Below are 461,373 nucleotides of genomic sequence, written 5' to 3'. Positions count from 1 at the left end.
TGAAGTGAAAAAATTTATCCAAGACAAGTACGGAGTAGCAGTAGTTCCTGCCTTCTAAAAAGGAAAAAGCGTCCTTCAAACCGACTAAACAGTTTGGAGGACGCTTTTTATTTCAAATTCCGAAATTATATCAGCTCTTTGCGTGCTTTCAAATATTTATACAAGATAATGCCTGATAACGCACAGATGAGCGCACAAAGTCCGATAAATCCGTATCCCGCTTGTAGTCCGCGCACCAGCGCCATTTCCCCTTCTGATCCGTAGAGGTTTTTGATGCCGTTGGTGATAGCCCCAATCGCATAGTTACCGATAACGCTCCCTATACCCATGAGGGTAACGGCAAATGTGATGGCAGTTTCACTGCTGTGTGGATATCTCCTAGCAATAAAGGCCATGACCGTTGGGTAAATCAGCGAAATTCCTATTCCAGCTACAGCGAACAGAAATGCAAATGACTCTCCTCCCCAGATCGCGAGGAAGGTACTTACTGAGGAAAATCCAGAGAAAATAATGAGGGATAGATTGAACCCGATCTTATCTGTGACTGGTCCCAGCAGAAGTCTTCCAAGCGAGAAGCATAAGAAGAACGCGGACAACATGCCGGATGCAGAAACGGATTCCCACTTATAGGCTTTTTCCAGAAAATTGACCAACCATCCTCCCACCGCCATTTCCGAAACGACACCAGACGTAAGAATGAGTACGATTAGCCAAATAGCAGGATCGCGTATCAACGTTTTTAACGGAGTTTTCTCCTCATGCGGCAGATTGTCACCCGGAAAAGAGCCGAGAAATGCTGGAATCATCGGCAGTACGGACAAGGAAAGCATGATGAGATACATCCCCCGCCAGTCTACCATATGCCCGAACAGACTCACCGACATCAAACCTGATGCAAGCATGGGGGCTGCAATAGAACTGAGCCCATAAAAGAAATGGGACAAATTCATCATTGTGCCGGTATTTTTGACAAAAATACGAGCTCCAAGAATGGCAAGAGCGATCTCAAGCATACCATTGCCAATGTACATCAAAAAATAAGACGAGGAGAAAATCGGATAGCTGCGGGAGAAAAAGATAAGGATTCCCGAAATCAGCATAGTCCCGAAGGCAAGAAGGCTCACAGCTTTGACACCCAATTTACGGGTCAAGTACGCCGTAAAGGCGCAGGCGATCAAATAACCAAACGCATTGAGTGACAAAAGGGAGCCAAGCTGCTTCTCATCCAGACTAAAATCGTATTGAATAAGCGGAATTGCTGGACCTTTAATATTTTCTGATATTCCAAAAATAATGAATCCCACAAAGATGGTTGCCAACTGCATAGCATACGTTTTATTTAAGCCACTTGCTCGTTCACTCATTGAAGATAATTCTCCTAATTCACAAAAGGTTAATCGAGGCCAGCTAGCTTGCCTACGACGTCAAGCAGTATGTTGGCACCGTTAACCAACTCAGGCCCCGAAGTGTATTCGCGAGGATTATGGCTGATCCCGTGGGCGCTAGGAACGAAGATCATAGCCGCCGGGCAAATGCGAGCGATCATCTGAGCGTCGTGGCCTGCGCCAGACGTCATTCGCTTGGAGCTCAGTCCCCGCTGCTTGGCGGCCTGCTCTACCAACTCGACGATGGTGTTGTCAAAGATGACAGGCTCAAAGCGAGCCAGCTGCTCGACAGAGATCGATACGCCTTCGGCAGACGCGAGTTCTATTAAATAATCTGCGAGTGCAGTTTCTTCATTCTTTAATCTCATCTCATCCGGATCGCGCAGGTCAACGGTGAACGTGGCACGCGACGGGATAACATTGATCGCATTGGGCTCGAAATTGATGCAGCCGACCGTCGCCACGGTGGGCGCGTTCGAGCCGGAGACTCGGTCGCGCAAGAATGTCATTACACGGGCAGCCGCATGTCCTGCATCGTGTCGCATTGCCATGGGTGTCGTACCGGCGTGGTTTGCGACACCTTCAATCGTAACGCGCTGCCACGAGATTCCCTGAAGGTTCTCCACCGCACCGATCGGGATGCCCTCACGCTCGAGCACCGGTCCTTGTTCGATGTGGAGCTCGACATAGGCGTGCGGCTGCAAGAAGCCCGGCTCTTCCGCGCCCGCATAACCAATACGCTCAAGCTCTGCACCTAACAAGGTCCCGTCGGTGCCCACTGTTGCGAGCGCCTCCTCGACCGAGAGACCTCCCGCAAACACTAGGGAGCCCATCATGTCAGGCGCATAGCGCACGCCCTCCTCATTGGTGAACGCTGCGACCGCGATCGGACGGGAAGGGACAAATCCAGCCGACCGCAAGGTCTCGATCACCTCGACGCCGGCGAGCACACCATAGCAGCCGTCATAAATACCGGCATTGATGACCGTGTCAATGTGCGAGCCAACCAGGATTGGCGCGTGATCGCCATTGTCTGAACCTCGCCAGATGCCGAAAACATTGCCGATGCGATCAACCGCAATCTCCAAACCGGCATCCTTCATCCAATCCACAAGCGCGTTGCGACCTGCCTTATCGGCTTCGGAGGCGGCCAACCTCGTCAGTGCACTATCATCGTCACGGCCAATCTGCCCGAGCTCACGAATTCGGCCGAGCAAGCGATCGGCGTCGATGGATAGGTTTAAACTTTTAAAAAGCATCTAACATTTCCCCTTTCATTATAGCCTATTATTTGGAATAAATAGATGGATAGATGCCATCCCACACTATTTTCCTGTAACTTTCAGGGTCTGTATCTCCCTCTGTGCTAATAATGAGAATGTTTGAATCCTTGTTAATATTTATTTTTTCAGCGATTTCAGGAAAATCATTTTCTTCCAAAATCAAACTTAAAACGCCCAAACCGACGGCACCGGATTCGCCTGAAATAACTTTAGGATCACCAGCTATTGGATTTCCCAGCATTCTCATCCCCTTCGCCGACACATGATCAGGACAAGCTATATACATATCCGCATAATCTCTTAAAATTTCCCAAGCAATTGTACTAGGCTCACCGCAAGCAAGCCCTGCCATTATAGTAGACAAATTACCTGTTACTGCATGAGGCTTCCCATCATTTTTTGAAACAGATTTAAATAGGCAAGCAGCTTCATTGGGCTCAACAATGATCGTTATAGGTCTATCCTCACCAAATTGAGATAACAAATATCCTTGTATACTTCCGGCAAAAGAACCAACCCCAGCTTGAAGAAATACATGAGTAGGACTCTCTTGTCCAGAAGCCTTCATCTGTTCCATTGCTTCATCAATAAGCGTACAGTATCCTTGCATAATCCACGCGGGGATTTTTTCATAGCCTTCCCAAGCACTGTCTTGTATCAATACACCATTATGTTCATCTGCATATTGATTTGCCAATCTTACCGCATCATCATAATTTAAATCCGTTATAGAAGCTTCTGCTCCTTCTTTTCTAATATGATTTAATCGTATTCCTGATGAACCTTTTGGCATAAATACGACTGATTTTTGTCCTAGCTGATTTGCCGCCCAGGCAATCCCTCTTCCATGATTCCCATCCGTAGCTGTCACAAAAGTAATATCCCCGAGTATTTCTTTCATTTCTTTCGATCTTAGTTTTTCAAAAGAAAGCTCTGAAATATCCATGTTCAATTTTTCTGCCAAATATTGTCCTACAGCATAGGATCCGCCCAATACTTTAAAAGCATTAAGTCCAAATCTGTAGGATTCGTCTTTGATCCATATCTTACTAACGCCTAGTTTTCGTGACAATCCGTTTAAGCTATGCAGTGGAGTTACTTGATATTCGGGAAAACTCCTGTGAAAATGTCTAACTTTTTCTACAACTTCTTTATCCAAAAATGCGATACGCGTTTTATTGATTTCTTTTTTTCGGGCATACTCATTTGCAATATATTTCATTTCTGCTATATCCCTCATTTGCCTCATCCCCCAAATAAATGTGTTAGTTCTTATGGCAAATATCATGCGATTGCCTATTGATATGTGATATATTACATGTTACATTTGAAATAATACAGTGTCAAGATCCCTTGTTGAAACAACAGGTACCTTCTTTACTCGCTTGATGAACACAAATTCCACATGATATATTACATACAAGTAATGTTGAGGAGGTATTTAATTGTTACCTACACATGCATCTAAAGTAAACCGCTCTTCCATACGGGAACAGGTTTACCATCAAATACAAGAATGGATCATAACCGGGATTTTAAAACCTGGGGATAAATTGAAAGATCAAGAATTAGCCGAGGTGTTAGGGGCAAGTCGCACGCCAATTCGTGAGGCTCTTCTACGATTAGAAGAAGAAGGCATGGTGCAAACAAAAGCAAATAGCTGGACACAAGTGGCCCCAGTTGATTTTGATGAAGCTTATCAGCTGTACCCGATTATCTGGTCGCTGGAGAAGCTTGCTGTTTCATTTGCTCAGACAAATTTTCAAGCTATTCATGTAGAGCAGTTAGAAGCATTTAACGAAGGCCTTACTCAGGCTTTGAAAAATGAAAATGCGCTGGATGCACAGAAGTTTGATCATCAATTTCATCAAGTCTTTATCGATTTATCAGCTAACAAAGAGCTTATCCGTGTATTAGATGGTTTGAAGAAAAAGCTTCGCCGTCATGAAGTTACCTACTTCAACGGTTTTTTAGGAGCCGCGCAGTCTGTCGAGGAGCATACGAAATTTATCCAAGCAATAAAAACAGCGGATTTTGCTGCAGCTGCTGAAATGATCGAAGTGAATTGGAAAGAGAGTTTTCAAAGACGTTTATCCATTTTTGAAAATAATGAGATGAAATAACTGTTTAAAACACAAGGGCAGCTCCCAAGTCGGCATTCGACTTGGGGGCTGCCCTTTGTTACAATTCTTCATTTTGTTTCGGAAATAGAATTACGTTTTCTTTTAGATATCCATGCTGTTAGACAGATCATAAGCAGCGTGGGTACAATCGTCCACAAGCTCACAATTATAAAAAGCCACTGGTTACTTTGATTGGTCTCAAGCATTTTGCTTTTCGGCAAATAATTAAGAAGAAACAGTGTCCATATAACCGCGGCTATGTGTAAGTACACAAATGGTTTCATATATATCACCTGAATCCAATGTCCCCGAAAACACCGTTCTTTATTCATGGTTGTTCAATGTTTAAAAATACTCACTAAGGAAAAAATAGGAATTAATAACCGAGGGCGGTGTAAATTCACGTAAGATGAACAAGGCTAACCAAACAAATATTCAACTCGATATGCAAGCGAGTATCGATGCGATCAAGGCAGATTTGTACGATACAGGAGATTTGGTTGTAAAAAAAATCGAGTTTGAGAACAACCATGTGATTGGTATCTTGTACCTAGGAGGCCTTGCTGATCCGACCGACTTGTTAAATAGATTAGTGAAATTTCCCGAAATAACAAACGATGAAATTGGAATCATAGATTACTTAGTAACTTTGCTTGAAATTAGATCTAACAACTGCGTGGAAACCATCGAAGAAGCAGTTGAAGAGTTAATCAGTGGTTGTACCATTTTTCTATTGGAAGGTGTAGCTCAAGCTTTAGCGGTAGATACAATTTCCGTCCAAACGAGATCTGTTAAAGAGCCAGAAAACGAGGTCTCGATCAAAGGACCACATGATGGTTTTACCGAGTCGTTAACGAACAACATCGCGTTAGTTCGCTTTCACTGCAAATCTTCGAGGCTCAAAGTGGAGTATAAGAAGATAGGTTCATACACGAAGAATACGATTGCCATATTATCCATTCAAGGTATCGTTAGCGATAAAATCTTGCAGGAAGTGCATAATCGAATCTCAAACATTCCTGAAGAAGATATTCTTGATGTCAACTATGTGGAGGAATGGTTGACCGATAACAGGATGACGCTGTTCCCTCTAATAGAAACCACAGAGCGACCAGATAAAGTGGTGGGCGCACTACTAGACGGAAGAGTCGTTATCATGCTAAATGCGGTGCCGGGGTCTTTGATTGTCCCTTATGTATTTTTTCAGTCGCTCCAGGTGAGTGAAGATTATTACTGGCGCTATCATGTCTCAACCATTCTTAGGTTGTTACGGTTACTTTGTACCTTTATTACATTGTTCTTGCCCGCTTTCTACATTGCAACGGTAACCTATCACCCGGAGTTCCTTCCAACACCCTTATTAATGAGTGTCGTCCAAGGAAGCGAACCTGTTCCTTATCCTACATTAGTTGAAGTCCTGCTGATGGAGGGAGTATTTGAGATTTTGCGCGAAGCAGGCATTCGGTTGCCTAAACAAGTTGGTTCTGCGGTCAGTATCGTGGGTGCGCTTGTTCTGGGGCAAGCAGCTGTGCAGGCGGGAATTGTCTCGCCAGAGACGGTTATTCTCGTTGCCTTCACAGGCATTTGCTCCTTTACGATTCCTGCCACCAGCGCTGCCTTCGCCGTTCGTTTTGTTCGGTTCATTGTTATTCTCTTAGCAGGAATTTTAGGTTATGTAGGTTTGATGGCAGCTGCCATTTTAATTTTTATACACTTAACTTCCTTGCGTTCCTTTGGTGTGCCTTATCTTTCTCCTTTGGCCCCATTTAATTGGTCCGATAGCATTGATACATTTTTACGCCGCCCAATAACATTGAATAAGAAACGCTCATCTCTTTTTCGAGTGAAAGAATCCATGCGCTCTGGAAAGAAATAGTACCAAGAACTTGTGTAGGGTGGTTAGCAATGGAAAAAGAGGTCATTTCAAATCGACAGTTCATGCAGCTGCTTGCCGTTCTCTCCATCGCCACAACCATTTTATACGTTCCACAGTCCCTTACTTCTACGACCGGCAGAGACGGTTGGCTTTTTATATTTATCTTCGGACTTTTTGGATGTATAAACATCCTGCTGTTTATTGTTCTAGAAAGACTTTTTCCTGGAAAAAGTTTTTTTCAAATTAATCGTATTGTGTTCGGGCGCATTGTAGGAGGATTATTAAACTTTGCCTATATTTTTTATTTTATTGATTTATGTACGTGGGTGATGCGTGAGTTTACTGATTTCTTTCTTATTACAATAGAACCTTCCACTCCCTTCTCTGTTTTTCTAATTGTTGCAATTGTTCTATCTTCATATGCAGTATTTCATGGTATGGAAGTGATTTCTCGCATGAATGAAGTCATTTTTTTCATCACTTTTTGTGCTTATCTCATACTTTGCTTACTCCTGGTCAATCAGTATCATCCTGAATATTTATTGCCTATTTTGGAAAATGGCCTTTTCAAGCCATTGAAATTTTGGGCAGTGCCGACGTCCTTCTTTGGAGATGCTTTTATCGTTTGCATGTTTATCAACCATGTTCGGAAAACAAAACATACACCTGTTTACGCGGCCATAGGGATGCTTCTAGCTACCTTACTTTCCTGCATACTCGTTTTGGTTTCCACGATGACTCTGGGAGCAGAAACAACGGAAAAACTAACATATCCGACGCTGTCACTGATTCGCAACATCAATATTGCCAACATCGTGGATCGGATTGATATGTTTGTTGTAACGATTTGGATGCTTGGCATTTTCATCAAGTTCTCCTTTTATTTCATGGGAAGTGTGTATGGTCTCTCCGAGGTGTTAAGCATAAAAAACCATCGTTGGCTCATTCTGCCCATCGCTCTTTGTATGTTTATTCATACCAAATTTAAAGTATCCAGCTTGGTACAATTATCGACAATTTATAATGTGAAACCGTGGTATTTCCAAACTTTTCAACTATATCTTCCAATTTTAATCCTGCTAGTGGCCCTGATTGTCCGCAAAAGAAAGAGCAAACAACCGTAACAGGAGGAGAATCTCATGCCTAAGCGGGTCATTTCTATTATGGTTTTGATTATAATGTTATCGACATTGACGGGTTGTTGGGGGAGGGAGGAGCTAAATGAAATAGCCATTGTTCATACGCTTACTATCGATAAAGAAGAAAATAATAACATTCGTGTAACAGTTGAAATATCGCAGACGGTTCCACAGGGTCAGGCACCTTCAGGGCTTAGAGGAAATCCCGTGTACCTCTCTGAGGTAGGGGAAACGATTTTTGATATTGCCAGGAAATTGAGTGCTAATACGAGCAGAACGTTGATTTGGGGGCATATTAGCGGCATTGTTTTCAGTAAAGAGGTGGCACAGGAAGGATTAAAGAAACATTTTGATATACTCACTCGTTTACGTCATTTTCGAAACATGACGAATGTGTACATTACAGACGGAAAAGCAAAGGATATCCTTTCAGCCGACGTTCCGCTGCAAAAATTGACCTCAATTGGGCTTACTGGGCTTATCAAAGCGCAAAAAAGCAACGCTAGTACCAAACGAGTAACACAAATGCAAGTATTTCAGACGTTAACTAATGATTACAACGATTTGACTATACCGGCGTTGCATGTGTATAAGCATCCCACAACAGAGAAATTGAACTTGCGCGTTGGAGGCATGTACGTCTTTGCCCAAGACAAACTGATTTCCTATATGGACGGAGAGAAAACCAAGTCTTATCTTCGAGCTATCAATGAATCGAAAGAGGCAGAGGAGACGCTTCATTCACAAGAGAAAACGAAGTCCTTTTCTTTTGAAAACACCCATAACTCAGCGAAGATCATACCTCACCTGCAAAATGGTATTCCATCAGTTACGATAGAACTTCACGCTGAATTTGACGTAGCAGAGGTACAAAAAGAAACGAAGATCGACCCTGAACAACTTGAAAAGTGGAAAGATCAACTGAATGATTCGTTAAAGGAGCAGATGATGGCGTTTATTGCTTATACGAAAAAAAATAAGGTCGATCTCATCGGAATTAAAGAAATCGTTCACCGGAAGTACCCCAAGCAGTGGAAAGACCTCGAAAAGGACTGGGATAAGATTTATCCAGAGATTCAATTCCAAGTTGTGGTTAAGAGTAAAATCGAGCACACCTTCTTGCTTTTATAAAAAAACCGTCAGGGAACATCTGACGGTCCTATTAGGTTTAGGCTGACCAGCCTGACCAGCCTGACCAGCCTGACCAGTCCGACCAGCCTCGATCTGCAAAAAGTACATCTTTCGAACCCGAACCCTTATTTCATCAATGCTCTGACGATGCCCTTGATATGACAGATGGATTGTTGGGTATATCGATCATGAAGTGCGCCGGATTCGCTTTGTTGAGCCGCCATGTACGGATTAGATACCGGTGGCATAAATTCCATGGTAATGCACCCTTGGTAACCGAGCTCATACAAAGTTCTAAATACTTCTTCAAAGTTGGTTTGGCCTAAACCGGCCGCTTCTCTCGTGTTGTCAGCGATATGAACATGAGCCAAATAGGGAGCTATGTTCTGAAGTGCAGTTCTGTGGCTTCTTTCCTCCAAATTCATATGAAACAAATCAGCCATGATTCGTACACTGCTTTGGTTCACCTCTTGGGCCAGCTGTTTAGCCGCGCTTAATGTATTGACCAAATAGGTTTCAAATCGATTTAACGCCTCGATCGCCAGAACGATGTTTTTCGATTTCGCGTAGTCCCCTGCATCTTGAAGGCTGGAGACTGCCAGCTTCCATTCTTCCTGAAAGGTCGAATCTGGGGCGCTTTTTCCAACAGGCGACGGAACGACGATGACAACAGAAGCCCCTAACCGTACAGCCATGTCGACACATGACTTCACATATTGAACGGCATGACTCCGTATTTCCTCGTTAGGACTAGAGAGATCGCGATCCAAAGTATAAATTCCGCATATGGAGGTGCATGTCAAACCATACTTGTTTAGCAGTGATTGAACAGCACTCAAGTCCATCTTATCAGGTTCACCAGCAAGCTCCACACCGTCATAACCGTACTTTTTCAATCTGGCTAGACTCGTTTCCAAATCTTCATTTCCGTAGATCCATTGCGTTACGCTATATGAATACATGTACGCTGCCTCCTTAGTCCTCCTGCTTCCATTAACCCAGAAGGAAGCCTTCCCCGAGCGGGTCAGATGGGTCGACGATAAACTGATGTGTCCCAGTAATGAAAGCTCTCCCTTGAATAAGAGGAACGATAGCTTCATATTTAGCCACTTTCACCGTTTCCATGACGCGTCCCGTAAACTGACTGTCTACAATACTTTCATGCACAAAGTATTGACCGATCTCTAACTCGCCACGGGCATGCAATACCGCCATACGCGCACAAGTTCCCGTTCCGCAAGGCGAACGGTCAATTTGCGCATCTGCGAAAATCGTCACATTGCGCAAATGCGAGCCCTCCTTGCGCGGAGAATCGGAAACGATCACGCCATAAATGCCCTGCAGCTGCGGCTCTAAGGGATGGCTAACCGTCATATGGCTCTCAATATAGGCTTTAATCGCAGAGCCCCACTCTTGGAGCTTAGACAGATCAGCAATGTCAACTGAGCTGCCAAGCTCCTCTGCATAGACAATCGCATAGAAGGCGCCGCCAAAAGCAATGTCTACTGTGAAAGATTTGCCTAGAACTTCTACTCGTACGTCTTGAGCGAAAACGAACGATGGAACGTTCAGAAACGAAACCGATTTCACCTCTGTGCCATCACATTCGGCTTTCGCAAACACTTTTCCGGCCGGAGTATCAATAATAATCTGCGAGCGTTCCTCCACTTGCGGAAGAAAGCCCATTTCGATGGCGGCCGTTACCACAGCAATAATGCCATGCCCGCACATCGTGCTGAATCCTTCGTTATGCATAAACAGTACACCGAAGTCGGCATCTGGACTTACTGGCGATGTGATTACACAACCGTACATCCCATTGTGCCCTCGCGGTTCAAACATGAGCACCTTCCGAATGTAATCATAATGTTCGCGGAAATAAGCCCTTCTCGCAAGGATGGTATCGCCTTTTAAAGGTGGAATCCCCCCTGTAATAATACGCAGTGGCTCTCCTCCCGTATGCGCGTCAATCGTTGTATAATACTGCTTCAGTTCCATCGTTTGCCCTCCCATTTAAACTACTATTTGCGGCAATCTTCAGTGATCTTCTGCAGGCGGAATCAATAAAAAGCCTTCGTCAAGCTCATCATCCTCATGCATAAAAAATGTGTGCATCCCCGTCATCCATGCCGAACCTTCAATTCTTGTCACCACAGCCGGGAAGCGGCCTACCTGCGTCGTGCTGACAACCCTGGCGCGGAACAGCGAACCGACAATACTTTCGTGTACAAACTCTTCGTTCATACGAATTTCCCCTTTGCTGAACATCACCGCAAGCTTAGCCGACGTTCCTGTGCCACAAGGCGAGCGGTCAATTCCGCCAGGAGGGACGATCACGGTATTTTTCACATGGGCATCCGGATGCGTCGGGTCTGTATAAAATTCAACGTGGGTTAATCCTCTTATATAAGGAGCCTCCGGATGCACCACGCCCACCGATTGGTTAATCGCTTTGCGCAAGTTTACGGCCATTTGCACAATAGTTTCTGCGTTAGATGGCGTAAGCTCAAGCCCCAACACCCGGGCATCCGTTATCGCGTAAAAGTTGCCCCCGTATGCGATGTCGCAGTAGACGCCGCCCAATCCCTCAGCTTCTACCTTTACATGCTTATATAAAAATGCGGGAACATTTTGAAAAGCTACTTTTTGCACCTTCCCGTTTTGCACTGCAAGCTCCGCTTCCACCAGTCCCGCAGGCGTATCGAGCTTCAAATACGTCGTAGGCTCTGTGACGGGGATCATTCCAGTCTCGACTAATGCCGTACAAACGCCTATAGTGTCATGACCGCACATCGGTAAATAACCGCCGGTTTCGATATAGATCACGCCGATATCCGCCTCCGGATGGCAAGGTTCCACGAGGAGGGCGCCTGACATGATGCCGTGCCCCCTTGGTTCGAACATCAATATTTTTCGAATCCAATCATATTCCGTTTTCATTTGCAGCATTTTTTCCGACATCGTTGACCCTACCAGTTTGGGAAGTCCGCTGATCACCGTTCTCGTAGGATTTCCGCCGGTATGCGTATCAACGGTCGTAAACACTTTTTTACTCTTCACGCAGGATCCACCCTTTCCTGAAATCTCTCAAACTTTAACGGTTCGGTTGAAATGATCGTTTCAGACTGCTCCGTCATGATTTGGCTCATCAGTTTCCCTGTCACCGCAGCTAAGCTGATGCCATCTCCTTCATGGCCTGCCGCGATATAATAGCCTGGCACCTCATTGACTGCAGAAACGATCGGCAAATGATCCTTCGTCCATGGCCGAAGTCCCGTATAAGTACGAATAATTTGAAAATCTCCGATTTTGGGATAAAAACGAAGCGTTCTTCTCGCCATGCAACGTATAACTTCCATATTCACTTGGGTATCAAAACCGACAAACTCCCGACTGCTGCCAATCAAAAAGTTTTGGCTTTCAGTAGGTTCGAAAACGAGTGCAACGCCATATTTTTCCGTGAGCGGGTCAACTTTGCGCTGGCCGCCGAATTTGGAGATCAAATACCCGAACTCCATCACTTTCCGCAGGCCAACTGGAACTTGGCGCGAGGCAACGATCAGATGCCCTTTCCGAGGCACAATCGGTATGTCCAAGCCGACCATGCGGCCAATATGCGGAGCCCATACACCTGCTGCATTCACGACTTTTTTAGCTGTAAAATCTCCCTGATTCGTATTGATCTTGAAATTCCCTGTAACGAGATCTCTGCCCATGGAAGTAACTTCCGTTTTCAAGCAGACACGGGCACCATATTTTTTTTGAGCATCATCAAATAAGGAGTAAGTAAGCAGATAAGGATTGACGGTCGAATCCGTGCCGCACTCGAGTCCGCCCGGAAGATCGTCGGCCAGAAACGGCGACTCTTGGCGAATGTCCTGCCGGTCCAGCATCCGAAACGGAAGGCCTAACGCCTTCTGCCGATTCACCCACATCTGCGCCGCCTCCATTTCTTCATCCGTTTCACAGACGAGAATGCTGCCTGGCGCCCTATATTCGAAAGGACATGCCAATTCCCGGCTCAGTTCATCGATGATCTGTTGGCTGACCAGCGACATTTGACTATCAAAGCCTGGATCTTTATCGATAGCTAAAATGTTGCCGTCGCAGCGAGATGACGTGCCGCTCGCCAATTCCCCTTTCTCAAGCACGGTTACGTCCAACCCTTGTTTACTCAAAAAATAAGCAATGGCTGAACCGACGATTCCACCTCCAATAATGACAACTTCCGCATGAGTCACACCCATAGACATATTCCCTTTCCAACGTGTAGATTCATCACTCACACATTTCTAATAAGCAATTTCCATGCCAAATCGCCGAGCCATTTGTGTCTAAAAAATTTTACACATATTCACATGAAGCGTATAATTTTAAACAAAACGCTACCCATATAAGGCGAGGTCATGATCATGAAGCACAAAGCCCCTATCCTTGAAGATTTGATTCAGAACAATTATTGTTTCATTGAAAAAGAGGACGATGCGGAAGCTCGGTTTGCCCAATATGTATCCACCCTGCTGCCGAATCAAAAAACGGTTCTTTTTTATAAAGACGGCTTGAAGCTTTATTATTACGTCGGAGAACACCCGGCTAGCGGGCTTAGCTGGATGAATGTGCCTTGGCAAACCGCCCTATCCGTCTCCCAAAAGACGCCGATGGACGCTGTCATCCCGTTTTTTCACGAAACCGATTACATCCTTGTAAGTAATGCTGCCGACCAGCCGATCGGTTATATAACCGCTGCCAATATGCTTACTGCCTTTCATCAAGCACACCAAGTCTTGGAAGCTTATTTCGAGTCCATGATCGACACGATGGATGCCTCCATCTCCATGATTGATGATCAAGAACGGACGGTCGTGTGGACCAAAGGTGCTGAGCAAATCTTTTCTATAAAAGCCAACGACATTCTTAACAAACCCATGGCCGATTTCTTCCCTGCTGATATGATGCAAATCTTAAAAACCCATAAAACCGGTGATTCTGTGTTTCGCAAGCTGCATCAACCGCGACCCGATTTATATGTCCTGATTAACTCGAACCCTATTCGCCTGAATGGGCAAATCATCGGCTCCGTCGTTGCAGAAACCGATATCACCAGTGAGGTCAGGTTGAATCAGGAACTTTTCAACGCCACTTCCAAGGTCCATCAACTGCAGCAGCAGATGGCCCAGCTTCAACCATCGACCGATCCATTCAGTCCAATCAAAGGGACGAGCAGCGCTATTAAGCGAACGATAGACATGTGTAAAAAAGTTGGCACGACCAAAGCAACGGTGCTCATTCTCGGTGAAACCGGTGTCGGCAAGGAGCTTTTCGCCAAAGCCATTCATGATGTGCGTGAACAATCGAACGCCCCTTTTATCGCGATCAACTGCGGTGCCATTTCTCCATCTTTATTTGAAAGCGAATTGTTCGGATATGAAAAAGGCGCCTTTTCTGGGGCTGACAACAACGGTAAGAAGGGGAAAATACAACTTGCGACAGGCGGCACCTTATTTTTGGATGAAATTGGTGAAATGCCGCTCGATATGCAGGTCAAGCTTCTGCGAGTGCTGCAGGAGAGAACCTATTACGCCGTTGGCGGAACCAAGCAATTGAAAGCCGATATTCGAATCATCGCCGCTACCAATCGCGATTTGGACGCCCAAGTCAAGAACGGGTTGTTCCGCGAAGACCTTTACTACCGCTTGAATGTGGTTACGATTGACATTCCCCCGCTTCGCGAGAGAAAAGAAGATATCATCGAACTGACGCATTGTTTCTTGAACGAATTTTCAAGTAGCTACAACCGATTCATTCAGCATATCCCTCAAGATGTCTTGTTGGATCTGCTGCATTACAGTTGGCCCGGCAATATAAGAGAGTTGCGGAACACGATTGAACGATTGGTCATTTTTGCTGCAGACGGATCGGTGAAAAGAGATGACCTGCCAATGTCGATCTATGCCAGTAATACCAGTAAACATAAGGATGAATCTCCTCCCCATGAGGAGGTTCCGAATGTGATCCAATCCTTAGAGAAGGAGTTGGAAGTTCATGAGAAACAGATCATCATCAAAGCTTTGGAGCTGGAGAAAGGCAACAAGCTGGCAGCTGCCAAACGGCTCGGCCTCTCACGCGCAACGCTGTACAACAAGATGAACAAGCTTGGTTTTGCTGAGTGAATCGTTCTAATTGATAAAGATGGCTCCTGTGTTCGGTATTCGCAGGTAGTCATCTTTTTATCGTCCAGATTGGTTGGTTGATAAAAACCGTCTATTCATTTATTGTGCCGCTTCAAAACTGGTAGTCATAACTCCAAAAAATTCGATTTTATTGAGTTGTGATCGAGGCCGCTTGGAGCTATCGCCACTCACCCGCCATACGTGTGATTTTGGTCAAAGGCGATTCTGTACATGCGGTATGAGGAAGAGGTTGTCCCTTAGTCAATTCAATGACTTCTGGGACAACCTCTTTTGCGTGCTTATAATCTGCGCAATTGCTTGGGATAGCGTGTCAACACTTCGACCTGGCCATTGGGCTGCACGTACACATCGTCCTCGATTCGAACGCCACCAAGTGTCGGCAAGTATATGCCCGGTTCAATCGTGAATACATGGCCCGGCTCAATGAGCATCTTGTTTTCACCGTTAATCGAAGGATCTTCATGCACATCCAGACCTAAGCCGTGACCGATCCGATTATTAAAATAAGCACCATATCCTTTTGCTTCTATGACACCTCGCCCCGTTTGATCGATGACTCCGTATGGCGTGCCCACTTTGACAGCCTGAATGGCTGCCAAATTCGCGGTTAACACAGTTTCATAAATCGTTTCCTGTTCCTTGGTTCCTTCTCCAATTAAAAACGTACGGGTAATATCCGAACAAAACCCGCCCGCATAAACGCCAAAATCGAAGAGCAAAAAATCATTCTCCTGAATCGGATAAGCGCCTGGTTTACCGTGAGGCAAGGATGACCGTTTTCCGGTTAAAATAATCGATTCAAATGCCGGCTTATCGCCACCGAACATCCTCATTTTATACTCCAGTTCAGCTGCAAGCTCCTGTTCCATCATACCCACTCTAACTTTTTGCACGGTGATTTCAAGCACTTTTTCGGCAATATCAATCGCCCGGCGGATGCTGACAAGATCTTGTTCAGACTTAACCAGCCGCTCTTGTATAATAAAGGGTTCGATATCCGTGTAATGCACATCGGGAAACAATGTCTGCAGCTGCTCCACCCTGTGAAGGCTGATCGCTTTTTTCTCCAATCCCAACGTGCCGATGCGTGTTCTGCCCACTTTGTCTTTCAACAGAGCGTAAGGATTCTCACTATCCGAACAGGGGATCACATCGCGAACGAATGAATGCTGCTGCGCTGCTTCCAAATCCAAGCCGGGAACAATCATGCTTTCACGAGCGCTGCCAATGTCGACGATAAGCGCCATGAATCGCTCATGCGGATTCGAATGGAACCCGGTAAAGAAATAAATATTCGTTGGATTCGTAATCAAGGCGATATCGATTTGCTTTTTCACCAAATAATCACGCAGTTTGTGCAATCTCAATTCATAAATGGAACTCATTCATATACCCTCCCATTTTCATATCAGTCGTCTTTAGATTAGCAAAAACCGTGCCAAAATTTCCAGCTTAACATTTGTCTGAACAGATTGGCGCGATTATTGCTAGAAACTTGTAAGAAGGAATCGCACTAAACCGAAAAGGAAGGAACGCCCCCCATTGAACATGACATCCGTTATTATTTGCCGATGCGAGGAAGTAAGTCTTGCTCATTTGCTTGAAACCTTCGAACGGCATCCTTGTTCTTCACGTGAATTGAAACTTCGCACCCGTGCAGGCATGGGTTATTGCGGTGGACGCACCTGCCGTTTACTAGTCGATAAGATCGTACAGGAGCTATCGGATACACCCATTTCAAATGAAATATCGCTGAAACATCAGCCCCCTATTCGACCTGTTTCCTTTCATAGTTTAGGAGGAGATCAGCCATGAGTTATGGACGGATTACAAACCACCCCATTTTAGGTGAATGTAGCGAACGAATCGGCATTTCCTTTCGTTTGGATGATCAGGAACATGAAGCTTATGAGGGTGAGACAATCGCCGCAGCGCTGCTCGCGCAAGGTATCCGCACGCTTCGTTACCACGAAGAGACCGGTACTCCTCGCGGCTTTTATTGCAACATCGGACACTGCTTCGAATGCCGTGTAACGGTCGACGGGATTGACGGACAAAGGGCATGCCTTACGCTGCTGAAAAGTGGGATGGATGTCCGCACAGGCAAGACACTGCCCACCCCGTTGAAGAAAGGAGCTCACCTTCCATGACAGACGTACTTATCGTCGGAGCCGGCCCCGCCGGTTTGTCAGCCGCAATCTCCTGTGCAGAGCGCGGGCTAAAAGTAACAGTTGTCGACGAATTCATGAAACCTGGAGGCAGGCTGCTAGGCCAGCTGCATCAAGAACCTAACGGGACATGGTGGAATGGGATTGAAGAGTCAGCCAAACTTCAGAATAAAGCCGTGACTCTTGGCGTGTTTATCGAACTTGGCGTTTCCGTTTACGACATTAAGCAATCAGCAGAAGGTTGGATTGTTTATACGTCGAGTGGTGTGAGGGAAGTGCCTGCGCTTCTGCTTGCCACAGGTGCGGCGGAGACCGCTGCCCCCATTCCAGGGTGGACGCTTCCGGGTGTCATGTCCATTGGCGCTGCTCAGGTGATGACGAATGTGCACAGGGTCCGCGTGGGCATGCGCGGAATCGTTGTGGGGATCAATGTGCTATCCATGGCCATTGCACGCGAACTTCAATTAGCTGGCATCGATATTGCCGCGATGGTGCTTCCCGCCAAAAACGTCATAAATACAGATGCGGGAGATCCCCATAAAGTGATGCAATCGATGCTGCGTCTCGGGCACCTTGCACCGTCCCCTATTCTTCGTCTTGGCAGCGGCTTGATGCGTTATTCCCCGCTGCAAACATGGGGACTTCGTCTATACCCGAAGAACGGTTTTAAAATTTGGGGGATCCCGATCCAACTGCGTAAGGCAGCCCTACAGATTGAAGGGGAGGAAAAAGTCGAGAGCGTGCAGCTGGCCGATCTGTCTCCAGACGGAGAAATCGCGGCTCATTCCACGCGAAGCGTTTCCGTCGATTTCGTCTGCATGGCGGGCAGTCTTTATCCATTAGCCGAACTGGCAGCTGTAGCCGGATGCCCCTTCCGCTTCGTTCCCGAATTAGGCGGACATGTCCCGCTCCACAACGCCCAGCTGCAAACACCGCTTACAGGCTTGTTCGTAGCTGGGAATATTACTGGAATTGAAAGCGCCAAGGTTGCCGCCGCCCAAGGAACGGTTGCAGGTATTTCGATCGCGACTTTTCGCGGGATTAGGGGGACGGATGAAGCGCTGCAGCGTGCAATACGCAAGGTATGGGAAGTACGTGAACAAGCGCTGATTCAATTTCACCCCCAGGTCGCGGAGGGGCGACGGCATATCGAATCGATGTATGACGAGGCTTAAAACGAAATGTTCACGTATCTCTATTCATCAGTACCAACTGCTTCTCGTCACAAAGTTGAGCATACGATACGATACGATACGATACGAACGGTACGGTACGGTACAATACGAAACAATACGCCCCCCCTTCCCGATTCTTGGATACAACGTTTGGTTTCGTTGATCTAAATTGAAAGGTTATGAGTATAGCGGTTACCAATGTTGTAATTCCTACAACAATTCACACGCCAAAAGGCTATTTTGCATTTTGGAGTTGTAATTCGTACAACATTTCGAGCCCATTTGTTGCTAAATCGCCTGTATTGGCCCTAATTGTTGTACATTGTGCAACAACGAAGGGAGAAAGGCGGGATCTAGACAGCAAATGTTGCACATTCTGCAACATGAATTAATAAAGAATAGGGATTCATTCAACCATGACGATGGATTCCGATTTATGAGACTTCCATTTAGAACTAGATTGGACGAATGAATCGACGGTCTGATGTATTCCAATATTTTAGACACTCAGTCGGCCTATCTGTCTAATTATTTAGACACTTTGTCATATTATTCTTTGCCCAAATCCTGCAAGTGAGCCTTCACAACGTACAAAACTCCTACTGGAGCTTGCGGAAGATCCCCTTTCAGACATTTGGGGAATGTGAATGTACTCCCTTTGCTTAGGTGTCATGAATCGTTTCATGCCACGTCGTGTTCTTGGTTCTTCTTCACCCTCCCACATATACCAAAAAGGGGCTGCCCCAAATGTAGAAACTACTTGGGGACAGCCCCTTTAGGTCTATTGACCTTTCTGGGACATTTGATTCGGTATTCAGAACGAAATTCAACCTTCCATTGGATTATTCCAATGGAATCGATTCTCAGGCTTCGAAATTCGAGTTTCTATTGGAGTAACTCCAATGAAATTAACGTTTAGGGTGCCAAATGGCTACTTCCACTGGATTAACTCCAATGGAATATAAGATTGCCGTTTACTCATTCACCGCGAGCTTGCTGATCGTTTTAGTCATTCTGGTTATTCTGATCGTGTTGATCGTTCTGATCATTCTTATCGCTCTTATCGTGCCCACCCTTTTTATTAGACGGTACTGCAGTGACGCTATGTCCAATTGGCACTTTGACTTCTGCGTAACTAATCGTAACACCGTTAACGGTTTTGGTTTCTGCCGGTATGGCTGACCCATTCACTTGGATATAACGGTATGAACCCGCAAACTGCGCTTCCCAAGTGATTCCTTTTGTACCGGAATTGTTTCTTAGAGTACTCTTTGTCGCACCGTCGTGTCTCAAGTAGACATCGTGATCTCCCAGAGAAATATGGTTAAGTTCCAGCCACTGAATGTCTTGCGGCAAACGGGATAGGGTAGACAACTTGTTTTGCGGCGCATTCGGAGTCATTCCCATCAATCCCTCAACCGTTTGGCTGATTAACGTATAAGAGACTTCCGGATAATCGCCGTTTGTCCCTTGGCTGCTTATCTCATGCGGTTCGTTTAACCTGTCGATGACATACTTCATCCACTTCCAACCTAATTCATTTTTTCCATAAGGGAAAAAGGTATCTGGCAAGTACGTGAATGCTTCGATATTTACCGGCGCCTGTCCGGGCGTTTCACTCATGCTGTCGATCAGCCCAAGGAATTGATCTGTCCGCTCACCGGCTTCGGTAATTTGCTTCATCGGCATGAACCAGCTCGCTTCTTTGCCAAAGCTGCTGTATGCTTTGCCGTCCGCTTCATAGCCTCGCACATAACCGGACTCAATTCCTTTGACTCCCCAGTCCGTGTTAAAGTATGTTTTAAACGCTCGTGCCTTTTCTTTAAACTCCTGGAACTTTTTCATGTCGCCCTTTTCTTTGGACATATTGGCATAAGCAAGCAGCGCTTGATACTGGGATGCAATGCCATCCCCCGCTTCCACGACAGCCTCGCCGCCACGTTCATCATAAGAAGCTGCACCATCGAAAATGCCTTTTCCTGTTCCTTCAGCGACACCGTTCTTTCTTTGTCCGTCATGCAGCGTAATAAAATCCGTCATTGCTTTATCGTAGTAGGTCCAAAGCGTCTCATCGTTCAAATAATTCTTGTCGCCGGTCCATAAGTACATGCTGTACGCTTTTTCAACAAGCTCGAACACAGCGGGAACTTCTCTGACAAAACTATTTGCATTACGATAGTCGAGTTTGAAAATCGAGCCATCGAAATTGAGCGCCCATGCCGGGTACCATTTTTGCGTTTCGTTCGCTGTTCCAGCAAATGCCTTCAACATGGAGAAATTTTCTCGATCCAGTCCTAGTAGATGCGCACCCGACATCTGATGAGCCATATCCCTGGAATAGAAGGCGTATCGGTGTGCATACCCGGCCCAGTAGGATGGCATATAATCCTTGATTTCAGGAGAGTTTCCAAATGTTTCATCTCTATTAATCAGACCTTGTTTACCCGTTCTTACATAAGACTTTGCTTTGGGCTTCGCCCAATTGAAAGCATCTTTTATTTTCGCATTGGAGGAATCGATCGTGATTTCTTTGTCAGCTACTGAACACTCCACTGTCCACAGCTGTATCGTGCCGTTCTTCCCTTGGAGCATATAGGTAACCGGATTGGTAAAATCTTTCACCTTTCCTGTTGGCGGAGCAACGGAAGCGCCCTCTGAAACGGCGATTTGCGGGGCAATCGCTTTCACATTCGTTCCATAAGGCACTGTAAACGAAACCTTTTTAGCAGTTCCATCCACTCTCGAAACGCCGACCTGATTGGGCACCGCGAAGGAAACGATATTGACAATTTCCGGAAGAGGATTCGTATTCCTAGTGTCACTCAACAAATAAGAGTCGTCAATTTCAACCCATTTGTCATTAGCGTTGATGCCTGTGAAATACACTTCAACAAGAGCGCCTTTTTCCAGTAATATGCCATTAAGCGTCTGTGTCACAGGTACACTGCTCTTAGGTATATCACCGCTTTTGATAATGCTGCCCTCAGGGAACCTGATGCCGAACTTTGCACCATTTTCATCAGCCATGTTAAATAAGGCCTGTAATTTATAATACCCTGTGGCAGGCACCGTTACGGTTTGGGACAAGTAAGAAGCTGCCCCCGGATCCAAATAAGCAATAACATTATCGCCTGACTTGTATGTAAACGCGCCTTCATAAAGCCAATGTTGTTTCGCAGCATCGAAATTTGAATTTCGGATTAAATTCTCAGCTAGTGGTCCAATCGGGTTGCTCATGGCTGCTTGCCCCTCCTTACCAAACAAATCTACGGGAGTTACTTCAAATCTCACATATTTCCCCTTAAGATCAACTGCAGTAACAAACGTTTTGTTTACTTGTCCATCAATGGGGTTATATTCGCCATCGCGCGTATCCGAAACCAACCATCTAAATCGGGTAGCTCCCTCTTTATGCCCATCTGGATCCGTGAAGGTATAGCTGCCGACCAGCTTCTGTTCTGTCCATTCGTTGCCTGTAACTGAAATATTAGAAGCTAGAGGCGCCGTATTGGGAAAGTTGTCAAAATCAAATTGAAAATTAAAGTTATCCGCCTCCATTCTTTTATTAGCTGATGATAAATAGATTTCAACCTCATCGTTTGCATGAAGCTGGATGCCTGTTACAACTTGCTGTTTGTATACACTTGCCGTCACCGACACGCTTTTAATATCCGTACCGTCTGCTCGTTTCACGCCAAAGCTGCCACCAGCCTCTTCAACATGGAGCAACGCTGAAAGTTTATAGTTTCCTGTTAAAGGGACTTTGATTTTTTGGAAAATGGTGCCGCCTGCCTCGAAGTATACAGCATTCGATACCGTATTGTTATAGGCGATTGTCGTAATTCCTGCCTGGCCCAAATACGCCCAATGGCCCAATCCACTTTCAAAACCTGGGTTAACCGCCAAGTTCACACTTTTGGTATCATCGCGAAGAAGTTCGAAATCATCGATATTCACCCAATTCGTTTGAGCGTTACCTCCGGTTACATATACCTCCACTTGATCGCCTGCGTTGAGCGTAATATTCGGAATCTCGTATCGTGTATAACTGGATTTACCTATCGTCGTGACGCTGTTTATTTCGCTTCCGCCAACTTTTTTGACGCCTAATGTACCCCCGGGTCCCCCTGTAGAAAACCAAGCAGATAAATGATAACTTCCTGTAACTGGGATGGTCACCTGTTGGGAAATCGTATTACTGCTGCCCGGATCTAACCAGGCTTGGTTTCTTCCAGATTTAACATTATTAGAAGCAACGCCGGCACTTCCGCTTTTAGCCCAATCAGCAATGCCTGATTCAAAACCTGGATTTTTAATCAAATTCTCCGCGTCTGCATGTACGTTAGTAATAGGAATAAATAGTTCATGAAATGTCGCAAACAAAAATGTTAGAACTACTAGAAGCGGCATCATCCTAATGTTTTTCTTCATATCTTCCCTCCTAAATGCAGCTTGAATATAGTACAATTGCGCAACAAAAAGAGGGGGAATCCCCCCCTTTTTTCACTTGAAAGAAGGGAGCCAATTACCGTGTGCTTCAATGAGTTCATCGCACAGTGCAACGGTATCGTCGATAGACAGTTCAGCAGCCGTGTGCGGATCCAGTAATGCAGCATGGTAGATATGTTCTTTCTTCCCAGTCATAGCAGCCTCAATTGTAAGCAATTGAGTATTGATATTCGTTCTGTTAAGCGCAGCGCATTGAGGAGGCAAATCCCCCACATAGGTCGGATTCACGCCACTTGAATCAACTAGGCACGGCACCTCTACGCAAGCTTCCTTCGGCAGGTTGGTAATCAAACCTGTGTTCATGACGTTTCCGCCAATTTTAAACGGATTGTTCGTTTCCATCGCTTCAAAGATGTAAGACGCATATTCAAGCGTTCTGTTATGTGTCAAGTTTTTATTGCTGACAAGCTCTTCCCGCATCGTTTTCCAACGCTCGATTTGGTTTACGCAGCGGCGAGGATATTCGTCAAGCGGAATATTAAATCTGTCTACAAGTTCCGGATACTGCCGCTTGATGAAATACGGATGGTACTCCGCATTGTGCTCGGATGACTCCGTAATGTAATAGCCGAAGCGAAGCATCATTTCAAAACGAACCATATCATCATGCTTCTCTTTTTGTTTCTCACGCGCACGTTGTTTGATTTCAGGATATAAATCGACGCCATCCTTCGTGACTTCAAGCAGCCATGCCATATGATTAATGCCCGCAATTTTCCACTGCACACCGCTGTGATCCATGCCTAAATGCTCGAATATATGCGGTACACATACTTGAACGCTGTGGCACAAGCCAACCGTCTTGACGCCGCCATAGGTGTTCATGACATTGCTCAACACAGCCATCGGGTTTGTATAATTCAAAAACAAGGCATCCGGACATACTTCCTGCATGTCTTTAGCAAAATCCAGCATGACCGGAATCGTACGCAGATTGCGAAAAATCCCGCCAATTCCGATTGTGTCCGCGATCGTTTGCCTTAAGCCGTATTTCTTCGGGATTTCAAAATCAGTAATGGTACATGGATCGTATCCACCCACTTGAATCGCATTGACAACATAAGCCGCCCCACGCAATGCATCCTTACGATCGGAATAGGCTTTAACGACACACGTACTCCCCATTGTCTGTTTCAAATTATTGATAATATTTTCGGAATCCTTCAAACGCTCCGCATCGATATCAAACAGCGCCAGTTCAAATCCTTGAAGTGAAGGCGTGAGCATGCAGTCCCCTAAGACATTTTTTGCGAAAATGGTGCTTCCTGCACCTAAGAAAGTAATTTTTGACATGTTGATTTCCTCCATATATAGGGATCTTTATTCGGAGAATAAAGTCTCTCATTTTAGGGATCTTTGAGCATAGCTCAAAATCTCTCATTTTCCAGGGATCTTTATTCGGAGAATAAAGTCTCTCATTTTTTAACAACACATTTATCCCTTGACTGCCCCAAGCGTAAGCCCACCAACAAAATATTTCTGCATGATCGGATAGACGAAAAAGATCGGTAGTGTAACAATCATCGTTAATGCAGCACGCAGTGTAGTTGGCGATAAATCTCTCATCTTTTCGCTAAGTGCTAGCGGATTTCTCAACTCTTCGAACGCTTCTACTTCCAGAAGCAATCTTTTCAAGTAAATAGGCAGTGTATCCCAGTTCCCACTTGAATTGTAGATCACCGTATCCAGCCAATAATTCCAGTGGCTTACCGAACTGAAAATAGCGATCGAAGCAAATACAGGAATCGAAACCGGGACTGCAATACGGACGAATATGCCGAGCTCGCTCGCACCGTCAATTCTAGCCGATTCAAATAAGGAGTCAGGTATACTTTCCATATAAGATGCCATATACAGCATCCAAGTCGCATTAAACATGGCCGGAATCCAGTACACATTGAACGAATCCGTCAATCCGAGGCCAAGAAATACCAGATAAGTTGGAATTAAACCACCGGTAAAATAGATCGTTATAATGAAGACGACTTTCATCATCTTTCTTCCGGAGAAATGTTTGATCGTAACGATATAAGCCAAAAGTCCCGTAGAAAGCACACAGGTCAGCGTGCCGATAATTACCCGCATGATGGAAATCGACAAACTGGAAATGAGTCTCTTGTCATGAAACAGAAACTGGTATGCGCTGAACGATAATTTGCGAGGCCACAAATAGATGCCGCCTTTCAATGCATCCGTTCCGTCATTGAAAGAAAGAGCAAGCAAGTTTAAAAAGGGATATACCACAAGCAAGCCAAAAATAAGTAAAATGATTACATTTATCACATCGAATATTTTGCCGCCGAGCGATTGTTTTGAGAATGTAGTGATCATGAATGCTCCCCCTAGTAGATTGACGTATCCATCACTTTTTTCGTAAAGCGATTAGCCCCGAATACTAAACTAATTGCAATGATTGATTTAACTAATTCAATGGCGGTTGCAAAAGAATAGTTGCCGAGTTGAAGTCCATAAGTAAAGACGTACGTATCTAGGACTTCCGAATAGTCTCTGGTTTGCGAATTCCCGATCAAGAGAGGGGCCTCTAAGCCTGCCGTAAAAATACTACCCAAGCTCAGAATCCACAGTACGACAATCGTGGGGCGAATAGCGGGCAGTGTAATGTGCCACATGCTTTTGAATCTGCCGAGGCCATCCACTTTTCCTGCATCGTACTGTTCCGGGTCAACGCTTGTAATTGCGGACAGGTAAATGATCGAGTTCCATCCAACATTCTTCCACACGCCGAGTCCCGTGATAATACCCCAGTAATATTTACCGCCTTCACCCAGGAAGGCTATAGGTTGATCACTGAATCCGAAACGCAGCAAAAATTCATTAAAAACCCCTTCATTACCAAATAAGGTAAACGTAATACTGGCTATAACAACCCATGAAAGAAAATAGGGCAAGTAAGAAGTGGATTGGATAAATTTACGAAAAGACTTACTTCGAACCTCATTTAGCAGTAGAGCCAATATAATCGGCGCCGGGAATCCAAACAAAATATTCAGTCCACCGATGGCGAGCGTATTCCGCATAATCATGGGGAAATCCGGCGAAGCAAAGAACGCTTTGAAATGCAGTAGGCCTACCCATTCACTCTTGAAAATAGAAGTGCCGGGAATGTAATTCATGAAGGCTGTAATCACGCCTAGCATAGGTAAATACTGCATGATAGCGATAAAGATTAGAATGGGGATGCAAAGCATCCATATTTGACGCTCTCTATACAATCTTCTCTTAAACAGTTGAAACTTTGTCTTCTTTTTCGCTATAGAACTTGTTCTATAGTCATTAAGTTCATGCACAGTGCTCTCCATAAGTACCTCCATATCCGATTGTTTTGATTTACTGAGACAATACGGACAAAGGAAAGGAAGGAGTGACCCTTCCTTTCGTTATTGTTATTTCCACTCTTTTAATCTTCTTTGGTATTCATCGGTTTTATATTTCTCGATCTTATCCAAGCCTGCCGAATTCAGCTTTTCTTTTAGAGCTGCGTAATTGCTCCGGCTCTCTTCTTCCGTCTTGCTCATAACCGCTTTAGCCCATTGCGACTCAAGCAAATCTTTCACTTGCTTATCCGTTATTGCCAGCGGGTCATTGGCAGGAATTTTGATATCCCCAACGGTATTGTCATAAATCGTATCTTTCAAATTATCGTTCATCATCTTTTTCCATTTCGCATTATCGTTGAAGTTTTGATCAAACCAATATGCGCTCTTGCCATCATCCTTTGTAATGCCCTGGCTAGTAACCAGATTATACAAATCCATGCCAAGCAAATCACCAGCATCATAATCAAATTTGGAATCGATAATCGCTTGTTTCTGTGATTCAACAAAGCTGGCTTTCCCGTCTTTGTAGTTCCATACTGATTTGTCGGTATTCGGAACTCCCCAACCGATTAATCTTGTACCGATATCTGTCACAGAGTAGTTTAACCATTTCATAATTTCTTCCGGATTTTTGGCTTTATTCGTAATCACCGTCATACCTGTGCTTCGCGAATTCTTCCCTGACAAGTAAGCTTTATCCGCACTCGCAGCTTTTGCGCTCACTTGCATAAAACGCTTCTCTTCGTTCCAGTTAGGATCGCTCTTCTGCCAAACTTCGTGCCCTGCGTTCCAACCAATCCACCATGCGCCAATGAAGCCCATAACACGATCCGTTGACATTTTAGCTTTCATGTTCTCGTACTTGTTAATAAATGTATCTGGGTCAAGCAGGCCATCGCGATAAATCTTGTTCATGAAAAGCGTAAGCTCAAGACCTTCTGGTGTGTTAATCCAATGCGTAATCTTTCCGTCAGCGCTGATTTTATTCCCGTCTTTCAGTCCCCACATGCCAGCTAGTGTTGGAACGATCTTTTCCGTAACTGGTGCAAAACCAGAGAGCGCGTACGTCTTTTCACCTTTTTCATTCTTCGGATGCTTTTCCTGGATTTTCTTCAGTACATCATAGTATTGATCTGGCGTTTCAAACTTCGGAGTTCCAAGTTCTTTCCAGTAGTCATAACGAATATGTGCGGAGAAATCCGGGATTGGCAGTGATCCCCAATAACCTGGAAGGGCATACAATTTACCGTTCGTTAAGTATGTTTTATACAGATCACCCAATTGCGTCTTTACGTTTGGCGCTACCTTGTCGACCATTGTGCCAATTTCAAGCACTTTACCTTGTGCGACCCACTTGGCTACAGTCGCTTCGTCCATATTGGCAATCACTTCAGGATAATCGCCAGAAGCAAGCATCAAATTCAATTTATCTTCTTTCTTAGCATCAAAAGTAATTTTATTAATGTTGACGTTAAACTTCTCCAATAAGAATTTATGCATCAAATCACTATTCTTTTTGGTCTTATCTGGGTTGATCGCATCTGCATAATAGTAACTAAACTCAATCGCCTTACTAGGCACTTCCCAGCCAAACTCGTTTGTTGCGGCTTTTGCTGTTTCCACTTTTGTTTCCGTTGAAGCTTTTGGTGTTTCTGTTGCTTTGTTGTCAACCTTCTGTGTGGAGCATCCAGCAACAACACTCATCGTTAGCGCCGCAGATAATATAACTCGCAATGCCTTTTTCAAATTCGACCCCTTCTTTCATATGAATTCGTTTAAAATGATTACGCTTTCAAAACCATCTTTTAAGATTTCCTCCTTCATCTCAGCACCACATTTCTGTGATCATGCATTCTGTTGTAAGCAAGTTGTCTTTGCAAATTTGTTTGTAGATTCTCTCTACATTTTTATTTTACTAATTATCTTCTATAATTACAATAGTTTTTACTAAAATATTTTAAATATATCCTTTATAAAACGATCATATTTACTAAATTTATTATTTTCATCCAAAAATTAAATCAAAAAAATGGTAAAGCGACAGACTCATCTATTCGCTTTACCACGCTTAATCGTGCTATCATGTGTCCGCAGTGTCGGCACCACAGCTCTTTCTCGCCATAAGTTTCGTAGGAATGGTTACATGCAGCGCCAGTTCACGCCCTCTCATGCGATCAACCATTAACTTAACGGCTGTTTCCCCCATTTCTTCCATAAAAACTTTGATACTCGTTAATGGAGGAGTCACAAACGAAGCTAGTTGAATATCGTCAATACTGACAATTGCTATATCGTCAGGCACTTTATAATCAGATTCGCTCACTGCCTTAAGCGCGGCTATCGCCATAGGATCGCTGCCAATCACGAAGGCTGTGGGCACATCTTCCGCTTCCAACGCTTGTTTCATTAGCTCATATCCAACTTCGGCGCGCCAATCACCGACAAACACATAATTAGGATTGAATAAATCTGCTTCTTTCAATATGACTTCGAACTCTTTTTGCCGAGCATCCATATTGAACATTTTGCCTTCTGATGTTCGGATATAGCTGATCCCGCCAATATAACCAATCCTTCGATGACCTAGTTGAAGTAAGTGATCCAAAGCTTGCCTGGTCGCCTTGGGCAAATCGAACATCACAGAGTCAAATTCATCACTGAGCACATAATCAATAGAAACGATGTTTGGCGTACAGGTTGATTTGTTGATGATATCCATATGCACCTTTCCAATTACGAATAATCCGTCCAACAGATGGGCATCGATGTTCGGGTTAGATTCATCCATAAATCGGAACACACTGCTAATGTTAATCCCGTGCTTTACGCACTCTTTCTCGATGCCTTGCCGGATAGACAAATAAAAGGGATCCAAATATTCCATTTGCTCGGAACACCAGATCAGTAAACCAAACTTTAACTGCTGCATGTCATTTGGCTCATTTTTCTGTTTCCGCTCATTTCTGCGATAGTTCAACTTACCTGCCGTCTCCATAATTCGATGCCTTGTCTCATCGGGTACATTAAACGTCGTATCGTTGTTTAACACCCTTGAAACCGTAGCAGATGAAACTTTAGCGATTCTAGCGATATCTTTAATCGTGGCTATCATCATCACATACTCTCCATACATTTTTGACGCTATTCAGATACCGTTGCCACGCCGCAAGGGGGAATATCCAAACGATGAATGCCAGCTTTCAGTTCCAAACGTTCCTTAGTGATCAATTGACCCTTACAATCACGAACCTCAACCCATTTCGCGCCCCAATCCTCTTCAATCTCCACATATATCCGCGAGTTCAACGTGCCGTTCACGAACAAAACAAGCTCGGGATGAATGCCTTCTTGTTTGACAGTTACATCACCATAGGCGCAAACAATCCTTTTATGCCCGTTATCGGCGATGACGAATGGATAAAGAAAGTCTGGATGCTGGGGTTTCAAACGGCCGTCTAACAACACATCGCGATGCTCTCTCCAAAAAGATAGCCAATAACGCACCATTTGAAGATGCTCTTCCGGTAAGCGATCTAGCAGAACAGAAATTTGCGGAACGGAAAATAGCGTGTTAACGATCTGTAGCGCAGAGCTTTCAACCGGTTCTTGCGGATGCCACATCACCATGTCGGAATGAACAACCGTATCTCCGCTAAGTAACCGGACATCGAGCGTTCTGATTCTATTTTCGATCGCATCATTCGGACAATCCGTTGCCCTAAACATGTTCCCGTATTTTCTCATTAAAGGACCGATGTAATTTTGACGGAATTCGATCATGACATCAGGCTTAATGAGCCTCAATCTGTCAATAATATGGCTCATTAAGCAGTCTACAGCCTCAGGAATCGAGACATAGTCCATCGAGCTATCTTCTTTATAAATCGTCTCTTCAGTTCCAACGAAGCTATCTACAAAATCAAGCTTAAAGCCGTCAAGATCCCATTGATTCAGTGCTGTTTCATACAAATTAATAATGAATTCCCGTACATCCGGATAACGCGGGTCCAGAACTCCTGTTTGCAAGCCATCGATCGTCTTTAGCAATTTGTCTTTAAAGCGATCCCAATTCTTACTCCTGAATCCAACAAAAGGAACCGAATACCATAACAGATATTTCATCCCCATTTGATGTACACGATCAACATGATCTTTCATATCAGGAATTTTCTCTTCACAAACTTCCCAGTCTCCGCAATAGGCGTAGCCACGCGTGTTATCTGACGTTTGCCAGCCATCGTCGACAATGACGGCTTCGCAGCCTAATTGTTTGGCTAGCCTGCACTCTTGCTCAATTCCTTCCGAAGTAAGTTGTTGATGGAAGCTGTACCAAGTTGAATACATAGGAAGTTTGGCAGATTCAGGTACAAGTGCAGGCGTATATCCTGGTAGGGAAACCCACCATTTTTGAACATCATCCAAGCATTCATAATACGCCATTTCACGCGTGTCTAAGCGTAAAACAGCTTCGTAAACAGACATGGGTGCACTGGGTTCAAAAAATAACTTGACCCCGCAGCGGAAAGTGGCAGTCTCCTCATTGACACCTGCTGACAAGGCTACGGAATTAAGCGCATCAGAGAAAGCAAAAGTGAGTCGGTTTCTGCCCTGCACATTAAATAAACTAAACACAGGCGCTGAATACGTTGACTTGGAAACGACGCCTTCTTCCCAATCCACACGAAGTCTTTTGGAACGATATGCGCTAGGGTACCAACTGCCCTGAATATCTATGCCCGGATGATGCCAAATTAATTCGATCGTAGGCGGTTGTTGTAGCTTCTCTCCTTCTAACTTGATGTGAATAAGTTCTATCCCTTCCTGAACGTTCGTCGAAGCCATCGAGCCGCGGAACTGCTCGTTGCAGCCCGATAATTGAAAATAGTAAGGACCTACCTCTAACGTGCAATTGTTTAAAGCTTTCTCTTTCATGTTGGCTCCTCCATCCCAAAATAAATAAATTTACTAAATATTTACTCGATTTTAGCATTTATATGACATTTTCTCAATCGTTTTTTATTCCGTATTCAGTAAATTTCACTTAAACAAAAAAAGCCATCCCTCAAATCTTTATGATCTGAGAGATGACTTCATCATTCTTTTTACGATTCTATTTTTGTTCCACAGCTTTCACGAATGATCAGTTTGGTTGGAATAGTGACATGGAGCGGAACATCACGGCCGTTGAAACGGTCAACCAGCAGTTTCACAGCCGTAACCCCCATATCTTCCGTAAGCACTCTTACGGTTGTAAGAGGAGGTGACACAAATGAAGCCAAGGGAATATCATCGAAGCTTACGATGGCCATCTCGTCCGGCACTTTAATATCAGATTCCTGCAAGGCTTTGAGCGCGGCTATAGCCATTGGGTCACTACCGATCAAAAAAGCAGTTGGCCGATCATCCAATTCTAATGCTTGCTTCATCAAAAGGTAGCCCTGCTCTGTGCGCCAGTCATCCACAAACAGGTGGGCGGGATCGAACCATCCTTGTTCCCGCATGATCGCTTCGTATTCTTTTTGACGTACATCAATGTTATGAACCTTGCCCTCTAGCGTGCGAATATAGCTGATTCCGCCAATGTAGCCGATCTTTTGGTGACCAAGCTGAAAAAGGTGATCCATAGCATGTCTAGTCGCTTTGCGCAGATCGAACATAACGGAGTCGTATTCGTCATCTAACACATAATCAATTGAAACAATATGCGGGATCTGAGTCGATTGTCTCAGCAAATCTATATGCACTTTGCCGATGACGATTAAGCCATCTAACTCCTCAGCGATATTCATATCGAAGTCATCCATGAACATCACCTTGTTAACGGTAATACCTTGCTTTGCACATTCTTTGCCGATTCCTTGACGAATAAACATGAAATACGGATCAGAGGACTCCAACTGTTCTGAGCCCCAGATCACTAATCCGATGTTATGTTTTTTTTCAGCTTCTGTATCAAGGTTCTTATTTGCACGTGATTTCGTTTTTTTATAGTCCAGTTGCTTTGCAACTTCAATAATTCGCTGCCGGGTTTCCTCTGCAACTTGCAAAGTCATGTCGTTATTTAGAACGCGTGAAACTGTGGCACTCGAAACTTGCGCTTTATTCGCGATATCCTTAATCGTTACCATGCTATCACATTCTTTCGCCATTTAAATAAACAGATATTTACTAAACATTCTACAGACTAATGAGAGCAATGGCAATAATTTGACATTCCAAAAAAAACTGTGGGTTTCATCATTATAAGTTATCAGATAAACTTTCCCATTTTGAACATTCAAGCATCTTCCTCTTGTGGCGTTCTAATTTCGTTAAGTCTGATTTTATAAATCTCTCCCCATTCTTTCATAGATACTATGATCGGTTCTAACGTCTTTCCAAAATCAGTAAGTGAGTATTCCACTCTGGGAGGTACTTCTTTATAAACTTCTCTATGAATGATCCCATCCCGTTCAAGCTCCCGTAACTGCAATGTAAGCATAAACTGGGTAATACCCGGATTGAGACGCCGAAATTCATTAAATCTTTTCGTTCCGTCAATGAGATGATAGAGAATGATCCCTTTCCATTTACCCCCGATGACATCCAGCGTTGTCTCCACAGGACATCCTGCCATGTTTGGACTAGCACCGTATTTGTTTCTTCGATCTCCCATTACCTATCTCCCTCCAATGGTATGATTTTTAATACTATATACGAAAATTATGCGTACTTCCTAAAAGTAAGTATACAACATATAATTCAAACGTACGATATACCAACTTGAAAGGAAGAAGAAAAATATGAGTAATCACCAAAAAATGAAAGCAGTCGGCGCTTACCGATATCTCCCTATATCCGACCCTGAGAGCCTTGTTGATCTGTATATTGAAAAACCAGTTCCTACAGGACGCGATCTACTAATAGCAGTGAAAGCCATTTCTGTCAACCCTGCCGATTTGGGCGTGCGTGAGAAAAACAACTATGAAGAAGAATCACCCAAAATTCTTGGTTGGGATGCAGCTGGGATCGTGGAACAAGTTGGACCTGAATGTCAGTTGTTTAAACCTGGAGATGAGATCTATTATGCGGGGAGTGTGGCTCGACCAGGGGCTAATAGTGAATTTCACTTGGTAGATGAACAAATTGTAGGAAACAAACCGAAGAGTTTGGATTTCGCACAGGCAGCCGCATTACCGCTTACCTCGATTACTGCCTGGGAGGGTTTATTTGATCGTTTAGGAATCCATCGTAACGTAGAAGAGAACAAAAATAAGAGCATACTCATTATCGGTGCGGCAGGCGGAGTAGGGTCGATTGCTACTCAACTTGCTAAATTAGCAGGTCTAACTGTAATTGGTACTGCTTCACGCCCAGAGTCCATCCAGTGGGCCAAAAACCAAGGAGCCGATTTTACAATCAACCACAATAACCATTTTGCCTCACAACTCAAAAATGTTGGATTTGAGACTGTCGATTATATATTTTGCTTAAATGACACAGTACAACATTTTGCGAATATGGCAGAGGTCATAGCCCCACAAGGTAAGATTTGTTCAATCGTTCCTGCAGATAAGGCTTCTTGGACGGGAAGCTTGGATATGGACCTGCTGTTTGCTAAAAGTGTGACGTTTGTATGGGAGCTTATGTTTACCCGGTCATTGTTCCATACCAAAGATATCATCAAACAACACGAGCTGCTGAATGAACTAGCCGACTTCATCGATAATGGTAAATTAAAAACCACTTTAACTGAACGCCTAGAACCAATTAATGCAAAAAACCTACGTACCGTGCATGAAAAAATGGAAACAGGTAGATCGATAGGTAAGATTGTGTTGGAAAAATTCTAACGCTATTCCAGGAAACTGCCGATTAGCTGAGAAGGCTGCCGTTCATTGCATCGGCAGCCTTCTTCTATAAGTTATTAATTGCAGCATCTTATTTATGTCCTAATTAGAGGTGTTCAGAAGGCTCAAGCTGAATAAAATTCAAATGTTTCATTCGGTTTATGACAGATAATACTTCATTAATTCTTGGTAATTCAAGCCATCTTTCGAAACCAGGAAAAAAGGAAGAAAATACAATATCCACTCCTTCTCTCTCCATATCTTCGAGAGCTTTTTTGATCTTTTCATGAAGAAAGATGAGGCGATCCTGATTACTTATAGCGATTTTTCGAAGTAAAAAGGCAATAGCTGCAAGCTGGGCGTGTGATGTGATATTGTAAAGCCCTCTGATATCAATTTGTTCATCACCTATCATGATGTATCCCATGGTTGAAACCATCAGCTTTTCTGTACCACTGCCCTGTGGATAGCTCGAAAAGTGATCGGTGGTTATGTTTCTTTCTATCTCCCATTTTGTAAAGGGGATACGTTCGCATGGTTTGTCGTGTTCACATAATTTTTTTGCTTCCTGGGTTACGTTTTTTGGCACAAAATTGTCCATCAGGATGATTTGATCGGCAACGGATAAAAATTCACCGCTACCTCCAATAACAAGAACGGAAGATACGTGGGCAGCCTCATAAAGCTCCCTGACACGTTCCGTAAAAGGTGTAATGGGTTCATGCTTGATTAATGAACGCATTTTGATGTCTTGAATCATAAAATTCGTCGCACTTCTGTCTTCATCAATCAGAAGAAGCTTACACCCGAAGTTGATTGCCTCCATAATATTTGCGGCTTGAGATGTGGAACCTGAGGCGTAGTCAGTCGAAAACTGTTCAGCCGAACTATTGGGTATCCATTTTATGAAAGGCGTAATATTGATATTTTTTATGGAACGGCCTTCTTCTGCAGATATTTCCATTGCACTTTGATCTGTAATCACAAATTCTCGTCCGTCGCCTATGCTGTGATTGTAAATCCCCGAATTTAGCGCATCCAGCAATGTGCTTTTACCCGAATAACCACCGCCGGTGATGACTGTCACACCATGTTTGATTCCCATTCCTCGCAAACCACAAATTTCAACTTCAACATCTTCCGGGGATGTAAAAGGCAAGGCGCCCTCCAGTGGCCCGCTGTTATCTTTATTTCTTGGCAAAATGCTGCCATTCGCAATAAACGCACAATATCTACTTGCTTTCAGCCATTCGCGAATCATATTTTGTTTTTTTACCAATTCATAGGCAGCATTTAATTTGATGAGATCAAACTTGGCAATTAACTCCTCCACTTCTTTTGGAAGCATTTTGCAGAGCATACGCATAGCTTTATCATTATTCTTGAATGGAAGTTGAACTGTAATCATTAAGCATAAATACCATTTTTCCGAGATTACTTCGACAAAGGATGCATTACGCTGCAACACCACATTGGTTGGACGAAAACAATAAAAAGCACCATTTTCTTTATCAGAACGTGACCGGTTATAAATCAATTTATTTAATGCCTCAATATGATCAACCCATTCTCTTAATGCAAAATCTGAGAGAACAACTTGATCCCTATTTTCATCTAAGCCGAGACGGTCAAAAGGTATTTTTATGGTGATACATGGTTTATCCAGTGTGAGTTTATGTGTCCGTTCAATGTAATAGGCAACATCATTATTCCAATAGGTTGGGTCACTTATCGTCCCCCCTTGATCATAGTATGAACCTTCATAAATCAAACTGTAAGATGACTGTCCGGATTGTAATGAGCGAAAATATTGAGCGAGTCTTTTAATAAAGCATCATCCTTTCATATTTGGAAAGCGGTGAAATAAAACCACTATTGTTGCCTTGACCAACCTTTGTCCTAAAAAAATAACAGCCACTCTGTAAGTGGCTGTCATAGACCGGCAAGAAAGCTTAAACGTTCCTTCTGCCAAAATATAAAAGCTCTGAGAGTGAATCCTGCCCTCAGAGCATAATGTATTCGTAAAAGAATAACTAAAAAGCAACATGAGGATAAGACGTATATTTTTTTGCTTTCATTGTCCTCACCTCGTTACGATTTATTTTTACAGCAACGCAATCATAACATTAAGATCATCTGCAATATAGGGAAAGATTAATTATAATTAACTCAAACCCTGAAATAGGTAAAAAATGCCCCCATAGAATGAAAACACAGGACACGATAAATAAGTTATATTAAGAATTTTTGCCCGGCCCTCGGTTGAGAAAACGGCAGCCATAATTCAGCTGCCGTTTATTCGTATTGAGCTATAGTTCTGCGTTAGCGGAATGAACTTGAATTTTCTCTTTATATGATTCAACTTGATTATTTTCACCATTTATAATTTTTTTCTATCTTAACTATCCATTTATAATACCCTAACAAGATTAACAGTAGGATAGGATTTAATAATACCGAATACCACAATCTCCACCACCCGTAGTGAAGATATCCCCAAGGTTCAGGCAGCAACGTAATTAACTCATACATGGCGGTACCTATGCCCCAATAGATAAAGTAAAATGTTTGTACTCTTAATGGACTTTTGAACGGATACCAATTTAAAAATATCATGTTAACGGGAGGAAGCAGTGCAAGATGCGCAGGCACACCCTTCCAGTCAATGTCTTTGGTAAAATACCAGTAAGCATGAAATTTAAAATCAACAAAAGAATCGAATGTACCTTGAAAAATCGATGTAAATGTCCATATATGAACAATTTGGTTTGCTGTCAACCTCTTATTGGTTGTAAAGGCAATAAGATTAAAACCGACAATTGCGATAATAAGTCCGATCATAATATTTCCTTTTTCCCTTTATCATGCCCGGATATTAATTAAATGTATTCTTTTCTCAACTTTTCTGCAGTCAGTTGAGAAAGGCAGCCGATCACCGACAGTCCTGTCTTCGCGGCTTTGTTGTTTAAACTATGTTCTGCGTTAGCTTAATGAATGTAGGCTACTTATTTCTCTTATCTTTCTTCCAAATCAAAGATACAGTGAAAGCAACCACATACCCTGCAACCTTAAAAAGTACCTCTAATATCTCCCTCATCCAATCATCCCCTTGATAAAATTATACTCACAAATTAATTAGGGATGCCTTTCATCGGAATTATCCAGCCCGTTATTTCAGCAATAGCTTAGTCGTGTGTGGAATCAGAAGTAATTTCTTCTAAGACAGCAATAGCCTTTGATTTCGATAAGTTTATGTACTCGATAATGTCACTAAACTTATAGACTTTAAGTTCGCAATCCTTATTTTTTTCTATAATTTCAAAATCTACGTACAGCTGTGAGGTTGGAGTCATTGCTACTCATGGACTAGGCTCTATACAACCCAATATTTAGTGAGAATATTACCACGACATATGTTAAAACGTCATTACACAGTTTTTCAAATGCATAATCCGAATGTATATGGGGAAAATCAGAAGACAAATATCTACACGGAAGGGAAGATATCTTAAAATTGGTAGTCGTCATTTTTTTCATGTTCGCTTGGTTCTCTATCCTTCTCCAGATTACTCTCTCGGATAAGTTGCCTTTGTTTGTCAACTTCCTTCTGTTTATGGCAATTGAAATTATACTAACAAACAAACTGACCATTATCAGCTTCAATTTAAAGCTATTCCAAATCAACACAAAAAGTATCCCCCACTTCTTAGCCATGATCCTCCACAATGACTTCACCGTTACTTTCGTCCTACTAACCTTTGCCAACGTATTCCTAACTACCTCCAAAGCCGGCATCCGTTGGGGAATCTCGGTCTATACGTTTCTCTTCCAAATGTTCATCGGATCGATGCTCCGATGGAACCATGTGCTTACCGATAGTGGCTGGAATTTCAAAAGGGAGTCAATAATGATCATAGTTGTAATGATGTATACTTTGCTATTAGGGCGTCTTTTTCAACGAATGGCATCAAAGGAAGGGTGGATACGTTGATGGAAAATATCGTTTATGATAATCATTTTAATGAGAATGAGTGGTTCGTCATCGGGATAATTGTACTTAGTTTATTGCCGATATGTTTTTTTCCCCGTCGATTTTCGCCCGCCCAAATAACCTTTAATATGCTAATTGGCATCGCATTCGGACTCGTTTTCGATCATACAATCGAGATACCGCCTTTTGACCTTTATGATTTAGGAGACCAATCGAAATTTGAGTTGTTTGACTTGTTCTCTTATATAATGTATGCGCCATCCGGATATTGGTTTATTTATTGGTATGAACGCGCACGGATGTTCGAAATAATGACGATTACTTATATTCTCTTTTGGGTGGGAATGGCAGTCGGGCTCGAATGGTTAGGCGTAAAGACTGGAGAATTCCATTACAAAAACGGCTATCAATTGTTTTACTCCTACCCCATTTACTTATTTCTGATGAGTATTCATCTTTTACTGTATCGTACGGCATTCTCATCGGATCGATATCAGAGGAAATAGTAGCATTAAATCATAAAAAAAACGATTTTATTAAAAATGCCCCTAGCACAATCCTCTAGGGGCATATTTATAATTATATAAAGACCACTCCGACTACCTCACTATCTAATTGGTTGCGCCTCATTAAAGTTGCTTCAAAATCTCATTTCATTCATCATATTGGAATATAAAAAAAGAGACTAACAATATGTCGACAAAATTATTAGTTCTTTCTTGACCTTTTTGCCGAGTAAATTTGTATACTGAGACTGTTGTGTTCCATCTCTTCTGGAAGGAAGCCCGCCCAAAGCAAATCCCTGAATAACCCCAAACACTAGCATAGATTCATATATCTTGCTAAATGCAGTCAGAATGGAAACGGCAGTTCATAACTATATCACTATGCGTGGCGTTGGCGACCCCTTTGCGGTCCGGACAGGCCAGAAGTATCGTCGCCGATTGAAAAGCCGCTTGCGCGGAACCGAAGCCGATACCAGGACGCCGATCAATCCGGTCGAGAGGCTCAGGACAATCAATGCACAAATTGTAATGATAAGTGAAGGCACAATGACAACCATCTCGCCGTAGCGATCAACTACCCCGCCCCCACACGTTCATCACGCTCATGAGGAAATCTTTTATGTTCTCGATGGAGAACTTGAATTTTTCGTAGATGACAGTGCGGTAAGACTAACAAGAGGAGACACGATCATTGTCCCAATTGGCGTTGCTCATACGTTTCGCAATCCGACCGACACACCTGCCCGTTTCCTCACCACACTCACTCCGTACCAGTACGTGCACTATTTTGAGGACATCGCTGAGTTGGTCAAGCAAGGAAATCTCAATCCCAAAACAATCGGTGAGGCAATGAAAAAGTACAATACGGAAGTTGTACGTTGAAAATCATGTGTGAAACTTGATTGCTCCGCTTCACACCAAATATTGCAACCAGTAGAGTCATTCACGAGGTGCTGTTTCTTCCTTCACCTTGACCTCATCTTCCACAGTGAATTCGCCCTACTTGTGATACGCTTCACCGCGCTGCCTGTAACGGCAAGTTCCCTCATGAAACTTCCCTGTTGACTTAAACCATAGTTTAAGTCTTATGATTAGTCATGTCGACAATCAAATGTAAGAACTTGGAGGCCTCCAAATGAAGTATTATTCCATCGGCGAAGCTTCAGCCAAATACAATATTCCAGAATCAACATTGCGTTATTATGAAAAAAAAGAATGCTGCCGCTAATCGAGCGTGATGATGCGGGCAGGCGCTTATTTTCGGAACGTCAAATGGCGCTCCTTCAAGCTATTATTTGCTTAAAAAACACGCACATGCCAATAAGCAGCATTCGGCAGTATATGGAATGGATCGTGGAAGGAGAAGCCACTATTGAAAGCCGGCTTGACATGATGAAGAAACATAAGCAAAGAGTGCTGGATGAGATTGCATTGTTGACCGAATACTTGCCGGGAATTGATGCAAAAATTGATCGCTATATCAAACAAATTGAGGAGGAACGACCGTGAAGCTTATAGGAAATACAATCCTGATTACCGGAGGAGGCTCTGGAATCGGGCTGGCGTTTGCAGAAAGATTTATAAAAGCCGGGAATAAAGTAATTGTTTGCGGCCGACGCGAAAATGTACTTCAACAGGCGAAAGATAAAGTTCCCAATCTTATCACTCATGTATGCGATTTGGAAATGGAATCCGAGCGGGTAGCGTTGTTTGACTGGGTAGCTGCGAACTTTCCGGACGTGAACGTGTTGGTGAATAATGCCGGCATTCAGCTGCGCTATAATGTGCTTAAAGCGGATGCGAGAGACAATTGGAGCTATTTCAGTAAAGAAATTACTACGAATCTTGAAGCCCCTTGCCATCTGTCCATGCTCTTCGCTCCTTATTTTGCAGCAAAAGAAACAGCGGCGATCATTAACGTCACATCCGGACTGGCGTTTACACCGTTTGCTATTGCTCCGATTTATTCAGCAACCAAAGCAGCGCTTCATTCATTCACCATAAGCCTAAGACACCAGCTTTCCGAAACAGCTGTCAAAGTCATTGAAGTTGCTCCTCCAGCGGTAAATACATATTTAGGAGGGGCAGGATTGCATACGCAAGGAGAACCGCTAGATGCTTTCTCGGATGGGATTTTCAACGATTTAGCTGAGGATAAAATGGAAATCGGCTATGGTACTTCTGTGGCCCGCTTACGCATGTCCCGAGACGAAATAGACGTATACGCGGAAAAGCTGTATCAGGCAACGAAAAACCTAATTGAATGACCACAACAAAATGAAAAAGGGTCTTCAATTACGCAGGTGCCGGAAAAATCGATTTACAGTTGCTTTGACTTAACATTGACATATGAAGAACAAAACTCGCCGCATTAACGGCGAGTTTCTTTATTGCTGAAAAATGTGCCTAAAATCTTGCCGGTACCTATGGTACGGTTCACCGTAATGTATCTAAGCACAAAGTACAATTTGACCATAATATCTACATCAGTATATAAAGTGAAAACCACTCCTGACAATGGAGTTGGTTTCTTTGAATAGAACTTCTCTTTTATTACACTATCGTTTTCCGTTTAGAGTTAAATAAATTAGTTGTCTGTTTTTATTGAGTGTCTTCGTCGCTTTTGTACTCCAAAATATCACCTGGCTGACAATCCAAAGTCTTACATATCGCTTCTAATGTTGAAAAACGAACCGCTTTTGCTTTCCCATTTTTCAGAATGGAAATATTGGCCATAGTAATTCCAACCCTCTCCGCAAGCTCCGTTACACTCATTTTTCGTTTTGCTAACATCACATCAATATTAATAATAATTGTCATATCCTCCACCTCAGACCGTCAAATCATTTTCTGATTTTATGTTAATGGCTTCTTGTAGAAGCCGTTGGAGGATAGCAGCAAAAACGGCGATAACCAACGAAGCAAAAATGATGATGAGTCCCATTAATCCAATAGGAGGGTCAACTTTCTTCGCTATAAAACGAAAGAGTGGCAAACCTAATACATACAAACCACTGATTGTAATCGCACAGCACTTTATGTTCTTTAACGCCTTTACAGATAATTCCGAGAACGCTGTGTTCTTGTCAATGTACCGTAAAAGATTGAAAGCCTGATAGAGAGCAAAGTAAAAAGGCACGGCCGCTCCATACATAACGATGAAAACGAGATATTTCATTGTGGCAATATTTGGATACAAATTTGCTGCGAAATTCGCCATATGGGGCACTAAAAATATACATAAAGCAAGAACCGGTAGTCCTATAATAATAAGAGCTATTTTTAAAAACAATGTAGTGACTTCTCTCAAAATAAACACCTCACATTTTTATTTCATTTTTTTCTAGGAAATTTTTCATTGGTTTTTGAAGAACACTTACAAAAGTTGCAACGGTACTTGTCACTAAAATACCCATTAATGACTTTAACATATTATTTATCGTTTTACAATAAATTAATTTCGTTTTTAAACATATCATTATTGTTATTTTCATTCCTTTTTAATTTTGACAAAAATAAAAAGCATTTCTCATTACAAAGAAATGCTCTTACTTTAAATTGTTAAATTCACAACTTATTCAATGTTCATGATGAAGAGCCCCTTTCTCGATTTATCGGAAAGAGGCTCTTATCACTTCTAAATAAACTTTCGATGGGTGTTCTTATTGGCTTTCTTAATCCTGATCCTGATCGCTTTCGTTCCCTAACCAGGTTTGGATTAAGGAGTTTGCATCGGCCACTAAAGCTCTTTGTGCACCTTCGGAAATAAACTCCTTCTTGGACGATTTATTTATTTTCTTCACAAAATCTTTCATCGCTTCGGCGGCATTTTTAAACTTGTCTTTATTGGCATGCTTCTGGGCATTCTTCAAACTCTCAGAAAGCTTATCCTTGAGCGATCCGCTTAAATCACTGGAAGTATAATAATATTCCAGCAGCCGCTCCATCGAAGCGACACTTGTTGTGACTACAATAGGAGTCATCGCTTGCGATACGTTGCCAGCCTGATCCGACACTGCAATTTGAATCATTCGTGTTCCCAACTGGCCAGCCAAATGCAGCGACATGCCGGGTAAATACGGCTTACCGTCCACGGTGATCGTTTGCTTGACAACGCCAGATAAATTATCGGATGCGTGCAAATCTAGTGCAATCGACTCGCTGTCCTGAAATTCGGCCCCTTCTGAGAGAGGAGCGCCATTCACGGTTACAGCCAGGGTGGGTGCCGTTTGATCGACTTTTAGCACGATGGACTTCACAGCCTCAACATTGCCGGCTTTATCTACGGATCGATATTGAAGCTCGTATGTTCCGTCTGTTCTAAGGTTGATCGGGTTCGTAAATGCCTGCCAGTTTACCCCAGCGTTCAAGCTATACTCCGTCCTAGTGATTTCGGAATTTTCATCTTGGGCGGACAAAGTTACGGTCACAGGATGGATATGCCATCCTTGCTGTCCGTCCGGCTCAGCAGGCGATAGGGATACCGTTGTCACCGGAAGCGTTGTATCAGATTCCTGGTCTATTGATTCCTTCAACAGAGTAATCAACTGCTGAAGCGGACTAATCGAACTTTCGTAGGCATAAGGGAAATGGATTAACCAATCTTGCAATTGGCTTCTCAGACTACTGTCTCCTTTTCCCGTTTCAAGCAAGCTTTCGGCCTTTTTGATCAATTCCAAGTAGCTGCCCAAAAGGCCCGGTCCATACACTTCAAATTCAAAAATGGAATACCCGTATTGCGTACCTCGCTCGATTCCTTGGAACTTCACATATCTAGCCTTTACGGTGTCAAACATAATCGTCTCCACACCGCCATGACCGACTATCGTCCCATCGTTAGGCCTTACATTCGTCCAATGTTCGCCATCTCCGGAAACGAATATTTTATACGTCTTGGCAAAGGCGGGTTCCCATTTGATCACGACGCTGTTGATATCTTGTTGTCCGCCAAGATCCACTGAGAACCAAGTATTGTCCGTATACTCACTCGCCCATCTCGTACCCATATTCCCATCCACAGCCTGATCCGCAGATAAATGAGGAGCCTCTGGAGCCGATGATTCCGCGTGCTTGTTTAGTGCCAAATTCATACCGTCAAAACTTGTAACCCTATTCAAAACAATCAAATTATCGATGACACCTTTAAAAGAATGCGTTGCACTGCCAATTTGTTCAATCGGCAGCACCATCGTATCTATACGTGGTGACGAACCGTTTGTTACCCATAATTTTTCAACGTACTCATTTCCATTCACATAAAGAGATACGCCTTTATTGTCTCCTGTCAGCAGCAAGTGAGTCCATTGCCCTGCCGGAACTTTGTATTGAAAGGAACTATGATAGTGCTCTTTGGTAAATCCTAATTGCCCGCTATTTCCTTGCTTTAGCTTCAATTGACCGACAGGCGATTCCATAAGCACCGCGTCATCCGGGTTGTCGGCATCCGGTTTGACCCACATGGAAACGGTCCATCCGAACCCTAAGGACTGCAATGGCGTTTGGATGTAGCTCTCTCCCCCGCCGAATCGCATGCCCTTTCCATATTTTCCATCTGTGATCGTTACGTTCTTACCAATCCCATCGTAGCCGTTCCCTGAAGAATCAGCAAAGCCGTTTTCAAAAAGGTACTTGATCACATTTCCATCTTGATTTTTTACTTGAAGCTTATGGGAGACGTTGGCATTCGGTGCTTCTCCGACCAGAGATGCCGCGTTTGCATAGGAATTATAGTCGCTGTCTTCTCTTTTTCCCGTCCACATCTTTTCGGATAACACCTGCATGGCAGGAAACATTCTGTCATGGGAATCGTCCATGGATAATCCGCTTGCATCCGAGATATCATTCCATAACGCAAGCATTGCGCCTTTTAGCTTTGGATGTCCAAATGGCAAAGTCGTATTTGAAAATACATTCGGTTCCCAATTATTATACATAAATTTAGTGTCCATATAGTCTTTGTACAGCCTTGGTACAAGATACATGTAACTGTTCTCCGTGTTAAGAATATCGTATCCAAGATCGATCGCTTGCCTGGCGTCTCCGTAAGGCACATGCCAAATATCCATCGTTGCATGGTTGCTAACTGGAGTTACGCCGCCATATTCCGTCATTCCACCCCATATATGCGGATGTTTGCCTTTGCTGTTCATATGGTTGATCAGCGTATCCATGTACCCGCGAAATACCTCTTTATCACTTCCCCAATATTCGTCCGTACCGATATGGACATCGGGACCGATAAAGGTTGGGTTGTTGCCATCCAAATATTCATCGAACAGACTTTTTACAAAATCTACGGTTTTGGGCTTTGTAATATCCAGATGAGGCCCTGTTCCCAAAGTCGGATCGAAAGCGGTAAACGCCCTCGAATGTCCCGGCGTATCAATTTCCGGTATGACATTAACGCCGTAATCCATGCCAAGCTGTTGAAGGCTTCTAAACTCGTCCTTCGTGTAAGATCCGGTTTTGCTTGTAAGTCCGGGGTAAGCCGTACTCTGCAAACGAAATGCACTTAGCGCACCATCTTCGAACGGAGTCCCCACATCGTCATTCAAATGAATTTGGAATTGGTTCATCTTGTACCAGGACAACAACTTGACATAGTCTCTCAAGAAATCGATTGTATAGAACTTTCTGGCGACGTCGATCATGAGTCCGCGTGTTTCATATTTGGGATAATCCCTTGCTGTTCCTTTCGGGATCCGGACATGATTTCCGTCTTGCTTCAAGATTTGAAGAGCGGATCTCGTCCCGAAGAATACGCCCGTCACGTCAAGCGATGTAATCGATACATAATCGTTCACATCAAAGAGATAACCTTCTTTTCCAAGCCAAGTTAATGTATCGTCTATGGACAAATAAATGTCTCCCGATTGCGGAGCACCATAAACAATTTCCAGATCGAACTTGCCAATATCCTTCAAATCTTCCTTTGTTTGCTCCGCCGACTTTTGCAAGACCGCTTTATATGCCGGATTTACAACGATTCTCGAAGTATTTGTCAGGGTATAATACCCGCTTCCGCCATACCATTCTCTCAGTGACGGTATGACCATTGGCTCCTTGTTCAGGTCATTTGTTTGCGTATATTGGCCGGGAACCGTGACGAGCACGCTACCGGAAATGCCCTTCTCATCAGGATTGTTCACCTTTTCAACTTGGAAAAGGAGATTCACTTTAGCATCAACGAGCGGCGAGTGGATTTTGCCTGCTTTATCGATGACAGGCAATTTGTCGCTGCCATATACAGAGACCTTATAATCTTGGGGTACATTCGGCATAACGATCTCCGTTTGACCCTTAGCGATTGGCGATATTTGTGTAATGCCTTTCACGATTTTAGGCAAATCGCCGGCATTATACACCTCGAATTCGAAGAAGGAATACCCGTAAAAGATTCCATCTACCGGAGCCCTTTGTACACCTTGAAATTTAACATATCTGGTTTTGACATCATCAAAATCGGTGGTTTCCGTCCCTCCTTTGCACACAATTTCGGTGTCGCCCAGTACATTGGACCAATTAACCGCATCGTTTGAAACCAATAATTTATACTTGCTGGCGGCGGTCTGCCATTTAATGACCACCCGGTTTATGACGAATTCTTCTCCAAGGTCCACATAGAACCATTGATCGTCTTTTAATGCGGATGACCATCTTGTACTTCCAAGGCCATCAACGGCATTCGTCGGACCAAGCCAGTCCACTTCATTCCCTGAAGCATATACCGCTTTATGTACCGACAAATTAATACCGATGTTGGCACTCCCTTCAGATAGCGAGACGCTGCCTCCGTAAACGGATTCATTTACAGACTGGGTAATTGGAAGCTTTTGGGAAACGATGTCCGTTAGTCCCTCAGCAGCAGCAACATGAACCTGCATCGAGAGTGCAGGATAAAGCAGTGTAAATAGAAGCATCAGCAACAACAAAATAGGAATGAATTTCCTTTTCATTTTTTCCTCCTTGATAAACATCTTGAACTTCAAATTATGTTTGATTATCGATCGAAGAACGATACAGGTTGAAAAGCAGACCCCTTAGTTTGAAGTAGGCCCGCTTTTCAGTCATGTTATATGCTGTTTACAGTGTCCAGGCATCGCGAAGCAGTATTTTTGCCGCCTCGTTCGATATATGCTTGCCGGCTTGCGCCTCCACCTCATGAATGAAGCTTTTTACATTTCCTGCTTCGAGCTTTTTAAGCAAGCTTGTTTCTATCCCTTTATTGTCGATCCACCCGCTGCTTTTGAACCGTTTCACGAGCAGCATTAAGCTATCCAGGCTTGCTGCGGTTTGAAACCGGACCGTTCTGCTTGTCGTGTTGCCCGCCAAATCGCTGGCCGTAACCGTAAATTCATGTGTTCCGGGTTCCAAAGCGTACAAGGCAATCGCCGTTCCAGTCTGCACTGGCTTCCCGTCCAACATCGCAACCGTCAACGCTCCGTCAATTCCAGATACACTGTCGGTTGCCGTAAATTGCGGCGTTAAATCCTCAGCGCTTGCGTACGTTCCTTCGAGCGGTACGGCGACAGCAATGACGGGAGCGGTACCGTCGATGTTAAAGCTAATCGTTTTGGGCACTTCCGCATTTCCTTCAAGATCCGTCGATCTGTAGCTAACGCTGTACTTGCCGTCCTTATCAAAGAATATGGGTGCCGAATATGCCAGCCATGTCGTTCCGCCATCCAGGCTGTATACGGTTTGCGTTACGCTTGACGTCGCATCCTTAGCCGTTAAGCTCACTGTAACAGGCTGCTTATACCAGCCATTCTGTCCGTTCGGCTGTTCCGGCGAGATAATAGCCTTTGTGACCGGAGGAGTTTGGTCGCCTCCAGCCGCTTTCTTATACTCGAACGTAACTTTTACCGGTTCGATCATAGCGTTCGTTGCCAGCTGAGCTTCATAGATTCCTTCAACATTGCCGTTAAGCGTAAATGCAATCTGGAAGTCGCCCGCCTCCGTAACGGTTGTCTTGCCCTCGTATTGAAGCTTGCCATGCGGATCAAGCACTTTCACATTCACATCCGTAAGTTTGCCATTCATGGCCAAGCCATTGATGGTTACTTTTTTGGTTGGTACATCTACCGCCGCTTTAAGCCCATCAATGGTTTGAATCGTTACTTTCTTCGCAAGATTGTATACGCCGAATTCATAGAAGGAATAGCCATAGTCAGTCTCTCTTCGGATGCCTTGGAACTTGAGATATCTTGCCTTAACCGGCTCGAACAGAATGGTATTTTTGCCGTCTTGCGCGTTGATGATCCCGTTATTTTCCGCGATGACGCTCTTCCAATTCACCTTATCGTCAGACACAAGCAGCTTGTAAGTTTTGGCACGGGCATACTCCCAGTCGATACGTACCGTATCCATCTCGTTCGCTTCGCCAAGATCGACCTGGAACCATGTATTGTCAACCGAAATACTCGACCAGCGTGTGGCCGGAAAGCCGTCGACAGCTTTTCCGGGCGCTAAACTCGATGCTTCAATCGAGGAGGCTTCGGCAGGCTTATCCTGCGCCAAGCTTCCAACAAGAACGTAGACGCCTTCTTTCAATGTATTGTAAGCTCCTACAGAAATACCTTGCTCATTCTTGAGCTGATCGAGCGTCGCATTGAAGCCTTTGAGGTATTTGGATACCTCGGCTGCATCTTTGCCTTCAAAGCGCTTCATCATTTCCAAATGATTGCTCAGGGCGCGAGCGCCGTCAGCACTCGAGATTTGATTATTTGCCTTGAAATCTCCGACCAGCTTGAGCATGCTGGAAGCATTCATGCCTGCTTGGATCACATAAGTCGTCGTCTTTGTTTTTGTTGCCGCTACCGTGACGGCCAGTTCATGTTTGCCTGCTTTTCCTGCAAGACTAATTTCTGTGCCAGCCGTGTACGGCTTGCCGTCGAATTTGGCGGTTACTTGAGCGAGACCGCTTCCATCATCATTTTTGATCGACCATGTGAATTGGACTTTCTCCGTATCCGGCACAACGACGCCGCTTTGCAGCGCTTGTCCGTTCATTTTGACATCAGCCTCAGGAGGAGCTTCGTTATGGACTTGATAAGTGCCTTTGACAAACTGATTCAGCCAGTCGTACATGATGCGCGTTGAAGGCGCCCCGCTTACCGCAGTATCGTACACGGCATTGTTTCCTTGGTAATAGGCTTTAAAAATGGTTGGCTGTACCAACCCCGTTTCTACGCCGCTGTTCAAATAATCAACAAAGCGTTCGCGGAATACGCCGTCATTCACCATACGGTCATCGAATTCAAGCTCATTCGTCATTCCGTATTGTTTGGCAATATTGGAAGCGTCTTTAAGCTTGTCGTACCCCAATTCTCCGAAGAAATAGTTAGGCTGGAACGCTACGGCATCAAACCCTACATCCTTCCACATATAAGCTTTGTAAGCCAGGGAGTGAGGAATCCAGAAGGACTTCAAATTTTTAGCATGAACGATATCGTTTGCCAGCTTAACCGTAGCGGGACCGGTAGAAGAGGTACTGATTTGTTCCTCTAACCAGTACATGCCGACAAGCTCAAGGTTTGAATAATTTTTTTCAGCCCATTTTTGCTGCGCCTGATTGACATACCACTGAACGGCCTTTGCCCGGTTTTGAAGCGCTTTGTCTGTTCCGATCGACTCTCTGAAGTCTTCAACGACGCCATCGCCATCGACATCTCCAAAGTTGCTCATATACTCGCCCGGATCCGGAATCATCAGGACGACTTTGGTTTTGTGGTCCGTCTGATTGAGTTTCGCGCCTACTTCGACTGTTGCTGCATTCAACTGATCCATATCGCCGTTGTTAGCAAAAGTTTTGTTCAGATACCAAGTCCAGTCGCTCATGTTAGCGCTTCCATTAAATCCATGGCCTTCCGGCGTATTTAAGCCCAAATAAAGAACACCGTCAAACATCCAATCCACCGGCTCGCCGGACTTGTTCACATAGCTAATGTTGGGAATAATTCGTTGCTTGCTCCAGTCGCCTTTTCCTCCGTCATAATAACCGTTATAGAGCAATCCGAGATTGCGGATTCCGGCTGTCGCTTCTCCCGCCTGCAAATAACCGACGGGTTCAGCAGGAATAACTTCCGCTCCGGCAAGCTTTCTATCCGCACCCATAATCTCGATCTCGTCAATCAGCGTCCACGCTCTTGGGTGCATGGAGAAGGTCACTTTCACATAACGTGCATAAGCCATCTGTGCGCCCGGTTTGCTTTTAATACCGTCTCTGTTGCCATCCCACGTATACGTCTCGTCTCTTGGCGGTCCGTCTCCCCACAAAAGCTGCGTTGCATTGTTTGAAAGCAGTCCCCAATTCACGTTGTCGTCAGAGACGTACATGGAAACCGTGAGCGGGACAAGAGCCGAATTCGTTGGCCAATCCTGCAAAAACCGGGCATTGATTTTCGAAATCGATTTTGGCTGCCCCAGATCGAAAACAACTTCGCGGGTCATTTTCAATACATGTCCTACCCATGCCGGATCTGACATATTTAGTGCGCCATGAATCCCATCCGTCAGCTTCTTGCTGCCGTCAGGATGAGTTGCTTCAGGCTGTTCCGACCATTGATAATCCATACCCAGCGCAAGATTCCGAATTGCACGTGCGGGCTGATCTTGTTCCGCTTGCGATACCGGTACCACGGACAATAACATAACGGCTATGACGGTCACGGCTGCCCATTTCTTTTGTATCCTCATATTATCCTTGCTCCCTTCATGAGTAAATAACCATTAAACCTCATTCACTTGTTGTTCGTTTCAAACTTATTACGGTGAACCTTCCTCCTTTCCGCAACAAAATCACAGTATAAGCTAATAGCAGTGTCTGTACCTATTACATTAAGAAACTTGTCTCGCGATGCAAAGAGACTAGTTATTACTTGTCGTATACATTTGTTTACATTGCCCTCTTGAATGAGCAGGTATTGACTCTGACACTAATGGAAGGGATTAAACTGGGATCGAAAGCAAAAATTCAAAAAAGGTGGGAGACGGGAATGAGCAAGGTTTTATTCGTAAAAGCAAATAATCGTCCAGTAGAACAAGCGGTAAGTGTTAAATTGTATGAAGCCTTTTTGAAAAGTTATGTGGATTCCCATCCTGAAGATCAGGTGACTGAGCTTGATTTATTTCAAGCGCACCTGCCTTACTTGGATGCTACCATGATTAACGGAGCATTTAAATTCAGTCAGGGCATGCCTATCACTCCTGAGGAAAAGCAGGTAACAGATATTGCAACCAAATACCTGGATCAATTTTTGGCCGCGGACAAGATTGTCATCGGTTTTCCACTTTGGAATCTTGCCGTTCCTGCAGTCTTGCATACGTATATCGATTATTTGAATCGTGCTGGAACCACCTTTAAATATACACCGGATGGTCCCGTCGGATTGGCAACTGGAAAAAAGGTGGCGTTATTAAATGCTCGAGGAGGTTACTATTCAGAGGGAGAGGCAGCTTCATCAGAAATGGCGGTCAATTTTGTAGTAAGGAATTTACAATTATTCGGTATTCGAGAAATAACGAAGGTTATTGCTGAAGGCCATAACAAGTCTCCGAAACTGAGGGAGAAAATAATCGAAGACGCCATTCAACTGGCTGTTGAAACGGCGAAAACTTTTTAATAAGACGGGGATTTGCTGTGGCAATTGTAGACGAAACGGATGTAAACTTTAAAAGGCGTAGTTGACTCCACTTGGACCCGTCGATTTCTGGGCGAACTAGTGCCTGCCCTGTAAAATCCTGCCCGAGGGAGCAGAGAAGGCTGCCGATCTATTCATTTCGGCAGCCTTCTCCTATTGTTTATTGAGCAATAGTTTCGCCTCATCCATAGGTGTGCTTGGGTCAAATTGATGAGCTTGATAGAAGTCGAGATAGTCCGTTTTTAGACGGCGGAGGCTATTCTCTACGGATGTTATGATATGCTTCCTACTCAACCCACGAGATTGAATCCTTTATAGCCTGTAATGTTTGCAATTACTGAATATATAACAAATAAATCCCTAATACAAAAAATCCAATTCCGATAGCAAAATGAATACCTCTTGCCAACCACCAAGGCAATATTTTGAAGAATAACCCTACAAATATGCCAAATATTATTCCAGCAATAACACCGAAAACCCAGCCTATAAAAGTATCAGATGAAATGTTAAAAAAACTTGGCATAACTGCATAATCAACAATGCTCTTCTTTTTATGCACTTCTTTCGTAAGATAAAAACTATAAGCGATTGCTACAAAAGCAATAATCCAACAAATTATAGTTCCGATCCAATTCCACATCATGTTTCCTCCGATAAGAAACGCTTTGCAATTATATTCGAGCAATCTTCTTAAATTAGATACTTTCTGAATTACCTTCTTCTTATTTAAACAGTTTTGTTATGTAGCCTCATGCTGCATGACTGTACTGCTTTGCAAAAAGCCTGACCGCTCCACTTGATACAAATCATAGATCTGTTGCGTATTATTTATCGATTTATATATTTGCTTGTGGTTGCCTTTCTGGAACTCCGTCATCAGAGAAACCTCGCAAAACTGGAGCAAACAAAGAATCAATATCCTAATAAGCCAGTCAAGCAGTTATATCATTTGGTTAAAAGGTTGTCGGAGAGCATACGGAAACCTGATTACCGCGGGTGTCCCTTTACGAATACGCTGCTTAAGTTCCCCGATACCGCGCATCTCGGTCACCAGGCAGCATTGAAATGCCGAATAGAAAAAGAAGGTACAATCGCACAAATTGCCCGCCTAGCCGGTGCCAGAAATCCGGAAGCATTGGCTGCCCAATTGGAAATGCTGTACAGTGGCGCATTCGTGGAAAACTATCTCCATAAACCTGATTCGGATAGTGACAATTTTTATAACGCGGCGATGCTGCTGATTCAAGCTCAGCTAACTGAGGTCGATAAACAGATATAGACACTTCGCCCTTTGGTCCTCCAGCAATGGTAAGCTCCTACTTGATAACCGGCAATTTATTAATTATGTATGTGACCCCATTCTATTTAAATTTTCCTAAAATACATCCGCTCTATGCCAATTGTTATCAATAGACCTCATTCTGAAGACCCCCTTCCACCCATATTTTCCATTATTATATTAAAAAGCCGCCTTAACAGCGGCTTTTGCAACTTTATTGGTACTATTCGTTATTAACAATTTCGCTCGTTTTCCGTTAGCGAAACAGTCAATTTAGTTTTAAAGCCTCTGAATTCGGCTTGACCAGCTGGCCGGATATTTTCTGAGCGACTGCATCGGCGATCGCCCGGTAACCAGATTCATTCGGATGGATTGTATCCTGCATGAAAGGATGTTCCGGCCGAACCTGACGTCCAAATACGAGGCTGGGGATATCGAGAATATCGACGCGAGGATCATAGTCTCGGAAGCTTTGATACACGTCCCAAAGTTGATCGGAGTAAAGCTGCGCGTTCTCAATATCTAGATGAATATAGCTCCAGTGATTCACTGACAAGAATGGATTCGGTATGCGCAGCAGCACCCCACCGTGCGTTTCATTCAAGAGCCTGTCCACGACGAGCTTCAGATCAGCTTTAATTTGCTTAGGGCTGCTTTCTCGAATGTCGTTGATTCCATAAGAAATGACATACAAGTCTGCCTGGTCTTGAATCACATTGTCGAGAGTGTTGCCGTGGGTAGCGATTTGGTTAACAAAATTATGCAGTGTATTACCGCTGGAGCCACGGTTGCGGATTCGTGCCCCTTCCAGAACGCCTCCGGGAGCCCCATAAATCTGTGCCAGCTGTTCATATAGTCCCTGCGCCGCTTCTGTCGTACTATCGCCGACGAAGTTGATGAGCTTACCTGATTTGGAGCTCTGATAGAACGTTTGAATCGAATCGTCCGTCTTGCCGAAGGACGAAACAGGAAGCGGTAGCGAGAAGATCAAGGAGAACGCCAAACCGAGCTTCCACCAGTTCATTCTGCATGCATCATCCTGATCATTCCTTTCTAGGAAAAAGTTGAAATGTCATTAAATTAATTACGCAAATCTGTTTCCTCACTCACTAATGTTCCCTTCGCAAGTTCCTTCATACCTTTCAGTGTCCTTGTGTCGGGCTTTCATAAGACTTCACCGCCAGAGACCGAACAACTCTCACTGTAAAAACTATTGTGCGCTCACAAAAAAAGAAAAAGACAGCTCAAAGGGAACCGCCTTCTGACGAAGTTTAACTGCCTTATTCTCACCCCAGGACCTGGCCACACGGACAAAACAGAACCCCCGCTGCCTGCAAAAGTGCTGGCAGCGGGGGTTTCGTATTAGTGACAATGCAGCCGCCGGGTCCAGAGCCCGTCAGCAGAGCCGAAATCACCTGCCGGGTCGGCTATAATTTTTGGATTTGAAATAGTAGGAGCTGTAGCACTCTTTCTGTCTCATTCCTCCACGATTGCGACCGGACGTGTCCAGCCCGCACTCGCCTTTTCCACTTTGATCGGAAAGCAGCATACTTTGAAGCCGAACGGCTTCGGAATTTTTTCCAAATTGGCAAGTTTCTCGATCTGGCAATATTCCCGGTCCTTGCCGACATAATGCGCTGCCCACAGGACGCCGTCCCTTGGCTGCTTTTTGTACGCTTCAGCTTGCAGGTTGAGCGGGATATCCCAGCCCCAGCCGTCAGTACCAACTACCTTGACGCCTTGATCCAGTAGCCAAAGCGTAGCTTCGGCAGATACCCCGGCGTGTAGAAACGCATAATGTTCGTGGTACAACCGTTTGTCCGCATCGCTCCGGATGAGTACAATATCGTACGGTTTCAATGTATACTCGATCCGTTTCAACTCGGCTTTCAGATCGTCCGTCGTAATCTCGTAACCTGGCTGTTTCGTGCTGAAATCGAGTACTACACCGTCGGAATAAAACCATTCGAGCGGCAGTTCGTCAATCGTTCTTGCCTGCTTCCCTTCCGAAGTCGGCCAGTAATGCCATGGCGCGTCGATATGAGTACCCGCATGCGTATTCAGGGTTACCGTTTCCGTCGCCCATGCTTTGCTTTCCGGAAAATCTTCCTGCTTAAGCCCGAGTGCTGCCGCCGCTTGCAGTGCACCGGCCTCATGGTTCGCATACTCGATCTTCGCCGGTAGAGGCTCGCGGATGCGTGGACTAATCGGCACGCTTAAGTCGATAAGCTTCATCACATATTCCTCCCTTGTCTCCCGATTCAAGCCCATTATACCATATTGCCCCAATTGCCGATCGTCCACCCTTGCGCGCGATGCCTCCTTTCGAGCAGTTAGACTTCGGCGCTAGTCAGATCGTTTCTAGCCGCGCGTTTTTGTACCTTATCGGTAAAATGATTCTTTAACCGTAGAAATTCTCTCAACCAAGTGTTAACGAGGCGTCACCTTTACGTTTAACAACCTGGTTCTGGTAAACATGCCCGCACTTTCTAACGTCCGTTTGGACGCCTCATTGTAATACCAGCATCCGCAGATCGGTGTTAAATCGCTCTCATAACACCACGCTTTTAATTTCAAAATGATGCTACGCCCAATGCCTTGTTTTCGATAGGATTCATTCGTAAACATGCCTATACTCGCCATTCCCACGAGCATGCTGCTTTTTTCAAGAACGCCGATACCAAGTAAGTCGGACCCGCGATAATACGTGAATATTTCTCCGTTCTCAATCCTTCTAGCATAATGATCGAGAAAATCCCCGCAAGTCTGCTGGATTTGTAAAAGTTCATCTAAACTAGCAATAGCGAAAATATCACCATCGAATGCGTTATCCTCCGGTATTTTCACCCGACTATCTTGAAAAAAATAAGCCTGCTTCGTTATCGTAAAATCCTTATCTAAAGCTAGACTAACGAATAGTTCGTCACAGGTTGGAACGAATAGAGACTTTACAGCATGCTTTGCAATCACTTGATCTAAAAGCTCTTGAGCATGCTTTTGATAGAATGGCCGGATGAAAAATTGAGAAAGCAGCTGATCGTTGTGAATCGCATAATAGCCGACTTCTTCTAATCCATCTATAATCAAATAAAAAGCAGACCCGCGAATATGCTCCTCCAAAAAAGAATCAAAAGGCGAAGATAGCGTACGAACATATTCTTGAATGAGATGCTGCACTTCATGCATATGGCATTCTCTAAACATCAACCTGACCACCACCCTCTCACGATATTAAAGAGCTCTCATTCACCATACCGTGAACTTGATTTGGTGATCAATGGAGAGTATGGCTATAGTTATTTTTGATCTGAGTCGGCAGGTAGGCTATACTTCGCCGCGTAGACAGACAATCCGACGTCGAGCGCACTAACTCAGGAACGCCTGGATGGCAGACGGTGCACTCCGCATTGATCCCTGACCTCGAAGAGGGGCACTATTTCAACGGCTGAACAGCCGAATTTTCATCCAAGTTATTCTCCCGTTACTTCAACAGGCTGCCGAATAAGCCGGCAGCCTGTTGTTATTGTGCTATCGTTTTATGAATTTTCTCAAATACTCATCTTATAGCTTGGTAGACTAGACCAATAATCCCTGTATGAAAAGGGATTGTTTTTTCAAGTTTAAGATTGATTCTATGCGAGACGTCTTTAAATAACGGTATTCCACCACCTAGTACAACAGGATTAACGTTAATCCGATACTCATCAATTAATCCTTTTTGCATGAGGTAGTGGGAAACCCTACCACTACCGATAATTATGATGTCGTTTCCGGGCTGTTGTTTGAGTGTAGAGATCTGCTCCGGAATGTTTTCTTTGATCAACCTTGAGTTCTTCCATTCAACCTTTTCAAGGCTTTGGGAAAAGACGATTTTCGTAGCATCCTCCAGCCATCGAGCTTGCTCAACGTGGTACTTCGACTCTAGTAGACTTTCAGGTAGATTTGGCCAAAAGCCTGCCATCATTTGATACGTAACGCGCCCGTATAAAACAGTGTCAACGGTGCTATGTAAGTCCGAGGCATAACTCTGCAATGCTTCATCATAAATGATCCAATCCATTTCTCCATTTGGACCGGAAATATAGCCATCCAGTGAAGTATGAATGAATAAAATAACTTTTCTCATCTCGGCCTCCACTTTTAATTCGATTCGTTCCTCAATACCTCTCCGAGAGTGTCGAGCATGGCCTTCGTACCATGTTCACGCTGTTCCGGTGTATCGTGACCATCGAGGAAAGTTCCTTGTTCTGTAAAGATCAACCTAGTACCTGCATCCGTTGACTCTAATTCTACTGTCGTCACCGATACCGAAATTCGTGTCTCGCCCATATCCAAGGTATACGAATAGACGATACGTTGATTTGGCACGATCTCCTGAAAGCAGGCGTCAAAAGTGAAGATTGGGCCGTCTGGCGGGCCTCCACGACTAAATTCCCGTCCGCCAACCCTGAAATCGAATTCATCAGCTTTCGAGAACCAACGGGCTTTGGCCTCAGAGTCTGCCCAAGCGGCGAACACTCGCGCGGGTGATGCTTGATAAGTTCGCTCAACGGTAAACGTGGCGTGGTGTACAGATCGTTCGTTCATATGTGTTCCTCCCTATGTTAAAGTTCGTCAATATCTTGTTCGGCGAGGAAATTGCCTAGTCGATCAAGACTTTGTTCTACTTTCATCTGTTGCTCAAAGAAATATTTGTCGTTGCTCTTTTTCATCATAACCAGCACTTTTGTGAAATCGTCTACGGTCAACGGTTCCTTCATTTGCATGAGTGTTGACACATGTTCTAACTCTTCAAGAAGCTTCTGCTGAATCTTTATTTTAGCTTTTAGACTGGCGATTTGTATGGATACTATCTCAATTGGTCTGCAATGCTCCTGGGCCAGAAGCGACTTGATTTCCTCCAACGCTAAACCCAATTCCTTTAATGAGAGAATTTGGTGAAGACGCGAAATGTCAGATTCGGTGTACAACCTGTGCCCCGAATCCGTCTGATCGGATGGCGAGAACAAGCCGATTTGATCATAAAATCTTAATGTTCGAATTGTTAACCCTGTCAGTTTGGCAATTTCCCCGACTTTCCAATGCGGCTTCATAATCAACCCCTTCTTCAGCGCCATTCATTTACCGGTAACTGGATTATAAAACATTACGTAACGTAACGTTCAAGACTTTTTTTCTTCGGGTATACCGCAAGATCGTTAGTTAAAAAAGAGTTCACGATAATTCTATCCAAAATCTCTTAATAACGTTTCCGTCCTCCTCAACGAAGTTTGAATCTGGTATCCCACCATTCTTCAAAATTGTTTTCTCAGAAGCTATATTACCTTCATCGCAAACAACAAGGGCTTTTTCGATTCCTAGCTCTTTGGCTTTTTGCAAAGATAAGGCTAATAATTTACTCGCATAACCTTTATTTCTCTCCTTGGGACGAATACCATATCCAATATGTCCACCACAATTAAATAACTTTTCTGTTAGACGATGTCTAATGTTAACAGCACCTACCACCTTATTATCACCAACGACTAACCAAAATGTGGAATCTGGAGCCCGATTTCCAGGCAAGTTTTCACCTTTTTCATTATTAAAAAGAAACTGTACCATACCTTCAAAATCAGAAGGGTCCTTACTTATAACCCACGGAACCATGTCTTCTCCACTTTCTATCCATTCTTGATAAAAAGAGAGATATTCGTCCTTCAAATTTACCGTGGGGCGGACCAAGGACATCCGTAACTCCATCTTACTCATCCCCTGCCTTAAATCTAAATTTACCCAATAATAGCATAAAGTGTTTTGTATGAGGAAGGGCTAATATTGCATTACTGCCCTCTAAAAATGTCTCCTCAGACTCCTTTCTCGCTATAGCAAAACCAACAAAGGGACCGTACAGAAGTTATCCATTTCCATACGGTCCCTTTTTATTAAATAGGATTTCTAAGCGATTGTCCGGCGTCATCATCTTGCCGATATTTATTAACCCGGATTATTCCGACTAGGGACGAACTGATACCAGTTCCAAGCTGTCCAGCACACGAAGCAGCATCACCGTCGCTTGCGCGCGGCTCGCTCTGTCCTTCGGTTCGGCCGTCGCTTCTGTTAAGCCTTGGATCCATCCCAGACTGACAGCATGAAGGAAATCCTTCCTTGCCCAGTCCGAAATATCTCCCTCATCCCTGAATCGGGAGAGCGCCGAGTCACCCGTATTCGATAACGACGCACCTGTCAGTACGGCAAAGCGTGTAAACAACACGGCAAGCTCCTCGCGCGTAATCGGATCGTTAGGCCGGAATCGTCCATCCGCGCCTTCTATGAGTCCATAGCCGGCAGCCTGTTCCACGGACTTCGCAAACCACGCATCACTCACTACGTCTGTAAACGCAGCTCCGACTGCGGCAACAGGCTCAGGAATCTTGCTTTCAACACCGCTCTGCTGCAGCCCTTGAACGAGCAGCTTGGTGATTTCCGCTCGCGTAATCAAGCGGTCTGGCTCGAATCTGTCATCTGTCGTGCCGCTCACTAGATGGCGGCTTACCAGCACAGCGACATCCGGTCTGCTCCAGTGTGAGGACATATCTGTGAAGGAACGCTCAAATCGCATCACAGCGTATTCACCGAATCCCTTTATGTTCGCGCGAATCCGGTGGTTTTTATTGTCCACAGTGCCCCCGACATAGGTCCAACCGCTTGCAGAGGCCGAATTCTTGACGTAGATGCCCAACTGGCGAGCATCTATGTTTTGCGCATTGGTCAGGTCGTATGCGATGTCCAGCCTCATGGAGTGTCCTGGCTTAGCGCTCTCCCCATCGATCAGATAGGATGGCGACATTCTGCTGTAGCCTGCGGGCAGCACCACTTGCGGATCTGGCGCCGTAGCATAAGTAACTTTCGTATCATCAGCAAAAGTATCCGGCTTCACTTCCAGCTTAACCTTCCCGTCAAAGGCTTCGAACGAGCCGCCTGCCCGCCCGGTCACCCAAGCTTTGGCATTCCCGGCTTGCTCGCCGGAGCCACTGGATCCCGGATTGCCGCTGCCGCCTCCCGGGATCGAGCCGCCTCCGGAATCTGCACTTGTCTCTGCCGTTACGATGGCTGTGGACGATTCGTTACCGCTCTCGTCGATCGCGACAAGGCCGATCCTATACTTCGTAGACGGTCGAAGTCCAGTAATCGTAGCAGCTTGGATTTCCTTAGCCACTTCAATAGATTGAACTTTCGTTTCATTATTCTCCGGTGACCAGCTGATCTTCAGCTTAGCCAGATCCCGCGCTGAAGGATCCGTCCAGGCAAGACGGATCTGGTCCTTGCCGGTAGATACAACCTTCAAATCCGCAGCCGTCGGCGGTGCCGCTAAATCGGGGCGGCGTTCGCCGGCCGACCAACTCCACCTAGCTCCGGCCGACTCGTTGCCGAATTCATCAACAGTGCTGACCAGGAAATCGTAAGCTTCCGAAGCGGCTAAATCTTTCACGACGGCCCACTCCTGTCCTTTGACAACGTCCACCGGATTCCCATATGAATCCGTTCCAGCTTTCTTCCAGCGGATACGTGTACCTGCAAGATCGGTATCGTCCGGATTTATCCAGACTAATGAAGCTCCGTCTGCCGACAATCCTCCTGTTAACCCGGCAACCTCTTGCGGCGGCGTCCGGTCTGCCGCTTCAATGACGATGGACGCCAACGAATCTGTACCGAGCGGAACTCCGGCATAGCAGACAATTGAACCACTTACGGCAACTGTGTAAGTTCCCCCTGCCGCAAGCGGCGTCTCAGGTGTGAACTCAACAGCCATCGCCAGCTGCTTGCCATTCTGGCCGGCTGCCGGGTCGATGGCTTTAACCGCCCCTTTTACCGCCGCACCGTCTGCGCCCTTAATCACGACCGTGTCTTTGGTCGCCGTATCCGTCTCTATCGGCTTGGTGAAATAAATATTCACTTTCGAGCCCTCCGGGTAAGCCCTGATGGAGCCGACCTGCGGCGGCGCGTAGGACTTCATCGGGATGTTAACATCGAGCTGCGGCGGCGGTACGTCGAGCTCATTGCTGTAGACTGTCTCGTAGCCGTCTTTCTCAAATTTCACCTTCCATTTGCCCGTCGGAACGTCCCAGCCGTAGCGTCCGGCATGATCGGTAATCTGAGGATTGTGCTGTTCATACCATTCAGCATCCCAAGCATTCCAAGAGCCGCTAGCCGAATCCAGCTCCATGACGGTAGCCGTCACGTCTTTAAGACGATTGGCAGGCATTCCTTCGTACACATATCCGCTAGGATCATAAATGTACTTAGGCGTAGCCGCCGGTTTCTTAGGAGGTTTCGGATAGGGTTTTAGCTTACAATCATATTGCTTGAGATAGTACTCAAGTTCGTTTAATTCCCCGTCGACGACGGCATCCAATTGTTTGCCGGCCCATGTTCCTTCAACCCAGAACAGCAAGCCCTGAGGGCCCTCGAATTTGGTTGACCCTACCCAGTTAATTGCGTTTTTCAGCAATTCGCTGAAGTAAATGTCCATTTTGATTTCTTCAGCCATATTGGAATAATATTCGGCAGCCTGCGGATCACATAGCCCTTGCGCCGCTTCGATATCAGCCGTTATTCGATCTGCTGTGCTTGGACTCACAAGGCTGTTGAGCGCTTCACTGGTATCATATATCTTTGTACCTGTTGAGAAGAGATCCACAATAATCTTTACATTTTCAGGCGAAAGCAAAGCAGTGCGTCGCAACCCTGACCCGGCACGATTGGGATAAATGGCGCTGAAGGAAGCCGTTGCTCCCGAATCACTGACTGAGTGTTGGAGAGATGAACCATACAAAGGGATGCCCGACTGCGATTCCAATTGTAAATCCCGCTCTGTAGGCGAATAGCTTGCCACCGGCGATGAAGTAAAGCTTACTTTGGCAGAAAGCGTTTCGTTTAAGCGAATATTTAAGCTCATCGCTTTGCCCGATGCAAGCTGGCCTTCCTGCAGCCCCTCCTCCGGCAGCGTGACCGATTCGATTGCAAAGTTGCGCAGTGCCTGAGGTAGCGTAGCGCGCAGCTCCTTCTCCGTCGGGCGCGGCGGGATATATTGCGGATCAGCTTTCTTATGGTAAGTGACCGCGATAGGTCCGGGATCCTTGGTGAGCGTCATCGCCGCAACGTATTCGCCATTAACCAGTCTGGCTTCGGCGGCCGTGTCCCCATTCCATATCTGTACATCCGAGATGCGGGCGGTATCGCGGAATTTCAGCTTATAAACAAACGGCTGTCCCGGTACGAAGACGAAAGGAAATACCGCTACTCCATTATCCGGATGAAAAATCTGAACGCGGCCATCGCCTTGGCGTAAGGTTACTTCCTCTAATCCAGGATCATTGACATCATAGACGATTACGGACTCCTCGCCTGTCACTCGGCTTCCGCCGGCAAGCGCTTCTGTGCGGATCCTATGTCTAACCGTTTCCGTATCCTTGAGCTCGACATCCAATTGCCAGGTACCTCCCGTCGAAACGGCTGCCGTACCCAGCATGTCACTTCCGTCATAAACGGTCACTTCCGAACCGGCCGGTGCTGTCCCGCTGACCCGGAACTGCGGTTTGACGACAGTCTCGGGAACCCTCAGCGTTACGTTCACCACTTGCAGCAGCACTGTGCCAAGCATCTCCTCCCGTTCAACTCCGCCTGACGTATAGCGGATTCGAGCGGTCAACGGGAGATTTCCGGCTATGCCGGGATCGCCTACACGCAACCCGAGCGTCAAGCTGCCCTCTTGATAAGCCTTGACATTGCCTAGCGGAACTTCAATTTTCCCATTCCGCTTCTCGAACTCCTTGGCCTGGCCATTAACGATTAATGTACCCGTCATTGGTTCCAAAGCATTCGGCAACTCTAGCGAGATCACAGCGTTAGCAGCGTCGATGGCCGGGAAGTTCGAATTATTGTACGTAACGCGTGCCGTTACTTTACCGTTTGGAGTAATGAAATCAGACGAAGTGCCAATCCCATTACCGGCCAACCCGCCGAAATTGCCCGCTGCCTGCAAAGTAATCCGCCCCAAATCAAGGGGAGCTGCAGCATCTACCGTAAATTCCACCGTCGAGGTCAGACCTTTTTCTCCCTTCGCAATCATTCGGTAACGGCCTTTGCTCGGAAGATCAATAACATACCGGTTGCCCGAGCGGCTGTATTTCATGTTTTGATAGACCGCTTCCTCGCCGTTCAGCTGATACATTTGGAGATACACATTGCTTAAATTTGAGCCGTCCGGCTTCGCAAAGGATGCTGTTGCTTGCGCACCGGTGCTTTCTAAACGCATCTCCACAGCCGCCTGATTATCATCTCCGATCGTTACTTCTTTACAAGCTGAAGGCAAATCGGCCTCATACCCATTCAGGCAGATTTGGAACGTATCCCCGGCAACAGCCGCTACTTTCATTGGTGGTCCATACTGCATAATCCCATGCGATGTCTTCAGACCCAAGTGAACGGCCACACGCCAATCAAACGTTATCGGCCCTTGCCAGTCGCTTCCAAGCTGTTTGGTATACAATTTAAAGTCAACGGAAGCATAATCCAGCAAACGGAAATCAGCAGCCGCTCCGCCATCTTCGGGAATGATCACCGTGCTTAGCTTAGATTGGAAGCCCTGATTCCTGTAATTTGATGCCCGAACCTTCGCTGTACCGGCCGGAAGCATAAGCGTATAGGTGCCGTTGGACTTGGTAGTGGCTTGGAAAGTCCGCTCTTTGCCATCCATAATAGCTGTCACGGTAGCTCCGGAAACTGGCAAGCCATCTGTACCCACTACTCTCCCCGTCAGTTCATGCAGCGGTTTGCTGGAGAGCACCATAGGAATCTCTTTGGACAAAGCATCGGCTGTAAGATCGACTTGCTTCCCGAAATATAGCGGGTCAGACGGCACGATTTGAAGTCGATACTTATCACCGTAATCCGCTGCCAACCGCAAATCGATGTCCCCGTTTGCATTGCCCTTTAGGAGAACCGCTCCTTTATCATCCGTCAAATTATAGGAAACAGGTACCTTTTGCCCGCTCTCCGTTTTGGCAACGCCCTTCATTTGCACCATGTATTCGGGCTTAATCGTGATTTCACCGGTCTGCCCGAAACCGAACTCCGGAGCGTCTGTCTGCACGGGCACCAAGGAAGAGGACCACGGCTTCACCGTTACCCGGTAAGGAATGCCTGTGTATGGAACATCGAACGTATAGGTGAGCTTGCCGGAAGTGACTTCCTGCTCTTCATAATGGCGCTTATAGATATCGTTGAAGTAGAAGACGGTCAAACCCGCTTTATTCAGCGCATTGCTCCATTCTTCACCCTTCGGAATGTCAAAGATAACCTTAAGACGTCCTGCGACGTTCTTATCGATGGCATAACGGTTTGTCAGCCTTTCGCCATCCACCTCCATGTACACAGCATCAATTCGGGCCACGCCCTCCTCAATCCGGAAAACTCCGCTATACTTGCCCGGTTCGGATTCATTTAGCGCGATCTTGGTCTCGACTGCCTCCGGAGCCGAGCCCCCCTTCCATTGCAGGTAAGCAACAAAGGCTTCCAAGTGCAGGCCCGGCTTCGCTTCAGCCTCGATGCTCGCATCGCTGCCCATCACGGGAACCTCGCTGCCATACTGCCCGACCGTTCGCGCATATTTCATCGTTACCGCCTTAACGGATGCGCTCGTTGGGAACAACTCAAAGGTCAGCTCGTTCTTCCCCAGAAGCAACGTTATCGTCTGCGCATCACCGCCCTTGAATCCTAGTGGCGGCGTTACGCTGACCGTTATTTTTTCTCCGGTTTCGTGTAACCCCGGCAGATTAGCTTCTCCCTGCGCGTTAGCGTTTACCTTGGCCAGTTCCGTTCCGTCTGAGGCCTTCTTGAAAACAACGACCGCAGGTTCCGCCGGATGGCCATTATAGTTCACTTTGACATTCAGCAATGCCGTGAATACGGGAATCAACTTTACATGCGTAATTGCGCCATTGCGAATGGCAAGCCCGGTTTGCTGCGCCAGCGCGATCTTTACCTGATCCTGGTAGAGCTTGATCGCATAAGGCTCGCCGGATGGCAGCGGGATATCGTAATGCGCGACATCCTTGCTGACCGCAGTCTCCGACTCCACAAGCGCCGGATTGGTTACAATCAGAAGCGAGCTGAGCAGCATATCCGGTTGCGATGTCTCGATATCCACGGACAGCAAACCCGCCACCTTCACAGGCAGGTGATCCAAAACAACCCGGCTGCTGCCGTCTTCCAGCTGCACAACAACTGAAACGATCTCGGTCGTACCCGCAGGGAACTCAAATTCCCCTCGATACAATCCGGCTGTATCCAGATTCTCGGGAAGCCGAACTTTACTCTCCTTGGTCTCGACTGTGGAGGAGTCGTCTCCTGCCGGTAACTGTTTATAGGCAATGACGGCATCAACCGTCAGCCCTGTCGCACCTTCAGCCTGAAACTTCAATGTGCTGCCTTGCTTCAATTCATTACCAGTCCAAGATGAAGCAGGCACGGACCAATAACTGGAGGTGATCGGCTGCTGAGGTCCAGTCGTCCCGCAATCGTTCAAACAATAGGTATACAGCGCGTTGCCTCTGGCATAAACGATCCGGTTGCCCTCGCCGTCGATGGCCGCTGCATATGCGTTCAAAGCCGGATTCCCGGCCGTTACGACTTTCCCCTTATCGCGATCAAACATCTCGCTATAATTATTCATGTATAATACAGGCGGATCGGTATCCACGAGATTAGCCAGAACGATTTTTCCGCTGCCGCTAATGGTCAGTTTGTTGTAGGTTTTATGCGTCAGCTCAGTTTCTGACCGTCCGCTATTCAAATCAAAAGTTTCGCCTGTCGTACGGTCAAAATAATAAGGCATCGCATGCCAGCCAGGTCCCCCCGCTTCGGTATAAGCGATGTACCGGCCGTCGCCGTTCACAGCAAGGCTGCTGTGGTAGGCATTGAAAACGAAACGGTTCACGATACTCGCTGCTGCCACATCATAAATATAAATAGCCTGCTCGTTACTGCTTCCAGCCGCTCCCAACAAATTCGAGGAATCGGACAGAAAAGCAAGGATGGCTCCGTTCCCGCTGATTGCAGGTCCATAACTACTCCCGTTCTCCGAACCGCTCAGCGCTTCGCTCACCAGCTTCCGCGAATGGCTATTCCGATCGAAGACGTACACGCGATTGTCCTCGGTAAATGCAATCCAGCGGCCATCTCCACTAACTACAGGATCAGCAGCCACGCCTTCGGACGAAGAAATCAACTCCAGATTGTGCGTCCCTCTGTCGTAAGCATAAATATGGTCGCCAGCCGCTCCCGGGGAAGCGGTCAAATTGCTGGCATTCGACGTGAAGACGATAATATTGCCCGTGCGGTTAATCTTAGGGTCTCTCACAATGCCGCTTGGCGGCGAGCCATCCTTGGTGCGCGTTACCGTCTCTTTGGATTTTGAAGCCGTGTCGATTGCATACAAGTGATGCAGCTCCGAACCTTCACGGACTGCGTCAGAGTAAACAACCGTCGATCCGTCAGCGCTAATCGCTGTCCAAGTTGTGTCGGCCCCGGCATTCTCGACCAGATCAGCGAGCTTCAATTCCGACTTCGGCGACGCCCCGACGTTGATCCTTGAACCTGAAGACTCGTTCCCTGCTTCATCCACGGTGACAATTCGGTAAGTGTAAAGCTTGTTCTGCTCCAGACTATCCACAACGGTAGAAGGATCCGAAGTCTCAGCCACTTTTTCACCGCTGTCATCGTTATAAACGAAATATTTCTTCACATCCGGGTTGGGCTCGCCGTTTTCCAGGTAAGGCGGGTCCCACTTCAGCATGACGCGGTTATAGGCAAGCAAGTTCCAAGTAACATTGATAACGTCGCCTGCATCTGTCCAGTCTACTTTTACCACAACTGGCGCTGAACGCTCGCTTACACGTCCATCCTTTTCCGCTGATGCCGTAATGCTGTATTTCCCTTCTTCGGTCAATTCAAGATTTAAGGCGAACCGCCCTCGGCCGCTGCCATCGTCGTGAGCGATGGTCGGCGCAGCATGACGCTCTTCGCCCCCATAAACGGCGTACCACACGCTTACCGCAGCTTCGGGGTCGGCATAACCGCTTATAGCCAAAGAAGGTTCCTGGCTTACGGCTGGCATAGCATCAAGAACCGGGATTCCAACGTCCGCAGCCGCCGCCGGTTTAGCCACCATTGTCTTGACAACCACATCGGGAGCCTGGACTTGTGTTTGTGTTTGTGTTTGTGCCTGAACCGGCCCTGCACTGGGCATCGTACCTGTAATAAGCAGAACAGCTGCTAATAAGCTGGTTACTGCTCTGTTCTTCACTTTATGAAATCTACTTTTTTTCAATAGGTATTCCCCTTCCTGATAGCTAATAATTTCCATTCTGTGTACTAAGCTATCATCGGGGCGATTTTCAGTCTATTATCCTTTCGGATACTTTTTCTAAAAATAAGTAAATAAACTTGTGGAAGAAAATCGATGGTTATGAATTGATTACAGTTGTAGAAATGTATGGGGCAGCTGGGGTAAAAAAAGCGCGAAAACCGCGCTTTCAGAGAGAGCTCTGCGAGCCGAAGCTCGCTGACAGAGTCTGAGAAGCCGAAAATCGACCTCTCAGCAGACCATCCTGAGCGACCGTGCAGAATAAGCGCTGAAAACGCGCTAACCGGGTGCCCTTAAGCAAACGTGCTTAATCCGGAGCACACGAATAAATAAGGGATAAGCTTCGCTTGCCCCAAACCCAAAACATATAAATTCTAATAAGAAAAAACCTCAGGCTCTGCCTCAGGTCCTTGGTGTAAACCCATTCTTAAGTGCATAGGGAGGGGTGTGGGTTCCAATCGCTGTTGAAACGACCCACAATAACTGCGAAAGTGCAGAAATTTTTGCTAAAATCGTTTGAATAGAGGAAATGCCTTCTATTATGCAGGAATTTTTAGCTTTTCCATCCTGAATTTAAAAAAGACCGTAAAAGCCTGCACGTTTGCAGGAATGTACGAATAGGAGCTATTCAAAGATAAAAAGCATGTACAATTGCAGGTTTATCACAAACACAATCACTTCTTCTCGTAAAATCTCGCTCAAACCCAAAATAAACCCCAATTATCCGCCATATCCGCTTCACTTCTTGCCTCTTCATCATACAAAAATGACACTCTAATTGTTTAGAGTGTCATTTAAGGATGCAATTCATATTATTATTGAGCTTTTACGATCTCTCTACCTTTATATGAACCGCAGTTTTTGCAAACATGATGTGCCATTTTTAATTCTGCACATTGTTCACACTTCACCATTCCTGGCACAGCCAGTTTAAAGTGAGTACGGCGCTTATCGCGACGTGTTTTGGACGTTCTCCTTTGAGGAACAGCCATATTCAAAACACCTCCTGTTACTTTCATAAATCAACAAGAGATATCATATCTTTCTCAATCTACTTTGTCAATATTATAGTATTCTACGATTAAGGACGACTGTTACTATACGTAATAAAAGATCGGCTTCCGGCATTGGATAAGCACCATCTTCAGTAATGTTCAATGTCATCAGAGCGGAAAGAACCGTAAAAAAGCAGGAAATTAATTTCCGGGGATCGCCTGATGCTAATTCACCTAATTCCTGCCCTTCTATAAATAACGATTCTTTTCAAGTGGGCTGCCAGGCAGTCTATAAACATTTTGCATCTCATTTTTTAATTCATGAAGTGCTTGTTCAATAAGTGTAATGAAAAGTTCATCTTTCGATTTGAGTCACACTCCATTAAATCTTGTCTTAAGCCCGATTATTACCACTTTTAGGCTTTACTAACTTGTTGTCAAGGAGATAATCCATTGTATCACGTATAATATCGGAAAAGTCGGTATATTGGTATGGATAAACATTAGGATATTTGGATATATAAGTTGTATCCTTCCCTATCCGAGGATATACGGAGGCAACTTCTTTATTAAAAAACTTTAGAGGCCACATGAAAAACTTCGGCATAATTTTCTTGGGAGGCGCAAATCCTAAATCCGAATAATTATCGTGAATGGCTGAAGCAATATCCAAAAAACTTCCCTTCGCACTAAAAGAAAGGTGGCGATTTCCATTCGTGTTGGGATCTTTCATTATGGCGATATGCATACGGGCGCAGTCACGTACATCCACGAAATGCAAAACCATATCCGGCAGCATAGGCATCTTTCCTTCTGCTATATTCTTAACATTTTCAACACTGAATCGTACACCAGGAAGAAGAGAAGGTCCAAAAATGATACAAGGATTAATACTAGCGAGCTCTACTCCCCTTGGATTTCGTGTCTGGTCTTTAACTAGATCCCATGCCAACTTCTCCGCAAGGGTCTTACTGCGATAATAATCGGATATTCCATCAGGATTTGTCCAGTCGTCTTCACTAAAAGTAAGCTTTGAAGCCTGATGCCCGAAAACCATAGCAGCCTCTGAGCTTGTGATGACTATTTTTCGCACAGTTCCCGACTGAAAAGCGGCATGCATGACATGCTTAGTTCCCTTGGTTGCAGTTTCTACCAAATCAGCTTTGACGTTAAATTGTGGACTAGCTACGTGGAAAACCCACTTACACCCCTCTGCAGCCTCTTTCCAACCCTCCTCACTCAGTAAATTCGCCTCAACTAACTCCACTCCCGGAAGGAGTTCAGTCATTTTTTCCATTTGATTAACGTTGCTGAGCTTCCGAACAGTTCCTCTAACTTGAAATCCCTCTTCAATCAAATATTTTCCAATCCAAGAAGCCAAATAACCAGTTATCCCCGTTACTAAACATAAATCACCCTTTTGCATAATTGGACCCTTTATCATGAGTAATCACTCCTCGATCAATGTTGGTTGATTGAATCAACCATTCAACCAAAGAATAAGGTATTTCTATCCATTTGTCAACAGCAAAAAAAGACACGATAACGACCACTCTCAAACAAAGGATGAGCGGACTGTTTTCATTGAGCCAATCTGCCCGTTCGACTTCGATGAGCAGTCCATCGGAATACAAAGCAGCGATTCCCTTCAAGCCTTAAGAATGTGTAGAGAAAATAAAATTGGTAGACCTATAACAAGGAGCAGCTACCGAGGTAACTGCTCCTTGTTTTCGTTTCAAATTGATGAGTGTTCTCGTTCCGTTAGAACGGTTTGAACACCATCAGAAGAATCGAGATGAAAGCAACAAGATTCGCGATCCCTTCCAACCAGGCGGAGCGTCTGCGGCTCAGTCGGTACGCGTCAGGCAGCTCATCCCCTTGCGTCTGCTGCAGCAGCGTAAGCTGCTGCTTGATGCCAGCGGGAAGCAGGCTAGCAAAGATAATCAGAATGACAAAGAAGAATGCAATCGAGACCACATACCACATTTCTCGGAACAAAGAGGTTTCCAGGAAGCCAAGCGCAACACCTGTAAGAAGCAGCAGTGTGCCTCCGAATTTCGGCAGGATCGCCGTCTTTTGCAGCAGCGCAAGCGCGAACTTGGCTTGACCCACTGTCCGGGCGCTGCTCATGATCAAGGGATAGCAGATGACGGCGGCCATGGCTGTTATGGCGGCGATGATATGGATGAACAGCAGGTAAATATACATGTAATGCCCCCCTTAATTTAGATACCCTGCTTATGATGATACTGTTCTAGTTATTCGCTGTTTTAGCTCGCTGTTCTTCTCGATACAACATCCAACCTACAACAAGTCCATATACCGCAGTAACAAGATGAATCCAAGAAGGTGTTTTATCTACTGCATTCGTTACTACCAATATGGCATCTACGATTGGCATTAAAATAGAAGTTAACATAAGAGCTAGTAATGCTTTTCTCATACGAAGTACCATCAAGACTAGTAGGAAGATTCCAATAAACAGGTCACGATCTGCTTTGATATTCACAAGATATCTATCAGCGGTGTCATGCAGTGGTATACCAAAACCTCGAATCGCAGCTTCTGGCTGGATAAAACCGCTCACTCCTAAATACAACATCAACAGCGTAACAACACCCACTAACCAAAATGTTACTGACTTTGGTCCCCAATAAGATTTACTCATTTGTCTGGCTCCTTTTTCCATTTATTTGATTGACTTTATTGTATATCGGTAATAAGATTCTGTTAAGAACGCACTTTAAAGTATGGCACTTACTTAAAGTAAGGGAGTGATTTATCAATGATTCATCAGCGCGAATGTCCAATCGAGACCGTCATTCATGTTTTAGGCGGGAAATGGAAGCCGATGATTTTATGGCATTTGATAGAATCAACCAAGCGGTATAACGATCTGGAGAAGCTAATACCTGATGTCTCCCAAAAAATGCTTACACAGCATCTTCGTGACTTGGAACAAGAAGGCGTGATCGAAAGAACGGTATACCCCACCGTCCCTCCCAAAGTAGAATATTCACTTAGTGAATATGGCAGAACATTGATCCCTGTAACAGAAGTGATGTGTGCTTGGGGAGAAAATCATAATGAGCGAAAACATGAAGAACCAGCATCTTAATGCTGGTTCTTTTTTCTACTTTTCTTTCGGGACTTTGAAACAATAAGCTCGAAAAAGGCGCTTATTCAGGAGCGTCCCAACAAATAAGCGCGATAAACGCGCTTACAGCGAGAGCTCTGCGAGCCGAAACCCGCCTACAGAGTCTGAGAAGCCGAAAATCGACTTCGTAATTTTACATCACTTATCTACAAATCGGCATCTCGCATAATTTCCTATACAACAAAAAGAACGCCACCGGATCTCCCCGATGACGCTTCGCTTAAATCAGTGCATGGTAGGAAGGAGGCGGTTCCCCCCCCCTTTCCTTAGGTCATTCTGTTTTTTATCCGCTCAATAATGTTGCTGTTTCTTGCCCTGTAAACGCCAAAAATAACCGATCCCATGACTGCTGCCGCGGCTGCAGTTGATGCAACGATCATTGATTTTTTTGCTTGACGCATTACGAACACCTCCACATTTTTTTGAGCGAACAATGCTTAGTTTACCTTAGAAAATGAATAAAAATGCATGCCTTGGCTTTTAGATGATTAAATTGATACTTCAATAAAAAACAGGGGCATGACTGAATTTTCTTATTTTTTACTGATCTGCCTAACACTATCCAAATTAATACGCCGGTAAAAAAGAATAGTTATACTGAAAGTAATTAAATAAATTGGGATTGAAAAAGGCAATGAATATCCATTCTTGTATGTGATCATTTTAAATAAAACAGAAATCCACTCGACTCCTATAGCTATTACAGACCAAACGACTATATATACTACGACGCTTTTCGCTTTCGCATAAATCCCAAACACTTCATAAAAATAAATAAAGAAATAGGAAAATGGAGAGTAAAGAAAGTATGAAACAAAGTCAAACACGTCATAGTATGGCGAATCGTTTACATCATAAAAGTCAAATACCCCTCCTCCGAGCGTAAAATCCCAAAACTTCGCTACAGAGAACCCCCACAAAAAAAGCAGAAAAGTACTTTCTGCTTTTAATTTCCTCGGCAAAAAGTACGAGATCGTATATGTACAAATTATAGCAATGGTAACAAACCACTCATTCATATCAAAATGTTCGTATGGAGTCAGATTCATTGAGAACCCCATATTTGTTCTTGTCCAAAAGTATGGCGATACCAAGCAAGCGACACGTATGCAATAACCAATAAAATAAGATAACAAATCGCCGAGTAACTTAAATACCAATTGACATATGTAATGATTTTATAATGAGCAAGTAACGATTCAAGCAAAAGGAGCGATATTACATGTCCCGAGCTTACTAATACTTTACTAAAAGACGATCGGAAAGAAAGGAGCAAACTGAGAAAAACTAATATTTCAAAGGGAACTGTAACACTACGATATAACAAAAATGTCAGATATTCAGGAATCTTGTGAGATACCACGATCAACTTCATATCTTCCGCCATGATCCAAGTACCATCAATGATGATGTTAAGGATGATCATAAACAAAAAAGCGCCCTCTTTCTTCCGGAGTTTGGCGGGGATTGTAAAATACGATGAAATAATTATCCCTGTTATGATTATTAAAATAATTAGTCCAACCAACTTTAGCAAACCTCATTTCTTAAAAACATGAAGGATTCAGTTCAAATCATAGTATGGCGAATTCTTCTCATTCTCACCATTATCCCACGTTTTATTCAACTGCAGATGTGTTTGGCTTGGGATAATGGAAGTCACTCCTTTAATCGTTTTCCATCTTAACCGCTATAACGTATACTGTTAATTAAAAATCATAACAAGGTGTGATAACATGTCTCCCCGTACAAAGAAACAGAATGAGTTCATTCGTGAGCAACGTAAGCAAGAGATTTTACAGGCGGCCGTTCACGTCTATGTGGCAAAGGGCTATTCGGCTACGACATTGAGCGATGTAGCAGATCAGGCGGGTCTTGCACATGGTCTGGTATATTACTACTTCAAAAATAAAAAAATGCTTTTTCGGGAGCTTTACGAAAACATGATGGACCAGTCCCTTCAGTACACTACCGTGTATTTTGAACAGGATTCGCCGGTGCTCGAGCAATTCAAAAACTATGCCATGCTCATCTGTGAGCGTGTGATCAAGGATCCACAGACCCAGCGTTTTTATATGCGAATCAGCCTGGATCTGCATCATCTATATGAGCCCGGAGAATTATCGCCCTTTGAATGGATGAAGAGCTTTATCAAGCCAATGGCCCAAGCAATTGACAAAGGAATTGGGCAAGGTGTCATCCGTCAAGGAGACGCGAATCTTTTAGCCATGCAATATTGGGGAGCTATTTCCCAAGGAATGAGTTATCTGGATCAGCTGCTTCAAGATCTCGCCACTCAGGGCTTGAAGGAGACGGAAATTAACAGTGTAATGGGCGAAAAATTCCAACAGATCGCCGAATCGGCAATTTCTTTATTCAAGCCCGCTTGAATGTAAAATTTATGGTTGACTGAGTTCTCAATCAAAAATATAATGATCACAAGGAGCGTGATCATTTGCCAACAATTTACAAGGAAATTTTGATTGATGCCTCGCCGGAGCAGGTTTGGGACGCGGTGAGCGACGTAGGTGCTGTCCATCATCGTCTGGTTCCCGGCTATACCGAGAATACCCTTATGGACGGTCACGAAAGAACACTCATCCTGCCAAATGGCGGCATGGTACGCGAGTTCATCGTTTCCATCGATGAACGGAAACGTCGAATGGCTTACGCGGTACAAGAAGGAAGCATGCCACTGCTGCATCATCATGCTTCCTTCCAAGTCTTTCCCCATGGCGACAGTGGCGCCAAGCTCGTCTGGATAACCGATTTTCTTCCAGAGCATCTCACCATTGGGATTCAAACACGTGTAAATCGCGCAGCAGAGGTTATGAAAGAGACCATTGAAGCCGAAAAAAAGGGAGGAATTTTATGAGAATTCTGGTCATTGCAGCTCATCCGAACATCGAACAGTCACGCGTAAATAAACGATGGTTGGCGGAATTGCGTGGAAATCCCGATCAAATTACCGTTCAAGAACTATATAAAGCATACCCCGATTATGAAATCAACGCGGAGAATGAACAAGACCTCCTCGCAAGTCATGACCGCATTGTATTTCAATTTCCAATCCAGTGGTACAGTATGCCGGCTTTACTCAAGCAATGGCTCGATGACGTGTTTACGACATCCTGGCTGTTCGGAGCCGGCGGTAAAGCCGTTGCGGGGAAAGAACTAGTCCTTGCCATGTCGATTGGAGGCGATGAATCGTCCTACCAGTCGGGTGGCTTGATTGGCTATACAATCAGCGAACTGATCCGACCCTTTCAAGCATTTGCCAATCAAATTGGCATGACTTTTCTACCGCATTATAAATTTTATGGTGCTGTCAAGGCGATGGATGACCAAATAGAAAATAGTGCCTCACACTATGTGAAACATATCTCCTCTCCCGATCTCGACCCCATGATCGTTCGAAAACGTATGCTCGACGAAATGAGTAAGGCTGGTTCAAATCCCTTATAAGGGAAAATGGTATAAAAGCCAACTACGAGAAAGTCGTTAGTTGGCTTTTATAACAAGTATGAAGACACTACTTAGCTGCTTACCGGATTTACGATGCGGTTGGGTGTTCAGCTTAAAATTGGAAGATAGGGAGTATGTTCCATGTCTCCCGTGTTGCCCAGCATTAAGCCAGCGATTGTCAGGAAATCTTCGTATTCGATCTCGAAATGACCATAACGGAAGGAATATCCCCAGTTGCGATTCCCGCGTGTGAAGGTAAGCTGCTCCAATAGATCGGCAATCTTTACTTCTCGACATGGAATATAGCGGATATCCCGACGGAATGGCACAAAAGATTCAGACATCTGATATTCGTAGACTTTGTCGTCGGTAACCTGTCCAATAGCTGTAAATGCTTGGAGCGACTCTCCCTTTGACATGTCCGTTCGTGGAGAGTAGTAGATCAGCCAATCGTGACGACTCATACGGCGCAAGGGCGCTGCCTTGCCATGGCATAGCTGAGCGAAACCACCCTGCACCCCCCGTTTCACATGAGAAGCAGACACAACGCCAATCCAATAGCGGCTTTGCTGGCCAATAACACTCTGCATCGCCTCGACCCCTTCTTTCATAGTCATTTATGCGTTATTTCCTAATAAATTTTTCAAACGCTCCAGCTGCAAGAGATGGTGCCTGTAATGCATTTCTATAAGCAAAAACCACTCATTGGCGTTTAGTGCGCCGAATCCGGGATGAAGAATCTTTTTGCTTTCGGGCACTTTACTCAAATCGGATTCAGTACGTTTCATCCGTTCCACTACACCACGAAAACCTTCCGTCAGCTGCTCTTTGCTCTCCGGCTGTTTCGGGGTGTAGTGCGGTGAAGCAGGGACTCGAATCTGAACGGGCGGAAAACTTTCTAGTTCGAAGGCTTCCTTGCCCCTCTCCGTTTTTTCCTCCATAGCGTCTACTGTTGCTTCACTTCCAGCCAAACATTGATCGACATTGTGTAAATGCATGAATTGCGCCGATTGAATCAAATGCATATACATTTGACCAATCGACCATTCCTCCTCGTTCGGTTTTTGTATCAGCTGCTCCATATCGAGGCTTTCCAGTTCGATCAAATAACGTCCTACTATCGTCTCAAATGCCTGCAATGCTTCCGCTGTACTTCTCATGAATCAAACAACTCCTCATTATTCATTCTTGGATATAATCCCAATATAACAAAACGCTACTGACAACTGCGTGTCAGTAGCGTTTTAAAATTTTTTCGGCCTCTTCCCGAATCCGATGTCGGAAAGACTCCGGTTCCAACACCTCGACATCCCCACCCCAGCCGAGGATATAAGGCAGCAGCTCCTCCGGCTGACGGACAAGAAAATTGACTAAAAGACCTTCCTTCCGCTCCTCAGTCGATTCCATATAAAAATGACAAGTCTCAGCGATTTTGTCCGCAATCTCGGGATTAGCCCGAACAAGCACCCGCTCGTTACGGTCATCCGGCTGGCGGTAGTTGTTAAGGTTAAACCCATGTGGAATGAGAAAGCGATCCTCCAATACGGTAAGCCCCGTCATCCGCGACAACCGGAAATGCCGAATTTCCTGCCGCAAGTCGCAACGTGCAATCAAAATCCAATTTCCCTGAACAAGCACCAATCCGTATGGTGCGACCTCACGCGTGCTCTTCCGATTGCCGTCCGTTTCCGGCATTTTTTTCAGATACGTCATACGTAATTTGCGGCGTTCCATAATTGCCCGCCTCGCTTGTCCGAGATAGTCCTTTTCCCTCCAGCTGGTTACCGGCTCGCCAGCCTGAAGAAGCCGCATCGTTTCCCGAACGCGCGTCGACTCGCCGCGCACTGGTTCCGGCAGGATAGCTTCAATTTTGCGTCGAGCCGCCTTAGCTACACTTCCATAATCACCATCCAACCGCTGCTCGATAAAGTCTGTACCCATAAGCAAGGTTACGGCCTCTTCAGCAGAAAACCCGACCGGTGGAAGAAAATATCCTTCCATTAGGGAATAACCCTGTCCGGGAGCCCCAAGAATCGGAACACCCATTTCGCTCAGAGCTTGTATGTCTCGATAAATGGTCCGCACGCTTGTCTCAAATAGAGACGCAAGATCCTCCGCTCTCAATACCTTGCTCCGTTGTAGCTCAAGCATTATGGCGAGCTGCCGATCGGTTTTATTCATGATCTGTTCCCCCGCTGTCCGTCATGCAAGTCCTTTTTTATTTATTCTACCACAGCAAAGTTCTTGTCCTTATTTATTTCGGCAAAGGATATATATTCTTGTGCAGTATCGGCAAAGGATGTAAGTTCTTGTCTTGTGAAAAAGACAAGAACTTACATGGCGTCATTGACCAAGTCTATCCCCATTCTGAATAATGGCCGTGACAAGTCAGGCTAAGAGATCCTGATCTCTTTTCGTTCATAAAATTAAAACGTAGTATATACACTTTCACATTCTTTCGCGGTCGGTTGATAAAAACAGTGCTTCTTCCATCGTCCTACGAGCGGTTGATTATACCAAGTTGGCGGACATGGTCCGGGATTTTCGAACGTTCCTGGACGGAAATACCATAGGGAGAATTTGGCTGGCCAATTCCGCTCCCCATTCACAGCCCGTCGCGCCAGACGGCGTTCCCTCTCTCTTGCGTTTTGATAGTACAAACCATGTTGCAACGCTTCAAACGCATGCGGCTGGTTGATCATTTGGGGAATTGTCCGGATTCCTTTAAAATCGGAGCAATTCGCTCTTATTCGGTTAATGCCAACATTTCCAACAAGGACCATACCCATTTCGCCTTCGGTTTCAGCTTCAGCTCGAAGCAACCTTGCCAACATATCAATATCCTGTTTCCTGGCTTTTACGACTGCCATTGGCTCACCTCTTTAGATTTCTAGTCTCATCATATTGTAGGTGAAGCGGATGTGTTACTCTGCTGGGAAGATCCGTTAGGTGAGCGAAAGGCCGCCTATTATGCTTGCAGCCTTCAATTGGTAGTTATGCTGATGGTCTATGCTACAGTCACGATGATCGGGTGATTCTTTATAATAATTATGGTGTGCTCATATAACATTATAGCCGCCTTTTGTAGCCTCGATTTCAATAATCCTTCCGATTTCGTTCAATTTAACTCCATGCTTAAGTGAAGAAATTACTTTCATCATCGTATTGTGTGTGATCATCGACCCGAGTTTTGCTGAGAAAATAAAAAAAGCAGCATCCTGAGGGACGCTGCCGGCTTTGTGTGAAACATGATGAATAATGATTAGACTAAGAGTCTCTCATCTATTTTTGCAAATAAAATAATTTGCGCACTTGCTCATTCCTCAACCAAAGGCCTCCCCAAACCAACACTGCAAGATATACGGGAAACAGGATCGTAGAAAAAAGTGGGGCATCTAGACGAACCTGTGTCGCAATCACGCCGCCAAAATAACCGGTCAACAACACTGCACCTAAGATTGTAGTACGAGGTAATGCATAAAGAATAGTAGAAAGAAGTCCGAGTATGCCCATCCAATAAATATGATGTTCCTGATAACCAAGTGATACGGTAGCATCGACAACAAACGCAGGTTTAAATAATTTCATGACACTGTCAAGCAGCATAAATAAAATGGCTATTCCGCTCATCACTCTTGCCGTCCATAGCCGGCCTTTAGAAATTGTTCTTGTCATCTTCCATCTCTCCTTTTTAATTGAGTCACCTTTGATTATAAAAAGCGTTGCTTACTGTTTGGTAATCATCCACGTGACACCGAATTTATCTACCGATAAATTTCAACAACCTTTCCACTTGAATTTATCCTTCTATGAATACGACGAGTAAACCATGGAGGAATCGACAAAGGAAGTAAATTTTTTTTACATTGCTTTTTAGCGATGACAAACCACGCATAACTGCCCTTTCGTTGAGAAGGGTCAACCAATCATCTGGTCTAATCAGTGAATTCATCAGATATAGGTAATTTTTACCACATGTAAAAGATATCTCATTTATTTGAGGGCATAAAGTATTGGTCCATTTAACACTAGTAAAATATTACCAATCTCTGTTAAAATATGTTTTTCAAGGATTTTCGCTTAATAAACAAAAAAAAAGGAGACAACTATTGATGAGAAAATTAAGATTAGGTTTTATTACTGGGTTTTTGGTAGTCTGTATGGTACTAACATTTTCCGGAGCAGCCAGTGCAAGTGAATGGCCAGGTCCAAAGATTTATTCGGAAGATTGGCCTGAGAGAGGTTGGTGCTGAATAAAACCAAGCAAAAAAAAAACACCTCCATATAATTTGAGGAGGTGCCGTTCATCATTTTAGTCCGATTAGTGCCAAAATGACAGATAGAAATGTGGGTTTTGATTTCTTCGAGACAGATCGAGCCCACTTCCAGGCGTTACTTTCAATATCTTTGAGCTCCTGATTATGTTCTCTTATCTTTTCCTCAAAAAAATATGAATAATTGTTCATGGTATGTACCTCCAGTTCCTTGAAAAGCTGACTTGCCTTCTCATTGAGCTCATTATAATAAAAAAAGTATGACAACAGTCTGTCATACTTGAAGATATCGATTTAACATTTTTTCAATCTTATCTTTGAGCAATTGCCTTAACGCGAGTGGTTCAAGAACCTCCACATCTTCACCAAAACTTAAAATCGTTTCAACCAACCATTCAACTTCAGAAGGATTGGTAATGGTAACCGTAAGCGTGCCATCTTCATTGAAATATTTATCCTCCGCGTAAAAACAATCCAGGGCATGTGCCAAGGATCTGCCTGAGAAATGAAGAACAGCACCCACGATTTCTTCTTTCTGATAGTCCAAAGAAATATCTTGTAGAAGTGCTGGTTGGCTACGCTGGTATAATTCAGGCAAAGTAACCAAATCTAACATTCTTGTAAGTTTAAATACACGATAATCGTTACGAGCCCTACAGTACCCATGTAAATACCAAGAATAATATTTAAACAGAAGGCTGACTGGTTCAACTATCCTATTGACTCTCTCATTCTTAGAATTCATGTATTCAAAACGAATGACATGGCGAGCCGTTATGGCTGCTCGAAGAGTATGGAGAGTTGCGTTGTTGGCTCGCCAGCTTCCAAGATCCATGGTCAAGCTTGGCATCTTATCGCTTTGAATGGTCTGAAGCCTATGTATAGTCTCCGTTGCTCGGTCATCCTTGAACACCGTTGCCGTGCTTTGAAGAAGCGTGATTAATGACTCAATGTCGCTTGCGTGCAATAAACTTTTCTCCATTTTATATTCTTTAATAATCCCATATCCGCCGTTGACGCCTTGAAAGGATACGACAGGGATTCCAGCCGCACAAATAGCCTCGATATCACGGTAAATGGTTCGTTGGGATACACGATATTTGTTCGCAAGCTCTGAAGCAGAAATGACTTCGTTATTTAAAAGCGCATAAGTAATCGATATTAACCGTTCTAGTTTCATCATAATCACCCATTAAGTTTCTATAGAAATTGCTGTGTATGTCCATATCAAGAACATATGTTTGTGATTATTACACCATAATTACCCAATAGTATCAAGCGTTTTATTCCGCTATCCTGCCCGTCCCTTATGTGATGGTATTAGAGCCTGAAGCACTCCTAGATCGGATCTGTGAGGAGGCTGAAAAAATATTAAAACGCTACTGACATACTCTTGTCTGTAGCGTTTTTGTATTTTTGGAAATGAATAAACGTAAAGGAGAACATCACATGGCTACGAACCCTACTACGGCCATAATTTCCAGAGGTACTAGGGGGATTTGGAGGAACGCGCCGGGTTTCTTTCATGGGGTCTTTCTCACGAAACGGAAAATTCGTACGCTAAGTTATTCGTTGCATGAAAAAAAACGGCTGCCGCAGCAACCGCTATTCCACTATCGTTCCCCGTTAGATTCCTGTAGATGGATAAATTTCAGCTTTGTAAAAAAAGGAGCACCTCTGTACGATGGAAGTACGCTACGGGTCAAAAGCCCTTTAATTCCATCATCCAGGAGGACGCTCTACTATGAAGTTTAAATCACAAGATAAGCAAAATCAACTCATTGAAAACATTACCTTTAATCATATTGTTGTTGGTGTAGACATTGCTCAGGAGGCCCATGTTGCCAGAGCGGTTAACTTTCGAGGTGTCGCTCTCGGTAATCCTTTAGTGTTTAGTAATGACGAGGATGGATTCAAGTCCCTCGACCGTTGGATTCGCGACTTGTTAGCTTCATTTAAATTATCTCAAGTTATCGTTGGTATGGAACCCACTGGCCATTACTGGCTAAGCCTTGCCGGGTGGCTCAAAAACAAAGCCATTGAAGCCGTACTTGTTAATCCTCACCTAGTTAAAAAGAATAAAGAAAACCGCGACAATACACGCTCTAAAAGCGACAAAAAAGATGCTTTAGTTATTGCCGACATGGTGAAAAACGGCTACTACTCCCCTGTCCGCTTCCATTCTTCCGAATACGCGGAGCTGCGAGTGCTTATGGCTAACCGAGAAACGGTCGTTAAACGACTCGTAAGTGCCGTTAACCAGATCCACCGCTGGGTCGACATTGTCTTCCCTGAACTGAGACAAGTCTTTAAAATCTTAACTTGCAAGGGTGCATTGTTAACCCTTCGGCTTTTTCCGCTCCCGGCTGAGCTATGTAAACTAAGTCCTGACGATGTAATTAAAGGATGGCAGAAATCAATGAAGCGGCATTCTGGTGTGCGTAGAGCTCATCTACTCATCGATCTTGCCAAGAAAACTATTGGATCTAAGCAGGCAACACATGCTTACAAACTCCATCTAGAGCAGCTCCTTGAGGAGCATGACTTAGCCACTAAACAACTGCAGAGGATAGAAAAAGAAGCCAAAGACGTTGTTGAACGTATCCCCTATTCAGGAAAAATGCTTGCCATTACTGGAATAAGTCCAATTGCTCTAGCTGGTGTTTTAGGAGAGTCTGGGGATCTTAGAGGTTATGCGCACGGGAACGCTCTACTCCGTCACGCAGGACTTAATATAACCGAAGCAAGCTCTGGGAAATGGAAGGGACAACTGAAGCTCAGCAAACGAGGTCGTCCACGTCTGCGTCACTTTCTTTATTTAATTACGATGTGCATGGTCATGAGTAACCAAGAATTTAAAGCCATACACCACTACAATGTTCAGGTGAAAAAGCTTAAAAAGATGAAGTCTATCATGAAGCTATGTGGAAAGCTAGCTCGACTCTTAGTAGGAATGGCTCGTAGTGATGAAGCTTACAACCGCGATAAAATCTTTGTATTAGCAGCTTAAAATAAACCTTATCTCACGCAAGTTGGCGTATTCGCAGGAGACAAAGAAAGCACGGAGTATCGGGATACATTACGCAAAAAGGCTCTGACCTGTTCCGTTAGAAAGACCGACCTCCACCCCTTAGATAGATGTAACGAAGGAATGATAGGGCGCTTGACCCGTTGAGACATGGGAGTGAAAATCGCTAAGGGCATCGTGGAGAATACGTGCAGCATTTGGAATGAATTGGGTGATTCAACTCCACCTCTGTTCCCGCATGCCTTTTTAACGACACATCCTAATATGTCTCGCTATCTTTCATTCATCATTGATATCTAAAGGATGAAATCCTGCGAATAGACGAGCTTGCGTGAGGAAATCAAATCATACCGAGGGAGCTTTAATTAATAGGCTTTCTTAACTTTTTTCTCTTTCATCCATTCAAAAGAAGCATTGATTAAAATAAGTACAACACCAAAAAAAATAGCTGAATCTGCTATGTTAAAAATCTGAAGCGGATAAAACAAATGTCCGAAAATTGTAAAATGAAAATTAAATTGAATGAAATCTACCACTTTACCGTAAAATATTCGATCCGTAAAATTCCCGATCGCTCCACCTAAAATAAAACAGCTTGCAATTGCTAAGATTTTCTTTTTTTCTTTCAACACTTTGCGAATGTACCACAAAATACCACCTATCATAATGACCGTTATTGCAATAAAAAACCAATGTTCCCCCTCTAAAATACCATAAGCAGCTCCACTGTTACGTATTGAAGTGATTTGAAGGACATCTCCAATCATAGGATAGGATTCATTCAAACTAAGGTTATTCCTAATAATCCATTTGGAATATTGATCAATTAACAAGACGAATAATACAATAGCATAATAAATCAAATTATGGTCTCCCTTTCTGAAATAAAGTGGGGTCTCACTTAGTAAAAGAAAATAGGTTTTTTTTCAATAATACCATAATTCAGCTATAATGATACATTGCAACAGTATCCTGCCCTTTAGTTCAACGAAGAAGCAGCCGATCATTCTGACCAGCTGCCACAGTGTTCGGATTGAACTCCTCCTTAATTTGAATAAGCTGATTGTAATTGATTTAATTCCTTTAAAGTCATAATAAAACCCTCCCAAGTATAAGGTATCTCTAGCTTTGCTAGAACTGGGAGGGTTTAATCTTTGTTACTTATTGTTGTGCTAGCGTCTTCGTTAGTTCAATGATTATTTGATTTCCTGTAATCACTTATCCCTTGCTGTTTCGGTATTTTCTTCGAAAGCAGCCGTCGGGTAGATTTTACCCGCCATTATAAGCGTTCATTAATTTTAATCAACGTTTCCTTTAAGATTTGCTTTTCCTCTTCGGTAAGGGCTTGAACGATTTCATCCTCCACTTTTTGGAAAGAGTCGTTAAAGGCTTCAATCAATTCAATGGCTTTTGGCAAAACATAAATATTTTTTTGCCGTTCATTATTGGCCGGGATTTTGCGCTCGATAAACCCTTTTTGCTCAAGACCTTGAAGCATGCTTGTAATGCTGGCCCCACGCAGATGAAACCGATCGGCAAGATCCTTCTGAATTAGATCATTTTCTTGATTCTCGTAGATATAGCCAATTATTTTTCCTTGTTGAGCATTTAACCCCAACTCTTTTATGCTCTCGTCCGCTCTTTTCTTTAACTTAAGGCCGATAATCTGAAACAAATCCAGATAAGGCGTATCCTTTAGGGGTTTCATGATCATACCTCCTCGAATTGTTAGAAGTCTAACTGTAAGTAAATAAACTATATAGAAATCTAACCTTGTTTGTCAAATAAAACTTAGTTTATTGACAGTTAGTTTCCTAACAGTTAAACTACGAAGTGTTACGAACTGAACACTAAGGAGGAATCGAAATGAAGAATGTAACTCAAGGCTCTGCGTTAGAAAAAGTTACGGCGATTACGAATGTACGTATTTTTGATGGAGAAAAAGTGATCGAGTCAAGGAATGTTGTCATCAAAGGGGAAACCATTATTGCGGTTGGCGGTGACATTCCGGCGAATGCAACGATCATCGATGCTGAGAATGCGACATTATTGCCCGGCCTGATTGATGCGCATGTTCATACTTCAATCGGTGGATTACGAGATGCTTTAAAATTTGGCGTTACGACAGAACTCGAAATGAACGGCGATTTTACGGGAAGAGGGCGCGCGATCCAGTTGAAAAATGTGGATGACGTCGCCGATGTCCGTTCTGCAGGCACGGCGATCACCGCTCCAGGTGGTCATCCGGATGAATTGCTGCCAGATGGGGATGAGATTCCGGAATTCGTATTAAAAGAATTGGAGAAGTTATCGGAGGAAGACCGGGAAGCTATGCTAGCCGCTTACGCTCACGATCACGAAGAAGTGCCCCAAGTGACGACTGTGGAAGAAGCGATCAAACATGTGCATACTCAAGTGGAGAATGGCGCTGACTATATTAAAATCATGATTGAAGAAGGGACGGTCATGGGTGCCCCTGGACTGCCTGTTTTAAGCGACGAGATTCTAAAAGCAGCCGTGGCAGAAGCCCATACGTTCGATAAAATCGTCATCGCCCACGTCTTGACGGCTCATTCTTCGAAAACCGCCATCGATCTTGGAGTCGACGGATTGGCCCACTTGTTTATCGACAGGCCCGAATACACGTCCGAGTTGGTGAAATTCATAGCCGATTCAGGCGTGTTTGTTACACCGTGCTTGGTATTAAACTCATCTATTCTTGGGAATCCGGCATCGGAATTGGCGAATGATTCGCGTGTTTATTCGAAATTAAGTCCCGAATGGATCGATATTTTGAACTCTAGCTTCAATACATTCCCGCAAGGCAATATGGAGAATAGCTTTAAAAATGTGATGGATCTTCACCGTGCCGGTGTGGATATTCTGGTCGGGACGGATGTCGCCCCCGTTCCCGTTCCGAATCTTGGCGGCCTTGCTCATGGAGCCAGTGTCCATCATGAAATGCAATTGCTAGTTATGGCCGGGTTCACTCCGATAGAAGCGCTTCAGGCCGCTACTTCGAAACCGGCCCGTCGCTTTGGTCTTAACGATCGCGGTCAAATTGCCGAAGGTGCGCGCGCTGACCTTATACTAGTAAACGGTGATCCGACAACCAACATCTCGGATACCTTGTCGATCAAATCCGTGTGGTTCAAAGGTGTGCAACAACTATGTTAATCAGAGTCGATATCTTCGTACAAATCATATAAAACATTGACCGTCCTCGACATGCTAAGCGAATGAAGAGGGCAGCTATATTCAAGAAAGTCATATTTATCCTAAAAATGGGCAAGAACAAACAATAGAACACTATCGCCGAGAAGAAATGTTAAATAGAAAAAGCCGCGCCGCTATGCGCCATCGCTTGTCCAAAAATGACATCAACACCGGCTTGTTCGCATGCTTTTCCTATTTTTGAATACATTTAAGTATTCGATAAACAGGAGGACACAAGTCATGTCACAACACGGGCAATCGTTCATGAGAGGTACGCTGGTCTTGTCTGCCGCTGCTTTCATCAACCGTATCCTTGGTTTTATCAGCGGCATGTATATCGCTCGCGTACTGGGCGCAGAGGGAATCGGTATCTTGATGATGGCGCATCCGCTCGTCCCGCTCGTCATTACGATTACGGAGCTTGGATTGCCGGTGGCAATTTCAAAACTAGTCGCAGAGGCCCACGCTCGCGGCGAACGGATGAAAGTGAGGCGCATCCTGCATGTCTCACTCGCTGTCACGGGCGTCTTGAGCGTAGCGCTAACGACCCTATCGTTACTTGGATCTGAGTGGATCGCATCCATTCTCCTAAGCGACCAACGCGCTTATTACGCGATGCTGGCGATTACGCCGATCGCGCCGATCGTCGCTGTCTCCGCCGTATTAAAGGGATATTTCCGCGGCATGCAGCAGATGAAGACCATTGCCGCTTCCGATGTGCTGGAGCATACGGTGCAAATCGCCTGTGTGCTTGCGCTGGTCCACCTATTGCTGCCTTACGGCGTCGCTTATGCGGCTGCCGGAGCAATGGCTGCCTCTGTCGTCAGCGAAGCGATCAGCCTCCTTTTCCTGGTGACAAGCTACAAGTTATACGGTGAATCGAAGATGCCGGGCGAGACTTGGGCAAGCCACCTGAAACAAGGAAGAAGCACACTCGGCGAACTGCTGCAGATTGGACTGCCGACGACCGGGCACGGTGTCATTCATTCGTTATACAGCACCTTCCAGCCGCTTCTTATTACAACCAGCCTTGCGCTTGCCGGCATCGGCACGGCGTTAGCCACGAAGCAATTCGGCATGCTGGCCGGCTATGCGTATCCGCTGCTGTTCATGCCAAGCTTTATCACGCAGTCCTTGTCCACCGCTCTCATTCCTGCGATTGGCGAGGCAGCGGCGAACAAGAACAGTCTGCTCATACATGAGCGGATGAATCAGGCTATGAACTTGGGACTCCTGATCGGTGCGCCGGCGACCGTTATCCTGTACGAGTGGGCAACTCCACTAACGACACTTGTCTATCATGCGCCGGAAGCAGGATTGCTTCTGAAGATACTGGCGCCTATGTTTTTCCTGCATTATTTCGACGCTCCGCTTCATGCGATTCTGCTCGGGCTCGGCCGCGCGAAAGCTACGCTGTGGAATTACGTAATAGCCACCGTATTCAAGAGTGTCTCGATCTTCGTGTTCGGCAGCCAATTTGGTATTATTGGCGTTGCGTACGGTATCGGTATCGGCATTGTGATGCAAACACTGCTGAACTTCTTTTCCATATCAAGCTCGATTGGATTTTATTGGAGTATTCGTCCTTATGTCAAGGTTGGGATCTGCATGATGCTGATGGCGATATGCGGACACTGGACCTATAACTATGCTGCCAGCCAAGGTATACCGCAGTTATGGTGCGTAATCACTTCGATCGTCTGTGCCTTGTTCCTCTATTTCGCCGCACTCGTATTGACGGGTACGTTGAATTGGAAAAGTACGCGCCACAGGTTTTCGATTCCATGGTAAGTTTACTTGAAAAAGAAAAAGCAGCCATGATCGGCTGCTTTTTCGCTGCTGGCTTATAGTCATCACTAGTCTATCAGCTCGAGTTTCATTGACTCGCTCTTCATCATGCAACTTGGTGCACGACTACCAGAGTGGCTGTAATCAAAGTAATCACAAAGGCTGGTATCGCGTTTCCAATAGGATGCTTGACTCTGAAATGTAAAAGGCATGCCACTAGCATCGTGATGCCAATCCAAATGCCCGCCCATACGGCTACTGCCGGATTCCAGTATCCGATGACAAGTCCGGCCGCCCCGGCTAGCTGAACGAGCCCAGTAACAACCCGAAACCATTGCGGCAGGTTAAGCGACTCGAACATTTCAATAAAATTCTTCGCACCAGCCAGCTTGCTTCCGCCACCAAAGGCCATGGAGACGAGCAGAAAACTTTGTAAAATAACAAAAATGATATTCATAAGGCTCCCCTTCCTTTTTCAACTAGGCCAATACCTTTTCAAGCTCGCTGCACCATTTACCCCAGCCATACTTAGCCCCTTCGAGACCTTGAACATTTGCGAATCCGACTTGTTCGAGATGAAGGTTAACCTTGCCGTCCCCTAAATCCTGCAGCGTCCAGGTGACCGTGTGCTTTTCCCCTCCGCTGGCCCAAGTGTAGGACACCCGGTTTGGTGCGTCCACGATAAGCACTTCGCCGTCAATAATTCCATCCCACCATTCGGATGGCTGAGTGCGAAACTGAAAACGGTGTCCAACGACCGGCTCAAAATTATTATCCATCGCCTGGCCATTGTGGATGTTGACCACCCACTTGGCAAGCTTGCTTGAATCGGTTAAAGCGGACCAAAGTTTCTCGATCGATGTCGTGTACTGAAAATCCAAGGATAATGTTAAACTCATTCTTCTTCCTCCTCTAATAGTTGGTTCAAACGTAACATATTCGTACTCCAGAACTTGCTGTAGAATGCCGCCCAATCTTGAATTTCTCGGAGTGGAGAGGCATTCAGCCTAAATCGTGTTTCTCTGCCGACTTTTCGGTCAAGCACCAGTCCGGCCTCTTTAAGGATTGTCAAATGCTTGGATACCGCTGTACGGCCCATTTGAAACTGTGCCGTTAATTCATGAAGCGGTATCTCCTCTGCCTCTGCTAACAGACGAATCAGTCGGCGCCTAGTTGGATCTGCAATCGCGTCAAACACATCCCGCAACTGGTTGTTCTCGCTCACATCAGCCCCTCCAAAATATTATTTTCCTTATTCAGGTTCCAAACTTTCCTATTGACTAACTCCTAATTGGACACCATTTAGTGACATTTTAATTATAGGTCACCATTTGGTGTCGTGTCAACAACATTTTTAAATTTAACATGTTAAAAAGCCTCAGTCCGATTCGGTACTAAATAACTACCCGTCCCTCAACAGTCTGCCGATTACCGACAGCCTGTTGTTTGTTGTACTCTAGATTCCCATTAGAGAATCTCTAAATAGTGAGAATCAAAAAAGGGTAAAAAAAATTCTAACAGACAAAAAACCCCCAACCGCAAGGGTTGAGGGCATCTTTCAATGAGGTAGGTGGATCTACGCTGACTTGAGGTGATTAGTTACCTTCTTCACCGTTTCTTCGAAGCCTTCTTCTTCGTTTTGATAGACGATTTTCTCATCAAGCATCGTGCAATGAAAGACTCTGCCCAATAATACACAGGTGTCATCAAGTGATGAAACTCAAGTCATTCACATAAATTGGTAAAAGAGGCAACATACAATTTTGGGGGGAGATTGAATGTTGGAAGCATTAATTCGGCTCGAGGATGTCGGACCTGGGGGTTATTACGAAACGGCGGAGAGTCAACTGAAATTACTCGCTCTTGCGGATTATTTATATATGCATGGAGTGCCTTTTCAGGTTGCGGTGATCTCACGATTTATAGATCCCCTACGTGGAGTCGATTGCCCCATGGGAAATCCTCACAATCCTGTTTCCGTAAGATTCGTTCAAACCCTACATGCCTTGTGCGCACGCGGAGCATCACTCGGCATGCACGGATATACTCACCAGTATGGCCAGTCAATCAGTGCTGAGGGATATGAATTTGCTTATTCGGGATGTAAGAAAGACTGCCCACCTGGGGATCCGCTGGAATCGTTATCAACCATGTTTCATTTTCAAAAGTCTTACGCTTACAGACGATTTTACATGGCATATTCCGAGTTTCATGCTGCAGGTTTGCACCCGAATTGGTTTGAAACCCCGCATTATACGGCATCCGAAGTTCAACGCAAGATTTTGGAGGCTTGCACCTGCTTGATTTATGAAGATAATCCAGAAGCCCCCAACAGCCGACAAATGACTTTTCGCAGATCAAGTTCGATTTTCGGGAAGACATATTATGTACCTACGCCCTTGGGCTATATAGGCAGTGAAACCGTGGAACAAGATGTGAATAGGATGATGAACCAAGCTAACAGCTTCGGTGAAAATGATTTGGCTTCCTTTTTTTATCATCCGTTTCTCGAATTTCCCTATATTCACATACGGAAGAATGCTCCTCCCATTTATGAGGATCGTTCTCCCCTCAAAAGGCTCATTCAACACATGTTTTCAAATGGCCGGCGCTTCGTATCTATCCTGGACTTGTTCCGTTCTTATATAATAAAAGAAACAGCGACAGACTCGGGCGAGAAAAAGCCCTAGACTATCGCTGTTTGTATTGAACTCTTTCCCGAGGGAGTTGAGTCTTTTTAAGATGCTAAGTTGCGTACTCTCGTGATTGTAACGATTCAACTCAATTCCAATGCAAGTGATTCGTTAAAAGTCCGAATACGCAGCGACATTAAAACTTTCCGGACCGACCCGAAGCGGTAGGGTGCTGTTGGAACTTATGAATGCGGTATAAATAAGCTGGTTGTTTGGAGGAGCTGGGACGTTGTAATCTGATCCTGTAACGGTATAAGGAAAGATAAGAGAGCCCGCTTCTGGTGTAGCTGGTATGGTTAGATTAGCGGAGTACACCAATGGATCTGTTATCAGTGTTCCTCTTACAACTTGGATAAGGATAGTTAAAGCTGTTGCGTTACTTGGAAACGAAATGGTCACTGTTGCAGTAAAATCAACACGTATGAGTCCTCCTGGATTCAAACAATCTAGCCCTACCTGTCCAAATAATGTGGGAGTGCTGGAGGTCGAAGAACTGATCGATTGTTGAAAACTAGCATTTTGCGATGTTCTATTATCTAGTAATCTTACCATTAAAAATACACCTCCTTTTTGTCGAAGCTTATCTATTATATGAAGCCCTGTTGAGACATGATTGTGTGCTTGTTTTATTTATCGTAGAAGGACCAAAAATCTTGAATGAATTGTTCTCTGGCATGATCCCCTCTTTTCATTGAACCCGATGAACCTCCATAAAGAAATTTAATAGGCGTTCACCCCATAGAGTGAACGCCTATGTCACTTCAAAACTTTCTTTTAAAATCAATTTACAAATTAAGTTGAAGTTTTTGTACGTCTGAGTAAGTGGATAAGAAAATCAATGATAATCCCGATAAAAAGGAATGAGATAAAATGCATCACTCAAGAGTCATTTCTATCAGTGAAGTATTGTTCTTTAGCACACTCATTCGTTCTTGCAATGAATGATTAATGATACTGTCCTGTGATGTGTTCATTCGTATCTTTCAGTAATTTGGAGAGTAGCACAATTTGCCCTGCATGATATCCGTAGTGTGCAGCAACCTGAACAAGAAGCCTACTGATTACTCTCATTTCATAGGTTTCATCTTCTGCAGCGTTAACCCGAAGCATTTTGTTCCAATCCTCCAGATCATAGCGGATTATGACTTCCCTTTTTATATCCTCCTCTGACAAAACCGATAATATACTTGCCGATTCGGACCGTGTCTTCAAAAGAAGACTAATCAATTCATCCTTTGATATGCCACCTTCAGAATTAAATTCTTGAGTCCGTTCCCGAATGAAAGGTTTGTTTCCGATTGCACTTATGAGGTTCTGATACTCGTTTCCCGCTAAATGTAAGCAAAGATTTCCGATACTGTTCATAGAATCCTTCATTTTTTTCCAAATCAAATCATCATCAAGCATGTTCAAGCTCTTTATGATTCGATCAAGCTGCTTGTTCATGTCTTCGAGTACGTTCTTTGTCAGGTCTTGCACGACCATTTCCCCCTCTGGAAATTTATTTTGTAAAAATACTGCATGTTCATCATTTTAATAATTACATATTGTACTTGAAACTTACGTAACGTAATGAATTAAGATGTAGATACCGGTAAAACCTCGCGCGAAAAAAGGGATGATCGTGAAACGAGAGTGGAAAGTTGGAGAACTTGCGAAATTAGCAGGATTAACGGTTCAAACATTGCGATACTACGACCAGATCGGTTTGTTCTCACCATCCGGTCATACCGACTCTGGACACAGGATCTATACCGAATCCGATATTGCATACTCGCAATTTTAGGCTAATTAGTTACTGGAGAAAAAGGTAATATAAAAGTGACTAAACGATTAAAAACGAGAGGGAGTTGAAGAGAATGACGAAACAAATACGAATTGGTAAAACAGATTTAGTTGTCAATCCAATCGGACTTGGAACAAGCGCTGTAGGTGGGCACAATATTTATCCTAATTTAAATGAAGATGTAGGAAAAGATTTGGTGCGGGCTGCGATCAACCATGGAGTGAATTTTTTAGATACGGCGTTTTTTTATGGAACAGGACGTTCAGAGGAGCTAGTAGGTGAAGTGATAAAAGAAGCAGGAAAGCGTCATGAACTCATCCTTACAACAAAAGGCGGCCTTACACTTGTAGGCAATGATGTTGCCATGGATAATTCGCCTACTTTTTTAAAACAAGCCGTTGAAGATAGTTTGAAAAGGCTGCAAACAGATTACATAGATTTATTTTATATCCATTTTCCAGATCAGGATACACCAAAAGATGAGGCGGTTGGAGTCTTAAAACAGCTAAAGGACGAAGGTAAAATTAGAGCAATTGGCGTTTCTAATTTCTCACATGAACAATTGAAAGAAGCAAATAAGGATGGCTTTGTCGATGTATTACAGGGAAACTACAATTTGCTGCAGCGTGAAGCGGAACAAGAATTCTTTCCATATACAACAGAGAATAACATTTCGTTTATTCCATATTTTCCACTAGCATCAGGCTTGCTTGCTGGTAAATACAATAAGGATATGACATTCAATGATCTACGCAAAGATATGCCTCACTTTCAGGGCGATAAATTTAAAAATAATTTAGAAAAGGTAGAGCAGCTCCGTAAAATTGCAAATGCAAAAAATGCTGAAGTTGCTCATGTAGTCCTTGCTTGGTATTTAACACATGATTCAATTAATGTTGTCATTCCCGGAGCAAAAAGAGCAGAGCAAGTGCTGGATAATTTAAAAACATTAGACGTCCACCTAACAGTAGAAGAAATCAACGAAATTGATCGTATTTTTAAAAAGGGCCTATAATTCGCCCTTCTCCAATTTCTCAACCAAGGTGGTAATGTCGATTTAAAAATGAGTTGATCCCATAATACAATTAAGTTAATTTCATGCTCTCAATTTAAGACCATCCTCCTTCTGTCCAGTAATAATCAAGGTACTTGTAGTCAAAAAGATCATATTCGTTCACATCGTTATCACTATCATCTTCAAATTGACTCATATCGTACTGATTATTAGTTGAATGAATACTATAATCAATCATAGACTCATAAGCGTTTTGTTTCTTAAGAATTGCGGTCAATAACCATTCCACTAAAATGAACTTCTGTAACGTTTGGATTGTCGAAAGTGGTAATAGGTGCTGGACCACCACCGTCGTCACCCGCCGATACAAAGAAGCCATTAGCTGGGCCTGCTGCGCCTGTTAAAAAATACTTATGTGGTGTACCGGTAATTCCTATATCAGTGCATGTGAACGATGTCGTCAAAGTTTGGATTATTGGAGTTCCGACTGGAGCTGTTTCTGAAATTTGTGTAATATTACCGTGATCAACTACTGAACAAAGACGTGTTCCTGTTAAAGCTGCATCACGCCATATACTGAATTGCATTTGTTGGGAAAGAACTGAAATTTCAGGACTAGGAACAGTTGTTGTAACGCCAAAATTCCAAACGATAGTCACTTTTAACTCTGCTCTATCATCAGAATCGATATTATCCAGGGTGATGAATAACTCAGCTATAGGAACTTCAGGCCCGAATGAAGTAGGTGGAGATGATAGTGGAAACGTTGTAATTGCAGTACCTCCAGGAATCATAGGGTCAGGGACTTCTATAAAATCGTACCATTTAAGTAATGCCCCAGGTCCTATGGGTCCCTGAATTCCTTGAGGACCGGTAGGTCCCTGAATCCCTTGAGGGACAGAAACATTAATTTGGGGACGTGGACTACGTACAAGTACAATTTTTTTTCTGACGATAATAAGTTTCTTACACGCTTTTTTTCTATTCGAAGGGCGACATACAACTGATTTCTTTTTAAATACTTTTTTTCGACTGGATTTGGATAAAACCAATAAAAACACCTCCCTATAGACTAAAGTATACTATGTAACTTATACATTTATATGATGGACTCTTGTCTGATTGATTAATAGTCAAGTATCTATTTTTGTTTTAAATAGGCTTTAAATCGGCCATGAGACTCCAGTTTAAGCTTGGTTAACTTTAACGTTATACTCATGTAACTCTCGAAATACAGGATTTACACCAATGAGCTGTAGAGTAGCGAGAAACAAATACTTATGTAAGGTTGAATCTCCACGTTTAGATATGACTATCTGTCCCTTCCGTTTTCCTGACGTACTTTCAGCTAGATTAAGACCGCTTTTCGCAGTAACTGACGTCCATGCGCATACTGTCTAAGATCACCCGCACCAGCTAAAATCGCTGCAACAAAGATGGGGCCAAGCCCCTTGATAGAGCGAAGCTGACTTGCTATCGGAATCTCACTAAGCATGAAGCGAATATCCAACCAGCGAATAATTCGATTCTGTAACCGGACACTGTAGGCTTAATCCCGGGACAAACCCATCATACCGAGGCGCTCCTTTTTTGACAAAGGCTATTTCTTAGCCCTAACAGGAAAGTTTAGCATAATGATTCTACGACGCGTTTTCAAAAAGATGTACTTCACATTATCTGGAAATCCTTATATATTTGTAAGAGCAAGCAATTTCCCCCTTGCTCGATATCTACTTCAAAGAACGCCGTGAGAAACAAGGCCTTTCGATTTCCCCCTAAACGAGGAGTTCAGCAATTTTTATTTGCTTGCAATTAATTAAAAGGAGTTGGATGTTTATGGCTAAATGGACCATCGGCCTCACCTATGCCTCCGCGCTCGGCTCGGGGTTGATCGCGGGCATTTTTTTCGCTTTCTCAACCTTCGTCATGGCCGCACTCGCCCGGCTCCCGGCGGCGCAAGGGATCGTCGCGATGCAGTCCATCAACTCGACCATCCTGCAGACACTTTTCAGCTTCGTTTTCATGGGAACTGCATTTGTCTCCGTCGTCCTGGGGGGCGTATCGTTTTTCCGGCTGGGTACGCCCGGCGCACTGTACATACTGATCGGCAGCCTGCTCTATTTTGTCGGCGCTTTCGTCGCCACGATCATCTTTAACGTGCCTCTTAACGATGCGCTCGCCGCCGTCGAACCCGGCAGCGCCAAAGGTGCGGAAGTCTGGCAACACTATCTATCTCGCTGGGTAGCCTGGAACCATGTGCGGACGATCGCCTCCCTGGCTTCTCTGGCCGCATTCATCATCGCACTGCGCCGTTGTTAAGCGAATCTCGCTCGACATAGTCTGGAAGAGCGGTGTTTTCTGCGCTAACGCTCCCAGTTAGCGTAGCGAACTAAGTTCGCTCTATGATAAAGTTCCCCGAAATGTATCTGAGCACAAAGTTCATTTTGATCACAAAATATATATCAACATATAAAGACAAAGCCACTCCTGCCAATGGAGTGGTTTCTTTAAATAGAACTTCTCTTTTATTTAATAAAATCCCATACAATCTCTATTATCAGGAATTGATAGCATCTTTGGACAAGTATCATTCCTTCACAACGATTATCAGAATGTTATATACCCAACCAACATCCTAAATTTTTATGCCAAGCTATTTCAAAAAATGTATTTCTGTATTCCACAATTCCTGTCCATCAAAATTAAAGCATCTAGTTCCAACTGCCCACGTTAGTAGTCCTTGTTGGTCATTAAAAATTGCTCTGTTAAGTCTGTCGTGTTTTTTCCAAACAAAGTACAAAATCTTACTTCACTATCAGTAGTTTATATTGCAAACTTACCATTTTCGTTTAAGTAAACGCCTCTTACTCCAGTAACGATAATTCGATTTCTCCAGTTAAGCATTAAGAATTAAATATGGCTTTGTATCAAAGCCTGCCGTTACGAATAAATCATTTGTGATTATAGGACAATTATTTCTCTTATTTTATGAATTTATGTTACCTTTTTCATTCCTAATCAAATCCATGTTTTATTGAAATTAGTTGTTCTTCTCGAATACGCCCAATAACAAATAACCAAAAACTAAGCCACTAATGGTAAATGATATTTGTCCGGAATTAAATAAAAACATCGCAAAGGGCAACTTAATTGTATTTAAGCCTAAAACCATAAGCAAGGGAATAAATACGATATAAAGTGTAGGTATTCCTATAATACAGAGTTTAACCCAATCTATCTTCCAAGTTCCATGCTTCCGAAAATTACGATAAAAACTTGGTACAGAAAAGAGAATCCCAAGAATGAGAGGAAACATCACTGCAAAAATTAGAGTAGAACTAATTTTATACGTTTGTTGTGCCTCATTATCCAAATAATTCTGATACTTAAATCCAAGTGAAATTATGCTAATCATTACAACAGAATAAATCAAGTATATTGCAATTCTTTTCATCGAATTACGCTTCATTTATTCAACCACCTTTAATTGGTTTTTTTAAATCAAATTGCTCTCTCATCAATGTATAATTGTCACCCCATTATACCATATGTTGGAATTTACATGTTGTCGTATCGCTTAAGGAGCTTGAAAAAGCAGCCAGTTTCATCACGCTAAATTACCCGTAACGAAGGGCTATCACGCGATAGCCCTTTCGGTTTTCAACTATCGTTATCCGTTAGAATTGAGTCATTTAGCTTCATCATTGAACCATCTTGTTATGGTTTTGACTTTTGTGAAGCCTAAATATTTATAACGGATGGTCACACTTTGAATCGGTTGTTTTTCATAACGGAAGCGTAATCCATATTGCATCGGGGTTTGTACTTTTTTCTCCAACGCAGCATGAAATTCTTTTAGTGAAAGTTTAGGGTAAATGGAGGATGCGTGGATATCTGTAAACTTAAGTGCTGGATCGGGATTAGAAAGAACTTGTACCATGGCAGCTGAATCATAAGTGACACCGAGCTGAACTGTATCGGGTGTATTATCTCCGTTAATCATCACACTTAGAATGTCGATTTTACCATTGCCCACATTACTTAACTCAAGGACATATTCTTTTTGTCCTACATCTTGGTAGTTGACTTGCTGAAGTCCTTCATTTGTTAATGGATCTGTAATTTGATACCAAGTGGTGGCAGATACCAATCCAATGATTGTTAAAACACACATACTTATGATGAATGTTTTTTTACAATTCAAATATGCCTCCATTTTATCCAAAATCAATTCAATAATTAGACGTTTCCAGAATCAGTAAAGTTTCTTACTCCTAATTATACTTATTAACCTGAACTGGTCCGATCAATAAACAACACCGGAACCATTTTGGTTCCGGTGCGTTGTAAGCTAAATCTTATAGGATGCTATTTCATATTACTACTTCACTGGAACGTTAATATCGTCCAGGTTGATATGACCCCAACCGCCGGTGTTATTATCTACGATCTTGATGTAACATGGGGTATTCAAGTAGACTGAAGCGTCCCAGATCACTTTCGAGTACGTTTCACTGTTCGTTCCTGTCGATTTCATCAGTTCGACTCCGTCCGAAGCACGGACCAAGGCGACATACAGATTACTTATACTGTTGCCCCCGCCGACCAGGAAATCGATTTTACCACTGCCACCCAGTGTGAAGGTTGACGATTTGATGGTTCCAACCGCAGCGTCTCCGCCGTTCAGGTAGCCGTACAAGTGATACTTATTGTTCAGCTGGAACATGCCGCCCCAGCCCCAGTTTGTCAGCGATGTAACGCTGGAATTGCTGAAAGCCGTACCGCTGACAACCGTCCAACCGGTCAGGTCACCTGTTTCAAAATCGTTATTCGTCAATTGCGTCGTTGGTGTCAGGTTATACACATTCAAGCTGTTCAACGTGACGTTGCCCCCCGTTGAGTAAAGCTCCAGTCCCGTATCGGCAAGAAGCGGGAAGATTTGATCGGTGATCACTGCCTTGCCGTTGTTGCCGAACGCCTCAACAGATGCACGATCTACGTAAATGTGAAGCGTGATTTTATTGCTGTCGGCAGTCATGGCAACTTCGTGTCTAGCCGCAAAAGTGCTGTCGAATTTAGACTCGCCCGATGCGGTGCGGTCAACGAACATTTTACCGGTCGATTTATTGTACCCGACTACAGTTGAATCGTTCGCGCCTTTACGCACTTTGAAGCCATACTCCGTTGCTGTCGCTGTATTGTCTTGGAATTCTGCGACGATCTCCCACTTGTCGCCCGACAAGCTTGACAACAAGTTCGTTCCAGTTTGTGTAATCGTTTGGTTTGTCCAGCTGTTTGTCGTACCGCGCAAAGCATTGACCTCAGTCACAGGGTTCGACGTCAAGCGCACGCCAGAGCCTGTAGTTACCAGCTTCGCTTCGCGAGGAAGCGTCATTGCGCTTCTCGAAACAGAAGCTGGGATGCCTTGGCCGTAGTTCCAGTTGTTCATCCAAGCGATTTCAATCCGGCGGCCATCCGTTGACGGAATGTTATTGAACGATGTTGCAGCATAATCGTCCGAACCATTATCACGCCATAGTACCGTTGTTGATGGATTGTCATTCGTAAAGGTAGTTCCATTAAATTGTCCCACGAAATATTGAATGCCTGAACCGCCTGCTGGCGCACCATTGGCGATGCTGACCGACAATACCCATTTCATGTTGCCCGTGTTGCCGTCAACCGGCAATTGGTACAAGTCCGGACATTCCCACGTGCCGCCATGCGAACCATCCGCGCTGCCGAATTCGGTCGCGTACGTCCAGCTTTTCAAATTAGTGGACGTGTAGAAGCGCACGCGGTCGCCCGCAGATATAACCATAACCCATTTGCTCGTTCCTGCGTTCCAGAATACTTTCGGATCGCGGAACACGGTAAGCCCTGCCGGCATCGTAATGACCGGATTGCTTGCGTATTTTGTCCAAGTACGTCCATTGTCGTTACTGTATGCGACGCTTTGCACCTGCGTGCCGCTGTTTTCCTGCGTGAATATCGCGACCATTGGCGGGGTCGTGCCGGTTAGGAATCCGCTCGTGTTGTTCGTATCTACTACGACGCTGCCCGACCATGGGAATCCGTTGCTGTCGTGCTCAAGCGCGATCGGCAGCTCCTGCCAGTTCACAAGATCTGTACTGACTGCATGGCCCCAGAACATCGGTCCCCAAGTGAGTCCTGTAGAGTTCTTTTGATAGAACATATGGTACTCGCCGTTGGAATAAACAAGTCCGTTCGGGTCATTCATCCATTTCTGTTGTGGTGCAAAATGGTATGATTCCCGGTACTGCTGATAGCGAGTACCTGCGAGATCGCTTGCTGTATTGTATACGTGGAAATCGTCAGCGTTGATATGGCCCCAACCACCGGTCGAGTTATCAACGACTTTGATGTACACGTCTTCACCGAGATACTGGGATGCATCCCAGAATACCCGTCTGTATTGCTCGTTGTTCTTACCTGTTTCTTTAATCAGCTCCGCGCCATCAGACGCTCTGACGAGTGCGACGTACTCGTTGTTGATGTCGTTGCCGCCGCCGATCAGGAAGTCGATCCATCCAGTTCCGTCCAACGTGAACGTAGTTGATTTCATGACACCGACCGGTGTATCGGAACTTGCACCTTTAAAGCCCCACATGTGGTACGTTCCGTTTTGATTGAACGGTCCACCATAGCCCCAGCCGGTATCCGAAGTTACGTCGGCGTTGACGAACTCGGTGCCGCTGACAACGGTCCAGCCCGTCAAGTTGCCGGTCTCAAAGTCCGGATTAGTGATGTTGACGGTTGTCGGCGCCTGCGTCGGTACATGGAAATCGTCGATATTGATATGGCCCCATGCGCCAGTCGCGTTGTCGACCACTTTGATGTAACACTGTGTGCCGATGTAATCGGCCGCATCCCAATTGACTCGGCTGTACGATTCGCGGTCGCCGCCGGTGGCTTTGAACAATTCTTTGCCGTCCGAAGCGCGAACCAGTGACACATACAGATCATAATAGTTGTTGCCGCCGCCGATCAGGAAGTTGATTTGGCCATTTCCGCCGAGAATAAATTTCTGTGAGCGCATCGAACCGATTTGCGAGTCGGTCGTATTAGCCGCACCCCAGAAATGGCTGTTTCCGCTCTGGTTGAACGGACCGCCCCAACTCCAGCTTTTGGCTGTTGTCACGTCCAGATTGCTGAACGCGTCGCCGCTCAGAATCGTCCAGCCCGACAAATTATTGTCGAAGTCCGGGTTAATTAAATTTCCATGCGCCGGTTCGGCGGTAACCGTTATCGCGCTGGTTGCAGTAAAGTTGCCGACCCTTGTTTTTGCCGTAATGGTTGCGGTACCTACGGAATTCGCAGTTACATTTCCGTTGATAACCGATGCCACAGCCGGGTTGCTGGATGTCCAAATGACATCTTTGTTTGTTGCGTTCGAAGGAGATACTGTAGCCAGCAGCAATTGGCTGTCTCCATTAATAATCGTTTTCGATGCAGGTAAGGTAACAACTGTCGGGTTAACCGCTGTGTAAGCGGAATTCATCGCCCACACTTGCAGAGATTTAACAGTTACCGTGCTCGAGTTTGCGTTGGCGTATAACTGAATGCCTTTTGCGTCGCTGCGTGTCGGATAAGCACGTGTTGTGAGCGATTTCAACCCATTCAAGTATCCTTCGATCATTGAACGGTCCACATAAATGTGCAACTGAACTGTAGACGTACCAATGTCAGTGACGCCGCCCTGATACCATTTCTCGACATCCGGGTTCAGACTGCTTTTCGTCCGGTCGACCCAGAATTCCTTCGAGCTCACCTTATAGTACATATTGGTGTACTCTTCTGCCCCCGGCGAGCGGCGCAGACTGAATCCTACTTCATTCGCAGTGCCCGGATCGATATCCGCCACGATTTCATACATGTCGGAACTGATGCTGGACAACGCCGTATTGGCTGCCGCGAAAGTTGTATTCGTCGTGATGTTAACGAGCTGTGTGCCGCGAAGAGATGTCAGTTCACTGATCGGCTCCTCACCGAGCTTGCCGTCTGCGCGCAGGTACACGTTCAGCGGAATTCCGAAGTTGTGCGCATATCCGGCATCGGAGTCCATCGTTGCCGTTCTGCGGCCTTGCGCGATGCTATAGATGACCGTTCTGCCGTCAGCTGTCAGGCCGGCTGCAGGTCCCGTGAAATGTTCACCGACGTCAAGCAGCTGCGGCGTCGCATTGTCCGGCGTAAACCGCGCCGTCGTCGGGTTCCATGTACCGATCCAGTAGTACGTATAGCGGGATTGGAGCTCCGAGCTTGCCATTTTGGCCGGGTTGATCATGAAAATGTACTTGCCGCTCGTGCCGAGCGGACGTAAGTTCGGCAGTTCCCAGACGCGCCCGGTTTGCGGATAGGTGGCAAAGTCACCGTCGTACAGGTCTCCTCTAAACGTCCAACCGGATTCCAGCGTCGGATCGGTTGTCGAGTAAACAAGTGCAGTGCCGCCCGTGTTGTCAGCCTTGCCCGAAGTTACCAGCATAAACCACGTACTGCCGTCCTTGAAAACGAATGGGTCGCGGAACTCACCCGACATTCCTTGACCTGATTGCTGGTTAACGACGACCTTCGGACTTTTGTTCCAGTTGTTCAGGTCGTTATCTGCGTCAACGCCATAGTTGCTGCGAGCGATATTGATTCGCTGTCCTGGCGATTGGTGATTATCACCGGCTGTATAGAAAATAACCGGAATATTGTTGCCGTCCAGAACGGAACCGCCTGCCCATGCGCCGTCGATATCGACCGCATTCTTCTCAGGAATTACCGCGTCTTTCGCGTCTCGCCAGTGAACCATGTCGCTGCTGACCAGATGGCCCCAACGGATGTTATCCCAGTAAGGTCCACGTGGATTGCTTTGGTAGAATACATGGTATTGGCCATTGAAGTAGAGTGCGCCGCCCGGCTCGTTCTGCCATGCAGAAGGCGGTTCAGCGTGGAATTGCGGACGCTGCGAATCGTTCGCCAAAATGCTGCGGTCGATACGATTGTTCGCTGTCGGCAGGTTCCCGCCAAGAGCGCTCTTATACGAATTGTAAGCGCTTTGAATATCGGCCGCCGGCGTGACTTGGTTGCGAATTTTCACCTCGTCGATCAAACCGCTGAACGAATTCAAGTTAAATCCGTACAGCCAAAAAGCTTGATTGTTTTTGGCAATCAATAGATCAGTATCGCTAGCCAAAATCTGCTGACCTACAGGGAAATTCGCTGTCGCTACTTGTTTCCCGTTCAAGTACAGAGCCGCAAGACCTGTGTCACTGCTGTACGAAGCGACCACATACGACCACTCGTTGAGCGGCAACTGCTGATCCGACATGATTTCACGCCAGTCACTGCCTGTTCCAAATTGGAAGCCAAATGTGCCTCCCCGAGAGTTACCGAGAATAAAGCCCTCTTTCGCCTCCCGGTTATGCTGGTTGACGATCGCGGACAAACGTCCTTCTGCACCCGATTCGAAGTTGCGCGGAGCAACCCACGCTTCGACTGTAATCGCTTTCGTAGGTGTTGGGAACTTATTCACCGGATGATCGACCCATGTGGAATATCCGTCGAACAATAGCGCTCCGCTGCTGATTCCATCGCTTTTCCAAAGAGGACTTTGCGATGATTGGTATACGCCAGTATTCAAGTGGTATGCCACCGCATCAGCATTACCCGATACCGTCTCGGATGTTGTTGCGCCAGTCGTTTCATTCAAATGCCACTGGCCGACCAGGCCGCCTGCGTATATGGAATTGAGCACATTGAAATCGTCGGCATTGATGTGGCCAAAACCACCCGTCGAACTGTCAACGATTTTGATGTACACATCTTGGCTGAGGTAAGCCGAAGCGTCCCAGAACACACGCCGGTAAGCTTCGGAATTACTGCCGGTTTCTTTAAAGAGTACGGCTCCGTCCGATACGCGTACAAGCGATACGTACAGATTGGTGATGTCGCGGCCGCCGCTGATCAGGAAGTCGATGCCGCCATTGCCGCTAAGTGTAAAGGTGGAGGACTGCAGCGTACCGGTCGCACTATCGCCAGCCGCTTTGAATCCAAATAAGTGATAGGTGCCGGCTTTGCCGAATGCGCCGCCCTGGCTGTAATTATTCTCATACACCAGGTTGCTTGGCGCGAACGCGTCGCCGCTGACGTTCGTCCAGCCCTTGATTTCAAAAGGCACCAGATCCGTCAATTCGAAGTCCGGATTGTACAGCGCCGGCGATACGTGTCCGTGCAGCGTTGCCGTTTGCGGAACGTGGAAATCGTCAATGTTGATATGGCCCGTCGTGGAATTATCAACGACTTTGATTTTGACGACTGTGTTGACGTACGCCGCCGCGTTCCAATTGACCCGCGCATAAGTATCTGTATTGGTCCCTGTCGCTTTCATCAGCTCGACGCCGTCGGAATCCCGAACGAGCGCGACATACAGGTTATTGATGTCGTTGTTGCCGCCGATCAGAAAATCGACCGCGCCGTTGCCGCCGAGAGTAAACGTCTCGGATTGCAAAACGCCAACTTTGGAATTGTCGCCTTTGCCATCCCAAATGTGCCAGAAGTTATGTTGATTGAATTTTTGCAGGTTCCAGTAATTTGTATCGTTCGCTACGCTTGTGTTGGTAAATGTAGTTCCGGTTGCTGTCCAACCGGTCAAATCCCCCGACTCAAAGCTAGGATTGGTAATGGTCGTAGCTGCTTTTACTACGGTTGGCGGTAAATTAGGAACCACTAAAAGTGAGGCAAATAAAATGGCTAGGAATTTTTTCATATTACCGCGAAAAGTCCTTTTATTCCTCATCAATTGACATCTCCCACTATTCTGTTTAGAATACGCTTACAATTTTCCGATAAACAAAAACAACTTTTTACGTAAGCGCTTACTATTTACAACACTTTAATCTCCTTTCTATGAAGAGTGTCAGCTAGCATAAACGAGAAGCAGCGGGTCAGGCTCAATGTTTTATATCACCACCTTCATGACTTCAACTAGATAATTGACAATAAAAGGAATCTCCTTCAATTGTAGTAACGTTTACGCAAACGTTTACGTAAACGTTTACAAGTTGTTCTGATTTAATCCTACTTTCTTCTTTCTACTTTGTCAACTTTGTTTTTTTTCATTTCGACAAGCCTGATCGGTGCAATATGATCAACTATCGTTCTCCGTTTAACGAGCTGCCGATTGCTCAAAGTTCTCTACCTCATTAATCGGACATAGGCACCAAATCGAATAAATTTCGATACATACTAGAGATAATTGCGATGTAACCGGCTGTAATTCTTTTTGTATTAACGTAAGCGTAATAGCCCTCATCTGGCAATCAGATGGGGGCTATTTTAAACTTGCGACTAAGGCAGTGTGACCAGTCAGTTGTAGGAGTCCAAGTACTCCTATTTATTACCGAAGGAGATTGGTTTTCGCCAGTTCGATGACTTCGTTGCCTTGCCCGTTCAAAACGGCTTTCAGCATCCACATCGTAAATCCTCGAGCCTGCTCGAGGTTGATTTTCGGCGGCATCGCCAGCTCCTGACGATTGACGACGACGTCCAGCACTACCGGACCGCTGTGTTCGAGGGTTCGGCGAACGGCGCTTTCCAAGTCATTCGGATCCTCGACGCGAATTCCTTCGATTCCCATGGCTTGAGCAAGTGCCGCAAAGTTTGGATTGTCGAGTTCCGTTCCGAATTCTAAAAAGCCAGCTGCTTTCATTTCTAATTCCACGAATCCAAGCGCGCCATTATTAAAGACAACGATCTTGATCGGGAGCTTATGCTGACGAAGGGTCAATAGATCTCCGAGCAGCATAGTGAGTCCCCCGTCCCCAGACAGCGATATGACCTGGCGTTCCGGTTGCGCAACCTGAGCCCCAATCGCCTGGGGCATGGCGTTCGCCATTGTCCCGTGGTTAAACGAGCCAAGTAGCCTTCTTTTTCCATTCATGCTCAAGTATCGGGCAGCCCACACAGTCGGCGTACCAACATCGCAAGTCAAAATGGCATCCTCATCTGCGAGATCACTGATTACCTTCATGAGGAATTGCGGATGAATAGGAGCTCGACCAGGAGCTGCAAGGTTGTCCAGTTCCTCGCGGACTTTGGCATAATGTGCTGCAAAGTGCTGCAAATGATCAGGGGAGTGCGGTTCCATTAAAAGGGGTAATAGCATGTCGACCGTCGTCTGTACGTCTCCGCACACCCCGTATGCGAGCGGCGTTCGCCGGCCTAGTCGGGAGGAATCCAAATCAACCTGAAGGATGGTCGCTTCTTGCGGATAAAATTGCCGGTATGGAAAATCGGTACCCAGCATGAGTAGGACATCGCATTCCATCATGGCGTGGTATCCTGATGAATATCCGATAAGACCGGTTAATCCGACGGAATACGGGTTGTCATATTCCAGATATTCTTTTCCTCGCAGCGCTATGACCATCGGGGATTGCAGTTTCTCGCACAGCTTCATGAGCGAAGCATGAGCTCCCGAGCAGCCAGCACCGCACAGCAAGGTGATCCTCTTGCCTTTGTCTAAGTAGTCGGCAAGCGTCTTCAATTCGTCTGTAGAAGGGCAGACAATTGGCCGGGTGGAATGGATGACGCGTTCTGGAACCGGGCTTTCGTCGTATTCGAAAGCGGCTACATCACCAGGAAGAACTAAGACAGACACTCCAGACTTTGCCGTCGCGGTTTGCATCGCCATCGTAACCGCTCGAGGTATTTGCCTCGGTCCGGTTACGATTTCACAAAAGAAGCTGCATTCCTGAAACAACAAGTCCGGACGAGTCTCTTGAAAAAAGCCGCTGCCAATTTCACTGCTCGGAATATGAGCGGCAATCGCAAGCACTGGCACCCGGTTTCGATGGCAATCGTACAATCCGTTAATGAGATGTAAATTACCAGGTCCGCTGCTACCCGCACAAACGGCGATTCCTCCGCTGAGGGTGGCATCCGCGCCAGCCGCGAACGCTGCAACCTCTTCGTGGCGGACATGGATCCATTCTATTTCTCCGGAACGACGGATCGCATCGAGCAAGGCATTAAGCGAATCGCCGATAATGCCGTAAATTCGCTTAACGCCGGCGTTCAGAAGGGATTCCACGATGGAATCAGCTATCGTTCTTTTCAAGGGAATCTCTCCTTATTGTTTTTATTATTTTGCCATAATATGAGCAGTATATTCTTGATTTCACTACGATCGAGTTTGTTGGGCTTTAATATTAAATTAAGTAGTCACATTTCGGTAATTTCATTCCTTATTATAGGAATGCTGCCCGTTACTTGAATGAAGAAAAAAAGGAATTGCCGCGAGGCAAGCCCCTCAACTCGTGTTTGCTGTTACGCACTTTTTACTTACTGTAACAACGATTATGTTTGTGCCGCCGAACAAGAAAAAAAAAAACCGCAGCATGAAGCATGCCGCAGGTCTCTAACTCGTATTACTTTAGATCGTTCCATGCCGAAGCTCAACTTAGGAATTGACATCCGTATCAATGATTTCATCCAGTTCTGAACTATGTTCGTTTGCGGCTGCAATAATTTCTTGATCGACCTTATTACTTCCTTGAATTTGCTCCGCGGCTTGGGCTTGATTGTTCAGTTGCTTAACAATTTGTCCTGTGCCATGAGCTCCTTGATGTCCTCTACTGGATGTCATTTTATTTATCCTCCAAATTCGAAAGGATCTTTCTACTATATTATGATGCTATTTTCCACCTTTATTCCACATAGAGCCTCATGCAATTGTGTAATCAACACCAACAGATTCAGCTACTGTTAATTGAATGGTTCGCTGAAATGTTTTTAAGCATCACCTGGTTGATCGTGTGTATTATTTTGTGCAGACTGGTCAGGCGATTTTCGAGTTCGAGATTGCAGTTCCTTATCAACGGTTCGCTGAGATTTGGTTATCTTAGTTTTAGTTTTATCGGACATTGAGATTACCTCCTTTCTATCTTGATGAAATAAACTAAAACATTTAGCCTGTTCTGTGGGAAAGTATCCTCAGGCTTTTTTAGGGCTTTATATGTGAACCATTTTGTTAACTAACCACCTTAATTAATATTTGCCTCATCAATTTTACCCTTTTGATTTGGTTTTTGGTTTTTTTGCTTTTCGGATTTTACGCTTTTCTTTTGATTAGTCATAACTTTAACACACCCCTTTGAGTAATTGGAAACATATATATTGTACTCACTTAAGAAGCAATATAAGCAGACACATTGTGCCAATCACTTAGTTGGTAGGAGAAATTAAACAATAATTTCTTACTGGGAACTAAAGCTTTTCAAATGAGATTATTCTTGCATAATCATCCCTTAATCTCCACAAAATAAAGCACATTGAGAAAAGGAATGATTTTATCCCATGGCAAATAACAGCTCTTTACTCGTACCACAGGTTAAAGCGACAATTAAGCAATTAAAGTGAGAAGTAGCTCAAGAATTATGACAGCAGTTAGGACATACCTTCGCTGCTTTGGACATATCAATTTGAAAACCAAGTTCGGATTCTAAAGACTGAAGAGTTGACGGTTTTACCATTCTTTCTATCACAGCGTTGATATCGTAGCAATCTCCCATCCATAGTGAACGATTTAACAGAGGGTAGTCATACATATCTTTATGGTCACCCATGTTAACTCTCCTTTAATTGCGCACTTATGACCAAGTAACAAGACCTAATGTGATTCCCTTTGCGTGGTTATTACACTATCATTCCCTCGTTAGTTTAGTTCCCATTTTACCACAAATGAGCGTTGAACTAAGCTGCCCGTTCCTTCAACGGACAACGGCAGCCGATCGTCGAACTGCCGCTTTTCATGCTTCTATATCGTGTATGGTTAAATTATGTCGAGAAATGAAAGCGTATTCAAATTTCTATTTTCACCTTTCATGCTACTATTTTTACTTTATTTACGTTCAACATGAACGAAAAGAACCTAACCGTTGGCTAGGTTCTTTTCGAGATCCTCTTCTCTATCACGATCACTATTTTTTGATTATGATTCCGGCATTTGTAAGAGCTCACTAACCGTTACAAGCTGATAACCTTCTTTTGTTAATTCCTTGGTTAAAATTCGAACGGCTTCGATGGTTTGGGACCGGTCCCCGAAGCCGTCATGAAAGAGAAGAATGCTCCCGCATCCAACCTGCTTTCGGGTTGAATCGAGAATATGCTCTACTCCAGGCATCCCCCAATCTTTGGCTTCTCCGTTGAGAGCTCCTATGACATGATACTCCAGTTTGGCAGTAATCGCATGGACTTCCAAGTTATAATCGAGGTATGGAGGACGCATAACAGCAGGCCGGCCGCCTGTTACCTGTGTGATTAACCTGTCCGTATCGAAAAGCTCGCGCTCGCATGCGTCCAAACTAATTTGAGTCATATAAGGATGGGAGTAAGAATGGTTCCCAATTTCATGTTTCCTGACATGGACATCCAGAGCGGTCTCGGGATAAAGTTCGATTTGTTTACCCATCATGAAAAACGTAGCGTGACCGGAAACCTCTTCGAAAATATCTAACAATTGCGGAGTATAGATCGGATTAGGACCATCGTCGAATGTAAAAGCAATAGCTTTTTGTGATGTTGAAACGCGACGAATGATTTCCATACGTTCAGCCACCTTCTCTCAACCATTTAATTGCAACTATTCTCTCTCCCCGTCTGAACGTTTCTCCGTTAGAGTACGGGACATCCTTTGACAGTCGGTCCGGTATGAACAGGGCTCCCATCCACCATGCAAATAAACCGGAACCGACGCCATAGGTGCTTAGCATTTACAAAACTTGTCGTTGACACTAGCAGATGTTATCGGCAGCTACCCTATCTTATGGCGCTATCAGCTTCAATTCCCCGAATGCGGATGTATTCGTCCAGTTCGTGGACTCGCCGGCCCATACCGTCTGGCTCTGACGACCGTTGCCATCGTCCTCGTCATTGTTCGCTACGTCGAAGCCAATCATCATCCCGGCGGATGGCGTAATGCCAAGCGAACCCCATGGAATCGCCATCTCAAAACTGTATCCACCCGTCGTCGTAGCCCATGCATGCTGCACGCCGCCCGTGCGGCTTGCCGCCTCGAATAGCGTACTGTCGTTCCATCCTTTGATAAACTGCCGGTCATAGCTGTCATATGTCGCGCCCTGGTTATGATTGCCGTCAATATAAATCTCGACGGAATCGTCGGAATAGGGCTCCGGCGAATTATTGTACAGATTGGCGTCGAGGACGTTAACCCCGACATACAAATAAGTATCGTCCCATAGTACCCCGAACTGTGCTGAGTTGTTAGAGGTTCCGACCACGTTTTTGCTCACTTGTTTCGTTATGGCCCAAGCCGATTCGTTCAGCGAGCCATCGACTTGGATGGCGGTACTCATTTTGGTAACAGGGAGCAACGTGTAGGACGCATCCATCGTGACGCTGACCGAGTTGCTCGCCGCCGACACATTGTTTTCCGCATCTTTGGCTTTTACAGTAAAGAGGTAACTAGCTCCCGGCGTTAACCCGGTGACCGTATAGGTCGTCGAAGTTACCGTTGCAACCAGATTTCCACCGTTATAAATGTCGTATCCGGTAACGCCCACATTGTCCATCGAAGCCGTCCAGGACAATGCCGCCGTCCGGTCGGTGTGCGAGGGTGATGTCAAATTCGCCGGAGCTGTCGGCGGCTGCGTATCTCCAATAGAGGTGGAGGAAAGCTGCAGACTCCCGAAGGCGGACGTATTCGTCCAGTTGTCGCTCGTTCCGGCCCACATCAGCTGGCTTTGCCGGCCGGCACCGGTGTCTGTGTCATTGTTCACCACGTCGAAGCCGATGGTCATACCGGCGGTCGGCGTAAGGCCGAGAGTACTCCACGGAATCGCCAGCTCCACGCTGTATCCGCCTGGAATCGGCGCCCAGCCATGCAGCACACCGCTTGGCATCACTCTCTTCAGCCATAGCGTACTATCATTCCATCCCTTGACATACTGCTGGTCATAGCTGTCATACGTAGTGCCCTTATTGTTGTTGCTGTCGATATAGATTTCGATGGAGTCATCATAATAAGGTTGCACGGAGGTATTATACAGATTCCCGTCGATGACTTTGACGCCTACATACGAATAAGTATTGTCCCAGAGCGAGCTGAATTCAGCCGTATTATTCGGAGTTCCGATAATTGCTTTCTTGATCTGCTTGAACGAGGACCATACTTGTTCGTCCAAGGATCCGTTAACGGTAATGGGGGCGACCGTTTTCTTCGCTTGAAACAGATACGGGTCTGTCGTGACGTTGAGCAGACCGCTCGCTGCGGACACGTTGCCTGCTGCATCCCTTGCCTTTACGCTGAACGTGTAAGCGGTATTCGCCGCAAGGTTGGTCGCGGAATACGTGTTGGACGTGACGGTTCCTATCAACGTTGAACCTTGATATACCTCATACTGGGTTGCACCGATATTGTCCAAGGATGCATCCCAAGCCAAATCTGCCGTGGTCTCGCTTTTGGACACTAAGCGTAAATTGCCAGGAGCCGTCGGCGGCGCGAAATCGCGATCATGAACGACTTTCACATTGTCAAACTCAACGCTCGTTTTATAGGCATATAGGCCGATTTTCCCCGAAGTAAGACTCGTATCCGTAACCGTTAATTCCTTAAACCCATTCACATAGAAATCGAGTGTGCTGTTGTTTAAAACCGCAGTGAACGTGTACACTTCATTCGTCGTCATCGTATAATTTTTCGCAGTCAGGATCGTGATGACGTTGTTCACCGATTTGCCAATCTGCAGCTTGCCTGCTTTGATTCGGAAATAATAAAAATTGTTCGGATCCTGATAGCGGGCCGTAATACCGGCTGCCAGATCGATATCATTTTGGGTAAGTTTGATGTTCGTTTCCACGCTGTAGTTGGTATATGTGCTGGTATCGACGGTACTGAACGCATTCTTATCCAGCCAGGAAGCTTGCTTGTAAACCTTGGACCCGCCTGATGTTACGACAGACCACGTACCGTTCGCAGGCGTCCAACCATCCGCTACCCCATCCTGAAAATCGTCGCTGAATGCGAGTGTGCCCGGACCTGTCGCCGTCGTTGCAGCCACTGTATTACTAGCTGTTGACGTGCTGCCTGCACCGTCCGCGGAACGAACGGTAACCGAATATGTTTGGTTGGGCAGTAGTCCCGTGAGCGTATACGTCGTGCCCGAGGTAGCAGCGACCTGCTTGGATCCGACGTAAATCCGATATCCGACTACGCCGGAGGGATTGGATGGCGGACTCCAACTCAGGCTGAGGCTCGTGAGCGTCGCCGCTGTCGTTGTCAGATTCGTCGGCGGTGCCGGCGGAGACGCTGTCGTCACACTCACTGCATTGCTCGGAGCCGACAGATTTCCCGCTCCATCTTTGGCTTTCACCGTAAACGAATAGGCGGTGCTAGGCGCTAAGCCGTTTACCGTATATGTTGTACTCGAGAGCATTGTTGTGGCACCGACATAGACACCTCCGCTGTAAATGTTGTACCCGGCTACACCGGTGTTATCGGTTGAAGCCGTCCAAGATAAGTTAACGCTCGTGGATGTTTTCGATGGAGATGTCAGGTTCGAAGGCGCTGTCGGCGGCTCTGTATCGGTCCCTTCACTCATCAAAGTGTCACCGTAGAAAACACCGGTTCCATTCGTTCCGATATAGACACGTCCCCAAGTCTGACGGTCGCCTTCCATCGTGTTGGCTTCAGCGCCAATTGCCGGATCGGCTACGTCAATCTTCACCCAGGAGGTGCCGAAATCATCGGAGCGGAAAATACCTACAGTATTATCCACCTTGCCGTATACGAAAACTGTGGGATCTGGAGAACCAAGCTTATTTTTACCAAATGCAAACAATGTCGCTTGCTGAACATTCGGCAGCCGCGTCCATGAATCGCCAGCGTTGCTGGAACGCCAGAGGCCTCCCCCATCCAGGCTGACCCATACTTCGCCCGCCTTACCCGGCGCTGCCTTGACGCTGAAATACGCGGGAGTTTTCGCTGGTATTGTCGGCATCGTCGACGCAACCGTCCAAGACGCTCCACCGTCCGTACTGCGGAATAATTTCCAAGTATTTCGTTCTAACAGATAGAACGTATTATTGTTAACGCGGTCAGACGCCAGCGGCTGGTACCAGACCCAGAAATCGTGTACGGTTCCGGATGGTGCGCCTGTGCTCGGGTTCCACGTTTGTCCCCGATCGGTTGAATAGATCGGACTTCCGCTCTGCGGGACCCAGACCAGCGTCTCGCTTCCAGCGGATACGGCGATGCGGCCCGCCACGCCTGGCGGATTGGGAAACGCCGTCCAGGAAGCCCCGTTGTTGGTGCTGTAACCACCGCCGCCTGTACCGGCATAACGCGTGGAACCTACCCGGGCGATGAAGTTAGGATTACTCTCTTGAAAGTCGATCGACACCGTATCGCCTAGAGACGGACTGCCGAATTTACCACTTGGAAACGCCATCAGCGAAGTATGACGCAGACCGTCGACATCCGCGTGCCCGCTCAGCAGCGGTGCACCGATCGGCGTGCTGCGCAAAGCGAACGTCACCACTTCTTCGTGGCCCTCCTCGTACGTATACCAGTGGGACGGACTTGCCGTTATATCATCCGTACGCCATGTGCCGTAGAAGTCGGTTAACCAGACACGATTCGGAAAATGGGGGTCGATGGTCAAGGTGGAGGTATTGGCAGCAAACCAATTACTCGTCCACCACGGAACATTCGGATGTTTGACGAAGGTAACCTGCGTCCAGTTCGTTCCTCCATTGACCGACCGGTAGATCGGAGCCGGTGTGTTCGAGCCGTCCTCAATGGCCGTCATCACGATGTTCGGGTTCGTAGGATCTACGGTAATGCCGTTGTATCTCCCCGTCGACGGAGGCGTAATGTCGGTCCATACACCGTTTGCAAATTTCGTGACGCCAGATTCATAAGTGACATACAGAGTGCCGCCATCCGCCAGAACAGCCCGACGAGGTGTAAGCGGACTTCCATTCATCAGCGTCCATGTCGTCCCGCCATTTACGCTCTGGTAAATGCCAGTGCCTTTGACCCCGACATAAATGGTTTGAGTCGCAATGCCCGGAGAACCCGTACTCTTATCAAATAAAACAAAATTGAGTCCGGTTGGATCGGCACCGGGGGTCGGGAAATTAGTAACCTGCTCCCATGAGCCTGAGCTGGCACCGGATGTGCTTTTCCACAGCCCGTCATAACGCGTTCCCATGTAAATGATTTGACTGTTGTTCGGGTCTACCATAAGCCGTTCACCTAAATCTCGTCCTGGCCCGTTACCATAATGCCTAGGTGCAAACCCGGTTGAAGTCCAATTGGCTCCACGATCCGTTGATTTCAGAATATCCGCAGGAGCGCCTACATAGTTGTACTTGCCAGCTGCGATGTAGACCACATTCGGATTCGAAGGATCAAGTGCGATGCTGTCGATGCCGTACTCATTGTATTTTTCTCTTGGAATTGCATTCAATAATGGAATCCACTTGTGATTCACTTCGTCCCAGCGTAAGGCGCCGCCGACGTCGGTACGAATATAGACAAGATTCGGCTCCGTCGGATGAATCGCGATCCCGGTTACAAATCCGCCGCCGCCAATGCGTACATTTTGCCAGTTGTAAGGTTCTTGCTGAGCGGCTTTGACGGAAGATGCGGACAATAGCAGCAGACTAATCAGAAAGAAGAGCATCATGAAACCGTGCAATTTCCACCTTTTCGAAAATGCCAAAGCAATCATTCCAATTCCCTCCCATAATGGACATCATCTTGCATGACTTACAGCACCTATCCCCCCTTTACTTAGTCATCCTTTACTTAAAAAGGCATAGTGGAAGCGGCAGTCTGCGCCGCCTAAGCGCTGCCAACAGACTGCCGCCATGTGTCATTTACGAGTGGTCGCGTACCAAGCGTTGATTTCGTCGTAGCTCGTTTGGCCGCCGGCTTTTTTGAATTTATCTGTAAATGCATCGAACCCTGTAAGCTGTTCGCCGCCGACGATGATTTTAATCGCATAATCGTTGACCATTTGGTTAAGCTGCGCATTCTCCTTCGAGTAATTCGGGAAGTAAGGCGCTAATCCAAGCGGATTCTTCTTGAACACTTCCGGTTTTTGCAGCTTGTTTAGAAATTCCCAACCCTTGTAGAGCCGATCATCTTTGCGAACGCGAGCCTGCCAGTAAATCGGGTATTTCGTTTCGTCGATGCCGGTCAAATAGTTGCTTGCCGAACCTCTCTCGTCATTGAAAATCGGCAAAATCGGGAAATAATTTCCGTCTTTAACCGTATGATGCGTACCTTCGACGCCAATCGCCATATTTTTGAACGTATCCGGTTCGAGCTTGGCATCCATCCATTTGATCGCATCTTCCGGATGTTTGGATGCTTTAGGAACGAAAGTCAGTCGATCGAATCCGGAGGACTGCGCCAAACCTGCCTGACCGTTCTTGCCTATCAGCGCAGGAATGTACACATAAGTGGCTCCTGGGATGTTCTTCTTGAGTGCATCGTCGATCGTTGGAATGTCGGCCCAATGCAACACGATGACACCCGCCTTGCCGTTCGTAAACTTCTCTTTCACAGTTGCGTCCTTATTAATCGCAAACTCTTGATCCAGCAGCCCTTGCTTGTAAAGATCGGACATATAAGTCAAATATTCTTTAAACGATGGGTTCATAGCTCGTGGGATCAGCTTACCGTTCACATCGTTCCAATCGTTGACCATGCCGAAGGCGCCGATGAGATTGTCGACCATCGGTGCGTCACCCTTAATGGACAAAGGCACGTTCTTAGCTCCGTTGCCGCCAGGATCTTTCTCCTTAAATGCCTTGAGGACAACCATCAGTTCGTCAAGCGTTGACGGTACTTGCAAACCGAGCTTATCCAACCAATCCTTGCGAATCATCAGGCTCGTGCCGACGGATTCGAGGGAGCGGGTCGGAATCGCATAGATTTTACCGTCGACTTTGGCATTTTCCAGCGTCTCTTTGGACAACGACGCTTTAATATTTTTTCCATACTTGTCAATCAGCGGAGTCAGATCGACCAGCGCGCCTTTTTTGGCATAATCGGCATAGATGGCTTTGGAGCTGCTGTCCCCGCCTGTCGAGACGATATCGTAAGGCTCGGAGGAAGCGATCAAGAGATTGAGTTTGTCCTCCGGCTTATCTACAGGAAGCGCTTCGTAATTAACTTTGTAGCCCGTCTTCTCTTCCAGCATCATGGCAATTGGGTCTTTCGCGAAGTTCGGGCCTAAACGCATGAGCGCTTTCAATTCAGGCTTGGGGCCGGCATTCGCTGGCTGGGAGGACGGTGCCGGGGAGCTGGAGCTTTTCTCCCCTGCACTGTTTGAGCCGCAAGCAGACAGAAGCATCAAGCTGACCGCTATAGGGAGCGCGGCCCATTTCATCGTTTTCTTCATCTTTTAAACCCTCCTGTGTATGAAGTGCAATTTATCATTAAGCAGCGGCATGGATTCCGCCGGCGTTAATGCAGCATTAACCTTTGACGGAACCGATCAATACACCCTTAATAAAATACTTCTGAAGGAACGGGTATACGAGAAGAATGGGTACGGTAGATGCCACTACCGTAGCGGCCCGGATACTTTCCGGTGACATATTCATCAGATCGTCGGCCGACTTGTTAAGCGCGTTCGCCGTATCGTTCTCCATCACGATATCGCGCAAATGCAGTTGAAGAGTTTTCAACAAAGGATCGCTAATGTAAAGCATCGGACTGAAGTAATCGTTCCAGAAGCCAACCGCATAGAACAAGGCGATCGCAGCCAGAACAGGCATGCTGAGCGGAAGAATGATGCGGAACAGAATCGTATATGTTTTCGCTCCGTCGATCCGCGCCGATTCTTCAAGCGCTTCGGGAAGCCCTTCGTAATAGCTTTTGATTACCAGCATATTGAACACACTGATCATGGCTGGCAAGATGAGAGACCATAGATTGTTTAACAGGTGCAGCTCACGGATCAACAGGTAATTCGGAATGAGTCCTCCGCTAAACAGCATGGTGAAGACGAACAATATCATGATTGCCGAGATGCCGGGCAGATGCCGCTTAGACAGCGGATAGGCGGTGATTGCTGTCACCAAAATGCTTAGCAGTGTCCCAGCTACTGTCACGATGACCGAAATGACGAAAGCTCGGCCGAATGCGTGGGAGGTGGCGACGTTTACCAGCGTATCGAGCTGGAAGCCGACCGGCAGCAGGTTCACTCGTCCCGATACAAGCGCCCAATCCGAGCTGACGGATTTGGAGAACACGTGGATCATGGGTAGTAAGGTAATCAGTCCTAACACGATCATGAAGCCGTATACGAAGGTGTCTAATACCCAGTCGCTGAACGTTCTTTTACGGATATGCATGCCTAACCTCCTTACCAGATCCCACGGTTCAGCATTTTTCTGCTGAGCCAGTTGCCGGAGACGATGAGAATGAAGCCGACGACCGAATTGAAAAGGCCGACCGCGGTGCTGAAGCTGTAATCCATCTTGCCGAGACCCATCCTGTAGACGAAGGTGCCGATGACGTCGCCGGATGCGTAGACCGTAGGGTTATACATCGTTAGTATCTGCTCTGAGCCCGCGTCTAGCACCATGCCAAGGCGGAGAATGAGCATCAGGATGATCGTCGGCACAATGCCGGGAAGCGAGATATGCCACATCTGCCGCAGCCGGTTAGCTCCGTCGATCGAAGCCGCCTCGTATTGTTCCTGCTCGACACTGGCGAGAGCGGCGATGAAGATGATCGCGTTCCAGCCGATCTCCTTCCAGCCTGCAGTGAATACGACGACGCTTCGGAACACATGGTTGTCCATAAAAAATCGGATCGATTCGCCGCCGAGCCATTGAATGACGGAGTTGACAAGTCCGTCGGAAGGAGACAAGATCGTCATGAACAAGCCGGAGATGATGACCCAGGACAAGAAGTGAGGCATGTAGATAATCGTCTGGATGGTCCGTTTGAACCCTGTGAACCGAATCTCGTTCAGCAGCAGGGCGATAAGAATCGGTATAGGGAACAGAAGCACGATCTTGTATACACTGATGAGCAACGTATTCGTGAACACTTGCATGAATTCCGCCGATTGCATGAGCTTGCGGAACTGTTCAAGTCCAACCCACTTGCTTCCTACGATCCCGTCGAAAATGTTGTAATCCTGAAACGCTATCAAGACTCCGTACATCGGCGTGTATTTGAATAGCAGCAGTAAAAGCAGCCCAGGCAACAGAAGCACGTAGGTATCGAAGTTCCGCCATACCAGCCGCCATCTGCTTTCACGTTTGCGCGAAACCTTGGCCTCCCCTGCCTTTCCATTCAATTGTGTGATGAGCTCGCTCATATTGTGGTTGCACCTCCTGCACTTATGGCTTCATTGTACCTGCCGGATGGTGCTTCATGTAGAGGGCAATCCGACACTTTCTAGTCGTATCCTACTTAGTTTGTTTCTCTTGCATCGCCTTGAGTCGAACGATCACGACAGTGCCATCGCCTGGACGGGATCGGACCGTTAGTCCATATTCGTAACCGGCCAGCAGCTTGATTAGCTCGTTCACATTGTAAAGACCATACGAGCTGCCACTTCCTTCGGCATGCTGCAAAGGGCGCGATGTGGACAAAAGGCTGGAGGCCAGTTGCTCCTCCATACCGATCCCATCATCTTTGACGGTAATCTCAAGCTCGTCACCAAACTGCTCTGCGCGAATGCAGATGGTCCCTGTTTTACTCTTGTCCTTGCGGATGCCGTGCAGCAGCGCATTCTCGACGATGGGTTGCAGCGTCAGCTTTGGAATGATGCACCGGTTCGCCTCCGGACTCTCTTCAATCACGAACTCGAAGGTGGAAGGGAACCGGTTCTGCTGAATCTCCAAATAGACTCGCGCGAGCTCCAGTTCATCCGCTACGCAGACATAGTCCTTCCCTTTGTTCAGGCTTAGACGGAAATAGTCGGACAGGCTCTCGATCAGATGGCTGATATCGTCGGCTTCGCGAGAGATCGCCAGCCAATTGATCGTATCCAGCGTATTGTAGAGAAAGTGCGGATTGATCTGTGCTTGCAACGCGCGAAGTTCAGCCTCCCGCTCCAGCATTTTCGAACGGTAAGCTTCCTCCATCAAATCCTTCACCCGATGCACCAAATGATCGACAACTCGCTCAAGCAAACGGAAGTCGCCTCCCGGCTCCTCCAGCCCTTCGACGCCTTCCGTGCGGATCGTCTTGACGACCGATTTGATCCGGCGGTTCATCCCGTTAATAACGAACGCCAATAACATGAATACCAAAATTAAAAACATGATCGTCATACCGGCGACCGTCGCAATGCCGGACCACTGACTTAACGTGGTTGTGCGATGCGTCAGGCCAGTCTTAGGCACCTCCAGCACGAGACGCCAATCCACAGCCTTGATGGGTGCACGCACCTCAAACACGTCCACACCGTTTTCAGACCGTTCGAGGATTCCTTCATCGGACTCACTCGCGAGGGCAGTCTTTGTGCCGATCAACGATTGATCCGCGCTGTAAATGATAGTCCCACTGCGATCCACGATATAGACACGGCTTTGAGCTGGAAAATTAAGCTCGGAAATGATGTCAGCGACCATCTTCTCGGGAACGTCAAGCATCAGCACACCAAGACTTTGATCAAAATTTCGCGGGTGTCGCAACAAGCGGGCACAGGAAAGAATCCGTGCTGGTCCTGAGTCCAGATAGTTTTCTTCGTAGATGCCCGTCCACACGATGCTGCCGCCCGCGTTTATGACTTCTTTGTGCCAAGGGCGATCCTTCAAGCTATCTAGCGGAAAAAGATTCAATAAATCGAAGCCGTATAGATTTCCCGAATCGGTAAAAACACGCGCCCTGACAATATCCGGCGCCGTTTGAACCGATTCAAGCAAATTGCGCAGTTCCTTCGACTGTGTGATGCGCTCGATGATCGGAGAAGCGGGATCCAAATTCTCATACAGCTTATGGTTCATGAAGATAGAATTGGATGAATTCTGCACATAGTTGAGCTTCGAGCTTAAATTAATACCTGCCTGTTTCAGCGTTTGCTGCATGGTCTGGGTCACTTCCTCCTGCAAAATCCGGGAGGATTGTTCATAATAGACGAACAGCATGATGCATACCGGCAGGAAAATCATCAGTCCGTAGGCGAGCATCCACCTCCTGGCCGCCACAACGCCTTCCCACAAATTGGAGGCGCGGATCCTTCTTTTTTGCAAGACCCCTCTCACTGGATCAACTCCTTTTGCATGGCAACCCTTCTTCTCCTATTGCTGGTCCCGATAAGCGCTTGGTGTAAGTCCGGTTATCTTCTTGAACAGCTTGCTGAAATAGCTTGGATCCGTGTAGCCGACAAGCTCGCAAACTTCGTAGAACTTGATGCGGGGATCCACAAGCAATTCCTTCGCTTTCGCGATACGGACCTTCATCAAATATTCGTATATCGTCTCGCCAGTCTCCTGCTTGAATAATAAGCTGACATAGGTTTGGCTGAGGTAAACGCTAGCTGCAATCTCTGCGATTGACAGGTTCTTGGCATAATTCTCGGAAATAAACCTCTGAATCTGTTCGATCACATTACTCGATCGACCGCTACGCTTCTCCTGAATCCAGCAGCAAATGCTATACAGGTAATCGCTTACAAAGGTTTTCAAATCCGCCATCGTTTCCAGCTTCAGGAGCCGATCCAGCGCCCAAGCTTCCTCCTCATCCTTCTCACGGGTAAGCAGATTAAGGTCAAGCAGCAACCTTCCGGCGAGAGCGATCATTTGCAGTCCTACCTGCCGGCCGTACTTGAAGCCGTCCTTACGAATTTGCGCCAGCGGCTCGAGAATGCTTTCCATTTCCAACTCCAATTGTTGCTTCTCTCCCGATTTCAGCACGGATACCAGTCGCTCACTCTGGCTGGTACCGAACCGAATCGGACTGACTGCTCCAATTTCCAGACTGTCCATTGTGATCACTTGATTCTTGCCCATGTACCACTTTTGGTCCGCCGCGTCGCGGGCATGCCGAAAAGACGCTGGAAGCATCCGGATATTTTCGGCGCGCTCGCCTACCCCAATCGTGACACTAATATTCAGCCAGCGCCGCAGATTATCGCGGATCGCCTCTGCCAGCGAAAGCAGCGTAGACTCCGGGTCAATCAACTGATCGTCAAGTACCAACAGCCCAACGTATTCTGCGGATCTGTTCTCGAATGCATACCCATGCAGGTACTGATCAATTAGTTCTTGAACGACGTTCAAGAGTGAGTAAGACATCAGCTGCTTGTCCCTCTCCGAACGGCTGCCGAGCACCTCTTTTGAATCGTCAATGGTTATCACGAGTACGAGATATGGCGTTTCAAGCGGCAGTTCCAGATTGAGAAATGCCGCTCTTTCCCGCAGCACATCCGGCTTTGCGTCCCCGTCCTGGATCAGCGCCATTAGAAATTTCTCTCTAAGCAGTGGCATACTCTGTGTCAATTTTACCTGCATGTCTTTGAGCCGTTGCTGCTCCTTCTCTTCCGTCAGCAAGTCCCGAACGACTCCTTCAATGACCTTTTGGAGCTCAGTCCGCTTGACCGGTTTGAAAATATAATCGGCAGCATGAATCTGTAATGCCGAACGCAAAAGGTTGGCTTCATTGTGGCCGCTGATGAAAACGATCTTTGTCTCGGGGAACCGCTCTCGAATCTCCCTCGACATTTGGATGCCGTCCATGACAGGCATCATCACATCCGTCAGCACGATGTCGGGCTTCACCCGTTCAATCAGTTCCAGCCCCGTATCGCCGTCGTCCGCTGTGCCAGCGAGAACAATCCCATAATTGCTCCACTCGACGAATTTGCTGAGCCCTCCTCGGACAGCAGGTTCATCATCGACAATAACCAGTTTATACATAATTCCTGTCTCCTTATCTGAACATGTAAGAACGATATGACAACAAAATGCACAAACGTGTGTCTCGCTGCTGCTCCGACGCGCGAACCCGTTTGTGCTTTTACGGACGATTCAATGATTGATTCACTTGTGAGCGTTCTTCAAAAACATCACATTCTGAAGTCTTAATGCTTCATGCAGCTCATCCACACTGACATGCTCCAGCGGAATTCCTTGATCCGCCGCGATCGAGGCTGCGACACCGGCTGCCTGGCCGAGCGCATAGCACGTCGCCTGAACCCGCATCGACGACATGGCCACATGCGTGGCCGATATGGAGCGCCCCGCTACGAGCAAGCCTTGTACCCCCTGCGGAATAAGGCAGCGGTACGGAATGTCGTATCCTTTCACTTCTCGCTCGTCGGTGCCCGCCTTGCCGTCCGGATTGTGAATATCAATCTCGTAGTTGGTTTGCGCCACCACATCGTCAAATCTCCGGCTGGAGAGAATATCATCCTCGGTCAGCGTATAATGGCCGACGATCTGATTCGTCTCCCTGACCCCGACCTGACCAGGCACATGCGAAAGCACATAGTTCTCGAATCCGTTGCGCTGCAAAAAGTCGGCAACGGAGAAAGCCTGTCGCAGCGCTTCTTTTTCCGCATAGCTGACGTCCTTGACTTTGGCCCCGTTTCCCTTCACTCGGGTCATATTAACGAGCAGATTGCCTGGTTCGTTTTGCTCCCAATGGAGCAGTCTTCCTTGCGGCAATTCGGATACATTCTCGTAACGATAACAGCCCTCCGGCAGTTGCCGTACGGCGGGCTGACCGGTATTTTGCATCATGAACATAAGCGTCATTGGTTGGGTCATCCCGTCGACGTCGCGTCCAGAGGTATATTCCGCCCCCGCTTCGATGGCAACACGCCCATCTCCCGTGCAGTCGATGAACACATCCGCTTCAAACGCCAGCAGCCCTTCGCGCGAATTCGCGATGACCGCCTTTACACGTCCCTGATCGATGACAGTTCCTGCGAAGCTGACGTGGAACAACACTTGTACGCCTTCCTTTTCCAGCTTCTCGTTCAAATAATGCCGCAGACGGAACGGATTGTACTGCGGCCAGATTGAACCTTTATGATCGTCCGGAACCGCCTGCTGCGGCAGCACTTCGGAAACGATCTCACGATAAATGCCCGTCACATTGCCGACACCCATAAATACGCTGACGTTGCCCAAGGTGCCCATCCCGCCTAATTGTCCGGATTGTTCGAGCAGCGTGACTTTTTTTCCGCACCTTGCCGCCGCGATAGCTGCTGCCACACCCGCTGGACCGCCTCCGACAATCAAAATGTCCGTTTTATCGTATACAGCCACGTTTTTCTGGAATGTATAACTATTCATTCTAATAACCTCCCATTGCTCCCCGTACTATACCTTCTATTATAAGATGTTTTGGGAACAGTCTACAGGGTGGATCCTACTATTTCTGGGTTGATGTTACTGAGTGAGTCTTAGCGCCGGTCAAATAAAAATAAAGTTAAATTTTTCCAAGTTACCATTTCTAATACTGCTTCATCGTGCTTGTCTGCCGTTAGATTAATGGTATAATTAACCATAGATGATCTAAATTACATATAGTGAGGCGGTAATTATAATGGAAACAGGTAATCAAACAATCACGGTAGAAACCACAGTTCATGCACCAGTTGGAAAAGTGTGGGAGTATTGGACAGAACCACAGCATATCACGAAATGGTCTTTTGCTTCTGATGACTGGCATGCACCAAATGCCGAAAATGATTTAAGGGCTGGCGGAAAATTTTTTACTAGAATGGAAGCGAAGGATGGAAGTTTTGGATTTGATTTTGGTGGCGTTTATGATGAAGTGAGAATCAATGAATTTATTTCTTACACTTTGGGAGATGGAAGAAAAGTTTCGATCACTTTTATTAGTCAAGAAAACGATACGAAAGTAATTGAAGTTTTTGAAGCAGAAACCACCAATTCCATTGAGATGCAAAAAGCAGGCTGGCAGGCGTTTCTAGACAATTTCAAAAAATACAGTGAAATTTCTAAGTAATCATATCATTGAAGCATTAATTTAAACCTTCCTTTCGGAAGGTTTTTTTATGTTAACAAAATTAAAGGTTAGCAAAATGTTAAAAAATAGTCGGTACCATACCCCCATCCATACGGATTGGAGAACCTTTAAATGCGGATGCATAAGGACTACATACAAATGTTGTTAATCTACCTATTTCAATAGGCTTGATAAATCGCTGTATTTCAGATTGAGGTAGGTTTGTAGTCATAAATTCTTTCTCTTTTTCCGAAAAAGTCATATCTTCATTAGGGTACATACCCTCAATGATTTGATGCACATTCTCAGAGAGTGTTGGTCCTGGCATGATCGTATTGACTGTAACTTCGGTTCCTTTTGTTAATTTAGATAAGCTTTTTGACAATGATAATAGCATTGATTTGGTCATACAATACTGAGGCATTAGCCCAGAAGGCATAATTGCTTCTTCACTCCCAATAAAGATAATGCGGCCATAATCATTCTTCAACATTTTAGGTAAGTAAAATTTAGATAATCCATTTGCAGCAAGAACATTCGTACGAAAGTATTTTTCCCATACTTCATCGTCAACGTCCTCATATTGCATAATTTCATAAATACCCATATTGTTAACTAAAATATCGATATTGGGGTATTTTTCAAATAAAGCTTCTCTTTGCTGAGTATCCACAATATCGGCTGTAGCATTTTGAGGAGAGGTAGCCGGAAAATCTGACTTCAACTCATTGACAGTTCGTTCTACCTCTTCATCATTTCGTCCATTAATTAGTACATGAACACCTTCTTTGGCAAGTTCAATGGCGATTGCTTTACCTATCCCTTTCGTTGATCCAGTAATTAAAGCTGTTTTATTGTTTAATCCCATATCCATCATACATTTCTCCCTTACTGATTAGTCTTGTGCTCCGGATAGAGATTATATTACCTTGTCTGGATTGTTCAGTAACTAGCATATTGCGCCAAAGTTCTTGTTTAACACGCCAAATAAGATGACTCAGTGAATAGTCGGCATTCCTAGCGGTCCTACTGATATCGAGTTTGTACCTAAATGTTCAGTACGCCAATTTGAAGGAGTATCACCTTCCCAAAGGCGGAAGGCGCGGTAGAACGAGTTCTGGTCTTCATATCCAATCAAGAAAGCCACTTCTTTAATATCGAGCGAGGGGTCTGCCAAGTACTCTCGTGCCTGCTCATGTCGAGCTTGTGTCAACAGATGCTTGAAGCTCGTGCCTTCATCAGTAAGCCGGCGCTGCAAGGTACGATCGCTCATACTGAGCTCGCTCGCGACAGCCTGAATGTCGGGGCGTCCTCCTGTTAGGCTGCGTTTCATGATCCACTTGACCATCTCGGGTATTGAGCGGCTGTGTTGATGCTCATTGAGCGTTCGGTCCAGAACGGGAGTCAGAATCTCCAGCAACTCTTCGTTGTACGAGATAAAGGGGCTATCCAGATCCTTTCTATGTAACGTCAACCGGTTACATTTTGCACCAATCCGGACACGGCAGCCGAAGTAAGCCTCAAGGGCCTGTACATCGCCCATTGCGTGCGAGAATTCAACGAACCGCGCCGTCAAAGGTTGACCTGTGCCCCGGCGCCCAAGCTCCAGAAGATAAGCCAGCGTGATACCAACCAGCGTCGGCGGACCGGGTTGCTCGGTATTCAGCCATTCCAGTTCGATTGTACAGTGCTCGCCCTCCTCGGTGATACGTAAGCTTTCGGGAGGACACAGTTGTTTGTACCGAGCCATTCGGTTTAGAGCGTCGCGGTAGTCACGAGCGTGGTAAGTCGCTAAGACGGTAGGTGGGTACTTCGCTGTTTCAAAGACGGTCGCAAGTTTGATGATTGCTTCGGCAGTGTCACCCATGAGATCGGAATAAGCCTGCCAAATCGCGAAATATTGAGCAGTGGTAACTACTGGTTCAGTAATAATGGTGAGAGGCAGTCGTGCTTTGCGAGCTACCTCGTGGGCGGCAATCCCTAATTGACGTAATCCAGCCCAAAATCCCGGCGGGATTTTAATACGGTCAGAGGTATGAGACTTCATACATTTGGGCCTCCTTTTGCTACACATAAGAATACTCTTATGTCCGTTAAGGTGTCTACTTTAAAGGAATAAGCTGCGCAGCTTCGTTAAAATGGTCATAACTAAAACTAAGTTTTGTTGATCGTCTGTTCAGCCTAATGTGCCATTATTTTAACACAAGAAAAACGGCTTACGCCGTCCTTGAATACGAAGGTCTATAAAAGTTGACGAAAGGCAAGTTACGCTTAAGACCTATATGTTTTAAACATCCGCTTGTTTATCCGTATTGTTGTAGTTTGTACAACATTTCGCATGTTAATTAGCATTTTTCGCGTCATTGTTGCAAAAAATACAACAATTCCGGTCAATATCCGTTCAATCACATAAAAAAGGGATAAATTGTTGTACAACATACAACATCTGCAGCATATCCGGAAAAAATCAAGGAATTGTTGTACATTGTACAACTTGCCTACTTGTTTCCCCTTCTCCCACGAATCAGAAAACTAACCACTGGTGAAAATAGCCACTTACCAACTAACTAACCCTTGTTCAATCTACGACTGCTCCACTTTTCCAAATAACCATTCCAAAAAAATAAGCATTCACCCAAAAGAGTGAACGCCTGCTTATTAGTGGAAACTCATTTAAATTACTTGTACTAAGTCATCATGCTGGTCGGAATGATTTCTAACCATTCGAGCCGAACGGGAGCACCTTTAGCTTGAACTACAATACGATGTGTCCCTGACTCAAGCGTAAACGGTTCTCTACAATTTTTGTTTTGGTCATCTATTGAGATTGCCAGACTTCCGTTTTCATCAAGCTCGTTAAGGTGAACGTTGATCTCGTAAACCGAGTAATCACTCACTCTTGGCACATAAATTTCGTAGGCTAGCCAATCGCTTTCAGCCAAGTGTACTTCTAGGCGCTCATCCTCTTGCCAGACCTCTCCTTTGCCATGTTCGAAGTTTGCTGTCTCCCTGGCACTTGCGACAAATCGAATGTCCGTACGGTCGTGGATGCGAAAGCCAACATTCTGGTTCGACGGCTGCTGGATGCCATAACTGACCCCTTCTCCCCGATACCCGTAGAAAATAGCAGGTATGCGAACAGGAGGTCTGCATAACAAGGCGTCAACAACATCGCGATAATACACACATTCCTCAAAAGCTAAATTAGTCAGATACTCCTCTAAGATCCGTTGTGCGGTTATCTCATCTGGCTTCGCACCGCCTTCTAAATACTCGACCAGCATCTGCCAATCGCGAGGCACCTTAACGCTGCATGGCGAATTATTCTTACCCATCTTTTTCCAAGTCCAGAAATTCCATGAGATATTATGATCTTCAAAAAGGCGGAAAGCACCCGCGTACCATGCTTTATTATTTTCGCCGCCTTCACCCATATAAATGGGCACGTTCCACTCTTCACACTTATCTAAATAGACTCTAATGCTCTCCGTATCTGGATTGTTCCAATATTTATGAAACTGCAGCATCAGATTATCGTCGATTTTCTCCGTGAAAATTGACCAATCCGTTGCCCAATGGGCACCTTCTAGAATAATTATGTGGCGATCATCCACTTCTCGGATGGCCTTGACGATGTCCCGATAAAGTGGCATGACCTCATCGTTATAAGCAGAGAACCAGTTGGGCAGCGGCTCATTGAGCAGATCATAGCCAGCAACAATCCATTCATCCTTGTAATGCTCTGCGAGAAAACGCCATAACTGAACCGTAAGACGTTTATTATGTTCTTCTGTAAACAGCTCCGGCAAGTCGCGTTCAGAGTCGTCGATATTCGTACCCGTCTGGCCCCCAGGTGCCCCGTGCAGATCTAGAATTACATAAAGACTGTGTTTACGACACCATCCGATTAGCCGATCGATAAGCTGTAGTCTATGTTCCTTCACCCGAAGGGGCTCGCCATCTTCAATCAAAAATCTTGCGTTTATTGGCACCCTAACCGAATTGAAGCCTTCAGCAGCAATCTGCTGAATATCTGCTTCCGTCGTATGAATGTCATAGTAAATGTCCCAAAATCTTTCAGCCTGCCGTTCGCCGATCAGCTCTTGAATCATCTTTTCAATACGCCGCGGACGATCCCCTTGCTCCGGAAACATCCACATATAACCCTCTGGGAGCAGCCAACTTCCAAAGCCTACGCCTCTCAGCAGCACCTCGCGACCTTCTCCGTTGACTAGCCTATTCCCGTCAGCTCTAAGAAAGCCAACAACTTCATTCTCACGAATTGAGCTCAATCATTTTCACTCCTATCCTTTTATCGCACCGTCTGCAATACCCTTCATAATGTATTTTTGCAGTAATAAATAGAAGAGAACGACCGGCAGCATGGCCAAAACCAATGAAGACAAGATGGCCGACCAGTCATTATTCCCGTATTGACCGAACAGCATGTTGGTGGATAATAGCAAGGTATACGTCTTATAGTTGGTTAACATCAGTAACGGCAGAAGAAAGTCGTTCCATATCCATAACAGGTTTAAAATCGCAATCGTAGCCGTAATCGGCAGTAATAACGGAAAAATGACGATAAAAAATAATCGGAACTCACCACATCCATCGATGACAGCCGCTTCATCCAGATCGCGGGGGATCGATTTCACAAAACCATGGTACAAAAAGATCGCAAATGCGACACCCGTGCCTATATATATCAATCCTAGACCCGTCGTAGAGCCTTGCACAGATAGCGCTTTAGATATTTTAGTCAGCGTTATCATAATAGAGTGAAATGGAATCAACGTGGACATGACGAACAGCAGAAAAATAAATGCGCTTAACTTCCCCGGTGTCCTAGATAGTTTAAAGCCTGCCATCGAAGCGCAAATAATTATGCCTAACAAGCCAACCGACGCGATATATATCGTATTTCCTAAGCTTCTAACAAAATTAGTCTTATGGAATGCGCCTATATAATTTCCTACTTCCAAATGGGTAGGCAGCGACAAAATGTTATTCATCATCGCACCTTCCGTCTTAAAGGAGTTCAGCAGTCCCATGTAGATCGGAAACAACGTAAAGATGGCAGCAGCAATGAGGATGAGCAGAATCATAAAGGAACCGATTCGCTTCATGATTCCACCTCTCTTCTTTTCATCAACCATAGCTGAATCAAGGTGATCAAAAACACGACTAGAAACAAGATCATCGCCTTGGCATTTGCATATCCATATCGATTACTTGATTTAAAAGCTTCTTCGAAAATGTTCAGCGCGATGACCTGCGTGGATCTGCCCGGACCACCGCCGGTTAACGAGTAGACGGCATCGAATGCTTTAAATGAGCCGTTAAGAGTAAGAAAGATACCAATCGTCAAAGCCGGATAAATCATCGGAAGCGTCACATAACGAAACGTTTTAAAAGCATTCGCACCATCCATCGCAGCCGCTTCTTTCAGATGTTGGGGTACTCCCTGTAAGGAGGCGATATAGATCACCATCAGGTAACCGACACCGCCCCACAGGGACACGATGACGATGGCGAAGAACGAATACGCCGGATCACCGATCCAAGATTTGTCCAAAAAGGTGAATACCGTATGTTCGGCTATATACGGAAGTACTTTGGTGAAAATAAATAACCACATAAATCCGCCTATGATCAAGCTGATCATATTAGGCATGAATAAAATCGTTCGGAACCATACCTTGCTGAGCCGTCTGGATTCCACAAGAACCGCCAGAAGCAGAGCGATCACATTCTGAAGCACAACCATGAACACGACATATTTAAGGGTGAAGCCTACCGACTTTAGGAAGAACGGGTCCGCCGTCAAAGCCTCGATGTAATTCGCCAATCCCACCATCCGATACGTGCGATTCAGTCCGTTCCAATTCGTAAGGCTGTACCATGCGCCCCCGAATGCGGGGGCGAGTACGAATACAGCGTAGAATAATAGAGCGGGAAACACGAAGGCTAATAGGATGACTGTCTTTTTTCGTTTCGTTGTCATTAGCCTATTCTCACTCCCGGTCACCATATATAGCCATGCTATTGCTGAGCCTTAATCGCGTCTGCCCATTTCTTATCCAGCGATTTGATGATCTCGTCTTTCGTTACTTGCTTTGCGTAGTAACTTTGCAGCAGCTTCGCTTGTTCATCCGTGATGCCATTGGGAAGAGACAGGTCCTGATAAGCCTTCCCTTGAGAAACGTAGGTCATCGCTTCATCGATCCAAGGGAACGATTTATACGTGTGCACCTTAGATACGGGATTGAACTTCAACTCTTGGAACAAGGCTGACGAATCCTTCGGATCAAGGATGTAGTTTAGAAGATCCATGGCAACCTCTTTGTTCTTGCTTGTTGGAGATACCGCTAGAGATGTGGACGTTGATAGGTTGATCATCGTACCCTTGGGGTTATTACTCACCGGGAGCGGTGCCACGCCAAATTCAATTTTCGGATTAACCTTTTGAATTGCTTCTGCTTGCCATGGACCTTGAACCCACATCGCCGCTTTTCCGTTAGCGAAATCAGTAGAGCCTTGAGCGCTGCCTACTTCGAATGGCTTATCTGTCCCATTTTGCATTACAATATCAATAATATTAAATACGTCCTGTACGTCTTTGTAGGAGGCCTCACCCTTGTTCATCTTCTGAATCCAATCCGGATGCTCCGAAGTCACAATCCCGCCGAGCGATAGCGCCATGATCAGCTGCGGAATCCATGCCTCTTGGAAAGACAACTCGAAGGGTGTCACTTTGTTCGCTTTCAGCTTTTCTACAACCGCTTTCATTTCATCTATCGTTTGAGGAGCTTTCAGACCTATGTCATTAAACACTTTCTTATTGTACAAATAACCCCATTCCAAGCTTTCAAGCGGTAATGCTACTATTTTGCCATCAAAGGTTACTGTCTTCTTAACGTTATCGAACAAGCCAGCCGCAAATGGCTGATTGGATAGGTCACTCAAGTAACCGGCTTTGTAATAACTGGGAACGTCTGCTACAGCGTGCAGGGTGAACAAATCCGGCGCATCATTAGAAGAAAGGCGAGTCTGCAAAATTTGCTTGGCTTGATCCGGATTTGGCATTTCAAGATTGATGGTGACATCAATATTTTTTTCAGCTTTTTCCTTTGCCTTAAATTGTTCAAAGTATTTATCAAATTGATCCTTAAACCGTGGAAAGCCCATAAATACTTTCAATTCTACTTTCTTAGCTGGAGCAAGAGTAGATGCTGCCGGTTTCGAATCCGCCGGAGCTGGCGTTGCCTCTTTTCCGCCATTACTGGAGTTGGTGTTCGTGCCGCAACCGACCATTGCGCCCAATAAGGTAACACTTAGTAATAAGTGAAGCGCTTTCTTCATTTTTCATTTCCCCCTAAAGATGATTAGTAACTACAATTTCAGTATAGAGAGAAGGGGGTAATGAATCATTTGATGTTATTAGCATTCGTTATTGTATTTTATTGATTTCCCAGCTCATCCTTACGCATTTCCCCTGGAGTGAGTCCAAAATGTTTCTTAAAAACGCGATAAAAGTAAGCGATATCGATATAGCCGGTTAGTTCAGCTACACGTTTGATGGCAAGTCGTTGATCCATAATTAATTCTTTAGCTTTCTCCATTCTCTTACGAACGATATAATCGGATAAATTCTCACCGATGGAAGCCTTAAATGTTCGACTTAGATGCTCCTTGCTTACAAAAAAGTGTTGAGCGACCGTCTCAAGGGAAATCGTTTCTTGATAGTGGCGGTCAATGTAGACCTGTACATCCTCGGGGACTAATCGATTTTTATTTTTGCGATACGCCTCAATGGCATCTATGGCATCAATGAACCAATCACGCAGGAGGGCATGAATTTCCCCTAAAGAGTACCCGCTTAGCCATGCAGCACGTTCACGTCGTTCTTCGATCCAAGCTGGATCCAAACCATAGTCCGTACCCGCTGTAAACTCTTCTAGCAAGTGCAGAAAATCATGCGCAATTCTAGCAGGTAATCTCCCGTCCTGTGTCTCTGCATAGCCTTCGGATAAGAGGTCCTCTATCCTTTTGAGTGTGTGGAGCACTGCGGGACGATTAAGTTCCAAGAGATATTCATAAACCTGCTGCCGGTAATTCAAATAGGTGTCCAGCATCATTTTATCCGTAAAGATGTGCGTATCCCAGGAAGTTGGTAATTGTAGTGAAGCTTGCAGCTCCTCCACACATCGAGAAAGGGCAGCGTTCAATTCAACTGGATTGATTGGCTTCAATAGATATTCGATGGCACGTGAACGTATCGCCTGCTTCAAATAAACGAAATCGTCAAAACCGCTCATTACGATGATTTTTACTTCGGGGTATCGTTCGTTTAATACCTGAAGAAGCTCCACACCGTCCAGTCCCGGCATTCGCATATCGGTGATCACGATGCTAGGATGCAGCGTCTCAATCAGATCGATTCCTTCCCGCCCGCCATCTGCTTCCCCAACAATGTTCAGTCCGAGTTTATTCCAAGCTCCCAATGATCTTACGACTTGTCTGGACCATAGCTCGTCATCGATGATCAATACATTTAGCATCCGTTTTGCCTCCTTCCTCATGCTTAACAGCAGCCATTACTAATACAACCAAAGTCCCTACACCCATCTTACTAAATATGCGAACACCGCAGCCCTTGCCGAATTGCAGCTTGAGCCGTGCATGGACATTTCTTAATCCGATTCCTCTTTTCTTTTTTACATCGTTGTTCCTTGCTCGAGGCGCCAGTCGCCCCTCTCTCAAATCCGATCGCAACTCGCGTAGATGTTCCTCGTCAACGCCTACCCCGTCATCCTTAACGAAGATATTGACTCGTTTACCTATGAGCCTTATCCGAATCTCGATATTCCACTTGCCTTCCTTACGCTGCAGTCCATGTTCAAACGCATTCTCGAGGATCGGTTGAAGTGTGAATTTAGGAAGCCTTGTAAGCAGTGCCCTCTCATCCGTAGATACATGCATACAGCAGCGATCCGCAAAGCGTTGTTCTTGAATATATAGGTAATTCCGCATATGCTTGATTTCATCTTCCAGAGGTACCAAATCACCGTCTGCGCTGATGGAATAACGTAAAAGCTCCCCCATTACCCGGGTAATTTCATAAATTTCAGGAGCATTCTTCACCAAGGCCATTCCCCCCATCAAATTCAGCGTATTATTGAGAAAATGCGGGTTGATTTGCGCCTGCAGAGCCATTAATTGCGCATTCTTCAGATCGATTTCCTGTTGATATTCAACCTCGATCAATTCCTTAATACGCTTCATCATGGAATTATAGCCGTTTTCCAACAATCCGATTTCGTCCCTGCTTTGGACTGGAGACATTTTAAAATTATGAATATGTGTCATCTTCATGGTTTTGGCAAGCTTGACAATCGGCCTGCTAATCCGAAGCGATACGAAGATGGAAAGCAAGATAGAGGCTATAGCAAACAGGCTTCCTGTTAAAATCCCTGCTCGGATCGTCGGTTGTGCGCTCTGGTTAACTGTGCGAAGTGGAATGACCTTCACCACCGTAAGTTGACCGTCTCCGACTCTTTTTAAGAAATAGAAATCCGTTTTCGTTCTGCGAAATGCCAATTCGAAATCATTCTGGTCGAGGCTTTGAAGTTGGGACTGAAGCTCTGCGGCATTCATTGTCTCCGTTGAACCTGACAATAGTTCCCCTTGATCGTTAATCAAGTAAACCGAGCTCTCTGATTCCGATTTTAAAATATCGCTGACTTCCCTCCACACTTGCTTGTTTATACGGACGGAAATACCGCCTAACAGCATTCGATCCTCAAATCGATTCATACTGTGATAAGCATAGATGGCACTGCCGGATTGTTTAAAATACATATTGATGGGTGTTTGAAGCATACGTCCCCAGTTACCTTCCCTAATATTTAAGGAATAAACGGTTCCGCTGTTTGCATAACTGACTGAAAATGCCTTTTGAATCGGATGGATATATAAATTCAATTCATCTATCTTTCTGGAGTTAGCATAGAAGGCAGACGTTAGTGTGTTTTTGATATAATTTTGCGTGTTAAATTGTACCCCGATATCCGGATTGTTCATATCATTAAGTCCAGCCATGAGCGTCTGGTTAATTTGTAAGGAATAAAACAGAATATCGATTTGCTGATGGAGCTCCTCTAAATATTGATTGGCCCATAACATCCTCGAATTGTTCGCATTAATGATTTCCTTCTCCACGGAACTCCGTGTATTATTCGTGGCAATCCATGTGACGGTTACAACCGGCAGCGTGGTCAAGCAAATCATGAGAACCATCAATCGAAGACGTAGGCTTGTTCGCATCGCAGTAGAGTTCCTTTCTGAACGAAGATAGCGCATACCTTCATGTTACTTTATCTTTTAAGGAATAGCATTTTTATTTCATAATCTTCAGGCAAAATGGAATAAACGCAAGTATCTCTTGCGCTCATGAATTAATGGTGCTTATTTAAAAAGCTTTCATAGCTTAATGTTAGAGCTGCTGAATGCTGATGTCATTCTAATTTATTGATTACCACTATTAGAACATATTGATTTCGTGAAAATAAGCTGCCCCAGGGAACGTCACCCGATCTTTCGTTAGAGGAACGTAGAGCCGCTATTTCGGAAATTCTGCTTATGAAATCGAATAAGAGGAACGAGAGAGCGCTATTTGATCAAAAAAGCACGATCCAAAGGCAAAAACCGCGAAATAGCGCTTCTACGTTCCTCTTTATCCTGATTTCGGGGTTTTTCGTCCAAATAGCGCCTCCTCGTTCCCCCTCAACGGTTCGCATGATCGCCGACTATGAAATCATCGGCATATGCATGAATATTTGCGAAACGAGGCGTTTCGAAGATCATTCAAATACGAATCCAGACCGACATTTCACCCGGCTGTCGGTTGCCCCACAAGTAATACGGTACAGCTTTAAGCTTTACAGGCTCAGACACTTGCTGCTGCGCAAGCGGGCGGTACGCCATATTCTCTTGCCAGGAAGCTCGTTCATCAGCGCGACCTTTCGCTTCAATAACGACCGCTCCACCGAGCAGCTCGGTGTCGTAATACGATTGCAGCTCGGCTTCGCGATCGATAGACAAATTAGGAAGCAAACTGCCGTTATCCGTTTCCTCCAGACAATAAACTAGCGGACCGCGTTCAATAGCAGCTTTACCCCTATTAGCCCTGATCTCCGGATGTGAAGAAATCAAATGCGCCTCAAGTACGGGCTCCCATTCCACGATGTCTCCCTGTGCCCATTGCCTAGATACGGCAGCATATCCATTTTCAATATCGTAATCCGAAATCTTTCCGTTAATTTTCAACACAGCTTGCCCATAGCACCAAGACGGAATGCGTAGCGCAAGTGTAAATTCGGTGTCCGGAACAGCAGTTAATTCAATTCGCACATAACCTTCCCAAGGAAGACGCGATTGCTGCTTCAGCGCCACTTGACCGACAGCTAGCTCGAACTGCGCTTCGCTGCCGATGAACAAATGCGTATAAACTTTGTTATCCTCTGCAGAAGTTGTATAAATATAATCGTTCAGCGAGGTAAGAAGCCGTGCCACATTCGGTGGGCAGCAGGAGCAGCCGAACCACTTCTGCCGCACCGACTTCACGTGCCTACGGTCCGGGTTATTCAAGGAAGCCTTCGGCCACACTTCCAGTGGATTGACATAAAAGTAATGTTTACCGTCCCTCGACATACTGCCTAAAACGTTATTATACAGCGCCCTCTCTAGGACATCGGCGTACTCGCTCTTCGCCTCCAGAAGCAGCATGCGGCGAGCGAAGAAGATGAGACCGATGGATGCACACGTCTCGGCATATACGGTATCGTTCGGCAAGTCGTGGTCGAAGGTAAACGCCTCGCCATGATGCGTCGAACCGATGCCGCCAGTAATGTACATCTGCCGTTTCGTCGTGTTATCCCACAATCGACGGCATGCCTCGAATAGTTCCCGGTCACCTGTCAGGCTTGCAAGGTCTGCCATCGCCGTATACATATAGACTGCCCGTACAGAATGGCCTAAAGCGACGTCCTGTTCACGAACTGGCACATGCGCCTGATTATAGGCTATTTGTTCAAGGGTCGGAATCGGCAGCTCCTTCTTCGCCCAATGACTGTAGCCGCCTCTTTGCTTGCATTCTTCAATCAGAAAGTTCGGCGATTGACCGCGCTCATCGATAAAAAATTGCGCCAGCTTCAAATAACGCTCCTCTCCCGTCGCTTGATACAGCTTCACTAGCGCCAGCTCTATCTCCTGGTGGCCGTCATAACCTCTTAGTTTGCCTTGTTCGCGACCAAATACGGTGTCGATATAGTCGGCAAATTTGCAAACGACATCAAGCAGTCTCCGTTTTCCCGTGGCTTCGTAATACGCAACCGCTGCCTCCATCATATGGCCCGCGCAGTAAAGCTCATGCGCTTCATGAAGATTCGTCCACTCATTCCCTGGTTCTTTGACCGAGTAATACGTGTTCAGATAACCGTTATTGTGCTGAGCCTTGGCAATTAGCTCGATCAACTCGTCTGTAGTTCGCTCCAGCTCGGGGTCGGGTTGGCTTGCAAGCGAGTATCCGACCGCTTCAATCCACTTCGCCACATCGCTGTCTTGGAAAACCATCCCCCCGAATTCGCCTTCTTCCATCCCGGCCGCAATCCGGAAATTACGGATCGCATAGCTCGGCTCGGCATCTGGAATCCGGTCGTTAAGCGCCTCCCATTGATAGGGAATAACCGTCTCCCGCACCAGCGCTGTAAACGGATTCCAAAATCCGTCCTGTATGTGTACACGCCTTCCAATCTGCCGCATGCTCGTTGAAATTCCCATAAGTATATCCTCCTAGGGCTGTACATGATTTATATGACATTTGATTATCGCTCTCATCCAGTTTATCCTTGATTTTAGGGATGAACTACGAATAAAACAAACCTATTTTTTATAAAATTTCACACTACAATATGGAGGCTTCGGGAATGAACGAATCGGGAATCATTTGGATGGAGCTGCCGCCAGTGCCCTATTACATTACAACCGGGTTATCAACCTTAAGTCCGGGAGAGCAGCACCCGAGCCGCCGGAACATCGGCATCTTCGACCTGCTTTGGGTTGTCAAAGGGACGTTATACATCGGAGAAGAGGATAGGCAGTGGGAGGTAACGGAGGGACAGACTCTGCTGCTATTGCCCGACCGTTATCACTATGCGATGAAGCCTTGTGAGACGGAGACTGTTTTCTATTGGAATCATTTCGACTTTAAAGGGAGTTGGCTCCAAACGTCGGACAATGCTGCAAACCCAGCCTACCCGGTCCAGCACGTATGGGCAAACCCCTATACGATTCGGATTCGGCAGTATGCCTCGCCACCGGAATTTCCCCTTGCAGAGAACCACCTTCGCAAAATGCTCGCGTCGTCAGACCAGCATCGCTCGGCGACCTTTTGGAACGAGCAGCAGCTGTTCATGGAACTGCTGCGTCTATTAGAGGAAGGGTATAGCGGAAGCGACGCCTCCCCTGCTTTAAAACTCGCAGAGAAAGCGGAAGCTTACCTTAGGCAGCACTATCAGGCTGACGTGACGAATGAGTCACTTGCGGAGGCCCTTCATTTTCACCCGAACTATGTTGTTAGGTGTATGAAAGAGATCTACCATTGTACGCCAATGGAATATCTGCACGAGTATCGACTGGAACAAGCTAAGCTGCTGCTGATCAAAACCGATTGGCCGATCGGGCAAATCGCCGAACGGGTCGGTTTCCAGTACGCACCATACTTCTCCAACTGTTTCAAACTGTATGCCGGCATCTCACCTCTGCGTTTCCGCAAGCAGTATTCACATTAGTTTTACGAATGGTGGACCTTATCGCAATATCATTCAAGAACGAGCTGATTTCATTTCTGCTAGAACGGTATCTTCATAGGCATGCTTATCACCTTGAATGATGCTTTGGACATTTACAGGCTGACCCGTATGTCCGGACTCCAGAGCGGCGAACACGACTCCCAATGCTTCGAGACCACGTTCAGCGCTGGAAATAGGCTGCTTTTGCTCAGCAATCGCTTCCCACAATTCCATGTAAGAGTGGGCAAAAGGGTTTTCTACAACTTCAGGCGCGTAACGCTGGATGATTTCAGAATGGGTAACAATTGATTTGTCTTCAAGTGTTACGTGTTGACCAGGACGCAGGCATCCTTTGCTCCCGTAGATCCATACCCCGTCAGTCTTCTCACCGTGAGCTGCTGTACTGCACATCCAATGACCCAGACCTCCATTCTCAAAACGGAATACAGTGACAGATGTATCTTCTCCGGTAGGGTGAATGGTTGTTTCGCCGTCATTTAGTTCCTTTTCAAAAATTCGCGTATAGGAGAACACTTCTTGGATAGGCCCATTCACTTCTGTGAAGAAATGAGTGCGGTGAACCCCGTGATCATTAATCCAGCCTGCGCCCGCACGGCCTTTCATATGACGCCATGCAGTTCCTGCAAAAAACGAGCGTCCCAGTGTGACCGTTGCGTAATCCATGATCATATACACATCGCCGATCAAGCCTGCTTTTACTGCTCGCGCCATCGCAACATTACCAGCGCCCAGCACACTCGGTTCAGAAAGCGTCAATACTTTATTGAACTTCTTAGCATCAGCAAGCATTTTGCGACCAAAGGAAGGGGATATCGCCAACGGTTTTTGCATTTGCACGTGGATGCCTGCTGAGAAGCAATCCTCCGTCACTGTATGATGCAGATCATGATCTAATAAGACGGAAACCGCATCCAGACCTCCTTTCTCCAGCATCTGGCGATACTCCGTGTATACTTCCGGCCGAAACCCAAGCTGCCTGTCCACTTCTGCGGCAAAAGCCTCCGCTCTCCCTACCTTAAGGTCGCAAACAGCCGTCAGCTGAAAGGTCAGTTTGTTCTCATCTTTTAATTTCTTTAAGCCTTCCAGGTGCGCACCGGAAATCACTCCGCAGCCTATGAATCCGATTTTCATCCTAATCTCCCCATTCCTTTGAACAATGATATTGATAAACTTATTCGTATTTTAACAAAGGATGGGTGCAAATGATTTCAATATACTCTGTTCCTTGGCTTTAATTTTTTTGTAAAAAAAGCCCTTACCACTGCCTGCTGTGGCAAATGTAAGGGACATGCTGCTGATTAATTCGCGATCCAGATAACATTCTGATAATAAGCTCTGCCTCCAAAGAGATTAAGACCGAAGTTACCATTGCTGAAATGCGAGTCATTAACATCTATGACCGGCATGGAACCGCCGTCAAAGTAAACTTTGATGTTTGTTCCGCTAGTTACAATTTTTACGTGATAGGTTTTACTTTGCTGCAGCAGCATCGGCACGCTGGAAATGATTTGTGAGCTGGTAAAGCTGCCGTTCAGCTTGTAGAACAAACGCAGTGTTTTCAGACTTGGATCGACATTGAAGTAATAGCCGTTCGAGCCTGTGGCATCGCTGCGGAAGATGATGGAACCCGCTCCTCCCAACGCATCCAGCTTCATATCGGCTTCATAGGTGAAGTTGCCGCCCGTTACCGTGGACATATAGTTGCTGTCCAGATCAAAATAACCTGCAATCCCGTCAGCCGTCGGAATCCATTGCGCTTGGTTGGTCGAAGTCCATCCTGTCAAATTCGTGCTGAATGCAGGACCTACCTGGACGACAGTTGTGCCCACAATCGAGCCGGACTGTGTCGTTGCTGTAATCACCGCGCGACCAGGACTGATTCCCACGATATTGGCACTGCGGGCATCCACAGCCGTTACTGTAGCGATTGCGCCATTGTTGGTGCTCCAGATTACATTTTTATTTATTGCGGTGCGAGGAAGCACAGTTGTGTAGAACTGCTTCGTTGAACCAACGCCGATTTCAAGATTAGGTTTATCCATCACAACTTTTTGCGGAATGGTTCCGCTAGTCGGTTCGTTGCGCCATGTATTTGCTAGCGGATACACACTCATAGAAACTACAGTCACATCACCGCCTGTCGTATAGAAATTCAAGCCGTCACGGGCCGAATCCGGCAGTATAATGTCGGAGAAGACGACCTTACCGTCATTGCCGAATACCTCTACCGAGGATTCATCGACATAAATGTGCATTTTCACACGATTGTTCACGGGATTTACAACGACATCATTTCGCGAGGCGAAATTGGCCGTGAAATCAGTTCGGCCCGCATTCACGCGATCCACGAACATTTTGGAGGCAGGCGGTTGATAACCTACGACCGTTTTTTGACTTCCGAGCTCTCTTAGACTAATCCCAAACTCGGATGCCGCTCCGGTTGCGGGAAGTTGAAACTCAGCATCAATTTCGTAAGCATTGCCGGATAAGCCGGACAACAAATTTGTGCTCGTCGGTGTTATGGTTACGTTGTTAAATGTAGTGGCTGTGCCGCGCAGATTATTCATCTCAGTAACTGGTTTCTGAGCAAGCCGCACCCCCTCCGGATACGTTACCAGTGTAAGCTCACGAGGTATCGACAATTGACCGTGGAACGGGAATGTGGGTTCACTGAAAGGATTATCCCAGTTGCTCATCCAACCAATTTCAATCCGGCGTGCATTCGAAGGAATGTCCGAGAAGGTTATAGCCGCATACATATCTTTGCCATACTCGCTTCTAAGTACGGTGCTGGCTGGATTGTCGCTGGTAAAAGTCGACCCGTCGAATGAACCTACAAAATATTCAGACGAGGAACCGTTCGTTTGCGTTGCTGGACCTGTGCTAATCGAAAGCACCCATTTCTTGTTCGTCGCTCCCCCATCTACCCCAAGCTGGAAAAAGTCAGGACATTCCCAGGTACCTCCATGTAGATAGCTACCAAAACCAAATGAACTTGTATATGTCCAGGTGAGCAGGTTGGTGGACGTATAGAAACGGATATTGTCCCCGCCCGATACCACCATTACCCATTCATTGTGATCGCTGTCCCAAACAACTTTAGGATCGCGGAAATCCCAACCGCCGTTCACGCCGCCGGGATTCTGTACAATAGGATTGCCTGAATACTGCTGCCAGGTTCTCCCTTTGTCGATGCTGTAGGCGAGACTGATTTTCTGGTTGCCACCGACCTTATCAGGGTTATAATTCGTATAGAAAGCAACGAGACCAGAGCCTCCGCCAAACAATCCTGTTACATTGTTCGTATCCACGACCGCTGAACCTGACCAAGCATTGCCCAAATCATTGAAGGGAAGTGCGATAGGTAGACGTTTCCAATGTGTAAGATCTGTGCTTACCGCATGTGCCCACCGACCTTCGTCCTGATGAAACAGATGATATTCACCTGCATAGTAGACAAGTCCGTTGGGATCGCTCGCTTTACTTGCTTCCTGTGTATAATGATACCCAGGACGGTACATCTCATTAGAGTACTCGCTTAAATCGGTCACATGCATATTCTGAAAATAGGCTGTTCCGTTATACGTATTCAGACCAATTTTCCCGCTCAAGTAGGTACTGTCAGTAGCATTAATCGCCGGGGTCGCATAGCCGTCTACATATACTTTGATAGATGAACCGCTTGCGATGATCTCAACATGGTACGTTTTACCTGTGTCAATCGTACGCGTTGAGGTGGCCATCGTCGTTCCGGTACCCGCTTTAAATAAACGGATTTGATCCAGGTTAGGATCAATGTTGAGTATATAACCACTGGTAGCGCTTGCATTCGTACGGAAAAGAAGCCCTGCTGTTGCGAATGGCGTACCGGCATCCACTTTCAAGTCGCCTTCAAGCACGAAATCGGACGCTGTGTTCGCTGCGATTCGGAAGGTGTCAGCCGCTCCGGTGCTAACAGCTTTCACACCGTCCAGATGTGGCGTCCAGTTTCCATTGATGGATGTCCAGCCCACTAAATTCGTGTTCGCGTCACTGATCAGAATTTTTTGGAAATTGGCGCTGCCGTTAAAGACATTCAGCCCGACAAAGCCTGACGAATAAGCCGCATTCGTAACCGTCAAAATTGGATCATAGCCATCCGCTTGCAAGTAATTGGTTTGCAAATAGACCTTGATTACAGTGCCTTCTGCTTTCACCTTGACATGATAAACGTTGCCAGTATCCAGGGTCACTGTTTGCGTGCCAAGCGTGACATCACCGCTGATATTTAACAGTCGAAGTCTATCGAGATTAGGGTCGATTTGCAGACCGTATCCCTGTGTTGCGCTGGCATTCGAACGGAAAAGCAGCGTGGATACCGCGTATGTGTCTTCAATGAGCACATCCGCCTCATAGGTAAAATCATCTGAGCTCGTCGATGAGATCGCATAGGCGTTTTGTCCGCTGACAGCCGTCCCTCTCCAGCCTTGTGTCGTCGTAGTCCATGTACCTGATGCCACATTCCAACCTATTAAGTTCGTCGTCGTTTCATACTGATAGACATTCTGAAAGTAAACCGTTCCGTTATACACGTGGTAGCCCAGATTCCCATTGGAATACTTCGTGTCACTTGCGGAAATCGCCAGTACACTGCCTAGATACACTTTGATTTGCGGTCCGTCAGCCGTGACCTTCAGATGATAAGCAGTTCCTGTATTTATTATCGTTGTATACGGTGTCCCCACATCGGAACCAGTAGCATAATCAAAAAGCCTTACACAGTCGAGATTCGGGTCAACGCTGACCACATACCCTTTGGATCCGTCTTCGCTGGCTCGGAAGACAAGAGATCCTACGCCGAAAGATGAGGCGCTGTCTACCGTCACATCGGCTTCGTAAACAAAATTAGTCCCTGTTGTTGTCGTCGACACTGCAAAAGCATTCGTATTCGCTGCGCTTACTCCCTTAACTCCGCTAACTGACTGAATAGACCAAGTCCCGGAAATGGGTGTATAGCCCGGCATATTTGTATTGAAGCTTGATGCGTAGGCTGTCGTAACTCCTAATGACGCCGTACATGCAATGAAACAAATTAGAAATGCTTTCAACATCCATTTGATTTTCATACATATTCATCTCCTAATTTTCGTGAATATTTATATGTAAGCGCTTTTATTGTGAAGGATGAGAAAACGGCTTATCGCCGTTCTTGAATACGAGGGTCTATAGAAGTTGACGCAAGGCAAGATACGCCTAAGACGTATCTATTTTAAGCATTGGCTTTATCCGTGTTGTTGTAGTTTGTACAACATTTCGTCCAGCCTCGACCTGCAAAAAGTACATCTTATTTTAGAGGATTTGCCGTTTTCAAGGTGCTTACCTGCAAAACCTGCATCTCATTTGCTCGAAAAGCGCCAACAGCGACTAAAGTGCTCAATTTAGATGTATCTTTTGCAGGTCATCCCCTATCACTCTACTTTTTGCAGAGTTATCATGCATGAAATGCAGGTTGTTCATCCACTGAGTTCATCCACTGACAGAAGGTAGTTGCTTACGGACAACTGTGGCTTCTTCTTTTTGTTTCTTTCCTTTTGAGCTTCACTAAGCGCCTTTCTTATCATCGATGACCTATTTACCCTTCCGTTGTTAACTTCCATGCGTCCAAGCTTTCCAGAGATACTTCTCCATTCCTGGCAAATAGCTTGATTCCCAGACTGTCAGGTTTCGGGTAAATGCGGTTCGTTACGGTTTTCAGCCCGTTATTAGCAAATAGCTCAACTGAGGAGCGGTCAATGAAAATCTGCAGCTTAATGCGGCCATCCTCCAGAGGATTCAGATCTACTTCACTCACACCCGCTTCGCCTGTACCAGAGTGATTACGATCCACTCTAAGCTTACGGTCAGCAGCCGAATAGCTCACTTCCGTGTACTCGGAACCATCCTCTGAACAGCGAAGCAGCAAACCGAACTCAGCATCGCCAGATAATTTATCCGTGTTAAAAACGGCGATAAGTTCAATCGCATCCCCATGAATTTCTGGCAAAGGCACTTCCGTATCCGCACAGATAGATAGATTGTTTACACGTTGATGAATCCCGCGCATGGCTTTCAATTCCTCCACAGGCTCTATCCGCAGCGTCCCGTCCTCTGAAAGTGTCAGCTCGCGAGGCAGGGTAAGAGCCCCCATCCAACCATGCTCCTGCTCCGGCATTTGAGCGCCCCAAATATTCATCCAGCCAATGAGAATGCGCCTTCCCTGTCCGTCCACGAACGTTTGCGGCGCATAGAAATCGAAGCCATAGTCCAGACGCTCCGCATAACGGTAGTCGAATATTCCGGTCTCATAGCTAAGCTTGCCACTTAGATACATCGTCTTCGTCGTTCCCATATTCATAGGGGAAATCACCAGCACGTGCTCATTTCCGTTCCCCAGCGGAAACAAATCCGGGCACTCCCACATATCCCCCATCGTGCCATCACTTTCAGCTGCGATCCCGATATAGCTCCAATCCCGCAGATCAGGAGATTTATACAGCAGCGCTTTGCCCAAGCCGTCTTTCCCGTATCCAACAACCATGTACCATACACCATCATGCTGCCAAACCTTTGGATCCCGAAATCCGAATCCACCTTCCTCTGGCGCGCCAGCAATAACAGGGTTATTCGCTGCTTTGGTGAAAGTAACCCCATCTGTGCTTGTGGCAATACACTGTACTTCAGTGGGTGTGCGTCCATCGACATGCCCCGTGTAGATCAACGTCAGCACGCCGTTATCGTCCACAGCACTGCCAGACCAGCAACCGTAGCCACCGGTTTCTCCCAGATCGTAATTTTCTGATGGCGCCAACGCTATGGGCAGATGCTCCCAGTTCACCAAGTCTTTACTCTTAGCATGTCCCCAGTGCATCGGTCCCGCTTTGGGCTCATAAGGATAGTGCTGATAAAACACATGATGTTCATGATTAAAATAAATCAGGCCATTCGGATCATTCATCCAGCCTGTTGGAGGCATCAAATGATAGTACAGCCTGAAGGTGCTCTCTACCACTGTTTCTGAGGCTTGCCCCAACGCCGTATTGGCTAGTACTACTTGATCTTCGTGAACCTTATTCCGTTCCTTGTCTACTTGATGTTGACTCATCCTATTTCCCCCTCATTCCTAAATATCTATAACACATTTTCAGCTCGCAACAATGCTTCAATTTCTTCAATTGTCCCAAGGGATGGAATGGCACCTTTCCGAGTCGTAGCTAAAGCACCTGCTGCATTCGCGAATCTCAAAGCACTGCATAGTTCATCCTCACGCCAAGCCTGTAAAGGTTTCCCCAACATTAACACCTGGTATAGAAAAGCTCCGAGAAAGCCATCTCCTGCACCTGTTGTATCAACGGTATGAACCGAATAGCTATCCACCTTACCCCACCAATCGTTCATCCGATAAAATGAGCCTACAGATCCCGCTGTTACTAATAGCAATTGAATGGAATACCGCTCCATCAACTGTTTGGATGCAAGCTCTATATTCTGCTGCCCTGTCAGAAAGATGATCTCTTCTTCGGAAACTTTAACAAGATCAGCAAGATTTAAGCCCTCTTGAATAGTCTTCCTAGCATGCTGTTCGTCTTCCCACAAAGAAGGACGCCAGTTGGGATCATACGAAATAAGCGCACCTTTCTCCTTGGCTTTCTGCACAGACTTCATCGTAGCCGTGTAAGAGGGTTCCGCGGTCATCGAAATCGATCCAAAGTGAAAAATCCGCGTTCCCTCCAGCATGGCTGGATTCACCTCATCCTCTCTCAGCAGCTGATCAGCGCCGGGCTTTCGTGAGAAATGAAAGGATCTATCGCCCTGGGCATCCAAATGAATGAAGGCCATTGTCGTATGGGCCTCGTCAGTAGCGATCAGCCCGCTGTCTGACACACCCTGCTGCAGCAAAGCTTGCCGCAAATACCCGCCAAAGGGATCATTTCCCACTTTCCCAATGAACCCGGTCTTCATACCGAGCTTAGCCATAGCGGCCACAACGTTCACGGGAGCTCCTCCCGGATTGCGCTCAAACACAGGCTGTCCGGCGTCTGATAACCCTTGAGGTGTAAAATCAATTAAGTACTCCCCTAGTGCAACTGCATCATAGTTCATCCTAAGCTTCCTTTCTCCACATTATGCAAACTCCTTGGATCAACCTTTAATACCTGACATCGTGATACCCTGGATATAGTAACGTTGCAAGAACAAGAACAGCAACAGAATCGGCACTGTCGAAAGTGTGTTCGCCGCTAATACTTTGGACCAATCCGTACCTTCGTTAGAGGAAAATGTGGAAATACCCACTTGAATCATTTGCATCTTCTGATCATTGATCACAATGAGCGGCCAGAGATAGGAATCCCAATTGCCAAGGAACGTCATCAGACCGAGTGTAATCAATGCGGGAACTGCCGCCGGAAGCACGATGGATACGAATGTGCGTGGTAAGCTAGCTCCATCAATGCGTGCTGCTTCCATCATTTCATTCGGGACCTCAGCGAAAAATTGCCGCAGCATAAAGATGCCAAACACGGACAGCATCGAAGGTACGATCAGCGCTTTATATGAATTAAGCCAGCCTAGATCATGCATGAGCAAGTAATTTGGCACGAGCGTAACTTCACCTGGTATAATCATCGCGGACATAAACAGAGCGAAAACGACCGTTTTAAAACGAAACCTGAGTTTAGCAAACGCAAAAGCTGCCATCGAGTTAATGATAAGCACAAGCGCGGTGACAATCGAAGCCACGAACAAAGTATTCCAGATATAACGAAGAAACGGATTTCGCGCATTGAAAATGACATTATGAAAATTACGTCCCGTCCATTCAACAGGAATTAGCAGATGAATATTCAGAGACGTATATTTAAAAAGCTCCTGGTACGGGCGAAACGAGCCAGCGACCATCCATAGGATCGGAGCGACAGAAATCAGAGCGATCACAATCATGATGATCATTCCTACGATGTTGGTTACCCTCTTCATAGCGATTCCCTTCTCTCCTCTTTAATCAGTGTCTTTGCTAAACAGCTTCATTTGGATAAGTGAAATGGCTAGCACGATCGCAAAGAGCACAAAAGCCGCCGCTGTCGCATACCCCATTCTCATTTGCGTAAAAGCCTGCTTATAAATATAGAAAACAACCGTCTCCGTCGAGCTGTTCGGCCCTCCATTTGTCAATACGAAAACGAGCCCTGACAGCTTGATTGCATCAATCGTCGTCATAATGACAACGAAGGCCATGGTCCGATTCAACAACGGAAGCGTAATTTTGAAAAATTGCTGAATCCTAGATGCGCCATCCACTCTGGCAGCTTCGTATAGATCAGGGGAAATATTGTTCAGACCTGCCAGAAAGATGATCATGAAAAATCCGGCGCCCTTCCAGATCCCGAGCACAATTATGCCATTCATCGCCGTGTCCGGATCCGATAGAAAGCTTGTAACCGGCAGATGCAGCGCCTTGAGAACACTGTTCAAAAGCCCAAACTCTTTATTGTAAATCAGCTTAAAAACCGTTGCAGCCACCGCTGTCGAAATGATAACCGGGATAAAATAGAGCGTTCGGAACAAACCTGCCGCTGCCGTTTTCTTCTGGATCAATAGCGCTAGCCCCAGAGCGATGCTCGTTTGAATCGGGATCACAAGGATAGCAAAATAAAACGAATGCTTCAGACTGTTAAAGAAGGCGCGGTCCTTCATCAAATGAACATAATTGTCCATTCCGACAAATACATCGCCTGCGCCAACTAGCGAGTAGTTTTTAAAACTGATGATGAAGGCTTGCAGCATGGGGTAAAACACGAAGACAAGCAATAAGGCTATCGCCGGGAAAATAAACCAGAATGCGGTTGCTTGCTCATGCTTTCGGAAGCTTCGCGATTTTATTTTAGTATCTACCGCTGTTTGTATCGCTGTATCCATGGTCTCTCTCTCCATTCCACTTATTTATTTCCTTCGTAGACAAAAACCTTGAAGCTCGAAACCACACTCCCGTCTGGGCTGAACGCCTTGATCTCAGCCTGCCCCGCCTGAACGCCCTTCACTATAGCTCCTTCGTCAACCGCTGTAATCGTTGCAATCGCATCACTGCTAGACTGCCATTTCAACAGCTGCGGAGCGCTTAATGGAATGACCGAAGCTTCAACCTGCTGACTGCCATCTACTAGCACATCGAGCGTGCTCTTACTTAGCACAATCCGCTGTGGCTTGAAGGCATTCACATCCTCATTCCGCCATACCGTTTGCATCGGATAAAACTGAGCATTGTCCAGCGTGGCGCTGCCTTCCGAGGCAGTTAACTCCAATCGGTTACTCGTCGGATCAGGAAAAATCAAACAGGTGACGACAGCCTCGCCATCGTTCCCAAATACCTCAAGACTCGATTCATCTACAAAAAATCGGAGCTTGAGCTTGCCATCCTTCAGCTTCAGCGGTGCCGAAACTTTCTCAGCAAAGCCCTTCTCGAATGAGGTGATGCCTGAATGTGATCGATCTACCGTCAACTGCTCCGTTTTGGCATCGTAGTTGACGCTCGTTTCCTGGCCGCTTCCTTTTCTAAGCTTGAACACCAATTTTGCATTCGGCTGAACGGACAGTTCAGTAACCAACTCATAGGATGTTCCTTTGATGGCATCGAACGGATTATGTCCTGCAGTCAGTTCCTGCTTGGACAGGGCAACTTCTTTACCACGCAAAGTCTGGAGTTCTTTCACAGGCTCCTGAATCAGCCGCAAGCCTTGATCTGGAATATTCCTCAGCCTAAGCTCGCGGGGAATGGACATGTTCCCCTTCCAGCTGCCTGTCGGCATCGCGAACGGATAACGCCAATTCGACATCCAGCCCAGCCAGATGCGGCGTCCATCTTTGGCCGGAATATCCGAATAGGACACAGCAGCATAGAAATCTTTGCCATAATCCGTCCAAAGAACGTCAGATGGCTTATTATCATTCTTGAACGTTAGCCCGTCGAACGTACCTACGAAGTATTGCGCTGTTGAGCCCTTCGTCGTATCGTTGCTGCCGATACTTACCGCTAACACCCACTTTTTCGTTTTGGATCCCTCAATTGGCAGCTCAAACAAGTCCGGGCATTCCCATACTGCTGCGTGCGAGCCCTGATCGCTTCCGAATTCACTGGTCATTTTCCATGATTTCAAGTCGGGCGATGTGTAAAATTGAACTTTGTTATCCGCGGAAACAACCATCACCCAAGAACGGGTAGGCGCATGCCAGATGACCTTCGGATCTCGAAAATCCTTCAAGCCCGGATTCGGAATCACCGGGTTACCTTCATATTTGGTCCATGTCCGGCCTTTGTCCGCGCTGTAGGCAATGCTTTGCGACTGAAGACCGCCTTTAAAATGGGTAAAAATCGCGACCAAACCCGCTTTGCCGCCAAAAAATCCGCTCGTATCCTTGCTATCTACCACGGCGCTCCCAGACCAAATCTCCCCCAAGGAATCCCGAGCCAGAGCTACTGGGAGATGCTCCCAATGGAGGAGATCCTTACTTACCGCATGTCCCCATTGAGCGCTGTTTTGATAAAATTGGTGATACTCGCCTTCGAAATAGACCATCCCGTTCGGATCACTCATATTGCCGGATTCCGGCGATAAGTGATACTGCGGACGGAACTTTTCCGTATAATAATTAGGATCGCTCGCATACGTAAAAGCTGCGCTTTCAGCTGAGTGCGTCGATTTGCCATCACTTTTAACCAGAACCGCCACCCCCACTCCTAGAAGTACGACTATGGCAGCACCAACTGCCCATAACCCTAATTTCTTCCGCATACTTCCTCCTTGTGCATGTCGCCATCATTTTCTGTATCGTTATTGTACCGAGTCCGTACGAAGAAAGATTTCAAAATCATCGGGTGTTGCCTTTCAATTTTATTTGCAAAAAAATAAGTCCTCTGCAAATGCAGGGACTTGGGTAGGCTATGATTTTGTAATGATTACACTTTTTTATTTAGTAGTTCTTCCCGATACTCCTTAGGCCCTTTGCCATAATACTTTTTAAAAGCCGTACTAAAGTAACTTGAACTGGAGTAGCCCACCAGCGTAGCAATATCCGTTAGCTTCAGTTCATTTTCTTCCAGCAGCACCGCGGCCTTACTTAGTCGCAATTTCGTGACATAATCACTAAAAGTAACGCCAACGCTCGTCTTAAACAATCCGGACAAGTAGGTCTCATTAAGATGAAACATATCCGCAAGAGAAGCCAACGTGAGCTCATAGGAAAAGTTCTCATCCACATAATTGCGAATCGCTTCGATCATTTGCTGACCGCTGGAGAACCTCGTTTTCCTTACTTCATTCATCACCAATTGCGCCATTTCATGAAGCTGTTCCAACACTTGCTCCCTAGACGAATAATCTCTCACCGTCATCTGACAGTTCCATAGATAGCTTTGCAGCGAGGCATCACCGAGTTCAAACTTCTTGGCTATCGCATTAAACAGCAAAATAATCCGAAGCGTCAAAAAGGTAAATACAAACATCGGCGTGTCTCGTTCGGCGGAGAAAATCGTTTGCAGCTGCTTAGTAAATGCAGGCATATCCAGATTTTCAATGGTTTGCATCAGCTTTCTTTCTACTTCCGGCGAAAACGCATGTGTCAATGCCAACATATTTCGGTTAGGCTCCGACTTGTCTGAATGGATCGTGCCTTGGCTCCAAGCCAGCATGCTCGATGCATAACCATCCTTCAACTGCCTCAAGCCATTAATGGACTCGCCTATGCCGACTACACTCTCTACTCTCAAGTAACTCTTGATATTTCGCTTGAGCTTGCGAACGAAGTCCTCCATGAAACGACTATGCTGTACAGGATCTTGAATAAGGATCAGAAAATGCATCATCGCGGGATGACTAATCGGATAAAAGGGATACACCTGCTCCCAATTTTCAGCAGACTCCCGGCAAATCATCTGGAATGCCAGATAGAGCAAGTCTTTCCGCTCACTCCAATCGTCCAAGCGGCCTTGCGGAATTCTCATCTCCACCGTCACAAACTGTGCATGTACATCATCTATAGTCAAAGAAGACAGCTGTAATTGCTGCATCCGTTCTTTCACAGTTGATACACTAAACCATTCGTCCTTCACCAGCTGCCAAATTAATTGCTCCTGCATGAGCTGAAGCTGTTGGTGATTCTTCATTTCCTCTTGCTCTTGTTCGCGTATTCGATTGCGGTCATCTTCCAATTCTTCGGACAATTTGGCAAGGAGTGCCGTTAATTCGCTGCGCACCACGGGCTTTAGTAAATAATCTTTCACACCCAGCTGGATGGCTGCCTTCATATATTCAAAATCCGAGTAGCCCGAAAGCACGATGATACGAAGATGGGGGAACTTCTCCTTACTCGCTTTGATGAACGCTATACCGTCCATTTGCGGCATTCGGACATCCGTAATCACAACATCGGGCAGCGGCTGCTCACTAAGAAGCTGCATGGCTTCCAGACCATTAGCTGCTTCTAATTCAATTTCAAATCCGGCAGATTTCCAATCAATTTTGGCTTTAATACTGTTTCGTACGCCGACTTCGTCATCGATCAGCATAATTCTGTACATCTGTGTTGTCAGCTCCTTAACAGAGGAAGGTACAAGGTCATTTCCGTCCCCTCGCCCAACCTGGAATGTAAGCCTAAGTGAAATTGCTCCCCATAATTTAACCGACATCGTGATAAAACATTGCGAAGTCCGATGCTTTGCCCCTCGCTGCTTAGAATGGCAACAGAATCACCCGTCTTAATCTCAGCCAGTAAATCTTGAACCAACTCGGGGGACATGCCGATTCCATTATCTTTGACACAGATCATCAGTCTACCGTCTTGCACCTGTGTCCGCAGCGTAACCTGTGCGACACCGTCCTTCTCGAGACTATACTTCACTGCATTTTCCACCAAGGGCTGAATAATAAACTTGGCAATCATGAAATCCTTAGCAGCGGGATCATCCTCTATTACGACTTGTAATCGATCTTCATGTCTCAAAAGGAGAATGAACAGATAATCACGAATATAGCTCATTTCCTCGGCTACTCGGACCAAATCGCTATTGAGGTTCAGCGAATACCTCATCATTTTACCTAAAGCCTCGGTGGCGTCCATCACTAGGTCTTCCCGCTTCATAGCCGCCAGACCACTAATGATTTCAAGCGTATTATTATAAAAATGCGGGTTAATTTGCAGCAGCAGCGCCTTATATTCGGCATTTTTTCGACGTAAATTCGTTTCGAATTCAGTTTCGATCAAATATCTCAACCTGTGCGTCATTTGCTCGAAAACCCCCGTCACATAGCCTACTTCACTATGTCCTTCCCTGACTTTCGGCATCACATGCAGAGCCTGATTAAATTCGCCGCGCTGCACATGCTTCATCGCTTTGCCCATCACACTAAGCGGTTTGGTAATGCCTGCGGACAACCAGAAGGCCGTCAGTATGGCGAGAATAAGCAAAAGGGCAGTAACCAAAAGCATCGTTTGCCTGATATGAGTGATCTTCTCATACAATTCTCCTTCGGGAACGGTGCCTACAATCGTCCAATTTTGAGCAGGCAATTTGCGGAAAAAGAGCAGATTCGTATTCCCCTTATCCTCAATAGGGAAAATCCCGCTATTCTCCCCCTCGAAGCGTTTATCGATTTGCTCAAGACCACTCCTTAGAATGTCCCGATCCTCTGACATATTTTGATCCAACACACTATTGCCTTCGCTCGTTAGCAAAATCACTTTCCCCGTCTTCCCGACCCGAATCTTCTCAATCGCATTTCGAAGCAAGGTTGTAGGGTAATTGACTTTAATGAACCCGACATTCTTTAACGATTGCAGCTGCACCAATGGAAAAAGAAAGCTGTTAATCGATCTTGCTCTCATGAATTCGTCCGACTGATCGATATCTTTATGCGCTGTCGTCCAGCGCTTGTTCGCTGTCATAAATGCCGTAAACCACTCGCTATTTTTATAGGTTCTATCTTGCGTCCACAATCCGCCGGCATCCTCGGCAAAAGCACTAATCGATATGCCGTTAGAGTTGTTAACGGCATACGAAGAAAAATACTCCCGCAATCTCATCTTCGTAAGAACTCGCTCCTGAATCGTATTATCCGGATTCAAATGAACGCTAAGCCATTCCTGTGTCGTTCGACTGCTCACCACCTGATTGCCCGTATCTTCAACCTGGGTAAGCAGAGTTACGACATGTGAAGCAAATTGTTCGATGGTTTGAGCGGTTGAAGATTCAATCGACGCTTTAATCGTTTTCGTCGCTTCTTCACTAAGAATATAAGCGAGTGCAGCAAAAGGGAGGATTAGCAAAATAGAGAAAACAGCCATCAGACGGCTCCTCAATGAAAAAAACATGAAATCCCCCTTTTCTTATCCAGTCATCACACTTTTTAATTATCATACACGTCAACCTTCTTAGGAAACAACGACAAAGAGACGATCATCGAAATGATTCGTCTCTATGACCTTCAAAAACCTACTTTTTCTGCTGCGCCTGCACATCCGCATAAGCCTTATCGATCGTCGTGATGGCTTCTGCAATGGATGCGTCAATATTCCGTTTGCCGATAGTGACATCTTCAAACATTTTGTTCACAGCATCGGACATTTGCGGGAAGATCGGCGTAATCGGACGCGGTCTGCCGTACTTCTGGTTTTGAATGACGAAGATGTTCTTCGGATACTCATTCAATTCAGGGAAATCTTTCGCTGCCGAATAACGGGACGGGATGTCTTTGGTCATGCCCGCGTACGTTTTTTGTCCATCATGCCCAGTTACCCAATTGACGAACTTCCACGCTTCATCCGGGTATTTGCTTTTGGAGGAAATGCCAAGCGCCCAGCTGCCATTCGCTACGGCTTGTGCAGTTCCTTTTGGCAGAGGAGCAATTTCATAGTCTTCGCCAAGTTTGAAATTCGGGAACTTCTCTTTCAGATTCGCCAGAGACCAGGAGCCATCAATCGTGATACCCAATTTGCCGTTCGGGAATGGATCCGGTGGATACTCCAGAGCAGACACTTTATCTTTGTTATACAAGTCCGAGAAGAATTGAATGGCTTTCTTCGTTTGCGGTGAATCCAAAAAGCCTTTCGACGTTTTACCGTCAGGACTCATAATCTCCCCGCCAAGCTGCCAAATGATCGGATACTTGAAATAAGCCGTACCACCCGCATTGCCGAAGCCTTGCGCTGGATCTATACCGAAAATGCCGTTTGCCGGATCATTGATTTTCTTAGCAGCGTCGAGCACCTGATCCCATGTCCATGGCTCATCCGGATTTTTGGAAGGAAGCGGAATGCCCTTCGCTTGAAACATCTTTTTGTTATAGAACATGGCAATCGAAGATTCCGTTAATGGCGCCATATAAATTTCATTTTGATACGTGTAGGTCGCAAGTGTTGATTTAGGAACATCATCGATATTCCCGTCCGTTTTGAAGTAAGTGGTCAACGGCTTCAGAGCACCGGCATTTGCGTACGAACCAACCGTAGGAGCATCTAGCGCCATAATATCCGGTGGACTGCCTGAAGCGATGGATACTCGTAATTTCGTGTCATAATCGGAGTACGGAATCGGTGTCATTTCTACAGATATGTTCGGATACTTTTGCATGAAGGAAGCAACAAGCTTGTCATAGGCTGCATTCTCCGTATCATTCCCCGAGTTTCTCCAGAACGTCAGCTTGACTTTCTCTTCTTTTTTAACCGCATTATCCGTTTGTTTGGGTACTGCTGACGACGTATTTCCACCGTCATTTTGTGTTGAACATCCCGCCAATAAACCACCAACTACGATAGCGCTTACTACTGTTTGGCTTAGCTTTTTCAAATGTGAATGCCCCTTTCATTTATCTGTTGTTGTTGTTCTTGTCATCATCATATCAAAGGGGCCGGGATATTAAATTCAATATTCTCTGCTTAGAACTTATAAAATTATCATGATTCTCATCTAATGACTAATACAGTCTTTTGGAATAGCTTTCTTCTAATCTTTCGGCAATTAGCTCAGCGGTTATACCCTCAAGTTTTACATGAGATGATAGGATCTTTGCAGCTGAGGGTAATTCATCTTTATTCAACCAAGATTCAGGCTCCCACAATCTCGATCGTCTAAATGCTTTTGCGCAGTGAAGGAAACACTCTTCAATGGCAACTACAATACCGAGTAAGGGTATTTTTCCACTCACAGCCATCGTATTTAACAATTCACTATCTTTAGTAATAAAGGCACGCCCATTTATTCGCAGTGTTTCTCCGAGCCCAGGAATTAGAAAAACTAGACCTATTTCTGGATTGGAAATTATATTGGTTAAAGAGTCCATTCTTTTATTCCCTGGTCGTTCAGGAATTACTATGTGCTTGTTATCAACTACCCGGATAAAACCGGCCGAATCACCTCTGGGAGATACGTCACATCTGCCTGTAGAATCAGAGGTTGATATCACTATGAAAGGTGATTTGGCAATAAAGTCCCTGCAATGTTCATCGATATGAGAAATGACCTTGTGTTGAACAAGTTCGCTTGGGTAGCCAATAAGCGATCTAAGCTCTTCGACTGTAGTAATGAGCTCCTTATTATCAATAAAGGGTAACATAATACCTCCGTTTCATAATTAAACGTATTTTAACTTACTTTTTAGCACGAATTTCTTCATGAATTTGCTCAGAAATCTCTATGATACTTCTTAAGCCAAGGTCATCTCCGCCTCTCTTTCTAACGGACACCTTTCCGGAATTTTTCTCGTTCTCACCAAGTACGAGCATATAAGGTACTTTTTCGAGCTGGGCTTCACGAATTTTATACCCAAGTTTTTCATTCCGCACATCTGCTTCGACACGAATCCCAACCTCTTCTAGCGACTTCTTCACTTTAAGGGCATAGTCGATATAGTTCTCCGAAACCGGCAACAATTTCGCCTGGACAGGGGCAAGCCATAGGGGGAAAGCTCCAGTAAAATGCTCGGTTAACATGCCAATAAATCGCTCAATCGATCCATAAAGAGCGCGATGTATAACGACCGGCCGGTGCCTCTGGTTGTCCTCGCCAATGTAAGAAAGATCGAATTTTTCGGGCATCTGGAAATCCAGTTGGATCGTCCCACACTGCCAGCTCCGTTTAAGCGCATCTAATATGTGAAAATCGATCTTGGGTCCATAGAATGCGCCATCGCCTTCATTGACATGATATTCGATACCAAGTTTGTCCAAGACATTTTGTAAAGATTGTTCGGCCTGGCTCCATAGCTCATCTGAACCCATAGAATCTTCCGGCCGGGTGGATAGCTCGACCTTGTATTCAAAACCGAGTACTTGATAAACGTGGTCGATCAGGGCAATGACACGGCTAATTTCATCCTCAATTTGTTCAGGCAAAACGAAAAGGTGTGCGTCGTCCTGGCAGAACGTACGGACCCGCATCATCCCGTTAAGTGCCCCCGATAATTCGTGGCGGTGCACTTGGCCAAATTCGGATAGACGGATAGGCAATTCTCTGTAGGAGTGTAAGCTGTTTTTAAAAATAAGCATGTGTCCCGGGCAGTTCATCGGTTTAAGCGCAAATTTTGTTTCGTCCACGTTGGTAAAGTACATGTTATCTTTGTAATGATCCCAATGTCCGGATTGCTCCCAAACCCTATTATTCATCATAAGCGGTGTACGCACTTCATCGTAATCCCGTTGTCTTTGTAATTCACGCGCGAAGTTCTCAAGCTCCGTACGGATCGTCATCCCTTTTGGAAGAAAGAACGGCATGCCTGGCGCTTCTTCAGAGAACATAAACAATTCAAGTTCTTTGCCGAGTTTGCGGTGATCTCGCTTTTTGGCTTCCTCAAGAACATGTAAATGTTCTTCAAGCTGGACCTTCTTTGGAAATGAAGTCCCATAAATCCGCTGCAGCATCTTATTATTAGAGTCTCCACGCCAGTAGGCACCTGCCACGTTCATCAGCTTGAACGCCTTAATACGACCTGTAGAGGGAAGGTGAGGTCCCCGACACAGGTCAAAAAATTCACCTTGATCATAAATGGTAATGACGGCATCTTCCGGCAGGTCGCGAATGAGCTCCAATTTTAACGGTTCTTCGAGTTCCTCGAATGTCTTAATTGCTTCTGAACGGCTAACGACCCTGCGAAGAATGGGCAGGTTCTCTTGGATAACTTTCTCCATCTCTTTTTTAATGGCGGCAAGATCATCACTAGACAGCGGTCTTTCTATATCCATATCATAATAGAATCCGTCTTCGATGACCGGTCCAATCCCAAGCTTGACCGCCTTCTCTCCATATATTCGTTTAATAGCTTGAGCCATTAAATGCGCCGTACTGTGTCTATATATCTCCAGACCTTCTTTGCTGTCAAGAGTTACAATTTCAATGAGACTATCATGCTCGATCGATTGGTTAAGATCAACGAGTTTGCCGTTAATCTTTCCAGCTGCAGCATTCTTCTTCAAACCCGTACTTATGGATTCCGCCACTTGTTCGATTGTCGTGCCTTGTTGATACCTCCTAATTGTTCCATCTGGCAATGTTACTTTGATCTCCATGATTTAGCCTCCAATCCTATTTATTTCATTATTTTTTGAACGCAAAAAAACGCATCTCTCCCACAAAGGGACGAGTGCGTTCAGCTCGTGGTTCCACCCTAATTCGACCTACAACGTTACATTCTCTGGTTGTACACCAAAGTATGCAGATGCAGGGTCCTTATTGGCATCCGGTATCGGGGATAAGACGGTGCCGCTTACTGCCGCGAATATAGATCGACGGGTTCAACGTCACGGCTACAAAGGGGTAATTTCGCAACCGGTAACTGGAGAAGCTTTCAGCCTAAACTTCTCTCTCTGGACAGTTCGTGTAGGAAATCATGTCTTTGGTCAGTGCCTAATTTGTATGACTTGGTATAATATTACAAAAATATTTTCGTCTAAGTCAAGATAAGGATTGTTTTCAATGAAAATGTATTAGCGCGTTCACTGGTTTAGGGGGAACTACAATTGCTTTTCCAAAGGCAGCTCGGTCGCCTTGTTACTAGTACACGTACCTTCGGCCTGTGCCCATGCGCTCATAGCAGCAAAAATGGGTTGGAGACGACGCCCGCGTTCGGTAAGATCATATTCCACATGTAAAGGTACCCCCGGGTAAAGCGTACGGGTCACAATCCCCTGCTCCTCCAACATCCGCAATCGGTCAGTCAAGGTTTTGGGACTAATGGGATGCAGCGTTCGCCGCAACGCTCCAAAACGATTGATCCCGTTAAACAAGTCACGCAGAAGATACAGAGTCCACTTGCCGTCCAGGATCTCCAGGACGGATTCAATTGCATCCGGACAAGTAGGTTCAATCACGTTATGCCCTCCATAGTTCATTTTATGAAACTATTGCACTTTAATGTAACTACTTTTCAAATGTACCACAGTTAACTAATATTGGATATAGATCGAGTACCAAGGAAAACACTGGGGGGGCGAAAATGAAAAGGACGTTTGAAGTAGATTCACTTGAGTATCCGTTCAAGGATCATTGGTTGCCTTACCGAGACGGATACATCCATTACATCGACGAAGGAACTGGACCGACGGTTCTTCTCCTTCACGGTAATCCGACATGGTCGTATCTATATCGGAAAGTCGTCAAGGAGCTGCACGGCGAATGTCGGCTGGTCGCGATGGATTATCCCGGATTCGGCATGTCCAAAGCTCCTTCACGTTACGGGTTTACGCCGCAAGAGCAATCGGATGCCGTCACGGAAGTCATCCGGTGTTTGGACTTGAAAGACTTTGTTTTGGTGGTCCAGGACTGGGGAGGCCCCATCGGATTCAATTATGCGGTTCAGAACAGGGACAATTTGCGCGGCATCGTGCTCATGAATACATGGGCATGGCCGGCGACCCTGCTTGCCATGAAACTTTTTTCCATTGCAATGGGAGGTTGGCCGCTCGGCTACTGGCTTCAGACAAGGCGCAACTTCTTCGCTAAAGTGATTGTACCACACGGAATTCATCATTCCGAAAATGTCACAGAAAGCTTAAGACACGCCTATAGCGCTCCGTTCCCAACACCGGCATCCAGGAAACCAACGTGGGTCTTCCCGAGGCACATTCGTAAGGCACGATTATGGCTTGCGAACATCGAGGCCGGACTGCATAAACTTTCGGATCTTCCCACGCAAATTTTATGGGGGACGAAAGACAGCGCTGGTTTCCCGCAAGATGAGATGGCGAAGTGGCAGAGGCATCTTCCCTTAAATGAAACCGAAATTCTGGATGATGCCTCACATTACGTCCAAGAGGACCGGCCGGATCGCGTTGCAGCATCCATCCGAAGAGTACTTGAACGAACTTGAATTGAACTAAGGAGGATAACAAAATGAAAACAATTCTATGGGCAACTTTAGCCGCTAACGGTAACTATGCACAATCCAGTCCTGAAAATCCGCCAAAAAAGGAAGCGCTGGACGATTTCACCAAGCATGCAACAGCTGCGGGCAATTTCATTGTCGGACGCCGCACATTCGAAGCCATGAAGGGGAATGGCGGAGGTCCCTTTGCCGATATCGACATCGTCGTGGTTTCGAAAAGCGCCATAGAAATCCCTGGTATAACGGTTGCACGGTCCCCTCAAGAAGCCCTGGACCTCCTGCAACAAAAAGGCCATCAAACCGCCCTAATCGCAGGCGGTGCGGATTTGCACAATGCATTTTTGAGTCTCGGGCTTGTTGACGAATTGATATTCAATGTAGCGCCGGTTCTGGAGGGTAAGGGGCTCAATCTTTTGATTGACCAACACGACTATCGATACAAGCATGTAGAGTTGTTGGATTCCAAGTCCCTCGGCAGTGGTGTCATTCAGTTACACTATGCAGTCGCTCGTTAATCTAACATAAAAGGGATGCAAAAAAAACGCTACTGACAGTGTTATGTCAGTAGCGTTTTATCATTTCGTGTTATTGACATGTTTTTACACGATCCACTTTCACTTGCTGACGACGTAAAATTTGCTTAAAAATCCATGATTTATAGATCGGCTTGAAAGCTAAACTTCTGTGGAGTGATTTCAGACATATAAGCTGTTAATCGGAGCATCGCGGGGAACGAGGAGCCCTTATTTCGGTGATTATGTTGAACCGGAGTCGGTACGCGGAACGTGAGGGCTCTATTTTGGCGTTTTATCGGTTTTTACACCTCGAATGCGAGAAATAGAGGCTTCTCGTTCCGCGAAAACGTGAAATGCGCGATTTTAGGCAAAATAAAGCTTCTACGTTCCGCTAGACTGGTGACTCCGGGTGCGGGTTGAGTTTGGGGCAATTCAATAAACTTCTATTAAAGATATTTAACACAAAGCAAAAGCCACAATTATCTTTTACGATAGAGCGGATAACTCACCGTTGTTGGAACCTTGATGAGGATCAGCCTCATTACCTCTTCATCCGAGTTCGTTATTGTTACCTCTGTCTCTGAGTCAGCAGCTGCAAGGATGAAATCTTTGTGATGAAATTGTACAGGTTGTTTCGATGTTCCAGTTTCCCCCCAAGTTCCCTCCCCGCGGATAGCTAAAGCCGTTAAGGTATAACCGGCATCAATCTTATGTTGATAATGAACGCCGCGATTTACTTCAACATCCCACATTTCAATATCAGCAACCAACTGTACAGGAGCATCTGCACCAATTACCGTTTTCACTTTATATCCTGCTTCATGACTTACTTGTGGAAATTCTTCATGCTCATACTGGCGATAAGTTGGCTTTCTCCGCATCGCTTCCGTCAATTCAGGCTCGAACCAAATTTGAAAAAGTTCCGCATTGGCACTTAGTTTTTCTTGATGACTAACACCAGAGCCTGTTTGCATGACCTGCGCCCCGCCGGCTCCCACAGTGCTGTCAGTACCCAAGGTATCCCCGTGGAAGGCACTGCCTTCAATCACATAAGTCATAATCTCAAAGCCTTGATGAGGATGCAGGCCGATCATGGCCTCAGCGTTTGAGGTTGCCCATGCCCAATAAAATAGAGGGCCCACTCGCTTGATAACCGATCCTTCTCCTGGAAAGCCAATCGGCTTTTGTTCTTTGATTTTCCCACCGTCAAATTCACCAATTCCCTGCATCGCAGGTGTGTACACTCGTGCTTGCATATTAAACAACCTCCTAAATTTAGATTTCAACTCATGCGGCTAGTCTACCCCTCCAGCACACCTTTTTCCAATTTCTTGAGCAGTACAATCGCCTCTTGCTGCTCCTCTTGCGTGACAGTCATCATTAAAGAATGGATCTTATTAATATTTTCTCTCCAATTTGCTGCAAAGGATGCTTTGATCGCTTTGTAAGCCTTGGAAAGAACAACAAACAACTTAAGGGAAATCTCAAGAGCATCATTTAGTTGAGTTGGTATTATAACCACCTCTCACTAAATATCTTTGATTCAAATATCTTTGATTTAAGATAAATGTACACCTCAAACTAATTATTGTCAACTTCTATGTAAAAATATTTTAAGTATTATCGCTTCTGGTGCCGCCTGACGATTATTGGGAAGATGGCGGCAAGCATGGCGCACGAAATCAGAAATCCACTGACAGCCATACTTGGTTTTTTAAAAATCTTTCACAAACAAATATCGATTCAATATTACCAAAAAATCAGCTCATATCTGGAATCAACTTCTGATAATAGATTTTTAATTGACCATTCGTCAAAAAAAGAATGAAATCGACATCACATTTGGTTCGACCAACCCATGTTATTTATGCATGCTGTCATTTACAATTTATTAGAACTGCAATTTCTCTTAAATTGAAGGAGGGCTACTATGAAGCGAAAGTGGACAACCCTGTTCGTATCTAGCATCTTGGCTGTCTCAACAGTAATGGGTGGCGGCATATCTGCAATGGCAGCATCGAAGAGCAGCACTGGTGGAACGACAGTTACAACCAAGACATATGTAATTGCATTCTCAAACCAGCTTCCGACTGGTTACGCAGCATTGATTCAAGCGGCAGGCGGGCAAGTTGTTCGAGCTATTCCTGAGATTGGAGGATTGGAGGTGAGTTCGTCCAGCACCGAATTTATGACCAAGCTGCAGTCATTCAAGGATATTGCTGCTGCTAACGTTCAGATGGTACATAAGCTAAGCGATGGTACGGTAGATCCCTCTGCAGCTGACGGTCAGCCAGTTACAGATATTCCCCAGCCGGAAGCAACGAGCAGCTACTGGGATTATCAGTGGGACATTAAGAAAGTAACGAATGACGGAGCTTCGTTTGCGATTGAAACCGGAGGCACAGGCAGCACGCATAAAGCCGTTGTAGGCGTTATCGACAGCGGTATTGATGCCAACCATCCCGACCTAAAAGCTAACTTCCTTGGTGGAAAGAACTTTGTGCCGGCTGGAATAGATGCTAGTGAAACCGGCGATCCTAATGATCTTATGGACCGCGAAGGACACGGAACGCATGTGTCCGGATCGATTGCCGGGAACGGCAAAGTCAGAGGTGTCGGCCCGAATCTTGGTATCCGCTCCTACCGCGTATTCCCCGGCGGACAAGGTGCGCCTACGGCCTGGATTGTAGCTGCTATCATTCAGGCAGCGAACGATAAGGTTGACGTCATTAACATGTCGATCGGCGGATTTGACTCCCAAAAGTATTATGTAGATGGATCCAAATATTCGGATGTTGCTGACATTTTGCTATGGAAACGTGCTATTCAATATGCTGTGAACCATAACGTAACGGTGGTAACGGCAGCAGGTAATGAAGGTCTCAATCTACGCGACAACAAAGCGGTGACTGATTATCTCAACGCTACATACGGTTCCCCTGGCGTTGTATTTAAAGGAAAAACAACAGAAACACCTGGCCAAATCAATGGTGTCATCAATGTTTCATCCTCGAACAAGTGGTCGACGAACAGCATCGCATTTTATTCCAATTATGGATTAAATCAAATCGATGTAGCAGCACCAGGCGGCGACAATGGGCCTGTCTATGCTGCAACTTTGGACCTCAACCAACGGGATTTCCACTATCGCGCATTAAGCACATGGCCTACTTATTTACCTTCGTATTTCACTTCTAACCTGCATAGCTACGCGCTGCTCCACGGTACATCCATGGCAGCACCGAAAGTGGCTGGTATTGCAGGTGTCATCAAAGCGGCTCATCCGGAGTTGAACCCTGCTCAAGTAGCCGCGTTAATCGAAAAGACGGCGATCGATTACGGCCCAACCGGTAATGATGCTTTATACGGCGCGGGTGAAGCGAATGTATACAATGCTCTAGTCAAATAAGTTCATAATCAAACAAGCCCAGTGCCAATAACGGCACTGGGCTTGTTTGATCTCTTTCAACCTTAAAGTAAAGTAATTCGCCTACTCAATACCAACTTGTAAATACAGAGGAAGTCCCATAAGCTAACGGAATTGCTGCTCCGATCATCAGTACAGGTCCCCACCAAGTGAAGAAAGAGATCCCCATACATAGGCTGATTAAGATCAGCGCCGGCAGTACAAGGATAGGAGTTGCAGATTGTAGAGCTTGATGTTTCATTGTGTCCTGGATAGGAAAAAGAGTCAGAAACGGAGCTGTTAATTCATCTTTACAGAATGATTTTCTCCAGAAGACCAACAGGCATGCAGCAAGGATCCAGATCGGAATTTTTAGGGCACCCGGCAAAATAAACATAGCTCCACCGATTACAGCAACGAACTGTATCGTTTGTTTCCACTGTGTACCATTTCTAAAAAAAGATTTCGTTAATAAATCAGCTATTCCGTTGCTGGCCCCTTTCCCTTTGAACAAGCGCTGCGATTTCCCGAATAAAAGGGGATACTTCCTTGTCGATTTTCTTTTTCGCTCAACAACACGAATTAACATCAGAGAGACAATTCGCATCCGCGAATCTCTTTCTCTGGCGATATCAGTGAAGAAAGCCCCTTTCTCTTGCAGCCGTATTTTGCTTAAGAAAACGACCAGCACTAGAAAAAGAACAATAATCATCCAACTATAGGAAGTGTTATGACTTAGCTCCGTAACTAACACTTGATACAAGAAGAATAGTCCTACAAAAACCACAATCCGCAGCAACCAAAGCATAATGCCATATAAACGAAGTGTAAGCAATTGGCGAAGCAAGCCTACGTTGATTTTCAGCAAATAGGTAAGCAGCCATAAGCAAATAACATGTAACACACCGTAGGAATACGTTTGAACTAATAAAGGAAGAAATACAAGCGTCAATATTAACGTCGTGATTCCCTGCAATGCAAGAGAGTATCTATAGCCGAGCAGCATGATATGCCGAAACCATTTCTGATTCTGTCGAAGGAAAAGCTGGTCCCCTTCCTCAACAAAGTATCGAATCGTTCCGAGCCAAGTGAATACATAAAAGACCGTTGTAATCATAAACATCGATATCCAACTAAACCAAGAGGGCTGCGTTGCCCACCAAGAGTAATATTGATAGCCAGCCACAATCATCAGTGGAATGACAAAATAAATGGCAATGACCCAATCCACAGCCATCCGCAAAGCCCGATACTGGAAGTGCCAATCCGAACGCACTCTTCGTGTGAAAACCTGAAAGCTGCTCTTCAACCCATTGTCCCCCTTCATAGTAACGAATGGAAGCAGTCGAACAATGGTGCGTCAGGCATGCCGCATTGCTTTTGAATGTCCTGCAGTGTTCCATTTGCTACCAATCTGCCACCTGAAAGAAGCACAAACGAGCTGCAAATCCGTTCTGCTGTATCTAACACATGGGTACTCATCAGAATGCCTGCACCGCGCTTGCGTTCCTCATCCAACATCCCTAAGAAATCTTTAATCGCTTTCGGATCCAATCCAATGAAAGGCTCGTCCACAATATATACATCTGGTTTATTCAAAAAGCCGAGGATGAGCATGATTTTCTGCTGCATCCCTTTGGAAAACTTTCCGGGCAGCTGATGCTTCTCATCCAGCAGTCGAAACCGATGCAAGAGATCGTCTGCACGCTCTAGGAATACCGCACGATCCAGATCGTAGACGGAAGCTGCAAATTCCATATGCTCCCATAACGTCAGCTCATCATACAGAATCGGATGCTCTGGGATGTAAGCATAGCTTTTTCGTTCACCCATAAAAGAGATTTCACCCTTGAAATCCTTCAATAAACCAAGGATGCTCTTAATTGTCGTGCTCTTGCCAGCTCCATTTGGACCTAACAAACCCACCAGTTCACCTTGCCGAACATCAAAATGAATCTTTTTGATAATATCCGGAACCTCATCATAACCAGCCTGGTCGATATGCACTTTTAATACCGCTAATCGTTCTTCTGACATTCTCGGTCACGATCCCTTCTACCTTCATCATATATCACGCATCGGCACATTTCCAACATCGTATCATGGATTGATTTACGGAATATGAATGTTAGATAAAAATAAAAAGCATTTGATCCATAGCTGATCAAACACTTTGCTTTATGCTAGCTTTTTTTCCAGTAACAAACTACGAAGGGCGTTTAACAGCCGCGCCACGCTTCGGCCGATTCACAATAACAATACCCGAGACCACCAGACCGAGCGCTGCAAACACAATTAGATGCAATTCTTCCTTCAACATCAGCGCGGACAAAATCACACCAAAAACCGGTATCAAGAACAAATACATCGAGATGCTTCCGACTTTGTTGTACTTCATAACATTGTTCCAGAGGACGAAGCCAACTGACGACAAAAAGGCTAAGTACAGCAGCATCAACATGGTTGTCCATGTAAAATCAAGAACAATTGAACCTGCAAAAGTCGCACCGACCGCAAATAAGGCGAGGCCCCCAAGCAGCATTTGCCAACCGGTCATATACAGGACATCCAGCTCTTTCGCTTCGTTCTTGGAAAGCACATTGCCCAACGCTCCGAAAAACATCGCGATCAGCAAACAAATTTCCCCTATGCCCATTTGCAGAGTCAAATCCCCCTTGGTCATATTGACCAGGATGGCTCCGCCAAATCCTAAAACTAAACCGATCATTTTTTTCAAATTCAAACGATCGTTCTTGTACATATAGTGAGCAAGCAATATTTGGAAAAACGAGGTCGTCCCTGCGATAATCGAGCCCTGAATCCCCGTACTTGCGCTCAAACCGTAATAGAAAAATAGATATTGCAAAAAGGTTTGGAAGAGACCGATTTTCCCGATTTTCAGCAGTGTGCCCCGTTGATACCCCGCCTTTTTACCGATGATTGCCATAAACAATAGAATAAGAATCGCGGCTAAAATAAAACGATAGCCAGCAAACAAAAGCTGCTCGGACCAATCCGCTTTTCCAATATGGAGATCCGCGTAACTTAGCTTAACAAATGGAAATGCACTCCCCCATAGAAGCGTCGCCAAGGACGCAGCGGATACAATACCTAAAGGATGCTTGAAAAATTTTTCTGAAGTCAAAGTTAAACACCTCGATGCATAGTCTTGTTGCTCAGCTATTCATTATACAGGAAGGTGCCTTTGGCGAATACTATTTATCCCTTACGGTCTATTTAGTGTTTTTTCTTTTTCAACTATGGTCTGTTCATATCTTTCAATTTTATCATCCATGCGTTCCAGCACTTTCTTCATCTGTTCCATTTTTGTTATGAGTTTCATACGCTGCTCGATTAGGAGTTCTTTCCTAGCATCCATGGTTTCGTCACCCTTCAGAAACAGCCCAACATACTCAATCAACATTTCAACTGGAAGACCTACGCCTCGCATACATTTGATAAAATCGACCCACCTGCAGTCTTCTTCCGAATAATCCCTAATTCCGCTTTTATTGCGGTTCACCCTGGGAATAAGTCCGATTCGTTCATAATAGCGGAGTGTATCCTGTGATAGATCAAATTTTTCACTGACTTCTGCTATCAACATGTAGATTTCACCTCCGAATTTGAGATCAAGAACGCCCATAAATGGTTAGGGTGTTCTTGTCGTTTCATACATCAAACCGCACCAATTACCCGATGGGGAACATACGGCTCTTCCAGCAATGCAATTTCTTCAGGTGTTAATATAATCGAAAGAGCAGCTACCGGGTCATCGAGATGAGACAATTTCGTAGCACCGATAATGGGAGCTGATACCGGTTCTTTCTGCAATAACCAGGCAAGTGCGATTTGAGCGCGGGGAACACCACGTTTTTCTGCGATTGCTGCAACACGCTCCACAATCAATCGATCCGTACTTGCAGTCGCATCGTATTTAGATTTCTGAACTTGATCGGTTTCGGAACGTTGTGTTCTTTCCGACCAATCACGCGTCAATCTTCCTGATGCAAGCGGGCTATATGGAATCACACCGATTTTCTCTTCCTTACAAAGCGGCAGCATCTCCCTCTCCTCTTCCCGGTATATGAGGTTTAAATGATTCTGCATCGACACAAATCGAGTCCACCCATTTTTTTCAGCTACATGTAATGCTTTTAGGAACTGCCATGCGTACATCGCAGAAGCACCTATGTATCTTGCCTTCCCAGCCTTCACAACATCATGCAATGCTTCCATTGTTTCTTCAATAGGAGTATTGTAATCCCAGCGATGGATTTGATAAAGGTCTACATAATCGGTTCCCAATCGCTTAAGACTCTTATCTATTTCACTCAAGATTGCCTTTCGGGAAAGACCAGCCCCGTTTGGACCTTGATGCATGCGGAAATGAACCTTTGTCGCGAGGACAATTTCATCACGATTGGCATAATCCTTTAGAGCTCGTCCAACAATTTCTTCGCTTGTTCCGTCTGCATACACATTCGCCGTATCAAAAAAGTTAATACCCTGCTCCAGAGCTTTTTTAATAATAGGACGACTGCGCTCTTCATTAAGTACCCATGGATGAACCCACCGCTCTGCTACACCAAAGCTCATACAGCCAAGACAAAGCCGAGATACATCCAAGCCAGTATTTCCAAGTTTCACATATTCCATTTAGATTGTTCCTCACTTTCTGTTAGATATTGTTTCTTTCAAAAACAGTTTACTCTCTGGAGTTAACTCCAAGTCAAGCGATTATGCTATGCAGTTTCATATTGATGCACTTTATACAATACGCAGCTAAAAATATAACAAGGGGAAAATCTTTCTTTGCCTCATTAAATTTACATCCAGACTATACTCCAAATCCAAACCCGATGCTAAGATAGAGGAAATGGTTCGATTTACTCTCGGGAGGTTATTCATGTTTTCCTTTGTCCGTCTGCTCTTCTCCTCTTTCCTTCAGTACAAACTGCAGACTGCGCTTCTGCTTGCAGCTCTCCTCGTAGAGCTGGCCTTCGAAACGTTCATGCCCCTCAGCTACAAATTCATTATCGATTTGGCCATCGTTCCGCAGCAGTATAACCTGCTACTGCTTATTTTGTCCTTAATGGCTTCCGGCGCTCTTGCTTCTGTCGTGGTGGGCATGTACCGTGATCGCATGTTTGCAAGTCTCGGCTCCCGCATCGTGACGAATTACTATAAGCAGCTCTTTGAGAAGCTGCAGAGCCTCTCTACCGACTTCTTCCATCGAATGAGCGGTGGCGATATCGTTTCTAGATTCAATAATGATCTCATTTCCATTGATACGTTCATCAAGCTCATACCCTACGCGCTTTTATCCATACTTGGGCTTATTTTGAACGTAGGGGTGCTATTCGTCCTGCAATGGCAGCTTGCGCTGCTTGCGGTGATTGGGTTGCCGCTCTGTCTGATTGGACCTAAATTATTCGGTCAGAAGGCTTATGATGCCAGTTATCAGTTAAAAGAAGATCAGGCCAGTATCGCCACAGCTATACAGGAAAATGTGAGTGCTCAACCGGTCATTAAAGCGTTCGGGCTTCAGCCTTTAATGATTGGACGCTTTGCCGATCGTATGCTGCAGTATGGGAAGTTATCGACCCGATCCAGCTTCTTAAGTTTCCTGATTGACCGTACAACTAATCTGGGCACGATGATTTTGAACTTGATGACGATTTGCGTGGGATCGATGCTAGCTTACTTCGGCATCCTCTCCATCGGTTCACTGCTCGCCTTCAGCGCGATTCTACTCAGCCTGAGCTACTTGGTTGCAGCTATAACCTGGCTTGCCCCTCAATTTATTGAAGCGACATCCGGTATGCAGCGGGTCCGTGAGCTGCTCGATGAGCAGCCGAGTGTTCCTAGCAACGAACAGGGCACTCATCTGCCGCATTTTGAAAGCAACATTGAATTTCGCAATGTCACGTTCGCTTACAGCCCGGAGCAGCGCAGTTTGAACGGTGTCAGCCTGACGATTCCCAAAGGCACCTTTGCTGCATTCGTTGGTGCCAGCGGCTCCGGTAAAAGCACCATCATTAACCTGCTGATGCGTTTCTACGATCCGCAGACGGGCTCCGTGCGCTACGATGGAACCGACATCCGTCAAATTGCGCTGCCATCGCTTCGTTCTCAAATCGGCATTGTGTTTCAGGAAAGCTTCCTCTTCCGATCCTCAATCCGTGAAAATATTCGTCTAGGCAAGCCTGAAGCAAGCGACGAGGAAGTCATGGAGGCCGCACGTTTAGCCGAAATCCACGATTTCGTCATGAGCCTGCCAGATGGGTACGATACGGATGTCGGTGAGCGGGGCGGACGTCTATCCGGCGGTCAGCGGCAGCGTGTAGCGATCGCCCGTGCGATCATTCGTAACCCGGCTATTCTAATCCTGGATGAAGCGACTTCGGCGCTTGACCCGGCCACAGAGGCAGCAATCAACAAGACGCTACAACAAATAACGGCCACCAGGACCGTCATATCCGTAACCCACCGTCTCGCGTCGGCTGAGCATGCCGATTGTATCTACGTGCTGAATCAAGGCGAAATTGCCGAGAAAGGCAGTCACCAGGAATTACTCATGCTGCCGGAAGGTCGTTATAAGCAATCGTGGACGAAGCAAACTGGCTTCGACATAAGCGAGGACGGCTATCACGTAGAGATTAGTTCGGGGAGGCTGAAGCTATTTCCGATTTTTTCAGAAATGGATGAATCATTATTACGGGATATATCCCACTTTTTCGTAACGGAATCCTATGCCAAAGAGCGGACGATCATCGACGAAGGTGATCTTGGGGATAAGTTTTACATTATTGTACGGGGCAAGGTCGAAGTGTTGAAAAAGAACAGCACAGGAACCAATGATCGGCTTGCTGTGCTGTCCGACGGCGATTTCTTTGGGGAAGTGGCGTTACTTCGCAACATTCCCCGTACGGCTACCATTCACACGCTAACACCGGTCGTCTTTATCACGCTGCAGCGTGAATTTTTCCAAGACTTAATGAAGCGTGCTCCTCATTTGACCGTATTCTTGGAATCACGGTCAAAATAAATAGCTCGTATGGAATCCACCAATCGCTGCTCTTTAGCAGCGATTTCTACTTTATCTTGAAATTCCGGACGAATGAGATGCGCTAGTGGCTGTTCGACCTCATAATAGTGCTGAAAAGCGTCTAACGCTTGAGCATCCCAAATATCAGCATATAGCTGCAAATCACCGGGCATCACCCGCGTTCGATCGGTCCCTTCCTCCGGGAAGCATTCGAACGGTTCATCCACATTCAGCGAGCCGTAATCGTCGGTTAGCTGCTCCCCAGGATGAATGTCACGGACCGCGATTTCTATCTCGTACGCTGTTCCGATACAGTTGGCATGGAAGCTGTGGTTTACATAACGGCCATTATCCCAGCAGAGAATGTACTTCCCATCTTGATTACGGTAGGAGTACTTCAGAACGAGCTTTTTCCTATCTTCCTCGAGCGCCTGAACCGCGTCCGGCTCCAGAATTTGGTCCAAATCATCGAGCGCCCATGTAATTGTCCCTTTGGGAATGAGCCTAGTAGCGAAAACCCCGAAACCGATCTTGTCGTCAATGTATCGCAGTTCCGTATGCGGATGCATCATGTTTGTACTCTCCTTGCCGAAAATCGGCGAATTTTGTCTTTTTATATAATATTACAGATTCACTCATCGATTCCTGCTTTTCCCAACTGGTTTTGTTTTATTTTTGATAAACTAAACTTAGCCCCTATTTGCTAGGAAATCGAGACCGTCGATTCATTCATCCAATCTTGCTCTACATGGAGGTGTCATAAATCGCGATCAATCGATAGTGTCAAATCTTTAATATGATGGTAAACAGAAAAGGCTCCTCACGGAGCCTCTCTGTTCAACAATAATTATATATGACAGCAAGATGAAAACGATAGAGCGATTTATACCGGTTGCGTCTTTTTCAGATACGCACGCCAAGTAATGCACCATTGCTCCGGGTCATCCAGAGACGACTCATCGTTCCGATGAACGGTACTGTTATGCGGAGCTGACCGCACAATATCAGGCTGTGTGTAGGCTTCATTCGAGATATGCTCCAGCGCATGGATGTATTCGTCCAGATCTTCTTTGGAATACGACTCTGTCGGCTCCAAAGTAAACGGCTGCTTCACGATATACGGGTGATGGGACGTCCAGTAATGCAGGCCGAAATCACACATGCGGCGGGTAATATCCTCTGTCGTGACACCTGTCTCATCTGTAAGCTGCTTCCAGCTGTAGCGAACCTGCTCGAGGCGGCGTCCTTTGATATAAGGTGCGCTCGCTCCGCGGATTTGCAGGATTTTGTGATACAGATAATTGTTGTTCAGCACCGCAATTTGGGCTACATCCTTCAGTCCATCCGGACCGAGGCTCATAATCCAAGCGTAAGAACGCAGGACAGTCTGTGCGACCCCATGGAAGCTGCGGACTTTGCCAATGCTGTCTGCCGTCTGATTCGTCAAAACATAACGGCTTCCGTCGTAATTCACGAGCGGTCCAGGTAAGAAACGTTTGAGTTCCTCACTCACACCAAGTGCACCCGTTGCCGGACCGCCGCACATATGAGGAGCCGCAAAAGTCTTATGCAGATTGAAGAAGCACATGTCGAAGCCCGCTTCCTTCGCTCTCGTGATGCCAAGCAAGCCGTTTGCGTTGGCCTGATCGTAGAAGCAGACTCCGCCCGCTTCGTGAACAATGTCAGTAAACTCGCGGATTCGGTGGTTATAGATGCCCGTATCCTCCGGGTTCGCAACGACAAAACCAGCAGTTCGCTCGGAGATAACACTCTTCAGCTTCTCTATGTCTGGGAAACCATCTTCATCTGGATGCAGTGTGATGATTTTGTAGCCCTTGACCGCAGCTGTCGCCGCTTGGGAGGGGTGAGAGAAAATCGTCGTGATGATCTCATCCCGCTGGTCCCCCTCACCCCGCGAATCATGATAAGCACGAACGATGGAAGCCATCGCAAGCAAGGCCTGCGTGCCGCTGCTCGGTTGGAACGAGAAGGCATCCATCCCACTGATCTCACGCATGGCAAGGTCTAGTTTATAGAAAATTTCCAACATGCCCTGCACGGAATCTGCATCCTGCAAGGGATGAAGCTCCATCATATGTGGCGAACGGATAAGCATTTCGTTGATACGCGGAATATACTTCATCGTACAGGTCCCTTGTCCGATCTCGACATTCAAATCGGAGCCTAGAGTCTCCTGGGATAGGCGCAAGTAATGCCGAAGCACTTTGGCTTGACCGATCTCGGGTAAAGCCGGCGCTGATTTTCGCTTCATGGAAACTGGAATACGTCCAATACCATCTCCCACCTCAGCTGCAATGCCAGCTTCCGTTCCTGGCGGAATGACCCCTCGCTCACCCTGACGGTGAAGCTCAAAGATGACCGGCTCATCCCATTTGGCTTGATGAAAATTACGGACTTTATGATCTCTGCGAATTCGTTTCATGGCGTTCCGTCCTTTCTCTATATCAATCGATCACGGTTTACGAACGATGGTTTGAATGGTGTCTGCTAGACGATCTAGATCAGCCTGCGAATGAATTTCAGTAACGCAGTAGAGGGCACATTGACCCCATGCCGGGAAGGAAGCGGACAAATCTTTGCCTCCGAATATTCCCGCTTCTGACAAGCGCGCATTAATTTCAGCAACAGTTAGGCCAGTATCGTTGAAATCAACAACAAACTCCTTGAAGAAAGCAGTCTCGCCGAATCGAAGGGAAATGCTTGGAATGGCGGAGAGTTTCTTTGCAGCGTATTGCGATTTCTGTATGATGGTCTCGCCGACCTCCTGCATACCCGTTGGCCCAAGCAAGGACAAGTATACACCTGCGGTTATGCCCCATAATGCTGTCTGGGTACCGACGGACTCCTTCCCTTTCTCGCGAAGCGCGAAGGATGTGCGCTCATAAGCCACGTCGCCGAAGCCATATTCACCTTCAACCTCGGTCGGCACGATGCCGAACAACCGTGAAGGATATTCCATGACATAGGTCTCTTCGTCGCGCGTCGCGATAAATCCGGCTTGCCCGCCGCCGTAGTTCATATGCATCCCCAGCGGCTGCAAATCTCCACAGACGATATCTGCGCCATATTGGCTCGGAGGCTGAAGTACGCCAAGTGAGATTGGGTCCACGCCAACGATGGAGATGGCATTCACGGAATGAGCAAGCTCCGAGATTTCATGTCCTTGGTCTTCGATGATGCCAAGGTAACCAGGATTCTCGAAGTATACCGCAGCTACCTCGCTGGATAGCTTGCTGCGCAAATCATTCAAGTCCATTTTGCCGGTTGCCTCGTTGATTTCAACAAAACGCAGCTCCATCACTGGTGTGCAGTAGTTGTTAATGATCATCACTTTGTCGGGATCGACTGACTTTGGAAGCAGTGCAACACGGCGGCCGGTAATGCGGCCCGCCATCCGAATCGCTGTTGAAGCCGCTTGTGCCCAGTCGAAGGTAGGGACATTAACGACGTCCATATCAACCAGCTCAGCCATCAGGCTTTGATACTCGAACAGGGTTTGGAATCGTCCGTGATCTTCATAGGGTTCACCGGCATAAGCTGTAACGAACTCGGAACGCTGATTGATTTCGTCACAGACAGCCGGAATAAAATGCTGCCAGCAGCCCGCTCCGAGGAAATTCAGATAAGCGGCACCGTGCTTATTCTTGGCGAGTAGACCATCTATATGGCGGCGCAGCTCATATTCCGTCATGGCTGGCGGGAGGTTCATCTCCCGATTCAGCTTCAAGCTGTTTGGAATGGCGTCATGAAGCTGGTCCATTGATGTCAGGCCGATTTCCTTCAGCATCGCATCACGAACCTCAGGCACAGTATTCGGTATATAAGGATGGGCATAAGTTCTGTTATTAGGCAAAGGTAACGCCTCCATTCATCGTTGTACTTATAAAGGTAGTTTAAAAAGTCCACGTTCTGAAAGCGGACTTTTAAAACACGATTTTATAGATTCTTAACTGCCAAGCGTAGCTGGGTTCGAATCGCTTTTAGGCAATGCCCCCGCCGTCAACAACGAGCACGCTTCCCGTTACCCAGGAAGACATGTCACTCGCCAGAAATAGGACCGCATTCGCGATATCTCGCGGTGTTCCGAGTCTCTCCAGTGGGCGGCCGCCGGCAGAGGCGATTAGGAATTCCGCCTCGTTTCGCTGCAGCTGCTTAGCTTCATCACGCAGCAGCGGCGTGTCCGTATCGCCTGGCGATACGCAGTTCACGCGAATATTGGCGACGCCGTGATCGATAGCCATAGCCCGCGTTAAATTCACAACGCCAGCTTTGGCAGCGCAGTAGGCAGCAGCGCGGTCTCCGCCTTTAAGTCCCCAACCGGAGCCGGAGTTAATGATGCTGCCTCCGCCCTCACGCTCCATGATTGGGATGATAGATTTGGACAGTAGATAAACGCCCTTCAAGGAGACATCAATCACTAAATCCCAATCGCGTTCTTCCAGCTCAACAACCGTTTTACGGCGAATAATCCCGGCATTATTGAACAAAATATCGATTCGTCCGTGTGCAGCATCAATTTCTGCTGCAACACGCTGGCAATCGGCAGAGGAAGACACATCACAGCGATAGAAACTTGCTTGGCCTCCCTGCTTTTTGATTGCAGCTACAGCCTGTTCACCTTGATCTTCGTTAATATCTAGAAGGATGGAATACGCTCCGAAGCTGGCCAGCAGTTCAGCTGTCGCTAGCCCAATCCCTGAGGCTCCGCCGGTCACAACCGCTATTTTTCCCGATAAGTTCAAAACGTCTTGTGTATTAAGCATGGTTTGTACCCTCCTGTTGTAGCTGTTTCATTTCTAATTTCATTTGATGGCTCAACCGCTCAGGCAGGGCATCTTCCGATAAATAGGGCTTCAGCAGCATCTGGAAATGGAAAGCTTCCGATGTGACTGTGTTCTCCGGGGATTGAGCCGGTCCACAGCTGTTGCTGCCCAGACCATTTTGCCTGTAATCCAGGTTTAGTGTAATGAAATCCCGTGGAACAAGATCACTCGCATGTTTGGCTGCTTCTAAATCCGCGTCAGTATAGCGTCGAGCACTGAATTCAAGTGTCGGTGCTCCTACCGCGAGCAAGCCGATTCCCGCGCCGTCCGTAATGGAAACCCACCTTACATCCGTGCGGTTGCCGTTTTCCTGCGGATAAATATATGGCGTGAAAAGTTCATCTACAGACTTACGATACACACCGAACCGTCCTGCTTCTTTGCTATCGGAGTAGTTCTCTCCCGGACCACGTCCGTACCATGTCACAGCATCCATGTCTCCCGGTATCTCCATTTGGAGTCCAATCTTTGGAAGCATGGCAGGCGGCTTGCCTTCTGGTACGCCGTGCACATCAATAACGATAAGGCCTGAGCCTGTTATGATGTAAGTCGTTTCACATCGGAAGCCCCAGTCGAATACCGGGGGTGCAATGCGAGAATCCCAAGTTACACGAATCGTTCCTTCGTCCAACCGCTCCCAACGGCAATCATCGATTCGTTCGCTGAGTCTATTGAGATGCGCCTTGTACCAGTCAGGCAGGACATACATATCGTTATCAATCGGCGCACGCCAGAAGTTCAGACGCGGCCCTTTGTTCACTAGCTCTTGGCCATTCATTCGCAGCGAACTTATTCCTGCCCGCCGGGTGTCGAATGCGATTCGGAATGAGTCGTTTGCGAGGATGAGCTTGCGCCCTTCCTCTGTGCAGGATAAACTCCTCATTGGCAAACCAGCTGCCGCAGAAGCGGACGAATTGGCGCTAACTCCGGCATTTCTAGTTAGCTCACTTTTCCCAACTGCTTCTAGCGCGAGCTGCGCCCAAGCTACCTCATGTCCTTGCTCACCCCAGATGCAATCAGCCGCAAGGGTGAAACCGACGTTCAACCAACGCTCAGCCCCCTGATTCAATAAGGCTAGCTGCAGATCTGCTCTCACGGGAACATGCAGCTCTGCACTTTCACCAGGACCAATTCGCGGTAGAACAAGCACGCCGCTTTGGACGGTTCGCCCCTCTACCGTCACGCTCCAATCTGCATAGAGGTGATCGAGCGTCACAAAATCATAACGATTCATGATGCGTATGCAGTCATCTTTTATATACTCGACCCTGACAGGCTCAATAATTTTCTTGTATTCAATAAGACCTGGGGAAGGTGTCCGATCCGGACGAACAAGACCGTCAATGACGAAATTGCTGTTGTTCGGCACATCGCCGTAGTCTCCGCCGTAAGCGTAGTCGTCTTTGCCATCCGCTGTCTTCCTGCGGATACCGTGGTCGATCCATTCCCAAACGAAACCACCCTGCAGCCTTCTATAAGCATCGAAAGTATCAAAATACGGCTTGAGTCCGCCTGGACCATTCCCCATGGCATGGGCGAATTCGCATAGAATATGCGGTTTCGGATGATCAACCAGCTGACCGAAGCCTTGCATCTTCTCTACGGAGGAGTACATCGTGCTCACGATATCGCACACTTCCGCTTCGCGATCTTCTTCATAATGAATCAGCCGCGTTGGATCTGCTTGTTTGCACCAAGCCGACATCGCACGAAAGTTGCAGCCGAAGCCGGACTCATTGCCAAGTGACCAGAACAGGACGGACGGATGATTCTTATCACGCTCCACCATGCGGCGCACGCGGTCGACATACGCTTCCTGCCAAGCAGGGTCATCGCTTAGCCGTGAAATATTGCCCAGAGGCTCGAAGCCGTGTGTTTCCAAGTCGGTTTCTTCCATGACATATAAGCCGTATTCGTCACAAATATCATAGAACCGCGGATCATTCGGATAATGAGCGGTTCTGACCGCATTCATATTATGCTGTTTCATCATCTTCACATCTTGAATCATGGTCGACAGCGTCACTGTGCGTCCCGTATCGGGATGGTGATCATGACGGTTTACACCTTTTAGCATGATCGCCTTGCCATTCACCAAAAACTGGCCATCCTTCACTTCGATCTTGCGGAAGCCAACTCGTTGAGCAACCGCCTCCACTACTTTACCAGTCTGGCCCACGATGCTTATCGTCAAATGATATAAAGTTGGAGCTTCAGCGCTCCAGAGAGCAGGCTTCGTGACTGGCATTGAAAATTCCAGAACCGTCTGACCAGCAGCGGCGACAGTAATCAGCTTTTCAGCTGAAACAACATGTGCACCTTCATGATCCAACAACTGCAGCTGGAGCTCCCCTTGCAAAGCATCTCCTTGCAGCTCAACTTGAACCGATAAAGTCGCATCCCGATAGTCCGCGTCCAATTCGGTAACGATTCGATAGTCCACGACCCGCGTGGAGGACGGTTCCGAAACCAGATACACATCCCGGAAAATACCGCTCAGATACCACATGTCCTGGTCTTCCAGATAGCTGCCGTCTGACCATTGATAGACGCGAACCGCCATACGATTGATTCCTTGCTTAACATATGGTGTCAGATCAAACTCTGACGTCAATCGGCTTCCTTGGCTGTAACCTACCAATGTTCCATTGACCCATACATGGAAGGCACTATCCACCCCATCGAATTTCACGGCCAGTTGTCTGCCGTCCCAATGCGGCGGAAGTTCAAACTCACGCACATAGCTGCCTGTCGGATTATCGTTAGGCACATGCGGGGGATCAACCGGGAACGGATAATATAAGTCCGTATAATGCGGATTTCCATAACCCTTCAGCTGCCAGTGGCTCGGAACTTGAATCTCATCCCAGCCCGACATGTCATAATTCTCTAGGTAAAAATCATCCGGTGCCCATTCAGGCCCCTTCGCATAATGAAACTTCCAACTGCCATTCAATGATTTGAACCAAGGCGAGCTCCCTCGATCATAGCTCAAAGCTCCGGCCCTATCGGAATGCGGGATGAAATACGCTCGGCTTTTCGCGCGATTGCGCTCTAACACAGCAAGATTATCCCAATCACGTGCCGTTTTCTCGTTACGCATGGTTGTCTCTCCTTTCGAATCTCTCTCTATGTCTCTATAACTCATTGGATAATTGCAATAGAATGATGATATTCACTGCAGGAAATGGGATATGATTGTATAATTTCCAATGACTTTTATCATAGAAAGGACCAATCTACCCCTTAATCCCCGTACCGGCGATGCCACCGACAATATAGCGCTGCGCGAAGAAGAACACAGCCAGCGGCGGGATGGAGATCAGGCAGGTAATCGCCATAATGGACTGCATATCGACGCCAAACATCCCTTTGAACTGCGACAATCCAAGCGTCAGTGTATATTTCGACTGATCATTTAGGAAAATGAGCGGTCCCAGATAATCGTTCCAACAACTCATAATCTGAAATACACCGACTAAGATGAGCGATGGTCCCATGAGCGGAACAATAATCCGCACTAGAATAGCAAATTTGTTAGCCCCATCGATCGTTGCCGCCTCATCTAGTTCACGCGGAAGCGTCAGAATGAACTGTCTCAGCAAGAAGATAAAATAAGCCGAGCCGAACCACGACGGAACTATAAGCGGTTTGAGCGTATTAATCCAGCCCAGATAGTTAAACTCCATATACTGCGGGATCATGGTGACTTCCCAAGGGATCATCATCGTAGCAAGCACGATCAGAAACAGCAGATCGCGCCCTTTAAAATCGAATCTCGCAAACCCATAGGCTACGAGCGTACAGGATATCAGTTGGCCGAGCGTTGACATCAACGTCACAATGACGGTATTTTCCAGGAATAAGGTAAAAGGCTGAATCGTCCATGCATCGGCGAAATTGCTGAATTTCCAAACGGAAGGAATCCATTTTGGCGGGAAAAGGTACAGCTCCGAAGGGGATTTCACCGCCGTCGTCACCGCCCAGAACAACGGAGCGACGAACAGCAGTGAGCAGATTATCAGCATCGTATAAACGATGATCCGTTTCATGCAGACCGCCTCCTTTCGCCTGATTTCACTTTCTTCTGTGACTTTTGCTTCATTTCACCTTCATAGAACACCCAAGCCTCTGACGATTTGAATACAAGGAACGTCAGACTGAGGACAATCAGGAACATGAACCATGCGTTAGCCGCGGAATAACCCATTTTAAAAAACTTAAAAGCATTCTCATACATATACATCGCATAGAAATACGTTGATTTCAGCGGACCGCCTCCGGTGAGCAGGAGCGCAAGGGTCAACTGTTGGAACGCCGCGATGATGGATGTAATCAGATTGAATATAATGGTCGGGCTGAGCATCGGAATCGTAACGCTAAAGAATTGTCTGAGCTTACCAGCACCATCGATCGAAGCAGATTCGTAGAGATCCTTCGGTATTCCCTTGAGCCCTGCAAGAAAAACGAGCATCATCGAGCCTTGTCCCCATAGGCTGGCAACGACCATCGCTACCAGAGACCATTGTTTATTATTCAACCAGTCCGGACCTTGCACACCGATAATCGACAGAAAATAATTCAGAATGCCGTAATCTCCGCTGTACACCCAGGACCAGATCATAGCTAGCGCCACGCCTGAGATCACAGAGGGCAAGTAAAACGCGGTTCGAAAAATCGCGCTGCCGCGAATTTTCTGATTAAGAAGTATCGCAAGTCCAAGCGCAACCGCTATATTGAGCGGAACAAACAGCGCTGCGAACTTGATAGTCACCCAGAACGATTTCCAGAACAGCGGGTCTTTCGTAAACATATTCACATAATTACCTAAACCGATAAAGCGCACTTTACCTACAATCGGCCAATCGAAAAATGAAATAATAAGCGAGAATAACAACGGCCCTAAAGTGAACACTAGGAATCCGAAGATCCATGGGAAAATGAAGAGGTAGGGAGTTACCCCACCCCAACTGAGTTTCCTTCTAGGCTTGAGGCTGGCCATTGGTTTCCCTGCGTTTGCCTGCTGCGGGTAGGTCTGAGCCATCTCCTAACCTTCTTTCTGTAGAAATCTTATTTCAAATAACGCTCGCTGTCTTTGACGGCTTGATCCAGCGCATCCTGTGCATTACTGCCAAGCACAGTTGCCTCTACGGCCGAAGATAGCTGACGGTTCACTTCGTTCCACTTGGCATTGAGCAGAAACGCCGGCGAATTGTCGGAGCGCTGCAGCATTGTATAAAACGGCTTGTACAGAGGATCCTGATCCTTCTTAAGCTCGTTTACGACACTTACTCTGACTGGTAAATCCGCTACGCGCATCTTAATCGCTTCATTGGAAACATAATATTTGATAAACTCCCAAGCCAAATCCTTCTGTTTCGAATCCTTCGCAATAGATAGGGCTGATTCAGCAATCACACCTTTGACTGGTTTGCCTGGAAAAGCCGGCATCTCCACTGTCCCTACATCAATGCCTGCTTCCTTGAACGATTCCAGCGGCCAGATACCGCTTTCCCACATGGCGATTTTGCCGCCTTTGAAGATATCCTCACCGCTTTGCTGTCCTTTACCTCCGGCGAGTACGGCCGAACCGTTCTTAACCATATCCCCGAACATTTGAATAGCTCCGGCAGTTGCTTTGCTGTTCATGAAGCCGTTTATCGTCTTGCCGTCATTAGAAATATAAGAGCCGCCGTTACTCCATACAAATCCTTGCAGATCGTACGTATCGTTATCCGCTCGAACACCGAAACCATACTGTTTCTTGGCTTTATCCGTCAGCTTCTTGGAGATTTCCTGGAAATCATCCCATGTCCAGCCGTCCTTCGGATAAGGAATCTTAGCATCATCAAACATCTTCTTGTTGTAATACACGACACGAGTCGTGAAGCCAGCTGGGATTCCATAGAGCTTGTTCTCGATCGTCGCGTAATTGAACAACCCTTTGTAGAAATCTTCCTTTTTCAGATCCTTGTCCCCATCAGCGTAGGTGCCCAGCGGCTCAAGCGATTGATGATACGTTGGAAAGTCCCACATGTACATGACATCGGGAGGATTCGTAGCGCCGAAACCCGCAGCTAGCTTCTGGTCAAAACCATCGGCATACGCTTCTACCTGAACCTTCGTTCCTGGATGGTTCGCTTCAAACTTCTTCGCGATATCCTGCTCGATCTTCAGCGCATCCCCGGTATCCCATGTAGCGAATCGAAGCGTCTTCTCTTTGGCAGCATCGCTACCTTTCGCCGGTTGTGTCGCCTTGCTAGTCGTACCTTCGTTATTGCTGGTGCATGCTGTAAGCGTCGTCACCGCCATTGCAGTCGTAAGAACAATGAGTGAAAGTTTCTTGATCATTCTGTCAGCTCCCCTATCCGTGAATGAGTAGATAATAATTGAACCGCTTTCATCATAACTAAAATGAAAGCGGTTCAAAACCGATAACTATTCGAATGTTTGTGCGTTTTTGTTCGATTCACCGAGGTGGGTGTCCATATGTTCGGAGGGTGCCGTCTTTATGTTCGGCTCTGTACTGGCTCGGCGTTTGGCCTGTGCAGCGCTTGAACCATTTGCTGAAATATTTACTGTCTCCAAGCCCCGTGCGCTCAGCAATATCCTGCATCGTCAGCGTTGTATCCTTTAATAATCCGTAGGCCAGCTTGAGCTTACGTTTGTATTGAAAAGCCACAAAGCTGTCTCCCAGCGTTTTCTTGAAAATAATAGAGAAGTGGCTTCGGCTGAGACCAACCTGTCCAGCCACATCGCTGACAGACCATTCAGCCGCTGGATTGTCATGCAGAAGCTTAACCGCTTTCCAGATCGGCTCCGGCCAATCTGCGGCTGTTACGCCATAGGCTTTCTCCAGTTCCGCAGCTTTATGCAGGACTAACAACGCTTCAAGACGTTCCTCTGTACTTGTAAGCGGCCCTTTTCTGGCCCATTGCAGCTTCGCATTCTCGCTCTTTCTCTCCACAAGCAAGCTCTCCGCAGCATTTAGAAGCGATTCGGGCACGATAAAGTAGCAGCGGTCATCCCCATAGGGAATGACTGCCCCTTTACATAGCTGGCGATCTTCCTCTAGCGCTTCCTTCAACAGATCTAGCCATGACGCTTCACACCCGGAAGTTTTGATCAGATAAGTGTAAACCGGCTCACTGTGGAAAGACCACACCTCGCGGGTGCGTTTCTCCATCTCCCCGACAAGTTTGTCATTGTGGCCATTCAACCAAGCATAGAGCAAGGTACCGAGCCGCTCATCTTCATCTTCGCAGCCAACTGTCTGGGCAGCTGCTGGTGCCGAAGGAGCTGTCGCAAGCTCATGTTGAAACTTCGCCAACATGCCTTCCAGCTCTTCATCCTCGAAGGCGGTTTTGAGCAGATAGCCGGCTGCTCCCAGCTTCATTCCCTGCTGAGCGTACTCGAAATCCCGGTGACAGCTGAGCAGAATGATTTTCGTATCGGGTGCTGTTTCCTTGACTCGGCGTGACAATTCGATTCCGTCCATTTCGGGCATAACAATGTCAGTAATGACAACTTGTGGCCGATGCTCAAGGAAAGCTTCCCAAGCTTTGCGGCCATTCGGGGCGTCCGCCACCACTTCCATTCCGTATTTATCCCAAGGAACCGTGGAACGAAGTCCTTTACGAACGATGCTCTCGTCATCTGCGATAATCACCTTAATGGTCTTGATTGTTTCCATGCGGACTCTCCTCCTTCTTTGGCCATTCTATGATGATCGTTGTCCCTTCTCCTTGGATAGATTGGACCGTTAGCCCATGCTGCAGGCCAAAATGCAGTTTGAATTTCTGATCTGCATTTTGCACGCCTAAGCCTCCTCTGCCCTTACGCTTCGTATCGCTTGGCCGAAGCAGGTGCTTCAGCTTATCCGCAGGAATACCCGCTCCATTATCGGATAGTGTAAGCCGTAAATGATTGCCTTCATCCCGAACGGTCAGGCGAATCATTCCCTTGCCATCTTCGAAGCCATGGAAGAAAATATTTTCGAACAACGGCTGCAGTGTCATTCGGGGAATTAGATAACGCTTGAGCTGTTCATCGCATGCCAGTTCATACTTGAAAACAGGGCCATATCGGACCTCTTGGATTTTCAGAAAATGCTCAATCATCCGCAGCTCTCGGCCAAGCGATATCAGCTCCTGCGAGATATCTAGATTACCTTCAAGCACCATCGTGAGATGGTACAGCATTTGGCGGATATCCTCTGCTCCTTGAAGCCTGGCTTTCCATTGAATGGAGTTAAGTGTATTGAAGAGCAGATGCGGGTTGATCTGATAATGGAAGGCCTTCAGCTCCGCTTCCTTCTTCAGCCGCTCGCTCCGTTCAACCTCGCCAATCAAAGTCTGAATGCCTCCAACCATATTGTTAAAACTAGTATCCAAAATGCCCAGCTCATCATTGACTTCAACCTGAGTCCTTGTATGCAGCTTACCGAAGCTGACCTTCTGCATCGCATCCTTAAGACGGCGAATCCGCGCGGTGAATCGAGATGAGAATAGATACGCTAACCCAAAAGCCAATAGACATGAAGCAACAGCAACCATAATGGTATTCGATCTTATAATGCCGGAGGAGCGATAAAACGACTGGGCAGGCAGCCTCGCCTCGATCGTCCATTGATTAGCCGCAAGTGTTTTGTTCCAAACAATATCACTGGTTTGCGATGTGAAGGCAGTTACTGTCTCATATATAATTCGCCCCTGCGGATCTGCTATTCGGAGATGAGCCTTCGTATCGTTCTCGAATAGCCTAAACATATGAAGCAGATCTTCAGCATTCTCCTCAATAAGAATTTTGCTTCCCCGCAGCGCTCCGTATGGATTGTTAATCGGGACAGCTAAGCCCAGAACGGGCATCCCGGAATCTTCGGTTTCCTTCATCCCATGATTCTGAGCATAAAATCCTAGCCAGTACTTCCCTTCATTAGCGCCCGACATGGACTGCCAAGCCGGAATACGGCTGAGCTTCGAGACATCAAGATTATTTTCTCCATAATAGTAGCCGGAGCTCGTAATAATATAAATGCCAGTCGTCCGATCAGTTTTAAGCGCTTTCAGAAGAACTTCAAAATCATCCTTATCCATAATTTCTTTATAAGTCGTCGGAACCTGGTTCCCTAGATCGACCCTTGCAGGATCAAGTAAATAAGAATAAACCGTCTCCGTCGTCTGATTCATCCGATTCAAATAGGAACTCATCTGCTGCTCCAACTGCGCCACAGCGTTCTCCCCATATTTGCCAAACTGAGAATTAATGACCTTCGCGGACTGATAGTAAGACAAGGCCCCAAGCGAGAGCAGCGGAATAATCGTCACAATGAGAAAACAGAAGAGCAGCTTCGTGCGAATGCTCCGATAAGAGCCAGATAAAAGGCGGATGTTGAATCGCTTCTGCAAATAATCTTTGATGATCGCACCCTCCCTCCAGCTTCTCTGAAAAATCTTACTCTTAAGTGTAGCATGGAACACTTTCAGCGAACAATGTATCTTCCATCCATGAGATTCCAACATAGGCCGCGTTAGCTTCCCTATTCAAATATTGAGTTCCGATGCCCTCAAACCGGAAAAGCACCTCCCCTCTGCTCATTTTGTAACAGGAGGAAGTGCAGGTTTTATTTAAGTTGTGTACTCATTTCCTAAAATCAAGAACACGCTCGATGTCCATGTAAAAGCCCGATCACGCAAACCTTGTCCCGTAATCGCGTCAAAATTCTCGGCCATTCCGCTGCGATCCAGCATACTGCAGAATCGGCGCGCTACCTCTTCTGCCAGTTCACGATCACCCGCTGCGGCTGCTCCTTCCACGAGCAGCATGGTTGACGGTGCCCAGATCGGACCTCGCCAATAGCCGTCCGGATTGTAGAAAGGACTTTTCACACTCTCTGTCGCCCAACCATTCGTGGTTAAGAACCGCTCTTCATCCCTTAGCCCCTTCAGCAAAGCTGTGCGGATCTGCTCGGGCAGACGTTTGCCTAAAAGGATGGGAACGAACAAGAGGAGACTGTCCCCTTCGGATAACTCATGCGTGCCGGAGCTGCAAGCCGTGAAGCGGCCATCCTTCCAGAAATGACGAATCATCTTCTCAAGTGTGCCCTCCGCAAGGCGCCGCCATTCGCTCGCTTCCTCCGCATACCCGAGCAGTCCCGCAATCTCAGCAAGCAGTTCTGCTTGTAGAATGAGAAAAGCCGCTAAATCCGGGCTTTCTACTGGAATGCCATTATTGAAGGCTGTGCTGTTGTCCCAGCCAGAATCATTACCGTGATTGTATTGCGGAATGCCATCTCCATCGCCGTCGCGATATCGGAACCACCATTTCGTCCATTTAGAGAGTGGTTCATAGACCTCCCGAAGCTGCGCATCCTTAATATAGTCCGTTCTGGCCATCATCCAGGAAAGGGTCCAACCGTGAATCGGAGGCTTGTTGCAGTTCCAGAGCTCGTACTTATTATTGATGAAATCCGGAATCAAGCCACTCTCATCCTGACGGTCAAAGAAAATCATGAATTGATCCCATGCCAGCTTTGGATCATGGCGAACTAGCGCCATCGCATTGAAGCAGTGATCCCAGCTCCAAATATTCGTCATCCAGTTCTTCGACATATACATTGCAGGTCGGGTCAGGCACCCCTCTGCCGGAACGAGGCAGGACCACGTGATATAAGCCGCAAGTTCCCGACTTTCGTGCAAGCGTTCAGGCAAATGCAGAGAGCGATCCAGCCATTGGTTAAACTCTTCCTTCACTTGTTTCACAGCGTCATCGAAGGATTCCCAAGCATTGCGCGGCTCCCACACGGTGTGGAATTCCTCTACAGCAAACTCGGAAATGCCCGATTTGCCTTCAGGCAAGAAGTCTGCGATTACGTAGGAACTCTTAATTTTGTCCCATGGCACTTCCATCTTCAAGTCGCCAACTAGCGCTGTCAGCATGAACCTGCATTCATGGGTGAAGCTGTTCACTTCCCAGCTGCTGGAAGCTGCTTGATACGCGTAATCGTAAGCAGCCGTGCGGAAAGTTAAGCGGATTCCACAGCCTTTCGTACGAATCCGAAATGTTCGGCGATCCGAGATACATATTTCAGCCGTTATGCCTGCCGTCGATTCAAGCCGGATCAACTCCGGGCAAGCTATTGCCTGGAATGGCACGGATTGACCGCTTTCATCCAGCATATCGATATGAAACGCCTCACCGAATTTATCATCGCCGCCACGTACGGTGCGCAGATACAGGCCTTGTTGTCGATCTTGGGCTTCAGGCAGAAGCGAAATCGCTAGGAACGATTCTCTCCGGCTGAAAGGTACAACGTTCAGGTCAAAGTTCATGATTCATTTCTCCTTCGCGAAACAGTATGCGCTTTCATTGTACCGAAAGGAGTGTCGCGGAAGAACGGACAGTTGTTTGTGATGGGTAGGTAATTTGTTGCCTGTTGAGGGTTGTGAGGGATTGAGGGGGCATTTTGTTCGGTCTAATTCGTCATATTGTTCGAAACCATAATCCAATAAGTATCCCTCTTCTTTTGGATAGCTATTGCCGTTGTTGAACCCTTACCCCCTTAATCAGAAGCCAGAAAGCTAAGGATAGCTCCCCGATCACACCCGGTACGGCTACAATCAGTTGGAATATCGTTTGGTAGTCGGCGTAGTTGGGTAGAAGAAAATGAGCAAGACTATCTATGACATATCCCGCAGATGCAAGGATCAAGAAGATCCCAATTATTCTTGGAATATAGCCTCCCGACTTGATGATTAAATAACCAACGAACAGCAAATGGAATCCAAAAAATACCAGACCAATCAGCCATCCATTTTTAAATGCATCGATCAGTAACATCACCTGAGCGTATAACTTTAATTGATCTGTTGTGAATGCCTTCAAGTATTCAGCACCCCTTAGAAGTGGCAAAACATTTAATAAATTAGACAAGGCGATCCCAAAAATAGCGGTGTAGACCAACCTAAACCACGCCGCGAGCATAGCAAGATTCTTATTAACGGGTTTGAGCAGAACATATAGTGCCCAAGCTACCAGCAAATCAAGAATAAGCACGATGATAAAGCTGATAAATCCACTCCGAAATAACATCTCATTGGCTATGAGGTTATTAACCGTTGCTGCTGCATCATGCGGAATAATTAGACCCTCAAGAACAGAAAAATTAGAAAACATAGCAAGTATGGCCATAAGTAGAAGCCCGATCCCAGCGATTCTAGCATAAAAAAGCGGTGAAGCTTCGTTGTTACGGTTTGTCATTTCTAACCCCTCCTAATTTTCCTCAAAAGAGAACACTTCTTCTAACTTTCGGCCGAAGACGTTAGCAATACGAAAAGCTAATTCCAGAGATGGAGAGTAATTTCCTTTCTCGATGGCAACAATGGTCTGTCGTGTCACTCCTGCTTTATCCGCTAATTGTTGTTGGGTCATTTCATCATGATTAAAACGTAAGGTCCGAATATTGTTGCTAATGTGCCCCTTGCCCATCTTAGACTCCTTTTCGATAGAGATATAGCTGTGTGCTGATTCCAACCACCTCTGACAATAAACCTGAACCAATAAGTATGATGAACATGACATAGGGTGGTTGATCCATGACCAGCGGTATCATGGATAGTAAAAAACCAATGATAAAAACATAATGAGAATTTCTCGTGGATTTCAATGCAATTAATTTGTCCAGCTCATCCGTAATTAAGGGTTCTTTCTCTTTCGTTGCTAGGGTATTAAGTATACTGAATACGATATGAATGATGACTTTTGCTACAATCGACACCGGGATTAAGATTAAGATAAAGGCTCCCCAGAAGCTGAATTCATTCGATGCATGAAAGCTCCCTTCTTGGTACTTTTGAAACACATACATACTATAAATAGAAAAAATGAGTAAGGTGGTAAATAAAGATACGATGTTTTTCTTTTCTTGAAAGGACATATTCACCTCTCCTTTTTTTGTTAACATTTACTAATAAGTAAAGTATTCTTTACATAGTATATTGTCTACCAAACATAATGTCAAGTTTATTTGACACAACTAAACTTAAGATTATGATCAAAATTCCATACAAAAAGAGCAAAGGCGGTGGCCTCTGCTCTTCAGGTTATACGATTTCATATTTATTTAATTAAATAATATCGATGTATCCTGAGACTCATAAATCTGAGCCGCACAATGATCCAATAAGTTGTTAACCTTCCGATATAACGCACCTCCAATACTTAACCTTTTGATTCCAAGCTCCTTAAGCTTATTACAGTTAGTAAGTCCCGGCAAAGACATAATATTTAGTGGGGCATTTGTTTGAGATAGAATTGCTCTAATTTCGTCATCTTCTTTCAATCCGGGAACAAAAATACCGCTTGCTCCGCTTTCGACATAGGCATTTGCTCTGTCAATCGTTTCATTTAGAGGATTTTGATTTTGTAAGTAGGTATCCGTCCTCGCGTTGATATAAAATCCTTGATAGCCATTTTTCTCTAATGCTGTTCTAATTTTCGATAAAAGATGGCATTGTTGGTCCAATGGTTTGAGACCAGCTTGGTTCTTGAGCGAATCCTCTATATTAATTCCTGCAGCACCTAAATCTGCAAGTTTTAAGACATTGTCGACTATCATTTGATCGTCTTTTCCATAACCAGACTCAATGTCTGCAGTAACAGGTATTTTCACATGATCTACGATCATTTTCACAACATTAAGCTGTATGGCAAATTCAATCATTTCGCCGTCCGAATATCCTAAGCTTTGCGCTACTCCCCAACTCGTTGTACCGATGGCTTTGAATCCGGCTTTCTCAAGTGACAGAGCGGAGAGTAGGTCCCAGGCGTTCCCCAGCAATAAAACTTCATTGGATTCATGCAGCGCGTTAAATTCCTGAATTTTACTCATTTGAGCAGCACATCCCCTTTACTCTTGAGCTTATGATTCTGTACTAATGATGCAATATATAGTTTTAAAATAGAAGATAAGAATTGATTTTAATTAAAATATCCCGCTCGAACAGTTCAGTTTATTATTCGACTGTCTTCTACACCCTCATTCGCGAACTACATAACGAAACTTATACTATTGAAACATTATCATGATTAAAGGAGCTTAGAATGCTGACCAATATGGAGGAAAGAAAGATCACGAATGGAGATATCGACCTGATGATTGCCGAGATTGAGGAAGGCTGGAAAGAGTTGAGTATGATCGGTAGGTCTTGTCGGGACATTAGGGAGGATCTGGTTAGGCTATCGCAAGTATTGGATGAACTCATTTATTAGGCTACCGGTATTCGATCCTGTATGACATATTCTGGCGACTCATGCTAAAATGGAAACAACTTTCAATGTCTTTGTAAGATATTTATGTTTTAATTAACATATCGTTATTTGAAATTTCAGAGAAAAGGAGTTTATACCTATGAAGATAGCCTCTTTTCTATTACCCAAAGACAAGGTTGCCTTTATCACATCGTCAGCTTCCATGAAGGAAGCGTTAGAACAATTAGAAAATCACTATTATACAGCTCTTCCTCTTGTTGATAGTGACGGGAAATATACGGGTACATTGTCGGAAGGTGACCTGTTATGGACGTTAAAGAATACACCTGGGATTCATTTTGATAATATCCATCAAGTGCAAGTGAGCGAAATCGAGAAACATATTCACAATGAGTCCGTTTCCATTCATGCAAACATGGAAGATATGCTGGCGCTAGCAGCTGATCAAAATTTCGTTCCGGTTGTAGATGATGACAATATTTTCATTGGCATTATTCGCAGGAAAGATATTATTGAATATTATATGAGAAACATTACCGATTAATAAACCAAATGCCCATGATTCAAGTTCTTGAGGATTGACTTGGCAAGGCAATACCCCTTCCCCTTTTTTCTACCCATCGAAACCTCATTTCAAGACACTATTGCCTCCTTAAATTGCCGAATTAACTATCAATCCCAACATTTGATCTATACATTTTAATCTATAAATTACAGCCTTATTTTACTATGGGCAAATCCAATTTTCCTTAAAGAGAAAGACGGACCACTGTACATGCAGTGGTCCGTCTTTCTAGTTTAGATTGCCGTATCCATTACATAAGACTCCTCTAGGCACTCAATCTCGTTTGAATCCAGCTTAACCGACAACGCATAAATAGGACAAAGCATACAACCTTTTCTCAATATGGCTTCATATAATAAATAAGCTTCGTCAAAAAGGAGGTGTATTTAATGCCTTGGTTATTAGATGCAAGAACATCGCAAAATGCTAGTTTTCAACAATCGATCAGTTCTTCGACCTCCAGCACTCCCACACTATTTGGACAGGTTGGGCTAGAATGTTTGAATCCAGGAGGACTCATACGTGTTCAATTTACTGCAACTGCAACCATTTCGTTTCCAGGTAACGCAACAGATTTAACTATCCTTATCCAAGTTGTAAGAGGAACACTGATAACAGATCCATTGGTGTACTCCGCTAATCTAACCATACCAGCTACAGCACCAGTAGAGGGGTCTCTTATCTTTCCTTATACCGTTACAGGATCAGATTACAACGTCCCAGCTCCTCCTACTAGCCAACTTATTTATTCCGCATTCATAAGTTCCAATAGCACCCTACCGCTTCGGGTCGGTCCGGAAAGTTTTAATGCAGCAGCTTATTCGGATTTTTAACGAATCGCATGAATTTGCAATTATCTTTTAAAGATAACTGCCTGTTAACCAAGAAGGCTGCCGATCCATTATGTCGGCAGCCTCTTCCACTTTTATTAAGGTTTAGTCCTTCATTAGTTAAAAAATGAACAACACATTTTCAGTCACGATTTCGTTAGTTGTCTTCTATCTTCTACTTGTGGCGGCTCCTCCATCCAGCCGTATTTGATCAAGATTTCTCCACCATCTTTGACAAAGGGTACAATCTTCTGAGTAAGTCGCGCCATCGTCAACAGCAAATCACTTCGTAAACTAAAAGCTCCACCAAGTGCATTACTCCCAATACTAAATGATCCTAATAAATTGGTGATATACATCATTAACTTATCCGAAAATGGAGCAATCGTTGAATTCGTTGCTTTCCCTGCATGAGTAGCAGGCGGTTCTATGTAATCCTTACGTAAAAATTCACCTAGTGTAGTTTCAACGTCCTTTGACAAATTCATTCCTTCAATAAAATATTCTTTTACAAGTTTATCCTGTGCGACTTGGGCGAATCCAATCATTAATTGCATGCCTGTAAGGTTTGTCTCAATGGCATGATGGATCAGGGAAATTTCAATAGCATTTAATGCTCTTGTTTCCCTTAGCAAATTAAAACCTGATAAATAATTTTTATCTTTAACAAAGGCAACTTCTTTGGGCATGGTCATAAAAGGCGGGCGGACAAGTACCCCTTTGTCCAATAGAAATTGTGTACATTGGTCAAACATTTCTTGTGCGTTTGCTGTTAATTGCTTAAATAGTTGTCTTATATCTTTCCGATAGGACATTGTTGAGTACAACGCAAAAAGACTAGCTTCAATCTTGCTTATCATATGTAAAAACATGGGTTCATATAGATAATCAAATAACTTAGGAACTCCTTTATTAATGTCGTTACCTGTAAATCCAAGTGGAATAACGGCTCCTTCTTGTTGGAAAATGTGTTTAATGGATCCTACCATTTGTTCCGTTGAATCGTAAGTCGATTTTAAGATTTGTTGAACTTCTTCATTTTCAGCATGTTCAAGGAAATACTCTAAGAACCTCAATAACATTGTTTTCTCTTGATAAGTCATCCACAAGTTTCCTATTTCTGATGACGTCAATGGTACATGATTTGAATTCATTGGCCATACTCCCTTGTTTTAATGATTTGTTGTGGTTATGATTCCCTCCTTCTTGATTTCGTATTAAAGTCTCCGTTACGTTTTTCATTCATTTATATCATCTGATTCGGAAAAAAGCTCCTGCAGGACTGTCTTTCGGTTTTCAAGAAACCGTCTGGTGACAATGTAGTGCAGCGTGTCCTCATATCTAATTTCCTCTATGGGATGAACATCAAAGTTAATAATCTGCGCATCTGGGAATCCGAGAAGTATCGGAGAATGTGTTGCAATGATGAACTGAGCTTCTTTCTCTAAATCTTTGATAACCCGCATTAATGCCAATTGCCTTGCAGGGGATAACGCCGCCTCAGGTTCGTCGAGAAGGTAAATCGCCTTTTTTCCAAAACGATGTTTAAAAAGAGACAGAAACGCTTCACCATGCGATTGCTCATGTAAAGAACGACCACCATAATATTGCAAACTTTCGGGCAAAGTATCCAAATGTGAGGCAAAATGATAAAACGTCTCTGCTCTTAGAAAAAAGCCGTTCGTGATTTTAGGCATCCAAGAAAGACGAATATGATCCCCCAGAATGGAATGCGAAGCATCCACATCATAGTCATTGTTCTTCCCTCCGCCAGCCGTATTAAATCCGCTTTGATAAGCTATTGCTTCAAGGAGCGTGGATTTGCCCGAACCATTCTCCCCAACAAGAAAGGTGACATTCGTTCGAAAAGCAAGCGATTTTAAAGATTTCACCGCAGGTATGGAAAATGGATAACTTTTCGGATCCGTCTGATTATTCCTCAGAATCTCAAGGCTTCGCAAGTACATTAATATCAACTCCAAACATAAATTTCATGAGTCTAATATTATTTTAACTTATTCAATGACCCCGAGCATAAAAAGAACCTCAGGCTCTGCCTCAGATCCTTGGTGTAACCCATTCTTTTGTGCATGAGGCGGTAATTCACGACACGGCTGTTACTTGGCGAGTTTCTTTGCAAGGAACTACTCGCTGTTCTCCGGTGTACAAGAAGACTATAGCGTTTTGCAGCTGAATCCCCATAATAACTGCGAAAGTGCAGGTATTTTGCTAAAATCGTTTGAATAGAGGAAACGCCTGCTATTATGCAGTAATTTTTAGCTTTTCCATCCTGAAATTAAAAAATGACCGTAAAAGCCTGCACGATTGCAGGCTTTTACGATTAGGAGCTATTCAAAGAAAAAAGCATGTATAATTGCAGGCTTACCCAACCGTAGTCACTTCTTCTCGTTAAAGTTCGCTCCAACCCAAAACATATAAATTCTTTAAATAGAATAAGCGCGGAAACCGCGCTTATTCTGGAGAGCACACAAATAAATAGGGGTTAAGCTTCACTTACCCCAGACCCAAAACATAAAAGAAGCTGGATCATTGATCACAGCTTCTTCATTCTTGCGTCTACCTGAAAGGAGAGATTAACCATATTGCAGGCAATACTTCATTCAATTTTCAATTCCAATATGGATACATTTTATAATACGAACATTATCCGGTAAACAGGTTTCTTTCTTTTCCGTTTTTAACGCAATAACAACTATTATTGCCCAATAAAAAGCAAAGTATACATGGACATAATCCCAAATCCAAATTTATTTAATTAATCTTCGGTAGTATCCAAATTTATTCAATTAATCAGAGGTAGTATCCAAACTGCATTCTTCCAGCTTTAATACTTTTGTTTTGTATTTCCACTTGTAACCCAGCCAGAATACCAAGAATAATGGAATTCCTATATAGGAAGCCAGTAAGAACTTCCAGTCCACGTGACCGTCCGAAAAAGCGCTCATGCTTTGGCCAATAATAACAATCATACACATGACGCCTGCCAAGATCGGCCCGAACGGGAACCAGATGGAGCGGTATGGAAGATCAGCTACTTTGCGCCCCTGTGCAACGTAAGCTTTACGGAAACGGTAATGGCTTATGGCAATACCAAGCCACGCGATGAAACCGGACATACCTGACGCGTTCAATAGCCAAATGTATACTTGACCATCTCCAAAAAAGGAGGCAAGGAAAGTAAGCATTCCAAGTGCAGCTGTCGCGAGCAAGGCGTAAACCGGAATCCCGGCTTTATTTAATTTAGCGAATATTTTAGGCGCTTTACCTTCTTTGGCCAATACCCACAGCATGCGTGTGGAAGCGTACATCCCTGAGTTACCAGCGGATAAAACCGAGCTTAGGATAACGGCGTTCATCACAGAAGCTGCTATGCTTAAGCCTGCTTTTTCGAAAATAATCGTAAACGGACTTGCTGCTACACTGTCGCTAGAGAGCGTATCTGTGGAATACGGAATCAGCATCCCAACAACGAAAATAGCCAAAATGTAAAACAATAGAATTCTCCAGAACACGCTGCGAATCGCGCGAGGAACGTTCTTCTGAGGATTCTCGGACTCCCCTGCTGCAATACCGACGAGTTCGGTTCCTTGGAAGGAGAAGCCGGCAGCCATACAAACGCCAAGTACGGCAAGCAAGCCGCCCGAAATCGGCGCGTCACCCGCTGTAAAATTACTGAATCCAACCGCCTTCCCGCCCCAGATGCCGACGATCATAAGCAATCCGATACCGATAAACACAATCACTGTGACAATCTTGATCATAGCGAACCAATATTCCGACTCGCCGTAACTTTTAACAGACAATAAATTAAGACCAACCATCAAGGCAAGGAATAGAGCACTCCATAAGAAAGACGGGCTGTCAGGCAGCCAGAATTTAATAATTAAAGTCGCCGCGGACAACTCTGCCGCGATTGTAATTGCCCAGTTGTACCAATAATTCCACCCTAGCGCGAAGCCTAAGGATGGATCTACGAATTTGGTTGCGTAGGTACTGAATGTTCCAGATACCGGCATATATGTCGCCATTTCTCCCAAGCTTGTTACCAAAAAGTAAACCATAATTCCAATGATGAAGTAGGCTAACAGCGCGCCGCCTGGTCCAGCCGTATGAATCGCCCCGCCGCTGGCTAGGAACAACCCTGTTCCTATCGATCCGCCGAGTGAAATCATCGTCATATGGCGAGACTTCAAACCTCTACGTAACTTGTTCTCTTTCAATTTTCTGTCCGCTCCCTTTACCGTGTTTTCCGTTAGCTTTTCTCAAATAGAAGGCTAAAAACGCAAAAAAGCCGCCTCTCTTAAATAAGTCAGGCAGCTTCTACTCCCTCATTTATCCTGTATCAAGATAGCACAACACACTGCTTTGGACTCAGCAGTATGACAGTTCCGCTCCTTTCGGAAACGGCCCCAGCCAGACACGGTCAGTATACCGTGCGGCTTCGGCAATGTTGCCTTTTCATCGGAATCAACAGTCTCTACTGGACTTCCTCCGACGTACTCTTCAACATCGCGACCTCTACCTCATCTAGGATGATGAGGGTTCCTATTTAATTTTCAACAACTTTTACTATTTTAAATAGCTTCAAGTTATTAATCAATAGATATTTATTCCAATTGGAGTTAAACATTCAACACAGCTTGCTTCGAAGAGCTGACACCTCGGAATTTAATAAAACTAACGATCCGCCAAGTCGCGATGTAGCCAAAGGTCACCAGGTTGCACATAAAGCTAAGTGTGCTTGGATCAATTGATTTTATAGTCGCAATTGCGAGGAAACGAAGTGCAAAGATCACGATCAGCAGTACAAAGACCGTTTTGTTACGCTTAATAAACGTGTTGCCATTGTCTCGAACTTCAAAGTTGGTCGTCACAATGAGCGGGATTGAAACAATCATACCGATCAACAAAGCAATGATTACTTGCTCTCCACTAATATGCAGCTTTGGATCAAACAATTGCATTAACGAAGTAGAAATGTATAGGATAGGCAGCAGTAACGTTACTCCTGATTTTTTTAGCGGCTTACGCATGCCACTCAATTGTCCACGCAGAATGAAAAAGAAAATCAAAGCCGAAATCATCAACGATACTGTTGAGTTCATATAATAACACTCCCTTAAAGAATTTTATAGTCTTATTATCACTTTTCAGGGAGGGTTTCAAAAGTGAATCAAGTCACCGGATCGAGGTGACAATCGTCATATTCGTACACGGTGTCCGTATAAAAATTTTCATACAGTGGGAAACTATTCCTTGTTGTTATTTGAATAAAGGAGGTGTCACAATGCCCAATCAAGATAATCAGGCAACAAAGGCAGAAGTACAGACTACGGAGTTAAACAAAATGCCTGTCCCAGGTAAAGATGATACGGAATTTTCCGCAGAGGAAGCGGCTGAGGCATTTAAAGAAAATCAATCCTCCAGTAGCAGATCACAAAATCAATGATCCTCGATTCTATTGCGAAAAAAGCCCGGTTCCATCTGGACCGGGCTTTTCATTTAAGTTTAATGACTAACGATCATTGGAATTTCTGCACCGTCTGTTGACTCGCCTTCGACCTTTTTGGGTTTTTGCAGCATAAGACCAAGCAAACCGCCGACAACCGCGATACCCAGCAGAATTAAGAATGTGTACCCAAAGGAAGAAGCATACAAGTCTAAATCCGGCTTCTGCTTACCTGATTCAACCATTACATTTTTCATCTTCGTGGTAAAGATCGTCATCAAAATAGCGATAGCGAAGGACATCATAACTTGCTGTGCGGCGTTCGTGAGCGACGTTACACGTCCAACCAAATTCTGTGGTGCAGATTGGATCAAATGATTATTGAGAGGCATCATAAACAGTCCCATTCCCGCGCCTAGCAGTGCAAGCGGCAGGATCACTGTACCTATACCTGAATCTGCAGAAATATTTGACAGTAACAAGGCTGAAATCGTTGTAAGAGCCATACCCGCCAAGACGAGCGGACGAGCTCCGAAACGATCGGACAGTTTACCGCCAATTGGCATAAATAAACCGGAAGCCAGCGCTTGCGGAAGCATGATGAGCCCTGTTTTCAAAGGACTATAGCCATGAGCCTGTTGCAAATATAGAGGGACAAGGAACATGGTTCCGAACATCGCAATCTGTGAAATCCATTGTACGATGATCCCTTTCGTAAAATTACCTGAGCGGAAAACGCGAAGCTCGAGCAGCGGATTCTCACGTCTTAACTCCACGATAATGAATAAAATAAGCGCCACAATACCGATTCCTGAGCCGATTAGCGTATCCGCATCCATCCATGTGGATTTCCCGGTAATCGGGTCAATCCCACCGTTAGAAACGCCGTATACTAGCGCTGCAAAGGCAATTGGCCCTAACAGCATGCCTAATAAATCCAAGGATGCAACCGACTGCCGCCCAATATTCGGTAATGTACGGATTCCGAGAATAATTCCGATGACACCGATAGGCAGGTTAATCAGGAATATCCACTGCCAGCTATGATACTCAACCAACCAGCCTGCAACAACGGGGCCAAGTGCCGGCCCCAGCAAGATCGGAATACCCATCATGCCCATGACGGCCCCTACTTTTCCCGGCGGCGACAGACGATAGATGAACGCCATGGCAATCGGTACAACAACACCGCCACCTAGGCCTTGGATGATACGGAAAGTAATCAGCATTTCAACCGAATTAGCCAGCGCACATAGACCAGAACCAATCGTGAATAGACCTACTGAGATCAAGAATATTTTCTTGGCGCCAAATCTGTCGGATAGCCAGCCCGCTAAAGGAATGACCGCTGCTTGTGCCAGCGCATATCCGATCACGGTCCACTGTACTAAGGACAAGTTCAATAGTTTAAATTCCTCTTGCAGCTTAGGAAGAGCAACGTTTACTGCCGTTCCGTCCAAAATGACCATGAAAATTCCAACCACAATTGCCACCAACGGCCCTAATATGCTTCGCATTGAAAACGGGGCTTCTGTTGCTGCAATGTTTTTTCCTGAAGACATGTATTCCCTCCATCCGACTCAGCATCTTCTGCTGATTCTCTCTTGTCAAATTTCAAATTAACGGACAATTGTCCGTTTCTCCATGATGCTAACGAAATATACTATATTTGTCAATAGGCTGGGAAATGTTCGCGAATCAAGTGATATCGTTTCCTGTCGTATGAGAAAAGGACCGCCAAATGGCAGCCCTAATGGCGTCTACATTAATGCGATAAGAAGATCTCTTTCGCAACGGTAATTGCATTTAACACCTTAGGAAATCCCGTGTAAGGGGAGCAGTGCAGCAATGCCTCAATAATTTCTTCTCTCGTTAGGCCTACACGAATTGCGGCATTGAGATGTACGCGCAACTGCGGCTCGCATCCACCTTGAGCAGTTAAGGCTCCTAACGTAACGAGTTGACGTTGCTTAGGATTTAATCCTGAGCGGCTGTAGATTTCACCAAACGCAAATTCGATGATTTGTTCGGCTAACTGTGGGGCAATATCGGCAAGTGAATCAACAACCGCGTCACCATGTTGACCGTCAATTTCTTGAAGTTTAGCCAAGCCTCTTTCCCGTCGTTCTCCTACACTTTGCAGCAGCTCGTCCTCGATGTTTACTTCGATATTTAGTTCTGCAAATAGTTGTTTCGCAACGCCAACAGCATTTAAAGCACGCGGGAAGCCGCAAAACGGTATGCAATGAGTAGCAATCTCTATCATTTCGTCTGGCGTAATCCCAACTTTTAAACCGAAGTTTATATGCCACTTGAGTTGATTTGGCGTATCGCCTAATGAAATTAACGCTGAGATCACGATCATTTCTCTTTGTTGGTAGGTGAGTACGGGATTACTGAAAGTTTGCCCGTAAAACTCAATGATGTATCTACTGATGTGCGGGGACACGTTACTTAAACCATTGACGACTGCCTGGATACCTTCTTCATCTGTTTCTTGAAACAGTTTATTTCCAAGCTCATATGGTGAGTTCATCACTTTAACTACCTCCATTCAGTTGGTTTTCTAGTTCCCATTGACGGTAGATCTCTATTTTTTCGTTAATGACTTCATAATGTTCTTGAAGCCTTTCGATCTGTGCCGCTACCTTGTTCTTGTGGGCTTCCAGCAGAACTCTCCTTTCTTTGGTCGAAGCGGAGCCTTGTCTTCTCAGGTCGGCGATCTGTTGCATTTGCTTAATGCTCATTCCTGTAGTGCGAAGCCTTACCAAAAAACGAATCCATGCTAGATCGTTGACAGAATATTGGCGGCGACCATTCGAACCCCTGGCGATCGCATGAATCAGACCGTTTTTCTCATAGTAACGCAAGGTGTGAGCGGTGATACCAGTAAGGTTAGAAATGGCTTGAATGCTCAAATATTTTTCCATAGTGTAAGTTTACATCTTAGAGCGCACTCTAAGTCAATAGAATACTTTAGAGTAAATCGCCGGCATGAAAAGACGAGCTGTTTATCTCCAGATAACAACTCGTCTTTGTCATTTATGCCAGCTTATTGTACGTATCCAAGCTATAATTGCATGTTTTTTATGCTTAATATGAAATCCAATCCCCACTCCAACCACCAAAACAATAATTGCCGCTATGGAGTATTGCGAAATGATGTGGAGGAATTGCTCTATTTTTATACCGAAAATTTTACCGATCATGACATAAGCCAATACCCATACAAGTCCGCCCGTGAAGTTATAGAAGAGAAAGGTGCCTAACCGAACCCTTAGAATGCCGGACACGTAGCCAGTGAAGTGCCGCAAACCTGGGATAAAATAGCTGACAAGGATGAGCTTGTTACCATATTTATTAAACCAATTCGTGATTGTAATGATTCGTTCTTGGTTCAGAAAAAAGAATCTTCCATATTTTTCAAAGAAAGGTGTACCCAGTTTATAACCAAAAAAATAAGTAACTGTCGTACCAGCTATAGCTCCAAAATAAGAACAGAAGATTATGATTAAGATATTCAAACTTCCAAAAGTAGACATGTGACCAGATATCGCCATTGCCAATTCTCCTGGGAAAGGCAAGGCTAATGATTCGGTAAACAATCCTAAAATTAAAACAAAATACCCGTACTGCTCAAAGAGATTGCTAATCCACTCCATATTTACACTCCTCGAGGGCTTATAATTCACTTATTTTCTGATCGTTTCATAGTGTTCAATAGGCGGCATTCCAAGCCCCCCCATTCTTGATTCATGTCATGTCAATAAAGAATTCGTCATATAAACCACCAGCAAAGCAGTACCCATTCCGATCGTACCTCCTGCTACGCAATCCGTTGGGTAGTGATATCCCCAATAAACACGTGAAAAGGCAACCAATCCCGCAAAGATGATCAATAACAGAGCAACTCCCTGTGTCGATAGGAATAGAAAGGGGGTGACGAATGCAAAAATAGCGGTGGTATGGCCAGATGGAAACGAGTAATCCTTAAGCGGAAATTTCCCTACTCTCGCTTGCTGCATGACGTGGAATGGGCGAATTCTGCGCATCTTTTTCTTAATAATAACGGCAATCACATGACTTAAGGCCAAAGCCGCTAAACTTTGCAGACCGACCGCTCCCCAATCATCCGGTGCATACCATATAACTAATACGGCACATAGAATCGTAAACGTTGCGCCGCCCATGTGGGTAATCAATCCGAACAACCAATCCAGAACAATGTGATTTACCTTTTGATTGCACCATACAAACATGCTGTGATCGGCCTTCCTTAACCATTTCATGTTCTTCTTCCTCATAAATTCAACAGGCTTATACTGTCTGTTCATTGTTCCTCCATCTGGACTGCCGCCCGTCCTTGCTTCTTCCGTTTTTGAAACCATCGGATCAGCAACCACCCTGCTGAGAGGAGAATAACTGCCACAAGCAGCATGACGTCAATAGCAGCCACGTTCTATAGCAATAAGATTAGCAAATAAATGAAGCAGTGATAACTGTCTGAGGTTTAGTTTCGTGCTGGACTTTGGTCTTGGTACATAATCCCTGCAGGAGAGAATTGTTAAGGAGCAGTGCTGTAATGCGGCCACCACTTTAGAAAAAAGTAAAGAAGCCACTTCTACTAAGAATAAGAAGTGGCTTCTTTCATTAAATATAAATTCTTCTACTTTGCTTGAATGTACCCTTCCGCTTTAAGCAGTTCGGCGATCAGAACGGCACCACCCGCTGCTCCGCGTAATGTATTGTGTGATAGTCCTACAAATTTAAAATCATATATGGAATCCTCGCGCAATCTCCCCGCCGAAACACCCATACCGCGCTCAATTTCACGATCAAGTTTAGTCTGAGGCCTGTTCTCTTCTTCAAAATAAGTAATGAACTGTTTTGGAGCGCTTGGCAGACCGAGCTCCTGCGGTCGTCCTTTGAATTGCAGCCAGCGATCAAGAATTTCTTCCTTCGAAGGTTTTTTCTCGAACGAAACAAATACGGTAGCCAAATGCCCATCCGTTACTGGAACGCGAATACACTGCGTTGTAATTAAAGGAGCACTTGCTTTAATAATTTCATCATTTACAATGCTGCCCCATATGCGCAGCGGCTCCTGCTCGCTTTTTTCTTCCTCGCCGCCAATATAAGGAATGACATTATCCAACATATCGGGCCAATCGGTAAAGTTTTTACCTGCTCCGGAAATCGCCTGATACGTCGATGCAACCACTTTTGTTGGTTTGTAATCTAGCAGTGCATGAAGGGCCGGCACATAGCTTTGGATTGAACAGTTGGGCTTAACGGCAATGAAGCCGGTGGAGGTTCCAAGCCGCTTTCTCTGTGCAGCAATCACTTCAATATGCCCTGGATTAACTTCCGGAATGACCATCGGGATGTCCGGCGTCCAGCGATGTGCAGAATTATTGGAAATAACAGGCGTGCCCGTTTTTGCGTATGCCTCTTCCAACGCTTGAATTTCATTCTTTTTCATATCCACTGCACAAAAAATAAAATCGACCTGAGCGGCTACCTCCTCCACTTTCGATGCATCCTGTACGACGATATTTTTCACTTCTTCAGGAATTGGGCCAGACAACTTCCATCTGCCTTGCACAGATTCTTCATATGTTTTACCGGCAGAACTGCTGCTAGCGGCGATGGCCGTCACTTTAAACCAAGGATGCTGATCCAGCAACTGAACAAACCGCTGACCAACCATACCAGTTCCTCCTACAATTCCAACCTTCAATTTTTCTGACATCAGATATTCAAATCCTTTCAAAATGGTATGATTTAAGTGGAACCCCTAAATATATATTCAAACAGTCTGATTTGGTACCGCATGTTGCACGTGATCTGTACTTCTATTCAACCAATAAAAAAAATCCCACCCCCAAGACTTTAATCAGTCTTAGGGACGAGATTTGTATGCACTCGTGGTACCACCCCAGATTCGCTAGTATGTCGCCATATTAGCCTCTTCAAGTACGGCATTATCATCTAATGCGTATACTCTAGCTCTGTAACAGGAGCTCCTGGCACACCATCACCCTTACAAGTGGATCCGATGTGCTGCTCTGAGGCTTTTTTCAATAAAGAATTCTTTACTCCTTTTCAGCTAACGGAGCTCTCTGCGAAAGATTTCATTTATTTACTCTTCTCTTCGTCGCATTTAATTTCTTGCGATTATATTATCAAATATCCATTGTAAGGTAAACATAATTTTTGAAAATTCGAAAACTTTACAAGTTTTTTCACTAAATGACTATAAACTAGTTGGTAAACCATGAAGAATCATCTGTATACAATCTGTATTTTGCTTTAATGCGTTAATTGTTTTTAAGTTTGGCCGTTTATATATTTCTGGATGATCCACTTCGTTGTATTCTTCCCTTACCGGAAAAGCCAGCTTTTCTTCATCTGTAGAGAATTCCGCACTAACATTAGCTTTATTTCCACGTGCATCTAGGCGAACCCATCTTCCTATGGACTTGAGGTAAACTGCATTTAAGGCATGGATGCAGTACCCTGTATCTGGTGTGTCACCTATTGTAAGCTGTTGATAACAAAAACCAGTTGGAATGCCTTTGCTTCTTAAAATGGCGCACAACAGATTAGACTTCGCGTAACAAATACCTTCCTTAAAGAATATTGCTTCCGAGGCTTTACATGTAATTCGTGAACTTTGAATATCCCAAGAATGAGATATTTCATCACGAACAAATTCATAAGCTTTTTTCACAAAATCATCTTCGTTATACGATTCGTCATATAACTCTGCTGCTTTTTCTTTAATGGAAAGGTGACTATAATCAACTTCCTCTGTTTCTACCAGATAATCTTCTAGAAAATTTGATTCACAAGTTAAAATCATTCCAGTTCTCCCTCAATCTATTTATAAAATCGTGCGAAAAAATATTATGTATAATAATACATTTAATTGAATTATTATTCAATAAAATTATCGCTAAATTAAGTATCAAAAAGTCCACTCATCTAAACAACAAACTCCTCAGCCTTGTATGTACAAAGCTAAGGAGTTTCTGTCTATGACCAATGTTCGACTGTAATTTCTACTTTCGAATCCGATAAGGCTTTATATTTGCGCTGGACAGGTTTCCCCGTATGATCAACCTCGACGGATCTATCTTCCCTGCTGATTTGGTAGACAAATTGGGCATGAAGAGGGACTTGAAGTTGATTGTAATAGGTGTCATTTCCCCGGTTATGAATGAAGGGAAACCAGGCGTATATTTTAATATTTTCAGGCGTATTCGCTGGGACATGAACGACCATTTCCAAAGTCACATGTTCTTTTTGAGCATGGACCACACGAATTGATTTTGCAGCTTCCAAATCCCGATATTTGACCGTTACCGATGTTTCCCCTTCTTCCAGCGGCACTACGGTTCCGTCGTTCAGAACATTCAGTATGCGATGATCTTCCACTTCATAAGTCGCTCGCAGCAAAGACATCTGAAAGCCGGTTTGAAAATCAAGAATTGGATTTAGCCGGCATTTGGGGCCAGTAAGACCAACCTCTTCACTGCCGTGTAAAGATAAAGAACGTTCCTTCCCCTTTTCCCCAAAAAAGTGAATGAGAGGAGAAGAAAGTCTTAATGCCCAATCTTTCTCCGAATGAACCGCTCCCGGAGCATTGAAATAAATGAGTTCCTTATCAGCTCCATATCCCAAATCCAACAGCTTCTCAGCAACTTCACGGACATGCTTTTCCATCACCAAGGTGCCTTCACTGCCTCCCAAATCGATCCAAATTCGAGAGGTCGACTGTTTCATGTTAAAAGCATGATAAACTGGCGTTTCTTCCAATGTCATTGGGTCCACACAGTAGAAATAAGGTGAAATGATGGCGAGTTTTCCAAAAATATCCGGTCGGCGAAATCCGATATGATAAGTGACTTGCCCGCCTCTGGATGACCCCATTAAAGCTGTATGATCTGGATCCGTTAAGGTCCGAAACACGGAATCCACATAAGGCTTTAGCTCATCAATAATAAACGCTTCATACAATTGGCCTTTGGGCTTGATTTGAACTTTATCGGACTGATGGAGAATCCCTTCCATCTCGTGGGTAAATTCATCGGCCCTCTCTGCTCCCATGTTGGGAATGCCCACAACGATGATTTCTTCCATCGTATGGTTTTGAATCAATCTATCCACGGTTTCGTTTACTTGCCAGGAGTAGCCGTTAAAGGCAGGATGGAAAATATTTTGCCCATCATGCATATACAATACCGGATAATGCTTACTCTTTTCGTAGCGATAACTGGGGGGGAGGTATACAAAGATATCTCTTCTATTGTCCAAATGTGTGGAGTAAAAGTTTTCAATCCGCAAAATACTTGATTTGCTGTCCATCCTGCTCACCTCTATCAGCCGCAGCTGCTAAGTCTATCCAATTCTCCACTTCGTAATTCAGAACTAAACCATCATCCGTCGTAAATAGGCGATAAGGAAGTTCTCGGCCTTGGCTGTCTACTTCATGCTGTCCTAGACCGCGAGAAATACGAAATTCAAATGACATATCCCTGGGCACCTCAAAGGTTCCGCCATACAGTCCTTCACGAATCATCGGCAGTTCTAAGCCTGCATATAGCTTATCTGTTTTTGGCGTGAAATCCGGCACTTTAACGAAGACTTTAACCGTAGCCGTATCTGACATATAAGGGACAACGGTAACATCCAGAGCAGAAGTTAAGCTGCCATTCCTATATTGGATCGTCGTTTTCCCTTCTTTTTTAGGGACTAGTTTACCGTCCATTGTAACCTCCAATAACTCGGGATCAACAACTCCATATTGAGCATTTAAATCCGTCATTATAAAACCGCTATCGAAGTGTACCACTGGATTCAATGTAACCTTAGGCCCCTTCAGGCCAACAACCCTAGGACCATGCAGATCAACCCGAACAGGCTGGCCTATTTCCCCAAAAAAATAAATGAGCGGCGCGTGAACCCTTGCAGCCCAATCCTTTTGAGAGTGGCCGGAATCAACTGCAAGGTAGTACATAAGATCGTCTCCGAGTACATATCCAGCTCTTATTAGAATATCCGTGACATACCGGACATGCTTTTCCATAACCGTAAAACCTTCAGAATCTCCGACATCCATCCAGACTTTCAGATTCTTCTTTTCCGTGTAGATGTGACTTAACCATGTTTCTTTCATCGTGCCGGGGTCTGTGCTGACAAAGAAAGGACAAAGGGCTCCTATCATTCCAAATGTGTCCGATTGACGGAATCCAATATTATAAGACACTAACCCGCCAGCAGAAGATCCCATGAGAGCCGTATGCTCTTTGCCCGTTAACGTTCGGAGTGTCCGATCGATAAAAGGTTTAACCTCCTGAATGAGGAAAGCCTCGTAAAGCTCGCCTTGATTGATGACATCAAAAACATGATTCCCATCAGGAAACGCGTGCATATACTCCGCAATCCTTGCGTCTTCAACATGGGCGATCGCAACAACAATGATTTCTCGCATCTTTCCTTGCGAAACCAGTTTGTCTACCGTTGTGTGAACCTCCCACGATTCACCCTTTTGATCCTCAAAAAATACGTGCTGGCCATCGTGCATGTATAGAACAGGATATCGCTTCTGTAGATCTGTATCGTAACTAAGAGGCAAATAAACAAATATATTTCTGTAATTATTAAGGGTCTTGGAATAAAAATCTTTGAACTCGATGAGCCTTGATGAATTCACAAAGCATTTCTCCTTGTAACAAAGTCACAATTTGGTTGTCAATAAGAAAAACTTATCAGGGTTTACGTAATCCTGCTCATTCATGTACCGATCCAAACTGCGCACAATCTCTTCATAATCATTTAATTCAAACTGGATTTTCATCATTTCTTCAGGGAGAATTTCCGAGTAATGGCACGTACATATAGCCACTGTTTTCTTATGAGTCTTGTATACTTCATTAGCCAAAAACTCGTTCATTACAATCCCAGGGCGATCGGTAAATTTGGCTAAGAAAGTGTTCAAACTCTCTCTGTTCTCGTAAATATATATCCGATCTTCATCCAGGTTGGATTTGTCTTTAATGAGCTCCACCAGTTCTTCATTGTTGTAAGCATCCATAATGAGAAATTGCGGGGATTCCGCGAACAAATCATTCAACACGCGAAAACTTTGCTCAAAGTTCGGCATGATTTTGTGAAATAAATTGTCTGCAATGTAACTGTCGATGATGAATATCGGGATACCGAAACCGAAATAATTGGATATCGTTGAGAACTTTTCTTTATCGACATTGATGATGAAGACGCCGTCCAAATTTCTTTCCATGATGATCTTAGAGGAAGGTGCCGTACTGTCGATTTGCATAAAGAGAACATGATAGCCCAACTTGCTGCATAGCTGCTCAATCTTGTATATAGTTCTAACATATTTCAAATCAGACCACGCATTCTGATCCTTGTCTTTAAACAGCAGGATGCCAATCAGTCCTGTTTTCTTAATTTTTAACGACTGAGCCGTCCGGTTCGTCACATACTTAAGCTGTTGTGCGATTTTCAGCACTTTCACACGCGTTTCATCAGAAATGGACTGCGTTTTGACATCATTTAAAATGTAAGACACTGTGGCAATGGATACGCCAGCCGCTCCGGCTATATCTTTTATGGTTGCTTTTTTCATGATAAACCCACCCTACTTAAACGTTTAGGTTGATTTAATCACATCGCTTTTACTTTGTCAATTACTTACAGCGACGCAGCCAAAATGATCCAACCGAATGCAGGTAAATTTACGGAAATCTGATTTTCGGCCATTTGGCATGTTCCGTTACCCATGAGTATTTCAGGCGATGATTCACTTTGAAGTGCAAAGTTTACGGAAGCCGAGTGTTCGCTATGATTAAAACAAATGGTAAGTTGTTCGCTGGCATGCTGCCTTTGTACGACAAGTTGACGATTTTTTGCATAAATAATTCGAAATGAACCCTCTTGCAGGGCAAGATGTCTTTTTCTCAGGGAAATCAAACTCCGATAAAAATCCAGAAGTGTGTGATTCTGTTCTTCCACGTCCCAAATCATCGGTCTCCTGCAATCGGGGTCTTGGCCTCCCCTCATCCCCACTTCGTCCCCGTAATAGATACATGGCACGCCGAGGAAAATAAACTGAAACAAGACGGCAAGCTTGAATCTTTTTTCGTCGCCACAGACGGTAAGCAATCTAGGCGTATCGTGACTACCAAGAATGTTAAAGGCGGCTTCGTTTACCTGCTGTGGATACTCTGGTAACAGGCGATTGATCTGATAGGCGAACTGCTGCGCATCGGTCGTTTCTTTGGCAAAAAAGTCAATGATGGCTTCCGTAGCCGGGTAGTTCATGACCGCATCGAACTGATCTCCTCGAAGCCATGGCATGGCATCGTGCCAAATCTCACCCAAGATATAGAAATCAGGTTTGATCGCTTTTAATTCCTTGCGAAATGCCCTCCAGAATTCATGGTCGACTTCATTCGCAACATCCAATCTCCATCCGTCAATGTCGCACTCTTTTACCCAATACTGCGCAACGTCCAGCAAATATTTGCTGACTTCCGGATTCGAAGTATTGAGCTTCGGCATATGGGACTCGAAAGCAAAACAATGATAAGACGGCCTTGGTTCATATTTAAGCGGATATTCTTTGATGTGGAACCAATCCCAATACGCCGAGTCAGGACCTTTTGCAACCACATCCTGAAAAGGTGCAAACCAAAAACCGCTATGATTAAACACCGCATCAAGGATTACGCGGATACCGCGATCATGAAAAGCATTGACCAACTTTTTCAATAATGTCATGTCACCGAAGTGGGGGTCTACTTTTAAATAATCCGTTGTGTCGTATTTATGATTAGTCTCCGCTTCAAAGATAGGCGTAAAATAAATGGCATTAACACCTAAGGCGCTAATGTAATCGATGCGGTCTAATACGCCTTGTAGATCTCCCCCATAGAAATCTTGCGGACCCGGATTGACATCCTCCCAAGGACGTACATTTGCCGGATCATTCGATGGATCGCCGTTCGCAAATCGTTCAGGGAAAATCTGATAAAAAATGGCCTCCTTTACCCACCCCGGCGGCTTTAAAACTTCACTCGACCAAAGAAACGGATAATCGAAAAATTTCAGCGAATCCTTTGGTTTCTCCTTACAAAAGCCGCTCTCCGTATACCAATACGTTTGATCGCCAGAAGCCAATTCAAATGCGTATCTTAACCTAAAGTGCTCAGGAGCGATTTCCGCTTGCCAATAATCGAACAATTCATCGCTGGCCATCTTATAAAGAAGCTTCTCACTAACGGTTTTATCCCAATCATATTTATCTCCGTGAATGACTTTCACCATTTGAAGATCGTCTTTCTTTGTCCGTAATCGAATATGGAATAAGTTGTCATCATAGGCGTAGCAATAAGAATCAGCAGCTCTATGGTAAATCGCTTCAAAGTTCATGGCAGACTCCTTACGTATAATCTACTTTCCTCCATTACCCTTTATCTGCCCCTGACGTAATTCCGTTAATTAAATACTTTTGGAAATACATATACAGCACAGTGATTGGTAATGCCACAAGCACAGCACCAGCAGCGAATAGCGTAAAGCTGGAATTCGTTTCGTTGGCCACCATATTATATAAGCCTTGCGCTAAAGTCATTTTTTCCGATGATCTCAAAACGATTTGCGGCAAAATAAAATCCATAAATGGCGTTATGAAACTGTTTAACGCTACAAAGGTAATCGCCGGCAGCGATAAAGGAAAAATAATTTTAAAAAACACATCCGTATTACTTGCTCCGTCGATAAAAGCGGCTTCTTCCAGGCTTTTGGGGATGGTATCGAAATGCCCCTTCATCACCCATGTCCCCATCGAAATGGACCCTCCGGCATAAATGAGGATTAAGCCCAGATGGGTGTCTAACAATTTGGTCTGTAATAACAAAACAAAAATCGCCATGACGGATAAGAAGCCAGGAAACATTTGAAGAACCAATAATGTCATTAATCCTTGTTTTCTTCCCTTGAAACGAAATCTCGAGAATGCGTAAGCCGTGGCCGCAACAAGCGTTGTCGACACGACAGCATTCGTAATGGCGATCATGATTGTATTTTGATACCACAACACAAAATCAGTGTTCCTTATAAGATCAATATAGTGTGCGATTGTAGGCTCATCAGGAATCATTTTACTTACCAGAAGAGCATTACCCGGATTAAGTGACGTCCCGATAACCCAAATGATCGGATAGATCACCGCAATAAGCAAAACGGCAAAAACCATGTAAATCCCTGTGACAATCAGGTTGGATTTTAATTTAGACATTTAGACCAGATCCTCTTCCTAGACTGACTTCATCCGCTTATAATTCCATAAAGAAAACATCGCAATAAAGATAAACATAATGATAGACACGGCGGAAGCCATATTAAATTGACTTTGATTAAGCGTCATCTTAAAGATCCACGAGATGAGAATATCCGTGCTTCCCGCGTAATAATAAGCAGGACTATCTGGTTTGCCATCCGTAAGCAGATAAATCAAATTAAAGTTATTAAAATTAAACGCAAATTGCATAATTAATATAGGTGCGGTAGCCAGTAAAACAAGCGGAAGAGTGATCTTGAAAAACTTTTGCTTTCCTGAGGCGCCATCTACTTCGGCTGCTTCGTAAAGGTCGCGCGGCATTGTCGTTAAAACACCCGACATCAGAGCCATAAGGAAAGGCGTCGAAAACCATAAATTAACGAGAATAATCGTAACTTTCGCCATGGTCGGATCGGATAGCCAGGGCACTGGAGAAAATCCAAGTTTGCCGATTGTCTCATTAATGGGACCGAACGAACCATTCAATAAAACCCTGAAAACCAATATAGAGATGAATTGCGGTACTGCCCAAGGCAAGATAAAGACGGTTCTCCAAAATCTTTTGAATTTAATCTTAGGATGGTTCAGCATCAACGCCAGTAGTAACCCGCTCAAAAAAACAGATGAGGTAGAGGCTACAGCCCACACGATATTCCAAATGGAAATGCCAAATAACGTGAATCTCCAAGCTTTTTGGGCAAATAAATCATAAAAAGTTCTAAAACCTACCCAATCTACTAAGGATCGATCAGGAATATGGGCGGGAGCCGAATAGTTCGTAAAAGCAATCAGAACATTAAAAACGAGCGGTATAATCGTAACAAAGAGTACAAAGAATGCCGCTGGCAGCAATAAGAGATAAGGGAAATTCCTGAATTTCGCTTTTCTAACGGAATCCATGAATCCAGGAACACTGTCTCCTTCATCCCTCAGTCCCCCGTTTTTCTTAGCATCATAAATGTTAATTACATAGAAGCCTAAGAACAAAAGGATAATCACAAGTGTGATTAGGCCGTTTATTAACATAAAAATGGAGTGATCGCCATGAACCACTTTCCCATTGATGATTTGGGTAGGCACATCACCTAACGTGATGAAGCCGATAATCCCTTTATAAGCAATGGGATAATAGTTCCAGAAAAACAATTGCGCCAAGATGATGAAGATAAATCCTTTAAGAAATTGTTTGTTATAAAGTTGACCTAGACCAATAAAAACTGTGGAGCAAATAGCGGCTATCGTTCGATGTCGAATAGCACTTTGATTCAAATCCATACGTAAGACCGCCTTATTTCTTAGTCTTCATTGCTGTCTTGATTTGTTCTACCGCGTTATTCAGGACGGTCGCCGGATCCCCATTATCGTTCCAAATGGAAGCAAGTGCTGCGCCTGCGGGCACCCAAACATTTCCCATCTCCGGTATAGACGGCATTGGCGTCGAATATTTCGCTTGTTCAAGGAAAGCCGATGCATTAGCGTCCTTCGTGATGATCGGATCATTCATCATGTCTTTCCTAGGAGGCAGTTGGGTCGTCATTTTAAACCGATTAATTAAATTTTCTTTACTTGTTGCATAACTAGCAAACATTTTCGCGGCAACCGGGTATTTGGTATACGAATTTACATACAGCGCTCTAATGCCTGAAAAGCTTTGTGGATGTTCGCCATTAGGCAAAAGCGGCAGCGGCGCAACGCCATAATCAAAGTTGACCTTAGACAAACCGGCCATTAACCAGGGTCCGTTGATGACAGCGGCTGTTTTCCCTTCTTGGAATAAGCCTGTAATGATATTATCGTTAATGTCATTAACGTTTAACGGAAGTATTTTCTTTAACGATTGAAAGAACTTCGCCCCTTCGATCGCTTTGGTGCTATTCAGACCAATATCGGTCGCATCCGTACCATTCTTGCCAAATACATAGCCGCCGTAACCTGCCAGGAACGAATAGGATTGATACAACTGACGTACATCCCACATAAAGGCGTACTTTTTGTTTTTGGGATCGTTGTAAGTTTCTGCAAACTTTATGATTTCTTCATACGTTTTCGGTGCTTTTTCCATCCATTTTTTATTATAAAAAAGCGCATAAGTGTCAATGGCCGTCGGGAACCCGTATAACACTCCCTTGTAGCTGACTCCGTCAATCGCCGAAGACATAAAATCATTTCGCATGCTTTCGTTAAATGTATCGTTCTGTAAAACAAGTCCCGCCGTAACGGCATTACCTAATTGATCGTGTGGGGCAGAGAATACATCAGCCCCAATTCCGGCAGGACCATCTGTCGTAAGTTTCTTCACAGAGTCTATCGCAGGAACGACTTCCACCTTCACTTTAACGCCATACTCTTTTTCAAAGCTTGCTGAGATCGCTTTCAAGTAATCCAATTCAGGACCCTTAGACTCCCAAACGAGCAGTTCAGCTCCGGCCTCTGGTTTAGCTCCTCCTTGCTTTGTGCTGTCTTGTTCTACATGATCTTGCTCTGGTTGGGTCGATTTCTTCGTACATCCAACGAGAAAAGAAAAGCTGAAAAGAACAACAATAACGAAGGTAATCAACAAACGTTTGGACATTCATATTCCCCCTTTAATTTTACTGAATCGTTTAAGTACCTAAACGTTTAAGTAACAACACAATTATAATAACTTTTAACCCTTACCCAAGTCAATGATAAATTTATGGTCTAAAATAATTACACTACTAACTGCACTTAAGCAGAAAAAAGGCAGCCGATCCAATCTGGCCGGCTGCCTTAGTATTACTCCCACTTGAATGTTAGGCTGGCGATAATGAAGGCTACAAGCATCCAGCCGCCAAGCAGCGCGGCTTCATGCCATACGTCGGCAAGCGAAGCTCCGACATTCATGATTTGGCGCAGCGCTGTGGACAGATGCGAGATCGGCAGCAGCTTGACTACGGGCTGCAGCCAGTCAGGCATATTCTTGATCGGAAAGAAGACGCCGCCTAGAAATAGAAGCGGGAAGGAGATGAAGCCGGCAATCGGGCCGGCACTTTCCGGCGTTTTGGCGAGCGCGGCGATGATGAAGCCGATTGACATGAACGTCAGTGTTCCGAGTACGACGAACATGAGCAGAAGCAGCCACGAACCGTTCACCTGCGTCCCGAAAATCAGGCTGCCGATCAGCAGCACGATGATTGCCTGCAGGCCATTCAACAGGAGTCGAGCCGTGATTTGCGCGGCAATGAAGCTCCGAGGTTGGAGCGGCGTACTCTGTAGACGCCGAAGAATACCCCGCTCACGCCAAGATGCGATTTGGCCGGCGACGCCATTCAGATTGTTATTCATAATCATCATAGCAACGATGCCTGGAACGAGGAAATCGATATACTTCAGGTTTAGAGATTGCACCGCCTGTGATTGAATCGTGATGACAGGGGTGTAACCCAGGATCTGCTTGCTAATGCCATCGGCGATCTGAGACATGATGGGGAGCCCGATCTGATTGGTTGTTTGACTCGTTTCATCGTAGTAGACCGTGAGTTTGGAACCTTCCATTGAGGCGGATTTAGCGCCCACAGCAGCTTCATACCCTTTGGGAACAGCGACGACAAGCTGCCGATCGCCATGCTTTAGGTCTTTCATCGCCGCGTCGAGATCCGTGCTTTCAGTTAATTTTAATATGGATAGCTGCTTCATAGAGGATAGCAGCGCTTTCGACGCAGTCGTCTGGTCTTGGTCGATAACGGTGACGGAGAGCGATGTGCTATCCCCTTTTCCTAAGAATGAACCTAGCATCACCATGAAAAAGATCGGAAAAGCCAGCGTCCAAAACAATACTTGCCGATTTCGCCCAAATAGTCGTAATTGGGATAAGGTCAATTGACGATACGCTTTCATTCTTCCCTCAGGCTCCTTCCCGTCATGTGGATGAACACGTCTTCGAGCGTTGCCGTGCGCGTTTGCAGATCGGAAACCCGGATGTTCTGCTCAGCAGTTTGTTGTACGAATGCGGTCAGCGCATTTTGCAAATGATCCGTGTACAGCACAAACGTGTCTTTACGCTGGTCAACTTGCTTCACATCAGGCAATGACTGGACAAGCGTCAGCACTTCCTTCTTTCGCGCCTCATCTTCCCGAATCTGCTCAGGCAAGCGAAACTCGATGGCACTGTCTGACTGCAGGCTGCGGACGAGCTGCTCCGGCGTATCCAGCGCAACGATTTGTCCCTTATCCATAAGGCAGATGCGGTCGCAAAGCACATGAGCCTCTTCCATGTAGTGCGTTGAAATCACTACAGTTTTACCGCGTTCTTTCAGGCGGAGCACGATATCCCACAGCGTACGACGAGCTTGAGGATCGAGTCCGGTTGTCGGTTCGTCCAGAAAAACCACCTTTGGATCATTCACGAGCGCCAACGCGATAGCGAGCCGCTGCTTCTGGCCGCCGGATAAGTTTTTGACGCGGTCATTCTTTTTTTCGCGCAATATCATGTCGTCGAGCAGCGGCTCAATCGGCACGGAGCTTGGATAAAAGCTTGCGTACATACGGATGATCTCGTGAACGTGGAGCAGGTCGAACAGCGACGTCGATTGGAGCTGGACGCCGATGATTTCCTTGACCTTCTTCAAATCCTTCTTCGTATCGAAGCCTGCGACAAGCGCTCTCCCTTCATCCGGTCGCCGCAAACCTTCGATCATTTCCATCGTTGTCGTTTTGCCCGCCCCATTTGGCCCGAGCAGTCCAAACACTTCCCCTTCACGCACTTGGAAATTAATCCCATTTACTGCAGTGAATTTCCCATACCGTTTGACGAGTCCGTCCACTTCTATGATGGCGTTGACCAAGGTTGGTTCCTCCCTTTCCATATTCCTTCTAGTATTTCTTGTGCCATGATATAACCTGCATAACGAAAATCTTCCTTAATCTCCCCCTCCAACAGTTAGTTCTAGCTCTTATTATAATTCGTTAAGCAGCGGGGTCGTTCCTTTTATTTCCTATTTTTCCAAACTGCCTGTTAACGGAACGAGGCTGCCGATTCTTTTCAGCGGCAGCCTCGTGATCCTAGTTAGTAAGTCTCGTTTCTCGTTTAGGTCGAATGACCAACAATACACCCATAAAGATTAATATAGTACCTATCCCAAATGACAGGCCAACTCGTTCACCTAGCAGCAGCCACCCTAAAAAAGTACCGACTACAGGCTGAAAAAAGAAGAATAATCCGCCGCTTGAAGCGTTAAGCATTTGTAGTCCGCGATTCCAGAGCAAAAAACCGCATGCGGTCGAAATAATTCCCAAGAATAAAAGACCACCCCAAATAGTTGGATGCATCATGGCTTGAAAATCGAGCTCATCTAATCGACTTATTGTAAAAGGCGTTAGTAAAGCGATTGCCACAAGAGTCGCATAGCTCGTTACAACAATGGGTGAATATTGATTCGGTACACGTTTAATAAGAACAGACATAAGTGACCACGTTATTGCTGCAATAAGCAGTGAAACGCCACCAAGTTGATGAGATAAATCGATATGGGCATTTCCGACAATCGTATAAACACCGATAGTTGCTAAAACAATCGAAATCGCCTTTTTTATGGTCATTTTTTCTTTTAAAAAGATACGCGCAAACAGCACCATAAATGCAGGTGTCGTTGAAGTAATAATGGCACCCATTTGTGCATTAGAAAGCATTGTACCCACTTCTTGGGTTACGATAGAAATTGTATTTCCAACAAGCCCAATAATGAAAATGAATGGCCAGTCTCGTTTTTCAACCCGCCATGATTGCTTGGTTACAACGCCAATAATTAGCAATGCAATAATCGCAATAACATAGCGAAGCCAGACTAATTCAAGTGGTGGTACAACGTCTACCACAACTTTTACCACCACATACATCCCGCCCCAAATACTAGCAGCGAGTGATAAATATAAAGAACCTAATAAGGTTTTTTTCATTTTGTACCCTCCGTTTTTTCAAGACATTTCCTGTCCTTAACGGAGATGTCGTTATTCTACCGTTAAGGGAGAATAACTGCAGGTACATCATTTTCAAATAATGGCGACCACATCATCTGCTTCAGCTCACTTTCAAAACGTTTATTTGATTATACAATAATATGATTGGAATAGGCTCAAAAGTTCAACTTAGAAAATACCGCTTTACATGGTATTATTCCACCAATTCTACATTCAAGATATCGTCAAATGCTACCCAATCCGTACCATTTTCGTGTGATAGCTTTACTCTTCTTATCTCTTGATCAATTTTAGTTATGAGACCTGTAATTTGCCCGTCCCCAGTCTCATTATAAATCTTTACACTAATAAATTGCTGGTTAAGTAAAGCATTAGCCATTACGTTGGCTATCTTTTTATTCTCACGATTACTACTGCTCATTATTACTCCACCCCACTCAAGAACATATGTTCTAGATTCATTATACTTTTAGAAGTAAGAGTAGTAAAGAGTTAATGGTCAATCCGTAACCTAATGTCAACAGTTTCAATAAAAATCTGTATTTAGCGGTTCCCCCCTGCTATGCGTCACTTCAACTAGGTAAAAAATGATTATAATTATTCTTAGAGAGGCAAGGAAGCTCTTCATTGTGATACTCTTAAAGTACTTTAAGGAAACGGAGGGGTTACGTGTGGTAGATTTTATCCGAGTTAGATCTTTACGCGGCTAATTGAATAGCGCTTAAGATTCTGTCTGTGTACAGAGGACTCAGGATAAGTTTGTCCATTTATAACCCTGAATTGATATTCTATCGGTGATCAAACAACGCGGCTTGAAGTAAGGTGAACTCCTTATCGACCAGACCGTGGATTGTTTTCTTTCGTCCGATACGATAGTCATTGTCCTCAACTACAGACAACACAAGCACCTTGCTTGTGTTGTTTCTTTTTTACTCCTTAATTTGAAAGGATGATGAACGATGGAACAACGGAAAGAGAAAGCGATTATCGTCGGTGTCCATATTTTGAACCACCCTAATTTTGCATACTCCATGGAAGAACTAAAGAATCTGGCCGCAGCATGCCACATTGAGGTGGTTGGTCAGCTAAACCAGAAAGTCACCCGTGTGATTCCCTCCCATTACATCGGAACCGGTAAAATTCAAGAATTATCGCAGCTAATTACTGAGCGGAACGCATCTGTCGTCATTTGTAACGATGAGCTGTCTCCTTCTCAGATTCGAAACCTGGAATCCTCTCTTGCATGCAAAGTCATTGACAGGACGATCCTTATTTTAGACATTTTTGCTGAACGTGCTCAGACTAAGGAAGCCCAGCTCCAAGTTGAGGTTGCTCGACTTCAATACATGCTTCCAAGACTCGTAGGACTTCGTGAATCGTTAGGTCGTCAAGGAGGTGGCGCTGGCCTTAAAAACCGGGGATCTGGTGAGACTAAACTTGAACTCGACCGCCGTAAAATCGAAGACCGAATCACCGCATTGCAATCCGAACTGGAGAAACTTGTAGCCCGTCGTCAAACTCAACGAAAACAGCGCCGCAAGAACGAGGTCCCTGTTATTTGTCTGGTCGGCTATACCAACGCGGGCAAATCAAGCTTAATGAACGCCATGATCGAGTTGTACAATCCGCAGGCGCATAAGCAGGTCTTTGTCAAAGACATGTTGTTCGCCACATTGGAGACATCCGTCCGAAGCGTCAACTTGCCTGACCGTAAATCATTCTTATTAACTGACACTGTAGGATTCGTAAGCCAGCTTCCCCACCATTTAGTTAAAGCTTTTCGATCTACGTTGGAAGAAGTCGCAGAAGCCGATCTGCTGATTCACGTCGTAGACATTGCCAACCCGGAATACGAACAGCACATTGACGTTACCAATGAAACGTTGAAGGAACTAGGAGCGGATCGAGTTCCGATGATTTTTGCTTATAACAAATCCGACTTAACTGAGCATACTTACCCTCTGTTAAAAGATAATTTCGTCTACCTCTCTGCCCAGCAGAGGCGAGGAATCGAGGAGCTCACTCAATTGATTCGCGAACGCATTTTCCAAAATTACATGCAATGTGAAATCGTGATTCCTTATGAACAAGGCCGATTAGTGGCCTACTTCAATGAACATGCCCATGTTCATTCAACGAACTATGAGCCGAATGGTACCCGGCTTAAGTTGGATTGCCGAGTATCCGATTTTGAACAGTATCGAGCTGAGTTCCTCCAGCTTTGATTTATGAGATTTTCCTATTTAGCCAAGGTCTTCCATGGATGATTAGCTATCTCCTGTCCGTTAACATTGCGAAGGCTGCCGGATTCAATCTGCCGGCAGCCTCGTCAGTTGTGCCCCTGCCCTCACAAGGATAAATCCATTTCGGCAAGCGCCTTATTGCAACCGTTTTGGGTAACAGACCTTACTGCAACGTGTCGTGTAACGATGATAGTTTGTATGAAGAATTTAACTGAAGGTATCAAAATGAAAAAAAGGCACATGCCTGTGCCCTTTTCACCTATCTGTTATTGTCTGATAACTAAAATATCACGAGGAGGTCTACCGGTACTTTGGATCTGTTGAATTTGGGAATTTGTAAGGTTGCGTCCTACTAAAATTAGAGAAGAAGTTAGATTATTGAAATTACCTAAATTCGACACGTTTTGGCGTCCACGAAATATGCGAATGGATCCCTGGAAGTTAATTCGTGAAAACAAAACTAGTGTCACAGAATCTGTAGTTGAAACATTTCTTAGACGGAAACTGGAAAGAACGTTATCAAAACGAAATGCCCCCAAATCTCGAACTGCTACACCTCCACGTCTAAGAACAATCCGCCGATTTGTAAAATTATTGCCAGAGAAAAGTTGGAGCCTTACGTCTGTGTTTGCCAAATCTATCACCCTTTCTTTTGGAATGATATATTCTATGATAGATTCATAGGAAAGGTTTGGACAAATATGCGTTGGCAAAACAACTGTTTTCCTGTATAAAACTGGATGGAACAAAATGAACACGGAGAGGAACATGGGCGAGCGACTTAAAGTGAAAAAGCCCCTGATAGGGGCAAATTTAAAGTAGCCGATCTTCATTATCCTAATTCATAGGAAAAATTCTTACTTCACGCCGCTCACCCCATCCATGAAGCTGGATCTGACTTCCTTTGAGTAACTAGTCACAGTACGCTTCGACCCTGTAAAATAAAGATATCAATCTATCCGATCGGAGAATCCCTCATGTCAAAGGTCTTCCCTGAGCAGCAAACCCTGTCTAACATTTTCCCTTGTTTCCAAGCTATCCCAGCTGATGAGTGGGCAGCCGCGAAACCTCAACTTAGAACATTTTCTGTTAAATCGACCTTATTTCGTAAAGAGGATGCCGCTGAGTATGCTTTGTTCCTCATTGCAGGAACAGTACAGATCTCAAATGTGACCGAAGAGGGCCATGAAACGCTTTCCAACCGGCTGTCGGCCGGTGATATTTGCGCCATTATGGTGCTAAGCGGTTTAAGCGAGCGCGAATACCCCGGCACCATTACGGCGGAGACCGAGGTGACGGCCCTATTCGTCGCGAAGAACTCGTTTATACGATGGATTCTGGTGTATGCGCCTATTCGGAATGCAGTATTTGGTAACATTTTGGATGGATTGATCCGTATGGGCAGCATTCTTTCAAGTAAAATGGCGCAGCCGCTGGACTCACGGCTCGCCGGAACGTTGTTGAGGCTGACGTTGGAGCAGCAGCCGACCGTCCAGATTACACATCAGCAATTAGCTGTCGAGCTAGGGTCCGCTCGTGAAGTTGTCAGCCGTGTTTTAAGCCGAATGCAAAAGAAGAGTTGGATCTCTATGGGGCGAGGTTGGGTATCGGTTCGGCAGCGGGGAGCATTGATGGAGCTCGTTGGTGACCAGGTCACAGAAGGCAAGAGCATCTCATGGTAAAGTAAAGTCAGTCGGGCCAGACTGAGGTTTACCCATTACATGGCTAGGAGGCTTATCACAATGAGAATTCCATTATCTAAGGGGGATGTCGCCCCTGATTTCACGTTTACAGGTGTCGACGGAGTTCCTCTCCAGTTGTCCGACCTTCGTGGCCGCAAGGTGCTGCTCGCGTTCTTTCGCAACGCCGCCTGTGCGATGTGCAACTTGCGGGTGCGGCATCTCATCCGGCGCTACAACCAATGGAGCCTGCAAGGACTGGAGATAGTAGCGGTGTTCGAGTCTCCGGAAACTAACATGTCCCAGATTGTCAACCTGCAGGAAGCGCCATTCCCGTTAATTGCTGATCCTCAAGCCGATCTTTATGACCAATACGGCGTCGAAGTGTCCGAGGAGAAGGTGCAAGCAACGATGGCTGATACGAATACACAAAATTTCGTAGCTGAGGCGGCGGCTGAAGGTTTTGCTTTGATTCGGGAGGAAGGATCCAACTTCTATCGCATCCCGGCCGAATTCTTGATCGACGACGACGGCATCATACAGGATGCGCACTATAGCCAACTTGTGACAGATCACTTACCGCTCGACATAATTGACCTTTTTGCTGCTGGTAATTACAGAGCAGTCGATTCAGAAGTGTCTGTTGAATCTAAAGTGAATCCGGGTTAGAACAGGTGATTTACTTAGGTTTCATTCAGATTATGGCAAACCGCGAATAAGACTTTAACGTCGGCACACACCCGATGTTAAGGTCTTTTTCCTTTTTCGATTTCTGTGAAAACTTCATTATTGTTAACCTAACTGTTCATGACCCTAGATAGCCTTTTTATCCCACTACGGCGAACTTCTTTTTCGAAATTAACATGATAAATCTTTTCTAATTGGGACAATCTAACTTTTAGAGGTGACGGAGATATGAACAAAACTCAATTAAAACTAACATCGACGGAAATCGGAGCCTTATGGGGGCAATATGTAAACGAATCTATGGTAAATCAAGTAAATAAATATATGCTTTCCATTATAGAAGATACTTCCATTAGAGAGGTTTTTGACGATGCAATAAAAATATCTGAGAATCAAATGCAGCAGGTCTCTACCTTTATGCTTAATGATGGATTTCCATTACCTATAGGGTTTACAGAAGCAGATAGCAATCCCCATATTGGAAGGTTATTTTCAGATATTTTCTGTTTGGATTATTTGTATCTCATGACCATACATGGTTTAAACGGTCACATCTATTCGTTTACTACATCAGTTAGAAAAGATTTAAGAGATTTTTTTGATTCCTGTTTGACAGATGGAAAAAATATGTACCAACGCACTGTTGATTTATTACTCGAAAAGGGACACTTCCAAAGAGATCCTTATTTTTTCCCGCGTACAACCCCAGAGTTTATTGATAGCAAAAAATATCTCGATGGTTTTTGGGGAGATAAACGTCCTCTTTCAGCCTTAGAAATAGGTAATATTTCGCTTAACTTAAAGAAAAGTATTATGGCAAAAACACTTGGCATTGCATTTAGTCAAATTGCCGGTTCCAAAGAAATAAGGAAATTTCTAACAGATGCCGTTCAAACGTCAAATGATCACATTCAATTGCTAAGCAAAAAACTAAAGGATGATAATTTACCTGTTCCGATGTCATGGGAAACGGAAATAACGGAATCTACAGATTCACCGTTTTCAGATAAACTTATCATGTTTCACACTGGTTTTTTGTTTCTGACTTCTCAATCCTATCATGGATTAGGACTAGCGGGTTCCATGAGGTCTGATCTAATTCTTGATTATGAACGAATCATTCTCAAGGATCTAACTGTGGCAAAAAATTGGTTTGATCTCATGATCAAAAATAAATGGTTGGAGCAACCTCCAATTGCACCAAACAGAAAAGAACTTGCTAAAAACCAATAACTATCCAGCAAACTATACCGAAAAGCCCTCTTGTAGATGTTCATAAGAGGGCTTTTCGTTTATAATACACAGACTTCCCTCAGATCCGTAAGAAGGCTTAATGTATACTAGTTTATATTTCTCTAATAGTTCTGATATATTCACTTCATTATATAAAATGTGTCTGGTACATAGGGTTTAAGAATGGACTGTTTTAATAGGTTATAGAGATCCCATTTATTAAAAAAATTGATATTGTTGAAACATTTGTTTCTACCAATCGCCTTCTCTAGGCGTTGAATGGTTACTAATTTTTTGTTAAAACACCGGTAATAAACGACATGAAGAAAAGGAAACGAGCTTTGTTTCCATATACCCTTTTTCAGGTTAAGTCCAATAATACGTTGTTCCTTCCAAAGAATATCTGCTGGAGTAAAGGCGTAAAGCTTCAGGTTTAGACTGTGATAACGTCTGTAAAGCTCCAAAATTCTTTTTCTACTACTTCTTTTCGTTACCAGAATACCTATTAAAGGGCGACTCTCCAATCTCATCACTCCCATGCCTTCGATCACTTTTACTATTTAATGCGAGCATAGACAAAATGGTATGGGACAATCACATAGGAGAATAGAAATTAGCGAATTTATTACTACTCTATTTGCCTATTTTTCAGTTGATAGGTATCTGCTGTGCTTATCTTCTTAAGCTTTTAATATGATACAGTACTTCGATAATAGGGAGATGAGACTATGGGAAGATGTAATTGTCCACCTGGACCTCCAGGACCAGAAGGACCGCGAGGGCCACAAGGACCTCCAGGACTAGTAGGAACGCAATTGCTTCAAGAGCTTGGAGGAGCAATAGCAGCAGTTGGACCCACTGGACTTGCAGGAGCACTTGGACCCACTGGTCTAACAGGACTTGTAGGAGCAATTGGCGAAGCTGGACCCGCTGGACTTGCAGGAGCACTTGGACCCGCTGGACTTGCAGGAATTGCAGGAGCAATTGGCGCAGCCGGACTGGCAGGACCAACAGGACCAACAGGACCAACAGGAGCAACAGGACCCCAAGGTCTGCCTGGACCAATTGGAGCCACTGGTCCGGCAGGACCACCAGGGGGAGGATTAATTCCATTTTCAACGGGTATTATCATAAGTGGTGCTACAGTAGTATCAGCAGCTCCAATTTTAATGGGTTTTGGTAATCACACGGTTGAAGTTATTGACGGTACTGGAGAATCAACTATGCCACCCGAAGCAGGTGGTTTTGCTTTCCCAATTCCCTTTGCAGGTACCGTTCAAAATTTACAAATAAGTGTAGATTTATTGGTTGCTTCTGTGGTTTCTATAAATACTCTCGGTCTTCAGTATGATTTTACTGTATTCCGAGCACCTTCAGTTCCTAATAATGGGATTGATCATAGTTCATCACCTTACGTAACCACTCCGCTGACTAGTTCGGTTAGATTCGGATTTCCAAATACGGTCATTACACCTGGTAACCCATCCGGTTTCCGAACCGCAACGAATATAAATGTTGGGGGGTCATTAGTAGTTGCTGCTGGTGATCGTATTGGTATTCGTGTAAGGACGCTTGCTTCGACAGATCCCTCAGCAGCTGATATTACCCAACTCTCATTTAGCGCCAGTTTATCTTATACTCCTTCTTAATAAGCCTCCAGCATTGTCATGATAGATTAGCCTGTTGATAAAGTTCAACAGGCTATATTTTTTTCTCATTTTTTGATAAATCACAGCATTAATTTGATATACACGCCCCTATCTATTTTTCATAGTTTCTCAATATTTCCATCTCTATATATTTTTTTAATATTATTCCGCTACTCCCATAACAAATTCATCCTATTCTATAAAATGAGTCTTTCTCACAGGAAGACAACAATATAGAAGAAGGTGAATTTCTTGTTTATTATAAAACCATTTAAAAAAATGCTAATTCCTTTGCAAGCAGTACTCCTTACCCTCGGAATCATGCTGCCATTAAATCAGACTGTGGTTCTAGCTGTTACCTACGACACTGAGACCGTTTCTTTCGGTCCTGGGACAGGTACCAATCTTGTTGACGCTTTTATTCCGGTTATTGATGGTGCAACAACTAGCTTTGACGGTGCATTTTATGAAATTCGCTACCAACCATTTGTGGATGCTGTCATTCGTGCCAAAAACCGAGGTGTAAATATTCGTATCGTCACAGATTCCGATTACATCACAAACACATTTACTCAACAGCTGATAAATGCAGGTATTAGTGTAAAAGGCGATAACCGCAGCGCGCTAATGCATAATAAATATGCCATCATTGATGGGCAAAAGGTCTGGATGGGCAGTACGAATGTCACCGATACTTGTAATGCCAACAATTTTAATAACACGATTCTTTGGAATTCCTCTAGCCTTGCGAATGTGTATAAAACGGATTTTGAAGAGATGTATGTGTATGGTCAATTCACCAAAACTGCATCCCCATCTACGCCCGCTCAGCAAAAAGTAACGATTAACACATCAACCGGAAGCTTTCCAGTTGAAGTTTATTTTGCACCGGAAGATAATCCGATTCAACCGCTCATTGATGTTGTGAACAATGCCAAATACAACTTATACTTCGATTATTTTTCCTTTACAGATGATAACCTAAGAACGGCGATCATTAATGCTAAAACTCGTGGAGTTAATGTTGAGGGTATTTTCGATTTGAGCCAATATGGTTCTAACGGGCCTTACGGGGAATTAGCTTATCTAGCTGATGCAGATATTCCGGTAAGTATTGCTGACAACCCATACGGCGGCAAGCTGCATGATAAGGTGCTAATTGCTGATAAAGGTTATACGACTGGTGTTGTCGCTACAGGTTCTTTTAATGCAAGTGCGAATGCCAACGACACGAACAGTGAAAATTTAATGATTATTCATGACAAAGCAACGGCGGACAAATATTATGCGGAATTCTTGCGTATTCGCGGCTCTTATGGCAGAGGTACAGCATCCATCGATAAAATTACGGTTCCAGTAGCAACTGCACAAACAGTCAAAGTAACGCTGCGCGCTCCATCTACTTATCCTATTACCAAAGTTAAAGTTATGGCCCCTCCGAAATGGCCGGACCCTACTGCAGCTAACGTCACGGCTATAAAAAGCGATGGAACTATACTGAGCGGCAACTTATCTTTTTCCGGTAATTATCTGTATTTAAATAATGCTGGACTTAGCGGGAATCAGAGTGTGACTTTTACATTCACTAACTGGATGGCACCCACTATTGTTGGGGATTACACCTGGTATGTCGAAACGATCACTAGCAGCGCAACAGATCCTAATGATTATTTACCAGTAAATTTACAAGCGGCTACTCTAGTCGTTCAATAATAAAATTCAAAAGGGGACTGTCCCAATAGGGTCATAGACCTTGAGGGGGATCTATCTTGAAGATGGTTACACGAATCAATGAGGACTTCCTCCAATAGGGGGAGGTCCTTTTGGGGCTGAGTTGTTCTCTGCGGAATGTAGAGTCTCTACGTTCACTTTAGCGTTCTGTGCTAATTACTTCGCATCGTGAAAAATAATACCCAAACTGTATCTGGTACCCGTTGTAATAGTGCTTACACCGTGTCGAAGAGTCGTTTTATAATAGCCGCGCGTTCCCAAAACAGGACGATGATTGGTTGGAAAAATCAGACCTTCGCCTTGTTTCAATGTGATGACATGACCTCTACTTTGCGCCCTCGGATGCTGCTCCACCAATAGTAACTCCCCGCCTGTGAAATCTACTTCTCTTTGATTAAGAGTGAATACGACCTGAAAAGGAAAGAATACTTTCCCATACAAATCTTGATGCAGACAATTGTATCCCCCGGCCTCATATTTCAGGATCAATGGGGTTGGCCGATTCTGCCCCTCTTGATGGCATTGATCGAGGAATTCCGCCAATGTTGCCGAAAAAGAAGCCTTATGACCCAATTGTTCTAGCCAGCGATTAGCTGTTATGGCAAGTTCCGGATACAATCCTTCGCGCAGCTGTTGAAGCAAAAGTGGTAGAGGAGCATTGTAATATTTGTACTCTCCGATCCCGAAGCGGTAACGGGCCATGTCAATGGTTGCTCGAAAGCGACCTTCTTCCTCATAAGTGCTAATAATTCCCTTACACTCCGTATGGTTTAACAAGCCAGGTAGTTTGGCATAACCGTGCTCGTCCAGCGACTGCTGGATGTAATTCCAATCCAGATCAGCTAATCTTTGCGATAGATTCTCAGGCATGCTGTAAGCCTCCCCCTTTGCGCGTATCGTTACATTTAATTTCTACCTCTGCGTACAGTATAACCCCGAAAATCAGCTTTTGTACGCATTCTCGAATGAGACAGCAAGATAACGAAATTGCTAAACTATCGTTCTATGTTACAACTACAATTGGGTGGTGAGTTGTCATTACATGGGTGCAAATGGCATTAAGAAAAACGAAAGTCAATCTTCCTACACCTTATTAGGGGCTGATCGCCGCCCTTATCCAAGCGGATCTCCGGGAAATTTGGGAGGCTATCGAAGGAATAAAATATATGGTCGCCTAGATTGTCCCTCTGCACTTCGGGCCATAGCTCAAGGGGGATATGTTAAATATCGCGTATTTTTCGAGAATGAAGAAATCGCTATAGCCGCAGGTTACAGACCTTGTGGGGTATGTTTACCGGAACAATATGCAAGATGGAAAGCGGAACTTCTCAAATAATTTATAAGTATTCCTTTACAGGAATATTCCTATTATGGTATATTCAAAACAGAAAGCAAGAACAAACACAATTTGGAGGATGATTAAATGAATAACGCTCAGGAATCGAATAAGACGCTCACATCCATTGAAGGTCAAGAACTCCGTGTCACCCGTATCTTTCATGCGTCGAGGGAATTGGTTTTCAAGGCTTGGACAGATCCGGAGCATTTGCCGAAATGGTGGGGACCCAAGGGCTTTACGACTACGGTTCAAGAAATTGATGTTAGAACGGGCGGGGTATGGCGTTACGTTATGCACGGCCCAGATGGCGTTGATTATGATAATAAAATTGTCTATCACGAGATCGTGAGCCCCGAGCGACTCGTATACGCCCATGGCGGGGACGATGAGGACGAACCATTTCATGTGACGGTCACCTTTGCGAAGCAAACTAATACAACGACAGAGCTCACAATGACGGCACGCTTCAATTCTGCCGCTGATCTAGAGAAAGCGGTCAAGGAATATGGAGCCGTCGAAGGCGCCAAATCAACAATGGATCGTCTAGAGGAACAACTGTCAGCAATGTAAGAACCAAAGTGAAATCAAATTTATAATTTGAAGGGAGTAATAACTTTATGAAAAAAACGAAAGTTATGTATTGGATTTTTACAGCTTTGTTGATCGCCTTGATGGGCATTGGTGCTATCCCGGATATCCTCTATGCATCAGATGCGGTTACCTTATTTGCTCATTTAGGCTATCCCTCTTACCTCCTGCCCTTTCTGGGCGTGGCCAAATTATTGGGTCTTGTAGCGATTCTGATTCCTGGCTTTCCGAGAATAAAAGAATGGGCTTATGCCGGGCTTACATTTGATCTTGTGGGTGCAATGTATTCAAGTATCGCGGTGGGCGATCCTGCCAGCGGCTTGGCGTTTTTCATCATCGGATTTGTTATTATCGGCGGGTCTTATGTGTGTTATCATAAGAAACAAAGAGCTGCATCATTAAGCCAGCCACCCCGCTTAGCGGCATAAACCGACTATACTAAAACTTCCTTGCCCGGTATATGTTGAAGGAAGGAGCGCATGAACATGGGCTTGAACACAACAACCTGGAGCGCACTAGCAGAGCCCAACCGATTGCATATCGTCGAACTCCTGCGTAAGGGTCCCCTCACCGTAGGGGAAATCGCCGAGCGCCTCAGCCTCCAGCAGCCACAAGTTTCCAAACATCTCCGCGTCCTAAGCGACGCGGGGTTTGTTGAAGTACAACCCAGTGCCAATCGGCGCATTTATAAGCTTCGGGCCCAACCCTTCGTAGAAATGAACACCTGGCTGGAATCTTACCGCCGCATGTGGGAGGAGCGCTTCGATCGTTTGGACGAATATTTGAATGAATTGCAGGGAAAGGGTAAGCAGTAGGGGTTCTTTCCTTGTTCCTTCAAATTTGATTTTAGAGTCGTTCAGCAGCTTCATGAAGGTAAACAGTCTCCAGCGAGTACCCATGTTGTATTTACTGCAACGCTAAAGTATACAACTTATACTTTCTTATCAACTAAAAAAGACACCTTCACAGGTGTCTTTTTTAGCCTGCTGAGGTAATTCAACAGGCTATTTATAGTATACCAATTCTATAAATATTTGTATTTGGCGACGAAGGTGAAATCAATCTACATTTGTAATTAAGCTGACACATTATCCAAATCGAGTTTGGTGAGCGCCTTGTTAGCCGTCTTTTTCCAAACTTCAATCCCGAACAAGAGGAAGGCCAGCCCCCAAATAAGCGGTGAGAAGTCGGAAACGATAGGCAAGAAATTAACAACTGGTGAAAGTAGCAGCAAAAGTGCTGGTAGTTTGGAAAAGACCTTCGTCTTTAGCACAGTGACAGCGAACAAGATCATGCTTCCCACCATGAGCGGCATCACCAGAGTCCCAGCTATTATGAATGGAAGTGGTGCTGCATCAGATTCCAGGACATGCGGGTCGAAAACGGCGAAAACAAGGTTGGAAAAAACGAGTGCCATTAAGATAAAACTCCCAATGGAATGAAGGATGAACGCAGCAAAGCCTAGTTTGCCCATTCCTTTGACATGTAGCATATACAAGCCGAACATTCCCATTCCCATAAACAATGTCCCGAGTACCCCTGAGACCAACTCCGGCACGCTTTCAGCTCCCAGCACTAGAGCAAGCGGCGTCATCAGTGCTCGAAAGAATCCCCCGATGATACTGCAACCAGCCAAAAAACGAATTACTTTTAGAAATGTCATCGTTAGCTTCCTTTCCGTATTGAAATTCTTCGGTAATAGCAATATGGCAATTCTACCTTCGTTCAACGGTCACCCGAATACCGCCCTTGGGAGTAAGCGTCAATAACGCCTCCGGAACGGCTGGGAGGTGGTTCGGCGTAGGACGCAGGCGAAATGTTTGACCGATCGCAGCTAGGATGATGACCATCTCCAGCATGGCAAAATGATTACCAATACACGATCTCGGACCTGCGCCGAACGGAAAATACGCCATAATCGGCAATGTTTTGACATAATCATTCTCAAATCGCTCCGGTCGGAACGTCTCTGGCTCATCAAAATAGCCCGGATGCATATGCAGCGGATAAGGGCTGATCATCAGCGCTTCGCCACGGCGAATCGGCAAATTCCCCAGACTCGTATCCTGAATAGCCGTACGTCCAGTCAAGTATCCGGCGGGGCGCATACGGAGCGTTTCCCATATTACATTTTGCGTATAAACAAGATCATTGAAATGATCCGCAGTCGGAAGCTCACCGCCAAGTACACGGCTCCACTCCTCGACCAGCTTCTCCTCCACATCCGGCCTTCTCATGAGAAAGTCGAACGCCCAAGCCAGCGTGTGAGCCGTCGTCTCATGGCCGGCAAGGAACATAGTCAACAGCTCGTCACGAAGCTGACGATCCGTCATTCCCGTTTGATCCGATTCATCGACTGCCTCCATCAGCACAGACAACAGATCCTGACGCTCTTCCCCTCCCATGGCTCTGCGGTCTGCAATAATACCGAACACGATATCATCCAGTGAGCACAGCGCTGCCGTATATTCGCGATTTTGTTTGGTAGGAATGAGCAGTGGAAGTCTGATCAGCGTGCGTATCTTTTCGGTGGCGATTCGACTGATGGAATCAAAAGCCTTCTCAATTTGCTCCAATCTAGTACCTGCTTCATAGCTAAATAAAGTACGTGTCATAATATCAAACGTGATGGTGAACAAATCATGCGTCAAATCCCGCTGCTGTCCATCGTTCCATCCTGCAATTAAGCTCCGCGTACTCTGCCCCATCTGCCCCGCATACTTCTGAATGTGACCGCGGGTAAACTTCGGCTGCATAATTCGGCGCTGCCGATCATGGTGGGCCCCATCGCTTGTAACAAGCCCCTCCCCCGTAAGTCGCTTGATTTCGTCAAAAGTGCCTGCCTTACTGAATGCGTCGGCCTTGGTAATCATGACCTCTTTCAGCATATCTGGATTGAAAATCGCGTAAAATTTCTGCGGTCCCAATCGAAAACGCGCATAATCGCCATGTTTCCGATAGAGCTCGTTCATAAACAAAAGCGGATCCTCACGAAAAGCTTTTAGTGAGCCGCCGACGAATGTTTCTTTCGATAATTGGGGTTTCGGTTTCGTATTTGAGACAATTTGCGACATCATCATTCATCCCTTTCTTGCAGTCCCTGGTCAGGTCTGGCAATTGCAAAGCCAATTATGACAGCTTCAGCATGAAAACAATATTATCCTTAAGCATACTTTTTGGATCCTAAAGGATAACAGATACGCAAAAAAGCCTATCTTCTATAACAGAAAATAGGCTTCATTTCAGGGCTTATGAAAGAGATTAACCCTCTCGTTAGGATTCAGCCATCATTTTGCTGACAAGCTGCGTTCTTGTGCTGATTCCCAATTTGACATAGATCGACTTGAGATGCTTTTTAACAGTTACCTCACTAATGAACAAACGACTGGCAACCTCTGCATTCGAGCATCCGGTTACTACACATTCGATGACTTCCTGCTCGCGAGTCGTGAACTGTTTAAGCAAAACCGTTCTCCGGTCTTCGTTGACTCCCGGATAGAAGGCTTTTACAGTCCGCTTCCAATCAAGCCCCGCTTTCCGAAACAAGGTGTCGATAAAATCACAGAGCTTGTTCCCTCTCGTATCGATTGCATACGTATTAGTTATTGTGTTCCCGTCATAGTTCGTATGCGCTGCCCCTTCAACAACCTGAAGACCTAATGCAGGGTAAATCTTTTTGGTAATATCCGTCGTAATAGGAGAACAGACGAAAATACCTCCCATACACATGTGGGCATAAATCATATGAATAGCTTGTGTTCGTAAAGCCGGATCCATCAAATCGACAAAATCCATGATCCTCATAAACCAACCGGCCGGACGAGCGCTGGTAACCTCTAATTGGCTTCTTTCTTCTGACGTCAATGAAGCTAAATAAGGTTGACATATCGGATCTTGTTCAAGCCAAGATAATGTTCCCGCATGCATTGGCACAATAACAGACAGCGCATGCACGCGCCCATCACGATCCCGAAGCAGTTTGAGAGATTCAGGTGCAAGTTGAAAAAGCTTGCTTATATTAAAGTTTCCAGTACTGAGGCGAAGTGCTTCTACGGGGTAATCAATCAGAAATTGCTCACCGGTATCCAGATCGATTTCAATGCCAGATACTCCTTCTTCACAGTTTTCGCGCCATTCAACATAAGCAGCCGCATCTGCCAACGTAGATTCCGTTACCGCCTCCCAGTAATACGAGCTGCTTGTACTGTCTCTGGTCATTGCCTTAAGTACTTTAATGTCAGCGTATCGAAATAATTCTCCGATTTCCCACGCCGTCGACCTGGATCTGGAGGAAGCTATGACGATTTCCGCATAATAATACGCACTGCGTTCCTTATACCGGTTATATAGACCCGGTGCCCTCTCTCTGAGTTGATTGCTAGTAATTTCACTTATCAGGTCATGAAACTGCCAGCCATTCACCGATTGTTGAACAAAGGAAAGCGATTTAAGCCGATTGAAAACTTGGATAGATATGTCCTTCTCCATAACAAAAGATAACAGCTCCTGGTTAAACCGCCGCAGTACGGACGCCGCTTCAACAACGGCTCTCAGTTCATCATCTGGAACTTCTTTGAGCCATCGTGAAGCTACATCTTCGAACCAATCCGAGACCGAGGAAACGATGGTGTCTTCTCCATAGAATTGGGCAGCAACAGCCATAGATAGGGTCAACGGATGTCCTTTCGACCTCTTCCATAAGTATTCGATGCGATCATCTTCTTGAATACCACACAATTTTGCATACTTACCGCTATTTTCTCTATTCAAATGCGAGAGAGGCAGTTGTTGAATCAATTCCCGCCATGCTGGCGATAGAATCCAAGTCCCTTTCAAAGGATGACGCCCGGCTAACAATACAATCGTTCCACTGGGAAGCCATGGAGCAAATCGGTCACGAAACCATGCTTCCATATCCATCATTTCTTCAAAAGTATCTAATGCCAGAACTAGAGGTCGCTCCTTCGCTATTTGTGAAACGAGGGTTATACAGTTCTCGCGAACGTCATCAGACAGGGTGACTAGGTGGCTGTTGTTTTTCATTTTACCCATTAACAACTTCAACAAAGCCGTGCAAAAGCCATCCTCCGTATGCACAAAATCACGGCTGTCCAGCATCACGAAACAAGCCTCGACTTCTTCTGCAATGCCCTGACATAGCCTTAAAAAAGTACTTTTTCCGACCCCACCAGTTCCATAAATATGTAGGATTCGAGTGTTTCTTCTCAAATCGTTTTCTTTTAGCAATTGCTTAAACTTCTTTAACTCATGTTCACGACCGACAATAAATTGTTGCTCTCGCTGAGCGAGGCCATTTGTCTCAAATGCCATGCCAAACTCTCCCTATCGTTTCTTCCAAATACCTATTCTCTGCCTGCACAATATATCCCTTTATTTGGGACTTTCCGTGCAAATCGAATATTAATAAAAGTGACCCCTGCTAAATTATTGAGCAAAACAAAAAATCCTTCAGTATCTACCAAAGGATTCGTGGTGCAGAATGATTAAGTGGTCTGTTTGGATAACGCCCCAAAATAGTCTACAACGACCTCACGAAATTCCAGAGCAGCCCGCGAAATGTACCGACTCCTGTGCCATAATAAAGCTATCTCCCTTACCAATTCGTGATTCTCTACTTGAAGATATGTGATACGTTCCCGTGTAAACCTTGCCGTGCTCGGTATGAAGGCTATGCCAATTTCGGCTTCCACAAGAGCACTTAGCCTCGCAGGTTCATCTCCCTCATACACATATTTAGGTACAAATCCAGCTGATTTGCATACAGAGTCCACTAAATCGCGAGCACCGTAGCCTTTTTTTACACCAACAAACCATTCATCCTTTAGCTCTGTCAAGGATACGCTGCTTCGGTCTGCCAGCCGATGTCCTTTTGGAACGGCGATTAGGATTGGGTCGATGAACACAATTTGACATTCAATATCGTCCCCTTGTATAGGAGGTGAGGACAAGCAGTACTCGACCTCTCCTCGATAAAGAAGCGTAAGCATTTCCTGCAAGTTCAACATTTGCACATGAAATTGGATAGTGGGCTGCTTTTTCCGAAACTCTCGAAGAATATTTGGCAATGTACTTGCGGTGGTCACCGCCAATTTAAGGGTACCATGTTCCGGGCTGGAAAAATCGCTAATCTCCTGCTTCCCCTGCTCCAATTCAAACAAAGCCCTTTCTGCGCGGCGAAGAAATTTTCTTCCAAACTCATTCAATCGCAGCTTCCTCCCTATTCGATCGAATAGAGGGACCCCTAAATCCTCCTCCAAGCGCCCAATCGTTTTGCTTAGTGACGATTGGGTAACGTGCAGACTTCGTGCAGCTTCGGTCACATGTTCCAATCGAGCCACCGCCAGAAAATATTGCAGTTGTAGAAGTTCCATTTTCGCATCTCCATTCATTCCCTCAAGTCAATGAAATCATAACATAAAATGCGTTGGAATAAATAAACGATTTCAAGTACGATGACATCAATACACTTTGAGGGGTGACCAAAAATGAATGCTCGCAGCAGGTGGTTGATGATTTCCGTTGGCCTTGGTATACTGCTGAACCCATTAAATTCTTCCATGGTTTCAGTTGCTATTCCGAGACTGCAACATGTGTTCCAACTTGACTTTACAGTTGTTTCCTGGATTATTTTTTCTTTCTATATTGCAAGTGCTATCGCTCAACCTGTCATGGGGAAGGCCAGCGATTTATTCGGCCGCAGGAAGATATTTCTTACCGGGCTTGTTGTAGCCTTCGTTGCCTCATTATTAGCTCCACTATCACCAAACTTTGGGTGGCTCATCGTGTTCCGCATTGTGCAATCTATCGGAACAAGCATGATGGTTGCAGTTGGAATGGCCATTGTGCGAATTCATATTACGGAGAAACAAGCGACTGCGCTGTCTGTTTTGTCCATATTCCTATCCGGAGCGGCAGCAATTGGCCCCTTTATTGGCGGGGTCATCATTCACTGGTGGGGCTGGCCTGCTATCTTTTTCGTCAATATTCCGTTCGTCATGGTGAGCTTTCTATTATCTTGGAGGCATATTCCTAAGGACGAACCGTCAACATCCGCCCCACGGGGCATGTCCTTACGTAAATGGTTTGATTTGATTGATGCGTCAGGGATCCTGTTATTCATAGTGGGTCTGGTTGCCCTGCTCATAGGATTACTGTCAGCAAAATCAACTGGGCAAATCTCATTAAGTAACGTAATTGTCGGGCTGATAGGCCTCATTTCACTGGGGGCTTTTATACGACATGAGTTAAAAGCGAAGTCACCCTTTATTCCTTTGCGTACATTTGCCAAATATCCTGCGATGACTTGGGTTAATGTCGAATTCATGCTCGTTAACGTACTTTTTTACTCACTCTTTTTCGGGCTTCCGTCCTACTTGCAATTGGTACGTCATGTCAGCGAGTTCCAAACAGGGATTCTCATGCTAAGCTTAGGCTTATGCTCGCTCGTTACTTCTCCAATAGCAGGACGATGGATCGATAAATCAGGACCCAGGCCGGCATTGCTGGTGTCCGCAGTCTTGATGACACTCGGGTCAGTGTGGCTCGTGACATTGAATCAAACATCACCGGTTATTAGTAGCTGTTTGGCTTTGGCTGCATTCGGTATTAGCAATGGGCTAAACAATGTCGGTTTGCAAGCAGCTTTGTTCAAAAGTTCTCCAAAAGAAATAATCGGTGTAGCATCCGGATTATTTAATACATCAAGATACTTGGGAACCATTCTCTCTTCCTTGTTGATTGGCATCGTGATGGGAAATAAGTTTAGCTTCGAGGGATTTCAAGTGCTTGGGATTATCCTCACGGTAATTGCATTGTCCTTGGTATTCATGAATCGGCGGCGCCAGGAGTCAAGGCAATTGCAAGAATCCGTTAGGTCATCAAGTTCAAATTAGATAAAGTTGGAGGAATTTTCTATGGCTGCAATCGCAATGACGACTTACAAATCCATCGTAATCGGCACGGGGCCAGCCGGACTGACGGCTGCTATTTACTTGGCGCGAGCGAATCTGAATCCGCTCGTTATCGAAGGGCCGGAACCTGGCGGGCAACTGACGACGACAACCGAAGTAGAAAATTTCCCCGGGTTCCCGGAAGGCATCAGCGGACCGGAACTAATGGATAATATGAGAAAGCAAGCCGAGCGTTTCGGTACCGAATTCCGCACCGGCTGGGTCAACTCCGTTGACCTATCGCAGCGCCCGTTCAAGTTGAGCAGCTCGAAACCGACGAGCTCGGCTACCTGATCGTTAAACCGGGTACATCTGAGACGAGCATTCCTGGTGTATTCTCTTGCGGTGACGTGCAGGATCACAAATACCGTCAGGCGATTACCGCGGCGGGGAGCGGCTGTATGGCCGCACTCGATTGCGAGAAATATCTTGAAGCCGTGGAGCATATCCACGCTTAATTGAGAGGAGAATGATTTAGATGAATTGGAAAGAAATCACAACGCTTGAAGAATGGGAATCCGTGTTGGAACGTTCCGCCGAACGCGGACAATTGGTGCTGAAGCATAGCACAACCTGCCCTGTTAGTGCCAACGCGCTGATAGAATATAATCATTATTTGCAGGAAAACCCGAATAGCGATGTCGATTATGTACTTGTGAAGGTAATCGAGTCCCGTCCGGTTTCGAACCAGATCGCGGAAGACCTTGGCGTCAAGCACGAATCGCCGCAAATCATCTACGTCACAAACAAAAAGAAGTACTGGGCCGCCTCGCATTGGTCGATCACGACCGAGCATATGACTGCGGTGCTGAAAAAGTTATAATCGGTATGTCCTTCGACACAGGCCAATGTGATGTGCTTATTGAAGCGGCTGCAGAACGAAGAAGGCTATGCGCTTGTTTTGATCACGCATAACCTAAGCCTTGCTAGAAAAGTCGCCGACCATTTCATCATGATGGGACAGGGAAAGATGATAGAAAATCAATCGGCACTCGAGTTTACTTCATGGCCTTGACTTCAAGCTCGCTTAGATAGTTGGAAGTGGATGCTCCTCTTGGTTCCGTGAATTCAAATTCCACTGTATCAGCATATTTACCGGTATAGTTAATCCTTATTTGCATAGGAATCGGATCGTGTCCTTCCGGCAGCCACCTAGCAGTCGCCTTGTACTTTCCGATCGGCACATTATCAATACCAGCGCCTCCCTGGACGGGGCCTGCACGTTTGATGATCGTTTGCCCTGTGCTGCCGTCGAGCAGCGGCCCCATAGGCGTTAGTGTCAATTCTAGATCGGTCATGAGGAAATCAGGCAGTGAATCATCGGATGTCAGATAAGGATAGACATATATTTGACCGTCGAACTTCGTCCATGTAAAATCCCGTACGCCGCCAGCACTCCCGGCGAGTGGCTGATCCACGTCAGATGCCAGATGAAAGGTGAATTTTTTGCCGTTATACGGTTTGTTAAGATCTGCGCTCATCCGGTAGGATGTGGTGACTTTTGGCAGTTCGATCCGATAGTGCCCCGTCTCATCAGTAACTCCCATGGCGTTGCTGTCGTAGAGCAAGGTGTTATTCGCATAGACCGTAGCGTTAGGCACGGGTTGGCCTTTGGGGTCGCGTACGACCCCTTTTACCACATAGGGCTCTATACCGGCCTTTGTTTTTTGTTCCTTCTGATTGACTGAAGCTGTCTCAACATTTGTCTTCGAATTGCAGCTTGCCAAAACGAATAAGACAGCCAGAAAGATCATGAACATTTTCATGAATTTCATTTGTCATCACCTCTTAGCTGCTCTTCACAGCACTTACTATTTCAACTTGACTTCAAGCTCTGCTAAGTAGTTGGATGTGGAGGAACTACGCGGTTTTCTGAATTCGAACTCGGCAGAATCCGCATATGTTCCGACATAGTTTAACCGGATCAACATCGGAATCGGCGCGTGACCTTCCGGTAACCATCTTGCTGTCGCCTTATATTTTCCGATTGGCACATTATCGACCCCGGCTCCGCCTTCAATGGAACCTCCACGCTTAACAAGCGTTTTGCCTGTACTGCCGTCAAGGAGAGGCCCAATTGGCGTGAGTGTCAATTCAAGATCACTCATGTTGAATTCAGGGTAATCGCCGTCAAATGAAAAATAAGGATAAACATAAATTTGTCCGCCGCCTTGGCTCCAGGTAAAATCCCGAACGGCTCCCGCACTTCCTGCAAGCGGCTGATCGACATCAGCTGCCAAATGGAACGTAAAACTTTGACCATTGAGTGTTTTGGTAAGGTCTGCGCTCATGCGATAGGTTGTAGTGACATGCGGCAGTTCAATGAGGTAGTGTCCGGATTCATCTGTAACCCCTATGACGTTGCTGTTGTAGAGCAACGTGTTTTTCGCAAAGACGGTAACACCTGGAACTGGATTTCCATCCGTGTCGCGTACGTAACCTTTTACAACATAAGGCTCAGCTGCCTCTGTTGACGGTTCAGGAGTTGGAGTCGGACTTGGGGTCGGACTCGGAGTCGGAGTCGGATTGTTAACAACGGTCCCCTCTTCGATCTGAATCGTCGCAACGTTACCCTCTCTGGCGTAAGTGACTTGATAGCCGCTGTTCTCTGCCACGAAACGCAAAGGAACCAATGTATGGCCTTGAACGATTTGAGCAGGTACGTCCAAAGTGACGTTATTTCCGTTTACTTTTGCGTTTGTGCTATTAATCGTTAATTCGATGGTCAGACCGTCTTTCGTTCCAATTGCCTGCTGCACAGTTCCTGTTTCCACCCATTTCACTGTAAAACCAAGGGATTCAAATAATTTGCGGAACGGGACTAGCGTTGAACCGTCTTGTATGATTGGCTTGGCATCTTCAAAATGAAGCTCTTGACCCTTCAGAAACACATGGATCGCTGGGCCTTCATCAGGAATTGGAGCTGGTGTCGGTGACGCGCTAGGAGTAGGTGTTGGCGTAGATGGTGATGGGCTTGGAGAAGGTGTTGGTGTAGACGGCGCCGGGCTCGGAGTAGGTGTTGGCGTTGATGTGCTCGGAGTAGCAGTAGGCGCTGGTGTTGGTGAGGATGCTGTCCCTCCCGATACCATCGGCTTCTTATATTTAATCGGTTTGGAAACAACCGTGCCTTGCGGCGTCTCGATTTCAAGTACATAATACTGCGTTTCCTTAATCGTACCATTGTTGCTGGCGTACAAATCAAACGTAAGTTCACCTTCAAACTCACCTACAGGTTCTTTCACATCTTTGCGAAAAGCTGGATTAATGATTTCACTTTCATGGGTCGTGCCATTTGCTGTGACAACCGTTTCATCCTGTACAATGCCAAGCAGCCATCCGGTGGTAGCGCGGTTTGTTCTCCACACGCCTTGGTAATTATCTTTGCCGTAATCATCCGTTGATCGCAGTACAACAGCCTTAATGACAGTCTTCTGCGCGAGCTTCAGCAACAGCTTGAAGTGGCCGTCCTTGTTGCCCTCCGGCGTGAAGTCTGCCGCACCCACAACATCAGTTGCCGTATCCACCAGACTGAACTCCTTAATTTCCGCACCTGCCGGCGGCGTCTCTCCAAAAGCAGATGCGATACCTGCAAAAGCAAGCATTCCTGCCAGCACCGAGCTCGTTGCTGCGGATCGTATTTTTCCTCGCAAATTGATCATCGTAACTATTCCTCCCATGCTTTCTCTTTTACCATCGTAATCTCCCAGAGTGCACAGACTGCAACTGTATTCGTTCAACTCCGGGGGAATTGCAAAACCAAGTATGACAGCTTAAGTCCAAGAACGATATTATCCCTAAGGGTACTTTTAGGATCCTAAGGGATACTACGCCAAGGAATTTATGTAAAAAAACTCCTACCGGTTGTAAAAGAACAACGGGTAAGAGTCACATAAAATTTCAATAAAATGTTAGGATAAACGCAATCGTTTCGCCAGAAATTGAACTCGATTTTGCACATTCGTTTTACGGTAAATAGCGCTAAGGTGCTTCTTAACTGTTATGACACTAACAAACAATTGTGCAGCCATTTCCTCATTAGAAAATCCCTTCAAAAGCATTTCGGCTATTTTAGTTTCTTGTTTAGTTAAGTTTTCCCCCATAGAATGAAGTTCTGTGTACTGCTGTACAGCATCCCATGTAACCAGTTTGTTAATGAAGTCCTCATTCTGTTTCCCTCGTAAATCCAATTGATAAAAGGATGCTGGACGTCCTTCGCCGTAACCTAATTGCTGAATATGATCAACTTCAACGAACCCCAAATTTAACAGAGCATCTTCATAAAAAGGAAGTGGTAGAGGGCTAGCGATGATCATAGCGTCAGGCTGAATGTACGATAGTTTCATACGAAAGGAATCATGACGAAGGGATTCGTCTGAGGGATCCTCTATATCTATGATGCGGATAAACCATCCTCCTGTCCGCTGAAGGTGATACCATTCAGATTCAGTCAATTTTGCAAAATATGCGCTTGAATACGAGTTGTTCATTAAATAAAGGCGGGCATTGTCAGTCAGAGGAACGGAAGCACTAAACCCTGCTATTGCACCGTCGTCTTTCATCAGAAGCAATAATTCCGCCCCAATGGTAAGCAGTTCGATAAGTTCTTCCTCTTCGGGCAATCCGAGCATGCTTTCCTCACGTGAAATTTGATAATGGAAAACATGACCGGTGTCATTTTCTCCGCAGGATATAACATAATTCTTGGCGTGTGCCTTCCTGCGTAACAGGTAAGATTGCAGCTCATGGACAGATTCTTCCGTAACCCTCACGAGTGAATGAGAAGATGTGCGGGAGCAATGATAGTGAGCACGAATCAAAGGATTGCCTGTGTGATAGAGGATATCCCCCAGAACCCGATAGGCACGCTGTCCAGCGGGTGGATTTAGGAGCTTACTTTTATAATAAATAGCCGCTTTTCTCTCAAATGCCTCGAACCGATCCGGACTTCTAGCCTTCAAAGCAAGACGAATCAAATCACGAATCGACTCATGGACGCCCCAACCGTCATCAGTCTTGATGACAAAGGTAAGACAAAGCAACCGTTCAAACATCGCTGATGTTACTTCCGAAGCAAGGAGAGCTGTCAACTTATCCTGATCAAATGAGCGCAGTACGCAAGCGGCTTCCAACAACTTCCTCATATCTTCATCCGGAACTTCTTTCAACCAATTGCTTAGCACGGCCTGAAAAGTTTCCGTCTCGAACACGCTGTTATCAAACTTGGAAGTTAACACCAGTTCTGTGCTTAATGAAAGAGTTAGCGGGTGTCCTTTTGAAATGATCCATAGTTTTTCGATATGGTAAGTTTCCGTTATATGATGTTTCTTTGCGTATTCAGCTATGTTTGTAAAACTAAGCAAAGGAAGCGAAAGCAAATAAACGGAATGTTTCCACACCGCTTGAATCCGCCAGGGGCCGTCAAGCCGACTGCGGCTAGCAATGATAACACGAATGGAGGTGGGAATCTGGGGCAGCCATGTTTCCCGAAACCAATTCTCCCACAGACCGCTTTCTTCAAAGTGATCGAAGAACAAGATCGCTTGTCCATGCCTATTCTGCGAATTCAACGGGAATTGGGTAAGTGAATGTCTCAATTCTGATATATCTGCAATGCTCCTGCAATCAAGGGAATGCACTAAGAAACCTTCGGATTTCGCATTTTTCAATGCCATTTGAACTAGACTCGTTTTGCCGCTACCGGCTGGGCCGTTGACATTTAATATAGGTGTATGTTTGTAAGTTTCATTATGCCATTTTGAAATTAACGCCAACTCTGTTGTTCTGCCCACAAAGTAGGATGCTTCAAGTGCTTCTTTGCGGTCAGCCCAGGTTTCATGTAATTGGATGTCCATTCAGTTCACCTTATTACTTCATTTTTAACCAGCTAAGCTCAGTATACATCTGGAAATTACTTGACGTATATCCTTATTATACTCTGGTATAATAGCCGCTCCTTCTACTCTCTTGCTATAAATCAAACCCTGGGTATGATCCGACAATGGCAGGAAATGATTTGGCGTATTGTTATTCCTTTGTCGAAGCCTATTATCGCTGTGCTCATATTATTTGCTGTCGTTCGGCAGTGGAATGGATTTTTTGATGCCTTGATCTATTTGGAAGATGAGAAATTGTATCCTACGAAGATTGCAACCCTTTATATATCACTTCAAGAGAACGTGTAAGATCTTGAACCTCCCCATCGGATAAAGGTTCGGCAAAATACTGCTTGATCCCCATTGCATAAACAGGCCATGCTTTACGCAACTGCTTTTCCCCTTCATTAGTGAGAACAGCATTGGATCCCCGTCGGTCTTCTTCGCTTTTTTCTCTTTGAATCAGTCCATCGCGTTCCAGTCGGTCAATCAGCCGTGTTAAACCGCTTTTACTCAAGACCACCTTCCGATTTAATTCTATAAAGCGAAGCCTGTGGTCGGGCGCCTCAAACAAAGCGATCAGAACATCGTAAGTGGTTAACGGGACTTTCTTCTGTTCAGCCAAATCCTGCTCGATACTTTCAATTATTTTGGCATGTGCCTTAATAAACAACCGCCAAGCGGCCAACTCTTTTTCCGATAACCGTTCCATCGTCCATCCTCCATTTCTTAAAAACAATATAAACCATTTTTGTTGTACGATCAACAAAATATTTGTTGACTGTGCAACTAATTGATGTTATTTTAGTTGTGTAGTCAACTGTTGATTCCGAAACATTATTTCCAAAGGAGTATGATGCCGCATTGCATAATATGAATTTTTACGCCAACACCGTTCTGCGCTTATTGACTGGAGTCACTTTTTTCATGCATGGAAGATTCAAATTACTATGGGGTTATACCAATTTGTCGGAATGGTTGGATGGTCAGGGATTTCCAATGGCAACATTTTTTGCTCATGTACTCCCATGGATCGAACTGCTCGGAGGCATCATCATGATTATTGGAATCGGTACACGTTATTTAGCCTTCGTATTTAGTCTAATTCTTCTGATCGCTTTGTTTAAGGTGAAGCTCACCACCGGTTTCATATCGAATACAGCAACTGGCTATGAGTTCGATCTGCTGCTGTTGGTCGTCTGTTTGCAAGTAGCGGTGACCAGCTCAAATTCGCTCAAGCAAGTTTGGAGGATATCTCGAAAAGGAGGTGAAAGTTTACATGTCTAAAGTAAAAATTACAAAGTACGATGATGGACCTTTTGTCATTCAAGGGAACTTCGAACTGGTTGACGGAAGCGGAAACGCTTTTCAAACCAGCGATACGATAGCCGTATGCCGGTGTGGAAACACAAAAACGCAGCCATTTTGCGATGGCACACATAAAGCATGCGAATTCAAAGAAACTTCCTCGGCAAGATAATCATTCCTCGTAGTCCGGAATGAACCGCACCGTTTTCTCCGCTAGGAGAGTTAATCCAGCATTATTTACAGCAATAGAATCTATCCAAGTACGGCTCTGTCGCAACCACTGCGAACTGAGCCGTTTGTTTGCCGACTGCAGATTGTGTAGACGCTTTGTAAAAAGGAGTTGCCGCGAGGCAAGCTTCTTCACTATCGTGTCACGTTAGAACGATGCCACGAATCCGCTTAACCGGGGCTCCTACAATTCGAGTCACCAAGTCCAAGCTGACCCGAACCGTTGGAGCCCCATGACCAGACCGATCCGTAAAACAATGACCTCGCCTTGGACTGTTCTATTTCCACCCGCTGGTGCCCTCATTACCGATGCCGGTGGAATCCTGTCACACGCCAGTATCATTGCCAGGGAATATAAACTTCCAGCGGTAGTCGGGACAAAGGTGGCAACATCCATATTAAAAGATGGAGATCAAGTCACTGTAGATGGTTCGAATGGGCTTGTTTATTGGGTTGGTAAACGGCAATAGACTATCGTTCCCTCCGCCTTGAAAGAGATAGCTTCGCCGCCTCGTTCAACAATTTGACGTACAAACATCCTGTGCAGCCGTTTCCTGCTCGTACTTCATATACACATCCAGCATGGGACATCTCCCCATGTGAATTACACGGAAGTCGTAATCGATGGTATACTTAAGTTGTATATATTCGGTGGTTCCATGTCAGAGGGTGGGAAATTTGTTCGAGGAAATCAATGCTTTTGATGTTCGGGAATATAATTTTATTGTTGGCCGTCATCACGAAATCTCTTTGTTTTCGCATTTTTTGGATGACCATGGTTTTCATGGTAAAAACATCTGGAATCTTTATGGTACCGGAGGCGTCGGCAAAAGCACCCTTCTGCAGGTATTTCGCCTGCTTGCTCGGCAAAAGGGTGCTTATTACATATTGCTAGATAGCAGAGACTGCAGCCCTACAGGACATGATTTGTTAAAAGCGCTGCATCAACAGATAAAAGGCGCCGCCATGGTGAGTGATCCGCAGACGCTTCTCGAAGCCACCGTAAGTGCCATGTATGAGCTTGCTGCATATCAGAAGGTGATTCTCGCCTTTGATACATTTGAAGAATTGACAGGATTGGACCCATGGTTGCGGGAACATTTGTTGAAATGGCTCCCGGACAATGTGCTCGTCCTGATAGCGGGGCGCCATCCCTTGAAAGGGTCATGGCTCGTCTCTCCTTCCTGGAGAGAAAGAATTCTTCCTCTCCCGGTCGAACACTTAAATCGAGAGGACTCCCTCGATTATTTACGCCGCTGCGGAATCAACCAGGAGGAACGAATGGAGCGTATATGGTACCAGTCCAAAGGTCATCCGCTCGCCTTGTCCTTAACGGTTGCCATTCAGTTGCCCCTTGATCAATCAGTTCGTGAAGCCGGGATTAACTGGTTTCTTGAACTCGCTGCTCTATGGCTAAAAGAAGTACCAAACAAGGATTTGCGAAGATTGGTAGAAGCTGCGTCAATGCTGCGTCAATTCAACCAGGAAATGCTCTCCTACCTCTTGAATGATGAGGTTGACACCGATCTTTTTGAGAGCCTGACGGGCTTATCCTTTGTTCAACAATCCGAAAGAGGCTGGACGATTCACGATTTGATGCGAGAAGCGACATGTCGCCTTTTGAGAGAGCGGACACCTGATTACTACCGTTATTTAATTGAGCGGTGCGCCTTTTACTACGCCAATGCCATCCTTGACAAGTCGCGGAAAATAAATGCTTCCTGGGAAGTAATGGAGCTCTTTCATTATGTGGAAGACTATTCTTTGCGAGCGATGAAACATATGGCCGTTAACGAAAAGTTTTATTGGGAGCCGCTGACCGATTCCACCTTGTCTGAGGCTCAGGCATATGTGGAAGCCCGAATTCGTTCAGGAAGAAGTTTTTCTTTAAACAAAATGGATCCGGATTCGGGCATGGAGATTCAGTTCGATTTAACCGCAGAGGAATCGACGTTTATGATTCGAGACGTGGATCTCCACGCTTTTCATGAGATGGATTCTCGAAGCGTACAGCTCCTGCGCTCGGAAGAAGGGGAGGCGGTAGCGATCGCTGTGCTCATACCTCTTCACGAGGGCACCCTCTCCCGCTTAGAGAAAGATCCCGTTTTCCACCCTTTTCTTACCCATCTGGCTCCTTCCGAGCGCAGCAAACTGGAAACACCGCCCGATCGGCCTGCGGGATGGTTTATGCGCTCATTGAACTATTCGGACCAAACCAATCCCACCTATATTGCGGAAGGGATGAAATTGACCAATTCGTATATGTGTGCCGGAGGGATCTTCGTCATCTCTCCTCCATCCGTTGAAGCGGTTCAGCAGGTGTTTCTCAACTCTGGTTTTGAAGAGGTCCCGGGAGTGACGCATTGCCATTACGATGGCAAAACCCCGACTCCCTATTTTATCGTTGACACTCGGGAAGACGGGTTGAAAAGCTTTCTTTCCCGCTTATTGCGCCAGTCAGGAATAGAATGGACTCCTGCTAATGAAAAGGCTCCATCGGAAAAACCACAGGAGCTGCTTTGGACTTCATGGAAACTGACACAACGAGAGCAGCAAGTGGCAGATCTAGTGGTCGCAGGATGTTCGAACGCGGAGATCGGCAAGCAACTTTTTATTAGTGAAGTGACGGTTAAAAAGCACCTTTCCAGCATCTTTGAAAAAGTCGACGTGAAAAACCGCGCACTACTGGTCGGAAAGTTTATGAAGCAAAACATGAACTAAGGTAATCAACGCAAAAAAGGAAATTACTTATATCCTTTTTATACTCTGGTATAATAGCCGCTCCTACTACTCTCTTGCTATACTGCAAAAAATACAGCATGCAGGAGGGGCCCCATGAAAAATCGTTACAGCGATACCTATAAGACGAACGATAGCTGGCGTCAATCATTGATAAAACCTGAAATATTATCCGGTTCGGAAATTTTACTTAGAACTTTGCTGCTGGAGGAAGTAGACTGCGTATTCGGACACCCGGGAGGAGCTGTGCTTTATATTTATGATGCCATGCATGACAATCCGCACTTTCGTCATTTGCTTACAAGGCACGAACAGGGCGCCATCCATGCTGCTGACGGATATGCTCGTTCAACAGGCAAGGTAGGCGTTTGTTTGGCAACTTCAGGTCCCGGAGCAACCAACTTAGTGACTGGAATCGCTACCGCACACATGGACTCCGTGCCTCTCGTCGTCATTACTGGCAATGTGCCAACTGAGCAGCTCGGCACGGATGCTTTTCAGGAGACGGATATTATCGGTATTACGATGCCTATCGTGAAGCATAGCTATCAGGTGCGTCAAATCGATCAATTAGCACGTACAATCCGGGAGGCTTTCTATTTGGCTGCAACAGGTCGAAAAGGTCCCGTTCTAATTGATATTCCCAAGGATGTGTCGGCAGAGCGGACGTTATTCCTTTATCCCGACCGGGTGGAAGTGAAAGGATATGAACCTCATCATCTTCCGAATATTCACGGCATTAATCAATTGCTTAAAGCAATTGAGCTTGCCGATTGTCCCGTAATCTTGGCAGGAGGAGGCATTGTTCAAGGTGATGCAAGTGAAGAACTGCTTACCTTTGTTCAGAGAAGCGGAATCCCCATTACGACTACGCTTATGGGAATCGGCGGGTTCCCGAGTGCCCATCCGTTGTGGTTAGGCATGCCGGGCATGCACGGAACTGTAGCGGCGAACCGGGCGCTAATTGAGACCGATCTCTTGATTTCGCTAGGCGCCAGATTTGATGACCGTGTGACAATGAGGCTGGACGGATTCGCGCCACATGCAAAGATTGTGCATGTTGATATTGATGCCGCAGAGCTTAATAAGAACGTAGCTGTGGACATTGCGATTGTAGGCAATGTTAAGGAAGTGCTTGCCCAACTGAATAAACAAGTCGTCACTTCCATGAATATTGAGCAATGGGTTCATAAATTACTGGAACTCAAAAAGAACCATCCCCTCAGCTATCAAAAGGATGGCGATCACTTAAAACCGCAATATATCATTGAAATGATCTCAGAAAGTTCGCAAGGTAACGCTATCGTGACGACAGACGTCGGACAGCATCAGATGTGGACAGCGCAATTTTATCAGTTTCAAAATCCCCGATCTTTGCTTACTTCTGGCGGCTTAGGCACAATGGGTTTTGGCTTCCCTGCCGCTATTGGTGCTCAAGTTGGCCATCCGGATAAGCTTATCATTTCGATTAATGGAGATGGGGGGATGCAAATGTGCGCTCAAGAACTTGCGATATGCGCAATTCATCAACTCCCCGTGAAAATCGTGGTCATTAATAATCAAACGCTGGGTATGATCCGACAATGGCAGGAAATGATTTATGAGAGCCGCTTCAGCCATATCGATTTATCAGGCAGCCCGGATTTTGTCCTATTGGCAGAAGCCTATGGAGTTAAAGGGTTAAGAGCGGCAGAGGAACAAGAAGCCCAGCTTGTATGGAAAGAAGCTCTGGCACACCCGGGACCCGTTCTAATCGATTTTATTGTCGATAAGAATGAGCTTGTGCTACCCATGATTAAGGCCGGTCATACGTTAAATGACATGATTGTGGAGGTGAAATGACATGCAGCAGTCCTTTTTACTTTCCTTACTCGTTCAAGATCATCCTGGTGTTTTGCAAAGAATTTGCATGCTCTTCTCCAAACGTGGATTTAACATCGCAAGCATTACGGTTGGCGGATCTGAGCAAGCCGGCCTTTCCAGAATGACAATTCGTACGTATGGCGATAGACATGTTATGCAGCAAATGATTCATCAAGTGAATAAACTCATTGATGTTATCCAAGTTGAACCCATTGAACAGCCCTATGAACGTGAACTTGTTTTGTTAAAAATTGAAACCGGAGATATGGACTGTCTCGAGTTGGCCCAACTCACAGGGTCATTCGGAGGGAAAATGAACCATTTGGAGGATGACACCTGCATCGTTGAAATGTCGGGAGATATGCATGATGTACAGTGGTTTTTAGAGGCTATGCAGCGATATCCCATTGTTCAATCGGTAAGAACAGGTGTTGCGGCAATATCAGCAACTCGGAGCTGACCCATTCACTATCGTACCCGATATAGGCGTTCACTCAATAGAGTGGCGCCTATTCACTTCAATGTGCTGGGTAGGAGAAGCCTTTTTTAACTCAAATCGAAAAATTTTTCATCAATGGCATGATAAATGAAATGACTCCCATCCCCAGCTTAAAAAAGCTGCCAATGTTACCAAAGAAACCTCCACCCCCAGCAGCGCCTGTTGCAGCACCACCTTTACCAAGACCACCCAGTAATCCGCCAGAGCCTCCTCCACCAAGAAGGCCAAGCATGCTTCCTAATCCGCCTCCGCCAAGTAAGCTTCCCAAACCTCCTAAATTGGATATTTGTGCTTTAGCTTTGACTTTATTTCGGGGGAGCTTCCGATTTCCCTTGAAGCCTTGAAGAATAACTTGGTCGCCTTGTAATTCGTTTAGAACTCCGTAATACAGAGAACCGTTCTTGAGCACTACACATACTGGTGTTTCTAAGTTCTCTTTAACTTGCGAAGAGATAGAGGGCGATAATGTAGGAATGACTTTTTGCCCGACTTTCACGCGTCCGTACTTTCTTTTACGCTGCTGTAAAGTTTTCATTCCCAGCTCACTCCTCCTGTTAAATGAAATCATAACACAAGAAAGACGGCGGCCAATGTTGGCTTCCGTCTTTTCTTATTGGATTAAGGAATATTAAATTACAAAAGATGACGTGATGATTACCAAAAGAATAAAAAGAACCAAGATAAATGCACTTGAACGTCCATAACCTACTCCGCTCATGTTGACTCATTCCCTTCAGTCATTTTTCACTACGGTATAATTATACGTACGGTACATATCGCTTGCTTGTATATATGCCATAGAGGCAATCGCCAGTTATTTTCTTAGGCACCTGTACAGTCAAATAGTTATTAACCCACATAGCATGAAATACGATTTAAAATAAATTCCTTAAAGGAAGTGGAATTCAATGTTTTTTATCCCGCAAACGCAAATGTACATGAGACAACCGCAATCTCCTCCACCTGCATTCATCCCCCCAAAACCTGAGGTATCCTATGTTGTTGACTGTTTATATGAATACACCTATGTATGGCTTCTGAATGGAGACAATTTCTGGTTTTATCCGACTCGTGTTGAGTACGGTGAAGTGTCGGGATATAGGTGGAATGGAGCGTTTTGGATGTTTTATGGCATTGATCCAAGAATAATTGATGTCGTTGCGTGCCCTCCAATTCCCACCCTTTATTGAAAAGGATTATTAATTACTTCTCATTTTTTCATTGAATATACTAATCATTTAATCCTTTTCCACCCAGAATTTGCTGCATACATTTTTCAACCCTTGACTCTCGAGTTTTGGATTGTTTGGGTTCAGAAAAATAAAGAATGTATGCTCTTTGCCGTCCCGGCGTCAATGCTTCGAAAGCTGTTTTCAAGGCAGGGATTTCATCGCATTTATTTTGAAATTCTTCAGGAATTATGAATTCTGTACTCTTTTTAAAATTCACTTCCAACCCGGCTTTTTCAACTTCAATGGCTTCATGAATGTAGGCTTTCAAGATGGTTTCCATTTCAACTATTTCCTGAACATCGGTGAACCGAATCTGGCGCGCCGCCTGAACATTCTCCGTTTGTTGAATTAGAATACCGTGGGCATCCTGTAACAAGGCACCTTTGTGAAACAGAAGCGCACAGTATTCTTTAAATCCATGTATTAAAACTATGTTTTTATTCTGAAACGTGTAACAAGGATGCATCCATTTAAATTCTTCGGTCAGCTCACAATCAAGAACGATATTCCTCAACTTCTCATATGCTTCGTACCACTGTGTGGCTCTACTCAAAAATGCATCAACCTTTGGATTCAATTTACGATTTATCATCAAGGAACACTCCTCTTCATAATTTCCTATCTATTGAAAAAGCAGCCGATCGTGCTGACCAGCTGCCACAGTGCTTTATTCAACTATCATTCTCCAATAATTTAGCATTGTGGATGGAGATGTTTTGCACCGAATACGGTTATAGTTCCAACACCTTTTCAAGCGCGCCGCACCAATTACTCCAACCATACTTAGCTCCACCCAGTGCTTGTTCATTTGAAATTCCGGTTTGTTCGAGATGAAGGTTAACCTTTCCGTCCCCTAAATCCTGCAGCGTCCATGTAACCGTGTGCTTCTCCCCTCCACTGACCCAGGTATAGGATATCTGGTTTGGTGCTTCCACGATAAGCACTTCGCCGTCAATAATTCCATCCCACCATTCGGTCGGCTGAGTGCGAAACTGAAAACAGTGTCCAACGACGGGCTTAAAATCATTATCCATCGCCTGACCGGTATGGATGTTGGCCACCCACTTGGCAAGCTTGCTTGAATCGGTTAAGGCTGACCAAAGTTTCTCGATCGATGTCGTGTACTGAAAATCCAGGGATAATGTTAAACTCATTCTTCTTCCTCCTCTAATAGTTGGTTCAAACGCAACATATTCGTACTCCAGAACTTGCTGTAGAAAGCCGCCCAATCTTGAATTTCTCGGAGTGGAGAGGCATTTAGCCTAAATCGTGTTTCTCTGCCGACTTTTCGGTCAAGTACCAGTCCGGCCTCTTTAAGGATTGTCAAATGCTTGGATACCGCTGTGCGGCCCATTTGAAACTGTGCCGTTAACTCATGAAGCGGAATCTCCTCTGCATCTGCTAACAGACGAATCAGTCTGCGCCTAGTTGGATCTGCAATCGCGTCAAACACATCCCGCAACTGGTTGTTCTCGCTCACAACGTCCCCTCCTAATATTATTTTCTGTATTAGACATCTATGGTGTAAGAAGGGACCGCCGTATTTCTCCACTTCCTTAAAGCATGCGGCTCTTCGGACGAAGCGCCCACGAGGCGATTGTTAGTGCCGCGTATGAAAGCGGAAGGATAATATGAAACCCATAATCACCATAATCGTTAGCAAACGCATGAGATAAAGCCGCACCAGTCATTAAAAAGAAGAGACCAGCATAAGCCCATTCTTTAAGCCGGGGAAAACCTGGTACGACGATAGCAATGACTCCAAGTAATTTCCAACTCCCGAGAATGTTCGTGACATATAATGGGAAACCAATCTTGGTCACTAAATCGATATTTCCCCCATATCGCATTAGTTGCCCAATACCACTTAACGTAATAGCTGCTGCGAGTAGTAATGTGACTGACCAATAAGCCATCATTTTTCCTCGGGGCTGGGTTGCTACTTTCGCGGTTATTTCCGCACCGATAATCTTACTCATTTTATTTCCTCCTCATCATTGTTTCAAGTGAAACTTATTCAGGGTCTAAGCTTTTCAAATGACTAACCCCTAATTGGACACCATTTAGTGACACTTTTATTATAGGTCACCATTTGGTGTCATGTCAACAACATTTTTAAACTCAATATGCTAAAAAGCCTCAGTATGATAATACCGAAGCTTCATGATCATAATTCAGTTTTTCATCATTGCGAAAAAGTACTAAACACCAAATTGTCTTAAATGATGGTCTAGATGTTTATAAATTCCTATACCCCACTGCTCAGGAGTGAATTTGCCAAAAAAAGGATGCGGATGAGTTGAACATTTCTCCGGACCGTTACTTTGGAAATTTAAAATCTTTTGTTTCAGTATTTCTTTTTCTGTCTCAAAATCTTTGTCATCTAAAATAAGTATGGTCGGAATTGTTGACATATTGATTGGTGGCAGCTTGTCATTATAAAAAATAGGTTTTACAAACCTTCCTATTAACCTTCCTAGCAAATCTCGAGGGGGAAAGGAATTTCCCATTGCGATGTCTTGAAACGCTGAGCAGTGAGAGAGCATTTGAGCAGCATTCATTGTTCCCCATTGTGGTTTCGAATTTAGACTTAAATGCTCGATACGATTCAGTATTTCCGCTGTATGCAGTTGGTCATATATAGTTTTCATGGAGTTCACAAATGCTGTAGTCCGATGCGATTTCCCTCAGAATCTAGAAACATCCCCAAATAGCCGGCATTTTCGCCAGTATACGTCTTCTCCATGATAACCTTTCCACCCGCCTCGTTAACCCGTGACAGAATTGTCGATAGATCGGGGCTTCCATCCAAATACACAGTGATGCCATCTGCTGCTGGCTTGTGATTCGGACCCAGAACCAGAGCCCCTCCATTAAACTGCTCCTGAACAGGGAAAAACGCATAAACATTATCCCCCATCGCCATTTTTGGCATTTCAATCTGAAAAAGCTGCTCGTAAAACGTTTTGGCTCGTTCCATGTTACCTACGGGAATTTCGACCCAAATAAATAAACGCTGCATACTGCTACACCTCCAAATTGATTTATTTACGACTCCTTTTAACCATCAACAATCACTTATTGTCATCATCATTTATTTCTCCCGTATGACTACTTTGCCAATTCCCATTACTAAAGAAATTTACCTCCTTCTCCAGAATTCGCCCGACATTCTCAAGAGCATCTGCTATCTTATCCAATTGCTCTGGGTCGATTTTGGTAATTAGATGCCGGTTCCATTCAGCATATTGTTCGTGAATAGCACCCAGTACTTCTGCACCTTTCGGAGTAAGTTCAACCAGCTTTGTGCGTCGATCGGTCTGGTGGTCCTTATAGATAGCCAGACCTTCATTTACTAATACGTCCGCAACACGTTGCACGCTCTGACGTGCATGTCCCATATCACGAGCGATCTTTGCCACCGTTTGGGGTTTATATCCAACGCGACCAAGAACCTGCCACTTGGCACTGCTTTGATCAATTGAACGCGTGATAATGTCCCCGGAACGCATTAGTAACCCATTAATGTGGAATATACTCAGTGAAAATCTGCTTAGTGAATCCTCTGGTTTGTCTATTGTATTCATGATTGCATCATACCAATTTGACAGCATGCTGTCAATGTAGTATATACCATTTTCCAGTATTGGACACTGATTTTTTGGATTACATATTTTGAATCTTAGAAAGCAATTCCCCTTCACTTGCCTCTAAGATATAAACCTCTGAATCAGCTTATTTCAACCAATTTAGAGGCTTGTCGTTCCGTTAAGATCAACTCTGGAGATCGGGTCAAATTGCATGAAAGAAAAAGTTTGATGTGGAGCACGTGAAAAAAGCAGGAGAAGATCCAGTGGCGGAATAAAACAGAATGAGGAAAAGCGATTGTGGAATGTCTAGCCTACTTTCTAGAGAAAGACTGCACAAGAGGTGTATCCTTTGTACTTATCGATTGCACAATATACCGAAACAATAATAAGGTGAGAAAAACACCCTATTACTGAAGCTGTAAAATTTACCATAAGTTGGCGTTGGGTTTGCAGGGTGTGTTAAACTCTTTCATTTCTTCCAGTATCGTATCTTTATAGGCATGCTTTTTACCTTGAATAATGTCCTGGACATTTACAGGTTGACCCAGTACGACCGGACTCCAGCGCGGCGAACACAACGCTGACTTTCGCCAGTAATCGCTTCCCATAATTTAATATAGGAGTGGGCTACTGCCCGTGCCATCGCAACATTGCCAGCCCCCAGAACACTCGGCTCAGAGGCGTTTGCACTCCTCTTTCGAAACGATGCTGATTTTTCCCTCCTTGTCCTACGAAGATTGCAACCCTTTATATATCACTTCAAGAGAACGTGTAAGATCTTGAATCTCCCCATCGGATAAAGGTTCGGCAAAATACTGCTTGATCCCCATTGCATAAACAGGCCATGCTTTACGCAACTGCTTTTCCCCTTCATTAGTGAGAACAGCATATGATCCCCGCCGGTCTTCTTCGCTTTTTTCTCTTTGAATCAATCCATCACGTTCCAGTCGGTCAATCAGCCGCGTTAAACCGCTTTTACTCAAGACCACCTTCCGATTTAATTCTATAAAGCGAAGCCTGCGGTCGGGCGCCTCAAACAAAGCGATCAGAACATCGTAAGTGGTTAACGGGACTTTCTTCTGTGCAGCCAAATCCTGCTCGATACTTTCAATTATTTTGGCATGTGCCTTAATAAACAACCGCCATGCGGCCAACTCTTTTTCCGATAACCGTTCCATCGTCCATCCTCCATTCGTTAAAAACAATATAAACCATTTTTGTTGTGCGATCAACAAAATATTTGTTGACTGCGCAACTAATAGGTGTTATTTTAGTTGTGTAGTCAACTGTTGATTTCGAAACATTATTTTCAAAGGAGTATGATGCCGCGATGCATAACATGCATTTTTACGCCAACACCGTTCTGCGCTTATTGACTGGGGTCATTTTTTTCATGCATGGAAGATTCAAATTACTATGGGGTTATACCAATTTGTCGGAATGGTTGGATGGTCAGGGATTTCCAATGGCAACATTATTCGCTCATGTACTCCCATGGATCGAACTGCTCGGAGGCATCATCATGATTATTGGAATCGGCACACGTTATTTAGCCTTCCTATTTAGTCTAATTCTTCTGATCGCTTTGTTTAAGGTGAAGCTCACCACCGGTTTCATATCGAATGCAGCAACTGGCTATGAGTTCGATCTGCTGCTGTTGGTCGTCTGTTTGCAAGTAGCTGTAACCAGCTCAAATTCGCCCAAACAAGTTTGGAAGATATCTCGAAAAGGAGGTGAAAGTTTACATGTCTAAAGTAAAAATTACAAAGTACGATGATGGACCTTTTGTCATTCAAGGGAACTTCGAACTCGTTGACGGAAGCGGAAACGCTTTTCAAACCAGCGATACGATAGCCGTCTGCCGGTGTGGACACACAAAAACACAGCCATTTTGCGATGGCACACATAAAGCTTGCGAATTCAAAGAAACTTCCTCGGCAAGATAATCATTCTCGCAGTCCGGAATGAACCGTACACTGCAATTTCTCCACTAGGAGAGTTAATCCCGCATTATTCACAGCAATAGAATCTATTTAAGTACGGCTCTTTCGCAATCACTGCGAACAGAGCCGTTGACGGTGTTTCGTGTAATGGATTGAAAGATTCGGTGAAAATGATAGGAGGAGTATCCTATCCAGTATCCTCTCCGACATCCGATTTTTTTGTGTTTTTTGTATGTGAAACACGATTTACAAAAAATTACAATGAATAGAAAGAGGAATTATTCTCCTTATGCGGAAAGGTTAATGGAGTGAACAACGGACGTTTTCTAGTCCGGATTGAAGGAGGAACATTATGCCCATCCATCCCTACGGATTGCTCAAATGCAAAGCACACGACCGACGTCTCGGTACAAACGAGAACCCGCATTATCAGGTGCATGCTAGCGCAAATAACGAACACTTCCGCATAGCGATCAATGTCAAGTCGCAGATGAGTCCATCCGAGCTGTTGTACTGTACGATTGATCATTTTCAGCATGTCATGACGGCCGAATTGTCTGCTATGCCATTTGGTTTTTCACCGCTTGCAAGCAAGCCAGACGGACAGGCACTCGATTACATTCGTAGCAATCTATTCGATCGCCGCAACATGCTACCACTTGCCTTCAACATACCGGGAAGAGACAACGATCTGAATGAGAAGCTTGACTTCTACATCAGACGCGCGATGGAAACAGATGATGCCGTTCTGTATGCATTCGGTGAAAGATGGGGTCCTGAACATGGCAAGGCGGACAAAATTTTTGGATTTAAACCCGGCAACGGCATTCACGATATTCATATGAATCAAGGTAACAGTGGCACATTTACGAAAGACGACGGTGTCTACCAGGACGGTGGGCTGCTGATTCACTTCCCATCGGAGGACAGGTGGATCGCCGTATTCCTCGCTTTTCAGTCCCAGTCATGGCATACCGACGATAATTCGGGACACACAATCACTGGCCCTGCGGAGGAAGAAGAACCTAATACCGACTCAACGCCAGATAAGGTGGAAGACGACAGCATTCGAATCGCAGGGGCCGTCGTGCTGACTGAAGACGGCAATTACGAAACGGTCACACTGCTAAATGCTTCCAACCGGGCCATAGACTTGACAGGGTGGATAATCGCAAACAAGGCTAAGCAAAAATACAAGATTCAAGGCATCATTGAACCCGGACAGTTTATGTCCATTCCAATAACTGAACCTGCATTTTTCCGAGACAAAGGTGATATTATTACGCTACTCGACCGTAACGGCTTAAAAGTCACCGGTGTCTCCTATACGAAGCAGCAAGTGAAACCAGGCTGGACGATACTCTTTTGAGTTCATGCAAATAGAAGAACCGCCTTCCAATTAATAGTTTGGAAGACGGTTCTTTATTTTGAAAGGCTGCCTATTGTGCCGGCAGCCTCCCATTGGAGTTTACTGAACAGATGCAGCAAATGCTAAGGAAGCTTAACTACAAGCTCGCTTATATAGTAAGAAGTGGTTCTGGATATGTCAAATTCGAATTCGGCAGATTCAGCATATTTTCCGCTATTAACACTAATCTGCATGGGCATTGGTTCGTGTCCTTCGGGCAACCATCTGGCGGTCGCCTTGTATCGGCCGATTGGTACTTGATCGACACCCGAGCCGTTTGAGATCGGGCCGCCGCGTTTAATCAACGTTTGGCCTGTGCTCCCGTCAAGCAATGGACCAACTGGCGTGAGCGTTATTTCAAGATCACTCATATTGAACTCTGGCAGGCTCTCATCGAAGTTTGAAAAATTGTTGTAAATATAAATTAGACCATCGAATTTCTTCCAAGTAAAATCTCGGACAGCTCCTGTGCTTCCCGCAAGCGGACGGTTGACGTCAGCATCCAAATGGAAGGTAAAGCTCTTGCCGTTAAACTCTTTGGTGATGTTACCGCCCATTCGATAGGTTGTTGCGATTTGTGGTAATTCAATCCGATAGTGTCCTGATTCATCGGTGACTCCAAGGATGTTGCTGTCGTAAAGCAAAGTGTTATCCGCATAGATCTCAACGTCCGGTATCGGATTACCCTTCGCGTCCCGTACATAGCCTTTAACGATGTAGGGCTCTGCCTCCTCTGTAGATGGTATGGGAGCCGGTGTAGGATCAGGTGTCGGTGTTGGTGTTGGTGTTGGTGTTGGTGTTGGTGTTGGTGTTGGTGTTGGTGTTGGTGTTGGTGTCGGCGTTGGTGTCGGAACCGGCGCCGGATCCGGACTTGTGCCAGGGGCTGCGTCCTCGATCCGAATCATCCAAACATTGCCGCCGCTGGAGAAAGCAACATGGTAGCCGCTGCTCTCTGACACGAAGCGCAATGGTACCATCGTACTGCCGTCAATGATTTGAGCAGGTACGTCCAGGGCGACAGCTTTTCCGTTTACGACTGCATTCGTATTATTGATCGTCAATTCAATGGAGAGGCCGTTCTTCGTTCCGATCGCCTTCCGGACAGCTCCCTCTTCCACCCATCGCACCGTAAAACCTAGGGTTTCAAACAGTTTGCGGAATGGGACAAGCGTGCGGCCGTCTTTCACGATAGGCTGCGCATCGTCAAAATGAAGCTCAGTCCCTTTGAAAAGCACATGGATCGCAATATCTTTCGATCCATCCGCTGGAGCAGGAACTGGAGCCGGAGCAGGACTCGGCGTCGGTGCTGGCGTTGGCGTAGGGTTAGACGTCGGTGTCGGCTGTGACGGACTTGGAGTTGGTGTTTGTGTTGGCGGTGGTGACGGATTCTGAGAAGGTGTTGGTGCCGGTGTCGGCGAGGTTGCTGTCCCTCCCGATTTCATCGGCTTGTTGTATTTAATCGGCTTGGAAACAATCGTACCTTGCGGCGTCTCGATTTCCAGCACATAAGACTGCGTCTCCTTAATCGTTCCATTGTTGCTGGCATACAAGTCGAATGTAAGCTCTCCATTGAACTCACCGACTGGCTCCTTTACATCTTTTCGGAAACCTGGGTTAATGATTTCACTTTCATGAGTGGTGCCGCTTGATGTTGTTACTGTTTTATCCTGGACAATGCCTAGCAGCCAGCCAGTTGTGGCGCGGTTCGTTCTCCACACGCCTTGATAATTGTCCTTGCCGTAATCATCCGTAGAGCGAAGTACAACCGCATTAATGACCGTTTTCTGTGCTAAACTCAGCAACAGCTTGAAGTGGCCATCCTTATTGCCCTCCGGCGTGAAGTCAGCTGCGCCAACGACGTCAGAGGTCGTATCGAGCAAACTGAACTCCTTGATTTCAGCGCCAGTAGGCGTTGTCTCACCAAAAGCAGACGCGATACCGGCAAATGAAAGCATTCCAGTCAGCACAGAACTTATTATCAATGATTGCATTTTATTACGCGAATTAGACATTATACTTTTCCCTCCATTTGATTTCGATTTCTTGTAATAAACATAACAAACCTGTATTCCTGTTTTGAAGAGTAGCTCTTCCTGCTGCTTCGGGAAGTTTCCATAGATAATTCGGGAAATGATCCCTCAAAATAATGGCAGCCTCTCCAAATAGGAAAGGCTGGGCATGTTCAATAACTAGTTTCCGGCAGGACTATCGAGCTTGGCGTCAAGTGCGTTAACGAAGATGGAACCTCCCCCCAGTATGTTATTAAAATCGAATTCGATAGACGGGACAAATTTACCGGTGCCTGTGACGCGTACCAGCATAGGCATTGGCTCGTGCCCCTCCGGCATCCATCTGGCCGACATTTTATACCGGCCGAGCGGTATATTATCCAATCCGTGACCGCCTGTCTTGAGTGCCTCTGCGTACTTCGTTATCGTTTGGCCGGCGCTGCCGTCAAATAACGGCCCGACTGGCGTTAGCGTAATTTCCAGGTCAGTCGTATCGAATTGCGGCAAGCTATCGGGAATCGACCAAAAATCGGGATGGATTTCAATATGCCCTACGACATCCTTCAAAGTAAAATTACGAATGGCCCCTGTGCTCCCGGCGAACGATTTATCGCCGTCAGCCGTTAACCAGAAATCGAGCTGCTTGCCGTTATAATCGAGGGAGAATCTCGTAGTCATGCGCCAAGTTGCGGGAACATGTGCCAATTCAATCCGATAAAATCCATTCTCGTCGGTTTCCCCTTGCATGTTGCTATCATAAAGCAGTAGGTTATCAGCATTGATCGTAACTCCCGTTATCGGTTTGCCATACTCGTTAAGTAAATACCCTTTTACGACGTAGGGTTCAACTTCCCCTGCAGATGGTACGGGCACCGGTGTCGGTGTCGGTGTTGGTGCTGGCGTTGGTACCGGTGTTGGTTCAGGTGTCGGAACTGGTGTCGGAACCGGATCCGGACTCGTGCCTGGGGCGGCGTCCTCGATCCGAATCGTCCAAACATTGCCGCTGCTGGAGAAAGCAACATGGTAGCCGCTGCTCTCTGACACGAAGCGCAATGGCACCATCGTACTACCGTCAATGATTTGAGCAGGTACGTCCAGAGCGACAGCTTTTCCGTTTACGACTGCATTCGTATTATTTATCATCAATTCAATGGAGAGGCCGTTCTTCGTTCCAATCGCCTTCCGGACAGCTCCCTCTTCCACCCATCGCACCGTAAAACCTAGGGTTTCAAACAGTTTGCGGAATGGGACAAGCGTGCGGCCGTCTTTCACGATAGGCTGCGCATCGTCAAAATGAAGCTCAGTCCCTTTGAAAAGCACATGGATCGCAATATCTTTCGATCCATCCGCTGGAGCAGGAACTGGAGCAGGAACTGGAGCCGGAGCAGGACTCGGCGTCGGTGCTGGCGTTGGCGTAGGGTTAGACGTCGGTGTCGGCTGTGACGGACTTGGAGTTGGTGTTGGTGATGACGGATTCTGAGAAGGAGTTGGTGCCGGTGTCGGCGAAGCTGCTGTCCCTCCCGATTTCATCGGCTTGTTGTATTTAATCGGCTTGGAAACAATCGTACCTTGCGGCGTCTCGATTTCCAGCACATAAGACTGCGTTTCCTTAATCGTTCCGTTGTTGCTGGCATACAAGTCGAATGTAAGCTCTCCATTGAACTCACCGACTGGCTCCTTTACATCTTTTCGAAAACCTGGGTTAATGATTTCACTTTCATGAGTGGTGCCGCTTGATGTTGTTACTGTTTTATCCTGGACAATGCCGAGCAGCCAGCCAGTGGTATCGCGGTTCGTTCTCCACACTCCTTGATAATTGTCCTTGCCGTAATCATCCGTAGAGCGAAGTACAACCGCATTAATGACCGTTTTCTGTGCTAAACTCAGCAACAGCTTGAAGTGGCCATCCTTATTCCCCTCTGGCGTGAAGTCAGCTGCGCCAACTACGTCAGAGGCCGTATCGAGCAGACTGAACTCCTTGATTTCAGCGCCAGTAGGCGTTGTCTCACCAAAAGCAGACGCGATACCGGCAAATGAAAGCATTCCAGTCAGCACAGAACTTATTATCAATGATTGCATTTTATTACGTGAATTAGACATTATACTTTTCCCTCCATTTGATTTCGATTTCTTGTAATAAACATAACAAACCTGTATTCCTGTTTTGAAGAGTAGATCTTCCTGCTGCTTCGGGAAGTTTCCACAGGTAATTTCGGGAAATGATCCCTCAAAATAATGGCAGCCTCTCCAAATAGGAAAGGCTGGGCATGTTCAATAACTAGTTTCCGGCAGGACTATCGAGCTTGGCGTCAAGTGCGTTAACGAAGATGGAACCTCCCCCCAGTATGTTATTAAAATCGAATTCGATAGACGGGACAAATTTACCGGTGCCTGTGACGCGTACCAGCATAGGCATTGGCTCGTGCCCCTCCGGCATCCATCTGGCCGACATTTTATACCGGCCGAGCGGTATATTATCCAATCCGTGACCGCCTGTCTTGAGTGCCTCTGCGTACTTCGTTATCGTTTGGCCTGCGCTGCCGTCAAATAACGGCCCGACTGGCGTTAGCGTAATTTCCAGGTCAGTCGTATCGAATTGCTGCAAGCTATCGGGAATCGACCAAAAATCGGGATGGATTTCAATATGCCCTACGACATCCTTCAAAGTAAAATTACGAATGGCCCCTGTGCTCCCGGCGAACGATTTATCGCCGTCAGCCGTTAACCAGAAATCGAGTTGCTTGCCGTTATAATCGAGGGAGAATCTCGTAGTCATGCGCCAAGTTGCGGGAACATGTGCCAATTCAATCCGATAGAATCCATTCTCGTCGGTTTCCCCTTGCATGTTGCTGTCATAAAGCAGTAGGTTATCCGCATTGATCGTAACTCCCGTTATCGGTTTGCCATGCTCGTTAAGTAAATACCCTTTTACGACGTAGGGTTCAACTTCCCCTGCAGATGGTACGGGCACCGGTGTTGGTGCTGGCGTTGGTACCGGTGTTGGTTCAGGTGTCGGAACTGGTGTCGGAACCGGATCCGGACTCGTACCAGGGGCTGCGTCCTCGATCCGAATCGTCCAAACATTGCCGCTGCTGGAGAAAGCAATATGGTAGCCGCTGCTCTCTGACACGAAGCGCAATGGCACCATCGTACTACCGTCAATGATTTGAGCAGGTACGTCCAGAGCGACAGCTTTTCCGTTTACGACTGCATTCGTATTATTGATCGTCAATTCAATGGAGAGGCCGTTCTTCGTTCCGATCGCCTTCCGGACAGCTCCCTCTTCCACCCATCGCACCGTAAAACCTAGGGTTTCAAACAGTTTGCGGAAGGGGACAAGCGTGCGGCCGTCTTTCACGATAGGCTGCGCATCGTCAAAATGAAGCTCAGTCCCTTTGAAAAGCACTTCAATTGAGTGTGAAAACTATCGCCAATCATGTCACGAATATCTTAAACAAACTCCAAGTTGCAGATCGCCACGTAGCCAAAAAGCTTTTGAGCACATCTCGGGATTTGTTTGGTGCGGAAGAGAGTGAGTATTAATACAGTTAAATAAAGATTAGTGAAGATAGGGTATAAATTGAAAAAAACCACCTTTTTCATGGCGATTTTTTTATATTGAAATATGAAGATGGAAAAATACGTTAACGAATAAAGTCTGGCGTGCATAGTTGTTCATCTTGCATGTTACTGGTTATCACTTTTCTCTGTCGTATAATAAAGCAAAGCAATAACCGGTAAAGCTATTCCAATCAATAACGCTGCTTTCCAGCCGCCCATGGCGAATGCCCATCCTCCCGTAGCTGAACCTATAGCGCCGCCCGCGAAGAAAATAGCCATATATAATCCGTTAAGCCGGCTTCGAAACTCTGCTCCCAATGAGAAAATAGCACGCTGCCCAAGGACTAGATTTGCCGATACGCCCATGTCTAAAAGAATGCCCGAAACAGCCAAGGTTAATAATGCGGCTGTAGAACCGCCTTGAATGATTAGGGGTAAAATGAACGAGATGATTACCAAGGCTAACGCAATTCCTGTAGCGGGCCGAATCAATCCTCTATCTGCAAGTCGGCCAGCCACTGGTGCAGCTAGTGCACCAGATACCCCAACAAATGCGAACAGTGCAACAGCTTTTTGGGAAAACTGGAAAGTCGGGCTTGTCAATAGCATAGGAACCGTAGTCCAAAACAAACTAAAGGTTCCGAACACACAAGCATGGTAGATAGCTCTACGCCGTAGAATTGGTGTTGTTTTGAGTAACTGTATCATAGAACCAAGGAGTGCAGGGTATCGTAAGGTGGTCAACGGCTGCCTCTTAGGAAGCACCATTACCAATACAAGAGCAAGAAAAAAAATCACTCCCGCAGATAAGTAATATACAGCTCGCCAGCCCAAGAATTCCGTCACTAGACTTGAAATTGGACGCGCTAGCATGATGCCTAGTAGCAAACCGCTCATGACGTTCCCCACATTGTGTCCACGTGTAGCCTCTGGTGAAAGATGAGCTGCGTACGGTACGAGTACCTGAGCCGCGACTGATCCCAGCCCGATAAACAGGGACGCTAATAGAAAAAGGTAAGAGCTTGTGACAACAGCAGCAATAACCAAAACTAATGCAGTGATTAGCAAGGACACAACAACAAGTTTTCGGTTTTCAAGTATATCTCCCAATGGTACGATAAATAACAATCCAATACCGTAACCAATTTGAGTAAGTGTAACAATCAAGCCCGCTGCCCCAGCGGATAAGCCAAGTGCCGAACTAATAGGTCCTACTAAAGGCTGCGCATAGTAAAGATTAGCGGCAATTACTCCGCATGCTGTAGCAAGAATGAGTATAATCCACGCCGAAAAAGGTTTCTCTATTGTTTGATTTTCGATTGAACTCATCGTGTGTGCTCCTTTATTTCTCAAGTAATCTATCATTTCAGGAACAATCGTTCCAGTAATATTAAAAAAATACTTATAGCATCTCGATTACGGCGTTCATCATGTCAAACGTAATTTTTTTGTCGGTCTTCACCTTGGCTACTACATTGATACTATGATTAAGGTTAAGCAAAAGATGTGATAAAACCTTAACATCTTTTTTGGGGTCGATTTCTCCTGACTGTTGTCCTTTGCTTAAAAGTTCATAAAAAGATTGTTCCAATCCCTCGAAACTCTCTTGTACCAATTTACGCAGTTGTTCATCCGGCGAATCCAAACCAATAGTTGCATTAGTAATCAGGCATCCTTTGGGCAAATCCTCATCAAATGCGGAAGTAATATGCTCCTCAAAATACTGCCGAATTCCGACTTTCGCAGACGACGTATCGACCAAGAGATTTCTCTTTTTTTGTCTTGTGGCTTTGTAATGTTGTATTGCTTTAATATAAAGTGTCTCTTTGTCTACAAAGGTTTCGTACAAACTTGATCTGCTTAATTCCATTGCTTTCAATAAATCCGGGATGCTCGTCGCTTCGTAACCCTTTTCCCAAAAAACTAACATTGCCTTATGAAGTACTTGCGCTTTGTCAAACTCTTTGGAACGCCCCATGGTTATCCCCTCCTTAGCTATGAAAAACAGTATAACTTTTCTGGAACAAATAGTCCAGTATTTTAAAATGTGATAAAAACTCGGGATTACCAGCGTTCATTTTTCATATTTTCCTATTACCCTGTTCAATAAAAAAAGAAGGAGCAGCTGCCGCAGCAATACTGCTCCTTCTTGTTAAACTCGTGCATTTACACGAGAAATTGATAATAATTTGAAGAGCTGGGAATGAGAGTAGCGAACGACTGAAACGAACGATACAACTCGGCGATTACGCGGTGCCCCATCCAATCGTATGGTAGCAGAGACACCGGAAGCATGGGATCCCTAAGGCTAATCTCGCTGATTACCTCTCCGACATGCAAATAAAGGACAAACAACTCTAAGGGATCCATCCTGCCTCTGATTTCCTTATTCAAAGCCGGCACGAATTCGTCTTGATACCATTGCCACTTCTCCTGATGCAGGCGATGGATGTCGGCTAGAGGCCAAATGTCAGCTGCTCGCTCGGGGGTAATATCCCGGAACAAAATCGACGCTTCCGAGATAGTGACGTATTCATCCATGGAGGCCGCATGAATCCAGGACAAAAGCTGCTTGCTGTAATCCCAAGGAGAGACATAAACGCCTTTATACAGTTGACCGAAGCCAAGCTGCAGCAGCTGCAAACGGAATTGATCCCTTCTTGTCCTCTCCGACTCCGGTACCTCGAAGTGCACGAAATACCATTTGCGGTTCCAATCCACATCGTATTGCCACGGTTTCCGGTTCACGAAGGATAAAAACTGCTCCCCTTTGTCCACAATGGAATACAGGGAACGCTCTTCCGCATGAATATACTTTTCTTTCTTCATTCGTGATAGAACGTTCCTGATCGACTGCTCCTTATAGCCGCGCTTCGTATAAATTTGTACTAATTCTTTAGCATGCATGCAACGCTTTTTTGTCAGCAGGAAAAGTATCTGCTTCTCAATTGACAGCATTCGATTATTGAACCCCTTCCAGAATACTCGCTACCCTCATACTACAATAGTTTGACAGCAAAAGAAATAAAATTTGACAACAAAAGAAATAAAAAATATAATCATGTTGTCGTCAAACGAATAAAAAATAGTATATGGAGGAGATAAAATGAACCTTATTTTTCACGGACACTCTTGCATTCAAATCTCGGATGGAGAGCACTCAATCATCATCGATCCGTTCCTGAGCGGCAATCCCGTTGCCAAAGCGAAAGCCGAGGACATTCAAGTTCAATACATCTTGCTTACACACGGACACTCGGATCACACCGCTGATGCGGAAGCTATCGCCAGAGCTAACGATGCGACCATTGTCGCCACCTTTGAGCTCGCTACCTATTATTCCTGGAAGGGCCTGAAGACGATCGCAATGAACATTGGAGGAACTGCGGACTTGGGATTTGCCAGAGCAAAGCTTGTTCACGCGTTCCACAGCTCCTCTATCATATCCGACGAGTCCCAAAGCATCGTCTATGCAGGCATGCCGGGCGGATTTGTCATGGATTGGAACGGAATTACGCTTTATCATGCCGGCGACACCTCCTTGTTCGGAGATATGAAAATGATCGGCGAGCTCCACGATATTGATTACGCGGTACTGCCGATCGGGGATTTTTACACAATGGGACCTAAGGATGCTCTGATTGCAGCAAAGTGGCTGCAAGCAAAGAACGTGATCCCGGTTCATCACAGCACATTCCCGGGCATCGCGCAAAATGCTGCAGCCTTCACCGCACAGCTGAAGGAGCAAGGAATCGAAGGCTTCGCTCTCCAGCCTGGGGAACAGCTTACACTTGTAAAATAATTTTCCTCTATACATATAAAAGCCGACCATTTTTGGCCGACTTTTTTTATAGTCTTAGATTTATTTTTTAATAAGTACGGCATCAATTATGCCGTACTTATTAGCTTCATGATGTTAAAGGGGACCTTTTTAAGAATATTTCTCCATCATTTTATTTAAATAATTTCGAAAGTCTTCAACATATGTTTTGGGCTCTACGATTTCTAGATTTGTACCGAAACTTGCTAAAAATTGAAATCCAATACTGTTTTGAGGAACATAGATTGTTGCTAAGAAAAATTCAGAACTATAGTTTTCAATACTCTTGCGACCGTACCTTTCAATGAATTGATCTTTTATGCTAGGCGAAATCAACGCCTTAATAGCGACTAGTTGCGGTTGATAACTCGCTTCATGTTCTTGTTCTAATAAATAATCTCTAGGGTTAAATGTTTTTTCGTCCATATTAAGATTATCGATCCTAGATAATTTAAATGTTCTATATCTCATACGATGTAAACAGAATCCTTTCAAATACCAACTCGTTTCGCTAAAATGAAGCTGATATGGCTCGACAATTCTATTCGTTGTGATGCCATTTTTATCCATATAATCAAATGAAACTAACCTTCTCTTTATTATTGATTCTTGACATGTCTTCAAAGTTTGAAGAACCTCGGACCGACCCTCCCAATCATAAAATGACAGTTGAATTGAACCTTTCAGAGACAATGGGCTAACCATTGCTTCTATTTTTTTATAGTCACTTCCACTTCTTCGCTAATTAGAATTTGTTCCAATCCGCCGAGTGCAGTTAATATATTCTCTAAGTCGGAGCTACTTAAGAGGCGTTTATCAAACTTATATTCATCCATAATACGGTAGCCACCATTAACTCCATTTATAGAATAGATTGGGATGTTTGATAAACTCAGTGTTTCCATATCACGAAGAATAGTTCTTTTGGAAACGTTAAATAAGTGTGTGAATTCTTTTGTTGAAACGATATCTTTTTTCAGCAATATCATGATTATAGATATTAACCTCTCAATCTTTTCCATATTCCGCCCTCTTTTTTTGTGCTTTATTCATAAAAGGTGACATTAGGCTGTCACCTTTTATGAATTATACTACATTTATCACAAGAAGGAGGTATTACATTATGTCAGCTATTGCCTATTTAAATTTTGATGGAATTGCAGAACAAGTGATTGAATTTTATTCGGAGGCTTTACATGCTAATGAAGTAAAAAAAGTAAAATTTAAAGATTTACCACAAGATCCAAACTATCCATTGCCAGAAAATGAGCTAAATATGATCATGGAGTCTTCAATAGCATTCGCAGGTGGGAAAATAATGATGTCGGATATTTTGCCTTCAATGAAGATGGTTACAGGTGAGTTGGTCAAAGGAAATAATATACTTATTAGTCTAGTCATTGATGATAAACAAAAACTGGAAGAATACTTTACTAATTTGTCTGTTGGTGGCAATGTTATGATGCCGTTATCAAATACTCCTTGGTCTTCATGCTTTGGAATGCTTGTTGATAAGTTTGGAGTTTCCTGGAAATTCAATAGTGACGCAGATAAGTTTCTTGATAGAGTAATTTCCAACAAACAGTAACTCATTCTACTCTATGAAAATTGAAATTCTAATTCCAGCAAAATCGAGAGAAGATTTGAGGATTTGGCTTCAGGAAAATTGTAAGACTGAGAAGTCTTGCTGGGTCTTGGTTAGTATGACGCCCACTCCTGATATGTTGTTATATTTGGACGCGGTCGAGGAAGCTTTGTGCTTTGGATGGATCGATGGAGTCAAAAAGAAAATATCTGAAACTGAGCTGGCTCAGAGACTCTCTCCTAGAAGTAAAAAAAGTTCATGGACTGAGTTAAATAAAGAACGAGTCCGCCGCCTCGAAAAGATGGGGTTAATGAGAGACGAAGGAAGAATGGTTCTTCCTGATATGGATCACAAATCTTTTAGACTAGATAGGGTTATAGAGCAAAGGCTAAAAGAGGAAAAGCAAGTATATGAGAATTTCATGGCATTTCCAGATCTTTATAAAAGAGTTCGGATCGACACGATACAAAGCAATAAGAATCAGCCAGAATTATTTAGGAGCAGATTAGACAAATTCATAACAAACACGAGAGAAAACAAAATGTACGGTCAATGGAATGATAATGGACGTCTACTAGATTATTAAGAGCTCTGGGGTATTTTTCAAACCTTTAAGCCAGTCAGGTTATGGTAGGAGACAAATAAGTTTTGAAGTGGTTGATTTGATCAAAAAGGAGCAGCTGCCGCGGCAAACTGCTCCTTGTTTATTGTTCATTGCTTAGCGTACGTTTTTACAGCAACTACTTCTCTAGCTTTTCAGACAAACGATTTAGCAATGTAACGGCTTGTGCGCGTGTCGCGAGTCCCGAAGACTGGAATTGATTGCTGCTTACCCCTTGGAGCAGTCCTTCCTTCACGGAAGAAGCGACGCTCGCTTTCGCCCAATCTGAGATCGCGCCTTTGTCATCGAAAGCTTGCAGCAGAGTTGCTTGCTCTTCACCGCTTACGGTATGGCCGTTACCTGACAACTTTTCGTATGCTCTCCACACTATGGCTACCATTTGCTCTCTGGTGATTAGCGCATTCGGCGCAAAGTTCCCTTCACCGCTTCCTGCAATTAATCCTGCCTGTGCTGCGGCTTTTACTGCTTCGTAATACCAGTCGCTTGACTGTACATCGTTAAATTTACCCGAGGCTTCTTCTTTCTTCGCCTCTAATCCTAGCATTCTAACGATAAATGCGGTGAATTCTGCTCGCGTCACCGACTGATTCGGGCGGAACGTTTGATCTTCATAACCGCTAGCAAGCATACGTGCTGCCATCCAATCGATCGAATTCTTCGCCCAATGATTCGTAATATCAGTAAAGCTATTCGTATATGACATGGCTGCTACATACATAGACGCCTCTGCCTCGAAGGTTAACTTACCTGATGATGTCGGACTGTCACTGATAAATACCCATTGTTGCTTAGCCGGATCAAAGCCATAAATGCCTAAGCCTGGTTTTGAACTAGCGTTATCGACAGATATCATTAGCTGATGCTTGTGTGGTAGTGAAGCAGCTCCTTGTTGATCTGCCTCTGCCAGCAACTGAACATGCAGCAGCTCCGATACTGGCTTAACTCCTTTACTGCGGTTGTTCAAATTGCTTAACCATGCTTTTTCCTCAGCAGCAGATGGCTTCACAATCTTCACCGTAACTGCGGATGTCTTGTCATTCACATCTTCTGCCCAAGCACTCACAGGTAATTGGACAACTGAAGTGCCCAGCCCAATGTTTACCTTCGCCTTCGCTTGACTTAATTGACGGAACACTACAATCGGCAGCTTCACCATGTATTGCTCTGCATTCTCTTTTAAATTCACTGCAAGTTTATCTAACGATTTACCTGCATCGATGGCCTCTTTCACCGTTTTCGGATTGAGTTCTACGATTAACTGCTCTTTGCCATCTGCGCCCGTCGTACGTTCAATCCGAGCATCTCGGCCTAAATCTGTCGGATCTGCTGATGGCGGTGGTGTACCCCCACCCCCATTTTCAGGACCTCCACCCGTAATGTCTGTGCGCTCAATAACTAGTGTATAAGTTCGTGCTATTTCTGGATGATTTGCTGCTCTGACCGTCACTTTGATGGAAGCAGCGTCACGAATATCAACCTTCTCTGATGTACCATTCTTTGCTTCTCTCTCTCCGATATATAGCTTTGCGGAAGAATCAGCAAGTTCAGCACTCAGTTGCAGCTCCTGTACGTCTTTTGCAACTTTCAACGTATAATCCGTTGTCGAGCTTTTGAAAACCGTAGTCAATTGGCCTCTGGTAATTGTCAAACTCTTCAGAAGTGTATTTGGTCCCGTAATCGTACTTGTTTTTTCTACCGAAGGGTTGCCCTGCAAATCTATCACTGCCCCTGCTGCAGATTTCACAGAGACGTTACCTCCTTCTGGTAAAGCTTTCGATAGTGTCAACAGAATACTTTTCACTGGCTCATTGTTGTCCGTACGCTCGGCAACTACGGATTGAACCTCACCGTTCCAACCAGTCGCCTCAATGACAAATCGTTCTGGGTTCGTTGCTGTTCCTGAATCAAACTCCTCATCGAATATAATTCGAACGATCCGATTGCCGCCTTGTAATTCAGCACTTAGCATATTTGGACCAACAGCATCCTTCACGACTGCTGTAACCTTAGGTTCAACACCGCTGCTCATCACTTTCCCTGCATAATTGACGATGGCTTCCGGGGCAACAATGACTTGATACTCTTGCCCTGCCTGCAACAAGCTCTCTTTACTCGGCGTAAATCGAAGTGTTCTTGACAGCGACTCTCCATTTGGATTGTTCTCTGCATTCACATATGCAGCCGCACCTTCAAGCACATTACCGTTTCCATCTTTCACGACAATTGTGTCTGGATGAAGTGGAATAGACATTAGGACATATTGAGTAAACTTCACATCCACGTAACTGCCATCCGAACTTACGACTGCTGTAACTGCATCTACTTCTGGTGCCGATTTCGAAACAAGTCCCATATTCACGTCAAAATGCGGTGGAGGTACTTCCAGCTCGCTACTACTGGCTGTTTCATAGCCGTCTTTTGTCCAGACAACCTTCCACTTGCCTTCCGGCACATCCCAGCCATATTTGCCGTCAACATCCGTCTGCTGTGGATTGATTTGATCATAATCTACCGCATCATGCCATACTTCCCAGGTTCCCGTTGCCGGGTTCAAGTAAAGCACTCTGGCTTCTGCACCCTGCAAACGATTGCTCTCTACCGCTTCATACACGTAACCGCTTGGGTCATAAATCCACTTCGGCTTCACGATGCGCGGCGTTCTTTTTACTCTTTTCATATAAATATTTTCTTCATCATCCGGGAATTCGTAATCATTGTTATTACATTTACTTCCTGAGCCTACTGTGCCTACAGCATCAATTTGAGAATCGACATAACTATCTACTTTACCACCTACAATTTTTGTGACAACACCTGCTGCAATAGCTGCTGGACCTTCCAATGCCATGGCACCTGTCCAAGCGCCAAGCGCTGTCTTCACCACTTCACCGCCAACCGTGACAAGAAGCGCTTTCCCCGCTTGCTTGCCGGATTCCTCCGCATTTTCAATACAGCCTGAGTTGGATTCAACCCCCATCATAATTTTGTTAATTTTTCCAGCATAATCCCTGTAGCCCGTATAAGCTTCTGTTACCTCATTAAGCTTACCAAGCGGTTCTGTGACCTCTTCAAACTCGGCCTTCGTCTCCGTCACAAACTCAACCTCGTCATCGATATCAATTGCGCTCTCGAGTACATTTTGCAGAACATCTTTCGGCGAAGGGAGCAAACTAAATGTCCGGGCACCTGGAGCTAAATCTGATGTTTGGAATAACAACTTGCGAGGTGCATAGCCCTTCGCTACATTGATAAACCCATTCTCATCATTGGTTGTTGTAAAGCTGCTGTTGAAGAAGGCCTCCCCTGTTTGTTTCGCCAGCGTTATCTCTTCAGCCGTTGGAACGTATTTCACTGACGGCTTCAAATTGATTGTGACCTTCACGGTCATTTTCAGTCCCGGCACTTTCGGAAACTTGACCACGGCCTTGCCGGCATACGTATCTCCAACCTGGGTAAAAGGTTCTTTCGATACCACCTTAAAATCCTGCATATTTGGCGGCAGCGACTTACGAATTTGCTCATCGCTTGGCAAATTTTCTGCATTATAAGATGGTTTAGGCTTAACGGTATCGTATAACACGTAAATCCCGCCTAGCGCACCTTTATTCGTTGGCACAATGGCTTCAAAGATCCCGTTTGATTTACGCTGTGCTTGCACCGGTGCGCCATATTGGCCGCCCATAAAGATTTGAACATTCGTTACCTTCTCTGGTTTGTCAAACTTTAATTGGAACACGAACGGATTTCCAGGCACGACTGTGTACGGGAACGGCGTTGCGCCCTTTTTAACATCCAAACGAATCCACTTGCCATTCGGCTGCTGGGCCATCGCCATTTCCTCCAAGATCGGCTGATCTGGATCAAAATTGGCAAAAATCTTTTTCGAATGCAGCTGAATGCCGTTTAACTCTGCAACTGCACGCAGTACATGAACGCTAGGCGAGCCTAGGTCGATCAGTGAAATCGTTCCTTTCCATGTTCCTGTGCCAGTTGCTACAAACGTCCCCACCAACGTATCGCTATCATAAACGTTGATCTTGCTGCCGGCTTGTGCAAGACCCGAAACGACAACCTCAGAGCTTGTTAAACGTTCTGGCGCATCAAGCGTTACATTCGGAACGTCCAGTAAAACTTCGCCAAGCGATTCATTCACATTCACTTCAGTTGCTGAGGTCTTGCCTTCGATTTGAGCGACAAGTCGTGCCGATTGGGAGCTAAAGTTGTCAGCGAGCTTCACTTGGAAATGAACGGCTCCATCTTTCTTCGCCTCTACGTTAGCTAGAGGAATTTCCAAGTAACTTCCATTCCAAACAGCGTCTCCATTCGCACCTTTCACGACCACTCGGCCCGCAGCATCCTTTACCGGCTGCATGCCTACTGGAATATCTATGCGCATACGAGCATTGATGATCGTCTCACTTCCGCTCTGGCTGCGGTAATTCGCACGAAGCTGTACCGCTCCACCAGGAGAAGCCTGATTTGGCACTGCCATAAAGTAATTTAAAGCAGGATGTGTAAAAAACTTCTTATCAGTAAATGTCACACTACCTATATCTTTAATCTGCTGATCACCAACAGAAACTTCCACATGGGCCATTTCCCATTTCGGATTGTTGCTGCTGCTTACTTCTCTTCTGCTGATTTCTACGCGATATGTGCCTTGCTTCGGAACATGAACCTCAAACGGCCCTTGTGCATTTACATTTTCCCAAGCTACGCGTTGCAGCTCGCCGTCTGTCAATACCTCATATACGTTTACATCCGCATCCCTGCCGTTAAATGCAGGAAGCGTCCCTTTAATCCTAGAACCTTTTTCCTCTAAACGAATTTCGGCTATAGCATTTGAATGCTCATCCAACGTTACACGCGTGCAGCCTGTACCGATCCGGTGAATCGTACCCGACACGCAAACCTTCATTTCTTGACCCGGGTAGCCTTGATAATGAATTGCATTGAGGTAATAGCTTGAAATCCCACCGCCAAGTGCAGAGGTAACCTCTGAACGCATGCCAAGCTGCTCCATGTTAATCGGACCTTGCCAATCGGAATCCAAAAATTTCACGAATACCTTCAATAGGATTGTGCCCGAATCAGGTGCTCTTAACGGGATATCTAGAACCGTATCTTGACCGTCTTGAATCTTCGGTTTCTTCATGTTTTTATCCGAATAATAGTTCAGCTTGTATTCGGAAGCTTCGACTGCGACCTCACCGGTCGGCAGCTCCACTTTGTACTCCCCTTTCAAATCTGTGTACAATGTTTTTACAAGAGGATTGCCTTTAAACATTTGCGTCGTTGTGATCATTGCGTTGAATAAAGGCTTGCCTTCCGGGTCTGTCACCTTCCCCGTTAACATCCCTTGCGGCGGTGTATGAAGGGTAATAATCTGCTCATTGTCACCTGGCTTCAATACCACGTCCTGATCAGGTACGTCTTCATATAATTTACCTTCAACATCCACTTTCACCTTAAACGTCGTACGTGCATCACTGATCGAAGTCCACTCGGTTAAGCCGGAAGGATCGCTGAGCAAAGTGCCCATATAGCTGTTACCCGTACCGTTCATGAGTTCGAGCCTAATTTGATCTACTGGCTGCCCATTTTGGTTTTGCACTTTAAAACGAAACTTGGCTGAAACCGGGATCGCAAGTGTGATCTCATTGATCAGCCCGGACTGAACTGCAACGTTTTCTTTTCGATCCCAAATGTTAGATTTCGGTGAGTTAAATTGAACCCCATATTCCGAATCAGGTAGAAGGCCTTCCACCACAACAGGTTCATCGCTTGCCAGCACCGTATTTTTACCGCCAAGGCGTCTGCTTACTACGGCAACCTGTGCACCATTCAGATCAATATGACCTGGATTTTCAAAGCTTACTTTTAAACTGCCTGCAACTTGAAGAGGTAAGCCTTTGGCTACTCCCTCGATCAACTCACCAGAACCATTCTTCGTTTCAGCCTTAAGCGAAACTAGCTCGGCGATGCCTTCACGGATCGTGAATGTTTTTGCATACTCCGTTGGCTGTGAAGAATCTTCAGCCAGGTCAATCGTCTCGCTTGCTTCTCTTGGCGTCGTTAAGCGAACTCCTTTATCATCGAACCACGTCTTGTACGTAATCGTTGCCTTAACTTCACGACCTGGTGCTGTAACAGCTTTAATCTCCAGCTTACTGTTGATCATCGGTAATCCCTGCGGCGACATGCGATCAACTTTCGAAGTCACACTAAGCTCCGGTTTCTTTGAGTAAGTAGGTCCGCCGCTGCTCATCACATTGTCCAGATTAACCGCCTCTACGCGAAACGTATAATCCGTATCCGGCTTCAATCCCGTAACCATATAGGTTTGACCTGGAGATGGAATAGTTGCAATAGCCGTGTCGTTTTGAAACAGCTTGTATTCTTTTATCCCTTTTGCATCTGTCGCAGCTGGCCAAGATAACGTTACTTTATCTCCTTGTGCATCCGAGGCTGTCAGTTTACTTCCTGCTGGCCAAGTCGGACGGCTCGCTGTGCTTTCTGAGGAAGCAATGAACATCCCCGCAATCGGATCAATGCCTTCCTGTGCTGGTTTGATTTTATAAAATGCGGAGAAAGTCACAGCCTTTGCCTCATTACTAACAGCTACCGAAAAGCTCGGCTTATGCAATTCATAGTGAGCATCGTTCATGCTTACTTCTGTAGAGGAAAGGGTCTCGACATTCCCCACAAATGACTGTTCTGTACTTTCGGTTGGTGAAAAAGTCTCGGTTGTGATGTAGCCTACATATTTGCCATCATTGCTGGTTTGTGCCGATCGGCTTTCCGATTTATTTTGCTCACCGCTAGGCTGAAGAGATAACCGTTTGATCGAATCGCTGCCTGCCTGATAGACAAAAATATCATCAACGTGATTGGTATCCCCTGCCACCAGATTGTCAGCACTTGATTGAAAGGCTACAACACGCCCGTCTCCACTAATCGATGGCTCATAACTATCATTGTTCGCTTCTACTCCTGTAGAAGACACGTTAATACGCTTTATCGCTTTCGTAGTACGGTCATATAGAAACACATCGCTCATTTCATTCGTATCATGTTCAACCAAGAGACTGGAAGAGGATGTAAATGCCACATAACGACCATCGGCACTAATTGATGGCCACTCGCTATCACCGCTACCAGCCGACGGATCCTTAGGATCTTTTGGTTGACTGATGCGTTCCATTGTCTTCGTAGTGCGGTCATAGATGAAAATGTCCGCATACCCATTAGTATCTCCACGAACTAGCTTATCTGAAGATGAGCTAAATGCGACATAACGGCCATCCGCGCTTATGGAAGGTTCGTCTGCCCGCGCGTCAGCATCGCTGCTAATCAACTCCATCTTTCCGCTACTGCGGTCGAGCAAATAGACTTGCGGATCTTTTTGTAGATTCAAATTATAACCTGAAAATGCTATATACTGCGCATTTGCAGACATAGAAAAATGTTTAACGTCATACGTCTCAGTCAATACACTCGTTATGCTGCCAGTATCTCGGTCATATAAAGAAAGTTTAAAATTTGGAAATTGTTGTCCAGGTACCTTATAATACATTTCCTGAAAGCCAACATACCGCCCGTCTGGCGTAATCTTATTTTCAAAACCTACAATCGGCTTGTCATCGGCGCCAATTTTGGTAAGTACATTCCATGGTGTCAGCGCTCCTGATCCTAACAAACCATAGACCGAATTGGAGACCGATGAATCAGATCCGACTGCAGTCGCATTGCCTTTCCCGTGTGCTTCCGTCTGTGATTGTGCACTTATCGGCAGCACGCTGCTCAACAATAAAACAATACCGAGCACGAGAGACAGCCTTCTTTTAAAATGTTTCATCAAGAATGCTTGAACACTCATTTGATTAGTACCTCCGAGACTATTATTTATTTTGATACATATCGTATCATGAAGATCGTAGATGTACGGTTGTTCCAATCTTGGCTCCCAAAAAATTCAATCACTTACCCAACACTATATCAACATCGTCATGTCCTGTGTATTATCCGAAAGTATACTTACGTTCCGTATGACCTCAAATGAGGCACAGACAGCGAAACTTTAAACTCCCTCTTGCAGAAGGAATGGTATATGTGCCCCCAGCAGCGTCCCCGTGCCCGAAACTCCTCCCATCTTCTTCTTATCCTCCTTTTGATTTCGATTTGTTGTAATGATTATAACAAACCTGTATTCCCATTTTGAAGAGTAGATCCTTCCCGGTACTTGGGAAGTTCCATAGGTAATTCCGGGAAACGATCTTAATGACAGAGCCAGCCATGTATCTATAATTAACAATAGAGGCTCTAAACCGTTAACATTTTACGCCCGGGAGTTCCTTCTTTCGAAATAAGAAAAACGGCTTACGCCGTCCTTGAATACGAGTGTCTATGAAAGTTGACGCAAGGCAAGTTGCGCTTAAGACGTATATGTTTTAAACATCCGCTTGCTTATCCGTGTTGTTGTAGTTTATACAACATTTCGCATACTAATTAGCGTTTTTTGCGTTATTGTTGCAAAACATACAACAATTTCGGCCAAAATCCGTTCAATCATACAAAAAAGGTATAAATTGTTGTACAGCATACAACATCTACATCATGCCCAGAAAAAATCAAGGAAATTGTTGTACATTGTACAACTTGCCTACTCGTCCCCTCCTTCTCCCACGAATCAGAAAACGAAACCAATGATGAAAATAGTCACTTACGTAATGACTGTACATATATCCACATTCTCACTCGGCTCGGCCAAGTCTGTCGCTAAGATGCTAAGCAGGGTTGTTAAAATACGAACTTCTATAACATTCGCCTCGTTTTACTCATCCATTACACGAATAATTTGTTTCATTGCGTTTTTTGATTCGGGAAGTCCAAACAATATCCAAACATGAGGCATGCCAGGATTCTTACCCAAGTTAACCAGAAAGGGATAAGCGCATGGTAATCGATTTGCCTGCTTCTACGCAAAAAACTCTTGTCCGCGATATGGGCGGCAAGAGTTTTTGCTTTTGGCAGTTGCGGGTTACCAGGCGTAAACGCCCTTCTCATCCAAGAATTCGCCGTTATGACGTTTGCCATCTGTCGCATAACCCACTATAATCGCAGCGGCGGCTTCTTTCGATTTACCGCCTGCGGCATTGCCGTTAAGATCTGTTGAAGTGAATCCAGGCGTTACCGCGAATACTTGAGCGTTGCTGTTTTTGACTTCATAAGCCATTGAAAGTGTCATGGCATTGTTGGCCGTTTTAGATGAGTTATAATCAAATGCGTTCAAAGTACATTCAGCATTTTGCATATGGTCCAGAGAAGCCATGTCGGTCGATACATTGACGATTGTGCCTTCGTTATCTTTGATTAACGGGAACAAACGCTGGTTCAAACGGAAGGTCCCGAAAAAGTTAACTTCGAAGGCATTCCGCAGATCATCCTCTTTGGTATCCGTAAAAGAACGGGAGAAAGCGCCAGGCATACCAGCGTTATTGATTAGAAGCTTCAAGTCCGGATAATTCTTGTTGATCGTATCGGCTGCCTGTTCGATGGTTTTCAAGTCACCCATGTCGATTTGTACCAATTCTACGTCTAACCCCTTGGAAGTTAACTCGGAAACGGCAGCTTCACCCCGTTCGGCACTGCGCGCGCCAAGGATGACTTTCCAGCCTGCTTCACCTAACTGCTTAACGATTTCAATGCCGATTCCTTTATTTGCTCCAGTTACAAATGCGGTCTTTTTCATGCGAATCCTTCTTTCCCTAATTTGATTTTTCTTTAACGATTTATAAGTTACTATGCTACACTAAGTGTAGGTCAACATAATTTTTTATAAAAGAGGGTTAGCATGTTAACGATTGGAGAAGTGGCAAAGGAAGTCGGGATCAATATTGGAGCGATCCGTTTTTACGAAAGAAAGGGACTGTTGCAACCTGCTGCCCGAAGCGAGCAGAATAACCGTCTTTATACGGACGATGATCTGAGCTGGCTGGTTTTTATCAAATGTCTTCGCGAAACCGGGATGAGTGTAGAGGACATCAAAAAGTATTATGATAAGGTGAACGAAGGAACCTCAACCCTGCCGGAGAGAATCCAACTGATTGAAGATCAAAAGCAAAAGCTGTTGAAAGATATTGAGGAGAAGGAAGCGCAGCTCGTTCATTTGGAAGAAAAACTGAAGCGCTATTATCGCGGGGAAAATTATTAATATAAGCAATTTAGTATTGCATCAGACGCTAACATGGGCAGCATAATCACATTCAAATCAAGTTGCATCTCCTTTTTAAGAGAATTATAGAAATTAACCGAGATCGTTTAACCAATCTGTTAGGTGACAAATAAGTTTTGAAGTGCAAGAAGCCAGCAAACTCAAAAAGACGCTGCCTTGATCACAGGCAACGTCTTTTTAATATTTATTCCACCGCTTTTGGTATGAAGCTACTCCTTATCTCCTTGATTCAGCCGCTCGAGCAATGAATCAAGCGACTCAACCGTAAGTCCGCCTCCGCTGAAGGCAACTAAACCTCGAAGCGGCAAATATTTCAGGAATGCGGCCATTAGCTCGGACATCCCTTCCCCTTCCCCTTCTCCTTCTCCGTTAGAAGAGCCGAATGGCGAATGCTTTAGCAGATCCGTTACGATCGTAGCGGCTCGCTGGTTCTCCATCAGATCGCCAACTGTCGAATTACGTGTATACGTCTTCGCTTTCGATACCGTCGAATTCAGTCGAATGTTCCTCTTAAGTACGATCTCCGCTGAAGACTTTCCGACCAGAATTTCGAACTCGCCTGTCTCAACATGCCAATCGTTCACTTCCACATCGAAATAAGCAAATGATCTCTTATCAAGCGTAAAGGTGACGGTTCTCGCTTCTCCAGGCTCCAGCGCTACTTTGGCGAATCCCTTCAGCTCCTTCTCCGGGCGGGACACGCTGCTGCGCACATCCCGCACATACAGCTGAACGATCTCTTTACCAACTTTGCTGCCGGTATTCTTTATATTGACTGAGACGTGCATCGAATCGCTGTCGTTCATCGAATCTTTGTCCACAGCAAGTCCGCCGTATTCAAAAGTTGTATAACTAAGCCCATGACCGAATGGGAACAGTGGCCGCAGCTTCTTCTTGTCATAATAGCGGTAACCGACGTAAATCCCTTCCTTATATTCCACAAGGTCTCCATCACCTGGAAAATTTAAATAAGATGGATTGTCGCTCAACTGAACAGGGAACGTCTCGGCTAGCTTGCCACAAGGATTGGCATCACCGAACAGTATATCGGCAATCGCACCACCTAGCGCTTGGCCGCCTAAGTATGCCTCGAGCACAGCTTTTACACTGCCGATCCAAGGCATTTCCACAGGTGCCCCATTGCTAAGCACGATTACTGTCTGTGTTTGCACCGCGGTCACCGCTTCAATTAGCTCCGATTGATTGAGCGGGAGGTTCAGATGCTCGCGGTCAAATCCTTCCGATTCATATCGATCAGGTAAACCGACGAAGAGAATAACGACCGATGCATCTTCTGCAAGCTGGAGCGCTTCTTTCAGAAGCTGCGGATCCGTATTATCACTTCCTAAGTCATATCCCGGAGCAAACAAGATCTCCGAGCCGCTTCCCGCCGATTTGGCAAGCTCCTCACTGATATCCTCGAGCTTAGTCGGCTTGATATGCGAGCTGCCTCCGCCTTGATATCTCGGCTGCTTGGCAAGTTGCCCGATGACGGCAATTTTGCCGGACTTCGGCAATGGCAAGATGCCGTCCTCATTTTTCAGCAGTACCATGCTTTCACGCGCGACTTCTCGTGCCAGCTGATGATGGGCCTCCGGATCATAGGAAGCGTCAGCCTTCTTGCTGTCGACCGCCTTGAAGACGATGCTCAGTATCCGTTCAACTGCCGCGTCCAGCTTGTTCTCGGACAGCTTGCCGCTTTTCACCGCTTCGACGATTTTACGGTCACCAGCTCCTCCAGAAGACGGCATTTCCAGCTCAAGTCCTGCCGCCAAACCGTCTGTACGCTCGTTCACTGCGCCCCAGTCGGAAACGACGAAGCCCTCATGTCCCCACTCGTCCTTCAATATGTCTGTAAGCAGACGCTCATTTTCCCCGCAGTACTCGCCGTTAAGCTGATTATAGGCGCACATGACCGTCCACGGCTGCCCCTTTTTTACCGCTCCTTCGAAACTAGCCAAATAAATCTCCCGAAGTGTACGCTCATCCACAACCGCATTAGTCGTCATCCGGCGGTGTTCTTGATTATTAACCGCGAAATGCTTTAGCGACGTGCCGACGCCTTGGCTCTGTACACCTTGGATATGTGCAGCTGCCATTTCGGAAGACAAGTATGGATCTTCCGAGAAGTATTCGAAATTGCGCCCGCACAGCGGCGATCTCTTGATATTGGCTCCTGGTCCTAGCAGAATTGCGACGTCTTCCGCCTGGCACTCTTCCCCAAGCGCGATCCCGACCTTGCCAATCAGCTCGCGGTCCCACGAAGACGCAAGACCCGCAGCTGACGGGAAACATGTTGCCGGCACGCTATCGAAGAGTCCTAAATTATCAGCCGATGCACGCTGCTTACGAAGACCGTGCGGCCCATCCGTCATCATGATGGACGGGATGCCGAGCCGCTCGATCCCTTTCGTATGCCAAAAGTCAAGTCCCGAGCAGAGAGATGCTTTCTCTTCCAAAGTCATTTGTGAAATCAATTCTTGCATATTTCTTTTCATGGTTACCCTCCTAATGTTATGAAATCAACCTTTAACAGCACCAATGGTCATGCCTTTAACGAAGTATTTCTGGAAGAACGGATATGCGATCAGAACCGGGATCACCGCAATCACCGCAATCGCCATACGGAATGTTTCGCTTGGCAGCTGCGCAATGCTCTCCCCAGCTTGCGAACCGATCTCGCTGTTACTGGCCAAGAACTGGATGTCGCTCATAATCCGATTGAGTACGTTCTGCAGACTGAACAATTTGGGATTGGTTACATAAATTAAGCCGTTGTTCCAGTCGTTCCAATAAGCCAGTCCTTGAAACAATCCGACGGTGGCCAGAATCGGCAGCGATAGGGGCAGGACAATTTTGTAATACATTTTAAATTCGCTTGCTCCGTCTATGCTGGCCGATTCCAATACCGGAACCGGAATTGTCGTCATGAAGAACGTTCGCATGAGAAGCACGTTAAAGCCATTCATGAGAAGTCCCGGAACGATCAACGCCCACAACGTATTCTTGATATGGAATAGTTGGGTATAAATCAAGTACGTTGGGACAAGGCCGCCATTGAACAACAATGTGAAAAACAGGAGAAAAGCGAAGAACGTTCCGCCCGGCAAATCGCGACGTGATAAGGGATATGCCAGCATCGATGTGATTAATAGGCTTACCGTTGTCCCCACGATGGTAATGAGAATTGTGATCCCGTACGCGTTAAAAACAAGCGACGATTGCTGCCACAAATATTCGTATGCACTTAAACTGAACTGTTTTGGGATAAAAGAATACCCATTCTGCAGGATTGTCTTTTCATCCGTTATCGATGACATTGTCAAAAGCATAAACGGAAGCAGGCAGCTGAGTGAAAACAAGATCATCACAAGATGCGCAGTCCACTGCCAAATACGATTTTCATTATTCATGTATATCCCCCTTAGAACAACGCGTTTTCTTTGTTGATTTTACGAACAACATAGTTGGAGACGATAACGAGCACGAATCCGACTAGCGATTGATAGAAGCCAGCCGCTGACGACATACCAATGTTGCCTAGCTGCAAAAGGCCGCGGAATACGTACGTATCGATGACGTTAGTAGTACTGAAGAGAGCGCCTGCATTCATCGGAACTTGATAAAATAGGCCGAAGTCGGAGTAGAAAATACGTCCGATCGCCAGGAGTGTCAGCATGATGATTACGGGAGTGATCAGCGGTATCGTGATCGTACGGATTTGCTGCCACTTGGACGCCCCGTCCAGCTTCGCCGCCTCATAATACTCCGGATCAATACCAATAATGGCAGCCAAGTAAATGATGCATGCGTATCCGGCTCCCTTCCAGGTATGGACCAATGTGATAATGATAGGCCAGTATTTCGGTTCGTTATACCATGAGATCGGTTCTAGGCCCAACGCCGGCAAAATCGTCTTGTTCATGAATCCACTCTCCATGCTCAGCATGGAGTATACGAGGTAGCTGACCAATACCATCGATATCAGGAATGGTAGGATAATAATGCTTTGATATAGACGGGACGCAATCTTGCTCTTGATTTCGTTCAGCAGAATGGCGAAACCGACCGCAACGATAAGGCCGATCAAGATGAATGCCACGTTATAAAGTATCGTATTGCGGGTTATGATATAAGCGTCAGACGTTTGGAACAGAAACTTGAAATTTTGAAAACCGACCCAATCGCTCCCCCATATTCCTTTCGTGAAATTGATGTCCTTGAAAGCAATCGTGAGACCAAACATCGGTAAATAGTTATTGATGATCAAGTATGCGATTCCAGGAAGCATCATTAGATAGAGCGGACTGTATTTCCATATTCTTTTCTTCGAGCTGCCCTGCGTACGTTTTATCATTCCGTAATTTCCCCTTCCTTTTCTATCGGTGTATGGTATCTTGTAGTCCTTTTATCTTAATGAAATCCGGATATCTCCACTACCGTTCCTACGACTTCCGATTTGCACTTTGCCGACTATCCTTCCACCTTGATTCATAAAAATTGTCCCTGTCAACGGGCCATGTTGACAGGGACAATGGTCAAATCATTTTTTTATCGCATTCAGTTCTTTATTGATGACGGAGAGCAATTCCGGGACAATGTTGAATTGCACCAGTTGGGACATTTTCTGAATAGACATGACCCCTCTCATTACCTCAAAGAACGGATTATTGGTCATATCTCCGAAGTATTTAAGATATACCGCTTTCGCCTCTTCATTGGCATAAAGATCTTTGATCGTGTCAAATGTAGAATAATACCCGTCTCTCAATTCGATAGGCTCAGCATTGGACAGATCAAACTTTTCGAACCAGTTGACGACATTTTTTGCTTTTTCCGGTTTAACGTGGATATAACTTTGATCTATTTCCGCTGCATAACGAAGCACAATCTCATCCGTATGGATGAAGCCATGCTCGTCTGTACCTTCAACTCTTACGCAATTCTCCCCTTCGATAAACGAAACATCCTTCACGATTTTCATCGGTTCGCCACCGTTTATTTCGGTAAGATGAGTCTGATTTAGATAAACTTTGACATGAGACACATTCGACAAGATCACGATATCATTGAGTTTTTGGTGTCTATTCACAAATCGACGGCCGGCTAAATGAACGAAAGGAGCCTTAGACCAGTAGGCTTTGTAAAGATAAAAGGCGTCCTTTTTGATTTTCCGGTCAAGTGTAACAAGTCCCTTCAAGTTCTTTCCGGTTTCGCCGCCTTCTTTTCTGTTTGCACTGCCGAAATCAAACATGTTCCATACATAACCGCCCAATACAAACGATCGCTTATCGAAGGCTTCCAAAGCATTGTGATGGAATAACAGCTGGTACTCCTCTGTATAATCTTGGACCCCAGGCGTAGAAGAATGGTACTTGGGATTCGTATCCACCCCGTATTCGGAGATGATTACCGGAATTTGAGGTTGAACTTGATGAAATTCATCGAGGCGATCTTGCAAATCTTTGATTTCACCATAATACCAGCCGTAGTATAAATTGTATCCGATCAGGTCAGTAAAGCTATTTATTATACTGTCATTCTCAACACCGTTAATATTGGCTTGAACCGTTAAGCGGTTAGGGTCTAATTGTTTAGCCAAAGTCTCCAGTTTCTTAATGGTTGTATACGTTTGCTCCGTTTCTACGGCAATCGTAATCTCGTTTTGTACGCCCCAACAATAGATAGAGGAGTGATTATACGCTTGTTTAATAAGCTTTTCCAGCTGTTCTTCCGCATTGCGGTTTTCCGGATCTTTGGTGGAAGGAATGCTGATAAACGGAATTTCAGCCCATACCAGTAAACCGTGACGGTCGCACAAGCTGTAAAAATAGTCATCATGCTGGTAATGGGCAAGACGAAGGCTGTTCGCTCCGATTTCCCGGATCAAGGCCATATCTTCATCCATATGCTTTTTCGTAATGGCATTGCCCACACCGGCGAAGTCCTGATGTCGGCATACGCCGTTAATCTTGACTGGTTTGCCATTCAAGAGCAAGCCTTGCTCCGTCGTTGCTTCAACCGTCCTAAATCCTATCGCGACATGCCGCGAATCACAGACTTGTCCCTCGATGACGGCGGATACCTCTACCGTATACAGATAGGGTTGATCTACGCCGTCCCAAAGAATCGGATTTGCAATTTCGCTTCTTATGCTGAAATTTGCTTCATTTTCAAAAACAAGTTCTGAGCTTGCCTCCATGACTGTTCTTCCTACTTCATCCTTGAGCAGTATCTTAAGGACTCCCTCTTTGGAGACAGAGGATTCATTCACGATTTGACCATGAACGGCCAATTCAAACGTTTCTGGGGCGATTTTCCGTTGCGTTAAATAGACACCATCCCGCCCGTTGTCCATGACGTCAAAATGAATATCGTCCATGATAAGAAGCTTCACTTCTCTGTACAAGCCGCCATAGAAGGTAAAGTCAGCCATTAAAGGGAACACCGTGTTGTCGTAGCTGTTATCAGCCATAATGGCGATAAGATTTTCTCCCTCTTTCAAGTAGGGGGTTAAAGGGACCCTAAACATGGCATATCCGCATCGGCTGTCCCCGACCAAGCTGCCATTGACATAAACATGACCCATATTCCCGGCGGCGCCGATTTCCAGGTAGATGCGTTTTGTCAAATTCTCTTGGGAAATGTTCAAAATCCGCTGATACCAGCATTGCCCCCGATAGTACTGTTCACCACTATCGCCTTGACCGTCGATATCGTTCCAGGAATGAGGCAGTATGACGGACTGGCCGTCTTGTATGGGCTCAAGTACGTAGGAGGGATTATTATTTTTCGTGAATGTCCATTGATCGTTTAATGGCATGATATTTAGCATCATATTTACCCCTTTCGGTGTCGATTGAGATGACTGGATCCCAGTCAAAAAATTCCCCGACCAACTGAGATGTTGACCGGGGCAAATGAATAGGAGCCGAAATGATTATTTACTGCTTTTCGCCCACTCGTCGAGCTGCTTTTGCTTCTCTGCGATAATTTTATCTATTCCTGCGGATTTCAGCTTGGAGATAAACTCCGGCAAGATTTTCTCCGGATCGACACTCCCCGTCTCGAGCGGAAGCTTGTACTGCGTAACCACGTTGGTCACCGCGGCATATTCCGCCTTGACCGCATTTGCATCGAACGTAAAGCCCAGCGCCTTTGATTTTAATGCCGATTTGTTAAATTGGTCCATTTTGTCCCAAATTTTCGGATCGTCACCCTTGAATACATAGGAAAGGAATTGATTGCCGAACATATACCCCATATTCAGGTTGTAGCCCGAAGTTTTGGAATCAACACCTTGAGGAAAGTCGATGACATTGTCCGATTTGACATAATGTTTCCCTTCCACACCCCAATCGAAGAGGTTGACGATATCTTTGTCTGAATACATAAGGTTCAGGAAATCCATCGCTTTTTCCGGTGTTTTGGAGTTAATTGGTATCCCCCACATGACACCTGTGACGTTCGTAGTTGTAGAAACCGGCTGAAGCAAGTTTGCCGTGACCATAGGCACACCGCTGCTCTTCGTCTCTTGCTGTTCAAACCCCGGCTTCATATTGGAGAAATAGGCAAATCCGCGGTTCGACTTGATCAAATCAAACTGAGAAGTTTTATTCGTTGAGGCGTCTTTCAGAATCAAGCCAGATGTATACCATTTTCTCATCTTCTTAATAAACTGAGCATATTCTTCCGTTTCGTACAAATTGACTACTTTGAGATTATTATCAAAATTCGGAAGAACACCAAGTGAATCCCCCAGCATGTCAAACGTACGGTACGAATCGAGCATCGTTCTGCCGATACTGCCTGGAATCAGCGGCGTCACATTTGGCTCTTTCTCCTTGATCGTTTTCAATGTGGCCTCCACATCGTCTAGCGTACGAATTTTACTGACATCGATTTGAAACTTGTCGACCAAATCCTTCCGCATTGTCAGACCATTATACGCGGCAAAGTCGCGGATGGTAGGAATGGCGTAGATGGATCCAGAAATTTTGGCTGCATTCAAGTAGGCCGGATCCATCGCTTTTGCTATTCCTTGGCCATGCTGTTCGAGCAGTTTGCTAAGCGCAACAATTTGACCCTTGGAAACATAACTGCTGTAGTTGTTGCCTCCTACAAACATTAAATCTAGCTTTTCGCTGCTGCTCAGCATCAGATTAATTTGCTGCTCCCAGTTCCCAATGCTGATCGGCGTCAACTTCACAGTTGCATTGATTTTTTTCTGTGCGATTTGATTAATGGAATCCTGCACCAAGGACAACTCCTTAGGCACTGCACCGAAAATCGGGAAAGCAACAGTCAGTTCCGTCGGTTTTTCCTCTGGCTTTGCCGTTTTATCCCCGGCTACTGGCGCCGTATCTCCGCTATTGTTGCCGCAAGCGGATAGAACAAGCATAGACCCTATAATGAGTGCGCTTGCCGACATGAATCTCTTCTTCATAGTACTCCCCCATTTACTATTTGGCGTTTGCCTACTGAAACTGTTTGCGACACTCGGAATCATCAGCAAGCATATCTTTATTTTACTTTTGCTGCAGATTCGGCTCTGCTCCGCTCACGACTTTTCGCTGTGCATTTGCCGACTACCTTTCACCTTAAACTGGTTGGTGCAGTTGGCGGTATTCAATCGGATTCAGGTTGGTATGCTTCTTGAACATCCGGGAGAAATGGGAGAAATTCGCATACCCGATATGCGATGCCACGGCGCTGACCGGCATATCGGTTTTCGCGAGCAGTTCCTGGGCAAGCTTGAGCCGTTCGTGAAACAGATAATCCGATACGGCCATGCCCGTTTCCTTTTTAAAGATCCGGGTCAAATAGTCCGGATTCAAAAACACGTGATTCGCAATTTCTTCCCTCGACAAGTCTTCTGCAATATGCTGCTTAATGTAACTAATAACTCTTTGGACAACACTGAAGGATTGTTCGACTGTATTCACATACTCCATCGCTTTGCTTACAACGTGGTTCATCCATGCGATCAGATCGGTAACGGAGCGGGTCGCGTTTGCGGAAAACTCCAGCGAGATGGTATCGCTAAACAATTGGTGAGCTTGAATACCTTTCGTCTGGAGCATATAATACATCGCTTGCTGAAAATCCTGGTAAAATTGGCGGAGCAGGTTTGCATCCAAGCCGTTCTGCCGCAACAACAGATCCAAAAAAGAAGTTGCTTCTTCCAATACTTTAGCGAACTCCCCCTCCTTCAGCATAATAGACCACGTGCTCATGTCGGGGAGCTGTCTACTAACAGGTTGTAATTGATCCCCTGAAAGCAGGAAAATCTTATTGTTATAGGCCACGTTGTTTTTCTCATTTTCACCAAGTCGTTTTACCATCTCAAACATTTCGTGACCGTGTACTTTTTCACCAATATAACAGGAAAGATCGCAGTAAAAATACTTTCTGCAGGCGTCAATATAACGTTCGCAAGATTGTTTCAACAACAACTCGATGTCAGAATAACTTTCGGCAGATAAGATAGCTAGCAATCTTCCTCTGTTTAACGGTATAATTTGTCCGTTTTTTTTGTTCCCCAGAATGACTTCCTCAGCCGTATTTGTTAGCGCATATTCCAAAATCTTCTCTTCGCGCATCGTCACATGCTTGTGCCATCTCTGCATGCTAATTAGTACCGGGGCAAATGTCATTTGTTCAGCATAAGGAATGTTGCGATCCGCCGCGGCTCGACTTACCGACTCCGCTCTAGGCGGTATCGTCTGGTTGATGATATCCAGCCAGAACCGCTCAATCAGCATGGGTTGATGTTGGAACCAGAATTGGCCATATTGGCTAAATTCGACTAATTCCGAATCTTTATTGATTTTCTCAACCGCTTTGAGAATCGTTTTTTCCAACTCATCGAAAGGAATCGGTTTGAGAATGTAGTCCAGACTACCTAACTGGAGAGCTTGTTGGGCATATTTGAAATCAGCATGACAGGTCAAGAATATCGTCGCCGTGCTCGAATATCGCTCCCTAACCCATTCTGCTAGCTCTAGTCCCGTGGCTTGTGGCATCTCGATATCACACAGCATAATATCTATTCGTTCATTTTCGAACAACTCTTTGGCTTGTTTTACGGTAAAAGCCGAGAATACGGAGGTTATGCCAAGCTTCTTCCAATCGACTCCCGACCGGATTCCTTCTACAGCATGAATTTCATCGTCTACAATCAATAATTGAAGCATGCCAGGGAACCCCTTTCCTATCTTTCCGATTGATATGGAAGCTTGATTTCTATAACAGCGCCGCTAGGGAAACCATTGTAACAGGATATGGCCGCATGCTCTCCATATAACAGTTGCAATCGCTTACGAACATTCCAAATACCAATATGCTCGCCTTGTTCGTCGACCACGCGGTTTCCGGAACCAATCTCAGCTAATACATCCTGTGAAAATCCTTTCCCAGTATCGCGAATGATGATTTCGATATAAGGTTCCAATCCGTTTTCCATCAAATCGATAGCAACCGAAATATGCACGGGTTCCTCCAGCGTAACACTATGCTTGATGGAATTTTCCAAAAAGGTTTGAATCACCAACGGGGGTATCGGAATATTTTCCAAAAAATCGGGTGCATCAATCGTACAAGTTAAGCTATTAGGGAACCTGAGCTCCTGAATCCGGATATAGTTACGGACATGCTGCAATTCTTCCCGCAACGAGACGAACGTCAAATTACTTCGAAACATGAATCTGAAATACTGGACAAGACATAACGTCATTTCCTGAATCAATTCGTAGTTTTTCACTTGAGCCAGATTAAACAGGATGTTCAAAGAATTCATGAAAAAATGCGGGTTAATCTGCAACTGTAGATGCTGAAGCTCCGTTTTGTGCTTGCTAAGCTGTTCTTCGTATACATTGATTTTCAATTCTTCGATTTGCGACATCATTCTGTTAAAGGTTTGGTTGACCAATAGAAACTCATCAGATGCCGGATAAGACTCGATTCGAACGTTCACGTTTCCATCATTGATTCTTCTCATAACTGCAATCATCCGTTTAAGCGGCAGGAGCAGAATGTGGCGGAGAAAAAAAAGACTTATCGGTAAAAGTACAATGGAGGTAAGTGAAATCATCTCTATGACACGCGTCAAACTAGGCAAATTTTGTAAAATTTGTCTGTCCGGAATAACCGCCACCAAGTTAAAGTCGCCTTTTTGCGAGGGCTCCCCGACAATTAGCAAGTTATTCCTGCTTCCTGACATATAAAACTGCTGAAAGTTTTTCGAGAAATCAATGTTTTCATCAGGCAATGGATTGGTGCTGACCATCAACTCCCCTTGATTAGTTACAAAAAGAGCGCTCCCTTCGCTGCCCAAATTAATTAGATTCAATGGGATAAGCAGAGTCTTAGCGTTGACCCATGCCCCGATATACAGATCACCTGATTGAATCACGCGCAGCATATAATAGTCTTGTCCGATTTTCTGAACGAACCAGCCACTGCGACGAATCTCCGCAAGGTTAGGATGTTCGCTCAGCAAACGATGTAAATATTGCTCAACCTGATCCCTCTCCGGAAATGTAACGGATGCTTTGAAAACGTCCAACAAATCCTGTCTTGACTGTGAATACACATAAAAAGCATCGACCGATTTGTAAAGAACTATATCACTTGATAGTTTATCTGAAACGCTATGCTTGGCGAGCTGATATTCGTCCTCTGAATTAGGAGTATTCATGGAACGGACACTATAATCGGAAGTCACCAAGCTGATCAAATTACGATCCGCATCCTGCAGTTGCGTATCGATTTGCCCCTCATACAAAGTTATTAAATTTTTGATCGACAACGCCACCTGATTGTGTACGACATGAATGCTGTAGAAATTATTGTAGATCAGCAGCGTGATGAGAGGAACCGTAACAAATAGCAGCCCGGCCACCAGCTTGAACCGAATGGAATTCCAAGATATACGTGGAAGTCGTAATCCCATCCCATGTATCCCTCCCTTCTGGAAATAAAAGGACCGCCGAGAATCTTCTCTGCAGTCCGACTTCATTCTTTAGTATGCCAACGTAAATCATATAGGATTCTAACCGTCTTCGCTACCGTTTTGACGACATATCGCTATGCATATAACGACTTTAGCCAATCTTTCGCTTCTATTATTAAAACCGCATATCAAAAAAGTATGAGTCCCTTTAATCGGTGTTTCTGCCTAATTCCTTCGATCCATCGCTCTAATTTTTCGAATCCTTCAATTGTATTTGAGAATGTGAGAAGACGATGAGAAAGTACGATGCCGCAAAAATTAGTCGCTTATGCGACATGAGTTTCCTTCGCAATGTCGATACCCACAACAAGATGAGAAGTGGTAATTCGTTTAATACGTTGATTTGTCCGTCTGTTTGTTTGAACTTCATAATAAGAGCACCTCCTTGATGGTATTGGGTTACAACCCCGTCGACAAACCCATCATACCGAGGCGCTCCTTTTTTGCTTGCTTCCATACGACGGTTAAGTATTTCCTCCATACAAGAAATTAAATAGGCGTTCACCCATTAAAGTGCACGCCTATTTAACTTCAAACTTAATTTGTCACTTCAAGACTTTGTTTGTTACTTCAAAACTTATTTTTCAACCAATATAAATTGTTGGGTGACAAATATGTTTTGAAGTACATCTTACAAATTAATAAAACAATAAGTGAATGGCTGCAGGTGGAAGACGGTGAAATGTATGCAATTCGGCTGCAGGAAGACTTGGCAGGTACGGTTGGCGACCCGGTCTTGCTCTTTCGGGCGTCGGAAGCTCCATGGACCACGGGAATTGGAGATTCAGGAGAAAATTATGTAACAGATGGACCATTCTTGCATAGACTTCCGAGCGGCGAATTGCTAATGTTTTGGTCTTCGCATGGCGATCTAGGTTATGCGTTGGGAATTGCACGTTCCCGATCTGGGCAAATCGCTGGTCCTTGGACACATGATCCTCTGCCGTTGTTCACGAAGGATGGTGGACATGGGATGCTCTTTCAGACATTTTCCGGTCAATTCATGCTAACCATCCATGCACCCAACGACGCGCCAAACGAACGTCCCGTGCTGTTTCTAGCAGTGGAGGAAGGCGGCCATCTTACTATTGAGAAGAGGGATTGAGGCATCAATGAAAATAGGGGGTAGCCGTTTACCAAGGCTACCCCCTTGCTATTATAAACTGCACGATTAACGCCGCCATTAGCTAGAGAAGATCCTCGCCGACTTTTCTCGGATAATCAAAGCCTAATATTCAGAAGGCATTTTTTTATAAGATTTCAATCTTTCATATTCGTCCATAGTAATCGTCAGAATGGTACCATGTTTATAGCCATATGGGAACGTAAACGATTTATCCGAACGAAGGAATCTTCCTGTTGACATTTTCTCGGCTATGAATGGAACATACCCTTGTTCTTCCGCAGAACAGCCATAAAAATCGAGGAATAAGCACCATCTGCCATCATCCAATTTCACTGCTGTCGGGGCCTCATATTGTCCGGATTGCAGTGACTCCATGCTATGATCAAATTCTTCAATCTTCTCAAATGGTCCCGTTATATGCTCCGATTCCATAAGAATAATATTGGCCGGATTCCGTTCACTCTTTAAGAATAAATAATATTTCCCCTCCTCCTCATACATCGCTGAATCAATGACCCCACTGTCTTCTTTCCGGTATAAAACTTGAGCTTCTGAAAAATCCACAAAATCTTTGGTTCGGGAATAATAGATCCCCTTTTCTCCGTAGTTATTGCTGCTATGGGATGATGACCAGTGAATGACGTAATCATCATTTTTCTTATCGTGAATAATATCCGGCGCCCATAAACAGCCGAAGTCTTCATTTCCCAGATTGATCATTCTCTGTTCTGACCAATGAATCAAATCGTCAGACTCCCAAAGTACCAGGCACTTGCTTCCGTTTCTAGAGATCTTATCCCACGAATGCTGATACTGATTCAACATACCATAGGATAAACTTAAGTCTGTTGCTAAAATAAAAAATTTGCCTTCTTTGGTTCTAGTAATCGTAAAATCTCTGACGCCCTTATCGCCATAATAACTCCATAAAACAGGGTTTCCGCCGTTTACTTCTTCCCAATGAAATCCATCCCTACTTATTCCGAAGTAAACTTGTTCTCCGTCCGGTGTTCTCTTTTCCTTAAAGTGTACAAATAAATAGGCTTGCATGATATCTTTCCTCCTATCATTTATTTGAAGTTGTAAATATCTTTCGCTTCTTGAATTAATATATACATTATTCGAATCACAAAAGCATTAATTCAATTTCTTCATAATAAAATATTGTTTGTAGGACTGCAAGTAGTAAATCAGAACAAACAAAATGTAATAAGCGTTCACCCAATAAATTGAGTGAACGCCTACTTTACTTCAAAACTTAATTTGTTAATTCAAGACTTTATTTGACACTTAACCTCCCGTTTGGAGGTGAATGAGTTATTTATTTTCATAATGTACTAAGTCGAAGTTCAAAAAAATATTGTACAATTTGGATGCTTTAACTTCATCTTCTCGGTCATGTTTAAAATTCGCTTTTTTCCAACTCGTCTGTCAACCAAAGCTAGAATATTCAATAAGATATCATTGCTCTCTATGCTTTCCTCTATAGAAATGGATAAAAACTTGTTAGCTATAACGATAAAATTTGATTTACTTAATGATGACTGTGCTGACAAAAGCTCCTTTGCATATTCCGATATTTTTCTACTTCTTGCTATTACTTTTAAACGATCCTCCGGAACACTCCCTTTGGTATCTTTTCTAAGCGCTTCGATTTCTTCATTGTTGATAGGAATCTGGATATCTGAATCATTCTTAATTTCCAACTCCGTCTGATACCATCTGATTAAGGTGTCGCTCATATTGAGTACGTTCTTTTTATCTACTGCAATATAACAAAGTCCTGTTTTATCCGGTAAATAGCGGTAGCTGGTTGAAAGGTATTCGACCCTTCCATATAGCGCAGGACTGAGAAAACTCTCCAGATGTTGTTTCAATTTGCTCCAGGCCATTTCATCCTCCTATGTTTTATATTATAAAACACCCACTGAGGCACTCGTTCTATTATCTAATACAATAACCAACATTGTAGCCTTGAGGCTGATACTCTATATTATACGTTCCTTAACCCGTTGTAAAAGTTCCAATGTCGCTTGTCGATGTTTTTGGGGAACAATTAATCCTGAGCCTAATAAGACAGCTTGAGGTTTTTGTACGAAAATGACACCATATACGCGTTTATTTTTATTAAAATACGTCTGCCTAGTTTGCCCAGGCAGACGTATTTGCGTGCAATTTATGTTTAGCAACAAGATCGTGTATCACTACTGTTTTTCTTTAATGAACCTAGTTCAATTGTAGTCGGTCCGGTAACCGGCGTACAGCACTCTTCAGCTGAGGTTGTTTTAACTGGAGCACTATCAACTGGAGCACAGCAAAGTGACATATCACTTGATTCTCCTGCGCTTTCAAATTCCGAGTCCTCTTTCGTATAAAAAATTTCCCATGCATTTCCGTCAGGATCATAAACCCAGACTTTATCTTGAACTGCATAGCAGCAAGTTGTATTCATTTCGTCAATCAAAAGGAGTCCTGACTGGCGGAGCCTCTCTCCTATCGCCAACACTTCTTTGGTGCCATTTACCTGAAATCCCAAATGGTTGAGAACCCCCTTTTTCTCAAATGTGCGTACGTTTAATGAAAAGTGTAACGCTGGGTCTTCAAGCTCGAACTTGGCATAATTGTCTTTGACCTTGGCCGGTGCTGTACCAAAAAAAGCTTGGTAAAAATCAAGGGATTTCTGGAGATTGCTACAGTTTAATGCCACATGCATTCTTTTGACCATTTTTATTCCCCCTCTTTCACAAACCGCTCTATGCGATTTGAAATGGAATCCCGAACTTCACGAAATTTAGCCATTATTTCTAATTCAGTCCCTACTGCTTTTGCAGGATCATCAAATCCCCAATGCCATCGCACTGCTTTATCATTACGTACGACTGGGCAATTATCGTTTGCGTGACCGCAAAGCGTAATGATGTAATCGGCTTCTTGAAGGATTTCAGGGTCGATTACATCTGATGTGTGATCTGTAATATCAACGCCAGCCTCTTTCATCACCTGTACTGCTCGGGGGTTAAGTCCGTGTGCTTCCAATCCAGCACTTTTAACTTCATATTTGTCACTACCCAACGCTTTCAGAAACCCGTCTGCCATTTGGCTTCTGCAGGAGTTTCCTGTACAAAGAAAATACACCAGTTTCTTATCCATTTTCATCTATTCTCCTTATTCATGTAATAGTTTATATGTCAGTGAGGCAGTTATAGCTCCAAGGACAGTTGCCACTAAATACAACCATAAATGTTGCGTTACGCCGGAAATGATAGCCGGTCCCAACGACCGTGCTGGATTCATGGAGGCTCCGCTTATCGGACCTGCAAACATCGCCATGAGTCCAACTGTGCCTCCGATTGCTATACCAGCGAAGCTTTTGATTGCTTTACCGTGTACGGCCGATCCTAAAATCACCATCATAAGGACAAACGTTAAAATAAATTCAAGAACAAACGATTGTCCTTCTGTTGAATACGGGAGTGTGGCACCTAGATTTGCGATATTCCCAAATAACAAATAAAGCGTGTAACTCGCAGCAGTCGCTGCGGCAAACTGTATGACGATATAATATAGGCTATTTCTTGCCGTCATCTCGCCACGCACCATAAAACCGATGGTAACCGCGGGATTAAAATGAGCACCGGATATATGCCCAAACGTATAGATGAGAGCCATGACGACAAGTCCAAAGGTCAAGGCAACCCCGACGTGCGTAATGCTTTTGGTGATGTCGTCAATAACCATTGAGCCTGGGCCAGCAAAGACCAAAAAGTAGGTACCAATAAATTCAGCAAGCAACTTCTTCTTCATGATCACCTCTAAATTAAATCAAATAATTTTGATTTATTGATTAAAAAAAATTTAGCAACAATCTCTGCCATCATTCCGGGCAGGCTTAAAAATGCAGCATAGCTGCTCGGAGAGGATCCGACTAACTTCTGTTTGATTAATCTCGTAGTAGCTCCAGGTGCCGCGTGTTTCTTTCGTGATCATGCCCGCATCCAACAGAATCTTCAAATGATACGAAAGCTTGGACTGGGGCATATCGACGATCTCTGTAAGATCGCATACACAGGTATTCCCACGCTGAGTGAGCTCATACATGATTTGTAATCGCTTTTCATCAGCAAGTGCTTTAAATTTGGATTCATATTCTTTTAAGGATACTTTTGGCTCATTGGCTGGTGTGATTGGTATTTCTTTAATCATTATTTTCACCTTCTTAGGTTGTTAGCAGCAATTGCAGCAAGCTGCTTGAGTTTGAACATGTGCTGGAGTATTAGCTACAGTTTTCAGCTTAGAAATCATGGCTTTGAATATTTGAATCTGATTCCTTTCACTACTGCCCTCTCGCCATGCAATGCCGGCAGCTTTTTCGATTTCTGCTTTGCGTTGAAGCATCTGGCTTTCCATCGAGTATAAGTTAATATTCATTGTAATCCCTCCCGGTTTATAAATCAATTTTTTTTGATTTAATTAACTGCCCTAAATTTACCACTATTAAAACTCGGAGTCAATCATTTAATCAAAAAAATTTGATTAATATGAAATGATCCGCGTATTTGCTGGTCAATTTATAGAGTTTGTTGTTGGTGATATTGGTCCCCCTGTTGGGGGACCAATAAGTTTTGAAGTGCAAAAAGCCAGCAAACACAAGGGTTGCTGGCTTTTCTAATAAAATGTGATTTACAAATTAAGTTTTGAAGTGGTGTTTTCGAGTGAAAAACCTGAATTACAAATAAGTTTTGAAGTACTATTTACAATTTTTTTCTTAATTACTACATTTAAGATTACTTCATTAACCAATTATCCTGACTCTTCAATCATTCGGCTAAAACGTACTCTTGGGCGATGAATTTGGTCGTAATATAAGCTGTCAAAAAAAGTGTGCTGGAGTATCCCTTATTCTATTCCATTTGGCATAAACCTGAAAACAAAGGTGAGGGCCTTACGAAGTTGGATCTCGCCAAACAAATGCTCTTGATGCTGCGTGAATCCGTGGAATGTCGCTTATGGGTAGCTATGGATCGTTGGTATTTGTGTAAGGAGTTTTTCGTATTCCTGGGTCGAATCAGTTTGATTGGGTGACGAAAGCAAAGCGTAATACGGCTTTATTCCGTAAAGACGAGTCAAAAAACTTCAGGTATGGCATCCATCGCGATTCCAGATATTTATATGAAGCAGCCGTATACCATAACGAACGCCAAAGGAAAACAAGTCAATAAACAAAAATATGTTCAGATAGCGGCTGTTATGGCTACGCATTTAAAGGAAGACGAAACTTCAAAAATTGAATTGAACGAAGATGATGAAACCCCTGCCACTTACAAAGGGGCTTACTTGCTCATTAGCAACCGATACGATGCACCGAAGGAAGCGTTGCAGACTTATGTAAAACGCTGGCGCATTGAAGTTTTTTTTCGTACAGCCAAGCAAGAATTGTCTTTTGAAAAATGCCACTCGGAATCCGAAGCGCATCACCACGCCCATTTTGAACTACTATTTACAGCAGAGACTTTACTAGCTGTTGCTTTATTTGAAATGAACAAAGAAAAAACGAGTGATGGTAAAGGCTGCACCCACGGCGAAATGGTCTGCGGCCTCTCCCATACTCGTTGCCAAACCTGCACAAGAAACCACAAATGTCAAGAGCGAATCCACATTGATTTTGACGTAGAAGTGAAGCGGTTTGCAAGACTTATTCGATTATTTTGGCCACCGCATTATTTAATGCTTCTTCGGAAGAGGGAGGGGAAGTTATTTTTTCGCATTCTTTAAAATTTGCCTATTTATTATAAGATTAATGGTGAAAAAGGCAGAAAGGATGGTGGATTGTGACTGCTTCAGCTTCCATGGGATACACCCGTATCCTTCGGTATAATTCGTTGCTCCCTCTTAAGAATGAAAGCATTCCCCACCACCGATTCATGCAAAGACATATCATTACGCTTCTTTTTTAACGAACACAGGTGCATCTGAAAGTCATTCTCAATACAAATTACTGCGATTGTCAACAAATATAGACTTGTTGGCTTTACTTAAATTAGTGTTTGTGCCCAACACTTTAGCGAATACTTCCTGAGCTCTTCTTATGGTATAATCCGGATGCTCTGCGATCACCATTTGCAATTCGATAACAAAATCTTGATCCAGGTTAAACCTTCTAGTCTCTTGTCCAATATATTGCTCCAATTGTGCTATGATCGTTATCTCGCCATAAATGATGCATCGATTGTTATGATCAATCATGATTGCCAAAGATATATCCATCATTCGACGCAATCTCCTTTTTGCCTTTACCCAATCTGTTGTAGACTACGCCCTTATCAATTTTGGAATCCAAGAAGCGCCATTTCGCCTCAACTCGCGTTACGCTTCAACCTCTGCCGTATTTGGCATGCAGCCTCTCGTATTCGGATCGGGTAACCGGCATTACGGATCCATGCCGAGGCTTAGTAGGCAACGAGAATTCCGCAGGCATCGTCCATACGCCCGAATCCAAATCCTTCGTCTCCAGCGGCATATAACCTCTTAAACCATACTCGTCAATAAATAAGTACCATTTGTCTTCCACATTAGATTTAAACACTATAGGGCCCTCGCCGCGCTCCATCATTTCCTGCCCGATTTTCTCGCGGATCAAGGTAAAGCTCGCATCAAAGGACGAATCTCCCGACTCCTGGAACACTTGCGAGATATTCTCCCTCTTTGAAAAGCGGTATATCTTCCCACTTTCCCTGATCATCGTTGTATCAATGACGGAAAGCCCGTAGTCGATATAAACCTCAGGCTCCGAAAAATTCACGAAGTCCTTGGTTCTGGCCGCCAACATGCGGTGATACCGGCCTTCGCCGCCTTCCGATTCCTTATCTCCAAGCATGGAGGCCCAATATACCAAATATTGCTCCGAATCGGCGTCATATATCGCTTCCGGCGCCCAAGCACAGCCGGCATCCGGAGGCGCAACTTCTACCATCCTCTGCTCGGACCAATGAATCAGATCATTCGATTCCCATATCAGGATGGAGCGGCTCCCTTCGGTTACCGCACGCTGCCAATTTCTGTCTTCGTGCGCCTTGAGATCCGTCCCCAGCAAGAAGAACTTATCCCCTTGAGGCGAACGGATGATGTACGGATCGCGTACTCCTTTTTCCCCTAATCGGGAAGTAAGAACGGGCTTGCCGCCATTCAGCTCCCGCCAATGCAGCGGTTCGTTCCCCTTGCTTAAAGCGAAGTAGATTTCCTCCCCGCCGCCTTTACCATCATCGGTAAAATAAACGAACAGGTAACCGGCATATTGTTCGTGATCGAACATTTTCCGCTTCAACCTCTCATTTCTTTCAGACGGTCGATACGACGTAACGCTTTCCGCATTCAACATGGAACCCGATACAACCGTTCCCTATCTGAGAATAAGTAATTTCTTTGCCATCTTGCGTAATCTTAACCTTCATATTGGCGAGCACTTTGCAAGTCTGCGTTTTTGAAACTGTGATTTCTGCCTTTGATAAGGCTCTATTCCCCCACTCCAAATCGACTTCATAGCCTCCTCGGCCCCGCAGTCCTTTGACATACCCGTCTTTCCAGGCAACGGGCAACGCTGGTAGAAATTCCAAATAATCTTGATGCGATTGCAGCAGCATCTCTGCGATCCCCGCTGTGGCTGCAAAGTTTCCATCAATTTGGAATGGCGGATGCGCGTCAAACAGATTGGCATATACACCGCCTCCGTGATTCATCGGCGCGTCACCCTTTACTAGCGTTAACAAATTTGAGATTAACCGCTCTGCGCGATTGCCGTCTTTGAATCTTGCCCATAAGCCGATTTTCCAGCCAAGGCTCCATCCCGTCCCTCCGTCTCCTCTGATTTCAAGTGATGTTCTCGCAGCATGAAAGAGATCGGGAGCAGACTGCTCCGTAATCAGCCGGCCCGGATAAATCCCCACAAGATGAGAAACATGACGATGATGGACATCTTCCTCCTCGAAATCTTGGGACCATTCCTGCAATCGACCGTGCTTGCCGATTTGAAGCGGCAGCAGCCTTTGCTTCGCCTTTGCCAGTGTCATCACAAAATCTTCATCCATCAGCTGTTCCGCTGCCTGGATACAGTTGTCAAATAATTCACTTATCAAAGATAAATCCATGGTCGACGCAGCGCTTACGGCATGGCGCTTATCGCCAACCCGGAATTTCAGCTCGGGAGAGGTGGAAGGCGATGTAATCAAATAGCCGTCTTGATCTTCCATGAGCCAATCCAGACAGAATAACGCCGCTTCCTTCATAATGGGGTATGCTGTATCTCGTAAAAATACGTCATTCCCACTGAAGGCATAATGCTCCCATAAATGCTGCGTTAACCAGACACCGCCCATCGGCCAGTACGCCCAAACTGGGTCTCCATGGCCATAATCGCCAACCGGTGCCGTCTGGGCCCAAAGGTCGGAATTATGGTGTGCCACCCACCCTCTAGCGCCATAATTTGTTTCAGCCGTCTTCTTGCCGTTCAGTGCCAATCTGCCGATAAAATCAAGGAGTGGTTCATGCAATTCCGCCATATTGCAAGGCTCTGCAGGCCAGTAGTTCATCTCTGCATTAATATTGAGCGTATAGTTGCTGCTCCATGGCGCTCTCATTTCCTCATTCCAGATGCCTTGAAGATTGGCAGGTTGAGTTCCCTGGCGTGAGCTTGCAATCATCAGGTACCGTCCATAATGGAACAAAAGTTCAACCAGCCCCGGATCGCTGCTGCCAAATTCAGCAATCCGCCGATCGGTCGGCATATCTGAGGGTGCTTTGCTTTCTCCTAGAGACAAGGCAACTCTGCCAAATAGCTTGCTATGATCGTCAAGATGATGCTGAAGAATATCTTGATATCGTTTTCCGCGAACGGCATCGATCGCTTCAGCGGTTCTTTGCTTCGGATCACTTTCGTTGCAGCTCGCGCCAATGTTCGGATCAAAGCTTGTCGCCGCATTGAAATATAAGGTCGCGCTGGTCGCTCCAATAATATGCAAACCGTCCGAATCGGCCTTCATCGCCCCGCCTTCATGCACCACGGCCAATCGGCCATGGAACTTCAATGCTTGTGAAGTCTCTGGGTCGCCGTAAATAATGGGATTTTCCGTGTAGTAATAGTTGGGCCATACTTGCTCAGGCGCTGTACCGGATATCATACATTGATCGGCATCAAAGGACGATTCATAACGAATGGGACTGTCCAGCCAAGCACGAAAATTGAGCAAACTTTCCTTGCTCGACGTTAACCGTACAACAATGGCTTGATCAGGGTAAGATGCAAATATTTCTCTGGTGTACTGAACGCCGCCAACGGTATAAGTGACAGTCACGATGCCGGTAGACAGATCAAGCTTCCGGCTATACTGGTATTTAACATCGCCATGTGCCATCCTTACATGCAAATCGCCGAAAGGCAAATAGGATTGCGTGTAGGGACCCATCATTTCCTTGCAGAGCCGATCCGCCTCCTCGTATCTTTCTTCTGCGATCAACTCCCGCACCTTAGGTAAAACTTCTTTCGCTCCCGGATTATTCCAATCCTTAGGGTAGCCTGACCAAAACGTATCTTCATTTAAAGCGATGCGCTCATTCTCGACACCGCCGAAAACCATCGCGCCCAGTCGGCCATTCCCAACAGGAAGTGCTTCTGTCCAATAAACGGCGGGTGAATGAAATTGGATATTCATGTTGATCGTATGTCCTCCTCATTCATTAATTAGATATACAGATGGTTGATTTATCTCGCTTTACTATGAAAGTAACCCTATCAATCTTCCGCTCTAAGATTCAACTCAACCACCTTGTCGCGGTCACAGATCAGCACACCGTCCACAACTTCCAGCTTGGCAACCTGAATGGACGAGCGGCGCACTTCATAACCCGAATCTTCATTATGCCCATGAACACGACCAGGATGAGTGAAATAAAAGATATATCCCTCTTCTCCTTGTACGACCACATCTGCGTGAAGGCCGATCGTTCCGTCATCCTCACGCTTGCCAGGTTGGTCAAGAATGAGGCCGATTCGTTCCCACGCTTCAAGATCATTCGAGCGGTACACACCCTGCCCGCGCCATTCGTCTACGATCATCCAATAATAGCCGCCCAAGTGAAACACATTCGGTCCTTCGTGGCCCCTTTCCGTTATCACCGGACCAATCGGCTGCCAATCATACAGATCCTTGCTGTCCGCAGCGTAGGTATGATTGCACTGCTTAAACCACATTCGAAACGTGCCGTTCGGCAGACGGTACACACAGGCATCGATCACGTTCTCCTCACTAATTCCAAGCGTGGACTGGAACTCCCAACGAATAAGATTGGGGCTTGCATAATGCCTGATACGAGCCTTGCCCGTCCAATCCTCCGGTACGCCGTGGACATAAGTAACATACATGTGATACAGCCCATCATGCCAAATGATTTCAGGCGCCCAGAACGTATTTCTGCCCCATTCTGTTTCGAGACCTTCCAGGGTTCCCCGGTATAACCAGGTTGATCCGCCATCCGATGAAGAAGCAACACCCAGATCGGTGCCATGCACCCATCCGTATTTCGGACCTTCCTGCGTTGCCCGGCGGTTCGTATAAATCATCCACCATTCCTTGGCCTGTCGATTCCAGATCACTACAGGATCTGCCGCTCCGTCATAGATTGGGTCCCTAAACAAAGGCGATTTCATTTCTTCTCCACTCCCACAATATAGTATATTCGAACGTCATGTGCACTTACCTTGCTCCTGCGACCTCATGACTAAGTTGGTCAACATCGATATATCCCTGTTCACACTCGCAGTTATAGCTGTACAACCCGATCCGGTCTCCCCTATAATGCCCCCACCCCAACTGATAGACGTCTCCAAAGTTCGTGAAATGGTCCCCATCGACGCTGTATTCGAATCGGCTGATTCCGTCTATGTTCCACACAGACCTTAACCAAAGAATGCCAACCGTTAGTTACGGGCCACATTCAATCGTACCCGAATTGTTAAACTTCAGAACCCTTGTCCCGTTCTGTTGGTGAACGCCAATCGTGCAATAGGTTTGCGCAAAATGGCAAAGCCCCGCTTCTTGGCCGTCTGCCATGCCGCTGATGTCTATTTTTACGGTTGCCTCATTGTGAACGGTTCTAAACGCTCTTTGCGTAATGACGTTGCAGACAGTAAAAAAATTGTCATTCTCGATGGGTTGGCATGCGTATAGACGCAAATAGCTAGGCCGTTCCGTTAACGACCATTTGTCGGCTCTTGGCTGATGATTCCATTCCCAATACGGCTCAAGCGCCGTTCGATCAAAATCGTCCTTTGTGGCAAGTACCGTCACGGGATGTCCGTTTATGGGCTTCCTGCCGCCCCATACCATCCGGATCGCTATAATCACCTGGCAAGACAGGATTGACATAGGTACCGTCCCCTTGATCTCCCCAAGCTCCCTTCTTCGATATCAGATTATAGTTAACCTCCATAACAGAGTCACCTTTCCATTCCAAATTTTATTAAACTATAGTCCATTTTGTTTAAATACAGTATAAAGCGAGCGCTTTCTTTAAGGGAATGTCATATGGTTAGTTGATCTTTGTATTTTCATGTCATCTTGTATCGAATCTGCGACGGAATAGGCCGACACCTAATTATTGTACATGTTACCGATAACATATCTAATAGCAGGAAGCTTCCTTCCAGGATCAAATGGTCATCTACAAGTTCATCTCCCGGTAGGCAACGCCGCGGTCCCGCTGATGTATTAAGTTTTGCAGTGAAATGTACATGTAGGGTGACGTACCGGAAATCGAAGATCCGCAGCCAGTTGCTCACCGTATCCAGATTTACTCAGGCCACTACGGTGTACCAAAATAATGGCCTCCTTTATTCAGGAGACGGAAAATAGCGGTTCTGAATTGGTCGTATCGATAGGTTCTAGGTGTGGGAGTGCCCATTAATGCCAGCATTTCACCGACCCGACGCTGGCGGAAGCCATTCTAAATCGGTTGATTCACCGGGCGTATCGTTTGACTTTGAAAGGAGAATCCATGCGAAAGGAACTTTCCCCTTGCTTTATAAAAATGCGTGCAAAATGCAGAAACGTCCCCCATTTGTTCGATTTCAACATTCCAGACAAAAGTGAACGGAGAGCCAACCACTACTTAAAGTGATTGGCTCTTCGGAATGAATTGCGATAGCTGTTTAATTTACAACTGTTATTGCCATAATATGCATGTTTCCATTATTAGGCAATGTGATGCTGTGCACCATCTTCCCTGCTGTCGGGGTAAGGGAATAGCCATAGATGTAGCAATTGGAGGCTTGGTCTGCCGTTTGGCTGTGCCTGTGGTCGAATGCTTCAACAACATTGGTGCCACCGTTCGTCCAGTTGGCCTCCGTTATACTAGCCGTTGAAGTTGTTCCGTCCATATAATTGATCGTGAACGTGCCTGTCTGGTTGCCGTTTGTTCCAGAACCAAGCAGCATGATTTGGGAGTAGGCTGCCCGAGGCAAAGCGATTGTCTGTCCTGTAGCATTTACTACATTAATGGAACCATCGCTCAGCGATCCAAGCTTGAAGGAGACTCCGTTATATGTGGGCGCGGTATTTGCCTCTTCGGCCGGATAGCTGTATCCTGCACCGTCATAGTTACCGTTTGCCCGGTTGGTGTCATAACTGAAGCCGTCCTGATTGAATCTGGATGTCAGATCCACTTGCGGACCCGTCATTCCAGCACTTCCTACCAAGGTAATTGCAAAAATATCCAATGCTCCAGCATTAGGCAATGAAAGGCTATCCACTACCTTTCCTGCAGGCACCGATATGCTGTACGCATTGATGCGATAGGTTCCCGGATTATCAGCAGTTGCGCTGTGCCTCTCCGGGAATGATAGGGCCGTATTGGAAGCGGAACTATCCCAGTTAGTGATGGTCATGTTGGCTGATGTACTTGTTCCGTCGGTATAATTCAATCGGTAAGGAATCTTAGTAGTGCCGTCTGTTGACGTACCGAGGAACCATAAATCGGTGTATGCTCCCTGTGGCAGACTTATCGTCTGTCCCAGATTCGCAACAACGTTATTGGATGTATCATCCATCGATCCAAGCTGGAACGTTACTCCATTATAAGTAACGGAAGAGCTGGCATTCTCAGCCGGTAAAGAATAGCCGCCGCCAAGGTTTCCGTTTGATCTGTTGGTGTCATAACTGAAGCCGTCCCTGTTGAAGCTGGAGGACAGATCTACCATAACCGTAGCCGGATTCAAATTCGGAGCTGGCACCGCGATCGGTGTCGGCGGAGTTGTCGGTTGCGGTGTCAGAGGTGCTCCCGCTGTTGATCCTAACATGGAGATGGCAAAAACCTTCATCTTTCCATTGTTGGGCAATGTAATGCTTGCCACTGTCTTGCCGGCAGTTGGGATTAAAGAATAGACAAAGATGGACCAATTGCCTGTCGTATCGGCAGTCTGGCTGTGCCTATGTCCAAAGGTCACAACCGTATTGGAAGGTTGCCCGCCCCAGTCATTCTCCGTTATACTTGCCGTAGAATTTGTACCGTCCGTATAATTAATTTGGAAGGTGCCTGTCTGATTGCCGCCTGTTGCCGCACCAAGGAACCATATGCTGGAGTATGCTCCCGGTGTCAGGTTTAGGGTCTGCCCTGTACCTTTGACAACATTGTTCGATCCATTGGTCATAGAGCCGAGCTGGAAAGGCACCCCGCCATATGCAGGTGTTGTATTTACCAGATCAGCCGGATAGGAGTATCCTGCGCCGTCAAAGTTTCCATTCGTCCGATTGGAGTCATAGCTGAAGCCGTCGGTGTTATAGTAGGAGGACAGATCGGCCATGGTAACCGGCGTACTCCTTGACAAGGTCATGGCGAAAATCTTTATATTCGTGTTATTAGGCAAGGTCACGCTAGCTACTGTCTTGGACAGATCCACCGGGATGGAATCGGCAAACATGCTGGGTTCTACCGAACTATCCATCGTACTGCTGTGTCTGTGGTTGAATGTCTCGACCGCATTCAAGGCACTTACGCTCCAGAGATTCTCGGATATTTGGCCCGTGGAGCTGGTCCCGTCTGTATAGTGAATCGTGAAGGTACCTGTCTCCGTTTGGAAGCCTGCCGCGCCAAGGACCCACAAATCGGAGTATACTCCCTGCGGCACAGTGATGGTCTGTCCGGTGCTTTGAACCACGTTATTCATTCCATTCGCCATGGGTCCGAGTTGGAAAGGTATTCCGTTATAAGTAGGAGTGGTATTCACAAGATCTGCAGAATAGGTGTATCCCCTACCGTCAAAGTTTCCGTTGGATTTATTGGAATCGTAGCTGAAGCCGTCCAAATTGAAGCTGGATGTCAGGTTCACTTTAGCTGTAACAGCCGGCGGTGAGACCGACCACGTTTCCGAATCCCCGAGCACCTTGATATCCGAGATGCCGGGAATCGTGCCGCTATCCAACCCGGTTATGGAAATCTTGAGATAGCGGGCATAAGTCACAAAATGATCCCATTGAACCTGATGGGCATCTGTGTTGTCGCTCTTGTCAACCACATTGGTCCAGTTGACACCATCCACCGATACTTCCGTCATGTACTTGATAAATGAACCGTCTGTAGTCCAGGTTGTCTGGGTGCCTCCGGTTATTCTCCTGATGGCGCCGAGATCCATCTTCCACCACTGGCCGACGGTTCCGCTGCCTGCAGTCCAATTGGTTCCGGATGCACTGTCATTGGCGCCGGAAGCAGGACTTCCCACAGCAGAGCTGCCCGCAGTAGCCGTCTTATTCAAAGCCATATTGGTGTAGGTGGGCCAAACGCGCGGCGAAACCGAAATGGGGGTATAGCTTGCACCGCCTGCAGCAACAAACCGGATGTTGCTTGTATTGCCGCCGATCGAGAAATTCCCCGCACTGGCGCTTGTGATTGTCGTTCCGTTCACCTTCAAATTCTCAAAGGTGACGTTTTGTGCACCGGAAATGGGTGAAGATGTGCTATTAGTGCCGGTATAGCTGACATTCTTAAAATAGACGTTGTTGATTCCACGTCCCATAACACCACCGGGCATATCTCCGGTACCGACTGAGATATCAACAATCTTGTGAACAACAGAATCCTGTATTCGGATGTTTTCGAAATAGACATTGGTGAGCATGTTGCCGTTTGCAACAGCGATGTTGATAGGTAAGGAAAAACCCGCATCCGCCGGGTCGTACGTCAGGATGTCAATATCCTTAAAGCTAATCGAATCGAGATTGGCTCCTCCGCCTGGTAAGGTCGGGTCGCCATGGAAGCCGATGTTAATCGAATGTGCCTTATCGGGCCACAAAATACTGCCCGTTACATTCACATTTTGAAGATCCCCATTGTAAACATGTCCCCCGTTCGGGCGGGGACCGTATACAGCAATGGAGTCATCACCGGAGCGGATAAACGTGTCGTTGATGGTAACGTTGGTAGATGTAAATACATCGATACCGTCAGACCATCTCGCGGTTCCGAAACCCTTTGCGTTATTGATTGATATATTGCTGGAATTTCCAATATTCATGAAGCAGCCACCATTATTGCCGTCACCGTAGTCTTTTACGATGATCCCGTCGACAACGGCTCCTGTGGCGTTGTCAAGCGAAATGGCCCTGGCTACAGGCCGGTCAATAACGCCGCGGCCCATGAGCTTGGCATTGGTGGTGCTGTCCATATAGATCGCACCGTGAACGACTGCTCCGCCTGCAAGATAAAGTGTTTTTCCACTTGGCACCCTATAGTCCTGGTTATAATAACCGGGACCCACGTAAATGACATTCGGATCTGTAGGACTCGGAGGATTAGGGTCTATCGGGTTTGCAAAAAGATGAAGATTATGGGCAACATCCCCATTAACCTCAACCGAGAGCTTGGTGGGACCGGGTATGGTAAAGGTCATGGTATTGCCGTTGATCGCGGGAGTAATGCCCTTGCTCGCAGGATTGACCGCTGCCGATGTAAGGGTCCCGTTATAAGTCACTTGAACGTCAACCGGACCGTTCGTATCGAAATAGGCGAAGGAGGCATGAGATGCAGAATTATACTGAACCATCACGTCATATGCGTCCACATTCTGCCAAGCTCCGCCGTTTGCACGTACTTGAACAGTAAACGTGTTGTTCAGTGCAACACCCGTTGGGGCAGGATAAGTCTGTAATGTTGTCGCTGCTTGAACCGTTGCTGGAAAGTTGAACATGATCGGAACGAAAGCTACTACAAATGCAATCAGAATAGATAACACTTTAGACCATTTCTTACTTCTGTGAAAGACCATACATTTCAACTCCTTCTTTAATGAAAAGCTGATTTAAAGCGCATACAAAAACGGTTTGTTCATCCTCCTTTCCCTAAAGTTTATCAGGAACGAGAGAAGCTTCGCGAACAGGTTGCGTATAGTTCGGAAGCTTCTCTCATGTCATGAACGGTCATGAAATAGGAGTTGTTACTTAATGCCTCTCTTGGCTACCTCGTCGTTGACTTCTTTGATGGCTTCAGGCACACCTTTGGAGTCGTAGCTCTTCACGATTTCTTTCCACTGGGCAATCGGATCGCCCTTGCCCAGAATGACTTTGATGATGTCATTCCTGATATCGTTGCCCAGAGCCTGAAACTTGCTTTTAGCTGGAGTAATTACCGCATCGAATTCAAAGTGGAGAGGCATCAGCGTATCTTCTTGTTTATAACGATTGAATGTATCAAGTTGATCTTTTTGCACTGCAGCAAAATCAGGGTCTGAGCTTATCACTGCTTTGCCTTTAAAGTAGGTAGGGTCCCATGCGGCAAGCCAACCCAGTTTTCGCGTGATCGGGTATTTGTCGTCAAGCTTTTCATCGGGTTTGAGCACGGAAACGTATTTTTCATTGTCCACTTTATAATCGACATTCTTGATTCCACTCGCTACTAGAACCCTATACTCATCAGACATCATGTAATCCAGCACTTGGAGCGCCCGTTTGAATTTTTCTTCGTCAAGCGTGGCGGGGAATAGCGTTTCGGACCAGAAAGGAGCTCCACCTGGCGTATACCGTTTCCCGTCGGCGGCCGGCCAAATATTCATATAACCAATTGCTTTGGAAACTTCAACTCCCGGATTCGCCTTTTTGAAGGCTTCTACTTTAGGAGCCTCTACGACATCGCCGAAAAGCGCAAAGCTTTGACCGTTCAAAAACTTGTTCGTGCCATCAGCGTCTTTCTGAGTTGCAAAGTCCTTGTCAAGGATACCATCTGTATAAAGGGTGCGAAGCTGTTGGATACCCGTATAGGCTCTCTCGGATGTGAAGGAAGGGATCCACTTGCCGTTTTCTTTGCTCCAGTTATCGGGATACACCATATCAGGGAAACTTCCTAAAAATGTCGTATACAGATAGTCTTTCGCATTAACCGTCAAACCGGCGATTCCAGGGTGCTTCAGCATGACCGCTTTGGTCATGGTCACGAATTCTTCAAAGCTTGCCGGGTCCTTCGTATATCCGGCTTCCGCCGCCCAGTCTTTCCGATAACGGATAGGCCTGCCTAGCCTTCCATCGCCGACATCCTCGCCGCCAAAGCGCGGAACCGTATAGAATTTCCCATCCACCTTGTACGGTTGCACAGCCTCATTGGACATGGCTTTTTTCAAATTCGGATACGAGCTCAGGTCGTCGGGGAGCGCCTTGAGGACGCCTTGCTTGGCCCATGTTTGGTACAACCCGATATTACCAGTAGCGAGCACGTCGGCGAACATATCGGGAAGCTGATTGGACGCGGCCCATACCTTTGCCTTCTCCTCCCAGTCGTTCCAGGTAATCTGAATGGGTTTGATCGTGATGTTGAATTTCTTGGTCAAATCGTTGTAAACGGTGTCATTTTTTGCATTTGGAGCGTTAAAGCCCGTCTCAATGTCCCATACGGCAACGCTGAGCTCCAATGGCTTGCTCATTGCCGTATCACCTGGCTTCTGTGATGCGTTTGGCGTTACGCTCGGGGTATTTGTCTTGCTCCCCTCTTTGCTGCAGGCGGATAGCACCGTACCTGCAAGCAAAATCAAAGCCGAACATGCTAATACTCTTTGTTTAACCTTCATTTTATAAACCCTCCTTGTATTTTTGAAGCTCAAGATGTATATAATAGCGGCCGAAGCCATTATTATCATTCTTTGACGGAGCCGACCATGACTCCTGCATTGAAGTGTTTCTGCACGAATGGATAAGCCATTAATATGGGAATGGCGGAGACGATGATCATCGCTGACTTTACCGATTCCGGATAAACGTTTTGCATTTGTGCGGCAAACTGTTGGCCTAACGAGCTGTTGATCGACTGACTCAGATTGGTTATCGTGTCTCTTAATACAAGCTGCAAGGGATGCAAGTTTATATCGTTGATAAACAACATCGGGAGCCACCATTCATTCCAACGATCAACCGCATAAAACAAGCACATGGTCGCCATGATCGGCAACGAAACAGGTATGACGATGCGAATGAGGATACTCAGATCGTTGGCCCCGTCAATTTTGGCCGACTCTTCAAGAGCAGGGTTGACGGTTCCAAAGAAATTCTTCATCAGGATGAGGTTGAAGGCGTTTACAGCCGCCGGCAATACCATGACAAGTAAATTATTCTGCAAGTGCAGGCTTTGAATGGTCAAATAAAAGGGAATAAGACCGCCTGAGAAAAACATGGTAAAGATGATGCAAGTAAGGATCGCGTTACGGCCTGGCATCGAATTCTTGGATAACGCGTAAGCGCCAGTCGTCGTTACTATCAAATTTATCAATGTGCCTAACACGGTCACGAAGACTGATATAAGCAAACCATTGACCACTTTCCCTTCATGAAAAATATATTTATACGAAGAGAGATCAATGGATCTCGGAAACAACATGACCCCTCCCGCTTTCTTGTCTAATATAGTAGACAAGGACAGAACGAGCGTTTGATAAAACGGGAACACAGCCACGATCGCGCACAACCCCAGGAAGATCGCAATAAACGCCTTAGAAACCGAGAAACGTTTCAATAGAGGCCGCCCTCCTTCATAACATGCTTCACAAAAAAGTTTGCTCCGAAAAGCAACAAACAACTGATAACGGATTTCAGTAAACCAACTGTAGTGGAAAAGCCGAACCCCGTTGCGTCTACAAAGGCACTGCGATAAACGTAGGTATCGAGAATATCTGCACGTTCATACACGGCCGGGTTATACAAATTGAAAATCTGATCGAACCCGCCATTCATGATACCGCCGACTGCCAGAATAAGTAGAATAGCTGCCGTAGTAAGGATCACCGGCCATGTAATGGCCTTCATTTGCTGATAACGGTTTGCGCCGTCTATGGCCGCCGCTTCATAAAGCTCGGGATTGATACCCGCGATGGCGGCCAGATAAATAATGGAGGACCAGCCTGCTTCTTTCCATATGTTCGATGTGAACAGCAGCGCCAGAAAACTTCCATCGTGGATCAGGATCGTGTTTTTTTCCCATCCGAATAGCTGCAGGATCTGATTGAGCACGCCCTGATCGCTCAGGATACTCGTTATGATTCCGCTTAACACGACCCAGCTGATGAAATGCGGAATCGTAAATACGGTTTGATAGATCCGTTTTAATTTTCCGTTTCGCATTTCATTCAACATAATCGCCAGCAGGATCGGAATCGGAAATTCGATAAGCAAACGCCCGAAGCTAATCAACAAGGTGTTGTTGAACGCATGATGGAATTTCGGATCGCCCAGCACATCCCGAAAGTTTTGAAAGTTGTTCCAGGGACTGTTCATGATGCCCAGTGAATAATTGAAGTCCTTAAAAGCCAAGATCACTCCGTACATGGGTACATACGCGAAGATCAGAAAGAACAACACCGTTGGGAATACCATCAAGTAGAAATACTTATGCCGGACGACTTCCTGCCATCGCCGACGGACGACTTCCGCCCCGCGGCGTCTTTTGTATTTTGTCTGTGTTACTGTATGTTGCATATCCCTCTCGCCTCCTGGACTCATTATAAAGCAAGCGCTTTCCTAGGGGTATGTCGCTCAATTAGCATTTATTTTGTATTTTTAAACAACTTTGTGTCGTATAGGAGTCGGAATGATCTTACACCTAATTCAAGTACAAGTTACCGATTTAGAGTACAAAAAAAAAGGACTCCTTTATTCAGGAGCCGGAAAAAAACCGTTTTGACCTTGGTCGAATCGATAGGTTCTAGGCGGAACGCCCATCATTTTTTTGAATATTTTACTGAAATAAAAATAATCCTTATATCCTATCTGCTCCGCTATTTCGTTGATCGGAATGGAGGTGGTCTTGAGCAACTCCGAAGCGCGGCTCATTCTAAGGCCAGTCATGTATTCGGTAAAGGTTTTATCCAGTTCTTTTCTGAATAATTGCGAGATGTAGTTTGGGTTTAATTTGAATCGTTTACTTACGCCCAGAATGGTAATGTCCTCGCTGAAGTGCTCGTTGATGTATTCCAGCATGGCAGAGAATGTACTGCGTCCAGGTTGTATGAGAACGTGCTGTTGTTCGGTCTGCTCCTCCCGGAACAATCGCTTTAAATACTCGATCATATCCCGGACATCTTCAAACTGATCAGCCAATTGTTCCAATGAATATAGGTATAAATCGTCCGACTCCTTACCATTTCGACTTTGTTTCGAAATGCAGTCGTTATACAACAACAGGGCATGCCGGATATTCAGAAGGCCGCTCTGAAACATGGATAACAAGGAATCCAACTGCGCAATGATCGCCTGGCTATTACCTGCAGTCAGTTCTACAAATACCGGCTTCATGTCATTGGTTTCGCATGATCCTTCCCATGTGAAGCTTTCGGCTAAAGTGAAATATTGATAGGCTTGAAGTTCCGCATCCTGGATAGCCTGCGTAAATTCTGCCGGCTCGACAACCCGCTCGCTGAACCCGATTCCTTTCCAGAATTCACGACTTTCAGAAGAAAAGTTGGACATGAACTGTGCTGCATCGCTGTCCGCCATTACGTAAATAAACTTGCGATAACCAATACGCACCGTAAGGCAAGGGGTTTGCTCATGGATCGGCAGCCTGTCCCTTCTTACGGTAAGCATGATACGCAAGTCGTCTTTTCCGGACTCGTCAATTCCGGCAAAAGCTAACTCCCGTCGCAATCTGCTGTTTGCTTCCGGCGTACCGCTTTCAATCAAATCAAGGATTTCCCCTTCAGGCAACAGACGGCTGGCGTCTAATTCCCGCTTGATCTTTTTCAGATACCCCATGAGTTCCATCTCGTCGAAAGGCTTCAGGCAATAACCGGATACGCCGTTCTGGATCGCTTTCTGTGCGAGAGCAAATTCCGCCAGACCGCTCACTATGATAAATTTGGAGGATATACCGACGTCGTCCAATCGTTTTTTCAGTTCCAGCCCGTTCATTCCGGGCATCCGAATATCGGAAAAAACCACATCCGGCTGAACTTGTTTTACAGCTTCCACTGCCTCCTCCCCGCTCTGGGCATACCCAACAACTTCATAGCCGCATCCCTTCCAATCCACCGACGCTTTCAGGCTTTTAATAACCAGTTCCTCGTCGTCCACAATAAAGACTTTATACATGCTCATTCCCCCTAATCGGAATAATAAATGAAACGGTTGTTCCGACTTTAAGCTCGCTCGTCATCTCAATGCCATATGATTCACCGAAGATCATGCGAATTCTGTTATGCACGTTCGCAAGTCCAATGCCAGTTACGGAATCGTCATCAATGCCTTCAATAGCCGATCCGCGTTCAATTGTAGTATGAATCTCCTTTAACTTCTCCAAACTTATTCCTGTTCCGTTATCAGTAACGAAGAGGTACAGCTTCTCCTCATCCCTATAGCCTCGTATCACCAACAAACCAGTTCGTTCGAGCGGCTCAATACCATGTTTAATGGCGTTTTCCACTATGGGTTGTAAGATCATTTTAGGAACAAGATAGGAAAGGCAATCCGTACCAATATCGTACTCCACTTGCAGCCGTCTGCCAAAACGAATTTGATGAATGTAGATATAGTTTTTAATGATCATCAATTCTCTTTCCAAGGGAACCATGTCAGATCCTTTGACACTGTATCGGAAAAACAAAGCAAGCGCTTTAGTCAGTTCAAATATTTGGGTAGAACCCTCCTCCACGGCAAGCCCTTTAATTGATTCCAGTGTATTGTATAAAAAATGTGGATTGATTTGGCTTTGCAGAAGGGTGAGTTCCACTCTACGCTTGGTCAATTCCGTCTCGTAAAGATCATGTTTGCTTTCCAGCAAATGATCCGTCAACTTCTCGATTTCCGCCAACATTTCATTGAAACGCGAAGCCATAATAATCATTTCCGCATAACCATCTACTGCTATTCGTTTGCTGAGATGTTTTTTTTCCCCGAGACTCACTTCTCCCATCAGCCTCATAAACTTCTTCAAAGGCCGCAGAATGTTGTTGCTCACGAACAGAAGAGGTATGATCATCAATACGAGTGCGATGACGACCATGATGAGCTGCTGTCGACGGATATCGTTAAGACCTTGAAGGAGCACACGATTCGGCATGGCAATAATAATTTCACCGTCCATTTCCGGAATAGCTTCCCTCTGAATCATATATTGACTGTTATGATTCAACAATTTATCTTTTGGAATCGGCTTCCCCAGTTTACTTGAATCATCATTCGTATAAAAGAGGCTTCCGTTGCGATCCGTCATGTAGACTAAGGCACCCTCGGGTAAATTGACAGGGTTGCCGTCGCCGAAAAGCAATCGATTATCTAAGACCAGCAGTAAAGTACCGAGTTCTTGTTTGTCCTTTTCAAAATTAGTTGTAGAGTAGATTGGTGCTCCCGCTACTACAACTGGCGTTAGCGTATAAGGTAAAGCGATCATTTTAAACCCCAAAAAAGAGTACAAATTATTTCTCGGAATTTCCTGAGAAATCACTGCAAGCTGGGGCGAATTGGCACTGAAGTTATAGACTGTGCCATTATTTTCAATTAACGCAATATCCAGAATTCCCGTTTTCATTCCCTTCATATCTGACAAATAAGCCTTAAACTGGGTAAACAATTCAACCTTTTGGGCTAAATCTGTTGAATTCAAATAACGTTGTACGGTTTGTCCGTTGTAGGCAACCGTTTCAATAATTCTTTGAATATCTTTGCTATTGGCAGAAATAGATTGGTTCAGTTGTGAAATAACACCTTTGATGTAATCGTTGTTATCCTTCTTAACGACATTGACCGCACGGTAATAATTGACAGCCATGATCGAAAGCATAACCATAACGATAATTAAACCTAGTAATGATAATTGCAGCATGATGGGAAGTTTTTTCAAATAGGACGGTTTCATATGACTATTCCTTCTCATTAATTAGTAGGATGATTACGCATTATTCATTCGAAATCATAACATATTTCATAATTAAATGAGAATGGTAATGGTAATGTGATTAGATTCCAAATAAAGAGAAGCAGGCATTCCTCCTGCTTCTCCCTAAACCTAAACTAATCTTTATATTTTTCCAATAAGATACGATTGTTTTCCATCGCGTAAAAATACCGGAATTGTACTTAGTGGAGCTTCAACATGAATGGTTTGTCCGCCTTCGAAGATACTTCCTGTACGTGCATCCGTCCATAAAGAACCTTCGGGCAGATACACCTCTCTTGATACAGCACCTTCATAAAGTATGGGGGCAACCAACAAATCCGGACCATACATGTATTCGTCTTTCATATCCCAAACCTTATCGTCATTCTTGAATTCATAGAAGAGCGGCATCATAATCGGCGCACCTTATTAGGGCTATGGAAACCCCGCCTTTGGCTTCCTTGATGTAGTTTTCCATACAGCACCGCTGGTTGTAAAATCGCCATAGATCAATGGGCTCCCATACAAGATTCGTGACGATCGCTTCAAATTGCCAGTCCGTATCAAGTAGCAAGCAAGATTGATCATTCTGGATTACTTGGGCTTTCCGAATCACAGCAACACGACGGTGCTTCTCCCATTAGGTGGCTTTATACCATTAATCGTTCTACCAATTCACTATAGAACCAAACAGGAACCGAATTAACAATAGATGTTGAATGGGATTATTTCCATCCAAACTCCCTAATAAGATATCCATCAGAAGGTGTTTTATTGTCACTTGCTTGTATGAAAGGTTTATAATAAATTCAATATCCTTGACCTCTACCGTCCTTCAGTCTATTCATCTGAGTCTTGCGTATAGCACTACCTCTATTCATCATTACTTCCCCCTAAAGTAAAATAAGCGTTCACCCAATGGAGTGAACGCAGCTGCTAACTAAGGACAAATGTCCTAAACATCTTGGTATTATACAATCTCGCCAAATGGGTTAGTTTCTATACTTCAAAACTATGTTTGTTACTTCAAAACTTTATTGTCTACTTCAAAACTTATTTGTCACCAGATAGTTGGTGTTGGATGACAAATTGGTTTTGAAATGAAGAAAGGCAGCAAACACAAGGGTTTGCTGCCTTTTTCGTAAAAATTAATATGACAAATAAAGTTTTGAAATGGATTTAGGGGTAAATTGTTTGAATTACAAATTAGTTTTGAAATACATATGACAAATTAATAAAAACAGATGGCTCGTTGAACTAACGTTATCCGTTAGTTTAATGCCTTTACCTTATTCTAGCACTTTTGTATCTCTAACATTTTCAAACCTTTTTACAAGCTCTTCAATAGGTGTTTTATTTTCTTTTAATTCTTTTTCAATTTCAGCAAGGTCTCTTTTCTTCTGTTCAACAATTTTAATTCCTTTTTTATACATCTCCCCATACGCAGGATCATCGACTCTTGTTTTAAAATATTCGTTTTCAGCCAAAATTCCCTTTAATCCACGAATGTTATCCTCTAACTCTTTTTTGGGATCAGGGGGATTTAAATCTGCTTCTAACAATCCAGCTTCCCTGCCAAGTTCTTTTACCTTACGACCTTGCTTCTCTACTTTAGCATGATCTTCATCTGTTTTACTCTCTGGCATTGACTCAAAGATTGCCTTTTCTTTTTCGAAATCATTTTTAAGTTGGGATAGTTTTACTGCATTTGGCAGAATATCTGCATAAGCATTATAACTAAGTAATCCTCCAATAATAATAACTAAACCGACACATGCCGATTTCATGATTTTATTTTTCATTTTAGCCACTTCCTTCTTCTGAGTAACATTCGAGATGTGGTTCCCCTGGCTTATCAAAGATAAATGTGTTAATCACGCTAAAAAAATTAAGTTATTATGCTGCACTTATTAGACGTGCCATATTGGAATAAGTTTCCTAAATTTATTCAATTATCCTGCCCGTTAGCGTGGAGAAGGCAGCCGATCAGTCTGGCCGGCTGCCTTCGTTTTTTCATTGTGCTATCTTTTTCCTTAGATTAATCAAGCCATCTTATGGTTGTATGCTGATAAATTGAATCAGAAAGAAACTCTTCAAATGAATCATAGAGCTTAATAGCTTAATTATCCCCTTTGTACTCCCCTCGTACCATTCCATGACCGGAGGATTATCCCCTTCATTTAATTTAAAAAATCTAATTTCATAACCCTGATGCATTGAGAATACAAAATTGCTATCAGGCAACACTACCGGGTTATTATTTTCTCGTAATAATTCTTTTGCTTCATCCTGAAGTTCCTTTAGTTATGAGAAATTCGTATCTGTACCTTGGAATAATTTTCCTGAATAATGGCCAACAGCAAGTAAGTATTGGCGATAAGACTCGGGTAACTTGATTCCCATTTCTTGCTCCAGTAACTTTATTTCTGCTTCGATACACCCATCAAATGGACGGTCAGTATTCAATTCCATCTCATGCAGGAGCTTTAATAAATGTTCACTTCTCACAAACAAACCTACTTCCTCAAGGGATAATTCATTATTCGGGATGACCTTATTCAATTCCTTCATTAGCGTAAACTGCCCGTCCCAATGATGTGCTTATTTTTCGAAGTCGATTGGTACTTCTCCCTCATGATGGAACTCAATTACAAATTATTATGGCAACAGATCAATAGGTATAAGCCTTTCCGCAAATCTCCTCGCCATCATAGGATATACACATCCGCATTGGAGGAGGAGTGTACGTTTTGGAAGAGATTAAAAAGATGAACACTGAATCTTCTTCATTAAAAAAGAAAAAGTATATTTCTGTAAAAAAGAAAATAGCCACTAGCCCATCTAATTGCAAAACGTGTGAGGAAGAATTAAAGCCCTTCATTCGTAGAACAATCCGTCAGTTTTTGAGAAAAGTACACTGTGTTCCTGGACCCCGCGGTCGGAAGGGACGTAGAGGAATTGCGGGACCTCAAGGTCAGCAAGGTGTAACTGGACCGGCAGGGCCAGTCGGGCCGCGAGGTTTAGCAGGATCCCCTGGTATAATTGGACCTCAAGGAATACAAGGTCCAACCGGGCCACAAGGTGTTATCGGTCCTCCAGGTCTAGATGGACCTCAAGGCATTCAAGGCCCAGCCGGGCCACAAGGTGTTACCGGTCCTCCAGGTCTAGATGGTCCTCAGGGCATTCAAGGCCCAACCGGACCTCAAGGTGTAATCGGCCCTACGGGTCCTACTCAGTTACTTGTGAATCAGACGGCATTTGTCGATCCTGTGTATGGTAACAATGCAACCGCCATGCTTGACGACGAGACAAAACCTTGGCAGACGGCCGCTGCAGCTGTGGCTAGTGTCCCTTCGGGCACGACAATTATTGTACGTCCCGGAGTATATATGGAGACGAACTTGGCTAAAGACGGAATCGGCTGGGTATTTGAAAAGGGAGCCATAGTGATAGCAGTCGGAAACCTTTTTGATGATCTGGGGGCAGTGATCGCTTTTGATGTGCTTGGTGAGGGACAGTTTCTGACTAATGGAGCAACAGCTGCAGGTAGTTCCATTCTTCAGAGTACAGGAGCCAGCACGGTCCACTTTGAATGTGAATCAATGAGTGATACGGTTGGTAACACGATCAGTCTCCTAGGTGGCGGGAATTATACCATTAATGTTAGGGAGAGTATCACGAACAACTTCATCGGAGGCTCTGCGGTTGTGATTGCTAGTGGTGTGCTGTTTTTGAAAGCTTTTGAAATATCGAATGATATCACCGGTACAGATGACCTCATCCTTTTTACGGGGACAGAAACGATTAGTATTGGCCTTGAAGTAACCATGATTAATAGTGGAGGCAGGGCTATTGTTGTGTCCAACAGTGCTGCAACCCAGACAACAGCTATCACAATGCGAACACGCAACATACAGTCCAACTCTGGTTTAATTATAGATGTCACTCCGACATTTACAGGAACCTTTATTTGTTACTCCATTGCTCTGGTAGGCAATTCCCAAGGGGTCTCGATCCAAGCCGGTAATATTAGTTTATTTTCTTATATATTGGTCGTAATTAATTCAGCAGCTCCGGCACTCGATATTAATGGGAATACGCAATTCACGGGTGATTTCGATAGAATATTTAGTCAAGATCGATGTATTCTTATGCAGAACGGTGAGGCAGTTATCAATGTCAAAACAATGAATTCCTTCCAGACGGTGAACCCGGCCATCGATCTTCAAAATGGGCAAATGAGATTACAGGTGGATCTCATTTCTAGCGAGGCAGGAAATATCAACGTAGCCGGAGGTAGTCACAAGGTGACTGCGATGCAGATGACCACAAACGGGTTAACCATTCCATCCGTACGTGTTGAAAACAACAGTGTTCTATTCCTGAATTTCCAGGAAATATCTGGATCGGCAAATGGGCTTATTACAGTTGGGACCGGCGGAAATTTAAACATGATTGGAGAACGTATCAGCACATTCGATCGTGGTAACGGTTTAAATACAGCCTTGCTAATCACGGATGGTCAAGTCGATGCGAATGTTAATGTGATATCAGCTTTTGGGAATTGTATCCATCTCTCTTCTGGCGGTGGCAATCCAAACCTCCGTTGTTATGTAGATGAACTCTCCAGCAATATAAACACAGATCCTATATTTACAGGATCCAGCTTAATACTTCAAGAAGCAGGTACTGCAAACATTAGATTCAATCGAATGGATGCCTTCTTTCCAGCGCAGATGATAAGACTAGTGAATGGCAATCTTGACATAGAAGGAGGACTCATGTTCAACACTTTTACGCCTTCTTCTATAGGAATTATGGTCTCCGGAGGCAATTTCTATGGCAACATTGATAAAATTCAATTGGGCACACGTGCTTTAGAAGCGATTTCAGGCAATGTAGCACTTACTTTTGACGAGATCTCTGTCTTCCAGCCTAGTTTAGATCAAAATATCATTTTGCTAAGCGGGAACGTCATCACTCGAATCGTTGGTAACCTTCTTCAGGGTGGCACGGATTATACAGGCATTTCTGTTCAGGATTCGGCGAATCTCGAAGCACATATCAAAGATTTTAGAGTCGGTGGTGTATGTATTCAATATAATTCTACGGCCACCTCAGACATTTACTTCGATAGTATTTTTACTCCTGGCGGCGTAACCCTTGCCGGTACAGCAGCCATAGTTGTAACTGCAGGTACCTTAAGGGTAAAGGGAGGACAACTCGAAAACGGGACCGGACTTAATACGGGAACTGGTATTCTACTTGCTAATGATGCAAGTTTTATCGCTGATATTGACTTCATTCGCACATCAAACAACGCGCTAAATACCTCTAGTACAGGGAGGATCAAATTATATTCGGATGAGGTGGAGTCGGATACGGAAGTCATTAACATTAACAACCTTCCTAATGCAAACTCAGCGGATTATACGTTCAAAGGTCTATATCGATCTACAGGACCCAACACATCGGCGATTACCATTAATAGCCTAGATCCACCTAATGTGATGCGGTTAATCGATACAACTCTTACTAGTGGAGCAGGACCTTCGATATCATCGACAGTTGCAGTATTAGTAAAGAACTATGGTGTCCTTACGGCTACTTTTTCACCGGATGCTACGGTTACATTCTTATTCCCTGCTTCCGTTAATATTGATCCAGCAGTTAATTAGTGTTGTTATTCGAGCAAAACCGTCGTTGATGTGCGGCGGATTTTTTGCTTAGACAGAAGATTTTTCATCAACTACCTGAGACACGGCAGTATTACTTCTAAAGTAAAAAGCATATGCAGAAGAATACGTATAACCATTTAAAATTGCTCAACTTATAAGAAATCTTACCACCCTCAAATTTTAATTTATGTTTAGAAAGACTGAGTGGAAACGTACTATAAATGAAAAAAACCTTTGTTCCACTACTTTTTCCTACAGTTTTGTTAATAAGAGTATCGTATTGCCACCACGCTCTACTGCCCGTTAGCTCAACAAACAGTGCTCAAGATTACAGAGCATTCGTCGGGAATGTCCCAAAGTTCTTGTCATTTAATTTTGACAAGAACTTGAGGACATAAAATGAAAAAGCCGCATCAAATGCGACTTTTAATGTAACCATGTTCTTATCATCCGACATTTGTCTAACGACACAAATCTACCTACATTTGTCTGGAATAATCCTATTTCATTGTACTGATAGCCACAAACCATACCTCAACTCTTTATAGAGAACGTGATTTAGACCTTCTTCGTGTATTAGGAGATCTACATAACGAGTTGCTAGCAAACTTTCATTCGCACGTTTTAAACCCTCTCGTCGCGCTCAAAGGATTTATAAGTATGAAATAGCTTCCATTGTTGTCCAACTAGCACTGGCAAATGCTTTGTAATTCGTAACGGCTGCTTGAAAATCTTCTTCACTTATTGTTGCCGTGGCATCGTATACAACAGCTGTTTCAAAACCAGTTTCGATTAAATGCCTCATATGGGACTCTACACAAATGTTGGAAAGCACTCCTGCGATAATTATCTTCTCTTTTCTATGTTGTCGTAACTGGTAAACCAAGTCATTTGTTTGTGGGCTAGCAACCTTGTGTGGAGTTGAAACGACGGTTCTCCTATCAAAAATATAAGGTTTTAAAGAATGAACAAAATCAGCTCCAAATGACGGTGGTGTGTACGCATTTGCCACTTGATACATTCTAAGACCTAATAACATTTTTTGTTCATTTCCTGTAAATTGCCAGCTATAATCATGAGGGTATAAATAATGGGGTGATATAAATAGTTGGTATCCTTTATTCATGGCAGTTCTCATTAATAGTTCAAGGTTTTGTATCGTATTGTTTCGTTCAATATTTGCTTTTGTCAGATGATAGCCTCTCCCCCCAGGACACATAAAGTCATTTTGTGGGTCTGTAATCACAATTGCGGTATTATCTGGGTGTGGTTGAAACATCATTTACCTTCCCTCCCTCTCAGAGCTTCTTTCCAGCAATTTATATGTCAATTCCAGTTTGTCTTATGTGTGTTTCTATAAGAGCCAGTCCATTGAAAAGGAGAAATCAAACATGTCTAACAAACTCGCAAACTGTAGGACCTGTCAAAAAGAATTAATCAATTGAAAGTCGAATAGCACATCCTAATCCAACCCAAAGAAACATGGCAGGATGTTAAGGTGATGTTAGATATTTCAATCCACGCACCCTAAGCAGGGATGCGACGCTAACGGGAATCATAGAAAAAAATGTAATAAGCGTTCACCCAATAGATTGAGTGAACGCCTACTTTACTTCAAAACTTAATTTGTTACTTCAAGACTTTAATTGTCACTTCAAAAGTATTATTGTCTACTTCAAAAGCAATTTCTCATCCAACAAACTAGCTAAACCTCTATTTCAAAACTATATTTGTCATTTCAAAACTTTATTGTCAATTTCAAAACCAATTTGTCATCCAACAGTTGGTCCCCCCACCGCCCATTGACATTTCATCATCCACGTAATAAAATATTTTTACGTAACACACACTTTGTACTGGAGGCTATCCACTCCATGCTAAAAGATATTCAAGACAGCTATTACATCGAGTCTCCAGAGCAAGCTACCGTCTTGCTGAACCCTATTCGCGGGGAGATCATTGCTCAGCTGCTGGAACCAGGCTCTGCTGCTGAAGTAGCTCGAACACTCGGGGAAACGGCTCAACGTATTAACTATCACCTCAAAGCTTTGGAGAAAGCTGGATTAGTTGAGCGCGTAGGCACACGCCAGGTGCGCAATCTGGTCGAAGTCTTGTACAGAGCGATAGCCAAGACATTTGTGCTGGCCGAATCGCTAAGTATGAAACCCGAAACCTTGCAGAGATTGAAGGACCAGAGTTCTTTGGCTCACCTTGTGACCACATCCGAGCGGATTCGAAGAGATGCCATGCTGCTTATGGAACAATCCGATGTAGGCGAAGAGATTCCAAGTGCAACGCTTCAGCTGCAGGTCTATCTGTCTGATGCACAGCAAAGGCAAACATTCGTTGAGGAGTACGCTGCCATGGTGCAGCAATTGGTCGATCGATATTCGGGCTGCAAAGACGAAAATGATGCCTATCAAGTCTTGTTAGCCGTGTATCCCAAACCGAAAGAATGAGGAGGCAACCGCTATGAGCCATGAACACCAAACAAGTAAACCGCAGAATGACGCTGTACCTGCAACACCTGTTATTGCTTGGGAGCAAACCGCCCAACGTACTTCAGAACCCTCAGGAAGCAACGTGATTTCGATCGACTCTTATCGTCGTCAAAGCACCTCGACCAATGAATCGGAAGCTACGTTCACTGTTCGTGAATTGCAAACCACCCATGGCGAGGAACCGATCCGTTTAATCATGGTATCCTCTGGTTTTGGTCAAAAACGCACTGTCCACAGTCATACCATCCAAAGCAAAGCTTCTTAAATATAGTACTTAAACATGAAAGGATGATTCCAATGAGTTTCATACCTATGGTTGTCGAACAATCTTCGCGCGGCGAGCGCTCTTACGATATTTATTCCCGACTGTTGAAAGACAGAATTATCTTCCTGGGTACGGAGGTTAATGATCAAGTAGCCAATGCGATTGTTGCCCAGCTGCTGTTCCTTTCCGCTGAAGATCCGGAGAAAGATATTTCTCTCTACATCAATTCACCCGGTGGTTCCACTTCTGCAGGACTCGCGATTTATGATACGATGCATTTCATTAAGCCTGACGTTTCCACCATTTGCGTAGGTATGGCCGCTTCCATGGGTGCCATTCTCTTAACAGCAGGTGCTCCTGGCAAAAGGTTTGCTCTCCCTAATGCTGAGGTCATGATTCACCAACCATGGGGAGGCGCCCAAGGCCAAGCCAGCGATATTCACATCCGTGCCCAGCACATTCTCAAAACACGGCGAACACTCAATCGTATACTTGCTGATACAACGAAGCAGCCGATCGAGAAGATTGAATTAGACACAGACCGTGATTACTTCCTAACCGCTGAAGATGCGAGAACGTATGGATTGATTGATAAGGTAATTGAGAAAATCTAAATGTTCATCTAATAAAGATGAAAAACCCTAGCCACTGGCTAGGGTTTTTCAATAATATATGAGTCCTCCAACGGAACGTAGAGGCGTTAATTTAGTTAAAATCAAGCCAAAACCCATTTTGGAGGAACGTAGATGCGCTATTTTGCTGTTTCAGGCATGATTGATATCATTTCCTAACACATAGCGCCTCCTCGTTCCGCCCAACGCCATTTTTAGCGCATATTCATAAAATAGCGAATCCTCGTTCCCTTTCAGGCTGTAAAATGTACCAAGCTTTGAGTAGACACCATCCGCCTGCATACGCCACAATCATCCTTAGCACATTACCGCTGAACCTGTAATTCTATGTAAAATATATGGCGTTCCTTATATCCGAAGTATTCCATCACGGGAAATCGTCAGCTTTTCGTACCCCGTATCCGTAATCAAATACGTATCCTCAATACCAACCACCCCGCGACCGGGGAAGGTGAATTTGGGTTCGATCGCGATGACCATGCCAGGCGCCAGCGGGTATTTGAAGCCTTTGGCGAGAACGGGCAGTTCGTCGATTTCGAGCCCGATGCCATGACCAAGGAACTTCACTTGGTCGGCGCCGTACCCCATGAAGTGGGCGCTTAGCCCCGCTTCTTGCACTTGATCCAGCGCGAGCAAATACAGATGCTCGGCGATAACGCCAGGCTGAAGCCTGGCTTCCGTGACGCGGAGCACCTGCTCCGCCACGTCGTAGGCACTCTGCAGCTCAGGGTCTAGATCGCCGATCACGAGCGTACGCGTCTGATCGATCAGATAGCCGTCGATCGAGCAGCCGATATCGACGAGAATCGGTTCGCCGCGCCCTATCAGCGCGCGGCCTGAGCTTTGCGGGCTGGACGGGTGAAGCCCCGTGCCCCCGGCCGGCCCGTCAAAATAAGTGGGCACCGCTGCCGCCGCGCCTGCCGCTACCATTCCGGTTATCAACTCGGAATTGTACGCGCGCATGCGCATCAGCCCTTGGTGCCCGCGCAGCCGGAGCTGATGCTCGATGAGCGCCATCAGCTCCAACTCCGCCATCCCCTCACGAATGTGGGGGATGACCGCTTCCAGCGCTGCGTCGACGACGCGCGCAGCCGCCCTGATCGCCGTGACTTCGTCCGGCGATTTGATCATCCGCTGCTCGCGCACGAGCAGCGAGCCGTCCTCCCAGACAGCGCCGGGCAGCGCGGCCTGCAGCCGCAAATACAGCTGGACGGGTAACACGTCCAGCTCAGTCCCCATCCGCAGCGGCGAAGCCGCGGATCCACCCGCACCCGCGCAGCGCGCGCGAAGACGCTCACCCAGCGTCTTCAAAGACCCCAGCGCTTCCACGTCCGCTGACGCTTCCTCCTCCGCTCGGACCAAACTTCGGCGTACGAGGTAAAGCGCGTCTCCCTCCGCCGGAATAAACAAATACCCCGTCTGCATCGATCCGCAGTAGTAATATATATCGACGTTGTTCGTGACCAAGAAGCCCGACCAACCTCGCCGGGTCATCTCACGCTGCAGCGCCTGCTGTCGTTGCTGAAAAATAGTCATATGTATCTCTCCTCGTAACCCTGAATTCACACCTCACCCTCTCATTATACTTACATATGTAGTCAAAATACCATCTCCGCTGAAGACTTAATCGTCCAAGTAATCGGCTGCAAAACCATATAAGTCCGCGGAAACTCCAAGCGAATAAACATAATCACACCAGGCCGATCCAGCGTTACGGTGTAGCCATTTCCCGCATTCACATACGTATAAGGAAATACCTCATTATCATTAATAATCTTAAACAAGTCCACCACAACCCTACTGCGCAAAAACGTATTCGGGAGCGGATCATTCGACGTATTCAATCTTAAATTCGCTTGCAAATATTGCATGGCTACTTCTCTAGCCTTCGTCTCATCAATACTGTGAATACCGCTTGCCAGCTTTACTTGATCACTTTGCTGAGCCGCCGCATGCACCGAGTTATTCAATGCATGCTTTCCGTGAAAAAGCGTATGCATCGCTAATTCTTCATCCGTTTGCAGTCCATACAGCGACATAAAAACGACACTCATCAAGACGATCAAAAGCAGTTTATACAAGACATCACCTCTGGCCCTTAAGGCACATACTCGCTCATCTTCATGCCTGTTGCCCCCATCCGATCCGATCCGGAAGGAAACGTAATTCCGACAAGCTGATCAATGACAAAAAGTCGATGATACGGGTACGTCATCTTCAAACTCAATCCTGTTCCTCGCCAAACGGGCATTCCTGGATCCATTCCCCCAACCCCTGTTGTCGTGTTTACCGTATAAACGAGATCTCCCGGAATGAAGCCTCTTTCTGCCATCCGATCCTTTGATTCCTGAATCATCGTGTTATTAATATACCCGTGCCTGCCATTAGCACCGATTTCAAGCAAATAATCGACTTCTTTTTGCAAAACAGCCTGCCGAACAATAATGACATGCTTATACACCGGCGCAAACATAAACCAACAAACCATAGTCGCAAATAAGATAAACACCAATATCTGCTTCATGGATTAATCCGTTCAATCGTCCCATTGATCCTTGCCCCGCTGTTGCTTACTTGCTTCCGAGTCCCTGTGCTGCCACCAACCACACCGTTATATATGACAATCACCACCATAATCAACATCACCGTAACGAGAATCGATCTCACTGTAATTCTTCCATCCTTACGGCCTTAATGCTGTAATATCCGTATTTGCCTGCGTTCCGTGCGTCGAAATATTCCGTCTTATTCCTGTCGACCCATCATTAATAATCGATGTAAAAAGCAATGCCACAACAATTAGCATCATAACTGTGATCAAAATATTTCTCATAACGTCCCTCTTCCATTAGTTAATCGCATTAAATAGTCGTTGGCCTTCCGCAATCCACGGGTACATGAATACCCGAAATGTGTTCAAAATCGGCAGTCCTGCTAATACAAATAAAAGATAAGACACGGTTTCTTTTTTACTATCTCGAACGAGTTCCATTTTTTCTTTGTAGTCCTGAATTCTTTGCTTTAATAACTCGTAATAGCTGCCATGTTCATTCAGCCTCAAAGCATTCAGCGTTTCCCCAAAGCTGTGCGCTTCGTCTGTCCCTAGTCTGATTTTAAAATGGCTAATCGCCTCTTCTGAGCCTTGATACCATTCATTCAACATCAATTGAAAGTGCGACCGGATGAAACGCGTTTGGGAAACACATAGAGATAGCTTGGCATGTAAATTCAGCCCAGAATCGTTGTAATAGAGAAGATGGTGACTAATCACGTAAATCTCTCGGACGATTCGATGGGCTCGTTTTACCCTTAATTGAGCCAGCACCTTTTTGTCAAAAAACAGAAAAATGAGTAGACTAGCCGTCCCCGCCATGACATAAACCGGCTGGATATTCAAAGTTAGCATCGGATGCTTTAGAGCCAAGTACCCAACAGCACCGAGCATAAGTGCGCCACCCATTCCAATCCGTCTCACACCTTCATAAAGGTTAGCGTTCATCCAAATCCCGCACCCCAACAGCAGTTGACGCTTTTCCTCCACGATTTTTGCACTCATACCTAAGCAGGAAAACATCCATGTAGGAAGTTTTGTTTCTTGCAGTGCTCTTTTGACATGAAGTGATCTCCATCTCTTCTTACGTGCAGGCATTTGCATGAAAAATTGATAAAAAACGGTCATGAAAAGTAGAAAGAGCAGCAAATTAGAGACCATCTGCAGCATTGCCAGTTGTGTGCTTTCAATAATCACGGAAGCAAATCCCTCACATTCTTCGCATAGATAAGTACATGCCCATTAAAAACGAGACAAAAATGAGCAGAAGCGCATCCAGAATCATGTTTCGCCCGCCAGGGTCAACCATATAATACAAATAAGCGTTCTCTGTGTTTACCTTGAAATTAATAAATAAGAATAAAGCAAGAAATAATATCGGCGTAAAATTAGCAATACGTATCTCCAAGAGTCGATTTCTTTCCAACTGATCGAAACGCTGCGCTTTCCGCATATCGACAATCAACTCTTTTAAGCTTTCTCCGACAAAGCTCCCTTCCGTCAACGCAACACGCATGACACCGACGAAATAATCGGCCCAAGTATGTCCCAAAGTGAGTGAGAAAATGCGCAAGCTCTCCTCCGTATCCCTTTGCGTCATGAGGTTACGATATAATTGCTCGAATACGGGCTTGATCGGATAAAGAATGCGATTTTCTTCTAAACAATATTTAAGAGCCATTTTCATATTTTTATTTGGATCGACCATATAGTACTGATAGAACACTTCAACGGCGGGAAGGAACTCCAGACGGGTTTGCAATCTAACACTGACCAGCTTCAACCGAAGCAGCATATAAGGAAGTGAAACACAGATCGAAGTGACAATAACGACCCCTTTTAACGTCTGAAAAAACAACGTCCCCGCCAACAATCCTACCAAAAACAATACGAAACTGACTGTCATAATACCTCTCATGCTCATTTTGGATTCGACGGATTCCATCATTTCCTTTATATGCTTAAATAAAGAGCTCTTATTTCCCAAATATTCGCTGAATCTAGCGATGAACGTGGAGGTTTTGACATAATGCAGCCTATATCTGGCTTTACGTTGTCGGATAATTACGTGTAAAAGCGATTGAATAAGTACAAAAACTAGAACGAATAACAACAAGAGAAAGACATATTTGGCGAAAATCATGGCTAAGACTCGCCTTCTTTCTCAATAAAACCAAGTTCCGTCAACAAAGCAAACCCCTCTTTGTCGTTCTTAGCTATTTTCCGCGATGCATGATGCGACAATTTCCCGGGAAATGTCCATTCCTCTGTCGACTTGTCATAAACTGCGAGATCCGTGACGCAAACCTCCTCATTTTCATAACGATATTCGACGATTCGCACAATCTTTCTTTTTCCATCAACGACAGCCATCTCTATTCCGATTTGTGTCACAAACTCTGTAATCCGTTTCGTTAGACGAAGTGGATTCATCCCCCTGCCATCGAGCATACACATATCTGTAATCGCATCAGGCACATCCTCTAATTCACTCACATGAACCGAAGTAATACTGCCCTCGTGACCTCGTGTACAAGCTCTCACATAAAGGTTGGCATCATCATCCCGAATTTCAGCATGACAAATGCGTTTTGGCGATTGCCTCAATGCTAGTTTAAAAGCTTGCTGCCCGGAATGCCGATGATCTTCCTCGTCAATTTCGTATTCAACGATATTTTTATGCGGAAAATCGCGCTTTAAATTCAACTCGAATCTCGATTCGATCGTAATAATTCGTTCATTATCGTCCATTTCGGCAATTATCGCTTTGATTAAATTCGTCTTTCCCGAGTTTGTCGGGCCTATAACCACCATATTAAAATAAGATCGGATCAGGCACAGAATCAGCTTCTCCATCCTTTTATCCATCGTGGCTAGTTCTGCAGTGGCAAGTGACGCCAAATCAAACCGTTTAATCGTGTAAAAACGAATCGTTAAGGTCGGTTCAGCCGTGAACCCGAAACCAGTCATCGTAACGCGGGATCCGTCCCGAAGAACGACCTCTGCCCATCGCTTCCTGGGATTCAAAGTGTCATTATTAAAAAGAACTAAATTCTGCTGAATCCTCTCTAGTTCACGCACAGAAGGCAGCGTATAAGCAGACGGCATGGCCATCCCGCCACGCACTTCAAAAATCTGTCTCCCCACGACCTGAATTTCTTCAAGTCCTTCCTTATGTTTGAGTACTAGTTCAAGAACGTTAAGCCCAATAATCTCTGCAAAAATAGCTTCAGGCAAAGTCGTGTAACCACTCGTCCTCGGAGGTACATCCGATAGCCTTCTTTTTGAAACCAGATCATGGATAATCGCAAGAAGCTTACCTCGATCCTCCTCATAACCAAGAATCGCACGATTCAAGGTCTCGTTATACGACTGCTTTTCGGCCTCCGTCCTGCCCTTCATCGTAACGAGTTCACTTCGAATATCCTGTACCCATTGGTTAAAAAGAGCATCCCCTTGCATCTGCTGTTCAGGTTTTTCTGCACCGACAGCCCCAATACCTACATTTGACTTTGGACTTCCCTCGCCATCGTCATCTTCCCCCAAAGAGCCCAGTGATCTCACACCCTGCACTGCCCCAAAACCAGGTCTCACCGAGCCATAATCGGATCTTCTTCTCTTTATCAGCTCAGCTCCTGAAGCCAAATCACTCGCTGCGCTCTCACTCTTGCGTTCATGCATGTATGTAATGATTGAAAACCTTTCCTCACTCAATCCCTTCACCTCTTCCCTGCTTGATTTAAGTAGCAGCTCGTCTGCCAGTTATGATTTTCTGAAGCCATGTTACCTGTCGTAAACTCACCTTCCTTGTCAGCTTATAGTAATCAATGAATTTTCGAGAAACCCCCTTAACCTCCTCATGCATGGCGTGGGTCGGCACGAACATGTCCAACAGTTTGCCTTGATTACAACGTGAAAGCGCATCAGCATGCCGGGATACTTGACCAATCAGATGCAGCTGTGTTTCCTTGCGAATATCTTTAATCGTGAACTCGCTATGCTTGGCATGTCGATCCGTTTGAACGGCCATTAACTCAAAGCCATCCGGCTGAAGACCAAAAACAGCGCCAACCTGCCTGATCCACCTCGAAAAGTCCTCTTGAAAATGGGCAATATCCGCTGTCGTAACGACAATTTTGCTATCTGCTTCCAGCAGTCCACAAACCGTTGCCGCATTGTCCCAATAAGCGCTCACTTCGATGATACATACATCAAAAGTACCCCTAGCCACACGCAACAAATGAATAATCTCCGATGGCGTAAAAAATTCCGCCTGCTCACGAAGCATATTTCCATAGAGAATATGCAGCCCATGTGCCTCTTTCGGCTTATCGCATACCTGCTGTAGCCTTTCCGGTGTGAGACTTTGCGCCTTCAGCTCCGCTCTCAGACCATCCAGCGTAAAAACATGCTCATCTCGACCTAAATATCGATGAAGTTTGGAGCTTTTTAAATTGAGACACAGATATCCGATTTTCATAGATGTCTCTTGGGCTAGCGCGTGTGCTACACCAAATGAAGCTAACGTCGTACCTATATTCGGCGTTGAGCCGATGAAAGTAATTAACTTTCCTGACGATTGTTGATTCGCGTGATCTACCCCAGAACCATCAACCCAAGCCCGAATATCGTCAGCAATAACAGCGGTACTGCGCCCTGGCTGAACATAATCAAGCTTCATCAGCTTGCACATCTTTAAATATTTTTCATTAATGGAAGCGTCGTGATAGTTCGAGAGCAGAACAATAATTTGTAAACCTACATACTGCTGCTGTAACTCCGAAAGGAACTCTTCAAAATCCCCAAAATCCATCTCCCGATCCGAAATGATCGTATGCGAGTAAGGCATCTCCGTTAATTTACGACGTAAATCATCCGGATCCGAACAGATCATCCAGTTCAATGGCTTCGTATATACCACATTCGTTATCTCATCAATTAATCGTTGATCCGATGACAGCAGTCCTATATGCAAATTTCATACCTCCTTCCATATTTCGCCGATCTCATACGCCTTTCATTCTTCTGCCAACCTGATACCATTTCCCCGGCATTCCACCTTACTTCACTTTACCCCCCCCTTCATTCCCCTGCCAAAATTGAAGAGGAACTGAACGCGATGACCAACTTCGCTTTCTTCGAGCTGCATAATTGATCAATCTGAAGCCACTCACTCTCTGCTAAATTAAGGTTAATCTGGTCGATAGCCCCGTTCGCTTCCAATCGGGAAGCATACATCTTTTCCTTATCGCCCTCCACCTTGGATAGCAGATTAGAACTCTTCGGATTATCCACCTCCACATTCGCCGAGGACTTCACGGAAGCAACCGTAATTTCCTTCTCATCAAAAAGCCTGCGCGAGCTGCCATCAGCGCCAGACACATAAATGCGCACCCGATCCCCGGCCCGAATACCATTTGAAACCGACAGCAAATATTCCTTAGGAATTTGAAAAGTAGCCTGCTGCTCATTGGGAAGCAAATGGTAACGATTCACCTTCCATTTCAAAATAGGCTCCTGCTTACCCAGCGGTATCAAGGTCTCCTGCCCAACGACTTCCGTCAGCTTCGTCATCATGCCTTCTGTGTAACTGCCCTTCTGAACAGTTCTAAATTCCACCATATCCTCACGAATCAAGACACCGGCCCGAATAAAATCCTTCGGAACCGCCACCTGAACAGTCTGCTGCAGCTCAACCTGATTCACTTGCATGACATACACCCCATACACAAGCAACCCCGCCATAACCGCAGCAACCAAACTAATAAGCAGGCTCCTCCTGCGATTCAAAACCTCACCCCCTTTTTCTCGCTAAAGCGAAAAAAGAACGCAAACCCCGGACATTCATCCGAAATTTGCGTTCTTCGCAAATCAAAACATTCTTGATATAAAGTTCAAAATCTACAACCTAAAAGTATCACATAAACTTCCATTTTTCAACATTTATTTACAAGCTGTGGAGATTAGTGGAATACCCCCCAGCTGGGCACAATTCCACTATCAATCATTCAGAATTGTAGATACCACAGAAAAAGGTACTATCCAACATATACCTTTCTCCATCACGATGCCGAGCCTCTCAAAAGTGTCATATGACATTTATGCACTAGATTTAATGACTTAAAGACCACTAAGATACAACTATTACTGTAGAAATTGTTGTCCTGAAAGGAAGTCGTTTATGAATATCATGGCTATTTTGCAAAAAAAAGAAGTGCAGCGATTTGCGGTACTAGCATTGTTTTGCCTTGTTCTATTTTTTATTCGCAGTATGCTGAACCTTGTTCTACTGACCTTTTTGCTGACGTATCTGATGAATCGGCTGCACCACTACAGTAAGCGATGGATCGAAAAAATTGTTCCGGTCAACACCAAATTTCTGCTTGCGCTTATCTATGCTGCCCTTCTAGCACTTTTGATTCTTGCAGGCGCAAAGTTTTTCCCCGCCCTGGTTGGCCAAATTGCCCAACTGTTCGAGCTTGTCAATCAGCTCTATGACAATCCTCAAAACGAAGTGGCGGGCTACGTAACCGCTTGGTTGGACAGCCTTGACCTTCCGAGCTTAGTGAAACCGGGGTTCGACTTTATGATCAAAATCGGCAATCTCGGATTTCAAGTCTTTTTAGCCTTGATGCTAAGCCTTTTCCTTCTTTTGGGCAAAGAGAACGTCATTCGATTCACAGCACAATTCCACACCAGCAAGCTGGGCTGGTTCTCCAGAGAAATTGAATTTTTCGGTAAAAAGCTCGTTCAGACGTTCGGCAAAGTGATCGAAGCCCAGTTGCTGATCGCCTTGATCAACTCCCTGATGACGACCTTCGCGCTATGGCTGATGGGCTTTCCCAATCTGATCGGTTTAGCCCTGCTTATCTATGTCCTCGGGCTTATACCAGTGGCAGGCGTCTTTCTATCCCTGATTCCATTAAGCATGATTGCGTTCAGTTTGGGCGGTTTCACTTATATCATCTACCTAATTATTGCAGTGACGATTATTCATGCAGTGGAAGCCTATGTGCTCAATCCCCGGCTGATGGCATCCAAAACGCATTTGCCCGTCTTCTACACCTTTCTCGTTCTGCTCTTTTCTGAGCATTTCTTTGGCATTTGGGGATTGATCATCGGCATTCCAACCTTTGTTTTTTTACTTGATATTCTGGATATTCAAAAAATCAGTAAAGCCAAAACTTTCCAACAACTGTAAAAGAAGAATGGAGCGTGTTCGCCATAACTTTCCTACAAGACATCATTATTCAATACGGATACATCGCCATTTTCTTCTTTTTGGCTCTTGGTATTATTGGATTGCCTGTCCCTGATGAAATCTTAATGACGATTGTCGGGTATCTCTCTTCTCTTGGGCTGCTTCTTTTCCCATTATCCCTTTCAGTTAGCTTCTTCGGGGCTATGACCGGCATGCTGTGCAGCTATGCCCTTGGGCGGAAATTCGGCAAGCCGCTGCTCTGGAAATATGGAAAATGGATCAAGCTTACGACAAAAAGGCTGGAAAAAACGGAGACTTGGTTCGAGAACAACGGCCCTTGGGCCATTTGCATTGGCTACTTCATTCCTGGCCTCCGCCATGTAACCTGTTACTTGGCAGGAGTAAGCGCTATGAGCCCACGAAAATATTTGCTCTACTCGGGAATGGGGGCTTTGGGTTGGTGCCTTATTTTTATTTCAATCGGGTATTTCCTCGGAGCATCCGTCGATTTTTCCAATTATCATGCTTCTCTTCTCCGTTTGTTCTTCTAGCGACACTGTTTTGAGGCAGACTTTTGGAATATAGCTATTACATAGAAGGGACGATGAATCCACCTTGAAAAAAAAGATCATTATCTTCATCCAAAATGGCTACTTCTTGCTATTTACTTTTGCTACAGGGTTATTTTACTTTTGTTTCTATCTAGTTACCCTTACCTTAGGTTTAGGTCTTTCATTTACAGTGGTAGGCATTCCACTACTCATACAAGTACTGCGGACCACGCCAACTTTCGTACGATATGAACGTATACAAACGAAGATTTATACCGATATCAGCACTCCGCCCTACGAACGGAAAATAAGACTAGATGCGTCTTTCTGGGAGCAAGCCAAAGAGGAGCTTCAAGATCCTCGCAACTGGATCTCTATCTGTTGGTTGATGTTGAAATTTTTGATTGGACTTCTTTGTCTCCTAAGTGCAGCCATGCTTTACGTGACGCCTCTTTTGTTTATCCTGGCTCCGTTGTTATTTCCTTTTTTTTTCATACACATCATTGGAATACCGATAGATACATTCACGAAATCTCTTCTTGTATCTTCAGTGGGGATTCTTCTTACTTTTGTGAGCGCTTGGCTAGCAAATGGGTTGGTACGGTTGATCGGCGGTTACACACGTCAAATGATAAAAACTTTAAACCGATTCCACGATTAGTAGAGAAAAGTGTCGTTTGATAAAAATTTGTTCTATACTGGTTAGGAAACAGCAAGAATCTGAAAGTTTAGTAGGGGATGATGGACTTGTTTGAAGCTGTAAAACGGTGGTTTTGGTATGACTGGATTATGTTCATACTTCGACTTATTGGTAGTATTTCTCTTATGACCACAACCGTACATTTGCATGATCACATAACGCTGCCGCTTTGGGCTTTGATTTTTTGGCAAATTATCGCTTTTTCCGTTCCTTGGCTTTGCTTGCTGCTCAACTATAAGTATTATCTACTTACAGAAATCATTTTTTCTGGCGGACTAATCTTGTATTTAACTTCTTTGTTTCCGGAAGCTTATCTCGCGTTTCTGTCATCTGCTTTCCTAATTGCGGTGAACAGCGCCCACCAATCCTATCGTTGGTCAGGGCCCGTCACGATCCTTCTTCTACCTATTGTCTTCAATGCACTTTCGCATCAGAATAATTATTTGATCATGATGATTCAAATCGGACTTGCGTATGCTATTGGGTTTGCTTTTCATTTACTTGTGGTTAATCATCGGCAGAGTGAAATCATTCGTGAACAAAATACGGTCTTAGAACAGTATTTGTCCCAAATCGAACGCATCACGCTAGCTGAAGAACGCAATCGGCTCTCCAAGGATCTTCATGACACGGTTGGACATTCCTATACCTCAATTATCATGGGATTAGAAACTTTGCGTCCGGAACTTTCTATGGAAGCCGGGGAACAGAAGCTCGATTCTCTGTTGAATTTAGCTCGCAAGGGCATGAACGAAGTCAGAGGATACTTGCATCAATTAGAGTCACCGCAGGAGACGCTTCCGCTGCTTCAGTCGTTGCAGCAATTAGGAGAAGAATTTCAAGCACATGCCAAAGTGAGCGTTCGCTTCCGAACTTTTGGTGAAGAGTACCCGTTACCCAAGCAAGCCAAAATGGCTTTCTTTCGTTGCTTGCAGGAGTCATTAACTAACGCTGTGCGTCATGGACAGTCTACGGAAATTACCGTTTCATTGCAATTTGAGCAGCGGCACACTAGACTTGACGTGCAGGACAATGGTACAGGGAGTGAGAAATGGCAGGATGGTTTCGGCTTGAACGCGATGAAAGAGCGAGCCATGAATCTACAAGGGCAAGTCTCTGTTTATACGGAGCGTGGTGAAGGAACACTGGTTACCTGCACATTGCCAAGGCAAGTGGAATTATCGGATGAAGTTATTCGCTTACTGATCGTCGATGACCAACCCTTCATCCGGGAAAGCCTGCGGACCATTCTCGAGGAACACAAGGATTTGCAAGTGGTGGGATTGGCCGAGGATGGCGAACAAGCCATTGAGTTATGCGAGCAGTGTCAGCCTCAGTTGGTGCTCATGGATTTGGACATGCCCCACATGGATGGGATTTTAGCAGCAAAAAAAATAAAGCAAGCATGGCCTCACATCCGCATTTTGATTCTGACCACGTTTCAGGATACCGAACAAGCCCTGGAAGTTCTGCGAAGCGGAGCAGACGGTTACTTATTGAAATCGATTGAACCGCGTGAGCTTGCTGAAAACATTCGTCTTGTCTATCGCGGGGGCACACTGATTGATCAGGAGATGTCGCATAAATTGTTTGAGAGGCTCGAAATGGGTAAGAGTGAAATCGAATTATTTAAAGCGAAAACAATCGAGAACTACGACCTGACTCCACGCGAAATTGAAATTTTACAGCTTGTATCCAAAGGTCTGCGTTATAAAACCATCGCTTCAAAATTATACTTATCTGATGGCACAGTGAGGAACTATGCCTCAACGGCCTATATGAAACTAGGCGTTCGTAACCGGGAAGAAGCTATACAGAAGGCATTGGAAGCCGGATTTCTCAAATAAATCCTGGCTTTCTATCCTTGCCTTCTCATTCACTGCGCGAGCTTACAAATGCACCTGACCAGGAGATTTGGCTCTCGGCACGACGTCTCCAATCACCCTCGCTTCCTTATCCAGCAGTTCATCCATTCGCAGACATTTCAAACCCTTCATTTGAATTTCTTCCAAAACCTCTTTCAGGCCTACTATCATGTGCCGCGGTGCTTCTTCATCTGCTCCAAGTGTATCGCCGCTATCGTGTAGAACGACAATGGAGCCAGGCTTAATACGTTTCAATAAAGCACACTTCATTTTCTGTGCGCTGACCGATGGTTTCCAATCGCCTACAATGACCGACCACAGTGCGATCCGATAAGACTTTCTCATCAAAAGGAGATCGCCTAGATTGAGAAGCCCCCAGGGCGGACGGTAAAAGGTAGGCCGCTCTCCTGTGATTCGCTCGACAATATCAGCTGTACGATCTGCTTGCTCCCGTTTACTCTTCCATGGGGACAAAATCCAGTTGGACGTATGCGTATAGTTATGAATACCGATTTGGTGCCCCTCCCGATGCATGAGCTGAATCAGCTCCGGGTGTTTTTCGGCCTTGCTGCCCAGTACGAAGAAGCTGGCCTTTACTTCATGCTCTTTTAACAAGTCCAGCAGTTTTGGCGTATAGCAAGGGTCAGGACCATCATCGAAAGTAAAGGCAATTCCCTTCGCCACTTTTCCTTTGGAGTGAACGCCCCACCTACATATTCGGGTAAGAATAAAAGGAACGATCATATATAGAATCATCACATCTATGGATAAAATAATGAGCTTCTGAATCATGAGACCGCCTCTTTCTTCCCTTGATTCTGTAAATCCTTGTAACTATCATGAGGTAATGGTTTTGAATCCTTTTTCCGTACCGTAAAACGTTCCTTCAGAGACTGTTTGCTTATCACCAGCATCATGGGAGATAACTTCTTGGTGCTTTGCCCGACTCGCTGTTTCCCTTCCGGATGCAGCATACGAAGAAGCATGCGAAGATAACTCGCATAAAATTGTTGCTGCCATTTGGACTCGATGGGATGCTGTTCAAACCCTATTCCGTGAATGATCCCCCGGTGAAGCAGCGTAATCCCGGTTAAAGCCTGAACTTTCACCAGTTCCGGATTGCTATCCAGCTCCTGACTTATTTGCTTGATTGCAAGACGAAACAAGCGCGCAGTACTCAACCCTGCTCGATCGGCACCGACCGTACGTGTAAGCTTCAGTACCTGCCGATTATCCAGATGAAGTTCACCTACCCAATCTCCGACGAGTATCCGACGCCCATCTTGACAGGTAATACTTTTGCCACGATGCTGCCTGACCACCAATTTACATATGCCATATCCCCACACAGACTCGCATCGAAATCTGTTTAAGAAGTCAAAAACGTGCTCCCACATCATCCAGAGGGACTGTAAGGATGTTTTCATAAGTGATGCTGTCATGATCTCTTCCCACTCTCATTTAATATACATATTCTCCTTATTTTCTAGCATAACCTTCAACTATACGACGCGTATGGTTCCCAATCATCTTCACTAAGCCATTACCCAAATAAGAAGCGAACCATATAAGGGTTGCACTCAGGTGTTTCCGGATACTTTGATTCATGTCCATCTCTTCCTCATTCATTTAGAAATCCCTTACAACTCTTATGCTAGTTCTTATGATGTAAAATCGGCTAGTGTCATAATGTCATATGACCGATCTACTCGATAAATGTTGTCGGAGTAAACAAAAAGAACGCAACCCTCGGACTACACCCGAAATTTGCGTTCTTCTAAAATCTTATTTACTTTGTGCTACGGCCTGCACCATCATGTTTGTGCCTTGGCCCTCTTGTGAACCACTATCCCTTTCACTCAGAATTGCATATACGTCAGGAAGTTATTTCATCCCGTTAACTTTCAGTTAATTGATTGAAATTTTTCTTGCAGCCATTTCTGAGCTGTGGGGATAGTGGGCATAGGCTTGGCTTCTCACATACTAGCCTTGCACTTCCGCCAGCGTAGGGAGCGCAGGAATCGCTCCCCTGCGCGTCGTCGTAATTGCGCCTACGCGATTGGCGAAGGCGAATACCTGCTCAGCGGCTCCTGCTTCAGCGAGCGTGTCAACGATATTAGCTGGCGTGACGCCCATCGACACCAGCTGATAGAGCATGCCACCGACAAAACTGTCGCCGGCGCCAGTCGTGTCCACGGCTGCCACAGGCGTGCCGGGGATGACGACATCCTGCCGTGCGGTCACGACACGGCAGCCCTCAGGGCCTAAAGTGATGATAATCACTTTAGGTCCGCGCTGCAGCAGCTGCTGCGCACCTGTGGTCACGTCAACGCCGAGGAGGAATTCAATTTCCTCCTCGCTGACTTTGACCACATCCGCAAGCGGAAGCTGCGCCAGGATTTCTGCCCGAGCTGCGTCAGCGCTCGGCCACAGCGCCAAGCGCACATTGGGGTCGTACGACACCAATGCGCCAAAATCTCTCGCTCGGCGCGCTGCGTCCAGCGTCGCGGTGCGGCAAGGCTCGGCGATCAGTGATACCGAGCCGAAATGATAGACCGCTGCGTCTTCCAGCCACTGCGCCTGGACTTCGTCTGCGCGCAGCAGCATGTCCGCCGCCGGATCGCGGAAAAACAGGAAATCGCGCTCACCATCCGCGCGCAGTGAAACAAACGCCAGACCGGTCTTCGCCTCATCGGTCTGTACAACGGCCGTATGTACGCCGACTTCGTCAAGCGTCCGCACCAGGAAATCGCCGAATGGATCTCGGCCGATTTTACCGATAAACCTTGCGTCGCCGCCGAGCTTGGCGACCGCCGCAGCGACATTGGCCGGCGCTCCGCCCGCCGCCCGCTGGAAGCTTGTAACGTCAGCTAAAGCTTGGCCGTTCACCTCCGGCACGAAATCAATCAATAACTCACCTAAACACACGATGCAGGTTTTACCCATGAATCCATCATTCCCCTTTTCTTTGATATCTTAATGCATTTAGCACATAGGTTGTCGTTTGCTCAATCAAGGTCTCGGTATCAGGCCGTTCCTCCGTAAACATAAGTTCAAAAAACTCTCTCTGCTTATAAAAAAATATGGAGCCCAGTACAAACATGAGCGTGGTATCCAAGGATTCAAAATGAAAAATCCCGTCCTGCCTGCCTTTCTCTAGTAAATCCCTTACCTTATTCCATAATGGATACACGAGCTCTCTCATTTTCTCCACACGTGGGGTGATCGTAATAATCTCCATCTGCATAATAGTAATCATTTGAGGATCAGCACTTCTGAGCTCTATGACAGCTTGAATAATCGCCCGGATTCCTACAATGGGATCCTCAATGGCCAAATAAGCAGTTAACTTGTTCTTCGGAAAAAACTGATTAAATATCTCATAGAAAACGCTCTCTTTTCCGCCAAAATAATAGGAAACCAGAGCCACATTGGCCCCGGCCTCCTCACATATTTGACGAACACTTGTCGCATCATAACCATTCTTCGCAAACAGCTTCTTTGCTGCCAAAAGAATTTTCATTTTCATATCTAATTCGGGTTCAGTCATTCTATCAACGCCCTCCTCGTAATTGAGCTAAGCGGTTTGTGGACGTTGTTCCATCGCAGGCACAGCCTTCGCCTTTTTCGCAGACACAACCAAGATATCGATGACTAGTGCAACTGCAGCAATTAGAAACAAGAAACCGACTTCCTTCGCTACACCTGGCCCGCCAAACAAGATATTCATTAACCCATTCACCGCATAAGTCGCGGGAAAAGCATTACTGATTGTATGGTAAAAATGCGATAAAAGCTCCCTTGGCACAATAGCGCCAGAAGACACCAATTGTAAGGACAACATCGCGATGTTAAATAGCATACCTGCGTTCCCGAACAATGTCAAAAACATTTGAGCGACGAGCGCAAAAGTGAGTAAGAACAAGGTTTCGAAAGCCCAAAGAGACACAAAGCCTTTCTCTACATGCCCGCCCAAGGCAACAACCATCGTTGCACTAATCAGCCCAACCACAACGACAGCTACGACAGTCACAACGATACGTGCAGTCATTTTACCCATTTTATTAACAGATGCGCCAAGAATATTCGTAGATACATTAAAGTTCATTCCCATGATCATTGTACCTACAATTGAAGCAAGTACCAGCATCATAGGAAGCATTTGATTCGGCATATCCTTTACTTTATTGGTACTTTGAATGTCTGAGGTCACCTTAGTTGCGAGTCCTTGTGCGATTTGCCCTGCTTGCTCGGCAGGTAATTTAGGATTCATCTGTGTTAGAACTGCTGATGCCCCAGCCGCTACTGCCTCTTTATTCACAGACGCAGTGACGTTCCCAGCTACCGCTTGCATCACGGACTTCGTCATAGAAGGATTAGACTCATTAATTGTATATGTAATGGGGACTGTCTGACCTGGGGTTTGAAGTTGTTTGGAAAAATCAGCCGAGATGTGCATAACCATCTGGACCTGGCGATCATTTAACAGATTCTGTGCTTGTTCATTAGAAGCCACTAGCTCTGTTTGAAACGGAAGGTTACCTTGCAGGTTCTGAACAATTTTGCTCCCTAAACCTTGATCTTCATTGACGATCGCGATCTTTAATTGGTTCGTGTTATCAGATACTCCCTAATAACCCGTCATCCAAATCAAGCTAAACAACAACTGAAACGTTATTGCTGTGATAATCCCTACCTTCGTCGTTGCTTGTTTTAGAAATGCACCTAGTGCGTATTTCATTTTAATCACTCCTTCATGTTAAACGATCGTTTAAATTAAACGTTTGTTTAAATTATAGGATGGAGTTGAAAAGCTGTCAAGATACTAAATCTGAATTTATTACTTTACTATTACTTACCTATTCTAAACATCATAGCTTAGGTTGAGGATCAACAAAAAAGCAGTTCTCACAGAAGCATTCTCTGAGATAACTGCTTTCTCCCTCATCCTACTACTCAACAAAATGATGTCCACATGACGAACAGAACTTCGTGTCAGCTACAACCACTTTGCCGCATACGCATTCTTTTTCATTCCGAATCTCAGTAATCTTCTGTTCAATCTCGCTGATCTCTTGGTTGATTTGAGCGATGCCTTGACAATAGTCCGAAACATTAGCTTCCACCTGTGTGTAATCTCCGGAAAGATACGAAGTATAAACTGATTCGCCAATTAATTTAAAAATTTTATCAATTTCTCTTTCTTTCAATGAAATTTGAGTTTTGTATTTCGTAATCTCAACGGTTTGCTGCGCTTTCTTCGCTGCGTCTGATGCACCTTGCTTAACTTTATCAAAAAAAGACATGCCTCTTTCACTCTCCGACCCTTAATATATTCGCTTCCTAACGAATCATATGCAATTTTGTCGTAAAGTAATACTATTCAAGGAACCTCTGTAAGTCATTTTCTAAATTGCTGTTAAAACACGAAAGCCACGGCTCCGAAGAAATGTAAAGATGAATGCTATTGCTATTTTTTAGTTTCAATTGGTTTGAGCCCCTCTTCTCTTCATCCATCCCAGAATGAACAGGGAAAATGGAAGCAGCATACCAAATATGAGGATATAAAAGGGCCATACTTGAAAAGCGTTCATAACAGCTGGATAGTTAGGAAAAATATCCTTCGCACTCGTAAGTGCTATTAAAGACAACGGGATGATCAATGACTTAGCGTTCTTTAATTGAAAAATCCCAGCCAGACCATGTGAAACGACATGTAGAAGTAATGACAAGCGAAAAAAAATAGTAATATACCATAGCACAGCAAACAATTGCTCAAATCGTTCATAGATATCCGCAAAAATCACTGTACGCAATACAAAATAACTTGGATAAGTTAAATTGGCAGTCACACCCTCGCTCAGCGTTCCAATGACCAAAAAAGTAATAACTAAAAAGGTAACTCCGCTCATCATGGTACTTTTCAGTATGATGTTCTTCCATTTGGTCTGATCTTGTACATGAGGAGCAAAAAACAAAAAAAGCACACCCTCTAAATAAGGGAACGCTAAAAGTAGTAGAGAACCGTGAATAACCGGCTTAAACCCAAACTCGAGAATGGGAAATATATTTTCTATTTTAAACACAGGCAGTAAGCCCAAATATCCAATGATAATTAGAAACAAATAGGCAAAAAACAAGAGCTCTGCTACTCTCCCCGCAACTGTGACTCCAGCTCTAACAACACAAATTACTGCAATGATCATTAATAAATAGATCGCCTCATAGGGTGTTTCAGTGATAATGGACGTCGTTAGAAATGAACCCAAATCATTCAATACCAAAGTGAAGGTCAGAAATGGGAAGCACATCAAGAAGAAAAAGAGTGAAATTTTCGCAGGAAATCTGCCTATTAGGTAAGTAAGATGTACAGTTACGTCATGGCCTTTCATTTGAGACGCTAGCTTGATATAGACAGGACTGAAGGAAAGAAATAATCCGATTGCAACTATAACAGAAATCCAAGCATCCTGTTTGGATATGCCAGCCAAGGCAGCTGGTAGAATTAGCAAGGCGCTTCCCAATTGATATAGTGTAAACCACATAGTTGCTTGCCGAGTCGAAATGAGCTGCTTGGTCATTTGTAAACCTCTTTCCTTATGAGAGAATTCCTGCAACATAATTACTGACTGGACGAAACACATACTCTATGATCGACATTGGGCTAGGAACTTTCAGATGGCAAACATGTAAAACACACAAGATTGCGCCTATCAAAAGAAATCCTCCACTTGCAACTATGTCTCGATTATGCTTTTGTTTCTTTAAACTCCTGCATTCGATAAGAAAAGATATGACGGCAAGTATCATGCAAAAAACAAGTAGCAACCGTATTCACTCCTAATCTTGCTGAGGATTATTAGCAATGGGACTCATGATTTTACCAAACTTGCGAAGCTTGTAGTTCATCGTAACTTCAACAGGCAGGTTGCTAAATATGTGATCCCAATTCTCGACCTGTTGATGCCAATACGTTGGATACTTCCTATGGAATAACTCACCAAAGCCATAAATATCAACACCGTAAGTGTCTTGGACATGGTGAATGCCATTCGTTATGACTTGCTTCAATTGATTACTTGCATTCGTTTGCATGGCCAGAAAGGAAGCCTCATCCGTCAAATCTAACTCACATTGCACTTCGGCAACGTTAGCTTCTATTAATACATTCAAGTTTACAGATGGCTTGCCTGCTTTCATTGTAGGAACTGCTTTCACCTTAGCCTGTTTAACCTCAACATTAAATACACCATTCGAACGAGGACACTTAATATGAGACACAGTGTTAGATACATGATTCGTAATGTAAGAAAATGACTTACTATCAGAATCATTCAGCCATCCAATTAAGCGATCATCTCGGAAAATTCCTATCCCCTTAAATTTGAACTTGGCATAAACTAGAGGTTGTTTGATGTTTTCTCCAAGCATCCCTTTCTCGATGTCACCTTCCAAAGTCAGTCCGGTCAAAACAGGTTCAATACCTTTTTTAGTCAAAGCCTCCATGATCGTTTTCACATTGACCGCAGCAGTTGGCGCCCAAGCCTTTTCGGAAACACGAAGCGATTTATATAAATCCATAGCAGGTAATACTTCCATCGGTGTAACAAAAGACATGATATCTTTGGCACTGCTCCCTCTGGCTACTGCTATATGAAAGTCAGGTCTAACTTCATGATCGCGAAATAGAAAATCCAACGGTTCTTTTATACCTGATCGTGCAACATCTTCATTAAATAGCAGTAAAAGCAGATGAGAAAAATACAATTTCCTTGAAGATTGTGTTGTTACTTTACGCAAAGCCTCAAATATTGTGGCAGCTTTTTCCGTGTAAACATGTGTTGGGGAGCGCTCTGCCGCGCGGTTTCTTGACATTTGAGATGGATCAACTACTTGAACGGTTACCATATATTGATCGTCTTTATAATCAATCCCCATAGCAAGTACAACCGATAGCTCATTTAACTCTCTCCGATTCCAACATCCTGACATTAGGAATACGATCAGTAAAGCTGCCGTGCATCTCAAAAAAGTTAAATAACCAACGTGTTTCACGATGACATTCTCCGTTCAGTTCATGGTTGCTTCCTAATTCGAAAAGGCAAACGAAAAATACCGTCACTTTGCTCCGTTTTGTCGAAGGGTGCTAGGGGACTCATGTACGGAACCCCAAAAGAATTCAAATGGCATAAATGAATCAATAATAGAATGATCCCTATGGTTAAACCATACATGCCGAAAGAAGCTGCAAGAATCATAAAACCGAAACGGACGATTCGAATGGGAATCGACATACTGTAGGATGGAATGACAAAACTGGATATCGCGGTTATGGCTACAACAATGACCATTACCGCTGAAACAATCGTAGCTTCTACAGCTGCCTGTCCGATAACAATCGTGCCGACAATGGACACAGCTTGTCCGACAGTACGAGGCATTCTAATCCCTGCTTCACGTAGTATTTCAAAGGTAATCTCCATAAGAATAGCCTCGAAAAATGCTGGAAATGGAACGCCTTCTCGTTGTGCAGCTAAGCTTAATAAAAGCTGTGTTGGCAGCATGTCCTGATGAAATGTCGTAAGGGTTATATAGATAGATGGTGCCAGCATACAAATGGATAATGCAAAGTAACGTAACACTCGAATAAGATTACTAAAAATAACAGATTGATACTTATCCTCAACGGATTTGAAAAAATCCACGAACAAAGCCGGTGCCAATAGAACAAATGGCGTTCCATCAATGAAGATGGCAATTTTGCCTTCCAAGATGCCGGAAGCAATAATATCTGGCCGATCTGTATTGTAAATAACCGGAAATAACGTAAGTTGTTTCTTCTCTAATAGAATTTCCTCTAAATACTCTCCCTCCAGAATATTCTCTGAATTAGCTTTGTTTAGACGGATTTGCAACGTATTGACGAGTTCCTGATTTGCCAAACCTTCGACATACATGAACGCTATATCCGTTTTCGTTAAGCATCCAACCTTGATAGCTGATACTCGAACCCTTGTATCCTTCACTCTTCTTCGAACTAAGGTAGTATTCGTTCGCAGCGTTTCCGTAAATGAATCCTGCGGTCCTCTAACAACTGACTGTGTCTTCGATTCCGAAATGCTGCGTTCTTCCCAGCCCTGCATTGGCACTACAATACTTTCACTAGCACCGTCCATTACAAGTAGCACGGCACCTGAAAGCATCAGATCCAATGCCTCCACTATAGAGGACGTGCTTAGCACTTCTGGGGCGTTAAGTATATTCGTTTTGATCGAGTGGATCGAGATTTCATTCACCAGAAGTGGCGTTCGCTCGTGTAAACATTGGATAATACTTTCCTGAAGTGCTTGTTTGTCAACCATGCCATCTAAGTAAAAGAGGGCCAACTGCAAACTACCCGGTAGTGTCAAGTTACGCACAACAAAGTCCGAGCTAGCGCCCATTACCGTTTGTAAATACTGGCTATTTTCGTTTAATTGGGCTGAAAAATTCATCATCTGCTCGTCCGTGTGCATTCGCGATCCCACCTCATAGTAAGTATTTCCAAAAAACTGAAAATAATTTTCAAAACAAAAAATACGTGCGATTTGCACGTATTAAACGGTATCTATTGGGTCAACCACCACATCCCACAATTTACGCGGTATTTAATGAGATAATATTGATGATACCTGACACAAAATAAAAACACTGCTATTTTTTCAATAGACAGTGTTTTTAATAAGGTAATTAAAAGCTTACTTCCAGAACCAGAAAATCAGAAGCAGCATCGTAAAACGAACGATCTCATATGAAGTATCTACGGCTACAACGAGCCAGCTTTTGAATTGCCATACTTTTTTACCGACCGTGAATGGAAGCGTAAAGCCGGCAGTTAGCAGCATCGTAAACCAGAAAGCACTCGACAAACTGTTTCCATTGTAGCCGAAGGCTTTCCCCCCGGCTCTCCAAAGTTCCAAGCAGGCTGCGAATGCAATCGAGGTTATGAATGAGACTACAATATAAATCACGAAAGACTGAATCTTGCCTGCCGAACTTGCCTCTTTGGACAAGTCCATGCCCCCGTACATGCGCTTCTGATAAGGATGCTTCCAAATAACCGCCATCCACAAAAATCCAAGCACTAAAGATAAAATGCCTGTTACTAAGACTGCCCAATAATTGATCCCTTGCAACAACATTCAGATACCCTCTTTTTTTGATTTTTTTTGGCATGATCTCTTGCCGTACTAATACGAAACCAAAAGGTTTCCAAATTGATTATATACAACCATTTGGTTTCATGTCAAACCCTAAAAGAAGCCAGCTACTTTGCTACGCAATCATTTTTTTGATCTTTCTTTCTCTAATCTACGACTTCACGTAAAAAACCACTTTCCCAAGGCTTATGCCGTTGGCGAAAAGTGGTTTAGCAGGTGTGTATGGTGAATGAGTGTCTGGTGAATGTGGATTAGACCGCTATTTCAGCGATAATCTCTTCATCCAAAGATAATTGGATTTGATCCCAAAATACTCGCATCTGATACTGATTGAACAAATATTGGACAATGGCTTCAAGCAGATTCCCTTGCGTGAGGATTTGACTACGACCTTCTGCGAATATTTCGGCCGAGAAGCCCAGATCCTCGTCCCACATCAGCTCAACATCAACATCATTTGGCTTGAGACGTTTGCGTTCCGCCATATACAAGCAAATCGCATTAACGATTTCTTGTTCCGTTAACCGCATGCTTATTACCTCTCCCGATTCTGATTCAACTTCCTTTTTTGTCTAAAGAAAGATACGATCTTCATAATAATAACTACCAAGGCAACAATGGCAAGCACGTTCACTAATAACCCAAGTATATGACCGAGTGCTCCCATGCCTCCAAATAAGCCTCCGAACAACAGTCCAGCCATTCCCCCAATTAATAGCCCTTTCATTAAACCGCCGCTGAAAAATCCAGACTTTGTTGCTGGTGTTGCAGCACCGGGCGTTTTTGAAGTCGAATTATTAGGCTCGTTTTTAGAAACGTTACTTGAAGGCGCTTTTTGTTGATCAGTCGGTGTGTAGCTTTTGCGCGGCGCTTTATAAGAAGATTTCGCTTCTACCAGCGTTGGCACGGTAAAGGAGAAAACCAACATGCTTACCATAATCAGCATTACTAATTTTTTGAACATTGTGTCATGACCCTCCTGGTGTATAGTTAATATGAAAGTTTTATCACTTTCGTCCCATTCTATACGTATCACCTAAGATTATGTTTCAAAAGTGACACAATCAGGCGTCTGACAATGTTCGAAAAAAAAGTAATCCACGCCGGTCAAAATCCCCGAGGCGGATTACTTTTTTGACGATTAACGAAACGAATTAATATTTACAAATCCCACGTGTAATAATGACAAGCAAAATGAACAGAACGAGAATACTTCCTACTGAGTTATAAGAGCTGACTTTTGCTACAGGGTGGTGAACAACCGGTTTAGGGAAAACATACGATGTTTGTTGGTAGGATGCGTGCAAATGGATGTCATTGTGGACCGGGCTTTGCATAATTGGAGCTTGCTGTACCGGCATTGGGGCTGGCATTGGCATTGGCATTGGAGCTGGCATTGGCGTTGGCATCGGCATTGGGGCCATCGGATACGTTGGAGCTTTTACATATTCCATGAAAGAGCACCTCCTCAAAGTTTTCCTTAAGGAAAACTTTCATCATAAAATTAAATGGTCTTAAACTACTTGTTTTCGTTTAGGTTGGGTGAATAGCTTACAACATCAGTCTATGGGGGAGCACCTACCTTGAACACGGTAAACACCCAGATCCAAATAAAATGGTTAGATGTCATGGGCGAACGAGCATTCATATAAAAAAGGACTGCTCCGTCATCAGTGGGAGCAGTCCTCTCTTACTTACACATATGGATTGTTTTCTCGTTCGAAACCAATAGTTGTTTTGGCGCCATGTCCGGGATACACAACAACGTCATCATCGAGTAGAAACAGCTTATCTTGAATGGAATCCAGCAGCACATTGTTATCCCCACCGAGAAGGTCCGTTCGACCTACTGACAGTTTGAACAAAACATCTCCACTGAACAGGTGCTTCTCGTATAAGAAGCTCACACTGCCAGGTGAATGACCTGGGGTATGGAATACCTTAAGCTTAATGCCAAGAAACTCGAGCGTTTGCCCTTCGTCTAGCGCAAATTCAGCCGGATCCGTTTCAATCGGAGCACCTAAATCAGGCCAGCGTGCTGAGCCGTTTTTCTTCGGATTCGTCAGCCAATCGGCTTCTAGATCGTGAATATACACGGGGCAGCGTTTGAGCTTACGAATCTCATCGACACCACCGATATGGTCAAAATGAGCATGCGTGAGAAGAATCGCTTCAATATCCAAATCGGCAATCTTTTTGATAAGTGATTTAGGATTCATGCCAGGATCTATAATAATGCCTTTTTTCGTTTCTGGATCAGATAACAAGTACGCGTTCGTACTTACCGGACCTAGAACAAATGATTCTATTTTAATCATATGTATTCACCTTAGAACGACTCGATTAATTCACGAAGTTCCTTCACAATAACAGCATGATATCCGTTACCTTCACCATATTGACGGCCCATTTCGGCTCTGGCTACTTGAATTTTTTCGTTATAATCGGCCGCTTCACGATCTGGATTTTCTTTTTTGAATTGATTCATGACAGCTTGCACGTGTTTCGGACGCGGACCCCATTGTCCCAAAACAAAACCGCCTGTATCTGTAAATATAACAATTGGAATAGCACGACCGCCACCCGTCAGGAACTGATCAATGACGTCGTAGTTTTGTTCCATGATAAGTACTTCCGTAGGAATACCGCTGTTCTCCAGCGCTTTAAATACGACAGGTATGTTGCGAACAACGTCGCCGCACCAATCCGCAGCAACGATCAGGCAGCGCAGATCATCCCGGTTGTTAAGAGAATCGAAATACTCCTTATCCTCTTCATTATCCCATTCAAATCCATTGTAATAAGCTAAAAATTGCTCTTGATTTTTCTCCATGCTGTCAATGAACTGTTGTGGCTTTAAGCCAGTGCGCAGCTTGTTTGCAAGATTCTTACTCATTGGTATTCCTCCTAATATAGGTATTTCCACATTTCTTTCATTGTAGCAAATGCGAGCGAAAGCTCCAAATCTATAAGGCCTAAATCTTTGCTTTTCTTTTCAAATATAATTGATAACCCACATACAAAAGAGTTAAGATAACGGCCGCGATAATTAATGGCTTAATATAAGGTCCTGCGATTTGGTCAATCGTTTCCCAGTTATCTTTGAGCTTCATGCCCAAGTAGACATAGAGAATGGAATATGGAATTAAGGCTAAACCTGTGTAGAGTGTGAACTTACCTAATGGCATTTTAGCCATACCACCGGGAAGCGATATCGCATGACGAACAATGGGGATGAATCTGGCTGTGAAGATCATACCTGTCCCATAGCGGTTAAACCAAGACTCTGCAACATCAATATGATGCTTGCTGATAAGCAAATATTTACCGTACTTCTCAAGGAAGGGTCTGCCGCCATAGCGACCAATCCAATAAAGCACCACTTGAGCTAAGGTACCGCCGATGACAGCGCAAATAATAGCGCCAACAAAATTAATTTCACCTTTAGACACCAGATAGCCTGCGTAAGCCAAAAGCAGTTCGTTAGGAATAACTTCCAGCATTAATCCGAGGAAAATCCCCCAATACCCAAGCCCTTCCAAATAAAGCAATACATTGTGAATCAACTCACTCATCCATGAAACCTCTCTCCACTTAGAATATCCGTTTCTAGTCTATAAAACATTCTATCACAGACGGGCTCTAATCAACCAGTTTCACGCTCTTTTTGCGCTAAAAAGTAGGATATAATGTGCTCCTTACAAGCTTGTACGGGTGCACTTAAATCTTTGCCTGAGCGATGAATGAGCCCATGCTCTAGCAGAATTATTTTCTCCTGCTGCAGTCTCATCAGTTTGCCCGATTGAAGCTCTTCCTGGACGGATGTTAATGGCATTAAGGACAGACCCATTCCAAACCTCATGGTCTGTTTAATCATTTCCGTGCTGTCAAACTCCATTGCTGTAAAAGTGGATAACCCTTTGTCTGCTAAGACCTGAGAGGCCATCGCTTGGTAAATGCAGCGGCTTCCAAAACCGATTACTTTGGTATCCGCTATCGCTTCCCAACCATCGTTCTCCATACGACTTACCAATGCAGGAGCCCCTACCCAAATCAATTCATCTTGGATAAGAGGTATAAAAGTAAGATTGTTAACCTTCGGGTCGCGAGGAACAATACCAAGGTCAACGCGGTACGCAGACACCTCTTGGATAATATCACGTTGAAAACCGGTTTCCAGCTGTAATTGAATCTGAGGATATTGTTCAAATATAGTTGGCAGCAGCTGTGGGAGATGCGGTACGCAGAATGATTCAAGTGCTCGGAGCCGCACCACACCTTTGGGTTCATGCAGGCCGGTTAATTTATCTTGAAGGGATTCGCCAAGCTGCAGGTATCTATACGCATAGGGGGCAACTTCTCTCCCCGCGTCAGTTAATTCTACACCTCGGGGCAAACGCTTAAACAGAGCTTGACCCAAGGTTTGCTCAAGCTGATGAATATGCATCGTAACCGTAGATTGTACGTATCCGAGCTTGAGGGCTGCCTTGCTGAAGCTTTTCTCCTCCATCACCGTGATGAAGGTTTTCATGCTGCGCCCGTCCATATGTTCAAGCATTGTAAGCCACCCCTACCCATCGAATTATCAAATATCTAATATCATAATCATTCGTTATTCAAATGATTCATCTCATGATACCATGTGAATGAATCAAGGAAAAGAGGTGTACACAGCAATGAATAGCCCTGCATCATTCCCAAAAGCATTCGCTCTGCTCATCCCCGGAATCGGCGGGTTTCTCGCCATTCTGGTTTGCAGCTTACTCGGCGATTTCACCCGAGTAGCGCTGATTATGGCACCCTTCGGCGCTTCCTGCGTCATCGCCTTCGCGCTCCCGCAGAGCCCGCTCGCGCAGCCCCGCAGCCTCGTCGGCGGCCACATGCTGAGCACGCTCGTCGGGCTCTGCACGCTCTCCGCCTTCGGCGTCCACGCGTGGAGCCTCGCCCTTGGCGTTGGCGCCGCGATCACGCTCATGCAGCTGACGCGCACGCTGCATCCGCCGGCCGGCGCCGACCCGCTGCTCGTGATGCTCACGGGCGCGGGCTGGGGCTTCCTGCTCACGCCCGTGCTGCTCGGCGCCGCAGTGCTCGTGCTGGTTGCCCTCGTGTATCACCGGGCAACTCGAACCCATTACCCCACAGCCTGGTGGTAACGGGAACCGTAATTAGAGCCCTCACTTGAACAGCGGCTTAAACTGTTCACCAGATCATTATCATGCGCTGACAAGCCTCCGCATAAGATGTACAAGTACCTTGTACAGGAGGCGGACCAACCATGTCCCGAGTATGGATTGTTAAACGTAAGCATTTCTATCTAGCAGCCGCTGCTCTGCTGCTGCTCCTCTCCAGCTTGCTGTATGTGAACCGTGGAAGCATCGTGCCAACGGCAGCCGAGCCGACTGCGGAAAGAACGATTCACATGGTTACTGGAGAGTTCAAATCAACCACGGCAGACGGTAAAACAATCGAAGCCTATCGATGGGACCCGGGCACCGTCGTTGTCCAAAAAGGCGAGAGAATCAAGCTTAGCATCTATGGCGTGAACGGTCAGAGCCACCCTTTTCTCATCGAAGGGCTAAATATTAGCGGTGAGGTCAAGAAAGGGAAAGAAACCGTTGTCCATTTTACAGCCAATCAGGAAGGGACTTACCGCATCATTTGCCTGACGCACACAGATATTGCCCATAGCGGTCCGATGATCGGCTATATCGTTGTCGATTAGCCCCGTTTCTGGCGAAAACCTTATCAGCTCTCTGGTCTCTTAACTCCAATTGGGCGGCTTAGGTTCCTGTCCCTAGTGGCTCTGCATCCTCTCCATGCATACAAATAGCATAGAGGGAGTGTGGATACAATCATGATCAATAATAAGCCGAGTGAAAAACATAAGCAGCAGTTCCCCAGTGCGCGCGGGATTCGGAGAGCTTGCAGCAAGGAGTTATACCGAACAGTTAAGCGCTTGAAATTATGGATTTCCCCAGAGCAGATTAGGACTGCGGAGGAGATCTATGTGAAAAAGGTGATGTTGAATCTTCCATTCATCATGGAGAACGGCAGCAACCGCAAAGCGCTTTCTGACTGGTTTGACGAAAATGTAGGGCCAGAAATTGCCCCGCTTTGGAATGTGGAGCTTGAAGTACTCAACCATGCGTTTCGTGACGCATTCGGTGGTTAAAGCAAAGAAGGCCATGGGTATGTTAGACATACGCCACGACCTTCTTTTTCTTACGAACACTTAGTGATATTCAGGCAGCCATTTACCGTGCGCTTCAATTAACTCATCACACATCGCAACGATATCGTCCATCGACAGCTCTGCTGATGTATGTGGATCCAGCATAGCGGCGTGATAAATATGCTCGCGCTTACGTGTGATTGCAGCTTCAATCGTCAGCAGCTGCGTATTGATATTCGTGCGGTTAAGAGCCGCTAACTGTGGAGGCAGATCGCCTACGTAAGTAGGCGTAACACCGTTGCGGTCCACTAAACAAGGAACTTCAACGCATGCTTCACGCGGCAAGTTCGTAATTAAACCGGTATTCATCACGTTACCGCCGATTTTGAACGGAATATCGGTCTCGATCGCTTCGAAAATGTACGAAGCATACTCGTGTGAACGCACATGCGTCAAATTCGTATCATTCACCAGATCCTCGCGCATTTGTTTCCATCTGCTAATTTGCTCGATACAGCGACGTGGATACTCGTCGAGCGGAATATTAAAGCGGTCAACCAGCTCTGGATAATTGCGTTTGATGAAATACGGATGGTACTCCGCATTATGCTCGGAAGACTCGGTAATATAATGACCGAATTTCAGCATCATTTCATAACGAACCATGTCCCAATGCTTCTCTTTTTGCTTTTCCGCAGCCCGCTTCTTAATCTCTGGATAAAGGTCAACGCCATCCTTGGTTACTTCGAGCAGCCACGCCATATGGTTGATACCGGCGATTTTGGCCTTAACGCCTTCCTTTTCCAAGCCTAGACTTTTGAAAAGCTCCGGGATACACGCTTGTACGCTGTGACATAAGCCAACTGTACGAACACCGCCATACGTGTTCATGACATTCGTTAATACGGCCATCGGATTCGTGTAGTTGAGGAACAGGGCATCAGGACATACCTCGCGAATATCCGCTGCGAAATCCAGCATCACAGGAATCGTGCGCAGATTTCGGAAAATACCGCCGATACCGACCGTGTCGGCAATCGTTTGGCGCAAACCGTACTTTTTGGGGATTTCAAAATCGGTTATTGTACATGGATCATAGCCACCTACTTGGATAGCGTTCACCACATATTTAGCTCCGCTGAGAGCTTCCTTACGGTCCGTATACGCTTTAATAACTGACGTACTACCGCTAGTTTTTTTGATGTTATTCAGCATGTTGGCTGAGTCCTGCAGACGTTCGTGATCAATATCAAAGAGAGCGATTTCAAAGCCTTGCAGCGCGGGTGTGTGCAAACAATCACCAAGTACATTTTTGGCAAAAACCGTACTTCCAGCACCTAGAAAAGTAATCTTGGACATGTGTGAATCTCCTCCATAGTGAGTTCTTTTTTCTTAGTTTCACTATAGCTCAGGACGACTCCCAAAGACATGGATTGAATGAACTCCTATATGGACATTTGTAGTTTATTTATGTACCCTAGAAACAAAAACTAAAAAGAGGCTTCTATGAATCAGGACCATTCCTATTTCACCCTAAGTATCAATCCGCTCCATAGTACCCATGAATTATCCGTACTTTTCAGTGGTGAAGGCAAGCCTATTCCTCTGCATAAAATGGGACCTGCCGTGCATGATTATTACCTTATCCATACCGTGCATGCGGGAGAAGGCACTTTCGAGATGCATAACCGAACTTACCGATGCTCAGCCGGAGACACCTTCGTTATTTATCCCGGAGAGTTGTTCAGCTATATCGCAGATAGAGATCATCCCTGGCACTATACATGGGTTGCCTTTTCAGGCCGTGCTGCAGGAACCTTGCTTTCGCAAATTGGTGTTTCCCCCCATCAGGCCGTCATTTCGGGGAGCAACCCTCGCTCTATACGTCATTATTACCGACGCATTCGCTCCAGTTTCCAGCATACTGATACTCCTGTGCTTGAGGATATGGAATCCGCTGCTTGGCTTCGCCTCTTAATCCGAGAACTCGGGCGCATGAACAGCCACCAGATTGCCGTTACACCAACGACCGAAACCGATATCGAGCGTCAAGTCGGACAAGCTATCCGATATTTAGAACTGCAATACACCCAACCGGTATCTATCGAGGAACTCGCACACACACTAGGCTATCACCGTACGTATTTATGTAAAATGTTCAAACAATCTACCGGCTTAGCCCCTATGCAGTATCTGTTAAAAGTTCGCATGGAACGAGCCCAACAGCTGTTGGAGACATCCATGACGATAGACCAAGTAGCGTCATCTGTCGGATTTAACGATGCCCTCTATTTCTCCAAACAATTTCGCAAATGGAGTGGTGCAGCACCTTCGGTTTATCGTAAAGAACAGAAAGCCTAATAGGTGTTCTCTATGCATTTGTATCTATTGGAAAAGCCTCCAACCCCACACTTTCTTATGGGGCCGGAGGCTTCTTTTATTAGAGTGCGTTAATAACTAAAGCACTCAATGTGATAGGTCCAATAACAGTAGCTGTTAAACCTGCTGACAAAGACTCAACAGATAAAGTATAGCCGTGAGATCCTGCTGGTGGGTTAACATCAATTGCTTGAATTGTTGGAACATAGTATTTCTCGAAGCCAGATTCAACCCCAAGTCTTGCATAGTAAATGACTTGACCATCGCGGAAAATACGGAACAATACACTTCCTGTACCTACATCTCCTCTTACTCCAATTGTTGCTTTCAATTCTACAACTTGAGGATATGTGGCTGGAACATCCACTCTGACTTCCGCAAGTCCTACTCCTGCCGGAGTTAACGGGACAGGAATTTGAACACCGTCAGTAACGGGCGTAACTGTAAGACCGAAGTAACTTTCTACTTGATTTGCCATGCTTCTTTCATCTCCTTTTCTTTTAAGATACTGTATTGTATGAAGTTGATAGATTAATAGATTGGACAAAATAATCATTTAATGAAAATATCCGCATAAAAAAACTGCTGAAAGGACGGATCCTTATCAGCAGTTTTTTCGTATATTAAATTTCAATATCAACAATTAAACTATCTTCTCTGCCTACTTCTCTAATATATGCAGCAACCGCTTGGTGCTCCGGATTTGGACCATAAGCTTCAAGAGCTGCTCTATCCTCAAAACGTACAGATAAGACAACTTGATAGCCTTTGTTTTTCTCTGAAAAGTTAATGCCCGCTTGAATATCTACGATGCCTGTTAGATGTTCTTTTAAAGCTTTAAATCTATCAACGACTTCTTGGAGCTGCTCCTGCGTCGTTGTTTCACTGAATTTTACAAGTACAATATGATCGATCATGATATAAAACCTACTTTCCCTAATATGTTTTAGCACGTTTATGATTAACGTCTTTAATCATATCAGGAAGGCGAGCCAACGTCGATGACGAGTCCTAAAAGTATCTTTTCGGTTCCAACAAGTCAAATAAATAAATAAACTTCACTGTCTGCCGACCAGCCCGCCAACCCGACCAACCTCGACCTGCAAAAAGTACATCTTATTTTAAAGGATTTGCCGTTTTCAAGGTACTTACCTGCAAAACCTGCATCTCATTTGCTCGAAAAGCGCCAACATCGAATAAAGTGTTCAATTTAGATGTATCATTTGCAGGTCATCCCTAATAATTCTACTTTTTGTATGTTTTATCATGTATAAAATGCAGGTTATCAGCAATACAAACCATTCCAACTGTCCTTTTACTTCGAAGCAAGCTCAGCAATCTGAGCTGACTGCAGCACATGTGTGCCAATCTGGCCAGACTTTGCTGATTTAATTAATCCCGAGGCTATCGTTTTTGCATGGATCGGTCGATACGTACGGAGTCCACCGATCATCATCGGGGAAATGGCTCGCGACACCACGCTTCCCAATTTCTCACCCCATCGAAACTCATCTCGATCACCTAGAATAAGTGATGGACGAAGCATGTAAAGCGCACGGAGCTTAAGCTCCTTTAGGCCTTCCTCCACCTCTCCCTTAACCTGATTGTAGAAAATCGAAGATTTTTGATTTGCTCCCATCGCCGTTACGATGGCAAATACATCTGCCTTACCTGAACTAGCCATCTGACCCAATTTCATAGGGTACGCCAAGTCTACTTTTCGAAACTGCTCTTGAGATCCTGCCTTCTTAATCGTCGTACCTAACGTGCAAAATACATGAGCATGTTCGAAGATCGACGGTTCAAAAAGGGCATCTAGATTGCTAAAATCGGTTACGATTTGAACCAATTTCTCATTTCCGCGGAGATGACTAATTTGCATATTTGTACGAACCAGCGCAATCACTTTCGTGTATGCCTGATCTTCTAGAAGCAGCTTAATCAGCTCACGACCAACTAATCCGGAACCGCCTGCTACAATGGCCGTCATTCCCATAGGAACCCTCCTAATTAAACTTCCCAATCGTTTCTCAGCTTCTCATAAAGATGAACTAAGTATGCGGCAGGATCCAGTGTAAATCCAAGATCATGTTCTAACTTCTTAGCAAAATGTTGAGCAATTGGGATGGCTAACTCTTGCAGTCTTACATGATGCATTGTAGGTATTCGCTCGACCCAGGCTAGTAAAAGCTGCCAGTCTGCCGCAGTGATCTCTTGTCTTTTGGCTTCCTCTATCTCCAAGGTAAGGACGGGGTAATTCTTTTTGGAGATTGCCTTGTCGATATGTTTGCGACGTTTCATTCGCTCAAAACGGGCTTCAATCACAACAATCGTTCCTGCTACCATATCACCGATGCGCTTATCTTTTGAACTAAAGATGATACTGACTGCACCAATGAAGTAGAAAGTTGGCATCATATCCAGCAAACGAAATAAGTTACGAATCAAAATCGATAATAAGGTTGCAGACTGTCCGTTATTTTGGAGCACGCGAAGTCCTAGCATTCTTTTCCCGGGCGTTTGCCCGCCCATGAAAGCTTCTGTACAAACGAAGTAGCCTATGTTCACTATAACCCAAAGTATGATGGCAATCGCGATCAAATAATCAGCAAGAGCAGGCAGCCAATCACCCGAATATAACCTGCTTATCAAAATAGCAAATAGGAATAAAAGCCCATTCATCACAAGCAAAATCAAACCATCAAGTAAATGCGCTAACGCCCTGCTGCCAATGCCTGCGGTTTGAAATTGCAATTGCACCTGCTCAGGTGTAACGATGGTTAGTTCTTTATCCAGAGACTCGTTCATAGCATCTCCTTACGATTTCAAAATTATGGTAACGAATGTCACTGATATGCTAAACTGAACAAGCAAAATGATATGATAATGCTTACGATGCAAGTTTTCTACAAAAACTCTAGGTTAATGCTTAGGAGGTCCCCCATGAATATCTCGCGCTTTATTCGAGAACATAAATCGCAATGGACAGAGCTTGAGCAGCTGCTGATTCAGCTTAATAAGCGAAAGAGCAGGTTGCAGGCCAGCCATGTGAATCGATTCACTGAACTTTACAAAGTCGCATCCGCGCATCTTGCTACCTTACAAACTCACATGCCTGCGGATGAAACAACCCTATATTTGAATCATCTCGTATCCCAAGCCCATAATGCGATGTATAAAGAAAATAACAAAAGCAGTAAGCAAATGAAGGAGTTTTTCCTTCACTACTTTCCATCGCTAATTCACGTGAGAAGTATTTTTGTGGGCTTTGCCCTGTTCTTGTTTTTGCTTGGCGGGCTGCTGGGCTTCTTGTCCGTATGGAACGATCCGTTAAATCTATCCGTGATCATGCCTGGGGCTATGGCCGACAGTATCGACCCTTCCAAAACTGCCGCTCCACGCGGGGACCTGCACTCCCCACTCGTATCCACTGCCATCATGACGAATAACATACGTGTCGCCGTTCTCGCTTTCATAAGCGGTGTAACGCTAGGGATCGGGACTATCTATTTAATGATAAACAACGGACTTATTGTAGGAGCTTTAGCTGCCGTTTTCATGCAATCTGGCAAAAGCTATGTATTCTGGGCCTACATATTGCCGCATGGCATTATTGAACTAACCGCTATTTTCATCGCTGGCGGCGCCGGTTTGTATATGGGATATCGGTTCTTCGTTCCTGGACCCTATCCGCGTAAGCTGCGCTTTCTGGAGTCGGCAAAGGAATCCGCCCAGCTCCTGATCGGCACCATTCCTTTATTCATCATTGCAGGCATTATTGAAGGTTACATTACGCCTTCCACGATGTCGCTTGAAGTCAAATATCTCATAGCCGGAGTGACTTTATTGTTACTCGGACTTTATTACGGATATGGCACTAGCAAACGATTTAAACAAAAACAATTAACACTATAAACGATCTCGCGATTTCAAATCCAAATACGCATTAACAGCGCTAAGCGTTAGTTGGTCGGCAGGGACATCCATCACCGGAATACCTCGGCCGGCCATTTTAGTTACATACGCATAACGGTCTGTTGTAAATTGGTGGGCAATACTTTGCCGATAAGCTTGGCTGCTATCCTCAGCGCGAATACGCACCCATTGATGAAGAAGCGGATCCTGCAAGGACAAGAGCAGCACATGGTGACTTCTGCGCAATCGCTGCACATAAGGCAGCAGCTCTTGATCATACAGATAACTTTCCATATCGGAAAATAGCACGACAAGCGAGCGTTTTTTTAGAAAACGCAGCACATGAGAGAAGGCAATTTGTGTGTTCGACTCCACGAAATCCGTCCGCAGATCATAAACGGCCCTCGTTAACTCTTGAAGATGCGAAAGCCCTTTCCCAGCTGGCACGTACACTTTCACTTGGCTTGCGTAAGCAATTAACGCTACTTGATCCCCTTGTTTAAGAGCTACAGCAGCAAGTGTTAAGGCAGCTTCCAGCGTCCGATCAAGCTTCACTTGTCCCTCAAGTTCGATCGCCATTTGCCGACCACAGTCCAGCACCAGGGTCACAATCTTTCCTTTTTCCGGCTGAAAAAGATTCGTCATCAGCTTCGTCGTGCGAGCTGATGCTTTCCAATTGATATGCCTAATATCGTCGCCTTGCACATAATCACGGATATAATGAAACTCCGAACCGCTACGCTGCTTTTTGAATAGTCGTTGGCCTTCTAAAATTAATGCGTCCTGTACTGAGCCTAGTACACCTCGTACCTGCGATAAATCAGGATAGATATCAATCTTATCTACTTGTTTCAATCGTACTTGCTTCTTCCAAAGCCCCATGCCCCCGAAGTAGCGCAAGTATACGTATTCGAAGACATATTCCCCTCTTTCAAGAGCCATCGTTGTATAAAAGAAAGAGGCCGACGTTCCTCGGAACGCACCGCTCATATGGTTACGAACCATACGGAATGTTTGGGGCAAGTGGTCCATTAATTCAACGTGAACAGACGACTGTTCTTCGTATTCGAGCTCAAGACTCACCTCAAAGCTGCTTCTAACATCCATCTGATCCGGAAGTTTGCGCCGAATTCCCCAACTGCTGCGTTTAGGAAGCAGCAGCAGATCGACACTAGTTAACACGCAGAGCAGCGCATTCCAGCTCCAGAATACAGGTAACGCGGCATCAAAAATAGAGGCTATTAACGTGACTACAGCACCTACGAATACGAGTACAATGAATCGGTTCGTTGGCAGGATAAAGTCCTGAAGCAGGATTTTATCGAGGAACCGGAATAGAGCCGAGCGTCTCTTGGATGATGTGGTCACTTGTTCCGCCCTCCAATTCCGCTTGCGGTGTTAACAGCAGTCTGTGCCGCAGCGCAGGTCGAGCTACAAGCTTGATATCGTCAGGCGTCACATACGTTCGTCCATCCAGTAAGGCCCAAGCTTTACTAGCCATCAGCACGGCGATTCCCGCACGAGGACTGGCTCCCAGCTGTACTCGTTTTGACTCGCGAGTTTTGCGAATAATGGTAGCAATATAGGTGAATAAGGATTCCTCCACAACCACATCGGATAGCCTGCGCTGAAGCTCCGTGATGCGTTCCGGGGTTAATAAGGCTGCGAGTGACTCCTCTTGATGCTGTCCGAATGGAACGTGGCTGCGTAGAATTTCTACTTCAGCTTCTTCGCCAGGATAGTCAAGTACCAGCTTAAACAAGAAGCGATCGAGCTGCGCTTCCGGAAGCGGATACGTCCCCTCGTACTCGACCGGATTTTGAGTGGCCACAACAAAAAAAGGATTAGGCAGCTTGTACGTATTCCCCTGAATCGTTACCTGCCGCTCTTCCATCGCTTCAAGCAGTGCCGCTTGTGTCTTCGGTCCGGAACGGTTAATTTCATCAGCCAATAAAACATTCGTGAAAATAGGACCTTGAATCGTCGTGAAAGAATGATCCTGCATATGATAAATGACACTGCCCGTAATATCACCGGGCATCAGGTCTGGCGTAAATTGAATACGGCGGTAGTCGCCGCCCGATAAATCCGCAAGGGTGCGTGCCATCTTGGTCTTTCCTAGACCCGGCACACCTTCCAGCAGTACATGACCGCCAGCCAATAGGGCGGTGACGAGCAGCCTTATGTTCAGCTTTTGGCCGAACAAGCGCTGCTCCATCGATTGGATTAACTCATTCATTGCGCTCACTCCTTCTCCAAGTAGGCGATCATTTCGCCCATCTCCCGCGTTCGCTGCACGAACGCCTGGGTGCTCACGCCCCGCTGCTTCGCAGCGCGGGGCCCAGCTAAGCCGCCGCTAGCAGGCGGCTCCTCAAGAAGGCGCGCGAGCTGCGCCGCCTGCGCCTCAGACATGCGGCCCGCAGCAGCTTCCGCGGCCTGCAAAGCACTTGCGCTGGGGCTGAGCCCCCAGCGCTGATGCAGCAGCTGCCGCAGGAACAGCTGCTGGTGCGCAAGCGCCTCGTGCTGGTAGCCGAGGCGCTCGTACCAAGCGGCGACGGCGTGCACGCCTTCGTCGCCGCGGCGGACCGTCCACGCCCGCGGCGTGTAGACAGGGCCAAAGCGTTTGCCGCGCAGCCAGAGCCACAGCAGCAGCGCGAGACCAAGCTGCACGCTCGCGAGCACGAGCCACGCGGGATAGACGGCGAGCAGTCCGGGCTTCGTCCCTAAGCCGTGATGGGTCTCATCAACCCACACGGCATCCCAAGGCTTCGCGAACAGCGGCCAGATCAATTCAAAATGGGACTCCTGATCAATCGTCCCATTCTGCATCCAGTTCGGGGTCAGCACCACGGTGATGCTGCCCGAACCTTCTTCTATACGGCTGGCGAGCACGCCGTATTCATCTTCAAACAGCACTCGCCCATTTCCACCTGGCTTAATCCGGTACGGTGTATCCACCCGCCCCGTCAGCAAGCCACCGGCTGACGAATAATCCGGCGAGACCCTAATCGTCGAGACAGATGCACTTTCTTTCGTACTTTCTTTCGTACTTTCTTTCGTACTTTCTTTCGTACTTTCTTTCGCACTGTCCTTCGTACTCTTCGCCATACTTCCCGTCCCACTATCCCCCAAAACAGTCCCCCAAGGCTCCCACCCTTCGGGATTGCGATCAAACAGAACAACATCATTCCCCTTCAGAACCCAAGCGAGCAGCTGCTCGCGATCGGCCTTGGTCACACCAGACGGCTGTACGGCAACCAACAGCATCGCTTTACCTTTAGGAAGGTTTTTCCAACTCAAACGCCATTCCTTTACAGCTTTTTGCTTCGTACTCAGCAGCTCTTTCCACGCTTTCGTGCCGTCGATATCCGCCGAGAAGGACAGATAAGGAGGTTGGTCTGGGAGCTTCGGCTTCACGAGCCAGTAACCTAATACGAGAAATATCAGGATGCTGAGTGCTAGTCCCACATGAAGCTTATTCAGCCCTCTCATGTGCAGCTCCCTCCTCCCTGCCGATAACACGGGCAACCTGTTCATACATGAAAGTGAATTGCTCCTCTGTTACAACTTCCTTGCCATACCAAATACGTTCAAACAGAACCGAACTATCATGGAACAAAGGGACTAAGGAAGAAGCTGAACCTCTCAGCTCCTCCACATACTCCCAATTCGTCTTCCATTTCTCCACACGGATCATTCGTTTAGCTTCCATAAAGAACAAAAGCGACAGAAAGACCGATCGCACGCCCTCTCGGAAGTCACCAGTTCCCCTTAGTTCAGCTGCTTGCTGCCAATAGAAGCGATAAGAACGACTTATTTCTCCTACAGGCAAGTAAGCTTCAGAGCGGATGCGCTTTTGCCAAACGATTTGCTTCACGAACCAATAAATTGCGAATGCAGCAATACCAAGAAGTGTAACGACAACCCCAACTGTCAGCCAGTCCGTGAGCGAATCAGAAACCTGAAAATCTGGCAGCAAGCTCCGTATTTTACGAAAAAGCGGCCTCACCCATTCCCAGAATGAGCTGTCCTCTTTGACTTCATAAACCGTGTATTCGCCTTGATTCAAGATTTGTTTTAATTGTTCTTTATCTTCTTGCAAAGAAGTAGCTAAACTTGCATTAATCATTCTTTTTATCCAAGTCTATCGGACGAAGATCTTCAAAAATATCAAACGGCTCCAGATCTTCCGCTGGTTCCGTTGGAGAAGTTTGTATGGTATTTTCAATCAACGATTCAAGTCCCAGCCCCTCATTGCGAACCTTGAGATCGAAAAAGCTTACCGCATAGGGCAAAAACCATAGGGACATAACCAAGATTGAAATTAAACTTTGTAATAACTGAGCTCCTAGTCCTAAACCAAAGACTGCAGCAATAATCAATTGAATTACGAATAGGAAAAGATACAAAATGAGCGAAAGTACCAAGTACATCAAAAATAGACGCCAGAAGCTTTTGCGGGTCAATTTCCAACTGCGGCCTAATCCAACAGATTCCTCACCTAACGCTACAAAAGGCAAATAATAGCACCAGCGAATCAAAAAATACGTAAAAGTGAAAAGTACTCCTAGACCAAGGATGCTGAAGAATAGGATGGTTAAAGCTACCGCGCCTCCACTAATTCCTCCTACTGCACTTGAGAAACTTCCTCCTATCGCAAAGACAATAGCAAAAATAACAATAATAATTGCAAGACCTATGTAAATTCCGCACATAATGAGGACATCCAAGAACGTGCTGCCTGCTAGCGGCCAAAAACGACGGAACGATTTTCGCAGTAACTGTCCAACTCCAGGTAGCTCCTCGCCAAAGAGGCTTGCTCTAACTAGATGTACGACAGAAGCCGTCGAGACTGGCAAAATACCAAAAAACAGGACAGGCAGTAGAACCAATACTAAGACAAGTGTTTTCCATGTGTCCTGCGGATTCGGTTTATTTTGCAGGAAAGTCCCGTTTCCAAACATTTCCTTGATGGAAGCTCCGCTGCGAATCTGATCAAGAATGGATGAAGACGTACTTGCCGTATCCTGAAACGAAAGCCAATCCATTAGTATATAAATTGGACCGAATAAGATTAGCATGATGATTGTTAATGTTATAAAATGCTTACGGTACAACTGGAAACTGCGATCTAAAATTCTACCAATTCCCATTGGACTTAATGATGCGTTTTGCATGGAGGACCCCCTAAATGTTGGTAATTCGAATACTCTTTGACTATTATACACTAAACCCTCAAATTTCTGACCATCCATTTTCACACATAAAAAACTAGATCAATAGCTGTCATCGATCTAGTTCTACTCTGTTTCGTCCACCGGATTTCGCGCGATAGAGGGCATGATCTGCTCTGGAAACCATATCTTCAAGCACCATCGTACCGAACACCAGCCTAGGAGAATATTCAGCCACACCTATGCTCGCAGTTAGTTGTACAGTAACCCGCTCGTCCGAGTACGGTTCTTCCAAGATATGCCGTCTCAGATCCTCTGCCAAGCTAACACTTTCTTGAGCATTTTTACGCATAGCAAGAAGGATAAACTCTTCGCCTCCATATCGTGCAACAATCGTGTCTGTTCCCGAATGCCGCTGTAGTATAGAAGCAACGTGATGAAGAACGCGATCACCCACCAAGTGCCCATAGGTATCATTGATTTTCTTAAAATGGTCAATATCGAACATCATGACTGTGCACATTTGCCCAGCAGCAATACAAGCTTGAAGCTGTTTATTTCCTTCTTGCATCATATAACGGCGATTAGGAATCTCTGTCAATTGATCCACCAGTGCGGAATGCTCCAGTAGGGAAATATTCGCCTTGAGCTTGCCAGACATCAGGTTGAATGTATTGACCAACTGCCGTAATTCAATCGGAGCCATTCGAATTTTATCCGCATCAATCTGGTAGTCATAGTTCCCATTCTGAATAATTTTGGTTCCGCGAAGCAAGTATCGAATCGGCCTCTCAATTTTAGAGGCAATTGTAACGGCTGCACCGATACTGAGAATCAGTGCAATAAGCGAAATGATAATAATCGCAAGGCTTAATTGATTTAGTTTCTGAAACACTTCTCTCTGCGTGATCTCACCTACGACAACCCAGCTTTTTTCCGCAGACCATTTATACTGACCATATACCCTCTCACCGCGAAATCCGATGTAGGAATCATTCGAAGTACTTCCTGTCTTGGCTCTTTGCATGATTTCAGTTTTCATCAGGACATTGACGAATTCATCGCTTTTGCTTGTATCATTTGAGGCTGTGACAACATTCCCTTCCGAATCCAACACATAGACTTCCCCAGTTTCACCAAAACTTAGCTGCTTCATTAAACTATTCAGCATTTCCAGGGTTACAATTCCTAGCACAGCACCTTTGAAATCATTATGGTCGCCAAGCACGGGGGCAGAGAAGGTTATGACGGGTTTTCCTGAATCTTTGGATATGATAACGCCGGAGATAAAGCTTTTCTTCTCAAGCGCTTGTTTAAAATATTGCCTATCTCCAACATAATACGAAATAGCAGGATCTGCATCCGAACGAATAAATCCGTCTTTTTCCACGTAAGCAATCGACAAGAATTCAGAATTCACGCGTGAATAATCTTGAAATTCTCTTTTCAACTCGCCTATTTCATGAAATTTTGCATGGTCAGATAGGGCGAAGCGATTAATTGTATCCAGTTTTTCCTTATTCCATCTTTCGATATACAGACTTTGCAAGGTAATGACTTGCTTTAACTGATTCTCAGCTTCATCTAAGCGATCTTTCTTCTCTATAAAATAAAAAGGGACAATTATTGAGAGGGTTAGTGTCACAATGACAACTACGATCCATAATTGAAACCTCATTTTTATTGTTTGATTAGTAAAATAAGAAAACATGGGTCTCATTCAGATTTTTGCTCCTCTTCATCCCTTATTTCATCATTATACCCTTATATTGGGACAAGAACAGACAATTTTCTCCTTTTTTTGTAAAATAAAAAGGGGCTGTCTCAAAAGTAGTCTACTTGAGGACAGCCCTCTTTTCTTTAAACAAGACTTATTCCCAAGGAAAAGCCACCCAACCTCAAGGCTAATTTTAACAAGCCTCAAAGCAGGAATAGTCGAAATCCTCGGTAGCTTTTCAAATCGACCAAACAAACTCTCGGGCTCTATCATACGACTTACGGATAGTTCATAGCCTTCTTCGCTCCGCAGCTTCTGTCCCAAAAATGATAAATACATTTAGAGGGGGAACGTAGTGACGCTATTTACGCGAATATGCGCTAATTCAAGCAAACGCGGAACGTAGCGATGCTATTTCGTTGTTTTTAGCTTCGGATAGCTCAAATTTCATCAAATAAGGCCGTCTCGTTCCGCTCATTCAATTTTCAGCTTATTTTAACCAATTTAGCGCCTCGTCGTTCCGTTAAGATCAACTCTGCCCCTAAAGGACCTCCTTGTTATTGGCGGAAGTCCTCATGGATACGTATAACCGATTAAGGTGATGCCCCTCTAGTTTTATATAACCCTCTTGGGACAGCTCTTTCGTTTCGAACTGCAGCGCATTGAAAAGCGTGCTTTTATCGCTTATGCTAATTTGTAAGCAGAAATGAGGTCATTTTTCCTATGAAAATTCTTGTACTCACCGAAAAACCAAGCGTCGCCAAAGAAATTGCCCGTGTCCTTGGATGCAACCAAAAGCAAAAACACCATTATGAAGGTGCCAAATATGTCGTCACTTGGGCACTGGGCCATCTCGTTACCCTTGCCGAGCCCGATGATTACGATCCCAAGTACAAAACTTGGAACCTGGAAGATCTCCCCATCATCCCTGAGCGCATGAAGCTCAAGGTGATGAAGGAAACGTCGCAGCAGTACCGTGCGATCGAACAGCTCAGCCGCCGGGGTGACCTTGCAGAGCTGGTCATTGCGACGGATGCGGGGCGCGAAGGCGAGCTCGTCGCGCGCTGGATTATGGAGCTGATCCGCTGGAAGAAGCCGTTCAAACGGCTTTGGATCTCGTCGCAGACGGATCAGGCGATTCGCGAAGGCTTCGCGCAGCTAAAGCCTGGAACGGACTACAACCGGCTGTATCAAGCAGCCGTCTGTCGATCCGAGGCCGATTGGCTGATCGGCCTGAATGTCACCCGCGCGCTGACCAGCAAGTTCGGCGCGTCCTTATCTGCTGGGCGTGTGCAGACGCCTACGCTGGCAATGATGACGGGCCGCGAGGCGGAAATCCGGGATTTCCGGTCCGTCGACTATTGGTTGATCGAAGCCGATCTGGGCTCTTTCCGCGCGGTGTGGCGAGACCCCAAAACAGGCGATACGCGCATTTTTGACCGCGAGCGCGCAGATGCCTTAAAAGCAAAGCTGCAGGGCCAGAGCGGCAGAATCCTGCACGTGCAGAAAACCGAGAAGCAGATTCCGCATCCGCTTGCTTATGACCTAACCGAATTGCAGCGCGATGCCAACCGCAAGTTTGGGTTCTCAGCCAAGCAGACTTCAAATGTGCTGCAAAGATTGTATGAGCAATACAAGTTGGTCACCTATCCGCGTACCGATTCGCGCTATTTGACCTCGGACATGGTACCGACTTTGCTTGGCAGGCTTAAGGGCGCAGCTATTGGCCCCTATGCAGCGCTAGCCGCTCCTTTTATACGCAAACCGTTAAACATTACGAAACGCATTGTCGACGATACCAAGGTCAGCGACCACCATGCGATTATTCCTACTGGAGAAGCCATTTCACTCTCTACCTTAAGCGCTGACGAACGCCGTCTCTATGATCTCATCTTGCGGAGATTCCTAGCCTTGTTCTCTGGTCCCTGCCGCTATGATGAAACCAAGTTGACTGTGGAGATTGCTGGAGAAAAGCTCTATGCATCAGGTAAAGTGGTGAAAGAAGCCGGTTGGAAAGACGTGTATGGAACCACTGATTTCATCGATCCAGATCGGGAAGAAACCGAGTCTGATGACGACTCTGCTCAGCTGCTGCCCCAAGCTGCCGAAAAAGACGCCGTAACTGTCCGAAACGCCCGTCAATTAAGCCGCCAGACGAAACCGCCTGCCAGGTACAACGAAGCTTCCTTGCTTTCCCAAATGGAAAAATGGGGCCTCGGCACGCCTGCTACTCGCGCTGATATTATCGAGAAGCTGGTATCTTCCGACACCATTGAACGTCAAGGCTCCTTACTCGTTCCGACTGGCAAGGGCACTCAGCTCATAGAGCTTGCTTCGGAGGAACTGCGTTCTCCAGAGCTTACAGCCCGTTGGGAGCTGGAGCTAGAACGCATTTCCAAAGGCAAAGGAAGCATGGAGCAATTCCTAAGCGGCATTCGCAAAAAAGCAGCCGAGCTGGTCGATGAGGTCAAGAAAAGTTCTGCGGCCTATAAGCCGCATAATTTAACGGGCAGCAAATGTCCGGATTGCGGGGAGTTTCTTCAAGAGGTCAAGGGGAAACGAGGCCGTTATCTCGTTTGTTCCAGCCGCGAATGTTCCTATAAGCGCGAAGCGGACGGACAATTGACCAACCACCGTTGCCCGCAGTGTCACAAAAAAATGGAGATCCACACCGGCAAATCCGGCAAGTATTTTCAATGCCGTCCATGCAACGTCGTGGAGAAAATAGACAACGAATCCACCGGCGGCGGCCGTCGCGCCTCTGCCAAAGCCAACCGTCAGCTGATCGAGAAGTTCTCCGATCAAGCTCAGCTGGGCAGCTCGCTCGCTGACAAATTGATGGCTGCGCTGCAGCAGAAGAAAGACGAATAGCATGCGTGCAACCAATGGTTTTCTACCTTGACACATCAAATACCCCAGTGCGCCATTAATAAAGCTCCTGGGGTATTTATATTGCTATGAGAGGCATCGAAGGCCATATCTTTTATCTATTGTTTCTCGCGTATAGCCAGTTATAGTAACTAGCGTGCTTAATCTCATCGGTCATGATTTCAAATAACATATCGCGGTATACTGGTCGAATGTTCAAATATAGGGTGCGATACTTTTCAAACGCCTTTAATTCACCGAATAATGCACTTTCAATACGGCTTAAGTAATCACTAACATGTTCAATCGGCTCCGTCGCTTCTATTTCGGTAGGTGCTGTACCCGTAAGTTGTGTATAAATATTTCGAAACATTTGATTATGTTTTCTCTCGTCATCTCTAATGCCTATGATAACTTCCTTTTCTTTCTCCGTAGGGGCAAGCCTTATCAACTCTTGATAGAAGAGCTCATCATTTCTTTCTCCAGCAATGGATTGAAGAATTATTTTCAGCACCATATCTTCACTACGTGCGAAATGCCCCAGGTAACCTTGATACGGGACGTAAGTGGGCGCTTGTAAGGTGTAATACATGTTTTAACACTTCTCCTTGATTGATACATACGCAATGAAACCAGAATTCGGTATCACTCCCAAGGCAGACCAAACAAAAAAACCAAGCGAGACTAGCGTCATCGCTTGGTTTAACTCTATTTACTACTCACAGCTACTGTTCCTTTTATCGCTAGTTGAAGCTGCTCCAAACTCGTAATACCCAAACTAATGAGCGCTTCTCCCGCTTCCATGTGGACATTGGCTAACATATGCATACTCGTATTTGGTACAAGTGATTTTCGGAATTCATGAAACAAGACTGCGTTATACGTTTTAAGAACCGTCATGAATTCTACCGTTGGAGGGATAAATGAACGGATTTCGGAAGCTTTCCAGAAAAAATCCCTCACTAACATAATATCAGCACCCGTACGCGTCAATTTTCGAATCATTGCAAAAAATTCATCGATTAATATCTGTTTATCCGGCATATTACCATCCTCCAGTTTAACGTATTCTCGAACAAAAACCGTCTACTTGAAGGATATCACAAATGGTACTTTTGATCTACCTATATAGTTTAATATACCTACTTTATTGAAAATTTTTCTCTTTTGGTAGCAGCTTATGCCTATAATAGAGAAACATATCCACTACAAAAAACACCACACCCAAATTAATCGCTAAATCAGCCAAATTCATCACACCATGGCCAGAACGAAACACGATGAAGTCGGTCACCTTGCCAAATAATAAGCGTTCAATGCCATTACCAATCGCCCCGCCCACGAAAAAAGCAGCACCACACTCTTTGAAAAATCCTTGAAAGCTTCCTTTGTTCCGGTAATACAAAATAACAGCAATAATCACAACGGCTAGAATTCCTAAATAACGGGCTGAGCCCTGAAGCGAACTGCCCGCTGCTCCACTATTTTGATAATGCGTAAATGAAATCAAGTCTTTATAAAACGGCATAGATTCGCCTACTTTTAGGATAGACCGAATCCACACCTTCGTAATTTGATCCACAGCAGTCACTACGAATATGATGAGATAAAATAACATTAGACGCCTCCTCCCGCAAATATCGCTTCCTAGATCTATTTTACATGATGACACCACTCGACTGCGAATGTTGAGGATAACACATACAAAAACAAACACAAATAACTACCTCAGACTGTGTCTGTGATAGCTATTTGCTCCTCTTTTACCATCCTATTAGGTTAAGGACAGAAGTGTTTTTAGCAGTTCTCCGGGAGAGTTTACTAAGTAATCGGGCTTTCCGCTGAGCAATAAATGCTGAGAATCATAGCCCCATGTCACGGCAACTATGGGAACGCCTAATTTCCTGCAAGCCTCGATATCCCTTAATTCATCTCCAACATAGATCATCCGCGAGGGGGAAGTTCCCCATTGTTTCATCACTTTGCGAATGGAATGATGCTTGCCAAAAATATGCTTAGCCGAAATGATTTCCTTGAACGCGCCATCCAGCTTGTTATTTTTAAGAATCTGACGAATATTTGCCTCGGAATTGGAAGAGAGTATGGAGCTTTTCATCCCTTGTGAGGACACTCTGGCAATAACTTCTTTCATCCCAGGCACAATGTGAAGTGTCCGAATATTTTCTTGATAGAGCTGTCTTCCGGCCGTTACTAGCTTTGGAATTTGGAGTACCGGAACTCCTAAGCGATCCACCCGCTCAGAGATCGAAAGTGATCTCAGAAGCGCAAGGTCTTGATCTCGAATCCTGCGAAATTGATACTGCACGGCCATTTCATTATAAAGCTTAACAAGCAATGCTCTAGAATCGACCAGTGTCCCATCAAAATCAAAGAGGATGTGTTTTACCATTCTGTCGTATATAGAAATGAAGCCGGACCCTCGGGCGGCACTTGGCGAATTTGATTTTGAATAAACTCCTCCAGCGGATCCACAGCGATATGCGGATTGCTAACGACGCGTACATCTTCCCATACACAGGATACACCAATTCCATGTTCATCGGCATCACCGGCAAACATTTTACATCCACTGCAAAATTGCTCCTTCTGTTGGGCGTCAAGCTTCACAATTTTATTTCGAAGACAGCAGTAAATTTCATTCTCTGTATTACATACATTAACATGGGTGATTAGAGCCATTGACTGTCAACTCCTTGCGTTGCTTTTGTGTGTAATAGTAAGTTTATCGCGCTACTATTAAGTGTATGACAGTTTTTTGTAAACGGAATAATTTTTTTCTCTGACAAACTGCCTAAATTTGCTACAATAAGAAAAACTACGATTCTCTTGGAGGAACTCTCATGCAAAACTGGTTGCACTATGCCATTCCTTTCCTACTCATTGGCTTTTTTATTTATCGAAGAGCGAAGCGAACCATTGGTTTTCAAAAGTTATCCCGGGGCAGACTTAAATTCCGTCTCACACTCTTTAGTATCCTCGGAGCCGTCATCTTCCTGCTAGGCTTCGTTCACCCCATCCATTTCATTGGTTATATTATCGGCCTAGCGGCAGGTATCGCACTCGGGCTTATCGCGATTCGCCACACCCTTTTCGAACATCGCACAGACGGATGGTATTATCGCACTCACTTATGGGTTGAAATTACGGTTCTGGTGCTATTTCTTGGCCGGATCGTCTATCGCTTGGCCTTTATCAATCTTTCAACCAACTCAGCAAACATGAATCCGGTAGATCCCACTCAATTTACCAAAGACCCGCTGACCGCAGGTGTCTTCTTCATCATCGTGTCATACTACATCTTATTTTTTGGCTATCTACTTCGCGAAGAGGCGAAATTGGTTTCAGCTCCTTTGGTCTCAGATGATTCAAGTGATCTTGCGGGTCCACAAACAAACGTTAATGTGATTAAGTAATAACTTCAAAGGAAAACAAAGAGCAGTCCAAAACTAGAAAATCTAGTTTTAGACTGCTTTTGTATGATCGCTGGGAAAGTTGGAATAATAAGGACTCAACATAAATAAAGGAGTTCGAGATCCCTTGGTTGCGATTTTATACTCGGTTTTATGGTTACTAGCAGCTCTTCGGTTTGCGGATCGAAATTGGGCGCAGTACTATCCAACACTCCTCTTTGCCGCGTTATGCAATGGTCTCTATGAGTTGATCTGTTATCAATATCAACTTTGGCAAATGGAGCCGAATGGTCTTCCCATTGCTATGATTCCAATCCTACTGCTTATTCTGATAGGCATGCCTATATCGACTTGGGTATACCTATCGAACTACCCGCGAAATCACAAGCTTCTTTCCCAGGCTTATTACATCATCTTTTTCACTGGTATTTTTGTTTTGCTTGAATTTGTATCTGTGAAGTTGGGATCAATCACGTATCACAACGGATGGAACCTGCTTTGGTCATCGTTGTTCGATATGATCATGTTTATCATGCTGCGTGTTCATTATCGCAAACCGTTATTCGGCTTGCTGATGTCGGTACCCTATACCGGATTATTGATGATTATTTTCCATGTAGGTTTTGATAAAATGAAATGAACCTCAGTTTTAGAAGTATTTTTCCGAGTCTATCCATTCAATCTGAATTGTTTATTGTTCATAATTTCTTCTATGACCTGTTCCAAATCTTCTGCGCTTTTTTTACTTGTATCGAGCAAATGCTTTGAGTCTAACCCTGAATTTTTGAACTCATTAATTAGTATCAAGCATCGTTCTCCCATTTGATGTTCTTTCATTCTTAATTGGTCTCTTTTTAAGAGCGTTTCTATATCTGTCCACAAAACCACATAGACAACATGAACTTTAAATTCCTCTAACTTATCTTTTAACCAATGGGCTTCTTCAGGAAAAGTAACATAATCGATAACAACATCAACTTCATTGGTAATGAAATTTTTAGTAAGACTCAAGATATTAGTCCAAATGAGAGATAACTCTACTTTGCTTTCCCATGGCTTCTCACGACCATTAACATGCATATGGCTTATATCATCACCTGAAATATAGGCACTGTTTTTTAAGGAATTTACCAATGTCCTTGAAGTCGTTGATTTTCCAACTCCCGCTGGTCCCGATAAAACATAAACGGTTGGCATGCATGATCCCCCATCTCTTACCTTACTTCATCTGATAATAATTTTACCACGCATTCTGCCCATCACTTCGGAAAGTTTCTGTAGTATTAAAACTCCCCTGCCCGTCCCTCGGGGAAGTCCTTCCTATAAAAAACCGGTTCATACCCAATATAAGGGCACAAACCGGTTTATATTTTAAAGCGAAATAAGATCCGTAGTTAGCCGATTCAGCCGCTCACAGCCATTATCTGTGACAAGGACCATATCCTCAATCATGATCGAACCTAAACCGTGACCATAGTATGGCGTCTCCAAGCAAATCACCATGCCCGGACGAAACACTGTAGCCTCTGATGGACTAATGAAAGGCGCTTCTTCTGCGGCGAGGCTTAGACCCGCGCTGTGGCCGAGATGACCGCGGTTGTAATTCGGAAGACCTGAGGAGCGAATCAGATTCATGACCTCCTCAAAGGCATTCTTCATCGGCATTCCTGGCTCGATGATCTGCAGAAGACGGTCATGTCCCACCCTTAGTGCGCTGTAAATTCGCTTCGCCAAATCCGAAGGAGGACCCAGCACGAAAGTGCGGGCGATGTCGGAGCCATATCCGGCCACATCGACACCCACGTCAAATTTAATCAGATCCCCCCGCTCACTTGGACGAGTGTCAAATACATGCGCAGGAGCAAAATTGGCTCCTACGGAAACCATATGAAACCGTGCGGTCGACCCATCCGGATATCGCATCAAGGCCTTGCGGAAGGTTTCAACAATCTCCGCGGCGGAGATGCCTACCTCTATTTCACGTATCGTTGCAACGATGCCTTCCTCTGCATAATGGCAAGCTTTGCGCAGCTGTTCGATCTCCCACGGGGTTTTTATCGCACGCAGCTTGGTAAAGATAGGACTAGCTTCCACCAACTCGGATATTCCGGGGCAGGCTTGCCGTAACGCCATGACAGACGGGTATCGCATCGAGCTTAGCTCGACAGCGATTTTCCCGCGGGAGGCTCCATACTCAGCGAGCACCTGACCCAGCACCCTGAACATTTCCTCCGCTTGGGGGGAGACCGGCCGCTTTCCTTGAAATTTGCCGCCGATCAGACCCAGCGGGTCATCAACATCCACCCAGGTGGGATACGTTCGGACCTCGTACCCTGAAAGATCGTTCGCGACACCGGCCGCTTCAAAATCGTTCATGATCAAGATCGTCTTACGGCTAGGATCACGAAACAGGACGGCGAGTGCAACTTCACTCATACGCAAGGTATACATGAATGCGCTTTGGTGACCGGAAAGATAATAAAAGTTTTCACAGCTAGAAGAAACAAGAGCGTCGATCTGTTCGTTCTCCATGATCAATCTCGCTCGCTCTGAAATGGTTTTTAAATGATCTTCAGCCATGTGGGCCACAATCTCAACTCCTTCGGATTAGGTTTTCCTATCTCCGTATGTTAAACAGGCTCCTGGGCCATCTGTCGCAAAAATTTGCGCGCCCGCTCGGTTTGCGGTTGGACAAAAAATTGCTCCGGGGCTCCTTCCTCCTGAATGACGCCTTCACTCATAAAGATAACTCGATTCGCAACCTCTTGTGCAAATTTCATTTCATGCGTGACCACAATCATCGTCATGCCCTCGTTAGCCAGCTGCCTCATAACCGCCAAAACTTCGCCGGTCAATTCCGGATCAAGTGCCGAGGTCGGCTCGTCGAATAGCATAATTTGAGGCTGCATCGCCAAAGCACGGGCAATCGCAACCCGCTGCTGCTGGCCGCCGGAGAGCCGGGAAGGATATTCATGCTTTTTCTCGGCCAAGCCCACTTTATGAAGCAATGACTCGGCCAGTTCAATCGCCTGCTCCTTAGGCATGTTTTTCACGGTTACTGGAGCCGTAATCACATTTTCCAGGACGGTCAAGTGCGGAAATAGATTAAAAGATTGAAAAACCATACCGGTTAAGTTACGAAGTTCCCGGATGGCTTTTTTCTTCGTCGGAGCATTCATCGAATTATCCCACTGGATGTTGTCCACACGAATCGATCCCGCGTTAGGCTCTTCTAGACCGTTCAGGCATCGAAGCAGCGTGCTTTTCCCTGAACCACTAGGACCTAAGAGGACTACAATTTCCCCAGAATGAATGCGGAGGTTTATATCCTGCAGCACTGTCAAAGCATCGAACCGTTTATTCAGATGGTTTACTTCTATCAAACCCATCACACCCTTAATATGCCTTTGATAATTTTTTCTCGATGCGGTTAAGAATGTTGGAAAAGAACATGCTCATTATCCAGTACATGAGAGCAATGGAAATGTAAAAAGGCATGGCAATATAATATTGCGCGATAAGCAGTTGGGCTGAGCGCAGCAGCTCCGTTACTGTCACAATGGAAACGAGCGAAGTCTCTTTCAGCATTCCTATAAATGTATTACCCATAGGGGGAATCGCCACTCGGGCTGCCTGCGGAAGAATAATCTTGCGCATCGTCTGCCAAGGGGACATGTTCAGGGATAAAGCCGCTTCCGTCTGACCCTTAGGCACAGACAGAATCGCGCCCCGAAATGTCTCAGATAAATAGGCGCCTATATTAATGCTAAGTGAAATATAGGCCGCTGTGATCGGCCCAAATGTAATCCCATAATCAGGTAAACCATAATAAATAATGAAGATTTGCACAATGATCGGGGTTCCGCGGATGATGGACACATACCCTCTGGCCAAAGTACTGATCAGCCGATTTCCTTTTAACCGGGCGATGGCTACGAACAGAGCGATAAAAAATCCAAAGAACATCGAGACGATTGTGATAAGCAGGGTATAGTATGCGCCTTTGAAAAGAAAGCCTAAGTTATCTAAAACGAGTTCCATTCTTGCGGCCTCCTAAAAATGTGAGACTTTGACCTCCAATCAAAGATCCCTATATCTCCCCACAAAGTGACGTATTGCTTCGAAGCTTAGTCCGTCCGCTCCGAGCGCAAGCTCGGTCGGCGTTTAAACTTTCCGCTTAAAGCGGTCAAGCTTCTTCGGCTAACTTCGACAAGTGTTTATACATTACTTTGCGGGGTCCCCGATATATTCCAATTACTTAAAAGTTCGGATCGACACCAAACCATTTTTGGTGAATTTCTTTAAGCGTTCCATCGGTTTTCATATCGCTTAAGGCTTTGTTGATGGCTTCCACCAACTCCGGATTGTTTTTGCGGGTAGCTACACCTGCGAAATCTTCCTTGATCGGCGTTCCGACCGCTTTAATGTTCAGCTTGTTTTTATCCATGAGAGGCTTCAAGGCAAAGATATTGTTGATGGTCGCGTCAATTCTTCCGGTGTTCAGGTCCATCAAGGACGAAATGACATCGTTGTACGTGGCGATTTCAAAATTTCCGACCTTCGGCATAGCCACATCGCGCAAATATTTCTCATCGTTCGTACCGAGACCGATACCGATCTTTTTGCCTTTGAAATCCTCAATCGCTTTGATCGTGTTGTTATCGCCCTTAACAACGACATTAACCGAGTTTTTAATATAAGGATTGGAGAAATCCATTGTTTTCTTGCGGTCTTCGGTAATGGTCACCTGGCTTATCAATACGTCGTATTTATCTTTTTGCAAACCTTCAATCAAGCCGGAAAATTCACCGGTAATGAATTCAGCTTGTACACCAAGCTTCTTCGCGACACCCTTAGCGATGTCGGCATCGTAGCCGTCTACTTCTTTCTTATCATTCAAAAAGTTGTAGGGAGCGTAGGTACCCATCAAGCCCACTTTGATTTTGCCGTTTTTCTTGATTTGCTCAAGCAAGTTTGCTGAAGCCGGAGAAACGGCTGGTGTGTTTTTAGAATCGGTTGTGGGACTTGCCGCCGGCTGTTGTGTTGTTTTTCCACACCCGACTAACGCTAGACCCACGACTGTAAGTAATGATGCCGCTTTAACTAATTGTTTAACCTTAACTGTCATTTTGATACACCCCTATATGATATTTTATTTACTAACCTAACAATCCCCGGAATTCGAACCGTGCCGTTTCCTCAGCAATTTCCGAAGGCGTGTATGCGGATGTGTAATCAACATCGTGCATAGGTCCGAACAACCACTTGGTAAGAACGCCTGTAATTAAAGAGACGAGTATGTTTACACGAAGAGATACGTCTGTAAAATGTGGAAGCATCTCCAGCTCGATGGCTCGGTTTACATTGTTCTTGAAGGCTTCCTCGAATGCGATCCACGTTTCCGAAACAGCTTCCCGGATCAAGGGGTCTGCGCCCTGGCCTTTGATAAGTAAAAATGCCATCAAATTCCGGTTGCGATCGGCGAACTCGAACAAATCCGTCAACAATCTTGCAGATGAGCTAACCATATCATCTACAGAGCCCGCATGCTTGCGATAGCCTTGTTCAATCACTTTCGTTAGCTTCTCTTTGCCATTCTCGATCAGGCGGACCGCGAGCTGCTCTTTGCCTTCAAAGTACCAGTAAAACGTTCCTTGCGACACGCCAGCTGCTTTGACCACGTCGGAAATCTTCGTGTTGTGATATCCTTTGCGTGCAAATAGCTCTAATGCTGTGTTCATCAGAACCTGCTCTCGAAGCTGTTCTTCATTCACTAAAGATGCCAGTTTCATGAACTCCCTTCCATTAACTGACGAGTCAGTTAAGTTAATTCCGATGGGTTTACTATAGTATAAGAAACTCCTATAGTCAAGTCGTAATTATATACTCTTTCAAGGCTTGGCTGTCATTTCCCAATCAGCAGTGATAATATTCCAGCAGCTATCAACGGACCAACAGGCACACCTTTTAGAAAGGCCACGCCTATTATTGTCCCAATGACAAGACTTGTTACGATTGTAGGGTTACCGGACATCAAAAGAGCGCCGCGTCCGCCTAGATACGCTACCAACACGCCAACGACGATGGCTGCAATCGATTTCCAGTGCAAGAAGGACTGGTAAAGCTCCTTGATGCTGATCGAGCCGCTGGCCAGAGGCGATAAAATCCCAATCGTCAGGATAATGATACCAAGCGAGAGTCCATTCTTCTCAATCCACGGGAAGACTTGGTGCAAATTGACGACGCGAATAAGCAAAAGTACGACGGCAGCAATCGTAATTGAATTGTTGCGGCTGATGACACCAAGCAAAGCCAGAAGAATTAGCATTAACGATGGCATATCTATCTGAGGCAAACCGACCAACCTCCTTTTCGCTTTGTAGAGGGCTGAATATTTTGGTTATAGATCTTATCATTTCACAATATCCATATCGTATCCATGGACGAAAAAAACCTCCGAACGCGTCTCACCGACGTCTGGAGGTTTTCTCAGCTTTAACGCGCCACTCGCTTAATTTCAGTTCCATCCTTTAGCAATAACCGGTTTCTTTTTGTTATTAAAAAACCTACTAAATAAATTCGATTTCTTTTTTCGTTTGAGAGTGAGTTTAATCCCTTCAATTAGTAGTCTTGATCTCAATTCGTCGCGACGATTAAGTGTGTGTAACCTCTTTATGAACTGCTTGTCCATATTGACCATCCCTCCCAAGTGTCTGTAAATGAGAAGCAGGACTTCTGAATCTTTTATAACCATTATAAGCTTGAATTGGATAAATGTTTGTCACTTTATAGATGAGCGAAACGCTTATTTTGTCGACATTTAGGCAGCACAAAGAGATCGGAAGCACCATCCCGACCCCTTGCATTCTGCACCGTTAGGGAATAGCGGTTCGCTCCAGGTGAACCCGTCACCTTTATCTCTTGGAATAATGTGCATATGATAATGCGTTAAGTCGTTAAACACTCCGCCGTTCTGGCATATAGAAATGCCGTCCGTTTGGCTCCATCCCATTAGAAATTCGACACCCGAGGCAATCCATTCCTATCACTCCATTCTTTTAGAATTGGACACTACATATCATTTATATTAAAATCCTTTAATCTCACCAGTTCTTTTCTTCCTCTGTTTCCTTTTGTTGTTTTTATATGGCCTTGTTCATCCGTTTTTCTTGTTATGTATTCTCCGGTCAATAAGTTATAATCGTCCTCATCTGCATTTTCTCTTGTTGTTGTGCCTGTAAAATAAGTTCCCATCGTAGCTCCAATTAAAAACCAATCATGATCCTGGTACCTAAATCTATATTTGTTATACCATCTCCAATTACTTCCACCATAGTCGCTTATGACGACTGATCCCCTATCTATGGTAAGGCTCTCGAATGGGTCTCCCCAAACTCCACCTTCGTCTGCCTTTAAAACTACTTTATCAGCAATAATAGAGATCGTATAAGTATGATCCTTAGTACCGAATGCAATTAAAAGTGATCTAGGAGGTGCCTCTTTATCATTCGACGTCTTTTCAATAATAGCCGCGATATCTGAAATGCGGTCATTGTTTAAATCACCTTCAACTTGTATCGGCTCTCCTTTTACTTTTTCTAAAATATGCCAACCAACAGGTATAATTGAATTTACTGACATATTTGCTGCTGTTGGTGTTGCTGTTGCTGTTGCAATAGCAGTTTGTTCTGGTCCCGAGACTTTTGAAGATGGTGATGGCGATATTAGACTAAGGGATTCAGTCACTTCACTAGCCGTAGCTAATGATGAATTTTCCACGCTTTTCTTATTACTCTCACAACCAATAAATAAGAAAACAAGCATAAAAGCTAGTATCGTATATTTTAGCATCTAATCCCAGGCCCTTCCTTTTTTTCTTAAAAAGAACAAATATCCGACTTCAATAATACCACATTATCCCAAGTTAAAAAGCATATGGCTGACCTTTAACTAAGCGATGGGTTTCCATGAAAATAGAATCTGGTCCGATAAATGACAAGACTTGATCCATTCATTTAGGCGAAAACCGCGCTTACAGCGAGCGCTCTGCGAGCCGACAGAGTCTGAGATGCCGATAATCGACTTCTCAGCTGACCATCCTGCGAGTTCGTTCTGTATAAGCGCGAAAAACGCGCTTATTCAGGAGCGCCCCAACAAATAAGCGCGTTTTCCGCGCTTACAGCGAGTGCCCTGCGAGCTGACAGAGTCTGAGAAGCCGAAAATCGACTTCGTCATTCTACATCACTTATCCACAAATCGGCATTTGCATAATTTCCTATACAATTAGAAAAGGCAGCCCTCGGCTGCCTTTTCTTACCCTTCCAACACATCCGCACCCAATTCACCCGCAACCTCAATCATCTTGGGGATCACTGCTTCATTGGTGCCGGAAACGTAAATATCTCCCTGATAATACCGGAATGGGATTTTGGTATCACCATAACTCCACATGAAAAAGTCTCCCTCAATGGACATGCTGGTAGTACCTGTCACCGTAAACACGGATGTATAGGAAAAGTCCGGTTTAGAGGTAAAATACTGTTTGCACTCTTCCAAAGAAATTATTTTCGCCGAATTGTCCTTCTCCTGAAATGCTCTTGTAATTCGATAGCGTTGACTCATAAAAAATACCTCCAATATAAAAATAACCCATGTGTAGAAACATGGGAGTTCTCAACAATCTGAGATTTTCACTTATTCAAGCTTGCACTTTATTTTTCAAGAAATCCAGTTGAAGGGTTCGTTATGAAAAATCCTTCTTCAGGTACATGAAAATATTGAATCCAAACCCCATCTAAGAGGTTCTCTCGTTTATCTAGTAAAATTTTAATATCTTTGTCTGTTTCTACGATTTCATCATGTTCCGTAGGTGTATCAAGCTTAACATCATAATGAGCATGTTCCCCATGATTCAGTGTAATATATACACGAATCATCTTCCCTTCTGCTTCTTCCGTACTCAACATATTTTTTAAGACCTTAGCTGCATTTCGATTGATTTTACATTTCATGTTTGACGACCCCTATTCCTATTTTGTACTGTAATTTTATTAGTTACAGAATGGTTTGTCAAGATATCGGAATTATAGCTTCCTATTTCGCCTTGTCATCAAATGAGGCTCCTTATGCTTAGATAAACCATGACACCTTAGTTAATCTTATTCCCATGAGGTAGAGTCGTTATTCTTTGTGTTATTTCTTCCGCGGAACGACAATCCGCTATTTTGGATTAAATGCGCTAAAATTTCAATTTTGCGGAACGTGAGTGCTCTATTGTAAGAAGATTATGCTATCCGAAGCTAAAAACAACGAAATAGCGAATCGTCGTTCCTCTTAGACTTGAATTAGAGCTAATTTCAAGTAAATAGCGATTCTACGTTCCTCTAACTAGAGCCCGACCTTGGAAAATGGATGCAAATCAATGAAGGGGCTAACCTTTCTAGTTTATCTATCTACTCTTTGGACAGCCCCTACCATGACTTATCAACCGGAGTGGCCGCCTATATGTTACTCCTCAGCAGCGTGAGCGAACTGCGTGCTGTACAGCCGCGCGTACAGCCCATCCAGCGCAAGCAGCTCGCTGTGCGTGCCCCGCTCCACCACGCTGCCCGCTTCGATCACCAGAATGTGATCGGCGGCCAGTACCGTGGAGAGCCGGTGCGCGATCACGAGCGTCGTGCGCCCTTGCATCAGCTCTTCGAGCGCCGCCTGCACATAGGACTCGGACTCCGAGTCCAAATGCGACGTCGCCTCATCGAGGATGAGGATGCGCGGGCGCTTCAGGATCGCGCGGGCAATCGCGATCCGCTGGCGCTCGCCGCCGGAGAGCCGGTGGCCGCGCTCTCCGACCATCGTGTCGTACCCTTCGGGAAGCGACACGATAAAGTCGTGGATGTAGGCCTGCCGACACGCGGCCTCCATCTCCTCACGCGTAGCGTCCTCCCGCGCGAAGCGCAGGTTGTCGCCAATCGTCGCATGGAACAGAAACGACTCCTGCGTCACGTACGCGATCTGCGCGCGCAGCGAAGCGAGCTCCACGTCGCGGACGTTCACGCCATCTACCTCGACGACACCCGACGTCGGGTCGTACAGCCGCGCGATCATGCCGATCAGTGTTGATTTCCCCGCGCCGCTTGGCCCGACGAGCGCGACCATCTCACCTGGCTGCGCCTCGAACGTGACGTCCCGCAGCGCATACTGCCCTGGCTTATAAGCGAAGGAAACTTGCTTATAAGCCACCCGGCCAGCGACCGAGCCCAGCGGTTGCGCATCCGCATGGTCCATGACATCTGGCACCATGTCCTGGTACTCGAAGATGCGCTGGAAAACGCCCAGCGCAGTGGCCACCTCAACATGCAGGTTCAACAGCATACCTACGGGCATGTACAACCGGCCAAGATACGCCGCGAAGGCGACGATCGAGCCCAACGTCATGCTGCCGGATATGACAGAGTATCCGCCGTACATATAAATAATCGCTGTGCCTAACGGCCCCAGTGTGCTCGTCGCCATCCCGAACCAGCGGCCAACCAGATTGAGCCGCAGCTCCAAATCCATTACTTTCTGGTTCATAGCCGTAAACTCAATTTCCTGCTGCTTCTCCCTGCCGAAAATACGTGTCAACAAAGCACCGGAAATCCCGAAGTTTTCGCTGAGTTGAGAAGTAATATCCGAACGCACTTTCTGCGTTTCCGTGCGCAGCGATTTCCTTACCCTCGATACTTTTTTCACAGGCAGCACAAACAACGGAAGAATAAGCACAGAGATTATAGCCAGTTTCCAGTCAAGAGCAAACAAAATACCAATGGTCGAAACAACAATAACAATCTGTGTAATTGAGGACACAACTAGCGAAGTCACAACACTTTGCACAGCCTGAACGTCCCCGGTGATCCTCTGAACAATTTCCCCTGACCGAGCGTCTGTAAAGAAAGCCATCGATTGCCGCTGCAAATTATGAAATAAGGACTGTCCCAAATCTCGAATAACCCCTTGGGTTACTTTGGTATTGAGATGATTTTGCCACACACCAAGTACACCGCTTACGACAGGCAGAAATATCATTAACAGCGCCATCCCTGCCAGAAGCTTCATATTGCCCTGAGGGATCGCTTTATCTATGATTTCTTTCATAACAAGAGGTGGGATTAAACCAATCAAGGCTGCAAACAGCGCCAATCCTATAATCGCGATTAATTGCCCCCAATACCCCTTGAACAACCGCAAAATCCGTCTAACCGAAACATCCTTTAACTTCGCTTTAGGCCGATTCCTATCGGAAAGCCGCCCCATACTACCTGGTCCCACTAATCATCTCTCCGTTCTACCCTAAGCTGCCTTCTAAATAGGAAAAGCATGCTCGATTGCCTTCGTCACTTCATCTGCCATCTTCAATACGCTGTACAGCGACGTTGTTTGGAGTACACTATACTGTCTTGGCCCGTCTGCATTGACGATAGCTGCGATCGTATAATCCCCAACTTGAGGCAGCACCTTCCCTACTGACTTCCCCGGAGCCAAAGGCTGATTAGACACCTGATACATGCCTACAGACAGCTTTTGTCCCAAACAAGCATCAATCGCTATCACCACACAGCCAAGTGGAATTTCCTGCAAACGCGCTGTTAAGTTACTAGCATCACAAGGCGCTTCAAGTGTTCCTATCACATGCGGATACCCGAGTTCCACAAGTCTGCTCCCTACAAGCGGGCCCAGTGAATCGCCTGTTGACCGATCTGTTCCTATACATACAAAAGCCAACGAATCCGGCTTCATCACCGACTTTTTCCCAATCGCCTTGAGAAAGATGGCCAACTGTTCGCCATTCATCTTTTTCCAATACTGCTCCCGCGGTTCAATCCGTTCTTCCCCCATCAGATCCTCCCTTCACACGCATCCAACAAAATTTCCCCTCACTCCTGATGAATGATATAATGCGGTCAACTTCTATTCTTTCAAGATTAAGCTTACGATGCAAGTTTTGCTAGCAAAAATTTAAGGAGGCACACCATGTCCACCCTAGGAATTATCGCGATCCTGACCCTCCTCTACTGGCTTTATATCACTTTTGATGTGCATAAAGGCATACATTTACTGCATACACTGCCCAAATCCGCCAAGCTCCCGGACAAACCTCCACTCGTATCGGTCATTATTGCCGCCAAAGAAGAGGAGAGTACTATCCTAGAAACCGTCCGACATCTTCTCACGCAAAATTATCCGCGCCTCGAGATCATCGCCGTCAATGACCGCTCTCAGGACGCTACCGGCGTCCGGCTTGAAGAGCTGCGGAAGTGGTCACAGCACAAAACGGATATTCACACACCGCTGCAAATCATACACATCACTTCTCTGCCTGAAGGCTGGTTAGGCAAGAACCACGCCCTGTACCAAGGGTACCAGCAAGCCAGAGGCCAATATTTACTTTTTACAGATGCGGATATCATTTTTTCATCAGGAACGATTACAGATGCGGTTACTTATATGAAGGAACATGACGTACAACATCTCACGCTGACCCCTAACATGATTGCGCGAAGCACACTGCTTAGAGGTTTCGTTCATTTCTTCCTCTTCTCTTTTTCCTTATTCGTTCGCCCGTGGCGTGCTAACCTTGACAGCGCCCGCGAACCGGGCATCGGAATTGGTGCCTTTAACATGGTCAGCCGCAGCGCTTATGAAGCAATTGGCGCGCATAAATCGATTGCCCTGAGACCGGATGATGACCTTCAATTGGGCATCTCCCTCAAACGAGCTGGTTTCCGACAAAAAGTTCTTTCCGGCAAACACATCCTACAAGTCGAATGGTACCGCTCCCTCAAGGAAGCGATTATCGGTCTGGAGAAAAACCTTTTCTCCGGCTTTCGCTACAGCTACACCATTGCTTTACTCGCTTGTTTGGGACAGCTCATCTTTTTTATATTCCCTTGGCTCGGCCTGATCTTCCTTTGGGACTGGAGAGGAGCCGCCTATGCTGTCGCTGTCATTTTACAAATATGGCTATACCGCAAGTTAATGTTCCGCCTGATGAGCAAACGCGGGGATGAAGCTTTCCTGCTTCCTGTCAGCGCCTCCCTGCTCCTCTATACGATCGTCCGCTCCGTTTGGCTAACTTGGAGACAAGGTGGCATCAATTGGAGAGGAACCTTCTATTCCCTGCGCGAATTAAAAAAGAAGTAAATCCAGAAAGGATGATAGCTGCCATGCTTCGTGCGCGTTTCCGCACTCTTACTTACACCGCGATGCTCAGCTGTCTGCTCTCCGCAGCCGTTATCTTCCCAACTTCATCTTCAGCACAAGGTACCGTTCAAACACAAAGCCGAACGATTGCTCATAATGGCAAGTCGTTTACTGTACAATGGGTCACCGTCGATCTCACCGATCCTTACTTGCGCGTTAAGCCTGTAACGGCTGAGGACGGCATTGGTCATGATGAGCCCTTCTCCTCCATGTTAACGAGAAACCATGCGATTGCAGGGATCAATGGGACTTTTTTTGACGCCTATGAAAAAAATGATACCCAACGCTACCCCAATGGTTTACTCATCGGCTCCGGTGAAATCATGCACTCCGGCATTAATCCTGCTTTTCTCATTCACGCCGACAAAACCGCGAGCTTACAGCGAATCCAGACGGAGCACCAAATAAGCGTTACTCATCAGAGCAAAGCCTACACATTCACAGCTTGGGGTGTGAACAAATATTACGGTGATTCCGTAAGTGATCAAGTCGTTTGGTACACCCGCGCTTTCGGGCGGACGATCGATTTTCCTAATTCAACCAAAGTTGTCCTCCGCGAGGGCAAAGTGACAGCCGTTACGACGCTGAGTGTCGATATTCCCGAAGATGGGTTGGTATTCCTACTTGGAAATAGTGCCAACAATAAGACCTACGTGCTGCCTAATATCCATATTGGCGATACGGTGAAGCTGACCTCATCTCTTCATAATCAAGATACCGGAGCAAGCTCCATGCTTACAGCGGTTGATGCTGCTATTGGAGCAGGACCTCATCTGCTTACCAATGGCGCTGTAGATTTGGACTTCGAACGGGATGGCTTTACCGATCCCAAAATCACTACGAGTGCGAACGTACGCAGCTTCATTGGGTTAGACGCTTCCCATCAGTTCGTCATGGGGACACTCTCCGCAGCTACGATGGCAGATATGGCGCAAGTTCTTCTAAAGCTAGGTTTAACAGATGCGATGAATATGGATGGTGGTGCAAGTTCATCACTGTATGCTAATGGCTCCATGCTGCGAAGTCCCGGTAGGGCGCTGAGCAATGCGCTTGTCATTGAGCGTCTTGATCATCCACAAATCCAATTAGAGGTAAATGGACAATTCGTACATGAGTTCCGAGGTTATCTATTGCAAGAGACAAGTATGGTCCCCTTTCGGGGCATTCTAGAAAGAATCGGTGCCACATTCGAATGGAACGGTACAACCCGTACACTAACTGTTCATCATGGTTCTACTAGTCTTGAGCTTCAGCCGGATCATTCCGTGATGACTGTGAATGGGCAATCGGTCATACTCCCTGAAGCACCTACCATACTAGATGGTCATATTTATATGCCTTTACGAGCCATTATTGAATCTTTAGGCGGACAGATCCAGTGGGATCCACAGCTTTACCGGGCTTCACTTCGTTTTTAGTGCACTCGATTCATTCGTACAATACGGTAATACAGTTGGCTGCTCACCTCTTGCTCCACTTCCAAATAACCTTCCACATGCACATAATCACCCAATATAAAGGTGGAGGCATCGGCAGACCCGGAGTGTGTCAGAAAGAGGAGAGCGGCTTTATCATCTCCAACTACGAACCCGGTTTGCTCATTCACTTGAAACTTATCTAGAACATTCCCATGGTGAGACCTTGCGATATGATGAAAGCGCCAAGACTGATCCTCTTTTATTAGAAAATAAAGCACGCGATTTCTCTGATTATTACTGAATTCCCTCGTTACACCAATCATGCAAACCTTCTCGCCTATGCGAAGATACTCATCGACAATATAAGATTTCAATCGCAATCGGTGCACATTTTTCTGCTGAATATAGGCTTCCATCTCTTCAATCGACCTTTGATCCTTAGGATCCTGTTTCGTTGCGTAAAATACTTCTTTTATAAACGTATCCGTCTGTAGGCTTCTTGCCCCTTTGAAATGATTATACGTAAGGAAAAATCGATCAATGACTCCCTGAATCTCCTCCGGTATGGCAGGACCTTTTTCCACGATATACATGCTATTTGCTCTATTCGAATGTCTTTTTTTATAAAACCAACTTTTCCAGACACTTAATTGCATGCCGTTCGTGTCACCTGCTTTCTTCCAAACATTTCTTCATTATAGGCTAAAAACCATAAAATTTCGATAAAAATCGCAATATTTCGCATAAAAAAAGAACATCTGCCTTCTATGCTCTCATTCGAAAGATTCATAGAAAACAAATGCCCGATATTTTTAATCCTTTTTCACTACATGGCTTACTTACAGAACTCTTTTGGCTCCCACATATCTGGATCCCCAGTATGAACTGGCGAGACTATCTATCCTTACGCCTCTAGACGTTGTCGCCGAAATGAATTGATCATTTCCCAGATAAATACCAACATGATTTACACTGCCCGAAGCAAAAAACACAAGATCTCCAGCCTTCAAGTCCATAACCCTGGTTCCTGCTTCATCGTACATTTGGACCGAAGTTCTGGGTAGATCAATACCTTTAGCTTCGTACAAATAGCGCACAAATCCGGAACAATCAAACCCGCTGGGTGTTGTACCTCCCCAAACGTATGGCGTACCCATAAATGTGTTTGCTGTTTGCACGATTTGAGCAGATATGGATGGTGTAACTACCGCTGCAACCTTTGGAGCTGGTGCTGGTGGCGGTGCAATCCAGGCTGGCTTGTGCGACTTGCCATCGACATCCACAATCGCAATACGATTCGCTTCATTCCATTCAATCGGAGAACCGAATGTTTCAGTAATGAAACGCAAGGGTACATACGTATTACCTTGATAAAGCGTTGGACTGCTTTCCAGACTAATCTTCTTGCTGTTAACGATCGCTTGCTTCTCGTCGGTAGTCAGTTGAATCGTCTGCTGCTTGTTCACCAACGTGACCACTATTTCGCTTTCTTGCTTCGCCCAGCCTACTTGATAACCTAATTTCTCAGATAGTACGCGTAGAGGAACTTGCAACGTTCCTGTGCTGTCAATAAACGGCTCTACTTCTGGAAACTTAATCAACTCATCGTTGACCTGGACTTTCACAGTGGATGTAGATGATGCTGCTTGAACCGAAGAAGCGGAAAACATGGATACTGCCGCACAAACAAGTGCGCATGAACAAATAAAGCTTTTTGTAAAAAGTTTCAAAAATTGTTCCTCCTTGAAGCCTCCGAGGTTAGTTGACGGGTTCGGGAAGAGGTTTCCCTAGCGCGCTCAGTTTATTAAAACAGCTGAGCATTCATTCACCCCAAATAAAGAAGTCCCCCGTACCAGAGCTTTTGCTGCTCCGAGATTCGGCATTTTTTGTCTATGTTAGACTAGCATAGTTAGACAGTTAGTTTCAACTTTTGCATAGTGGTAATAGTTTCCACGGAGTTATAGATGCAAGACAAAGTCTGAAATAAAAGAAGCAATCAACAGAACGGCCATGACTCCTCCCGCAAGACGTGTACGCCAAATTAAGTTACCGTCTGTTGTCATATGTTTTGACAGTTTAGCGGTTTTACGAAGTGTGCGATAGTAAAGAATAGACCCTGCAACCACGAGAATAATCTCAAGAGAAGCACTCACCCACGGCCACTGCCACAGTCTAAATCCTACTAATGGAAGTCCTCCAGCATTTCCCGGTAAGAATGGCATATCTGCACGATGAACGAGAAGATCAAGTATCCAGTGACTGAAGGTAAGCGCTCCTATAGCCGCGCCTCCTCTTTTGCCCCATAACTTCCAAGCCAATAGTCCCGATAAGATAGCAATGAGTAATGCCCCAACTAATGAGTGTGTATAATCAGCGTGAATAATCCCTTCCCCATAACCCGTACCGATGCTTGTATCGATCGTTTCAGCGCCAGAAAGAAATAAGGGTACGAATACAACATCAAGCAGCTGAGTACAAGCATGAGCGCCCAGATCGGCACCTCCGGTGTTCTTGCTTTCACTGCTGCAGCAAGCCCAAAATGTCCAGCAAACATTTACATTCCCTCCCTTTTCGAGCGATTGAGAACTCGGCTTTCCAGCCAGCCACATAACACTGTAAATAAGAGCATAAATACAATAAATGACATGTCGAGCACCATCCCTTTCCGAATCCTAATTTAATTAGCATATTAACTAATATAATTAGTTTTGGCAAGTTTTTTTTCCAGCACAAAGAAGAAGCCTGAACGCCAAGGTTCAAGCTACCGGACTTATAAACAGGAAAAAGCACTCATACAGGCATCCTAATCCGACTGCCCCGTAAACCAAAAAGCGAACTAACCGCATTAAATAAGGGGTATCCTTCCCTTTCTTTTACTCTAAAAAAGAAAAAGACCACCCGAAGGTGGTCTTGATCACTTACTGTTAAGCGGGCGATGGGAATCGAACCCACGCGATCAGCTTGGAAGGCTGAAGTTCTACCATTAAACTACGCCCGCGTACTATAAAGGGATTGATGGTCGGGACGACACGATTTGAACATGCGACCCCCTGCTCCCAAAGCAGGTGCTCTACCAAGCTGAGCTACGTCCCGAAGCGTTAAATGAAAATGGCGCGCCCTGAGAGATTCGAACTCCCGACCTTTTGATTCGTAGTCAAATACTCTATCCAGCTGAGCTAAGGGCGCAAATGAATTGGAGCGGAAGACGGGGATCGAACCCGCGACCCTCGCCTTGGCAAGGCGATGCTCTACCGCTGAGCCACTTCCGCATCGTACAATTACCTGTCATTCTCGCTAACGTTTCTCCGAGGCGACAAGGAATAATATATCAGGAATTAAGGACAAATGCAAATGTTTTTTCTTACCTTTTTTTATTTAATGAAAATCCCGCCAAACGGCAGTACTTCTTTGGCAATGCGACGCAATAAACTGTCATTTTTCATATGCTCATCCAATTTACGATCTGGCTTGCAGGGCTGCATGAGAACATAGCCTTGTCCCGTCATTTCCCAATGATAATTCATATGCTGACTGGCCAATGTGTTGCCGTACACACACAGACGCAGCTGAGCGTTCCGCGGATAGGCAACAAGACAGCTTGTATCGACATATAAGGGCTGCTTAACATCCAAAGCCATTTGATAAATGGGTCCTGCCGTCAGAAGACCTAGTTTACCTGGACCTCTAAATTGCATTTTCACGAAATCCTGCGTAATCAGTGTATTCTTAACATTTTGCAGATGAGAAGCGTAGCTGACTCCCTCTGTGTAAAATAAAACATGTCGGAATTCATACAGAAGATCATCATCCGCATCTATTGGTATAACAGCCATGCTATACCCTTCAGGCAGCCCTAGCATGACATTGGCAGGACCATGCAGCCGTGACTGGACAAAACGCTTCTTCCTATACATACTCGGCAGTTTCATGAAAGAATCTTCTCTCTGCTCAGACTTCCCTTGAAAAGCGACAATTTGGTTCGGATGCAGGACATGAACAGACTCACCCTGTTCGATGCACAACGTGGCTATCTTTGCATGTGAGCTTACTTCCTCGAAAGATACCTCCATACACGCCGACCTCCTCGTAGACTACATCTATCTCATTCCGCGCTTCTGCCTCCGCCAAACCATGAATCGAAACACACGGCCAAGCACAAAATAAAAAACAATCAGCAAAATAGCCGTCACAACCATATAAGTTAATTTCCGATTTCGCTTATCTTTATCTAAATCGACTTGTTCCATGGCCTTCAAGCGCTCTTGCAATTGTTCATTTTCCCTTTTAAGCGTTTCGTTTTGCCCTAGAAGCCGCTCTTCTGTTTCTTGCGAATGCCGTATGGCTTCGGAAAGCTTGTCCTTCTGATCCTCTAATTGCTGTTTCGTAGACTCATAGTCTTTCTGAATTTGTTCCACATTCTCAGGCAATTGATAGATGTCTTTCACCCGATCCAACCATGAGGCTTGGACAGCAGAGGCTGGATACATAAATCCGAACAAGATGACTAGTAGGCCAACGACTTTTATAGCTCCCGCCAAAAAACGTATCTGCATCTGCCGTCTCTCCCCTCGTTTATATCGACATATTCTTCTATTTTACCGCAAAAGTCACCCCTTCACCACTTCTACATAAGGCCCCACATGAAGCATTTGTACACAAGCTCCCTCATGCAGTGATTCATACTTGATATCCGAGATAACGGTCAGTTCCATCCACCCACCATAAGCCTCCTAGCTTGGCTACAGTAAAGTCTTTCTCCTCTTTCTTATAAAGACCTTTGATGCTGTAAGATAGCGTGTAAAGCGCCTCAGTGGCATTTGAGAAGGTTATGCCGTCCGGTCCTTTACATTTTCTCCTAGTATATAAAAGGATTCCTGGCAGGCAGTATGCCAGCAAATATAAAAAAACTTACCCTTCGCCAAATTTCGCGAAATAGGTAAGTCTCATGCTCATAAAAAAGTCGTATGTAATTATTCCGCTGCCGGTGGCGTGAACGAACGCTGAGCAAATTCAGCATCCAACATGTAGAAGGCGTTACTGTCTTTATCAATACGTTTCAATTTGTTAATAATGCTGTCGAACATTGCTTCTTCCTCTACCTGTTCATCAATGAACCATTTCAAAAACTGCATAGTCGCATGTTCTCTATCGTTCAATGCCAAATCTGATAGATGATAAATACGTCTTGTTACTTCTTGCTCATGTTGATAAGCATGTTCAAATGCATCTAAAATCGATTTGTACTCATTGACAGGTGTATCCATACCGGCAAAGCTAACCTTTTTTCCACGGTCATTTATGAATTTAAAAATTTTCATCGCATGGAATTTCTCTTCCTCAGCTTGTACAATAAAAAAGTTGGAAAAGCCGTCTAAGCTTTCCGCAGCACAATAACCAGCAATAGCCAAGTAGACGTGCGCAGAGTAAAACTCATAGTTCATCTGCTCATTGAGCGCTTCTGTAAGTGTATCATTTAACATAGTTGCACACACCTTTCTGTATAGTTATCTCTTGCGTATTCCCCATACATACAAGATTACCAGAACTCCGCATACAAATACAAACGGAAGTAACAATTTCAGAAGGGTTAAGTTCAAGCCATCACGCTTTCTGCCTTGGAATCAGCAATAATTTGTTTGATTTGAGCATAAAGTAAATCAGGCGAAGCAGCACACAACAGCTCCTTTTTACCGATCATGGCGATACATTCTTTCTTGCAATGTTTACAATTACCTAAGCAATCCTTCTTTTTTTGCTTCAGGTCTGGATATTCGCTTTTCAAGGACTTATATATTTGTTTGGATCCGAATTTTTCATTTCTACAGCAGTATTTAATCGTTTTCAATTCGATCTCTCCCCGCCATCGATTATAACTACTATCATTGATATTAGTGATAATAATAATCAATGTCAACTTAAAATTGGGTGAGTTTGTACAAAAAAAGAGTTTTCTTTAGTCCTCCTAAAAGGATTAACAAAAACTCTTTTTCTTGGTGATGAATAACCTCCATCCCGCTGCTACAAAGACTAGGAATAGAACATATCATTTATATTTTGTTGTTTACACATATGCCCCTTAAAGTTCCTTCATCCATTGTCCGATCGTTGCCAAAGCTTGCTCCGTTTGAATGATTTGATCGTGATTATGTCCTTGCAAAATGTGAATACCCAGCTTACTGTGCTTAGCAAATATAGGCTGATACGCCTCCGGCACGAACACTTCGTCTTCGCTGCCTACGAGTATAAAGGAATTTGCGGTAAGCCGCGATATGTAGTCGCCGATGTTGTTGCCGGGCACGCGCGACAACATCAGTCGGAAGCTGAGATTCAGCGACTCCGTGCCATGCAGCTGTTCCTTCGGCGTCATTCTCCGGTAAACGATTGCGCCGTTCCAGCGGCGAATGCCAACGCTATTCAGGAGCATCAGCAGGACAATCCGCGGAACATTGGTGATGGATTCGTTCGTATTCCCTTTTCGGAACACCGGCGAGCCGTTATTCAGTGCAGGGCTGAGCAGCAGAAACGAATAAATTTCCTTCGCCACAGGCTTAATAGCCTGCCGAAGGACAGTTCCTCCTCCGAGCGAATGTCCACCCATGATGATTTTGGCATCGGGACGGCGCTTCCGAATCAAAGCAACTAAATCCTCCAAATCATCGTCAAATTGTCCAATATAGTCGATATCCCCACGACGAGCTGGATTGTCGCCGTAGCCTCTAAGGTCAGGCACAACTACGTTGGCAAGCCCCTCGTTCGCAATAAATTCAGCCATTGGAACCAAGTATTTTCCCGGCTCAGTTACACCATGTAAAAGGATCAGCACTTTATCCGATGCAGGTTGGGAATCGAAAACCCGCACGGCTTGAAGGCTCCCATCCCTTGCCTCGTAATCGGATAAGGCTGATGATAATCGTTGTGTCATGTGCAATACTCTCTCCCATTAACTAATTAATTCCCCTCTACCTAATCACGTAAAACGATCGCCTCCGAATAGGCAAGCGGTCATATGTAAATAACGCTAAATACCAAGTTCGAAACCGCCAAATTCACTTAGGTGACAACTGAACCCTTTTCGCTAACCAATTTGCGCCATCTCCCCAATTGTTTACAAAACTCAACTTTATTCTCCGACTATAGCAGACAAAGTTTAAAACTGGTTAAAAAAAGAGAGCCGCCGTCTTCCTTATAAGGTTTTTCATGATCTTAGACAAATTGAAGCGACAATCCATTACGATTTACCCACGAAAAGCCGCTAAACACTCGGAAACCCAAGTACTTAGCGGGATCGAACCCCTGATCTCACGCTATTTGAATATGAGCTAATCATCAAATACCACACGCCGCGTCGACCTACCTTCTTGGCAGCGAGATGATAATTAAAGTAAAAAAAGAAACCCTTCGAATTTATCGAAGAGTTTCTTTTAAAAGTATGATGCGGTCAAGAGGACTCGAACCTCCACGGGGGGTTAGCCCACACGGACCTGAACCGTGCGCGTCTGCCAATTCCGCCATGACCGCGAAATCAGAGAGACTTTAGACTAAGTCTAAAGATCCCTATAAATACTGAGTCATGTAGGATTCGAACCTACGACACCCTGATTAAAAGTCAGGTGCTCTACCAACTGAGCTAATGACTCACGTCCAGAAATAAAAAAATGGCGGAGCTGACGGGATTCGAACCCGCGGTCTCCTGCGTGACAGGCAGGCATGTTGGGCCACTACACCACAGCTCCACACTATGTAAAACAACTCTCTCAGTAAGAGTTTGGTTGCGGGGGCAGGATTTGAACCTGCGGCCTTCGGGTTATGAGCCCGACGAGCTACCGGGCTGCTCCACCCCGCGACATTACTAGCATGATATTTGATTAAGGATAAAATATGGTGGAGGCTGACGGGATCGAACCGCCGACCCTCTGCTTGTAAGGCAGATGCTCTCCCAGCTGAGCTAAGCCTCCATGGGATATTACTAGAAAATGGATGGTGACCCGTAGGGGACTCGAACCCCTGTTACCTCCGTGAAAGGGAGGTGTCTTAACCACTTGACCAACGGGCCTCGTAAACAGGCTTTTCTTATGTATAAGTTTATAGGTGGCGGAGAGAGAGGGATTCGAACCCTCGAGACGCTTGTGACGCCTACACGATTTCCAATCGTGCTCCTTCGGCCAGCTCGGACACCTCTCCATGAAAAGCCTGATATGTTATAAAAAATGGCTCCCCGAACAGGACTCGAACCTGTGACAACTCGATTAACAGTCGAGTGCTCTACCAACTGAGCTATCAGGGAAAACTGCTTGGCAACGTTCTACTCTCCCAGAACCCTGCGGTTCAAGTACCATCGACGCTGGAGGGCTTAACGGTCGTGTTCGAGATGGGAACGCGTGGGTCCCCTCCGCCATCATCACCAAACAGTCAAAGCGTGTTTGCGCCTTGAAAACTAGATACGAAACTTGCGTAAAGGTTTGAATTTCTTAGGTTTATTGGTTAAGCCCTCGACCGATTAGTATTCGTCAGCTGCATGCATTGCTGCACTTCCACCTCGAACCTATCAACCTCGTCGTCTACAAGGGGTCTTACATACTGGGAAATCTCATCTTGAGGGGGGCTTCGCGCTTAGATGCTTTCAGCGCTTATCCCCTCCGTACATAGCTACCCAGCGATGCCTCTGGCGAGACAACTGGTACACCAGCGGTACGTCCATCCCGGTCCTCTCGTACTAAGGACAGCTCCTCTCAAATTTCCTACGCCCGCGACAGATAGGGACCGAACTGTCTCACGACGTTCTGAACCCAGCTCGCGTACCGCTTTAATGGGCGAACAGCCCAACCCTTGGGACCTACTTCAGCCCCAGGATGCGATGAGCCGACATCGAGGTGCCAAACCTCCCCGTCGATGTGGACTCTTGGGGGAGATAAGCCTGTTATCCCCAGGGTAGCTTTTATCCGTTGAGCGATGGCCCTTCCATTCGGTACCACCGGATCACTAAGTCCGACTTTCGTCCCTGCTCGACTTGTAGGTCTCGCAGTCAAGCTCCCTTATGCCTTTGCACTCTGCGAATGATTTCCAACCATTCTGAGGGAACCTTTAAACGCCTCCGTTACATTTTAGGAGGCGACCGCCCCAGTCAAACTGCCCACCTGACACTGTCCCCATACCGGATTACGGTACCAGGTTAGAACTCCGATACGATCAGGGTGGTATCCCAACGGCGCCTCCACCCAAGCTGGCGCTCAGGCTTCAAAGGCTCCCACCTATCCTGTACAGATCGTACCAAAGTCCAATATCAAGCTGCAGTAAAGCTCCATGGGGTCTTTCCGTCTTGTCGCGGGTAACCTGCATCTTCACAGGTATTAAAATTTCACCGGATCTCTCGTTGAGACAGCGCCCAAGTCGTTACGCCATTCGTGCGGGTCAGAATTTACCTGACAAGGAATTTCGCTACCTTAGGACCGTTATAGTTACGGCCGCCGTTTACTGGGGCTTCAATTCATAGCTTCGGGTTTAACCCCTAACCACTCCTCTTAACCTTCCAGCACCGGGCAGGCGTCAGCCCGTATACTTCGCCTTGCGGCTTCGCACAGACCTGTGTTTTTGCTAAACAGTCGCTTGGGCCTTTTCACTGCGGCCCCCTCGGGCTATTCACCCTACCGAGGCACCCCTTCTCCCGAAGTTACGGGGTCATTTTGCCGAGTTCCTTAACGAGAGTTCTTCCGCGCGCCTTAGAATTCTCTTCTCACCCACCTGTGTCGGTTTGCGGTACGGGCACCTTCGCCTGGCTAGAAGCTTTTCTTGGCAGTGTGAACTCATGACCTTCGGTACTTAAAGTTTCCCTCCCCATCACAGCCCAGCCTTACGGTTAGCGGATTTGCCTACTAACCAGCCTCACTGCTTGGACGAGCATCCATCAGCTCGCGTCACTATCCTTCTGCGTCACTCCATCGCTCATAACGGCTACGGTGGTACAGGAATTTCCACCTGTTGTCCATCGACTACGCCTTTCGGCCTCGCCTTAGGTCCCGACTTACCCTGAGCGGACGAGCCTTCCTCAGGAACCCTTAGGTTTTCGGCGGATCAGATTCTCACTGATCTTTTCGTTACTTATACCGGCATTCTCACTTGTATGCGCTCCACCTGTCCTTACGGTCAGAATTCAACGTACATACAACGCTCCCCTACCCATGCACATACGTGCAAGCCATAGCTTCGGTGGCGTGTTTAGCCCCGTTACATTTTCGGCGCAGAGTCACTCGACCAGTGAGCTATTACGCACTCTTTCAATGGTGGCTGCTTCTAAGCCAACATCCTGGTTGTCTGTGCAACTCCACATCCTTTCCCACTTAACACACACTTGGGGACCTTAGCTGATGGTCTGGGCTGTTTCCCTTTTGACAATGGATCTTAGCACTCACTGTCTGACTCCCGGATTTAAGTTTGTGGCATTCAGAGTTTGACTGGACTTGGTAACCCTTGGCGGGCCCCGCACCCAATCAGTGCTTTACCTCCACAACTCCACATCCGAGGCTAGCCCTAAAGCTATTTCGGGGAGAACCAGCTATCTCCGAGTTCGATTGGAATTTCTCCGCTACCCCCACCTCATCCCCGCATTTTTCAACATGCGTGGGTTCGGGCCTCCAGTGAGTGTTACCTCACCTTCACCCTGGACAGGGGTAGATCACACGGTTTCGGGTCTACGTCCACGTACTCAAGCGCCCTATTCAGACTCGCTTTCGCTGCGGCTCCGCCTTTTCAGCTTAACCTCGCACGGGAACGTAACTCGCCGGTTCATTCTACAAAAGGCACGCCATCACCCATATAGAGGGCTCTGACTTCTTGTAAGCACACGGTTTCAGGTTCTTTTTCACTCCGCTTCCGCGGTGCTTTTCACCTTTCCCTCACGGTACTGCTTCACTATCGGTCACTAGGGAGTATTTAGCCTTGGCAGATGGTCCTGCCGGATTCCGACGGGGTTTCACGTGACCCGCCGTACTCAGGATACCTCTAGGGGTTTCGTTCGATTTAAGCTACAGGGCTTTTACCTTCTATGCCGGACCTTTCCAGATCTCTTCGCCTACCGAACTAACCCCACATCGAGGTCCTACAACCCCAAGGAGCAAGCTCCTTGGTTTGGGCTATTCCGCTTTCGCTCGCCGCTACTGACGGAATCACTTTTGTTTTCTTTTCCTCCAGGTACTTAGATGTTTCAGTTCCCTGGGTATGCCTCTACTATTGCTATGTATTCACAATAGAGTAACTGCGCATTACCACAGCTGGGTTCCCCCATTCGGACATCCCCGGATCAAAGCCTGCTTACGGCTCCCCGAGGCATTTCGTCGTTCGCCACGTCCTTCTTCGGCTCCTAGTGCCTAGGCATCCTCCGTGTGCTCTTTCTAGCTTAACCTAGAAAAAAACATTTGAAAATTTCGCAAGATCATAAGATCAAGCAACCTAAGTTCTTACTTTACGTTTTGTTTCGTTATCTAGTTTTCAAGGAACAAGTAGTTGAAGGCAAATTCATCCTTCAAAACTGAACACGAGTGAGTAAGCTGTTTTGTGCTTTCGCACTTGACTGGGTCTATCAGACCCGAGTCTCCATAGAAAGGAGGTGATCCAGCCGCACCTTCCGATACGGCTACCTTGTTACGACTTCACCCCAATCATCTACCCCACCTTCGGCGGCTGGCTCCCTTGCGGGTTACCCCACCGACTTCGGGTGTTGTAAACTCTCGTGGTGTGACGGGCGGTGTGTACAAGACCCGGGAACGTATTCACCGCGGCATGCTGATCCGCGATTACTAGCAATTCCGACTTCATGCAGGCGAGTTGCAGCCTGCAATCCGAACTGAGATCGGCTTATAAGGATTGGCTCCACCTCGCGGCTTCGCTTCCCGTTGTACCGACCATTGTAGTACGTGTGTAGCCCAGGTCATAAGGGGCATGATGATTTGACGTCATCCCCACCTTCCTCCGGTTTGTCACCGGCAGTCATCTTAGAGTGCCCACCCAAAGTGCTGGCAACTAAGATCAAGGGTTGCGCTCGTTGCGGGACTTAACCCAACATCTCACGACACGAGCTGACGACAACCATGCACCACCTGTCTCCTCTGTCCCGAAGGCCTACGATATCTCTACCGTATTCAGAGGGATGTCAAGACCTGGTAAGGTTCTTCGCGTTGCTTCGAATTAAACCACATACTCCACTGCTTGTGCGGGTCCCCGTCAATTCCTTTGAGTTTCACTCTTGCGAGCGTACTCCCCAGGCGGCATACTTACTGTGTTAACTTCGGCACCGAGGAATCGAATCCCCAACACCTAGTATGCATCGTTTACGGCGTGGACTACCAGGGTATCTAATCCTGTTTGCTCCCCACGCTTTCGCGCCTCAGCGTCAGTTATAGGCCAGAAAGTCGCCTTCGCCACTGGTGTTCCTCCACATCTCTACGCATTTCACCGCTACACGTGGAATTCCACTTTCCTCTCCTACACTCAAGTCAACCAGTTTTGGATGCGAACCGGGGTTGAGCCCCGGGCTTAAACACCCAACTTAATTAACCGCCTGCGCGCGCTTTACGCCCAATAATTCCGGACAACGCTTGCCCCCTACGTATTACCGCGGCTGCTGGCACGTAGTTAGCCGGGGCTTTCTTCTCCTATACCGTCACACAAAGCGCAGTTACTCGCCTTGCTGTTCGTCTAGGGCAACAGAGCTTTACGATCCGAAAACCTTCATCACTCACGCGGCGTTGCTCCGTCAGACTTGCGTCCATTGCGGAAGATTCCCTACTGCTGCCTCCCGTAGGAGTCTGGGCCGTGTCTCAGTCCCAGTGTGGCCGTTCACCCTCTCAGGTCGGCTACGCATCGTCGCCTTGGTGAGCCGTTACCTCACCAACTAGCTAATGCGCCGCAGGCCCATCTATAAGCCACAGATTGCTCCGTGTTTCATAATTCTCTCATGCGAGAAAACCAGTTATCCGGTCTTAGCTATCGTTTCCGATAGTTATCCCGGTCTTATAGGCAGGTTACCTACGTGTTACTCACCCGTCCGCCGCTAACTTATCCCGAAGGATAAATCCGCTCGACTTGCATGTATTAGGCACGCCGCCAGCGTTCGTCCTGAGCCAGGATCAAACTCTCCATAATAGAAAAACTATTTGAAAGCTTAATTGCTCATTTGCGTTGCTAGCGAGATTTTGCAATCTCTTTTTTGAACGATTTCTCGTTCGTGCTTACTCACTCGTTGTTCAGTTTTCAAAGATCAATTTCTTTCATTCACTGCCGTGTTACCGAAGCAGCGAGAAGTAATATACCACAGCTCGTTCATCAATTGCAAGCACTTTTTTTCTTGTCAATCTCTGTCGTTCACTGTCGGAAAGCCATAGTAACATAGGTTGCTGTTTGAATGCAAGTCCCATGTAATGACTCATGATGATTCGCCGCTTCAAAGCAGCGAGGAATAATGTAACACGTTGAGAAACCAATTACAACCCCTTTGGAAATGTTCCGCAATTGCAATTGTTTTGAATTGTTCCTACATAAATATCTAAACAAAAAGAGGATGCAGTCCCTCTGCATCCTCTGAAGCTGTAATCCATTGTAATGAAGGGAAGCGAATCTACCGTATCATCAACGACTCAACGCTTAGGTTGAAAGAACTCGATTCGCTCTCCATCTAAACCATTAAAGAAGAAGTATCCGGAGCCATTCGGAAGGGTCGTAATCTCAGCATCCAACTGTTCGACTCCCAATCCTTTGATTCTTGTAAATTCCGCTTCAATATCATCCACAGTAAAAGCCAAATGATGAACTTTGCCTTCTTGCGGTAAACCCGCGTTATAACCCTCTATTAATTCAACTTCAGTTTCGTTTAATACTTCAAAGCCAAGAAAACCAAGTTTGATCACACCATTTGTATGCAGCAAGGTACTTTTGTGCTTAAGTCCAATCACTTCTTCATAGAAACGAATCGATGCTTCCAAGTTCGCTACCATTACACCAACATGCTCCATTTTCAAAACTGCCATCTGTACATAACCTCCTCTATTCATCTCCTTCTATTGTAGCGAAAAGAGGAAGAGAGGGCTAGACTGTCTTTAAGTCATACTAAGCGTTTCCATTTCACCATCCAACGAGAAGAGTGTGACTTCTTTATTCGTAATATTGACCAAACCAATATCATCAAATACTTTTCTCACCTGTGCATTGGATAAATGCTTCATGATGGTTTGGGCCGCTATCTGTAAATGATCCTGATACTTAGATTCATAAAACATAATAACTTCTTTTTCTCCGACAAGGATTTTTGCGTGCATCATCCCATCCAACACCCCCAATATCAATGAATCAATTGTATATTTTGGAATCTAGGAAAGTGTCAGATCTTTATTAGGTTTATGTTAGGTTCGTAGATTTCGCCTTAGAAACAAAGTCAGTGTATACTAGAGTAGAAAGAAGATGAAGTAGGGGAGTACGATTATGAGATTACTAAAGCTTCTTCAAATCTATGAAGTGGATGGGATTACGCCCAAGCATCGATCAGAACGATTCAATTTTGATGAAATACAAGGGCATACATTTCGTGAAATGAACCCTACTGAAGTTGGGTGCCCAATGATCCTATCAGGCGTCCATCAATATATACCTTTCAAAACAACTAGAGTTCAAGCAATAGATCTGGACGGAATGGATTTCCGGGTACTGACACGCAATACAATCTATCATTTTGAAGTTTATACGGAACGCCAAGCCACGTAACCTCTGAAAGGTTAATGGCTTTTTTTGTTCGTAGATAAGAAAGTATAAGCTTTATACTTTTGCTTCGCATCTACCTTGACAAACGCGCTCGTCCTGAAGGACGACGGAGTCGTTTATCCTTGTTTCATATTATAATAATTTCTTTACTTCTCAAAATCTACCATTTCCCCTTATACTAATAGATGGGTTTATTAACCGAGGTTCTATTAATTTGAAGGAGGAATTTTTAACACATGAAAAAAACATTGACCACCCGCCTTACAGCGCTCGCTCTTGTTACCGTTCTTACTAGCTCTTTCGCTGGCAGTCTAGCATTTGCCGAAACAGCAGCTCCCTCTTCTCCTGTTTCAATGAAGTCAGACATGCGTCTTGCCATTGATAACGGCGCTATTGAGGGCTACGGGGATTCGGACTACCGTGGAGCAAATGCCGCTACTCGTGCGGAAGTGGTAACAATGATTAACCGTGCTGCCAAGCTGAAAAGTGCAGATCTTGGTTCTGTCACGTTCACGGACCTTGCGAATTGGCAAAAACAGGCGGTTGCGAATGCCGTTGCAGCTAAACTCATTAGCGGCTTTGCTGACGGTACGTTTCACCCAAATGCTGCCGTTACTCGTCAAGAGCTTGCTGAGTTAATCGTTAAAGTCGTAACTGGCGGCCAACTGCCAAAAGTGAACGAGAATGTGTTGAACTACTTCAAAGATTCCTCCTCCATCGCTAAAGAATCCCGCCCTTATGTGGCATATGCTGTCATCAGCGGAATTTTCACACCTACCCTTGACGGTAACTTCAATCCTACTGCGGAAGTAACACGTGATGAAGTAGCTAAAGCACTTAAGCCTATTTTATTTAAAGTGGTTGATATTTTAACTACGAACGATATTCACGGTAAAATCGAAGTCGGCTTTGATAAAAAGCGAAATCAAGGTCAAGGCGGTATCGAAACACTCGGCGGTATCGTGACCGATTTCCGTGCTGTAAATCCAAAAGGAACGGTCGTTGTTGACGGCGGAGACGCATGGCAAGGAACACTGATTTCCAATACGACAAATGGTCAATCCGTGATGGATACGATGGCGCAAGTGCAATATGATGCCGCGGCTATCGGCAACCATGAGTTCGACTTCGGTCGTGACGTACTGATCGATAATATTAAGAAAGCTAAATTCCCTATTCTCGGGGCAAATATTATTGATGATAAAACAGGTAAACGCGTTGACTGGACACAGCCCTACGTGATCGTTGAAAAAGATGGCCTGAAAATCGGTATCATCGGTTTCGCAACACCACAAACGACTACGACAACAAAGTCAACAAACATTGAAGGCCTTTCCTTTGTAAATCCTATTCCAATGGCTAAAGAATTGTCTGCCGAGCTGCGCGCTAAAGGTGTAGACATCATTATGGTTACCTCCCACCTACCAGGTGAGCAAAACCAAAAGTCTGCTGAAATCATTAGTGAGCTTGCTGATCTTGCAAAAGGTACTGGGAATGGTACCCTTGATGCGATTGTTGGCGGTCACTCCCATATGCGTGTTGCCGGTATCGTGAATGGTATTCCTGTAGTTGAGGCTCAAAGCTGGCTGTATGCGGTTGGACACATTCAATTGTTTGTAGATAAATCCACAAAGCAAGTCGTATCCTCGAATGCAAGCTTGCTAGAAACATATACGAACCTGACAACGGCTGACGCGAAGATTCACCAAACGGTAGAGGATTATAAAGCCAAAATTTCGGCGAAATCCGGAGAAGTTGAAGTCGTTGCTGCAGAGCCGCTAACTCGTAAATCTTTCCGTTTTGCAGTCAATGGCGGAGTTGACCGCGACGGCGCTTCCCAATTAGGAAACAGCATCACAGATGCCATGCGCGCTTCTGAGAAATCCGATATTGCCTTCACTAATATTGGCGGTATTCGCGCTGATGTAGACAAAGGTGAGCTGACTTACAGCAAAATGTTTGAAGTGTTCCCTTTCGGCAATTACAACGTTACGGGGACAATGACTGCTGAACAAATCAAAAAAGCGCTCGAAGTTACGGACAAGTATTCCAATCTTCCGGCTATTCAATTCTCAGGTTTGAAAGTTGAATGGGACAGCACGAAGCCGCTCGGTGAGAAATATTCCAAAATCACCCTGGTAGATGGCACTCCTATCTATGTCGATGGCAAGTTTAATACTGACCGTACATTCAAAGTAACAACCAATGATTTCATGGCTACTGGCAGTGGCGATGGCTTTACGGTATTCGGAGAAGTGAAGGATTGGAAAGATGGCGCGATCATGCTGGACGCTTGGGTGAAGTACGCAAATTCCCTGAAAACTGCTGGTAAAGAGCTATCTGTACAAGACGATGGTCGCGATGTGCGTTTGGACTTGAAGAAATAAGTTATTATATTAATGATTAATCACATAAAATAAAAAGGCCTTTGACCGCATCCAAAAATGGATAGAGTCAAAGGTCTTTCTATTTGGTCAGCCATACACGCATAAGGGACATCAATTGGCTTAAATTAAGCGGTTTGCTAATATAATCAGAAGCTCCTGCTTGCAAGCAAATGTCTCTATCCTGTTTCATGGCCTTGGCCGTCAATGCGATAATCGGCACTTTTTCAAATCGGGTATCTTTCCTAATCATCCGCATGGCTTCGTAACCATCCATAACAGGCATCATGATATCCATAAGTATGAGGTCGATATCTTGATCTTGCTTCATGATCTCCAAACATTCTTGTCCATTATGGGCAACGCTAACCAGTATGCCTTCTTTCTCAAAAGCATTGCTTAGAGCGAACACATTCCGAACGTCATCGTCGACGACAAGTACTTTTCTTCCGCTGAAATTGTTCCTCTCTGCTGGATCAGCAGCTTTCTTATAGGCATCCCTAAGCAGAAAGTCACTTATCATCGGGGAAGACGCTGCTGCAGCTTCCTTCTGCATAGATTCAGTCTCGTTAAAGACTTGCTCTAATGATGGAACATAAAGCGTGAAGGTACTTCCAACCCCCTCTTCGCTTTGCATGATAACCCTGCCACCGAGAAGTCGGGCTAATTCACGGCTTATCGATAACCCAAGGCCTGTCCCTCCGTATTTACGATTCGTTGTTCCATCCGCCTGGCGAAACGGTTCAAAGATCAGTTGCTGCTTCTCAGGAGATATCCCAATCCCTGTATCTTTGACGGATAGGGCCATAACTTGTTTATGTTTAGCCAATGGCAGAAACTCTCTAATCTGCTCCTCGCTGCACATACTCAAAATCACCTGAACGGAGCCCTTATGTGTAAATTTAAAGGCATTCGAGAGTAAATTTTTAATAATTTGGGATAATCGTTGTTCATCTGTATAGAAAATGTCTGGTACCTGTGAATCGCGTGAAATGTTGAAAGTGAGATTTTGCTGTTCGGCCACCTTGTCAAATTGACTTTTCAATATATCAGGAAGCTCTGATACATTCATTTCACCGACATGAATATCTAATTTGCCAGCTTCGACTTTGGATAGATCGAGAATATCGTTAATCAGATGCAGAAGATCATTCCCTGAAGAATGAATGACCCGGGCGTACTCTTGCTCTTCTTTGGTCAACGAACCCTGCTTATTTTCTTGGAGCATTTGGGAAAGAATAAGCACACTATTTAATGGAGTACGTAGTTCATGTGACATATTCGCCAAAAATTCCGATTTATATTGAGAACTTTGCTGCAGCTGAATCGCATGCTCTTCAAAAGATGCTTTAATATTCTCTAGTTCCCGTGACCGTTCTTCCGCATAGCGATTCTGTTCCTCCAACTGTTCATTCGTCATGTGCAGTTCTTCTTGTTGCATTTGAAGTTCTTCCGTCATGATCTGGTATTCTTTTAGAAGCCGCTCAACCTCAACACGCGTTTGCACACTATGTACAATTGTCCCTAATACTTCGAGAATATCTTCAAGCAGCTCGAGCTGCAGCGAAGTAAATTTATCAAAAGAGGCCAGCTCCATGACAGCAATAACTTCATTGTTATGTAAAATGGGTACGATCAAAACACTTTTAGCCTTCGCAGCTCCGAGTCCAGACGATAGGGTAATGTAACTATCTGGTACATTGGTTAGGTGATACATTCGCTTCTCTACCGCACATTGACCGACTAGTCCTTCACCCAATTGGAAGTGATAAACTCCAATGCCATCGCTCCCCCCCATGACCGCATAAGAAGCTAACTTAACCATAGAATCCTTGCCTTCATAAGAAGAACGAAGATAAAGAATGCCGAAAGAAGCGTCAAACAGCTCAGCCGCTTTACTTATAAAAGATTTCCCAAGTGTTTCTAGATCCGAAATTCCTTGAAGCATATGAACGACTTCCGTTAATTTTCGCTGCTGCCACTCCATCTCTTCTTGATTCTCAAGCAGAACATTCGTTGCTTCCGCAAGATCTTTTACCTCATCATTCATAGTAACTTGTATACGTTTAGAACGATCTCTCTTCGATGAACTTAAATTCAAAATACTTCTTGTTACTTGCTTAATCGTCCCTACGATAGATCGGGAAATTAATAAGGATGCGGCCATTGAAAATATAACAACAAGCGTTAACATGGCGAATAAAGACTTGGTAAGCATTTGATTCTGTGCATCTAAGTGTGCCGCTCTTTCCTTCGTAAGACCCATTTCGACGCTGCGAAAGCGATCCAACTGTGAGCGTATGTCATCAATAATTTGCTTCCCCAGTAAAAAATTATAATCAAAATTTGTTTCGTTATTTACGTTATTTCTCGTTGATGATAGGGAGTTTCCTCCGCTCTGCTGCAGCCATCGTTCGATTGACGCCTTAATGGAAGAAAGATTTTGCTCCTGTATAGGATTACCTCGAGTTAGCTGGCTGAGACGGCTGTAGGATTCCCTCCATTTCGACTCTCCTACATTGTAAGGTTCTAAGTAGCTGAGCACACCCGTAAGTAAGTAGCCCCGCTGCCCGCTTTCCATATCCATCACATATTTTTCGATACGATTCGTTTCATTATGAACAGCAAAATCATGCTCGATGATATAATTTCTATCTTTCTGCATGGAAATCACCTGAGAATTGACTAATACAAATGAAATGGTTAAACAGACAATGATGAACATATACCCAATCATAATTTTGGAACGGATACCAAATCTATTTTTCCCCATCATGCTGCAGTCCCTTCCCCTAGTAAGAATTTTCCTTATACGGGTATTATACTATGTTCTCCAAAAAATGGGACATGGAGTTTATTTTTACTTTACTACTTTAACGAGTTAATGTATTATTATAGTAACGTATTAAATTATTTTTTCTAAATGAAATGGGAGTGATTATTATGAGTCGGACAATTAAACACATTCGCCCACGCAGTGTCCTTTCACGCATGAAGCCTTACTCTCCTGGGAAACCCATTTGGGAAGTTCAACGAGAATTAGGTATCGAAAAGGTCACCAAACTTGCTTCTAACGAAAATCCTATCGGCCCTTCACCACTGGCACTAACAGCCATTCAATCTTATTTGACCGATATCCATCGCTACCCAGACGCTGACACAGTTGATCTTAGGGGAGCAATAGCGGAGAAATTACAGCTTTCTTCTGATGAAGTCCTCATAACTAATGGGGCCGATGAACTCATCACGCTGATCTCGGAGACATTTTTGGAACCAGGGGATGAGATTATTGTTCCTTCTCCAACGTTTAGCGAATATGAATTCGGGGCTAATTTAATGGGCGCTCGTGTTGTGCAAGTACCGCTTCGCGAAGATTACCGTTATGATATTGACGATATCCTAGCTGCTGTAACGGAACAAACCAAGCTACTTTATATTTGCTCACCTAACAATCCAACAGGCACATATATGAAGAAACAGGATTTACATCGGCTTATGGATGAGCTCCCTTCCCATGTGCTTGTTATTTTCGATGGGGCTTATAGTCACTTTGTAACTGCAGATGATTATTGTGATGGGTTGGAGCTTGTACGTTTGGGCTACCCCATTGTCGTCACACAAACCTTTTCCAAAATATACGGATTGGCTGGCATACGTGTTGGGTATGGCATCGCGGCCGCAAGCATTTTGCATAGTATTCGTCAGGTCAAAGAACCCTTCAATGTGAATGCATTAGCCCAGGTTGGCGCTACTGCGGCAATTAGGGATGATCAGCATCTTGAGGCGACACGTGAAATGAACGCTCGCGGGAGAGAGCAATTATATGATAGCTTGCAGGGATTGGGTTTAAATTTCACACGCAGTATGAGTAACTTCCTCTTGGTTGAGCTTGGCCCGGACGCTAAAAACATCTATGAAAAGCTGATGAATAAAGGAATTATTATTCGTTATGGCGGAGCTTGGAACCTTCCTAATCATGTGCGGATTTCAGTCGGGACGTCTGAGGATCATATAATATTAATCGAGGCGCTTAGCGAAATATTCATTAAGCAAACCTGATTTGATCGCCACAGCTCAAAAATGCCTTGAACGGATAAGCCGAAATCTACCCCCAATTGTTTGCGTGCAATCAAATATGCTACAATACTAACAATTATTTTCTCATGGGGGTAAGCGAAGCGATGCTGAAGGAATTTAAAGATTTTGCTTTCAAAGGGAATATGGTAGATCTAGCTGTAGGGGTTATTATCGGGGGGGCCTTCGGGAAGGTCATTACGTCGATCGTGAATGACGTTATCATGCCACCAATTGGGCTATTGCTGGGCAGAGTTAACTTCAATGAGTTGTTTATTTCATTAAATGGTAAACACTATAATACCATTGCAGAAGCTGCTGCAGACAAGGGCGCCCCTGTTCTTAAATATGGACAATTCATTTCTACTTTTTTAGATTTCTTAATTGTTGCACTTGTTATTTTTATAGTGGTCAAACAGCTTAGCAAGTTCCGTAAAAAGGAAGAACCGAAAGAAAAAGTGGTAACATCCAAATCTTGTCCGCACTGCTTGTCCGAAATTCCCGTACAAGCTACACGTTGTAAGTTCTGTACTTCAGAGCTGTCATCAGGTCCTTCTGTGTCTGGGAGTATTCAATAGTATAGTAAAAGCCCGAATCATGCTGACGATTCGGGCTTTTTTGTGCGCAGATCGGCAATCTCGCCTTGCGCGAAAGCATTTGTTTGGAGCAGGTTGAGCAATTGCCTGGCAGTCGCTTCAGGCGATTGCAGCTCGCCCTGCTCTTTGAGCTGGATGAAACGGTTCACCTGCGGGAAGTCCACTTCCGCAGCAGCGCGGATCTCCCGCTGCATATCCGTGTCAACCACACCCGGAGCGACGGAGTAAATCTCCACCGGGTGCGGCTCATTCATCTGCTCCACGCCCACGCAGCGCGTCAGCATGTCAAGCCCGGCTTTGGCGGTGCAGTAGGCACCCCAGCCGGGGTAGGGCTTTCTCCCCGCGCCCGAGGAGATGCCCACGACCCGCTTCACAATCGGCCAAGTCTGCGTGAGCCGAATGAAGCTGTTCGTCAGCAACGCGGGCGCGATGAGATTGACCTGCAGGCTGCGCTGCAGGTCAACAGGGTCTGCTCGGCCGATCGACGTCATCGGCTCGAGCAGGCCAGCATTATTGATGAGCGTGATGGAATCCGCTTCATCCACCGTGCTGAGGATTCGCTCCACGAGCGAATCCAGCCCTTGCGTGTCCGCCAAGTCGTAAGCGTGGAAGGTAAGCGTACCTTCCGCGCGCAGCGCCTCTTGGCGCAAAGCTTCACTGTCGCTGCGGGAAATGCAGTGAATCGCAGCTCCCTGCTGCAGAAGCTGCTGGATGATCGCAGCGCCGAGTCCTTTTGAACCACCTGTAATAATATACGTTTCCATTTACAGCCCCCTTACGACAAACGGACGTACTATCAATTAACCATCCCGTTGAAATTCGCCCTATACTTTAAAGATACCACTCTTCGGGAATGATGTCTTGACGTTTGAGCATGGGGAACGACTTCTCTTTGCTATCACTCGCTCGTTAGATACCAATCCGTTATCTTCTCATCTGTAAAGATGAAAAACATCGTTACAGAAACGATCCCACATCCCCTCGCATCTGTAACGATGAAAAATATCTTTACAGCCTCGCTCAGCGCATAAAACTGCTTTTTTCTCGTCTGTAAAGATGAAAAACATCGTTACAGAAACGATCCCACATCCCCTCGCATCTGTAACGATGAAAAATATCTTTACAGCCTCGCTCAGCGCATGAAACTGCTTTTTTCTCGTCTGTAAGAATGAAAAACATCGTTACTGACACGATTCCACATCCCCTCGCATCTGTAACGATGAAAAATATCTTTACAGCTTATACACTGGTTGTAGGTTATTGCACTTGTATTCTAAGGGATGGAGATACTACTATGAGATGCAGATTGGATTACTTATACTTTATTCTTCTCGCATGAGACTGCTAGTTGAGCACGCCTAAACTACTCATTTCATCTTCCATCTCACGTCTTAATGACAGCTTATCATGCTCCTCCATAAATGCGGCATCTACGCCATTCATGATCAACTTAACCAGCTCTGGTGTCGTGAAGCCAAAGCGGTCTTTGAGCACTCGGTATTCATTTGTAATATTGGTTCCTGATACGCTGGGGTTATCCGTATTAATCGTTACGACCAGCCCTTGATCCAAATATTCACGAATCGGATACGTTTCCCATCCGGAGACGGCCTTCGTTTGGATGTTGCTGATCGGGCACATCTCGAGTGGGATACGGCGATCCTTGACCATTTCCAATATGGCTCTGTTCTCCTTCAATCGAACACCGTGCCCAATGCGAGCAGCGCCGAGGTTCGTTACGGCTTCAAACACGTTCTTCGCTCCCGCCGCTTCTCCGGCATGGATGGTGACAGGAATACCTAGTCTTCCTGACTCCGCAAAAACCTCCCGGAAACATTCCGGCGGATAAGACGCCTCATCTCCAGCTAAGTCGACAGCAACTAAGCCTTTCCCCACATATTTAGCCGCCGCTTCGATCACTTCTAGGTTGCTTTCACACGAATGATTTCTCATGCAGATCGCGATGACGCCGACTCTTACACCGAAATCCCGCTGCCCCCGCTTCATGCCCTCTACCACATGATGAATCGTTTCCTCAACCGTCAAACCGTTGTTCCTATGCAGCTGCGGTGCGAAACGAACTTCCACATATCTGCAATTATGTTCAGCAGACTGTTCGACGACCTCGTAGGCAACCCGTTCCAAGGCTTCAGCAGATTGCAAAAACCGGGTAGTAAAATCAAATTTACTTAGATATTCAATGAGACTTCCGCACTCCTCGCCTACTCGCATATGTGGAATGAGTCCGTCTTTATCATAAACAGGAAGTTCAATGCCTTGCCTACGAGCGAGATCCAGAATCGTCTCTGGCTTCACACTGCCATCCAAGTGCAAGTGAAGATCAACCTTGGGTAATCTCGCTAATAGATCGTTAGCCCGCATGTTATTCATCTTCCATCTCTCCTTCTTCTTTCAATCTCGTAACGCGCTTTTAAAGAATTTTAATTACTTTACTCGAATGTCATCACTATGTCAATATACTTGACAAAAATTTGATTTAATCATTGTATGCGTCAGTTAAGATGACATTGCATGAATTTCTGGAAATAAAAAAAGATCCACACAAGGACCTTTCATCCTCTGTGGATCTCCTATTTCATTTCTCCTTACGATGAATCACTTTCAAAGCTTCCCGCACACTTAGCGGTGAAAGCTCCGTACTTGCAACGAAAGACTGCACCGCCGCGGGGTCTGTCTTTGAATACTCGCGAAGCGCCCAGCCAATCGCTTTGCGGATGAAGAATTCCTTCGAATCGGCCATTCGTCTGATACAACTAAACAGAAGCGGTACATCCGTCCGTTGTTTATATTTTAGTTGGAACAATACCGCCGTTCTCTGCAGCCACATATGATCTGAAGCTAGCCACTTATCCACATAGGATGGAATCAACTCAGGAAACCGCTGCAAGTGAAAGCCGATTAAGTGATCAGCAATCATATCCACGGTGTCCCACCACGATTTGGTCACGATGAAATGCTCCAAGACATCGATATGCTCCCGTTCAGCGGTTTTTCGCAGCCCAGTAAGGACCAATAATGCCGTATAAGCAAACTCGCGCTCAGGCAACTCCCAGAGCTCTTTGGCAACTCTGACCCCCTCCTCACCCTTGGGGAAGCCATGTTCCTTCGTGAATTGCTTGGTCAATGCTGTTCGTTCTGGATTTCGGATCCCGAGAAATGGGAAATGGTTTTTCATGTAGGCTTCCATACTTGGCGCATTTGCCGTGTTGCGGTGAGCTCTTAACCAAATCTCCAGCTTGTCCGTATAAGGGGATGCCATCGGTTACGTGCCTCCTTTTTAACCAATCAACGGTATGCTTTATTGTAGCAATTCCAAAGTAATTCGGGTATGCTTATAGCAGAATTTTTCATATAGACTACTTATCGGATCGGAGAGAACTACATGACTTACAAACTAGTTGCCGCTGACTTAGATGATACGCTGCTGCGTGATGATCTAACCATCTCACAAGAAACTATTGAGGCTATGCACAAGGCCGTTGCCAAAGGCGTAACCGTAACGATTGCAACGGGAAGAAGCTTCCCATCCGCCGCCAAGATTGCCAATCAGATCGGGCTCAATGTTCCGATTATCACTTATCAGGGAGCCTTGATCAAAAATCTACTTGATGAGGAAGTCCTCTACGAGCGTACAGTTCCAGTGGAAAGCGCGCGCCTTCTGCTCGATTTCTGTGAAAAACGCAATCTTCATCTTCAGCTTTACCATGGGGATCAGCTTTATGCAGGTGAAGATAACGATAAGATTAAAGCCTACGTGCGTCTCTCCAAAACGCCTTATATCATTGGTGATCTGCGCCAATGGATTGATATCCCGCAGCCTAAGATGCTTATCGTGGATACACCGGAAGTATGCGACCAGCTGCGCGAAGAGCTGCTGCCTCTGTTAGGTGACAAGCTGCACATTACGAAGTCCAAACCGCACTACTTGGAATTCATGCACAAGGAAGGTACCAAAGGACATGCGATCACTTTCCTCGCCGAGCATATCGGCTGCTCTTTAGATGACGTTATTGCCCTGGGCGATGCTTGGAATGACCGTGAAATGTTGGAAGTCGCTGGACTTGGCGTCGCCATGGACAACGCACTGCCGCAGCTCAAGGAGCTGGCGAACTATGTGACGAAGAGCAATAACGACGATGGCGTCAGACATGTTATTGAAAAGTTTATTTTGAATGCGTAAGAGTTGATAGCGTTAAACCGATTTCATCTGCATGGTCCACATGCGCTGGAGTCGGTTTTTTATTTACAAAACGCTTGTTTTTGGACATATCCTGTCCCCCCGGCTTATATATTACAATAGAATCAGACAATCTCCGGAGGTGCTCCACATGGAAAATTTCCCATTAACGCTGCGCTCTCTCTTCGAACGTTCACAAACCTTGTTCCCCAAAAAAGAGGTTGTTTCACGTACAAGCACCGGCACCCTTCGGTATACTTACGCCGATTTTGGGAGACGAGCTAAGCAATTGTCCAGCTCCTTGCAAGCACTTGGTGTGAAACCCGGAGATCGGGTTGCTACTTTTGCCTGGAATCACCACTGGCATCTAGAGGCTTATTTCGCCATCCCCTGCATGGAGGCTGTGCTGCACACGGTCAACATCCGCCTCCCCGCTGAGCATATTGCGTATATTCTTAATCATGCGGAAGATCGTTTTCTCTTCGTTGATGAGACCTTACTCCCTATCATCGAGAAAATTCAGCATCAACTTACGACAATAGAAGGCTATATTTTGATGACGGATAAAAAGGAATTGCCGCCTACTTCTTTACATCCCGTCTATTTATATGAGAACATGATAGAGGGCGGAGACCCGCACTATACATACGATTCCGACATAAATGAAAGCGCTCCCGCAGGCATCTGTTATACCTCTGCGACAACCGGCAATCCCAAAGGTGTGGTGTATTCCCATCGCGGGATCTATCTGCATTCCCTCTCCATCGGATTGGCGGATACACTGGGCCTTTCTGAACGAGACTCGGTTCTTCCTATTGTGCCGATGTTTCACGTCAATGCTTGGGGACTTCCATTCGCGTCTGTCTGGTTCGGCAGCAAGCAAGTGCTTCCGGGACCTTCCCCGACACCGGACATCCTCCTTCGTTTGATCGCAGACGAGAAAGTGACGATTGCTGCTGGTGTTCCTACGGTATGGACGGCCGCACTTAAGGTGCAGGAATTACTGCAAGTGGATTTATCATCCCTTCGTGCAGTCGTCTGTGGCGGATCTGCTGCCCCGCGCAGTCTGATCGAAAGCTACGAACAGCGGCTCAAGGTGCCATTCTATCATGCGTACGGGATGACAGAGACGTGTCCTCTCGTTACCGTTGCCCGACTCAAAAGCTATCAGGAAGATGCCTCATACGATGAACAGTACGATGCGAGAGCTACTCAGGGCTTGCTTGTGCCTGGACTTGATATGAAAATCGTTGGACCTCGGGGTGAGGTAGCTTGGGATGGGAAGGAAATGGGCGAAATCCTACTGCGCGGGCCATGGGTAGCTGCGGAATACTACAAGGATGCCCGAACGCAGGAATCGTTCCAGGACGGTTGGTTTTACAGCGGAGATATCGCGGTTATTGATGCTGAGGGATTTGTGAAGCTGGTGGATAGAGCCAAGGATCTGGTCAAAAGCGGTGGGGAATGGATTTCGTCTCTCGATTTAGAAAACGCATTAATGGCGCATCCGAATGTGTTCGAGGCTTGTGTCATCGGCGTGCCGCATTCCAAATGGGATGAACGCCCTCTCGCCTTCGTCGTCCTGAAAGACGCAGCGGTACAAACGGATGACGACAAAGAGAATTTACTCAATTTTCTGAAAAATAAGTTTGCCAAATGGTGGATTCCAGACGATGTTGTATTTCTCCACGAAATACCTAAATCGTCGGTCGGTAAATTTATGAAACGCGAGCTTCGCGAGCAGTATCAAACCTATTTTACAGGAGACTAAATGACAATGAACAACTTCGAATTAGAGGGCTTCCGCTTTTATACACCAACGAAAGTTCGTTTCTGTGAAACCGATGCGAATGGGCACCTGAGTCACCTCTCTTCCGTCATTTACATGGAGCAAGCCCGCTGTGAGTATATGAACGGATTGGGGTTATTTTTTGCAAATTCGGATGGTCAGCTGGCTGATAAAACCTTTTTTCTCGTCAGCCAAAGCGTCGAATATAAGTCGCAAGCGCATTTTAACGATGAGCTCGATATTTATATGAAAGTGAGCCGGATCGGCACCTCATCGATTGAAACGCAGTATGCCATTGTTAAGCGAGCGAATAAGCAGCTTGTGAGCTTCGCTACCAGCACCGGTGTCTATGTCGATGTTCATACACAAAAAGGCACCCCGCTTCCAGAAGATTTAGCAAGTCGTATCGAGCAATTCGAGGCTGCGTTCATCCAGTAACAATTGCAGTACCAATAGCAATGGCAGCACATTCACAGCATTAATCATTAGCAGCGTAAATTGACGATGAAGGGCGCGATGGATATGTTCGAAGCAACCTTGCTGAAGGATAAAGTCATTCTTATTACAGGTGGCGGTACCGGTCTTGGCCGGGCTATGGGCGAGAAATTTCTGGCTTTAGGCGCTAAACTCGCGATTACCAGCCGACGCGAGGAGGTACTTGCTAAAGCGGCTGCCGAAATGGGTAGTGTTGGCAAGGAAGTCTTCTATAAGAGCTGTGACGTACGTGACCCGCTTCAAATTGCCGAGATGGTGGCCGCTGTGGAACAGCATTATGGCCGTATTGATGTACTGATTAATAATGCTGCCGGCAACTTCGCAAGTCCGACAGAAAAATTATCTCCGCGCGCCGTAGATGCGGTGCTGGATATCGTCCTTCACGGAACGTTCTACACCACGTTAGAAGTGGGCAAAAGATGGATCGAGCAAGGCGTCGGCGGTACGATGCTGAACATCGTCACCTCCTATGCCTCCACCGGCTCGGCCTTCGTTGTACCGTCGGCTGCTGCCAAAGCCGGCGTGCTTGCGCTGACGCGCTCACTTGCCGTTGAGTGGGCGCGGCACGGCATCCGGCAAGTCGCCATCGCGCCGGGGCTCTTCCCTACCGACGGCGCGTGGAGCCGACTGGCTCCGACGCCCGAGCTGTCGGAGAAGCTCTTGAACCGCGTGCCGCTGCGGCGAGTCGGTGAGAAGGATGAGCTCGCGAACCTCGCGGCTTATCTGATTTCGGACTACGCCGCCTACATTAACGGCGAAGTGGTCACGATCGACGGCGGCGAATGGCTGCAGGGCGCCGGGCAGTTCAACGATCTGCTCGAGGTGACCGAGGAGCAGTGGGTTGGGCTTGCGGAGATGACGCGCAAGGGCAAGTCCTGAGCGTAGGTATGATCATTTCTCATTTGCGTAATGTTGTATTTCGTTTCGTACAACATTACGCAATTACAGCAGGGAAGCAAATATTAAAGTTAAAAAAAGATCCCGGTCCGCAAGATGATTTGCGTTGGGGTCGTTTATACTTCATTCAAGCCGACAATGACGAGGGAAAATAAAGTTCTTTCATGAGAATTTGCAATTGTTTACTATAACAAAAAGTAACTAAGCCGTGGGGCTAGTTACTAATTATTATTTAGTATAAGTACTCTTTTTCTTTTAGCAACATGCGATTTACCGGTCTCCTGTAGTGTATAAGCTGGAAATGAAGGATATCCAAATTCCAATAAATCCGCACATCGATCACAAACTTTTTCTGTGACTTGCTTTTCTTCAATATTACATAGCGGACAAAGTACTTTTGTATTCATATGCATTCACATCCTTTATTAATCTCTCACGTTTCATCAGCGCTGGATCTGGTCAGATACGCTCCTCCGATCAACAATATACTGCTGACATAAAACACGGAGACAAGTCCAACAGTTGAACCTACCAAACCAAAAAAGAGCGGTGCGATTAATTGAGATAGCCTGTTGGACGCCAACCTAAGTCCAAGGACTTCACCTGTTCTCATTTTGGGGGAAGCATTGTAAGTCGTGGTCATCGACAAGGGTTGCCCACAACCCAAACCTGCTCCCATTAATGCGCTTAACATAAAGAAAATAAACAACTGATTTGTAAATGGGACTAGGAAAAACGAGATCCCTGCTGTAAGGATGGAAGCTATTAGGATTTGGTTCCGACCAAAGCGGATAATGAGTTTAGGCAAGAAAAATCGGATAGCGACCATACTTATTCCCTGAACGGCAATTATCCATCCAATGACACTCGGTAAAATATTCAGTTGTTTGGAAAATAGAGGGAAATATGCCACAAATATATCTCGTGAATACAGAACAAGCGCACTAGAAACCAACGCTTTCCTTAAAATTGGCATTTTCAATAGACTCAGGGAACCTGCTAAGGATAGACCCACCGGCTCGTTCTTTCTAAGAATGACAGGCAAAAAATAAGACAGAGCAATCGGTATCACACCGATGAAAGTTGAAACGAGAAAAGCAAACCTATAAGAAAAATGTTCAACCAGATATCCTCCAGCGATCGGCCCTATTACGCCACCCAATGACATCGCCATACTAAACATACTGAAATATTGATCCCGGTTCATAGAATTTGCAGAATTCCCTAGGACATTCTGAAGTGATATATTGATAAAAAGCTGTGAAACACCTACGATAGCTTGAGATACGTAAAGGGACCACATGGACGGAAAACAATAGGGGAAGGCCATCCCTACTGTCATTCCTGCTGCTCCAAAAAAAATGGGAAGCCTATCGCCCACATAATCCGCGATTCTACCTGCGTAAATAGCGAAAAACAATGGAAAGAAAGCGTAGAAAGCAGTGACCATTCCTATTTCAAATGTATTTGCACCGAGTTGGGAAGCAAATAATGTGACGACAGGTCTGGTGATATTCAGCATGACTTGAAATCCGATTGTGATCATGATGACAATCCTTAATACCATAATCCCCCACCTTCAATCTATGAGAAAAAACCGAACACTTTGAGGTTGGCCAGATCCATCTTTGTTTCTAAGCCCCCAGTACAGAAGCCGGTACGTATGAGTATCCGTCCATTAGTCTTCTTGCGGTCCTACCGCAAGCCGCACGATCAATATTCCAATCTAGACCCTTGTTCTCTACGACGGTCTCGACGTACATGGAACCTGACGGATGTCCTATACGTAAACCAGAGATTGTCTGGGACACTTTCTCGTAAGCAAGAGTTCCCGGAATTTTACACGCTGTAGCTAAAGCCATAGCTCCGCTCACCGCAAATGCTTTATGCAAGGATCCCATTGTGATATAGCGAGAAATAAGATCGACTTCCCCTTGCTCAATTCGTCTATTTGTCAGGGTTACATAATCTGTTGGAGATGTCACCATGACGATCTTCGGCAAGGCATGTGTAGTAGGTTTAACATCCTCTCCTGGCTTAATGAGACCGGCGAGGATGCCGCCCTGCACTCTTATTTGCTCTAACGTATCCATCAGAGTCTTGTTTTGATTGACCTCCTGCTGTAGTTCCGTCCCCTTGGCTCCTACATCCTCAGCTCTTACAATTACAATGGTATTGGCGCAATCCACGATACTTACCTCAAAGCTCCTGCCATCTTCGATTTGAACTGTATCCTTAGCATTTCCTGTAGGTAAGGTTTTTCCTGTAAAGGTCCCGCCCGAATTCAAAAAATTCAACATGATCTTCGAGGACACGCCAGGAACGCCGTCAATGGAGAAATCTCCTTCATATTTGATTTGTCCATTAGCTACCGGTATTTCGGCAACAATGATTTTGTCTATATTGGTATTATAGATATGAACGGCTGTAACGGGTTCCGTTAAGGGGACATACCCTTCTTCAGCGGCGTAGAGACCTACTGCAGTTATTAAATTTCCACAGGTCACCTTATAATCAATGACATGATTTTCGACACTCACTTGACCGAAGGTATAATCGATATGTGCACCGGGTCGTGAAGGAGGACCTACGATTGCCAGCTTGCTCGTCAAACTTGTTCCTCCTCCTAAACCGTCGATTTGGCTGCTATCCGGACTACCGAACATTCTCAAAATCAATTTATCCCTAGTTTCCGGATTGGAAGGTAGATCGTATTTTCGTAAGATCAGACCTTTGCTAGTGCCTCCCCTCATAATGGTTGTCGGAATTTTTATCATTTGCCCGAAATCGTACATCCCATACCACTCCTCTAATCGTTCTCTCACTGAAGTCCAGATGACTCATATAATAAATGTATTAGAGTAACAGGAATAAATAAAATATTTATTTTTTATATATTTCAATAAAAAATATTTATTTCTATTTCATCAACAAAAAAAGACGATATAAAACACTGCCGTACATCAGCGCCTTATATCGTCTTCTCATTATTTCATAGGTATTGACTCTCGCCCAACTATTTTCGGCTCTTCACTGTTGATCTCATCCAGATTGCGCTTATTCGTCTTTGGACCAAAACTAAGGGCTATGGCGGATCCGATCCAAGTTGCGGCAATTAGAGAAAAGACACTCATATTTCCAAAGTTAATAATAAAATAGCTGATTATGATTGGCCCCAATACATTTGAAACTCGACCGATACCATAAGTAAAACCATAGCCTGTTGCTCTTATCTCAGTAGGATACAATTCTGAGGTATAAGCATATAGATTCGAAGAGTAAACTCTTTCCATCAAATTCACCAAAAATCCAAAGGATATTAAAAATAGAGGGTTAAAAGTCATTCCGTATAAAAGGACGCAAATTGCGATAATTATAGATGATACAGCCAAATTCCATTTCCGTTCGAAACGATCCGAAATAAAAGCGCCTACTAATGCTCCTAACGGCGCACCAACCGTGATTAATGAACTGTAAATTAATGATTTATTTAATTCGATGCCGTGCTGTACTAATAATGTTGGGACCCAAGAGGAAAATCCGTAGAAGCCGATGGTTTGGAAAACCCAAGTTAGCGTCAGAATCGACGTTCTACCCAGGTATTTCCCTTTAAATATCTCGATAAGAGATCCTGCTTTTAATTGTGTCCTCGGTCTAAGGAGAACATCAGTTATAGGAGGCAGTTCGCCTTTTTCCAGGAGAACAGTTTCCTCAATTTTTTGCATGATGGCTTCTGCTTTTTTAAAATCACCGCGCGCAAAGTGCCATCTGGGTATTTCCACTAATTTACGAAGAAAGTATATCGAGAAAAGTCCTAACGCCCCCCACGCGAAAACGTAACGCCATCCATCCGGGCCTAGAGTAACCAAATAACTTGAAACCCAAGCGGTCAAAGGAATTCCGAGCAATCCCACCGCAATGGTCATACCTTGATATTTGCCGCGGGAAGCAGAAGGGAAGAATTCGCTGACGTAAGTATTCGCGTTTATTAGCGCAGCCGATGCCCCCATACCTGTTAAAAACCTTAAAACGCCTAGTGAAACCGGATCCCAAGCAAAAGCTGTTAGTAAAGAAAGAATTGAGAAAAAGACAGTGTTTGCAATAATGGCATTTCTTCTCCCAAATCTATCGGCTACCCATCCGCCGAATGCAGAACCGAGAAACATTCCCAAAAAAGAACAAGATGTAACAAGACCAATCGTGCTAACGGACATTCCCCAATGTTTTTTTAATGCAGGTGCAACATACGAAAACGTATTCAAGTCGGCAAACTCAAAGAAATAAACAATAGCTAGCGCTGCAATAACTTTTCTATGAATACTCGTTATCGGGAGACGATCTAATCGGCTTGAAATATTGTTTCCGCTTTCATTTCGTGTGATATTCAATTTGATTCCTCCAATTGCAATCATATCATTTGCTTAATAAGCATTCAGTATTCACCCCGGGTGTACAACTTAACTTTAACATCTGTGTTGACATAAAAAAAATATATTTTTTTTATTGATTATAATAAAAATTTTAGATTGCTAAAACATTTTAACCTTCTTCATTCACGATAACCCTCTTTCCTTTCCATTTCATCGAATGTAAAGTTGGCCACACCTGAAATTGAATCCATGCCGATTGCGGCAAGCAGCAACCCGTTTGGTCATAGGATTAAAAGCCAAGCCGGCATAGCGATCAAACGTTTTGTTCATGTTTCTCCTCCCCACTTACTCGGTTACTGTGGCTTACTTGGCGATTCCTATCTTCTCGATTAGCTCTTTAATTTGTTTATCCTGTTCATCAAGAAATTGCTTAAAGCCTTTGGAGCTCTAATAATCGTTTTCGACTCCATCAGCTTTCAGCTTCTGTTTCCATCCCTCTTTTTCGCCGCCATTTTGTAATCGCTTTCAAAATAATTAAAATTAGTATTTGCAGCTAGCTCACCCTTACAAACAAATGAATACTATGCAATCCGATTGACCTAAAATTATTCATTGCGCTCCTCCTTACCTTTAAGGTACCATACATAAATGTATAAAATTAAATACTTATATTTTATTAAAAATAATAATTTATTTTTATCTCAAACAACTTCATAATATATCCATCCTCCAATCAACAACCTATTCAATTATTATAAAATCAACAAATTATAACTGATTTACAGAATCTAAATAATAGAACATAATATTAATTATTTATTGTTTTTAATAAAATAATTTTATATTATAAATAAATAATTCAGTGAAAACGAAAGAGGTACGGCATTCAATGGAAGATAAAGATTGGACCATGTTGCTAACGTTATATGAACAGCAAAATATTACAAAGACAGCCGAAATTTTATATGTTTCTCAGCCGTCATTAAGTTACCGTATTCAGCAATTAGAAAAAGAGTTTGGTGTGAAAATTATGCACAGAGGACGACGCGGCATTGAATTCACACCTGAAGGTGAGTACTTGGCCAAATATGCAGAAAGCATGCTGCTGCAATTACAACAAGTAAAAGAATTTGTCCAAAGTATGGATAATAAGATATCGGGTACGTTAAAAATTGGAACCGCCAGCAGCCTAGCGCGGTACCGGCTTCCTTTTATTTTAAATAAATTTCATTCGGAATATCCGGATGTCGAGTTTAAAGTTACGTCTAACCAAAGCTCAGAACTAACAAATTCGGTCTATAAGCAAGATGTTCATATAGGCTTTATCCGGGGAGATTACCACTGGGCGGAAGAAAAACATTTGATCATGACTGAAAATATTTGGATTGTTTCGAAGAGAGAAATTTCATTAAGTGAACTCCCTGATCTGCCAAGAATCATTTATAAAACTGACTGGTCCTTAGAGAATTTAATTGATAATTGGTGGAAGGAAACTTTTTCAAAACCATCGACAATCACGATGGAAGTTGATAATATGGAAACTTGCAAAGAGATGGTATTAAGCGGTTTCGGATATGCAATCATACCCGCAATCGTACTTAAAGATAATGAAACTATAAACCGGATCCAGTTAAGAACAAAACACGGCGAACCTATTCTGCGTGAATCCTGGATGATTTATCGCAAAGCATCCTTAGAAATTTCACTTATTAAGGCATTTGTGGAATTTGTAAAAAACATGAAATTAATGTGATCATTAAAACAAAACACCTCGTGGTCCGGTGTTTTGTTTTTTATCATATTGCCGTCCCTCTGCGGACCCGAAGATGCCCTTCAAGATGCTCTTTATCGGGTATCGGAATTGACGAAGGTTGCTAGATCGCATGAGCTTGCGTTGGGATCTTTTATGCTTCGTTCAAATAAACTGACTCGAACAAACCAAATTCCTACCGCAGGTGTGGGATGGTCATAAATACAAAGAAAAACCGCCATCCTTAGGACTCTTTTTCGGAATCCAAGAATGGCGATTTTATTCATTTCGGATGTGAATAGGTGAACGTTATCCTTTGACCGCTCCAGCCGTCATTCCCTTCATAATCTGCTCCTGGAACAGCAAGAACACGATGATGGTTGGCAGTACGGCAATGGCAAGTGCAGCCATCGTCAATTCGTAATCGGTCATATACCCCGTAGCAAAAGCGGATAAACTCAGCGGAACTGTCTTAAGCGCAGGCTTGCTGATAAAGACTAGCGCGAACGCAAAATCATTCCAAAAGCGTAAAAATCCTAAAATCGCAACTGTAGAGAGCGCTGGCATGCTAAGCGGAAGCATCATCCGAAAGAAAATGCCCCAATAGCCCGTGCCGTCGATTAACGCCGCTTCTTCAATTTCCTTCGGAATCGTGATTAAATAAGCCGCGATGACGAAGATGGCTAGTGGCAGTTCAAAGGCCGCATAAGGCAAAATGAGTGCACCGTACGTATTCAGAAGGTTAATTTTTTTCATAATAATAAAAAGAGGTACGAGTGTGCTATGGATCGGAATGAGCATTCCGAGTAGAAATAGCCCCATAAAAAATGGCTTCCATTTAAATTCGAAACGCGATAAAACAAAGGCTGCCAGTGCTCCAATGACTAGGGTCAGCACGAGGGAGGCCACCGTCACTACGGTAGAGTTCCAGAGCGAGAGACCCATACCGGATACTTTCCATGCTCGAACGATATTGTCCCATTTCCAAACCGTCGGCAGTAAAAAAGGCCGCGAATGAAATTCCTCATTGGACTTTAAAGCACTCATAAATAACCAAATCAGCGGGTAAAGCGTGACAAGTGCATACAGGGTCAAACAAACGTTGATGACACCGCGCCCCCACCCTCTTCGCCTCTTACCTCCAGCGGGAAAACCCGTCTGCATCGATACAACCTGCTCCATAGATGTCCCTCCCGAGAGAATTTATTTCCTAACGATAGTCTCGTTTCATGAGATATTGGCTGCCAACAATTAAGATCAAGCTAAGAATAATAATGGCCGTGGAAATGGCACTGCCAAAACCGAAACGATATACATTAAATGTGCTGTTGTACATATATGAAGCAAGCAGTTCCGTGGAGTGCGCCGGTCCACCGCCTGTCATGACATAGATAAGATCGAACGCCTTCAAGCTTCCGGATATGCAAAGTACGACGGCCACCTTCACGGTATCCCAAATCATAGGCAGTGTCACTGCAAACAATTTGCGCACCGGACCCACGCCATCAAGCTGAGCAGCATCATCAATCTCCGGTGAAATATTTTGCAGAGCAGCAATGAACATAATCATGTAGGGACCAATATAATTCCAGATGATCGGCACCATAAGCGCGAACATCGATACTTTCGGATCGGAGAGCCAAGATTTCTTCCAGCTATCAAGCCCGATGCCCTCTAGCAAGAAGTTGAGAATACCGATTTGCGGGTGGTAAATGTATCCCCAGATGATCCCCACAACAACCGAGGACAACACCATGGGCATGAAGACAGAGGCTCGAATAACACGCTGAAATAGCGTACTGCTCATAAGGAGAAGCGCTAATACCATAGCGATCGGTACCTGACCGAAAACGGAAGCTGCAACGATAAGCATGTTATTCTTAAAAGCTTTCCAGAAGATTGGATCTTTGAATACTTCTACGTAGTTGTCAAATCCGATAAACTTGGCTGCCCCGATTCCTTTCCAGTCGAAAAAGCCGTAGTAGGCCGACCAGAAAATCGGAACAATGACAAAAAACAGATAGAGTACTAAGGCCGGAAGCAGCCCTATGGTAATGAATCCTCTGATTCTAGCGGATACGGTCATAACTTCCCTCCTTGCTATCTTTTTTGAAAAAAGGCTCCAGCCGGGCTTTGGCTGGAGTCCTGTGGCCGTGCTTTATTTGCCGACGGCTTTAGCTTGCGCGTCTTGAATTTTTTTGGCAATGTCCTCAGGCTTGCCGCCCATAAGGAGCTCTTGAAGACCATTGTTCACGACATCAGCACTTGCGGAGCTAAGCTTGCCATCGTAAACAGGCGTTTTCTTAACCGTGTTCATCATTTTGTACACTTCTGCAAACAAGGAAGATACTTTGGTCGTATCCAAGTCTACTTTGTAGCTTACGAGCTGATTGCTTTCCAAGATAGCTTTCTGTGCTTCTGGGCCAGACAAGGTATAGATTAGTTCATAGGCTGCGGCTTTCTGAGCGCCTGTCACTTTCTTGCTCATCCCTAGACCTGTTCCCACTACGCCTGAAAGGGAGTTCGGATCACCTTTGCCGTTAGGCACGGTAGGCAGTACAGTCACAGCCATGTTAGCTAATGCTTCTTTGGACGTATTCGACGCTAAGTTCGGTAATGCCCAACCACCATCGATCATCATGGCCGCTTTACCTTGAGCGAACATTTGTTCCATTTGTGTATTATCAATGCTGTTGAAGCCTTCTTGGAACGCGCCGGCTTTACCAAGCTGCCCAAGATACGTCAAAGCTTGTACGAATTCTGGATCCGTAAATTTGGCACCATTTTGATCCACTGCTTTCAGGAACCATTCCGTACCTGTTACACGGTCTGCAAGTGAACTGAGAATGCTGGACTGTGCAACCCATGCCGCTTTGTTGCCAAGTGCGATTGGCGTAACATTATTCTTTTTGAACGTATCCACCAGCTTCATGAGATCGTCCCATGTCTTAGGCGGCTGTACATTATATTTGTTGAAGATTTCTTTGTTGTAGTAAAGAATCGAAGTCGGTGATAGCGCCATCGGTGCGCTGTAGGTTTTGCCTGAGATGGTGAAATCATCAAATGACCCTGGCATAAAACCATTCTTCCATTCCGTTTTGCTATCCAGCAGCTCATTAATCGGCTGAATCAAGTCACCACCGACAAATTCCTTCGTCATGACACCTGGCCACATCACGAATAGATCTGGCATCTCATTAGCAGCAGCTACTGTTTTTAGCCGAGGACGGTAACCATCGGGCGGAATTCCCTGTATATCTAGTTCGACATTCGGGTGATCTTTCTTGAACTTCTCCATATATTCACGCATCGTTTTGGCGCGGAGATCTTCACCTGTATAGTTGTGCCAAATCGATAATTTTACTTTTTCAGCCGGTTTGCCTGCATCCGTCGATTTGGGAGACGTGGTACCTGCGGCACCCTCTGTTGTTCCACTTGAACCACAACCGGCTAATAAAGCTAGTGACAACGTAGCCGCCAGTGTAACGATCAATGACTTTTTCATTTGTTTGGACCTCCTAAAAGTTTTCGTAGATACATAAGCTCAAGCTCTCTCTCTATGAACTTTAGTATAGAGGACATATTCAGGAGGCGGTACGGGAGAAACTTCGGCGCAGAGGGGGACATTATTCAGTCTTTATTCCCTTGTCGAAATTCAGACGGCGTTCTTCCCGTATACTTTTTGAACTGCTGCGTAAAGTATTTGATATCTTCATAACCCACTCTTCTGGCAATATCGCTGACTTTGGTCTGAGTGCCTTGGAGGATATCCACGGCGCGTTTCATTCGTTCCTGCGTGACGAATTCGATATACGTACAGCCTGTCTCCCGCTTAAATACCTCGCTAAAATGATTGGGATTCACATGCACGAATCCAGCCACCTGTTGAAGCGAAATCGGCTGATGCAGATTGTCCCGGATATAGGCAATGGACTTGTGAATATACGCATAGCGATTCTGATCCAAGCCTTGATGAAAGCGGGTCATCACAGCAGAAAGCACCTTGAAGACTTCTTCTTCGGGACGCCCTTCCCCCTCATAGGTAGGCAGTGTGCTAAGAGGAACCGTCCCCTCTTGGGAAGAACTGGCCCGTTCAAGCCATCGATGACCCGCTATGATCATCGACTGCAAATAGCCCTGCACCGTAAGCGGCGTTGCTGCAGCATCTTCCATCAGTGCCCGCACCTTCTGGTTCACCCAGTGCCTCAGCTCTGTGGCATTGCCGCTCATCAAGATCGCGGTAAGCTCCGCTTCCTCCTTCTCGGTGCAAACCGTACGACCTCCGCTGCGCTCCTTGATATCTTCCACCGTAAACAGTCCTTGTGCACTGAGCAGCCCTTGGTAAGCAAACACTTCTTTCGCCGCACGATACGATTCCCGAAGGCCTTCGTAATCATGCGTTACGGTTCCGAGCGCTGCGAAAGCCGAGCATTTGAGCGTTTCGGTAACGCGCTTAAGCGCTTTTGTCAGCCCAGCTTGATCGGTCATCCCGACTTCATGACGCACGACAAGCAGCAAATGCTCCTTTTTCATGAGCGTAACGCACGGGAGCAGCTCGAAGAGAATATTCTCTGCCGCTCCTTGCAGAAGCTCCATGGTAGGCGTCTCCCCCCATCCGGACACAGAGACCAAGAGAACTTGCATCGCAGCAGACTCACCCGACTCTGGGTGAACATCTACACCATTCTTGCGAAACCATACTTGCAGCTGCTCTCGAGCCTCCCCATCATCGTTCAAGCCTCGACTGAGCACCCGTTCCAACAACTGATTGCGCAGTGCAGCCTGTTGAAGATTATCCTGTTTGATCGACTCCCATTTATCCATAATGTTCTGCTTCGCTTTCAGCGCAGCTTTAATAATCTCTTCCGGACGACTTGTCTTCAGCAAGTAATCGGTCACACCTTCGCGCAGCGCCTGCTGGGCATAACTGAAGTCATCGTAACCCGTAAGAATAACGATCTCCGTGTCCGGCAATAACGTTTTCACCTCGCGTGCAAGCTCGATACCGTCCATACCTGACATGCGAATATCGGTCAGTAGAATATGCGGCTTCTCTTCAGGAATGCGCTCTAAAGCCTCTTCGGCAGAAGCGGCGGCCGGAAGCAGTTCTAGACCGAGCTCTTTCCAATCAATGACGGTACAAAGACCTGTTCGTATAATAACCTCATCGTCTACAATCAAGATTCTCATGTCGCTAAATCTCCCATCCAAAGAGGAATTGAAAATGAAATGCTCGTCCCAACACCAGGCGTACTCTCAACAATAAGCCCAGACTCTACGCCATAATGCAGTAATAATCTCCGGTGAACATTGATGAGACCGTAGCTGGTTACAGCTATCTTCGATTCTTTAGCGACTTCATTTAGCATACCCAGTTGGCGATTGGCCAAAGCGAGTTGTTCTTGGATCGCGCGTTGCTTCGTTTCATCCATACCTATTCCGGTATCTTCAACAACGAATTTCATTTGACGATCCCGCAGTTCTCCGTGCACATAGATGTGACCCTTCGCTTTTTTCTTCTGAATACCATGAATAAGACTGTTCTCAATCAACGGCTGTAGAAGCAGCTTCAACATCGAATTATGCACCATCGCGGGATCGATAAAAAATTCAATCTCAAACTGATCTGGAAACCGAATAGCTTGTATATAGGCATAATTCTGTGCATGAGAAATTTCCTGTTGAACAGCGCAAAATTCCTCGCCTTTATTCAAACTAAATCTTAAGAAATCACTGAGCGCACCTACCATTTCAGCAATTTGACGATCTTTATTCATCAAGGCAATCCAATGGATGGAGGAGAGTGTATTATACAGAAAGTGCGGATTGATCTGCGCCTGCAGAGCCATAATATCCGCTTCCTTTTTCATCGCTTCGTTCAGCTGTACTTGATCCTTCAGTCTACCTATCCGTTCACTCAGCTTATTATAACTGTGGACAAGCAGTCCGACTTCATCGACGCTTTTCACCTCATAGGTAGGAATCGTCTCGTCTGGATTCAGATCCTTCAGATATTTGGTCAGCTTCATCAAAGGCTTCGTTACCCATTGCAAGAAGTAGAGCACCATCCCCATAGCGAGCAGCAGGGCAATTACGATCGTAACAGCTGTCACCGTGAGCACGTAACCATTTTGCTTTTGATAGATCTCTGTAGGAATGAAGCCGACCAATTTCCAACCTAATCGGGGAATCGGATTATACAAAACCGTATGCGGCTGTTCCCCTTTTTTCACATTTAGCACACTGCTTGTATCCGCTAGCCCCCCCATTTTTGGAAAAATTTCTCCGATGGTTCGTCCTAACCAACTCGGATCGCCACCCGAAATGATCTGATCATACTGATCTAACAGGAGAACAAACCCACTGCTTTCCCAACCTGCACCTGTCAAATAACGCTCAATCTCTGCCTGATCAAGCGAAACGGTCAAAGTACCTATCGTCTTGAAAGAACTGAAATCACGTATGGGTCTGACGAGTGATATGACCTTCTTCGGTCCGTCCGATGTTTGGTTTTCATACAGTGGAGACCACCATTTGGAAGCTGGTTTGTAAACGGATTCATATTGCTGTGAGAGAGGAAATAATCCTGAATTGGTTATGGTCGTTGTAGATAGAGCAGGGTTGCCGTTTTTCGGTGTAATCGTAATGTTGGAGATGTATTTTTTGGAATATGATAAATTCCATAAGGTGCCAACAATAAGGGAATAGCTGTTGACGTCCCCTTCATCGTTATCGAGATACGTTTGAATATCCTTTTGCCCAATCAGAAAGACCGACATATTCTCAACGTCTTGAATAACAAAATCAAGCTTATCCGACATTTGCTTCAGTGTGTTCATCCCCGCCTGCTTCGCTTTATCTTCCGAAACCGATGTTGCGATGCTATAGGAGACGATCCCCATGGAAAGCAGCGGCAATACAACTGCAAATAAAATAAGCAAAGACAGTTTACGTTTCAGGGATTTAGCAAAAAAGCGTCTCATGGGTGATCCCTCCTTCGGTCTTGCAATGATCTTTTTTACATCGTACCATGAGCAATGCCAGAAAATCATACTTTTTTTTAGATCAACAAACTTTTTGTTTGATATTCAAACGGTTTGTGTTACTATTTTGCTCAGAATAACCTTACAAAGGGGGATGACAGGCATGGAATCCATTCAAGATGAATTCGGGTTTTTGACCGAACTTGTGACAGGACTTGCCGTCCAATTCGGAGATAACTGTGAAGTCGTGCTGCATGACTTGACAGGTCCTTACGACAGCTCCATCGTCGCGATTGCGAATGGTCACATCACAGGACGTAAAGTCGGGGATCCCGGGACGAATCTGGGTCTGGAGCTGCTGCGGGGTAATCATGTAAACGGCAACAAGTTTAACTACTTAACACAAACCAAAGATGGTCGCATTCTGCGCTCCAGTTCGATGTATATGAAAAATAAAGCAGGCACGATCATAGGCTCGCTTTGCATTAACTACGATATCACCGAGCTGATGATCGCAGAGAAAACGCTGCAGACGCTTATACGTCCTGGGGAACAAACAGACGTAAAGGAATCGTTCGTTACGAGTGTAAGCGATCTGCTCGATGCCCTTATTCAAGAAGCACAAGAGCAAGTAGGCAAACCTGTAGCGGTCATGAACAAGGAAGATAAAATGCGCATGATTCAACTTCTGGATGCCAAGGGTGCTTTTCTGATTAAAAAAGGCGGCGAGAAGATTTGCACGTATTTGAATATTTCAAAGTATACCCTATATAGCCACTTAGAAGAAGGCAAAAGTGCCGTGAAAGAGAGTGTGGAGGGATGATGAAAACTTTGGAGAATTTGGAGACATCGGAAACATTGGAAACATTGGAGACACCTTGCCTGCTTATTGACACTGAACGCATGGATCGTAATATACAAGCAATGGCTAACGTTGTTAGCCAACATCATGTGAAGCTGCGTCCGCATGCGAAGACGCATAAGCTCCCTTCCGTCGCACTCCAACAAATTGCGGCTGGCGCTGTCGGTATCACGGTAGCGAAAGTCTCTGAAGCAGAGGTTATGGCGGCGGGTGGCGTTACCAATATTTTCATCGCATACCCTCTTGTAACCGCAAGCAAGATTGAAAGAGCGATTCGCTTAAGCGAGCAGATCGAGCTAATCGTCGGCGTCGATAGCTTGGCAGGCGCTCAGCAATTAGAGCAGTGCGCTAGCCGGCTTGGCCACTCGCTGCAAGTCCGGCTGGAAATCGATACCGGCTTTCGCAGAACCGGTGTACTTTACGAGCAGGCCTCCGCGCTCGCCGCGGAGATCGCCCTTATGCCGCATTTGCGGCTGACCGGCATCTATACGTTTCGCGGCTCCCTGCTAGCAGGGAAGCCTACCCTCGACGTGGCTGCAGCCGGTCAAGAAGAAGGCACACTGATGGTGCAGTTGGCCGAGCGTCTTAGAGCGCAGGGCATCGCTATCACGGACGTTAGCGTCGGATCCACACCGACCGCCGCTTCCGCCGCTGCGGTAGAAGGCGTAACGGAGGTCCGACCAGGCACCTATGTTTACTACGATCGGATGCAGGCCCGCTTAGGCCTCTGCGGCATCGAAGACTGCGCAGGCAGCGTGTTGGTCACGGTCGTTAGCCGCCCGGCGGCGGATCTCGCGATCATCGATGGCGGCAGCAAAACCTTCGCTACCGATGTGCAGCCGGATACAGACCCGCTTCAGCTGCGGGGCTTCGGGCACATCATGAACCTTGAGGATGCGCTTCTCGTTCGCTTATCAGAAGAGCATGGTATGCTTGATCTTGGGCCACTCGCCCAAGCAGCCAACATACAGGTAGGCGACAAGCTGCGTATTATCCCTAATCACATTTGCAGCACCGTCAATCTGCATAATCAGGTCATTATGCAGCGCGGTGATACATATGAGCGCCTTCCGGTGCTTGCACGAGGTATGTTGGAGTAAGCAATCTGGCAGCATTACTGCAGATTTAACTATCATTTAACTTGGAGGTCACACTATGTCCCAAATTGAACAACGTTTACAAGAGCTAGGTATCACGCTTCCCTCATCCCCAGAACCGCGTTTCACCTATATTCCTTGTAATCAAACTGGGAATCTCATATATTTATCCGGTCAGGATTGCCGCGTTAACGGTGAACTTATGTACGAAGGAAAAGTTGGCCGCGAAGTCACCATCGAGCAAGGACAAGAGGCAGCCCGTCAAACCATTATCAATTGCTTGGCTGTGATGAAGGGCTATCTTGGAGATTTGGATCGTGTTGTCAAAATCGTGAAAATGCTCGGTTTCGTCAACAGCGCCCCGGGCTTTAGCGATCAGCCCTATGTCATCAACGGCGCTTCTGACTTGTTAGTGGCTGTGTTCGGTGAGCAGGGTAAACATGCTCGCTCAGCGATTGGTACGAGCGATCTGCCTTTTCACACGCCGGTGGAAATTGAGCTTATCGTGGAAGTGCGAGATTAGGCACTACATAATGAAGGACCTGAGGCGCTGCCTCAGGTCCTTCTTTTGGTGCTCAAAGCTAATGATGATTGTATGCGGGGCTCGTACCGAACCAACCCGGCACTCACCCCCGCGAAGGCACCATTACCGCCAGTTTGCTCGCGCTCGCGGAACGTAGATGCCTTATTCTTGAACAAAACCGCTTATTTCACGGTTTCGCGGAACGACGATCCGTTATTTCCCGTTTTCAAGGCGAAAAACCCGCTAAACGGCCAAATAGAGCACTCACGTTCCGTTAGAACCGAGTTGCAACGTACTTTGACCAAAATAGCGGATCGTCATTCCTCTTATGCAGCCTTAAATCCTAAACCTACCGAAAAACTCCCCGAATTTCGGACTCATATTCTTCAAATTAGGACCGTGCCGGCGTTGCCGGATTTTTTGCTATCATATTTATCAAACGCGGAATCTTCCGATTAAGGTTTGCAAATCAGCAGCCATGCTGTTCAGCACGGTCGCCGAGGAGACGATCTCCTCCATGCTCGCGTACTGACCCTCGATGTTGGAAGATACATTTCTTGCTCCCGCAGCGGTCTGTCCAGCAACCTCGTCGATTGCTCGAATGACATCCACGGCTGCGCGTGTTTTCTCGGAAATAGCGGCCGAACTTCCCGCCACTTCCTCGATCTGCCTCGCAACTTCGTCCATCGCGTCGCGAATCCGTTTGAAGGTATCCCGCGCTACGCCGACCACCTCAAGCCCCGTCTGCACCTCGCGGCTCCCGGCTTCGGTGGAACTGACAACCTCTCTTGTTTCATCCTGTATACTGGAAACAAGATGAGCGACTTCTTCCGCAGCTGCACCCGTCTGCATGGATAGCTTGCGGACCTCGTCGGCGACGACCGCAAACCCTTTACCAGCGGCTCCGGCGCGTGCTGCTTCGATAGAGGCATTGAGCGCGAGCATGTTCGTCTGCCGCGCAATCCCTGCAATCATTGCGTTCGCATTGACGATTTGTTCAGAGCGATGACCAAGCCGCTGTACCGATTCAGAAAGCTCCATCATCTTCTGATAGATCGCATTCATCTGCGATATCGCTGTCTCGACAGCCGCATTACCCTCCCCAGCCTCTTGCTGCGCGAGGAATGACTGATGGTTAGCCGTTTGCGTGACGCTTGCTATTTGAATAACGGCTGCTGACATTTCCTCCATGATGGAGACTCCCATGTGTACACTGCGCACTTGCGCATCCGTCCCCATCGAAATGTCCTGGACTGTATATGTTATGCGTTCCGAAGATTCGCTAACTTGTTCAGAATTGCTGCTAAGTGCTTCCGATGCAGCAGCGACGTGCTGGGCACTGCTCCCTACTTGACTAATTAAGCTATGCAAATTGGCTTTCATTTGATTAAAAGCAGTTGCCAAATGACGTAATTCATCCCTATTCCTCACGTTAATGTCATTAACCGTTAAATCGCATGCTGCGATTCGTTCAGCTGTTTGTACCATAGAACGTATAGGATTAACAATCATACGTGACAGCAAGAGGCCGATAGCCAAGGCGAAGAGAAAGGCTGCTACACTGACCCAGATCAACGTGTGAACGGTCGATACAACCACATCATGATTGCGGGCGGAATCTTCCTCCTGGACTTTCCTTTCCAGCTCCTCAATCTTCGCGGCAGCCTGCGTCAATGTTTCCGTTGTCGGAATAGCCCATTGCATCGCTTCCGCTTTGGCTAGAGCCACATTCCCTTTGTCGGCGTATTCCGTCACTTTCTTCACTAAGCGAGCAAACGTCATGTTCGAATCTGCCATGGATTGGATAGCACTCTGCTCATCCTCATTCTTCGAAACCTCTCCCATCTTTGTAATGATCGAAGAAAGTGCTCCATTCATTTCTGTCAAAAGCTTTTCTTTGTCCTTCGTAGGGTCTAAAACGTATCCGAACAGCATACTGTTCTGTATTTGCGTTTTCTCTTTGATCTCAGAAACATTACGTAGAATAGTGACATTATCATTCAAAAGCTTGGAATAGGAGCTATCCACTTTATTCAAGTATGTATATGACATGCCGCTGGTTACTGCAACGAGTAAAGATACAATAACAAATGCACCTACAATTTTGCTTCTCAAAGAAACGGAGAATATTCGCTTTCTCCAGCTAGCCGAATTATGATTTGCCATGACTATGCCCTCCTGATACGTCAGTAATCGCTTTCATCTCATACAGGATAACAGGCTGTCGTTAGATCGCGACAGCCTGTTTCACATTATCATTATTTGGAATTCATGTATTTACGCATATCGAAGGCAACAGCCGCGACGATAATGATACCTTTAATAATCAACTGCCAGTAAGGGCTAATCCCGATAAACGTCAAACCATAGTTGATAACACTGAAAATTAATACCCCTGCAAGAACACCTGGTACAGTCCCGATACCACCGGAAGTGGATACGCCGCCGACCACACAAGCTGCGATCGCATCAAGCTCGTACATATTCCCGTAGTTATTCGTTGCGCCACCCGTTCTTGCTGCTTCCAGTACGCCTGCCAGACCATACAAAGCCCCAGCAATTGCGTAGATGTAGATGAGATAACGGTTTACGTTAATACCCGAAACGACTGCTGCGTGAATGTTGCCGCCGATGGCGTACATATATTTCCCCAGCTTCGTTTTGTTGAACACAATCCACACAATGATAGCTACGACAATGGCAATTATAACAATGTAAGGAATGGAATACGTAGAACCGGTTCCGATCGCGCCTGTCCCCAGCTGACTGAAATCCGGTCTCAACCCGCCAATCGGCTGTGACTGATTCGGTTTCATATCAAAGTATAAGGAGTTAGCTCCGTATACAGCGACCATCGTACCCAAAGTTGCGATGAACGGTGGAACCTTGAATCTTGCAACAATGATCCCATTGATCAGACCTATCAATAGACCGGCTGCAACCGCAAGAAGGATCGGTACGATCAATGGCAGCTCCGGCAAATTCGGGAAAAATCTTCGACCATACTCCTGTGTTTGCAGCATGGAAGCGGAGATAACGGCGGTCAAGCCGACGATACGTCCTGTCGAAAGGTCCGTTCCCCCTGTGATCAAGATGAATGCGGCACCCAAGGCGATAATGACGCGCGTGGATGACTGCAGTAAAATATCACGAAGGATATTTACGGATAAAAAGCGTGGATCATATATCGCGATACCGATAACTAAGACGACTAGCACGATGTAGATTGCGTATTTGGTCACGAACCCGCTAATGTCTCTGGATTTCATTGTTTCTGTCTTCGTACTCATGGTTCTTGGCCCCCTCCATTATGCCATATGCTGTGCAGCAAGGCGCATGATCTCTTCTTCAGTTGCTTTATTTCCTTCAACAATGCCTGTAAGGCGTCCTTCACACATGACCATGATTCGGTCTGACATCCCTAACAGTTCGGGCATTTCAGAAGAGATCATGATAATACTTTTCCCCTGCTTCGCAAGGTCAGCGATGATGGAGTAAATTTCGAATTTAGCACCTACGTCAATTCCCCGTGTCGGTTCATCAAGCAGGAGCACGTCCGGTTCTGTGAGCAGCCATCTGGCAAGCAGTACCTTTTGTTGGTTACCGCCTGACAAGTTCTTGATTAGCGCGTGCATATTAGGCGTCTTCACCCGAAGCATTTCGATACTTCGTTCGACTTCTACTTTACGTTTAGCTTCGTTAATGAAGCCTAGTGGATTCATATATCTGCCCAAATTCGCAATCACGGTGTTCTCAAGAACCGATAAGACAGGGAAAATACCCGTTACACGACGCTCTTCCGTGAGCAATGCGATTTTCTGCTTAATAGCATCAATCGGCGACCCCAGCTTCACTTGCTTGCCATGCATCGAAATGCTGCCAGAAGCAATACCTCTCATCCCGAACAAAGCTTCAATCAGCTCCGTCCGCTGAGCACCGACAAGACCGCCGACTCCAAGAATTTCTCCCTTACGAAGATCAAAGGATACATTCTTAAATGATCTTGGAATGACAGAAGTCAGTCCTTCGACTTTCATTAATACACCGTTCGGCACATTGCTGCGCTCAGGAAAACGCTCCTTCAGATCTCGTCCGACCATCTTCGAAATAATCATGTCGGTCGTTAACTCCGACGATGCCCACGTACCAATCTTGGTACCGTCGCGCATAATCGTCACTTCATCTGAAATCTCGAGAATTTCTTCCATTTTATGTGAAATATAGATGATCGAAACGCCACGACTTCTCAGGTCGCGAATGATGCGAAACAGCTGCTCAACTTCGTTACCCGTTAGGGAAGAAGTCGGCTCATCCATAACAATGACTTTCGAATTGAATGATACAGCCTTGGCAATTTCAATGGATTGTACTTTAGAAACAGATAACGTTCCTACCAGTGTATCCGGCTTAATATCCATCTGAAGCTGTTGGAACAGGTTCTCTGTGTCTTTGCGCATCTTCTTGTGATCCACTAATTTCAAAGGTCCGATCCCTTTAAGCGGGAAACGACCCAACCAAATGTTCTCCATCACGTTACGATGAGGAACCGGGTGTAACTCTTGATGGATCATGGATATGCCACTAGATAAAGCGTCCTTTGAATTTTGAATCGAAACGACTTCGCCATTCAATTTGATTTCTCCACCGTCCGGCTTATAAATACCGAACAAGCATTTCATCAGCGTCGATTTGCCCGCACCGTTCTCTCCCATAAGCGCATGTACGCTTCCTGGGCGAACTTTGAGGGTAACGTTATCCAGCGCTTTGACGCCGGGGAATTCTTTGGAGATTTGATTCATTTCTAATAAATAGTCATGTCCAGTCATGGTAACTCCCCCTACAGCTCACGATAATCCCCACAAAGTGAAGCCTTTCTTCGAAGCCTATTTCTCTTTCTCTTTAGCTTTGCATGGGTTCCCAAATAAGGAAGGCAAGAGCGCCCGCGTAGTCATTCATCGCTGCTCTTGCCCGCTTCTATTCGGATTACTTCGCTTCGTTCATGTTAGCTTTTGTAATCTTTTTGTAGGAAATCCATACATACTTACCGTCAGTAACATCGTAGCCTGTTGTTTCTTTGCTAGGTGTTTTGCCGTTAGCAAGTGCTGCTGCTACATTCGTTGTTGCTGCACCTTGGTTTTTCGCATCGTTTAGAACTGTTCCGAGTAGTGTCCCATCGCTAAGCGCTTGAAGAGCAGGAGCTGTAGCATCTACGCCTACAACCGGTAAGAATTTGTTGTCTTTGAAATAGCCTTTTGCTTTCAAAGCTTCGATAGCGCCAAGTGCCATATCATCGTTGTTCGCAAGAACAGCTTCGATTTTGCTTTCGCTGGAAGCTAGGAATGCTGCCATTTTCTCTTGACCTTTAACGCGGTCCCACATCGCTGTATCTTCCGCTACTTTTTCTACACCCAGACCAGCATCTGTGATCGCTTGGATGGAGAACTTCGTGCGAAGCTCAGCATCTTGATGTCCTGGCTCGCCTTTCAGCATAACGTATTGGATTTTACCGTCTTTGTTTTTATCCGCTTCTGGGTGGGCTTTGAAGTAGTCAACCAACAGTTGGCCTTCCATCGTACCGGATTGCTCTGCTTTAGCGCCTACGTAGTAAACTTTATCCCATTTCTTCATGTCGTCAGCAAGTGGCTCACGGTTCAAGAAAACAACGGGAACGTTTGCCGCTTTTGCTTTATCGATGATAACGCCTGCCGCTGTACGGTCAACTGCGTTAATCGCTAGTGCATTTACTTTTTTCGTGATGAAAAGATCGACTTTATCATTTTGTGTTGGTTGTGAGTTCTGGCTGTCAACGATATCAACTGTTGCTTTATCTTTAGCAGCATCAGCGATCGCGGCACGAACACCAGACATGAATGTATCGTCAAATTTGTAGATGGCTACACCAATTGTTGGTTTTTTAGCTGTATCTGCTGGTTTTGCCGTTGCTGCTGCACCTGTAGATGCTGCTGGAGCTGGTGAAGGAGTTGCTGTTTTAGTGCCACAGCCAGCTACGGTTGCAACCAAAGCGCCTGCTACTGCAAGAGTAATCAATTTTTTCAAGGTAAGACCCTCCCTAAAAGGTGTGTTGTTTATTATTTACATTCCCTACTATACTGGATCAAAACACCAAAACAAATGCAATATCCTCATGTGTTCTATCGAAATTCTCATCACTTTATAAACGGGAATAACAACTTCTGATTATCCGACCAGAACATATTATCCAGGTCAATAGCTTTAATCCCTGTATCCACACGGCTGGGCACCTTCTTTCCCTTCAAAGCTTCAACTGCGTTTTTTACACCTAAATACCCGATACTGAATGGATTCTGAATGATCGTCGCTTGGATGACACCCTCTTGCAGCAGCTCCAGCTCTTCAGAGGTACTATCAAATGTGATGATTTTCACTTTGTCCTGGAGGTCCATACTTTGAATCGCATGCGCAACGCCAATGGACGAGATTTCATTCAGAGCAACAATCCCGTCTAACTGGGGATGCTTCTCCATCATGCTACGGGTCAGCTGCGCAGCAAGTTCATAGTCCGTCAGACTGTAAACCTTCTCAATCACCTTAATATTCGGATATTTGGATAGCTCTTCCAAGAGCCCTTGTTCCCGAAGCTCTGTATTGCGCTCTCCTTGCATAAAGCTAACAATAGCAATATCACCACTTGTCCCAGCCAGCTTGATGAGCTGTTTGCCAGCCAATTGCCCAGCCTCATAATTATTAGCCCCGATAAAACTCTTAGCTTTGTTTGTCTCCACTTCGGAGTCGATCGTGATGACAGGAATTCCCCGCATTGACGCATCATCCACAACCTTGGACAATTGTTTATAACTGTTAGGAGAGAGCACAATGGCGTCCGGTCCGCTGCCGATCGATTGCTCCATTAAAGCGATTTGCCCTTTCACATCCGCTTCATCGCCTGGTGCACGGAAATCCAGCGTAACATCAAACTCCTTCGCGGCCACCTCGGCACCAATCTTCACCGTCTTCCAGTAATCGCCGTTTTGACTTCGGAGGACAATCTCCAAATGTTTCTTCAGCTCGGTCGGTATCGTCTCCGTTTGTTTGGTACAGGAAGACATGGAGATGACGGCTACCAGGACGGCGAATAGAAGAGGACTTACTTTCATTGTTTTATCCATGGTTTCTCCTTCCTATTCATCTTCTAAAACTATAGGAATCCAAACCTTGACGGTAGTTCCTTCTTCCAGCTCACTTTCAACCTTGACCCCATACTCCGAACCGAAATATAACTGGATACGCTCATGTACATTTCGCAGCCCTACACCGGACCCTTTTTCGCTTTTCACATGACCGGTCAGGATGTTCTTGAGCGTTTCTTCCGACATACCAACACCGTTATCCCTAATCTCGAATAGGATCTTCTCATCGACCTTGCCGACCGATATCTGAATGAGGCCTTCGTCTACCATATATTCAATGCCATGATAGAGTGCATTTTCCACAAATGGTTGTAAAATCAGCTTCAGCGTCTTGTAGGAAAGCACCTCTTCATCCACAAGAATCTCGTAATCGAATTTATCCTTATACCGCATCTTCTGGATGATCAAATAATTCCGAATGTGCTCGATCTCTTCTCCGATGGAAATGATATTCTTACCCTTGCTCAGCGATATCCGAAAAAATTTGGACAAGGACGTAATCGTCTTGACGACGTCTTCATTCTTCCCATTACCCACCATGCGAACAACGGAATTGAGTGTATTGTACAAAAAATGCGGATTAATCTGTGACTGCAGTACCTCCAGCTCATTCTTCCGCTTCGTCTCCTGCTCATGGATACTTTGATCCATCAGCTCACGAACCCGCGAGACCATCAGATTGAATCTCCGCGAAAGCTGCTCCACTTCATCAGCGCCACGAACATGAATATAGGTGTCAAAATGGCCCTTTTCGACCATTTCCATCGACTTCTTCAGTCGCTTAATAGGCTGTGAAATACGCGCAGACATGAAGGACGAGATCAACAAAATGAAAACAAGGACAATGACGAGAAGCCAAATCATGAACGTACTGATTTCCTTGCGTGTTGTAACCATTTCATCCATGTAGGAGACGCCAATAATTTTCCAACCGATGTTGTTAACCGTCCTAACCACATTGAGCCGCGACTCGCCATCGCTGATATCCATATATTTTCCATACGAGAACTTGAGCGCTTGCTCCACATTTTCATACTTCAAACCAATATAAATAAGCTGCTGCTGCGGGTGATAGACAATATTACCGGCAGAGTCGTCGATGATGTAAACGTAGCCCTTTTTACCAAGAGATACCGTACGAAACACGTCATCCAGCGTCTTGAAGTTAACATCTACAAGCAGCACGGCCTCCACCCATTTCCCATCCTTTTGAATGGAAACCCCCTTGCTCATGGAAACGACCCATTTGTATGGATCCTTGAAGAGATTCTGTATATGCGGTAGGGAAAAAGTGAGATGGTTTGGATTATCCAGCGCAGACTTAAACCACGACTGCTCGAGAAGTCGCGTATTTTTGCGCATTTCGGTCGTGGGAATACCGGTTACTAGTCCGCCATCTGCTGTAAAAAGATGAATAGAGACGATATCCTCGCGCGTGCTTGCGATCGTTTCCAACTGCTCAAGCAGCTTGTCCGTTGGAATGCCATAGCTTCTGGCAATTTTCGCATCAACCACCTCGAAGGTGTCCGCCATACCCTTAATATAGTGTTCTAAGTTAAACTGGACCTGCTCAATCACCTGCTGCGTATTCAGAAAAGCACTCTCTTCCGCTGTTCTAGAAAATTTATTATAAAGCACCAGCGAAATGATCAACATGACGATCACCGTAATCAAAATAAACGACATCGTAATCGTAAATTGAATGCTTTTCACCCTCATCGTGTCCAGCAGTACGTTATACAAAGCCTCGAATAGTGTTCTTACTTTACGTTTCAAGCTTTACCACCCCCCCCCTTTACCACTAAAGCCCTTTGGAACTGTTATTTCGGTACTCTTTGGGGGAAACACCGACATTTTTGCGGAATGAAAAGCTGAAATAATTGGCATCGGCATAACCAACCTTCTCGGCGATTTCCAGCGCCTTCATATCCGTAGTGCGCAATAGCTCCTTGGCCGCCTCCATACGAATATGGTTCAAATAGTTCACGAAGGTCATTTTCGTCTCTTTCTTGAAAATACTGCTGAAATATCCCGCGCTGATATGCAGGTGGCCGCACACTTTATTAATCGTGATATCTCCTTCGTGATAATGGCTCTTCGTATAATCCTTGGCCATTTCAACTAGGTTTTTGTACGTATATTGACGATCCGTCGCGATATGATTCATCATGCTCGCACATAATTCGGCAAGCCAATGCTTGGCTTCTTCCAAGGATGTGAATTTATTAATTTCTGTAAAAGGAATAAAATGTTCGCCAAATACCTCATCGACGTTAAGGTTCGAGTCCTTGGCTGCTTTCAGGATACAAGTCAATATTTCGAGTAAATAAATTTGGTAGTCCTTAACGGAAACACCGCCCTCTATCCCTTGAAAAAGCTCATCCATCGTCTCCCGAATCTCCTGACTCGTCCCAACCTTAATGCAGCGCGTCAAGGCATGCTCCTTCACATCGTCAAAACGAATCTTCTCCACGCTCCGCTTCTCGACATCATCGATGTAGATCATGCGGTTGTTGCCCAAAATGAGCCTGTAATCAAGCGCCAACACGGCATCTTCATACGAATAGCTCATCTTGGTTACGTCTTTCATAACGGTTCCGATCCCAACGGTAAGCGTAAATTTCAAATATTTCTCTACGTTCTGCCGCACTTCTTCCAGCACCTTCATCGTTTCTTGAAGCGCAGCTTCTCTGTCTGTGCTTTCTCTTGCGGCGAGTACAACCACTTGATCATTATGCATGAAAACAAGGCCAAGACGCCGTTTATCGGCGATCTCCTCGGTAATATTCAGCAGGGCAAAATATTTCAGCGCCTGATCCTCGGAATATTTCAAAGAAACGGACTTCGCCAGTTCGCTGCGATTCTCCAAATCCTCTTCATGAATGAGCACCCCATCGATGCTCAGCACCGCTACAACATAGCTATTCCCAGTAAGCTCAATTCCGTAGTTCGCAGCCTTCTCGTAGACTTCATCACGCGGGAGTTTCCGGTTCATTAACGTTGCTAAGAAATTTTCCTTCAACACAGGCATGCTCTTGCGGTAATGCTCCTTCAGCAGCTGTACATTTTCCCGATGAGACACTTCCTCTTGAATCTGCTCCTTCACCTTCAGCAAAGCATTGATTAGCTCTTGCGCGGAAAAAGGCTTCAGCACATATTCATCAATATGCAGCTTAATCGCCTTTTGGGCATACTCGAATTCATCATGCCCCGTAAGGATGATGAGCTTAATCGTCGGAAAGCGCTCACGGACCGCTTCAGCTAGTTGAAGCCCATTCATGAACGGCATCTGAATATCCGTCACGACCACATCCGGCTGCAGCCGCTCAACCATTTCCAGCGCTTCCCTGCCGTTCTCCGCCTTCTCTATCACTTCAAAGCCAATCGCTTCCCAATTTATCTCGCGGACGACACCTTCTCGCACGTCCTCTTCATCATCAACTAGTAACAGCTTGTACATGTCCGTCCTCCTAAAGCTTTTCCGTTCGAAAAGCTTACATCGTAAGCGTATTCTTAATCATCATCATTGTACTAACTGCCTATGGAATACACAACTGGTTGGTGCGTGAATGAGGAATTAATGGTAAAAATCACCTTTCGTCTGTTAAAATTAAGTCAGAGAAAGCAAAGCCCACTAAAAAAGACAAGTAGGACATTCTCTTGCTTAGCTTGGTGCAGCCTGCGATCAGACTTCATTCAGCTGGCGCTGGACTGGGCCTTTGCGAGCTAACTCCATTCGGCAGGCACTCGACTGGGCCTTTGCGAGCTAACTCCATCCGGCAGGCGCTGGACTGGGCCTTTGCGAGCTAACTCCATCCGGCCGGCGCTGGACTGGGCCTTTGCGAGCTAACTCCATCCGGCCGGCGCTGGACTGGGCCTTTGCGAGCTAACTCCATCCGCCGACGCTGGACCGAGCCTTTGCGATGATGAAACGGAACCTGAGTACGCTATTTCTTGGAAAATGCTTATTTTGTTCCCCAAAAGGAACTACGATGCGTTATTTAGTCCGAATGGGGGGAATTCTCTGCCATTTCTAAGAAATAGCGGAACGTCGTTCCGCTTGGAACCCTGAAAACAGCTAAACGAAAGAAATAACGAATCGACGTTCCCTCAGTAAACAGGAATTGTAGTAAAACTGCTTAAAAGACAGGAATTGCAGTAAAATCGCTCACTAAAACATCATTGAGTCAAACCAAATCTATCATAATAGGAGGAAGCCCATTGGATTTCGCACAAATAGGACGAATAGCTACTCTTATTAAAGAAAACATAGGTAAAGTCATCATTGGCAAGGAAGATACTGTCGAGCTTTTGATCATCGCCCTCATTGCTTCCGGGCATGTGCTGCTTGAGGATGTTCCCGGTACAGGGAAAACGCAGCTAGCCAAAGCGCTGGCCCGCTCCCTCGACGGCACAATGAAGCGCATCCAGTTCACGCCCGACTTGCTGCCGTCAGATGTAAGCGGCATCAATTTCTTCAACCAGAAGCTGGGCGAATTCGAATTCCGCCCAGGGCCATTATTCGCTCACATCGTGCTTGCCGATGAGATTAACCGCGCGACGCCGCGCACGCAGTCCAGCTTGCTGGAAAGCATGGAGGAACGCCAAGTGAGCATCGACGGTGAAACGCGCATCCTCGAAGCTCCGTTCCTCGTCATTGCCACGCAGAACCCTGTCGAGAATCAGGGGACGTTCCCCCTCCCGGAAGCTCAGCTCGACCGCTTCCTGATGAAGCTTTCCCTCGGCTATCCGTCGGCTGCCGAGCAGGTCCAGATCTTGAAGCGCTACCAGCAGCATGATCCACTCGATCAGCTGCTGCCGGTGGTGGGCCGTGCTGAGCTGCTGGAAGCTCAGCACTTGTTCACGCAGGTGCGCGTCAGCGACGAGCTGCTGCAGTACATCGTGCAGCTCGCGGAGGCGACGCGCACGCATGCGGATACCGCGCTTGGCGTCAGCCCGCGCGGCGTTCGCGCCTTGATGAAGTCGGCGCAGGTGTACGCGGCGCTTCGCGGCCGCGACTACGTGCTGCCAGACGACATCAAAGCGCTGGCAGGGCCCGTCTGGGCGCATCGCATCCTGCTGCGAACGCGATCACGCCAACAGGACCAGCAGGTACATGCCCTGCTGGTCAGTATCCTTGCAGCTACCCCCGTTCCTACGGAAGTGAAGCTGGGGTAGCCGATGAGCATTAGCTGGATTCTCATCATCACTGTCGCTCTGTTCCTCCTCCAGCATCTGCTATTTGCCCGCTGGGGGTTTCGCGGGCTTCGCATCGAGCGAACCTTCAGTACGACGCATTGCCATGCAGGGGATGATATTGTCATGATCGAAACGATCGTCAATCGTAAGCTGGCTCCAATTCCTTGGCTTCGCTTGGAATCAACGATTCACGCAGGGCTCCACTTTGCGAAGATGAGCAATCTCGCAGTGAGCAGCGGAGCTCTTTTCCAGAATCATCGCAGTCTGTTCAGCCTTATGCCCTATACAAGAATAGTCCGACGCCACGGGGTACACTGTGCGAAGCGTGGTTGGTATAAGCTCGAAACGGTGGCCGCTTCAATGGGAGATTTGGTTGGTGTGCAGGCTGCTTCTTCCATTCACCGTATGCAACTTGAGCTCCTTGTCTCCCCGCGCTTGGTAAGCCGAGATGACATCCCGCTCCTCTCGAGCCGATGGCAAGGCGATATTACCGTCAAACGCTGGATCATGCCGGATCCATTTCTCGTTTCCGGCGCACGGGAATATCGCTTTGGTGATACGATGAACAGCATCCACTGGAAGGCGACAGCACGCAGTCAGAAACTCCAAGTATATAATCGAGATTTCACCGCTGACCCTAGGCTGCTCTTGGCCGTAAATACGCAAATAACGGAAACAATGTGGGATGCTGTGACCGATCCCGAGCTTGTTGAGAAAGCTCTCTCGTATGCAGCTACACTTGCAGAATATGCCGTGAGTCAAGGTATCCCGGTTGGTTTCGGCTACAATGGCTCTCTGCAGGGCCAGCCTGGAGTTCCCGTGTACCTCGCCCCCGAAGGTGGTTGGCCGCATTTGGAACACCTATTCGAAACAATGGCTAAGCTTGCCATCTCCTGCTCTCGCTCTTTTGAAGACTTCCTGGATCATGGAATCGAGCAAGACGGGACCGCGATGGACATCATCCTGCTGACTTCTTTCGTCTCTAAGGGGATCGAAGATCGAATTGAGCGACTTGAATCGTTAGGACATTCAGTTTTTATCATCCCCTTGCAGCACGGCATTCTTGAGCTGAACAGAGAGAAGGTAGGTGATTCCAATGTTAACGCCCATTCAAACGCCTTCTCGACGAACTAACCTCAATTTACTTGTGAGAGAATTCAGCTTAGCGATCTTGTACGGTTTACTCGAACTCATTATCTTCTTTCCGATTATAGTCTTAATCCAGGTCTATCTGTCAGAGACCTTTCTCTGGATGACTTGCTTACAGTTCCTGCTCTGCTATGTATCGGGGTGCTTCTTTGGACGGATAAAATGGCTAACTCGTACGCTCTACGAGTTAATGCTTTGTGCGGGAGCAGGTATAACGATAGCTTACCTTCTGCAAGGCAACAACTGGCATAGCTGGACCTGCGCAGCCATCGAATTCCTACTTGTCTATCGCGGAATTCGCTGCACCAAGGATGGATGGCTCTCGCTCTTCCCTGCGAGCATATTTGTTACCGCAGGTTTGGTTTATTTCGTAGGTGTCCCCATTATGGGAGGGTTGGTTCTTTTCCATCCGTATATAGGTTGGCTGAATGGATTCGGGTTCTGTTCGCTTGTTATTTTTCTCTTAGCTGCGAATCGCGTTCAGCTTCTTAGCGCCACGTTAGCAGGCAATGAACGAGCTGCAGCATCGTCACTATCTGAGGCAGTGAAGCGTTCAAGCCGCATTTGGTTAATCACATTAATTGCTTGCATCGCAGCTGTTGCCTATTTTCAACAACTACAACAAGGAATCAGCTCTCTTTTTCGTGCTACGATCGCTTGGCTGCTGCGCCTTTTGCTGTCCGAGCAACCGTCTGATCAGCCGCCCGAGCCAATTCCTTCAGCTCAACCATTGTCGCTTCCGCCTCCTGCCCCCACTGGTGAACCAAGCTGGTTTGACATACTGGTTCACTATGCCCAGGTTATTATCGGCTATTTTATCATCATTGCCCTTATCCTTAGCACCATCTATATCATCATTGCCAAGCTGACACCTGTTCTGGTCTCGCTGATCCGACGCTTGATGAACCGTTCATTTAGCAGCAAGAAAGGCGAGGGAACCGAAGGATTCACGGATGAAAAAGAGAATCTCCTGGCGTGGAAAGAACTACCGCGTATATGGTGGCAGCAAACGATGAAGAGTTGGTCGAGGGGGAAAGCAAATGAGCCCAAGTGGTCACAAATGCCGAACAATCGAGAGCGCATCCGTTTCATTTATCGTGTTTTGATCCAGCAAGCCGCTGAGGGGGGCTATACTTACAAGAAAGCGCACACCCCAAATGAAACAGAACGGGAGCTTTCCAACCAATATCAGCTGTCCAGCCATGCCGTCCATGCCATCACATCAGCTTATAACCAAGCACGGTATAGAGATGAGGATGTATCTGATTTAGAACTTGATCAAGTACTGCAAACTCTTGACCATCTTATTCGCAATCAATTGAAATGAACACCGTTTTCCCTGCCTGTAAGCATGTTTTTCATCGCTAACGTGACGAACCCAAGCAATCCCAACACTTTAACGATGTTAAACATCGTCTCAACTTAACTCCCACTCCATCCCTTACTCACCCCAAAAGTTCTTCATGCAAAACAAAAAGGCTGCGCAGCAAACAACAACCGCTCAGCCTCTTTCTTTTATATGCATGCGTCATTTATCTGCTTCTTAGCCTTTCCAATCCGCATCCCAGCATCGTACTCAAAAAAATCATGCACATTTTTACACACGACAGCATATACATAATTGTTTGAATACATTCGACTGAGGTGGTTTTGAGATGTTAGCATTAAAAACCGGTTGTGAAAAAGAAGAAGTCGTTAACACATTATGCGAAATGGGATTGGATCAAATCGCAAAATGGATCATGGTATTACCCGAAGACAGGTGGGAAAGCATGTTTCTTTCAACATGGCCAACACTTGCTAAAAAATGCGGCTTCAACAGATAAGCTGCTTTCTTTTACATAAACATACGAAAGACCATGTTGGTATTCGCTCTGTGCAATTCTTGCATAGGGCCTTTTTTGTCGTCATGGCAGTCAACTCACTTATTTGTTTGGTGACCATCTTTTTAGCTTATGAATATTTCGTGTAAAGAGGCCTGTAAGAAATCGTGGAAAACCAAACTCAACCAGCTTTTGCTTCACCCGTTCCTTCATCTGCTCTGCGGTTAAATCCGGCATTGTGAATTCACCGTTTTGGTAGCAGTGACTGCAGTATACCTTGCTCTTCATGCCAGACTTCTCTGTTCCTCCGCCTTGCTCATCACGAGCGAGCGGCATCCCGCAGCTTTGACAGTTTTTGTAGGTGTCCATGTTTTTTACTCCTCCTAAAAGCTTCTCCTATTATCATACCAACAAAGCATGCATTTGCAACGAAAAGCTGTCTATTATCGATTCAAGCGCTTTCATAGCAGGATAGTAGCCATTCGCAAGCGAATCTACTAGAGATAGATTGTCAATTTCAATTTAGAATAGTAAAAGTAAACCTTTAAGGAGGACTGTTGTGAAGCCCGTCACAGTGAAAGATTTGGCCCAGCGTTTCTCGCTCGAAGTACTTGCCGGACATTCGGAACTGCACCGTCCGATTACCAAAACAAAGGCACATCGCCCTGGACTTGAATTTGTCGGCTATTTTGAGTATTTCCCGCAAGCGCACGTTCAGCTGTTAGGCAGGAAAGAAATTACCTATTTGCACAGTCTCAGCGAGAACGAAAGAAATCTTCATATCGGTAATATTGTCAAATATCACCCGCCTTGTTTCGTCGTGACGAGAAACCAAGAAGGCTTGAAATATTTAACCAAATATTGCGAAGAAGAGAAAATCCCACTCCTCCGTACGGCTTCCCCTACGAGTAAGTTTCAGGATTTAGTGGATTTGTATTTGAGTAAATCGCTCGCTCAGGAGATTGCCGTTCACGGTGTTTGCGTCAATGTCTCAGGGATTGGCATTCTGCTTCGCGGTAAGTCTGGAGTTGGCAAGAGTGAAACCGCCCATACCTTAATTCGTAGAGGGCATCGCCTCGTTGCCGATGATATTGTCGTACTGAAGAAGATTAGTCCCGAGACCCTGCTCGGTACCCACAATGGGAAAACGAAGGAATTCCTGGCGCTGCGCAGCATCGGACTGATTAACGTTTCGCGGCTCTACGGCCGCAAAGCTTTCCAGGACGAGACGCGGATCGTGCTCGATATTGAGCTTACGAAGTGGCAGGAGGATGCGCTCAATAACGATTTGGAGCTTGAACCTTGTTTCACTGAGTATATGGATATTAAAATTCCACATATTGAAATCCAACTTCAGCCTGGACGTGACGTTGCCGGACTCGTTGAAGCCGCGGCCAACAACTGGTATTTGCGTCAGCAAGGGTACCGTGCTGCTGAGGAATTCATGCAGCGACTGCAAAGTGACACTGATTAAAAGAAGCCGCCCATCCTAAGATGAGGCGGCTTTCTTATTTGGCTCTTTCTCTTTTCGTCAACCAAGTCGGCTTACTAATTCTAACCGTGATATCATCGTGATCGCCGTGGTTCAGATTTCTCCATGCTCGCTCTTGCCATAGCTGATACGGATACAGGATAATCGCAAGTCCCATCATGATGAGGAATATATGATAGTGCTTCACACTGACAAGATCCGCTATGCCAAGCTTTTCCTCAATCCGATGAAACACAAAGGCATAAAAGGCATCTAACAACAGATTAGCAACAACATATAACCAAAACCGCCCAAATGTAAAGTGAAAAACCCATATCGTTCCGACAAGAAAAATCCCATAAGCAAAAGCTGTATTTGTCACATGGCCCCATGGAACGATGGCATCTATTAATATCCACAACTTATATGTATAGCCAATCTCATACACGATCGTTACCAAAAGCGCCGAGAAAATCCCAACAGGTATATACCTATAAATACTCTTTTTCTTCATCAAAAATAAAGTTAACCAGGGCAGCACAAATCCTGACCAAAGTAGAAATTTATTTAGTATGTTGACAACCTCCGCTTCAATTTAGTGATTTTACCATTGCCTGATTTTGTCCATTTTATGCATGGTATAGGCTGCAACTGCTTTGTGTTTGACTCTTCTGCGATGCGGCTACCGTCCTAAAACATCATTCGGTATCGAAAGCTGTTAGTGGAGGTGCTTCTTATGCGCAAAAGATTAACAATCACGATACTATCTATTACCCTAGTCGTTTTGATGCTTTGTGGGTGGACGGCCTACGCGGCAACTTCACCTAATACATCGACATCGACTTCCGTCCTGGGGACATTCAAATCCATCGCTTCGGATGCTGTCACTGTAAACACAAATACCGGTGAACAAACCATTCCATTAGCCAAATCCGTATGGGTTTATCGTAATGATCAAAAGGCCCAACTGGCTGATTTAAAGCCTGGGGATCAAATCGAATTAATCGTCAATAGCAAGCAGCAAGCTGCCTATGTGAAAGCGACCTCAACTGGTGCTGGAACACCCGTGACTGAAGCCGTGCCAGCGACGCCTGTGACCCCTGTACCAACGTCGACACCAGCTTCATCCGGAACCAGTGGGCAAGCTGCTGCAGCTGCGCCAAATCAACCTGTATCTAGCACACAACCCCCTTCCCAGCAGAACAATGTGGTTTATCCTAACTTGGAGGATATCGATCTGAAGGTGGATGGCAAGCATTTCAAACTGCAAATTAAACAAACTAAGGGTGCGAATGGGGTCTTGTATGATCTGAGTGTTAAGCCCGAAAATAGCGGTACGATTCATCTCAAAGGGGAGCAAGCCGCCGCTTGGATCAAAATGCTGCTTGCTTCCGTCGACCTCAAATCTTCAAATGCTGAGCAGTCATTAGTACAGCTGCTTGCCGAGCACTATAACTTGGATGCAAGTAAATTAAATATCCATATGAAAACCAAATGGCAGCAAGAACAGCAAGAACAAGCGCCCAACACGCTAAAGCAGCAGGATTCCCATATGGACGAGAACGCACAAAAAGATGATGACGAGGATGAGGATAAAAAGAAAGACATAGAAAAAGACGATAACAACAACAATTACAATAAACAAAGTAATAACAATAAGTCCAAAGCGCATGGTAAAAATGAACATTCAGAAAAAAACGATGATCACAAAAAGAGTGAAAAGCAGAATCGCAGCAGCCACAATGATGACTAACTTATAACACTTTGCAGCTTCTCACTCCGTAGAAGACTCGAGCAGCCTCTTCTCATCTGTAAGGAAGCTCTATAGCCATAACAAAAAGCCGCTGATATCCAAAAAGGATGTCGACGGCTTTTTGCTATTTCATCTTTTCTTTCCCTTACCATGTCCATGTTCTTTTTTGTCTTCCTTATTGTTCTCGCTTGACTCTTCAAATGCGTTCGAATCACTAACCGTCTGGCTCCCTGCCCCCACAATCGGCATATCAAAGGGAACAATCGGTGCTTGGGCCAAGGCCCTACTCATCATCTCGCGAAATAACACTGCAGGAACAGCACCGCCGGATGTTGTTAAGTAATGCTCCTTATCCGTACGGTCATAACCGACCCACACAGCAGCCGTTAGCTCTGGTGTGTAACCAACGAACCATGCATCTTTAGCGCTTCCGCTGCCTAAGCCTTCGAATTCCTTCGTCTGCGGCAGCTGAGTAGTGCCAGATTTACCAGCAACGGGGCGGTTCATAGCAGCGTTCTTGCCTGTTCCCTGCGCAACAGCCACTTGCAGCATTGTCGTCATCGCATAAGCTGTTTCCGGCTGCATCACGGGAGTCCCCTTCGTGCTTGCCCCAACGAGCAAATGGCCGCTGCTCGTCTCGATCTTCGTGATCGTATGCGCTGGATGCAGAACCCCCTTGGCGGCGAAGGCGCTGAATGCTTGCGCCATTTGCAGCGGGGACACCCCTTCTGAGAGTCCGCCAAGTGCGATGCCAAGCTGTCGATCCTGTGCCGGTAAAGTAATGCCCAGGGATTTGGCAAATTGGAGTCCACGATCAATCCCTATCTCGTGAAGCAGCCACACGGCTGGCACGTTCCAAGAAGAAACAACCGCCTCCTGCATCGACACCTGCCCTCTCGTTTGGTGATCCCAATCTTGTGGCTGGTAACCTTCGATATTTAATGGACCGTCATATAATGGGGAAGATGGCTTATAGCCTTTCTCCAACGCGGGTCCATAGACAACAATCGGCTTAAAAGATGATCCTGGCTGTCTCTTCAACTGCGTTGCACGACTGAACCCACGGAAGACTCCTTCTCCTCGTCCGCCAGCTAAGGCACGAATCCCGCCGGTTCGCTGATCTACGATGGCAGCACCGCTTTGAATGAGCTGATCTTGCTTGCTTTCCGGAAATAGACTATCGTCTTTAAAAACATCCGTAACTGCATTCTGCACCGAGGGATCTAGCTCGGTCGTGATGCGCAAGCCACCCGTCAGCAGCTGTTCTTCTGTAAAACCATACTCATGAACAGCTTCATTAATAACCGCGTCAACATAAGCCGGATAGCGTCCCTTCAGCTCGTTGCCTTTATCGGACTTAACGACACCTAGTGGTGAAGATTTGGCTTTCTCGTAGTCCTGCGCGGTAATTTTACCTTCATTACGCATCAATACCAGCACAGTATTCCTTCGCTCGAGTGCCTGACCTTCATCCTGAAAAGGTGAGTATCGGCTAGGAGCCTTAGGAAGAGCAGCAAGAACGGCTGCTTCTGGCAAGGTTAGATCCTTCACATTTTTATTAAAATACGTTCTAGCCGCTCCCTGTACCCCCCAGCTCCCTTCCCCGAAATAAATGCTGTTTAAGTACAACTCCAGAATTTCATTTTTACTGTAGGTTGTATCTATTTTAATCGCATAGGCGGCTTCTCTGAACTTTCGGCCCAGTGTTTTATCCGCATTGAGGAACAGATTTCGAGCCAGCTGCTGTGTGATCGTACTGGCTCCCTCCGAGTAGCTGCCTCGCAGCACGTCGCGACCCACTGCACGGAATATAGATCTCATATCAATACCCGTGTGCTCATAGAATCTTTTATCTTCCACAGCCACAACCGCATCCGTTAACACCTTTGGCAATTGTGAAAACTGGACAGGCTCAATTTTTGACGCTGACAACTGCGAAGCCGGCTTACCGTTCTTATCCAGCACAAGCGTTGCCTCTGGCAGCGGCTGATTTAACTTCGATACATCAAGTCCACGAATGTAGGAATAGCAAGCTACGAATACGATCACACATCCAGTCAGCATAATACCGCTGCAAATTTGCCAAAACCTTTTTTTCTTCCAAAATGATTTGAACATCTTACCTTCCTCCTTAAGTACGCTATATATATTCGCAGGATTCCTGCAGTTAGCGACGCATGAGAGAAGGAACCTTATGCCAACTTAACAACGTAAATAGCCCTCCAGTTCATAAACAACTGAAGGGCCATCATTTTAAATATATTACCTTTTAAGCGATTGAGGTCGGCGCTCCGAAAATACTGGTGTATCCGCTGATGCTGCTCAGGATACGCTTCGCTTCCTCATCGTTCATGGAACCATATCGCTCCACGGCATCGACAATTTTAGGAAACAAATGAATGTCTCCTGCGCTTGCGAACCCGCTCACACCGGGGAAAGATAACACAAAATGCACACAAGCATCTATAATCTGCTGCTGGTCAAAAGGTTCATACCATGTCGAGTAAGGACGCTTCTCCCCTTCCGCCCATGGTGCCTTAGCTATCGCTTTGATGACTCTGACAGCCGCATGTTGCTTATTCGCTTCTTCCATGAGTGCATCGAAAGCTTCCCGATATTCCGGCAAGCCATACATATAATAATTGAGCGGCAGGAGCACGGTTGCGAAAGGAAATCGATGTAACGCTTCCAAATGTACAATCGGAGCATCATGCCCATGTCCAGTTATGCCAATTTCCTTAACAATACCTTCAGCTTGCGCTTCCAAGGCTGCCTCCAAAGCACCACCTTTCTCTGTGCAGCGGTCTAACTCCTCCATAGAGCCTACCGCATGCAGTTGAAGTAAGTCTACAGAATCAACCCGCATCCGTTCCAGTGAGCGATAAATTTCTTCTTTCGCTTCCTTCTTCGTTCTTTGCCCTGTCTTCGTAGCTAGGAAAATATCCTTGCGAATTTGACTGATCAATGGACCCATACGTACTTCGGCATCCCCATAACTGGCTGCTGTATCAAAATGGTTAACCCCATGCTGCAAGGCAAAAGAGATGGATGCATCTGCTTCCTCTTGCGTCACATTCCCGAGACTAGCTGCACCAAACATAACGACTGAGCTTTCGTAATTCAAACGACCTATGGTTCGTTTCAACATGAATGAATTGCTCCTTCCTTACTGTTCTTACTCTTTCTCACCTTATCATTTACTGGGCCAAGAATACAGTCTTCACTGATGTATGATGCAAAAAAAAGCTTTTGGATACCAACATCCAAAAACTTTTTACTCTTGTTCAAGCCAATTAATACGTTGCCCCTTGCAAGAACTTAACGCGTTCACCCATTGGCGGAATTTCGTTGCCATCCACAATAACTTCAACAACCACAGGACCTCCATGAGAAAGCCACTCTTGCACATGCTCACTCTTTAGTTGATCCAGAGATCTAACTTCGGCATGACGTAAGCCAAGCGATTGGGCAACACCTGCAATACTAACTCTCTCTTGTGAGAAGTCTTCTAGGCACCTTTTGTATTGCAGCATATGTCCATGATAAACCATCCCGAGACGGGCATTGTTAATGACTACAAATAGGATAGGAAGATTGTATTCCTTAGCGGTTAGCACTTCGAGACCATGCATGAAGAAACAGCCGTCGCCTGTAATACAAATTGTTGGTCGAGTCGGTTCCGCTAATTGCGCTCCTAACGAGCCTCCGATTCCAGAGCCCATACCTCCGAAATTGATATCAATATCGAATTCTTGTCCGCTTTCGATTAATAAGTTTTGGATCGAATAAGTCATGAATTCACCGATATCTAGGAAGAATCGAGCATTCTTCGGTGCTGTTGCACTGAGACGACGGATCGCCGACAATGTATTCCATTTCTCTTCGCCTTGTTCGGAAGCTGCCGCTGCTTCTCCTAGCCCTTGGAATGCCTCGCTTGCATACGATCTATCTTGTCCATCAGCCGAAAGCTGCTCCAATAATTCCGCAATGACAAGCTTGATTTCACCATGTACAGGATATTGGGTTTCGTAGCACTTACCTAATTCACTTTGATCATAATCGATGTGAATGAGCTCTCTACCCGCAACCAATCGCGGTTCCCAGTTGCTTGTTGCAAGCTCGCCTAAGCTTGAACCGATGATTAGCAGTACCTCATGATCGTTACCGTTCAAGTACTCGCTCGCTCTAATATTCGCTGATAAGCCATATATCCCTAAGGAAAGCGGATGATTTTCCGGAAAGGCTCCTTTACCACGAGGCGTTGTTGCCACTTTCCACTCAAGCGTTTCAGCCAACTGTACGATGCTTTCAGACGATGCTTTAGCGCCATTCCCCAGCAGAATCGCTCCACGTAGACCAGCTGCTTTGATTCGCTCAACAGCCGCCTGCGCTGCTGCCATATCCATCGTTGGCGGCTGAACTGGAGGCAACACCGGAAGCTCTCTTTCGCCAATATCCGTCATTTGAATATCAATAGGAATCGCCAAATGCACAGGTCCCGGCACGCCGCTAATCGCGGTGTGATAGGCTTCTGCCAGAATCTCTGGCAGTTGATTGGGGTCTATAACCGTTCGGCTCATCTTCGTAATCGATGCAAAGATAGGCTCAGCATACAGCTCTTGCGCGCCCCCCTTGCCCATTTTCCCCGACGGCACAGAGCCTGTGATGAATATAACAGGAAGCTTCTGCTTCCAAGCATTCGCAGCCGGCGTCACGAGGTTCGTCGCTCCTGGTCCGCTGGATGCCACACAAATGGATGGAATACCGGTAATTCTCGTATATGCGCCTGCCATGTAACCGGAGCTGTTCTCATGCTTCGCTACGATCGGTGTAAGTTCTGGGATGTCTAAGAGGGCGTCATAAATCGCATTGATTGAGCCTGCCGGAATACCGAAAACATATCGTACACCTTGTTGTACTAGGAATCTCAATCCTACTTCAATCGCCCGCATATTGGTTACTCCCTTCCTTTAGGTAAAGTAAATTTGAATACCGAACCTTGACCTTCCGTGCTCTCAAACCAAATCCGACCGCCATGCAGTTCGATAAGTTGTTTTGAAATCGCAAGACCTAAGCCTGTCCCATTAATTTGATTATTGGCTTGATAGAATTTCGTGAAAATATTCTTCTGCTTCTCATAAGGGATTCCAATGCCACTATCATGTACTTCAACCGTAAGAACCGTTTCTTCAAAAATCGTTTTGATCGTAATCACACCCATAGGCGGTGTAAATTTAATCGCATTGGAAAGTAAATTCAATAGAATCTGCAAAATGCGCTGCTTATCGACGCTTACGACCGTATCCGTTTCAGCATCTGATTCAACAACCAGAATTAATTTCTTCTTATTGATCAAAGATTGCACAATATGAACGGATTCCTTGATGATTTCTTTGAAATCAGCTTCGGTATACACCAATTCAAATTTACCGTTTTCCATTTTAGCGAAATCCAGCAATTCATTCACTTGATCCAGCAAACGCTCGATCGACTTGGACGCAATATCCAGTAAATCCTTTTGCGAATCATTGAGACCACCGAGAATCCCTTTGCTAAGGATATCTACAGATCCTTTAACCGCTGTAATCGGCGTACGCAGCTCATGCGAAAGTGTCGCGATGAAATCGCTCTTCAACTCATTCAGATGCTCCAGCTCTCGTACTAGACCCTCTAGCTTGAAGTTAGCATGCTGCAGCTCTATCGAGCGTTCATTGACAGAGTGATCCAATGTCTCCGTATGCTGGGCATTCGAAAGCGCGGTAGCTGTAGCATCAGAAATCGATTGGCAGAATTCCAAGATGCTCGCCTCATACTTCCTCGGCTTCCCGATTGAGGGAATTGCCACAACACCATAAACGGAGCCTTTGGCTACGAGCGGAAACACCATTATACTCCGAATATCAAATGAGACGAACGCTTTATGATTAGGCCGCGGATCCGCGTACACATCCTCGATAGCCGCTGATTTCTTCTGAGTAATGACTTCATAAAGAAGGCGGTCATTTTCAATCGTTAACTTGACTTCTCTATGCTTAACCTTCCATTCGTCAACCGTTACATTCTCAGAAGACAATTGGTAGGGTTCAATCGTGTGCTCTTTTTCATTATATAGATGAATTCCAATATCCTTGGACCCACTGGCTTTGCGCATGTAATGGAAAAAAGTATTCAGAACATCTTTGACAGACAATGATTCCGACAAAGCTTTCGTCGCGTCAAGAAGAAGCTGCTGCTTCTCCATCAGAAGCTGCCGTTGTTCGAACATACGGATGTTGCGAATCGCCACACTGGCCATGTTGACGAAAGCTTCTGTAACTTCCATTTGCTCCTGAGTGATATTCATCGGTTTACCGAAATCGTGTACGAACACAAGTCCAAACACGTCATTATCTACAATAACGGGAATCCCGAGGATCGATTTGATTTTTAACAATTGTCTCTTAGATTGATCCAATCTTAGATCGATACTCGTATCAGAAATATAGTCGCTAGCTTGGTTGCGTAGAATATCCCTAACAAACTCATCTTCTCTAGGATCAATGAGCAGCTCCGTTATATCTACAGGCAGTTTATTGCCTTTGTATCCTTGAAAAGTACCATCCGGCTGTTTCAAGAAAAAACCAACAAGATCTGCTTGCGTAATCTCTCCAGCTATCGCGTCAACGAAGACTTGCAGGATTTCTGACATTTCAAACTGAGAATTAATAACCTTCGTCATTTGAAATAACTTTTGAAAACTTTTCAATTCCATGACCATGCCCCACCCATTCCCCTTTTATTAACGAATCTTTATTTGATGTCTTCCATTATTCTTGGCTCCGAGAAGTGCAGAATCAGCTTGCGTAATGATTTGATCAAAAGAGGTAGGATCGAAATTTTTCGTCAACCCGATGCTCACTGAAAATTCCTGTGATTTATGCGGTGCCAAACTAACCTTTAAACCGTCGACAGCCTTAATAATGCTATCTGCAATTTCTACACAATTCGCCTCATTTTGGAGTAAGACCAAGTACTCGTCCCCGCCATACCGAAAGGCTAGATCATGCTCGCAAGAGATTTTCGACGATATGATCGTTGCAACTTCCCTCAAAACTTGATCCCCAACCAAATGACCATAGTTATCATTAATGTCCTTAAAATAATCCATATCCACCATCATAGCGGCTTGAAATTGCTTGGTTCCCTCTTTGATCATCCGAATGGTAATATCCAGGTATGCTCGATTATATAAACCAGTTAACGCATCCACATAAACCAATTTGGCTAATTGTTTATTGTCTTTCTTCAGGTTTTTAACCTTCGCTTTTTGGTGGAGGGCTATTTCAACCTTTCGTTCCAGCACATCCAGATCGAATGGCTTGGTCAAATAATCAATGGCTCCTAAGCGTAGTCCTTGTAAAATATCTTCTTTCTGTGCATTTGCAGATAAGAAAATAATCGGAATATCAAAATCGCTTTGAGCTATTAATTGTTTACATATTTCAAATCCAGTCACGTCAGGCATCATCACATCAAGCAAAATAAGATCAGGTGCCGTCTCTTTGACCATAGAGAGAGCCTCTTTTCCATCCTCAACCGTGATGATTTCATAATGTAACGAATTTAAAAATATTCGAAGTATATTTAAATTATGGGGTTCGTCATCGACGATAAGAATGCGACATTTCATTAATCTATCCCAGCTTTCATTACTAAAATAGTTGCCTGTTGCTAAGTTATTATCCATTCATTTGCATCTGCTCATCGATGATACTTAAGAAAATTCGCACCAATTCCTCATCAAACTGCTGGCCCGCGTGAATAAGGAGCTGTTCCCTGACTTCATGCACGTGCAGCGAATCTCGGTATACTCTCGTAGAAGTCATCGCATCAAATGCATCTGCAATACTTACAATGCGTACAAGCAAGGGAATGTCTTCACCCTGCAGATTATCTGGATATCCTCTCCCATCCATGCGTTCATGATGCCATTTTACAATAGGCAGAAGGTGCTCAACATCCGGCAAATCTTTGAGCAGCTCATAGCCAAATACAGGATGTTGGCGAATGACGTTAAATTCTTCATCTGATAATCGCCCGGGTTTCATCAAAATATGATCGGGAATTGCTATTTTACCAATGTCATGCAAAAGAGCCCCTAACTTCAGGCGTTCCAGTTCAGTCTCACTTACACCCACTTTAGCTCCAAGCAAAGTAGAGTAGAAAGCGACATTATAACAGTGATCAACCGTAAAGCTATCTTTAACCCTTAACGTATTAAAAAGATTCTCGTAAGCTTTCTGTTTCAGCACTTGTCTCCGGAATTGAATCTTTTTAATCAATTGTTCCATATGCAGTTTAATGAGATTGCACAGATGCAATTGATCCTCCGTAAGTTGAATATCAGAAGGAAATGAGAATAATAAAGCCCCGTAAGATAGACCATGCTTGATATGAAAACCGTATATACACTCATATTTACTCAATATAAGATAATTTTTTATATGTCCTTCTGCCTTATGTACAGACAAATGTATTCCATCAGGATTTCGGTAAAAAAACTGCATTTGGAGCACAATTTGTTGTAACTGTTCCATGACTGCCGTACTAATATTAACCGAATAAGAAGCTGGGGTGCTCTGATGTTTCTCATCTATAAGAAAGAGAGAGATATGCTCGCAGCCAATTGTTTTCTTGGCGATATCACTCAATTGTCCGATCGATTCGAAGATGGAATCAGAATTTATCACATTTTTAAAAAACAATGAATTCTGCATAGATGTACCTCTTATTCTTCTCAAATAAACTTCCCCAACTATTTAATTAGTACTAGTTCTTCTTAATAAGGAGATTCTCCTCTATTATAAATAAAAATTTCCATTATTTTAATATTTTTTTACTCATATTGCTATATAATTACTCATTTTTTGTTAATTTCTTGGATTATTCTCTCGATTTCTGTCAGATCACTTGCGTAGATCCCGCAACAAAAGGAAAAAGACCAGCCTATTTCTGATGAAATAGACTGACCTTTTCTAGTTATAAAGATCTAGTTAGCTGACATAATCGGCTTAATGAGTGATAACAAGAGCTTTGTGTCCTCTTTACTAATTTGGGAGAAAGGGTTAGACGGATTGTTGAGAGTTAGCAGGATCTGTTCGATGTCGATTGCTGTAGTTCCCGTAAAGTATTTTTGCTTAAGCGCATTTTGTACCTGATAAGACGTAGTATTGTCATAAATATAGACCGGTGAGCCATAAGGAGACAAGTGGTTATTATAGTCCATTGTATAAATCGATATTAAATTTGTTCCTTGTGGAATCGTGATAGAAGAAGGTATAGAGAGTCTCCATGGTGCCCCTATAGGTACATGGCCTATTTCAACCGGAATCACATTATACCCTGTAAAATAAGCATAGTACGCCTTAATGTTCGACTCATCGTTGTCTTGACTCCATGTGATATGTCCACGGATACTGCGATAGTGCTCGTCCCAATCAATGAATTGAATCGTTGGGGGAAGCGGATAATAAGCTGGTATGTCATTCTCTTTGCCATTTTCTAGCACAGAGTATATCGCAATCTGCGTTGCGCCATTCGGGATGCTGATAAGCTCGTTAATATTTAGACTGTTATAATTCATAGTATTATCATTGATACGAGGTTCAAAGGCAGAACCGATCAGTTGTAATTTTGTACCATGTGCATCGGTAAAATAAATGGTTTGACCCGCTAGTTGAAGAAGCATATTACGATCTGACGTTACTTCCCATCTTAACCAACCAGCTATTTTCCCTGCTTTCGGGTAATTCAGCTGCCCTTCGACAATCCTCGGTACAGGCAAATTGGATGTTATAGGGACAGACGTTAATGGATCCGATAAACGATTATCATACATGGATAGAATGGGCCAACTTCCAGGTTCTTCTCCATTGCTGTTATTTACTACTACTCCGATTTCTGCGACATCTGTTGGCAGCGTTGGCAGAGTAAACTGATAAATTTTATCCGCCCTTTTTTCGACAACACCCAAATGATGCTCTATATTTAGTGCATTCTTGGTACGATAAAAAACTCGGTAGCCTGTAACTTGAGATTCATTCACAGATCCAGTCCAATTCAGTACTCCATCAATAACTCCGCCGGCCGGATTAGTATCCTTGAAAAGTACTTGACCAGGCGAATACAAGGATGATTTCCAAATCGGACGTGTCACCTGAGCCAAGACAGATGATTCTGACTGCAACTCCAAGCCTATCCTTGTCGCTCCCGCTGGGATGGAAATCCCAACCGGCACTGTGTAAATATTAGCATTAGGATTAATACCAGAATAAACATTACCAACTACCGTGTTATTATTATCAAAAAAATTAATATTTATTTTGCTATCCTGTGGTATTGTACCGTATGTGCTCCAATAAACAGTCCCTTTAATTTGATCTAGAGAAGAGTATTCAAAAGGGTCATAAATATAAAAATTCATTATTTCAACTTGACCACTCCTATGCTCCAACGTTACTTCATGCTGATAGTTACCACTAACTTGACCGCCAATATATGTATCGTTGAAATACCCAGGAGCTGAGATGTAGATGTTATAATTTGCAACTGGCAAATTTTCTAGTTTGCCATATCCATTCCCATCTAACTGAATTCGTAATGGAAACGGTAAATTCGGTGAAGTAACAACAACCTTTGCTGAGCTAACTGGTTTTGACTCTGGATTTTTCACGGTGACTTCAATGGAAGCAGCTGAAACACCTGCGCCACCCGGCAAAACCGTTGCTGAAACCTTATCAATATTAGGTAACCCTAGCAGCAATCCGATTGTAACAATTAAAGCTGCTATCCATTTTGAATGACTTATTTTCATCTAACTCTCCCCTTAGACCAATAATCTGTTCATATTTCATTCGACATGATTTGACATCTTCCTCTATTTTTATAGGTAAAAATAACCTCTTCTCAGTTAACTTATAAGTGAGAAAGAGGTTTTGAGTGGGTACGTTCAATAAACTCAATACCGCAAGGGTAAGTCTTGATCGCCTTCATCTACAATGAAAATGTCATCTTCATGCTTTAACTGTCATCCTAATTGCCGCTTCAAGCCGAGCTCCACAAAAAAAAGCATAATCTAGCAGTGAATTCACTACTAAATTATGCTTTAATATGATCGGGACGACACGATTTGAACATGCGACCCCCTGCTCCCAAAGCAGGTGCTCTACCAAGCTGAGCTACGTCCCGGAACTACTATGATATTCTAAAAAAAATGGCGCGCCCTGAGAGATTCGAACTCCCGACCTTTTGATTCGTAGTCAAATACTCTATCCAGCTGAGCTAAGGGCGCTTAATAAAATGGAGCGGAAGACGGGGATCGAACCCGCGACCCTCGCCTTGGCAAGGCGATGCTCTACCGCTGAGCCACTTCCGCATAGGGATCCCCAAGCCGTATCGTACGACTTGGGGATGATTGATGCGCGTAGAGGGACTTGAACCCCCACGGTCGCCCGCTAGATCCTAAGTCTAGTGCGTCTGCCAATTCCGCCATACGCGCATGCTGTAAATAAGGCAAATGGTGAGTCATGTAGGATTCGAACCTACGACACCCTGATTAAAAGTCAGGTGCTCTACCAACTGAGCTAATGACTCGCATCATTGGTTGCGGGGGCAGGATTTGAACCTGCGGCCTTCGGGTTATGAGCCCGACGAGCTACCGGGCTGCTCCACCCCGCGTCATAGTTAGATATGATCCCTACAATTGTTGCTAATACCCTTGCGGGTACTGCTTGGCAACGTTCTACTCTCCCAGAACCCTGCGGTTCAAGTACCATCGACGCTGGAGGGCTTAACGGTCGTGTTCGAGATGGGAACGCGTGGGTCCCCTCCGCCATCATCACCAAACAGTCAAAGCGTGGTTTGCGCCTTGAAAACTAGATACGAAACTTGCGTAAAGTAACACTCAGGGTTTTGGTTAAGCCCTCGACCGATTAGTATTCGTCAGCTGCATGCATTGCTGCACTTCCACCTCGAACCTATCAACCTCGTCGTCTACAAGGGGTCTTACATACTGGGAAATCTCATCTTGAGGGGGGCTTCGCGCTTAGATGCTTTCAGCGCTTATCCCCTCCGTACATAGCTACCCAGCGATGCCTCTGGCGAGACAACTGGTACACCAGCGGTACGTCCATCCCGGTCCTCTCGTACTAAGGACAGCTCCTCTCAAATTTCCTACGCCCGCGACAGATAGGGACCGAACTGTCTCACGACGTTCTGAACCCAGCTCGCGTACCGCTTTAATGGGCGAACAGCCCAACCCTTGGGACCTACTTCAGCCCCAGGATGCGATGAGCCGACATCGAGGTGCCAAACCTCCCCGTCGATGTGGACTCTTGGGGGAGATAAGCCTGTTATCCCCAGGGTAGCTTTTATCCGTTGAGCGATGGCCCTTCCATTCGGTACCACCGGATCACTAAGTCCGACTTTCGTCCCTGCTCGACTTGTAGGTCTCGCAGTCAAGCTCCCTTATGCCTTTGCACTCTGCGAATGATTTCCAACCATTCTGAGGGAACCTTTAAACGCCTCCGTTACATTTTAGGAGGCGACCGCCCCAGTCAAACTGCCCACCTGACACTGTCCCCATACCGGATTACGGTACCAGGTTAGAACTCCGATACGATCAGGGTGGTATCCCAACGGCGCCTCCACCCAAGCTGGCGCTCAGGCTTCAAAGGCTCCCACCTATCCTGTACAGATCGTACCAAAGTCCAATATCAAGCTGCAGTAAAGCTCCATGGGGTCTTTCCGTCTTGTCGCGGGTAACCTGCATCTTCACAGGTATTAAAATTTCACCGGATCTCTCGTTGAGACAGCGCCCAAGTCGTTACGCCATTCGTGCGGGTCAGAATTTACCTGACAAGGAATTTCGCTACCTTAGGACCGTTATAGTTACGGCCGCCGTTTACTGGGGCTTCAATTCATAGCTTCGGGTTGCCCCTAACCACTCCTCTTAACCTTCCAGCACCGGGCAGGCGTCAGCCCGTATACTTCGCCTTGCGGCTTCGCACAGACCTGTGTTTTTGCTAAACAGTCGCTTGGGCCTTTTCACTGCGGCCCCCTCGGGCTATTCACCCTACCGAGGCACCCCTTCTCCCGAAGTTACGGGGTCATTTTGCCGAGTTCCTTAACGAGAGTTCTTCCGCGCGCCTTAGAATTCTCTTCTCACCCACCTGTGTCGGTTTGCGGTACGGGCACCTTCGCCTGGCTAGAAGCTTTTCTTGGCAGTGTGAACTCATGACCTTCGGTACTTAAAGTTTCCCTCCCCATCACAGCCCAGCCTTACGGTTAGCGGATTTGCCTACTAACCAGCCTCACTGCTTGGACGAGCATCCATCAGCTCGCGTCACTATCCTTCTGCGTCACTCCATCGCTCATAACGGCTACGGTGGTACAGGAATTTCCACCTGTTGTCCATCGACTACGCCTTTCGGCCTCGCCTTAGGTCCCGACTTACCCTGAGCGGACGAGCCTTCCTCAGGAACCCTTAGGTTTTCGGCGGATCAGATTCTCACTGA

The 461,373-nt window shown here is 45.3% G+C and carries 393 protein-coding genes, 18 tRNA genes, 5 rRNA genes, 11 pseudogenes, 2 riboswitches and 1 other annotated feature (2 of these 430 cut by a window edge); of the genes and pseudogenes, 110 read left to right on the top strand and 317 right to left on the bottom strand.

Annotation, left to right across the window (positions count from 1 at the left end):
* Positions 1–58, top strand: the end of a protein-coding gene (locus NYR53_RS06405) for a MetQ/NlpA family ABC transporter substrate-binding protein (RefSeq protein ID WP_261304428.1). 830 nt of this gene lie to the left of the window's left edge; only the last 58 of its 888 coding nucleotides appear in the window; its start codon lies beyond the left edge, outside the window; it ends in the stop codon at positions 56–58.
* 67 nt (positions 59–125) lie between these two features.
* Here the strand turns inward: NYR53_RS06405 and NYR53_RS06400 are convergent, their stop codons facing one another.
* The 3 genes from NYR53_RS06400 to dpaL are packed head-to-tail and all read right to left on the bottom strand — an operon-like array spanning position 126 to position 3,908.
* Entirely contained in the window at positions 126–1,364 is a 1,239-nt protein-coding gene (locus tag NYR53_RS06400) for an MFS transporter (RefSeq protein ID WP_261304427.1), read from the bottom strand.
* A 29-nt stretch (positions 1,365–1,393) separates the two neighbouring features.
* Positions 1,394–2,644 carry a Zn-dependent hydrolase gene (locus NYR53_RS06395; protein WP_261304426.1) on the bottom strand — a complete coding sequence of 417 codons (1,251 nt, stop codon included), beginning with the start codon at positions 2,642–2,644 and terminating at the stop codon, positions 1,394–1,396.
* 28 nt (positions 2,645–2,672) lie between these two features.
* On the bottom strand, positions 2,673–3,908 hold the full coding sequence (dpaL, locus tag NYR53_RS06390; RefSeq protein ID WP_261304425.1) for a diaminopropionate ammonia-lyase: 1,236 nt from the start codon (positions 3,906–3,908) through the stop codon (positions 2,673–2,675).
* Positions 3,909–4,113: 205 nt separating this feature from the next.
* Here dpaL and NYR53_RS06385 point away from each other — a divergent pair, with 205 nt between their 5' ends.
* The 4 genes from NYR53_RS06385 (at position 4,114) to NYR53_RS06370 (ending at position 8,937) form a co-directional block, all read left to right on the top strand.
* A complete protein-coding gene (locus tag NYR53_RS06385; protein WP_261304424.1) occupies positions 4,114–4,791 on the top strand; it encodes a GntR family transcriptional regulator in 678 nt (225 codons plus the stop codon).
* 409 nt (positions 4,792–5,200) lie between these two features.
* Positions 5,201–6,667, top strand: a complete 1,467-nt coding sequence (locus NYR53_RS06380) for a spore germination protein (RefSeq protein WP_261304423.1) — start codon at positions 5,201–5,203, stop codon at positions 6,665–6,667.
* Between the two features lie 29 nt (positions 6,668–6,696).
* Entirely contained in the window at positions 6,697–7,791 is a 1,095-nt protein-coding gene (locus tag NYR53_RS06375; RefSeq protein ID WP_261304422.1) for a GerAB/ArcD/ProY family transporter, read from the top strand.
* 15 nt (positions 7,792–7,806) lie between these two features.
* Positions 7,807–8,937: a Ger(x)C family spore germination protein gene (locus tag NYR53_RS06370; RefSeq protein ID WP_261304421.1), complete on the top strand. Its 1,131-nt coding sequence runs from the start codon at positions 7,807–7,809 to the stop codon at positions 8,935–8,937.
* A 125-nt stretch (positions 8,938–9,062) separates the two neighbouring features.
* Here the strand turns inward: NYR53_RS06370 and NYR53_RS06365 are convergent, their stop codons facing one another.
* From NYR53_RS06365 to NYR53_RS06350, 4 genes are read right to left on the bottom strand one after another with little or no spacing between them, the layout of a single operon-like run.
* A complete protein-coding gene (locus NYR53_RS06365; protein ID WP_261304420.1) occupies positions 9,063–9,899 on the bottom strand; it encodes a sugar phosphate isomerase/epimerase family protein in 837 nt (278 codons plus the stop codon).
* A 31-nt stretch (positions 9,900–9,930) separates the two neighbouring features.
* Positions 9,931–10,935 (bottom strand): proline racemase family protein, encoded by a 1,005-nt coding sequence (locus NYR53_RS06360; protein WP_261304419.1) that lies wholly within the window; start codon positions 10,933–10,935, stop codon positions 9,931–9,933.
* A 39-nt stretch (positions 10,936–10,974) separates the two neighbouring features.
* A complete protein-coding gene (locus NYR53_RS06355; protein WP_261304418.1) occupies positions 10,975–11,997 on the bottom strand; it encodes a proline racemase family protein in 1,023 nt (340 codons plus the stop codon).
* A complete protein-coding gene (locus NYR53_RS06350; RefSeq protein ID WP_261306293.1) occupies positions 11,994–13,184 on the bottom strand; it encodes an NAD(P)/FAD-dependent oxidoreductase in 1,191 nt (396 codons plus the stop codon). Before NYR53_RS06350 ends, NYR53_RS06355 begins: the two co-directional genes overlap by 4 nt.
* Positions 13,185–13,349: 165 nt before the next feature.
* On the opposite strand from NYR53_RS06350, the gene NYR53_RS06345 reads away from it, so the two are divergent.
* Positions 13,350–15,107, top strand: a complete 1,758-nt coding sequence (locus NYR53_RS06345; protein ID WP_261304417.1) for a sigma-54 interaction domain-containing protein — start codon at positions 13,350–13,352, stop codon at positions 15,105–15,107.
* Between the two features lie 299 nt (positions 15,108–15,406).
* Here NYR53_RS06345 and NYR53_RS06340 read toward each other — a convergent pair whose 3' ends face one another.
* Positions 15,407–16,513, bottom strand: coding sequence for a M24 family metallopeptidase (locus NYR53_RS06340; RefSeq protein WP_261304416.1), 1,107 nt, complete (start codon positions 16,511–16,513; stop codon positions 15,407–15,409).
* Between the two features lie 163 nt (positions 16,514–16,676).
* Between NYR53_RS06340 and NYR53_RS06335 the strand changes: the two genes are divergently transcribed.
* From NYR53_RS06335 to NYR53_RS06325, 3 genes are read left to right on the top strand one after another with little or no spacing between them, the layout of a single operon-like run.
* Positions 16,677–16,943 (top strand): (2Fe-2S)-binding protein, encoded by a 267-nt coding sequence (locus NYR53_RS06335; protein WP_261304415.1) that lies wholly within the window; start codon positions 16,677–16,679, stop codon positions 16,941–16,943.
* Complete coding sequence (locus tag NYR53_RS06330) at positions 16,940–17,278, top strand: (2Fe-2S)-binding protein (protein WP_261304414.1); 339 nt, start codon at positions 16,940–16,942, stop codon at positions 17,276–17,278. The genes NYR53_RS06335 and NYR53_RS06330 overlap by 4 nt, the downstream gene beginning before the upstream one ends.
* A complete protein-coding gene (locus NYR53_RS06325; protein WP_261304413.1) occupies positions 17,275–18,471 on the top strand; it encodes an NAD(P)/FAD-dependent oxidoreductase in 1,197 nt (398 codons plus the stop codon). Before NYR53_RS06330 ends, NYR53_RS06325 begins: the two co-directional genes overlap by 4 nt.
* A 1,005-nt stretch (positions 18,472–19,476) precedes the next feature.
* On the opposite strand, the gene NYR53_RS06320 is transcribed toward NYR53_RS06325, so the two are convergent.
* The 9 genes from NYR53_RS06320 to NYR53_RS06280 form a co-directional block, all read right to left on the bottom strand.
* The gene (locus NYR53_RS06320) at positions 19,477–22,902 is read right to left on the bottom strand and encodes an SGBP N-terminal domain-containing protein (RefSeq protein WP_261304412.1); all 3,426 of its coding nucleotides are present in this window, start codon (positions 22,900–22,902) and stop codon (positions 19,477–19,479) included.
* A 72-nt stretch (positions 22,903–22,974) separates the two neighbouring features.
* Entirely contained in the window at positions 22,975–24,273 is a 1,299-nt protein-coding gene (locus NYR53_RS06315; protein WP_261304411.1) for an alpha-glucosidase/alpha-galactosidase, read from the bottom strand.
* Between the two features lie 141 nt (positions 24,274–24,414).
* Positions 24,415–25,311, bottom strand: a complete 897-nt coding sequence (locus NYR53_RS06310) for a carbohydrate ABC transporter permease (protein WP_261304410.1) — start codon at positions 25,309–25,311, stop codon at positions 24,415–24,417.
* Between the two features lie 11 nt (positions 25,312–25,322).
* Positions 25,323–26,153, bottom strand: a complete 831-nt coding sequence (locus NYR53_RS06305) for an ABC transporter permease (protein ID WP_261304409.1) — start codon at positions 26,151–26,153, stop codon at positions 25,323–25,325.
* A gap of 231 nt (positions 26,154–26,384) precedes the next feature.
* On the bottom strand, positions 26,385–28,064 hold the full coding sequence (locus tag NYR53_RS06300; protein ID WP_261304408.1) for a type 2 periplasmic-binding domain-containing protein: 1,680 nt from the start codon (positions 28,062–28,064) through the stop codon (positions 26,385–26,387).
* 334 nt (positions 28,065–28,398) lie between these two features.
* On the bottom strand, positions 28,399–29,433 hold the full coding sequence (locus NYR53_RS06295) for a LacI family DNA-binding transcriptional regulator (protein WP_261304407.1): 1,035 nt from the start codon (positions 29,431–29,433) through the stop codon (positions 28,399–28,401).
* Between the two features lie 26 nt (positions 29,434–29,459).
* Complete coding sequence (locus NYR53_RS06290) at positions 29,460–31,250, bottom strand: glycoside hydrolase family 36 protein (protein WP_261304406.1); 1,791 nt, start codon at positions 31,248–31,250, stop codon at positions 29,460–29,462.
* Positions 31,251–31,420: 170 nt separating this feature from the next.
* Positions 31,421–32,446, bottom strand: a complete 1,026-nt coding sequence (locus NYR53_RS06285) for a LacI family DNA-binding transcriptional regulator (RefSeq protein WP_261304405.1) — start codon at positions 32,444–32,446, stop codon at positions 31,421–31,423.
* Positions 32,447–32,595: 149 nt separating this feature from the next.
* Complete coding sequence (locus NYR53_RS06280) at positions 32,596–32,973, bottom strand: winged helix-turn-helix transcriptional regulator (protein ID WP_261304404.1); 378 nt, start codon at positions 32,971–32,973, stop codon at positions 32,596–32,598.
* A 127-nt stretch (positions 32,974–33,100) separates the two neighbouring features.
* Here NYR53_RS06280 and NYR53_RS06275 point away from each other — a divergent pair, with 127 nt between their 5' ends.
* Positions 33,101–34,150 (top strand): zinc-binding alcohol dehydrogenase family protein, encoded by a 1,050-nt coding sequence (locus NYR53_RS06275; RefSeq protein ID WP_261304403.1) that lies wholly within the window; start codon positions 33,101–33,103, stop codon positions 34,148–34,150.
* A 103-nt stretch (positions 34,151–34,253) separates the two neighbouring features.
* Here the strand turns inward: NYR53_RS06275 and NYR53_RS06270 are convergent, their stop codons facing one another.
* The gene (locus tag NYR53_RS06270) at positions 34,254–35,918 is read right to left on the bottom strand and encodes a P-loop domain-containing protein (protein ID WP_261304402.1); all 1,665 of its coding nucleotides are present in this window, start codon (positions 35,916–35,918) and stop codon (positions 34,254–34,256) included.
* Positions 35,919–36,520: 602 nt separating this feature from the next.
* The gene (locus NYR53_RS06265; protein ID WP_261304401.1) at positions 36,521–36,988 is read right to left on the bottom strand and encodes a hypothetical protein; all 468 of its coding nucleotides are present in this window, start codon (positions 36,986–36,988) and stop codon (positions 36,521–36,523) included.
* Between the two features lie 772 nt (positions 36,989–37,760).
* On the opposite strand from NYR53_RS06265, the gene NYR53_RS06260 reads away from it, so the two are divergent.
* The 6 genes from NYR53_RS06260 to NYR53_RS06240 all read left to right on the top strand — a co-directional run bounded on the left by NYR53_RS06260 (position 37,761) and on the right by NYR53_RS06240 (position 40,911).
* The gene (locus NYR53_RS06260; RefSeq protein WP_261304400.1) at positions 37,761–38,138 is read left to right on the top strand and encodes a hypothetical protein; all 378 of its coding nucleotides are present in this window, start codon (positions 37,761–37,763) and stop codon (positions 38,136–38,138) included.
* The gene (locus NYR53_RS06255; RefSeq protein WP_261304399.1) at positions 38,138–38,644 is read left to right on the top strand and encodes a hypothetical protein; all 507 of its coding nucleotides are present in this window, start codon (positions 38,138–38,140) and stop codon (positions 38,642–38,644) included. Before NYR53_RS06260 ends, NYR53_RS06255 begins: the two co-directional genes overlap by 1 nt.
* Positions 38,645–39,256: 612 nt before the next feature.
* Entirely contained in the window at positions 39,257–39,526 is a 270-nt protein-coding gene (locus NYR53_RS34400; RefSeq protein ID WP_367618662.1) for a cupin domain-containing protein, read from the top strand.
* A gap of 253 nt (positions 39,527–39,779) precedes the next feature.
* Positions 39,780–39,872, top strand: a complete 93-nt coding sequence (locus tag NYR53_RS06250; RefSeq protein ID WP_261304398.1) for a MerR family DNA-binding transcriptional regulator — start codon at positions 39,780–39,782, stop codon at positions 39,870–39,872.
* Positions 39,860–40,153 (top strand): MerR family transcriptional regulator, encoded by a 294-nt coding sequence (locus tag NYR53_RS06245; protein ID WP_261304397.1) that lies wholly within the window; start codon positions 39,860–39,862, stop codon positions 40,151–40,153. The genes NYR53_RS06250 and NYR53_RS06245 overlap by 13 nt, the downstream gene beginning before the upstream one ends.
* Complete coding sequence (locus tag NYR53_RS06240) at positions 40,150–40,911, top strand: SDR family oxidoreductase (protein WP_261304396.1); 762 nt, start codon at positions 40,150–40,152, stop codon at positions 40,909–40,911. The genes NYR53_RS06245 and NYR53_RS06240 overlap by 4 nt, the downstream gene beginning before the upstream one ends.
* A gap of 334 nt (positions 40,912–41,245) precedes the next feature.
* Here NYR53_RS06240 and NYR53_RS06235 read toward each other — a convergent pair whose 3' ends face one another.
* The 4 genes from NYR53_RS06235 to NYR53_RS06220 form a co-directional block, all read right to left on the bottom strand.
* Positions 41,246–41,464 (bottom strand): helix-turn-helix domain-containing protein, encoded by a 219-nt coding sequence (locus tag NYR53_RS06235; RefSeq protein ID WP_261304395.1) that lies wholly within the window; start codon positions 41,462–41,464, stop codon positions 41,246–41,248.
* 10 nt (positions 41,465–41,474) lie between these two features.
* Positions 41,475–41,864 (bottom strand): DUF2975 domain-containing protein, encoded by a 390-nt coding sequence (locus NYR53_RS06230; protein ID WP_437180165.1) that lies wholly within the window; start codon positions 41,862–41,864, stop codon positions 41,475–41,477.
* A 454-nt stretch (positions 41,865–42,318) separates the two neighbouring features.
* Positions 42,319–46,599 carry a discoidin domain-containing protein gene (locus NYR53_RS06225; protein WP_261304393.1) on the bottom strand — a complete coding sequence of 1,427 codons (4,281 nt, stop codon included), beginning with the start codon at positions 46,597–46,599 and terminating at the stop codon, positions 42,319–42,321.
* A 127-nt stretch (positions 46,600–46,726) separates the two neighbouring features.
* On the bottom strand, positions 46,727–50,341 hold the full coding sequence (locus tag NYR53_RS06220; RefSeq protein ID WP_261304392.1) for a DUF4855 domain-containing protein: 3,615 nt from the start codon (positions 50,339–50,341) through the stop codon (positions 46,727–46,729).
* Positions 50,342–50,640: 299 nt separating this feature from the next.
* Here NYR53_RS06220 and NYR53_RS06215 point away from each other — a divergent pair, with 299 nt between their 5' ends.
* Positions 50,641–51,267 carry an FMN-dependent NADH-azoreductase gene (locus NYR53_RS06215; RefSeq protein ID WP_261304391.1) on the top strand — a complete coding sequence of 209 codons (627 nt, stop codon included), beginning with the start codon at positions 50,641–50,643 and terminating at the stop codon, positions 51,265–51,267.
* Between the two features lie 171 nt (positions 51,268–51,438).
* Here the strand turns inward: NYR53_RS06215 and NYR53_RS06210 are convergent, their stop codons facing one another.
* The 3 genes from NYR53_RS06210 to NYR53_RS06200 form a co-directional block, all read right to left on the bottom strand.
* Positions 51,439–51,579 (bottom strand): aldo/keto reductase, encoded by a 141-nt coding sequence (locus NYR53_RS06210; protein ID WP_437180132.1) that lies wholly within the window; start codon positions 51,577–51,579, stop codon positions 51,439–51,441.
* A gap of 40 nt (positions 51,580–51,619) precedes the next feature.
* A complete protein-coding gene (locus tag NYR53_RS06205) occupies positions 51,620–51,931 on the bottom strand; it encodes a hypothetical protein (protein ID WP_261304390.1) in 312 nt (103 codons plus the stop codon).
* A gap of 96 nt (positions 51,932–52,027) precedes the next feature.
* The gene (locus NYR53_RS06200) at positions 52,028–52,165 is read right to left on the bottom strand and encodes a hypothetical protein (RefSeq protein ID WP_261304389.1); all 138 of its coding nucleotides are present in this window, start codon (positions 52,163–52,165) and stop codon (positions 52,028–52,030) included.
* Positions 52,166–52,237: 72 nt separating this feature from the next.
* Here NYR53_RS06200 and NYR53_RS06195 point away from each other — a divergent pair, with 72 nt between their 5' ends.
* Positions 52,238–52,567 carry a hypothetical protein gene (locus NYR53_RS06195; protein ID WP_261304388.1) on the top strand — a complete coding sequence of 110 codons (330 nt, stop codon included), beginning with the start codon at positions 52,238–52,240 and terminating at the stop codon, positions 52,565–52,567.
* Between the two features lie 268 nt (positions 52,568–52,835).
* Here NYR53_RS06195 and NYR53_RS06190 read toward each other — a convergent pair whose 3' ends face one another.
* The 13 genes from NYR53_RS06190 to NYR53_RS06130 all read right to left on the bottom strand — a co-directional run bounded on the left by NYR53_RS06190 (position 52,836) and on the right by NYR53_RS06130 (position 70,637).
* Positions 52,836–53,591 (bottom strand): SGNH/GDSL hydrolase family protein, encoded by a 756-nt coding sequence (locus NYR53_RS06190; RefSeq protein ID WP_261304387.1) that lies wholly within the window; start codon positions 53,589–53,591, stop codon positions 52,836–52,838.
* Positions 53,592–54,043: 452 nt separating this feature from the next.
* Positions 54,044–54,802 carry a cyclase family protein gene (locus tag NYR53_RS06185; RefSeq protein WP_261306292.1) on the bottom strand — a complete coding sequence of 253 codons (759 nt, stop codon included), beginning with the start codon at positions 54,800–54,802 and terminating at the stop codon, positions 54,044–54,046.
* A gap of 195 nt (positions 54,803–54,997) precedes the next feature.
* On the bottom strand, positions 54,998–55,771 hold the full coding sequence (locus tag NYR53_RS06180; RefSeq protein ID WP_261306291.1) for a GNAT family N-acetyltransferase: 774 nt from the start codon (positions 55,769–55,771) through the stop codon (positions 54,998–55,000).
* A gap of 352 nt (positions 55,772–56,123) precedes the next feature.
* Positions 56,124–56,693 carry a dihydrofolate reductase family protein gene (locus NYR53_RS06175; RefSeq protein WP_261304386.1) on the bottom strand — a complete coding sequence of 190 codons (570 nt, stop codon included), beginning with the start codon at positions 56,691–56,693 and terminating at the stop codon, positions 56,124–56,126.
* Between the two features lie 14 nt (positions 56,694–56,707).
* Positions 56,708–57,154, bottom strand: coding sequence for an SRPBCC family protein (locus NYR53_RS06170; RefSeq protein WP_261304385.1), 447 nt, complete (start codon positions 57,152–57,154; stop codon positions 56,708–56,710).
* Positions 57,155–57,171: 17 nt separating this feature from the next.
* Positions 57,172–57,660: a MerR family transcriptional regulator gene (locus NYR53_RS06165; RefSeq protein ID WP_261304384.1), complete on the bottom strand. Its 489-nt coding sequence runs from the start codon at positions 57,658–57,660 to the stop codon at positions 57,172–57,174.
* A 121-nt stretch (positions 57,661–57,781) separates the two neighbouring features.
* Positions 57,782–58,309 (bottom strand): GNAT family N-acetyltransferase, encoded by a 528-nt coding sequence (locus NYR53_RS06160; RefSeq protein WP_261304383.1) that lies wholly within the window; start codon positions 58,307–58,309, stop codon positions 57,782–57,784.
* A 253-nt stretch (positions 58,310–58,562) separates the two neighbouring features.
* A complete protein-coding gene (locus NYR53_RS06155) occupies positions 58,563–66,938 on the bottom strand; it encodes an S-layer homology domain-containing protein (RefSeq protein WP_261304382.1) in 8,376 nt (2,791 codons plus the stop codon).
* An 851-nt stretch (positions 66,939–67,789) separates the two neighbouring features.
* A complete protein-coding gene (gene rpmF / locus NYR53_RS06150) occupies positions 67,790–67,966 on the bottom strand; it encodes a 50S ribosomal protein L32 (protein WP_029193705.1) in 177 nt (58 codons plus the stop codon).
* A gap of 397 nt (positions 67,967–68,363) precedes the next feature.
* On the bottom strand, positions 68,364–69,395 hold the full coding sequence (locus tag NYR53_RS06145; protein ID WP_261304381.1) for an NAD-dependent epimerase/dehydratase family protein: 1,032 nt from the start codon (positions 69,393–69,395) through the stop codon (positions 68,364–68,366).
* Positions 69,382–69,621 carry a hypothetical protein gene (locus tag NYR53_RS06140; protein ID WP_261304380.1) on the bottom strand — a complete coding sequence of 80 codons (240 nt, stop codon included), beginning with the start codon at positions 69,619–69,621 and terminating at the stop codon, positions 69,382–69,384. Before NYR53_RS06140 ends, NYR53_RS06145 begins: the two co-directional genes overlap by 14 nt.
* 109 nt (positions 69,622–69,730) lie before the next feature.
* Positions 69,731–70,177, bottom strand: a complete 447-nt coding sequence (locus tag NYR53_RS06135) for a DUF2269 family protein (protein WP_261304379.1) — start codon at positions 70,175–70,177, stop codon at positions 69,731–69,733.
* Between the two features lie 46 nt (positions 70,178–70,223).
* Positions 70,224–70,637, bottom strand: a complete 414-nt coding sequence (locus NYR53_RS06130; protein ID WP_261304378.1) for a DUF4267 domain-containing protein — start codon at positions 70,635–70,637, stop codon at positions 70,224–70,226.
* 117 nt (positions 70,638–70,754) lie between these two features.
* On the opposite strand from NYR53_RS06130, the gene NYR53_RS06125 reads away from it, so the two are divergent.
* Positions 70,755–71,087, top strand: a complete 333-nt coding sequence (locus tag NYR53_RS06125; RefSeq protein ID WP_261304377.1) for a winged helix-turn-helix transcriptional regulator — start codon at positions 70,755–70,757, stop codon at positions 71,085–71,087.
* 305 nt (positions 71,088–71,392) lie between these two features.
* On the opposite strand, the gene NYR53_RS06120 is transcribed toward NYR53_RS06125, so the two are convergent.
* Positions 71,393–71,527 carry a hypothetical protein gene (locus NYR53_RS06120; RefSeq protein WP_261304376.1) on the bottom strand — a complete coding sequence of 45 codons (135 nt, stop codon included), beginning with the start codon at positions 71,525–71,527 and terminating at the stop codon, positions 71,393–71,395.
* 1,335 nt (positions 71,528–72,862) lie between these two features.
* Between NYR53_RS06120 and NYR53_RS06115 the strand changes: the two genes are divergently transcribed.
* From NYR53_RS06115 to NYR53_RS06105, 3 genes are all read left to right on the top strand, one after another.
* On the top strand, positions 72,863–73,516 hold the full coding sequence (locus NYR53_RS06115; RefSeq protein ID WP_261304375.1) for a TetR/AcrR family transcriptional regulator: 654 nt from the start codon (positions 72,863–72,865) through the stop codon (positions 73,514–73,516).
* A gap of 65 nt (positions 73,517–73,581) precedes the next feature.
* Entirely contained in the window at positions 73,582–74,001 is a 420-nt protein-coding gene (locus NYR53_RS06110; protein ID WP_261304374.1) for an SRPBCC family protein, read from the top strand.
* Entirely contained in the window at positions 73,998–74,591 is a 594-nt protein-coding gene (locus NYR53_RS06105) for an NAD(P)H-dependent oxidoreductase (RefSeq protein ID WP_261304373.1), read from the top strand. The genes NYR53_RS06110 and NYR53_RS06105 overlap by 4 nt, the downstream gene beginning before the upstream one ends.
* A 107-nt stretch (positions 74,592–74,698) precedes the next feature.
* On the opposite strand, the gene NYR53_RS06100 is transcribed toward NYR53_RS06105, so the two are convergent.
* The 7 genes from NYR53_RS06100 to NYR53_RS06070 form a co-directional block, all read right to left on the bottom strand.
* On the bottom strand, positions 74,699–75,208 hold the full coding sequence (locus NYR53_RS06100) for an EVE domain-containing protein (protein ID WP_261304372.1): 510 nt from the start codon (positions 75,206–75,208) through the stop codon (positions 74,699–74,701).
* Entirely contained in the window at positions 75,209–75,751 is a 543-nt protein-coding gene (locus NYR53_RS06095) for a DinB family protein (protein WP_261304371.1), read from the bottom strand.
* 73 nt (positions 75,752–75,824) lie between these two features.
* Positions 75,825–76,772: a helix-turn-helix transcriptional regulator gene (locus tag NYR53_RS06090; protein ID WP_261304370.1), complete on the bottom strand. Its 948-nt coding sequence runs from the start codon at positions 76,770–76,772 to the stop codon at positions 75,825–75,827.
* A 245-nt stretch (positions 76,773–77,017) separates the two neighbouring features.
* Positions 77,018–77,461, bottom strand: a complete 444-nt coding sequence (locus NYR53_RS06085) for a cell wall hydrolase (protein WP_261304369.1) — start codon at positions 77,459–77,461, stop codon at positions 77,018–77,020.
* Between the two features lie 412 nt (positions 77,462–77,873).
* Complete coding sequence (locus tag NYR53_RS06080; RefSeq protein ID WP_261304368.1) at positions 77,874–78,266, bottom strand: DoxX family protein; 393 nt, start codon at positions 78,264–78,266, stop codon at positions 77,874–77,876.
* A gap of 632 nt (positions 78,267–78,898) precedes the next feature.
* Complete coding sequence (locus tag NYR53_RS06075; RefSeq protein WP_261304367.1) at positions 78,899–79,057, bottom strand: hypothetical protein; 159 nt, start codon at positions 79,055–79,057, stop codon at positions 78,899–78,901.
* Positions 79,058–79,139: 82 nt separating this feature from the next.
* Positions 79,140–80,048 (bottom strand): helix-turn-helix transcriptional regulator, encoded by a 909-nt coding sequence (locus tag NYR53_RS06070; RefSeq protein WP_367618625.1) that lies wholly within the window; start codon positions 80,046–80,048, stop codon positions 79,140–79,142.
* A gap of 561 nt (positions 80,049–80,609) precedes the next feature.
* Here NYR53_RS06070 and NYR53_RS06065 point away from each other — a divergent pair.
* Positions 80,610–81,875, top strand: a complete 1,266-nt coding sequence (locus tag NYR53_RS06065; protein WP_261300515.1) for an IS110 family RNA-guided transposase — start codon at positions 80,610–80,612, stop codon at positions 81,873–81,875.
* A 174-nt stretch (positions 81,876–82,049) separates the two neighbouring features.
* Positions 82,050–82,193 carry a hypothetical protein gene (locus NYR53_RS06060; protein ID WP_261300504.1) on the top strand — a complete coding sequence of 48 codons (144 nt, stop codon included), beginning with the start codon at positions 82,050–82,052 and terminating at the stop codon, positions 82,191–82,193.
* Between the two features lie 65 nt (positions 82,194–82,258).
* Here NYR53_RS06060 and lspA (NYR53_RS06055) read toward each other — a convergent pair whose 3' ends face one another.
* Together lspA (NYR53_RS06055) and NYR53_RS06050 are read right to left on the bottom strand one after the other, a co-directional pair.
* Entirely contained in the window at positions 82,259–82,756 is a 498-nt protein-coding gene (gene lspA, locus NYR53_RS06055; RefSeq protein ID WP_261304366.1) for a signal peptidase II, read from the bottom strand.
* 416 nt (positions 82,757–83,172) lie between these two features.
* Positions 83,173–83,601 carry a MarR family winged helix-turn-helix transcriptional regulator gene (locus tag NYR53_RS06050; protein ID WP_261304365.1) on the bottom strand — a complete coding sequence of 143 codons (429 nt, stop codon included), beginning with the start codon at positions 83,599–83,601 and terminating at the stop codon, positions 83,173–83,175.
* A gap of 158 nt (positions 83,602–83,759) precedes the next feature.
* On the opposite strand from NYR53_RS06050, the gene NYR53_RS06045 reads away from it, so the two are divergent.
* Positions 83,760–85,070 carry an amidohydrolase family protein gene (locus NYR53_RS06045; protein ID WP_261304364.1) on the top strand — a complete coding sequence of 437 codons (1,311 nt, stop codon included), beginning with the start codon at positions 83,760–83,762 and terminating at the stop codon, positions 85,068–85,070.
* A 279-nt stretch (positions 85,071–85,349) separates the two neighbouring features.
* Positions 85,350–86,900, top strand: coding sequence for a stage V sporulation protein B (spoVB, locus tag NYR53_RS06040; protein WP_261304363.1), 1,551 nt, complete (start codon positions 85,350–85,352; stop codon positions 86,898–86,900).
* 103 nt (positions 86,901–87,003) lie between these two features.
* Here the strand turns inward: spoVB and NYR53_RS06035 are convergent, their stop codons facing one another.
* The 3 genes from NYR53_RS06035 to NYR53_RS06025 are packed head-to-tail and all read right to left on the bottom strand — an operon-like array spanning position 87,004 to position 88,122.
* On the bottom strand, positions 87,004–87,354 hold the full coding sequence (locus NYR53_RS06035) for a DoxX family protein (RefSeq protein ID WP_261304362.1): 351 nt from the start codon (positions 87,352–87,354) through the stop codon (positions 87,004–87,006).
* 22 nt (positions 87,355–87,376) lie between these two features.
* On the bottom strand, positions 87,377–87,796 hold the full coding sequence (locus NYR53_RS06030) for an SRPBCC family protein (RefSeq protein ID WP_261304361.1): 420 nt from the start codon (positions 87,794–87,796) through the stop codon (positions 87,377–87,379).
* The gene (locus NYR53_RS06025; RefSeq protein ID WP_261304360.1) at positions 87,793–88,122 is read right to left on the bottom strand and encodes an ArsR/SmtB family transcription factor; all 330 of its coding nucleotides are present in this window, start codon (positions 88,120–88,122) and stop codon (positions 87,793–87,795) included. Before NYR53_RS06025 ends, NYR53_RS06030 begins: the two co-directional genes overlap by 4 nt.
* A gap of 553 nt (positions 88,123–88,675) precedes the next feature.
* Here NYR53_RS06025 and NYR53_RS06020 point away from each other — a divergent pair.
* A complete protein-coding gene (locus NYR53_RS06020; protein ID WP_261304359.1) occupies positions 88,676–89,587 on the top strand; it encodes a DUF2334 domain-containing protein in 912 nt (303 codons plus the stop codon).
* A gap of 114 nt (positions 89,588–89,701) precedes the next feature.
* On the opposite strand, the gene NYR53_RS06015 is transcribed toward NYR53_RS06020, so the two are convergent.
* Together NYR53_RS06015 and NYR53_RS06010 are read right to left on the bottom strand one after the other, a co-directional pair.
* Positions 89,702–90,142 (bottom strand): hypothetical protein, encoded by a 441-nt coding sequence (locus NYR53_RS06015; protein WP_261304358.1) that lies wholly within the window; start codon positions 90,140–90,142, stop codon positions 89,702–89,704.
* A 393-nt stretch (positions 90,143–90,535) separates the two neighbouring features.
* On the bottom strand, positions 90,536–91,069 hold the full coding sequence (locus tag NYR53_RS06010) for a DUF1572 family protein (RefSeq protein WP_437180131.1): 534 nt from the start codon (positions 91,067–91,069) through the stop codon (positions 90,536–90,538).
* 145 nt (positions 91,070–91,214) lie between these two features.
* Between NYR53_RS06010 and NYR53_RS06005 the strand changes: the two are divergent.
* Positions 91,215–91,361: pseudogene (locus NYR53_RS06005) on the top strand (MerR family DNA-binding transcriptional regulator); the annotation flags it as partial.
* A gap of 88 nt (positions 91,362–91,449) precedes the next feature.
* Positions 91,450–92,391: an aldo/keto reductase gene (locus NYR53_RS06000; RefSeq protein ID WP_261304356.1), complete on the top strand. Its 942-nt coding sequence runs from the start codon at positions 91,450–91,452 to the stop codon at positions 92,389–92,391.
* 260 nt (positions 92,392–92,651) lie between these two features.
* Here NYR53_RS06000 and NYR53_RS05995 read toward each other — a convergent pair whose 3' ends face one another.
* The 3 genes from NYR53_RS05995 to NYR53_RS34605 all read right to left on the bottom strand — a co-directional run bounded on the left by NYR53_RS05995 (position 92,652) and on the right by NYR53_RS34605 (position 93,886).
* Entirely contained in the window at positions 92,652–93,443 is a 792-nt protein-coding gene (locus NYR53_RS05995; protein WP_261304355.1) for a hypothetical protein, read from the bottom strand.
* A gap of 135 nt (positions 93,444–93,578) precedes the next feature.
* Positions 93,579–93,701, bottom strand: a complete 123-nt coding sequence (locus NYR53_RS34610) for a hypothetical protein (RefSeq protein WP_261306289.1) — start codon at positions 93,699–93,701, stop codon at positions 93,579–93,581.
* A 38-nt stretch (positions 93,702–93,739) separates the two neighbouring features.
* Positions 93,740–93,886, bottom strand: coding sequence for a transposase (locus tag NYR53_RS34605; RefSeq protein ID WP_261304354.1), 147 nt, complete (start codon positions 93,884–93,886; stop codon positions 93,740–93,742).
* 341 nt (positions 93,887–94,227) lie between these two features.
* On the opposite strand from NYR53_RS34605, the gene NYR53_RS05980 reads away from it, so the two are divergent.
* Entirely contained in the window at positions 94,228–94,710 is a 483-nt protein-coding gene (locus NYR53_RS05980) for an anthrone oxygenase family protein (protein WP_261304353.1), read from the top strand.
* Between the two features lie 721 nt (positions 94,711–95,431).
* Here NYR53_RS05980 and NYR53_RS05975 read toward each other — a convergent pair.
* The 14 genes from NYR53_RS05975 to NYR53_RS05910 all read right to left on the bottom strand — a co-directional run bounded on the left by NYR53_RS05975 (position 95,432) and on the right by NYR53_RS05910 (position 121,695).
* The gene (locus NYR53_RS05975; RefSeq protein WP_261304352.1) at positions 95,432–95,860 is read right to left on the bottom strand and encodes a hypothetical protein; all 429 of its coding nucleotides are present in this window, start codon (positions 95,858–95,860) and stop codon (positions 95,432–95,434) included.
* A gap of 219 nt (positions 95,861–96,079) precedes the next feature.
* Positions 96,080–96,565 carry a hypothetical protein gene (locus NYR53_RS05970; protein WP_261304351.1) on the bottom strand — a complete coding sequence of 162 codons (486 nt, stop codon included), beginning with the start codon at positions 96,563–96,565 and terminating at the stop codon, positions 96,080–96,082.
* A gap of 207 nt (positions 96,566–96,772) precedes the next feature.
* Complete coding sequence (locus tag NYR53_RS05965; protein WP_261304350.1) at positions 96,773–103,192, bottom strand: GH32 C-terminal domain-containing protein; 6,420 nt, start codon at positions 103,190–103,192, stop codon at positions 96,773–96,775.
* Positions 103,193–103,792: 600 nt separating this feature from the next.
* Positions 103,793–105,514: a ubiquinone-dependent pyruvate dehydrogenase gene (gene poxB, locus NYR53_RS05960; RefSeq protein ID WP_261304349.1), complete on the bottom strand. Its 1,722-nt coding sequence runs from the start codon at positions 105,512–105,514 to the stop codon at positions 103,793–103,795.
* A gap of 342 nt (positions 105,515–105,856) precedes the next feature.
* The gene (locus NYR53_RS05955; RefSeq protein WP_261304348.1) at positions 105,857–106,042 is read right to left on the bottom strand and encodes a hypothetical protein; all 186 of its coding nucleotides are present in this window, start codon (positions 106,040–106,042) and stop codon (positions 105,857–105,859) included.
* A gap of 146 nt (positions 106,043–106,188) precedes the next feature.
* A complete protein-coding gene (locus NYR53_RS05950) occupies positions 106,189–106,320 on the bottom strand; it encodes a hypothetical protein (RefSeq protein WP_261304347.1) in 132 nt (43 codons plus the stop codon).
* Positions 106,321–107,386: 1,066 nt separating this feature from the next.
* Entirely contained in the window at positions 107,387–108,001 is a 615-nt protein-coding gene (locus NYR53_RS05945) for a polysaccharide deacetylase family protein (RefSeq protein ID WP_261304346.1), read from the bottom strand.
* A 217-nt stretch (positions 108,002–108,218) separates the two neighbouring features.
* The gene (locus tag NYR53_RS05940; protein ID WP_261304345.1) at positions 108,219–113,150 is read right to left on the bottom strand and encodes a sugar-binding protein; all 4,932 of its coding nucleotides are present in this window, start codon (positions 113,148–113,150) and stop codon (positions 108,219–108,221) included.
* Between the two features lie 144 nt (positions 113,151–113,294).
* Positions 113,295–114,830: an extracellular solute-binding protein gene (locus NYR53_RS05935; RefSeq protein WP_261304344.1), complete on the bottom strand. Its 1,536-nt coding sequence runs from the start codon at positions 114,828–114,830 to the stop codon at positions 113,295–113,297.
* Between the two features lie 76 nt (positions 114,831–114,906).
* Positions 114,907–115,788: a carbohydrate ABC transporter permease gene (locus NYR53_RS05930; RefSeq protein WP_261304343.1), complete on the bottom strand. Its 882-nt coding sequence runs from the start codon at positions 115,786–115,788 to the stop codon at positions 114,907–114,909.
* Positions 115,789–115,799: 11 nt separating this feature from the next.
* Positions 115,800–116,744 carry an ABC transporter permease gene (locus tag NYR53_RS05925; protein WP_437180164.1) on the bottom strand — a complete coding sequence of 315 codons (945 nt, stop codon included), beginning with the start codon at positions 116,742–116,744 and terminating at the stop codon, positions 115,800–115,802.
* Positions 116,745–116,856: 112 nt separating this feature from the next.
* Positions 116,857–118,647: a sensor histidine kinase gene (locus tag NYR53_RS05920; RefSeq protein ID WP_261304341.1), complete on the bottom strand. Its 1,791-nt coding sequence runs from the start codon at positions 118,645–118,647 to the stop codon at positions 116,857–116,859.
* A gap of 48 nt (positions 118,648–118,695) precedes the next feature.
* Entirely contained in the window at positions 118,696–120,312 is a 1,617-nt protein-coding gene (locus NYR53_RS05915; RefSeq protein ID WP_261304340.1) for a response regulator, read from the bottom strand.
* A gap of 123 nt (positions 120,313–120,435) precedes the next feature.
* Positions 120,436–121,695 carry an FAD-dependent oxidoreductase gene (locus tag NYR53_RS05910; RefSeq protein ID WP_261304339.1) on the bottom strand — a complete coding sequence of 420 codons (1,260 nt, stop codon included), beginning with the start codon at positions 121,693–121,695 and terminating at the stop codon, positions 120,436–120,438.
* A gap of 253 nt (positions 121,696–121,948) precedes the next feature.
* Here NYR53_RS05910 and NYR53_RS05905 point away from each other — a divergent pair, with 253 nt between their 5' ends.
* Positions 121,949–122,374 carry an SRPBCC family protein gene (locus NYR53_RS05905; RefSeq protein WP_261304338.1) on the top strand — a complete coding sequence of 142 codons (426 nt, stop codon included), beginning with the start codon at positions 121,949–121,951 and terminating at the stop codon, positions 122,372–122,374.
* Positions 122,375–122,453: 79 nt separating this feature from the next.
* Here the strand turns inward: NYR53_RS05905 and NYR53_RS05900 are convergent, their stop codons facing one another.
* The 9 genes from NYR53_RS05900 to NYR53_RS05860 all read right to left on the bottom strand — a co-directional run bounded on the left by NYR53_RS05900 (position 122,454) and on the right by NYR53_RS05860 (position 135,217).
* Positions 122,454–123,248 (bottom strand): SDR family NAD(P)-dependent oxidoreductase, encoded by a 795-nt coding sequence (locus NYR53_RS05900; protein ID WP_261306288.1) that lies wholly within the window; start codon positions 123,246–123,248, stop codon positions 122,454–122,456.
* 123 nt (positions 123,249–123,371) lie between these two features.
* Positions 123,372–124,421 carry an AraC family transcriptional regulator gene (locus NYR53_RS05895; RefSeq protein WP_261304337.1) on the bottom strand — a complete coding sequence of 350 codons (1,050 nt, stop codon included), beginning with the start codon at positions 124,419–124,421 and terminating at the stop codon, positions 123,372–123,374.
* Between the two features lie 640 nt (positions 124,422–125,061).
* Positions 125,062–126,666 carry a cellulase family glycosylhydrolase gene (locus NYR53_RS05890; protein WP_261304336.1) on the bottom strand — a complete coding sequence of 535 codons (1,605 nt, stop codon included), beginning with the start codon at positions 126,664–126,666 and terminating at the stop codon, positions 125,062–125,064.
* A gap of 12 nt (positions 126,667–126,678) precedes the next feature.
* Positions 126,679–127,503, bottom strand: a complete 825-nt coding sequence (locus NYR53_RS05885) for a carbohydrate ABC transporter permease (protein ID WP_261304335.1) — start codon at positions 127,501–127,503, stop codon at positions 126,679–126,681.
* Positions 127,500–128,381 carry a carbohydrate ABC transporter permease gene (locus tag NYR53_RS05880; RefSeq protein ID WP_261304334.1) on the bottom strand — a complete coding sequence of 294 codons (882 nt, stop codon included), beginning with the start codon at positions 128,379–128,381 and terminating at the stop codon, positions 127,500–127,502. The genes NYR53_RS05885 and NYR53_RS05880 overlap by 4 nt, the downstream gene beginning before the upstream one ends.
* 38 nt (positions 128,382–128,419) lie before the next feature.
* On the bottom strand, positions 128,420–129,739 hold the full coding sequence (locus NYR53_RS05875) for an ABC transporter substrate-binding protein (protein WP_261304333.1): 1,320 nt from the start codon (positions 129,737–129,739) through the stop codon (positions 128,420–128,422).
* 98 nt (positions 129,740–129,837) lie between these two features.
* Positions 129,838–130,938 carry a response regulator gene (locus NYR53_RS05870; protein ID WP_261304332.1) on the bottom strand — a complete coding sequence of 367 codons (1,101 nt, stop codon included), beginning with the start codon at positions 130,936–130,938 and terminating at the stop codon, positions 129,838–129,840.
* Positions 130,913–132,703, bottom strand: coding sequence for a sensor histidine kinase (locus tag NYR53_RS05865; protein ID WP_261304331.1), 1,791 nt, complete (start codon positions 132,701–132,703; stop codon positions 130,913–130,915). Before NYR53_RS05865 ends, NYR53_RS05870 begins: the two co-directional genes overlap by 26 nt.
* A gap of 540 nt (positions 132,704–133,243) precedes the next feature.
* Positions 133,244–135,217 (bottom strand): glycoside hydrolase family 127 protein, encoded by a 1,974-nt coding sequence (locus NYR53_RS05860; RefSeq protein ID WP_261304330.1) that lies wholly within the window; start codon positions 135,215–135,217, stop codon positions 133,244–133,246.
* Between the two features lie 146 nt (positions 135,218–135,363).
* On the opposite strand from NYR53_RS05860, the gene NYR53_RS05855 reads away from it, so the two are divergent.
* On the top strand, positions 135,364–136,227 hold the full coding sequence (locus NYR53_RS05855; protein ID WP_261304329.1) for a helix-turn-helix transcriptional regulator: 864 nt from the start codon (positions 135,364–135,366) through the stop codon (positions 136,225–136,227).
* Positions 136,228–136,260: 33 nt separating this feature from the next.
* Here NYR53_RS05855 and NYR53_RS05850 read toward each other — a convergent pair whose 3' ends face one another.
* The 13 genes from NYR53_RS05850 to NYR53_RS05790 all read right to left on the bottom strand — a co-directional run bounded on the left by NYR53_RS05850 (position 136,261) and on the right by NYR53_RS05790 (position 156,615).
* The gene (locus NYR53_RS05850; protein WP_261304328.1) at positions 136,261–137,379 is read right to left on the bottom strand and encodes a Gfo/Idh/MocA family protein; all 1,119 of its coding nucleotides are present in this window, start codon (positions 137,377–137,379) and stop codon (positions 136,261–136,263) included.
* Between the two features lie 167 nt (positions 137,380–137,546).
* Positions 137,547–141,353: a GH32 C-terminal domain-containing protein gene (locus NYR53_RS05845; RefSeq protein ID WP_261304327.1), complete on the bottom strand. Its 3,807-nt coding sequence runs from the start codon at positions 141,351–141,353 to the stop codon at positions 137,547–137,549.
* A 506-nt stretch (positions 141,354–141,859) separates the two neighbouring features.
* Entirely contained in the window at positions 141,860–143,368 is a 1,509-nt protein-coding gene (locus NYR53_RS05840) for a glycoside hydrolase family 32 protein (RefSeq protein WP_261304326.1), read from the bottom strand.
* 26 nt (positions 143,369–143,394) lie between these two features.
* Positions 143,395–144,366, bottom strand: coding sequence for a carbohydrate kinase family protein (locus NYR53_RS05835; protein ID WP_261304325.1), 972 nt, complete (start codon positions 144,364–144,366; stop codon positions 143,395–143,397).
* A gap of 39 nt (positions 144,367–144,405) precedes the next feature.
* The gene (locus NYR53_RS05830; protein WP_261304324.1) at positions 144,406–145,242 is read right to left on the bottom strand and encodes a carbohydrate ABC transporter permease; all 837 of its coding nucleotides are present in this window, start codon (positions 145,240–145,242) and stop codon (positions 144,406–144,408) included.
* Between the two features lie 21 nt (positions 145,243–145,263).
* Positions 145,264–146,181, bottom strand: a complete 918-nt coding sequence (locus NYR53_RS05825; RefSeq protein ID WP_261304323.1) for a carbohydrate ABC transporter permease — start codon at positions 146,179–146,181, stop codon at positions 145,264–145,266.
* Positions 146,182–146,201: 20 nt separating this feature from the next.
* Positions 146,202–148,052, bottom strand: a complete 1,851-nt coding sequence (locus NYR53_RS05820) for a GH32 C-terminal domain-containing protein (protein ID WP_261304322.1) — start codon at positions 148,050–148,052, stop codon at positions 146,202–146,204.
* Positions 148,053–148,216: 164 nt separating this feature from the next.
* Positions 148,217–149,836: a response regulator transcription factor gene (locus NYR53_RS05815; protein WP_261304321.1), complete on the bottom strand. Its 1,620-nt coding sequence runs from the start codon at positions 149,834–149,836 to the stop codon at positions 148,217–148,219.
* 8 nt (positions 149,837–149,844) lie between these two features.
* Positions 149,845–151,626, bottom strand: a complete 1,782-nt coding sequence (locus NYR53_RS05810; RefSeq protein ID WP_261304320.1) for a sensor histidine kinase — start codon at positions 151,624–151,626, stop codon at positions 149,845–149,847.
* 121 nt (positions 151,627–151,747) lie between these two features.
* Positions 151,748–153,100 carry an ABC transporter substrate-binding protein gene (locus NYR53_RS05805; protein WP_261304319.1) on the bottom strand — a complete coding sequence of 451 codons (1,353 nt, stop codon included), beginning with the start codon at positions 153,098–153,100 and terminating at the stop codon, positions 151,748–151,750.
* Positions 153,101–153,227: 127 nt separating this feature from the next.
* The gene (locus tag NYR53_RS05800; protein WP_261304318.1) at positions 153,228–153,866 is read right to left on the bottom strand and encodes a pyridoxamine 5'-phosphate oxidase family protein; all 639 of its coding nucleotides are present in this window, start codon (positions 153,864–153,866) and stop codon (positions 153,228–153,230) included.
* 34 nt (positions 153,867–153,900) lie between these two features.
* The gene (thrS, locus tag NYR53_RS05795) at positions 153,901–155,814 is read right to left on the bottom strand and encodes a threonine--tRNA ligase (RefSeq protein WP_261304317.1); all 1,914 of its coding nucleotides are present in this window, start codon (positions 155,812–155,814) and stop codon (positions 153,901–153,903) included.
* A gap of 444 nt (positions 155,815–156,258) precedes the next feature.
* Positions 156,259–156,615 carry a winged helix-turn-helix transcriptional regulator gene (locus NYR53_RS05790; RefSeq protein WP_261304316.1) on the bottom strand — a complete coding sequence of 119 codons (357 nt, stop codon included), beginning with the start codon at positions 156,613–156,615 and terminating at the stop codon, positions 156,259–156,261.
* A 125-nt stretch (positions 156,616–156,740) separates the two neighbouring features.
* On the opposite strand from NYR53_RS05790, the gene NYR53_RS05785 reads away from it, so the two are divergent.
* Positions 156,741–157,613 (top strand): alpha/beta fold hydrolase, encoded by an 873-nt coding sequence (locus tag NYR53_RS05785; RefSeq protein ID WP_261304315.1) that lies wholly within the window; start codon positions 156,741–156,743, stop codon positions 157,611–157,613.
* Positions 157,614–157,636: 23 nt separating this feature from the next.
* Entirely contained in the window at positions 157,637–158,143 is a 507-nt protein-coding gene (locus NYR53_RS05780) for a dihydrofolate reductase family protein (protein ID WP_261304314.1), read from the top strand.
* Between the two features lie 479 nt (positions 158,144–158,622).
* Here the strand turns inward: NYR53_RS05780 and NYR53_RS05775 are convergent, their stop codons facing one another.
* Positions 158,623–159,399, bottom strand: coding sequence for a pirin family protein (locus tag NYR53_RS05775; protein WP_261304313.1), 777 nt, complete (start codon positions 159,397–159,399; stop codon positions 158,623–158,625).
* Between the two features lie 44 nt (positions 159,400–159,443).
* Positions 159,444–159,665, bottom strand: coding sequence for a hypothetical protein (locus NYR53_RS05770; RefSeq protein WP_261304312.1), 222 nt, complete (start codon positions 159,663–159,665; stop codon positions 159,444–159,446).
* A gap of 135 nt (positions 159,666–159,800) precedes the next feature.
* Here NYR53_RS05770 and NYR53_RS05765 point away from each other — a divergent pair, with 135 nt between their 5' ends.
* On the top strand, positions 159,801–159,971 hold the full coding sequence (locus NYR53_RS05765) for a histidine kinase dimerization/phospho-acceptor domain-containing protein (RefSeq protein WP_261304311.1): 171 nt from the start codon (positions 159,801–159,803) through the stop codon (positions 159,969–159,971).
* 102 nt (positions 159,972–160,073) lie between these two features.
* On the top strand, positions 160,074–161,552 hold the full coding sequence (locus tag NYR53_RS05760; RefSeq protein WP_261304310.1) for a S8 family serine peptidase: 1,479 nt from the start codon (positions 160,074–160,076) through the stop codon (positions 161,550–161,552).
* Between the two features lie 85 nt (positions 161,553–161,637).
* Here NYR53_RS05760 and NYR53_RS05755 read toward each other — a convergent pair whose 3' ends face one another.
* The 5 genes from NYR53_RS05755 to NYR53_RS05735 form a co-directional block, all read right to left on the bottom strand.
* Complete coding sequence (locus NYR53_RS05755) at positions 161,638–162,858, bottom strand: ABC transporter permease (RefSeq protein WP_261304309.1); 1,221 nt, start codon at positions 162,856–162,858, stop codon at positions 161,638–161,640.
* Positions 162,859–162,872: 14 nt separating this feature from the next.
* Positions 162,873–163,586 carry an ABC transporter ATP-binding protein gene (locus NYR53_RS05750; protein ID WP_261304308.1) on the bottom strand — a complete coding sequence of 238 codons (714 nt, stop codon included), beginning with the start codon at positions 163,584–163,586 and terminating at the stop codon, positions 162,873–162,875.
* A gap of 169 nt (positions 163,587–163,755) precedes the next feature.
* Complete coding sequence (locus NYR53_RS05745) at positions 163,756–164,694, bottom strand: DMT family transporter (RefSeq protein WP_261304307.1); 939 nt, start codon at positions 164,692–164,694, stop codon at positions 163,756–163,758.
* Between the two features lie 81 nt (positions 164,695–164,775).
* A complete protein-coding gene (locus tag NYR53_RS05740; RefSeq protein ID WP_261304306.1) occupies positions 164,776–165,156 on the bottom strand; it encodes a MerR family transcriptional regulator in 381 nt (126 codons plus the stop codon).
* Between the two features lie 71 nt (positions 165,157–165,227).
* Positions 165,228–166,208, bottom strand: coding sequence for an aldo/keto reductase (locus tag NYR53_RS05735; protein ID WP_261304305.1), 981 nt, complete (start codon positions 166,206–166,208; stop codon positions 165,228–165,230).
* Between the two features lie 250 nt (positions 166,209–166,458).
* Between NYR53_RS05735 and NYR53_RS05730 the strand changes: the two genes are divergently transcribed.
* Entirely contained in the window at positions 166,459–168,600 is a 2,142-nt protein-coding gene (locus NYR53_RS05730; RefSeq protein WP_261304304.1) for an ATP-binding cassette domain-containing protein, read from the top strand.
* On the opposite strand, the gene NYR53_RS05725 is transcribed toward NYR53_RS05730, so the two are convergent.
* From NYR53_RS05725 to NYR53_RS05655, 15 genes are all read right to left on the bottom strand, one after another.
* Positions 168,564–169,172, bottom strand: a complete 609-nt coding sequence (locus tag NYR53_RS05725; RefSeq protein WP_261304303.1) for an SET domain-containing protein — start codon at positions 169,170–169,172, stop codon at positions 168,564–168,566. The two genes, NYR53_RS05730 and NYR53_RS05725, sit on opposite strands and share 37 nt — an antisense overlap.
* A gap of 311 nt (positions 169,173–169,483) precedes the next feature.
* Complete coding sequence (gene gcvPB, locus NYR53_RS05720; RefSeq protein ID WP_261304302.1) at positions 169,484–171,043, bottom strand: aminomethyl-transferring glycine dehydrogenase subunit GcvPB; 1,560 nt, start codon at positions 171,041–171,043, stop codon at positions 169,484–169,486.
* Between the two features lie 30 nt (positions 171,044–171,073).
* Positions 171,074–172,474: an aminomethyl-transferring glycine dehydrogenase subunit GcvPA gene (gcvPA, locus tag NYR53_RS05715; protein WP_261304301.1), complete on the bottom strand. Its 1,401-nt coding sequence runs from the start codon at positions 172,472–172,474 to the stop codon at positions 171,074–171,076.
* A gap of 127 nt (positions 172,475–172,601) precedes the next feature.
* On the bottom strand, positions 172,602–173,384 hold the full coding sequence (locus NYR53_RS05710) for an SDR family NAD(P)-dependent oxidoreductase (protein WP_261304300.1): 783 nt from the start codon (positions 173,382–173,384) through the stop codon (positions 172,602–172,604).
* Positions 173,377–176,547 (bottom strand): beta-galactosidase, LacZ type, encoded by a 3,171-nt coding sequence (gene lacZ, locus NYR53_RS05705; RefSeq protein WP_261304299.1) that lies wholly within the window; start codon positions 176,545–176,547, stop codon positions 173,377–173,379. The genes NYR53_RS05710 and lacZ overlap by 8 nt, the downstream gene beginning before the upstream one ends.
* A 136-nt stretch (positions 176,548–176,683) precedes the next feature.
* A complete protein-coding gene (locus NYR53_RS05700; protein WP_261304298.1) occupies positions 176,684–177,496 on the bottom strand; it encodes a carbohydrate ABC transporter permease in 813 nt (270 codons plus the stop codon).
* Positions 177,493–178,446 (bottom strand): carbohydrate ABC transporter permease, encoded by a 954-nt coding sequence (locus tag NYR53_RS05695; protein WP_261306287.1) that lies wholly within the window; start codon positions 178,444–178,446, stop codon positions 177,493–177,495. The genes NYR53_RS05700 and NYR53_RS05695 overlap by 4 nt, the downstream gene beginning before the upstream one ends.
* 68 nt (positions 178,447–178,514) lie before the next feature.
* The gene (locus tag NYR53_RS05690; RefSeq protein WP_261304297.1) at positions 178,515–179,795 is read right to left on the bottom strand and encodes an ABC transporter substrate-binding protein; all 1,281 of its coding nucleotides are present in this window, start codon (positions 179,793–179,795) and stop codon (positions 178,515–178,517) included.
* 118 nt (positions 179,796–179,913) lie between these two features.
* Entirely contained in the window at positions 179,914–181,137 is a 1,224-nt protein-coding gene (locus NYR53_RS05685; RefSeq protein ID WP_261304296.1) for a response regulator transcription factor, read from the bottom strand.
* The gene (locus tag NYR53_RS05680) at positions 181,115–182,851 is read right to left on the bottom strand and encodes a sensor histidine kinase (protein ID WP_261304295.1); all 1,737 of its coding nucleotides are present in this window, start codon (positions 182,849–182,851) and stop codon (positions 181,115–181,117) included. Before NYR53_RS05680 ends, NYR53_RS05685 begins: the two co-directional genes overlap by 23 nt.
* Positions 182,852–183,070: 219 nt before the next feature.
* Positions 183,071–184,774 carry an amylo-alpha-1,6-glucosidase gene (locus NYR53_RS05675; RefSeq protein WP_261304294.1) on the bottom strand — a complete coding sequence of 568 codons (1,704 nt, stop codon included), beginning with the start codon at positions 184,772–184,774 and terminating at the stop codon, positions 183,071–183,073.
* A gap of 202 nt (positions 184,775–184,976) precedes the next feature.
* On the bottom strand, positions 184,977–185,702 hold the full coding sequence (locus tag NYR53_RS05670) for a DUF4386 domain-containing protein (protein ID WP_261304293.1): 726 nt from the start codon (positions 185,700–185,702) through the stop codon (positions 184,977–184,979).
* 12 nt (positions 185,703–185,714) lie between these two features.
* Positions 185,715–185,930: a helix-turn-helix transcriptional regulator gene (locus NYR53_RS05665; RefSeq protein ID WP_047687461.1), complete on the bottom strand. Its 216-nt coding sequence runs from the start codon at positions 185,928–185,930 to the stop codon at positions 185,715–185,717.
* A 1-nt stretch (position 185,931) separates the two neighbouring features.
* Positions 185,932–186,378 carry a hypothetical protein gene (locus tag NYR53_RS05660; RefSeq protein WP_261304292.1) on the bottom strand — a complete coding sequence of 149 codons (447 nt, stop codon included), beginning with the start codon at positions 186,376–186,378 and terminating at the stop codon, positions 185,932–185,934.
* 186 nt (positions 186,379–186,564) lie between these two features.
* On the bottom strand, positions 186,565–187,332 hold the full coding sequence (locus NYR53_RS05655) for an isocitrate lyase/PEP mutase family protein (RefSeq protein ID WP_261304291.1): 768 nt from the start codon (positions 187,330–187,332) through the stop codon (positions 186,565–186,567).
* A 212-nt stretch (positions 187,333–187,544) separates the two neighbouring features.
* On the opposite strand from NYR53_RS05655, the gene NYR53_RS05650 reads away from it, so the two are divergent.
* The 3 genes from NYR53_RS05650 (at position 187,545) to NYR53_RS05640 (ending at position 189,110) form a co-directional block, all read left to right on the top strand.
* Complete coding sequence (locus NYR53_RS05650) at positions 187,545–187,712, top strand: hypothetical protein (protein ID WP_261304290.1); 168 nt, start codon at positions 187,545–187,547, stop codon at positions 187,710–187,712.
* A gap of 139 nt (positions 187,713–187,851) precedes the next feature.
* Entirely contained in the window at positions 187,852–188,256 is a 405-nt protein-coding gene (locus NYR53_RS05645) for a CBS domain-containing protein (RefSeq protein WP_261304289.1), read from the top strand.
* Positions 188,257–188,666: 410 nt separating this feature from the next.
* A complete protein-coding gene (locus NYR53_RS05640) occupies positions 188,667–189,110 on the top strand; it encodes a hypothetical protein (RefSeq protein ID WP_261304288.1) in 444 nt (147 codons plus the stop codon).
* A 143-nt stretch (positions 189,111–189,253) separates the two neighbouring features.
* Here the strand turns inward: NYR53_RS05640 and NYR53_RS05635 are convergent, their stop codons facing one another.
* From NYR53_RS05635 to NYR53_RS05620, 4 genes are all read right to left on the bottom strand, one after another.
* Complete coding sequence (locus NYR53_RS05635; RefSeq protein WP_261304287.1) at positions 189,254–190,261, bottom strand: DUF3231 family protein; 1,008 nt, start codon at positions 190,259–190,261, stop codon at positions 189,254–189,256.
* Positions 190,262–190,345: 84 nt separating this feature from the next.
* Positions 190,346–191,074 (bottom strand): AAA family ATPase, encoded by a 729-nt coding sequence (locus tag NYR53_RS05630; protein ID WP_261304286.1) that lies wholly within the window; start codon positions 191,072–191,074, stop codon positions 190,346–190,348.
* An 840-nt stretch (positions 191,075–191,914) separates the two neighbouring features.
* The gene (locus NYR53_RS05625) at positions 191,915–193,306 is read right to left on the bottom strand and encodes an amino acid permease (RefSeq protein ID WP_261306286.1); all 1,392 of its coding nucleotides are present in this window, start codon (positions 193,304–193,306) and stop codon (positions 191,915–191,917) included.
* Between the two features lie 162 nt (positions 193,307–193,468).
* A riboswitch (Lysine riboswitch) is annotated at positions 193,469–193,657 on the bottom strand.
* 93 nt (positions 193,658–193,750) lie between these two features.
* The gene (locus NYR53_RS05620) at positions 193,751–194,233 is read right to left on the bottom strand and encodes a CcdC protein domain-containing protein (protein ID WP_261304285.1); all 483 of its coding nucleotides are present in this window, start codon (positions 194,231–194,233) and stop codon (positions 193,751–193,753) included.
* A 182-nt stretch (positions 194,234–194,415) separates the two neighbouring features.
* Here NYR53_RS05620 and NYR53_RS05615 point away from each other — a divergent pair, with 182 nt between their 5' ends.
* Positions 194,416–194,577 carry a hypothetical protein gene (locus NYR53_RS05615; RefSeq protein ID WP_261304284.1) on the top strand — a complete coding sequence of 54 codons (162 nt, stop codon included), beginning with the start codon at positions 194,416–194,418 and terminating at the stop codon, positions 194,575–194,577.
* Positions 194,578–194,636: 59 nt separating this feature from the next.
* Here NYR53_RS05615 and NYR53_RS05610 read toward each other — a convergent pair whose 3' ends face one another.
* The 18 genes from NYR53_RS05610 to NYR53_RS05520 form a co-directional block, all read right to left on the bottom strand.
* A complete protein-coding gene (locus NYR53_RS05610) occupies positions 194,637–196,139 on the bottom strand; it encodes an MDR family MFS transporter (RefSeq protein ID WP_261304283.1) in 1,503 nt (500 codons plus the stop codon).
* Between the two features lie 203 nt (positions 196,140–196,342).
* Positions 196,343–197,113: a carboxymuconolactone decarboxylase family protein gene (locus tag NYR53_RS34395; protein WP_367618661.1), complete on the bottom strand. Its 771-nt coding sequence runs from the start codon at positions 197,111–197,113 to the stop codon at positions 196,343–196,345.
* Between the two features lie 4 nt (positions 197,114–197,117).
* The gene (locus NYR53_RS05595) at positions 197,118–197,507 is read right to left on the bottom strand and encodes a MerR family transcriptional regulator (RefSeq protein ID WP_261304282.1); all 390 of its coding nucleotides are present in this window, start codon (positions 197,505–197,507) and stop codon (positions 197,118–197,120) included.
* A 108-nt stretch (positions 197,508–197,615) separates the two neighbouring features.
* Positions 197,616–198,239: a DedA family protein gene (locus tag NYR53_RS05590; RefSeq protein ID WP_261304281.1), complete on the bottom strand. Its 624-nt coding sequence runs from the start codon at positions 198,237–198,239 to the stop codon at positions 197,616–197,618.
* A 96-nt stretch (positions 198,240–198,335) separates the two neighbouring features.
* Positions 198,336–198,965 (bottom strand): phosphatase PAP2 family protein, encoded by a 630-nt coding sequence (locus NYR53_RS05585; RefSeq protein WP_367618622.1) that lies wholly within the window; start codon positions 198,963–198,965, stop codon positions 198,336–198,338.
* Between the two features lie 278 nt (positions 198,966–199,243).
* Positions 199,244–200,329 (bottom strand): aspartate-semialdehyde dehydrogenase, encoded by a 1,086-nt coding sequence (asd, locus tag NYR53_RS05580; RefSeq protein ID WP_261304280.1) that lies wholly within the window; start codon positions 200,327–200,329, stop codon positions 199,244–199,246.
* Positions 200,330–200,478: 149 nt separating this feature from the next.
* Positions 200,479–200,744 (bottom strand) — a binding site (T-box leader).
* A gap of 89 nt (positions 200,745–200,833) precedes the next feature.
* Complete coding sequence (locus tag NYR53_RS05575; protein ID WP_261304279.1) at positions 200,834–201,442, bottom strand: transglutaminase-like domain-containing protein; 609 nt, start codon at positions 201,440–201,442, stop codon at positions 200,834–200,836.
* 173 nt (positions 201,443–201,615) lie between these two features.
* Positions 201,616–202,947, bottom strand: coding sequence for an alpha/beta hydrolase (locus tag NYR53_RS05570; protein ID WP_261304278.1), 1,332 nt, complete (start codon positions 202,945–202,947; stop codon positions 201,616–201,618).
* Positions 202,916–204,295, bottom strand: coding sequence for an alpha/beta hydrolase-fold protein (locus NYR53_RS05565; protein ID WP_261304277.1), 1,380 nt, complete (start codon positions 204,293–204,295; stop codon positions 202,916–202,918). The genes NYR53_RS05570 and NYR53_RS05565 overlap by 32 nt, the downstream gene beginning before the upstream one ends.
* Positions 204,296–204,319: 24 nt before the next feature.
* Positions 204,320–205,234 carry a LacI family DNA-binding transcriptional regulator gene (locus tag NYR53_RS05560; RefSeq protein WP_261304276.1) on the bottom strand — a complete coding sequence of 305 codons (915 nt, stop codon included), beginning with the start codon at positions 205,232–205,234 and terminating at the stop codon, positions 204,320–204,322.
* A gap of 65 nt (positions 205,235–205,299) precedes the next feature.
* A complete protein-coding gene (locus NYR53_RS05555; protein ID WP_261304275.1) occupies positions 205,300–207,039 on the bottom strand; it encodes a glycoside hydrolase family 13 protein in 1,740 nt (579 codons plus the stop codon).
* A gap of 34 nt (positions 207,040–207,073) precedes the next feature.
* A complete protein-coding gene (locus tag NYR53_RS05550) occupies positions 207,074–207,907 on the bottom strand; it encodes a sugar ABC transporter permease (protein WP_261304274.1) in 834 nt (277 codons plus the stop codon).
* A gap of 18 nt (positions 207,908–207,925) precedes the next feature.
* On the bottom strand, positions 207,926–209,224 hold the full coding sequence (locus NYR53_RS05545; RefSeq protein WP_261304273.1) for a sugar ABC transporter permease: 1,299 nt from the start codon (positions 209,222–209,224) through the stop codon (positions 207,926–207,928).
* 13 nt (positions 209,225–209,237) lie between these two features.
* Entirely contained in the window at positions 209,238–210,521 is a 1,284-nt protein-coding gene (locus NYR53_RS05540; protein ID WP_261304272.1) for a sugar ABC transporter substrate-binding protein, read from the bottom strand.
* 185 nt (positions 210,522–210,706) lie between these two features.
* Complete coding sequence (locus tag NYR53_RS05535; RefSeq protein WP_261304271.1) at positions 210,707–211,807, bottom strand: ABC transporter permease; 1,101 nt, start codon at positions 211,805–211,807, stop codon at positions 210,707–210,709.
* Positions 211,804–212,775, bottom strand: coding sequence for an ABC transporter ATP-binding protein (locus NYR53_RS05530; protein ID WP_261304270.1), 972 nt, complete (start codon positions 212,773–212,775; stop codon positions 211,804–211,806). Before NYR53_RS05530 ends, NYR53_RS05535 begins: the two co-directional genes overlap by 4 nt.
* Before the next feature lie 196 nt (positions 212,776–212,971).
* Positions 212,972–213,865: a DMT family transporter gene (locus tag NYR53_RS05525; RefSeq protein ID WP_261304269.1), complete on the bottom strand. Its 894-nt coding sequence runs from the start codon at positions 213,863–213,865 to the stop codon at positions 212,972–212,974.
* Positions 213,866–214,079: 214 nt separating this feature from the next.
* Positions 214,080–214,307, bottom strand: a complete 228-nt coding sequence (locus NYR53_RS05520) for a YolD-like family protein (RefSeq protein WP_261304268.1) — start codon at positions 214,305–214,307, stop codon at positions 214,080–214,082.
* Between the two features lie 538 nt (positions 214,308–214,845).
* Between NYR53_RS05520 and hflX the strand changes: the two genes are divergently transcribed.
* From hflX to NYR53_RS05490, 6 genes are all read left to right on the top strand, one after another.
* Entirely contained in the window at positions 214,846–216,111 is a 1,266-nt protein-coding gene (gene hflX, locus NYR53_RS05515; RefSeq protein ID WP_261304267.1) for a GTPase HflX, read from the top strand.
* 995 nt (positions 216,112–217,106) lie between these two features.
* Positions 217,107–217,811: a Crp/Fnr family transcriptional regulator gene (locus NYR53_RS05510; protein WP_261304266.1), complete on the top strand. Its 705-nt coding sequence runs from the start codon at positions 217,107–217,109 to the stop codon at positions 217,809–217,811.
* Positions 217,812–217,850: 39 nt separating this feature from the next.
* Positions 217,851–218,477, top strand: coding sequence for a peroxiredoxin family protein (locus tag NYR53_RS05505; protein ID WP_261304265.1), 627 nt, complete (start codon positions 217,851–217,853; stop codon positions 218,475–218,477).
* A gap of 246 nt (positions 218,478–218,723) precedes the next feature.
* On the top strand, positions 218,724–219,728 hold the full coding sequence (locus NYR53_RS05500; protein WP_261304264.1) for a DUF3231 family protein: 1,005 nt from the start codon (positions 218,724–218,726) through the stop codon (positions 219,726–219,728).
* 728 nt (positions 219,729–220,456) lie between these two features.
* Positions 220,457–221,377 carry a collagen-like protein gene (locus NYR53_RS05495; protein WP_261304263.1) on the top strand — a complete coding sequence of 307 codons (921 nt, stop codon included), beginning with the start codon at positions 220,457–220,459 and terminating at the stop codon, positions 221,375–221,377.
* A 279-nt stretch (positions 221,378–221,656) separates the two neighbouring features.
* Positions 221,657–223,090, top strand: coding sequence for a phospholipase D-like domain-containing protein (locus NYR53_RS05490; protein ID WP_261304262.1), 1,434 nt, complete (start codon positions 221,657–221,659; stop codon positions 223,088–223,090).
* Positions 223,091–223,264: 174 nt separating this feature from the next.
* Here NYR53_RS05490 and NYR53_RS05485 read toward each other — a convergent pair whose 3' ends face one another.
* Positions 223,265–223,978, bottom strand: a complete 714-nt coding sequence (locus NYR53_RS05485) for a 2OG-Fe(II) oxygenase (protein ID WP_261304261.1) — start codon at positions 223,976–223,978, stop codon at positions 223,265–223,267.
* Between the two features lie 172 nt (positions 223,979–224,150).
* Here NYR53_RS05485 and NYR53_RS05480 point away from each other — a divergent pair, with 172 nt between their 5' ends.
* The 4 genes from NYR53_RS05480 (at position 224,151) to NYR53_RS05465 (ending at position 225,850) form a co-directional block, all read left to right on the top strand.
* A complete protein-coding gene (locus NYR53_RS05480) occupies positions 224,151–224,444 on the top strand; it encodes an Ada metal-binding domain-containing protein (RefSeq protein WP_261304260.1) in 294 nt (97 codons plus the stop codon).
* Between the two features lie 87 nt (positions 224,445–224,531).
* On the top strand, positions 224,532–225,017 hold the full coding sequence (locus NYR53_RS05475; RefSeq protein ID WP_261304259.1) for an SRPBCC family protein: 486 nt from the start codon (positions 224,532–224,534) through the stop codon (positions 225,015–225,017).
* A 47-nt stretch (positions 225,018–225,064) separates the two neighbouring features.
* The gene (locus NYR53_RS05470) at positions 225,065–225,463 is read left to right on the top strand and encodes a DoxX family protein (protein ID WP_261304258.1); all 399 of its coding nucleotides are present in this window, start codon (positions 225,065–225,067) and stop codon (positions 225,461–225,463) included.
* Positions 225,464–225,520: 57 nt separating this feature from the next.
* Positions 225,521–225,850, top strand: a complete 330-nt coding sequence (locus NYR53_RS05465; protein ID WP_261304257.1) for an ArsR/SmtB family transcription factor — start codon at positions 225,521–225,523, stop codon at positions 225,848–225,850.
* A 260-nt stretch (positions 225,851–226,110) separates the two neighbouring features.
* On the opposite strand, the gene NYR53_RS05460 is transcribed toward NYR53_RS05465, so the two are convergent.
* The 4 genes from NYR53_RS05460 to NYR53_RS05445 all read right to left on the bottom strand — a co-directional run bounded on the left by NYR53_RS05460 (position 226,111) and on the right by NYR53_RS05445 (position 231,427).
* Positions 226,111–226,698, bottom strand: coding sequence for a hypothetical protein (locus NYR53_RS05460; RefSeq protein WP_261304256.1), 588 nt, complete (start codon positions 226,696–226,698; stop codon positions 226,111–226,113).
* 52 nt (positions 226,699–226,750) lie between these two features.
* Positions 226,751–228,115: a cytochrome P450 gene (locus NYR53_RS05455; RefSeq protein WP_261304255.1), complete on the bottom strand. Its 1,365-nt coding sequence runs from the start codon at positions 228,113–228,115 to the stop codon at positions 226,751–226,753.
* Between the two features lie 193 nt (positions 228,116–228,308).
* Positions 228,309–230,366: a LuxR family transcriptional regulator gene (locus tag NYR53_RS05450; RefSeq protein ID WP_261304254.1), complete on the bottom strand. Its 2,058-nt coding sequence runs from the start codon at positions 230,364–230,366 to the stop codon at positions 228,309–228,311.
* 173 nt (positions 230,367–230,539) lie between these two features.
* A complete protein-coding gene (locus tag NYR53_RS05445) occupies positions 230,540–231,427 on the bottom strand; it encodes a LysR family transcriptional regulator (protein WP_261304253.1) in 888 nt (295 codons plus the stop codon).
* 114 nt (positions 231,428–231,541) lie between these two features.
* Between NYR53_RS05445 and NYR53_RS05440 the strand changes: the two genes are divergently transcribed.
* From NYR53_RS05440 to ytxJ, 3 genes and pseudogenes are all read left to right on the top strand, one after another.
* Positions 231,542–232,948: an MFS transporter gene (locus tag NYR53_RS05440; RefSeq protein ID WP_261304252.1), complete on the top strand. Its 1,407-nt coding sequence runs from the start codon at positions 231,542–231,544 to the stop codon at positions 232,946–232,948.
* 36 nt (positions 232,949–232,984) lie between these two features.
* A pseudogene (locus NYR53_RS05435) lies at positions 232,985–233,463 on the top strand (NAD(P)/FAD-dependent oxidoreductase).
* A gap of 20 nt (positions 233,464–233,483) precedes the next feature.
* Positions 233,484–233,828 carry a bacillithiol system redox-active protein YtxJ gene (gene ytxJ / locus NYR53_RS05430; protein ID WP_261304251.1) on the top strand — a complete coding sequence of 115 codons (345 nt, stop codon included), beginning with the start codon at positions 233,484–233,486 and terminating at the stop codon, positions 233,826–233,828.
* Between the two features lie 175 nt (positions 233,829–234,003).
* On the opposite strand, the gene NYR53_RS05425 is transcribed toward ytxJ, so the two are convergent.
* The 4 genes from NYR53_RS05425 to NYR53_RS05410 all read right to left on the bottom strand — a co-directional run bounded on the left by NYR53_RS05425 (position 234,004) and on the right by NYR53_RS05410 (position 239,590).
* Positions 234,004–234,780: a carboxypeptidase regulatory-like domain-containing protein gene (locus NYR53_RS05425; protein ID WP_261304250.1), complete on the bottom strand. Its 777-nt coding sequence runs from the start codon at positions 234,778–234,780 to the stop codon at positions 234,004–234,006.
* Positions 234,781–234,816: 36 nt separating this feature from the next.
* On the bottom strand, positions 234,817–236,664 hold the full coding sequence (locus NYR53_RS05420) for a stalk domain-containing protein (RefSeq protein ID WP_261304249.1): 1,848 nt from the start codon (positions 236,662–236,664) through the stop codon (positions 234,817–234,819).
* Positions 236,665–236,913: 249 nt separating this feature from the next.
* Positions 236,914–238,857 carry a LuxR family transcriptional regulator gene (locus tag NYR53_RS05415; protein ID WP_261304248.1) on the bottom strand — a complete coding sequence of 648 codons (1,944 nt, stop codon included), beginning with the start codon at positions 238,855–238,857 and terminating at the stop codon, positions 236,914–236,916.
* A 283-nt stretch (positions 238,858–239,140) separates the two neighbouring features.
* On the bottom strand, positions 239,141–239,590 hold the full coding sequence (locus NYR53_RS05410; RefSeq protein WP_261304247.1) for a MarR family winged helix-turn-helix transcriptional regulator: 450 nt from the start codon (positions 239,588–239,590) through the stop codon (positions 239,141–239,143).
* A gap of 161 nt (positions 239,591–239,751) precedes the next feature.
* Between NYR53_RS05410 and NYR53_RS05405 the strand changes: the two genes are divergently transcribed.
* Together NYR53_RS05405 and NYR53_RS05400 are read left to right on the top strand one after the other, a co-directional pair.
* Complete coding sequence (locus tag NYR53_RS05405; protein WP_261306283.1) at positions 239,752–240,165, top strand: DoxX family protein; 414 nt, start codon at positions 239,752–239,754, stop codon at positions 240,163–240,165.
* Entirely contained in the window at positions 240,158–240,358 is a 201-nt protein-coding gene (locus NYR53_RS05400; protein ID WP_261304246.1) for a CDGSH iron-sulfur domain-containing protein, read from the top strand. Before NYR53_RS05405 ends, NYR53_RS05400 begins: the two co-directional genes overlap by 8 nt.
* A gap of 227 nt (positions 240,359–240,585) precedes the next feature.
* On the opposite strand, the gene NYR53_RS34390 is transcribed toward NYR53_RS05400, so the two are convergent.
* Positions 240,586–240,702 (bottom strand): RCC1-like domain-containing protein, encoded by a 117-nt coding sequence (locus NYR53_RS34390; protein ID WP_367618621.1) that lies wholly within the window; start codon positions 240,700–240,702, stop codon positions 240,586–240,588.
* Between NYR53_RS34390 and NYR53_RS05395 the strand changes: the two are divergent.
* The 4 genes and pseudogenes from NYR53_RS05395 to ilvN all read left to right on the top strand — a co-directional run.
* Positions 240,672–240,884, top strand: a pseudogene (locus tag NYR53_RS05395) (PEP-utilizing enzyme); the annotation flags it as partial. The gene NYR53_RS34390 and the pseudogene NYR53_RS05395 sit on opposite strands and share 31 nt — an antisense overlap.
* A gap of 208 nt (positions 240,885–241,092) precedes the next feature.
* Complete coding sequence (locus NYR53_RS05390; protein WP_261304245.1) at positions 241,093–243,135, top strand: helix-turn-helix transcriptional regulator; 2,043 nt, start codon at positions 241,093–241,095, stop codon at positions 243,133–243,135.
* 114 nt (positions 243,136–243,249) lie between these two features.
* Complete coding sequence (gene ilvB / locus NYR53_RS05385) at positions 243,250–244,995, top strand: biosynthetic-type acetolactate synthase large subunit (RefSeq protein WP_261304244.1); 1,746 nt, start codon at positions 243,250–243,252, stop codon at positions 244,993–244,995.
* Between the two features lies 1 nt (position 244,996).
* Positions 244,997–245,476 (top strand): acetolactate synthase small subunit, encoded by a 480-nt coding sequence (gene ilvN, locus NYR53_RS05380; protein ID WP_261304243.1) that lies wholly within the window; start codon positions 244,997–244,999, stop codon positions 245,474–245,476.
* Between the two features lie 91 nt (positions 245,477–245,567).
* Here ilvN and NYR53_RS05375 read toward each other — a convergent pair whose 3' ends face one another.
* The 10 genes from NYR53_RS05375 to NYR53_RS05330 all read right to left on the bottom strand — a co-directional run bounded on the left by NYR53_RS05375 (position 245,568) and on the right by NYR53_RS05330 (position 251,515).
* Positions 245,568–246,050 (bottom strand): hypothetical protein, encoded by a 483-nt coding sequence (locus NYR53_RS05375; protein ID WP_261304242.1) that lies wholly within the window; start codon positions 246,048–246,050, stop codon positions 245,568–245,570.
* Positions 246,051–246,143: 93 nt separating this feature from the next.
* Positions 246,144–246,233 (bottom strand): YjcZ family sporulation protein, encoded by a 90-nt coding sequence (locus NYR53_RS05370; RefSeq protein ID WP_261304241.1) that lies wholly within the window; start codon positions 246,231–246,233, stop codon positions 246,144–246,146.
* A gap of 512 nt (positions 246,234–246,745) precedes the next feature.
* On the bottom strand, positions 246,746–247,339 hold the full coding sequence (locus NYR53_RS05365) for a YdeI/OmpD-associated family protein (RefSeq protein WP_261304240.1): 594 nt from the start codon (positions 247,337–247,339) through the stop codon (positions 246,746–246,748).
* A gap of 139 nt (positions 247,340–247,478) precedes the next feature.
* Positions 247,479–247,901: an SRPBCC family protein gene (locus NYR53_RS05360; protein ID WP_261304239.1), complete on the bottom strand. Its 423-nt coding sequence runs from the start codon at positions 247,899–247,901 to the stop codon at positions 247,479–247,481.
* Positions 247,898–248,227, bottom strand: a complete 330-nt coding sequence (locus NYR53_RS05355) for an ArsR/SmtB family transcription factor (protein WP_261304238.1) — start codon at positions 248,225–248,227, stop codon at positions 247,898–247,900. The genes NYR53_RS05360 and NYR53_RS05355 overlap by 4 nt, the downstream gene beginning before the upstream one ends.
* Positions 248,228–248,303: 76 nt before the next feature.
* Positions 248,304–248,726 (bottom strand): DoxX family protein, encoded by a 423-nt coding sequence (locus NYR53_RS05350; protein WP_261304237.1) that lies wholly within the window; start codon positions 248,724–248,726, stop codon positions 248,304–248,306.
* Between the two features lie 222 nt (positions 248,727–248,948).
* Entirely contained in the window at positions 248,949–249,398 is a 450-nt protein-coding gene (locus tag NYR53_RS05345; RefSeq protein WP_261304236.1) for a DUF1569 domain-containing protein, read from the bottom strand.
* A 5-nt stretch (positions 249,399–249,403) separates the two neighbouring features.
* Positions 249,404–249,769, bottom strand: a complete 366-nt coding sequence (locus NYR53_RS05340) for a VOC family protein (protein WP_261304235.1) — start codon at positions 249,767–249,769, stop codon at positions 249,404–249,406.
* A 52-nt stretch (positions 249,770–249,821) separates the two neighbouring features.
* Positions 249,822–250,334, bottom strand: coding sequence for a MarR family winged helix-turn-helix transcriptional regulator (locus tag NYR53_RS05335; protein WP_261304234.1), 513 nt, complete (start codon positions 250,332–250,334; stop codon positions 249,822–249,824).
* A 731-nt stretch (positions 250,335–251,065) separates the two neighbouring features.
* Entirely contained in the window at positions 251,066–251,515 is a 450-nt protein-coding gene (locus tag NYR53_RS05330) for a MarR family winged helix-turn-helix transcriptional regulator (RefSeq protein WP_261304233.1), read from the bottom strand.
* 152 nt (positions 251,516–251,667) lie between these two features.
* Here NYR53_RS05330 and NYR53_RS05325 point away from each other — a divergent pair, with 152 nt between their 5' ends.
* From NYR53_RS05325 to NYR53_RS05310, 4 genes and pseudogenes are all read left to right on the top strand, one after another.
* The gene (locus NYR53_RS05325) at positions 251,668–252,090 is read left to right on the top strand and encodes a DoxX family protein (protein ID WP_261304232.1); all 423 of its coding nucleotides are present in this window, start codon (positions 251,668–251,670) and stop codon (positions 252,088–252,090) included.
* A complete protein-coding gene (locus NYR53_RS05320) occupies positions 252,083–252,283 on the top strand; it encodes a CDGSH iron-sulfur domain-containing protein (protein WP_261304231.1) in 201 nt (66 codons plus the stop codon). The genes NYR53_RS05325 and NYR53_RS05320 overlap by 8 nt, the downstream gene beginning before the upstream one ends.
* A 349-nt stretch (positions 252,284–252,632) precedes the next feature.
* A pseudogene (locus NYR53_RS05315) lies at positions 252,633–253,274 on the top strand (DUF2278 family protein); the annotation flags it as partial.
* Positions 253,275–253,331: 57 nt separating this feature from the next.
* On the top strand, positions 253,332–253,649 hold the full coding sequence (locus tag NYR53_RS05310) for a lamin tail domain-containing protein (RefSeq protein ID WP_261306282.1): 318 nt from the start codon (positions 253,332–253,334) through the stop codon (positions 253,647–253,649).
* Positions 253,650–253,771: 122 nt separating this feature from the next.
* Here NYR53_RS05310 and NYR53_RS05305 read toward each other — a convergent pair whose 3' ends face one another.
* The 3 genes from NYR53_RS05305 to NYR53_RS05295 form a co-directional block, all read right to left on the bottom strand.
* Positions 253,772–255,700, bottom strand: a complete 1,929-nt coding sequence (locus NYR53_RS05305; protein WP_261304230.1) for a stalk domain-containing protein — start codon at positions 255,698–255,700, stop codon at positions 253,772–253,774.
* 177 nt (positions 255,701–255,877) lie between these two features.
* Entirely contained in the window at positions 255,878–257,797 is a 1,920-nt protein-coding gene (locus NYR53_RS05300; protein WP_261304229.1) for a copper amine oxidase N-terminal domain-containing protein, read from the bottom strand.
* 178 nt (positions 257,798–257,975) lie between these two features.
* On the bottom strand, positions 257,976–259,103 hold the full coding sequence (locus NYR53_RS05295) for a copper amine oxidase N-terminal domain-containing protein (protein WP_261304228.1): 1,128 nt from the start codon (positions 259,101–259,103) through the stop codon (positions 257,976–257,978).
* Positions 259,104–259,114: 11 nt separating this feature from the next.
* On the opposite strand from NYR53_RS05295, the gene NYR53_RS34325 reads away from it, so the two are divergent.
* Entirely contained in the window at positions 259,115–259,240 is a 126-nt protein-coding gene (locus NYR53_RS34325) for a hypothetical protein (protein ID WP_290429004.1), read from the top strand.
* Between the two features lie 144 nt (positions 259,241–259,384).
* On the opposite strand, the gene NYR53_RS05290 is transcribed toward NYR53_RS34325, so the two are convergent.
* From NYR53_RS05290 to NYR53_RS05280, 3 genes are all read right to left on the bottom strand, one after another.
* The gene (locus NYR53_RS05290) at positions 259,385–260,587 is read right to left on the bottom strand and encodes an MFS transporter (protein ID WP_261304227.1); all 1,203 of its coding nucleotides are present in this window, start codon (positions 260,585–260,587) and stop codon (positions 259,385–259,387) included.
* Positions 260,588–260,660: 73 nt separating this feature from the next.
* A complete protein-coding gene (locus NYR53_RS05285; protein WP_261304226.1) occupies positions 260,661–261,236 on the bottom strand; it encodes a TetR/AcrR family transcriptional regulator in 576 nt (191 codons plus the stop codon).
* A gap of 188 nt (positions 261,237–261,424) precedes the next feature.
* The gene (locus NYR53_RS05280; RefSeq protein ID WP_261304225.1) at positions 261,425–262,216 is read right to left on the bottom strand and encodes a PaaX family transcriptional regulator C-terminal domain-containing protein; all 792 of its coding nucleotides are present in this window, start codon (positions 262,214–262,216) and stop codon (positions 261,425–261,427) included.
* Between the two features lie 148 nt (positions 262,217–262,364).
* Here NYR53_RS05280 and NYR53_RS05275 point away from each other — a divergent pair, with 148 nt between their 5' ends.
* Positions 262,365–263,060, top strand: a complete 696-nt coding sequence (locus tag NYR53_RS05275; RefSeq protein WP_261304224.1) for a metal-dependent hydrolase — start codon at positions 262,365–262,367, stop codon at positions 263,058–263,060.
* Between the two features lie 129 nt (positions 263,061–263,189).
* Here the strand turns inward: NYR53_RS05275 and NYR53_RS05270 are convergent.
* Positions 263,190–264,100, bottom strand: a pseudogene (locus NYR53_RS05270) (helix-turn-helix transcriptional regulator).
* A gap of 101 nt (positions 264,101–264,201) precedes the next feature.
* On the opposite strand from NYR53_RS05270, the gene NYR53_RS05265 reads away from it, so the two are divergent.
* Positions 264,202–264,666, top strand: coding sequence for a VOC family protein (locus tag NYR53_RS05265; protein ID WP_261304223.1), 465 nt, complete (start codon positions 264,202–264,204; stop codon positions 264,664–264,666).
* A gap of 13 nt (positions 264,667–264,679) precedes the next feature.
* The gene (locus NYR53_RS05260; RefSeq protein ID WP_261304222.1) at positions 264,680–265,249 is read left to right on the top strand and encodes a YdeI/OmpD-associated family protein; all 570 of its coding nucleotides are present in this window, start codon (positions 264,680–264,682) and stop codon (positions 265,247–265,249) included.
* A 154-nt stretch (positions 265,250–265,403) separates the two neighbouring features.
* Here NYR53_RS05260 and NYR53_RS05255 read toward each other — a convergent pair whose 3' ends face one another.
* Together NYR53_RS05255 and NYR53_RS05250 are read right to left on the bottom strand one after the other, a co-directional pair.
* On the bottom strand, positions 265,404–273,164 hold the full coding sequence (locus NYR53_RS05255; RefSeq protein ID WP_261304221.1) for an S-layer homology domain-containing protein: 7,761 nt from the start codon (positions 273,162–273,164) through the stop codon (positions 265,404–265,406).
* Between the two features lie 1,161 nt (positions 273,165–274,325).
* Positions 274,326–275,036, bottom strand: coding sequence for an SDR family NAD(P)-dependent oxidoreductase (locus NYR53_RS05250; protein WP_261304220.1), 711 nt, complete (start codon positions 275,034–275,036; stop codon positions 274,326–274,328).
* A gap of 102 nt (positions 275,037–275,138) precedes the next feature.
* Here NYR53_RS05250 and NYR53_RS05245 point away from each other — a divergent pair, with 102 nt between their 5' ends.
* Entirely contained in the window at positions 275,139–275,498 is a 360-nt protein-coding gene (locus tag NYR53_RS05245; RefSeq protein ID WP_261304219.1) for a MerR family transcriptional regulator, read from the top strand.
* A 230-nt stretch (positions 275,499–275,728) separates the two neighbouring features.
* On the opposite strand, the gene NYR53_RS05240 is transcribed toward NYR53_RS05245, so the two are convergent.
* The 8 genes from NYR53_RS05240 to NYR53_RS05205 form a co-directional block, all read right to left on the bottom strand.
* Positions 275,729–278,017 carry a beta-glucosidase gene (locus NYR53_RS05240; RefSeq protein ID WP_261304218.1) on the bottom strand — a complete coding sequence of 763 codons (2,289 nt, stop codon included), beginning with the start codon at positions 278,015–278,017 and terminating at the stop codon, positions 275,729–275,731.
* 24 nt (positions 278,018–278,041) lie between these two features.
* Positions 278,042–278,932, bottom strand: coding sequence for a carbohydrate ABC transporter permease (locus tag NYR53_RS05235; RefSeq protein ID WP_261304217.1), 891 nt, complete (start codon positions 278,930–278,932; stop codon positions 278,042–278,044).
* 11 nt (positions 278,933–278,943) lie between these two features.
* Entirely contained in the window at positions 278,944–279,876 is a 933-nt protein-coding gene (locus tag NYR53_RS05230) for an ABC transporter permease (protein WP_261304216.1), read from the bottom strand.
* Positions 279,877–280,062: 186 nt separating this feature from the next.
* The gene (locus tag NYR53_RS05225) at positions 280,063–282,342 is read right to left on the bottom strand and encodes a glycoside hydrolase family 2 protein (RefSeq protein ID WP_261304215.1); all 2,280 of its coding nucleotides are present in this window, start codon (positions 282,340–282,342) and stop codon (positions 280,063–280,065) included.
* 117 nt (positions 282,343–282,459) lie between these two features.
* Positions 282,460–283,965, bottom strand: coding sequence for an ABC transporter substrate-binding protein (locus NYR53_RS05220; RefSeq protein WP_261304214.1), 1,506 nt, complete (start codon positions 283,963–283,965; stop codon positions 282,460–282,462).
* 154 nt (positions 283,966–284,119) lie between these two features.
* Complete coding sequence (locus NYR53_RS05215) at positions 284,120–285,715, bottom strand: response regulator (RefSeq protein WP_261304213.1); 1,596 nt, start codon at positions 285,713–285,715, stop codon at positions 284,120–284,122.
* A gap of 17 nt (positions 285,716–285,732) precedes the next feature.
* Entirely contained in the window at positions 285,733–287,472 is a 1,740-nt protein-coding gene (locus NYR53_RS05210; protein ID WP_261304212.1) for a sensor histidine kinase, read from the bottom strand.
* A gap of 247 nt (positions 287,473–287,719) precedes the next feature.
* Positions 287,720–288,013: a hypothetical protein gene (locus NYR53_RS05205; RefSeq protein ID WP_261304211.1), complete on the bottom strand. Its 294-nt coding sequence runs from the start codon at positions 288,011–288,013 to the stop codon at positions 287,720–287,722.
* A gap of 138 nt (positions 288,014–288,151) precedes the next feature.
* On the opposite strand from NYR53_RS05205, the gene NYR53_RS05200 reads away from it, so the two are divergent.
* On the top strand, positions 288,152–288,637 hold the full coding sequence (locus NYR53_RS05200; RefSeq protein WP_261304210.1) for a glycoside hydrolase family protein: 486 nt from the start codon (positions 288,152–288,154) through the stop codon (positions 288,635–288,637).
* A gap of 123 nt (positions 288,638–288,760) precedes the next feature.
* Here NYR53_RS05200 and NYR53_RS05195 read toward each other — a convergent pair whose 3' ends face one another.
* The 7 genes and pseudogenes from NYR53_RS05195 to NYR53_RS05165 form a co-directional block, all read right to left on the bottom strand.
* The gene (locus NYR53_RS05195; protein ID WP_261304209.1) at positions 288,761–289,708 is read right to left on the bottom strand and encodes a glycoside hydrolase family 43 protein; all 948 of its coding nucleotides are present in this window, start codon (positions 289,706–289,708) and stop codon (positions 288,761–288,763) included.
* A 277-nt stretch (positions 289,709–289,985) separates the two neighbouring features.
* A pseudogene (locus tag NYR53_RS05190) lies at positions 289,986–290,550 on the bottom strand (SF0329 family protein).
* Positions 290,551–290,840: 290 nt separating this feature from the next.
* Positions 290,841–291,383, bottom strand: coding sequence for an ArsI/CadI family heavy metal resistance metalloenzyme (locus NYR53_RS05185; protein ID WP_261304208.1), 543 nt, complete (start codon positions 291,381–291,383; stop codon positions 290,841–290,843).
* Positions 291,384–291,385: 2 nt separating this feature from the next.
* A complete protein-coding gene (arsC, locus tag NYR53_RS05180) occupies positions 291,386–291,808 on the bottom strand; it encodes an arsenate reductase (thioredoxin) (RefSeq protein WP_261304207.1) in 423 nt (140 codons plus the stop codon).
* A gap of 15 nt (positions 291,809–291,823) precedes the next feature.
* Entirely contained in the window at positions 291,824–292,462 is a 639-nt protein-coding gene (locus tag NYR53_RS05175; RefSeq protein WP_261304206.1) for an MIP/aquaporin family protein, read from the bottom strand.
* Positions 292,463–292,513: 51 nt separating this feature from the next.
* The gene (locus NYR53_RS05170; protein ID WP_261304205.1) at positions 292,514–292,861 is read right to left on the bottom strand and encodes an ArsR/SmtB family transcription factor; all 348 of its coding nucleotides are present in this window, start codon (positions 292,859–292,861) and stop codon (positions 292,514–292,516) included.
* Positions 292,862–292,882: 21 nt separating this feature from the next.
* Positions 292,883–293,086 carry a hypothetical protein gene (locus NYR53_RS05165; RefSeq protein ID WP_261304204.1) on the bottom strand — a complete coding sequence of 68 codons (204 nt, stop codon included), beginning with the start codon at positions 293,084–293,086 and terminating at the stop codon, positions 292,883–292,885.
* A 115-nt stretch (positions 293,087–293,201) separates the two neighbouring features.
* Here NYR53_RS05165 and NYR53_RS05160 point away from each other — a divergent pair, with 115 nt between their 5' ends.
* From NYR53_RS05160 to NYR53_RS05150, 3 genes are all read left to right on the top strand, one after another.
* Positions 293,202–293,327, top strand: coding sequence for a hypothetical protein (locus tag NYR53_RS05160; protein WP_261304203.1), 126 nt, complete (start codon positions 293,202–293,204; stop codon positions 293,325–293,327).
* Positions 293,328–293,539: 212 nt separating this feature from the next.
* The gene (locus NYR53_RS05155; RefSeq protein WP_261304202.1) at positions 293,540–293,740 is read left to right on the top strand and encodes a hypothetical protein; all 201 of its coding nucleotides are present in this window, start codon (positions 293,540–293,542) and stop codon (positions 293,738–293,740) included.
* Positions 293,741–293,797: 57 nt separating this feature from the next.
* A complete protein-coding gene (locus tag NYR53_RS05150; protein WP_261304201.1) occupies positions 293,798–294,430 on the top strand; it encodes a transposase in 633 nt (210 codons plus the stop codon).
* Between the two features lie 210 nt (positions 294,431–294,640).
* On the opposite strand, the gene NYR53_RS05145 is transcribed toward NYR53_RS05150, so the two are convergent.
* The 7 genes from NYR53_RS05145 to NYR53_RS05120 all read right to left on the bottom strand — a co-directional run bounded on the left by NYR53_RS05145 (position 294,641) and on the right by NYR53_RS05120 (position 300,136).
* A complete protein-coding gene (locus NYR53_RS05145; RefSeq protein ID WP_261304200.1) occupies positions 294,641–294,925 on the bottom strand; it encodes a hypothetical protein in 285 nt (94 codons plus the stop codon).
* 103 nt (positions 294,926–295,028) lie between these two features.
* Positions 295,029–295,967 carry a glycoside hydrolase family 43 protein gene (locus NYR53_RS05140; RefSeq protein ID WP_261304199.1) on the bottom strand — a complete coding sequence of 313 codons (939 nt, stop codon included), beginning with the start codon at positions 295,965–295,967 and terminating at the stop codon, positions 295,029–295,031.
* Between the two features lie 25 nt (positions 295,968–295,992).
* Positions 295,993–298,359 (bottom strand): glycoside hydrolase family 95 protein, encoded by a 2,367-nt coding sequence (locus NYR53_RS05135; RefSeq protein WP_261304198.1) that lies wholly within the window; start codon positions 298,357–298,359, stop codon positions 295,993–295,995.
* 80 nt (positions 298,360–298,439) lie between these two features.
* Positions 298,440–299,354 (bottom strand): glycoside hydrolase family protein, encoded by a 915-nt coding sequence (locus NYR53_RS05130; RefSeq protein ID WP_261304197.1) that lies wholly within the window; start codon positions 299,352–299,354, stop codon positions 298,440–298,442.
* A gap of 46 nt (positions 299,355–299,400) precedes the next feature.
* Positions 299,401–299,598, bottom strand: a complete 198-nt coding sequence (locus NYR53_RS34705; protein ID WP_496197888.1) for a hypothetical protein — start codon at positions 299,596–299,598, stop codon at positions 299,401–299,403.
* A gap of 30 nt (positions 299,599–299,628) precedes the next feature.
* The gene (locus NYR53_RS34700; protein ID WP_496197887.1) at positions 299,629–299,994 is read right to left on the bottom strand and encodes a beta-xylosidase family glycoside hydrolase; all 366 of its coding nucleotides are present in this window, start codon (positions 299,992–299,994) and stop codon (positions 299,629–299,631) included.
* Positions 299,963–300,136 (bottom strand): hypothetical protein, encoded by a 174-nt coding sequence (locus tag NYR53_RS05120; protein WP_261306625.1) that lies wholly within the window; start codon positions 300,134–300,136, stop codon positions 299,963–299,965. The genes NYR53_RS34700 and NYR53_RS05120 overlap by 32 nt, the downstream gene beginning before the upstream one ends.
* A 489-nt stretch (positions 300,137–300,625) precedes the next feature.
* Here NYR53_RS05120 and NYR53_RS05115 point away from each other — a divergent pair.
* Positions 300,626–300,709, top strand: a pseudogene (locus NYR53_RS05115) (ATP-binding protein); the annotation flags it as partial.
* A gap of 145 nt (positions 300,710–300,854) precedes the next feature.
* Here NYR53_RS05115 and NYR53_RS05110 read toward each other — a convergent pair.
* The 10 genes and pseudogenes from NYR53_RS05110 to NYR53_RS05065 all read right to left on the bottom strand — a co-directional run bounded on the left by NYR53_RS05110 (position 300,855) and on the right by NYR53_RS05065 (position 314,611).
* Entirely contained in the window at positions 300,855–304,961 is a 4,107-nt protein-coding gene (locus NYR53_RS05110; protein ID WP_261304196.1) for a beta-sandwich domain-containing protein, read from the bottom strand.
* Between the two features lie 168 nt (positions 304,962–305,129).
* Positions 305,130–306,749 (bottom strand): extracellular solute-binding protein, encoded by a 1,620-nt coding sequence (locus NYR53_RS05105; RefSeq protein ID WP_261304195.1) that lies wholly within the window; start codon positions 306,747–306,749, stop codon positions 305,130–305,132.
* A 65-nt stretch (positions 306,750–306,814) separates the two neighbouring features.
* Positions 306,815–307,687, bottom strand: coding sequence for a carbohydrate ABC transporter permease (locus NYR53_RS05100; RefSeq protein WP_261304194.1), 873 nt, complete (start codon positions 307,685–307,687; stop codon positions 306,815–306,817).
* Entirely contained in the window at positions 307,684–308,646 is a 963-nt protein-coding gene (locus tag NYR53_RS05095; RefSeq protein WP_261304193.1) for an ABC transporter permease, read from the bottom strand. Before NYR53_RS05095 ends, NYR53_RS05100 begins: the two co-directional genes overlap by 4 nt.
* A 174-nt stretch (positions 308,647–308,820) precedes the next feature.
* Positions 308,821–310,257 (bottom strand): response regulator transcription factor, encoded by a 1,437-nt coding sequence (locus NYR53_RS05090; protein ID WP_261304192.1) that lies wholly within the window; start codon positions 310,255–310,257, stop codon positions 308,821–308,823.
* Positions 310,250–312,019: a sensor histidine kinase gene (locus NYR53_RS05085; RefSeq protein WP_261304191.1), complete on the bottom strand. Its 1,770-nt coding sequence runs from the start codon at positions 312,017–312,019 to the stop codon at positions 310,250–310,252. Before NYR53_RS05085 ends, NYR53_RS05090 begins: the two co-directional genes overlap by 8 nt.
* A 162-nt stretch (positions 312,020–312,181) precedes the next feature.
* Positions 312,182–312,406: a hypothetical protein gene (locus tag NYR53_RS05080; protein WP_437180163.1), complete on the bottom strand. Its 225-nt coding sequence runs from the start codon at positions 312,404–312,406 to the stop codon at positions 312,182–312,184.
* A gap of 40 nt (positions 312,407–312,446) precedes the next feature.
* Positions 312,447–312,680, bottom strand: a pseudogene (locus NYR53_RS05075) (IS1380 family transposase); the annotation flags it as partial.
* A gap of 649 nt (positions 312,681–313,329) precedes the next feature.
* On the bottom strand, positions 313,330–313,842 hold the full coding sequence (locus NYR53_RS05070) for a hypothetical protein (RefSeq protein WP_261304189.1): 513 nt from the start codon (positions 313,840–313,842) through the stop codon (positions 313,330–313,332).
* 502 nt (positions 313,843–314,344) lie between these two features.
* Positions 314,345–314,611, bottom strand: a complete 267-nt coding sequence (locus NYR53_RS05065; protein ID WP_261304188.1) for an SMI1/KNR4 family protein — start codon at positions 314,609–314,611, stop codon at positions 314,345–314,347.
* Between the two features lie 179 nt (positions 314,612–314,790).
* Here NYR53_RS05065 and NYR53_RS05060 point away from each other — a divergent pair, with 179 nt between their 5' ends.
* Positions 314,791–317,718, top strand: coding sequence for a collagen-like domain-containing protein (locus NYR53_RS05060; RefSeq protein ID WP_261304187.1), 2,928 nt, complete (start codon positions 314,791–314,793; stop codon positions 317,716–317,718).
* A 652-nt stretch (positions 317,719–318,370) separates the two neighbouring features.
* Here NYR53_RS05060 and NYR53_RS05055 read toward each other — a convergent pair.
* Positions 318,371–319,000, bottom strand: a complete 630-nt coding sequence (locus NYR53_RS05055) for a cysteine hydrolase family protein (protein ID WP_261304186.1) — start codon at positions 318,998–319,000, stop codon at positions 318,371–318,373.
* A gap of 592 nt (positions 319,001–319,592) precedes the next feature.
* Here NYR53_RS05055 and NYR53_RS05050 point away from each other — a divergent pair.
* Genes NYR53_RS05050 through clpP form a run of 3 tightly spaced genes read left to right on the top strand, consistent with a single transcriptional unit; the run spans position 319,593 to position 321,098 of the window.
* Entirely contained in the window at positions 319,593–320,177 is a 585-nt protein-coding gene (locus tag NYR53_RS05050) for an ArsR/SmtB family transcription factor (protein WP_261304185.1), read from the top strand.
* 13 nt (positions 320,178–320,190) lie between these two features.
* Positions 320,191–320,484, top strand: coding sequence for a hypothetical protein (locus NYR53_RS05045; RefSeq protein ID WP_261304184.1), 294 nt, complete (start codon positions 320,191–320,193; stop codon positions 320,482–320,484).
* A 32-nt stretch (positions 320,485–320,516) separates the two neighbouring features.
* A complete protein-coding gene (gene clpP / locus NYR53_RS05040; protein WP_290428987.1) occupies positions 320,517–321,098 on the top strand; it encodes an ATP-dependent Clp endopeptidase proteolytic subunit ClpP in 582 nt (193 codons plus the stop codon).
* A gap of 366 nt (positions 321,099–321,464) precedes the next feature.
* Here clpP and NYR53_RS05035 read toward each other — a convergent pair whose 3' ends face one another.
* The 10 genes from NYR53_RS05035 to NYR53_RS04990 form a co-directional block, all read right to left on the bottom strand.
* On the bottom strand, positions 321,465–322,652 hold the full coding sequence (locus NYR53_RS05035) for a M24 family metallopeptidase (RefSeq protein ID WP_261304182.1): 1,188 nt from the start codon (positions 322,650–322,652) through the stop codon (positions 321,465–321,467).
* Positions 322,653–322,714: 62 nt separating this feature from the next.
* On the bottom strand, positions 322,715–323,197 hold the full coding sequence (locus NYR53_RS05030) for a hypothetical protein (protein WP_261304181.1): 483 nt from the start codon (positions 323,195–323,197) through the stop codon (positions 322,715–322,717).
* Positions 323,198–323,214: 17 nt separating this feature from the next.
* Positions 323,215–323,640 (bottom strand): hypothetical protein, encoded by a 426-nt coding sequence (locus NYR53_RS05025; protein ID WP_261304180.1) that lies wholly within the window; start codon positions 323,638–323,640, stop codon positions 323,215–323,217.
* Positions 323,637–323,783, bottom strand: a complete 147-nt coding sequence (locus NYR53_RS05020; RefSeq protein WP_261304179.1) for a hypothetical protein — start codon at positions 323,781–323,783, stop codon at positions 323,637–323,639. Before NYR53_RS05020 ends, NYR53_RS05025 begins: the two co-directional genes overlap by 4 nt.
* A 16-nt stretch (positions 323,784–323,799) precedes the next feature.
* Entirely contained in the window at positions 323,800–323,949 is a 150-nt protein-coding gene (locus NYR53_RS05015) for a hypothetical protein (protein ID WP_261304178.1), read from the bottom strand.
* Positions 323,950–323,964: 15 nt separating this feature from the next.
* Positions 323,965–324,864, bottom strand: a complete 900-nt coding sequence (locus tag NYR53_RS05010; RefSeq protein WP_261304177.1) for a hypothetical protein — start codon at positions 324,862–324,864, stop codon at positions 323,965–323,967.
* Between the two features lie 13 nt (positions 324,865–324,877).
* A complete protein-coding gene (locus NYR53_RS05005; RefSeq protein WP_261304176.1) occupies positions 324,878–325,585 on the bottom strand; it encodes a hypothetical protein in 708 nt (235 codons plus the stop codon).
* Between the two features lie 227 nt (positions 325,586–325,812).
* Positions 325,813–327,348: an ATPase, T2SS/T4P/T4SS family gene (locus NYR53_RS05000; RefSeq protein ID WP_261304175.1), complete on the bottom strand. Its 1,536-nt coding sequence runs from the start codon at positions 327,346–327,348 to the stop codon at positions 325,813–325,815.
* A 58-nt stretch (positions 327,349–327,406) separates the two neighbouring features.
* Positions 327,407–328,642, bottom strand: a complete 1,236-nt coding sequence (locus tag NYR53_RS04995; RefSeq protein WP_261304174.1) for a CpaE/TadZ family protein — start codon at positions 328,640–328,642, stop codon at positions 327,407–327,409.
* Positions 328,643–328,749: 107 nt separating this feature from the next.
* Positions 328,750–329,457 carry a CpaB family protein gene (locus NYR53_RS04990; RefSeq protein ID WP_261304173.1) on the bottom strand — a complete coding sequence of 236 codons (708 nt, stop codon included), beginning with the start codon at positions 329,455–329,457 and terminating at the stop codon, positions 328,750–328,752.
* Positions 329,458–329,848: 391 nt separating this feature from the next.
* Here NYR53_RS04990 and NYR53_RS04985 point away from each other — a divergent pair, with 391 nt between their 5' ends.
* From NYR53_RS04985 to NYR53_RS04970, 4 genes are all read left to right on the top strand, one after another.
* A complete protein-coding gene (locus NYR53_RS04985) occupies positions 329,849–330,868 on the top strand; it encodes an AI-2E family transporter (RefSeq protein WP_261304172.1) in 1,020 nt (339 codons plus the stop codon).
* A gap of 23 nt (positions 330,869–330,891) precedes the next feature.
* Positions 330,892–331,419, top strand: coding sequence for a DedA family protein (locus NYR53_RS04980; protein WP_261306281.1), 528 nt, complete (start codon positions 330,892–330,894; stop codon positions 331,417–331,419).
* Positions 331,420–331,483: 64 nt separating this feature from the next.
* Positions 331,484–332,080 (top strand): sensor domain-containing protein, encoded by a 597-nt coding sequence (locus NYR53_RS04975; protein ID WP_261304171.1) that lies wholly within the window; start codon positions 331,484–331,486, stop codon positions 332,078–332,080.
* 80 nt (positions 332,081–332,160) lie between these two features.
* Positions 332,161–333,966, top strand: coding sequence for a helix-turn-helix transcriptional regulator (locus NYR53_RS04970; protein WP_261306280.1), 1,806 nt, complete (start codon positions 332,161–332,163; stop codon positions 333,964–333,966).
* A 42-nt stretch (positions 333,967–334,008) separates the two neighbouring features.
* Here the strand turns inward: NYR53_RS04970 and NYR53_RS04965 are convergent, their stop codons facing one another.
* From NYR53_RS04965 to NYR53_RS04885, 17 genes and pseudogenes are all read right to left on the bottom strand, one after another.
* The gene (locus NYR53_RS04965) at positions 334,009–334,776 is read right to left on the bottom strand and encodes a polysaccharide deacetylase family protein (protein WP_261304170.1); all 768 of its coding nucleotides are present in this window, start codon (positions 334,774–334,776) and stop codon (positions 334,009–334,011) included.
* Positions 334,773–335,426: a YkoP family protein gene (locus tag NYR53_RS04960; RefSeq protein ID WP_261304169.1), complete on the bottom strand. Its 654-nt coding sequence runs from the start codon at positions 335,424–335,426 to the stop codon at positions 334,773–334,775. Before NYR53_RS04960 ends, NYR53_RS04965 begins: the two co-directional genes overlap by 4 nt.
* A 541-nt stretch (positions 335,427–335,967) precedes the next feature.
* Positions 335,968–336,930, bottom strand: a complete 963-nt coding sequence (locus NYR53_RS04955; RefSeq protein ID WP_261304168.1) for a PfkB family carbohydrate kinase — start codon at positions 336,928–336,930, stop codon at positions 335,968–335,970.
* A 7-nt stretch (positions 336,931–336,937) separates the two neighbouring features.
* On the bottom strand, positions 336,938–337,534 hold the full coding sequence (locus NYR53_RS04950) for a TetR/AcrR family transcriptional regulator (RefSeq protein WP_261304167.1): 597 nt from the start codon (positions 337,532–337,534) through the stop codon (positions 336,938–336,940).
* A gap of 27 nt (positions 337,535–337,561) precedes the next feature.
* Positions 337,562–338,590: pseudogene (locus NYR53_RS04945) on the bottom strand (YhgE/Pip domain-containing protein); the annotation flags it as partial.
* Between the two features lie 346 nt (positions 338,591–338,936).
* On the bottom strand, positions 338,937–339,290 hold the full coding sequence (locus NYR53_RS04940; protein WP_261304166.1) for a zinc ribbon domain-containing protein: 354 nt from the start codon (positions 339,288–339,290) through the stop codon (positions 338,937–338,939).
* Positions 339,291–339,467: 177 nt separating this feature from the next.
* Positions 339,468–340,565 (bottom strand): GerAB/ArcD/ProY family transporter, encoded by a 1,098-nt coding sequence (locus NYR53_RS04935; protein ID WP_261304165.1) that lies wholly within the window; start codon positions 340,563–340,565, stop codon positions 339,468–339,470.
* A gap of 259 nt (positions 340,566–340,824) precedes the next feature.
* Positions 340,825–342,039: a Ger(x)C family spore germination protein gene (locus tag NYR53_RS04930; RefSeq protein ID WP_261304164.1), complete on the bottom strand. Its 1,215-nt coding sequence runs from the start codon at positions 342,037–342,039 to the stop codon at positions 340,825–340,827.
* Between the two features lie 20 nt (positions 342,040–342,059).
* Positions 342,060–343,499 carry a spore germination protein gene (locus tag NYR53_RS04925; protein ID WP_437180130.1) on the bottom strand — a complete coding sequence of 480 codons (1,440 nt, stop codon included), beginning with the start codon at positions 343,497–343,499 and terminating at the stop codon, positions 342,060–342,062.
* A 222-nt stretch (positions 343,500–343,721) separates the two neighbouring features.
* Entirely contained in the window at positions 343,722–344,165 is a 444-nt protein-coding gene (locus tag NYR53_RS04920; RefSeq protein ID WP_261304163.1) for a DUF1761 domain-containing protein, read from the bottom strand.
* A 269-nt stretch (positions 344,166–344,434) separates the two neighbouring features.
* Positions 344,435–344,713 carry a DUF2653 family protein gene (locus NYR53_RS04915; protein ID WP_029197356.1) on the bottom strand — a complete coding sequence of 93 codons (279 nt, stop codon included), beginning with the start codon at positions 344,711–344,713 and terminating at the stop codon, positions 344,435–344,437.
* Between the two features lie 5 nt (positions 344,714–344,718).
* Positions 344,719–345,147 (bottom strand): hypothetical protein, encoded by a 429-nt coding sequence (locus NYR53_RS04910; protein WP_261304162.1) that lies wholly within the window; start codon positions 345,145–345,147, stop codon positions 344,719–344,721.
* Between the two features lie 190 nt (positions 345,148–345,337).
* A complete protein-coding gene (locus NYR53_RS04905) occupies positions 345,338–345,637 on the bottom strand; it encodes a hypothetical protein (protein ID WP_261304161.1) in 300 nt (99 codons plus the stop codon).
* 240 nt (positions 345,638–345,877) lie between these two features.
* Positions 345,878–346,501 carry an MBL fold metallo-hydrolase gene (locus NYR53_RS04900; protein WP_261304160.1) on the bottom strand — a complete coding sequence of 208 codons (624 nt, stop codon included), beginning with the start codon at positions 346,499–346,501 and terminating at the stop codon, positions 345,878–345,880.
* An 11-nt stretch (positions 346,502–346,512) separates the two neighbouring features.
* Positions 346,513–347,079: a thioredoxin family protein gene (locus NYR53_RS04895; RefSeq protein WP_261304159.1), complete on the bottom strand. Its 567-nt coding sequence runs from the start codon at positions 347,077–347,079 to the stop codon at positions 346,513–346,515.
* Between the two features lie 79 nt (positions 347,080–347,158).
* Positions 347,159–347,758 (bottom strand): undecaprenyl phosphate transporter UptA, encoded by a 600-nt coding sequence (uptA, locus tag NYR53_RS04890; RefSeq protein ID WP_261304158.1) that lies wholly within the window; start codon positions 347,756–347,758, stop codon positions 347,159–347,161.
* A gap of 71 nt (positions 347,759–347,829) precedes the next feature.
* Complete coding sequence (locus NYR53_RS04885; RefSeq protein WP_261304157.1) at positions 347,830–348,741, bottom strand: LysR family transcriptional regulator; 912 nt, start codon at positions 348,739–348,741, stop codon at positions 347,830–347,832.
* A gap of 88 nt (positions 348,742–348,829) precedes the next feature.
* Between NYR53_RS04885 and NYR53_RS04880 the strand changes: the two genes are divergently transcribed.
* The 3 genes from NYR53_RS04880 to NYR53_RS04870 all read left to right on the top strand — a co-directional run bounded on the left by NYR53_RS04880 (position 348,830) and on the right by NYR53_RS04870 (position 350,355).
* A complete protein-coding gene (locus NYR53_RS04880) occupies positions 348,830–349,336 on the top strand; it encodes an HPP family protein (protein ID WP_367618617.1) in 507 nt (168 codons plus the stop codon).
* A 122-nt stretch (positions 349,337–349,458) separates the two neighbouring features.
* Positions 349,459–349,905 carry a cupredoxin domain-containing protein gene (locus NYR53_RS04875; RefSeq protein WP_261304156.1) on the top strand — a complete coding sequence of 149 codons (447 nt, stop codon included), beginning with the start codon at positions 349,459–349,461 and terminating at the stop codon, positions 349,903–349,905.
* Positions 349,906–350,037: 132 nt separating this feature from the next.
* The gene (locus NYR53_RS04870) at positions 350,038–350,355 is read left to right on the top strand and encodes a dehydrogenase (protein WP_261304155.1); all 318 of its coding nucleotides are present in this window, start codon (positions 350,038–350,040) and stop codon (positions 350,353–350,355) included.
* Positions 350,356–350,415: 60 nt separating this feature from the next.
* On the opposite strand, the gene NYR53_RS04865 is transcribed toward NYR53_RS04870, so the two are convergent.
* Positions 350,416–351,714, bottom strand: a complete 1,299-nt coding sequence (locus tag NYR53_RS04865; protein WP_261304154.1) for an alpha-glucosidase/alpha-galactosidase — start codon at positions 351,712–351,714, stop codon at positions 350,416–350,418.
* A 147-nt stretch (positions 351,715–351,861) separates the two neighbouring features.
* On the opposite strand from NYR53_RS04865, the gene NYR53_RS04860 reads away from it, so the two are divergent.
* The gene (locus NYR53_RS04860) at positions 351,862–352,716 is read left to right on the top strand and encodes an AraC family transcriptional regulator (RefSeq protein ID WP_261304153.1); all 855 of its coding nucleotides are present in this window, start codon (positions 351,862–351,864) and stop codon (positions 352,714–352,716) included.
* A 79-nt stretch (positions 352,717–352,795) separates the two neighbouring features.
* Here NYR53_RS04860 and NYR53_RS04855 read toward each other — a convergent pair whose 3' ends face one another.
* The 4 genes from NYR53_RS04855 to NYR53_RS04840 form a co-directional block, all read right to left on the bottom strand.
* Positions 352,796–353,212 carry an exosporium protein C gene (locus NYR53_RS04855; RefSeq protein WP_261304152.1) on the bottom strand — a complete coding sequence of 139 codons (417 nt, stop codon included), beginning with the start codon at positions 353,210–353,212 and terminating at the stop codon, positions 352,796–352,798.
* Between the two features lie 145 nt (positions 353,213–353,357).
* The gene (locus NYR53_RS04850; RefSeq protein ID WP_261304151.1) at positions 353,358–353,651 is read right to left on the bottom strand and encodes a Dabb family protein; all 294 of its coding nucleotides are present in this window, start codon (positions 353,649–353,651) and stop codon (positions 353,358–353,360) included.
* Positions 353,652–354,049: 398 nt separating this feature from the next.
* A complete protein-coding gene (locus NYR53_RS04845; RefSeq protein ID WP_261304150.1) occupies positions 354,050–354,724 on the bottom strand; it encodes an NAD(P)H-binding protein in 675 nt (224 codons plus the stop codon).
* 20 nt (positions 354,725–354,744) lie between these two features.
* Positions 354,745–355,542, bottom strand: coding sequence for an RDD family protein (locus NYR53_RS04840; protein WP_261304149.1), 798 nt, complete (start codon positions 355,540–355,542; stop codon positions 354,745–354,747).
* A gap of 135 nt (positions 355,543–355,677) precedes the next feature.
* On the opposite strand from NYR53_RS04840, the gene NYR53_RS04835 reads away from it, so the two are divergent.
* The gene (locus tag NYR53_RS04835; protein WP_261304148.1) at positions 355,678–356,649 is read left to right on the top strand and encodes a stage II sporulation protein M; all 972 of its coding nucleotides are present in this window, start codon (positions 355,678–355,680) and stop codon (positions 356,647–356,649) included.
* Here the strand turns inward: NYR53_RS04835 and NYR53_RS04830 are convergent.
* From NYR53_RS04830 to NYR53_RS34600, 7 genes and pseudogenes are all read right to left on the bottom strand, one after another.
* Positions 356,644–358,017, bottom strand: coding sequence for a DUF58 domain-containing protein (locus NYR53_RS04830; protein WP_261304147.1), 1,374 nt, complete (start codon positions 358,015–358,017; stop codon positions 356,644–356,646). The genes NYR53_RS04835 and NYR53_RS04830 overlap by 6 nt on opposite strands.
* On the bottom strand, positions 357,968–358,888 hold the full coding sequence (locus NYR53_RS04825; RefSeq protein ID WP_261304146.1) for an AAA family ATPase: 921 nt from the start codon (positions 358,886–358,888) through the stop codon (positions 357,968–357,970). Before NYR53_RS04825 ends, NYR53_RS04830 begins: the two co-directional genes overlap by 50 nt.
* Positions 358,889–358,893: 5 nt before the next feature.
* The gene (locus NYR53_RS04820) at positions 358,894–360,141 is read right to left on the bottom strand and encodes a DUF4350 domain-containing protein (protein ID WP_261304145.1); all 1,248 of its coding nucleotides are present in this window, start codon (positions 360,139–360,141) and stop codon (positions 358,894–358,896) included.
* Entirely contained in the window at positions 360,125–360,778 is a 654-nt protein-coding gene (locus NYR53_RS04815) for a hypothetical protein (RefSeq protein ID WP_261304144.1), read from the bottom strand. The genes NYR53_RS04820 and NYR53_RS04815 overlap by 17 nt, the downstream gene beginning before the upstream one ends.
* Entirely contained in the window at positions 360,771–361,826 is a 1,056-nt protein-coding gene (locus NYR53_RS04810; RefSeq protein WP_261304143.1) for a hypothetical protein, read from the bottom strand. Before NYR53_RS04810 ends, NYR53_RS04815 begins: the two co-directional genes overlap by 8 nt.
* A gap of 109 nt (positions 361,827–361,935) precedes the next feature.
* Positions 361,936–363,501, bottom strand: coding sequence for a sensor domain-containing diguanylate cyclase (locus NYR53_RS04805; protein WP_261304142.1), 1,566 nt, complete (start codon positions 363,499–363,501; stop codon positions 361,936–361,938).
* Positions 363,502–363,678: 177 nt separating this feature from the next.
* Positions 363,679–363,858: pseudogene (locus tag NYR53_RS34600) on the bottom strand (transposase); the annotation flags it as partial.
* A gap of 405 nt (positions 363,859–364,263) precedes the next feature.
* On the opposite strand from NYR53_RS34600, the gene NYR53_RS04800 reads away from it, so the two are divergent.
* Positions 364,264–366,411: a DNA topoisomerase III gene (locus tag NYR53_RS04800; RefSeq protein WP_261304141.1), complete on the top strand. Its 2,148-nt coding sequence runs from the start codon at positions 364,264–364,266 to the stop codon at positions 366,409–366,411.
* Positions 366,412–366,523: 112 nt separating this feature from the next.
* On the opposite strand, the gene NYR53_RS04795 is transcribed toward NYR53_RS04800, so the two are convergent.
* The 5 genes from NYR53_RS04795 to NYR53_RS04775 form a co-directional block, all read right to left on the bottom strand.
* A complete protein-coding gene (locus NYR53_RS04795) occupies positions 366,524–367,000 on the bottom strand; it encodes a ferritin-like domain-containing protein (RefSeq protein WP_261304140.1) in 477 nt (158 codons plus the stop codon).
* A gap of 116 nt (positions 367,001–367,116) precedes the next feature.
* Positions 367,117–367,452: a hypothetical protein gene (locus tag NYR53_RS04790; RefSeq protein ID WP_261304139.1), complete on the bottom strand. Its 336-nt coding sequence runs from the start codon at positions 367,450–367,452 to the stop codon at positions 367,117–367,119.
* A gap of 103 nt (positions 367,453–367,555) precedes the next feature.
* Positions 367,556–368,026, bottom strand: coding sequence for a signal peptidase II (gene lspA / locus NYR53_RS04785; RefSeq protein WP_261304138.1), 471 nt, complete (start codon positions 368,024–368,026; stop codon positions 367,556–367,558).
* Positions 368,027–368,182: 156 nt separating this feature from the next.
* On the bottom strand, positions 368,183–368,818 hold the full coding sequence (locus NYR53_RS04780) for an HAD-IA family hydrolase (protein ID WP_261304137.1): 636 nt from the start codon (positions 368,816–368,818) through the stop codon (positions 368,183–368,185).
* Positions 368,812–369,108 carry a hypothetical protein gene (locus tag NYR53_RS04775; RefSeq protein ID WP_261304136.1) on the bottom strand — a complete coding sequence of 99 codons (297 nt, stop codon included), beginning with the start codon at positions 369,106–369,108 and terminating at the stop codon, positions 368,812–368,814. The genes NYR53_RS04780 and NYR53_RS04775 overlap by 7 nt, the downstream gene beginning before the upstream one ends.
* Before the next feature lie 161 nt (positions 369,109–369,269).
* On the opposite strand from NYR53_RS04775, the gene NYR53_RS04770 reads away from it, so the two are divergent.
* Complete coding sequence (locus tag NYR53_RS04770; RefSeq protein ID WP_261304135.1) at positions 369,270–369,842, top strand: CcdC protein domain-containing protein; 573 nt, start codon at positions 369,270–369,272, stop codon at positions 369,840–369,842.
* A 124-nt stretch (positions 369,843–369,966) separates the two neighbouring features.
* The gene (locus NYR53_RS04765) at positions 369,967–370,479 is read left to right on the top strand and encodes a CBO0543 family protein (protein WP_261304134.1); all 513 of its coding nucleotides are present in this window, start codon (positions 369,967–369,969) and stop codon (positions 370,477–370,479) included.
* Between the two features lie 29 nt (positions 370,480–370,508).
* Here the strand turns inward: NYR53_RS04765 and NYR53_RS04760 are convergent, their stop codons facing one another.
* The 12 genes from NYR53_RS04760 to yyaC form a co-directional block, all read right to left on the bottom strand.
* Positions 370,509–371,036 carry an AAA family ATPase gene (locus tag NYR53_RS04760; RefSeq protein ID WP_261304133.1) on the bottom strand — a complete coding sequence of 176 codons (528 nt, stop codon included), beginning with the start codon at positions 371,034–371,036 and terminating at the stop codon, positions 370,509–370,511.
* 174 nt (positions 371,037–371,210) lie between these two features.
* Positions 371,211–372,419 carry a M24 family metallopeptidase gene (locus tag NYR53_RS04755; protein WP_261304132.1) on the bottom strand — a complete coding sequence of 403 codons (1,209 nt, stop codon included), beginning with the start codon at positions 372,417–372,419 and terminating at the stop codon, positions 371,211–371,213.
* Positions 372,420–372,469: 50 nt separating this feature from the next.
* On the bottom strand, positions 372,470–373,222 hold the full coding sequence (locus tag NYR53_RS04750) for an amino acid ABC transporter ATP-binding protein (protein WP_290429003.1): 753 nt from the start codon (positions 373,220–373,222) through the stop codon (positions 372,470–372,472).
* A gap of 13 nt (positions 373,223–373,235) precedes the next feature.
* Positions 373,236–373,880, bottom strand: coding sequence for an amino acid ABC transporter permease (locus NYR53_RS04745; RefSeq protein WP_261304130.1), 645 nt, complete (start codon positions 373,878–373,880; stop codon positions 373,236–373,238).
* A gap of 217 nt (positions 373,881–374,097) precedes the next feature.
* Positions 374,098–374,967 (bottom strand): transporter substrate-binding domain-containing protein, encoded by an 870-nt coding sequence (locus tag NYR53_RS04740; RefSeq protein WP_261304129.1) that lies wholly within the window; start codon positions 374,965–374,967, stop codon positions 374,098–374,100.
* Between the two features lie 31 nt (positions 374,968–374,998).
* Positions 374,999–375,580, bottom strand: a complete 582-nt coding sequence (locus NYR53_RS04735) for a TetR/AcrR family transcriptional regulator (protein WP_261306277.1) — start codon at positions 375,578–375,580, stop codon at positions 374,999–375,001.
* Positions 375,581–375,744: 164 nt separating this feature from the next.
* Positions 375,745–376,185: a DUF441 domain-containing protein gene (locus NYR53_RS04730; protein ID WP_437180162.1), complete on the bottom strand. Its 441-nt coding sequence runs from the start codon at positions 376,183–376,185 to the stop codon at positions 375,745–375,747.
* 725 nt (positions 376,186–376,910) lie between these two features.
* Complete coding sequence (locus tag NYR53_RS04725) at positions 376,911–377,690, bottom strand: hypothetical protein (protein ID WP_261304127.1); 780 nt, start codon at positions 377,688–377,690, stop codon at positions 376,911–376,913.
* A 462-nt stretch (positions 377,691–378,152) separates the two neighbouring features.
* Positions 378,153–378,461 carry a hypothetical protein gene (locus NYR53_RS04720; RefSeq protein ID WP_261304126.1) on the bottom strand — a complete coding sequence of 103 codons (309 nt, stop codon included), beginning with the start codon at positions 378,459–378,461 and terminating at the stop codon, positions 378,153–378,155.
* Positions 378,462–378,550: 89 nt separating this feature from the next.
* Positions 378,551–378,850: an iron-sulfur cluster assembly accessory protein gene (locus NYR53_RS04715; protein WP_261304125.1), complete on the bottom strand. Its 300-nt coding sequence runs from the start codon at positions 378,848–378,850 to the stop codon at positions 378,551–378,553.
* Between the two features lie 496 nt (positions 378,851–379,346).
* Entirely contained in the window at positions 379,347–381,131 is a 1,785-nt protein-coding gene (locus tag NYR53_RS04710; protein ID WP_261304124.1) for an ABC transporter ATP-binding protein, read from the bottom strand.
* 48 nt (positions 381,132–381,179) lie between these two features.
* On the bottom strand, positions 381,180–381,713 hold the full coding sequence (gene yyaC / locus NYR53_RS04705; protein ID WP_261304123.1) for a spore protease YyaC: 534 nt from the start codon (positions 381,711–381,713) through the stop codon (positions 381,180–381,182).
* A gap of 135 nt (positions 381,714–381,848) precedes the next feature.
* On the opposite strand from yyaC, the gene NYR53_RS04700 reads away from it, so the two are divergent.
* Positions 381,849–383,018 (top strand): glycosyltransferase family 2 protein, encoded by a 1,170-nt coding sequence (locus NYR53_RS04700; RefSeq protein ID WP_261304122.1) that lies wholly within the window; start codon positions 381,849–381,851, stop codon positions 383,016–383,018.
* Between the two features lie 23 nt (positions 383,019–383,041).
* Complete coding sequence (locus tag NYR53_RS04695) at positions 383,042–384,496, top strand: stalk domain-containing protein (protein WP_261304121.1); 1,455 nt, start codon at positions 383,042–383,044, stop codon at positions 384,494–384,496.
* On the opposite strand, the gene NYR53_RS04690 is transcribed toward NYR53_RS04695, so the two are convergent.
* The 25 genes and pseudogenes from NYR53_RS04690 to NYR53_RS04570 form a co-directional block, all read right to left on the bottom strand.
* Positions 384,493–385,089, bottom strand: a complete 597-nt coding sequence (locus NYR53_RS04690) for a hypothetical protein (protein ID WP_261304120.1) — start codon at positions 385,087–385,089, stop codon at positions 384,493–384,495. The two genes, NYR53_RS04695 and NYR53_RS04690, sit on opposite strands and share 4 nt — an antisense overlap.
* A 246-nt stretch (positions 385,090–385,335) precedes the next feature.
* Positions 385,336–386,226 (bottom strand): C40 family peptidase, encoded by an 891-nt coding sequence (locus NYR53_RS04685; protein ID WP_261304119.1) that lies wholly within the window; start codon positions 386,224–386,226, stop codon positions 385,336–385,338.
* Positions 386,227–386,228: 2 nt separating this feature from the next.
* A riboswitch (cyclic di-AMP (ydaO/yuaA leader) is annotated at positions 386,229–386,388 on the bottom strand.
* Positions 386,389–386,454: 66 nt separating this feature from the next.
* Positions 386,455–387,050, bottom strand: a pseudogene (locus NYR53_RS04680) (permease).
* A gap of 373 nt (positions 387,051–387,423) precedes the next feature.
* Positions 387,424–387,494: transfer RNA gene (locus NYR53_RS04675), tRNA-Gly, on the bottom strand.
* A gap of 18 nt (positions 387,495–387,512) precedes the next feature.
* Positions 387,513–387,589 (bottom strand) — tRNA-Pro (locus NYR53_RS04670).
* A 16-nt stretch (positions 387,590–387,605) separates the two neighbouring features.
* Positions 387,606–387,682 (bottom strand) — tRNA-Arg (locus tag NYR53_RS04665).
* Positions 387,683–387,690: 8 nt separating this feature from the next.
* A tRNA-Gly gene (locus NYR53_RS04660) sits at positions 387,691–387,765 on the bottom strand.
* Positions 387,766–387,867: 102 nt separating this feature from the next.
* Positions 387,868–388,566, bottom strand: a complete 699-nt coding sequence (locus NYR53_RS04655) for an AIM24 family protein (protein WP_261304118.1) — start codon at positions 388,564–388,566, stop codon at positions 387,868–387,870.
* A 27-nt stretch (positions 388,567–388,593) separates the two neighbouring features.
* Positions 388,594–389,049, bottom strand: a complete 456-nt coding sequence (locus NYR53_RS04650; RefSeq protein ID WP_261304117.1) for a hypothetical protein — start codon at positions 389,047–389,049, stop codon at positions 388,594–388,596.
* A gap of 417 nt (positions 389,050–389,466) precedes the next feature.
* Positions 389,467–389,976 carry a ferritin gene (locus NYR53_RS04645; protein WP_056835583.1) on the bottom strand — a complete coding sequence of 170 codons (510 nt, stop codon included), beginning with the start codon at positions 389,974–389,976 and terminating at the stop codon, positions 389,467–389,469.
* Between the two features lie 113 nt (positions 389,977–390,089).
* On the bottom strand, positions 390,090–390,341 hold the full coding sequence (locus tag NYR53_RS04640) for a DUF1450 domain-containing protein (RefSeq protein WP_261304116.1): 252 nt from the start codon (positions 390,339–390,341) through the stop codon (positions 390,090–390,092).
* Between the two features lie 231 nt (positions 390,342–390,572).
* Positions 390,573–391,418, bottom strand: coding sequence for an alpha/beta hydrolase (locus NYR53_RS04635; RefSeq protein ID WP_261304115.1), 846 nt, complete (start codon positions 391,416–391,418; stop codon positions 390,573–390,575).
* A 511-nt stretch (positions 391,419–391,929) separates the two neighbouring features.
* Positions 391,930–392,014 (bottom strand) — tRNA-Leu (locus tag NYR53_RS04630).
* A 46-nt stretch (positions 392,015–392,060) separates the two neighbouring features.
* Positions 392,061–392,133 (bottom strand) — tRNA-Lys (locus tag NYR53_RS04625).
* Positions 392,134–392,152: 19 nt separating this feature from the next.
* A tRNA-Asp gene (locus NYR53_RS04620) sits at positions 392,153–392,229 on the bottom strand.
* A gap of 33 nt (positions 392,230–392,262) precedes the next feature.
* A tRNA-Met gene (locus NYR53_RS04615) sits at positions 392,263–392,339 on the bottom strand.
* Between the two features lie 36 nt (positions 392,340–392,375).
* Positions 392,376–392,451: transfer RNA gene (locus tag NYR53_RS04610), tRNA-Val, on the bottom strand.
* A 23-nt stretch (positions 392,452–392,474) separates the two neighbouring features.
* A tRNA-Glu gene (locus NYR53_RS04605) sits at positions 392,475–392,549 on the bottom strand.
* Positions 392,550–392,585: 36 nt separating this feature from the next.
* Positions 392,586–392,677 (bottom strand) — tRNA-Ser (locus tag NYR53_RS04600).
* Positions 392,678–392,704: 27 nt separating this feature from the next.
* Positions 392,705–392,780, bottom strand: a tRNA-Asn gene (locus NYR53_RS04595).
* A gap of 5 nt (positions 392,781–392,785) precedes the next feature.
* Positions 392,786–392,902, bottom strand: a 5S ribosomal RNA gene (rrf, locus tag NYR53_RS04590).
* 71 nt (positions 392,903–392,973) lie between these two features.
* A 23S ribosomal RNA gene (locus tag NYR53_RS04585) occupies positions 392,974–395,891 on the bottom strand.
* 197 nt (positions 395,892–396,088) lie between these two features.
* Positions 396,089–397,630 (bottom strand): 16S ribosomal RNA (locus tag NYR53_RS04580).
* The 16S, 23S and 5S rRNA genes sit together here with 8 tRNA genes alongside, the layout of an rRNA operon.
* 491 nt (positions 397,631–398,121) lie before the next feature.
* Positions 398,122–398,511 carry a VOC family protein gene (locus NYR53_RS04575; protein ID WP_261304114.1) on the bottom strand — a complete coding sequence of 130 codons (390 nt, stop codon included), beginning with the start codon at positions 398,509–398,511 and terminating at the stop codon, positions 398,122–398,124.
* Between the two features lie 69 nt (positions 398,512–398,580).
* Entirely contained in the window at positions 398,581–398,802 is a 222-nt protein-coding gene (locus tag NYR53_RS04570; protein WP_261304113.1) for a hypothetical protein, read from the bottom strand.
* Between the two features lie 160 nt (positions 398,803–398,962).
* Here NYR53_RS04570 and NYR53_RS04565 point away from each other — a divergent pair, with 160 nt between their 5' ends.
* Both NYR53_RS04565 and NYR53_RS04560 read left to right on the top strand, forming a co-directional pair.
* Complete coding sequence (locus NYR53_RS04565; RefSeq protein ID WP_261304112.1) at positions 398,963–399,241, top strand: hypothetical protein; 279 nt, start codon at positions 398,963–398,965, stop codon at positions 399,239–399,241.
* Positions 399,242–399,474: 233 nt separating this feature from the next.
* Positions 399,475–401,625, top strand: coding sequence for a 5'-nucleotidase C-terminal domain-containing protein (locus NYR53_RS04560; protein WP_261304111.1), 2,151 nt, complete (start codon positions 399,475–399,477; stop codon positions 401,623–401,625).
* A gap of 79 nt (positions 401,626–401,704) precedes the next feature.
* On the opposite strand, the gene NYR53_RS04555 is transcribed toward NYR53_RS04560, so the two are convergent.
* A complete protein-coding gene (locus NYR53_RS04555) occupies positions 401,705–404,398 on the bottom strand; it encodes a response regulator (RefSeq protein ID WP_261304110.1) in 2,694 nt (897 codons plus the stop codon).
* Positions 404,399–404,565: 167 nt separating this feature from the next.
* Here NYR53_RS04555 and hisC point away from each other — a divergent pair, with 167 nt between their 5' ends.
* Together hisC and mscL are read left to right on the top strand one after the other, a co-directional pair.
* A complete protein-coding gene (hisC, locus tag NYR53_RS04550; protein ID WP_261304109.1) occupies positions 404,566–405,681 on the top strand; it encodes a histidinol-phosphate transaminase in 1,116 nt (371 codons plus the stop codon).
* A 122-nt stretch (positions 405,682–405,803) separates the two neighbouring features.
* Positions 405,804–406,274: a large conductance mechanosensitive channel protein MscL gene (gene mscL, locus NYR53_RS04545; protein ID WP_261304108.1), complete on the top strand. Its 471-nt coding sequence runs from the start codon at positions 405,804–405,806 to the stop codon at positions 406,272–406,274.
* A 17-nt stretch (positions 406,275–406,291) separates the two neighbouring features.
* Here mscL and NYR53_RS04540 read toward each other — a convergent pair whose 3' ends face one another.
* From NYR53_RS04540 to NYR53_RS04530, 3 genes are all read right to left on the bottom strand, one after another.
* Entirely contained in the window at positions 406,292–407,056 is a 765-nt protein-coding gene (locus tag NYR53_RS04540; protein ID WP_261304107.1) for a (S)-benzoin forming benzil reductase, read from the bottom strand.
* 580 nt (positions 407,057–407,636) lie between these two features.
* Positions 407,637–408,683, bottom strand: coding sequence for an adenosine deaminase (gene add, locus NYR53_RS04535; RefSeq protein WP_261304106.1), 1,047 nt, complete (start codon positions 408,681–408,683; stop codon positions 407,637–407,639).
* A 205-nt stretch (positions 408,684–408,888) separates the two neighbouring features.
* Positions 408,889–409,572: a DNA alkylation repair protein gene (locus tag NYR53_RS04530; RefSeq protein ID WP_261304105.1), complete on the bottom strand. Its 684-nt coding sequence runs from the start codon at positions 409,570–409,572 to the stop codon at positions 408,889–408,891.
* A gap of 123 nt (positions 409,573–409,695) precedes the next feature.
* Between NYR53_RS04530 and NYR53_RS04525 the strand changes: the two genes are divergently transcribed.
* The 4 genes from NYR53_RS04525 (at position 409,696) to NYR53_RS04510 (ending at position 413,653) form a co-directional block, all read left to right on the top strand.
* Positions 409,696–410,493, top strand: coding sequence for a Cof-type HAD-IIB family hydrolase (locus NYR53_RS04525; RefSeq protein WP_261304104.1), 798 nt, complete (start codon positions 409,696–409,698; stop codon positions 410,491–410,493).
* Between the two features lie 148 nt (positions 410,494–410,641).
* Positions 410,642–412,261, top strand: coding sequence for a long-chain fatty acid--CoA ligase (locus tag NYR53_RS04520; RefSeq protein WP_261304103.1), 1,620 nt, complete (start codon positions 410,642–410,644; stop codon positions 412,259–412,261).
* A gap of 6 nt (positions 412,262–412,267) precedes the next feature.
* Complete coding sequence (locus tag NYR53_RS04515) at positions 412,268–412,717, top strand: acyl-CoA thioesterase (RefSeq protein ID WP_261304102.1); 450 nt, start codon at positions 412,268–412,270, stop codon at positions 412,715–412,717.
* 84 nt (positions 412,718–412,801) lie between these two features.
* On the top strand, positions 412,802–413,653 hold the full coding sequence (locus NYR53_RS04510; protein ID WP_261306276.1) for an SDR family oxidoreductase: 852 nt from the start codon (positions 412,802–412,804) through the stop codon (positions 413,651–413,653).
* A 239-nt stretch (positions 413,654–413,892) separates the two neighbouring features.
* Here the strand turns inward: NYR53_RS04510 and NYR53_RS04505 are convergent, their stop codons facing one another.
* From NYR53_RS04505 to NYR53_RS04490, 4 genes are all read right to left on the bottom strand, one after another.
* Positions 413,893–414,078, bottom strand: a complete 186-nt coding sequence (locus tag NYR53_RS04505; protein WP_261304101.1) for a hypothetical protein — start codon at positions 414,076–414,078, stop codon at positions 413,893–413,895.
* A 26-nt stretch (positions 414,079–414,104) separates the two neighbouring features.
* The gene (locus NYR53_RS04500; RefSeq protein ID WP_261304100.1) at positions 414,105–415,238 is read right to left on the bottom strand and encodes an MFS transporter; all 1,134 of its coding nucleotides are present in this window, start codon (positions 415,236–415,238) and stop codon (positions 414,105–414,107) included.
* Between the two features lie 67 nt (positions 415,239–415,305).
* The gene (locus NYR53_RS04495) at positions 415,306–416,466 is read right to left on the bottom strand and encodes a 2-methylaconitate cis-trans isomerase PrpF family protein (protein WP_261304099.1); all 1,161 of its coding nucleotides are present in this window, start codon (positions 416,464–416,466) and stop codon (positions 415,306–415,308) included.
* 192 nt (positions 416,467–416,658) lie between these two features.
* A complete protein-coding gene (locus tag NYR53_RS04490; RefSeq protein ID WP_261304098.1) occupies positions 416,659–418,059 on the bottom strand; it encodes an MFS transporter in 1,401 nt (466 codons plus the stop codon).
* A gap of 871 nt (positions 418,060–418,930) precedes the next feature.
* On the opposite strand from NYR53_RS04490, the gene NYR53_RS04485 reads away from it, so the two are divergent.
* Positions 418,931–419,794, top strand: coding sequence for a LysR family transcriptional regulator (locus tag NYR53_RS04485; RefSeq protein ID WP_261304097.1), 864 nt, complete (start codon positions 418,931–418,933; stop codon positions 419,792–419,794).
* 306 nt (positions 419,795–420,100) lie between these two features.
* Here NYR53_RS04485 and NYR53_RS04480 read toward each other — a convergent pair whose 3' ends face one another.
* The 5 genes from NYR53_RS04480 to NYR53_RS04460 all read right to left on the bottom strand — a co-directional run bounded on the left by NYR53_RS04480 (position 420,101) and on the right by NYR53_RS04460 (position 426,774).
* Positions 420,101–420,973 (bottom strand): carbohydrate ABC transporter permease, encoded by an 873-nt coding sequence (locus tag NYR53_RS04480; RefSeq protein ID WP_261304096.1) that lies wholly within the window; start codon positions 420,971–420,973, stop codon positions 420,101–420,103.
* A gap of 28 nt (positions 420,974–421,001) precedes the next feature.
* Positions 421,002–421,877, bottom strand: a complete 876-nt coding sequence (locus NYR53_RS04475; protein WP_173190913.1) for a carbohydrate ABC transporter permease — start codon at positions 421,875–421,877, stop codon at positions 421,002–421,004.
* A 72-nt stretch (positions 421,878–421,949) separates the two neighbouring features.
* Positions 421,950–423,296 carry an extracellular solute-binding protein gene (locus NYR53_RS04470; RefSeq protein WP_261304095.1) on the bottom strand — a complete coding sequence of 449 codons (1,347 nt, stop codon included), beginning with the start codon at positions 423,294–423,296 and terminating at the stop codon, positions 421,950–421,952.
* 125 nt (positions 423,297–423,421) lie between these two features.
* Positions 423,422–424,981: a response regulator gene (locus tag NYR53_RS04465; RefSeq protein ID WP_261304094.1), complete on the bottom strand. Its 1,560-nt coding sequence runs from the start codon at positions 424,979–424,981 to the stop codon at positions 423,422–423,424.
* On the bottom strand, positions 424,978–426,774 hold the full coding sequence (locus NYR53_RS04460; RefSeq protein ID WP_261304093.1) for a sensor histidine kinase: 1,797 nt from the start codon (positions 426,772–426,774) through the stop codon (positions 424,978–424,980). Before NYR53_RS04460 ends, NYR53_RS04465 begins: the two co-directional genes overlap by 4 nt.
* 163 nt (positions 426,775–426,937) lie before the next feature.
* On the opposite strand from NYR53_RS04460, the gene NYR53_RS04455 reads away from it, so the two are divergent.
* From NYR53_RS04455 to NYR53_RS04445, 3 genes are read left to right on the top strand one after another with little or no spacing between them, the layout of a single operon-like run.
* Positions 426,938–427,597 carry a helix-turn-helix transcriptional regulator gene (locus NYR53_RS04455; protein ID WP_261304092.1) on the top strand — a complete coding sequence of 220 codons (660 nt, stop codon included), beginning with the start codon at positions 426,938–426,940 and terminating at the stop codon, positions 427,595–427,597.
* The gene (locus NYR53_RS04450; RefSeq protein WP_261304091.1) at positions 427,594–428,736 is read left to right on the top strand and encodes an alanine racemase; all 1,143 of its coding nucleotides are present in this window, start codon (positions 427,594–427,596) and stop codon (positions 428,734–428,736) included. Before NYR53_RS04455 ends, NYR53_RS04450 begins: the two co-directional genes overlap by 4 nt.
* Positions 428,737–428,791: 55 nt before the next feature.
* The gene (locus NYR53_RS04445; RefSeq protein WP_261304090.1) at positions 428,792–429,256 is read left to right on the top strand and encodes a RidA family protein; all 465 of its coding nucleotides are present in this window, start codon (positions 428,792–428,794) and stop codon (positions 429,254–429,256) included.
* Positions 429,257–429,691: 435 nt separating this feature from the next.
* Here NYR53_RS04445 and NYR53_RS04440 read toward each other — a convergent pair whose 3' ends face one another.
* From NYR53_RS04440 to NYR53_RS04410, 7 genes are all read right to left on the bottom strand, one after another.
* Positions 429,692–431,422 carry a methyl-accepting chemotaxis protein gene (locus NYR53_RS04440; protein WP_261304089.1) on the bottom strand — a complete coding sequence of 577 codons (1,731 nt, stop codon included), beginning with the start codon at positions 431,420–431,422 and terminating at the stop codon, positions 429,692–429,694.
* 92 nt (positions 431,423–431,514) lie between these two features.
* Positions 431,515–432,546 (bottom strand): galactose/methyl galactoside ABC transporter permease MglC, encoded by a 1,032-nt coding sequence (mglC, locus tag NYR53_RS04435; RefSeq protein WP_261304088.1) that lies wholly within the window; start codon positions 432,544–432,546, stop codon positions 431,515–431,517.
* Positions 432,547–432,564: 18 nt separating this feature from the next.
* Positions 432,565–434,082: a sugar ABC transporter ATP-binding protein gene (locus NYR53_RS04430; protein ID WP_261304087.1), complete on the bottom strand. Its 1,518-nt coding sequence runs from the start codon at positions 434,080–434,082 to the stop codon at positions 432,565–432,567.
* Between the two features lie 157 nt (positions 434,083–434,239).
* The gene (locus NYR53_RS04425; protein WP_437180161.1) at positions 434,240–435,277 is read right to left on the bottom strand and encodes a galactose ABC transporter substrate-binding protein; all 1,038 of its coding nucleotides are present in this window, start codon (positions 435,275–435,277) and stop codon (positions 434,240–434,242) included.
* A 146-nt stretch (positions 435,278–435,423) separates the two neighbouring features.
* Positions 435,424–436,404, bottom strand: a complete 981-nt coding sequence (locus NYR53_RS04420) for a substrate-binding domain-containing protein (protein WP_261304085.1) — start codon at positions 436,402–436,404, stop codon at positions 435,424–435,426.
* Between the two features lie 12 nt (positions 436,405–436,416).
* Positions 436,417–438,144, bottom strand: a complete 1,728-nt coding sequence (locus NYR53_RS04415; protein WP_261306275.1) for a cache domain-containing sensor histidine kinase — start codon at positions 438,142–438,144, stop codon at positions 436,417–436,419.
* 82 nt (positions 438,145–438,226) lie between these two features.
* Positions 438,227–439,885: a response regulator gene (locus NYR53_RS04410; protein ID WP_261304084.1), complete on the bottom strand. Its 1,659-nt coding sequence runs from the start codon at positions 439,883–439,885 to the stop codon at positions 438,227–438,229.
* A 761-nt stretch (positions 439,886–440,646) separates the two neighbouring features.
* On the opposite strand from NYR53_RS04410, the gene NYR53_RS04405 reads away from it, so the two are divergent.
* The 4 genes from NYR53_RS04405 (at position 440,647) to NYR53_RS04390 (ending at position 444,599) form a co-directional block, all read left to right on the top strand.
* Positions 440,647–441,603 carry an AAA family ATPase gene (locus NYR53_RS04405; RefSeq protein WP_261304083.1) on the top strand — a complete coding sequence of 319 codons (957 nt, stop codon included), beginning with the start codon at positions 440,647–440,649 and terminating at the stop codon, positions 441,601–441,603.
* Positions 441,604–441,606: 3 nt separating this feature from the next.
* Positions 441,607–442,758 carry a DUF58 domain-containing protein gene (locus tag NYR53_RS04400; protein WP_261304082.1) on the top strand — a complete coding sequence of 384 codons (1,152 nt, stop codon included), beginning with the start codon at positions 441,607–441,609 and terminating at the stop codon, positions 442,756–442,758.
* Positions 442,721–444,100: a DUF4129 domain-containing protein gene (locus tag NYR53_RS04395; protein WP_261304081.1), complete on the top strand. Its 1,380-nt coding sequence runs from the start codon at positions 442,721–442,723 to the stop codon at positions 444,098–444,100. Before NYR53_RS04400 ends, NYR53_RS04395 begins: the two co-directional genes overlap by 38 nt.
* A gap of 328 nt (positions 444,101–444,428) precedes the next feature.
* Positions 444,429–444,599 (top strand): hypothetical protein, encoded by a 171-nt coding sequence (locus NYR53_RS04390; RefSeq protein ID WP_157036824.1) that lies wholly within the window; start codon positions 444,429–444,431, stop codon positions 444,597–444,599.
* A 99-nt stretch (positions 444,600–444,698) separates the two neighbouring features.
* Here NYR53_RS04390 and NYR53_RS04385 read toward each other — a convergent pair whose 3' ends face one another.
* The gene (locus NYR53_RS04385) at positions 444,699–444,965 is read right to left on the bottom strand and encodes a zinc ribbon domain-containing protein (protein ID WP_261304080.1); all 267 of its coding nucleotides are present in this window, start codon (positions 444,963–444,965) and stop codon (positions 444,699–444,701) included.
* Between the two features lie 190 nt (positions 444,966–445,155).
* Here NYR53_RS04385 and hprK point away from each other — a divergent pair, with 190 nt between their 5' ends.
* A complete protein-coding gene (gene hprK, locus NYR53_RS04380) occupies positions 445,156–446,070 on the top strand; it encodes an HPr(Ser) kinase/phosphatase (RefSeq protein ID WP_261304079.1) in 915 nt (304 codons plus the stop codon).
* A gap of 34 nt (positions 446,071–446,104) precedes the next feature.
* Here hprK and NYR53_RS04375 read toward each other — a convergent pair whose 3' ends face one another.
* The gene (locus NYR53_RS04375) at positions 446,105–446,581 is read right to left on the bottom strand and encodes a hypothetical protein (RefSeq protein WP_261304078.1); all 477 of its coding nucleotides are present in this window, start codon (positions 446,579–446,581) and stop codon (positions 446,105–446,107) included.
* 222 nt (positions 446,582–446,803) lie between these two features.
* Between NYR53_RS04375 and NYR53_RS04370 the strand changes: the two genes are divergently transcribed.
* Positions 446,804–447,820, top strand: a complete 1,017-nt coding sequence (locus NYR53_RS04370; protein WP_261304077.1) for a hypothetical protein — start codon at positions 446,804–446,806, stop codon at positions 447,818–447,820.
* A gap of 129 nt (positions 447,821–447,949) precedes the next feature.
* On the opposite strand, the gene NYR53_RS04365 is transcribed toward NYR53_RS04370, so the two are convergent.
* From NYR53_RS04365 to NYR53_RS04295, 15 genes are all read right to left on the bottom strand, one after another.
* The gene (locus tag NYR53_RS04365; protein WP_261304076.1) at positions 447,950–449,938 is read right to left on the bottom strand and encodes a transglycosylase domain-containing protein; all 1,989 of its coding nucleotides are present in this window, start codon (positions 449,936–449,938) and stop codon (positions 447,950–447,952) included.
* Between the two features lie 151 nt (positions 449,939–450,089).
* The gene (locus NYR53_RS04360; protein ID WP_261304075.1) at positions 450,090–450,968 is read right to left on the bottom strand and encodes an aldo/keto reductase; all 879 of its coding nucleotides are present in this window, start codon (positions 450,966–450,968) and stop codon (positions 450,090–450,092) included.
* A gap of 145 nt (positions 450,969–451,113) precedes the next feature.
* Positions 451,114–452,772 (bottom strand): thiamine pyrophosphate-binding protein, encoded by a 1,659-nt coding sequence (locus tag NYR53_RS04355; RefSeq protein WP_261304074.1) that lies wholly within the window; start codon positions 452,770–452,772, stop codon positions 451,114–451,116.
* Positions 452,773–452,777: 5 nt separating this feature from the next.
* Positions 452,778–454,571 (bottom strand): GAF domain-containing sensor histidine kinase, encoded by a 1,794-nt coding sequence (locus NYR53_RS04350; RefSeq protein ID WP_261304073.1) that lies wholly within the window; start codon positions 454,569–454,571, stop codon positions 452,778–452,780.
* A 27-nt stretch (positions 454,572–454,598) separates the two neighbouring features.
* The gene (locus tag NYR53_RS04345) at positions 454,599–455,546 is read right to left on the bottom strand and encodes a diguanylate cyclase (RefSeq protein WP_261304072.1); all 948 of its coding nucleotides are present in this window, start codon (positions 455,544–455,546) and stop codon (positions 454,599–454,601) included.
* Positions 455,539–456,576, bottom strand: a complete 1,038-nt coding sequence (locus NYR53_RS04340; RefSeq protein WP_261304071.1) for an HD-GYP domain-containing protein — start codon at positions 456,574–456,576, stop codon at positions 455,539–455,541. The genes NYR53_RS04345 and NYR53_RS04340 overlap by 8 nt, the downstream gene beginning before the upstream one ends.
* A gap of 272 nt (positions 456,577–456,848) precedes the next feature.
* Positions 456,849–458,672: a carboxypeptidase-like regulatory domain-containing protein gene (locus NYR53_RS04335; protein WP_261304070.1), complete on the bottom strand. Its 1,824-nt coding sequence runs from the start codon at positions 458,670–458,672 to the stop codon at positions 456,849–456,851.
* A 300-nt stretch (positions 458,673–458,972) separates the two neighbouring features.
* Positions 458,973–459,046: transfer RNA gene (locus tag NYR53_RS04330), tRNA-Pro, on the bottom strand.
* A 26-nt stretch (positions 459,047–459,072) separates the two neighbouring features.
* Positions 459,073–459,149, bottom strand: a tRNA-Arg gene (locus NYR53_RS04325).
* A gap of 9 nt (positions 459,150–459,158) precedes the next feature.
* Positions 459,159–459,233: transfer RNA gene (locus tag NYR53_RS04320), tRNA-Gly, on the bottom strand.
* A 43-nt stretch (positions 459,234–459,276) separates the two neighbouring features.
* A tRNA-Leu gene (locus tag NYR53_RS04315) sits at positions 459,277–459,356 on the bottom strand.
* Positions 459,357–459,375: 19 nt separating this feature from the next.
* Positions 459,376–459,451: transfer RNA gene (locus tag NYR53_RS04310), tRNA-Lys, on the bottom strand.
* Positions 459,452–459,458: 7 nt separating this feature from the next.
* Positions 459,459–459,535 (bottom strand) — tRNA-Met (locus NYR53_RS04305).
* Positions 459,536–459,586: 51 nt separating this feature from the next.
* Positions 459,587–459,703: ribosomal RNA gene (gene rrf, locus NYR53_RS04300) — 5S ribosomal RNA — on the bottom strand.
* 66 nt (positions 459,704–459,769) lie between these two features.
* A 23S ribosomal RNA gene (locus tag NYR53_RS04295) occupies positions 459,770–461,373 on the bottom strand; it runs 1,312 nt beyond the window's last position.

It is taken from the genome of Paenibacillus andongensis, from assembly GCF_025369935.1.
Classification (GTDB): Bacteria; Bacillota; Bacilli; order Paenibacillales; family NBRC-103111; genus Paenibacillus_E; species Paenibacillus_E andongensis.
This window is presented reverse-complemented; position numbering and strand designations above follow the sequence as displayed.

Bases quoted from the DNA above. Each gene is read 5' to 3' on its own strand.
- NYR53_RS06400 (WP_261304427.1), bottom strand. From the start codon at position 1,364: ATGAGTGAACGAGCAAGTGGCTTAAATAAAACGTATGCTATGCAGTTG.
- NYR53_RS06395 (WP_261304426.1), bottom strand. From the start codon at position 2,644: ATGCTTTTTAAAAGTTTAAACCTATCCATCGACGCCGATCGCTTGCTC.
- dpaL (WP_261304425.1), bottom strand. From the start codon at position 3,908: ATGAGGGATATAGCAGAAATGAAATATATTGCAAATGAGTATGCCCGA.
- NYR53_RS06380 (WP_261304423.1), top strand. From the start codon at position 5,201: ATGAACAAGGCTAACCAAACAAATATTCAACTCGATATGCAAGCGAGT.
- NYR53_RS06375 (WP_261304422.1), top strand. From the start codon at position 6,697: ATGGAAAAAGAGGTCATTTCAAATCGACAGTTCATGCAGCTGCTTGCC.
- NYR53_RS06370 (WP_261304421.1), top strand. From the start codon at position 7,807: ATGCCTAAGCGGGTCATTTCTATTATGGTTTTGATTATAATGTTATCG.
- NYR53_RS06365 (WP_261304420.1), bottom strand. From the start codon at position 9,899: ATGTATTCATATAGCGTAACGCAATGGATCTACGGAAATGAAGATTTG.
- NYR53_RS06360 (WP_261304419.1), bottom strand. From the start codon at position 10,935: ATGGAACTGAAGCAGTATTATACAACGATTGACGCGCATACGGGAGGA.
- NYR53_RS06350 (WP_261306293.1), bottom strand. From the start codon at position 13,184: ATGGGTGTGACTCATGCGGAAGTTGTCATTATTGGAGGTGGAATCGTC.
- NYR53_RS06345 (WP_261304417.1), top strand. From the start codon at position 13,350: ATGAAGCACAAAGCCCCTATCCTTGAAGATTTGATTCAGAACAATTAT.
- NYR53_RS06340 (WP_261304416.1), bottom strand. From the start codon at position 16,513: ATGAGTTCCATTTATGAATTGAGATTGCACAAACTGCGTGATTATTTG.
- NYR53_RS06335 (WP_261304415.1), top strand. From the start codon at position 16,677: ATGACATCCGTTATTATTTGCCGATGCGAGGAAGTAAGTCTTGCTCAT.
- NYR53_RS06330 (WP_261304414.1), top strand. From the start codon at position 16,940: ATGAGTTATGGACGGATTACAAACCACCCCATTTTAGGTGAATGTAGC.
- NYR53_RS06325 (WP_261304413.1), top strand. From the start codon at position 17,275: ATGACAGACGTACTTATCGTCGGAGCCGGCCCCGCCGGTTTGTCAGCC.
- NYR53_RS06320 (WP_261304412.1), bottom strand. From the start codon at position 22,902: ATGAAGAAAAACATTAGGATGATGCCGCTTCTAGTAGTTCTAACATTT.
- NYR53_RS06315 (WP_261304411.1), bottom strand. From the start codon at position 24,273: ATGTCAAAAATTACTTTCTTAGGTGCAGGAAGCACCATTTTCGCAAAA.
- NYR53_RS06310 (WP_261304410.1), bottom strand. From the start codon at position 25,311: ATGATCACTACATTCTCAAAACAATCGCTCGGCGGCAAAATATTCGAT.
- NYR53_RS06305 (WP_261304409.1), bottom strand. From the start codon at position 26,153: ATGCAGTATTTACCTATGCTAGGCGTGATTACAGCCTTCATGAATTAC.
- NYR53_RS06295 (WP_261304407.1), bottom strand. From the start codon at position 29,433: ATGATGATAGCCACGATTAAAGATATCGCTAGAATCGCTAAAGTTTCA.
- NYR53_RS06290 (WP_261304406.1), bottom strand. From the start codon at position 31,250: ATGAAAGAGAAAGCTTTAAACAATTGCACGTTAGAGGTAGGTCCTTAC.
- NYR53_RS06285 (WP_261304405.1), bottom strand. From the start codon at position 32,446: ATGGTAACGATTAAGGATATCGCGAATAAAGCGCAAGTTTCGAGTGCC.
- NYR53_RS06280 (WP_261304404.1), bottom strand. From the start codon at position 32,973: ATGGGAGATCGAAGAAACAAATACGGTGCTAGTCCAAACATGGCAGGA.
- NYR53_RS06275 (WP_261304403.1), top strand. From the start codon at position 33,101: ATGAGTAATCACCAAAAAATGAAAGCAGTCGGCGCTTACCGATATCTC.
- NYR53_RS06265 (WP_261304401.1), bottom strand. From the start codon at position 36,988: ATGATCGGACTTATTATCGCAATTGTCGGTTTTAATCTTATTGCCTTT.
- NYR53_RS06260 (WP_261304400.1), top strand. From the start codon at position 37,761: ATGGCAATTGAAATTATACTAACAAACAAACTGACCATTATCAGCTTC.
- NYR53_RS06255 (WP_261304399.1), top strand. From the start codon at position 38,138: ATGGAAAATATCGTTTATGATAATCATTTTAATGAGAATGAGTGGTTC.
- NYR53_RS06250 (WP_261304398.1), top strand. From the start codon at position 39,780: ATGAAGTATTATTCCATCGGCGAAGCTTCAGCCAAATACAATATTCCA.
- NYR53_RS06245 (WP_261304397.1), top strand. From the start codon at position 39,860: ATGCTGCCGCTAATCGAGCGTGATGATGCGGGCAGGCGCTTATTTTCG.
- NYR53_RS06235 (WP_261304395.1), bottom strand. From the start codon at position 41,464: ATGACAATTATTATTAATATTGATGTGATGTTAGCAAAACGAAAAATG.
- NYR53_RS06230 (WP_437180165.1), bottom strand. From the start codon at position 41,864: ATGGCGAATTTCGCAGCAAATTTGTATCCAAATATTGCCACAATGAAA.
- NYR53_RS06225 (WP_261304393.1), bottom strand. From the start codon at position 46,599: ATGAAAAGGAAATTCATTCCTATTTTGTTGTTGCTGATGCTTCTATTT.
- NYR53_RS06220 (WP_261304392.1), bottom strand. From the start codon at position 50,341: ATGAGGATACAAAAGAAATGGGCAGCCGTGACCGTCATAGCCGTTATG.
- NYR53_RS06215 (WP_261304391.1), top strand. From the start codon at position 50,641: ATGAGCAAGGTTTTATTCGTAAAAGCAAATAATCGTCCAGTAGAACAA.
- NYR53_RS06205 (WP_261304390.1), bottom strand. From the start codon at position 51,931: ATGATGTGGAATTGGATCGGAACTATAATTTGTTGGATTATTGCTTTT.
- NYR53_RS06200 (WP_261304389.1), bottom strand. From the start codon at position 52,165: ATGACGGAGTTCCAGAAAGGCAACCACAAGCAAATATATAAATCGATA.
- NYR53_RS06190 (WP_261304387.1), bottom strand. From the start codon at position 53,591: ATGAACTGGTGGAAGCTCGGTTTGGCGTTCTCCTTGATCTTCTCGCTA.
- NYR53_RS06185 (WP_261306292.1), bottom strand. From the start codon at position 54,802: ATGAAGCTTATCGACTTAAGCGTGCCGATTAGTCCACGCATCCGCGAG.
- NYR53_RS06180 (WP_261306291.1), bottom strand. From the start codon at position 55,771: ATGTTTAGAGAATGCCATATGCATGAAGTGCAGCATCTCATTCAAGAA.
- NYR53_RS06175 (WP_261304386.1), bottom strand. From the start codon at position 56,693: ATGAGAAAAGTTATTTTATTCATTCATACTTCACTGGATGGCTATATT.
- NYR53_RS06170 (WP_261304385.1), bottom strand. From the start codon at position 57,154: ATGAACGAACGATCTGTACACCACGCCACGTTTACCGTTGAGCGAACT.
- NYR53_RS06165 (WP_261304384.1), bottom strand. From the start codon at position 57,660: ATGAAGCCGCATTGGAAAGTCGGGGAAATTGCCAAACTGACAGGGTTA.
- NYR53_RS06160 (WP_261304383.1), bottom strand. From the start codon at position 58,309: ATGGAGTTACGGATGTCCTTGGTCCGCCCCACGGTAAATTTGAAGGAC.
- rpmF (WP_029193705.1), bottom strand. From the start codon at position 67,966: ATGGCTGTTCCTCAAAGGAGAACGTCCAAAACACGTCGCGATAAGCGC.
- NYR53_RS06145 (WP_261304381.1), bottom strand. From the start codon at position 69,395: ATGCAAAAGGGTGATTTATGTTTAGTAACGGGGATAACTGGTTATTTG.
- NYR53_RS06135 (WP_261304379.1), bottom strand. From the start codon at position 70,177: ATGTATATTTACCTGCTGTTCATCCATATCATCGCCGCCATAACAGCC.
- NYR53_RS06130 (WP_261304378.1), bottom strand. From the start codon at position 70,637: ATGAGTAAATCTTATTGGGGACCAAAGTCAGTAACATTTTGGTTAGTG.
- NYR53_RS06125 (WP_261304377.1), top strand. From the start codon at position 70,755: ATGATTCATCAGCGCGAATGTCCAATCGAGACCGTCATTCATGTTTTA.
- NYR53_RS06120 (WP_261304376.1), bottom strand. From the start codon at position 71,527: ATGCGTCAAGCAAAAAAATCAATGATCGTTGCATCAACTGCAGCCGCG.
- NYR53_RS06115 (WP_261304375.1), top strand. From the start codon at position 72,863: ATGTCTCCCCGTACAAAGAAACAGAATGAGTTCATTCGTGAGCAACGT.
- NYR53_RS06105 (WP_261304373.1), top strand. From the start codon at position 73,998: ATGAGAATTCTGGTCATTGCAGCTCATCCGAACATCGAACAGTCACGC.
- NYR53_RS06100 (WP_261304372.1), bottom strand. From the start codon at position 75,208: ATGACTATGAAAGAAGGGGTCGAGGCGATGCAGAGTGTTATTGGCCAG.
- NYR53_RS06095 (WP_261304371.1), bottom strand. From the start codon at position 75,751: ATGAGAAGTACAGCGGAAGCATTGCAGGCATTTGAGACGATAGTAGGA.
- NYR53_RS06090 (WP_261304370.1), bottom strand. From the start codon at position 76,772: ATGAATAAAACCGATCGGCAGCTCGCCATAATGCTTGAGCTACAACGG.
- NYR53_RS06085 (WP_261304369.1), bottom strand. From the start codon at position 77,461: ATGGCAGTCGTAAAAGCCAGGAAACAGGATATTGATATGTTGGCAAGG.
- NYR53_RS06080 (WP_261304368.1), bottom strand. From the start codon at position 78,266: ATGACAAGAACAATTTCTAAAGGCCGGCTATGGACGGCAAGAGTGATG.
- NYR53_RS06075 (WP_261304367.1), bottom strand. From the start codon at position 79,057: ATGAACAATTATTCATATTTTTTTGAGGAAAAGATAAGAGAACATAAT.
- NYR53_RS06070 (WP_367618625.1), bottom strand. From the start codon at position 80,048: ATGATGAAACTAGAACGGTTAATATCGATTACTTATGCGCTTTTAAAT.
- NYR53_RS06065 (WP_261300515.1), top strand. From the start codon at position 80,610: ATGAAGTTTAAATCACAAGATAAGCAAAATCAACTCATTGAAAACATT.
- NYR53_RS06050 (WP_261304365.1), bottom strand. From the start codon at position 83,601: ATGAAACCCCTAAAGGATACGCCTTATCTGGATTTGTTTCAGATTATC.
- NYR53_RS06045 (WP_261304364.1), top strand. From the start codon at position 83,760: ATGAAGAATGTAACTCAAGGCTCTGCGTTAGAAAAAGTTACGGCGATT.
- spoVB (WP_261304363.1), top strand. From the start codon at position 85,350: ATGTCACAACACGGGCAATCGTTCATGAGAGGTACGCTGGTCTTGTCT.
- NYR53_RS06035 (WP_261304362.1), bottom strand. From the start codon at position 87,354: ATGAATATCATTTTTGTTATTTTACAAAGTTTTCTGCTCGTCTCCATG.
- NYR53_RS06030 (WP_261304361.1), bottom strand. From the start codon at position 87,796: ATGAGTTTAACATTATCCTTGGATTTTCAGTACACGACATCGATCGAG.
- NYR53_RS06020 (WP_261304359.1), top strand. From the start codon at position 88,676: ATGTTGGAAGCATTAATTCGGCTCGAGGATGTCGGACCTGGGGGTTAT.
- NYR53_RS06015 (WP_261304358.1), bottom strand. From the start codon at position 90,142: ATGGTAAGATTACTAGATAATAGAACATCGCAAAATGCTAGTTTTCAA.
- NYR53_RS06000 (WP_261304356.1), top strand. From the start codon at position 91,450: ATGACGAAACAAATACGAATTGGTAAAACAGATTTAGTTGTCAATCCA.
- NYR53_RS34605 (WP_261304354.1), bottom strand. From the start codon at position 93,886: ATGCTTAGTGAGATTCCGATAGCAAGTCAGCTTCGCTCTATCAAGGGG.
- NYR53_RS05980 (WP_261304353.1), top strand. From the start codon at position 94,228: ATGGCTAAATGGACCATCGGCCTCACCTATGCCTCCGCGCTCGGCTCG.
- NYR53_RS05975 (WP_261304352.1), bottom strand. From the start codon at position 95,860: ATGAAGCGTAATTCGATGAAAAGAATTGCAATATACTTGATTTATTCT.
- NYR53_RS05970 (WP_261304351.1), bottom strand. From the start codon at position 96,565: ATGTGTGTTTTAACAATCATTGGATTGGTATCTGCCACCACTTGGTAT.
- NYR53_RS05965 (WP_261304350.1), bottom strand. From the start codon at position 103,192: ATGAGGAATAAAAGGACTTTTCGCGGTAATATGAAAAAATTCCTAGCC.
- NYR53_RS05955 (WP_261304348.1), bottom strand. From the start codon at position 106,042: ATGACATCCAGTAGAGGACATCAAGGAGCTCATGGCACAGGACAAATT.
- NYR53_RS05950 (WP_261304347.1), bottom strand. From the start codon at position 106,320: ATGTCCGATAAAACTAAAACTAAGATAACCAAATCTCAGCGAACCGTT.
- NYR53_RS05945 (WP_261304346.1), bottom strand. From the start codon at position 108,001: ATGGAAATCATTCGTCGCGTTTCAACATCACAAAAAGCTATTGCTTTT.
- NYR53_RS05940 (WP_261304345.1), bottom strand. From the start codon at position 113,150: ATGATTGCTTTGGCATTTTCGAAAAGGTGGAAATTGCACGGTTTCATG.
- NYR53_RS05935 (WP_261304344.1), bottom strand. From the start codon at position 114,830: ATGAAGAAAACGATGAAATGGGCCGCGCTCCCTATAGCGGTCAGCTTG.
- NYR53_RS05930 (WP_261304343.1), bottom strand. From the start codon at position 115,788: ATGCATATCCGTAAAAGAACGTTCAGCGACTGGGTATTAGACACCTTC.
- NYR53_RS05915 (WP_261304340.1), bottom strand. From the start codon at position 120,312: ATGTATAAACTGGTTATTGTCGATGATGAACCTGCTGTCCGAGGAGGG.
- NYR53_RS05910 (WP_261304339.1), bottom strand. From the start codon at position 121,695: ATGAATAGTTATACATTCCAGAAAAACGTGGCTGTATACGATAAAACG.
- NYR53_RS05905 (WP_261304338.1), top strand. From the start codon at position 121,949: ATGGAAACAGGTAATCAAACAATCACGGTAGAAACCACAGTTCATGCA.
- NYR53_RS05900 (WP_261306288.1), bottom strand. From the start codon at position 123,248: ATGGATATGGGATTAAACAATAAAACAGCTTTAATTACTGGATCAACG.
- NYR53_RS05895 (WP_261304337.1), bottom strand. From the start codon at position 124,421: ATGAAGTCTCATACCTCTGACCGTATTAAAATCCCGCCGGGATTTTGG.
- NYR53_RS05885 (WP_261304335.1), bottom strand. From the start codon at position 127,503: ATGAAGCGAATCGGTTCCTTTATGATTCTGCTCATCCTCATTGCTGCT.
- NYR53_RS05880 (WP_261304334.1), bottom strand. From the start codon at position 128,381: ATGACAACGAAACGAAAAAAGACAGTCATCCTATTAGCCTTCGTGTTT.
- NYR53_RS05875 (WP_261304333.1), bottom strand. From the start codon at position 129,739: ATGAAGAAAGCGCTTCACTTATTACTAAGTGTTACCTTATTGGGCGCA.
- NYR53_RS05870 (WP_261304332.1), bottom strand. From the start codon at position 130,938: ATGCTAAATGTATTGATCATCGATGACGAGCTATGGTCCAGACAAGTC.
- NYR53_RS05865 (WP_261304331.1), bottom strand. From the start codon at position 132,703: ATGCGAACAAGCCTACGTCTTCGATTGATGGTTCTCATGATTTGCTTG.
- NYR53_RS05860 (WP_261304330.1), bottom strand. From the start codon at position 135,217: ATGGGAATTTCAACGAGCATGCGGCAGATTGGAAGGCGTGTACACATA.
- NYR53_RS05855 (WP_261304329.1), top strand. From the start codon at position 135,364: ATGAACGAATCGGGAATCATTTGGATGGAGCTGCCGCCAGTGCCCTAT.
- NYR53_RS05850 (WP_261304328.1), bottom strand. From the start codon at position 137,379: ATGAAAATCGGATTCATAGGCTGCGGAGTGATTTCCGGTGCGCACCTG.
- NYR53_RS05845 (WP_261304327.1), bottom strand. From the start codon at position 141,353: ATGAAAATCAAATGGATGTTGAAAGCATTTCTAATTTGTTTCATTGCA.
- NYR53_RS05840 (WP_261304326.1), bottom strand. From the start codon at position 143,368: ATGAGTCAACATCAAGTAGACAAGGAACGGAATAAGGTTCACGAAGAT.
- NYR53_RS05835 (WP_261304325.1), bottom strand. From the start codon at position 144,366: ATGAACTATGATGCAGTTGCACTAGGGGAGTACTTAATTGATTTTACA.
- NYR53_RS05830 (WP_261304324.1), bottom strand. From the start codon at position 145,242: ATGAAGAGGGTAACCAACATCGTAGGAATGATCATCATGATTGTGATC.
- NYR53_RS05825 (WP_261304323.1), bottom strand. From the start codon at position 146,181: ATGGATACAGCGATACAAACAGCGGTAGATACTAAAATAAAATCGCGA.
- NYR53_RS05820 (WP_261304322.1), bottom strand. From the start codon at position 148,052: ATGCGGAAGAAATTAGGGTTATGGGCAGTTGGTGCTGCCATAGTCGTA.
- NYR53_RS05815 (WP_261304321.1), bottom strand. From the start codon at position 149,836: ATGTACAGAATTATGCTGATCGATGACGAAGTCGGCGTACGAAACAGT.
- NYR53_RS05810 (WP_261304320.1), bottom strand. From the start codon at position 151,626: ATGTTTTTTTCATTGAGGAGCCGTCTGATGGCTGTTTTCTCTATTTTG.
- NYR53_RS05800 (WP_261304318.1), bottom strand. From the start codon at position 153,866: ATGTTACCCTTTATTGATAATAAGGAGCTCATTACTACAGTCGAAGAG.
- thrS (WP_261304317.1), bottom strand. From the start codon at position 155,814: ATGGAGATCAAAGTAACATTGCCAGATGGAACAATTAGGAGGTATCAA.
- NYR53_RS05785 (WP_261304315.1), top strand. From the start codon at position 156,741: ATGAAAAGGACGTTTGAAGTAGATTCACTTGAGTATCCGTTCAAGGAT.
- NYR53_RS05780 (WP_261304314.1), top strand. From the start codon at position 157,637: ATGAAAACAATTCTATGGGCAACTTTAGCCGCTAACGGTAACTATGCA.
- NYR53_RS05775 (WP_261304313.1), bottom strand. From the start codon at position 159,399: ATGCAAGCACGAGTGTACACACCTGCGATGCAGGGAATTGGTGAATTT.
- NYR53_RS05765 (WP_261304311.1), top strand. From the start codon at position 159,801: ATGGCGGCAAGCATGGCGCACGAAATCAGAAATCCACTGACAGCCATA.
- NYR53_RS05760 (WP_261304310.1), top strand. From the start codon at position 160,074: ATGAAGCGAAAGTGGACAACCCTGTTCGTATCTAGCATCTTGGCTGTC.
- NYR53_RS05750 (WP_261304308.1), bottom strand. From the start codon at position 163,586: ATGTCAGAAGAACGATTAGCGGTATTAAAAGTGCATATCGACCAGGCT.
- NYR53_RS05740 (WP_261304306.1), bottom strand. From the start codon at position 165,156: ATGTTGATAGCAGAAGTCAGTGAAAAATTTGATCTATCACAGGATACA.
- NYR53_RS05735 (WP_261304305.1), bottom strand. From the start codon at position 166,208: ATGGAATATGTGAAACTTGGAAATACTGGCTTGGATGTATCTCGGCTT.
- NYR53_RS05730 (WP_261304304.1), top strand. From the start codon at position 166,459: ATGTTTTCCTTTGTCCGTCTGCTCTTCTCCTCTTTCCTTCAGTACAAA.
- NYR53_RS05725 (WP_261304303.1), bottom strand. From the start codon at position 169,172: ATGATGCATCCGCATACGGAACTGCGATACATTGACGACAAGATCGGT.
- gcvPB (WP_261304302.1), bottom strand. From the start codon at position 171,043: ATGAAACGAATTCGCAGAGATCATAAAGTCCGTAATTTTCATCAAGCC.
- NYR53_RS05710 (WP_261304300.1), bottom strand. From the start codon at position 173,384: ATGCTTAATACACAAGACGTTTTGAACTTATCGGGAAAAATAGCGGTT.
- lacZ (WP_261304299.1), bottom strand. From the start codon at position 176,547: ATGCGTAACGAGAAAACGGCACGTGATTGGGATAATCTTGCTGTGTTA.
- NYR53_RS05700 (WP_261304298.1), bottom strand. From the start codon at position 177,496: ATGAAACGGATCATCGTTTATACGATGCTGATAATCTGCTCACTGCTG.
- NYR53_RS05695 (WP_261306287.1), bottom strand. From the start codon at position 178,446: ATGGCCAGCCTCAAGCCTAGAAGGAAACTCAGTTGGGGTGGGGTAACT.
- NYR53_RS05690 (WP_261304297.1), bottom strand. From the start codon at position 179,795: ATGATCAAGAAACTTTCACTCATTGTTCTTACGACTGCAATGGCGGTG.
- NYR53_RS05685 (WP_261304296.1), bottom strand. From the start codon at position 181,137: ATGGAAACAATCAAGACCATTAAGGTGATTATCGCAGATGACGAGAGC.
- NYR53_RS05675 (WP_261304294.1), bottom strand. From the start codon at position 184,774: ATGAACTTTGACCTGAACGTTGTACCTTTCAGCCGGAGAGAATCGTTC.
- NYR53_RS05670 (WP_261304293.1), bottom strand. From the start codon at position 185,702: ATGACAAACCGTAACAACGAAGCTTCACCGCTTTTTTATGCTAGAATC.
- NYR53_RS05665 (WP_047687461.1), bottom strand. From the start codon at position 185,930: ATGGGCAAGGGGCACATTAGCAACAATATTCGGACCTTACGTTTTAAT.
- NYR53_RS05660 (WP_261304292.1), bottom strand. From the start codon at position 186,378: ATGTCCTTTCAAGAAAAGAAAAACATCGTATCTTTATTTACCACCTTA.
- NYR53_RS05655 (WP_261304291.1), bottom strand. From the start codon at position 187,332: ATGAGTAAAATTCAGGAATTTAACGCGCTGCATGAATCCAATGAAGTT.
- NYR53_RS05650 (WP_261304290.1), top strand. From the start codon at position 187,545: ATGCTGACCAATATGGAGGAAAGAAAGATCACGAATGGAGATATCGAC.
- NYR53_RS05645 (WP_261304289.1), top strand. From the start codon at position 187,852: ATGAAGATAGCCTCTTTTCTATTACCCAAAGACAAGGTTGCCTTTATC.
- NYR53_RS05640 (WP_261304288.1), top strand. From the start codon at position 188,667: ATGCCTTGGTTATTAGATGCAAGAACATCGCAAAATGCTAGTTTTCAA.
- NYR53_RS05635 (WP_261304287.1), bottom strand. From the start codon at position 190,261: ATGAATTCAAATCATGTACCATTGACGTCATCAGAAATAGGAAACTTG.
- NYR53_RS05630 (WP_261304286.1), bottom strand. From the start codon at position 191,074: ATGTACTTGCGAAGCCTTGAGATTCTGAGGAATAATCAGACGGATCCG.
- NYR53_RS05625 (WP_261306286.1), bottom strand. From the start codon at position 193,306: ATGACGATGATTTCACTCGGCGGATCGATAGGAACAGGGTTGTTCCTA.
- NYR53_RS05620 (WP_261304285.1), bottom strand. From the start codon at position 194,233: ATGAACTCAACAGTATCGTTGATGATTTCGGCTTTGATTTTCTTTTTC.
- NYR53_RS05615 (WP_261304284.1), top strand. From the start codon at position 194,416: ATGCCCAATCAAGATAATCAGGCAACAAAGGCAGAAGTACAGACTACG.
- NYR53_RS05610 (WP_261304283.1), bottom strand. From the start codon at position 196,139: ATGTCTTCAGGAAAAAACATTGCAGCAACAGAAGCCCCGTTTTCAATG.
- NYR53_RS34395 (WP_367618661.1), bottom strand. From the start codon at position 197,113: ATGAACTCACCATATGAGCTTGGAAATAAACTGTTTCAAGAAACAGAT.
- NYR53_RS05595 (WP_261304282.1), bottom strand. From the start codon at position 197,507: ATGGAAAAATATTTGAGCATTCAAGCCATTTCTAACCTTACTGGTATC.
- NYR53_RS05590 (WP_261304281.1), bottom strand. From the start codon at position 198,239: ATGGAGTGGATTAGCAATCTCTTTGAGCAGTACGGGTATTTTGTTTTA.
- NYR53_RS05585 (WP_367618622.1), bottom strand. From the start codon at position 198,965: ATGGTTTCAAAAACGGAAGAAGCAAGGACGGGCGGCAGTCCAGATGGA.
- asd (WP_261304280.1), bottom strand. From the start codon at position 200,329: ATGTCAGAAAAATTGAAGGTTGGAATTGTAGGAGGAACTGGTATGGTT.
- NYR53_RS05575 (WP_261304279.1), bottom strand. From the start codon at position 201,442: ATGATTTTAACTTGTGAATCAAATTTTCTAGAAGATTATCTGGTAGAA.
- NYR53_RS05570 (WP_261304278.1), bottom strand. From the start codon at position 202,947: ATGGACAGCAAATCAAGTATTTTGCGGATTGAAAACTTTTACTCCACA.
- NYR53_RS05560 (WP_261304276.1), bottom strand. From the start codon at position 205,234: ATGAAAAAAGCAACCATAAAAGATATAGCCGGAGCGGCTGGCGTATCC.
- NYR53_RS05555 (WP_261304275.1), bottom strand. From the start codon at position 207,039: ATGAACTTTGAAGCGATTTACCATAGAGCTGCTGATTCTTATTGCTAC.
- NYR53_RS05550 (WP_261304274.1), bottom strand. From the start codon at position 207,907: ATGTCTAAATTAAAATCCAACCTGATTGTCACAGGGATTTACATGGTT.
- NYR53_RS05545 (WP_261304273.1), bottom strand. From the start codon at position 209,224: ATGGATTTGAATCAAAGTGCTATTCGACATCGAACGATAGCCGCTATT.
- NYR53_RS05540 (WP_261304272.1), bottom strand. From the start codon at position 210,521: ATGTCCAAACGTTTGTTGATTACCTTCGTTATTGTTGTTCTTTTCAGC.
- NYR53_RS05535 (WP_261304271.1), bottom strand. From the start codon at position 211,807: ATGAAAGCGTATCGTCAATTGACCTTATCCCAATTACGACTATTTGGG.
- NYR53_RS05530 (WP_261304270.1), bottom strand. From the start codon at position 212,775: ATGGAAAGGGAGGAACCAACCTTGGTCAACGCCATCATAGAAGTGGAC.
- NYR53_RS05525 (WP_261304269.1), bottom strand. From the start codon at position 213,865: ATGAAAAAAACCTTATTAGGTTCTTTATATTTATCACTCGCTGCTAGT.
- NYR53_RS05520 (WP_261304268.1), bottom strand. From the start codon at position 214,307: ATGAGCAGTAGTAATCGTGAGAATAAAAAGATAGCCAACGTAATGGCT.
- hflX (WP_261304267.1), top strand. From the start codon at position 214,846: ATGGAACAACGGAAAGAGAAAGCGATTATCGTCGGTGTCCATATTTTG.
- NYR53_RS05510 (WP_261304266.1), top strand. From the start codon at position 217,107: ATGTCAAAGGTCTTCCCTGAGCAGCAAACCCTGTCTAACATTTTCCCT.
- NYR53_RS05505 (WP_261304265.1), top strand. From the start codon at position 217,851: ATGGCTAGGAGGCTTATCACAATGAGAATTCCATTATCTAAGGGGGAT.
- NYR53_RS05500 (WP_261304264.1), top strand. From the start codon at position 218,724: ATGAACAAAACTCAATTAAAACTAACATCGACGGAAATCGGAGCCTTA.
- NYR53_RS05495 (WP_261304263.1), top strand. From the start codon at position 220,457: ATGGGAAGATGTAATTGTCCACCTGGACCTCCAGGACCAGAAGGACCG.
- NYR53_RS05490 (WP_261304262.1), top strand. From the start codon at position 221,657: ATGCTAATTCCTTTGCAAGCAGTACTCCTTACCCTCGGAATCATGCTG.
- NYR53_RS05485 (WP_261304261.1), bottom strand. From the start codon at position 223,978: ATGCCTGAGAATCTATCGCAAAGATTAGCTGATCTGGATTGGAATTAC.
- NYR53_RS05480 (WP_261304260.1), top strand. From the start codon at position 224,151: ATGGGTGCAAATGGCATTAAGAAAAACGAAAGTCAATCTTCCTACACC.
- NYR53_RS05475 (WP_261304259.1), top strand. From the start codon at position 224,532: ATGAATAACGCTCAGGAATCGAATAAGACGCTCACATCCATTGAAGGT.
- NYR53_RS05470 (WP_261304258.1), top strand. From the start codon at position 225,065: ATGAAAAAAACGAAAGTTATGTATTGGATTTTTACAGCTTTGTTGATC.
- NYR53_RS05465 (WP_261304257.1), top strand. From the start codon at position 225,521: ATGGGCTTGAACACAACAACCTGGAGCGCACTAGCAGAGCCCAACCGA.
- NYR53_RS05460 (WP_261304256.1), bottom strand. From the start codon at position 226,698: ATGACATTTCTAAAAGTAATTCGTTTTTTGGCTGGTTGCAGTATCATC.
- NYR53_RS05455 (WP_261304255.1), bottom strand. From the start codon at position 228,115: ATGATGATGTCGCAAATTGTCTCAAATACGAAACCGAAACCCCAATTA.
- NYR53_RS05450 (WP_261304254.1), bottom strand. From the start codon at position 230,366: ATGGCATTTGAGACAAATGGCCTCGCTCAGCGAGAGCAACAATTTATT.
- NYR53_RS05445 (WP_261304253.1), bottom strand. From the start codon at position 231,427: ATGGAACTTCTACAACTGCAATATTTTCTGGCGGTGGCTCGATTGGAA.
- NYR53_RS05440 (WP_261304252.1), top strand. From the start codon at position 231,542: ATGAATGCTCGCAGCAGGTGGTTGATGATTTCCGTTGGCCTTGGTATA.
- ytxJ (WP_261304251.1), top strand. From the start codon at position 233,484: ATGAATTGGAAAGAAATCACAACGCTTGAAGAATGGGAATCCGTGTTG.
- NYR53_RS05425 (WP_261304250.1), bottom strand. From the start codon at position 234,780: ATGAAATTCATGAAAATGTTCATGATCTTTCTGGCTGTCTTATTCGTT.
- NYR53_RS05420 (WP_261304249.1), bottom strand. From the start codon at position 236,664: ATGATCAATTTGCGAGGAAAAATACGATCCGCAGCAACGAGCTCGGTG.
- NYR53_RS05415 (WP_261304248.1), bottom strand. From the start codon at position 238,857: ATGGACATCCAATTACATGAAACCTGGGCTGACCGCAAAGAAGCACTT.
- NYR53_RS05410 (WP_261304247.1), bottom strand. From the start codon at position 239,590: ATGGAACGGTTATCGGAAAAAGAGTTGGCCGCTTGGCGGTTGTTTATT.
- NYR53_RS05405 (WP_261306283.1), top strand. From the start codon at position 239,752: ATGAATTTTTACGCCAACACCGTTCTGCGCTTATTGACTGGAGTCACT.
- NYR53_RS05400 (WP_261304246.1), top strand. From the start codon at position 240,158: ATGTCTAAAGTAAAAATTACAAAGTACGATGATGGACCTTTTGTCATT.
- ilvB (WP_261304244.1), top strand. From the start codon at position 243,250: ATGAAAAATCGTTACAGCGATACCTATAAGACGAACGATAGCTGGCGT.
- ilvN (WP_261304243.1), top strand. From the start codon at position 244,997: ATGCAGCAGTCCTTTTTACTTTCCTTACTCGTTCAAGATCATCCTGGT.
- NYR53_RS05375 (WP_261304242.1), bottom strand. From the start codon at position 246,050: ATGAAAACTTTACAGCAGCGTAAAAGAAAGTACGGACGCGTGAAAGTC.
- NYR53_RS05370 (WP_261304241.1), bottom strand. From the start codon at position 246,233: ATGAGCGGAGTAGGTTATGGACGTTCAAGTGCATTTATCTTGGTTCTT.
- NYR53_RS05365 (WP_261304240.1), bottom strand. From the start codon at position 247,339: ATGATAAATCGTAAATTGAATCCAAAGGTTGATGCATTTTTGAGTAGA.
- NYR53_RS05360 (WP_261304239.1), bottom strand. From the start codon at position 247,901: ATGAGTTTAACATTATCCCTGGATTTTCAGTACACGACATCGATCGAG.
- NYR53_RS05350 (WP_261304237.1), bottom strand. From the start codon at position 248,726: ATGAGTAAGATTATCGGTGCGGAAATAACCGCGAAAGTAGCAACCCAG.
- NYR53_RS05345 (WP_261304236.1), bottom strand. From the start codon at position 249,398: ATGAAAACTATATATGACCAACTGCATACAGCGGAAATACTGAATCGT.
- NYR53_RS05340 (WP_261304235.1), bottom strand. From the start codon at position 249,769: ATGCAGCGTTTATTTATTTGGGTCGAAATTCCCGTAGGTAACATGGAA.
- NYR53_RS05335 (WP_261304234.1), bottom strand. From the start codon at position 250,334: ATGAATACAATAGACAAACCAGAGGATTCACTAAGCAGATTTTCACTG.
- NYR53_RS05330 (WP_261304233.1), bottom strand. From the start codon at position 251,515: ATGGAACGGTTATCGGAAAAAGAGTTGGCCGCATGGCGGTTGTTTATT.
- NYR53_RS05325 (WP_261304232.1), top strand. From the start codon at position 251,668: ATGCATAACATGCATTTTTACGCCAACACCGTTCTGCGCTTATTGACT.
- NYR53_RS05320 (WP_261304231.1), top strand. From the start codon at position 252,083: ATGTCTAAAGTAAAAATTACAAAGTACGATGATGGACCTTTTGTCATT.
- NYR53_RS05305 (WP_261304230.1), bottom strand. From the start codon at position 255,700: ATGTCTAATTCGCGTAATAAAATGCAATCATTGATAATAAGTTCTGTG.
- NYR53_RS05300 (WP_261304229.1), bottom strand. From the start codon at position 257,797: ATGTCTAATTCACGTAATAAAATGCAATCATTGATAATAAGTTCTGTG.
- NYR53_RS05290 (WP_261304227.1), bottom strand. From the start codon at position 260,587: ATGAGTTCAATCGAAAATCAAACAATAGAGAAACCTTTTTCGGCGTGG.
- NYR53_RS05285 (WP_261304226.1), bottom strand. From the start codon at position 261,236: ATGGGGCGTTCCAAAGAGTTTGACAAAGCGCAAGTACTTCATAAGGCA.
- NYR53_RS05280 (WP_261304225.1), bottom strand. From the start codon at position 262,216: ATGCTGTCAATTGAGAAGCAGATACTTTTCCTGCTGACAAAAAAGCGT.
- NYR53_RS05275 (WP_261304224.1), top strand. From the start codon at position 262,365: ATGAACCTTATTTTTCACGGACACTCTTGCATTCAAATCTCGGATGGA.
- NYR53_RS05265 (WP_261304223.1), top strand. From the start codon at position 264,202: ATGTCAGCTATTGCCTATTTAAATTTTGATGGAATTGCAGAACAAGTG.
- NYR53_RS05260 (WP_261304222.1), top strand. From the start codon at position 264,680: ATGAAAATTGAAATTCTAATTCCAGCAAAATCGAGAGAAGATTTGAGG.
- NYR53_RS05255 (WP_261304221.1), bottom strand. From the start codon at position 273,164: ATGAGTGTTCAAGCATTCTTGATGAAACATTTTAAAAGAAGGCTGTCT.
- NYR53_RS05250 (WP_261304220.1), bottom strand. From the start codon at position 275,036: ATGAAAAAGACCGCATTTGTAACTGGAGCAAATAAAGGAATCGGCATT.
- NYR53_RS05245 (WP_261304219.1), top strand. From the start codon at position 275,139: ATGTTAACGATTGGAGAAGTGGCAAAGGAAGTCGGGATCAATATTGGA.
- NYR53_RS05240 (WP_261304218.1), bottom strand. From the start codon at position 278,017: ATGAAAAGAAATATGCAAGAATTGATTTCACAAATGACTTTGGAAGAG.
- NYR53_RS05235 (WP_261304217.1), bottom strand. From the start codon at position 278,932: ATGAATAATGAAAATCGTATTTGGCAGTGGACTGCGCATCTTGTGATG.
- NYR53_RS05230 (WP_261304216.1), bottom strand. From the start codon at position 279,876: ATGATAAAACGTACGCAGGGCAGCTCGAAGAAAAGAATATGGAAATAC.
- NYR53_RS05225 (WP_261304215.1), bottom strand. From the start codon at position 282,342: ATGCCATTAAACGATCAATGGACATTCACGAAAAATAATAATCCCTCC.
- NYR53_RS05220 (WP_261304214.1), bottom strand. From the start codon at position 283,965: ATGAAGAAGAGATTCATGTCGGCAAGCGCACTCATTATAGGGTCTATG.
- NYR53_RS05215 (WP_261304213.1), bottom strand. From the start codon at position 285,715: ATGCTTCAATTATTGATTGTAGACGATGAAATTCATGCTGTAGAAGGA.
- NYR53_RS05210 (WP_261304212.1), bottom strand. From the start codon at position 287,472: ATGGGATTACGACTTCCACGTATATCTTGGAATTCCATTCGGTTCAAG.
- NYR53_RS05205 (WP_261304211.1), bottom strand. From the start codon at position 288,013: ATGGAGGAAATACTTAACCGTCGTATGGAAGCAAGCAAAAAAGGAGCG.
- NYR53_RS05195 (WP_261304209.1), bottom strand. From the start codon at position 289,708: ATGCAAGCCTATTTATTTGTACACTTTAAGGAAAAGAGAACACCGGAC.
- NYR53_RS05185 (WP_261304208.1), bottom strand. From the start codon at position 291,383: ATGGTCAAAAGAATGCATGTGGCATTAAACTGTAGCAATCTCCAGAAA.
- arsC (WP_261304207.1), bottom strand. From the start codon at position 291,808: ATGGATAAGAAACTGGTGTATTTTCTTTGTACAGGAAACTCCTGCAGA.
- NYR53_RS05175 (WP_261304206.1), bottom strand. From the start codon at position 292,462: ATGAAGAAGAAGTTGCTTGCTGAATTTATTGGTACCTACTTTTTGGTC.
- NYR53_RS05170 (WP_261304205.1), bottom strand. From the start codon at position 292,861: ATGATTAAAGAAATACCAATCACACCAGCCAATGAGCCAAAAGTATCC.
- NYR53_RS05165 (WP_261304204.1), bottom strand. From the start codon at position 293,086: ATGAATATTAACTTATACTCGATGGAAAGCCAGATGCTTCAACGCAAA.
- NYR53_RS05160 (WP_261304203.1), top strand. From the start codon at position 293,202: ATGATCCGCGTATTTGCTGGTCAATTTATAGAGTTTGTTGTTGGTGAT.
- NYR53_RS05150 (WP_261304201.1), top strand. From the start codon at position 293,798: ATGGCATCCATCGCGATTCCAGATATTTATATGAAGCAGCCGTATACC.
- NYR53_RS05145 (WP_261304200.1), bottom strand. From the start codon at position 294,925: ATGATGGATATATCTTTGGCAATCATGATTGATCATAACAATCGATGC.
- NYR53_RS05140 (WP_261304199.1), bottom strand. From the start codon at position 295,967: ATGTTCGATCACGAACAATATGCCGGTTACCTGTTCGTTTATTTTACC.
- NYR53_RS05135 (WP_261304198.1), bottom strand. From the start codon at position 298,359: ATGAATATCCAATTTCATTCACCCGCCGTTTATTGGACAGAAGCACTT.
- NYR53_RS05130 (WP_261304197.1), bottom strand. From the start codon at position 299,354: ATGAAATCGCCTTTGTTTAGGGACCCAATCTATGACGGAGCGGCAGAT.
- NYR53_RS05120 (WP_261306625.1), bottom strand. From the start codon at position 300,136: ATGGAGGTTAACTATAATCTGATATCGAAGAAGGGAGCTTGGGGAGAT.
- NYR53_RS05110 (WP_261304196.1), bottom strand. From the start codon at position 304,961: ATGGTCTTTCACAGAAGTAAGAAATGGTCTAAAGTGTTATCTATTCTG.
- NYR53_RS05105 (WP_261304195.1), bottom strand. From the start codon at position 306,749: ATGAAGGTTAAACAAAGAGTATTAGCATGTTCGGCTTTGATTTTGCTT.
- NYR53_RS05095 (WP_261304193.1), bottom strand. From the start codon at position 308,646: ATGCAACATACAGTAACACAGACAAAATACAAAAGACGCCGCGGGGCG.
- NYR53_RS05090 (WP_261304192.1), bottom strand. From the start codon at position 310,257: ATGTATAAAGTCTTTATTGTGGACGACGAGGAACTGGTTATTAAAAGC.
- NYR53_RS05085 (WP_261304191.1), bottom strand. From the start codon at position 312,019: ATGAAACCGTCCTATTTGAAAAAACTTCCCATCATGCTGCAATTATCA.
- NYR53_RS05080 (WP_437180163.1), bottom strand. From the start codon at position 312,406: ATGAAAGACGAATACATGTATGGTCCGGATTTGTTGGTTGCCCCCATA.
- NYR53_RS05070 (WP_261304189.1), bottom strand. From the start codon at position 313,842: ATGAAAAATAAAATCATGAAATCGGCATGTGTCGGTTTAGTTATTATT.
- NYR53_RS05065 (WP_261304188.1), bottom strand. From the start codon at position 314,611: ATGAAGGAATTGAATAAGGTCATCCCGAATAATGAATTATCCCTTGAG.
- NYR53_RS05055 (WP_261304186.1), bottom strand. From the start codon at position 319,000: ATGATGTTTCAACCACACCCAGATAATACCGCAATTGTGATTACAGAC.
- NYR53_RS05050 (WP_261304185.1), top strand. From the start codon at position 319,593: ATGCTAAAAGATATTCAAGACAGCTATTACATCGAGTCTCCAGAGCAA.
- NYR53_RS05045 (WP_261304184.1), top strand. From the start codon at position 320,191: ATGAGCCATGAACACCAAACAAGTAAACCGCAGAATGACGCTGTACCT.
- clpP (WP_290428987.1), top strand. From the start codon at position 320,517: ATGAGTTTCATACCTATGGTTGTCGAACAATCTTCGCGCGGCGAGCGC.
- NYR53_RS05035 (WP_261304182.1), bottom strand. From the start codon at position 322,652: ATGACTATTTTTCAGCAACGACAGCAGGCGCTGCAGCGTGAGATGACC.
- NYR53_RS05025 (WP_261304180.1), bottom strand. From the start codon at position 323,640: ATGAAGCAGATATTGGTGTTTATCTTATTTGCGACTATGGTTTGTTGG.
- NYR53_RS05015 (WP_261304178.1), bottom strand. From the start codon at position 323,949: ATGAGAAATATTTTGATCACAGTTATGATGCTAATTGTTGTGGCATTG.
- NYR53_RS05005 (WP_261304176.1), bottom strand. From the start codon at position 325,585: ATGAGAGGTATTATGACAGTCAGTTTCGTATTGTTTTTGGTAGGATTG.
- NYR53_RS05000 (WP_261304175.1), bottom strand. From the start codon at position 327,348: ATGCATGAACGCAAGAGTGAGAGCGCAGCGAGTGATTTGGCTTCAGGA.
- NYR53_RS04985 (WP_261304172.1), top strand. From the start codon at position 329,849: ATGAATATCATGGCTATTTTGCAAAAAAAAGAAGTGCAGCGATTTGCG.
- NYR53_RS04970 (WP_261306280.1), top strand. From the start codon at position 332,161: ATGGACTTGTTTGAAGCTGTAAAACGGTGGTTTTGGTATGACTGGATT.
- NYR53_RS04965 (WP_261304170.1), bottom strand. From the start codon at position 334,776: ATGATTCAGAAGCTCATTATTTTATCCATAGATGTGATGATTCTATAT.
- NYR53_RS04960 (WP_261304169.1), bottom strand. From the start codon at position 335,426: ATGACAGCATCACTTATGAAAACATCCTTACAGTCCCTCTGGATGATG.
- NYR53_RS04955 (WP_261304168.1), bottom strand. From the start codon at position 336,930: ATGGGTAAAACCTGCATCGTGTGTTTAGGTGAGTTATTGATTGATTTC.
- NYR53_RS04950 (WP_261304167.1), bottom strand. From the start codon at position 337,534: ATGACTGAACCCGAATTAGATATGAAAATGAAAATTCTTTTGGCAGCA.
- NYR53_RS04940 (WP_261304166.1), bottom strand. From the start codon at position 339,290: ATGTCTTTTTTTGATAAAGTTAAGCAAGGTGCATCAGACGCAGCGAAG.
- NYR53_RS04935 (WP_261304165.1), bottom strand. From the start codon at position 340,565: ATGACCAAGCAGCTCATTTCGACTCGGCAAGCAACTATGTGGTTTACA.
- NYR53_RS04925 (WP_437180130.1), bottom strand. From the start codon at position 343,499: ATGCACACGGACGAGCAGATGATGAATTTTTCAGCCCAATTAAACGAA.
- NYR53_RS04920 (WP_261304163.1), bottom strand. From the start codon at position 344,165: ATGTTGTTGCAAGGGATCAATTATTGGGCAGTCTTAGTAACAGGCATT.
- NYR53_RS04915 (WP_029197356.1), bottom strand. From the start codon at position 344,713: ATGCGGTTAACGGAACAAGAAATCGTTAATGCGATTTGCTTGTATATG.
- NYR53_RS04910 (WP_261304162.1), bottom strand. From the start codon at position 345,147: ATGTTCAAAAAATTAGTAATGCTGATTATGGTAAGCATGTTGGTTTTC.
- NYR53_RS04905 (WP_261304161.1), bottom strand. From the start codon at position 345,637: ATGGAATATGTAAAAGCTCCAACGTATCCGATGGCCCCAATGCCGATG.
- NYR53_RS04900 (WP_261304160.1), bottom strand. From the start codon at position 346,501: ATGATTAAAATAGAATCATTTGTTCTAGGTCCGGTAAGTACGAACGCG.
- NYR53_RS04895 (WP_261304159.1), bottom strand. From the start codon at position 347,079: ATGAGTAAGAATCTTGCAAACAAGCTGCGCACTGGCTTAAAGCCACAA.
- uptA (WP_261304158.1), bottom strand. From the start codon at position 347,758: ATGAGTGAGTTGATTCACAATGTATTGCTTTATTTGGAAGGGCTTGGG.
- NYR53_RS04885 (WP_261304157.1), bottom strand. From the start codon at position 348,741: ATGCTTGAACATATGGACGGGCGCAGCATGAAAACCTTCATCACGGTG.
- NYR53_RS04880 (WP_367618617.1), top strand. From the start codon at position 348,830: ATGAATCAAGGAAAAGAGGTGTACACAGCAATGAATAGCCCTGCATCA.
- NYR53_RS04875 (WP_261304156.1), top strand. From the start codon at position 349,459: ATGTCCCGAGTATGGATTGTTAAACGTAAGCATTTCTATCTAGCAGCC.
- NYR53_RS04870 (WP_261304155.1), top strand. From the start codon at position 350,038: ATGATCAATAATAAGCCGAGTGAAAAACATAAGCAGCAGTTCCCCAGT.
- NYR53_RS04865 (WP_261304154.1), bottom strand. From the start codon at position 351,714: ATGTCCAAGATTACTTTTCTAGGTGCTGGAAGTACGGTTTTTGCCAAA.
- NYR53_RS04860 (WP_261304153.1), top strand. From the start codon at position 351,862: ATGAATCAGGACCATTCCTATTTCACCCTAAGTATCAATCCGCTCCAT.
- NYR53_RS04855 (WP_261304152.1), bottom strand. From the start codon at position 353,212: ATGGCAAATCAAGTAGAAAGTTACTTCGGTCTTACAGTTACGCCCGTT.
- NYR53_RS04850 (WP_261304151.1), bottom strand. From the start codon at position 353,651: ATGATCGATCATATTGTACTTGTAAAATTCAGTGAAACAACGACGCAG.
- NYR53_RS04845 (WP_261304150.1), bottom strand. From the start codon at position 354,724: ATGACGGCCATTGTAGCAGGCGGTTCCGGATTAGTTGGTCGTGAGCTG.
- NYR53_RS04840 (WP_261304149.1), bottom strand. From the start codon at position 355,542: ATGAACGAGTCTCTGGATAAAGAACTAACCATCGTTACACCTGAGCAG.
- NYR53_RS04835 (WP_261304148.1), top strand. From the start codon at position 355,678: ATGAATATCTCGCGCTTTATTCGAGAACATAAATCGCAATGGACAGAG.
- NYR53_RS04825 (WP_261304146.1), bottom strand. From the start codon at position 358,888: ATGAATGAGTTAATCCAATCGATGGAGCAGCGCTTGTTCGGCCAAAAG.
- NYR53_RS04820 (WP_261304145.1), bottom strand. From the start codon at position 360,141: ATGAGAGGGCTGAATAAGCTTCATGTGGGACTAGCACTCAGCATCCTG.
- NYR53_RS04815 (WP_261304144.1), bottom strand. From the start codon at position 360,778: ATGATTAATGCAAGTTTAGCTACTTCTTTGCAAGAAGATAAAGAACAA.
- NYR53_RS04810 (WP_261304143.1), bottom strand. From the start codon at position 361,826: ATGCAAAACGCATCATTAAGTCCAATGGGAATTGGTAGAATTTTAGAT.
- NYR53_RS04805 (WP_261304142.1), bottom strand. From the start codon at position 363,501: ATGAGGTTTCAATTATGGATCGTAGTTGTCATTGTGACACTAACCCTC.
- NYR53_RS04800 (WP_261304141.1), top strand. From the start codon at position 364,264: ATGAAAATTCTTGTACTCACCGAAAAACCAAGCGTCGCCAAAGAAATT.
- NYR53_RS04795 (WP_261304140.1), bottom strand. From the start codon at position 367,000: ATGTATTACACCTTACAAGCGCCCACTTACGTCCCGTATCAAGGTTAC.
- NYR53_RS04790 (WP_261304139.1), bottom strand. From the start codon at position 367,452: ATGCCGGATAAACAGATATTAATCGATGAATTTTTTGCAATGATTCGA.
- lspA (WP_261304138.1), bottom strand. From the start codon at position 368,026: ATGTTATTTTATCTCATCATATTCGTAGTGACTGCTGTGGATCAAATT.
- NYR53_RS04780 (WP_261304137.1), bottom strand. From the start codon at position 368,818: ATGGTAAAACACATCCTCTTTGATTTTGATGGGACACTGGTCGATTCT.
- NYR53_RS04775 (WP_261304136.1), bottom strand. From the start codon at position 369,108: ATGGCTCTAATCACCCATGTTAATGTATGTAATACAGAGAATGAAATT.
- NYR53_RS04770 (WP_261304135.1), top strand. From the start codon at position 369,270: ATGCAAAACTGGTTGCACTATGCCATTCCTTTCCTACTCATTGGCTTT.
- NYR53_RS04760 (WP_261304133.1), bottom strand. From the start codon at position 371,036: ATGCCAACCGTTTATGTTTTATCGGGACCAGCGGGAGTTGGAAAATCA.
- NYR53_RS04755 (WP_261304132.1), bottom strand. From the start codon at position 372,419: ATGGCTGAAGATCATTTAAAAACCATTTCAGAGCGAGCGAGATTGATC.
- NYR53_RS04745 (WP_261304130.1), bottom strand. From the start codon at position 373,880: ATGGAACTCGTTTTAGATAACTTAGGCTTTCTTTTCAAAGGCGCATAC.
- NYR53_RS04740 (WP_261304129.1), bottom strand. From the start codon at position 374,967: ATGACAGTTAAGGTTAAACAATTAGTTAAAGCGGCATCATTACTTACA.
- NYR53_RS04735 (WP_261306277.1), bottom strand. From the start codon at position 375,580: ATGAACACAGCATTAGAGCTATTTGCACGCAAAGGATATCACAACACG.
- NYR53_RS04725 (WP_261304127.1), bottom strand. From the start codon at position 377,690: ATGCTAAAATATACGATACTAGCTTTTATGCTTGTTTTCTTATTTATT.
- NYR53_RS04720 (WP_261304126.1), bottom strand. From the start codon at position 378,461: ATGAGTCAACGCTATCGAATTACAAGAGCATTTCAGGAGAAGGACAAT.
- NYR53_RS04715 (WP_261304125.1), bottom strand. From the start codon at position 378,850: ATGAAATGTAAAATCAATCGAAATGCAGCTAAGGTCTTAAAAAATATG.
- NYR53_RS04710 (WP_261304124.1), bottom strand. From the start codon at position 381,131: ATGGGGCGGCTTTCCGATAGGAATCGGCCTAAAGCGAAGTTAAAGGAT.
- yyaC (WP_261304123.1), bottom strand. From the start codon at position 381,713: ATGGGGGAAGAACGGATTGAACCGCGGGAGCAGTATTGGAAAAAGATG.
- NYR53_RS04700 (WP_261304122.1), top strand. From the start codon at position 381,849: ATGTCCACCCTAGGAATTATCGCGATCCTGACCCTCCTCTACTGGCTT.
- NYR53_RS04695 (WP_261304121.1), top strand. From the start codon at position 383,042: ATGCTTCGTGCGCGTTTCCGCACTCTTACTTACACCGCGATGCTCAGC.
- NYR53_RS04690 (WP_261304120.1), bottom strand. From the start codon at position 385,089: ATGTATATCGTGGAAAAAGGTCCTGCCATACCGGAGGAGATTCAGGGA.
- NYR53_RS04655 (WP_261304118.1), bottom strand. From the start codon at position 388,566: ATGGAGGTATCTTTCGAGGAAGTAAGCTCACATGCAAAGATAGCCACG.
- NYR53_RS04650 (WP_261304117.1), bottom strand. From the start codon at position 389,049: ATGCAGATACGTTTTTTGGCGGGAGCTATAAAAGTCGTTGGCCTACTA.
- NYR53_RS04645 (WP_056835583.1), bottom strand. From the start codon at position 389,976: ATGTTAAATGATACACTTACAGAAGCGCTCAATGAGCAGATGAACTAT.
- NYR53_RS04635 (WP_261304115.1), bottom strand. From the start codon at position 391,418: ATGACACAACGATTATCATCAGCCTTATCCGATTACGAGGCAAGGGAT.
- NYR53_RS04575 (WP_261304114.1), bottom strand. From the start codon at position 398,511: ATGGCAGTTTTGAAAATGGAGCATGTTGGTGTAATGGTAGCGAACTTG.
- NYR53_RS04570 (WP_261304113.1), bottom strand. From the start codon at position 398,802: ATGATGCACGCAAAAATCCTTGTCGGAGAAAAAGAAGTTATTATGTTT.
- NYR53_RS04565 (WP_261304112.1), top strand. From the start codon at position 398,963: ATGAGATTACTAAAGCTTCTTCAAATCTATGAAGTGGATGGGATTACG.
- NYR53_RS04560 (WP_261304111.1), top strand. From the start codon at position 399,475: ATGAAAAAAACATTGACCACCCGCCTTACAGCGCTCGCTCTTGTTACC.
- NYR53_RS04555 (WP_261304110.1), bottom strand. From the start codon at position 404,398: ATGATGGGGAAAAATAGATTTGGTATCCGTTCCAAAATTATGATTGGG.
- hisC (WP_261304109.1), top strand. From the start codon at position 404,566: ATGAGTCGGACAATTAAACACATTCGCCCACGCAGTGTCCTTTCACGC.
- mscL (WP_261304108.1), top strand. From the start codon at position 405,804: ATGCTGAAGGAATTTAAAGATTTTGCTTTCAAAGGGAATATGGTAGAT.
- NYR53_RS04540 (WP_261304107.1), bottom strand. From the start codon at position 407,056: ATGGAAACGTATATTATTACAGGTGGTTCAAAAGGACTCGGCGCTGCG.
- add (WP_261304106.1), bottom strand. From the start codon at position 408,683: ATGAATAACATGCGGGCTAACGATCTATTAGCGAGATTACCCAAGGTT.
- NYR53_RS04530 (WP_261304105.1), bottom strand. From the start codon at position 409,572: ATGGCATCCCCTTATACGGACAAGCTGGAGATTTGGTTAAGAGCTCAC.
- NYR53_RS04525 (WP_261304104.1), top strand. From the start codon at position 409,696: ATGACTTACAAACTAGTTGCCGCTGACTTAGATGATACGCTGCTGCGT.
- NYR53_RS04520 (WP_261304103.1), top strand. From the start codon at position 410,642: ATGGAAAATTTCCCATTAACGCTGCGCTCTCTCTTCGAACGTTCACAA.
- NYR53_RS04515 (WP_261304102.1), top strand. From the start codon at position 412,268: ATGAACAACTTCGAATTAGAGGGCTTCCGCTTTTATACACCAACGAAA.
- NYR53_RS04510 (WP_261306276.1), top strand. From the start codon at position 412,802: ATGTTCGAAGCAACCTTGCTGAAGGATAAAGTCATTCTTATTACAGGT.
- NYR53_RS04505 (WP_261304101.1), bottom strand. From the start codon at position 414,078: ATGAATACAAAAGTACTTTGTCCGCTATGTAATATTGAAGAAAAGCAA.
- NYR53_RS04500 (WP_261304100.1), bottom strand. From the start codon at position 415,238: ATGGTATTAAGGATTGTCATCATGATCACAATCGGATTTCAAGTCATG.
- NYR53_RS04495 (WP_261304099.1), bottom strand. From the start codon at position 416,466: ATGTACGATTTCGGGCAAATGATAAAAATTCCGACAACCATTATGAGG.
- NYR53_RS04485 (WP_261304097.1), top strand. From the start codon at position 418,931: ATGGAAGATAAAGATTGGACCATGTTGCTAACGTTATATGAACAGCAA.
- NYR53_RS04480 (WP_261304096.1), bottom strand. From the start codon at position 420,973: ATGGAGCAGGTTGTATCGATGCAGACGGGTTTTCCCGCTGGAGGTAAG.
- NYR53_RS04475 (WP_173190913.1), bottom strand. From the start codon at position 421,877: ATGACCGTATCCGCTAGAATCAGAGGATTCATTACCATAGGGCTGCTT.
- NYR53_RS04470 (WP_261304095.1), bottom strand. From the start codon at position 423,296: ATGAAAAAGTCATTGATCGTTACACTGGCGGCTACGTTGTCACTAGCT.
- NYR53_RS04465 (WP_261304094.1), bottom strand. From the start codon at position 424,981: ATGAGAATCTTGATTGTAGACGATGAGGTTATTATACGAACAGGTCTT.
- NYR53_RS04460 (WP_261304093.1), bottom strand. From the start codon at position 426,774: ATGAGACGCTTTTTTGCTAAATCCCTGAAACGTAAACTGTCTTTGCTT.
- NYR53_RS04455 (WP_261304092.1), top strand. From the start codon at position 426,938: ATGGAATCCATTCAAGATGAATTCGGGTTTTTGACCGAACTTGTGACA.
- NYR53_RS04450 (WP_261304091.1), top strand. From the start codon at position 427,594: ATGATGAAAACTTTGGAGAATTTGGAGACATCGGAAACATTGGAAACA.
- NYR53_RS04445 (WP_261304090.1), top strand. From the start codon at position 428,792: ATGTCCCAAATTGAACAACGTTTACAAGAGCTAGGTATCACGCTTCCC.
- NYR53_RS04440 (WP_261304089.1), bottom strand. From the start codon at position 431,422: ATGGCAAATCATAATTCGGCTAGCTGGAGAAAGCGAATATTCTCCGTT.
- mglC (WP_261304088.1), bottom strand. From the start codon at position 432,546: ATGAGTACGAAGACAGAAACAATGAAATCCAGAGACATTAGCGGGTTC.
- NYR53_RS04430 (WP_261304087.1), bottom strand. From the start codon at position 434,082: ATGACTGGACATGACTATTTATTAGAAATGAATCAAATCTCCAAAGAA.
- NYR53_RS04420 (WP_261304085.1), bottom strand. From the start codon at position 436,404: ATGGATAAAACAATGAAAGTAAGTCCTCTTCTATTCGCCGTCCTGGTA.
- NYR53_RS04415 (WP_261306275.1), bottom strand. From the start codon at position 438,144: ATGAGGGTGAAAAGCATTCAATTTACGATTACGATGTCGTTTATTTTG.
- NYR53_RS04410 (WP_261304084.1), bottom strand. From the start codon at position 439,885: ATGTACAAGCTGTTACTAGTTGATGATGAAGAGGACGTGCGAGAAGGT.
- NYR53_RS04400 (WP_261304082.1), top strand. From the start codon at position 441,607: ATGAGCATTAGCTGGATTCTCATCATCACTGTCGCTCTGTTCCTCCTC.
- NYR53_RS04395 (WP_261304081.1), top strand. From the start codon at position 442,721: ATGTTAACGCCCATTCAAACGCCTTCTCGACGAACTAACCTCAATTTA.
- NYR53_RS04390 (WP_157036824.1), top strand. From the start codon at position 444,429: ATGTTAGCATTAAAAACCGGTTGTGAAAAAGAAGAAGTCGTTAACACA.
- NYR53_RS04385 (WP_261304080.1), bottom strand. From the start codon at position 444,965: ATGGACACCTACAAAAACTGTCAAAGCTGCGGGATGCCGCTCGCTCGT.
- NYR53_RS04375 (WP_261304078.1), bottom strand. From the start codon at position 446,581: ATGAAGAAAAAGAGTATTTATAGGTATATACCTGTTGGGATTTTCTCG.
- NYR53_RS04370 (WP_261304077.1), top strand. From the start codon at position 446,804: ATGCGCAAAAGATTAACAATCACGATACTATCTATTACCCTAGTCGTT.
- NYR53_RS04365 (WP_261304076.1), bottom strand. From the start codon at position 449,938: ATGTTCAAATCATTTTGGAAGAAAAAAAGGTTTTGGCAAATTTGCAGC.
- NYR53_RS04360 (WP_261304075.1), bottom strand. From the start codon at position 450,968: ATGTTGAAACGAACCATAGGTCGTTTGAATTACGAAAGCTCAGTCGTT.
- NYR53_RS04355 (WP_261304074.1), bottom strand. From the start codon at position 452,772: ATGCGGGCGATTGAAGTAGGATTGAGATTCCTAGTACAACAAGGTGTA.
- NYR53_RS04350 (WP_261304073.1), bottom strand. From the start codon at position 454,571: ATGGAATTGAAAAGTTTTCAAAAGTTATTTCAAATGACGAAGGTTATT.
- NYR53_RS04345 (WP_261304072.1), bottom strand. From the start codon at position 455,546: ATGGATAATAACTTAGCAACAGGCAACTATTTTAGTAATGAAAGCTGG.
- NYR53_RS04340 (WP_261304071.1), bottom strand. From the start codon at position 456,576: ATGCAGAATTCATTGTTTTTTAAAAATGTGATAAATTCTGATTCCATC.
- NYR53_RS04335 (WP_261304070.1), bottom strand. From the start codon at position 458,672: ATGAAAATAAGTCATTCAAAATGGATAGCAGCTTTAATTGTTACAATC.